The 461,373-nt window shown below is 69.8% G+C and carries 395 protein-coding genes, 6 tRNA genes, 3 rRNA genes, 7 pseudogenes and 2 riboswitches (2 of these 413 running past the window's edge); of the genes and pseudogenes, 279 read left to right on the top strand and 132 right to left on the bottom strand.

What is annotated here, in order from left to right:
* On the bottom strand, positions 1–807 hold the start of the coding sequence (locus OG194_RS14050; protein ID WP_327401205.1) for an ABC transporter ATP-binding protein. 1,128 nt of this gene lie to the left of the window's left edge; 807 of the gene's 1,935 nt are visible here — the first part of the coding sequence; its start codon is at positions 805–807; its stop codon lies beyond the left edge, outside the window.
* A gap of 206 nt (positions 808–1,013) precedes the next feature.
* Here OG194_RS14050 and OG194_RS14045 point away from each other — a divergent pair, with 206 nt between their 5' ends.
* The 4 genes from OG194_RS14045 to OG194_RS14030 are packed head-to-tail and all read left to right on the top strand — an operon-like array spanning position 1,014 to position 4,588.
* Complete coding sequence (locus OG194_RS14045; protein WP_327401204.1) at positions 1,014–1,925, top strand: ABC transporter ATP-binding protein; 912 nt, start codon at positions 1,014–1,016, stop codon at positions 1,923–1,925.
* Positions 1,922–2,656, top strand: coding sequence for an ABC transporter permease (locus OG194_RS14040; protein WP_327401203.1), 735 nt, complete (start codon positions 1,922–1,924; stop codon positions 2,654–2,656). The genes OG194_RS14045 and OG194_RS14040 overlap by 4 nt, the downstream gene beginning before the upstream one ends.
* 26 nt (positions 2,657–2,682) lie before the next feature.
* On the top strand, positions 2,683–3,951 hold the full coding sequence (locus OG194_RS14035; RefSeq protein ID WP_327401202.1) for a sensor histidine kinase: 1,269 nt from the start codon (positions 2,683–2,685) through the stop codon (positions 3,949–3,951).
* Positions 3,944–4,588, top strand: coding sequence for a response regulator transcription factor (locus OG194_RS14030; RefSeq protein ID WP_327401200.1), 645 nt, complete (start codon positions 3,944–3,946; stop codon positions 4,586–4,588). The genes OG194_RS14035 and OG194_RS14030 overlap by 8 nt, the downstream gene beginning before the upstream one ends.
* A gap of 10 nt (positions 4,589–4,598) precedes the next feature.
* Here OG194_RS14030 and OG194_RS14025 read toward each other — a convergent pair whose 3' ends face one another.
* Positions 4,599–6,014 (bottom strand): sulfatase family protein, encoded by a 1,416-nt coding sequence (locus tag OG194_RS14025; RefSeq protein ID WP_327401199.1) that lies wholly within the window; start codon positions 6,012–6,014, stop codon positions 4,599–4,601.
* 168 nt (positions 6,015–6,182) lie between these two features.
* Positions 6,183–8,483, bottom strand: a complete 2,301-nt coding sequence (gene glgX, locus OG194_RS14020; RefSeq protein WP_327401198.1) for a glycogen debranching protein GlgX — start codon at positions 8,481–8,483, stop codon at positions 6,183–6,185.
* 152 nt (positions 8,484–8,635) lie between these two features.
* Between glgX and OG194_RS14015 the strand changes: the two genes are divergently transcribed.
* The 4 genes from OG194_RS14015 to OG194_RS14000 all read left to right on the top strand — a co-directional run bounded on the left by OG194_RS14015 (position 8,636) and on the right by OG194_RS14000 (position 12,954).
* Positions 8,636–9,868, top strand: coding sequence for a L,D-transpeptidase (locus tag OG194_RS14015; RefSeq protein ID WP_327401197.1), 1,233 nt, complete (start codon positions 8,636–8,638; stop codon positions 9,866–9,868).
* A 167-nt stretch (positions 9,869–10,035) separates the two neighbouring features.
* On the top strand, positions 10,036–11,280 hold the full coding sequence (locus tag OG194_RS14010) for a L,D-transpeptidase (RefSeq protein WP_327401196.1): 1,245 nt from the start codon (positions 10,036–10,038) through the stop codon (positions 11,278–11,280).
* A gap of 94 nt (positions 11,281–11,374) precedes the next feature.
* Complete coding sequence (locus tag OG194_RS14005) at positions 11,375–12,142, top strand: enoyl-CoA hydratase/isomerase family protein (protein ID WP_327401195.1); 768 nt, start codon at positions 11,375–11,377, stop codon at positions 12,140–12,142.
* Between the two features lie 308 nt (positions 12,143–12,450).
* Positions 12,451–12,954, top strand: coding sequence for an ATP-binding protein (locus tag OG194_RS14000; protein WP_033282803.1), 504 nt, complete (start codon positions 12,451–12,453; stop codon positions 12,952–12,954).
* Between the two features lie 123 nt (positions 12,955–13,077).
* On the opposite strand, the pseudogene OG194_RS13995 reads toward OG194_RS14000, so the two are convergent.
* Both OG194_RS13995 and OG194_RS13990 read right to left on the bottom strand, forming a co-directional pair.
* A pseudogene (locus OG194_RS13995) lies at positions 13,078–13,907 on the bottom strand (IS5 family transposase).
* A 272-nt stretch (positions 13,908–14,179) separates the two neighbouring features.
* Positions 14,180–15,367 carry an IS4 family transposase gene (locus OG194_RS13990; protein WP_327399358.1) on the bottom strand — a complete coding sequence of 396 codons (1,188 nt, stop codon included), beginning with the start codon at positions 15,365–15,367 and terminating at the stop codon, positions 14,180–14,182.
* Positions 15,368–15,545: 178 nt separating this feature from the next.
* On the opposite strand from OG194_RS13990, the gene OG194_RS13985 reads away from it, so the two are divergent.
* The 3 genes from OG194_RS13985 (at position 15,546) to OG194_RS13975 (ending at position 18,231) form a co-directional block, all read left to right on the top strand.
* Entirely contained in the window at positions 15,546–16,337 is a 792-nt protein-coding gene (locus tag OG194_RS13985) for a polysaccharide deacetylase family protein (RefSeq protein ID WP_327401194.1), read from the top strand.
* The gene (locus tag OG194_RS13980; RefSeq protein WP_327401193.1) at positions 16,337–17,515 is read left to right on the top strand and encodes a YVTN family beta-propeller repeat protein; all 1,179 of its coding nucleotides are present in this window, start codon (positions 16,337–16,339) and stop codon (positions 17,513–17,515) included. The genes OG194_RS13985 and OG194_RS13980 overlap by 1 nt, the downstream gene beginning before the upstream one ends.
* Before the next feature lie 107 nt (positions 17,516–17,622).
* Positions 17,623–18,231 carry an ADP-ribosyltransferase gene (locus OG194_RS13975; RefSeq protein ID WP_327401192.1) on the top strand — a complete coding sequence of 203 codons (609 nt, stop codon included), beginning with the start codon at positions 17,623–17,625 and terminating at the stop codon, positions 18,229–18,231.
* Positions 18,232–18,251: 20 nt separating this feature from the next.
* Here the strand turns inward: OG194_RS13975 and OG194_RS13970 are convergent, their stop codons facing one another.
* Complete coding sequence (locus OG194_RS13970) at positions 18,252–18,887, bottom strand: GNAT family N-acetyltransferase (RefSeq protein ID WP_327401191.1); 636 nt, start codon at positions 18,885–18,887, stop codon at positions 18,252–18,254.
* Positions 18,888–18,945: 58 nt separating this feature from the next.
* On the opposite strand from OG194_RS13970, the gene OG194_RS13965 reads away from it, so the two are divergent.
* The 4 genes and pseudogenes from OG194_RS13965 (at position 18,946) to OG194_RS13950 (ending at position 21,341) form a co-directional block, all read left to right on the top strand.
* Entirely contained in the window at positions 18,946–19,863 is a 918-nt protein-coding gene (locus tag OG194_RS13965; protein WP_327401190.1) for a MerR family transcriptional regulator, read from the top strand.
* A 48-nt stretch (positions 19,864–19,911) separates the two neighbouring features.
* The gene (locus OG194_RS13960; RefSeq protein ID WP_033282798.1) at positions 19,912–20,124 is read left to right on the top strand and encodes an EF-hand domain-containing protein; all 213 of its coding nucleotides are present in this window, start codon (positions 19,912–19,914) and stop codon (positions 20,122–20,124) included.
* Positions 20,125–20,291: 167 nt separating this feature from the next.
* Positions 20,292–20,540, top strand: a pseudogene (locus OG194_RS13955) (FCD domain-containing protein); the annotation flags it as partial.
* Between the two features lie 141 nt (positions 20,541–20,681).
* Positions 20,682–21,341, top strand: coding sequence for an NADPH-dependent F420 reductase (locus OG194_RS13950; protein WP_327401189.1), 660 nt, complete (start codon positions 20,682–20,684; stop codon positions 21,339–21,341).
* A 20-nt stretch (positions 21,342–21,361) separates the two neighbouring features.
* Here the strand turns inward: OG194_RS13950 and OG194_RS13945 are convergent, their stop codons facing one another.
* Positions 21,362–21,919 carry a glycoside hydrolase family 25 protein gene (locus OG194_RS13945; protein WP_327401188.1) on the bottom strand — a complete coding sequence of 186 codons (558 nt, stop codon included), beginning with the start codon at positions 21,917–21,919 and terminating at the stop codon, positions 21,362–21,364.
* A 35-nt stretch (positions 21,920–21,954) separates the two neighbouring features.
* Positions 21,955–22,995, bottom strand: a complete 1,041-nt coding sequence (locus OG194_RS13940; protein WP_327401187.1) for a phosphatidylinositol-specific phospholipase C domain-containing protein — start codon at positions 22,993–22,995, stop codon at positions 21,955–21,957.
* Between the two features lie 179 nt (positions 22,996–23,174).
* Between OG194_RS13940 and OG194_RS13935 the strand changes: the two genes are divergently transcribed.
* From OG194_RS13935 to OG194_RS13920, 4 genes are all read left to right on the top strand, one after another.
* A complete protein-coding gene (locus OG194_RS13935; RefSeq protein WP_327401186.1) occupies positions 23,175–24,161 on the top strand; it encodes an LLM class flavin-dependent oxidoreductase in 987 nt (328 codons plus the stop codon).
* Between the two features lie 185 nt (positions 24,162–24,346).
* The gene (locus OG194_RS13930; protein WP_327401185.1) at positions 24,347–25,942 is read left to right on the top strand and encodes a streptophobe family protein; all 1,596 of its coding nucleotides are present in this window, start codon (positions 24,347–24,349) and stop codon (positions 25,940–25,942) included.
* Positions 25,929–26,675, top strand: coding sequence for a response regulator transcription factor (locus tag OG194_RS13925; protein ID WP_327401184.1), 747 nt, complete (start codon positions 25,929–25,931; stop codon positions 26,673–26,675). Before OG194_RS13930 ends, OG194_RS13925 begins: the two co-directional genes overlap by 14 nt.
* Positions 26,672–28,258, top strand: coding sequence for a sensor histidine kinase (locus OG194_RS13920; RefSeq protein WP_327401183.1), 1,587 nt, complete (start codon positions 26,672–26,674; stop codon positions 28,256–28,258). Before OG194_RS13925 ends, OG194_RS13920 begins: the two co-directional genes overlap by 4 nt.
* Here the strand turns inward: OG194_RS13920 and OG194_RS13915 are convergent.
* Positions 28,229–28,432, bottom strand: a complete 204-nt coding sequence (locus OG194_RS13915; protein WP_327401182.1) for a hypothetical protein — start codon at positions 28,430–28,432, stop codon at positions 28,229–28,231. The genes OG194_RS13920 and OG194_RS13915 overlap by 30 nt on opposite strands.
* A 346-nt stretch (positions 28,433–28,778) precedes the next feature.
* On the opposite strand from OG194_RS13915, the gene OG194_RS13910 reads away from it, so the two are divergent.
* The gene (locus tag OG194_RS13910) at positions 28,779–29,135 is read left to right on the top strand and encodes a PRC-barrel domain-containing protein (protein WP_327401181.1); all 357 of its coding nucleotides are present in this window, start codon (positions 28,779–28,781) and stop codon (positions 29,133–29,135) included.
* A gap of 53 nt (positions 29,136–29,188) precedes the next feature.
* Positions 29,189–29,476: a hypothetical protein gene (locus OG194_RS13905; protein ID WP_327401180.1), complete on the top strand. Its 288-nt coding sequence runs from the start codon at positions 29,189–29,191 to the stop codon at positions 29,474–29,476.
* On the opposite strand, the gene OG194_RS13900 is transcribed toward OG194_RS13905, so the two are convergent.
* Both OG194_RS13900 and OG194_RS13895 read right to left on the bottom strand, forming a co-directional pair.
* Complete coding sequence (locus OG194_RS13900; RefSeq protein ID WP_327401179.1) at positions 29,473–30,684, bottom strand: N(5)-(carboxyethyl)ornithine synthase; 1,212 nt, start codon at positions 30,682–30,684, stop codon at positions 29,473–29,475. The genes OG194_RS13905 and OG194_RS13900 overlap by 4 nt on opposite strands.
* Before the next feature lie 206 nt (positions 30,685–30,890).
* Positions 30,891–31,163 carry a hypothetical protein gene (locus OG194_RS13895; RefSeq protein WP_327401178.1) on the bottom strand — a complete coding sequence of 91 codons (273 nt, stop codon included), beginning with the start codon at positions 31,161–31,163 and terminating at the stop codon, positions 30,891–30,893.
* A gap of 264 nt (positions 31,164–31,427) precedes the next feature.
* Between OG194_RS13895 and OG194_RS13890 the strand changes: the two genes are divergently transcribed.
* The gene (locus tag OG194_RS13890) at positions 31,428–33,329 is read left to right on the top strand and encodes an ATP-binding cassette domain-containing protein (RefSeq protein ID WP_327401177.1); all 1,902 of its coding nucleotides are present in this window, start codon (positions 31,428–31,430) and stop codon (positions 33,327–33,329) included.
* A 30-nt stretch (positions 33,330–33,359) separates the two neighbouring features.
* Positions 33,360–34,442, top strand: coding sequence for a bifunctional class I SAM-dependent methyltransferase/NUDIX hydrolase (locus OG194_RS13885; protein WP_327401176.1), 1,083 nt, complete (start codon positions 33,360–33,362; stop codon positions 34,440–34,442).
* A gap of 316 nt (positions 34,443–34,758) precedes the next feature.
* On the opposite strand, the gene OG194_RS13880 is transcribed toward OG194_RS13885, so the two are convergent.
* The 6 genes from OG194_RS13880 to OG194_RS13855 all read right to left on the bottom strand — a co-directional run bounded on the left by OG194_RS13880 (position 34,759) and on the right by OG194_RS13855 (position 41,418).
* On the bottom strand, positions 34,759–35,493 hold the full coding sequence (locus OG194_RS13880; RefSeq protein ID WP_327407061.1) for a GAF and ANTAR domain-containing protein: 735 nt from the start codon (positions 35,491–35,493) through the stop codon (positions 34,759–34,761).
* A 118-nt stretch (positions 35,494–35,611) separates the two neighbouring features.
* Positions 35,612–36,376, bottom strand: a complete 765-nt coding sequence (locus OG194_RS13875; protein ID WP_327401175.1) for an ANTAR domain-containing protein — start codon at positions 36,374–36,376, stop codon at positions 35,612–35,614.
* A 97-nt stretch (positions 36,377–36,473) separates the two neighbouring features.
* Positions 36,474–36,902 carry an STAS domain-containing protein gene (locus tag OG194_RS13870; RefSeq protein WP_327401174.1) on the bottom strand — a complete coding sequence of 143 codons (429 nt, stop codon included), beginning with the start codon at positions 36,900–36,902 and terminating at the stop codon, positions 36,474–36,476.
* A 387-nt stretch (positions 36,903–37,289) separates the two neighbouring features.
* Positions 37,290–39,383, bottom strand: a complete 2,094-nt coding sequence (locus tag OG194_RS13865) for an alpha/beta hydrolase family protein (protein WP_442811547.1) — start codon at positions 39,381–39,383, stop codon at positions 37,290–37,292.
* A 143-nt stretch (positions 39,384–39,526) separates the two neighbouring features.
* Complete coding sequence (locus OG194_RS13860; protein ID WP_327401173.1) at positions 39,527–40,192, bottom strand: response regulator transcription factor; 666 nt, start codon at positions 40,190–40,192, stop codon at positions 39,527–39,529.
* Entirely contained in the window at positions 40,189–41,418 is a 1,230-nt protein-coding gene (locus OG194_RS13855) for a sensor histidine kinase (protein ID WP_327401172.1), read from the bottom strand. Before OG194_RS13855 ends, OG194_RS13860 begins: the two co-directional genes overlap by 4 nt.
* Positions 41,419–41,587: 169 nt before the next feature.
* Here OG194_RS13855 and OG194_RS13850 point away from each other — a divergent pair, with 169 nt between their 5' ends.
* The 4 genes from OG194_RS13850 to OG194_RS13835 are packed head-to-tail and all read left to right on the top strand — an operon-like array spanning position 41,588 to position 44,544.
* A complete protein-coding gene (locus OG194_RS13850) occupies positions 41,588–41,725 on the top strand; it encodes a hypothetical protein (RefSeq protein ID WP_327401171.1) in 138 nt (45 codons plus the stop codon).
* Positions 41,718–42,644: an ABC transporter ATP-binding protein gene (locus OG194_RS13845; protein WP_327401170.1), complete on the top strand. Its 927-nt coding sequence runs from the start codon at positions 41,718–41,720 to the stop codon at positions 42,642–42,644. The genes OG194_RS13850 and OG194_RS13845 overlap by 8 nt, the downstream gene beginning before the upstream one ends.
* On the top strand, positions 42,641–43,684 hold the full coding sequence (locus OG194_RS13840) for an ABC transporter permease (RefSeq protein ID WP_327401169.1): 1,044 nt from the start codon (positions 42,641–42,643) through the stop codon (positions 43,682–43,684). The genes OG194_RS13845 and OG194_RS13840 overlap by 4 nt, the downstream gene beginning before the upstream one ends.
* A gap of 53 nt (positions 43,685–43,737) precedes the next feature.
* Positions 43,738–44,544, top strand: a complete 807-nt coding sequence (locus tag OG194_RS13835; RefSeq protein ID WP_327401168.1) for a polysaccharide deacetylase family protein — start codon at positions 43,738–43,740, stop codon at positions 44,542–44,544.
* 23 nt (positions 44,545–44,567) lie between these two features.
* Here OG194_RS13835 and OG194_RS13830 read toward each other — a convergent pair whose 3' ends face one another.
* From OG194_RS13830 to gcvT, 4 genes are all read right to left on the bottom strand, one after another.
* Positions 44,568–45,935: an L-serine ammonia-lyase gene (locus tag OG194_RS13830; protein WP_327401167.1), complete on the bottom strand. Its 1,368-nt coding sequence runs from the start codon at positions 45,933–45,935 to the stop codon at positions 44,568–44,570.
* A 91-nt stretch (positions 45,936–46,026) separates the two neighbouring features.
* Positions 46,027–47,286 carry a serine hydroxymethyltransferase gene (glyA, locus tag OG194_RS13825; protein WP_327401166.1) on the bottom strand — a complete coding sequence of 420 codons (1,260 nt, stop codon included), beginning with the start codon at positions 47,284–47,286 and terminating at the stop codon, positions 46,027–46,029.
* A gap of 16 nt (positions 47,287–47,302) precedes the next feature.
* Entirely contained in the window at positions 47,303–47,680 is a 378-nt protein-coding gene (gene gcvH / locus OG194_RS13820; RefSeq protein WP_019058529.1) for a glycine cleavage system protein GcvH, read from the bottom strand.
* Between the two features lie 111 nt (positions 47,681–47,791).
* On the bottom strand, positions 47,792–48,919 hold the full coding sequence (gene gcvT, locus OG194_RS13815) for a glycine cleavage system aminomethyltransferase GcvT (protein ID WP_327401165.1): 1,128 nt from the start codon (positions 48,917–48,919) through the stop codon (positions 47,792–47,794).
* A gap of 34 nt (positions 48,920–48,953) precedes the next feature.
* A riboswitch (glycine riboswitch) is annotated at positions 48,954–49,063 on the bottom strand.
* Positions 49,064–49,177, bottom strand: a riboswitch (glycine riboswitch). It lies immediately after the preceding riboswitch.
* A gap of 149 nt (positions 49,178–49,326) precedes the next feature.
* On the opposite strand from gcvT, the gene OG194_RS13810 reads away from it, so the two are divergent.
* The 10 genes from OG194_RS13810 (at position 49,327) to OG194_RS13765 (ending at position 60,844) form a co-directional block, all read left to right on the top strand.
* A complete protein-coding gene (locus OG194_RS13810) occupies positions 49,327–50,010 on the top strand; it encodes an AAA family ATPase (protein WP_327407059.1) in 684 nt (227 codons plus the stop codon).
* A 64-nt stretch (positions 50,011–50,074) separates the two neighbouring features.
* Positions 50,075–50,860 (top strand): enhanced serine sensitivity protein SseB, encoded by a 786-nt coding sequence (locus tag OG194_RS13805; RefSeq protein WP_327401164.1) that lies wholly within the window; start codon positions 50,075–50,077, stop codon positions 50,858–50,860.
* Between the two features lie 157 nt (positions 50,861–51,017).
* Positions 51,018–51,806: an enhanced serine sensitivity protein SseB C-terminal domain-containing protein gene (locus OG194_RS13800; RefSeq protein WP_318018957.1), complete on the top strand. Its 789-nt coding sequence runs from the start codon at positions 51,018–51,020 to the stop codon at positions 51,804–51,806.
* Positions 51,807–52,149: 343 nt separating this feature from the next.
* Complete coding sequence (locus tag OG194_RS13795; protein WP_327401163.1) at positions 52,150–53,148, top strand: ABC transporter permease; 999 nt, start codon at positions 52,150–52,152, stop codon at positions 53,146–53,148.
* Positions 53,149–53,201: 53 nt separating this feature from the next.
* Entirely contained in the window at positions 53,202–54,953 is a 1,752-nt protein-coding gene (locus tag OG194_RS13790) for an ABC transporter substrate-binding protein (RefSeq protein ID WP_327401162.1), read from the top strand.
* 75 nt (positions 54,954–55,028) lie between these two features.
* Positions 55,029–56,036: an ABC transporter permease gene (locus tag OG194_RS13785; protein WP_033282771.1), complete on the top strand. Its 1,008-nt coding sequence runs from the start codon at positions 55,029–55,031 to the stop codon at positions 56,034–56,036.
* Positions 56,033–57,130 (top strand): ABC transporter ATP-binding protein, encoded by a 1,098-nt coding sequence (locus OG194_RS13780; protein WP_327401161.1) that lies wholly within the window; start codon positions 56,033–56,035, stop codon positions 57,128–57,130. The genes OG194_RS13785 and OG194_RS13780 overlap by 4 nt, the downstream gene beginning before the upstream one ends.
* A complete protein-coding gene (locus OG194_RS13775; protein WP_327401160.1) occupies positions 57,127–58,650 on the top strand; it encodes an ABC transporter ATP-binding protein in 1,524 nt (507 codons plus the stop codon). The genes OG194_RS13780 and OG194_RS13775 overlap by 4 nt, the downstream gene beginning before the upstream one ends.
* Before the next feature lie 98 nt (positions 58,651–58,748).
* Complete coding sequence (locus tag OG194_RS13770; protein ID WP_327401159.1) at positions 58,749–60,140, top strand: M1 family metallopeptidase; 1,392 nt, start codon at positions 58,749–58,751, stop codon at positions 60,138–60,140.
* Positions 60,141–60,187: 47 nt separating this feature from the next.
* A complete protein-coding gene (locus tag OG194_RS13765; protein WP_327401158.1) occupies positions 60,188–60,844 on the top strand; it encodes a trimeric intracellular cation channel family protein in 657 nt (218 codons plus the stop codon).
* Here OG194_RS13765 and OG194_RS13760 read toward each other — a convergent pair.
* On the bottom strand, positions 60,753–61,994 hold the full coding sequence (locus OG194_RS13760) for an alpha/beta hydrolase (RefSeq protein WP_327401157.1): 1,242 nt from the start codon (positions 61,992–61,994) through the stop codon (positions 60,753–60,755). The genes OG194_RS13765 and OG194_RS13760 overlap by 92 nt on opposite strands.
* 163 nt (positions 61,995–62,157) lie before the next feature.
* On the opposite strand from OG194_RS13760, the gene OG194_RS13755 reads away from it, so the two are divergent.
* The gene (locus OG194_RS13755) at positions 62,158–63,030 is read left to right on the top strand and encodes a thioesterase family protein (protein ID WP_327401156.1); all 873 of its coding nucleotides are present in this window, start codon (positions 62,158–62,160) and stop codon (positions 63,028–63,030) included.
* 607 nt (positions 63,031–63,637) lie between these two features.
* On the opposite strand, the gene OG194_RS13750 is transcribed toward OG194_RS13755, so the two are convergent.
* A complete protein-coding gene (locus OG194_RS13750; protein WP_327401155.1) occupies positions 63,638–64,225 on the bottom strand; it encodes a TIGR03086 family metal-binding protein in 588 nt (195 codons plus the stop codon).
* 78 nt (positions 64,226–64,303) lie between these two features.
* Here OG194_RS13750 and OG194_RS13745 point away from each other — a divergent pair, with 78 nt between their 5' ends.
* Together OG194_RS13745 and OG194_RS13740 are read left to right on the top strand one after the other, a co-directional pair.
* Complete coding sequence (locus OG194_RS13745; RefSeq protein ID WP_327401154.1) at positions 64,304–65,290, top strand: helix-turn-helix transcriptional regulator; 987 nt, start codon at positions 64,304–64,306, stop codon at positions 65,288–65,290.
* 143 nt (positions 65,291–65,433) lie between these two features.
* Positions 65,434–65,793, top strand: coding sequence for a hypothetical protein (locus OG194_RS13740; protein WP_327401153.1), 360 nt, complete (start codon positions 65,434–65,436; stop codon positions 65,791–65,793).
* A gap of 327 nt (positions 65,794–66,120) precedes the next feature.
* On the opposite strand, the gene OG194_RS13735 is transcribed toward OG194_RS13740, so the two are convergent.
* Positions 66,121–66,744: a TetR family transcriptional regulator gene (locus OG194_RS13735; protein ID WP_327401152.1), complete on the bottom strand. Its 624-nt coding sequence runs from the start codon at positions 66,742–66,744 to the stop codon at positions 66,121–66,123.
* Between the two features lie 150 nt (positions 66,745–66,894).
* Here OG194_RS13735 and OG194_RS13730 point away from each other — a divergent pair, with 150 nt between their 5' ends.
* The 3 genes from OG194_RS13730 to OG194_RS13720 all read left to right on the top strand — a co-directional run bounded on the left by OG194_RS13730 (position 66,895) and on the right by OG194_RS13720 (position 68,665).
* Complete coding sequence (locus tag OG194_RS13730) at positions 66,895–67,062, top strand: hypothetical protein (protein ID WP_327401151.1); 168 nt, start codon at positions 66,895–66,897, stop codon at positions 67,060–67,062.
* Between the two features lie 65 nt (positions 67,063–67,127).
* Complete coding sequence (locus tag OG194_RS13725) at positions 67,128–67,427, top strand: DUF4190 domain-containing protein (RefSeq protein WP_327401150.1); 300 nt, start codon at positions 67,128–67,130, stop codon at positions 67,425–67,427.
* Between the two features lie 74 nt (positions 67,428–67,501).
* On the top strand, positions 67,502–68,665 hold the full coding sequence (locus tag OG194_RS13720) for a cysteine desulfurase family protein (RefSeq protein ID WP_327401149.1): 1,164 nt from the start codon (positions 67,502–67,504) through the stop codon (positions 68,663–68,665).
* A gap of 22 nt (positions 68,666–68,687) precedes the next feature.
* Here the strand turns inward: OG194_RS13720 and OG194_RS13715 are convergent, their stop codons facing one another.
* Both OG194_RS13715 and OG194_RS13710 read right to left on the bottom strand, forming a co-directional pair.
* Entirely contained in the window at positions 68,688–70,253 is a 1,566-nt protein-coding gene (locus OG194_RS13715) for a multicopper oxidase family protein (protein ID WP_327401148.1), read from the bottom strand.
* 214 nt (positions 70,254–70,467) lie between these two features.
* Positions 70,468–71,217, bottom strand: a complete 750-nt coding sequence (locus OG194_RS13710) for an N-acetylmuramoyl-L-alanine amidase (protein WP_327401147.1) — start codon at positions 71,215–71,217, stop codon at positions 70,468–70,470.
* Positions 71,218–71,277: 60 nt separating this feature from the next.
* On the opposite strand from OG194_RS13710, the gene mnmA reads away from it, so the two are divergent.
* Positions 71,278–72,408, top strand: a complete 1,131-nt coding sequence (gene mnmA, locus OG194_RS13705) for a tRNA 2-thiouridine(34) synthase MnmA (RefSeq protein ID WP_327401146.1) — start codon at positions 71,278–71,280, stop codon at positions 72,406–72,408.
* An 83-nt stretch (positions 72,409–72,491) separates the two neighbouring features.
* On the opposite strand, the gene OG194_RS13700 is transcribed toward mnmA, so the two are convergent.
* Both OG194_RS13700 and OG194_RS13695 read right to left on the bottom strand, forming a co-directional pair.
* Positions 72,492–73,277 carry an alpha/beta fold hydrolase gene (locus OG194_RS13700; protein ID WP_327401145.1) on the bottom strand — a complete coding sequence of 262 codons (786 nt, stop codon included), beginning with the start codon at positions 73,275–73,277 and terminating at the stop codon, positions 72,492–72,494.
* 57 nt (positions 73,278–73,334) lie between these two features.
* A complete protein-coding gene (locus OG194_RS13695) occupies positions 73,335–73,658 on the bottom strand; it encodes a DUF427 domain-containing protein (RefSeq protein ID WP_327401144.1) in 324 nt (107 codons plus the stop codon).
* 50 nt (positions 73,659–73,708) lie between these two features.
* Here OG194_RS13695 and OG194_RS13690 point away from each other — a divergent pair, with 50 nt between their 5' ends.
* From OG194_RS13690 to OG194_RS13670, 5 genes are all read left to right on the top strand, one after another.
* Entirely contained in the window at positions 73,709–74,248 is a 540-nt protein-coding gene (locus OG194_RS13690) for a TIGR00730 family Rossman fold protein (RefSeq protein WP_327401143.1), read from the top strand.
* Positions 74,249–74,255: 7 nt separating this feature from the next.
* Positions 74,256–74,954, top strand: coding sequence for an SDR family oxidoreductase (locus OG194_RS13685; RefSeq protein WP_327401142.1), 699 nt, complete (start codon positions 74,256–74,258; stop codon positions 74,952–74,954).
* A 287-nt stretch (positions 74,955–75,241) separates the two neighbouring features.
* Positions 75,242–76,249 (top strand): methionine synthase, encoded by a 1,008-nt coding sequence (locus OG194_RS13680; protein WP_327401141.1) that lies wholly within the window; start codon positions 75,242–75,244, stop codon positions 76,247–76,249.
* 15 nt (positions 76,250–76,264) lie between these two features.
* Complete coding sequence (ligA, locus tag OG194_RS13675) at positions 76,265–78,457, top strand: NAD-dependent DNA ligase LigA (protein WP_327401140.1); 2,193 nt, start codon at positions 76,265–76,267, stop codon at positions 78,455–78,457.
* A gap of 270 nt (positions 78,458–78,727) precedes the next feature.
* Positions 78,728–80,983 carry a putative bifunctional diguanylate cyclase/phosphodiesterase gene (locus tag OG194_RS13670; protein ID WP_327401139.1) on the top strand — a complete coding sequence of 752 codons (2,256 nt, stop codon included), beginning with the start codon at positions 78,728–78,730 and terminating at the stop codon, positions 80,981–80,983.
* A gap of 93 nt (positions 80,984–81,076) precedes the next feature.
* Here the strand turns inward: OG194_RS13670 and OG194_RS13665 are convergent, their stop codons facing one another.
* Entirely contained in the window at positions 81,077–81,661 is a 585-nt protein-coding gene (locus OG194_RS13665; RefSeq protein WP_327401138.1) for a TetR/AcrR family transcriptional regulator, read from the bottom strand.
* Positions 81,662–81,757: 96 nt separating this feature from the next.
* On the opposite strand from OG194_RS13665, the gene OG194_RS13660 reads away from it, so the two are divergent.
* From OG194_RS13660 to gatB, 6 genes are all read left to right on the top strand, one after another.
* The gene (locus tag OG194_RS13660) at positions 81,758–82,129 is read left to right on the top strand and encodes a DUF4267 domain-containing protein (protein WP_327401137.1); all 372 of its coding nucleotides are present in this window, start codon (positions 81,758–81,760) and stop codon (positions 82,127–82,129) included.
* 67 nt (positions 82,130–82,196) lie between these two features.
* Positions 82,197–82,688, top strand: coding sequence for a cupin domain-containing protein (locus OG194_RS13655; protein WP_327401136.1), 492 nt, complete (start codon positions 82,197–82,199; stop codon positions 82,686–82,688).
* Between the two features lie 95 nt (positions 82,689–82,783).
* Entirely contained in the window at positions 82,784–83,080 is a 297-nt protein-coding gene (gatC, locus tag OG194_RS13650) for an Asp-tRNA(Asn)/Glu-tRNA(Gln) amidotransferase subunit GatC (RefSeq protein WP_007384860.1), read from the top strand.
* A 5-nt stretch (positions 83,081–83,085) separates the two neighbouring features.
* Positions 83,086–84,588, top strand: a complete 1,503-nt coding sequence (gene gatA, locus OG194_RS13645; protein WP_327401135.1) for an Asp-tRNA(Asn)/Glu-tRNA(Gln) amidotransferase subunit GatA — start codon at positions 83,086–83,088, stop codon at positions 84,586–84,588.
* On the top strand, positions 84,585–84,827 hold the full coding sequence (locus tag OG194_RS13640; RefSeq protein ID WP_019068646.1) for a hypothetical protein: 243 nt from the start codon (positions 84,585–84,587) through the stop codon (positions 84,825–84,827). The genes gatA and OG194_RS13640 overlap by 4 nt, the downstream gene beginning before the upstream one ends.
* A gap of 15 nt (positions 84,828–84,842) precedes the next feature.
* Positions 84,843–86,357 carry an Asp-tRNA(Asn)/Glu-tRNA(Gln) amidotransferase subunit GatB gene (gene gatB / locus OG194_RS13635; RefSeq protein ID WP_327401134.1) on the top strand — a complete coding sequence of 505 codons (1,515 nt, stop codon included), beginning with the start codon at positions 84,843–84,845 and terminating at the stop codon, positions 86,355–86,357.
* Between the two features lie 68 nt (positions 86,358–86,425).
* On the opposite strand, the gene OG194_RS13630 is transcribed toward gatB, so the two are convergent.
* On the bottom strand, positions 86,426–87,214 hold the full coding sequence (locus OG194_RS13630; protein WP_327401133.1) for an SAM-dependent methyltransferase: 789 nt from the start codon (positions 87,212–87,214) through the stop codon (positions 86,426–86,428).
* Positions 87,215–87,331: 117 nt separating this feature from the next.
* On the opposite strand from OG194_RS13630, the gene OG194_RS13625 reads away from it, so the two are divergent.
* The 7 genes from OG194_RS13625 to OG194_RS13595 all read left to right on the top strand — a co-directional run bounded on the left by OG194_RS13625 (position 87,332) and on the right by OG194_RS13595 (position 95,354).
* Positions 87,332–87,634, top strand: a complete 303-nt coding sequence (locus OG194_RS13625; protein ID WP_327401132.1) for a hypothetical protein — start codon at positions 87,332–87,334, stop codon at positions 87,632–87,634.
* Positions 87,635–87,852: 218 nt separating this feature from the next.
* Positions 87,853–90,096 carry an MMPL family transporter gene (locus OG194_RS13620; protein ID WP_327401131.1) on the top strand — a complete coding sequence of 748 codons (2,244 nt, stop codon included), beginning with the start codon at positions 87,853–87,855 and terminating at the stop codon, positions 90,094–90,096.
* Complete coding sequence (locus OG194_RS13615; RefSeq protein ID WP_327401130.1) at positions 90,074–90,649, top strand: GNAT family N-acetyltransferase; 576 nt, start codon at positions 90,074–90,076, stop codon at positions 90,647–90,649. Before OG194_RS13620 ends, OG194_RS13615 begins: the two co-directional genes overlap by 23 nt.
* Before the next feature lie 35 nt (positions 90,650–90,684).
* Positions 90,685–91,293: a hypothetical protein gene (locus OG194_RS13610; RefSeq protein ID WP_327401129.1), complete on the top strand. Its 609-nt coding sequence runs from the start codon at positions 90,685–90,687 to the stop codon at positions 91,291–91,293.
* Between the two features lie 209 nt (positions 91,294–91,502).
* A complete protein-coding gene (locus tag OG194_RS13605) occupies positions 91,503–91,688 on the top strand; it encodes a hypothetical protein (protein WP_327401128.1) in 186 nt (61 codons plus the stop codon).
* A 113-nt stretch (positions 91,689–91,801) separates the two neighbouring features.
* Positions 91,802–94,882: a helix-turn-helix transcriptional regulator gene (locus OG194_RS13600; RefSeq protein ID WP_327407058.1), complete on the top strand. Its 3,081-nt coding sequence runs from the start codon at positions 91,802–91,804 to the stop codon at positions 94,880–94,882.
* A 46-nt stretch (positions 94,883–94,928) separates the two neighbouring features.
* On the top strand, positions 94,929–95,354 hold the full coding sequence (locus OG194_RS13595; RefSeq protein ID WP_327407057.1) for a DUF6191 domain-containing protein: 426 nt from the start codon (positions 94,929–94,931) through the stop codon (positions 95,352–95,354).
* Positions 95,355–95,602: 248 nt separating this feature from the next.
* On the opposite strand, the gene OG194_RS13590 is transcribed toward OG194_RS13595, so the two are convergent.
* Positions 95,603–96,757: a PQQ-dependent sugar dehydrogenase gene (locus tag OG194_RS13590; RefSeq protein WP_327407056.1), complete on the bottom strand. Its 1,155-nt coding sequence runs from the start codon at positions 96,755–96,757 to the stop codon at positions 95,603–95,605.
* A 272-nt stretch (positions 96,758–97,029) separates the two neighbouring features.
* Positions 97,030–98,028 carry an aldo/keto reductase gene (locus OG194_RS13585; RefSeq protein WP_327401127.1) on the bottom strand — a complete coding sequence of 333 codons (999 nt, stop codon included), beginning with the start codon at positions 98,026–98,028 and terminating at the stop codon, positions 97,030–97,032.
* A gap of 76 nt (positions 98,029–98,104) precedes the next feature.
* Here OG194_RS13585 and OG194_RS13580 point away from each other — a divergent pair, with 76 nt between their 5' ends.
* From OG194_RS13580 to serA, 6 genes and pseudogenes are all read left to right on the top strand, one after another.
* Complete coding sequence (locus tag OG194_RS13580) at positions 98,105–99,067, top strand: 2-hydroxyacid dehydrogenase (protein ID WP_327401125.1); 963 nt, start codon at positions 98,105–98,107, stop codon at positions 99,065–99,067.
* A gap of 446 nt (positions 99,068–99,513) precedes the next feature.
* Positions 99,514–102,613: pseudogene (locus OG194_RS13575) on the top strand (putative bifunctional diguanylate cyclase/phosphodiesterase).
* Between the two features lie 237 nt (positions 102,614–102,850).
* The gene (locus OG194_RS13570; RefSeq protein WP_327401123.1) at positions 102,851–104,704 is read left to right on the top strand and encodes an acetolactate synthase large subunit; all 1,854 of its coding nucleotides are present in this window, start codon (positions 102,851–102,853) and stop codon (positions 104,702–104,704) included.
* Between the two features lie 20 nt (positions 104,705–104,724).
* On the top strand, positions 104,725–105,252 hold the full coding sequence (ilvN, locus tag OG194_RS13565) for an acetolactate synthase small subunit (protein WP_019058577.1): 528 nt from the start codon (positions 104,725–104,727) through the stop codon (positions 105,250–105,252).
* Positions 105,253–105,372: 120 nt separating this feature from the next.
* A complete protein-coding gene (gene ilvC / locus OG194_RS13560; protein WP_043680264.1) occupies positions 105,373–106,371 on the top strand; it encodes a ketol-acid reductoisomerase in 999 nt (332 codons plus the stop codon).
* A gap of 231 nt (positions 106,372–106,602) precedes the next feature.
* On the top strand, positions 106,603–108,192 hold the full coding sequence (serA, locus tag OG194_RS13555) for a phosphoglycerate dehydrogenase (RefSeq protein WP_318018995.1): 1,590 nt from the start codon (positions 106,603–106,605) through the stop codon (positions 108,190–108,192).
* Between the two features lie 72 nt (positions 108,193–108,264).
* Here the strand turns inward: serA and OG194_RS13550 are convergent, their stop codons facing one another.
* Entirely contained in the window at positions 108,265–109,827 is a 1,563-nt protein-coding gene (locus OG194_RS13550) for an MFS transporter (protein WP_327401122.1), read from the bottom strand.
* A 97-nt stretch (positions 109,828–109,924) separates the two neighbouring features.
* On the opposite strand from OG194_RS13550, the gene OG194_RS13545 reads away from it, so the two are divergent.
* Positions 109,925–110,500: a TetR/AcrR family transcriptional regulator gene (locus OG194_RS13545; protein WP_327401121.1), complete on the top strand. Its 576-nt coding sequence runs from the start codon at positions 109,925–109,927 to the stop codon at positions 110,498–110,500.
* Here the strand turns inward: OG194_RS13545 and OG194_RS13540 are convergent.
* The 3 genes from OG194_RS13540 to OG194_RS13530 all read right to left on the bottom strand — a co-directional run bounded on the left by OG194_RS13540 (position 110,492) and on the right by OG194_RS13530 (position 112,708).
* Positions 110,492–111,721: an MFS transporter gene (locus OG194_RS13540; RefSeq protein WP_327401120.1), complete on the bottom strand. Its 1,230-nt coding sequence runs from the start codon at positions 111,719–111,721 to the stop codon at positions 110,492–110,494. The two genes, OG194_RS13545 and OG194_RS13540, sit on opposite strands and share 9 nt — an antisense overlap.
* Before the next feature lie 66 nt (positions 111,722–111,787).
* Entirely contained in the window at positions 111,788–112,456 is a 669-nt protein-coding gene (locus OG194_RS13535) for a Type 1 glutamine amidotransferase-like domain-containing protein (RefSeq protein WP_327401119.1), read from the bottom strand.
* Positions 112,457–112,495: 39 nt separating this feature from the next.
* Positions 112,496–112,708 carry a DUF7848 domain-containing protein gene (locus OG194_RS13530; protein WP_327401118.1) on the bottom strand — a complete coding sequence of 71 codons (213 nt, stop codon included), beginning with the start codon at positions 112,706–112,708 and terminating at the stop codon, positions 112,496–112,498.
* A gap of 175 nt (positions 112,709–112,883) precedes the next feature.
* Here OG194_RS13530 and OG194_RS13525 point away from each other — a divergent pair, with 175 nt between their 5' ends.
* The 3 genes from OG194_RS13525 (at position 112,884) to OG194_RS13515 (ending at position 114,305) form a co-directional block, all read left to right on the top strand.
* Positions 112,884–113,036 (top strand): DUF397 domain-containing protein, encoded by a 153-nt coding sequence (locus tag OG194_RS13525; protein WP_327407055.1) that lies wholly within the window; start codon positions 112,884–112,886, stop codon positions 113,034–113,036.
* Positions 113,037–113,143: 107 nt separating this feature from the next.
* Entirely contained in the window at positions 113,144–113,740 is a 597-nt protein-coding gene (locus OG194_RS13520; protein WP_327401117.1) for a DUF4240 domain-containing protein, read from the top strand.
* Between the two features lie 175 nt (positions 113,741–113,915).
* On the top strand, positions 113,916–114,305 hold the full coding sequence (locus OG194_RS13515; RefSeq protein ID WP_327401116.1) for a hypothetical protein: 390 nt from the start codon (positions 113,916–113,918) through the stop codon (positions 114,303–114,305).
* Positions 114,306–114,338: 33 nt separating this feature from the next.
* Here OG194_RS13515 and OG194_RS13510 read toward each other — a convergent pair whose 3' ends face one another.
* Both OG194_RS13510 and OG194_RS13505 read right to left on the bottom strand, forming a co-directional pair.
* The gene (locus OG194_RS13510; protein ID WP_327401115.1) at positions 114,339–114,998 is read right to left on the bottom strand and encodes an HAD family hydrolase; all 660 of its coding nucleotides are present in this window, start codon (positions 114,996–114,998) and stop codon (positions 114,339–114,341) included.
* 30 nt (positions 114,999–115,028) lie between these two features.
* Entirely contained in the window at positions 115,029–116,558 is a 1,530-nt protein-coding gene (locus OG194_RS13505) for a helix-turn-helix domain-containing protein (protein ID WP_442811543.1), read from the bottom strand.
* A 150-nt stretch (positions 116,559–116,708) separates the two neighbouring features.
* Between OG194_RS13505 and OG194_RS13500 the strand changes: the two genes are divergently transcribed.
* The 5 genes from OG194_RS13500 (at position 116,709) to OG194_RS13480 (ending at position 121,203) form a co-directional block, all read left to right on the top strand.
* Positions 116,709–117,635: a proline dehydrogenase family protein gene (locus OG194_RS13500; RefSeq protein WP_318019002.1), complete on the top strand. Its 927-nt coding sequence runs from the start codon at positions 116,709–116,711 to the stop codon at positions 117,633–117,635.
* A 69-nt stretch (positions 117,636–117,704) separates the two neighbouring features.
* Positions 117,705–119,336 carry an L-glutamate gamma-semialdehyde dehydrogenase gene (gene pruA, locus OG194_RS13495; RefSeq protein WP_327401113.1) on the top strand — a complete coding sequence of 544 codons (1,632 nt, stop codon included), beginning with the start codon at positions 117,705–117,707 and terminating at the stop codon, positions 119,334–119,336.
* A 39-nt stretch (positions 119,337–119,375) separates the two neighbouring features.
* Complete coding sequence (locus OG194_RS13490; protein WP_327401112.1) at positions 119,376–120,245, top strand: alpha/beta fold hydrolase; 870 nt, start codon at positions 119,376–119,378, stop codon at positions 120,243–120,245.
* A 24-nt stretch (positions 120,246–120,269) separates the two neighbouring features.
* Positions 120,270–120,809, top strand: coding sequence for a GNAT family N-acetyltransferase (locus tag OG194_RS13485; protein WP_327401111.1), 540 nt, complete (start codon positions 120,270–120,272; stop codon positions 120,807–120,809).
* A 262-nt stretch (positions 120,810–121,071) separates the two neighbouring features.
* Positions 121,072–121,203: a hypothetical protein gene (locus OG194_RS13480; protein WP_327401110.1), complete on the top strand. Its 132-nt coding sequence runs from the start codon at positions 121,072–121,074 to the stop codon at positions 121,201–121,203.
* 106 nt (positions 121,204–121,309) lie between these two features.
* Here the strand turns inward: OG194_RS13480 and OG194_RS13475 are convergent, their stop codons facing one another.
* On the bottom strand, positions 121,310–122,875 hold the full coding sequence (locus tag OG194_RS13475) for a purple acid phosphatase family protein (protein ID WP_327401109.1): 1,566 nt from the start codon (positions 122,873–122,875) through the stop codon (positions 121,310–121,312).
* Positions 122,876–123,028: 153 nt separating this feature from the next.
* Here OG194_RS13475 and OG194_RS13470 point away from each other — a divergent pair, with 153 nt between their 5' ends.
* Both OG194_RS13470 and OG194_RS13465 read left to right on the top strand, forming a co-directional pair.
* The gene (locus OG194_RS13470; protein WP_327401108.1) at positions 123,029–124,072 is read left to right on the top strand and encodes a 3-isopropylmalate dehydrogenase; all 1,044 of its coding nucleotides are present in this window, start codon (positions 123,029–123,031) and stop codon (positions 124,070–124,072) included.
* 262 nt (positions 124,073–124,334) lie between these two features.
* Positions 124,335–125,423, top strand: coding sequence for a branched-chain amino acid aminotransferase (locus tag OG194_RS13465; RefSeq protein ID WP_327401107.1), 1,089 nt, complete (start codon positions 124,335–124,337; stop codon positions 125,421–125,423).
* A 6-nt stretch (positions 125,424–125,429) separates the two neighbouring features.
* Here OG194_RS13465 and OG194_RS13460 read toward each other — a convergent pair whose 3' ends face one another.
* The gene (locus OG194_RS13460; RefSeq protein ID WP_327401106.1) at positions 125,430–126,866 is read right to left on the bottom strand and encodes a cytosine permease; all 1,437 of its coding nucleotides are present in this window, start codon (positions 126,864–126,866) and stop codon (positions 125,430–125,432) included.
* 117 nt (positions 126,867–126,983) lie between these two features.
* Between OG194_RS13460 and ureA the strand changes: the two genes are divergently transcribed.
* The 6 genes from ureA to cimA all read left to right on the top strand — a co-directional run bounded on the left by ureA (position 126,984) and on the right by cimA (position 135,102).
* The gene (ureA, locus tag OG194_RS13455) at positions 126,984–127,664 is read left to right on the top strand and encodes an urease subunit gamma (RefSeq protein ID WP_327401105.1); all 681 of its coding nucleotides are present in this window, start codon (positions 126,984–126,986) and stop codon (positions 127,662–127,664) included.
* Entirely contained in the window at positions 127,661–129,346 is a 1,686-nt protein-coding gene (locus OG194_RS13450; RefSeq protein WP_327401104.1) for an urease subunit alpha, read from the top strand. Before ureA ends, OG194_RS13450 begins: the two co-directional genes overlap by 4 nt.
* Before the next feature lie 23 nt (positions 129,347–129,369).
* Positions 129,370–130,389, top strand: a complete 1,020-nt coding sequence (locus OG194_RS13445; protein WP_327401103.1) for an agmatine deiminase family protein — start codon at positions 129,370–129,372, stop codon at positions 130,387–130,389.
* A gap of 17 nt (positions 130,390–130,406) precedes the next feature.
* Positions 130,407–131,009, top strand: a complete 603-nt coding sequence (locus OG194_RS13440) for a TetR/AcrR family transcriptional regulator (RefSeq protein WP_327401102.1) — start codon at positions 130,407–130,409, stop codon at positions 131,007–131,009.
* 121 nt (positions 131,010–131,130) lie between these two features.
* Complete coding sequence (locus OG194_RS13435) at positions 131,131–133,188, top strand: hypothetical protein (protein WP_327401101.1); 2,058 nt, start codon at positions 131,131–131,133, stop codon at positions 133,186–133,188.
* A 309-nt stretch (positions 133,189–133,497) separates the two neighbouring features.
* Entirely contained in the window at positions 133,498–135,102 is a 1,605-nt protein-coding gene (gene cimA, locus OG194_RS13430; RefSeq protein WP_327401100.1) for a citramalate synthase, read from the top strand.
* Between the two features lie 153 nt (positions 135,103–135,255).
* On the opposite strand, the gene OG194_RS13425 is transcribed toward cimA, so the two are convergent.
* Entirely contained in the window at positions 135,256–137,124 is a 1,869-nt protein-coding gene (locus OG194_RS13425) for a ricin-type beta-trefoil lectin domain protein (RefSeq protein WP_327401099.1), read from the bottom strand.
* A 134-nt stretch (positions 137,125–137,258) separates the two neighbouring features.
* On the opposite strand from OG194_RS13425, the gene OG194_RS13420 reads away from it, so the two are divergent.
* The gene (locus tag OG194_RS13420; protein WP_327401098.1) at positions 137,259–140,270 is read left to right on the top strand and encodes a glycoside hydrolase family 3 protein; all 3,012 of its coding nucleotides are present in this window, start codon (positions 137,259–137,261) and stop codon (positions 140,268–140,270) included.
* A gap of 36 nt (positions 140,271–140,306) precedes the next feature.
* On the opposite strand, the gene OG194_RS13415 is transcribed toward OG194_RS13420, so the two are convergent.
* Positions 140,307–141,392, bottom strand: a complete 1,086-nt coding sequence (locus OG194_RS13415) for a sensor histidine kinase (protein WP_327401097.1) — start codon at positions 141,390–141,392, stop codon at positions 140,307–140,309.
* Positions 141,385–142,080: a response regulator transcription factor gene (locus OG194_RS13410; RefSeq protein ID WP_327401096.1), complete on the bottom strand. Its 696-nt coding sequence runs from the start codon at positions 142,078–142,080 to the stop codon at positions 141,385–141,387. Before OG194_RS13410 ends, OG194_RS13415 begins: the two co-directional genes overlap by 8 nt.
* 282 nt (positions 142,081–142,362) lie before the next feature.
* Between OG194_RS13410 and OG194_RS13405 the strand changes: the two genes are divergently transcribed.
* Genes OG194_RS13405 through OG194_RS13380 form a run of 6 tightly spaced genes read left to right on the top strand, consistent with a single transcriptional unit; the run spans position 142,363 to position 148,461 of the window.
* Positions 142,363–143,280 carry an endonuclease/exonuclease/phosphatase family protein gene (locus OG194_RS13405; protein WP_327407054.1) on the top strand — a complete coding sequence of 306 codons (918 nt, stop codon included), beginning with the start codon at positions 142,363–142,365 and terminating at the stop codon, positions 143,278–143,280.
* A gap of 47 nt (positions 143,281–143,327) precedes the next feature.
* Complete coding sequence (locus OG194_RS13400; protein ID WP_327407053.1) at positions 143,328–144,464, top strand: lipid II:glycine glycyltransferase FemX; 1,137 nt, start codon at positions 143,328–143,330, stop codon at positions 144,462–144,464.
* On the top strand, positions 144,461–145,411 hold the full coding sequence (locus OG194_RS13395) for a D-isomer specific 2-hydroxyacid dehydrogenase family protein (RefSeq protein ID WP_327401095.1): 951 nt from the start codon (positions 144,461–144,463) through the stop codon (positions 145,409–145,411). Before OG194_RS13400 ends, OG194_RS13395 begins: the two co-directional genes overlap by 4 nt.
* A complete protein-coding gene (gene vanA, locus OG194_RS13390) occupies positions 145,404–146,453 on the top strand; it encodes a D-alanine--(R)-lactate ligase (protein ID WP_327401094.1) in 1,050 nt (349 codons plus the stop codon). Before OG194_RS13395 ends, vanA begins: the two co-directional genes overlap by 8 nt.
* Complete coding sequence (gene vanX / locus OG194_RS13385; protein ID WP_327401093.1) at positions 146,450–147,058, top strand: D-Ala-D-Ala dipeptidase VanX; 609 nt, start codon at positions 146,450–146,452, stop codon at positions 147,056–147,058. Before vanA ends, vanX begins: the two co-directional genes overlap by 4 nt.
* A gap of 41 nt (positions 147,059–147,099) precedes the next feature.
* Positions 147,100–148,461, top strand: coding sequence for a hypothetical protein (locus OG194_RS13380; RefSeq protein WP_327401092.1), 1,362 nt, complete (start codon positions 147,100–147,102; stop codon positions 148,459–148,461).
* A gap of 263 nt (positions 148,462–148,724) precedes the next feature.
* Here OG194_RS13380 and OG194_RS13375 read toward each other — a convergent pair whose 3' ends face one another.
* The gene (locus OG194_RS13375) at positions 148,725–149,147 is read right to left on the bottom strand and encodes a MarR family winged helix-turn-helix transcriptional regulator (protein WP_327401091.1); all 423 of its coding nucleotides are present in this window, start codon (positions 149,145–149,147) and stop codon (positions 148,725–148,727) included.
* 62 nt (positions 149,148–149,209) lie between these two features.
* Between OG194_RS13375 and OG194_RS13370 the strand changes: the two genes are divergently transcribed.
* Positions 149,210–150,280: an FUSC family protein gene (locus OG194_RS13370; RefSeq protein ID WP_327401090.1), complete on the top strand. Its 1,071-nt coding sequence runs from the start codon at positions 149,210–149,212 to the stop codon at positions 150,278–150,280.
* On the opposite strand, the gene OG194_RS13365 is transcribed toward OG194_RS13370, so the two are convergent.
* Both OG194_RS13365 and OG194_RS13360 read right to left on the bottom strand, forming a co-directional pair.
* Positions 150,244–150,903, bottom strand: a complete 660-nt coding sequence (locus tag OG194_RS13365) for a response regulator transcription factor (RefSeq protein ID WP_327401089.1) — start codon at positions 150,901–150,903, stop codon at positions 150,244–150,246. The two genes, OG194_RS13370 and OG194_RS13365, sit on opposite strands and share 37 nt — an antisense overlap.
* Positions 150,900–152,090, bottom strand: coding sequence for a sensor histidine kinase (locus OG194_RS13360; protein WP_327407052.1), 1,191 nt, complete (start codon positions 152,088–152,090; stop codon positions 150,900–150,902). The genes OG194_RS13365 and OG194_RS13360 overlap by 4 nt, the downstream gene beginning before the upstream one ends.
* 182 nt (positions 152,091–152,272) lie before the next feature.
* On the opposite strand from OG194_RS13360, the gene OG194_RS13355 reads away from it, so the two are divergent.
* Genes OG194_RS13355 through OG194_RS13345 form a run of 3 tightly spaced genes read left to right on the top strand, consistent with a single transcriptional unit; the run spans position 152,273 to position 155,507 of the window.
* The gene (locus OG194_RS13355; RefSeq protein WP_327401088.1) at positions 152,273–153,226 is read left to right on the top strand and encodes an ABC transporter ATP-binding protein; all 954 of its coding nucleotides are present in this window, start codon (positions 152,273–152,275) and stop codon (positions 153,224–153,226) included.
* A 2-nt stretch (positions 153,227–153,228) separates the two neighbouring features.
* Positions 153,229–154,755 (top strand): hypothetical protein, encoded by a 1,527-nt coding sequence (locus OG194_RS13350; RefSeq protein ID WP_327401086.1) that lies wholly within the window; start codon positions 153,229–153,231, stop codon positions 154,753–154,755.
* The gene (locus OG194_RS13345) at positions 154,752–155,507 is read left to right on the top strand and encodes an ABC transporter permease (protein ID WP_327401085.1); all 756 of its coding nucleotides are present in this window, start codon (positions 154,752–154,754) and stop codon (positions 155,505–155,507) included. Before OG194_RS13350 ends, OG194_RS13345 begins: the two co-directional genes overlap by 4 nt.
* On the opposite strand, the gene OG194_RS13340 is transcribed toward OG194_RS13345, so the two are convergent.
* Together OG194_RS13340 and OG194_RS13335 are read right to left on the bottom strand one after the other, a co-directional pair.
* Entirely contained in the window at positions 155,488–155,748 is a 261-nt protein-coding gene (locus OG194_RS13340) for a DUF397 domain-containing protein (protein WP_327401084.1), read from the bottom strand. The genes OG194_RS13345 and OG194_RS13340 overlap by 20 nt on opposite strands.
* Positions 155,745–156,566, bottom strand: coding sequence for a helix-turn-helix domain-containing protein (locus OG194_RS13335; protein WP_327401083.1), 822 nt, complete (start codon positions 156,564–156,566; stop codon positions 155,745–155,747). The genes OG194_RS13340 and OG194_RS13335 overlap by 4 nt, the downstream gene beginning before the upstream one ends.
* 112 nt (positions 156,567–156,678) lie before the next feature.
* Between OG194_RS13335 and OG194_RS13330 the strand changes: the two genes are divergently transcribed.
* Positions 156,679–157,098 carry an ATP-binding protein gene (locus OG194_RS13330; protein ID WP_327401082.1) on the top strand — a complete coding sequence of 140 codons (420 nt, stop codon included), beginning with the start codon at positions 156,679–156,681 and terminating at the stop codon, positions 157,096–157,098.
* A gap of 120 nt (positions 157,099–157,218) precedes the next feature.
* On the opposite strand, the pseudogene OG194_RS47635 reads toward OG194_RS13330, so the two are convergent.
* Positions 157,219–157,362, bottom strand: a pseudogene (locus tag OG194_RS47635) (hypothetical protein); the annotation flags it as partial.
* A 13-nt stretch (positions 157,363–157,375) separates the two neighbouring features.
* Here OG194_RS47635 and OG194_RS13325 point away from each other — a divergent pair.
* Positions 157,376–157,642 carry a hypothetical protein gene (locus OG194_RS13325; RefSeq protein WP_327401081.1) on the top strand — a complete coding sequence of 89 codons (267 nt, stop codon included), beginning with the start codon at positions 157,376–157,378 and terminating at the stop codon, positions 157,640–157,642.
* A gap of 102 nt (positions 157,643–157,744) precedes the next feature.
* Here OG194_RS13325 and OG194_RS13320 read toward each other — a convergent pair whose 3' ends face one another.
* Positions 157,745–158,845: an ADP-ribosylglycohydrolase family protein gene (locus OG194_RS13320; RefSeq protein ID WP_327407051.1), complete on the bottom strand. Its 1,101-nt coding sequence runs from the start codon at positions 158,843–158,845 to the stop codon at positions 157,745–157,747.
* A gap of 563 nt (positions 158,846–159,408) precedes the next feature.
* Here OG194_RS13320 and OG194_RS13315 point away from each other — a divergent pair.
* Entirely contained in the window at positions 159,409–160,479 is a 1,071-nt protein-coding gene (locus OG194_RS13315; protein ID WP_327401080.1) for a DNA glycosylase AlkZ-like family protein, read from the top strand.
* Here OG194_RS13315 and OG194_RS13310 read toward each other — a convergent pair.
* On the bottom strand, positions 160,466–161,074 hold the full coding sequence (locus tag OG194_RS13310; RefSeq protein WP_327401079.1) for a YceI family protein: 609 nt from the start codon (positions 161,072–161,074) through the stop codon (positions 160,466–160,468). The genes OG194_RS13315 and OG194_RS13310 overlap by 14 nt on opposite strands.
* 408 nt (positions 161,075–161,482) lie before the next feature.
* Between OG194_RS13310 and OG194_RS13305 the strand changes: the two genes are divergently transcribed.
* On the top strand, positions 161,483–163,066 hold the full coding sequence (locus OG194_RS13305; RefSeq protein ID WP_327401078.1) for an acyl-CoA carboxylase subunit beta: 1,584 nt from the start codon (positions 161,483–161,485) through the stop codon (positions 163,064–163,066).
* Positions 163,067–163,122: 56 nt separating this feature from the next.
* A complete protein-coding gene (locus tag OG194_RS13300) occupies positions 163,123–163,314 on the top strand; it encodes an acyl-CoA carboxylase subunit epsilon (RefSeq protein ID WP_078652542.1) in 192 nt (63 codons plus the stop codon).
* Positions 163,315–163,383: 69 nt separating this feature from the next.
* Here the strand turns inward: OG194_RS13300 and OG194_RS13295 are convergent, their stop codons facing one another.
* From OG194_RS13295 to OG194_RS13255, 9 genes are all read right to left on the bottom strand, one after another.
* On the bottom strand, positions 163,384–166,512 hold the full coding sequence (locus tag OG194_RS13295; protein WP_327401077.1) for an NACHT domain-containing protein: 3,129 nt from the start codon (positions 166,510–166,512) through the stop codon (positions 163,384–163,386).
* A 70-nt stretch (positions 166,513–166,582) separates the two neighbouring features.
* Positions 166,583–167,164 (bottom strand): GTP-binding protein, encoded by a 582-nt coding sequence (locus OG194_RS13290; protein WP_327401075.1) that lies wholly within the window; start codon positions 167,162–167,164, stop codon positions 166,583–166,585.
* Positions 167,145–167,717, bottom strand: a complete 573-nt coding sequence (locus OG194_RS13285; protein WP_327401073.1) for a DUF742 domain-containing protein — start codon at positions 167,715–167,717, stop codon at positions 167,145–167,147. The genes OG194_RS13290 and OG194_RS13285 overlap by 20 nt, the downstream gene beginning before the upstream one ends.
* 94 nt (positions 167,718–167,811) lie before the next feature.
* A complete protein-coding gene (locus OG194_RS13280; protein ID WP_019058640.1) occupies positions 167,812–168,225 on the bottom strand; it encodes a roadblock/LC7 domain-containing protein in 414 nt (137 codons plus the stop codon).
* Between the two features lie 10 nt (positions 168,226–168,235).
* Entirely contained in the window at positions 168,236–171,535 is a 3,300-nt protein-coding gene (locus OG194_RS13275; RefSeq protein ID WP_327401072.1) for a sensor histidine kinase, read from the bottom strand.
* 401 nt (positions 171,536–171,936) lie between these two features.
* Positions 171,937–172,512, bottom strand: coding sequence for a GTP-binding protein (locus OG194_RS13270; RefSeq protein WP_006375318.1), 576 nt, complete (start codon positions 172,510–172,512; stop codon positions 171,937–171,939).
* A complete protein-coding gene (locus tag OG194_RS13265; RefSeq protein WP_019058642.1) occupies positions 172,493–172,891 on the bottom strand; it encodes a DUF742 domain-containing protein in 399 nt (132 codons plus the stop codon). The genes OG194_RS13270 and OG194_RS13265 overlap by 20 nt, the downstream gene beginning before the upstream one ends.
* Positions 172,892–173,002: 111 nt before the next feature.
* The gene (locus OG194_RS13260) at positions 173,003–173,416 is read right to left on the bottom strand and encodes a roadblock/LC7 domain-containing protein (protein ID WP_005479910.1); all 414 of its coding nucleotides are present in this window, start codon (positions 173,414–173,416) and stop codon (positions 173,003–173,005) included.
* A gap of 9 nt (positions 173,417–173,425) precedes the next feature.
* Complete coding sequence (locus tag OG194_RS13255; protein WP_327401071.1) at positions 173,426–177,403, bottom strand: sensor histidine kinase; 3,978 nt, start codon at positions 177,401–177,403, stop codon at positions 173,426–173,428.
* A 572-nt stretch (positions 177,404–177,975) separates the two neighbouring features.
* On the opposite strand from OG194_RS13255, the gene OG194_RS13250 reads away from it, so the two are divergent.
* The 10 genes from OG194_RS13250 to OG194_RS13205 all read left to right on the top strand — a co-directional run bounded on the left by OG194_RS13250 (position 177,976) and on the right by OG194_RS13205 (position 182,646).
* Positions 177,976–178,161: a hypothetical protein gene (locus OG194_RS13250; protein ID WP_019058645.1), complete on the top strand. Its 186-nt coding sequence runs from the start codon at positions 177,976–177,978 to the stop codon at positions 178,159–178,161.
* A 79-nt stretch (positions 178,162–178,240) separates the two neighbouring features.
* On the top strand, positions 178,241–179,017 hold the full coding sequence (locus OG194_RS13245; protein ID WP_019058646.1) for a fumarylacetoacetate hydrolase family protein: 777 nt from the start codon (positions 178,241–178,243) through the stop codon (positions 179,015–179,017).
* Positions 179,001–180,485, top strand: coding sequence for a glutamate--tRNA ligase (gene gltX / locus OG194_RS13240; protein WP_327401070.1), 1,485 nt, complete (start codon positions 179,001–179,003; stop codon positions 180,483–180,485). The genes OG194_RS13245 and gltX overlap by 17 nt, the downstream gene beginning before the upstream one ends.
* Positions 180,486–180,599: 114 nt before the next feature.
* Positions 180,600–181,259 carry a DUF4241 domain-containing protein gene (locus OG194_RS13235; RefSeq protein ID WP_327401069.1) on the top strand — a complete coding sequence of 220 codons (660 nt, stop codon included), beginning with the start codon at positions 180,600–180,602 and terminating at the stop codon, positions 181,257–181,259.
* A gap of 50 nt (positions 181,260–181,309) precedes the next feature.
* Positions 181,310–182,041 (top strand): HAD family hydrolase, encoded by a 732-nt coding sequence (locus tag OG194_RS13230; RefSeq protein ID WP_327401068.1) that lies wholly within the window; start codon positions 181,310–181,312, stop codon positions 182,039–182,041.
* A 91-nt stretch (positions 182,042–182,132) separates the two neighbouring features.
* Positions 182,133–182,204: transfer RNA gene (locus tag OG194_RS13225), tRNA-Gln, on the top strand.
* A 42-nt stretch (positions 182,205–182,246) separates the two neighbouring features.
* Positions 182,247–182,319 (top strand) — tRNA-Glu (locus OG194_RS13220).
* Between the two features lie 61 nt (positions 182,320–182,380).
* A tRNA-Glu gene (locus tag OG194_RS13215) sits at positions 182,381–182,453 on the top strand.
* A 20-nt stretch (positions 182,454–182,473) separates the two neighbouring features.
* Positions 182,474–182,545: transfer RNA gene (locus OG194_RS13210), tRNA-Gln, on the top strand.
* A gap of 28 nt (positions 182,546–182,573) precedes the next feature.
* Positions 182,574–182,646, top strand: a tRNA-Glu gene (locus tag OG194_RS13205).
* Positions 182,647–182,802: 156 nt separating this feature from the next.
* On the opposite strand, the gene ndgR is transcribed toward OG194_RS13205, so the two are convergent.
* The gene (gene ndgR / locus OG194_RS13200) at positions 182,803–183,519 is read right to left on the bottom strand and encodes an IclR family transcriptional regulator NdgR (RefSeq protein WP_327401067.1); all 717 of its coding nucleotides are present in this window, start codon (positions 183,517–183,519) and stop codon (positions 182,803–182,805) included.
* Positions 183,520–183,708: 189 nt separating this feature from the next.
* On the opposite strand from ndgR, the gene leuC reads away from it, so the two are divergent.
* The 4 genes from leuC (at position 183,709) to OG194_RS13180 (ending at position 186,991) form a co-directional block, all read left to right on the top strand.
* Positions 183,709–185,133 carry a 3-isopropylmalate dehydratase large subunit gene (gene leuC, locus OG194_RS13195; RefSeq protein WP_327401066.1) on the top strand — a complete coding sequence of 475 codons (1,425 nt, stop codon included), beginning with the start codon at positions 183,709–183,711 and terminating at the stop codon, positions 185,131–185,133.
* Between the two features lie 5 nt (positions 185,134–185,138).
* Positions 185,139–185,732 carry a 3-isopropylmalate dehydratase small subunit gene (gene leuD, locus OG194_RS13190; RefSeq protein WP_327401065.1) on the top strand — a complete coding sequence of 198 codons (594 nt, stop codon included), beginning with the start codon at positions 185,139–185,141 and terminating at the stop codon, positions 185,730–185,732.
* A gap of 275 nt (positions 185,733–186,007) precedes the next feature.
* Positions 186,008–186,238, top strand: a complete 231-nt coding sequence (locus OG194_RS13185) for a hypothetical protein (RefSeq protein ID WP_033282690.1) — start codon at positions 186,008–186,010, stop codon at positions 186,236–186,238.
* Positions 186,239–186,376: 138 nt separating this feature from the next.
* The gene (locus tag OG194_RS13180; protein ID WP_327401064.1) at positions 186,377–186,991 is read left to right on the top strand and encodes an HU family DNA-binding protein; all 615 of its coding nucleotides are present in this window, start codon (positions 186,377–186,379) and stop codon (positions 186,989–186,991) included.
* A 104-nt stretch (positions 186,992–187,095) separates the two neighbouring features.
* Here OG194_RS13180 and OG194_RS13175 read toward each other — a convergent pair whose 3' ends face one another.
* Together OG194_RS13175 and cofC are read right to left on the bottom strand one after the other, a co-directional pair.
* On the bottom strand, positions 187,096–187,299 hold the full coding sequence (locus OG194_RS13175) for a hypothetical protein (protein WP_327401063.1): 204 nt from the start codon (positions 187,297–187,299) through the stop codon (positions 187,096–187,098).
* Between the two features lie 19 nt (positions 187,300–187,318).
* The gene (gene cofC, locus OG194_RS13170) at positions 187,319–187,957 is read right to left on the bottom strand and encodes a 2-phospho-L-lactate guanylyltransferase (RefSeq protein WP_327401062.1); all 639 of its coding nucleotides are present in this window, start codon (positions 187,955–187,957) and stop codon (positions 187,319–187,321) included.
* Positions 187,958–188,101: 144 nt separating this feature from the next.
* Here cofC and OG194_RS13165 point away from each other — a divergent pair, with 144 nt between their 5' ends.
* From OG194_RS13165 to OG194_RS13155, 3 genes are all read left to right on the top strand, one after another.
* On the top strand, positions 188,102–188,911 hold the full coding sequence (locus OG194_RS13165) for a lysophospholipid acyltransferase family protein (protein ID WP_327401061.1): 810 nt from the start codon (positions 188,102–188,104) through the stop codon (positions 188,909–188,911).
* Entirely contained in the window at positions 188,908–189,918 is a 1,011-nt protein-coding gene (locus OG194_RS13160; RefSeq protein WP_327401060.1) for an NAD(P)H-dependent glycerol-3-phosphate dehydrogenase, read from the top strand. Before OG194_RS13165 ends, OG194_RS13160 begins: the two co-directional genes overlap by 4 nt.
* Before the next feature lie 184 nt (positions 189,919–190,102).
* Positions 190,103–191,260 carry a D-alanine--D-alanine ligase family protein gene (locus tag OG194_RS13155; RefSeq protein WP_327401059.1) on the top strand — a complete coding sequence of 386 codons (1,158 nt, stop codon included), beginning with the start codon at positions 190,103–190,105 and terminating at the stop codon, positions 191,258–191,260.
* 1 nt (position 191,261) lies between these two features.
* Here the strand turns inward: OG194_RS13155 and OG194_RS13150 are convergent, their stop codons facing one another.
* Positions 191,262–191,753, bottom strand: coding sequence for a DUF3515 domain-containing protein (locus OG194_RS13150; RefSeq protein WP_327401058.1), 492 nt, complete (start codon positions 191,751–191,753; stop codon positions 191,262–191,264).
* Positions 191,754–191,773: 20 nt separating this feature from the next.
* Positions 191,774–192,007: an Lrp/AsnC family transcriptional regulator gene (locus OG194_RS13145; protein ID WP_327401057.1), complete on the bottom strand. Its 234-nt coding sequence runs from the start codon at positions 192,005–192,007 to the stop codon at positions 191,774–191,776.
* A gap of 203 nt (positions 192,008–192,210) precedes the next feature.
* On the opposite strand from OG194_RS13145, the gene OG194_RS13140 reads away from it, so the two are divergent.
* Positions 192,211–193,176: a thiamine-phosphate kinase gene (locus OG194_RS13140; protein WP_327401056.1), complete on the top strand. Its 966-nt coding sequence runs from the start codon at positions 192,211–192,213 to the stop codon at positions 193,174–193,176.
* Complete coding sequence (thiD, locus tag OG194_RS13135; protein WP_327401055.1) at positions 193,173–193,967, top strand: bifunctional hydroxymethylpyrimidine kinase/phosphomethylpyrimidine kinase; 795 nt, start codon at positions 193,173–193,175, stop codon at positions 193,965–193,967. The genes OG194_RS13140 and thiD overlap by 4 nt, the downstream gene beginning before the upstream one ends.
* A gap of 98 nt (positions 193,968–194,065) precedes the next feature.
* Here thiD and rpmB read toward each other — a convergent pair whose 3' ends face one another.
* The gene (gene rpmB / locus OG194_RS13130) at positions 194,066–194,251 is read right to left on the bottom strand and encodes a 50S ribosomal protein L28 (RefSeq protein ID WP_003973430.1); all 186 of its coding nucleotides are present in this window, start codon (positions 194,249–194,251) and stop codon (positions 194,066–194,068) included.
* 260 nt (positions 194,252–194,511) lie between these two features.
* Between rpmB and OG194_RS13125 the strand changes: the two genes are divergently transcribed.
* Positions 194,512–196,179, top strand: a complete 1,668-nt coding sequence (locus OG194_RS13125; protein ID WP_327407050.1) for a DAK2 domain-containing protein — start codon at positions 194,512–194,514, stop codon at positions 196,177–196,179.
* A gap of 25 nt (positions 196,180–196,204) precedes the next feature.
* Here OG194_RS13125 and OG194_RS13120 read toward each other — a convergent pair whose 3' ends face one another.
* Complete coding sequence (locus OG194_RS13120) at positions 196,205–199,156, bottom strand: tetratricopeptide repeat protein (RefSeq protein WP_327401054.1); 2,952 nt, start codon at positions 199,154–199,156, stop codon at positions 196,205–196,207.
* Positions 199,156–200,982: an HSP90 family protein gene (locus tag OG194_RS13115; protein ID WP_327401053.1), complete on the bottom strand. Its 1,827-nt coding sequence runs from the start codon at positions 200,980–200,982 to the stop codon at positions 199,156–199,158. Before OG194_RS13115 ends, OG194_RS13120 begins: the two co-directional genes overlap by 1 nt.
* A 168-nt stretch (positions 200,983–201,150) precedes the next feature.
* Here OG194_RS13115 and OG194_RS13110 point away from each other — a divergent pair, with 168 nt between their 5' ends.
* The 8 genes from OG194_RS13110 (at position 201,151) to mutM (ending at position 209,524) form a co-directional block, all read left to right on the top strand.
* Positions 201,151–204,378 (top strand): helicase-related protein, encoded by a 3,228-nt coding sequence (locus OG194_RS13110; RefSeq protein ID WP_327401052.1) that lies wholly within the window; start codon positions 201,151–201,153, stop codon positions 204,376–204,378.
* A gap of 78 nt (positions 204,379–204,456) precedes the next feature.
* Positions 204,457–205,044 carry a 16S rRNA (guanine(966)-N(2))-methyltransferase RsmD gene (gene rsmD / locus OG194_RS13105; protein ID WP_327401051.1) on the top strand — a complete coding sequence of 196 codons (588 nt, stop codon included), beginning with the start codon at positions 204,457–204,459 and terminating at the stop codon, positions 205,042–205,044.
* Positions 205,045–205,070: 26 nt separating this feature from the next.
* Positions 205,071–205,550 (top strand): pantetheine-phosphate adenylyltransferase, encoded by a 480-nt coding sequence (coaD, locus tag OG194_RS13100; RefSeq protein WP_327407049.1) that lies wholly within the window; start codon positions 205,071–205,073, stop codon positions 205,548–205,550.
* Positions 205,551–205,649: 99 nt separating this feature from the next.
* Positions 205,650–206,741 (top strand): ATP synthase F0 subunit B, encoded by a 1,092-nt coding sequence (locus OG194_RS13095; RefSeq protein ID WP_327401050.1) that lies wholly within the window; start codon positions 205,650–205,652, stop codon positions 206,739–206,741.
* Between the two features lie 155 nt (positions 206,742–206,896).
* Complete coding sequence (locus tag OG194_RS13090; RefSeq protein WP_327401049.1) at positions 206,897–207,550, top strand: YceD family protein; 654 nt, start codon at positions 206,897–206,899, stop codon at positions 207,548–207,550.
* A gap of 2 nt (positions 207,551–207,552) precedes the next feature.
* Entirely contained in the window at positions 207,553–207,726 is a 174-nt protein-coding gene (rpmF, locus tag OG194_RS13085; RefSeq protein ID WP_015657589.1) for a 50S ribosomal protein L32, read from the top strand.
* 19 nt (positions 207,727–207,745) lie between these two features.
* A complete protein-coding gene (rnc, locus tag OG194_RS13080) occupies positions 207,746–208,591 on the top strand; it encodes a ribonuclease III (RefSeq protein WP_442811541.1) in 846 nt (281 codons plus the stop codon).
* Positions 208,592–208,669: 78 nt separating this feature from the next.
* Entirely contained in the window at positions 208,670–209,524 is an 855-nt protein-coding gene (gene mutM, locus OG194_RS13075) for a bifunctional DNA-formamidopyrimidine glycosylase/DNA-(apurinic or apyrimidinic site) lyase (RefSeq protein ID WP_327401047.1), read from the top strand.
* A gap of 32 nt (positions 209,525–209,556) precedes the next feature.
* Here the strand turns inward: mutM and OG194_RS13070 are convergent, their stop codons facing one another.
* Positions 209,557–209,958: a winged helix-turn-helix transcriptional regulator gene (locus OG194_RS13070; RefSeq protein WP_327401046.1), complete on the bottom strand. Its 402-nt coding sequence runs from the start codon at positions 209,956–209,958 to the stop codon at positions 209,557–209,559.
* Positions 209,959–210,057: 99 nt separating this feature from the next.
* Complete coding sequence (locus OG194_RS13065; protein WP_327401045.1) at positions 210,058–211,335, bottom strand: CAP domain-containing protein; 1,278 nt, start codon at positions 211,333–211,335, stop codon at positions 210,058–210,060.
* Positions 211,336–211,490: 155 nt separating this feature from the next.
* Between OG194_RS13065 and OG194_RS13060 the strand changes: the two genes are divergently transcribed.
* The 4 genes from OG194_RS13060 to OG194_RS13045 all read left to right on the top strand — a co-directional run bounded on the left by OG194_RS13060 (position 211,491) and on the right by OG194_RS13045 (position 217,845).
* Positions 211,491–211,772 (top strand): acylphosphatase, encoded by a 282-nt coding sequence (locus OG194_RS13060; RefSeq protein ID WP_327401044.1) that lies wholly within the window; start codon positions 211,491–211,493, stop codon positions 211,770–211,772.
* A gap of 393 nt (positions 211,773–212,165) precedes the next feature.
* A complete protein-coding gene (locus OG194_RS13055) occupies positions 212,166–212,366 on the top strand; it encodes a hypothetical protein (RefSeq protein WP_033282668.1) in 201 nt (66 codons plus the stop codon).
* Positions 212,367–212,585: 219 nt separating this feature from the next.
* Entirely contained in the window at positions 212,586–216,215 is a 3,630-nt protein-coding gene (gene smc, locus OG194_RS13050) for a chromosome segregation protein SMC (protein ID WP_327401043.1), read from the top strand.
* 208 nt (positions 216,216–216,423) lie between these two features.
* Positions 216,424–217,845, top strand: a complete 1,422-nt coding sequence (locus tag OG194_RS13045; RefSeq protein ID WP_327401042.1) for a sugar porter family MFS transporter — start codon at positions 216,424–216,426, stop codon at positions 217,843–217,845.
* A gap of 73 nt (positions 217,846–217,918) precedes the next feature.
* Here OG194_RS13045 and OG194_RS13040 read toward each other — a convergent pair whose 3' ends face one another.
* Both OG194_RS13040 and OG194_RS13035 read right to left on the bottom strand, forming a co-directional pair.
* Positions 217,919–218,278, bottom strand: coding sequence for a hypothetical protein (locus OG194_RS13040; protein WP_327401041.1), 360 nt, complete (start codon positions 218,276–218,278; stop codon positions 217,919–217,921).
* A gap of 70 nt (positions 218,279–218,348) precedes the next feature.
* Positions 218,349–219,320 (bottom strand): LLM class flavin-dependent oxidoreductase, encoded by a 972-nt coding sequence (locus OG194_RS13035; protein ID WP_327401040.1) that lies wholly within the window; start codon positions 219,318–219,320, stop codon positions 218,349–218,351.
* Positions 219,321–219,535: 215 nt separating this feature from the next.
* Here OG194_RS13035 and ftsY point away from each other — a divergent pair, with 215 nt between their 5' ends.
* Positions 219,536–220,738, top strand: coding sequence for a signal recognition particle-docking protein FtsY (gene ftsY / locus OG194_RS13030; RefSeq protein WP_327401038.1), 1,203 nt, complete (start codon positions 219,536–219,538; stop codon positions 220,736–220,738).
* Positions 220,739–220,923: 185 nt separating this feature from the next.
* Here ftsY and OG194_RS13025 read toward each other — a convergent pair whose 3' ends face one another.
* A complete protein-coding gene (locus OG194_RS13025) occupies positions 220,924–221,589 on the bottom strand; it encodes a bifunctional DNA primase/polymerase (RefSeq protein WP_327401037.1) in 666 nt (221 codons plus the stop codon).
* A gap of 446 nt (positions 221,590–222,035) precedes the next feature.
* Here OG194_RS13025 and nsdA point away from each other — a divergent pair, with 446 nt between their 5' ends.
* From nsdA to ftsH, 6 genes are all read left to right on the top strand, one after another.
* Positions 222,036–223,520 carry a transcriptional repressor NsdA gene (gene nsdA / locus OG194_RS13020; protein WP_327401036.1) on the top strand — a complete coding sequence of 495 codons (1,485 nt, stop codon included), beginning with the start codon at positions 222,036–222,038 and terminating at the stop codon, positions 223,518–223,520.
* Between the two features lie 507 nt (positions 223,521–224,027).
* Positions 224,028–225,359, top strand: coding sequence for an ammonium transporter (locus tag OG194_RS13015; RefSeq protein WP_327401035.1), 1,332 nt, complete (start codon positions 224,028–224,030; stop codon positions 225,357–225,359).
* Positions 225,356–225,694 (top strand): P-II family nitrogen regulator, encoded by a 339-nt coding sequence (locus OG194_RS13010; protein ID WP_003997576.1) that lies wholly within the window; start codon positions 225,356–225,358, stop codon positions 225,692–225,694. The genes OG194_RS13015 and OG194_RS13010 overlap by 4 nt, the downstream gene beginning before the upstream one ends.
* 24 nt (positions 225,695–225,718) lie before the next feature.
* Complete coding sequence (locus OG194_RS13005; protein WP_327401034.1) at positions 225,719–228,169, top strand: [protein-PII] uridylyltransferase; 2,451 nt, start codon at positions 225,719–225,721, stop codon at positions 228,167–228,169.
* Positions 228,170–228,391: 222 nt separating this feature from the next.
* Positions 228,392–229,948 carry a signal recognition particle protein gene (gene ffh, locus OG194_RS13000; protein WP_327401033.1) on the top strand — a complete coding sequence of 519 codons (1,557 nt, stop codon included), beginning with the start codon at positions 228,392–228,394 and terminating at the stop codon, positions 229,946–229,948.
* A gap of 123 nt (positions 229,949–230,071) precedes the next feature.
* Complete coding sequence (gene ftsH, locus OG194_RS12995; RefSeq protein WP_327401032.1) at positions 230,072–232,009, top strand: ATP-dependent zinc metalloprotease FtsH; 1,938 nt, start codon at positions 230,072–230,074, stop codon at positions 232,007–232,009.
* 33 nt (positions 232,010–232,042) lie between these two features.
* On the opposite strand, the gene OG194_RS12990 is transcribed toward ftsH, so the two are convergent.
* Positions 232,043–232,900 (bottom strand): SAM-dependent methyltransferase, encoded by an 858-nt coding sequence (locus OG194_RS12990; RefSeq protein ID WP_327401031.1) that lies wholly within the window; start codon positions 232,898–232,900, stop codon positions 232,043–232,045.
* Between the two features lie 198 nt (positions 232,901–233,098).
* Here OG194_RS12990 and proS point away from each other — a divergent pair, with 198 nt between their 5' ends.
* The 18 genes from proS (at position 233,099) to OG194_RS12900 (ending at position 248,347) form a co-directional block, all read left to right on the top strand.
* Entirely contained in the window at positions 233,099–234,514 is a 1,416-nt protein-coding gene (gene proS / locus OG194_RS12985) for a proline--tRNA ligase (protein ID WP_327401030.1), read from the top strand.
* A gap of 260 nt (positions 234,515–234,774) precedes the next feature.
* Entirely contained in the window at positions 234,775–235,371 is a 597-nt protein-coding gene (locus OG194_RS12980) for a hypothetical protein (RefSeq protein ID WP_019058697.1), read from the top strand.
* Positions 235,372–235,657: 286 nt separating this feature from the next.
* Positions 235,658–236,077, top strand: coding sequence for a 30S ribosomal protein S16 (rpsP, locus tag OG194_RS12975; protein ID WP_327401029.1), 420 nt, complete (start codon positions 235,658–235,660; stop codon positions 236,075–236,077).
* A 2-nt stretch (positions 236,078–236,079) separates the two neighbouring features.
* A complete protein-coding gene (locus OG194_RS12970; RefSeq protein ID WP_005479813.1) occupies positions 236,080–236,319 on the top strand; it encodes an RNA-binding protein in 240 nt (79 codons plus the stop codon).
* 82 nt (positions 236,320–236,401) lie between these two features.
* The gene (gene rimM, locus OG194_RS12965) at positions 236,402–236,992 is read left to right on the top strand and encodes a ribosome maturation factor RimM (protein WP_327401028.1); all 591 of its coding nucleotides are present in this window, start codon (positions 236,402–236,404) and stop codon (positions 236,990–236,992) included.
* Positions 236,989–237,822: a tRNA (guanosine(37)-N1)-methyltransferase TrmD gene (trmD, locus tag OG194_RS12960; RefSeq protein WP_327401027.1), complete on the top strand. Its 834-nt coding sequence runs from the start codon at positions 236,989–236,991 to the stop codon at positions 237,820–237,822. Before rimM ends, trmD begins: the two co-directional genes overlap by 4 nt.
* Before the next feature lie 133 nt (positions 237,823–237,955).
* A complete protein-coding gene (gene rplS, locus OG194_RS12955; RefSeq protein WP_019058701.1) occupies positions 237,956–238,306 on the top strand; it encodes a 50S ribosomal protein L19 in 351 nt (116 codons plus the stop codon).
* A gap of 45 nt (positions 238,307–238,351) precedes the next feature.
* Positions 238,352–239,068 (top strand): signal peptidase I, encoded by a 717-nt coding sequence (lepB, locus tag OG194_RS12950; RefSeq protein ID WP_327401026.1) that lies wholly within the window; start codon positions 238,352–238,354, stop codon positions 239,066–239,068.
* Entirely contained in the window at positions 239,061–240,182 is a 1,122-nt protein-coding gene (lepB, locus tag OG194_RS12945) for a signal peptidase I (RefSeq protein WP_327401025.1), read from the top strand. The genes lepB (OG194_RS12950) and lepB (OG194_RS12945) overlap by 8 nt, the downstream gene beginning before the upstream one ends.
* Entirely contained in the window at positions 240,070–241,044 is a 975-nt protein-coding gene (lepB, locus tag OG194_RS12940) for a signal peptidase I (RefSeq protein WP_327401024.1), read from the top strand. The genes lepB (OG194_RS12945) and lepB (OG194_RS12940) overlap by 113 nt, the downstream gene beginning before the upstream one ends.
* A gap of 78 nt (positions 241,045–241,122) precedes the next feature.
* Entirely contained in the window at positions 241,123–241,902 is a 780-nt protein-coding gene (lepB, locus tag OG194_RS12935) for a signal peptidase I (protein ID WP_327401023.1), read from the top strand.
* Positions 241,892–242,431: an NUDIX hydrolase gene (locus OG194_RS12930; RefSeq protein ID WP_327401022.1), complete on the top strand. Its 540-nt coding sequence runs from the start codon at positions 241,892–241,894 to the stop codon at positions 242,429–242,431. The genes lepB (OG194_RS12935) and OG194_RS12930 overlap by 11 nt, the downstream gene beginning before the upstream one ends.
* Before the next feature lie 56 nt (positions 242,432–242,487).
* A complete protein-coding gene (locus OG194_RS12925; RefSeq protein WP_003965949.1) occupies positions 242,488–242,796 on the top strand; it encodes a DUF2469 domain-containing protein in 309 nt (102 codons plus the stop codon).
* 128 nt (positions 242,797–242,924) lie between these two features.
* Entirely contained in the window at positions 242,925–243,287 is a 363-nt protein-coding gene (locus OG194_RS12920; RefSeq protein ID WP_327401021.1) for a YraN family protein, read from the top strand.
* A 1-nt stretch (position 243,288) separates the two neighbouring features.
* Positions 243,289–244,914 (top strand): YifB family Mg chelatase-like AAA ATPase, encoded by a 1,626-nt coding sequence (locus tag OG194_RS12915; RefSeq protein WP_327401020.1) that lies wholly within the window; start codon positions 243,289–243,291, stop codon positions 244,912–244,914.
* A gap of 410 nt (positions 244,915–245,324) precedes the next feature.
* Positions 245,325–246,557: a DNA-processing protein DprA gene (dprA, locus tag OG194_RS12910; RefSeq protein ID WP_327401019.1), complete on the top strand. Its 1,233-nt coding sequence runs from the start codon at positions 245,325–245,327 to the stop codon at positions 246,555–246,557.
* 271 nt (positions 246,558–246,828) lie between these two features.
* Positions 246,829–247,671, top strand: a complete 843-nt coding sequence (gene whiG, locus OG194_RS12905; RefSeq protein ID WP_019058710.1) for an RNA polymerase sigma factor WhiG — start codon at positions 246,829–246,831, stop codon at positions 247,669–247,671.
* Between the two features lie 118 nt (positions 247,672–247,789).
* A complete protein-coding gene (locus OG194_RS12900) occupies positions 247,790–248,347 on the top strand; it encodes a TetR/AcrR family transcriptional regulator (RefSeq protein WP_327401018.1) in 558 nt (185 codons plus the stop codon).
* A gap of 49 nt (positions 248,348–248,396) precedes the next feature.
* Here the strand turns inward: OG194_RS12900 and OG194_RS12895 are convergent, their stop codons facing one another.
* Positions 248,397–248,978: a murein hydrolase activator EnvC family protein gene (locus tag OG194_RS12895; RefSeq protein WP_327401017.1), complete on the bottom strand. Its 582-nt coding sequence runs from the start codon at positions 248,976–248,978 to the stop codon at positions 248,397–248,399.
* A 279-nt stretch (positions 248,979–249,257) separates the two neighbouring features.
* On the opposite strand from OG194_RS12895, the gene rpsB reads away from it, so the two are divergent.
* The 9 genes and pseudogenes from rpsB to OG194_RS12850 form a co-directional block, all read left to right on the top strand.
* The gene (rpsB, locus tag OG194_RS12890) at positions 249,258–250,241 is read left to right on the top strand and encodes a 30S ribosomal protein S2 (RefSeq protein ID WP_327401016.1); all 984 of its coding nucleotides are present in this window, start codon (positions 249,258–249,260) and stop codon (positions 250,239–250,241) included.
* Between the two features lie 194 nt (positions 250,242–250,435).
* The gene (tsf, locus tag OG194_RS12885) at positions 250,436–251,272 is read left to right on the top strand and encodes a translation elongation factor Ts (RefSeq protein WP_327401015.1); all 837 of its coding nucleotides are present in this window, start codon (positions 250,436–250,438) and stop codon (positions 251,270–251,272) included.
* A 204-nt stretch (positions 251,273–251,476) separates the two neighbouring features.
* Positions 251,477–252,235, top strand: a complete 759-nt coding sequence (gene pyrH / locus OG194_RS12880) for a UMP kinase (RefSeq protein ID WP_033282640.1) — start codon at positions 251,477–251,479, stop codon at positions 252,233–252,235.
* Positions 252,236–252,365: 130 nt separating this feature from the next.
* The gene (gene frr, locus OG194_RS12875) at positions 252,366–252,923 is read left to right on the top strand and encodes a ribosome recycling factor (RefSeq protein ID WP_327401013.1); all 558 of its coding nucleotides are present in this window, start codon (positions 252,366–252,368) and stop codon (positions 252,921–252,923) included.
* Positions 252,923–254,113 (top strand): phosphatidate cytidylyltransferase, encoded by a 1,191-nt coding sequence (locus OG194_RS12870; RefSeq protein ID WP_327401012.1) that lies wholly within the window; start codon positions 252,923–252,925, stop codon positions 254,111–254,113. Before frr ends, OG194_RS12870 begins: the two co-directional genes overlap by 1 nt.
* A 92-nt stretch (positions 254,114–254,205) precedes the next feature.
* The gene (rlmN, locus tag OG194_RS12865) at positions 254,206–255,312 is read left to right on the top strand and encodes a 23S rRNA (adenine(2503)-C(2))-methyltransferase RlmN (protein WP_327401011.1); all 1,107 of its coding nucleotides are present in this window, start codon (positions 254,206–254,208) and stop codon (positions 255,310–255,312) included.
* 201 nt (positions 255,313–255,513) lie between these two features.
* A complete protein-coding gene (locus OG194_RS12860; protein WP_327401010.1) occupies positions 255,514–256,590 on the top strand; it encodes a thiamine ABC transporter substrate-binding protein in 1,077 nt (358 codons plus the stop codon).
* Between the two features lie 44 nt (positions 256,591–256,634).
* Positions 256,635–258,236, top strand: coding sequence for an ABC transporter permease (locus OG194_RS12855; protein WP_327401009.1), 1,602 nt, complete (start codon positions 256,635–256,637; stop codon positions 258,234–258,236).
* Positions 258,237–259,304 (top strand): annotated as a pseudogene (locus OG194_RS12850) (ABC transporter ATP-binding protein); the annotation flags it as partial.
* 78 nt (positions 259,305–259,382) lie between these two features.
* Here the strand turns inward: OG194_RS12850 and OG194_RS12845 are convergent.
* The 7 genes from OG194_RS12845 to OG194_RS12815 all read right to left on the bottom strand — a co-directional run bounded on the left by OG194_RS12845 (position 259,383) and on the right by OG194_RS12815 (position 266,042).
* Positions 259,383–260,066 carry an LAETG motif-containing sortase-dependent surface protein gene (locus OG194_RS12845; RefSeq protein WP_327401008.1) on the bottom strand — a complete coding sequence of 228 codons (684 nt, stop codon included), beginning with the start codon at positions 260,064–260,066 and terminating at the stop codon, positions 259,383–259,385.
* A 160-nt stretch (positions 260,067–260,226) separates the two neighbouring features.
* Positions 260,227–261,348 (bottom strand): LOG family protein, encoded by a 1,122-nt coding sequence (locus tag OG194_RS12840; RefSeq protein WP_327401007.1) that lies wholly within the window; start codon positions 261,346–261,348, stop codon positions 260,227–260,229.
* Positions 261,349–261,373: 25 nt separating this feature from the next.
* Positions 261,374–261,781 carry a VOC family protein gene (locus OG194_RS12835; RefSeq protein WP_327401006.1) on the bottom strand — a complete coding sequence of 136 codons (408 nt, stop codon included), beginning with the start codon at positions 261,779–261,781 and terminating at the stop codon, positions 261,374–261,376.
* A 63-nt stretch (positions 261,782–261,844) separates the two neighbouring features.
* Entirely contained in the window at positions 261,845–263,227 is a 1,383-nt protein-coding gene (locus OG194_RS12830; RefSeq protein ID WP_327401005.1) for a hypothetical protein, read from the bottom strand.
* Complete coding sequence (locus tag OG194_RS12825; protein ID WP_033282632.1) at positions 263,209–263,949, bottom strand: ABC transporter ATP-binding protein; 741 nt, start codon at positions 263,947–263,949, stop codon at positions 263,209–263,211. The genes OG194_RS12830 and OG194_RS12825 overlap by 19 nt, the downstream gene beginning before the upstream one ends.
* A gap of 210 nt (positions 263,950–264,159) precedes the next feature.
* Entirely contained in the window at positions 264,160–265,539 is a 1,380-nt protein-coding gene (locus OG194_RS12820) for an aspartate aminotransferase family protein (protein ID WP_026150705.1), read from the bottom strand.
* The gene (locus OG194_RS12815) at positions 265,524–266,042 is read right to left on the bottom strand and encodes an Lrp/AsnC family transcriptional regulator (RefSeq protein ID WP_019058728.1); all 519 of its coding nucleotides are present in this window, start codon (positions 266,040–266,042) and stop codon (positions 265,524–265,526) included. Before OG194_RS12815 ends, OG194_RS12820 begins: the two co-directional genes overlap by 16 nt.
* 177 nt (positions 266,043–266,219) lie before the next feature.
* On the opposite strand from OG194_RS12815, the gene OG194_RS12810 reads away from it, so the two are divergent.
* Both OG194_RS12810 and OG194_RS12805 read left to right on the top strand, forming a co-directional pair.
* Positions 266,220–267,659: a gamma-aminobutyraldehyde dehydrogenase gene (locus OG194_RS12810; protein ID WP_327401004.1), complete on the top strand. Its 1,440-nt coding sequence runs from the start codon at positions 266,220–266,222 to the stop codon at positions 267,657–267,659.
* A gap of 196 nt (positions 267,660–267,855) precedes the next feature.
* Positions 267,856–269,046, top strand: a complete 1,191-nt coding sequence (locus tag OG194_RS12805; RefSeq protein ID WP_327401003.1) for a polyamine ABC transporter substrate-binding protein — start codon at positions 267,856–267,858, stop codon at positions 269,044–269,046.
* A gap of 134 nt (positions 269,047–269,180) precedes the next feature.
* Here the strand turns inward: OG194_RS12805 and OG194_RS47630 are convergent, their stop codons facing one another.
* The 4 genes from OG194_RS47630 to OG194_RS12790 form a co-directional block, all read right to left on the bottom strand.
* On the bottom strand, positions 269,181–269,696 hold the full coding sequence (locus OG194_RS47630; protein WP_442811538.1) for an aldo/keto reductase: 516 nt from the start codon (positions 269,694–269,696) through the stop codon (positions 269,181–269,183).
* Positions 269,697–269,849: 153 nt separating this feature from the next.
* Positions 269,850–270,044: an aldo/keto reductase gene (locus tag OG194_RS47625; RefSeq protein WP_442811791.1), complete on the bottom strand. Its 195-nt coding sequence runs from the start codon at positions 270,042–270,044 to the stop codon at positions 269,850–269,852.
* 111 nt (positions 270,045–270,155) lie between these two features.
* The gene (locus tag OG194_RS12795; protein ID WP_327401002.1) at positions 270,156–271,604 is read right to left on the bottom strand and encodes an aldehyde dehydrogenase; all 1,449 of its coding nucleotides are present in this window, start codon (positions 271,602–271,604) and stop codon (positions 270,156–270,158) included.
* A 59-nt stretch (positions 271,605–271,663) separates the two neighbouring features.
* Positions 271,664–272,563: an SDR family NAD(P)-dependent oxidoreductase gene (locus OG194_RS12790; protein WP_327401001.1), complete on the bottom strand. Its 900-nt coding sequence runs from the start codon at positions 272,561–272,563 to the stop codon at positions 271,664–271,666.
* Positions 272,564–272,615: 52 nt separating this feature from the next.
* On the opposite strand from OG194_RS12790, the gene OG194_RS12785 reads away from it, so the two are divergent.
* Positions 272,616–273,194 (top strand): TetR/AcrR family transcriptional regulator, encoded by a 579-nt coding sequence (locus tag OG194_RS12785; protein WP_327401000.1) that lies wholly within the window; start codon positions 272,616–272,618, stop codon positions 273,192–273,194.
* 324 nt (positions 273,195–273,518) lie between these two features.
* On the opposite strand, the gene OG194_RS12780 is transcribed toward OG194_RS12785, so the two are convergent.
* Entirely contained in the window at positions 273,519–274,385 is an 867-nt protein-coding gene (locus tag OG194_RS12780; protein WP_327400999.1) for a hypothetical protein, read from the bottom strand.
* Between the two features lie 535 nt (positions 274,386–274,920).
* Here OG194_RS12780 and OG194_RS12775 point away from each other — a divergent pair.
* Together OG194_RS12775 and OG194_RS12770 are read left to right on the top strand one after the other, a co-directional pair.
* Positions 274,921–275,205 (top strand): annotated as a pseudogene (locus OG194_RS12775) (SDR family NAD(P)-dependent oxidoreductase); the annotation flags it as partial.
* A gap of 571 nt (positions 275,206–275,776) precedes the next feature.
* Positions 275,777–276,694 (top strand): endo-beta-N-acetylglucosaminidase H, encoded by a 918-nt coding sequence (locus tag OG194_RS12770; protein WP_327400998.1) that lies wholly within the window; start codon positions 275,777–275,779, stop codon positions 276,692–276,694.
* Positions 276,695–276,834: 140 nt separating this feature from the next.
* On the opposite strand, the gene OG194_RS12765 is transcribed toward OG194_RS12770, so the two are convergent.
* Positions 276,835–277,812, bottom strand: a complete 978-nt coding sequence (locus OG194_RS12765) for an Lrp/AsnC family transcriptional regulator (protein WP_327400997.1) — start codon at positions 277,810–277,812, stop codon at positions 276,835–276,837.
* 120 nt (positions 277,813–277,932) lie between these two features.
* On the opposite strand from OG194_RS12765, the pseudogene OG194_RS12760 reads away from it, so the two are divergent.
* Positions 277,933–279,375: pseudogene (locus OG194_RS12760) on the top strand (carboxylesterase/lipase family protein).
* A 100-nt stretch (positions 279,376–279,475) separates the two neighbouring features.
* Complete coding sequence (locus OG194_RS12755; RefSeq protein WP_327400996.1) at positions 279,476–280,324, top strand: PhzF family phenazine biosynthesis protein; 849 nt, start codon at positions 279,476–279,478, stop codon at positions 280,322–280,324.
* 3 nt (positions 280,325–280,327) lie between these two features.
* Here the strand turns inward: OG194_RS12755 and OG194_RS12750 are convergent, their stop codons facing one another.
* Positions 280,328–280,789: an Lrp/AsnC family transcriptional regulator gene (locus OG194_RS12750; protein WP_327400995.1), complete on the bottom strand. Its 462-nt coding sequence runs from the start codon at positions 280,787–280,789 to the stop codon at positions 280,328–280,330.
* A 159-nt stretch (positions 280,790–280,948) separates the two neighbouring features.
* Between OG194_RS12750 and OG194_RS12745 the strand changes: the two genes are divergently transcribed.
* Complete coding sequence (locus tag OG194_RS12745; RefSeq protein ID WP_327400994.1) at positions 280,949–282,133, top strand: trans-sulfuration enzyme family protein; 1,185 nt, start codon at positions 280,949–280,951, stop codon at positions 282,131–282,133.
* A gap of 71 nt (positions 282,134–282,204) precedes the next feature.
* Positions 282,205–283,509: an amidohydrolase family protein gene (locus OG194_RS12740; RefSeq protein WP_327400993.1), complete on the top strand. Its 1,305-nt coding sequence runs from the start codon at positions 282,205–282,207 to the stop codon at positions 283,507–283,509.
* 40 nt (positions 283,510–283,549) lie between these two features.
* Here OG194_RS12740 and OG194_RS12735 read toward each other — a convergent pair whose 3' ends face one another.
* From OG194_RS12735 to manD, 6 genes are all read right to left on the bottom strand, one after another.
* A complete protein-coding gene (locus OG194_RS12735) occupies positions 283,550–284,191 on the bottom strand; it encodes a bifunctional 4-hydroxy-2-oxoglutarate aldolase/2-dehydro-3-deoxy-phosphogluconate aldolase (RefSeq protein WP_327400992.1) in 642 nt (213 codons plus the stop codon).
* 268 nt (positions 284,192–284,459) lie between these two features.
* Entirely contained in the window at positions 284,460–285,476 is a 1,017-nt protein-coding gene (locus OG194_RS12730; RefSeq protein WP_327400991.1) for a sugar kinase, read from the bottom strand.
* Between the two features lie 57 nt (positions 285,477–285,533).
* Positions 285,534–286,595: an L-idonate 5-dehydrogenase gene (locus OG194_RS12725; protein ID WP_327400990.1), complete on the bottom strand. Its 1,062-nt coding sequence runs from the start codon at positions 286,593–286,595 to the stop codon at positions 285,534–285,536.
* Positions 286,592–287,992: an MFS transporter gene (locus tag OG194_RS12720; protein ID WP_327400989.1), complete on the bottom strand. Its 1,401-nt coding sequence runs from the start codon at positions 287,990–287,992 to the stop codon at positions 286,592–286,594. Before OG194_RS12720 ends, OG194_RS12725 begins: the two co-directional genes overlap by 4 nt.
* A 73-nt stretch (positions 287,993–288,065) precedes the next feature.
* Positions 288,066–289,502 carry a mannitol dehydrogenase family protein gene (locus tag OG194_RS12715; protein ID WP_327400988.1) on the bottom strand — a complete coding sequence of 479 codons (1,437 nt, stop codon included), beginning with the start codon at positions 289,500–289,502 and terminating at the stop codon, positions 288,066–288,068.
* Positions 289,499–290,707, bottom strand: a complete 1,209-nt coding sequence (gene manD, locus OG194_RS12710) for a D-mannonate dehydratase ManD (RefSeq protein WP_327400987.1) — start codon at positions 290,705–290,707, stop codon at positions 289,499–289,501. The genes OG194_RS12715 and manD overlap by 4 nt, the downstream gene beginning before the upstream one ends.
* A 122-nt stretch (positions 290,708–290,829) precedes the next feature.
* Here manD and OG194_RS12705 point away from each other — a divergent pair, with 122 nt between their 5' ends.
* A complete protein-coding gene (locus OG194_RS12705) occupies positions 290,830–291,543 on the top strand; it encodes a GntR family transcriptional regulator (RefSeq protein WP_327400986.1) in 714 nt (237 codons plus the stop codon).
* 15 nt (positions 291,544–291,558) lie between these two features.
* Here the strand turns inward: OG194_RS12705 and OG194_RS12700 are convergent, their stop codons facing one another.
* Positions 291,559–292,008 (bottom strand): MarR family winged helix-turn-helix transcriptional regulator, encoded by a 450-nt coding sequence (locus OG194_RS12700; protein ID WP_327400985.1) that lies wholly within the window; start codon positions 292,006–292,008, stop codon positions 291,559–291,561.
* 93 nt (positions 292,009–292,101) lie between these two features.
* Here OG194_RS12700 and OG194_RS12695 point away from each other — a divergent pair, with 93 nt between their 5' ends.
* The 9 genes from OG194_RS12695 (at position 292,102) to OG194_RS12655 (ending at position 299,704) form a co-directional block, all read left to right on the top strand.
* Positions 292,102–293,178: an ABC transporter permease gene (locus tag OG194_RS12695; RefSeq protein ID WP_327400984.1), complete on the top strand. Its 1,077-nt coding sequence runs from the start codon at positions 292,102–292,104 to the stop codon at positions 293,176–293,178.
* Positions 293,179–293,260: 82 nt separating this feature from the next.
* Positions 293,261–293,620: a nuclear transport factor 2 family protein gene (locus tag OG194_RS12690; protein WP_327400983.1), complete on the top strand. Its 360-nt coding sequence runs from the start codon at positions 293,261–293,263 to the stop codon at positions 293,618–293,620.
* 72 nt (positions 293,621–293,692) lie between these two features.
* A complete protein-coding gene (lpdA, locus tag OG194_RS12685; protein ID WP_327400982.1) occupies positions 293,693–295,123 on the top strand; it encodes a dihydrolipoyl dehydrogenase in 1,431 nt (476 codons plus the stop codon).
* 141 nt (positions 295,124–295,264) lie between these two features.
* Positions 295,265–295,666, top strand: coding sequence for a sortase-dependent protein (locus tag OG194_RS12680; protein ID WP_327400981.1), 402 nt, complete (start codon positions 295,265–295,267; stop codon positions 295,664–295,666).
* Positions 295,663–296,298: a class F sortase gene (locus OG194_RS12675; protein WP_327400980.1), complete on the top strand. Its 636-nt coding sequence runs from the start codon at positions 295,663–295,665 to the stop codon at positions 296,296–296,298. Before OG194_RS12680 ends, OG194_RS12675 begins: the two co-directional genes overlap by 4 nt.
* Before the next feature lie 47 nt (positions 296,299–296,345).
* Positions 296,346–296,837, top strand: coding sequence for an RNA polymerase sigma factor (locus OG194_RS12670; protein WP_327400979.1), 492 nt, complete (start codon positions 296,346–296,348; stop codon positions 296,835–296,837).
* Entirely contained in the window at positions 296,821–297,336 is a 516-nt protein-coding gene (locus OG194_RS12665) for a hypothetical protein (protein ID WP_327400977.1), read from the top strand. The genes OG194_RS12670 and OG194_RS12665 overlap by 17 nt, the downstream gene beginning before the upstream one ends.
* A 148-nt stretch (positions 297,337–297,484) precedes the next feature.
* Entirely contained in the window at positions 297,485–299,104 is a 1,620-nt protein-coding gene (locus OG194_RS12660; protein WP_327400976.1) for a carboxylesterase/lipase family protein, read from the top strand.
* A gap of 72 nt (positions 299,105–299,176) precedes the next feature.
* The gene (locus OG194_RS12655) at positions 299,177–299,704 is read left to right on the top strand and encodes a hypothetical protein (RefSeq protein WP_327400975.1); all 528 of its coding nucleotides are present in this window, start codon (positions 299,177–299,179) and stop codon (positions 299,702–299,704) included.
* Here the strand turns inward: OG194_RS12655 and OG194_RS12650 are convergent.
* Entirely contained in the window at positions 299,697–300,857 is a 1,161-nt protein-coding gene (locus OG194_RS12650) for a serine hydrolase domain-containing protein (RefSeq protein ID WP_327400974.1), read from the bottom strand. The genes OG194_RS12655 and OG194_RS12650 overlap by 8 nt on opposite strands.
* 283 nt (positions 300,858–301,140) lie before the next feature.
* Between OG194_RS12650 and OG194_RS12645 the strand changes: the two genes are divergently transcribed.
* Together OG194_RS12645 and OG194_RS12640 are read left to right on the top strand one after the other, a co-directional pair.
* A complete protein-coding gene (locus tag OG194_RS12645; protein WP_327400973.1) occupies positions 301,141–302,436 on the top strand; it encodes an alginate lyase family protein in 1,296 nt (431 codons plus the stop codon).
* A gap of 45 nt (positions 302,437–302,481) precedes the next feature.
* On the top strand, positions 302,482–304,539 hold the full coding sequence (locus OG194_RS12640; protein ID WP_327407048.1) for an RNA polymerase sigma factor: 2,058 nt from the start codon (positions 302,482–302,484) through the stop codon (positions 304,537–304,539).
* Here the strand turns inward: OG194_RS12640 and OG194_RS12635 are convergent.
* Entirely contained in the window at positions 304,484–304,921 is a 438-nt protein-coding gene (locus tag OG194_RS12635; RefSeq protein ID WP_327400972.1) for a winged helix-turn-helix transcriptional regulator, read from the bottom strand. The two genes, OG194_RS12640 and OG194_RS12635, sit on opposite strands and share 56 nt — an antisense overlap.
* A gap of 48 nt (positions 304,922–304,969) precedes the next feature.
* Between OG194_RS12635 and OG194_RS12630 the strand changes: the two genes are divergently transcribed.
* Entirely contained in the window at positions 304,970–305,635 is a 666-nt protein-coding gene (locus OG194_RS12630; RefSeq protein ID WP_327407047.1) for an NADPH-dependent F420 reductase, read from the top strand.
* Here the strand turns inward: OG194_RS12630 and OG194_RS12625 are convergent.
* Both OG194_RS12625 and OG194_RS12620 read right to left on the bottom strand, forming a co-directional pair.
* Complete coding sequence (locus OG194_RS12625) at positions 305,619–306,305, bottom strand: glycerophosphodiester phosphodiesterase (protein ID WP_327400971.1); 687 nt, start codon at positions 306,303–306,305, stop codon at positions 305,619–305,621. The genes OG194_RS12630 and OG194_RS12625 overlap by 17 nt on opposite strands.
* Before the next feature lie 37 nt (positions 306,306–306,342).
* The gene (locus OG194_RS12620; RefSeq protein WP_327400970.1) at positions 306,343–307,431 is read right to left on the bottom strand and encodes an adenosine deaminase; all 1,089 of its coding nucleotides are present in this window, start codon (positions 307,429–307,431) and stop codon (positions 306,343–306,345) included.
* Between the two features lie 419 nt (positions 307,432–307,850).
* Between OG194_RS12620 and OG194_RS12615 the strand changes: the two genes are divergently transcribed.
* Positions 307,851–308,639 (top strand): DUF4190 domain-containing protein, encoded by a 789-nt coding sequence (locus OG194_RS12615; RefSeq protein WP_327400969.1) that lies wholly within the window; start codon positions 307,851–307,853, stop codon positions 308,637–308,639.
* A 370-nt stretch (positions 308,640–309,009) separates the two neighbouring features.
* On the opposite strand, the gene OG194_RS12610 is transcribed toward OG194_RS12615, so the two are convergent.
* A complete protein-coding gene (locus OG194_RS12610; RefSeq protein WP_327400968.1) occupies positions 309,010–309,603 on the bottom strand; it encodes an NADAR family protein in 594 nt (197 codons plus the stop codon).
* 211 nt (positions 309,604–309,814) lie between these two features.
* On the opposite strand from OG194_RS12610, the gene OG194_RS12605 reads away from it, so the two are divergent.
* The 8 genes from OG194_RS12605 (at position 309,815) to OG194_RS12570 (ending at position 319,485) form a co-directional block, all read left to right on the top strand.
* The gene (locus OG194_RS12605; RefSeq protein ID WP_327400967.1) at positions 309,815–311,350 is read left to right on the top strand and encodes a gamma-aminobutyraldehyde dehydrogenase; all 1,536 of its coding nucleotides are present in this window, start codon (positions 309,815–309,817) and stop codon (positions 311,348–311,350) included.
* A 56-nt stretch (positions 311,351–311,406) separates the two neighbouring features.
* On the top strand, positions 311,407–312,654 hold the full coding sequence (locus tag OG194_RS12600) for an ABC transporter substrate-binding protein (RefSeq protein WP_327400966.1): 1,248 nt from the start codon (positions 311,407–311,409) through the stop codon (positions 312,652–312,654).
* 5 nt (positions 312,655–312,659) lie between these two features.
* Positions 312,660–313,814, top strand: a complete 1,155-nt coding sequence (locus tag OG194_RS12595; protein ID WP_327407046.1) for an ABC transporter ATP-binding protein — start codon at positions 312,660–312,662, stop codon at positions 313,812–313,814.
* Complete coding sequence (locus OG194_RS12590; RefSeq protein ID WP_327400965.1) at positions 313,814–314,740, top strand: ABC transporter permease; 927 nt, start codon at positions 313,814–313,816, stop codon at positions 314,738–314,740. The genes OG194_RS12595 and OG194_RS12590 overlap by 1 nt, the downstream gene beginning before the upstream one ends.
* A complete protein-coding gene (locus tag OG194_RS12585) occupies positions 314,741–315,541 on the top strand; it encodes an ABC transporter permease (protein ID WP_033284912.1) in 801 nt (266 codons plus the stop codon).
* Positions 315,542–315,588: 47 nt separating this feature from the next.
* Positions 315,589–317,016: an NAD(P)/FAD-dependent oxidoreductase gene (locus OG194_RS12580; protein ID WP_327400964.1), complete on the top strand. Its 1,428-nt coding sequence runs from the start codon at positions 315,589–315,591 to the stop codon at positions 317,014–317,016.
* 128 nt (positions 317,017–317,144) lie between these two features.
* Positions 317,145–317,600 carry a hypothetical protein gene (locus OG194_RS12575; RefSeq protein WP_327400963.1) on the top strand — a complete coding sequence of 152 codons (456 nt, stop codon included), beginning with the start codon at positions 317,145–317,147 and terminating at the stop codon, positions 317,598–317,600.
* 112 nt (positions 317,601–317,712) lie between these two features.
* Positions 317,713–319,485, top strand: coding sequence for a chitinase (locus OG194_RS12570; RefSeq protein ID WP_327407045.1), 1,773 nt, complete (start codon positions 317,713–317,715; stop codon positions 319,483–319,485).
* Here the strand turns inward: OG194_RS12570 and OG194_RS12565 are convergent.
* Positions 319,478–320,056, bottom strand: a complete 579-nt coding sequence (locus tag OG194_RS12565; protein WP_442811537.1) for a phosphatase PAP2 family protein — start codon at positions 320,054–320,056, stop codon at positions 319,478–319,480. The genes OG194_RS12570 and OG194_RS12565 overlap by 8 nt on opposite strands.
* A gap of 478 nt (positions 320,057–320,534) precedes the next feature.
* Positions 320,535–321,869 carry a 4-aminobutyrate--2-oxoglutarate transaminase gene (gabT, locus tag OG194_RS12560; protein ID WP_327400962.1) on the bottom strand — a complete coding sequence of 445 codons (1,335 nt, stop codon included), beginning with the start codon at positions 321,867–321,869 and terminating at the stop codon, positions 320,535–320,537.
* Between the two features lie 251 nt (positions 321,870–322,120).
* Here gabT and OG194_RS12555 point away from each other — a divergent pair, with 251 nt between their 5' ends.
* The 3 genes from OG194_RS12555 (at position 322,121) to OG194_RS12545 (ending at position 327,884) form a co-directional block, all read left to right on the top strand.
* Positions 322,121–324,523, top strand: a complete 2,403-nt coding sequence (locus tag OG194_RS12555; RefSeq protein ID WP_327400960.1) for an ATP/GTP-binding protein — start codon at positions 322,121–322,123, stop codon at positions 324,521–324,523.
* Between the two features lie 116 nt (positions 324,524–324,639).
* On the top strand, positions 324,640–326,220 hold the full coding sequence (locus tag OG194_RS12550; protein ID WP_327400959.1) for a PucR family transcriptional regulator: 1,581 nt from the start codon (positions 324,640–324,642) through the stop codon (positions 326,218–326,220).
* 218 nt (positions 326,221–326,438) lie between these two features.
* On the top strand, positions 326,439–327,884 hold the full coding sequence (locus OG194_RS12545) for an aldehyde dehydrogenase family protein (RefSeq protein WP_327407043.1): 1,446 nt from the start codon (positions 326,439–326,441) through the stop codon (positions 327,882–327,884).
* Positions 327,885–328,037: 153 nt separating this feature from the next.
* Here OG194_RS12545 and OG194_RS12540 read toward each other — a convergent pair whose 3' ends face one another.
* The gene (locus OG194_RS12540) at positions 328,038–330,875 is read right to left on the bottom strand and encodes a glycoside hydrolase family 3 C-terminal domain-containing protein (RefSeq protein WP_327400957.1); all 2,838 of its coding nucleotides are present in this window, start codon (positions 330,873–330,875) and stop codon (positions 328,038–328,040) included.
* Positions 330,876–331,166: 291 nt separating this feature from the next.
* Between OG194_RS12540 and OG194_RS12535 the strand changes: the two genes are divergently transcribed.
* The 7 genes from OG194_RS12535 to OG194_RS12505 all read left to right on the top strand — a co-directional run bounded on the left by OG194_RS12535 (position 331,167) and on the right by OG194_RS12505 (position 342,210).
* Positions 331,167–332,858, top strand: coding sequence for an extracellular solute-binding protein (locus OG194_RS12535; protein WP_327400956.1), 1,692 nt, complete (start codon positions 331,167–331,169; stop codon positions 332,856–332,858).
* Positions 332,859–332,885: 27 nt separating this feature from the next.
* Positions 332,886–333,920, top strand: coding sequence for an ABC transporter permease (locus OG194_RS12530; RefSeq protein WP_327400955.1), 1,035 nt, complete (start codon positions 332,886–332,888; stop codon positions 333,918–333,920).
* Complete coding sequence (locus OG194_RS12525) at positions 333,917–334,879, top strand: carbohydrate ABC transporter permease (RefSeq protein ID WP_327400954.1); 963 nt, start codon at positions 333,917–333,919, stop codon at positions 334,877–334,879. Before OG194_RS12530 ends, OG194_RS12525 begins: the two co-directional genes overlap by 4 nt.
* Before the next feature lie 127 nt (positions 334,880–335,006).
* Complete coding sequence (locus tag OG194_RS12520) at positions 335,007–337,217, top strand: 1,4-beta-glucanase (protein WP_327400953.1); 2,211 nt, start codon at positions 335,007–335,009, stop codon at positions 337,215–337,217.
* A complete protein-coding gene (locus OG194_RS12515) occupies positions 337,217–339,199 on the top strand; it encodes a beta-galactosidase (protein ID WP_327400952.1) in 1,983 nt (660 codons plus the stop codon). Before OG194_RS12520 ends, OG194_RS12515 begins: the two co-directional genes overlap by 1 nt.
* Entirely contained in the window at positions 339,196–341,460 is a 2,265-nt protein-coding gene (locus tag OG194_RS12510) for a glycosyl hydrolase family 95 catalytic domain-containing protein (protein ID WP_327400951.1), read from the top strand. The genes OG194_RS12515 and OG194_RS12510 overlap by 4 nt, the downstream gene beginning before the upstream one ends.
* A gap of 36 nt (positions 341,461–341,496) precedes the next feature.
* Positions 341,497–342,210, top strand: a complete 714-nt coding sequence (locus tag OG194_RS12505) for a glycoside hydrolase family 12 protein (protein ID WP_327400950.1) — start codon at positions 341,497–341,499, stop codon at positions 342,208–342,210.
* A gap of 26 nt (positions 342,211–342,236) precedes the next feature.
* On the opposite strand, the gene OG194_RS12500 is transcribed toward OG194_RS12505, so the two are convergent.
* The 3 genes from OG194_RS12500 to OG194_RS12490 all read right to left on the bottom strand — a co-directional run bounded on the left by OG194_RS12500 (position 342,237) and on the right by OG194_RS12490 (position 345,902).
* Positions 342,237–342,623, bottom strand: a complete 387-nt coding sequence (locus OG194_RS12500) for a hypothetical protein (protein WP_327400949.1) — start codon at positions 342,621–342,623, stop codon at positions 342,237–342,239.
* A 111-nt stretch (positions 342,624–342,734) separates the two neighbouring features.
* Positions 342,735–344,792 (bottom strand): glycoside hydrolase family 31 protein, encoded by a 2,058-nt coding sequence (locus OG194_RS12495; protein ID WP_327400948.1) that lies wholly within the window; start codon positions 344,790–344,792, stop codon positions 342,735–342,737.
* A 96-nt stretch (positions 344,793–344,888) separates the two neighbouring features.
* Entirely contained in the window at positions 344,889–345,902 is a 1,014-nt protein-coding gene (locus OG194_RS12490) for a LacI family DNA-binding transcriptional regulator (protein WP_327400947.1), read from the bottom strand.
* Between the two features lie 234 nt (positions 345,903–346,136).
* Between OG194_RS12490 and OG194_RS12485 the strand changes: the two genes are divergently transcribed.
* Together OG194_RS12485 and OG194_RS12480 are read left to right on the top strand one after the other, a co-directional pair.
* The gene (locus OG194_RS12485) at positions 346,137–346,946 is read left to right on the top strand and encodes a GH12 family glycosyl hydrolase domain-containing protein (RefSeq protein WP_327400946.1); all 810 of its coding nucleotides are present in this window, start codon (positions 346,137–346,139) and stop codon (positions 346,944–346,946) included.
* A 111-nt stretch (positions 346,947–347,057) separates the two neighbouring features.
* Positions 347,058–348,989, top strand: a complete 1,932-nt coding sequence (locus OG194_RS12480; RefSeq protein ID WP_327400945.1) for an acyl-CoA dehydrogenase family protein — start codon at positions 347,058–347,060, stop codon at positions 348,987–348,989.
* 18 nt (positions 348,990–349,007) lie between these two features.
* On the opposite strand, the gene OG194_RS12475 is transcribed toward OG194_RS12480, so the two are convergent.
* Positions 349,008–349,457: a lamin tail domain-containing protein gene (locus OG194_RS12475; RefSeq protein WP_327400944.1), complete on the bottom strand. Its 450-nt coding sequence runs from the start codon at positions 349,455–349,457 to the stop codon at positions 349,008–349,010.
* A 188-nt stretch (positions 349,458–349,645) separates the two neighbouring features.
* Here OG194_RS12475 and dxr point away from each other — a divergent pair, with 188 nt between their 5' ends.
* The 3 genes from dxr (at position 349,646) to ispG (ending at position 353,541) form a co-directional block, all read left to right on the top strand.
* On the top strand, positions 349,646–350,914 hold the full coding sequence (gene dxr / locus OG194_RS12470) for a 1-deoxy-D-xylulose-5-phosphate reductoisomerase (protein WP_327400943.1): 1,269 nt from the start codon (positions 349,646–349,648) through the stop codon (positions 350,912–350,914).
* An 8-nt stretch (positions 350,915–350,922) separates the two neighbouring features.
* The gene (locus OG194_RS12465; protein WP_327407042.1) at positions 350,923–352,215 is read left to right on the top strand and encodes a M50 family metallopeptidase; all 1,293 of its coding nucleotides are present in this window, start codon (positions 350,923–350,925) and stop codon (positions 352,213–352,215) included.
* Positions 352,216–352,383: 168 nt separating this feature from the next.
* On the top strand, positions 352,384–353,541 hold the full coding sequence (gene ispG, locus OG194_RS12460; RefSeq protein WP_033284935.1) for a flavodoxin-dependent (E)-4-hydroxy-3-methylbut-2-enyl-diphosphate synthase: 1,158 nt from the start codon (positions 352,384–352,386) through the stop codon (positions 353,539–353,541).
* 55 nt (positions 353,542–353,596) lie between these two features.
* Here the strand turns inward: ispG and OG194_RS12455 are convergent, their stop codons facing one another.
* The gene (locus OG194_RS12455) at positions 353,597–354,055 is read right to left on the bottom strand and encodes an ATP-binding protein (RefSeq protein ID WP_327400942.1); all 459 of its coding nucleotides are present in this window, start codon (positions 354,053–354,055) and stop codon (positions 353,597–353,599) included.
* Between the two features lie 134 nt (positions 354,056–354,189).
* Here OG194_RS12455 and OG194_RS12450 point away from each other — a divergent pair, with 134 nt between their 5' ends.
* From OG194_RS12450 to OG194_RS12400, 11 genes are all read left to right on the top strand, one after another.
* Complete coding sequence (locus OG194_RS12450) at positions 354,190–355,029, top strand: helix-turn-helix domain-containing protein (protein ID WP_327400941.1); 840 nt, start codon at positions 354,190–354,192, stop codon at positions 355,027–355,029.
* Complete coding sequence (locus OG194_RS12445; protein WP_327400940.1) at positions 355,026–355,289, top strand: DUF397 domain-containing protein; 264 nt, start codon at positions 355,026–355,028, stop codon at positions 355,287–355,289. The genes OG194_RS12450 and OG194_RS12445 overlap by 4 nt, the downstream gene beginning before the upstream one ends.
* Before the next feature lie 41 nt (positions 355,290–355,330).
* On the top strand, positions 355,331–355,594 hold the full coding sequence (locus OG194_RS12440) for a DUF397 domain-containing protein (RefSeq protein ID WP_327400939.1): 264 nt from the start codon (positions 355,331–355,333) through the stop codon (positions 355,592–355,594).
* Positions 355,595–355,682: 88 nt separating this feature from the next.
* Entirely contained in the window at positions 355,683–356,531 is an 849-nt protein-coding gene (locus OG194_RS12435; RefSeq protein ID WP_327400937.1) for a GNAT family N-acetyltransferase, read from the top strand.
* 126 nt (positions 356,532–356,657) lie between these two features.
* Positions 356,658–357,221: a GNAT family N-acetyltransferase gene (locus tag OG194_RS12430; RefSeq protein WP_327400936.1), complete on the top strand. Its 564-nt coding sequence runs from the start codon at positions 356,658–356,660 to the stop codon at positions 357,219–357,221.
* Positions 357,222–357,294: 73 nt separating this feature from the next.
* Positions 357,295–359,010 carry a proline--tRNA ligase gene (locus tag OG194_RS12425; protein WP_327400935.1) on the top strand — a complete coding sequence of 572 codons (1,716 nt, stop codon included), beginning with the start codon at positions 357,295–357,297 and terminating at the stop codon, positions 359,008–359,010.
* 109 nt (positions 359,011–359,119) lie between these two features.
* A complete protein-coding gene (locus OG194_RS12420; protein ID WP_327400934.1) occupies positions 359,120–359,476 on the top strand; it encodes a hypothetical protein in 357 nt (118 codons plus the stop codon).
* Positions 359,476–360,444 carry an FAD:protein FMN transferase gene (locus OG194_RS12415; protein ID WP_327400933.1) on the top strand — a complete coding sequence of 323 codons (969 nt, stop codon included), beginning with the start codon at positions 359,476–359,478 and terminating at the stop codon, positions 360,442–360,444. Before OG194_RS12420 ends, OG194_RS12415 begins: the two co-directional genes overlap by 1 nt.
* A complete protein-coding gene (locus OG194_RS12410; RefSeq protein WP_327400932.1) occupies positions 360,441–361,022 on the top strand; it encodes a ferric reductase-like transmembrane domain-containing protein in 582 nt (193 codons plus the stop codon). Before OG194_RS12415 ends, OG194_RS12410 begins: the two co-directional genes overlap by 4 nt.
* Positions 361,019–362,248: an NADH-ubiquinone oxidoreductase-F iron-sulfur binding region domain-containing protein gene (locus OG194_RS12405; protein ID WP_327400931.1), complete on the top strand. Its 1,230-nt coding sequence runs from the start codon at positions 361,019–361,021 to the stop codon at positions 362,246–362,248. The genes OG194_RS12410 and OG194_RS12405 overlap by 4 nt, the downstream gene beginning before the upstream one ends.
* 2 nt (positions 362,249–362,250) lie before the next feature.
* Positions 362,251–362,472: a ferredoxin gene (locus OG194_RS12400; RefSeq protein WP_327400930.1), complete on the top strand. Its 222-nt coding sequence runs from the start codon at positions 362,251–362,253 to the stop codon at positions 362,470–362,472.
* Positions 362,473–362,543: 71 nt separating this feature from the next.
* Here OG194_RS12400 and OG194_RS12395 read toward each other — a convergent pair whose 3' ends face one another.
* Complete coding sequence (locus tag OG194_RS12395; RefSeq protein WP_327400929.1) at positions 362,544–363,644, bottom strand: Lrp/AsnC family transcriptional regulator; 1,101 nt, start codon at positions 363,642–363,644, stop codon at positions 362,544–362,546.
* A gap of 84 nt (positions 363,645–363,728) precedes the next feature.
* Here OG194_RS12395 and OG194_RS12390 point away from each other — a divergent pair, with 84 nt between their 5' ends.
* The 4 genes from OG194_RS12390 to OG194_RS12375 are packed head-to-tail and all read left to right on the top strand — an operon-like array spanning position 363,729 to position 367,880.
* Positions 363,729–364,967 (top strand): M20 metallopeptidase family protein, encoded by a 1,239-nt coding sequence (locus tag OG194_RS12390; protein WP_327400928.1) that lies wholly within the window; start codon positions 363,729–363,731, stop codon positions 364,965–364,967.
* Positions 364,967–365,209 (top strand): hypothetical protein, encoded by a 243-nt coding sequence (locus OG194_RS12385; protein ID WP_327400927.1) that lies wholly within the window; start codon positions 364,967–364,969, stop codon positions 365,207–365,209. The genes OG194_RS12390 and OG194_RS12385 overlap by 1 nt, the downstream gene beginning before the upstream one ends.
* Positions 365,206–366,654, top strand: coding sequence for a sodium:solute symporter family protein (locus OG194_RS12380; RefSeq protein ID WP_327400926.1), 1,449 nt, complete (start codon positions 365,206–365,208; stop codon positions 366,652–366,654). Before OG194_RS12385 ends, OG194_RS12380 begins: the two co-directional genes overlap by 4 nt.
* Positions 366,651–367,880, top strand: coding sequence for a metal-dependent hydrolase family protein (locus tag OG194_RS12375; protein WP_327400925.1), 1,230 nt, complete (start codon positions 366,651–366,653; stop codon positions 367,878–367,880). The genes OG194_RS12380 and OG194_RS12375 overlap by 4 nt, the downstream gene beginning before the upstream one ends.
* 70 nt (positions 367,881–367,950) lie before the next feature.
* On the opposite strand, the gene OG194_RS12370 is transcribed toward OG194_RS12375, so the two are convergent.
* Genes OG194_RS12370 through OG194_RS12360 form a run of 3 tightly spaced genes read right to left on the bottom strand, consistent with a single transcriptional unit; the run spans position 367,951 to position 369,881 of the window.
* Positions 367,951–368,841, bottom strand: a complete 891-nt coding sequence (locus OG194_RS12370) for an aminoglycoside phosphotransferase family protein (protein WP_327400924.1) — start codon at positions 368,839–368,841, stop codon at positions 367,951–367,953.
* 51 nt (positions 368,842–368,892) lie between these two features.
* Entirely contained in the window at positions 368,893–369,360 is a 468-nt protein-coding gene (locus tag OG194_RS12365; protein WP_327400923.1) for a ferritin-like domain-containing protein, read from the bottom strand.
* Positions 369,357–369,881: a hypothetical protein gene (locus tag OG194_RS12360; protein WP_327400922.1), complete on the bottom strand. Its 525-nt coding sequence runs from the start codon at positions 369,879–369,881 to the stop codon at positions 369,357–369,359. Before OG194_RS12360 ends, OG194_RS12365 begins: the two co-directional genes overlap by 4 nt.
* 217 nt (positions 369,882–370,098) lie before the next feature.
* Here OG194_RS12360 and rimP point away from each other — a divergent pair, with 217 nt between their 5' ends.
* The 9 genes from rimP (at position 370,099) to OG194_RS12315 (ending at position 382,318) form a co-directional block, all read left to right on the top strand.
* Entirely contained in the window at positions 370,099–370,653 is a 555-nt protein-coding gene (gene rimP / locus OG194_RS12355) for a ribosome maturation factor RimP (protein ID WP_327400921.1), read from the top strand.
* 2 nt (positions 370,654–370,655) lie between these two features.
* Positions 370,656–371,654 (top strand): transcription termination factor NusA, encoded by a 999-nt coding sequence (gene nusA / locus OG194_RS12350; protein ID WP_033284955.1) that lies wholly within the window; start codon positions 370,656–370,658, stop codon positions 371,652–371,654.
* Positions 371,655–371,744: 90 nt separating this feature from the next.
* The gene (locus tag OG194_RS12345; protein WP_327400920.1) at positions 371,745–372,023 is read left to right on the top strand and encodes a YlxR family protein; all 279 of its coding nucleotides are present in this window, start codon (positions 371,745–371,747) and stop codon (positions 372,021–372,023) included.
* 146 nt (positions 372,024–372,169) lie between these two features.
* On the top strand, positions 372,170–375,376 hold the full coding sequence (infB, locus tag OG194_RS12340) for a translation initiation factor IF-2 (RefSeq protein ID WP_327400919.1): 3,207 nt from the start codon (positions 372,170–372,172) through the stop codon (positions 375,374–375,376).
* A 136-nt stretch (positions 375,377–375,512) separates the two neighbouring features.
* On the top strand, positions 375,513–375,806 hold the full coding sequence (locus tag OG194_RS12335) for a DUF503 domain-containing protein (protein ID WP_019064765.1): 294 nt from the start codon (positions 375,513–375,515) through the stop codon (positions 375,804–375,806).
* Between the two features lie 71 nt (positions 375,807–375,877).
* On the top strand, positions 375,878–376,333 hold the full coding sequence (rbfA, locus tag OG194_RS12330; protein ID WP_327400918.1) for a 30S ribosome-binding factor RbfA: 456 nt from the start codon (positions 375,878–375,880) through the stop codon (positions 376,331–376,333).
* Positions 376,330–377,235: a tRNA pseudouridine(55) synthase TruB gene (gene truB, locus OG194_RS12325; RefSeq protein ID WP_327400917.1), complete on the top strand. Its 906-nt coding sequence runs from the start codon at positions 376,330–376,332 to the stop codon at positions 377,233–377,235. Before rbfA ends, truB begins: the two co-directional genes overlap by 4 nt.
* Before the next feature lie 267 nt (positions 377,236–377,502).
* Positions 377,503–381,219, top strand: coding sequence for a trypsin-like peptidase domain-containing protein (locus OG194_RS12320; RefSeq protein WP_327400916.1), 3,717 nt, complete (start codon positions 377,503–377,505; stop codon positions 381,217–381,219).
* 139 nt (positions 381,220–381,358) lie between these two features.
* Positions 381,359–382,318: a bifunctional riboflavin kinase/FAD synthetase gene (locus tag OG194_RS12315; protein WP_327400915.1), complete on the top strand. Its 960-nt coding sequence runs from the start codon at positions 381,359–381,361 to the stop codon at positions 382,316–382,318.
* A gap of 68 nt (positions 382,319–382,386) precedes the next feature.
* Here the strand turns inward: OG194_RS12315 and OG194_RS12310 are convergent, their stop codons facing one another.
* From OG194_RS12310 to eccE, 3 genes are all read right to left on the bottom strand, one after another.
* Complete coding sequence (locus tag OG194_RS12310) at positions 382,387–385,617, bottom strand: SCO5717 family growth-regulating ATPase (RefSeq protein ID WP_327400914.1); 3,231 nt, start codon at positions 385,615–385,617, stop codon at positions 382,387–382,389.
* A 380-nt stretch (positions 385,618–385,997) separates the two neighbouring features.
* Positions 385,998–386,714: a hypothetical protein gene (locus OG194_RS12305; protein ID WP_327400913.1), complete on the bottom strand. Its 717-nt coding sequence runs from the start codon at positions 386,712–386,714 to the stop codon at positions 385,998–386,000.
* Positions 386,711–388,045 (bottom strand): type VII secretion protein EccE, encoded by a 1,335-nt coding sequence (eccE, locus tag OG194_RS12300; protein WP_327400912.1) that lies wholly within the window; start codon positions 388,043–388,045, stop codon positions 386,711–386,713. Before eccE ends, OG194_RS12305 begins: the two co-directional genes overlap by 4 nt.
* 198 nt (positions 388,046–388,243) lie before the next feature.
* Here eccE and eccB point away from each other — a divergent pair, with 198 nt between their 5' ends.
* The 7 genes from eccB to OG194_RS12265 all read left to right on the top strand — a co-directional run bounded on the left by eccB (position 388,244) and on the right by OG194_RS12265 (position 395,739).
* On the top strand, positions 388,244–389,764 hold the full coding sequence (eccB, locus tag OG194_RS12295; RefSeq protein WP_327400911.1) for a type VII secretion protein EccB: 1,521 nt from the start codon (positions 388,244–388,246) through the stop codon (positions 389,762–389,764).
* A 12-nt stretch (positions 389,765–389,776) separates the two neighbouring features.
* The gene (gene mycP / locus OG194_RS12290) at positions 389,777–391,042 is read left to right on the top strand and encodes a type VII secretion-associated serine protease mycosin (RefSeq protein WP_327400910.1); all 1,266 of its coding nucleotides are present in this window, start codon (positions 389,777–389,779) and stop codon (positions 391,040–391,042) included.
* A gap of 443 nt (positions 391,043–391,485) precedes the next feature.
* Positions 391,486–391,947 (top strand): hypothetical protein, encoded by a 462-nt coding sequence (locus OG194_RS12285; protein ID WP_327400908.1) that lies wholly within the window; start codon positions 391,486–391,488, stop codon positions 391,945–391,947.
* Complete coding sequence (locus OG194_RS12280) at positions 391,947–393,641, top strand: WXG100 family type VII secretion target (protein ID WP_327400907.1); 1,695 nt, start codon at positions 391,947–391,949, stop codon at positions 393,639–393,641. Before OG194_RS12285 ends, OG194_RS12280 begins: the two co-directional genes overlap by 1 nt.
* Before the next feature lie 96 nt (positions 393,642–393,737).
* Positions 393,738–394,934 carry a S8 family serine peptidase gene (locus OG194_RS12275; RefSeq protein ID WP_327400906.1) on the top strand — a complete coding sequence of 399 codons (1,197 nt, stop codon included), beginning with the start codon at positions 393,738–393,740 and terminating at the stop codon, positions 394,932–394,934.
* A gap of 96 nt (positions 394,935–395,030) precedes the next feature.
* Positions 395,031–395,369, top strand: a complete 339-nt coding sequence (locus tag OG194_RS12270) for a WXG100 family type VII secretion target (RefSeq protein WP_019064778.1) — start codon at positions 395,031–395,033, stop codon at positions 395,367–395,369.
* A 64-nt stretch (positions 395,370–395,433) separates the two neighbouring features.
* Positions 395,434–395,739 (top strand): WXG100 family type VII secretion target, encoded by a 306-nt coding sequence (locus OG194_RS12265; protein ID WP_327400905.1) that lies wholly within the window; start codon positions 395,434–395,436, stop codon positions 395,737–395,739.
* A 428-nt stretch (positions 395,740–396,167) separates the two neighbouring features.
* Here the strand turns inward: OG194_RS12265 and OG194_RS12260 are convergent, their stop codons facing one another.
* The 6 genes from OG194_RS12260 to eccCa all read right to left on the bottom strand — a co-directional run bounded on the left by OG194_RS12260 (position 396,168) and on the right by eccCa (position 404,853).
* Positions 396,168–396,830 (bottom strand): hypothetical protein, encoded by a 663-nt coding sequence (locus OG194_RS12260; RefSeq protein ID WP_327400904.1) that lies wholly within the window; start codon positions 396,828–396,830, stop codon positions 396,168–396,170.
* Positions 396,830–399,007: a hypothetical protein gene (locus tag OG194_RS12255; RefSeq protein WP_327400903.1), complete on the bottom strand. Its 2,178-nt coding sequence runs from the start codon at positions 399,005–399,007 to the stop codon at positions 396,830–396,832. The genes OG194_RS12260 and OG194_RS12255 overlap by 1 nt, the downstream gene beginning before the upstream one ends.
* Positions 399,007–399,471, bottom strand: a complete 465-nt coding sequence (locus OG194_RS12250) for a hypothetical protein (protein ID WP_327400902.1) — start codon at positions 399,469–399,471, stop codon at positions 399,007–399,009. The genes OG194_RS12255 and OG194_RS12250 overlap by 1 nt, the downstream gene beginning before the upstream one ends.
* Positions 399,472–399,810: 339 nt before the next feature.
* On the bottom strand, positions 399,811–400,242 hold the full coding sequence (locus tag OG194_RS12245) for a hypothetical protein (RefSeq protein WP_327400901.1): 432 nt from the start codon (positions 400,240–400,242) through the stop codon (positions 399,811–399,813).
* Between the two features lie 140 nt (positions 400,243–400,382).
* The gene (locus tag OG194_RS12240) at positions 400,383–400,544 is read right to left on the bottom strand and encodes a hypothetical protein (RefSeq protein ID WP_327400900.1); all 162 of its coding nucleotides are present in this window, start codon (positions 400,542–400,544) and stop codon (positions 400,383–400,385) included.
* 343 nt (positions 400,545–400,887) lie between these two features.
* Positions 400,888–404,853, bottom strand: coding sequence for a type VII secretion protein EccCa (gene eccCa / locus OG194_RS12235; protein ID WP_327400899.1), 3,966 nt, complete (start codon positions 404,851–404,853; stop codon positions 400,888–400,890).
* A gap of 250 nt (positions 404,854–405,103) precedes the next feature.
* Between eccCa and eccD the strand changes: the two genes are divergently transcribed.
* Together eccD and OG194_RS12225 are read left to right on the top strand one after the other, a co-directional pair.
* On the top strand, positions 405,104–406,606 hold the full coding sequence (eccD, locus tag OG194_RS12230; RefSeq protein ID WP_327400898.1) for a type VII secretion integral membrane protein EccD: 1,503 nt from the start codon (positions 405,104–405,106) through the stop codon (positions 406,604–406,606).
* A gap of 101 nt (positions 406,607–406,707) precedes the next feature.
* Positions 406,708–408,234 carry an outer membrane protein assembly factor BamB family protein gene (locus OG194_RS12225; RefSeq protein WP_327400897.1) on the top strand — a complete coding sequence of 509 codons (1,527 nt, stop codon included), beginning with the start codon at positions 406,708–406,710 and terminating at the stop codon, positions 408,232–408,234.
* A gap of 85 nt (positions 408,235–408,319) precedes the next feature.
* Here the strand turns inward: OG194_RS12225 and OG194_RS12220 are convergent, their stop codons facing one another.
* Complete coding sequence (locus OG194_RS12220) at positions 408,320–408,604, bottom strand: DUF397 domain-containing protein (protein ID WP_327400896.1); 285 nt, start codon at positions 408,602–408,604, stop codon at positions 408,320–408,322.
* A 283-nt stretch (positions 408,605–408,887) separates the two neighbouring features.
* Here OG194_RS12220 and rpsO point away from each other — a divergent pair, with 283 nt between their 5' ends.
* The 5 genes from rpsO (at position 408,888) to OG194_RS12195 (ending at position 414,383) form a co-directional block, all read left to right on the top strand.
* Positions 408,888–409,175 carry a 30S ribosomal protein S15 gene (gene rpsO, locus OG194_RS12215; protein WP_019075416.1) on the top strand — a complete coding sequence of 96 codons (288 nt, stop codon included), beginning with the start codon at positions 408,888–408,890 and terminating at the stop codon, positions 409,173–409,175.
* Between the two features lie 360 nt (positions 409,176–409,535).
* Positions 409,536–411,758, top strand: coding sequence for a polyribonucleotide nucleotidyltransferase (locus tag OG194_RS12210; RefSeq protein ID WP_327400894.1), 2,223 nt, complete (start codon positions 409,536–409,538; stop codon positions 411,756–411,758).
* Positions 411,755–413,134: a M16 family metallopeptidase gene (locus tag OG194_RS12205; protein ID WP_327400893.1), complete on the top strand. Its 1,380-nt coding sequence runs from the start codon at positions 411,755–411,757 to the stop codon at positions 413,132–413,134. Before OG194_RS12210 ends, OG194_RS12205 begins: the two co-directional genes overlap by 4 nt.
* 42 nt (positions 413,135–413,176) lie before the next feature.
* Entirely contained in the window at positions 413,177–413,929 is a 753-nt protein-coding gene (gene dapB / locus OG194_RS12200) for a 4-hydroxy-tetrahydrodipicolinate reductase (protein WP_327400892.1), read from the top strand.
* A gap of 1 nt (position 413,930) precedes the next feature.
* A complete protein-coding gene (locus tag OG194_RS12195) occupies positions 413,931–414,383 on the top strand; it encodes a hypothetical protein (RefSeq protein WP_327400891.1) in 453 nt (150 codons plus the stop codon).
* A gap of 90 nt (positions 414,384–414,473) precedes the next feature.
* On the opposite strand, the gene OG194_RS12190 is transcribed toward OG194_RS12195, so the two are convergent.
* Complete coding sequence (locus OG194_RS12190) at positions 414,474–415,028, bottom strand: hypothetical protein (RefSeq protein ID WP_327400890.1); 555 nt, start codon at positions 415,026–415,028, stop codon at positions 414,474–414,476.
* A gap of 122 nt (positions 415,029–415,150) precedes the next feature.
* Positions 415,151–415,390: a hypothetical protein gene (locus OG194_RS12185; protein WP_327400889.1), complete on the bottom strand. Its 240-nt coding sequence runs from the start codon at positions 415,388–415,390 to the stop codon at positions 415,151–415,153.
* Between the two features lie 213 nt (positions 415,391–415,603).
* On the opposite strand from OG194_RS12185, the gene thyX reads away from it, so the two are divergent.
* From thyX to OG194_RS12145, 8 genes are all read left to right on the top strand, one after another.
* Positions 415,604–416,344: an FAD-dependent thymidylate synthase gene (gene thyX / locus OG194_RS12180; RefSeq protein ID WP_033284978.1), complete on the top strand. Its 741-nt coding sequence runs from the start codon at positions 415,604–415,606 to the stop codon at positions 416,342–416,344.
* Positions 416,345–416,555: 211 nt separating this feature from the next.
* Complete coding sequence (gene dapA, locus OG194_RS12175; RefSeq protein ID WP_019064795.1) at positions 416,556–417,455, top strand: 4-hydroxy-tetrahydrodipicolinate synthase; 900 nt, start codon at positions 416,556–416,558, stop codon at positions 417,453–417,455.
* A gap of 128 nt (positions 417,456–417,583) precedes the next feature.
* Positions 417,584–419,269, top strand: coding sequence for a ribonuclease J (locus OG194_RS12170; protein ID WP_327400888.1), 1,686 nt, complete (start codon positions 417,584–417,586; stop codon positions 419,267–419,269).
* Positions 419,270–419,786: 517 nt separating this feature from the next.
* Positions 419,787–421,314, top strand: a 16S ribosomal RNA gene (locus OG194_RS12165).
* A 308-nt stretch (positions 421,315–421,622) separates the two neighbouring features.
* Positions 421,623–424,746, top strand: a 23S ribosomal RNA gene (locus OG194_RS12160).
* 91 nt (positions 424,747–424,837) lie between these two features.
* Positions 424,838–424,954, top strand: a 5S ribosomal RNA gene (rrf, locus tag OG194_RS12155).
* Together the 16S, 23S and 5S rRNA genes form the textbook arrangement of a ribosomal RNA operon.
* A 113-nt stretch (positions 424,955–425,067) precedes the next feature.
* Positions 425,068–425,730, top strand: a complete 663-nt coding sequence (locus OG194_RS12150; protein ID WP_033287124.1) for a DegT/DnrJ/EryC1/StrS family aminotransferase — start codon at positions 425,068–425,070, stop codon at positions 425,728–425,730.
* 95 nt (positions 425,731–425,825) lie between these two features.
* Positions 425,826–425,901: transfer RNA gene (locus OG194_RS12145), tRNA-Thr, on the top strand.
* A gap of 54 nt (positions 425,902–425,955) precedes the next feature.
* Here the strand turns inward: OG194_RS12145 and OG194_RS12140 are convergent.
* Positions 425,956–428,706, bottom strand: coding sequence for a SpoIIE family protein phosphatase (locus tag OG194_RS12140; protein WP_327400887.1), 2,751 nt, complete (start codon positions 428,704–428,706; stop codon positions 425,956–425,958).
* Between the two features lie 379 nt (positions 428,707–429,085).
* On the opposite strand from OG194_RS12140, the gene OG194_RS12135 reads away from it, so the two are divergent.
* The 9 genes from OG194_RS12135 (at position 429,086) to OG194_RS12095 (ending at position 443,672) form a co-directional block, all read left to right on the top strand.
* Entirely contained in the window at positions 429,086–434,545 is a 5,460-nt protein-coding gene (locus OG194_RS12135) for a HAMP domain-containing protein (protein WP_327400886.1), read from the top strand.
* Between the two features lie 286 nt (positions 434,546–434,831).
* Positions 434,832–435,515 carry a response regulator gene (locus OG194_RS12130; RefSeq protein WP_327400885.1) on the top strand — a complete coding sequence of 228 codons (684 nt, stop codon included), beginning with the start codon at positions 434,832–434,834 and terminating at the stop codon, positions 435,513–435,515.
* A gap of 123 nt (positions 435,516–435,638) precedes the next feature.
* Entirely contained in the window at positions 435,639–438,359 is a 2,721-nt protein-coding gene (locus OG194_RS12125) for a DNA translocase FtsK (RefSeq protein ID WP_327400884.1), read from the top strand.
* 264 nt (positions 438,360–438,623) lie between these two features.
* Positions 438,624–439,481 carry a helix-turn-helix domain-containing protein gene (locus OG194_RS12120; protein WP_327400883.1) on the top strand — a complete coding sequence of 286 codons (858 nt, stop codon included), beginning with the start codon at positions 438,624–438,626 and terminating at the stop codon, positions 439,479–439,481.
* 110 nt (positions 439,482–439,591) lie between these two features.
* Positions 439,592–441,064, top strand: a complete 1,473-nt coding sequence (gene rimO, locus OG194_RS12115) for a 30S ribosomal protein S12 methylthiotransferase RimO (RefSeq protein ID WP_327400882.1) — start codon at positions 439,592–439,594, stop codon at positions 441,062–441,064.
* Positions 441,061–441,951 carry a CDP-diacylglycerol--glycerol-3-phosphate 3-phosphatidyltransferase gene (pgsA, locus tag OG194_RS12110; RefSeq protein WP_327400881.1) on the top strand — a complete coding sequence of 297 codons (891 nt, stop codon included), beginning with the start codon at positions 441,061–441,063 and terminating at the stop codon, positions 441,949–441,951. Before rimO ends, pgsA begins: the two co-directional genes overlap by 4 nt.
* Positions 441,948–442,493, top strand: a complete 546-nt coding sequence (locus OG194_RS12105) for a CinA family protein (RefSeq protein WP_327400880.1) — start codon at positions 441,948–441,950, stop codon at positions 442,491–442,493. The genes pgsA and OG194_RS12105 overlap by 4 nt, the downstream gene beginning before the upstream one ends.
* 109 nt (positions 442,494–442,602) lie before the next feature.
* The gene (locus OG194_RS12100) at positions 442,603–442,977 is read left to right on the top strand and encodes a helix-turn-helix domain-containing protein (RefSeq protein ID WP_019060943.1); all 375 of its coding nucleotides are present in this window, start codon (positions 442,603–442,605) and stop codon (positions 442,975–442,977) included.
* Between the two features lie 377 nt (positions 442,978–443,354).
* On the top strand, positions 443,355–443,672 hold the full coding sequence (locus OG194_RS12095) for a hypothetical protein (protein ID WP_327400879.1): 318 nt from the start codon (positions 443,355–443,357) through the stop codon (positions 443,670–443,672).
* 122 nt (positions 443,673–443,794) lie between these two features.
* Here OG194_RS12095 and OG194_RS12090 read toward each other — a convergent pair whose 3' ends face one another.
* Positions 443,795–444,559 (bottom strand): SDR family NAD(P)-dependent oxidoreductase, encoded by a 765-nt coding sequence (locus tag OG194_RS12090; protein ID WP_327400878.1) that lies wholly within the window; start codon positions 444,557–444,559, stop codon positions 443,795–443,797.
* Positions 444,560–444,647: 88 nt separating this feature from the next.
* Positions 444,648–445,613 (bottom strand): DNA-formamidopyrimidine glycosylase family protein, encoded by a 966-nt coding sequence (locus OG194_RS12085; RefSeq protein ID WP_327400877.1) that lies wholly within the window; start codon positions 445,611–445,613, stop codon positions 444,648–444,650.
* Between the two features lie 58 nt (positions 445,614–445,671).
* On the opposite strand from OG194_RS12085, the gene OG194_RS12080 reads away from it, so the two are divergent.
* A complete protein-coding gene (locus OG194_RS12080; RefSeq protein ID WP_327400876.1) occupies positions 445,672–445,899 on the top strand; it encodes a hypothetical protein in 228 nt (75 codons plus the stop codon).
* Between the two features lie 72 nt (positions 445,900–445,971).
* Here the strand turns inward: OG194_RS12080 and OG194_RS12075 are convergent, their stop codons facing one another.
* The gene (locus tag OG194_RS12075; protein WP_327400875.1) at positions 445,972–451,077 is read right to left on the bottom strand and encodes an ATP-dependent helicase; all 5,106 of its coding nucleotides are present in this window, start codon (positions 451,075–451,077) and stop codon (positions 445,972–445,974) included.
* 175 nt (positions 451,078–451,252) lie between these two features.
* On the opposite strand from OG194_RS12075, the gene OG194_RS12070 reads away from it, so the two are divergent.
* From OG194_RS12070 to OG194_RS12060, 3 genes are read left to right on the top strand one after another with little or no spacing between them, the layout of a single operon-like run.
* A complete protein-coding gene (locus tag OG194_RS12070; RefSeq protein WP_327400874.1) occupies positions 451,253–452,239 on the top strand; it encodes an AraC family transcriptional regulator in 987 nt (328 codons plus the stop codon).
* Positions 452,143–452,910 carry an AzlC family ABC transporter permease gene (locus OG194_RS12065; protein ID WP_327407041.1) on the top strand — a complete coding sequence of 256 codons (768 nt, stop codon included), beginning with the start codon at positions 452,143–452,145 and terminating at the stop codon, positions 452,908–452,910. Before OG194_RS12070 ends, OG194_RS12065 begins: the two co-directional genes overlap by 97 nt.
* Positions 452,907–453,215, top strand: a complete 309-nt coding sequence (locus tag OG194_RS12060; protein WP_033286170.1) for an AzlD domain-containing protein — start codon at positions 452,907–452,909, stop codon at positions 453,213–453,215. Before OG194_RS12065 ends, OG194_RS12060 begins: the two co-directional genes overlap by 4 nt.
* Before the next feature lie 12 nt (positions 453,216–453,227).
* Here the strand turns inward: OG194_RS12060 and OG194_RS12055 are convergent, their stop codons facing one another.
* A complete protein-coding gene (locus OG194_RS12055) occupies positions 453,228–454,172 on the bottom strand; it encodes a hypothetical protein (protein ID WP_327400873.1) in 945 nt (314 codons plus the stop codon).
* A 79-nt stretch (positions 454,173–454,251) separates the two neighbouring features.
* Here OG194_RS12055 and OG194_RS12050 point away from each other — a divergent pair, with 79 nt between their 5' ends.
* Positions 454,252–454,446 (top strand): DUF3046 domain-containing protein, encoded by a 195-nt coding sequence (locus tag OG194_RS12050; protein ID WP_327400872.1) that lies wholly within the window; start codon positions 454,252–454,254, stop codon positions 454,444–454,446.
* A gap of 81 nt (positions 454,447–454,527) precedes the next feature.
* On the top strand, positions 454,528–455,871 hold the full coding sequence (locus OG194_RS12045) for an AI-2E family transporter (protein ID WP_327400871.1): 1,344 nt from the start codon (positions 454,528–454,530) through the stop codon (positions 455,869–455,871).
* A gap of 34 nt (positions 455,872–455,905) precedes the next feature.
* Here the strand turns inward: OG194_RS12045 and OG194_RS12040 are convergent, their stop codons facing one another.
* The gene (locus OG194_RS12040; protein WP_327400870.1) at positions 455,906–456,664 is read right to left on the bottom strand and encodes a hypothetical protein; all 759 of its coding nucleotides are present in this window, start codon (positions 456,662–456,664) and stop codon (positions 455,906–455,908) included.
* A 179-nt stretch (positions 456,665–456,843) separates the two neighbouring features.
* Here OG194_RS12040 and OG194_RS12035 point away from each other — a divergent pair, with 179 nt between their 5' ends.
* Positions 456,844–457,455 carry a dihydrofolate reductase family protein gene (locus OG194_RS12035; protein WP_327400869.1) on the top strand — a complete coding sequence of 204 codons (612 nt, stop codon included), beginning with the start codon at positions 456,844–456,846 and terminating at the stop codon, positions 457,453–457,455.
* 79 nt (positions 457,456–457,534) lie between these two features.
* On the opposite strand, the gene OG194_RS12030 is transcribed toward OG194_RS12035, so the two are convergent.
* The gene (locus tag OG194_RS12030; protein ID WP_327400868.1) at positions 457,535–457,738 is read right to left on the bottom strand and encodes a hypothetical protein; all 204 of its coding nucleotides are present in this window, start codon (positions 457,736–457,738) and stop codon (positions 457,535–457,537) included.
* Between the two features lie 334 nt (positions 457,739–458,072).
* On the opposite strand from OG194_RS12030, the gene recA reads away from it, so the two are divergent.
* From recA to OG194_RS12010, 4 genes are all read left to right on the top strand, one after another.
* A complete protein-coding gene (gene recA / locus OG194_RS12025) occupies positions 458,073–459,206 on the top strand; it encodes a recombinase RecA (protein ID WP_327400867.1) in 1,134 nt (377 codons plus the stop codon).
* A gap of 3 nt (positions 459,207–459,209) precedes the next feature.
* On the top strand, positions 459,210–460,184 hold the full coding sequence (gene recX, locus OG194_RS12020; protein WP_327400866.1) for a recombination regulator RecX: 975 nt from the start codon (positions 459,210–459,212) through the stop codon (positions 460,182–460,184).
* A 182-nt stretch (positions 460,185–460,366) separates the two neighbouring features.
* Positions 460,367–460,786: an FtsX-like permease family protein gene (locus OG194_RS12015; protein ID WP_442811534.1), complete on the top strand. Its 420-nt coding sequence runs from the start codon at positions 460,367–460,369 to the stop codon at positions 460,784–460,786.
* Between the two features lie 331 nt (positions 460,787–461,117).
* Positions 461,118–461,373 carry the beginning of a sugar ABC transporter substrate-binding protein gene (locus tag OG194_RS12010; protein WP_327400865.1) on the top strand. Its footprint extends 674 nt past the window's final position, so the window shows 256 of its 930 coding nt (coding positions 1–256); it begins with the start codon at positions 461,118–461,120; its stop codon lies beyond the right edge, outside the window.

Genomic DNA, 461,373 nt, shown 5'->3' with positions numbered 1-461,373 from the left:
TGCCAGCTCGGGGAGGGTCACGATGACGCCCCAGATCGTGGCCAGGAGTCGGGCCTTGTGGAGTTCGGTGCCGCGCAGGGTGCGGGAGAGGTCGCGGAAGGCGCGGGCCTGTGTGCGGTGGCGGCCGAAGCCCTTGATGATGCGGATGCCGAGGACGCTCTCCTCGACGACCGTCGTCAGGTCGCCGACCTGGTCCTGCGCGCGGCGGGCCACGTGCGCGTACCGCTGCTCGAAGATCACGCAGGTGACGATCACCGGTATGGCGGGCCCCAGGATGACCAGCCCCAGTGTCCAGTCCTGGAGCAGCATGATGATCACGCCGACCAGGATCGTCACCGCGTTGACCAGCAGGAACGTCAGGGGGAAGGCGAGGAACATCCGGAGCAGCATCAGGTCGGTGGTGCCGCGGGAGAGGAGCTGGCCCGAGGGCCATCTGTCGTGGAAGGACACCGGCAGGCGTTGCAGATGCCGGTACAGGTCCGCCCGCATCTCCGCCTCGACGTGTGACAGCGGCCTTGCGACCAGCCACCGGCGCAGCCCGAACAGGATCGCCTCCGCGAACCCGAGCAGCAGCAGATACAGCGCCCCTAGCCACACGCCCGCCGTGTCCCGGTCGGCGACCGGCCCGTCCACCATCCACTTCAGGACGAGCGGGAACACCAGGCCCGTACAGGACGCGACGACGGCGACCCCGGCCGCGGCGAACAGCCGTACCCGCACGGGGCGGACGTACGGCCACAGCCGCGCGAGCGTACGGACGGCGGACCGGTCGGAGTGGTCCTCGGCGGAGGCGGGTGTCGTGGTCATCACGGGCGAGCCTACGGACCACCACTGACAGTGCCCACCGAGTTTTGGCCGGACCGGGATCGGCCGTTGGTCCTACGACCTGGGTGTTCGAGGGGTCGTAGCGGCACATCGAGGGGAGTCGTAGTGGCGCATCAACCGATCGGTTGATGCGCCTTCGAGCGCGATGGCCGATGTGCCGGGACCGGCTCCGGCGGGACCCTCGGAACATGTCAGCCACTCCTGTCATCGAAGTCACCGCACTACGGAAGTCCTACGGCGGCCGGGCCGTCGTGGACGGGGTCTCGTTCGCCGTCGAGGAGGGCGAGATCTTCGGGATCCTCGGCCCGAACGGCGCCGGCAAGACCACCACCGTCGAGTGCGTCGAGGGTCTGCGGGTCCCGGACGCGGGCCGGGTCCGCGTCACCGGACTCGACCCCGTCGCCGACCACGCGGAGGTCGCCCGGGTCCTCGGCGCCCAGCTCCAGGAGAGCGAGCTCCAGGCCAAGCTCACCGTCCGCGAGGCGCTGGAGCTGTACGCGTCCTTCTATCCGCACCCCGCCGACTGGCGGCCGCTGGCCGAACGGCTGGGCCTGACCGCGAAGTTGACCACCCGGTTCGCCAAGCTCAGCGGCGGGCAGAAGCAGCGGCTGTTCATCGCGCTCGCGCTCATCGGCAATCCCCGCGTCGTCGTTCTCGACGAGCTCACCACCGGGCTCGACCCGCGTGCCCGCCGTGACACCTGGCAGCTGATCGAGGACGTGCGGGCGAGCGGGGTCACCGTGCTGCTCGTCACCCACTTCATGGAGGAGGCGCAGCGGCTGTGCGACCGGATCGCCGTGATCGACAAGGGCCGGGTGGCCGCCCTGGACACCCCGGACGGGCTGATCAGGCGCTCGGCGGGCTCCACCGTCATCAGCTTCACGCCCTCCGCGGCACTGGACGACGGTGACCTGAACGCGCTTCCCGCGCTCACGTCCGTCACGCGCAAGGACGGCCGGATCACGCTCTCCGGCTCCGACGAGACCGTCAACGCCGTCATCACGCTGCTCGCCCGCAACCACATCACCGCCCACCAACTCCGCGTGTCCGACGCCACGTTGGACGACGCGTTCCTGGACCTGACGGAGGTCTCCGCATGAACACCGCAGTCCTGCGCACCGAGGTGAAGCTCTTCCGCCGTGAACCGGGCGCCCTCTTCTGGATCCTGCTGTTCCCCACCCTGCTGCTGGTGATCCTGGGTTCCATCCCCGGCTTCCGCGAGCACGACGCCGACCTCGGCGGCCTGCGCACCGTCGACGTGTACGTCCCGGTCGCCGTCCTGCTCGGCATGATCGTCGGCGCGCTCCAGTCGATGCCGCAGAACATCACCGGCTACCGCGAACGCGGCATCCTCCGCCGCATGTCCGCCACCCCGGTCCGCCCGACCGCCCTGCTCGCCGCGCAGATGGTGGTCTACGGCGCGGCGGCCCTCGTCTCCGCCCTGCTCGCGCTGATCGTCGGCCGGCTCGCCTTCGACGTACGCCTGCCGAAGCAGCCCGGCGGCTACCTCCTCGCCCTGCTCCTCGCGATCCTGGCCGCCCTCGCGCTGGGCTCCGTGGTCTCCGCGCTGTCCCGGACGACGAAGATCGCGGGCGCCATCGGGTCGGCGGTGTTCTTCCCGATGATGTTCTGCGCGGGCGTGTGGCTCCCGGTGAACGCCATGCCCGACGTCATGGCCCGCATCGTCGGCTACACCCCGTTCGGCGCCGCCGCCGAGGCCCTGAACAGGGCGGCGGCGGGGAACTGGCCGGGTTGGACCCACCTGGGCGTGCTGGTGGCGTGGACCGTGCTGCTCACGGCGGGCGCGTCCCGCTGGTTCCGCTGGGAGTAGGGGAGTCGGCCGTGCAGACTGGGGAGATGACCACGAGGGACCGGCAGATCGAGCGGCGCTGGGAACAGTTGCACACATGGGGGCCGTACGGGCTGCTCGGGATCAGTGTCGTCCTCGCGCTCGCCTCCTCCGGTCTGTTCGACCACTCCGCCGCCCAGTGGTGGATCGGCTGGTCCCTGGCCGGCGCCGCGCTCGTCCTCCAGCTGTGGTGGCACGGCACCCGCTCCCGCCGCCCCGACCGCGGCCGGACCCCGTCGCGGGCCGGAACGGCGTACTACGTCGTCCGCTGGGCCATCGCCTTCGTCCTCACCTGGATCGACCCGTTCTTCGCGTTCTACGCCGCCTCCGGCTTCATGGACGCCGACGAACTGATCCCGGGCACGGTGGCACAGCGGGTCGGACTGTTCGCGAGCGCGGTCACCGTGGCCGGAGCGCAGGCCGGCGGGCTGCCGTTCGGGAGCGGGCTCCAATGGGTCCTCTTCGTGGCACTCGTGGCCGCCAACTCCGGTCTGCAGATGGCGATTGCGCATCTCACCCAGCAGGAGTCGGAGCGCTCCCGCGAGCGCAACGAGACCATCACCGAACTCGAACGCACCAACACCGCCCTGCAACAGGCCCTCGACGAGAACGCCGCCCTGCACGCCCAACTCCTCGTCCAGGCAAGGGAAGCCGGGGTCGCCGACGAACGCCGTAGGCTCGCCGCCGAGATCCACGACACCATCGCCCAGGGCCTGACCGGCATCATCGCCCAGCTCCAAGTCGTAGCGAACGCACCCGACTTGACGACCGCCCGCACGCACCTCGAACGCGCCTCCGCGCTCGCCCGGCACAGCCTCGGCGAGGCCCGCCGGTCCGTGCAGAACCTCGCGCCCATCGCCCTGGAGAACGACGGACTGCCCGAGGCCCTGAAGAACACGGTCGCGGAGTGGGGCGAACGCACCGCCGTCCGCGCCGAGTTCACCGTCACCGGCATCACCGAGCAGCTCCACGACGAGATCTCGGCGACCCTGCTGCGCATCGCCCAGGAGGCGTTGTCGAACGCGGCCCGGCACGCCCGGGCAACCCGCGTCGGCGTGACCCTCTCCTTCCTGGGGGACGAGGTCATCCTCGACATCCGCGACGACGGTCAGGGCTTCGACCCGCTGGCCCTCCCCGAACGCACCCGCACCGGCGGCTTCGGCCTCGACGGAATGCGCGCCCGCGCCGAACGCGTCGCGGGCTCCCTCACGATCGAGGCCGAGCCCGGTCACGGCACGGCCCTGTCGGCTCGCGTACCGTTGGTCCGCCATGAGTGACGAGTTGCTGATCTCCCTGCTGATCGTCGACGACCATCCCGTCGTACGGGACGGTCTGCGCGGCATGTTCGAGTCCGCGCCCGGATTCCGCGTCCTGGGCGAGGCGTCCAATGGCGTCGAGGCCGTGGAGCGGGCCGCCGACCTCGACCCCGACGTGATCCTGATGGACCTGCGCATGCCGGGCGGCGCGGGCGTCGACGCCATCCGCGAACTGACCCGCCGCGCCGCCCGCGCGAAGGTGCTCGTCCTGACGACGTACGACACCGACTCCGACACCCTCCCCGCGATCGAGGCGGGCGCGACGGGCTACCTGCTGAAGGACGCCCCGCGCGACGAGTTGTTCACCGCCGTCCGCGCGGCGGCGGAAGGCCGCACGGTCCTCTCTCCCGCCGTCGCCTCCCGCCTGGTCTCCGCTGTCCGCGGCCCCCAGGCCCCCGGCAACGAGCCGCTCTCCGCCCGCGAACGCGAAGTACTGGTCCTCGTCGCCAAGGGGACGTCCAACCGCGAGATCGCCCGCGAACTCTTCATCAGCGAGGCGACCGTGAAGACCCATCTCACCCACCTGTACGGCAAGTTGGGGGTCAAGGACCGCGCGGCCGCCGTGGCGGTGGCGTACGACCGGGGGATTCTCGGCTGACCAGCGGGTTCTAGGCGGCCGGGTACGGCAGCAGCCCGGCGTTCGTCCTCTCCCAGGCCGCCTTCAGCTCGGCGAGCAACTCCGGCTTGTCGGGGGCGAGATCGGCCTGTTCACGGATGTCGGCGCCGAGGTCGAAGAGGTGGTCGTCGCCGTCCTCGTCCTGGTAGTACTTCCAATCGCCGCGCCGCAGCGCCCGGTTGGCCCGCACCCGCCAGAACAGCTCCCGCTCGGACGGCTGTTCGCCCTTCAGCAGGTAGCCCGCGAGGCTGGTGCCGTCCAGCGGGTACGCCGGGTCGGGGCGGGCTCCGGCCAGCTCTAGGAAGGTCGCCGTCCAGTCGGGGGAGAAGTTCGGCTCGTGGCTGACCTGGTTGCCGTCGACGCGATGCGGCCAGCGGACGATCGTCGGGACCCGGATGCCGCCCTCCAGCAGGGAGGACTTCTCGCCGCTCAACGGCCAGAGGTACGACCAGCGTTCACCGCCGTTGTCGCTGGCGAAGTACACCAGCGTGTTCTCCTCCTGCCCGGACCGGCGCAGCGCGGTGAGCACCTCGCCGACGGCCGCGTCGAGGCTCTGCACCATCTCCGTGTACTTCGCGACCGACCCGCCGTCGTTGTGCAGCAGCGCGGCGGTGACCCCGGCCGGGGTCTTCGCCGCCCGGATCCTCGCCGCGATCTCGGCGCCGGTCTCCTCGTCGCCCTCCGCGAGCCAAGGCCAGTGCGGGGTGGTGAAGTTGAGGTTCAGCAGCCACGGCTCGTCGTGTTTCCGGCCGACGTACTGGACGGCCCGCTCGGTCAGCACCTGCGTGTAGTAGCGCAGGTCCTTGTAGGTCGCGTCACCCTCGTACAGGTCGTAGTCGCCGAGCTGGCCCAGCTTGGAGAAGTACTCCAGTACGCCCCCGTGGTTGCCGAAGAACTCGTCCCAACCCGACTTCGTGGGGCTGTAGTCGGGCAGCCAGCCGCAGTGCCACTTGCCGATGAGGGCGGTGGAGTAGCCCGCCTTCTTGAGGAGGGAGGCGAGGGTCGGGTGGCTCGGGTCGAGCCCCTGCGTCTTGTTGGCGATCGGTTCGGCCAACCCGCCTGGTGTACGGCCCGGGTAGCGCCCGGTGTAGAGGCTGAACCGGGTCGGGGAGCAGGTCGCGGAGCCGGAGTAGGCATCGGTGAAGCGCACGCCCTGCCGGGCCAGCCGGTCCAGGTTCGGCGTCTTGATGTGCGGGGCGCCGTAGGAGGAGAGGTCGGCCCAGCCGAGGTCGTCGCCGAGGATGACGAGGAGGTTGGGGCGCTTGCCGGAGGCGGCGGGGCGGGCCGTGAACGGGCGCTCGGCGGGGGCGGATTCGGCGGCCTCGGCGGTGGTGGCCGTACCGGCGACGGCGGTGACGGCACCGCCACCGACCAGGCCGCCGAAGGCGCGGCGGGATATCTCGGGCATGCGAGGTCCTTGTGGGGAAGACGGCGGGAGGCAGCGGAAGCCGTGGGGGGCACCCTCCATGTGATCACCGGGCCCGCCCCAAGCCCAGCCATCCGCCCGGGAGTTCACGGACCTGAAACGTCACCCCGGCCGGAACTCGCTGGAACTCGCCGGAACCCCGCTCGCCCCTCAGCCCACCACCTTCAGCAACAGCACAGCCCGCGCCGGCACAGTGATCGCCGCCCCCGCCCGATGCACCACCCCCGGCGCCTCCCCCTGCTCCTCCCGTGACGTGTCGACGACCACCTCGTACCGCTCCGCCCACGGCGGCCCCGGCAGCACGAAGCTCACCGGCCGGTGGCCCGCGTGCAGGACGGCGAGGAAGCTGTCGTCGACGATGGGGGCGCCGCGTTCGTCACGGCCGGGGATGTCCCGGCCGGAGAGATACATGCCGAGGGTGGCGGCGGGCGCGTACCAGTCCCGTTCCGTCATCTCCGTGCCGCGCTCGGTGAACCAGGCCAAGTCCCTTATGCCGTCCGCCGAATGGGCCCGCCCGGAGAAGAACGCCCGGCGCCTCAGCACCGGATGGCGGTGGCGCAGGTCGATCAGGCGGGCGGTGAGGTCGGTCAGCGCCGCCCAGCCGGGGTCCTCCCGCAGGCCCCAGTCCACCCAACTGATCTCGTTGTCCTGGCAGTAGGCGTTGTTGCTGCCCCGCTGTGTCCGCCCCAGCTCGTCACCCGCGACCAGCATCGGCACGCCCGTGGAGAGGAGGAGGGTGGTGAGGAGGTTCCTCAACTGCCGTCGCCGCAGCGCTTTTACGCGCTCGTCGTCCGTCTCGCCCTCGACCCCGCAGTTCCAGGAGCGGTTGTCGTCGGTGCCGTCCCGATTGCCCTCGCCGTTGGCCTCGTTGTGCTTGCGCTCGTACGACACCAGGTCCCGCAGGGTGTAACCGTCGTGCGCCGTGATGAAGTTGACCGAGGCGTAAGGGCGACGGCCGCCCCACGCGTACAGGTCACTCGACCCCGACAGGCGGTACCCGAGGTCCCGTACGTCCGGCAGCGCGCCCCGCCAGAAGTCCCGGACGGCGTTGCGGTAGCGGTCGTTCCACTCCGTCCACAGGGGCGGGAACGCGCCGACCTGGTAGCCGCCCGAGCCGACGTCCCAGGGCTCGGCGATCAGCTTCACCCGTCGTAGCACCGGGTCCTGGGCGATCACCGCGAGGAACGGGGACAGCATGTCGACGTCGTGCATCGAGCGGGCCAGTGCGGCGGCGAGGTCGAAGCGGAAGCCGTCGACGCCCATCTCGGTGACCCAGTAGCGCAGGGAGTCGGTGATCAGCCGGAGCACGTGCGGCTGGACGACGTGCAGGGTGTTGCCGCAGCCGGTGTAGTCCGTGTAGCGGCGGGCGTCGCTCTGGAGGCGGTAGTAGCCGCGGTTGTCGATGCCCTTGAGCGACAGCATCGGGCCCAACTCTCCCGCTTCCGCCGTGTGGTTGTAGACCACGTCGAGGATGACCTCGATCCCGGCCTCGTGCAGCGCCCGCACCATCCGCTTGAACTCGCCGACCTGCTGCCCCGCCGTACCGGTCGCCGCGTAGCCCGCGTGCGGGGCGAAGTACCCGATGGAGTTGTAACCCCAGTAGTTCTTCAGACCCCTGCGCAACAGATGGTCCTCGTGCGCGAACTGGTGCACGGGCAGCAGCTCTACGGCCGTCACGCCCAGCTTCACCAGGTGCTCGATCGCCGCCGGGTGCGCCAACCCGGCGTAGGTGCCCCGGAGTTCCTCGGGTATCCCGGGGTGCAGCTTGGTGAAGCCGCCGACGTGGAGTTCGTAGATCACCGAGTCCGCCCACGGTGTCTTCGGGCGGCGGTCGTCCATCCACTCGTCGTCGGTGGTGTCGTCGTGGACGACGACGCCCTTCGGGACGAACGGCGCGGAGTCGCGGTCGTCGCGCACGGTGTCCGCGACCTGCTGCTGCGGCCAGTCGCGGACGTGCGCGTACACCTCGGGCGGCAGCCCGAACTCGCCGTCCACCGCACGGGCGTAGGGATCGAGGAGCAGCTTCGCCGGGTTCCAGCGGGCGCCGGTCCACGGGTCCCAGCGGCCGTGCACCCGGAAGCCGTAGCGCCGGCCGGGCAGCACACCGGGCAGGAAGCCGTGCCAGATCTCGTGTGTCAGCTCCGTCAGCGGGACCTTGGTCTCCCCTCCTTCTGGGCCTTCCGCGTCGAAGAGACACAGCTCGACCGCCTCCGCACCTCCCGCCCACAGCGCGAAGTTGGTGCCCGCCACCCCGTCCGGGCCGACCCGGTACCGGGCCCCCAACGGCATCGGCGTCCCCGGCCACACGGGCACCGGCGGTCCCGTGTGCGGGGCGCCGTTCAGGACGGGCGCGGCGCGTTGCGACGGCACGGCCTCCACCACGCGCTCCATCGGCACGCCGTCGTCGACGTGCCCCTCCTGCACGGCCTCCTGCTCGGCTGCGCTCGACACCGTCCGGCCTCCTGCGGCTCATGGAACGACGAGGTGAAGACCGCGCGACGTCCCGGTCGCGAGCCCCTGTCCTGTCATCCTCCCCACTGTTCTGCCCAGAGCTTGGGTCGCACTCACGTTTCCCCGGAGCGTGCCCGCTCGTTGGGCACCCCGTGAGGCATGCACAAGGGCGCGCGAGGCGCGCAGGGGTCGCACTGGCCGCCGTACTGACATGGGCAGGACTGCTGGCCGGAGCCACCGGCTGTACTTCGGACGGCTCGGGCGGGGGCGGTATCGGCGAGATCTTCGGCAAGGCACCGGCGCCCGAGGATGTGATCCGGATCTCGCCCGACGACGCCGCCAAGGGCGTCAAACCCGACGAGCGGCTCGTGGTCCGGGTGCCCAGCGGGCGGCTGGAGTCCGTGCAGGTGGTGAAGGCGCAGGACGCCCAGGACACCCCCGTCCCCGGCCACATCTCCGACGACGGACTGCGCTGGGAGCCCGAGGACGGGAAGCTCGCGCTGGCCGCCGAGTACACCGTCGACGCGGTCGCCCTCGACGGCGACGGCCGCCGCTCCGCCCGGCACACCACCTTCACGACCTACGTCCCCGACGAACGGTTCATCGCCTACGTCACCCCGGAGAACCGTGCCACCGTCGGCACCGGGATGATCGTCTCCCTCGGCTTCAACCGGGACATCGAGAACCGGGCCGCCGTCGAGCGCGCGATCCACGTCACCGCGAAACCGGCCGTCGAGATCCGCCCGCACTGGTTCGGCAAGACCCGCCTCGACCTCCGCCCCGAGACCTACTGGAAACCCGGCACCCAGGTCACCGTCTCCCTCCGCCTGCGGGACGTGGAAGGCGCACAGGGCGTCTACGGCCTCCAGTACAGGACGTTCTCCTTCACCGTCGGCCGCAGCCAGGTCTCCCTCGTCGACGCGGCCAAGCACACGATGGAGGTGCGGCGCGACGGCGACCTGCTGGCCACCGTGCCGATCACGGCCGGCGCCCCCGGGAAGACCACGTACAACGGGAAAATGGTGGTCATGGAGATGCTGGAGGTGACCCGTATGAACAGCCGCACGGTCGGCTTCGGCGGCGAGTACGACATCCCCGACGTCCCGCACGCCATGAAACTCACCGACTCCGGCACCTTCCTGCACGGCAACTACTGGGCGCCGACCGCCCCCGGACGCGTCAACGTCAGCCACGGGTGCGTGGGGTTGAGGGACGTCAAGGGCGGCAGCTCGGACACCCCGGCCGGGTGGTTCTTCGACCGCAGCATCGTCGGGGACGTCGTCGAGGTCGTGCACAGCAACGACAAACAGGTCGCTCCGGACAATGGCCTCGGCGGGTGGAACATGGGTTGGAAGGAGTGGAAGGCGGGCAGTGCGCTGAGGTGACCCGAGAAGGGGACGGGTCCCTGTGCCAGGCGGCAGTTGAAGTTGCGACCGAACGGTGACATTCGCCTGACATGAAGCTCAAAACCTGGCGGTTAATATGCGCGGACGTGCACGTCAGATGCGCGAAGGGGTGCGGGCCGGACCGGGCCCGGCGAGGGGAGAAAGTCTTGAACGTGCGACCGATATCGGGGGCGTCGGTTGACGCGCGCGGCCGGAGAAACAAGGGACTGCTGGCGCTGATACTCGGCGTGCTGCTGCTCGCCGTCACCGCGTGCGGAGGCGGCGGTTCCAACTCCGGGTCCGGCTCGGGCGACAGCAAGGCCAAGGGGTCGGACACGGCCGAGACCAAGCAGTCGCAGGCCGTCGTCACCATCGCCCCGAAGAACGGCTCGAAGTCCGTCGACACCAGCGGCGCCCTCAAGATCAGCGCCGCGAAGGGCAAGTTGACCGAGGTCGAGGTCAAGGACACCGACGGCACCAAGGTCTCCGGCGCGATCACCGGCGGCGGTGCGAGCTGGACGCCGGCGACGCACCTCTCGGCCTCCACCAAATACACCGTGCACGCGGTCGCCAAGGACTCCGACGGCCGGGTCGCCGCCGAGGACTCCAGCTTCACCACGCTGACCCCGAAGAACACCTTCATCGGCGACTTCACCCCGGAGGACGGCTCCACGGTCGGCGTCGGGATGCCGTTCTCGGTCAACTTCACCCGGGGCATCACACACCCCGACGACGTGAAGAAGGCCATCACCGTCACGACCGTGCCGGCCGTCGACGTCGAGGGCCACTGGTTCGGCAACGACCGCCTCGACTTCCGCCCCGAGAACTACTGGAAGTCCGGCACCAAGGTCACCGTCAAGCTCAACCTCGACGGCGTCGAGGGCCGCCCGGGCGTCTACGGCAAGCAGACCAAGACGGTCTCCTTCACCATCGGCCGCAACCAGGTCTCCGTGGTCGACGCCAAGAAGCACACCATGAAGGTCACCCAGGACGGCAAGACCGTCAGGACCATCCCGGTCACCACCGGCAAGCCCGGCTACGACACCTGGAACGGCCAGATGGTCATGAGCGAGAAGCTCGAAGTGACCCGGATGAACGGTGAAACGGTCGGCTACGGCGGCGAGTACGACATCAAGGACGTCCCGCACGCCATCCGCCTCACCAACTCCGGCACCTTCATCCACGGCAACTACTGGGGCGGCGGCGCCTTCGGCAACTACAACGCCAGCCACGGCTGCGTCGGCCTCCAGGACGTCAAGGGCGGTTACAGCAGCAGCGTTCCGGCCGCCTGGTTCTACAACCACTCGATGATCGGCGACGTGGTCGTCGTCAAGCACTCCAACGACGAGACCGTGGCGCCGGACAACGGGCTCAACGGCTGGAACATGTCGTGGGCGAAGTGGAAGGCGTAAGTCTCCAGTCGACAATCATTAGTTGATGTACGGGCCCGGTGCTGTGACACACAGCACCGGGCCCGTTGTCGTTAGCGGCGGTTAACCTGCCCCCATGACCGTGAATCTCGAAGTCGCCGAGGGCGTCGGCACCATCCGCCTCGACCGCCCGCCGATGAACGCGCTGGACGTCGCCACCCAGGACCGCCTCAAGGAACTCGCCGAGGAGGCTTCGCGTCGCGACGATGTGCGGGCCGTGGTGGTCTACGGCGGGGAGAAGGTGTTCGCGGCGGGTGCGGACATCAAGGAGATGCAGCGGATGGACCATGCGGCGATGGTCGTACGGTCGCGGGCGTTGCAGGAGTCGTTCACGGCGGTGGCCCGTATTCCGAAGCCGGTGGTCGCGGCGATCACGGGCTATGCGCTGGGCGGGGGTTGCGAGTTGGCGTTGTGCGCGGACTATCGCATCGCCGCCGACAACGCGAAGTTGGGGCAGCCGGAGATTCTGCTGGGGTTGATTCCGGGGGCTGGTGGCACGCAGCGGCTGGCGCGACTGATCGGTCCCTCGAAGGCGAAGGACCTGATCTTCACGGGGCGGATGGTCAAGGCGGACGAGGCGCTCGAACTGGGCCTGGTGGACCGGCTGGTGCCCGCCGCCGACGTGTACACCGAGGCGCACGCGTGGGCGGCGAAGCTCGCGCAGGGGCCGGCGATCGCGTTGCGTGCCGCGAAGGAAGCGATCGACACCGGGTTGGAGACGGACATCGAGACCGGGCTGGCCGTCGAACGCACGTGGTTCGCGGGGCTGTTCGCGACCGAGGACCGTGAGCGCGGGATGCGGAGCTTCGTCGAAGAGGGCCCCGGCAAGGCGAAGTTCCGCTGAACCGGACTGGCAAGCTCCGATGAACCGGACCGTCAAATACCGCTCAACCACTTGCAATTGACGTGATGTCTCATACGGGCCTCTCGGCGGGGCAGTTTATGGGAACCTTAAAGTGACCTTAAGCCTGCCTTGCCGAGGGAGCCTGTCGATTGCCTCTAACAGAGCCTTCACCGCAGGTCGGAGGGGCTGTCGCAAGCCCTGAAATGACACTGGCACATGCCGATCGGATGTCGCGGAACGGGGGCTTCCGGGGGGCGTATTCCTCCGGAACCGCCCCGGAGCCCGTTCGGGGCGGCCATGATGGACGCATGGCGGGGCTGGAAGGTATCGGACAGCCGCGGGGACAAGGCCGTGCGACCGCGGCGCGCTGGTCGCCTGCGGTCGAGGACGAGCGGGCGCTCAAGGCGATCGAGTTGTTCGGCAATCCGACGGAGGCGGAGGTTCCGCTGCCGTCCCGTCCGGAGTCCGCGGCGACGGCCCGCCGGCTCACCCAGATCGTCGTTCTGCGGCACTGGGGGCTCAGCCCGAAACTGACCGAGGACGCCGTCTTACTTGTCTCGGAGCTTGTCGGAAACGCCGTACGGCACACGGGTGCGCGGGTGTTCGGGCTGCGGATGAAGCGGCGGCGGGGGTGGATCCGGGTCGAGGTGCGTGATCCCTCGCGTGGGTTGCCGTGTCTGATGCCGGTTCAGGAGATGGATCTGAGCGGGCGGGGGTTGTTCCTCGTCGACAAACTCTCCGATCGGTGGGGCGTCGATCTGTTGCCGCGTGGGAAGACGACGTGGTTCGAGATGCGGGTCTCTGATCGTTGAGGGAACTGGCGTGATGCCGGGATAGGTTGTCGGTTTTCTGCGGCGCCGCTGTGGCTGGTCGCGCCCACGCGGCGGAGCCGCAAATCGATACAGCCCCGCGCCCCTAGGAGTTGTCTTCAAATGTCACGCCCACATCAGGAGCGATGCGAGGGTGACGGCTGCCTGGTAGGACTCGGCGGTCTTGTCGTAGCGGGTAGCGATGCCGCGCCACTGCTTCAAGCGGTTGAAGCACCGTTCCACGACGTTGCGTCGCTTGTAGAGCTGCTTGTCGAAGACCGGCGGGCGCCCGCCTCGGCTGCCGCGCCGGAGCCGGTTGCGGACCTGGTCGGACCGCTCGGGAATGGTGTGACCGATGCCCCGCCGCCTGAGCCACGTGCGGATGGCCCGGGAGCTGTAGCCCTTGTCGCCCAGCACATGGGCGGGCCGTGTGCGGGGCCGTCCCGGGCCGATGCGGGGCACCCGGATGGTTTCCATCATGGCGGTGAACTGGGTGCAGTCGTTGGTGTTGCCGCCCGTGAGGGTGAAGGCGAGCGGGCGGCCCACGCTGTCGCAGGCCAGGTGGATTTTGCTGGTCAGGCCGCCTCGGGAGCGTCCGAGGCCGGGACTGCGGGCCCCCTTTTTCGGGCCCCGGCGGCGTGCTGGTGGGCGCGGACGACGGTGGAGTCGACCGACACCAGCCAGTCAATGTCCCCGGCCGCGTCGGCGTGCGCCTGGGCGGCCCGGAGCATGCGCTCGAAGGTGCCGTCCAGCGCCCACCGGCGAAAGCGGGTGTGCAGGGTGGCCCACGGGCCGTACCGCTCGGGCACGTCCCGCCAGGCCGTCCCGGTACGGAACTTCCACACGATCCCGTTCAGCACCCTGCGGTCGTCCAGCCGCTTCCGGCCCCGCAGCGACACCGGCAGCAGCGGCCCGACGAACTCCCACTCGGCATCGGACAGTTCATGGCGACGTATCACCCCACCATGATCCACCACTCAAGATCTTTTGAAGACACGGCCTAGGGGCAATGCCGTTGCTTTACTGGGCTGTTGGTCTCGGTGGGCGGATGGTGACGGCGTCGTCGTGTGTTCTGGTGGGCTGGGGCCAGGCACGGTGCTCGGCCCGTTTGAGCAGGTAGTTGGACATCTTGCGCTTGACGACACGGGGCTGGCTGCGGAGCCGGCGCGGTGGCAGCAGCGTGGTCAGCAGGTCGTCGCGGAGCCGGACCAGCGCCGTGATCAGGTGCTCAGGGGGAAAAGATGCCGGGCGCGACGGTGACGCTGCGGCGGGCCGCACGCAGGGTGTCGGTGAACGAAAGCCGGTCCGGGTCGATGCCGTGGACGGCAGCGGTTCTGGATATCAGGGACCTCAGGGCGTGGTGGACCAGCAGGTGGGCCCAGATCTGCTGGCGCACGCCGTCGGGGGTCTTGCTGGCCAGGACGACGTGGGGGCCGCGCTGATGGGTCTTGATCTCGTCGAAGACCGACTCGATCTCCCACCGCTGGGCATACAGGGCCGCGAGTTCGGCCGCGGGGAAGCGTTCCGGATCGAGGAGGTCGGTGACCAGGCGGTAGTGCGTGTTCTGGGTGCTCGCTCCGCCGTCGGACAGCTGATAGGCGAGCACCCTCACGCGCACCGGATCGCGTTTCTTGCCGTCGGTGCCTGCGTGCAGGCGACTGAGCCAGGAGCCGTCGGGAAGGAGTTCCTGCACGGGCAGGACCCGGTTGGCCGACACCCGCCACAGCAGGTGGGCGCCGGTGGCGGTGAACGCTCTCCACAACGGCACCCCCAGGAACTCCCGGTCGGCCAGGACCAGCATGTCCGGCCCGGTGGAGCGGACCAGGCAGGCGGCGAGGGTGAGTTCACCGACCCGGCAGCCGGCCAGTTCCGCATCCAGCACGGCATGGGTGCCGCACTCGACCAGAGCGGCCATCCGCACCTGCGGGAACGCTGACCTGTCCGGGCCGCGGGTGTTGCCGGGACGGCCGAACTCCTGGTCGTTCGCGGCAGTGTCGGCGGCATCCCAGCAGGTGCCGTCCACCGCCGTCAGCCGCAGCCCGCGCCAGAACGCGCCCGGTGTCTCCTCATCCGCCAATGGACGGACGGTGGCCGCGAACAGCACCCGCAGGGGCTCGGAGCCCAGTCGGCCACGGGCCCTGAACAGGGAGGACTTCGCCGGGATCCGCCAGTTGCCCCACAGCCCGCACGCACGCAGTCCGTCGGTCAGATGCCGCAGCACCTCCAGATACGGAGCGGGCGAGAACAGGGCCAGACCGAGAACGAAGTACACCACCACCCGAGCGGGAAGCAGCCGTCTGCGCTGCTCGGTCCGGCCGCACGCAGCGACCACCCGATCCACCAGACCCGGCGGATACACCCAGGTCAACAATCCAAGACCGGATAACTCCGGGACACTCTCCGCCACCGGCACCACCCCCGACGCCCTGCCAGCAGGCTACGCCGCCAACTAAAGCAACGGCATTGGGCCTAGGGGGTGTCGCTGGGCCGGAGTTGACGGCTGCGAGCCCTGTCGCGGGTCTTCGTTCTCGGCGCGACCCGTGCGGGTCCCCCGTACGGGTTAATGCCCCGGTTTCTTACTCGGCGCCCCTTAAATGGGGCGGGTGACCACGACCGACCGCCGTACGGCGTTGCGTGCGGGTGCCGGGCTTGTCGCCGGGGGCGCTCTTGCCGCCGGGTGTGCCACGACCGGCTCCACCGCACCTGCCGCCGCCCCCGCCAGCGGACCCGCGCCCGCCGCCAGGGCGACGCCGCTCACCGCACCCGCCCCCCGCGCCTTCCCCCAGCAGCCCGCACAGATCACCCACGGACCCCGCGACCGCCCCGACATCGCGCTCACCTTCCACGGGCAGGGCGACCCCAAGATCGCCACCGCCCTTCTCGCCGAGGCGGAGAAACGCGGCGCACACGTCACCGTCCTCGCCGTCGGGACCTGGCTCGACACCCACCCCGAGATGGCCCGCCGCATCCTCGACGGCGGCCACGACCTGGGCAACCACACCCAGCGGCACATCGCCGTCAACACCCTGTCCGAGGCCGACGCGCTGGCCGAGATCACCGGTTGCGCCGACCGCCTCAAGCGGCTCACCGGCTCGATCGGCACCTGGTTCAGGCCCTCGCGCGCCCCGGCCGCGTCCCCGCTCGTCCAGCGCCTGGCCCACCGCGTGGGCTACCCGCACGTGCTGTCCTACGACGTCGACTCCCTCGACTTCACCGCGCCCGGCGCCCCCGCCGTCACCCGCAAGGTGCTCGCCGAGGTCCGCAACGGGTCGGTCGTCAGCATGCACTTCGGGTACGCCGACACGGTCGCCGCGCTCCCCGCCGTACTGGAAGAACTCCACCGCCGCGGACTCCGCGCGGTGACGACCACGGAGCTGCTGAGCTGATGCGACACATCCCCCTCACCCGCGCCCTCGTCGCCGGGATCGCCCTCGCCGCCCTCGCCGGCTGCGGCTCGCAGGACCATGCCGACGAGGCCCTCGGAACCCAGGCCGCGCTCCAGCCGCAGCAGCAGAAGAAGGCGCAGGTCGCTCGGGCGCTGCCCGGAATGCCGCCGGTGCTCGACCCGGCGGACGTGTACGCGGCCGACCGCCCCAACCGACTCTCCCCGGTCGTACGGGACTTCCCGTCCCGGGTCTACGTCCCCAACACCAACTCCAACACGGTCTCGGTGATCGACCCGAGGACGTACAAGGTCGTCGAGACCATCCCGGTCGGCGTCCAGCCCCAACACGTCGTCCCCTCCTGGGACTTGAAGACCCTGTGGGTCAACAACGACCGGGGCAACACCCTCACCCCGATCGACCCGCGAACGGGCAGGGCGGGCAAGCCCGTTGACGTGCACGACCCGTACAACCTGTACTTCACGCCCAACGGCAGGTACGCGATCGTGATGGCCTCGCTGGACCGGCAGTTGGTGTTCCGGGACGCGCACACGATGAAGACGGTGAAGGCGGTCCACGTCGGCTGCTACGGCGTCAACCACGCCGACTTCTCCCCGGACGGGCGGTACTTCATCGTCTCCTGCGAGTTCAGCGGTGAGCTGCTGAAGGTCGACACCGAGAAGATGAAGGTCATCGGGCAGCAGAAACTGCCGTTCCACGGCTCCATGCCGCAGGACGTCAAGATCTCGCCGGACGGCAAGAAGTTCTACATCGCCGACATGATGGCCAACGGTATGTGGGTCCTGAACGGCGACACCTTCGCCAAGCCGGACTTCCTGCCCACCGGCAAGGGCTGCCACGGCCTGTACATCAGCCGGGACTCGCGCGAGATGTACATCTCCAACCGCGGCGAAGGCACCATCTCCATCTTCGACTTCACCAAGAACAAGCTCACCAAGAAGTGGCACCTCCCCAACGGCGGCAGCCCCGACATGGGCGGCGTCTCGGCCGACGGCAAGGTCCTGTGGCTCTCCGGCCGCTACAACTCCGAGGTCTACGCCATCGACACCCGCACCGGCACGCAGCTCGCCCGCATCAAGGTCGGTGGCGGCCCGCACGGCCTCGCGGTGTACCCGCAGCCGGGCCGCTACTCCCTGGGCCACACGGGCATCTTCCGCTGAGACCAATAGGAGTGCGCTGAATATCGGCTGAAATCCGGTCAGTTGGACACGCCCTATCCGGGTGATGATCCGCGACTCGGCGCCGCGGAACCGGGATCGTGCCCCGCATGATCACGATTCACCTGCGGCGACGAGTCGCTGCCGCCGCCCTGTCCCTCGCGGCCGTCTTCGCCACGACCGCCGCCACCGTTCCCGCCCGCACGACCCACACCCCGACCCGGGCCGCCGCACCGTCCTGTCCCGTGGTCGCCGACCCCGCGATGGCCGCCGTGGACCAGCGCGTGGACATCAGCCGCATCACCCCCGACCCGGTCTGGCGCACCAGCTGCGGCACCCTCTACCGCAGCGACAGCCGCGGCCCCGCGATCGTCTTCGACCAGGGCTTCGCCCCCAAGGACGTCGTCGACGGCCAGTACGACATCGAGAAGTACGTCCTCGTCAACCAGCCCTCGCCGTACGTCTCGACGACGTACGACCACGACCTGTACAAGACCTGGTACAAGTCGGGCTACAACTACTACATCGACGCCCCGGGCGGTGTGGACGTCAACAAGACCATCGGCGACACTCACAAGTGGGCCGACCAGGTCGAGGTCGCCTTCCCCGGCGGTATCCAGCGGCAGTACGTCATCGGCGTCTGCCCGGTCGACAAGAAGACCAAGGTCGAGATCATGAGCGACTGCGAGAGCAACCCGAACTACCGCCCCTGGCACTGACGCCCAGCAGGCACTGACGCCTAGGACGCGCTGAGCAGCACCGCCTCCGACCCCACCGGACGGTAGCCCGCCGCCAGGAACGCCCGCATGCTGCGGGCGTTCCCCGGTGCGACCTGCGCCCACAGCGGCTCGGCGGTGAGGTGGCGGGCGGCGGCCACCAGGGCGCGGCCCAGCCCCCGGTGCCGTACGTCCTCGTCGATCTCGACGGAGACCTCAAGGCGGCCCCCGACCCCGCGGCCCAGCACCACCACGCCGCCCTCCGTCGTCCACGCGCGGACGTCGTCGCGCCGGCCGCGGGCGTACACGATGCGCGGATGATCGCCGTCCGTGATCTCCCGCAGGGGGAGCGGGGGTTCGCCCGGCAGCGGGGTACCCACGAGCATCGCGTCGATGGTCTCCGCCCTACGGCCCGTCCGGTCGAGCAGGGCCATCAGGAACCATGGGTTCATCGGTGCCGCGAGCGCGTCGCACGGCACGGCGGCGAGGGTGTCGTGGACCCACCGCGGGTCCTCGTCGATGAAGACGACGGCGTGCGCGGTGAAGGCGAGCACCCCCGCGTCCCGCTCGGACATCTGCGGCACGACGGTCACGCGGCCGTCCGCCGGCGGGAGGTCGTCCCGGGCCACCGCATCGAGAATGTCCCGAAGAGTCTCCATCACCAAGCTCCTTGCGCCGCTTGAGTCTCCACCCACTGGAAGGCCCACACTCACAGACATGATCGACGACGGCACCGGACTCCTCACCATCGGGGAGCTGGCCAGAGCCACCGGACTGACCGTGCGCACCATCCGCTACTGGTCCGACGAGGGCGTCCTCACCCCGGTGACCCGCTCCGCGGGCGGCTATCGGCTCTACGACGCCGAGTGCGCCGCCCGTCTCGAACTGATCCGCACCCTGCGGGAGTTGGGCCTCGGTCTGGACGACGTGCGCAAGGTGCTGGCCGGTGAGGCGACGGTCGCGGAGGTGGCCGCCGCGCATGTGGTGGCACTGGACGCGCAGATCAGGTCGCTGCGGGTGACCCGTGCGGTGCTGTCGACCGTCGCGAGACGCGGTTCGACCGCGGAGGAGATGACGTTGATGAACAAGCTGGCACGGCTGTCGGCGGCCGAACGCAGGCGGATCATGGAGGAGTTCGTGGAGGAGCTGTTCCACGAACTCGACGCCGTCGATCCGTGCATCAAGGAGCGGATGCGCTCCATCGCGGTGGACCTGCCCGACGATCCGACCCCCGAACAGGTCGACGCCTGGGTGGAGTTGGCGGAGATGGTGCAGGACCCGGAGTTCCGGGCGCAGATGCGCAAGGCCGTCGAGTTCAACGCCTCGGACCAGGAGCGCGCCGCCGTCCGCGGCCGGTCCACCTGGTTCCCCATGCGGTTGGTGCAGCTGGGCGCGGAGGCCAGGGAGCGGGGGATCGCCCCCGGGTCGCCGGAGGCGGACGCGATCCTGCGGGAGGTGCTGGGCGAGGGCGGTGACCCGGCCGTCGTACTCGAACGGATGGAGTCGGCGTCCAACGAACGGCTCGCCCGCTACCGGGAGTTGCTGGCCACGGTGAAGGGTGGCGGGCCCGCGGCGGCGCACCGGCCGGAGTTCGCGTGGGTGGTCGCCGCACTGCGGGCGCGCGCGGCCGGTTAGTCTGACGTCCGTCAACAGGCGGTAAAGCGTTACGAAGGGGCGGATCCGGTGGCGGACATCGAGGAAGCACGCAAGCATTTCCAGCGGATCGACACGGACGGTGACGGTGTCATCACCGCGGCCGAGTTCAAGACCGCCCTGGCCCAGGGAGGCGACTGGAACGTCACCGAGACGGTCGCCGAGGCCATCATCAAGAGCCGGGACCTCAACGGTGACAAGGTCCTGTCGTTCGACGAGTTCTGGGCCCACCTGAACAAGTGACCCGAGAGTGATCTTCGTCTGAGCGGAGGGGGCGCCCGTCCTACGGTGGACGGGCGCCCCCTCCGTCATGTCCGGCGGTGAGTCATGGCCTGCGGTGCGGCGACTGCTCCTGATCCGTACGCTCCAGCGGCCCTCGTGCCGTTCCAGGACCAGCGGCAGGTCGAAGCACTCGCGTCTACGAGGTGCGGATGGGCGTCGAGGTCCAGGCGGCCCGGCTGGCCGCGAGCCGTCGTACGCCCGAGGACGTGACGGCGACGGAACGCGCGCTGGAGACCCGCCGGGCCGCCTCCGGGGCGGACGACATCGCGTTCGTCGACGCCGACATCGCGTTCCACGCGGCCGTGGTCGCCGCCGCCCACAACCCCGTACTCGCCGATGTCTTCGGCCAGTTCACGCCAGTGCTGCGGGAGGCGCTGGAGGATCCGTTCGGGGAGTAGGTTCCGCGGGGGCGGCGTCACTCGTACGGCGGAGGGCCCGGAATAGGTGATGGCCCCCCGGGGTTGCAGCCAGCCAGAAGCATGCGCATGCATGGAATCCGGATCGGCGAAGGGTCTGTCATGAAGATCGGCATCATCGGCGCGGGCAACATCGGCGGCAACCTCACCCGGCGGCTCACCGCGCTCGGGCACGACGTCTCCGTAGCCAACTCGCGCGGCCCGCAGACACTCACCGAACTGGCCGAGGAGACGGGCGCGACGCCCGTACCGGTCGAGGAGGCGGCGAACGGGGCCGAGGTCGTCGTGGTCACCGTCCCGTTGAAGGCGGTCCCGAACCTGCCCAAGGGCTTCCTGGACGGCGCCGCGGAGAACGTCGCCGTCATCGACACCGGCAACTACTACCCCGGGCGCGACGGCCGCATCGCCGCGATCCTCGACGACGACCTCACCGAGAGCCGCTGGACCGCGCGGCAGATCGGCCACACCGTCATCAAGGCCTTCAACGGCACCTACGCCCAGGACATCCTGGACCGCCCGCGCCCGTCCGGCGCCCCCGACCGCCTCGCCCTTCCGGTCTCCGGCGACGACGAGGCCGCGAAGCGCACGGTCCGGGCCCTGATCGACGACCTCGGCTTCGACACGGTCGACGCGGGCACCCTCGACGAGTCCTGGCGGCAGCAGCCGGGGACGCCGGTGTACGGGCTGCGGGAGGGCGTGGACGGCATCACGAAGGGGCTGGCGGAGGCTTCGCGGGAGCGGACGGGGGACTTCAAGGGCTGACCGGCCGGCTCACACGACCGTCAGGCGTCCTTCGCCCACGTCTGCAAGGACGCCTTGGTCGTGAAGTCCGCGACGTCCTTGTCGTGGGGGTCCGACGTGTACTGGTGGAACTTCCAGTCCGCCTTGATGCGGGGCTTGCCGGCCGTGACGTAGTCGGCGATCCAGAGGCCGTCGCCCGCGTAGGACGTCTTGTCGATGGTGAGCCAGAAGTTGCGGTTCGTGTACAGGAGGACCCGGTTGTTCGGGCGGAGGGACTTCACCTTGCGGATGAAGCTGTCCTTCTCGGCGTTCGTGGCGTGGGTGCCGTCGCCGGTGGTCTCCCAGTCGACGGCGAGCAAGTCGCCTGCTTTTTCGGGGGCCTTGCTGACGAAGTACTCTGCCTGGGCCGTGATGCTGCCCGGCCAGAGGAAGTGGTAGAAGCCGACGACCAGTCCCGCGTCACGGCCCGTCTTCGTCTGGGCGGTGAGTCTGGGGTTGACGTACGAATGGCCCTCCGTCGCCTTGATGAAGACGAAGGAGGAGCCGTCCGTGTCGTACGCGGTGGACTGGAACGCGCTTACGTCGATGCCATGCAACATGGGGGACTTGTGCCCCGTCCCCGCTATCCGGAACCTCAGCTTCTGGTGGCCGCCGAGGACAGGACCGACGCCGACTTCGACGACCAGTCAGAAGTGATCACGCTTGCGTGGTCCGCCGCCAATAGTGCCAATTTGGCGGCGACTTCGTCGTCCGTGGGGGCCGTTGAGGAGATCGCCGGGGCCACCGCGTACGCGTCCGTCATGATCAGGATGTAGTGGTTCGTGGAGTAGAACGACGTGTCGTAGCCGTTGTTGACGTAGGTCGCCGCGTCGCCGTCGAAGAAGACGAACCAGGGGCGGATGGACGTGTCCGACGTCCAACGGGTCGCCCTGGGATCGCCGTTGGCCGCGCCCAGTACCGCCGGGAAGGCCTGCGCCTGCGCGATCGTGCCGGCCGCGTACAGGTCGCGGAGATGGTCGCCGTACTCCTGGTCCGTCCAGTAGTGGTCGAACGGGTTGGCCTGCTCGACCGTGCCGGGGATCAACTCGAAGATGAACTTGCCCTTGAGGGCGTCACGTGAGGGCCACGCGTTCGCCTGGGCCGCCGCGTCGAGCGTGGAGTAGGACGAGCCCAGCAGGTCGGACGGCTTGTAGACGCTGCTGCCGAGCTTCTGCGAGACCAGGGTGTCGAAGGCGGTCGGGCCCAGGCCGATGGTCTGGTTGAAGCCCACCTTCATCTCCACCTTGATGATGACGGGAGCGTGGTCCGGGTGCAGGGTGTTCCAGGCGGCCATGTTGTCCAGGCAGCTGCCGAGGTCCTGGTCGCGGTCCTTGCTGTACAGGTCGGCGGGGGTGCTCGCGTACTCGCAGTTGTTGTCGTTGGAGAACAGGTCGCTGTGGCTGACCCGCCACCGCTTGCTCAAGCTGTCCACGTAGACGTCCAGTTCGAGCAGCGAGGCCCCGGAGTCCAAGGCCTGCGCCCAGTACGTGTACTTGTCCTTCTCGTACGCGTTGTGCGTCCCGATCGTCGTCGTCTCGGAGAACTTCGCCGCCGCCGCATGGGCATTGCCCGCGGCCCCCGTCACCAGCAGGGCGGCGGTGCCCAGCAGTGCCGCCAGCCGTCTTATCGCCTTCATGAGTGTCAAGTCCCCTTCGCCGTGGCCTAGTTGGAGCCTTGGTGGCGGCAGCAGCGTAGAGCGAAGCGGTTACTGCTCGGTAGCCCCTGGGGGAACATAGGCTTCCGCGGGGCTCGGGGAGGGTTGTTGTCTTTTCCCGCATATTGCGTTCTTCCTCGTGAGAATCATATTCTCGTGCGATGACTCGTCCTGGTGTGGAGTTCGCCCTCAGATTCGACTTCCGTAACCCCGAGTCGGCCGGTACGGCGATGGCGGACCGGTACGCGGCCGCCCTCGACATGGCCGAATGGGCCGACGGGCTCGGCTGCACGCGGATCACCGTCTCCGAGCACCACGGTTCGCCGGACGGCTATCTGCCCAGCCCGGTCCAGATGCTCGCGGCGATGGCCGCCCGCACGAAGCAAGTCCGTTTCCTCGTCGCCGCGTTGATCGCCCCGTTCCACGATCCGCTGCGCCTCGCCGAGGAGTTGGCGGTCCTCGACAACATCAGCCGGGGGCGCGTCGACCTGATCGTCGCGGGCGGGTACGTGCGCGAGGAGTTCGCCATGTTCGACGTGCCGATGAAGGAGCGGGCCAAGCGGGTCACCGAGGTGGTGACCACCCTCAAGTCGGCTTTCACGGGGGAGCAGTTCAGCTATCGGGGCCGTAGGGTGCGCGTCACGCCGGCGCCGTACCGGCCGGGCGGGCCCGCCGTTCTCCTCGGCGGGAGCAGCGAACCGGCGGCGCGCCGGGCCGCCCGGATCGCCGACGGGTTCGTCCCCTCCGTGCCCGAGGTGTGGGACCACTACCGCGACGAGGTCGGGAAGTTGGGCCGCCCCGACCCCGGGCCCAGCCCGATCGGGCCGAACCAGGTCGTGGCCCTCGCCGAGGATCCCGACGAGGGGTGGGAGCGGATGGCGCCGTTCTTCCTGCACGAGACCAACGCCTACGGCGAGTGGCAGGCCCAGGACGACGTGGCCGCACCCTTCCGCACGGCCGAGGGTCTGGCGGAACTGCGGCGCGGCGACCAGTACCGGGTCCTCACACCCGGGCAGTTCGTGACCGAACTCAAGGCCGCGCCAAGGCTGTTCACCCAGTTCCATCCGCTGTGCGGGGGCATGCCGATGGAGCTGGCGTGGTCGAGCCTGCGGCTGTTCGAGCGGGAGGTGCTGCCCGCCTTCGGCTGACCGGCCGCGCGGCACCTCTGGGAACTTCCTGGGAACCCGGTCGGCCGCGCGCCGCCCCGCGCCCGTGACCTGCACCCGTTCCCCGCCGACTCTCAGAAACCTCCCAGAACCTCTCCGGAACCCGGCAAACGCGTACGCCACCTTGTGCGGACGACGTCCCCGAAACGCCCCGGAGGGTTACCGCGATGCCTGCCTCTGCCTCTGCCTCTACGACCGCAAGGTCCCGTCCTGTTTCCGTACCCCTGCCCGACGGTCCGGGAGCCGGCGCCCTCGAAGGAGCCGCGGCCGCGCTGTGTGGGCTCGTCGCGATGGCCGCCGTGGCGTGGCTCGCGCTGTGGCTGCTGGGGGCGGGGTCGGTTGGATCGCCGGGCACGATGGCAATGGCCTTGGCCGCCATGGCAGTTGGCGGGTCCGTGAGTGCCGGCTCGGTCAACTCCGGTGGGAGTACGGGCGGTTCGGGGTCGATGAGTTCGGTGCTGTCCGGACTCTTCGGCGGCGGGGGCGGCATGAGCCCCTCGATGAGCGGCGCCGCCGACATCACACCGCTCGGGGTGACGCTCGTCGGGTCCCTGGTGCTGTGGCTGGTGTTCTCGCGACGGTTGCGGCAACGGCCGCTCACCGCGCGGGAGTTGGGCGCTCGGGCCGCCGGTGCCGGAGCGGCGGCACTCGTCGCGTTCGTGCTGGTCGCCACCCTCGCGCACGGGACGTTCAGCCTGCCCGCGTCGGCGATGAGCCGCGGCCTCGGGGGCGGGGCGCAGGGCGCCGGGGCGAGCGGGATGGGCGCGCTCGGCGGGATGTTCGGCGGCAGCAGCGGCGGTGGCGGTTCCGCGCAGGACACGACCATGTCGTACGACGTCCACGTCGGCTCGACCGCGTTCGGCGCCCTGGTGTGGGTGGCCGTCGTCCTCGCGCTGGGATGCCTGGTCAGCCGCCGGGTGCGGGTGCCGCTGGGCGGGGCCGTGGACCGGGTGCGGCCCGGGTGGGCGCCGAGTCTCTCGGCCGTCGTACGCACCCTCGTGGTCCTGGTCGTCGTACCGATGGCGTTGGTGACGTTCGTCGGGGTGGTGGCCGGTGGGCGGGTCGGGACGGTGGCCGGCGGGGTGCTGCTGCTCGCGCCGAACGCGCTGGCCGTGCTGCTCACGCTCGGCGTGGGCGCGCCCTGGACCGCCGCGACGCACCCCGTGCAGAGCCAGGGCGGCAACCCGCTCGCCTCCCTCATGGGCGCCCTGGGCGGCGGCGGACAGCAGGCCACCGCGCGGCAGCAGGACCGTACCGAGCACCTCAGGAGTCTGTCGGCGGGCGGCTGGCCGCTGTGGCTCGGGGCGCTCGTCGTGACCGCCGTCATCCTCCTGACCTGCGCCTTCGTAGCCGCCCGGAACACGGTCCCCGCGCACAGCCGCCCGCTGCATCGCTACGACGGCCCGCTCGCCCGGCACCTCGGGACGGCCGAGCGGTTCGGCCTCGTCACGGCGGTCGTCCTCGGCTCGGCGGCCTGGCCGGCCGGGGCGTCCGGGCACTTCGGGGTCAGCATGTTCGGGAGTGAGATGGGCGGTACGCGGGCCGAGCTGACCGGCAGCGTGCTGTGGACGGTGGTGTTCGGGCTGCTCGCCGGAAGCGTGGCCGGTTTCCTGGGGAGCCTGCTGCGCACAGCGGACCTTTACGGAGGAATGACATCCCCCCGCCGTATCCTCGCGCGCAAGTCCCCGTCGGCCGCGTCCTCGCACGCCCCGGCGCCGGGAACCGATCCCGGCACCCTGGAGGCACCCCTTGGCAACCATTGAGCGGGCAGGACCGCACCCGTCCCGGCCCACCACCACCGACGTGAACCTGCTGGTCGTGGACGACGAGCCGACCGTACGGGAGCTGCTGTGCGCGGCGCTGCGGCACGCCGGTTTCACGGTCGCGGCGGCGGCCACCGGGCAGGAGGCGCTGGACGGGGCCCGTGCCGTGTCGCCGGATCTGGTCCTGCTGGACGTGATGCTGCCCGACATGGACGGCTTCGAGGTGATCCGGCGACTGCGGGAGCAGCGCGGCAGGGACTCGCGCGCGGGGCACATCCCGGTCGTGTTCCTCACCGCCCGCGACGCCGCCCAGGACAAGATCGAGGGGCTCGTCCTGGGCGGCGACGACTACGTCACCAAGCCCTTCGACCTCCAGGAGCTGATCGCCCGGATCGGCGCGGTGCTGCGCCGCACGAGCGGTGATCCCTCGGCGCTGCTGCGGGTCGCCGATCTCGAACTCGACCCGGAGGGCGTCCAGACGACCCGCGCGGGCGAGCCGATACGGCTCTCGCCGACCGAGTTCCGGCTGCTGCACTACCTGATGACCAACGCCGGGCGCACGGTCGGCAAGGCACAGATCCTCGGGCGGGTGTGGGAGTACGACTTCGGCGGCGACACCGGAATCGTCGACACGTACATCAGCTATCTGCGGCGGAAGTTGGACAACGGCGGGCCGAAACTGATCCACACGGTGCACGGGGTCGGGTACGTCCTGCGCGGGCCGCGGGCATGAGCACCCGCGACTGGCTCCGGCCGCAGGTGTTCTGGGCGCGGGCCTCGCTGCGGAGCCGGGTGCTGCTGATCGCCGTGGTGCTGCTGACGGCCGGGTTCACCGCGTTCAGCCTCGTCACCGGGAACGCCCTGCGTGCCTACATGGTGGACCGCGTCGACGCCCAACTCCGCGCCTCCGCGCAGGTGTTCGCCGTACTCCCGCCGACCGTGGCGAAGACCGGGGCCGACGGGAAGATGCCGCCCGGACTCACCGACTTCAGTACGGAGGTGCTGGGCAACCCGGTCATCACGTACGTGGACAAGGACGGCGTCGTAGAGAGCAGCATCGACTCGCTCGCCGGGCCGAAGCGCACCGATGACGCGTCGGGGCCCGACCTGCCCGGGCTGGACGCGTCCGCCGTCGCCGCCCGTGCGGGCAAGGCGTTCACCGTGGCCGGCACCTCGGGGGACACCCGGTGGCGGTCGATCGCCGTGCCCCGGGTGCCGCGCGCCGCGCTGCCGGGCGGCGGTGGGGGTGCCGACGCGGGCGGCAGCGTGATCGTGTCGGCGTCGATGAGCCAGGTGGACGGCACGGTGGACCGGATGTGGCACATCTACGAAACCACCGGGCTCGGGCTGCTCGTGGTGCTGGGTCTTGCCGGGTGGTTCGCGGTGCGCTCCGGGCTGCGCCCGCTGACCCGGATCGAGCAGACGGCGGCCGAGATCGCGGCCGGTGACCTGTCCCGCCGCGTCCCCGAACTGGCGGGCCCGCACACGGAGATGGGGCGTCTCGCCACCGCCCTGAACGGCATGCTCGCGCAGGTGGAGACGGCATTCGACGCGCGCGCGGAGTCCGAGGCGCGGATGACCCGCTTCGTCGCCGACGCCAGCCATGAGCTGCGTACCCCGCTGGCCGGTATCAAGGGCCTCACGGATCTGCATCGCATGGGCGCGGTCTCCGACCGGGAGGACATCGACGCCACGATGGCCCGTATCGCCCGGGAGTCGGACCGGCTCGCCCGGCTGGTGGAGGACATGCTGCTGCTGGCCCGCTTCGACGAGCACAGCCTGGGCACCAGCGGCGACTCCGGTCCGGCCCTCGAACTGGCCCCGACGGACCTGCGCACCCTCGCCGCCGACGCCCTGCACGACGTACGGGCCCTGGACGCGACCCGCCCGGTCACCCTCACCGGCCCGGCCGGCACCGGCGCTCCCGCCTCGGCCCCCGCCCTGGCCGACGAGGCCCGCCTGCGCCAGGTCGTGACCAACCTCGTCGGCAACGCGGTCGCCCACACCCCGCCCGGTACCGCGATCCGCATCGGTGTGGGCACGGTCGGCGGGGACGCGGTCCTGGAGGTGGCGGACGAGGGGCCGGGGCTCACCCCGGCCCAGACCGCCCACATCTTCGAACGCTTCTACCGCGCCGACACGTCCCGCACCCGTGCCACCGGCGGCGCCGGGCTGGGGCTGGCCATCGTCGAGTCCCTGGTCGCCGCGCACGCGGGGCGAGTCGAGATCGACTCCGCGCCCGGACGCGGGGCCACCTTCAGGGTCCGGCTCCCGCTTCATTCCGAACTACGGGCGCCGGCCGGTCTGTTGGGGTGACGCCGGTGAGTTCGCGGTAGCCGGAGTCTCGGTCAACGGGGCTTCGGGGCTGGTGAGTTGGGGGAGCGGAGCCGGTGCCGGTGTCGGCAGGACGCGGTCCTCCCACCAGGACAGGCCCAGGACGGTGGCGAGCAGGACGAAGGGGGTCGAAGCCGGAACGATCAGCGCGTACATGTGTCCGCCTGTCGTGAAACGCGTACGAGGCGGCGGGCGGCGGAACGGGCGCCCGCACGGAGCACGTCGATACCGCGTCGTGTTCCGGCACCGATACGCGAGATGCGCCCAGGGGGGGCGCGAGAGAGCGAGCGAGGGTCGACGCTGCCGGGGGCTGGGGCCGTACGCCACACGCTAGCCCTCCCCGCACCTCCCGGACAGGCGTCCGGTGGCCATCCGCTTCCGGCCGTCGCTCCCGATCACTGTCCGCGTCCCACGGCGAGGACTACCCTGGTCGAACCGGCCCCCGCCCTCGCAATAGCGCTCTGGACCCCGCTGTTGGACGAGCCGTCCGAAGGAGAAGGCCATGATTCACGCAGCCGATGTCCGGGAGTGGCGGGAGCGGGACGTCGTGGATGCGGAGGCGCACAAGATCGGGGTGTTGGAGGCCGTGTATGTGGACACCGCGACCGATGAGCCGGCCATGGCGACGGTTCGGGTCGGGCTGCCCACGCGGCATCGGCTGATCTTCGTACCGTTGGACGACGCGATCGTGGGGCCGGACTATGTGAAGGTCGGCTATCCCAAGGCACTGGTGAAGCAGGCCCCTTCGATCGGTACGGACGACGTGCTGCCCGCCGAGCAGGAGGAAGGGATCTTCAAGCACTACGGCCTGCCGTACCAGCCGGGCGCCGGCGGCGAGCGCCAACTGGCCCGCCGTTGACGGCACCGGACGCCGAGAGGTTTCAACTCGGCGTTCCGGGCCATCCGTTGAACATGTCCAGACGCTACGGCGGAAGCCCCGCGGGGACGGTCATCTCCGTCATCGCGGACATCGCGGCACTGATCCTGATCCTGTGGATCGCTCTCTATCTGTTCGACGCCAACACCGCGAACAACTCGGTCGACTGGGTCCACAACGCGGCCAACTGGCTTTCAGGCTGGTCGCACAACCTGTTCACCATCCACTCGGCGGACTGGCGCACTGTCGTCAACTACGGCCTGCCCGCCCTCGTCTATCTCTTCATCGGCCACGCGGTGGCCACCGGTGTCAACCGGAGCTAGACCACCACCGGGCCCTCAACCGGCTTGCCGTCAGGCCGCCTCACCTCATGACCTCCGGGCCGTCGCGCCTCGGGGCTGTGCGGGTAGGCGGCCGACCGGTGCTGGAAGGAGAGGATCTTCGGGTTCTGGACGACTCCGTCCCGGATCTCGATGGCCTTCCGGACCGTGACGTCGCCGTCCCAGTCGGCCGGACCGCTCATGACCGTACGCAGATACGGCAGGAGCGCCTCGCTGATCTCCCACGTCGCGGAGTTCCACAGGTGGGACGGGCTGTGGTCCACGGCGTAGTAGTGGCAGCCCGGTCCGACCGTGGCCATCGGGTCGCCGAAGCCGCTCGGCCGGGCCCAGGCGAAGCCCATGCCCTCGTCGCAGGCCACGTCGATGAAGAAGGTCCCCGGCTGGAACAGCGCGAGTTCCTCGTTGTTGACGAACATCAGTGGCGCGTCGGTGTCCTGTAGTACGCAGTTGACGACGATGTCGAACCCCGCCAGATACTGCGCCAGCGGCACGGGCCCGAGCCCGGTGACGGCCTCCAGGCGGGTGGGATCGTCCTCCCGCTCCTGGAAGTGGCCCATCACGACCGACGGCATCGGCGATGCCACGGCCGCCGCCGCGCGCTGCGTGAGCACCGTGACGTCGGAGACACCCATGGCACCCAGGCCCGTGACCGCGCCGCGCGCCGTGGCGCCGAAGCTTATGACCACCGCGCGCAGCCGGCGGCCGTAGCTCCCGGTCAGCCCGCCGAGTTGCAGGGCGTGCAGCACCGAGCAGTAGCCGGCCAGCTCGTTGTTCTTGTGGAACACGTGGACGCTGAAGGCGCCCGTGGAGGTCCAGTGGTTCATGGCCTCCCAGGCGATCAGCGTCAGTCGGCGGTCGATGCCGATCTGTGTCGTCTTCTCGTCCTGCACACAGTGCGGCCAGCCCCACAGCACCTGACCCTCGCGCAGCTCGGCGAGGTCCTCGTGCATGGGCTTGGGCAGCAGCATGATGTCGCACTCCGCGACCAGTCGCTCACGCGAACGGAGGCCGCCGACGAGGGGCCGCAGCGCGTCGTCGGCGATGCCGAACCGTTCGCCGTAGCCCTCTTCGAGGAAGATCCGCGCTCGTAGGTCCGGGTCGATCCGGTCCAGGTGCCGCGGGTGCAGCGGCAGCCGGAACTCGTTCTCCTTGCGGGAGGAGTGCAGTACTCCGAGACTCATCAGGCTCATGTGGGGCGGCTCATTTCCGGCCGGACACGAAGCGCTCCGGCGTTGCCGTTCCCCGAGGGCGACGCCGAAACGGCTGACGGCGTGCGAGGTGCGCTCGGTAATGCCACGGTACTCCAGTCCGGAAAGGGCCGGATTCCGCCGACGGGGGCGCTGCGGCGCACCGGGCGGTGCCTGCCGGAGCGCGCACGCCGACGCTCGCTGACAGTTCAGGCCGCGAGCACCCCCGCCGACCCCACCCCGCGCAACGCCATCCGTTCCACCCGGCGAGCCTGGTCCACCCCGCCCCCGTCGACGTAGGTGAAGGGCGTCGCCGCGCAGAGCCCCAGGAACGTCCGTTTCGCCTCCTCGTCGTCGGAGATCACGTGGATGCCGGGGACGGACGGGTCGGGGGTGCCGCCGAAGGTCTCCCACCAGACGTTCTTGAAAGCGCCGACCAGCCGCGCCTCCGGGAACGCGGCCGAACGGCCCGCCCGATTCACCGTCCCGGTGGCCGATCCCCCGCGTCACCGGGGCGGTTCGGTGCTGTCCGGCCATCCCTCGATCAGGTGACGGCCCGCTGTACGGCCACTCGAACACGGTGTCGTGACCACACGTCCCAGCGGCCCCTGGGGCAGCACCCGTGTGGCTAGAGGTGGTCGGGCGGCTAGTGCGGGGGCCGCCGGGGGAGGCTGCCGTATGACTCACCGCCAACACCGCTTACCAGCGCGTCGGTTGATGCCCCGCCGTACCGAGGGGGTGACCCGATGAGCGCCGGGACGGCCGACCGGACCCCGTCGCCCGGGACCGCCTCGCGCGTGCCGCCGCCCCAACCCGCCGAGATCCGCTACGAGGGCAAGCATGCCCAGAACCCGTTGGCCGAGGCCGAGTTCGGGAAGCTGTGCGCGCGACTGCCCTCCGTGCTCGCGCAGACCGCGCGGATGGCGTGGGCCATCGACCGGTCCGCCGTGCTGCTGCTGGCCGGCTGCCAACTGGCCGTCGGCGCAGGCGCCGTAGTGCTGCTGCTGTCCACCGCGCGGGCGATGCGCTCGGTGCTGGCCGCCGGGCCCGTGAGTGATCGGCTGCATCAGGCGTTGCCCGCGCTGCTGGTCATCGCCGTCGCGGCGGCGGTCGGCCGGGTCGCGAGCGCGTTGTCCTCGTACGCGGACGGGCGGATCACCCCGCGGCTGACCACGGCGGCGGACAGTTCCCTGGTCGAGGCGGTGTGCCGGGTGGAGGCCGCCGCGCGCGCCGAGGACGGTTTCGCGGACCGGCAGGAGGCCGCGGAGATGGGGGTGATCCGGGGCCATGTGATGGTGCAGGACGCCACGCGTTTCACCGCCGCCGTGGTCCGGATGGTCAGCGCGAGCGGGGTGCTGTCCGTGCTGCACCCGCTGCTGCTGCCCCTGTTGCTGCTCGCGGTCGTGCCCGCCGGCGTGGGCGCGATCCTGCACGCGAAGGTCCAGTACGAGACGCACTACGCCAACGTCGGCGACCGCAACGTCCGCCAGAACATGCGGGGTTGGGTGACCAGCCCGAAGTTCTCGGACGAGATCCGCGCCAACGGGATGGTCCCCTACCTCGGGTTCTGGCACCGGACGATCTCCGAGCGCATCGACCGCCGGATCCTGGACGTGGCGCCGCGCATGCTGCGGATCGTGCTGGCCAGTTCGGCGATCGGCGGTGTCTTCCTCGTCGCGACCTGGGCCGCGCTCGCCTGGCTCGCCGCCACCGGACGCGTCGAACCCGCCATCGCCGCCACGGCGGTCGTCGCCGTCCAGACCACCCTCGCCGCGCTCGGCCAACTCGTCATCTACGGCGCCGCGATGTTCCACACCGCCCTCTACCTCGCCGACCTGGAGGGCTTCCTCGCCTTCGCCGCCGAACGCGCCCCGAGGCGCGGGGAGTCGGGACCCGGGACGCCGGTGGAGGAGATCCGCCTCGACGAGGCCGTCTACTGCTACCCGGGCAAGGAGATCCCCGCGGTGGCCGGGGTCTCGCTGACCCTGCGGCGCGGCGAGATCCTCGCGGTGGTCGGCGAGAACGGTTCCGGAAAGTCCACCCTGACCAGACTCCTCGCGGGCATCTTCCTCGCCGACAAGGGCACCGTCAGCTGGAACGGGCACGACCTCGCGGGTCTCGCCCCGGACAGGCTGTGGGAGCTGTCGGGACTGGTGCCGCAGAATTTCGCCCAGTGGCCCCTCAACGTCCGCGACAACGTCACCCTCGGCCAGCCCCGCACCGACGACGACCTGCTGGTGTGGGAGGCGCTGGACGCCGTAGGACTGCGGGAGGCGGTGGCGGAACTCCCGTACGGGCTGGACACGTTGCTGGCCCGCGAGCTGTGGGGCGGTACCGAACTGTCCGGCGGGCAGTGGCAGCGCCTGGCGTGTGCGAGGGCCCTGTACCGGCAGCCGGACCTGCTGATCCTGGACGAGCCGACCAGCCAGATGGACGCCCGCGGCGAACACGCCATCCTCGAACAGATCAAGGCGATCGCCGCGCGCCGTATGACGATCGTGGTCACCCACCAACTGGTCAACACGAAGATCGCCGACCGGGTCGTGGTCATGCGGCACGGCCGCATCGCCGAACAGGGTACGTACGACGAACTCGCCCACGGCGGCGGCCTGTTCGCCGAACTCCTGACCCTGTCGAACGACCGCTGACCGATCACCACCTCGTAGGGAGGAACCCCCGTGACCGACGCATGGGACGCGCACTACGCCGACGGCGACACCTTCAGCCCGCTCCGTGACTCCCAACGCGCGCTGCTCGCCGAGCACGCCCCGGCCTCCGAGGGTGGCGGACACGCCCTGGACGTCGGCTGCGGGCTGGGTGAACTCGCCCGCCATCTGGCCGAGTCGGGGTACGAGGTCGACGCCGTCGACTTCGCGCCCGCCGCCCTGGCCCGTGCCCGTGCCGAAGACCTGTCCTCAGCCACCCCCGCCTCGGCGGTGAACTACCACCTGCTCGACATCGAACACGACAGTCTCGACGTCCTGCCGCATCCCGCCTACGACCTGATCACCTTCCGCCTCAGCTGGGCCTTCGTCCACGACCGGACTCGGGTGATGAACCGGCTGCGGGAGCGGTTGCGACCCGGTGGCGTGGTCTGCGTCATCACGCCCGTTGCGGAGGAGGGGGTCGACGGCAGGCGTTCCATCGCCCTCGACGACGAGGAGATCCGTGCGCTGGGAGCGAGTTGGGCGGTGGCCGAGCGGTACGACGCCGACGGGCTCGCGTTCGTCGTCCTGCGTGATCCCGCCCCCGCGGCCGTCACCTGCGCGGGCAAGAAGCGGCCCTCGCCGCACGCCCTCACCGGTGCCGGTGTCGTCGTGACCGACGCGGCGGGGCGGATCCTGCTCGGCTGGTCGGTGCGTGGGGTCTGGGAGTTGCCCGGTGGAAAGAACGACGCCGGCGAGGGCTTTCTGGAGGCGGGCATAAGGGAGTTGGAGGAGGAGACCGGTCTGAAGGCCGACCCGGTCCCGGGAGGCGCGCGGCTGCTCGCCCTCCTGATGGACTCCACGCACGGCATGCCCCGGCTGACGGGTGCCGTCCGCGTCACCGCCTGGACCGGTCAACCGACCGTCACCGAACCGCAGTTGATCCACCGCTGGGAGTGGCACGAGGTCGCCGACCTGCCCACATTGCCGCAGCCGCTGTTCACGCCGAGCGCGCATGTCATCGACACGGTCTGGCCGGGGTTGCTGCCCGGCCTGCCACCTGTCCACCGCTACCCGATCACTCCGACCGCGGGCACGGCTCACGCTCCGGCGTAAGACACTGTTCCGCTTTGCCCAAGTCTGTTCTAGGCTCCATGCGGGGAAGACGGGACCGCGACCATGTGCTGCGGTACCGGTGCGCTTCCCCGCCCAGGCTCCCAGCCCCCGAGCCGGAATCGAGACCGGCCGGAGCCGCATAGCCGGAGTGCGCGGCTCCCGCTCCGTTCTCCCGGCAGTTCCGACGGGGTGCTCCCACCAGACCCGCCGCCGTGGAGGACACGCGCGAGGAGACGTTGGAGGGGGGCCTCTCATCCTCGTGGCCACGGCCGCCGCCGCTCCACAGCGGCGGCGGCCGTCCGGACCGTCGAGCGGGTCAGGACCCCGGACCGGCCGAGGCCCCCAGACCGGGCAGCGGCTCGGAGTCGTCCACGAAGGCGCGGGCCACCTCCGACAGGCGCCGGTTGTGCGAGCGGGCGTAGCCGCGCAGGGTGGTGAAGGCGCGCTCCATGTCGATGCCGAGGCGTTCGGCGAGCTTGCCCTTGGCCTGCTCGATCAGGACCCGGCTGTTCAGCGCGGTCTGAAGCTGCTCGTTGAGGATCGTGCTGAGGTGGCTGGAGCGTTGCTGGAGCAGGCTGATGGTGGCTACGTCGGCCAGGGCCTGGGCGATCATCGTGGCCGCCGGGTCGAACGGACCGGGGGCCGCCCGGAAGAGGTTGAGAGCGCCGACGACCTCGTCCCGCAGCCGCATCGGCAGCGCCTGTACGGCCGTGAAACCGCTGCCGTGGGCCGTCGTGACGAAGCGCGGCCAGCGCTCGGCCTCCCGGGTCAGGTCCGGGACGATCACGGGGGTGCCGGAGCGGAAGCACTCCAGGCAGGGGCCCTCGTCGTTCTGGAGCTGGAACAGTTCCAGGAGGCGTACCTGTTCGTCGGAGGCCGCGAGCACACGCAGTTCGCCGTCGCGGTCCGCGAGCAGCACGCCCGCCGCGTCGGCTCCGAGCACGCCCACGCAGCGGTCGGTGAGCAGGCGCAGGAAGTCGATCAGATCGAAGTCGGCGACCAGGTTGTCCGCCAGTTCGACGAAGGTCTTGGCCAGGAGCTGCTGATTCATCGTGTCACCTTCGTTGGGGACCGGGTCCCGCCGGGAGGGGGCGGGAAGTGCGGCACGTCCGCCGTCGACTCCGCCGGCCGCCGTCGACGCGTCGTCCGTCTGTGCGTCGGCCGACACGTCAGGTGTCCTCGTCGTCCTGGTCCGGATCGGCGTGCGGGGAGAACCGGAGCCGGTGGGCCACGACGTCGGCGGCCACGTCGGCGAGCCGGCGCCCCCGCATATAGGCGTGCGCGCGCAGTCGTACGAAGGCCTCGTCGATGCCGATACCGAGCTGGACGGTGAGGATGCCGGTGGCCTGGTCGATCTCCGCGCGGTATCCGTCCAGATCCCCTAAGTCCCGTTCGGCCGGGGCCTGTTGGCCGGACGGCGCGCCTGTCCCGTCGATCCGGGCGTCGAGCAGGAGCAGCGTCGCGAGATCGGCGAACGCGAGGGCGTCGGCGAGCTGTTCGGCATCCAGTACGGTCGGAACGTCGGCGTACAGATCCAGAACTCCCGGGCTGATCGCGCCCACTTGCAGGGGGAGGGCGAACACCGCGCGTGCCCCGGCTTCCAGGGCCGCGTCCGCGAACACGGCCCAGCGGTCCTGGAGCCGACCGGTGAGCAGGTCCGGGGTCAGGACGGCCGAACCGTCCCGGAACGCGTCCACGCACGGGCCCTCGCCCAACGTCAGTTGCAGCTCCTCCAGTTGCTCGCTGATGTCGTCGGTGCTGCACAGCGGATGGCTCGCCGTGGTGCGGGACATCGCGGACAGCCCCGCCCCGCCGACCGGCAGCGCGGCCACGGCAGCGGTGCACACGTCCACCACACCGGCCCGCCCACCGCGCCACGCCGCCTGCTCGGCCACCAGCACCTGGATCCGCGCCGACCGGCTGCCGGGCCTCATTCGAGCCGCCGCGTCCGGAGGTCGTACCCAAGTGTCCATATTCGTAAGGCCGTTGGGCCGTTCGCGGGTCGTATCCGGACCCGCCCGGACCGGGCGGTCACCGTACGTCGCCCGAGAGCAGGGAGGCGAGCGGAAAGGTTCGGTGCGGCGGAGTGTCGGCGGCGGCGAGGTCCTGGGCACCCTCGGCAGGGGACAACAGACACCCCAACGGCACACCCAGGAGCAGGAATTGGGCTCCGGTGAGGTCGAGGATCAGGCCGAGTGTCGGAGGCGGGCGGTGCAGGCGCAGGGTGCATCCGACTTCGGCGGCCTTCTGCGCCGCGTGGAGGAAGACGTTGAGGCCGGTGCAGTCACAGAAGGAGACGGGGGTGAGGTCGATGTCGAGAGTACGGATGCCGTCGCTCAGGCACTGGACCAGTGCCGTATGCACCAGCGGGGCCGATTCCAGGTCGATCTCGCCGACCAGCGTGATCAGTGCCCGCTTCCTTCGGTCATGGCGGTGGACGGTGAGCTGCGTACGGGGCATGACGCCTCGGTTCGGGGGACCATCCGGCAACGGGCTTGGTGGCGACGGGAGTTCCGGGGCCGAGGGCCCGCTGCCGAGAGGGGGGCGTACAGGGATGCGCCGGGTGACGGACGAAGAATCCGCTCCCCATGGCCATCTGTGTCGAGCATCTGCGCCGAGCTACGACGAGTCGCCGGGGTCTGGGACGTCCGTTCAGCAGCATAGTCCTCGTGGCGGTGCGCGGGCGGTTCTCACAGGGAAGCACTGACGGCCGCCGGAATCGGGGCAGACGCTCAGTTCGCGGTAACTGGCGCTCGGCGGTGGGTGGTTGGCGCTGCTCACGGTGTTCCTTCGAAGGCTTCGCGGAGTTCGGGCAGGAACGAGGCGAGCCTCGACACTCACGACGCGTTAGCGGGACCCTCCCGCCGTACTCAGGTCCAGCACCGGCACGTCGGGCGGTGTGAAGCCGAAGACCTGGCCGTAGAAGGAGAGTTCGGCCTCCAGCGCGGCGACCATCGTGTCCCGGCGACGGAACCCGTGCCCCTCTCCTTCGAAGAGCCGGTACGCGTGCGGGACGCCGGACGCGCCCGCGAGGAACTCCCGGCTCTGCGCGGGCGGGCAGATGGGGTCGTCGGCTCCTTGGAGCAGGAGGAAGGGCACCTTGATGTTCCGCGGGTGCGCGGCGGGGGAGCGGTCTCGGTAACGCGCCGCCGAATCGGGGGAGTCGGGGCCGATCAGGGACTCCAAGTAGTGCGACTCGAAGTCGTGGGAGCCCCCTGCGGCCAGGACCTCCAGGTCCAGCACCGGGTAGAGCATGGTCGCGCACGCGTACACGTCGGTGGTGATCAGGGACGCCGCCGCGGTGAAACCACCGGCACTGCCGCCCCGGATCGCCAGCCGGGCGGGGTCGGCGACGCCCTCGTCGATCAACTCCCTCGCCACAGCGGCACAGTCCGCCACATCGACGACACCCCACCGCTCCCGCAACCGCTCCCGGTACTCGCGCCCGTAGCCGGGCGTACCGCCGTAGTTGACGTCGACCACGCCGATGCCGCGCGAGGTGAAGTAGGCGATTTCGAGGTTCAGGGAGAGAGGCGCGCGCAGGCTCGGGCCGCCGTGCGCCCACACCACGTACGGTGCGGGGTCGTCGTCCGGTGCCGGGCCGGTGGTGTGGTCCGGGTGGCGTGGGGCGTAGAGGTGGGCGTGCACCTCCTGGCCGTCCGGGCCCTTGAATACGCGCGCGACCGGCTCCGGCAAGTAGACCGCGTCCACGGAGGGTTGATGCCGGTGCCCGGCCACGCGGAGGGTGAGTTGTCCGGCGGTGCGGGTGACGGGTTGTCCGGCGGTGCGCGTGGCGGGTTGCCCGACCGCGTCCGGCGTGAGCGCGCCGGCGTCCACCTCCACGACCTCGTACGACGTCTCGCGGCCGGCCGCGACGCCCGCGATCCGGGTCCCCGACACGGCGAGATGCGGCAGCCATTCGGTCCGGCCGCCCGGCACGTCCACGAGGTCGCCGGCGGCCGGGTCGAGTACGGCCAGGCGTTGCGCTCCCCGGCCGTGGAGCACGGCGATCCGGCCGTCGGCCAAGGGCGCGAACCAGCGCAGGCCGAGACGTTGGGAGCCCGCGAACTCCTCCGCAGCCCGGTGCAGGGGCTGCGCGGCGCCGGTCTCGGGGTCGACGCGCTGGAGATTCCACCAGCCCGTACGTTCGCGGGCGGCCAACAGCGTGCCGTCCACGGCCCATTCGGCCTGGGCCACGGGATCTCCGGGTCCGCCGATGAGTGTGCGGGCGTGATGGAAGCGTCCGTCGTCGCCGACCTCGGCAATCTTCAACTCGGCCGCGTCCCACGGCATATGAGGGTGATCCCAGGCCTGCCACACAGCCCGTGAGCCGTCGGGGGAGACCCGCGCACCGGACACGAAGCGGTGCCGGTCGTCGCTCAACTCCCTTACGGCGGTGCGGTCTTCGGCCGCGCTGCCGTCCAGCGGGACCTGCGCGATCAACCGGCGTACATCCCCGGGACCCTCACCCGTGAACTCCTCCAGTACGCAACGGACCGCGCCGCGCGCCAGGTCGAACTCCGGCTCCGCCCAGCGCAGTCCGCCGCCGACGGGGGAGACCGGCGTCAGGGGCCGGGGCGCGGCGCCCTCGGTGTCCGGGCGGTACAAGTACAGCCGCTGGTCGGGGAAGTTGGCGAACACCACGAGCACGCCGTGGTCGTCGGCCGCCGTGGCCCAGGGGCGCCCGCCGTACTCGATCACACGGCTGCGGATGTTCCAGGGCCCGGGCAGGACGGTCTCGGCGTCGGCGTCCGCGCGCCGCTCGCGCATCAGGGCCGAGCGTCCGTCCTCCTGCGGCCGAGGTTCGATCCACCACAACTCGTCGCCCTGGAAGCCCGGACAGGAGGGTGCGGCGATCTGGCCCGCGGTCATTCCGCGTGATGCCAGGTCCGCTGTGACCGGTGAGGTCCAGGTGCCGTGGGGGACCGGGCTGGGTGTCACGTCTCGTCTCCGTCTGTCGGACCTGTGGGACATCTGTCGGACCTGTGGGCTCTGCCCGGACCTGTGGGCTCTGCCTGACTTATGGGCTCTGCTGGACCTATGAGGTCTGTCGGACCTAGGGGCTCTATCGCGTCCGTGGCGGGTCAGACCAGTCCCGCGTAGTGCACGGTCAGGGCGATCTGGACCCGGTTGGTGTGTTCCAGCTTGGTGAGGATGTGGGAGACGTGGGCCTTGACGGTGGCCACGCTCATGTACAACTCGGCCGCGATCTCCGCGTTGGTCCTGCCCCGGCCGACGGCCACGGCGACCTCGCGTTCCCGGTCGCCCAGCCGGTCGAGGCGGAGACGGGCCTCGGCGGTCTCCGGCCGGCGCGGGCCCGTCGTATCGCCGCCCTGGGTGACCCGGGCGATGAGCTGCTCGGTCACCGCGGGGGAGAGCACCGGCTCGCCCGCCTTCACCCTGCGCACGGCCGCGACGATCTCGGCGGGCGGGGTGTGCTTGAGCAGGAAACCGGCGGCGCCCGCGCGCAGCGCACCGAGGACCTGCTCGTCGTCCTTGAAGGTCGTCAGCATCACGACGGCCGGTGCGCCGGGCCGGGCCCGCAGCAGCTCGGTCGCCTTCAGGCCGTCCACGCCGGGCATCCGGATGTCCATCAGCACCAGGTCGGGGGCGTGCTCGTCGACCAGGTCGGGCACCTCGCCACCGTCCGCCGCCTCGGCCACGACCTCGATGTCGTCGGCGCCGCTGAGCATGAGGCGGAGTCCTGAGCGGACCAGCGGGTCGTCGTCGACGAGCAGCACACGGATCATGCGGGCCAGGGTAGCCAGGCCCGCAGCGCGTATCCCGCTCCGTCCCTGCCGTGACTGAACCGGCCGCCCGCCAGCGCGACGCGCTCCGCGAGGCCGATCAACCCCTGCCCGGAACCCGGGACGCCGTCGCGCGGGTCACCTCGTCCGGCCGGGTTGGCGGAATCGATCGGATTGCTCAGCTCCATGGTGAGCCCGTCGCCGGGGCCGCCCGCCACCGTGATCCTGACCGGCGTACCGGGGGCGTGCTTCCTGGCGTTCGTCAGCCCTTCCTGCACGAACCGGTACGCGGCGAGCCCGGCGATACCCGTAGGACCGCCACGGTCACCCGCCCCGGTGCCGCCCATGTCGAGGTCGACCTTCATGCCCGCGTCCCGCGACTCCCTGACCAGCTCGGGCACCTCGGCGAGCCCGGTCCGCGCGGGCCGTCGGGTTCCGGTGACGCCGTCCACGGCGGGACCCCCGGCCGGCGACCGCAACACCTCCAGCACCACCTGAAGATCCTCCAGCGCCTGATGCGAGCTCTCCCGGATCACCGCGGCGGCCCGGGTGGTCTCCTGCGCGGACGCCCCGGCGTTGAACTCCAGCGCCCCCGCGTGCACGCTCAGCAGTGACAGCCGGTGGGCCAGCACATCGTGCATCTCCCGCGCGATGTCCTCCCGCGCCTCGCGCTGAGCGCGCTGCGCACGCAACACCGCCTCCGCCTCGGCCCGTTCGGCGCGTTCGCTCAGGGAACGGACGAACAGGCCCCAGCCGATCGCGGCGGTGATCAGGACTCCCAGGATCACCGCGTTGGCGATCGGCACCCCGGAGACGTAGGGGCTGCTCAGGAAGTGGACGGGGATCGGCAGCAGTGCCAGCAGGGCGACGGTCAGGATCGTGCGCGGTGGCCTGAGGACGGCGACGGTGAACAGCGCGATGATCAGGGGCACGACGGCCGGGGTGACGGTCGCGGCGACGATCGCCACGACGGCGACGGCGGTCGGCCACCGCCTGCGCCACAGCAGGGCTGCTACGGCGACCAGGGAGACCGGGTTCACCGCCCAGGCGAAGCCGAGCAGCAGCGGCGACGAGAAGACCGGCCGGTCGAACGGCCAGGTACCGGAACCCAGTCCCGGGCTCAGCGCCAGATCCCCCCTGACCTGGACGAGCGAGAGGGCAGCCGACAGCACCAGGGCCAGCACCACAAGGCCCAGGTCGATGGTCTTCTCACGCCGGTAACCGCTCACAAGCCACAAATGTAGAGCCGCCGCCGCCGGACGCCGTACCGACTTTGGTCTAGAGACTTTGGTCGTACGGCGAGGTCGGAGCACCGACTTTGAGCCGAAGCCACCCATGGACCGGCGCTCCTAGCGTTCCGGGAGTCACCTCCCCACCCCCTCCATGAAAGGCCCGGCGATGAAGAAACCCGCCCACCTCACGCTCTGGGGTCTCGGCGTACCCGGCTACGGCTCGTCGCTGATCAGGCCGGCCCTGGTGCTCGCCGGGGTCGCGCTACTGGTCCCCACCGCACGCGCGCGGCAGCACAATGACTGATCCGGAAGAGCGCCCGGCGCTGGAGGCGGTCGGCCTCGGCAGGCGCTACCGGCGTGGCTGGGCGCTGCGGGACTGCTCGTTCCGGCTGCCGGCCGGCCGTGTCTGCGCGCTGGTCGGCCCGAACGGCGCCGGCAAGACGACCCTGCTCTCGCTGGCCGCCGGTCTGCTGGAACCGAGCACCGGCACCCTCCGGCTGGGCGGACACGCGGCCCGGTCCGCCGAGGCCCGGCAGCACACCGCGTTCCTCGGCCAGGAGAAGGCGCTCTATCCGCGCTTCCGGGTGTCCGACACCCTGCGTATCGGCCGCGAGCTGAACCCGACCTGGCACCAGGAGACCGCCGAACGCGTCGTCGCCGCCGGCCACATCCCGATGAACGCCCGGGTCGGCACCCTGTCCGGCGGCCAGCGCACCCGCGTGGCCTTCGCGCTGGCCCTGGGAAAACGCCCCCGGCTGCTCCTGCTCGACGAACCCATGGCCGACCTGGACCCGCTGGTCCGGCGCCAGATGATGGACCTGCTGATGTCCGAGGCCGCCCAGCACGGTTCGACCGTGGTGATGTCCTCCCATCTGGTCTCCGAACTGGAAGGCGCCTGCGACTTCCTGGTCCTGATCGACAACGGCACCGTCAGACTCGCCGGGGACGTGGCCGAACTCATCGCCGCCCACCGCACGGTCTCCGCCCCCGACGCACACGCGGCCCGGCTGGCGGGACTCCCCGGCCAGGTGACCGTGGACACCCGCAGCACGGGCGGCCGTACGACGGCACTGATCCGCCCGAGGGGCCCGCTCCCGGCGGACAACGCCCCGGCCCTCCCGACCCTGGAGGACCTTCTGTTGGCCCACCTCCGGACGGACGACGCACCCCCGCTGATCACACCCACGGCACGGGTCGGCGAGCGGCGCGAGGTGACGGCATGACCGAGTCCCTGACCACCAACCACCCGACGCCCACGACCAGTTCGGGACGACGGCAACGGCCGCGACTACGACGGCTGCTACGGCTACGGGGCCTGACCTGGCTGGTCTGGCGGCAGAACCGGCTGGCGTTCTGGATCGGCATCGGCGCCGCGGTCGCCGTGGCGGCGTACGCGATCGTGCGCCACCAGGAGATGGTGACCGCCATTGCCGACGGCCACCTCGACGCCTGCCGGGGTACCACCGTCCCGGCCGGCGACTGCTCCCACAGGCTCAACTCCTTCGCGCAGGCGTACCAGTTCCCGATGCGCCGCCCCCTCCAGGCCATGCTCGCCCTGCCGTTGGTCTTCGGCGTCTTCCTCGGCGGCCCCCAACTGGCACAGGAGCTGGAGTCCGGCACCTACCGCACCGTGTGCACGCAGTCGGTCACGCAACTGCGCTGGTTCGTGGCCAAGTTGCTGGTCCCCGTCGTCCTGACGATCCTGATCAGCGGCACGATCGCCGCCGCGATGACCTGGTGGTGGCGGCCGGCGGGTTCCCTCCTGGGCGGCTGGTTCCCCTGGTGGCAGTGGTATCCGTACGACGGCATCGGCCCCGTGGTGGTCGGCCTGTCCGTGCTCTCCCTGCTCATCGGCGTGACCGCGGGCCTGATCCTGCGCCGCACGGTCCTGGCGATGGGCGCGACGGTGGCCGTGAGCGCGGCGGCGATGTATCTGCTGGAGTCGGTCCGGGGCCATCTCCTGCCCACCACCCTGGCCACGGTCCGGCACCCGACCGGCACGGCGGCCCCCTCGAACGCGTGGGTCCTCTCCGAGGGCGCGACCGACGCGACCGGGCGTCACGTACCGGACCTGCCGAGCTGCTACGCGAGCGACGACTACACCAACTGCCTTGCCCAGCACGGCCGGACGGGCCGCTGGGCGGAGTTCCATCCGTCGTCCCACCTGTGGCCGTTGCAGTGGGCGGAGACGGGCCTGTGCGTGTTGCTGGCGGCGGGGCTCGCGGGGCTGTGCGTCCGGTGGATCCGCCACAGGTCCGCCTGACCGGTCACCCACACACCCAACACCCTTTCCCGCGTTCGAAGTTGAGGTACCCCATGCCCTTTTCCGCGCCCCTTTCCGCGCGAATACGCCGATCCCGATTCCGGTCCCGCCTGCTCATCGCCCTCGCGGCAGCCACGACCACCGTCCTCGCCATCACACTGACACTGGCGTTGACGGTCACGACGTACGACCACACCTCACCCCGCGCCGCCCGGAACAAGGCGTCGGGACCGGTGGCGTCCGGGGCGGTCGACTGCCGCAAGGTGAAGTGCGTGGCCCTCACCTTCGACGGCGGCCCGAGCCCCACAACTCCCCGTCTCCTGGACATCCTTGAGCGGGACCATCTCCACGCGACGTTCTTCCTCCAGGGCAAGGGCCACATCGCGAAGTACCCGCAGATAATCCGCCGCATCGCGAACGAGGGCCACGAGATCGGCAACCACACCTGGAACCACAGGGTGTTGACCCGGATCGACGCGACCGACGCCCGCCGGGAGCTGACCCGCACGCAGAACGCCATCGAACGGATCACCGGCACCAAGCCCGTCCTGATGCGGCCGCCTGAGGGCCGCACCAATCGCCAAGTGGCAAAGATCTGCCGGGAGTTGGGCCTTGCGCAGGTGTTGTGGAGCGTGACGGCCAAGGACTACGAGACAACCGACTCGGCCCTGATCACCCGACGCGTCCTCGACCAGACCCACCGCGACGGCATCATCCTGCTCCACGACCTCCACAAGGGCACGGTCCCCGCGGTCCCGGGCATCATCAAGGCCCTCCGGCAGCGCGGCTACACCATCGTCACGGTGTCCGAACTCCTCGCACCTGCCAAGCCTCGGCCGGGGATGGTGTACCGGCCTTGAACAGCTGCCCCTGAAGACGCTCTTCAGCACTCGATGATGTTCACAGCCAGCCCACCCCGAGCGGTCTCCTTGTACTTCACGCTCATGTCCGCCCCCGTCTCCTTCATCGTCTTGATGACCTTGTCGAGGGACACCTTGTGCGACCCGTCCCCCCGCATGGCCATCCGTGCCGCGGTGACCGCCTTCACCGCGGCCATGCCGTTGCGTTCGATGCAGGGGATCTGGACGAGGCCGCCGACGGGGTCGCAGGTGAGGCCGAGGTTGTGTTCCATGCCGATCTCGGCCGCGTTCTCGACCTGTTCGGGGGAGCCGCCGAGGACCTCGGCCAGCGCGCCCGCCGCCATCGAGCAGGCGGAGCCCACCTCGCCCTGGCAGCCGACCTCGGCGCCGGAGATGGAGGCGTTCTCCTTGAAGAGCATGCCGATGGCGCCGGCGGAGAGCATGAAGCGGACCACGCCCTCCTCGTCGGCGCCCGGCACGAAGTTGATGTAGTAGTGCAGGACCGCCGGGATGATGCCGGCGGCGCCGTTCGTGGGGGCGGTGACCACGCGGCCGCCCGCCGCGTTCTCCTCGTTCACGGCCATCGCGTAGAGCGTGATCCACTCCATCGCGTGCGCCAACGGGTCGCCCTCCGCCCGGAGTTGGCGTGCCGACATGGCGGCCCTGCGGCGGACCCGGAGGCCGCCCGGCAGGATGCCCTCCCGCGACATGCCCCGCGAGACGCAGGCCTGCATCACGCGCCAGATCTCCAGCAGCCCGGCCCGGATCTCCTCCTCCGTGCGCCAGGCGCGCTCGTTCTCCAGCATCAGCGCGGAGATCGACAGGCCGGTCTCCTGGGTGAGGCGCAGCAGCTCGTCGCCCGTGCGGAACGGGTACTTGAGGACCGTGTCGTCCAGCTTGATGCGATCGGCGCCGACCGCCTCCTCGTCGACGACGAAACCGCCGCCCACCGAGTAGTACGTCTTCGACAAGAGTTCCTCGCCCACCGCGTCGTACGCCCACAGCGTCATGCCGTTCGCGTGGTACGGGAGGGTTTTTCGGCGGTGCAGCTTCAGGTCGGAGTCGTAGGAGAAGGGGATCTCGTGCTCGTCGAGGAGGCGGATGCGGCCCGACTCCTTGATCCGCTCGACCCGTTCGTCGGCCTTCTCCACGTCCACCGTGCGCGGCGACTCGCCCTCCAGGCCGAGCAGCACCGCCTTCGGGGTGCCGTGCCCGTGGCCGGTCGCGCCGAGGGAGCCGTACAGCTCGGTGCGGACGGAGGCGACGGAGTCCAGCAGGTTCTCGTTGCGCAGCCGGCGCGCGAACATGCGGGCCGCCCGCATCGGGCCGACCGTGTGGGAGCTGGACGGGCCGATGCCGATCGAGAACAGGTCGAAGACCGAGATGGCCACGGTGACTCCTCAGAACGCAAGACGTGCGGGGTGGTGCAAGGGTTGGGACACCGGCGCGCACCTCCCAGTGTGCGCCGGTGTCCCCGAGGGGCTACAGCCCGGGATACAGCGGGTACTTCTCCGCCAGCGCGGTCACCCGCGCCTTGAGGGCGGCCACGTCGTACGACGGCTTCAGCGTCTCGGCGATGACGTCCGCGACCTCGGCGAAGTCCTCGGCCGTGAAGCCGCGGGTCGCCAGCGCCGGCGTACCGATGCGCAGGCCGGACGTCACCATCGGGGGGCGCGGGTCGTTCGGGACGGCGTTCCGGTTGACCGTGATGCCGACCTCGTGGAGCCGGTCCTCGGCCTGCTGGCCGTCCAACTCGGAGGTGCGCAGGTCGACCAGGACCAGGTGCACGTCCGTACCACCGGACAGGACGTCGACCCCTACGGCCTTCACGTCGTCCCGCACCAGGCGCTCGGCCAGCAGCCGCGCACCCTCCACGGTACGCCGCTGCCGCTCCTTGAACTCCTCGCCCGCCGCGACCTTGAAGGAGACGGCCTTCGCGGCGATCACATGCTCCAGCGGACCGCCCTGGAAGCCGGGGAAGACGGACGAGTTGAGCTTCTTCGCGAAGGACTGCTTCGCGAGGATGATGCCGCCGCGCGGGCCGCCCAGCGTCTTGTGGGTCGTGGACGTGACGACATCCGCGTACGGCACCGGGTTCGGGTGGAGGCCGGCGGCCACCAGGCCCGCGAAGTGCGCCATGTCGACCCACAGGAAGGCCTCGACCTCGTCCGCGATCCGGCGGAACTCCGCGAAGTCCAGCTGGCGCGGGTACGCCGACCAGCCCGCGATGATCACCTTCGGGCGGTGCTCCCTGGCGAGCTTCTCCAGCTCGGCCATGTCGACCAGACCGGTCGTGGCGTCCACGTGGTACGCGACCACGTTGAACTGCTTGCCGGAGAAGTTCAGCCGCATCCCGTGGGTCAGGTGGCCGCCGTGCGCCAGGTCCAGCCCGAGGATGGTGTCGCCGGGCTGGGCCAGCGCGAACAGCGCGGCCTGGTTCGCGGAGGCGCCCGAGTGCGGCTGCACATTGGCGTACTCGGCGCCGAACAGCTCCTTGACCCGGTCGATCGCGATCTGCTCGGCCACGTCGACGTACTCGCAGCCGCCGTAGTAACGACGGCCCGGGTACCCCTCGGCGTACTTGTTGGTGAGGACCGAGCCCTGCGCCTCCATGACCGCGACCGGAGCGAAGTTCTCCGAGGCGATCATCTCCAGCGTGGACTGCTGCCGGCGCAGCTCGGCGTCGACGGCCGCGGCGATGTCCGGGTCGAGCTCGTGCAGGGGCGTGTTCAGTACAGACATGTGGGTGTACGACTCCTCAGCCGGCGGAAAACGCGGTGTACTCGTCGGCGGAGAGCAGGTCGCCCGGCTCCTCCGCGACACGCACCTTGAACAGCCAACCCCCCTCGAAGGGCGCCGAGTTCACCAGTGACGGGTCATTCACCACGTCCTCGTTGATCTCGGTGACCTCGCCGCCGACGGGCGAGTACAGGTCGGACACCGACTTCGTCGACTCCAGCTCACCGCAGGACTCGCCCGCGGTCACCGTGGAGCCGACGTCGGGGAGCTGGGCGTAGACGACATCGCCGAGCGCGTTGGCCGCGAACTCGGTGATGCCGACCGTCGAGACGCCGTCCTCGGCGACCGACAGCCACTCGTGCTCCTTGCTGTAGCGCAGCTGCTGGGGGTTGCTCATGGCCTGAATTCTCCTGTACGCGGGGGAGTGCTGATGAATGGGGTACTACGGAGGACATCGGCGGACAGGGGCGATCCGCCCCGGGTCACAGACGTGACGCTACGACGACTGTCACTTCTCGCGCTTGTAGAACGGCAGCGCCACGACTTCGTACGGCTCGTGACTGCCCCGGATGTCCACGCCGACACCGGTCGTGCCCGGCGCCGCGTGCGCGGCGTCGACGTAGGCCATGGCGATGGGCTTGCCCAGGGTGGGGGAGGGGGCGCCGGAGGTGACCTCGCCGATCACCTGGCCGTCGGCGACGACGGGGTACCCGGCGCGCGGGACCCGGCGGCCCTCGGCGACGAGCCCGACCAGGACGCGCGGCGGCTGCGAGGCGGCGCGCGCGGCGGCGGCCTCCAGGGCGCCCCGCCCGACGAAGTCGCCGTCCTTCTCGAACTTCACGACCCGGCCGAGCCCGGCGTCGAACGGGGTGAGGGAGGTCGACAACTCATGCCCGTACAGCGGCATCCCGGCCTCCAGGCGCAGCGTGTCCCGGCAGGACAGCCCGCACGGGATCAGCCCGACCGACGCCCCGGCCTCGGTCAGCGCCAGCCACAGCTTCTCCGCGTCACCGGGGGACACGAACAGCTCGAAGCCGTCCTCGCCGGTGTACCCGGTGCGCGCGATCAGCGCGGGGACGCCCGCGACCGTACCGGGCAGACCGGCGTAGTACTTCAGGCCGTCGAGGTCCGCGTCGGTGAGCGACTTGAGGATGCCGGGGGACTCGGGACCCTGCACGGCGAGCAGGGCGTACGCGTCACGGTCGTCACGGACGACGGCGTCGAAGCCCTCGGAACGCTCCACCAGCGCGTCCAACACCACCTGCGCGTTGGAGGCGTTGGCGACGACCATGTAGTCGGTCTCTGCGAGCCGGTAGACGATCAGGTCGTCCAGGATGCCGCCGTCGGCCCGGCAGATCATGGTGTAGCGGGCGCGGCCGAGGCCCACGGAGGCGATGTTGCCGACGAGGGCGTAGTTGAGGAGCTGGGCGGCCTGCGGTCCGGTGACCGTGATCTCGCCCATGTGGGAGAGGTCGAAGAGGCCGGCCCTCGTGCGGACGGCGAGGTGTTCGTCGCGCTCCGAGCCGTAGCGCAGCGGCATGTCCCAGCCGGCGAAGTCGGTCATCGTCGCACCGAGCGAGCGGTGCAGCGCGTCGAGCGCGGTGCGGCGCTTCTCAGGGGTGGCGGTACTGCTCATCGGTCGGTCTCCCAAGGCATGACGGCGAGGTCGTTCCTCCCCATCTGTCATCGGGACCTGAGAGGTTCGCCATGACCGCACGCGGGACATGGGTTGCACCTTGGGTGGGACCACCGTCGCCGGCGGCCCGCTTTTCAGATGTGCCTCGCCCGCGCGGTAACGGGGCCTGAGAGATTCAAGGGAGGGACTTGCTCCTTCGGCGCCCCAAGCGACGTACGACTGACGACGTACGACTGGGGACTCTCCCGCGCGGATTCAAGCGGCCGGTATGCAGTTAGGCGGGCACATCATCGCACAGGCTTTGTAACAGGCCTGTGGCCGGACGCGAACGGAACCGCGAGACACCGTGCATTACCTTCTCTTTACGTTCAGTGGGGAGAACCTTTCCTGACCCCGCAGGGAGGACGATCACGGTGACAAGGACCACGGTGTACGCCACGACCTCGGCCGTAGCGCTGCCCAAGCAGCCCTCGGCCCCGGCCAGGGAGGCATGCCCGGCCCGCCCGGTACCGGTCGTCCGCGACCTCCGCGAGCGCGCCGGCCACAGCCCGCACGGACTCCGCTTCGGCCCCCGCGACCTGGTCGTGGTCACCGGCCTGCCCGGCAGCGGCAAGTCCACGCTGATGCGGCGCGCGGTGGCGGGCGGCGCCGGCGTCCGCGTCGACAGCCAGGACACCCGGGACCGCTGGGAAGCCCGCACAGCCGGAGCCCTGCCCTACGCGGTCTACCGCCCCCTGGTCCGCCTCGCCCACTACGCCGGGCTGCACCGCGCGCTGCGTTCCGCGTCCGGAGCCGTCGTGCACGACTGCGGTACGCAGACCTGGGTGCGCGGCTGGCTGGCCCGCGCCGCCGGGCGCCGGGGCGGCACACTGCACCTGGTGTTCCTCGACGTCACCCCGGACACCGCGCTCGACGGCCAGCGCGAGCGGGGCCGCGGGGTCTCGCGCTACGCGTTCCTGCGCCACCGCAGGGCCGCCGCCCGCCTGCTGCGCGAGGTGGAGCGCGGTGATCTGCCCCGGGGCGTCGACTCGGCGATCCTCCTGGACCGGGACGCGGCGGACGTGCTGCGCCGGATCGACTTCGCGGACTGAGCCGCTAGCCTTTTCAGCCACAGCAGGGTTACAGCAGGCGGTTTCACCAGCAGGCGGTAGGTAGATGGACTTCCCGGCGGACTTCCCCGGTCAGGCGTACCCCCACCCGCATCCGCACGGCGGATGGCCGGGCAACGAGCTGGAGGAGGTGCTCTCGGCGTCCCTCGGCATGCCCTCGGCCGGCGGCCGGATCGTCGAGGTGCTCGGCCGCAGCTTCGTCTGGGTCCCGCTCCCCAGCGGCGGCGGCCCGCAGAGCGGCCCCCTGGACCTGCCGACACTGGACATCGAGGGGCAGGCGTTCGTCCCGGTCTTCAGCTCCGAGGAGCAGTTCCGCCAGGTCGTCGGCTCGCATCTGTCGTTCACGATCGCGCCGGCGGTGGAGTTCGCCCGCGGGCTGCCCCCGCAGGTCGGCATCGCGGTGAACCCGGGCGGCATGGTCGGCGTCCCGCTCCCGCCCCTCGCGGTGGCCGAGCTGTGCCGCATCGGCCGCTCCGCCCTCGACGGCCCCACCAGCGGCGGCCGCGTCCGCCTCTTCGAACCCGACTGGCAGGACGACCCGGTCGACTTCCTCGCCGCGGCCTCCGCCGAGTTCGCCGCGATCGGCGTGGTCGGCTCGGCCCGCCGCTGCCTGGCCTCGATCGAGACGGCCGCCCCGGTCATGTTCGTAGGCGTGGAACTCACCAACTGGGACGGCGACTTGAGAGCGGCCCCGATGGAAGCGCTTGCCCGCGCGCTGGGCCAGGTAACGGTCCAGTGGCAGGTCAACCTGGTCTTGTTGGACGTAACCCAAGACCCGGTGGCGGACTGGATGCGCCAGACGGTACGTCCTTTCTATACACAGGGTCACTGAGGCTTTAGGGGCGCGGGGCTGTAGCGATTTGCGGCTCCGCCGCGTGGGCGCGACAAGCCACGACGAACCGGCACTCGCGAACGCACCACGGGCCCCCACCCCTCGGGCGCTTAAGCTGTTTCCCAACGCAGGCCAACTACCAGAAGGGGCGGTACACGTGAGCGCCAGCGGCACCGCGACCGGCCAGGTCGAGCACATGCTGCGCCAGGTGACGCCCGGGCGCTACGACGCCTACGAGGCGCTCCTGCGCGCCCTCGCGACCCCCCACTCCGGTCAGATCTGGATGCTCCTGTGGCACGGCCAGTCCGGCTCCCCGGACGCCCAGTACGGAAACATGCAGGTCGACAAGTACGGCTACGCCCCCTGCGTCACCTCCGCCCAGGAACTGTCGGCGAGCGGCTGGAACCGCTCCTACGAGGTGGTCGACGGCCTGGACGTGGCCCGCACCCTCTACCCCGACCACTTCGGCCTCTGGCTCAACCCGCACGCCCCCGGCGGCGGCGTCGGCATCCCCTGGCTGGACCTCCGCCGGATCGCCACCGGCCTGGAGCGCCAGCCGGCCGGGCCCCTGCGCCTGTCGGAACCGGGCATCGAGATCCCGCAGTTCTACGCCCTGCTCACGCACAACGCCCACCGCACCCCGGCGGTCCGCGCCCTGCGCCGCGCCTGGGTGCAGCCCGCGCTCGGAGCGCCCTATCTCGCGATCGGTCTGGACGTCTACGACACCAGCCCGCCCGCCGTGGACTCGGTGCGCGGCATGATGCAGCAGTCGATCGGCGCGGTCCCCGACGGGCTGCCGGTCTCGACCGTGGCGATGTCCGACGAGTACGACCCGGTCGCGCTCTGGCTGCGGGCGAACGCCCGCCCGTTCTACGACCGTGAGGCCCACGCGGCGCCCGCCCAGGCGGGCGGGTACGGATACCCACCCGTCCGTGGTGGATACTGAACCCGCGAGTCCTCTTCTCAGCTTCTCCGCAGGATTTACGTCTACGACACTTTTCTTCGCGCGTAGACGGCGGTGTGGTGCCCCGAAAGACGCCGAATCTCCGTTCTGTCCCAAGTGCCCGGCGTCCGGGGTGCGTTACCCACTGTTCGGATAACGGAATCCCTAGTTAAGCATCACGGTTGCGCATACTTTCGCCGCCAGACCTGGCGGGTGATCGCAGCCACGCTGAAGACTCGCGACTCAGACACAGGGTCCAGGGACCCATGTCCACTGCAAGTCGACAAAGCCGCTAATCCGCGGCAGGCGTAAGCCGGTAACCACCGGCGAGAGGGGTCGGGTCACAGTGACCGCACCGATCGAGACCACGGGGGCGGAAGCCGGGGCGCAGCCGGAGGCTGTGCTCGTCGGCGCCGAGAAGGGGCAGATCGAGGGCCGTTCCCTTGGACAGATCGCCTGGACCCGGTTCAAGAAGGACAGAGTCGCCGTCGCCGGCGGCGTCATCGTCGTCCTGCTGATCCTGGTCGCGGCACTCTCCCGTCCGATCCAGTCGATGTTCGGGCTGGATCCCGACGCCTTCCACCAGAACCTGATCGACGCCAACACCTCGCTGCCCAAGGGCGGTTGGGGCGGCATGAGCTGGGACCACCCGCTCGGCGTGGACCCGCAGTTCGGCCGGGACGTCGCCACACGCATCCTCGAAGGCTCCTGGGTGTCCCTGGTGGTCGCCTTCGGCGCCACGATCCTGTCGAACGTGATCGGCACGATCCTCGGCGTCGTCGCGGGTTACTACGGCGGCCGGGTCGACTCGATCATCAGCCGCCTGATGGACACCTTCCTCGCCTTCCCCCTGCTGCTCTTCGCCATCGCGATCTCGGCGACCCTCCAGGGCGGCGCCTTCGGCCTCAGCGGCCTGCCGCTCCACCTGAGCGTGCTGATCTTCGTCATCGGCTTCTTCAACTGGCCCTACCTGGGCCGGATCGTCCGCGGCCAGACCCTCGCCCTGCGCGAGCGGGAGTTCGTGGACGCCTCCCGGGGGATGGGCGCCAGGGGGCCGTACATCCTGTTCCGGGAGCTGCTGCCCAACCTGGTCGGCCCGATCATCGTCTACTCGACGCTGCTCATCCCGACGAACATCCTCTTCGAGGCGTCCCTGAGCTTCCTCGGGGTCGGTATCCAGCCCCCGCAGGCTTCCTGGGGCGGCATGTTGCGGGACGCGGTCACCTATTACGAGGTCGACCCCGCGTACATGATCGTTCCCGGCCTCGCCATCTTTGTGACCGTCCTGGCGTTCAACCTGCTGGGCGACGGTCTCCGCGACGCTCTCGACCCCCGCAGCCGCTAGGGCCCGCACCCGAGAGTCCATCAAGTTTCCGACAATGGAGGAAGCAGACCATCATGCGAAGGTCAGCGCTGGCCGCAGTTGCGGCCATCGGCTCCGCGACACTGCTCATGGCAGGTTGCAGCAAGGCCGATGACAGTAAGAGTGACAACGGTGGGACGAAGGCGGCTGGGGCCAACGCAGCGACCAAGGACGTCGTCAACGCCTCTACGCACAAGGGCGGGACGGTCACCTACGAACTGTCCGACGTTCCGGACTCGTTCGACCCGGGCAACACGTACTACGCGTACATGTACAACTTCAGCCGGCTGTACGCCCGTCCGCTGATGACGTTCGAGCCCGGCCCCGGTTCCAAGGGGAACACCCTGGTCCCGGACCTCGCCGCGAGCAAGGGTGTCTCCAGCGACGGCGGCAAGACCTGGACGTACAAGCTGCGTTCGGGCCTGAAGTACCAGGACGGCACGGCGATCACGTCCAAGGACGTCAAGTACGCCGTGGAGCGTTCGAACTTCGCGCGTGACGTGCTCTCCCTCGGCCCGAACTACTTCCAGCAGTTCCTGGTCGGCGGCAAGGACTACAAGGGCCCGTACAAGGACAAGAGCGCCGAGGGCCTCAAGTCCATCGCGACGCCGGACGACACCACCATCGTCTTCCACCTGAACACGGCCTTCCAGGAGTTCGACTACCTGGTCGCGGCGCCGCAGACGGCTCCGGTGCCGCAGGCGAAGGACAAGGGCGTCGACTACGTCAAGAACATCGTGTCCTCCGGCTCGTACCAGTTCTCCAGCTACGAGGACGGCAAGTCCGCCACCCTCGTGCGCAACAAGAACTGGAACGCGGCGACGGACCCGCTGCGCAAGCAGTACCCGGACAAGATCGTCGTGAACCTGAAGGTCAACGCCGACACGATCGACAAGGACGTCCTCGCGGGCGACGCGATCGACATGGGCGGTACGGGTGTCCAGGCCGCGACCCAGGCGCAGCTGCTGACCTCCGCCGACAAGAAGGCCGGCACGGACAACACCTTCGGTGGCCGTCTCGTCTACATGGCGATCAACACCAAGGTGAAGCCGTTCGACAACGTGGCCTGCCGCAAGGCCGTCGAGTACGCCATCGACAAGGTCTCCGTGCAGACCGCCGAGGGCGGCCCGATCCGCGGTGAGATCGCCAGCACCGTCCTGCCGCCGGACATCACCGGCTACGAGAAGGCCGACCAGTACGCCACCACCGGCAACAAGGGTGACGTCGCCAAGGCCAAGGAGCAGCTGAAGGCCTGCGGCAAGACGTCGATCTCGACGAACCTGTCGGCCCGCAGCGACCGTCCGCAGGAGATCTCCGCGGCCACCGCGATCATCAACTCGCTGAAGGCCGTCGGCATCAACGCCAGCCTGAAGCAGTACCCGTCGGGCAAGTACTTCACCGACTACGCGGGTGTCCCGAAGTTCACCGAGCAGCAGAACATCGGCCTGATCATGATGCAGTGGGGTGCCGACTGGCCCTCCGGCTACGGCTTCGAGCAGCAGATCCTGAACGGTGAGGCGATCGGTGCCTCGGGTAACACCAACCTGTCGCAGTACGACAACAAGTCGGTCAACGCCCTCCTCGCCAAGGCCATCGGCACCGAGGACGTTGCCACCCGCAACAGCATGTACGCCCAGATCGACAAGCAGACCATGAGCGACGCGGCCCTCGTTCCGCTGACCTACTTCAAGGTCCTGCTGGCCCGTCCGGCGAACTACAGCAACCTGGTGTCGACGGCGGCCTTCAGCGGCCAGTACGACTACCTCAACATCGGCACCGCGAAGTAGTCGTAGCCCCGGAAGGCAGGTGAAGGCATTGGTGCCCGCGGGCTTTGCGGCCCGCGGGCACCAGCGCCGATCCCCGTGATCTCGTACATTCTCCGTCGGACGGTCGCAGCGGTGATCCTGCTGCTGGTCGTCTCCGCGGTCACCTTCGGCATCTTCTTCCTGCTGCCACGGCTCGCCGGCCAGACCGCGGACCAGTTGGCCCAGCAGTACATCGGGAAGAGCCCGTCCGCGGCGGACATCGCCGCGGTCAAGCACAACCTCGGTCTGGACCAGCCCCTTTACCTGCAGTACTGGCACTTCATCAAGGGGATCGTGGCGGGCGCCACCTACAACCTCGGCCCCACCACGGTGCACTGCGACGCGCCCTGCTTCGGCTACTCCTTCAAGGACCACGTCGAGGTCTGGCCGCAGCTCACCTCCCGCCTTCCGGTCACCATCTCGCTGGCCTCCGGCGCCGCCGTGCTCTGGCTGCTGTCCGGTGTCACGGTCGGTGTGATCTCCGCGCTCAAGCCGCGGTCGTTCTTCGACCGCGCCTTCATGGGCGTGGCGCTCGCGGGTGTCTCGCTGCCCATGTTCTTCACGGGCAACCTCGCCATCCTGCTCTTCACGTACCAGTGGCCGATCTTCGGCCGCACCTACGTCCCGTTCACCGAGAACCCCGCGCAGTGGGCCAACACGCTGTTCCCGGCGTGGTGTTCGCTCGCGCTCCTCTACTCCGCCATCTACGCGCGGCTCACCCGCTCGGGCATGCTGGAGACGATGAACGAGGACTTCATCCGCACGGCCCGCGCCAAGGGCCTGCGGGAACGCAACGTCGTCGTCAAGCACGGTCTGCGGGCCGCCCTGACGCCGATCATCACCGTCTTCGGCATGGACCTCGGTCTGCTCCTCGGCGGTGCGCTGATCACCGAGTCGGTGTTCTCCCTGCACGGCATCGGCCAGTACGCGGTGCAGTCGATCGAGAGCAACGACCTGCCCCCGATCCTCGGCGTGACCCTGCTCGCAGCGTTCTTCGTAGTGATCGCAAACCTTCTGGTGGACCTGTTGTACGCCGCCGCCGACCCGCGGGTGAGGCTCTCGTGACCGACCTTTCCAAAACAGGCGCCGCGGTCGGCGAGCCCGTCGACACGGCCAAGGCCGCCCCGAACGCGTTCCTCGAAGTCCGCGACCTCAAGGTGCACTTCCCGACCGACGACGGCGTGGTCAAGTCCGTCGACGGGCTCAGCTTCTCGCTGGAGAAGGGCAAGACCCTCTCCATCGTGGGCGAGTCGGGCTCCGGGAAGTCCGTCACCTCGCTGGCGATCATGGGCCTGCACCGGCTCGGCCCGCGCGGCAAGAACGTGCGGATGACCGGTGAGATCTGGCTCGACGGCCAGGAACTCGTGGGTGCCCAGCCGGACGAGGTGCGCAAGCTCCGCGGCCAGCAGATGTCCATGATCTTCCAGGACCCGCTGTCCGCGATGCACCCGTACTACAAGATCGGCGACCAGATCGTCGAGGCGTACCGGGTCCACCACGACGTCAGCAAGAAGGTCGCCCGCAAGCGCGCGATCGAGATGCTCGACCGGGTCGGCATCCCCGAGCCGGCCAAGCGCGTCGACGGCTACCCGCACGAGTTCTCCGGCGGTATGCGTCAGCGCGCGATGATCGCGATGGCCCTGGTCAACAACCCCGAACTGCTCATCGCGGACGAGCCGACGACCGCCCTGGACGTGACCGTCCAGGCGCAGATCCTCGACCTCATCCGGGACTTGCAGAAGGAGTTCGGCTCCGCGGTCGTCCTGATCACCCACGACCTCGGTGTCGTCGCCGAGATCGCCGACGACGTCCTGGTCATGTACGGCGGCCGGTGCGTGGAGCGCGGTCCTGTCGACGAGATCTTCGAGAAGCCGCAACACCCGTACACCTGGGGCCTGTTGGGTTCGATGCCGCGCATCGACCGGGAGACCTCGGAGCGGCTCATCCCGGTCAAGGGCCAGCCGCCGAGCCTCATCAACGTCCCCTCGGGCTGCGCCTTCCACCCGCGCTGCCCGTACGCGGACATCCCCAAGGGCGACGTCACGCGAACCGTGCGCCCCGAGCTGGAGCTGGTTCCCGGCGGGCACTGGTCCGCCTGTCACCTCCCGGCTGAGGACCGTACGCGGATCTGGACCGAAGAGATTGCGCCGAAGCTGTGAGCGATACGAACAAACAGACCGCCACCGCGGTCGTACCGGAGCAGGCGGCCTCCTCGGAGGACCGTGAGGTGCTGCTCAAGGTCGAGGGCCTGAAGAAGCACTTCCCCATCAAGAAGGGGATCCTGCAACGTCAGGTCGCCGCGGTGAAGGCCGTCGACGGCATCGACTTCGAGGTGCGCAAGGGCGAGACCCTGGGCGTCGTCGGGGAGTCGGGCTGCGGCAAGTCGACCATGGGCCGGGTCATCACCCGGCTCCAGGACCCGACGGGCGGCTCGATCCACTTCGAGGGCCAGGACATCACGACCCTGAACGCGGCCGGGATGCGTCCGCTGCGGCGGGACATCCAGATGATCTTCCAGGACCCGTACGGCTCCCTGAACCCCCGGCACACCATCGGCTCGATCGTCTCGGCGCCGTTCCGGCTCCAGCGCGTGGAGCCCGAGGGCGGGGTGCGCAAGGAGGTCCAGCGCCTGCTGGAGCTGGTCGGTCTGAGCCCCGAGCACTTCAACCGCTACCCGCACGAGTTCTCCGGCGGCCAGCGCCAGCGCATCGGCATCGCCCGTGCGCTCGCCCTCAAGCCCAAGCTCGTGGTGGCGGACGAGCCGGTCTCGGCGCTCGACGTGTCGATCCAGGCGCAGGTCGTCAACCTCATGGACGACCTCCAGACGGAGCTCGGCCTGACGTACGTGATCATCGCGCACGACCTCTCCGTCGTCCGCCATGTCTCGGACCGCGTCGCGGTGATGTACCTCGGCAAGATCGTCGAACTCGCCGACAGCACCAAGCTGTACGAGTCGCCGATGCACCCGTACACCAAGGCCCTGATGTCGGCCGTGCCGGTGCCGGACCCCAAGCGCCGGGGCGCCAAGAGCGACCGCATCCTGCTCAAGGGCGACGTCCCCTCGCCGATCTCCCCGCCCAGCGGCTGCCGTTTCCACACGCGCTGCTGGAAGGCCACGGAGATCTGCCGGACGAAGGAGCCCCAGCTGATCGAGCTGCGGCCCGGCCAGCGGGTCGCCTGTCACCACCCGGAGAACTTCGCGGACCAGGCCCCGCAGGACACCGTCCTGCTGAGCGCCGCGAAGGAAGCGGTGGAACTGGTGGGCGCGGCGGTCCTGGAGAAGCCGGCGGAGACGCGGCCCGAGGCGGAAGCAGGGGCAGCGGCGGCGGAGGTCGCGGCCACGCCCGCCGTGACGGAGAAGCCGGCGGAGCCGACGACGGCTGTCACCGCGGAGCCTGCTGCGGCCGAATCCGCGGCGGACACCGAGGAAGCCGTTTCGGAGGCGCCCGAGGCCGCCGATGCGGAGTCAGCGGAGCCCGAGGCGGCGGACGCGGCTGTGCCCGCCGTGACCGAGGAGCCTTCGGAGCCGGCTGCGGCTGTCACCGCGGAGTCGGCGGAGAGCGCGGCTGAGAAGCCCGCGACCGCCGAAGCCCCGGCCACCTCCGAGGAGACCCCCGAAACCCCGGCCCCCGCTTCCCCCGAAGCGGAATCCGGCGATCAGGAGTCAACTGCCAAGTAGCACATGACGAGTTGGTAAAGTCATGTCCATGTCGAAACGGGAGAGTGCAGAGTCGAGCGCGTCCGTCTGATCGGAAACGCACCCGAAAGGGACGACTCATGGCACTCTCCCGTTCGGCACGTCTGGGGGCCCTCGCGACAGCGGCGGCCTCCTTTCTTGTCATCGCCGCCTCCTCCGCCCCCACCCCCGGCGCCGACGGCATCGGTGACCCCTACTTCCCCCAACTCGGCAACGGCGGCTTCGACGCCCGGCACTACGCCCTCGACGTCGCCTACAACCCCGACACCGACCGCCTCGACGGGCGTACGACGCTCACCGCCCGCGCCACCCAGAACCTCTCCTCCTTCGACCTGGACCTCCAGAAGCTGGAGGTCACCAAGGTCCAAGTGAACGGAAGACGGGCCCAGTTCACCCGCACCGGCGACGAACTGCGCATCACCCCGAGGGACTCGCTCCGCAAGGGCAGGGACTTCACGGTCACCGTCACCTACGGCGGTGTCCCCGAACCCCTCAACGGCCCCATCGTGTTCGGCTCCGACTACGGCTGGATGAAGACCCCCGACGGAGTCTTCGTCGCCTGCGAACCCAACGCCGCCTCCACCTGGTTCCCGTCCAGCGACCACCCCTCCGACAAGGCCACCTACGACATCCGCATCAAGGCCCCCAAGGGCCTGACCGGAGTCTCCAACGGCCGGCTCGTCTCGACGTACAGCAAGGGCGACTCGACGTACACCCACTGGCGCGAGAGCAAGCCCATGGCGACCTATCTCGCCACCGCCACCATCGGGAAGTTCGACGTCAGGACGGGGAAGACGCCCGGCGGCATCCCCATCTACGTCGCCATCGACCCCGTCCTCGCCAACAGCAACAGCGTCGACGTGTACGCCGTGACCGCCGCCGCCACCGACTACTGGTCGCAGCTGTTCGGGCCGTACCCCTTCGAGGAGACCGGCGCGATCGTCGACGACATGCCGGAGGCCGGGTTCTCGCTGGAGGTGCAGAGCAAGCCCGCCTACTCGGCCGTGCGCAACGAGACGACGATCGTGCACGAGCTGGCCCACCAGTGGTTCGGCGACTCCGTGTCGGTCGCGCACTGGAAGGACATCTGGCTCAACGAGGGCTTCGCGACCTACGCCCAGTGGCTGTGGGCCGAGCACCAGGGCACCCGCACCGCGCACGACTCGTTCCTGGCCGGCTACAACTCCCGCCCCGCCGACAACGCCTTCTGGCAGACCGTCGTGGCGGACCCGCAGCGCGACACCATGTTCGCGTCCGCCGTCTACCAGCGCGGCGCGATGACCCTCCAGATGCTCCGCGAACGCATCGGCGACACCGCGTTCTTCAAGCTGCTGCCCGCCTGGACGAAACTCCACCGCTACGGCAACGGCGACACGGCCGGGTTCATCAAGCTCGCCGAGAAGATCAGCGGGCAACAGCTCGACGACCTGTTCCAGACCTGGCTGTTCACGCCAGGGAAACCGACCCTGTAACCCTTGCTTTGAAAGGGAGGCACCCCTTCTGTAGGTAAGAATGTGGGGTGCTTCAGCAACTGTTCAACCCCTCCGTCCAGCACACGCTCGACCTCGTCGGCATCTTCGTGTTCGCGATCTCCGGCGCGCTGCTGGCCGTCCGCAAGAACTTCGACGTGTTCGGCATCGCCGTGCTCGCCGAGGTCACCGCGCTGGGCGGAGGGGTGTTCCGCGACCTCATCATCGGGGCGGTGCCCCCGGCCGCCTTCACGGACCTGGGCTACTTCAGCACCCCGCTCTTCGCCGCGCTCCTCGTCTTCTTCCTCCATCCTCACGTGGAGCGCATCCAGGTCGGCGTCAACGTCTTCGACGCGGCCGGCCTCGGCCTGTTCTGTGTCACCGGCACCGTGAAGGCGTACGACTACGGGCTCGGCCTGACCGCCTCGGTGGCCCTCGGTCTCGGGTCCGCCGTCGGCGGCGGTGTGCTGCGGGACGTTCTGGCCAACGAGACTCCGTCCCTGCTCCGTTGGGACCGCGACCTGTACGCGGTCCCCGCGATCGTCGGCGCCACCATGGTCGCCGTGTGCATCCGCTACGACGTGCTGGGCCCGTTCACCAGCGGGCTCGCGGTCGTCACCGCTTTCGTGTTGCGCCTGCTCGCGATGCGGTTCCACTGGCGAGCTCCGCGTGCGTGGAACCGGAGGTCGACCGTCCGTGAGGAGTAGTGGTGGTCCCGGTCTTCGCGTGCGGACGGTTCTTGCCCATCTCCAGCGTCAGCCAGCGGAACACCGTCTTCACCTGCGGCCGCCACAGCGCCATCGTGTGACCGCCGTCGCTGCGCGGCAGGAACACCACGTGCACGGTCGTCGGCGCCTCGGCGACGGAGGCCAGGGCCGTGCCCGCCTCGTAGCCGTCGCCGGACTCGCCGGAGATGTACAGCGCGATCGGCGGCGGGGTCTTCTTCGCCTTCAGCAGCAGGTACGGGTTGTTCGCGGCGCGCAGGGCCGGGCTCGCGGCGGCGAGTGAATTCCGTTCGCCGATCGGGTCGTTGTAGCCGGACATGCCCACGGCCGCGCGGTAGCGGTCCGGGTGGGCGACGGCGAGCTTGACCGCACAGTGCGCGCCGGCCGAGTAGCCGGCCACCGCCCAGCCCGAAGGGGCGGGCTCGGCACGGAAGTTGTCCATGACCATCTTCGGTACATCGACGCTCAGCCAGGTGTCGGCGTTGACGGTGCCGGTGATGTTGGCGCAGCCGGTGTCGACGCCGGCCAGCAGGTTGGTGCGCGGTGCGACCAGGATGAAGGGCGCGACCCGCCCGCTCTTCATCAGCGGCATCAGCTGCTCGTTCGCGTGCAGCGACCCGAACCAGGCCTTCGCCGAACCGGGATAGCCCGGCAGCAGCTCGACGACCGGGAACTTGTGGTGCCGGTAGGCGGGCTCCTTGTACTGCGGCGGCAGCCACACATAGACCTCGGCGTTGACGCCCGACACCTGGCCCTTGAGCTGGGTGACCTCGACCCCGCCGGCCGCGCGCATGCCGGCGCCCTCGGCCGGGGAGAAGCGCTGCTTGACCTTGGGCAACCGTTTCAGCGAGATGTTGCCGGTGCCGTTCTTGCCCAGGTTGGCGGCCTGCTGGACGTGGTTGCCGGTGCCGAGGAGGTCGGCCCAGCTGTCGTAGAGGTTGTTCTGGTTGTTGACCATGACGAAGACCAGGGTGACGGCCGTCGCCTGGGCGAACAGCAGCATCAGGGCCCGTGCCGCCACGCGAACGGCCTTGGGGCCGCGCATCCGCGACCACAGCACGAGCGGCAGTATGAGGGCGACGATCGTCAGCACGACGGCGGTGTAGAGGAACGAGGTCCCGGTGAGGCTCATGTCCCCAAAGAGGGGCATCACCGGCCGCGGGTCACGGACGAGTCCGGACACTTACCAAGAAATTGCCGGTTCCTCACCCGACCGGCCTACATTCCGCCGGTGTTTTCATATGCCCGCAACAACAAAGCTACCGCTTAGTAATCACCTGTTGTACGGTTCATCCATGCGAGAAGCAGCACCTGCGCAGGCAGCCGCGACGGCTACCCGGGCCACGATCGGCGACAGCGAGTTCGACCGCGACACGGCGGTCACCCGTCGCGCCCCGGGCGTCTACGACATCGACCTCTCGGCCGGCTGGACGATCATCAGCGCCGTCAACGGCGGCTACCTCCTCGCCGTCCTGGGCCGAGCCCTCGCGGACGCGCTTCCGCACAGCGACCCGTTCACGATCTCCGCGCACTACCTGACGGCATCCCAGCCCGGCCCGGCCGTCATCCGCACGGACACGGTCCGCACCGGCCGCACCCTCTCCACCGGCCAGGCGTCCCTCTTCCAGTACGACGAGGAGGGCACGGAGGTCGAACGCATCCGTGTCCTGGCCTCCTACGGCAACCTGGACTCCCTCCCGGACGACGTCCGTACGACGGCTCGCCCGCCGGCATTCCCGCCGATGGACCAGTGCTTCGGCCCGGAGGACGGCCCCACCCCCGTCTCCGGCAGCTCGGCGATCGCCGACCGCCTGATGCTCAAGCTCGACCCGTCCACCCTCGGCTGGGCCCTGGGCGCCCCCTCCGGCAAGGGCGAGATGCGCTCCTGGTTCGGCCTGGCGGACGGCCGCGACGCGGACCCGTTGTCCCTCCTCCTCGCGGTGGACGCCCTCCCCCCAACTGCCTTCGAGATCGGCCTCAAGGGCTGGGTCCCCACGGTCGAACTCACCGTCCACGTCCGAGCCCGCCCGGCCCCCGGCGCCCTCCGCGTCTCCATCACCACCCGCAACCTGGCCGGCGGCTTCCTGGAGGAGGACGCGGAGATCTGGGACAGCGAGGACCGACTGGTGGCCCAGTCGCGGCAGTTGGCGCGGGCGAGGCTGGGCTGAGGGGCGTTCGGTTCGGCGAGGTCGCCAACTCCGGTCGGGGGAGGGCTGCTTCGGGGGCGGCGGACGCGGACTCGGTCGGATCCAGGTCCGTGGTCGGGCTGCCGCCGCCGGTGAGTGGGCACGGTGAACGAGGCTGGATGCCTGGTCGTGTCGGGGTGAGGGTGCTCCTCCGGGTCCCGGACGTGAGCCGCGCTCTTCGTGGTGCGCATTCGCCTCGGGTCTCCGCCGCGCGGTCGGCGGTGCACCCCGGCCGACTGCTCGGCCTGCGCGGGGCTCGACCGGCGGGGCTTCTCCGGTCCGGGATGCCAACTGCCGCTAGAGTGCGGCTTCTTCGGGCGTCGGTTGGGTCGAGGTGACGAGGATTCGGCGGGTTCGCAGGCGCGGCCCGCGATCCTTTTGGCGCCGTTTGCGATTCGCGGCCACCACTGGGCCGCCGGCTGCGGGCCGCGGCCGACCGCTTGGCCCGGGCCCAACTGTCCTCAGGTGTGTCGGCTCCTTGGGGGTTCTCAGCGTGGGCCGCGCTCTCCGTGGCGCCGTAATTCGATCCGAGGCCACCGCCCCCCTGGCCGATGGTGCGACGTGGCCGGATGCCCGGCCCGCGCCGCACTCAGTCGAGCGGCTTGCGCCCGAGCCAGGCGGCCAACTGCCTGTAGGGGTCGGCTCCTTCGGGCGTCGGCTGTGCCGTGTCGAAGGGGGTGTCCGCGTCCCGTTCGGGGTCCGGCAGGACCCTGCGGGCGATCGTCAGGGCGAACTCGGCCAGTTCCGGGTCGAGTTGGACGGGGTGGCCCAGGGACTCCGAGAGGTCCCAGGCGTGGGTGACGTTCTCCATGATGTAGCCGGAGAGGGCGATGCGGCCCGGGGTCTTGCCCCAGGGGACCTGGACCAGGGCGTCCAGGCGGGAGTCGTCCGACCAGGCGTTCCTGACCCGGGTGCGGGCCTCGTCGTAGGCCGTCGGCCAGCCCTGGTCGTCGATGCCGTCGACGAAGGGGTGTACGGCCATGCCGTCGCCGCCCTCGCCGATCGTCGCGATGCGGTGGGTGCCGCCGACGAGGTGGCTCAGGAGGGTGCGCACGTCGAACTCCGTGCAGGGGGTGGGGGACGAGAGCTGCTCCGGGCGTACCGTCCTGATCAGGGCCGCGGCCTGCTCGGTGGCTCGGGTGTACAGGGGGCGGGGGTCGTTCGCGTTGGGGTTCATGGCAGTGATGGTGGATCCATAACCTGACAGTTTCCGTCAACATTTGCCTGAGGGTTTCCGGCCGTGGATCCTGGGGGTGTGAAGGCCGACCGACTGCTCTCGATCCTGTTGCTCCTGCAGACCCGGGGCCGCGTCCCCGCGCATGAACTCGCCGACCGGCTTGAGGTGTCGGTGCGGACCATCTACCGGGACGTCGAGGCGTTGTCGGCGTCCGGGGTGCCGGTGTACGCCGAGCGCGGGCGGCACGGCGGGATCGAGTTGCTCGCCGGGTTCCGTACGGACGTGACGGGACTGACCGCCGACGAGTCGCGCGCCCTGTTCATCCTGGCCGCGCAGGGCGCCCACGCCGCACTCGGTCTCGACGCCGCGCTCGGTTCCGCGCTGCGCAAGGTGATGGCCGCGCTGCCGGCGCCGTACCGGCCGGCCGCCGAGGTGACCTCCCGGCGCATCCTCGTCGACGCCACCCGCTGGAAGGGCGGGCCCCAACCCGCCGTGGATCTGGACGTGTTGCAGGATGCGGTCTTCGCTGATCGGCGGTTGCGGCTGCGCTATCGACACAGCGGGGCCAAGGAGCCGAGCACCTACACCGTCGATCCCTACGGCCTCGTCTCCAAGGCCGGCGTCTGGTATCTCGTCGCCGACCGCCGTGCGCGCCCCCGCCTCTTCCGCGCCGACCGCGTCCACTCGGCCACCCTCCTCCCGGACCCCGTGAAGCGCCGCCCTGGTGTCGAACTCGCCGACGCCTGGGAGGAGTTGCGCCGCCAGGTGGAGGAACGCCCCGGCGGACTCGACGTCACCGTCCGGGTCCGCCGCTCCCGCCTCGACATGTTCCTGCGCCTCAACGCCTCCTCGCTCGCCGAACTCCCCAAGACGGAAGGGGTGGTTGACGGCGAGGGCGACTGGGTGACCGTCCGGCTGACCTACGGCGTCGTCCGCGAGGCGCGCCAACTGCTCCAGTTCGCCGACGCGTTGGAGGTCGTATCACCGCCGGAGGTACGCGCGGAGGTGGCCGCGGCGGCCGCTTCTGTCACGGAGCTGTACCAGCGGGTAGGCGCGGGTCAGTAGCGAAGTAGCAGGTCAGGGCGGTCTCTTGGGCTGCCCTTTACTCCGTGCACAGGGTGAGGACAGGGCTCCGACAACGAAGCCCTAAGCGGCGTTGATTGAGTTCCCGTCACAAGACATCCTCATCGTTTTTGGAGTTGTTTCTCATGAAGCGTGCGCGTCTCCTCCCCGCAGTGGCCCTGCTGGCGCTCTCGCCCCTGGCCCTGGCGGCCTGCGGGTCGAGCGACTCGTCGTCGTCCTCCGGCAGCGGCAACTCCGGTTCCACCCAGTCCTGTTCGGCCTCCGGCAGGCCCACCGGCAACGCCACGGCACGGCCCAGCGGCGCCCCGTCCGGTGCGCCCACGGGCGCGGCGGCCTCGGGCGCGCCGACGGGCAAGCCGACCGGCAACGCCTCCGGCATGCCGACGGGCGGCCCCGGCGGGGGCGGCGGACAGGGCGGCCCCGGCGGCGGGTGCGGCGGCGGCCCGGGCGGCGGCCAGATGAGCGGGGCCCCGCAGCAGGGCTGACCGCGCTCCCGCACGACAGGGGCGGCACACTCGTACACCGGGCGTGCCGCCCCTTCCGTATGCCCGCCGTCCGCACGGAACTTCCGGCCACCGGTGTGGAGCTGCGACCGGCACGGAATTCCCGGCCACCGGTGTGGAGCTGCGACCGGTATCGAACTCGCGGGCGCCGGTGCGGAGTGGTCACCGGTGCTGAACTCCCGGCCGTCGATGTTGAGTTGCGACCGGCACCGAACTCTCAGCCGCCGGTGCGGAGTTGCCGCCGGTGCGGAGCCGGCGGCCGGCGATGGAGTTGCCCGGCGATGGAAAGTCGCCCGGCGGTGCCGTACCTCAGCCGAGCCAGTGCCGTCGCCCCACGCTGATCAACCGCATCTGCTGCTGGGCGAGTTGGGCCACCCGCTCGCGCTCCTCGTCCGACGCCTCCAGTGCCTCCAGGAAGAGCGAGGCCGTGATGAGCATCTGGTCGACGTAGAGGTGGGCCAGCATCAGCAGGTCGTCGTCGCGCCAGCCGCGTGACTCGGGGTCCTTGGCGAGTTCGGCCTTCACCTCCTCGGCGAACCGGGCGAGTTGCTCCCGGATGGCCTCCCGTACCGGCTGCACCCCGCCGTGCCGCTCGCGCGCGATGAAGCGGACGTGCGCCGGGTGCGTGCTCACGTGATGGGCGATCAACTCGACGGCCCGCGTGATGCGTTGGCCGCTGTCCGCCGGGGCCACCGTCTGCCGGATCATCGGATGCAGACTGCCCAGCGCCTCCTCGACGAGTGCGACCCCGAGGTCGGCCGTGGAGCGGAAGTGCCGGTAGAAGGCGGTCGGGGCGACGCCCACGGCCCGGGTGACCTCGCGCAGGCCGAGACTGCTCAGGCTCTGCTCCTCCAGCAGCCCCAACGCGGCGTCCAGCAACGCCTGTCGGGTCTTCTGCTTCTGTACCTGCCGGATGCCGAGGGTGTGACTCATGTCATCCAGTTAACAACTGTTCTCCGTAATTGGAAAGTCGCCGGACGCGCTAGACTCAAGTTCAGTGAACAAGTGTTACTACAACCGTTCACCGAAACGTAACGAGAGCCGTCCCGGACGTCCCGGTCGGCTCGGAGGGGGATTCATCCCATGCTGTTCCTCGTCGTAGCGCTCCTGCTGTTCGGCGTCGTGATGGGCACCGTGGCCCACGCGCCGCTCGCCTTCACCGCCGTCGCCGCCACCGTCATCGCCGTCTGGCTGGGCATCTTCGCGCTCCGCGAGCGGCACGGCCGCCGCAGCCGTACGACCGCCAACTGACCGTCCGCGGCTGCCAGTCGACCGCCCGACCCACCACCCGCCCGATCCTCGGGAGCTGAAACCACATGCAACTCACCGCACCGGCAACCAGCAGCACCACCACCGACAACAACGCCGACGTGAAGCCCACCGGCCGTCGCGACGCCGACGGCATGGCCGTCGCGTCCTTCATCCTCGGCCTCGTCGGACTGCTCGTGCTCAACGTGTTCCTCGGCCCGATCGCCATCGCCCTGGCCGGCGCGGCGCTGTGGCGCGGCACCGCCCGTCGCGGCCGTGCGTTCCTCGGCCTGGGACTCGGCATCGCCGATCTGCTGGTCCTCGTCGCCTTCATGCAGCTGGACAGCACGGTCTCCTGGAGCTTCTAGGAGACCGGCGGGATCGCGCCAGGCGTGCCCGCCCCTCCGGGGTGCGCACCGGGGCCCGTAGAATCGGCGTCACCATGGCATACCTCGACCACGCCGCGACCACCCCGATGCTTCCCGAGGCAGTCGAGGCGATGACGGCCCACCTGAGCATCACGGGCAACGCCTCCTCCCTCCACGCTTCCGGCCGCAAGGCCCGCCGTACGGTCGAAGAGGCCCGGGAGACCCTCGCCGAAGCGCTCGGCGCCCGCCCCAGCGAGGTCGTGTTCACCTCCGGCGGCACCGAGGCCGACAACCTCGCGGTGAAGGGCCTGTACTGGTCCCGCCGCGACGCCGACCCGGCCCGCACCCGGATCCTGGCCAGCCCCGTCGAGCACCACGCCGTCCTGGACGCCGTCCACTGGCTGGGCGAGCACGAGGGTGCCACCGTCGAGTACCTCCCGGTCGACTCCTACGGCCGGGTCCGCCCCGAGGTGCTGCGCGAGGCGATCGCCCGCAACCCCGACGACGTCGCCCTGGCGACCGTGATGTGGGCCAACAACGAGATCGGCACGGTCATGCCGGTGCGTGAACTCGCCGATGTGGCGGGGGAGTTCGGCATCCCGCTGCACGCCGACGCGGTGCAGGCCTTCGGTCAGATCCCGGTCGACTTCGCCGCCTCCGGGCTCGCCGCGGCAACCGTCTCCGGCCACAAGATCGGCGGCCCGTACGGCATCGGCGCCCTGCTGCTGGGCCGTGAGTACACCCCCGTCCCCGTCCTGCACGGCGGCGGCCAGGAACGCCATGTCCGCTCCGGCACCCTCGACGTCCCCGCGATCGCCTCCTTCGCGGTCGCCGGCCGGCTGGCCGCCGAGCAACGCGAGTGGTTCGCCCGCGAGATCGGCGCCCTGCGCGACGAGTTGATCTCCGCCGTCCGTACGGCCGTCCCGGACGCGATCCTCGGCGGCGACCCGGTGGACCGCCTCCCGGCCAACGCCCACTTCACGTTCCCGGGTTGTGAAGGCGACTCCCTGCTGCTCCTGCTGGACGCCCAGGGCATCGAGTGTTCCACCGGCTCGGCCTGCACGGCGGGCGTCGCCCAGCCCAGCCACGTCCTCCTCGCCACCGGCACCGACCCGGACCTGGCCCGCGGCACCCTGCGCTTCTCTCTCGGCCACACCTCCACGGAGGCCGACGTGGAGGCGGTCGCGAAGGCGATCGGCCCGGCGGTGGACCGTGCTCGCGCCGCCGGGCTGACCTGAGTGCCGTTCGCCGGCTCGCCGGCTAGCTCTCCGTCACCATCAGGGCGGCCATCATGCCCTCGTCCTCGTGCTGGAGGAGATGGCAGTGGAGCATGTACATATAGGTGTCGTCGGCGTAGTCGGTGAACTCCATGGCGACCTCGATCGAGCCGCCACCGACCACTTCGTAGGTGTCGTACCACCCCAGTTCGACGCCTGTCGGTGTCTCGCCGTTGATCGATATGAGCTGGTACGGCACGTCGTGCAGATGGAACGAGTGTTCCAGCTGGGTGCTGTTCTTGATCGTCCAGATCTCCTTGGACCCCAGCGTGGTGCTGATCATCGCCATGGAGGACATGCTGGTGCCGGCCGAGCCGTTGATCAGCATGGTCGTGCCGCTCTGGCCGAGCGTGATGGTGCGGGCCGTGAAGTCGCTGGTGTCGTAGCGGTCGATGGTGTTGAGGGTGCTGGGGAGGTCGTCCGGGGTGTCCGTGCCGCTCGCGGTGATGGCGAGGACGTCGTAGGTGCCGCTGCCGCCGCGGACCCAGCCGGTGGTGATGACGGCCTGGAGCGTCGCGTCCGCGCTCAGGTCCATCACGAACTCGGCGCGGGCGCCGGCCACCAGCCGGATCGACGTGACGTCGGTCGCCTCGGTCAGATAGCCCTGGTCGGTCGCGATCTGGCTGAGCGTGCCGCCGTCGCTGCGCTGGACGGTGATGATGTCCGAGGGCGAGGCGTTCAGCACGCGGAAGCGGGTGCGGGTCTTGGTGGCCGTGAAGCCGAGCGTGGTGGAGTCGACGTTCGTGCCGTTCAGCAGCAGCGGGTAGCTGAGACCGCTGCTGAGATAGCCCGTCAGGTCGTACTTGATGTCACCGGCGCTGTCCGTGGCCAGGCACTGGAAGATCAGCGGGATGTCGTCGACGCCGTAGTCGCTCGGCAGGTCCGACGAGGCGGTCGAGTCGTCCTCGACGATGATCATCCCGGCCAGCCCGTGCACCGCCTGCTTGGCCGTGGTGCCCAGCGCGTGCGGGTGGTACCAGAGGGTCTTCGCGTCGTCGTCGACCGTGAACGTCGGCGACCAGGTGGTCCCGTCGGAGAACGCGACCTGCGGGCCGCCGTCCATCTTGGCCGGGACGTGGGCGCCGTGGAAGTGGACGGTGGTGTCCGCGCCCAGGCTGTTGGTGATGTTCAGCAGGACCGTGTCGCCGTTGGTCCACTTCATGGTGGGGCCGAGGAACGACTGGTTGTAGCCCATGGTGTCGCTGGTGACCCCGCTCAGCACCTCGGCGGTGCCGGTCTTGGCCTCCAGGGTGAAGGTCGTGGTGGTGCCGCTGGTCGTGCCCTCCAGGAGGTCCGGGATGACCAGGGTGCTGTCCGCCGCGGACGCCTTGTTCTTCGCCGCGCCGTTCAGCAGGGAGAAGGCCCCTCCGGCCGCGGCGACCGCCGCGATACCGGTCCCGGCCATGCCGCCGAGGAACTTGCGCCGGTGCAGACCCTTGCCTCGGAGCGCGATGTCCTTGCCGTGCTCGCGCTTCTCGGCCATGGATTTGCGGTGGTTGCCCTTCGCGTCTCTGTTCTCTCCGGACGCGGGCTCGCTGGTGTGTGTCATGAGGCCAGAGATTTGACCTAAGGACTGTGTAAAGACTGAGGGGCAGTTAGTAGTCAGCAGAGCAGTCTATGAAAGATATGCGTGCACGATCGCTCCCCAACTCCCCTTGAACCAATGCGGAGTTGGCGTGCCCCAGGTCACATCCGGAGCGGGGGACGCATCGGACACCGCCGTGACTGAAACGACTCATAGCCAAACCGTAGTGTGACCCGAGTCACGCTTGTGTCCGGTGTGCCCGCCTTACGAGTGTCATGTACCGGTCCCAGTCCCAGTACCGCCCCGGGTCCGTGTGATCGGTCCCCGGCACCTCCACATGCCCGATGACATGCTTCCGGTCCACAGGGATTCCGTAGCGCCCGCATATCTCCGCCGTCAGCCGTGCGGAGTTCGTGTACATCACGTCCGTGAACGACGACTTCCGGTCGACGAAGCCCTCGTGTTCGATGCCGACACTGCGTTCGTTGTACGACCGGTTGCCCGCGTGGAAGGCCACGTCCAGCTCACGGATCATCTGTGTGATGTCCCCGCGCTGCCGGACGATGTAGTGCGCGGCCGCCTGGTGCCCCGGGTCCTGGAAGGCCTTCACCGCACTCTCGTAACTGCCCTGCGTGACATGGATGACCACCCGGTCTATCGCGTAGTCGTCCGGCCGGTCGGCCCGCCGGTAGTTCGCCGAGGAAGCCGCCACCCACGTGGCCCCTGGAAAATCGACGGCCCCCGGAGTCCGCGGTTTCTCCACCCCCGGCGTCCGCCACCACAACCGAGCCAACTCGTCCCGAGCCACCACAGCGGTCCCTACGGCGGCCACGGCCCCGCCGATGAGCAGCGCCCGCCGCCCGGGCCGCCGGGCCACGGAACCGGGTGACGTGTCCGCGGCGCCCGGCGGCTTCCCCGCCGGATCGCCCCGATCGCCCTGACTGTCCTGCTGACTTTGACGGTTCTGCTCGCTCTGTGTCTCCCCCATGTGATCGTCAACGGATACTCGCGGGCTCCGGTTCCCGACGACCCGTACCCTGGAAGGGTTATGACTGAGACCTCGCAGCGCCCCCGCCCCCTTCGCGTACTCGCCGCCATGTCGGGCGGCGTCGATTCCGCCGTCGCCGCCGCCCGCGCCGCGGAAGCCGGCCACGACGTGACCGGCGTCCACCTCGCGCTCTCCGCGAACCCGCAATCGTTCCGCACGGGCGCGCGTGGCTGTTGCACGATCGAGGACTCACGGGACGCCCGCCGCGCCGCCGACGTCATCGGCATCCCGTTCTACGTCTGGGACCTCGCCGACCGCTTCCGCGAGGACGTCGTCGAGGACTTCGTCGCCGAGTACGAGGCCGGCCGCACCCCGAACCCGTGCCTGCGCTGCAACGAGAAGATCAAGTTCGCCGCCCTGCTCGACAAGGCGCTCGCCCTCGGCTTCGACGCGGTCTGCACCGGCCACTACGCGCAGGTGATCGTGAACGAGGACGGCACCCGCGAACTGCACCGCGCCTCCGACATGGCCAAGGACCAGTCGTACGTCCTCGGTGTCCTGGACGAGCGGCAGCTCGCACACGCGCTGTTCCCGCTCGGCGACACGGTCACGACGAAGGACGAGATCCGCGCGGAGGCCGAGCGCCGGGGCCTCGCGGTCGCCAAGAAGCCCGACTCGCACGACATCTGCTTCATCGCCGACGGCGACACCCAGGGCTTCCTCGCGGGCCGCCTCGGCAAGGCCGAGGGCGACATCGTCGACGAGTCCGGCTCCGTCATCGGCTCGCACGAGGGCGCGTACGGCTTCACCATCGGCCAGCGCAAGGGCCTGCGCATCGGCACCCCGGCGGCCGACGGCAAGCCGCGCTACGTCCTGGACATCTCCCCGGTCGACAACACGGTGACGGTCGGCCCGGCCGCCTCCCTCGACGTCAGCGGCCTCACCGCCGTCAAGCCCCGCTGGTGCGGCACGGCCCCGACCGGCCCCGGCACCTACACCGCCCAGCTCCGCGCCCACGGCGGCGAGACCGAGGTCACCGCCGAACTCGTCGACGGCACCCTGGAGGTGTCGTTCACCGAGCCGGTACGGGGCGTGGCCCCCGGGCAGGCGATCGTGCTGTACGACGACACGCGCGTGGTGGGGTCGGCGACGATCGCGACGACCACGCGCGCGGCGACGGCGATGGCCTGAGACCTGGGACTGAGATCAGGGCGCCAGATCGGGGCGCCTGAGATCAGGGCCTGAGACTGGTGCCAAGTCGTCAGTCGGCGGGGTCAGTTCGAGTCCGCGAAGAACTCGGTGAGCACAGGCGCAAGCACGGCCGGGTCCACCATGTGGGTCTGACCGTCCAGCGTGCGGTACGACCCGTCCGGCGCCGCGTCCGCCACAGCCTGCGCGGCCTCCCGCATCCACTCGGGGCTCGCGCCGCCCGCGATGGTGAGCACCGGGACGGACAGGGACGCCAGCCGCTCCGCCGGCACCGATCCATCCCCCATGGACGCGTCGTCGTAGGCGAGGGTCGGGGCGATGGCCTCCATGCCGGGCCACATGGGGGAGTGGCGGGCGCCGTCGATCATCTCCGGGGGTGCGCCGGTGAGCGCCATGAAGAGTGCGACGGCGTCGCCGTGGCGGCCCTCGGCGAGGAGTTCCGTGAGGCGCTCGGTGTACTCGGCGCGCTCCTTGGCGCCGGTCGCGTCGAGGGCGAACGGCGGCTCGTACAGGGCGACTTGGGTGACGGGGAGGCCGCTCGCCGCCGCGTGCAGGGCGAGGGCGGCGCCGGACGAGTGGCCGTAGAGCGCCGCGCTGCCGCCCACGGCGTCGATCAGCGCCGCGAGGTCCTCGACCTCCCGGGCCACGGCGAACGGCGCCGTGTCGCCGCTCGCGCCCCGGCCCCGGCGGTCGTACGGGACGGCCCCGAACCGGTGCGCGAGCTGCGCGGCGAGCGGCAGGAGCCCGTCGCCCGTGGTCATCGCGCCACCGACCAGGACGACGGGCGGACCCCCACCGATGCGTTCGTACGCGATGGCGGTGCCGTCGCGCGAAACAGTCTTCTTGTCCATGTCGATGAAGACTGCCGAAGGAACGCCGACTAATCGGTCACGACACTTCTGAATCGACTACGACACCTCTACTTCGTAGAAGCAGAGGTGGTCCTTGATCTGGGCTACGTCGGGCTTGGGGTCGGGATACGCCCACACCAGGTCGGGGGAGTCCGGCAGGGACCAGTAGGAGGCGTCGCCCTTGAAGGGGCAGTGGGTGTGGGTCTCGGAGGGGGTCAGGAGGTCGAGGCGTACATCCTCCGGAGGGAGGTAGTACCGCACCGGGGAACCGGTCTCCTTCAGGACGAGGGGGCGGTCGCTCTCCGCCAGCACCTGGTCGCCGTGGACGACGCGGACGTGCCGGTCGCCCTGCTCGATCGTGATCGTGTGTCCTTGGGCCATACCGGAAAAGCACTCCCGGGCCCCTGGTTCTTCCCGCGTACGGTGACGACATGAAGATCTGTGTCTTTCTCTCCGCCGCCGATCTGGACGAGCGCTACACGCGCCCCGCGCGCGAGTTCGCGGAACTCCTCGGCAAGGGCGGGCACACGCTCGTGTGGGGCGGTTCCGAGTCCGGGCTGATGAAGGTGGTCGCCGACGGCGTTCAGGCGTCCGGCGGACGCCTGGTGGGCGTCTCGGTGACCTTCCTGGCGGCGTCGGCACGGGAGGGCGCCGACGAGATGGTGATCGCGTCCGACCTCGCCGAACGCAAGAGGCTGCTCCTGGAGAAGTCCGACGCCGTGGTGATCATGGTGGGCGGCACCGGGACGCTGGACGAGGCCACGGAGATCCTGGAACTGAAGAAGCACGGCCACACCGACAGGCCGGTGGTGCTCCTGAACACCGCCGGCTTCTACGACGGCCTGAAGACCCAGTTCCGGCGCATGGAGGACGAGGGGTTCCTGCCCGTCCCGCTCGCCGACCTGGTGTTCTTCGCGGAGGAGCCGGTGGGGGCACTGGCCTACCTGGAGGAGAGCCAGGGCATCGAGTGATGCGAGCATGGCGGACATGGCAACACATGTGATCACCGGGGCCGGTTCAGGCATCGGCGCGGCCGTCGCCCGCCGGCTGCACGCGCGCGGGGACGACCTCGTGCTCCACGCGCGCGACGCGGGCCGCGCGAAGGAACTGGCGGCGGAGTACCCCGGGGCGAGCACCCTGGTGGGCGACCTGGCGGACCCGGACAAACTCAGCTGGGCGTTCTCGCACCAGACCCTGCCCGACCGCGTGGACACGCTCCTGCACATCGCCGGGGTGGTCGACCTCGGCCCGGTGGGCGAGCTGACCCCGAAGACCTGGCGCCACCAGCTCAACGTCAACCTGATCGCCCCCGCCGAACTGACCCGCCACTTCCTGCCCCAACTCCGCCTGTCCGGCGGCCACGTCCTCTTCGTGAACTCCGGCGCGGGCCTGCGGGCGAGCGCCGACTGGTCCGCGTACGCCGCCTCCAAGCACGGCCTGAAGGCCCTGGCGGACTCCCTGCGCCACGAGGAGCACCCCAACGGCGTCCGCGTCACCTCGGTCTACCCCGGCCGCACCGCCAGCCCCATGCAGGCCAAGGTCCACCAACAGGAGGGCAAGCAGTACGACCCCGCCCAGTGGATCGACCCCGAGTCGGTCGCGACGACGATCCTGATGGCGATCGACCTGCCGGGGGACGCGGAGGTCAACGACCTGACGGTGCGGCCGGGACGCTGAGGTTGCCCACTGGGGCTCCGCCCCAGACCCCGCCAAGGGGCTTCGCCCCCTGGACCCCCAGCCCTTTGTCCACCCACCACCCGCTTACTGTCGGTCAAAAGGTGAACCCCCAAGCAACCGAGCCGGGTGGTGAACGGGTCGGCGGAGGCGGGCACTTCTCAGCCCAGGCCGCCACAATCCAGCCCGTCCGGCGTTTGAGGACGAGGCCGTTGAGGCCGAAGCGGGGTCTGGGGGCGCAGCTCCCAGGCACGCTGCCACACCCCCGGAAGGTTCCGTAGTCTTCCGGGGTGAGCAACAGCAGCCAGTTCAGCTTCGGTCCCGCCACCGGTGTCGGTTCACTCCCCGGCATCGACGCCCGTGAGGCCGCGAAGACCGCGACCGGTGCCTTCGAGGACTTCCCGTTCCTGCCCGAACTGCCCGCGCGGGGACCCGGCGCGGACATGATCGGCCGGACCGCGGGGCTGCTCGTCGAGGTGTACGCGCGTGTGGAGCCCAGCGGTTGGCGGATCGGGGACCGTCCGGGGCGGGACACGAAGCGGGCGTGGGCGTGGCTGGGGGAGGACCTCGACGCGTTCGAGGAGTTCACCCAGGGGTACGAGGGGCCGCTCAAGGTGCAGGCCGTTGGACCCTGGACCCTCGCCGCGAGTCTGGAGTTGAGGAACGGTGAGTCCGTGCTCTCCGACCTCGGCGCCGGCCGGGACCTCGCGGGCTCGCTCGCCGAGGGGCTGCGCAATCACCTCGCCGACGTCCAACGCCGCGTCCCCGGCGCCCAGATCGTGCTCCAGCTCGACGAACCGTCCCTCATGGCCGTCCTGCGCGGACACGTCAGGTCCGCCAGCGGCTACCGCACTCACCGCGCCGTCGACCGTCAACTCGTCGAGGACACGCTCCGCGAGGTCGTCGGGGTGCACGGGAACGGCCCGGTCGTCGTCCACTCCTGCGCACCGGACGTGCCGTTCGCCCTGCTGCGCCGGGCGGGCGCGGCGGGGGTCTCCTTCGACTTCTCGCTTCTCACCGAGCGTGACGACGACGTGATCGGCGAGGCGGTCGAGGCCGGCACCCGGATCTTCGCCGGTGTCGTGCCGGGCACGGACACCGCGTTGTCAGACCCTGCCGGTAGCGTCATGGGTGTCAGGACGCTGTGGCGCAGGCTGGGGCTGCGACCGGGACTTCTCGCGGAGGCGGTCACGATCACCCCGTCGTGCGGACTCGCGGGGGCTTCTCCCGAGTACGCGCGCCATGCCCTCGCCCACTGCGTCCGGGCGGCGAGATCCCTCGCGGACAACCCTGAGTGACGGAAGGACAATACGGTGGCCGGCGACAGGCAAGCGGAGACGGCGGTGCCCGCAGAGGCACGGGAGAAGCACGCGCAGCTCGCTGAGCAGATCGAGGAGCACCGCTTCCGGTACTACGTGAACGACGCCCCGGTCGTCAGCGACGCGGACTTCGACAAGCTCCTGCGTTCCCTGGAGGCGCTGGAGGAGGAGTACCCGGAGCTGCGGACGCCGGACTCGCCGACCCAGAAGGTCGCGGGGGCGTACGAGACGGAGTTCACCTCCGTCGTCCACCGCTCCCGCATGCTCTCCCTGGACAACGCGTTCGACGACCTGGAGCTGGCGGCCTGGGCCGAGCGCGTCCAGAAGGACGTCGGTACCACCGACTACCACTTCCTGTGCGAGCTGAAGGTCGACGGCCTCGCCGTCAACCTGACGTATGAGCACGGTCGCCTCACGCGCGCGGCGACCCGCGGCGACGGCCGTACGGGCGAGGACATCACGCCCAACGTCCGTACGATCGCGGAGATCCCGGACCGCCTGACCGGCGACCGCGTGCCCGATCTCGTGGAGATCCGCGGCGAGGTCTACTTCCCGATGGAGAAGTTCGAGGAGCTCAACGCCCGCCTGGTCGAGGCCGGCGACAAGCCCTTCGCCAACCCCCGTAACGCGGCGGCCGGTTCACTGCGCCAGAAGGACCCCCGCGTCACCGCCACCCGCCCCCTGCACATGGTCGTGCACGGCATCGGCGCCCTGGAGGGCTTCGACGCCCTCACCCGCCTCTCCGAGGCCTACGACCTGCTGAAGACCTGGGGCCTGCCCACCTCCTCGCACAACAAGGTGGTCGACGACCTCGACGGCGTACGGGAGTTCATCCGGTACTACGGCGAGAACCGCCACTCCGTGGCGCACGAGATCGACGGCGTCGTCGTCAAGCTCGACGAGATCCCCCTCCAGGGGCGGCTCGGCTCCACCTCCCGCGCCCCGCGCTGGGCGATCGCGTGGAAGTACGCGCCCGAGGAGGTCAACACCAAGCTCGTCAACATCCGCGTGGGCGTGGGCCGTACGGGCCGGGTCACGCCGTACGCCCAGGTCGAGCCGGTGACGGTGGCCGGCTCGGAGGTCGAGTTCGCGACGCTGCACAACCAGGAGGTCGTCAAGGCCAAGGGCGTTCTCATCGGCGACACGGTGGTGCTCCGCAAGGCCGGTGACGTCATCCCGGAGATCCTCGGCCCGGTCGCCGACCTGCGTGACGGCAGCGAGCGGGAGTTCGTGATGCCGGCCGAGTGCCCCGAGTGCGGTACGCCGCTGCGGCCGATGAAGGAGGGCGACATCGACCTCCGCTGCCCGAACGCCCGCACCTGCCCTGCCCAGTTGAGGGAGCGCCTCTTCTACCTCGCGGGCCGCAAGGCGCTCGACATCGACCACTTCGGCTATGTGTCGGCGGCCGCCCTCACCAAGCCGCTGGAGCCCGCGGACCCGCCGCTGGCCGACGAGGGCGACCTGTTCGGGCTCACCATCGAGCGGTTGCTGCCCATCAAGGCGTACGTCCTCGACCAGGACAGCGGGCTGCCCAAGCGCGACCCGAAGACCGGCGAGGAGAAGATCGCCACGGTCTTCGCCAACCAGCAGGGCGAGCCCAAGAAGAACGCCCTCGCGATGCTGGAGACCATCGCGGCGGCCAAGGACCGGCCGCTCGCCCGTATCCTCACCGGCCTGTCGATCCGTCATGTCGGCCCGGTCGCGGCCGAGGCGCTGGCCCGCGAGTTCCGTTCGATCGAGCGGATCGAGCAGGCCACCGAGGAGGAGCTGGCGAACACCGACGGCGTCGGCGCGATCATCGCCGCCTCGCTCAAGGAGTGGTTCGCCGAGGACTGGCACCAGGAGATCCTCCGCAAGTGGCGGGCCGCCGGGGTCCGGATGGAGGAGGAGGGTTCCGCCGAGGACGAGGGCCCGCGTCCGCTCGAAGGTCTCACCGTGGTCGTCACCGGCACACTTGAGCACTTCACACGGGACGGGGCGAAGGACGCCCTGCAAAGCCGGGGAGCGAAAGTGACCGGTTCTGTTTCGAAGAAGACGTCTTTCGTTGTCGTAGGTGACAATCCTGGTTCGAAGTACGACAAGGCAATGCAGGTCAAGGTGCCTGTTCTGAACGAGGACGGCTTCACCGTCCTCCTGGAACAGGGACCAGAGGCGGCCGCCGAAGTCGCGCTTCCGGTCGAGGAGTAGCGAGGAGCAGCGGTTGAAGGCCACCCGATCGGCGCATACCAGATGCATACGGGTGGCCGGGTCGCATTCGGGCAACCGTCTACGACCGCTGCCCGTGGAAGCCTTCTGCGGCCTACTGTTGAGGTGTGCACCTGCCGTGCCCAGCTGCGGTTGGGGCAACCCCCTGCTCTTGGTGAGCAGGGGGAGGGGTTTTCCAAACGCGGTGCCGTTGACGGAAGTCGGGCATCGGACCGCGTGGCGTGGGCACCGCCGGCTGTGAGAGGGACGGGAATGGAACCGACCGAGAGCGCCCCCCCGGACTCACTGCTGCGCCGGGTCACCGGCGCCTGGCGGGAGAGTCGTTGGGGAGCGCGACCCGTGGAGCGTCCGGGCGCCCAGCCGCGCGCCACCGGACAGTACTCCACACCCGACGCCCGCCACTCCGGACCACTCTCGGCCGACCCGGGCGCAGGGCTGCCCGGCGACGGCGAGCGCCATCTGACCTGGCCCGCGCTGCCCACGGCGGTCGTCGTCGCGGCCGGCTTTGTCCTCGGCGCCGGCTTCTTCCGGGCGTTCACCGGCGACCACGCGCTCTTCCCGTCCGGCACGGTCGGCTGGTCGCTCGCCGTGCTGACCGGCATCATCGTCGGCCACCTCGTCGCCCTCGGCCGCGCCCGCTGGTGGGGCGGCACCGGCTCGGGCGCCGCCCTCACCCTCGGTGTCCTGCTGCTCTACGGCTGGGTCGCCGCCGGCATGGTCAGCCTCACCGTCGTCGTCCTGGTCGGCATAGCCCGGCGCAACCGCTGGCGCCAGGGCGTGCTGCACGGCGCGGTGGACATCCTCGGCATAGCCGCCGGAGCACTCGTGCTGGGCGCGTTCGGACGAGTGCCGTCCGTGGAGAAGCCCTGGAACCCCGACACCTGGACGGTCTACACCGCCCCCGAGGTGGTGCTGGTCGCCGTCGCCTATCTCGCCGTGACCCGCACCCTGCTCTGGTATCTGCACGCCCCGCGGCACGGCGGACTGCCCACCGTCGCCCGCACCGCCCTGCTCAGACAGGGGCTGGTCGCCGTAGCCCTGCTCGGCATCGCACCCCTCATCTGCGTGGTCGCCGTAGCCCAGCCGGTCCTTCTGCCCCTGTTCTCGATCCCGCTCATCGCCCTCGACTCCACCCTGTGGATGGCCCGGGCCAGAGCCGAGGAGCAGCTGCGCGACCCGCTGACCGGGCTGCCCAACCGGCAGTGGCTCCTGGAACGTATCTGGACCGCCCTGGACGACGCCGAGCGCATCGGCGCCAAGGCCGCGCTCATGCTGATCGACCTCGACCGGTTCCGGTCGGTCAACGACACCCTGGGCCATCTCGCCGGTGACCGGCTGCTGTTGCAGATAGCCGACCGGCTGCGGGTGGCGCTGCCGCGCGGGGCGGAGGCCGCGCGGCTCGGCGGTGACGAGTTCGCCGTCCTGCTGCCCGTCGCCGACTCCACGACGTCCGCGACCCGGGTCGCCCGCAACCTCGTCACCGCGCTCAGCTCCCCGCTCGACCTCGACGGGCTCACCCTCGTCCTGGAGGCCAGCGCGGGCGTCGCCGTCTTCCCCGACCACGCCCTCGACGCCGAGGGGCTGCTGCGCCGGGCCGACGTCGCGATGTACCAGGCGAAGCGGGACCGTACGGGCGTAGAGGTCTACGAGTCCAAGCGGGACTCCAACACCCCTGACCGGCTCGGCCTGTTGGGCGATCTGCGGCGGGCCCTCGACGCGCACGAGGTGCAGCTGCACTACCAGCCCAAGGTCCGTTTCGACGGTCAGGTCGCCGGACTTGAGGCGCTGGTGCGGTGGGTGCACCCGGAGCGCGGGAAGGTGCCGCCGGACGAGTTCATAGCGATCGCGGAGTCGTCCGGGCTGATGCCCCATCTCACCGAGTACGTGCTCGACACGGCCCTCGCCCAGGTCGCCCGATGGCGCGCCCAGGGCCTGTTCGTGCCGGTCGCGGTGAACGTCTCCCCGCGCGATGTGCACACCCCCGGCTTCGCGGGCTCCGTCGCCGCGCGCCTCGCCCGGCACGGGGTCCCGCCGGGCTCGCTCCAGCTGGAGATCACGGAACACGTCCTCCTGGAGGACCCCCAGCGCGCCGCCGACACCCTCAACGGGCTGACCGGGCACGGCGTGAAGATGTCCCTCGACGACTTCGGTACGGGGTACTCGTCCCTGGTGCATCTACGGCGGCTGCCCGTCAGCGAGTTGAAGATCGACCGGTCGTTCGTGGCTCGGCTCGCGGTGGACACGGAGGACGCGGAGATCGTGCGGTGCACTGTTGATCTCGCGCATTCCCTCGGGTTGCTCGTCGTGGCTGAGGGGGTTGAGGACGACGAGACGTGGGAGCGGTTGCGGGATCTTGGGTGTGATGCGGTTCAGGGGTGGCTTGTCGCTGCGGCCATGCCTCCGGAGGACATGACCGCGTGGCTTCGGGCGAGGGGTTCGCGGGGTTGGCAGCGGCCGCGGGCTGCGCTGCCTGCGGCTGCGGCGGATGATCCGGGGCGGATCGGCTGAGGTCGCTGCGCCTCTTGGGGTGGGGGCTTCTGTTTGTTCGCGACTGGCGGCCCGTTGTGGCTGGGCGCGCAGTTCCCCGCCCCCCTGAGGGGTTCAACTCACGCTCGTTGCAAAGTGACTGATCAACAGCGCCAGGCGCTGGTCGTGTTCCTCCTCCGGTAGGCGGCCGCTGCGCATCAGGGTTACCAGGCCGTGGAGGCCTGCCCAGTAGGTCTCCGTCAGTAGGCCTACGTCGTCGCCCTTGGCCGCGATCGGTTGGACTGCCTTGAACAGTTCGCCGAAGGCCGCTTGGAGGGCCGCCGGGGCCTCGGGAGTGGCGAACGGCAGGTCCACCGTGTGCGTGAACATCACGTCGTAGAGCGCGGGGCGGCGGCGCGCGAAGGCCGTGTACGACTCGCCCACCGCGGCCAGTGCCGCGCGGGCCCCCTTCGCCGCCGTGCGGGCCGTGCGCATCTCGGCCGCGATCTCCTCGCAGCCCTGGACCGCCACCGCCGCCATGATCGCCCCCTTGTCCTTGAAGTGGCTGTAGAGGACGGGCTGGCTGTACTCGATCTCGGCTGCCAGGCGCCGGGTCGTCACCGCGTCCCAGCCCTCCGTCTCGGCCAGTTCACGTGCGGCCGAGATGATCAGTCGCTCCCGTTCCGCCCGCTCGCGCTCCCGGCGCGTCTGAATCGTCATGCCTGGGATTCTAGCATCGCTAGCATTTCTTGCGGTGCTCTGTTAGCTTCGCTCTTGTCGCTAGCGTTGCTAGAAAACGAGACGAGGAGAAGTGGCATGACCATCACCGCGTACGCCCTGGCGATCGTGCTGGACCTGTTCTGCCTGTTCCTGGGCTACCGGTTCCTGTTCCAGCCCGGCCCCGCCGCCACCGGTTACGGAGTGCCGGCCGATCCCGCCGGCGACGCCGGTGCCTACCTCACGATCAAGGGCCTCAGGGACGGCACGCTGGGTCTGGTGGGCCTTGCGGTGCTGGCCTTCGCCGGGGCGTATGCCGAGGCCTGGTTCATGCTCTGCGTCGCCGTCGTCCCGTTCGGCGACACCCTGATAGTGCTGCGCCACGGCGGAACGAAAGCCGTGGCCTTCGGGATCCACTTCGCCACGGCGATCGTTGTACTGATCAGTGCCGTGCTGCTCTTCCTTGTCTGAGTCGTCCGAGCTGTCCGAGCCGTACTCCTCCTTCTCATCCGAACTCTCATCCGAACGGGGTCCCGAAATGTCGTTGCTCGTACCGAAGTTCGACGAGTCCGTGATCGTCCGCGATGCCGAGGCCGAGGTGGTGGGCCGGGCGCCGACCACCGTGAAGCTGCTGGCGGACAGCAGCGCGACCGGCGGTGCGCTGTCCACCCAGCGCGTCACCCTCAGCGGGGGAGCGGACGGCGCGAAACCGCACTGGCACGACAACTCCGCCGAGATGTTCTTCCTGCTCGACGGCGCCGCCGAGATCCTCTCCGGCGACCAGGTCGTCACCGCCGGACCCGGCGACCTGGTCGTCGTCCCGCCGGGTCTGCCCCACGCCTTCGCCGCCGCACCCGGCGCCGACGCCGACCTCCTCATCGTCATCACGCCCGGCGTGGAACGCTTCGAGTACTTCCGTCACCTACAGCGCATCGCCCTCGGAGAGGTCGGCCCGGAGAGCCTCCTGGAGGTGCAGGAGCTGTACGACAACCACTTCATGAGGAGCGCGGCGTGGGATGCGAGAGGCTGAGGCCCGGGGCTCCGGAGAAACCGTTTAACGGCTGAGGGCACCCGCCCCATAGGATTGCCGCCAAACCACACACACTCACCCCAGAGGAACGCTGCATGCCTGGCATCACGCGCGAGGAGGTCGCCCACCTCGCCCGGCTGGCGCGTCTGGAGCTGAAGCCCGAAGAGCTTGAGCACTTCGCGGGACAGCTCGACGACATCATCGGCGCGGTCGCCCGCGTCAGCGAGGTCGCCGACCAAGACGTACCGCCGACCTCCCACCCGCTGCCGCTGACGAACGTCATGCGCGCGGACGAGGTCCGTCCCTCGCTCACCCCCGAGCAGGCGCTCTCCGGCGCCCCGGCCCAGGAGCAGCAGCGTTTCAAGGTGCCGCAGATCCTGGGGGAGGACTAACCACCATGACGGACCACAGCAGCATCATCCGGCTCACCGCCGCCGAGATCGCCGCGAACATCGCGTCCGGCGTGCTCACGGCCGTCGAGGTCACCGAGGCCCACCTCGCCCGGATCGACGAGGTCGACGCGAAGGTGCACGCCTTCCTGCACGTCGACCGCGAGGGCGCCCTCACGCAGGCCCGCGCCGTCGACGAGAAGCGGGCCCGGGGCGAGCAGCTCGGCCCGCTGGCCGGCGTCCCGCTCGCGCTCAAGGACATCTTCACCACCGAGGGCATCCCGACCACGGTCGGCTCCAAGATCCTCGAAGGCTGGATCCCGCCGTACGACGCGACCGTCACCAAGCGGCTGAAGGCCGCCGACGTGGTCATCCTCGGCAAGACCAACATGGACGAGTTCGCCATGGGGTCGAGCACCGAGAACAGCGCCTACGGGCCGACGGGCAACCCCTGGGACCTCACCAAGATCCCCGGCGGCTCCGGCGGCGGTTCCTCCGCCGCGCTCGCCTCCTTCCAGTCGCCGCTGGCGATCGGCACGGACACCGGCGGTTCCATCCGCCAGCCGGCCGCCGTCACCGGCACGGTCGGCGTCAAGCCGACGTACGGCGCGGTCTCCCGCTACGGCATGGTCGCCTTCTCGTCCTCCCTCGACCAGGGCGGGCCCTGTGCCCGTACGGTCCTGGACGCGGCGCTCCTGCACGAGGCCATCGCCGGACACGACCCGCTCGACTCCACCTCCATCGACGCCCCGGTCCCGCCGGTCGTCGAGGCCGCCCGCAACGGCAGCGTGCAGGGCATGCGCGTCGGCGTCGTCAAGCAGTTCCGCGGCGAGGGCTACCAGGCCGGCGTCATCCAGCGCTTCGACGAGGCCGTAGAGGTCCTGAAGGAACTGGGCGCGGAGATCGTCGAGCTGGACTGCCCGTCCTTCGACCTCGCCCTGTCGGCGTACTACCTGATCGCGCCCTCCGAGTGTTCGTCGAACCTGGCCCGCTTCGACGGCCTGCGCTACGGCCTCCGTACCGGCGACGACGGCACCCACTCGGCCGAAGAGGTCACCTCGATCACCCGTGAGGCGGGCTTCGGCCCCGAGGTGAAGCGCCGCATCATGCTCGGGACGTACGCCCTGTCGAGTGGCTACTACGACGCGTACTACGGCAGCGCCCAGAAGGTCCGTACGCTCATCACCCGCGACTTCGAGAAGTCGTTCGAGAGCGTCGACGTGATCGTCTCGCCGACGACGCCGACCACCGCCTTCCCGATCGGTGAGCGTGCCGACGACCCGATGGCGATGTACCTCGCGGACCTGTGCACCATCCCGACCAACCTGGCGGGCAACTCGGCCATGTCGCTGCCCTGCGGTCTCGCGCCGGAGGACGGTCTCCCGGTCGGGCTCCAGATCATCGCCCCGGCGCTGAAGGACGACCGCCTTTACAAGGTCGGCGCCGCCGTCGAGGCCGCCTTCGTGGAAAAGTGGGGCCACCCGCTGCTTGAGGAGGCACCGTCGCTGTGAGCAACGCACTGTCGAAGGCCAAGGGCTTCAAGAAGTCGAAGTCCGGCACGTATGTGTCCATCGCCACCACCGCGTTCGGCGCGCTGGGTGTCGCCAAGCAGATCAAGAAGGCGCGCACCGAGCACGACACGCTCCGTCTGATCGACGCCACGGTGTCCGCCGTCGCGATCGTCACCGGCCTCGCCATCCTGTACCGCGAGCTGAAGCGGCTGGGCGACGACGACGTCCTGCTGGGCTGAGAGGGAAAGTTCACCGTGACCACCACGACCGACCTGGAGTCGTACGAGGACGCGCTGGCGTCGTACGACCCCGTCATGGGCCTTGAGGTCCATGTCGAACTCGGCACCAAGACCAAGATGTTCTGCGGCTGTTCGACCGAACTGGGCGCCGAACCGAACTCGCAGACCTGCCCGACCTGCCTCGGCATGCCCGGCGCGCTCCCGGTCGTCAACGCGATCGGCGTCGAGTCCGCGATCAGGATCGGCCTCGCGCTGAACTGCGAGATCGCCGAGTGGTGCCGCTTCGCCCGGAAGAACTACTTCTATCCGGACATGCCGAAGAACTTCCAGACCTCCCAGTACGACGAGCCGATCGCCTTCAACGGCTACCTCGACGTACAGCTGGAGGACGGCGAGACCTTCCGGGTGCAGATCGAGCGCGCCCACATGGAGGAGGACACCGGCAAGTCGCTGCACGTCGGCGGCGCGACGGGCCGTATCCACGGCGCCTCGCACTCGCTGCTCGACTACAACCGCGCCGGCATCCCGCTCATCGAGATCGTCACCAAGCCGATCGAGGGTGCGGGCGAGCGTGCTCCCGAGGTCGCGAAGGCCTACGTCGCGGAGCTGCGCGAGCTGATCCGGGCGCTCGGTGTGTCGGAAGCCCGCATGGAGCAGGGGCAGATGCGCTGCGACGTGAACCTGTCGCTGCGCCCGTACGGCCGCGAGAAGTTCGGCACCCGGAGCGAGACGAAGAACGTCAACTCGCTGCGTTCCGTGGAGCGTGCCGCCCGTTACGAGATCCAGCGCCACGCCGCGGTGCTGAACTCCGGCGGCACGATCATCCAGGAGACCCGCCACTTCCACGAGGACACCGGGTCGACGACCTCGGGCCGCGTGAAGGAGGAGGCGGAGGACTACCGGTACTTCCCGGAGCCGGACCTGGTGCCGGTGGCCCCCTCGCGCGCGTGGGTCGAGGAGATCCGCGCCGAGCTGCCCGAGCAGCCGCTGGCCCGCCGCAACCGGCTGAGCGAGGAGTGGGGGATCACCGCGTTCGACATGCAGTCGATCCTCAACGCCGGTGCCATCGACCCGATCGTCGCCACGATCGACGCCGGTGCGGACTCGGCCTCCGCGCGCAAATGGTGGATGGGCGAACTCGCCCGCAGCGCCAACGAGTCCGGCAAGGCGCTCGACGAGTTGCCCATCACGCCGGAGCAGGTCGCCCGGGTCACCGCCCTGGTCACCGCCGGCGAGCTGAACGACAAGCTGGCCCGCCAGGTCATCGAAGGCGTCCTCGCCGGCGAGGGCACCCCGGACGAGGTCGTCGAGAAGCGCGGCCTGAAGGTCGTCTCCGACGACGGCGCCCTCACCACCGCCGTCCAGGAGGCCATCACCGGTAACCCGGGCATCGCCGACAAGATCCGCGGCGGCAAGGTGGCGGCGGCCGGCGCGCTGGTCGGAGCGGTCATGAAGGCCACCCGTGGCCAGGCCGACGCGGCCCGCGTCAAGGAGCTCATCCTGGAGCAACTGGGCGTCAGCGAAGGCTGATACGGCCGTAGGACATCAACAGCCCTGGGGGATGCATCGGTTGCGATGCATCCCCCAGGTGTGTCACTTCACAGGCGGCGCCCCACGACGCGTGTGAAGCCGATCAGATGGTCCACGTCGGCGTGCACCAACTCCGCCGACGTGCGCGCCATGCCCGCCATGAACTCGCTCGGGCTCTCCTCGGCACACACCTCGCTCCACAGCAGCCAGTCGCGCCATCCATCGGCCAGCCAGTCGGCCGTCTCGACCTCCACGGCCCTGCCGCGAGTCCAGTGCCTGTGCCACCAGGCGGGGGAGTGGAACGCCCAGAAGCCCGGGTCCCCTTCCCAGTACCGCTTCAGATGCTCCGGCGCCTCGTCGCCCGCCAGTTCCTCCCGCAGCGCGGGCATCACGACGCCGATCCGGCCGCCCGGCTTCAACAGCCGGGTCAGGGTGGGCAGATAGAGGTCGGCGGTGCCGAAGTACTGGTAGGCGTCGATCGACACGATCGCGTCGAACGTGCCGTCCCCGAAGGGGATGTCGTGCGCCTCCACCTGTAGGGGGAGAACTCGGTCCGCGACACCCGCCTCGGCGATCCGTACGGCGTTCTCCTCGGGCTTTACCCACAGGTCGGCGGCCGTGACCTGGACGCCGTACTCCTTGGCGAGGAAGACGGAGGTCATGGCGCGTCCGCAGCCCAGGTCGAGCACGCGCGCGCCGGGGCGCAAGGTGTCCAGGCCGAGCGCCGGGGCCAGCCATTCCAGCAGCCACAGGGCGTGCGGGCCCATCTGGTTCTCGATGGTCCAGCGGGCGTCGTAGGTGTTGCTGCGCGGGTAGCGGGGGTGGGTCAGACGGGCGGTCAGGTCGGTGTCCGGCATCGGTGAACGGTGTCCTCCGGTTCTGCGTAGGTTGCTGTGAGGAAGCAACGAGATTGTGGAGGACGTCGGTTGGCCGCGCACCAGGTTTCTCAGGCGGAGGCGCTACGCTCGCCCGCCATGGACGGACGCGGAGATTCCGAGATATCCGAAGTGCCGGACTTCGGGGATCCGGCGCTGGACGCGCGGCGGGCCCGGTGGACGGCTGGGCTGACCGGTGCCGTGCTGGCCATCGCCGGAGTGGCCGCGGCGGTGTTGCGGGCGAGCGGGGCCGGGCCGGTGCTCGTTCCGGCCGCCTATGCGGTGGGCGCCGCGGTGTGCGCGCTCGCGTCCGTGCTCGGGTCCAGGGGCCGTACCAGGCGGGCGCTCTGGCTGTTGGTCGTCGGGGCGATGGTGATGGCCCTGGGGGACCAGTTCGACTGAGGCGACGGTCAACGCGGCAGCCCGGGCTACAGAGTTGCCGTTACTGTCCTGTGATCTGGCTCCCACTCCCGTGATTCAGCGCACGAACGTCATGAACGATCATTTTCTGCTGCAAGAGTGGGCCCCGTATTGCTCATGCGTTCTTTGCGGGCTGTTCATCCCTTGAACGAATTTTCCCGGTCAAAGATCCACAATTCGCCATCCCCGGGAGCGCGTTCGTGGCAGCCCTTGCCCACTGGTGTGTTCGGCACCGCCTTGTCGCCGTCCTGCTGTGGCTCGTCGCGTTCGGCGGGGTCACCGCGGCCGCCGCCGTCACCGGCTCGGCGTACTCGAACGACTACGAGGCCCACGGCACCGAGTCGGGTCGTGCGACCCAACTGCTCAAGGAGGGGTTTCCGGGCCTCGGCGGCGACAGCGACACCGTCGTCTGGCGCACCTCACCCGGCTCCGTCCGCGCCGCCGCCGTCGAACAGACCATGACCGGCGCCCTGGACAGGATCGCCGACCTGTCCGGAGTCGCCTCCGTCGTCAGTCCGTACGACGGACAGGGCACGGGCCGGATCAGCGCCGACGGACGCACCGCGTACGCCACCGTCACCTTCGCGCACCAGGCCGAGGACATCGACAGGTCCGAGGCGCAGGCGGTCGTCCGCGCCGCCAAGGCAGCCCGGACCGACGGGCTCCAGGTCGAGTTGGGCGGCAGCGCCATCGCGCTCACCGAGGCGTCGAGCGGGCACACCGCCGAGATCGTCGGGGTCGCCGTCGCCGCCCTCGTGCTGTTCCTCGCGTTCGGGTCGCTCGCCGCCTCGCTGCTGCCCATCGGCACCGCCCTGGTGAGCGTCGGCACCGCGTACGGGGCGATCGTGCTGCTCGGGCACGCCATGACCGTCGCCGACTTCGCGCCCATGCTCGGCATGCTGATCGGGCTCGGCGTCGGCATCGACTACGCCCTGTTCATCGTGACCCGGCACCGACGCGGGCTGAAACGCGGCCTGTCCGTCACCGAGGCGGTCACCAACGCGGTCGTCACCACCGGACGCGCGGTCGTCTTCGCCGGCGCCACGGTGTGCATCGCCCTCCTGGGGATGCTGATCCTGCGCCTCGGCTTCCTCAACGGGGTCGCGATCGCCGCCTCGTTGACCGTGGTGCTCACCGTCGCGGCCTCCGTGACGCTTCTCCCGGCCCTGCTGTCCTTCATCGGCCCCCGCGCCCTCAGCCGCCGCGAACGGCGCCGACTGGCCGAGCACGGGCCCCAGCCGGAGCTCCCCACCGGCCTCGCCGCCCGCTGGTCCGCGTTCGTCGAGCGCCGGCCCAAACTGCTCGGCACCCTCGCCCTGATCGTCATGGCCGTCCTCGCGCTGCCCACCCTCGCCCTCCACCTGGGCACCTCCGACCAGGGCAACGACCCCAGGTCGTCGACCACCCGCCAGGCCTACGACCTCCTCGCGACCGGATTCGGGCCCGGCGTCAACGGTCCGTTGACCCTCGTCACAAAGATCGACGGCGCCGAGGACAAGCTCACCCTCGACAACCTCGACGCCACCCTCCGCACCACCGAGGGCATCGCCTCCGTGACCCCGGTGACCTACGACGCCGACGGCTCCACCGGGTACTTCGGCGTCGTACCGGACTCGGCACCGCAGTCGCAGAGGACCAGCGCACTCGTCGACCGGCTGCGCACCGAGGTGCTGCCCCGGGCCGAGACGGGCACCTCGCTCGACATCCACGTCGGCGGTGTGACGGCGAGCTACGACGACTTCGCCGACGTGATCGTCGGCAAGCTTCCGCTGTTCGTCGGGGTGGTCATCTCGCTCGGCTGTGTGCTGCTCCTGCTCGCCTTCCGGTCGATCGGCATCCCGCTCAAGGCCGCCGCGATGAACGTCGCCGCCGTGGCCGCCGCCTTCGGGGTCGTCGTCGCGATCTTCCAGTGGGGCTGGGGGAGCGAGTTCCTCGGCCTGGGACGCGCCGGACCGATAGAGCCCTTCCTCCCCGTGATCATGGTGTCGGTCCTCTTCGGGCTCTCCATGGACTACCAGGTCTTCCTGGTGAGCCGGATGTACGAGGAATGGCTGGAAACCGGCGACAACCGCCGCGCCGTCCGCGTCGGCCTCGCCGAGACCAGCCGGGTGATCAACTCGGCCGCCGTCATCATGATCTCGGTCTTCCTCGCCTTCGTGCTCAGCGGCGACCGCGTGATCGCCATGTTCGGCATCGCGCTCGCCTCCGCCGTCGCCCTGGACGCGTTCGTCCTGCGCACCCTCCTGGTGCCCGCCCTCATGCATCTCCTGGGCGGCGCCAACTGGTGGCTGCCCCAGGGCCTCGACCGCGTCCTGCCCCGCATCAGCATCGAGCCCCCCGAGTGCCGAGCAGCCCATGAGAGGCTGGCCGCCGCGACGGACGCAGAGGTGGCGGACGTCCTGGCGAAGGAGCAGGAGCAGGATGTACGCGATATCCCTGGGTGACGACGGAGCCGAACTGCGTCCCCTGGAACCGTGGCACGCCGAGGAGTTCCTCGCCCACCTGGACCGCGGCCGGGAGTTCATCGGCCAGTACATCGCCTTCGGGTCCAAGGAGACGGACGTCGACTCCGCGCGGGCGATGCTCCAGCGCTACGCCGACCTCCGCGCCGCCGACAGCGCGTCCCTGCACGGCATCTGGCTGGACGGCAAGCTCGTCGGCGGGGTCCTCTTCCTGAACTTCCACGCCGACCAGGGCAACTGCGAGGTCGGCTGCTGGCTGGAACCCGCCGCCGCCGGCCGCGGACTGATCACCCGGGCGATACGGATTCTCATCGACTTCGCGATCGACCGGCGCGGCATCCACCGCGTCGAATGGCACGCCGCAGCGGGCAATGAGAAGAGCCTGAATGTTGCCCGCCGCATGGGCATGACCAGGGACGCGGTCCTGCGCGAGTCCCACCCCTACGGGGGCGTAAGACACGACATAGAGGTGTGGTCCGTGCTCGCACCCGAGTGGCGCGAGGCACGCGCGCGTGCGCAACACAGCGATCTTTAAGGAACTTCTCATACTTCACCCCTACCGTGCGCATCATGGGTACCAAGACTGTTGACGAGGCCGCGAACGAGGCCACCGAGGTGAAGAGCGACGCGGAGACCGTCGATGTCACCAAGACCGACGAGGAAGTGACCGAGCCGGACACGGCGAACACCGAGGCCGAAGCCGCCGAGGACGAGGACGACCTCTCCGAGGAGGAGTACGCGGCCGAACTCGCGAAGCTCCGGCTGGAGCACCCCGAGGAGGGCCCCTCCGGCGTCGGCCAGGGCGCAGCCGCCGTGGTCTCCGCCGCGCTCGGCTTCATCTCGCTCTCCGGCGGCTGGGTCGGCTCCGTCGCCGCCGCCCGCGAGACCCTCGTGGGCCAGCTCCACACCGCCTCCACCGCGAGCGTGTCCACCCAGATCAAGGAGGTCTACGGCGACGCCTGGCACACCACCGCGCTGTGGGCCGGCATCTTCGCCCTGGTCGGCGCCCTCGTGGGCGTCGCGGCCCTGGTCCGGCCCGCGTTCGGCACTCCGGGCAAGCCGCAGGCCACCTGGATCAAGTCGGTCGCCTGGGCGGGCGTCGCGCTCGGTGTCGTAGGACTGCTCCTGGCCGTCCTGAAGTACACCGACCTGCTGCTCAGCCTGCCGTCGGCCACCTGACGGCCGGCTCACGCCACCGCACGTAATCAGGGGTCTTAGGGCCTCCGTAAGCACCTTACGGAGGCCCTAAGACCCCTTACGCATGTCTAAGGCCCACCCGGCCTCGGAAGATGCGGAACTCTCCCGATGTGGCGGACCCCCCTTGGAGACGAAGGTTGAGGCATCGCAACAAGCGAAGCCGAAGAACCGCCTCCATCAAGGGACTTGAGATGTACGAGTTCGAACTCCACCAGATCCGTTCCGCCGAACTGCGCCGGCAGGCCGCCAACGAGCGACTGGCCCGCGAGGCCGTGCGGGGCGCCCGTGCCGCCCGCCGCGAGCAGGCCCGCCAGGCCGCCGAGGGGGAGGTGCATAGCCAGCGCCCCCGCAGGCACCTGTTCGCCCGTGCGTCGTGACCGTCCGGGCCCGGGAGGACGGCCGTACGGCGCCCGCCCGGCAGGCTCGCGGGGCGCTGCTCCCCGCGGCCGCCCTCCCGAAAACCGGTGCCGCGTTGTCAGACCCGCGTGACATGCTCGCAAGCGTGGAGACCAGGTCCGTCAGTCCGGTCTTCGTCGGCCGCGCCGACGAACTGGACACGCTGAACGATGCGCTCGCCCGCGCCGCCGCGGGCGAGCCGCAGGCGTTGCTGCTGGGCGGCGAGGCCGGCGTCGGCAAGACCCGGCTGGTCGAGGAGTTCGCCACCGCCGCCTGCCGCCGGGGTGCCGTCGTCGCGCTCGGCGGCTGTGTCGAGATCGGCGCGGACGGCCTGCCCTTCGCCCCGTTCTCCACCGCCCTGCGCGCGCTGCGCCGCGAACTGCCCGACGAGCTGTCCGCCGCGGCCGCCGGCCAGGAGGAGGAACTCGCCCGGCTGCTCCCGGAGTTGGCGGAAGCGGCCACCTTCCAGCGGGCCGGCCGACACGACGAGGAGGGCATGGCCCGCCTCTTCGAACTCACCGCGCGCCTCCTGGAGCGCGTCGCCGCCGACCGCACGGTCGTCGTCGCCCTCGAGGACCTGCACTGGGCCGACGCCTCCACCCGCCACCTCCTCGCCTACCTCTTCCGCACCCTGCGCACCGGCCGCCTCGTCGTCCTCGCCACCTACCGCGCCGACGACATCCACCGCCGCCACCCGCTGCGCCCCCTGCTCGCCGAACTCGACCGGCTCCGCACGGTCCGCCGGATCGAACTGGGCCGCTTCAACCGGCAGGAGGTGGGCCGCCAGATCGCCGGCATCCACGCGGCCGAACCCGACCCTGCCCAGGTCGACGAGATCTTCGAACGCTCCGACGGCAACGCCTTCTTCGTCGAGGAACTCGCCGTCGCCGCCCACGACGGCTGCCGCAGTGACCTCACCGACTCGCTGCGCGACCTGCTCCTCGTCCGCGTCGAGTCGCTGCCCGAGAGCGCCCAGCGGGTCGCCCGGATCGTCGCCGAGGGCGGCTCCACCGTCGAGTACCGGCTGCTCGCCGCCGTCGCCCGGCTCGCCGAGGACGACCTCATCGAGGCGCTGCGGGCCGCCGTCGGCGCCAACATCCTCCAGGCGGCGCCCGGTGACGACGGCTACCGCTTCCGCCACTCCCTGGTCCGCGAGGCCGTCGGCGACGACCTGCTGCCCGGCGAGCGCTCCCGCATCAACCGCCGCTACGCCGAGGTCCTGGAGGCCGACCCGACGCTCGTCCCGGCCGACCAGCGCGTCATGCGCCTCGCGAGCTACTGGTACCACGCCCACGACGCCGCCAAGGCCCTCCCCGCCGTCCTGGACGCCTCCGTGGCCGCCCGCGGCCGACACGCCCACTCCGAGCAACTTCGGCTCCTGGAGCGGGCGATGGAGCTTTGGGACACCGTCCCCGACGCCGTACGCGCGGGCCTGCGCCCCGTGGACTACACCGAGGTGTACCCGCCCTGCGGCTGCGACCCGGAGACCACGCCCCTGCGCTACCTCGACCTGATGGCGGAGGCCGCCGTCGCCGGCCGGCTCAGCGGGGAGCGCGAGCGTGCCCTGAAGATCACCAAGCGGGCCCTGCACCTCCTGGAGGACGAGGGCGACCCGCTGCGGGCCGCCTGGTTCTGGGTGCAGCGCTCCGTCCTCGTCCGGTCCCAGGCCCGCGGCGACGGCTGGCCGGAACTCGCCGCCGCGCAGGAGCTGGTCCGCGGACTGCCGCCCTCCGAGGTACACGCGGAGGTCCTCGCCAAGGTCGCCGGCTGGTCCATGGTCCATGTCCCGGGACCCGACGCCTATGTGGCCGCCGAGCGCGCGGTCGAGTACGCGCGCATGGTCGGCGCCCGCGAGATCGAGATGGACGCCCGCCTCACCCTGGCCGGCCTCATGGTCGCCTCCGGCGACGTCGAGGGAGGCCTCGCCGAACTGGTCGAGGTGAACGAACGCACGGTCGCCGAAGGCATCTCCGTCGTCGCCGGCCGCAGCTATGTGAACCTTCCCTCCTCCCTCCAGACCGTCGGCCGCTCCCGCGAGGCCGTGCCCATCCTGGAGACGGGGCTCGCCTTCGCCAGGAAGTTCGGGCAGTTCGACAAAGAGGCCTGGATCTGGGGAAACCTCGCCGAATCCCTGTTCTCCCTGGGCCGTTGGGACGAGGCCGCCGAGGCCGCGACCAAGTCGGAGCGCGTGGACCAGAGCGCCAAACCGCGCGGCTTCCACGCCCGCCTCCGCGCCGAACTCGCGCTCGCCCGCGGCGACCTGTCCGAGGCTCGCCGTCAACTGGCCGCCGCCCGCCAGCACTTCGGCACCCATGACGTCGCCCCTCAGCACCATCTGCCCCTGGAGCGGATCGAACTCCAGATCGCCACCGCCGAAGGCCGCCTCCTCGACGCCCGAGCCACCCTCGAACTCGTCCTGGACTCCGATTTCCTCCCCGGCACGTACTTCGAGGTCTGGCCCTTGCTGGTCACCGCGGCCGTCGCCGAGACCCAGGCCGTTGGCCTGCCCGTCGCCGACCCCGGCCGCCCCGAGATCCTCGAACGCATCCGGAAGGCCGCCAAGCCTGTCCCCACCCACGTCCCCGTCTGGCAGGCCCACGAACGCTGGCTCCGCGCCGAACTCCTGCACGCCGAGGGCCACTCCACCCCGGACGACTGGTCCGAGGCGGTCTCCGCGTTCGAATGCCTCGACCGCCCCTACGACCTCGCCCGCGTCCGGCACCGCCTCGCCGAAGCGCTGCTGTCCGCCCCCGACGGGGGTGACGACGAGCGGGACCGCGCGACGGAACTCCTTCGCCTGTCAGCAGCCGTAGCCGACCACCTCGGCGCCCGCCCCCTCACCGACTCCGTCGCGCTGCTCGCCCAGCGGGCCCGGCTGACCCTCACGAAGGCCCCGGAGCGGCGAGGGGTCTCTGCCGATCCCGCCGACCCGGTCGAGGCGCTCGGCCTCACCAGCCGCGAGCGGGACGTCCTGCGGCTGGTCTCCGCCGGCCGCACCAACCGGCAGATCGCTGAGGAACTCTTCATCTCCCCGAAGACCGCGAGCGTCCACGTCTCGAACATCCTCGGCAAGCTCGGCGTCTCGGGCCGGGGAGAGGCGGCGGCCGTCGCCCACCGGCTGGAGCTGTTCCCTCTCCACCCTCCCCACCCGCTCACCGCGCGCTCCGCGCGATGAGTCGTACGCTGTAGGGGACCGGCACAGGGGAGGCGCCGTGTTCAACATGTTCGAGGAGTTGTTCTCACCGGGCCGCAAACACACCCAGGACGAGGCCAACCGGCTTGAGCTGACCAGGGTCGACGTCGCGGACGGAGACCCCGGGCGCGGACCGATAGACCTGGAGTCCGGCAGGGTTGTGGTGCGGCTGCGGGAACCGGGGGCGGAAGCCGAGTCGGGGAGCGCGTCCGGTTCCGGTGCCGAATCTGACCCTGGTGCCGGCACCGATCCTGGCCCTGATGCTGGTGCCGAGTCCGGTCCTGGCGCCGCCCCAGAGCCCCGTCACGATCCCGAGTCAGCTTCCAGGTCCGCTCCGGAGCCCGAGGCCGCTCCGGAGCCCGAGGCCGCTCCGGAGCCCGAGGCCGCTCCGGAGCCCGAGGCCGCTCCCGATCCTGGCCCGGTGTCCGAGCCGGCTCCGGAGTCAGAGTCCTAGGCCGCTCCCGCCCCCGAGACCGCGCCGTCGCCCGGGGTATGTAGCGCTGGCGCCCGCGTCGCCCAGATCCGCTCCATCACCTGGGCCTGAGCCACCGGACCCTGCGTCGCTCGGGTCCGTGCCGTCGCCTGGCCCTGCGTCGCACAGGTCCGCTCCGTCGCCTGGCCCTGCATCGCCCAGGTCCGCTCCGTCGCCCGGTTCCGCCCCGTCACCAGGACCCACCTCGCCCGCTTCCGCCCCACCCGGACCTACGTCACCTGGATCTCCAGAATCCGGTCGTCGCCCGGCTTAGGCGTGCCCCGGCCGTCCGTGTTGCTGGTGACGAGCCACAGCTTGTCGTCGCCGGCCGAGACCACCGTGCGCAGGCGGCCGTACTCGCCGGTGAGGAAGGCTTGCGGGGCGGCGGACGTCTTCGTGCCGTTCAGGGGGATGCGCCACAGGCGCTGGCCCTTGAGCCCGGCCATCCATATGGAGCCCTGGGCATAGGCGATGCCGCTGGGGGAGGCGTCGTCGGTGTGCCACTGGGTGATCGGGTTGTGGTACTTCGGGTTGTCGCCCTTGCCTTCCGCGTTCGGCCAGCCGTAGTCGTCGCCCGGTGTGATCGCGTTCAGCTCGTCCCAGGTGTCCTGGCCGAACTCCGAGGCGAACAGCCGCTGTTCGGAGTCCCAGGCGAGGCCCTGCACATTGCGGTGGCCGTACGTGTAAACCGGCGAGTTCGGGAACGGGTTGCCCGGCGCCGGGTCGCCCTCCGGGGTCAGCCGCAGGATCTTGCCGCCGAGGGACTTCTTGTCCTGGGCCAGGCCCCGTTGACCGCTCTCGCCCGTGCCCGCGTACAGCATGCCGTCCGGGCCGAAGGCGATGCGCCCGCCGTTGTGGATATAGCCCTTGGGGATGCCCTTGAAGATGGTGTCGGGCGCGCCCAGCCGCTCACCGGCCGGCTTCTTCTCGTCGTACAGGACGCGGACGATGCGGTTGTCCGAGGCCGAGGTGAAGTACGCGTAGATCATGTGGTCCGAGGCGTAGTCCGGGGAGAGCGCGATGCCGAGGAGGCCGCCCTCGCCGGCCGGGGAGACCCCGGACACCTTGCCCAGCTCGGTCTTCTTGCCGGTCTTCTCGTCGATCCGGGTGATCGTGCCGTCGTCGCGCGACGAGACGAGCAGGTTCCCGTCGGGCAGCGGCGCGAGGCCCCAGGGCGTCTTCAGCCCCTCGGTGACGGTGCGCAGCACCTTCACGGTGCCCTTGGCCGGCGGGGTCTGCTCGGCGGCCTGCGCGGAGGGCGAGGCCCCCGTGGCCGTACCGCCGCTGTCGGACGACGTACTCCTGCCGTCGCCCGGAGATCCACCCCCGTCGGAGGAACAGCCGGCCGTCAGCAGGAGTGCGGACACGGCCAGGGCGGCCGACACGACTCGACGTTGCACGATCAGGTCCTTTCGACGGGCGGGTTCCCACCAGTGGGTACGGCGGGTTCCCGCGGCGGGCTCACGGCAGGGCCCTGCGGCTGGTTCTACTTTTCATACACCGCTCGCGCCGCCCGGGTTCCCGATCACCGCGCACCGACGCACGATCGAGCCGTCGGGTTCGGAGAGCGGAGAGCGGAGAGCGGGGGCGCCGGTCGGTCCCAGGCTCCGGAACCGGTACGGCGGTCAGCCCCGAAGCCGGAGAAGCCCCCGCCCGCTCAATCCCAGGACCCCAACGCCCCCGGCAACTCCGCCACCTCCGCAAGATCCTCCGCCGTCAACCGCAACCCCGCCGCCCCCGCGTTCTCCGCCACCCACCGCTCCCGCTTCGTGCCCGGTACCGCCACCACATGCGCCCCCTGCGCGAGCACCCACGCCAGGGCCACCTGGGCCGGGGTCACCTCCGGACCGTGGCGGCGGGCCACCCGGCGCAGGCCGGCCACGATCGGCTGGTTCGCGGCGGTCATCTCGGCGGTGAAGCGGGGGTGGCGGGCGCGTACGTCGTCCGGTTCGAAGCCCTCGCCCGGGGTGAGGGTGCCGGTGAGGAAGCCGTTGCCCAGGGGCATCGCGGCCAGGAAGCCGACGCCGCGTGCCGTGCACCACGGCAGCAGCGCGTCCAGGGCCTCCGGGGACCACACCGACAACTCCGCCTGTACCGCCGTGACCGGGAACACCTGTTGTACGCGCTGGAGTTGGCGGATCGTTCCGTCATGGAGGCGTGCCCCGGGGCGGCGGGCGGAGCGGGCGCCGACCGCGCACATGCCCAACGCCCGTACTTTTCCGGCCTGTACGAGGTCCGCCATCGCGCCCCAGGTCTCCTCGACGGGGACCTCGGGATCGGCGCGGTGGAGTTGGTAGAGGTCGATCACGTCCGTCTGGAGGCGGCGGAGTGAGGCGTCGCACGCTCGTCTGACGTACCCGGGGCGGCCGTTGGCCACGATGTGCTGTTCGCCGACGAGCAGGCCGACCTTGGTCGACACGAACGCGTCCGCGCGCCGCTCCTTCAACACCCGCCCCAACAACAGCTCGTTGGTGAACGGGCCGTACATGTCGGCGGTGTCCAGCAGCGTCACCCCCAGATCGAGCGCCCGGTGCACGGCCCTGACCGACTCGTCGCCCCGCCGCCGCGACCCGCTGTAGGCCCAGTGCATCGGCATGCAGCCGAGTCCGACGGCCCCCATCGCGAGCGCCCCCGCGCCGATCGTCCTGCGCTCCACCTGCTCGTGACCCTCTCTCTCCCGGCACACCAACCTAGCCGCTACGCGCGCGTGGCCCTGACATAGCCTCCTGACCATGACTGTTGACGTATGGCTGCCCATCCCGCCGGAGGAGATCGAAGGGCTCCCCGAGGGCCCCGACTACCTGTTCTGGGACGGGGGTGAGAACGGCGATCAGGCGTTCCCCGGTGACCCCGCGGACTGCGTCCTCTACGTAGTGCCGTACATGAAGCGTCAGCCCGTGAAGACGCGGCCCCTGGAGCAGATGCGGAATCTCCAGGTCATCCAGACGCTCACCGCCGGCATCGACGACATGACCGCGAGCCTCTCGTCCATCGTCCCGGGGGTGCGGCTCTGCAACGCGCGCGGAGTGCACGAGGCGAGCACCGCCGAGCTCGCGCTGGCCCTGACGCTCGCCTCCTTGCGCGGGATCCCGGGGTTCGTGCGGGCGCAGCAACAGGAGTACTGGCAGGGGGACTTCCACCCGGCGCTCGCCGACCGGTCCGTCCTCATCGTCGGCTACGGGGCCATCGGTTCCGCGATCGAGGACCGGCTCACTCCCTTCGAGCTCGCGCGGGTGGCGCGGGTGGCGCGCTCCGCGCGTGCCACCGCGCGCGGGCCGGTGCATCCACTCGCCGAACTGCCCGCCCTGCTCCCGGAAGCGGACGTCGTCATCCTGTCCACGCCCCTGAACGAGACCACCCGTCACCTCGTAGACGCCGAGTTCCTGGCCCGGATGAAGGACGGTGCGCTGCTGGTCAACGTGGCCCGCGGTCCTGTCGTCGACACCAAGGCGCTGCTCGCGGAGCTCGAAAGCGGCCGTATCACCGCGGCGTTGGACGTCACCGACCCCGAACCGCTGCCCCAGGGGCACCCGTTGTGGCACGCGCCCGGCGTGCTGATCAGTCCCCATGTCGGCGGGCCCACCTCGGCGTTCCTGCCGCGCGCGAAGCGTCTGGTCGTCGACCAGTTGGGACGGTTCGTGAACCGGGAGCCCTTGCGGAACGTGATCCTTACGACAGGCGAAACGGGGAACTAACCACAACAGGGCGGTAATCCGCTTTCGGCACCCTCCGCAACCTTTCGGAAGCGGGGCGTGCGCGTATCTCCGCTGGTCGTTACGGAGCGTAGAGGAACTATGTCCCTGAGTGACGAGACTGGTGTATCGTCCCGGCAGGGGCTGCGCCGCGCACCGTTCGGCGCCGGGGATGGACATTTCAGACTGTGAGGGGGGCGACGGGCGATGCACGGCCTATGGACGAGCGATCCGACGCGGCGGGGCCGCCGACGGCGACCCTGGCGCACCGCCGCGCGCAGCCGCGGCCACCACGCCGACCACTGCGGTCACGCCGGTCATGGCGGCCGCGGCGGACATCACAGCAACCACAGCCATCACCACCGCAGGCCCAACAGCCGCCGCAGGCACGCTCATCCAGCGCACCGGGGCCCGCGGGACCCGGGAGCGACGCGGACCGGGAGGGCCCGGTGAGTTCGCCACCGTCTCCGACGACCACCCTCAACGGGGCGCTCCGGGACCGGACTTCACCCGGGGCGCGGCAGCCACGCCCGCCGGCGACCGGCGGCAGGTGGAGCCTGGTCCAGCAACTCGTCCTGGCCCTGGTGTGCGCGGGATACGCCGTCGGTTCCGCGCTCGACTGGGGGTCCGCCCAACTCGCCCTGGTCATGGGCGACTTCGGGCTCAGCGCGGCAGCCGGTACCGCTGCCGTCTCCTGCTTCCTCTACGCGCGAAGCCGCCGTATCCGCTTTCGACCCGCCTGGCTGCTGTTCTCGCTCTCCTCGGCGATGGCGGCACTGGGCAACGGAGTCTGGGGGTGGTACGAGGTCGTGCTGGAGCGGCCCGTGCCCAGCCCCAGTTTCGCCGACCTGTTCTTCCTGTGCTTCGCGCCGCCCGCCATCGTCGGGCTCCTCGTCCTCGCCAAAAGGCCTGTCACCAAGGCCGGTTGGGTCTGCCTGGCGCTCGACGCCTGGCTGATCGGGGGCTCGCTGCTCACGCTGTCCTGGAGCCTCGCGCTGGCCCAGGCCGCCAAGTTCGACGGGCCGAGCGTGGCCCACACGGCGCTGTCGCTGGCGTACCCGCTGCTCGACATCGCGCTCGTCAGCATGGTGCTCGCGCTGCACTTCCGGCGCTCCTCGGTCAACCGCACCGCGGTGAACACCGCGATCGGCGCACTCGCCCTGACCGTGATGTGCGACGCCCTGTTCACCTCGCCGCTGCTCCACAACAACTACCACTCGGGCCAGTTGCTCGACGCGGGCTGGTTCGCCGGCTCGCTGCTCCTCGCCTACGCCCCCTGGGCCACGCCCCGGCACACCCCCGAGGACGACGGGCACACGCGCGTGGTGCACGAGCACCGGCCCGGGCGGCGCACCGGAGTCCCGCCGCAGGCCGTCGCGCCCGGCGCCGACCACGGGCGGTATCCGGCCACCCGGCCCATCGCGGGTTCGCTGGCCGCGCTCACCCCGTATCTCGCCGCCGCCGTCTGCACGTTGGGGATTCTCTACAACGTCCTCAACGGCCGCAGCCCCGACCGCGTGGTGCTCATCACCGCGGGCTGTGTGGTCCTCGCCCTCGTCGTGCGCCAGGGCATCATGCTCATCGACAACATCACCCTCACCCAGGAACTGGCGCAGAAGGAGAACCACTTCCGCTCCCTGGTACAGGGTTCCAGCGACGTCATCATGATCGCCGCCCCGAGCGGCATCCTCCGCTACGTCTCCCCGGCCGCCGCCGGTGTCTACGGCAAGGCCGCGGAGGAACTGGTCGGGACCGAACTGGCCTCGCTGATCCACCCCGAGGACCTGGGCTGCGTGGTGCACGAGGTGCGCCGCTTCCTCACCGCCAGCCCCTTCGAGGAGTCCACCACCCGCATCGAGTGCCGCTTCCGCTCCGGCGACGACGGCTGGCTGAACGTCGAGTCGACGGTCAACCGCCACCACGGCGGCCTCATCTTCAACAGCCGTGACGTCACCGAACGGGTGCGCCTCCAGGCGCAGTTGCAGCACAACGCCGAGCACGACCCGCTCACCGACCTGCCCAACCGCGCGCTGTTCACCAAACGTGTCCAGCAGGCCCTGTCCGGCCGCCGCTCCACCGACCGCGGCACGGCCGTCCTCTTCATCGACCTCGACGGTTTCAAGGCCGTCAACGACACCATCGGCCACCAGGCCGGCGACGAACTCCTCATCCAGGCCGCCCGCCGGCTCGACGGCGCGGTCCGGCACGGCGACACCGCGTCCCGGCTCGGCGGCGACGAGTTCGCGGCCCTGATCGTCGGCGACGGCACCCGGGACCGCACCGCCCGCGAGCGGCACATCATGGAGCTGGCCGACCGCCTGCGCGTCACCCTGTCCCAGCCGTACCTCATCGACGGCAACGATGTCCGCGTCGCCGCCTCCATCGGCGTCGCCTTCGCCGAACCGGGCCTGGGCGCGGGGGAGTTGCTGCGCAACGCCGACCTCGCGATGTACCGCGCCAAGGGCGCCGGCAAGGGCCGCGTCGAGCTGTACGCACCGCAGATGCAGCAGGACGTCGTACGGAAGGCGGAGCTGGCCACGCGGCTGCGGGCGGCGCTGCACGACGGCGAGTTCGCGCTGCTGCACCAGCCCGTGGTGTCGCTGGTGGACGGCCGGATCGCGTCGGTCTCCACGCAGGCGCGCTGGCGGTCCTCGCAGGGCGTGCTGTTCACGCCGGCCGAGTTCCTGCGGGTGGCCGAGGACAGCGACAAGACCGCCGAGCTGGGGCGCTGGATGCTGGAGGAGGCCGTAGAGCAGGCCGCAGAGCGGACCGCGACCGGGCTCGCCGTGTCCGTGGCCGTGCGGATAAGTGCACGGCGGCTGCTGGACAAGTCGATGCCGCTCGGGTCGATCGAGGCGTTGCTGACCCGGCACGGGCTGCCGTCGGGGTCGCTGGTGATCGAACTGTCCGACACCGACCCGAGGATCTCCCTGGATGAGCTGGAGCGCCGTCTGACCGCCCTGCGGCGGCTCGGCGTCCGGATCGCCCTCGACGGCTTCGGCAGCGGCTACGCGGCCATCACGGCGCTCCGGCGGCTCCCCGTCGACGTACTGAAACTGGACCGCAGCCTGGTCGAGGGCGTCGTCGAGTCCGCGCGGCTGCACAAGATCACCAGCGGGTTGCTGCGGATCGCCTGCGATCTCGGGCTCCAGTCCGTGGCCGACGGCGTAGATCTGCCCGAACAGGTGGTCGCCCTGCGCGCGATGGGCTGCACGCACGGGCAGGGCATGGCCTTCTCCGCGCCGCTGGACGAGTACCGGCTGCGCCGGGCCCTGTCGCGCGGCCACTATCCGGTGCCGCACGGCCCGGCCGAGCCCGCGTTCGCGGGGGGCGCGAGGGAACTGCAGGGGCGCGTCGGTGTCGAGGGTGCGAGCGCGCGGAGGCCCGAAGGGCTGAGCACGGTCGTGCCCTCGACACCGACTGTGGCGCCCCGGAGGTGAACGAGCAATGAAAAGGGGCCTGGGGGTGTACACCAGTGGTGTGCCCGCGGTTTTCGGGGGCCGAACGGCGCTGCGCTCACATAATGAGACTCCTGTCCCACCCACTTGACAGTCGGTGCGTGCCGGAGGGAGGGTCAATGCCATGCGCACCCGAATTCTCGTACTTGGAAAGCGCGTCGGCTGAAGCTGGTGACGTCCGGACGGACCCGGAACTCCCAGCGACCGCACCCGGCGCGCTCCCCTCGCTTGCCTCACGGCACGAGGGGTTTTTTGTTGCACAGGATCCAGTCGTGCAGCAGCAGAACCCCGCACAAACCTCGCAAAAACCCTCAGCATCGAGAAGAGAATGACGATGACCGAGCAGGCCACCGGGGCCCATCCGCAGCCGCGGCCCCGATCCGGAGGACAGCAGTCCGCCCCCGAGCACGTCACGGGCGCGCAGTCCCTCATCCGCTCTCTTGAGGAAGTCGGCGCCGACACGGTATTCGGCATCCCCGGCGGTGCGATCCTTCCGGCGTACGACCCGCTGATGGACTCGACGCGGGTGCGTCACGTCCTGGTCCGGCACGAGCAGGGCGCGGGCCACGCGGCCACCGGCTACGCGCAGGCCACCGGCAAGGTCGGTGTCTGCATGGCGACCTCGGGCCCCGGCGCCACCAACCTGGTGACCCCGATCGCCGACGCGCACATGGACTCGGTGCCGCTCGTGGCGATCACCGGGCAGGTCGCGTCGAAGGCGATCGGTACGGACGCCTTCCAGGAGGCGGACATCGTCGGCATCACGATGCCGGTCACCAAGCACAACTTCCTGGTCACCAAGGCCGAGGACATCCCGCGCGTCATCGCGCAGGCCTTCCACATCGCCTCCACCGGCCGTCCAGGACCGGTGCTGGTCGACATCGCGAAGGACGCCCTCCAGGCGAAGACCACCTTCTCCTGGCCGCCGGTCATGGACCTGCCCGGCTACCGTCCGGTGACCAAGCCGCACGCCAAGCAGATCCGCGAGGCCGCCAAGCTGATCATCGCCGCGAAGCGGCCCGTCCTCTACGTCGGCGGCGGTGTCCTCAAGGCACACGCCACCACCGAGCTGAAGGTCCTCGCAGAACTCACCGGAGCGCCCGTCACCACCACCCTGATGGCGCTCGGCGCATTCCCCGACAGTCACGAACTGCACGTGGGAATGCCGGGCATGCACGGTGCGGTCACCGCCGTCACCGCGCTGCAGAAGGCCGACCTGATCGTCGCCCTCGGAGCCCGCTTCGACGACCGCGTCACCGGCAAGCTGGACAGCTTCGCGCCCTTCGCGAAGATCGTCCACGCCGACATCGACCCGGCCGAGATCGGCAAGAACCGCGCCGCCGACGTGCCGATCGTCGGTGACGCCCGCGAGGTCATCGCGGACCTCGTGCAGGCCGTGCAGAAGGAGCACAGCGACGGTCACACCGGCGACTACAGCGCCTGGTGGAAGGACCTCAACCGCTGGCGCGAGACCTACCCGCTCGGCTACGAGCAGCCCGACAACGGCTCGCTCTCCCCGCAGCAGGTCATCGAGCGCGTCGGCCAACTCGCCCCGGAGGGAACGATCTTCGCGGCGGGCGTCGGCCAGCACCAGATGTGGGCCGCGCACTACATCCAGTACGAGAAGCCCGCGACCTGGCTCAACTCCGGCGGCGCCGGGACGATGGGCTACGCGGTCCCGGCCGCGATGGGCGCCAAGGCCGGAGCCCCGGACCAGACGGTCTGGGCGATCGACGGCGACGGCTGCTTCCAGATGACCAACCAGGAACTCACCACCTGCTCCCTGAACAACATCCCGATCAAGGTCGCCATCATCAACAACGGCGCCCTCGGCATGGTCCGCCAGTGGCAGACGCTGTTCTACAACCAGCGCTACTCCAACACCGTGCTGCACAGCGGCCCGGAGGCCGACGGCAAGCAGCCGAGCGCCGGCACGCGCATCCCCGACTTCGTCAAGTTGTCGGAGGCGATGGGCTGTTACGCGATCCGCTGCGAGTCCCCCGACGACCTGGACAAGGTCATCGAGGAGGCGAACTCGATCAACGACCGCCCCGTCGTGATCGACTTCATCGTCCACGAGGACGCCATGGTGTGGCCGATGGTCGCCGCCGGCACCTCGAACGACGAGGTCATGTTCGCCCGGGACGTCCGCCCCGACTTCGGCGACAACGAAGACGACTGAGCGAGAGAGACGAACGAGAAATGTCCAAGCACACGCTCTCCGTCCTGGTGGAGAACAAGCCAGGTGTCCTCGCCCGGATCACCGCCCTGTTCTCCCGGCGCGGCTTCAACATCGACTCCCTCGCGGTCGGCGTCACCGAGCACCCCGACATCTCCCGCATCACGATCGTGGTGAACGTGATCGAGGCGCTCCCGCTCGAACAGGTCACCAAGCAGCTCAACAAGCTCGTCAACGTGCTGAAGATCGTCGAACTGGAGGCCGGATCGGCCGTTCAGCGCGAACTCGTTCTGGTGAAGGTGCGCGCCGACAACGAGACGCGCTCCCAGATCGTCGAGATCGTCCAGCTCTTCCGCGCCAAGACGGTCGACGTCTCCCCGGAGGCCGTCACCGTCGAGGCCACCGGCTCCAGCGACAAGCTGTCCGCCATGCTCAAGATGCTGGAGCCGTACGGCATCAAGGAACTGGTCCAGTCCGGCACGATCGCCATCGGCCGCGGCGCCCGCTCCATCACCGACCGCTCGCTGCGCGCGCTCGACCGGTCCGCGTAACCCCTGGACGCGGGCGGCCGGCAGCCGTCGGCCGCCCGCATTCCGAGACCCGGAAACTTCCCTTCCCCCCGCCGTCATACGGTGGGACGCAACACCTGCACTCCAAGGAGAGAACCCAAAGTGGCCGAGCTGTTCTACGACGCCGACGCCGACCTGTCCATCATCCAGGGCCGCAAGGTCGCGGTCATCGGCTACGGCAGCCAGGGCCACGCCCACGCGCTGTCGCTCCGTGACTCCGGCGTCGACGTGCGCGTCGGTCTGCACGAGGGCTCCAAGTCCAAGGCGAAGGCCGAGGAGCAGGGCCTGCGCGTGGTGACCCCGTCCGAGGCCGCCGCCGAGGCCGACGTCATCATGATCCTCGTGCCGGACCCGATCCAGGCCCAGGTCTACGAGGAGTCCATCAAGGACAACCTCAACGACGGCGACGCGCTGTTCTTCGGCCACGGCCTGAACATCCGCTTCGACTTCATCAAGCCCCCGGCCGGCGTCGACGTCTGCATGGTCGCCCCCAAGGGCCCGGGCCACCTCGTCCGCCGCCAGTACGAGGAGGGTCGCGGCGTTCCGTGTATCGCGGCCGTCGAGCAGGACGCGACCGGCAACGGCTTCGCGCTCGCGCTGTCGTACGCGAAGGGCATCGGCGGCACCCGCGCCGGCGTCATCAAGACGACCTTCACCGAGGAGACCGAGACCGACCTGTTCGGTGAGCAGGCTGTCCTCTGTGGTGGTACGGCCGCGCTGGTCAAGGCCGGTTTCGAGACGCTGACCGAGGCCGGTTACCAGCCCGAGATCGCGTACTTCGAGTGCCTGCACGAGCTGAAGCTCATCGTCGACCTCATGTACGAGGGCGGCCTGGAGAAGATGCGCTGGTCGATCTCCGAGACCGCGGAGTGGGGCGACTACGTCACCGGCCCGCGGATCATCACGGACGAGACCAAGGCCACGATGAAGCAGGTCCTCGCCGAGATCCAGGACGGCACCTTCGCCCGTGAGTGGATGGCCGAGTACCACGGTGGCCTGAAGAAGTACAACGAGTACAAGCAGAAGGACGCCGAGTCCCTGCTGGAGACGACCGGCAAGCAGCTCCGCAAGCTGATGAGCTGGGTCGACGAAGAGGCGTAAGGCCTGAGGCACAGGGGCTGGAGCGAGCGCTCCGGCCCCTTTGTCCAACCCGTCCAGCCTCGGACGGGTGATCCTTCCACAGAGGCGCAGGACGACTGTCGGAGCGCCACTACACTGCCGTACTAATACGCGTCAGGCCCACAGCGTCGTGCGTCTCCACGCGGCCCGTACCTCCACCGCCTGCGGCCGTCGGGACGGCCGTCCGCACGCAATGGACTTGTGAGGACTCACGTGAGCTCGAAACCTGTCGTACTCATCGCTGAAGAGCTGTCGCCCGCGACGGTGGACGCCCTCGGCCCGGACTTCGAGATCCGGCACTGCAACGGCGCCGACCGGGGCGAGCTGCTCCCCGCGATCGCCGACGTGGACGCGATCCTGATCCGCTCGGCCACCAAGGTCGACGCCGAAGCGGTCGCCGCCGCACGGAAGTTGAAGGTCGTCGCACGAGCCGGCGTCGGCCTGGACAACGTCGACGTCTCCGCCGCCACCAAGGCCGGCGTGATGGTCGTCAACGCCCCCACCTCGAACATCGTCACCGCCGCCGAGCTGGCCTGCGGTCTGCTGCTGGCGACCGCACGCCACATCCCGCAGGCCAACGCCGCGCTGAAGAACGGCGAGTGGAAGCGCAGCAAGTACACGGGCGTCGAGCTGGCCGAGAAGACCCTCGGCGTCGTGGGTCTGGGACGCATCGGTGCCCTCGTGGCGCAGCGCATGTCCGCGTTCGGGATGAAGGTCGTCGCCTACGACCCCTACATCCAGCCCGCGCGGGCCGCCCAGATGGGCGTCAAGATCCTTTCGCTCGACGAGCTGCTCGAAGTCTCCGACTTCATCACCGTGCACCTGCCCAAGACCCCGGAGACGGTCGGTCTGATCGGCGACGAGGCGCTGCGCAAGGTCAAGCCGACCGTGCGCATCGTCAACGCCGCGCGTGGCGGGATCGTCGACGAGGCGGCGCTGTACTCCGCGCTCAAGGAGGGCCGCGTCGCCGGCGCCGGACTCGACGTGTACGCGAAGGAGCCCTGCACGGACTCCCCGCTGTTCGAGTTCGACCAGGTCGTCTCCACCCCGCACCTCGGCGCCTCCACGGACGAGGCGCAGGAGAAGGCCGGTGTCTCGGTCGCCAAGTCGGTACGCCTCGCCCTCGCCGGTGAACTCGTCCCCGACGCGGTGAACGTCCAGGGCGGCGTCATCGCCGAGGACGTCAAGCCGGGCCTGCCCCTCGCCGAGAAGCTCGGCCGCATCTTCACCGCGCTCGCGGGCGAGGTCGCGGTCCGCCTCGACGTCGAGGTCTACGGCGAGATCACCCAGCACGACGTCAAGGTGCTCGAACTCTCCGCGCTCAAGGGCGTGTTCGAGGACGTCGTCGCCGAGACGGTGTCGTACGTCAACGCTCCGCTGTTCGCGCAGGAGCGGGGTGTCGAGGTACGGCTGACCACCAGCTCGGAGTCCGCCGACCACCGCAACGTCGTCACCGTGCGCGGCACGCTCGGCAGCGGCGAGGAGGTCTCGGTCTCCGGCACGCTCGCCGGCCCCAAGAACCTCCAGAAGATCGTCGCGGTCGGCGACTACGACGTCGACCTCGCGCTCGCCGACCACATGGTGGTGCTGCGCTACGAGGACCGCCCGGGTGTCGTCGGCACGGTCGGCCGTGTCTTCGGCGAGGCCGGGATCAACATCGCCGGGATGCAGGTGTCGCGGTCGGTCGCGGGCGGCGAGGCGCTGGCCGTGCTGACGGTCGACGACACGGTTGCCGCGAATGTGTTGGCGGAGGTGGCCGAGGAGATCGGCGCGACGTCGGCTCGTTCCGTGAACCTGGTCTGAGATTGCGCAAGAACGCCGGGTGGGCTGAGGAGATGATCCTCAACCCACCCGGCGTTTCTGTGTAGTTGGGGCTCACGCCGCCGCCTGCTGCGGTTCCGCCGCGACCGGCTCGGGCGCCTGCACCCGAATGCCCCGCAGGGTCCGCGCCGCCGCGATCGCCGCGCCCAGCAGCAGCACCGCACCGGCGATCGCCGCGCCGTGCATGCCGTCGGTGAAGGCCTCGCGGGCTGTTGCGATCAGGGCGTCTCCCGTGCGCCCCGGCAGCTCGTGGGCGACGGCCAGGGCGCCGCCGAGGGTCTCGTGGGCCGGGGCGGGGGCCGAGGTCGGGATGCCGTGGCGGTAGATCGCCGTACCGATGGAGCCGAGGACGGCCATGCCGAGGGCGCCGCCGAACTCCGCGCCCGTTTCCATCAGGGAGGACGCGACGCCCGCCTTCTCCACCGGGGCGCTGCCCATCGCGAGGTCCATGATCTGGGACATCACCATGACGATCCCGGAGGCGAGGACGCCGGCGGCGGCCAGGACCAGCCAGAGGGAGTCGGTGCCGGTGAGGGCGAGCATGCCGTAGCCGCAGGCGGCGATCGCGAAGCCGGACGCGACCACGTAGGCGCGGTCGACTCCCTTCTGGACGAGGGTGGTTGCGAGCGGGGCCGCCATGCCGATCGGTACCGAGGGGAGCAGGGCCCACAGGGCTGCCTCCATCGCGCTCTTGCCGAGTACGGACTGGAGGTACTGCGTGGTGAAGAAGGCCGAGCCCAGCATGCCGAAGGCGGAGAGGAGGTTGAGGACCACGGCGGGGCCGAAGCCACGGGCCCGGAAGAGGGTGGGGTCGATCATGGGCGAGGCGGTGGTGCGCTGCCGGTGGACGAAGAGCGCGGCGAAGAGCAGGCCCACGGTGATCGAGACGACGTACTGGACGTGCCAGCCCTCGGAGGGGATCTCCTTGAGGCCGTAGATCACGGGCAGGACGCCGGCCATCGACAGCGGGACGCTCGGCCAGTCGAAGCGGCCGGGGGCGGGGTTCTTGGACTCGGGGAGCAGGAACGGGCCGATGAGCAGGAGCAGGGCCATCGCGGGGAGGTTGACCAGGAAGACCGAGCCCCACCAGAAGTACTGGACGAGGACACCGCTGAGCACCGAGCCGAGGGCGACACCGGCCGTCATCACGCCGGACCACAGACCGATCGCCTTCGCGCGCTGGCCGGGGTCGGTGAACATCGTGCGCAGCAGCGCCATCGTCGAGGGCATCAGGGTCGCGCCGCCGATGCCGAGGACCGCGCGGGCGGCGATGAGGGTCTCGGCGCTGTTCGCGTAGGCCGCGATGACGGAGGCGGTACCGAAGGCCGCGGCGCCGATCAGGAGGAGCCGGCGGTAGCCGACGCGGTCGCCGACCGAGCCCATCGTCATCAGCAGGCCGGCCAGGACGAAGGCGTAGATGTCGAAGATCCACAGCTGCTGGGTGCCGCTGGGCTCCAGGTCCGCGCTGATCGCCGGGATGGCGAAGTAGAGGACGGAGACGTCCATCGAGACCAGGAGCAGCGGGAGCATCAGGACGCCCAGAGCGGTCCATTCACGGCGCCCGGCACGGGAGTTGGGGGTGCTCGGGGGGTTCGGTGAGTGCGTCGAGTTCGTCATGGCAGTGAATGTACGCGCGTCTTAAACGCTTGTCTAGGACGGGTGTGTAAATCGCCTGTCTGGGACGGTTGTATGGATCGGCGGTAGGGTGGTGGGCATGGGACACCGTGAGGATCTGCTCGAAGGCGCGAAGCGCTGCCTGCTGGAGAAGGGGTTCGCGCGGACCACCGCGCGCGACATCGTCAAGGAGTCGGGGACCAACCTCGCGTCGATCGGCTATCACTACGGTTCGAAGGACGCGTTGCTCGCGCAGGCGTATGTCGCGTTGGTGGACGACATGTCCTTCGAGTGGGGTGACCAGTTGGGCGGGGCGCCGGGTTCCCTGGAGCGGTTCAGGGAGCTGTGGTCGAACGTCGTCGCCTCCCTGCGCGAACCGGGCTCGATGTGGCGGCTCAGCGCGGAGATCATGACGATGGGCGACCAACTCCCGGAGGCGCGCGACCAGTTGTCGCGTGCGCAGCGTGAGGGCGGCCGAGGGCTGGTCTCGCTGCTCATGGGTGTACCGGAGGAGGAGGTGTCGGACGAGACCGCCGACACGCTCGGCGCGTTCTACATGGTCGTGATGTCCGGTCTCATCATGCAGTGGACCTTCGACCCGAAGACCGCACCGGACGCCGGTCAACTCACCGAGGGGCTGCGGCAGGTGTTGGAGGGTGTGCGGAAGTCACAGTGATCCGGCGGGTGTTCGCCGGTCCCGCAGCGCCGGTGCCACCGCGCCCAGCATCAACAGCGCGGTCAGCGTGAAGGCCCACGGGTAACCCGTCAGGCCCGCCGTGATGCCGAAGCCGGCCGCGCCTACGCCCATTCCGCCGTCGTAGGCCAGGTTCCACAGGGCGCTGACCGTGCCGTACGAGGCGGCGGAGACGCGGGTGTACATCAGGGCCAGCGTGGCGTTCTGGGTGATGCCGAAGCCCGCGCCGAAGATGGCGGTGCCCGCAACGACCGCTACCGGGTTGGGGGTTGGGGCGATGACGAGGACGCCCGCGGCCGACAGGAGCAGGCCGGGGAGGATCAGGCGGTCGCTGCCGTGGCGGTCGCCGTGGCGGCCTGCCAGCCAGCGGGTCAGGGTCGAGGCGGCGGTCTGCACGAACAGGGCCGCCGCGATGACTCCGGCCGACGCCGACGGGACGGCCAGTGGCAGGAAGGTCACCACGATGCCGGCGGCGGTGGCGGTGGCCGCGAAGACGAGTACCGGCCGGAGCAGCGCGCCCGTGCGCAAACCCCGTACGACACCGAGTGGTTGCTCCGCCCGCTCCGCCCGGTCCGGCAGTCCGAGGACGAAGGCGATCGCGGCCAGCGCGGCGAGGCCGCCGGTGACGGCGACCGGGCCGTAGCCCACGCGGTCGGCCAGCCACAGCCCCAACGGCAGCGCGACCAGTGACGGCACCCCGGACACCACACCCACCAACGCGAGCCCCTCGCCCCGGCGTTGGTCCGGGATCAGTGACGCGGTGAGGGCGCCGCCCGCGACGATCGTCAGCGCGAAACCGAGTCCGCGCACGAAGCACACCGCGACGATCCACGCCGCCTGCCCGGAGACGGTCAGCACCAGCGCCGGTGCTCCGAGCAGGAACAGCCCCACGATCAGGGTCAGTCGATACCCGAAGCGCCCGACCAGCCGGGGTGTCACCAGCTCCCCGAGTACCGTCGCGAGCATCAACGAACCGGTCGCGAGCCCCGCCGCACCTCCACCGCCCCGCTCGGCGGCATACGCCGGCACGACCGACAGCAGGAGAAAGAAACTGAGGCTGGCCCCGACCATGCTGACGAAGCGGAGGAGGAGGGGGCGGGTGAGGAGCGGCGGGCGTGTGCCTGAAGTAGCCGCAGGGGTAGGGGAGTTGGAGGAGTCGGAGGCTTTCGGGGTGGGGCAGTCGGGAGGCGGGCCGTTCGTCATGACGTCGACAGTAGGGTCCGGCCGGGGCGTCGGGCAGCTCCAATTCCGGGCCACTGGACCGGTCGCTCAGTCGAACAGCCTCCAGCGCCCCTCGGACACGACCTCGACACCACCCCCGTCGGTCACCTTGATCGCGGTCTGCGCGTCGATGGCGTACGCAGGCCCCTCTGTCGCGGCGGCCCAACGTTCCGCCTCCGCCATGGTGTTCTCCGGACGGCCCGGGCTGTCGAGGTGCGGGAAGAGGGAGAAATCGACGACTCCCAGCGCGCTGTCGTCACCCGTGGGCGGCTTCCAGTCGGCGAAGGCCTCTCCGATGCGGGGAGTCAGCACCATGCTTCCGGCGCTGAGGCCGACGTAGACCGTGTCGCGCAAGGACGGGAAGAGGTCGGCCAGGCCGGACTCGCGCATCCAGTGGCACAGGTACAGCGCGTCGCCGCCGTTCACCAGGAGGGCCTCTGCCTCCCGGACCCAGGAGACCCAGCGTTCCTTGTCGATGCCGGGCAGTGCGGTGAGTTCCAGTACGCCCACCGACTTCCAGCCCAACTCGGTCATGGGGCTGGGGGATTGACCGCTGATGAATCGCCACGGCCCGCCAGGATCGCCGTACGGTCCCCCGTACCCCGCGGTGGGGATGCAGAGCGCGCCGGCCTCGGCGATCGGTTTGCCGAGGAGGTCGACCAGTGCCGCCAGAATGCTCGCGTTCCTGACGCCGGAGTCGGTGAGGAGAAGTTTCATCAGGGCTCCCTGCTGCTTCACAACTGGCTTTTCCACCAGTCATGTTGGACCCTCCTCCCACATCACCCACGGCCGCTCGATCACCTCGGCGTAACTCGTGTGCCCGGGATGTTCGCGGAGGTGGGTGAAGGCCCAACTCTGGGGTTCTGCCGGGTCGTTGCTCGGGGGTGACGTCGCCGCGTACTCGGTGTCGTGGTCGGGCCGTAGCGTCCGGTTGACGAAACGGAACGTGCGGCGGACAGGTACGGTCACAGGATTTCGCCTCGGCTTCTGGCGTTCGCACGGGCGGTCTCGGCGCGCAGGCGCTGCTCGGGGGTGGGTGGTCGTACGTCCTCGGGGGACACCGTCCACTCCGTCCCGCCGGTGATCCTGCTTAGGGACCACGCGCCGCACCACTCGCCGCGGAAGCAACAACGGCGGCGCCTGCATCGAGGTAGCCACCAACCTCGTTGCCTCGCACGGCGTGGTCCCCGTCCGCGACTCGAAGAACCCTGGCGGTCCGGTTCTTGGCCTCCCCTTCGGCGCTTTCGCCACCTTCGTGACGGGCGTGCGGACCGGACGGTTCGACGCCGCCGTCTGACCGGCTCGCTTCTCAACTTCCCACGCTCTGCCCCGCCTTCGGACCGGAAGGCGGGGCAGAGCGTCATGAAGCGCGGCGATGTCAGTGCCGCCTGCCATAGTGCGGCCGTGGACGACGAGACCTTCTGGAACCTGATCGAGGGCTGCCGACGGCGGACGCCTGACCCGGACGAGCGAGTGGTGTGGCTGGCCGGGCGGTTGGCGCGTGGTGCCGAGCCGGAGATCGTGCGGTTTCAGATATGCCTGGGTCGGGTGCTGAGCCCCACGTACACCTGGGAGTTGTGGGCCGCGGCGGACCGGATCATGGGTTGGTGCTCCGACGACAGCTTCTTCTACTTCCGGCTCTGGCTGGTCGGGTTGGGGCGGGACGCGTTCGAGCGGGTGACCCGTGATCCGGACGCGCTGGCCGAACTGCCGGAGGTGGTACGGCTGGTGGGGCGGGAGCGGGAGGCCTGGGACGAGGAGGAGTGGCTCGCGTGGGAGGAGTTGGACTACGCGGCGTTGCGGGCCTTCACGCAGGTGACGGGTAGGAGCGAGGTCGACTTCTACGATGCCGTCGATGCCCAACGGGGCGAGGACTCCGAGCCGTTGGACCCGGCCGGTGAGCGTTGGGACGCGAACGACGACGAGCGGGCGAAGCGTCGTCTGCCCCGCCTCAGCGCCCTGTTCCCCGTGGCCGAGGGCAACTCCGGGACGGCGGCGTAGGACGTAGGAGAGCGCCCTTCTACGGCGCGCACGCCCCCGCCCCACGCCCGGGGCGCGCCCCGTCACCCACACGAGCGGCATCGACGCCGTTCACCCGTACGGCCCCTGCGGGGCGTTCCGCGCCTCCTCCATGATCGCCGTGCAAGCAGGCACCGCACGGAGCGAGGAGCAGGCAGTGAACGTACGGAAGAGGATCAGCATGTTGGCCATGGCGGGCGCGCTGGCGTTGGGGATGGCCTCGGCGCAGTCGCCGGCGAGTGCCAGCTCGGTCGGCAAGCCGGTGACGTCCGTGAGGGCCGAGTGCGGTGTGCGTTCCGATGCCCGGCTGTACTGCGGGAACAGGGCCGGGGCGAAGGGGTACGCGGACCGGTCCTACCGTTCCGCGACCCGGGGTCAGTTGAACGGGACCTTCAGCTGGTTCCAGTGTTGGGGCCACGGCGACCCGCACCCGGGTGGCAACGACATCTGGTACTGGACCCAGCTCGACAGCGGCGCCTGGGGCAACGTCCCCGCCGTCGACGTCTCGACCGGCCAGGACCCGGCGCCCGGTCTGCGGCAGTGCTGATGCGCTGAAGCGCTGACGTCTGAAGTCGCTTGATCAGCGCCCTGTTTCCGGGGAACCGATCACGTGATGGATCGCGGACGCGGCGTCGACGGCGATGTGGGTGGGGCGGAACGTCGGCTCGGTCCACGGGTGGCCGTTCGACACCCACACGCTGCGCGCGTCGATGCCCGTCGCGCCGCGGATGTCGGCGTGCGCCGAGTCGCCGACGACCCAGGACGAGCGGAGGGAGGCCCCGGCCTCGGCCGCCGCCGCGTGGAAGATCTCCGGTGCGGGCTTCTTGTGGCCGGCGGACTCGGAGATCACCCAGCCGTGGACGATCGCGTCGAGCCCGGTGTGCCGGATCTTCAACTCCTGTTGTGCGACACGGCCGTTGGTGACGATCACGCACGTCCAGCCAGCCGCGACAGCCTCGGTAAGGGCGTCGCGCGTGGGCTCGATCAGGGTGATGCGGTCGGCGGCGCCCCGGTCGAGGAACGTCCGGACGGCGTCGCCGGTGACCGTCCCGCCGTAGCGCTCGGTCATGGCCTCGGCGACCGTCCGCCTCGGCGTGTAGCCGCTCGCGTCGACCGACATCAGCCAGGCGAGGTCGTCCGGCGGCAGGCCGTGCGCGGTCAGGAAGTCGGCGACCGCCTCCCGGAACGCGGCATCGCGGTCGACCAGGGTGTTGTCCAGATCGAGCATCAGCAGGGGCATGCCGAGCAGTAGATCACCGGCCGGTGATGTCTACAGCCGTGCCCTCTTCAGCGCCATGTGGAGCAGCAGCCGGTCCTCGCCGTCGTCCAGGTCCAGGCCCGTCAACTGCTCCACGCGCGACAGCCGGTAGTACAGCGTCTGCCGGTGGATCCCCAACTCGGCCGCCGCGCGCCCCGCTTGGCCCGCGCAATCGAGGTACACCTCGGCCGTGCGGGCGAGTTCGTGGTGGGCGGGGGAGAGGAGGGGGGTCACCGCGGGGTCGTGGGGGGACTCGGGGGAGAGGGCGGTCAGGAGGCGGTACGGGCCGATGCCGGACCAGTCGGCGACCGGGGCGAAGCGGGGTTCCGCGAGGGCCGCGCGGCACGCCGCCGTGGCTTCCTGCCAGGCGGTGCCCAGGTCGGTGAGGCCGATGCGGGGGGTGCCGATTCCGGCGACGGGGGTGGTCTCGCGCGGCGGTCGTGAGGCGCTGCTCGCCGGGGGAGTCCGGCCGTCCGTCGGTGGTCGTGAGGCGGTGTTCGCGGTGGGAGTGCCTCCGGCGGAAGACGGTTGCGAAGGGCCGCCGGCCCCCGCGATCCGGCCGATCGCGGGGGGCCGTGAAGCCGCACTCGCCCCGGGGCCCCGCGTATTTCCCGCCGTCTGCGCCGCCGTACTCGCTCCGGGTCCTCGCGTATTGCCCGGCGTCTGCGCCGCCGTACTCGCCCCGGCCCCCCGCGCATTCCCCGCCCCCCGCGCCGCCGCACCCGCTCCGGCCCCCCGCGAATTCCCCGGCGTCTGCGCCGCCGCACTCGCCCCGGCCCCCCGCACATCCCCCAACACCCGCGCCGCCGCACTCGCCGCCGGACCTCGTACATCGGGCGACCGCAGCCGTACCAGCACCGCCAGGCACTGCTCCTCCGCCGCGCCCCACGGCACCGTGCACAGCGCCGTCGCGTGCGGGACCGTGCGGGCCGACGGGGCGTCGTCCGGGTCGGCGGACGGCCAGGGGGCGACGCAGACCACCGCGTGCGGGCCGTCGGCGCGTGGGCCGAGGGCCGTGCGGAGGGCGGCCACCGCCATGTCGCGCTGCCAGCCGCGTTCGGCGGTGAGGACCGCGCGGAGTTCGCGCGTGAGGTCGGCGCCCGCCTGGGCCTCGTCCGCGAGGAGATCGCCGATCCGGGCGGCCACTCCCATGGCTGCCGCGAGCCGGGTCTCGTCGGGGCCGGGATCGTCGTCGTCCAGGAGCCAGACGTAGCCGAGGACGACACCCCGATGGCGTACGGGGAGGCAGATGCGGCCGCGGTAGACGCCCGCCTCGGGGGTCGGCGGGATGCGGACCGGGCCGGTGGCGCGCGTGATGCCGAAGCCCTCGAACCACGTGCGGATCGCCGCCGTGGAGCGCCGGGTCAGGATCGAGCGGGTGCGGACCGGGTCCAGCGCGGACGGGTCCAGGTCGCCCTCACCGTCGTAGGCACCGAAGGCGATCAGCTCGAAGTCGCGGTTCTCCAGGGTCGCGGGGGCGCCGAGGAGTTCCGAGATCTCGTCTACGAGCTCTTGGTAGTCGCCGGTGGAATCGGATGTCACCCGGGCATTCTCGCGCATTTCCGCGCCGCCTTCATACATCTGTCTGAGATCTGCGGCACGGATGCGTGACAGCTGTCGATGGTCGACGATCGGAGACGACCCTAGGTTTCACGGTGGTTCCCGTATGTCCGACTGCTTGGAGGTACCCCCGTGCTGGGTCCCGTGATTCTCGCCGCCTCGCGCAGCGATCAGATGCGTCGGCTGATCTCGGCGGCGCCGGTGACCAAGCAGGTCGTCGACCGCTTCATCCCCGGCGAGACCGTGGACGAGATCGTGCCGATCGTCCAGGACCTCACCGCCAAGGGTCTTGAGCTGACGATGGACGTCGTCGGCGAGGACATCACCACCCCCGAGCAGGCCGCCGCCGCCCGCGACGCGTATCTCCAACTCGTCGACCGGCTCAAGGAGTTGGAGCTGGGCACCCGGGCCGAGATGTCCATCAAGCTGTCGATGTTCGGGCAGGCACTGGACGGCGGTCACGAACTCGCCCTCGCGAACGTCCGGCCCGTCGTCGAGGCCGCCGCCGCCATCGGTACGACCGTCACGCTCGACGCCGAGGACCACACCACCCTCGACTCGATGTTCGCGATCCACGAGGAACTGCGGAAGGACTTCCCGCAGACCGGCTGCGTCATCCAGGCCTACCTCTTCCGCACCGAGTCCGACGCCCGCCGCCTCGCCGAGGCCGGTAGCCGGGTCCGGCTCGTGAAGGGCGCGTACAAGGAGCCCGCCGAGGTCGCCTACCAGCAGAAGCACGAGATCGACAAGGCGTACGTCCGGATCCTGCGCATCCTGATGGAGGGCGAGGGGTACCCGATGATCGGCTCCCACGACCCGCGCCTCATCTCCATCGGCCAGGAACTCGCCCGGCGGGCCGGACGCAAGCTCGACGAGTACGAGTTCCAGATGCTCTACGGGATCAGGAGTGACGAGCACCTGCGGCTCGCCGCCGAAGGGCACCGCATGCGCGTCTACACCGCCTACGGCACCGACTGGTACGGATACTTCATGCGCCGCCTCGCGGAGAAGCCGGCCAACCTCCTCTTCTTCGCACGCTCGACCCTCACCAAGGGCTGACCAAGGCCGACCGAGGCCGACCAGGGATTGACCCCAACACCCGCTCACGTACAAGGAGTTACGGATCTCATGGACGCTGTGACCCAGGTCCCCACCCCCGTCAACGAGCCGGTGCACGGCTACGCGCCCGGCTCTCCCGAGCGCGCCCGTCTTGAGGTCAAGCTCAAGGAGCTGGCCGAGAGCCCGATCGACCTGCCGATGACCATCGGCGGCGAGAAGCGGCTGGGCGGCGGCGAGCGCGTGGACGTCGTACAGCCGCACAACCACAAGGCGCGGATCGGCACGTACGCCAACGCCACGCAGGACGACGCCCAGGACGCGATCGACGCGGCCCTCGCCGCCGCGCCCGCCTGGCGTGCGATGTCCTTCGACGACCGTGCCGCGATCATCCTGCGCGCGGCCGAGCTGCTCTCCGGCCCGTGGCGCGAGACCCTCGCCGCGTCCACCATGCTCGGTCAGTCCAAGACCGCCCAGCAGGCCGAGATCGACTGTCCCTGCGAGCTCGTCGACTTCTGGCGCTTCAACGTCAAGTACGCCCGCGACCTGCTCGCCGAGCAGCCCCCGGCGAACTCCGCGGGCGTCTGGAACCGCCTCGACCACCGCCCGCTCGAAGGCTTCGTCTACGCGATCACGCCCTTCAACTTCACCGCGATCGCGGGCAACCTGCCGACGGCCCCGGCGCTCATGGGCAACGTCGTCGTGTGGAAGCCGTCGCCGACGCAGACCCATTCCGCCGTGCTGCTGATGCAGTTGCTGGAGGAGGCGGGTCTCCCCAAGGGCGTCATCAACCTCGTCACCGGTGACGGCATCGAGGTGTCGAAGGTCGCCCTGGAGCACCGCGACCTGGCCGCCATCCACTTCACCGGGTCGACCAAGACCTTCCAGTACCTGTGGAAGACGGTCGGCAACAACATCGAGAAGTACCGCTCCTACCCGCGTCTGGTCGGCGAGACCGGCGGCAAGGACTTCGTCGTCGCCCACCCGAGCGCGGACCGCGCGGTGCTGAAGACGGCGCTGACCCGAGGCTCCTTCGAGTACCAGGGCCAGAAGTGCTCCGCCAGCTCCCGGGCGTACATCCCGGCGTCGATCTGGAACTCCGGTTTCAAGGAGGAATTCGCCGCCGAGGTCGACCACTTGACGATGGGTGACGTCACCGACCTGTCGAACTTCATCGGCGCGGTCATCGACGAGCGCTCCTTCGCCAAGAACAAGGCGGCCATCGACCGCGCGAAGGCGGACCCCAACTGCACGATCGTCGCGGGCGGTTCGTACGACGACTCGGTCGGCTACTTCGTCCGCCCGACGGTCGTCGAGTGCGGCGACCCGGCCAACGAGGTATTCACCACTGAGTACTTCGGCCCGTTCCTCGCCGTGCACGTCTACGAGGACGACAACTACGACGAGATGCTGGCCCAGATGGAGTCGGTGTCCGACTACGCTCTCACCGGCGCGGTCATCGCCAACGACCGCGCGGCGGCGGCCCACACGATGGAGAAGCTGCGCTACGCGGCCGGCAACTTTTACATCAACGACAAGTCCACGGGCGCGGTCGTCGGCCAACAGCCCTTCGGCGGCGGCCGCTCCTCCGGCACCAACGACAAGGCCGGCGCCCCGCAGAACCTGATGCGCTGGACCCTGACCCGCGCCATCAAGGAGACCCTGGTCGCGCCGACGGACTACCCGTACCCGCACATGGGCTGACAGCCACCCCGGGCGCCCGCAGCGGGCAGACTCCCCGTCATGACCCCAACCCGTAGGCAGGACACGGCGGTTACGGCGGACGACGGAGCACGGCTGTGGGCGTCCCGGTCCGGCCGTGGCACACCCGGCACCACACCCCTGGTGCTGTGCCATGGCGGGCCCGGCCTGTGGGACATGTTCGACGACATGGCCGGGATGCTCAACGACCGTGCCACCGTGGTCCGTTGGGACCAGCGCGGCTGCGGGCGCTCCGAGCCGTGCGCGGGCCCGTGGACCAGCGGGCGTTTCGTGGCCGATCTCGACGCCGTACGACGGCACTTCGCGCTGGAGCGGATCGCGCTGCTCGGCCACTCCTGGGGCGCGTCGCTCGCCCTGAACTACGCCCTCGCCCACCCGGAACGGGTCGCCGCGCTCATCTACGTCAGCGGCACGGGCATCGGGCCGGACGCCGACTGGCACGGCGCCTACGAGGCGAACCTCCTCGCGCGTCTCGGCGAGGCCCCCCAACGGCTCGCCCGCTGGCGGGAGTTGCCGGAGGCGAGCCGCGAGCGGGCGGTGCTCCAGTGGTCGACCGAGTTCGTGGACCGGGAACGGGCGATCGAGCACGCCGAGCACATGGCCGACCCCTGGTTCCCCGTCAACTCCCCCTGCAACAAAGCCCTGAACGCCGAAGCGAGGCAGACCGCCAGTACCCCCGCCCTGCACTCCGCCTGCCAGGCACTGGAGTTGCCTGTGGTCGTCGTGGACGGGGAGCGGGACATTCGGCCCCGCTCGGCCGTCGACTCGCTCGTGCGGGCGTTGCCGCAGGTGCGGCGGGTGACGTTGGCGAACGCCGGGCATCTGCCGTGGGTCGAGGATCCGGACGGATTTCGCGATGCGGTGATGATGGCGATGACGGCAGCGCGGTGAGCCCTCGTCTCCGATACTGACCCCGTGACCATCCGTATGCGCACCGTCCACACGGCCGACCTCACCCCGGCCGACCTCCGTGCCGCCCGCGAGCTGCTGGACGCGGCCTTCGGCGGCGATCTCACCGACCAGGACTGGGAGCACGGCCTCGGCGGGATGCACGCGCTGCTCGCCGACGACACCGGCCTCGTCGCGCACGGGTCGGTGGTCATGCGCCGGGTGCGGTACCGGGGGCGGTGGTTGCGGGTCGGGTACGTCGAGGGGGTGGGCGTACGGCCCGATGCCCGGCGGCGGGGGTACGGAGGGCTCGTCATGGCCGAGCTGGAGCGGATCGTCGACCGCGGCTACGACGTCGGGCTGCTCGGGGCCAGTGACGACGGGGCCCGGCTCTACACCGTGCGCGGGTGGCGGCTGTGGGGCGGCAAGATCTCCGCCCTCGGGCCGGACGGCATCGTCCACCTGCCCGAGGAGGAGGACAGCACCTACGTGCGGCCCGCGCTCGCCGGGCCCCTCGACCTCGGCAGCGATCTTCTCTTCGACTGGCGTGACGGGGATGTGCTCTGACGGGCCGGATCACAAAAGGCCAGGTCAGGCACGTGTGACTCGTTTCACCGTCTCAGATAGTAGGAAGTCCGAGTAATTGTGGAGACAGATGCGCGGTCCTGTCCTAGCTTTGTAGGAGCCGAACGTCTCGCTAGACCAAGCGAATGGCGGTCGTGAGCCGGACACCGTGCAGGCAACCCCTGCGGTCCGTCGCTCCCCGTCTCTTCCGGCGTCTCGTACCCCCCTTCAGTACTCCAGGAATTATCGAAGGAGTCGGTTCCCCATGGCCGAGACGACCGTCCGCCCCCGCGTCCGCCACGTGTCCCGCACGAGCGAGTCCGAGCGCAAGAACGCCGCCGCTGCCCTCCAGCGCGCCCTCGACCGCCGGGACAACGGCGGCGAGACCGGCCACTGAGCCGCAGTAGCGCCTTGAAGGCCGCAGTAACGCCTTAAAAAGCACGCCCGTCTATGAAGCACGCCCACCAGCCGGGAGCCGCGCCCGCACGGGGTGCGGCGCGGTCTCACCGACCGCGCCGCACCTCGAAGTGGTCGATGCGCGTGCCGTCTCCGTCCAGGGCCGACACCTTGAGCCGGGGTGTACTGCCGCTCTCCGCCTCCACCGAGAGGAGGGAGAAGCCCCGGTAGCGCACCCGCGACCACTCCACCGTCTCCGCCTTCGTGTGCTGGCCCTTCGCCCACTCCACGGTGTCGACCGTCCCGTGCCGCGTGACGTGCCCCTCGTAGCTCTCCTTGACGCCCGCCGGGAAGCCGTACAGATCACGGCCGCCGCCGCCCGCCGTGACGTAGACGATCCCGTCCTTCGTCGGATCGGTGGACGCGCCGATCGGTACGGACCTGCCCACCTTGCCGTGCTTGATCGCGTCGGTCCGCTCGTAGACGTGGTTGTGCCCGTTGATCACCAGGTCCACCTCGTGCTTCGCGAACAGCGGCAGCCACGCGGCCCGCACCCCGCCGTCGGAGGCGTGCGAGGAGGTCGAGTAGGCGCAGTGGTGGAAGAAGACGACGACGAAGTCGACCTCTTTCGTCGCCCGCAGCTCACGCAGCCGGCCGTCCAGCCATTTCGTCTGCTTCCCGTCCGTGTAACCGAGGTTGGCGGTGATCTCGTACGACACGTCGTTCGCGTCCAGCGCCACGACGCCGACGTTGCCGTAGACGAAGGAGTACACGCCCGGTGCGTGCGTCGGGTCGAAGCCGTTCTCCGGGAGGGACCAGCGGGCGAGCTGGCCGCCGTAGCCGTCGGGGGAGTACCAGGCCTCCATGTCGTGGTTGCCGGTGGTCACCATCCACGGGACGGACCGGGAGACGGGCTCGTTCTGCTTGAGGAACAGGTTCCAGTACGTCGGGTCGTAGCCGTCCGTCGTCTTGCCCAGGCCGTTGGTGTCGGCGTAGCAGATGTCGCCGGCGTGGAGGTGGAAGGCGGGGTCCTCGCGCAGGATCACATGGTCGTTGGCGGCGGCGGCGTTGCTCACGCCCTGGTCGCCGAAGGCCGTGAACACGAACCTCTCGGGGTTCCCCGGTGCCGTACGGAACGAGCCGATCGTCGAGCGGTGTGCCGGTGCCGCCGGGTCGTAGCCCTCGTGGCCGACGCCGTAGTAGTACGTCGTGCCGGGGTGGAGGTCGTCCAGGGCCGCGTGCACGTAGTACTGCTCCACCGCGGGGCGGACACCGGTCAGCCCGGGGGTGTGCAGGTCGCGTACCTCGGCGGTGATCCGGCGGCTCAGGTCGTCCGGCTTCGACCCCACCCGTACGTACGGCTTCCTGACCGCGAACGGGACCTGCCAGGAGATCCGCATCTCCGTCTTCGGATCGGCGCCGAAGGCGAGATGGCGGCCGAACGGGGTGACGACCGCGCCCGGCACCTTCGACGTGGCGGGGGAGGGGAGCGCCGCCTTGCCGTCGGCGGTGCCGCTCTTGCCGGCGCACCCCGTCAGCAGGCCGCCCGCCACCGCGCCGGCCGTCACCAGCGTGCGGCGCCGGGTGAGCTTCGTGCGCAGGTACTCGTACTGCTCGGCCATGCTCATCCGGACCGCGAGGTGTTCCGGGATGCCGACGTCGGGTGTCTCCATGTCGATGAAGTTCCCCTAGAACTCCAACGGGGGCCATGCGTAAGGGTGAACGTACGTCGAACGGCCGACACCGGCGCCCGGGAGCAGTCCGTGCCCCGTCCGCATCATGGACACCCGATGTCATCCCATGGGACGCGGAGTACGGTGTCGGGCATGTCTCGCAGCATCGATCTCGCAGTGATCCCCGGTGACGGCATCGGTCAGGAAGTCGTGGCCGAAGGTCTGAAAGTCCTCTCCGCCGTCCTTCCGCAGGATGTGAAGCTGGAGACCAAGGAGTTCGACTTCGGCGCCCGGCGCTACCACGCCACCGGTGAGACCCTCACCGACGCCGACCTGGCCGCGCTGAAGCCGCACGACGCGATCCTGCTGGGCGCGATCGGTGACCCGAGTGTTCCGTCCGGGGTGCTGGAGCGCGGCTTCCTGCTGAAGCTCCGCTTCGCCTTCGACCACCACGTCAACCTGCGGCCGAGCAAGCTGCTCCCGGGCGTCGCGACCCCCCTCGCCGGTGAGCCGGAGATCGACTTCGTCGTGGTCCGCGAGGGCACCGAGGGCCCGTACACGGGCAACGGCGGCACGATCCGCAAGGGCACCGAGCACGAGGTCGCCACCGAGGTCTCCGTGAACACGGCCTTCGGTGTCGAGCGCGTCGTCCGCGACGCCTTCGCCCGCGCCCAGGCCCGCCCCCGCAAGAAGCTCACGCTGGTCCACAAGAACAACGTGCTGACCTTCGCGGGCCACCTGTGGACGAACGTGTTCAACAAGGTCGCGGCCGAGTTCCCCGAGGTCACCACCGACTACATCCACGTGGACGCGGCGACGATCTACCTCGTCACCGACCCGGCCCGCTTCGACGTGATCGTCACCGACAACCTCTTCGGCGACATCATCACCGACCTCGCCGCGGCCGTCTCCGGCGGCATCGGCGTCGCCGCGAGCGGGAACATCAACCCGTCCGGCGAGTTCCCCTCGATGTTCGAGCCCGTGCACGGCTCCGCGCCCGACATCGCGGGCCAGGGCAAGGCCGACCCCACCGCCACGGTCCTGTCCGTCGCCCTCCTGCTGCGTCACCTCGGCTACGAGTCCGAGGCCGTCCGCATCGAGGACGCCGTCTCCGCCGACCTCGCGGAGCGCACCGGCAAGCCCGCCCGCTCCACCACCGAGATCGGCGACGCGCTCGCCGTACGAGTAGCCGGCTGACCCCGCCGTCACTCGAAAAACTCACGCAGTATTTCGAAGCCGCCGGGTCGCAACCGCACCCGGCGGCTTTTCTTACGTCCCCGCCGGGTGCCACCATCATCCCTGGGTCGCATTCACGCCGTTTTCGTCCACGGTCCACCACGCGCGATAATCGAACGCGGAGCCGCGGAATGAGGGAATGCTCGGACGTCCTAACACTGGCCACTGGCAGTCGGGGCGTGAGCGCGGCCCGTCACACACAACCGGTGAAGGACAACCACTCATGACGACGCCCACGATCGAGCTCAAGCCCTCGGCCTCGCCACTTTCCGCCGCCGAGCGCGACGCGATTCTGACGAACCCCGGCTTCGGCCGCCACTTCACCGACCACATGGTGACGATCAAGTGGACCGAGGGCCGCGGCTGGCACGACGGCCAGCTCGTGCCGTACGGCCCGCTCTCCCTCGACCCCGCGAACATGACCCTGCACTACGCGCAGGAGATCTTCGAGGGCCTCAAGGCCTACCGCCAGGCCGACGGCTCCGTCGCCACCTTCCGCCCCGAGAAGAACGCCCGCCGCTTCCAGACCTCCGCCCGCCGCCTCGGCATGCCCGAGCTGCCGGTCGAGACGTTCATCGAGGCCTGTGACGTGCTGGTCCAGCAGGACCGCGACTGGGTCCCGGCGCACGGCGGCGAGGAGTCCCTGTACCTGCGCCCGTTCATGATCGCGACCGAGGTCGGCCTGGGCGTGAAGCCCGCCAACGAGTACCTCTTCCTGGTCATCGCCTCCCCGGCCGGCGCCTACTTCCCCGGTGGCGTGAAGCCCGTCTCCATCTGGGTCTCCGAGGACCACGTCCGCGCCGTCCCCGGCGGCATGGGCGACGCCAAGACCGGCGGCAACTACGCCGCCTCCCTCCTCGCCCAGGCCGAGGCCGCCGAGCAGGGCTGCGCCCAGGTCTGCTACCTCGACGCGGTCGAGCGCAAGTGGGTCGAGGAACTCGGCGGCATGAACCTGTACTTCGTCTACGGCGACCGGATCGTCACCCCCACCCTCACCGGCTCGATCCTGGAGGGCGTCACCCGCGACTCCCTCCTCACCCTCGCCCGCGACCTCGGCTACGAGCCGGAGGAGGGCCGGATCTCCATCGACCAGTGGCAGCGCGACTCCGAGAACGGCACGCTGACGGAGGTCTTCGCCTGCGGTACGGCCGCGGTCATCACCCCGGTCGGCACGGTCAAGCGCACCGGCGCCGAGTGGCACCAGTCCGCCGGTGAGCCCGGCGAGGTCACGCTGAAGCTCCGCGCGGCACTTCTCGACATCCAGCGCGGCGACAGCGTCGACAAGCACGGCTGGATGCACAAGCTCGGCTAGGCACGGTCAGACCCGACTGGTCATTTCGGGGGCCGTCGCGGACTCGGTGTCCGTGGCGGCCTCCGTCGTCAACGCCGTCAGCAGCACGTACGCCAGCCCGCCGACCGCCCCCGACAGCAGGAAACTGCAGTCCACCCCACCCGTCAGCGACAGCAACGGCCCCTCGTACGACGGCAGCGACACCGCGAGCAGACCGACCCCCGCGCCCACCGCCCAGGAGATCACCGCCTGGACGTTCCAGCCCGCGCGGTACCAGTAGATCCCGCCCCGGGAACGGCGGTTGAAGACCTGGAGGGCGTCGGCGTCGTACATCCCCCGGCACCGCACGAAACCGATGAGCGTGATGACCGCCCACGGCGTCCCGATCGCCGTCAGGAGCAGCACGAAGGATGTCATCGCCGACTGCGCGTTCCAGGCGTAGTGCCCGACGAAGACACAGGCCATGGCGACGACCGCGACCGCGCACGTGGCCCGCGCCCGGGACGCGCGGGGCAGGATCGCGTCCAGGTCGAGGCCCATCGAGTAGAGCATCAGGCCCGCGTTGCCGACCGACCCCGCCGACGCGGCGATCAGCAGCGGGACCAGGTACCAGCCGGGGGAGGCCTGGACGAGAGGGCCGGCGTAGTCGAGAGCCGCCCGCGCCCCGAACGCCGTGAACGTACCGAAGAGTTGGGGCACCAGGAGCCCGGCGATCAGCCCGAGCCAGGTCGCGTGCAGGACCGTACGGGAGGTGTGGCGGACCGGTGAGATGTAGCGCGTGTAGTCCCCGAGGAGGGTGATGAACGCGATCGGCCCGGACAGTCCCGCCGCCACCGTCGCCAGACACCACGTCGGCCAGAACCCGCCCAGCAGATAGCCGCCCGCCTCCGGCAGCGCGCCGGTCGTGAAGTGCGGGGCGTACGCGATCACGCCGAGGACCAACAGCGCCGTCATGCCGACGGACAGGACGCGGGACATCGCGAGCAGCACCCGGTAGCCGTACACCGCGCCCGCGACGGTCGCCGCCGCGAGCAGCGCGTACACGACGGCGTACGACGCCCCGTCCGCCGGCAGCCCGAACAGCCGCCCCAGCACGCCCACCATCACATCGCCGCCGATCCACACGGTCAGCGCGGTGTAGCCGAGGGCGAGGAGCAGCCCGACGACCGAGCCGACCAGCCGCCCCCGCACCCCGAACTGGGCGCCGGACGACGTCGACAGGTTGGTCGCGGTGCGCAGGGAGACCAGCGCCAGCGGGGCCGTGAACAGCGTGCCGACCGCCGTCCCCGCGACGATCGAGGAGACCGAGGCCCACCAGCCGAGCCCGAACGACGGCGGCAGCCAGCCGAAGATGATCACGCCGAGGCAGAGGTTGGAGCCGAGCAGGATCGACATGAGGTCACGCGGACCGCTGGTGCGTTCCGCGTCCGGGACGGTGTCGACTCCGCGCTGTTCTATCGGCATGGTGGGCCACCTCATTCTTAGAGTGACGTTCAATGTGAACCGGGCGAGGGTGGCGCGTCAAGCATTCCAGGGATGGGTTTTACCGGTTAGAGTGATGCTCTAAAGGAGGGATACGGAATGAGGCTCACCCCAACGGAACGCGACCGCCTGCTGCTGTTCTCGGCCGCCGAACTGGCCCGCGCCCGCAAGGCGCGCGGCCTGCGACTCAACGTGCCGGAGGCCACCGCGCTCATCGCGGACACGGTGTGCGAGGCGGCTCGTGACGGTGCTCGACTCGCGTTCGCGATCGACCGCGCCCGGTCCGTCCTCGGCCCCGACGACGTTCTCCCGGGTGTCGCCGACGTCGTCACCGAGGTGCATGTCGAGGCCGTCTTCGACGACGGCTCGCGGCTCGCGGTGGTATCGGACCCGATCGGCGGGGGACTCGCGGCCGATGCCCCGGGCGCGCTCCTCCCCGGCCCCGCGCACGCCGAACCCGAGGCGGTCGTCCGGCTCACCGTCACCAACACCGCGACCGTCCCCGTCTCCGTGACCTCCCACTTCCACTTCTTCGAGGCCAACCCGCGCCTCGACTTCCCCCGCGCCGAGGCCTACGGCATGCGGCTCGCCGTCCCCGCCGGATCCTCGGTCCGCTTCGGCCCGGGCGAGAGTGCCGAGGTCGGCCTGCTGCCCATCGGCGGCGAGCGCATCGCGATCGGTTTCGCGGGCCTCGTCGACGGCCCGCTGGACGCGCCGGGCGCGAAGGCGGAGGCGCTGCGCCGGGCAACCGCCTGCGGCTACCTGGGAGTTGAGCAGTGAACCCGTACGAGTACGCCGCCACCCACGGCCCCCGAGCGGGCGACCGCGTCCGCCTCGGCGACTCGGGACTGACGATCCGGGTCGAGTCCGACTCGCAGCGCTACGGCGACGAGTTCCTCGCCGGGTTCGGCAAGACGGCCCGCGACGGACTGCACCTGAAAGCTGCCTCCGTGCGCGAGACCTGCGATGTCGTGATCAGCAATGTGGTCGTGATCGACGCCGTGCAGGGAATCCGGAAGGTGTCCATCGGGATCAGGGAAGGGCGGATCTGCTCCATCGGGCGGGCCGGTAACCCCGACACCCTGGACGGGGTGGACGTCGTCGTCGGCACCGGTACCTCCATCGTGTCCGGCGAGGGGCTCATCGCCACCGCCGGGGCGGTCGACACCCACGTGCACCTCCTCTCGCCGCGCATCATGGAGGCCTCGCTGGCGTCCGGGGTGACGACGATCATCGGGCAGGAGTTCGGCCCGGTGTGGGGCGTCGGCGTCAACTCGCCCTGGGCGCTGCGCCACGCGTTCAACGCCTTCGACGCCTGGCCGGTCAACATCGGCTTCCTGGGCCGGGGTTCGTCGTCCTCGGACGCGCCGTTGATCGAGGCGTTGGCGGAGGGCGGCGCGTCCGGCTTCAAGGTGCACGAGGACATGGGCGCCCACACTCGCGCGCTGGACACCGCGTTGCGGGTCGCCGAGGAGTACGACGTCCAAGTCGCCCTGCACAGCGACGGGTTGAACGAGTGCCTGTCCGTCGAGGACACCCTGCGGGTCCTTGAGGGCCGGACGATCCACGCCTTCCACATCGAGGGCTGCGGCGGCGGACACGTGCCGAACGTCCTGAAAATGGCGGGAGTTGCCAATGTCATCGGCTCCTCCACCAACCCCACCCTCCCCTTCGGCCGGGACGCGGTAGCCGAGCACTACGGCATGATCGTCTCCGTCCACGACCTGAAGACCGACCTGCCCGGCGACGCCGCGATGGCCCGCGACCGCATCCGCGCCGGGACGATGGGCGCCGAGGACGTGCTGCACGACCTGGGCGCGATCGGCATCACCTCGTCCGACGCGCAGGGCATGGGCCGGGCCGGTGAGACCGTGCGCCGTACGTTCGCGATGGCCGGGAAGATGAAGGCCGAGTTCGGCGCGCTCGGGGGTGCTCCGGAGGCGGACCACGACAACGAACGCGTCCTGCGCTACATCGCCAAGCTGACCATCAACCCCGCGATCGCGCACGGACTTTCGCACGAGGTCGGCTCCATCGAGGTCGGCAAGCTCGCGGACATCGTGCTGTGGCAGCCGCAGTACTTCGGCGCCAAACCGCAGCTGGTGCTGAAGTCGGGGTTCCCGGCCTACGGCGTGGTCGGCGACCCCAACGCGGCGACCGACACCTGCGAACCCCTCGTCCTGGGCCCGCAGTTCGGCGCCCACGGCTCGACACCCGCCGACATCTCCGTGGCCTTCGTCGCCCAGGCTGCCCTGGACCAGGGCAACGACTCGATGCCGACTCGCCGCCGACGCGTGGCAGTTCGCGGTACGCGGGGCATCGGGCCCGCCGACCTGCGGCTCAACTCCCGTACCGGAGCGGTCGATGTGGACCAGCGGACCGGCCTGGTCACCCTGGACGGCGAACCGCTCCGCTCCGAACCCGCCGACTCGGTCTCCCTCAACCGCCTCTACTTCCTTTAGCGCCAAGAGACTTGGGACTTCTGATGAGCTTCCGTATGCCCCCCGAGTGGACCCCGCACGAGCGCACCTGGATGGCCTGGCCCGGGCCCAACCCGACCTTCACCAACGCCGAGGAGCTGGCCGAGGCCCGTGCCGCCTGGGCGTCCGTGGCCCGTGCCGTGCGCCGCTTCGAACCGGTGACGATGGTGCACGGGCCCGGTCAGGGCGAGTCGGCGCGCGAACTCCTCGGCCCGGACGTCGAGTTGGTCGAGCGTGAGCTGGACGACGCGTGGATGCGGGACATCGGCCCCACGTTCGTCATCGACGACAAGGGTGAACTGGCCGCCGTGGACTGGACGTTCAACGGCTGGGGCGCGCAGAGCTGGGCCCGCTGGGAGCACGACTCCAAGATCGCCCGCCATGTCGCCGACCTGGCCGGAGTCCCGGCATTCAGCAGCCCGCTCGTCAACGAGGGCGGCGCGATCCACGTCGACGGCGAGGGCACGGTGCTGCTCACCGAGACGGTCCAGCTCGGCGCCGGCCGCAACCCCGGCTGGACGCGCGAGCGGGTCGAGGCGGAGATCCACGCCAGGCTCGGCACCACAAAGGCGATCTGGCTCCCGCACGGCCTCACCGGCGACTACGGCGTTTACGGCACCCAGGGCCACGTCGACATCGTCGCGGCCTTCGCCGCGCCCGGCACCGTCCTGGTCCACAGTCAGCGCGACCCGGCCCACCCGGACCACGCCCGCTCGCAGGAGTACCTTGCCCTCCTCCGCGCCGCGACCGACGCGAAGGGCCGCCCCCTGGAGGTCGTCGAGGTCCCGGCCCCGACCGTCCTCAAGGACGAGGACGGCGACTGGGTCGACTACTCCTACATCAACCACTACCTCTGCAACGGCGGGGTCGTGCTCTGCGCCTTCGACGACCCGGGCGACGAGATCGCGGCCGGGATCTTCCGCCGCCTCTTCCCCGAGCGGACGGTCACACTGGTGGACGCCCGTACGATCTTCGCGGGCGGTGGAGGCATCCACTGCATCACCCAGCAGCAGCCGAAGATCTAGGGCCGGAGGAGACGGGAATGGCCGGTGCGCGGAAGAACGCGCCGCCGCGCGAGGACGTCCTCGCCGCAGCCATGGACATGATCGCCGAACGCGGTCTGGAGCAGCTCACCATGGCGGCGCTCGGCCGCGAGGTCGGCATGAGCAGCGGCCATCTCCTCTACTACTTCCACTCCAAGGACGAACTCCTGCTCCAGGCCCTGGAGTGGAGCGAGGGCAGACTGGGCGCCGAGCGCGGCCGCCTGCTGACCCGCAGCACGGCCACGGCCCGCGAGCGCGTCGACGCGTACGTCGACCTGTACGTCCCGGACGGCCACCGCGATCCGCACTGGACCCTGTGGCTGGAGGTCTGGAACCGCTCGCAGAACGCCGACGACGACGCCCGCGACCGGCAGGCCGCCATCGAGGGTGTCTGGCACCGCGACCTGGTCGCGCTGATCGCGGAGGGTGTCTCCCGGGGTGAGTTCCGGGCCGTCGACCCGGACCGGTTCGCGGCCCGGCTGCGCGCTCTCCTCGACGGTTTCTCCATCCATGTGGCGATCGGGCTGCGGGGCACGGACCGGGCGCAAGTTCTCGGCCATGTACGGGAGTTCATCGACGAGGGGCTCCTCGCGGACGCGTGACCTTCCGTCCCGGTTGTACGCAACGCGACTGATTGACCCTGCGGAACCCGGTGCGCTTGCATCCCTGTGAGTCCCCGGTGAGGGACCGGGGGACGACGAGGTTTCGGGGGAAGCCGTGTTGATGTCCAGACGTACCTCCACCATGTCCTTGGGAGCCGCGCTGCTCCTCGCGCTGGGTGCCGCCGCCGTTCCGGCCGACGCGGCACCGCACCGGCTGCCCGGTGCGCAGCGGGTCAGCACCGCCGCCGACGGCACTCAGGCCGACGGATCGTCCGCCGAGGCCGCGATCAGTGCCGACGGCAGGTCCGTCGCGTTCACGTCGACCGCGCCGAGCCTCGGCTGTGCACGCTTCTTCTCATGTCTGCGGGTGAAGAACCTGGCCACCGGCGGGGTGACCGCGATCGACCTCGGGCCCGGATTCACGTACAGCGCACCGGTGTTGAGCGTGGACGGGAGCAGGGTCGCGTACTCCGCCGGCACCCGCTTCACTGCCCCTTACCTGTACGACCGCACCACCGGCGGCTCGACGAAGCTGTGGCCCGAAGACCCGCCCGGAACAAACGAGTTGGGCCGCGTGGAGTCGCTCAGCCCGGACGGCACGCACGTCGCGTACACCCTCGGCAACCGCAACGGCCCGGACGCCACCCGGCTCCTCTACGTCCGCGACACGGCCACCGGCACCGACGAACTCGTCTCACCCGCTGAGGAGGGCGACAAGAACGGCGCCTCGGTGAGCGGCGACGGCGAGCGGATCGCGTACGGCATCCGCACCGCTTCCGAGGACGACCCGGCCGATGTCTACGTCAAGAACCGGGCGACGGGCGAGCGGACCCAGGTCGACACGGGCCTCGGCGCCGCCTACCTGGTCCGCGTCACGGCGGACGGCCGCCGCGTCCTCCTCGACGCCCAGGGCGGCCTGTACGTCCACGACCTGCGCACCGGGACATCGCGGCGGGTGGCCGAGGGGCGTCCGGAGTCGGTCACGGCGGACGGCCGGTACGCCGTCGTCTCGGGCGAGGACGGCACCCGGGTGCGCGACCTGCGGACCGGGCGGAAGGGCGCCGCCCTCCCGCGGAACAGCCAGACCGGTCCGGACGCGCTGACCGCCAACGGCCGTACCGTGACGTTCGGTTCGGCGGCGTCGTACCTGGTGCCGGACGACACCAACGGGGAGTCGGACGTGTTCGTCTACTCGCGCGGACTCAGCACCCACCCGGCCCCGATGCCGTACGTCACCGAACGGATCAGCCTCACGCGGGACGGTCAGCAGCGCACCACCGCGTCCCACGACCCGGTGATCGCGGACGACCACGACCTCTCCTTCACGTCGGACGGCAGCGTCTTCGTCAACGCGCCCGGCGGCATCTCCCAGGTCAACGACGCCACCCAGAAGCCCGCGTCCGAGGGCACGCCCTGCACCAGCGGACGCATGGTCGGTTACGTCGCCCCGCACGCGACCGACGGCGCCCCGGAGGTCTTCATCCGCAACCGCTCGGTCGGCAAGCTGACCGGCCTCGCCTCCTACCAGGGCGTCCGCTTCACCTGGATGGGACAGCCCGCGATGGAACCCGGCTGCCGGTGGATCACCTACGCCGCGACCCTGCCCGCCACCACCGCCGACCCCGCGCCGCAGCCCCGGATCTACCGCTTCACGTTCAACGGCGGCGCCACCGACGTGGTCAGCGCCCCCACCGGCAAGGCGGCGACCAACCCGTCCATCGGCTACGACGGCCGGTACATCGCCTTCGAGCAGGGCGGCGCCGTCCATGTCCGCGACCTGGACACCGGCACCCTGGAGAAGGCGGGCGACAAGGCATCGGCGCCTTCCATCAGCGATGACGGGCGCAAGGTCGCCTTCCAGCACGGCCGGGACGTCTACGTTCGTGACCTCGACGCCGGGACCACGACCCGGGTCGCCAAGGCCGCGGAGCCCTCGCTCTCCGGGGACGGGACGCGGGTCGCCTACACCTCGGGGGGTTCGGTGTACCTGCTCGAACTCGCCACCGGCGAGCGGCAGTTGATGAGCGCCGACCGCTGGGGCGGCCGTAGCGAACTCCCGGCCCTGCACCCGTCCGTCAACGACGACGGCACGGTCGTCGCGTTCGAGTCGGCGTCGCCCGACCTGGTGCCGGGGGACACCAACGGGGTCTCGGACGTGTTCGTACGCCAGGCGAGTTGATCAACCGGCTGTTCGCATCATGAGACGGACGGTGAGCACGGGCGTGGGTGTGCCAGACTGCGTCCGTGTTCTCGTTCGCCACGATTATTGGCAGCAGGCGCGCCGGTCCGCAGTGACCGCCTCGTACGACCAGGTACGGGCGGCCACCGTCGTCACTCGACCCGCGCGCAGACCTCTCGCACCCGCGAGGGGTTTTTCGCTTTTCTGGCCCACCTTCAGCCGGGAAAACAGTGCGAGGGATCATTGAGGGACGGTGGAGCCGGTCATTCCGGTACAGACCGAGATTCAGATCCTCAGGAGCCAGAGACCATGACGGAAACCAGCGAACTCGACGATTCGTTCCACGTCTTCGACACGACCCTGCGTGACGGCGCGCAGCGGGAGGGCATCAACCTCACCGTCGCGGACAAGCTGGCCATCGCACGGCACCTGGACGACTTCGGCGTCGGCTTCATCGAGGGCGGCTGGCCCGGGGCCAACCCGCGGGACACCGAGTTCTTCGCCCGCGCCCGGCAGGAGATCGACTTCAAGCACGCCCAGCTGGTCGCCTTCGGCGCCACCCGGCGAGCGGGCGCGAAGGCGAGCGAGGACCCGCAGGTCAAGGCGCTCCTGGACGCCGGCACCGAGGTCGTCTGCCTCGTCGCGAAGTCCCACGACCGCCATGTCGAACTGGCCCTGCGCACCACCCTCGACGAGAACCTGGCGATGGTCCGCGACACCGTCTCCCACCTGGTCGCCCAGGGCCGCCGCGTCTTCGTCGACTGCGAGCACTTCTTCGACGGGTACCGCGCGAACCCCGAGTACGCGAAGGCGGTCGTACGGTCCGCCGCCGAGGCCGGCGCGTCCGTAGTGATCCTCTGCGACACCAACGGCGGCATGCTCCCGGCGCAGATCCAGGCCGTCGTCTCCACGGTCCTCGCCGACACCGGCGCCCGGCTCGGCATCCACACCCAGGACGACACGGGCTGCGCGGTCGCCAACACCCTCGCCGCCGTCGACGCGGGCGCGACCCACGTCCAGTGCACGGCGAACGGCTACGGCGAGCGCGTGGGCAACGCCAACCTCTTCCCGGTGGTCGCCGCCCTGGAGCTGAAGTACGGCAAGAAGGTCCTCCCCGACGGCAAGCTCCGCGAGATGACCCGCATCTCGCACGCGATCGCCGAGGTCGTGAACCTCACCCCGTCCACGCACCAGCCCTACGTAGGCGTCTCGGCCTTCGCCCACAAGGCGGGGCTGCACGCCTCCGCGATCAAGGTCGACCCGGACCTGTACCAGCACATCGACCCCGAGCAGGTCGGCAACACCATGCGGATGCTGGTCTCCGACATGGCGGGCCGCGCGTCGATCGAGCTCAAGGGCAAGGAACTCGGCGTCGACATCAGCGGCGACCGCGAGCTGGTGGGCCGGGTGGTCGACCGGGTCAAGGAGCGCGAGCTCAAGGGCTACACATACGAGGCGGCGGACGCGAGCTTCGAGTTGCTCCTCCGCGCCGAGGCGGAGGGCAAGGCCCGCTCCTACTTCGAGGTCGAGTCCTGGCGCGCGATCGTGGAGGACCGCCCCGACGGCACCCACGCCAACGAGGCCACGGTCAAACTCTTCGCCAAGAGCGAGCGCATCGTCGCCACCGCCGAGGGCAACGGCCCGGTCCACGCCCTCGACCGCGCCCTCCGCGTAGCCCTCGAAAAGATCTACCCCCAGCTCGCCAAGCTGGAGCTCGTCGACTACAAGGTCCGCATCCTGGAGGGCAAGCACGGCACGTCCTCCACGACCCGCGTCCTGATCGCCACGTCCGACGGTTCGGCCGAGTGGTCGACGGTAGGCGTGGCGGAGAACGTCATCGCCGCGTCCTGGCAGGCACTGGAGGACGCGTACACGTACGGGCTGCTGCGCGCGGGAGTCGAGCCGGCGGAGTAAGAGAGCCAAACGCCGGAGGGGCTGAAAATCAGCCCCTCCGGCCCTGTTTTCAGCTCCTCCGGCGGTGTTTTCAGCCCCTCCGGCGTTTGAGGAGCGGGGTCTGGGGCGGAGCCCCAGAAGGATGGGACGGGTAGGGGCGGCGGGGGCGAAAACCTACTGCAGATGCCACTTCTGATTGGCAGCCCCCGTGCACGTCCAGATCTGCGCCCGGGTCCCGTTCGCAGACGTATTGCCCGTCACGTCAAGGCACTTGTTGGCCGCCGTGTTCACCACATCACCGGTGGTCGCGTTGTACGACCACTGTTGCGCGGCGGTTCCATTGCAGTCGTACAACTGGAGCTTCGCCCCGTCGGCGGTCGAAGCCGACGTCACGTCGAGGCACTTGCCGAGGGAGCGGACCGTGCCGTCGGTGCCCACGGTCCACTGCTGGGCGGTCGAGGAGTTGCAGTCGTAGAGCTGGACGGCCGTGCCGTTGGTGGTCGAACCTCCGGCCACGTCGAGGCACTTGCTCCCGAGGCCGACGAACGCGCCGGTCTGGCTGCCGCCGCCGGCCTGTGTGCCGGTCCAGGTGAACGTGGCGGACGTCTTGCCGGGGAGGGAGTAAGTCGCGTGCTGGCCACCCCAGTTGATGGTCACCGTCTTCGCCGTGGACGCGTCGTTGTAGGCGATCAGCGCCTTCGAGCCGTCCGGGTTGCGCCATGCCACGTTGGGGACGTTCGTGGACGCCGTCGACGCGATCCGCTGGGCGCCGGGGCGGACGAACTTCGTCAGCTGGCCCATCGTGTAGTACTCGACGGTGTAGTCGACGGTCCCGCTCGCGCCGTCGCCGTTGTGGACGGTGATCAGGCCGGTGCAGGTGCCGCAACCGCCGTTGTGCGGGCCCATGTTCTGGTCCACGGCGAGGGACCACTTGGTCACCGACTTCGCCCAGTTGCGGGTGTAGTCGATGATGTTGCTCATGTCCTCGCGCTGCTGGTTGGCGATCCAGGTGCCGCCGGAGTGCTCGGTGCCGAAGGCGTCGAGGGTGGGGTACTGGTTGTGGACGGTGGTCTGCTTGGTGACGTCACCGCCGTAGCCGTGCCAGGCGATCCCGCCGAAGTTGGGGTTAGAGCGGACGGCCGCGTCGTCCACCGTCGAGGCCGCGTACGAGTCGTACACGTCCCAGTTCCAGTCGTGCGCCAGCACCTTCGTCGTCAGGCCCGACGCGTTGAGCTTCGGCAGCAGCTCGCTCTTGGTGAAGTAGGCGAGCCCGGACGCGTTCCAGCTCATCGACGGGTAGCCGGAACAGCAGGTCGGCTCGTTCTGGACGGTGACGTACGAGACCGGAACGCCCTGGTCCTTGTACGCCTGGAGGTACTTGACGAAGTAGTTGGCGTAGGCGCCGTAGTCCTCGGACTTCAGCCAGCCCCCGTTGAGCGAACCGCTGTCCTTCATCCACGCCGGCGCCGTCCATGGCGAGGCCATGACAGTCAGAGAGGGGTTCAGTCCGAGCGCCTGCTTGGTGAGCGGCACGACATCGGCCAGGTCGTGCGCGATCGAGAAGGAGTTGAGGTTCGGGTCGGTCTGGCCGGCCGCCACGTCGTCGTACGAGTAGCCGTAGCGGGCCAGGTCGGAGGCGCCCATCGGGTTGCGCAGGAACGACAGCCCGATCCCGTCCGTCGGTGAGAACAGCTTGGTCATGGTCGCGTTCCGCGTCGCCGTCGACAGCGCGCCGCTGCTGTTCATCAGCCAGGCCGCCGTGTCCGTGAAGGACGCGCCGCCCCCGGTGAACGTCTGGTAGCGGGTGTTCTCGTCGACGGTGATGTTCTCGCCGCTGCCGCCCGTCCCGGACGAGAAGGCGAACGGAGTCTGGGCCTGGAGGCCGCGGGTGACATGGCGTCCGGCGGCGTCGTCGGTGGTGGTGAGCCAGGCCGTGACCTGTTCACCGGCAGCGTGTGCGGGGGGTACGGCCGCGGTGAAGCCGGCCACGGAGAGCAGTCCGGCGAGCAGCAGCCGGGCCGTGCGGGGGGTTCTCCTGGACATGGATGCGTTAGCCCTTCCTGACGAGATGTCTTGACGGGTCTGCGGGCCGTTAGTTAACTCACGGCGTGATCTAAGTCATGAGTGAACTGTGCGAACCCAGAGTGAACCAGAGCTCCAGAGCCGAGGGAAGGTCCATGCCAAGAACCGCCCTGCTCGTTTCCACCGCCCTGTGCGCCGCGCTGCTGTCACCGGCCGCCGTCTCCCAGGCGGCCGCCGCCGCCGATCCGGCCCCCACCCCCGTCGACCGCTTCGAGGGCGAGGTGCCCTTCGCGAGCCAGCCCGCCGAAGGCATCTTCACCTGGGGCGGTGACACCGACGACCCGCCCCAGCTCGCCCTGACCGCGAGACCCGACGCCCCCGAGGGCGCGAAGGTTCTCACCGGGACGTACGACATCAGCGGCTACGGCGGCTTCACCCACGACTACGCCGCGACCGAACCCGGCCATGACTGGTCCGCCCATCAGGGCATCCGCTTCTGGTGGGACGGCCAGAACACCGGCAAGGCCAACAACTTCGAGATCAAGGACGGCGGCGCGAACGGCGAGGCCTCCGAGCTGTGGACGACGTCCTTCACGGACGACTTCACGGGCTGGAAGCAGATCGAGATCCCGTTCACGAACTTCGTCTACCGCACGGACTACCAGCCCGTCGGCGGCATCGACCACGTCCTCGGCCTGACCCAGATGTGGGGCTACGCGGTCACGCTCCCCGTCGGCATCAAGAGCCAATTCGCCATGGACGACGTCGAGTTGTACGGCAAGGCCGACCAGTCCCTGCGCGCCTCCGTCACCACCGACTCGGCCGTCTACCCGGTCAAGGAGGGCGGTACGGCCGCGGTCAAGGTCACCGTCTCCACCACCGGCGCCGTCCCGCTCGACGACCCGGTGACCGTCGCCTACGCGTCCGACGGCGGCACCGCCACCACCGGCAAGGACTACACCCCGGTCACCGGCACCCTCACCTTCCCGGCGGGCACCGCGTCCGGCGCCACCCAGACCGTCAAGGTCCGCACGCTCAAGGACAAGTCGGCCGAGAACGCCGAGACGATCCCGCTGAAGCTCACGGTCACCGGCGCCAAGGCCCCGACCGAGAACCCGCAGGTCGTCATCGACGCCCACGGACTGCCGTACCTGGACAGCAAGTTGCCCATCAAGAAGCGCGTCGCCGACCTCGTCAAGCGCATGTCGCTGGAGGAGAAGGCCGGGCAGATGACCCAGGCCGAGCGCGGCGCGATGAGCACACCGGGCGACATCGCCTCCTACGACCTCGGCTCCCTGCTCTCCGGCGGCGGCTCGACACCGACGCCCAACACGGCCGCGGCCTGGGCGAAGATGATCGACTCGTTCCAACTCCGCACGCAGGCAACCCGGTTCCAGATCCCGCTGATCTACGGCGTCGACGCGGTGCACGGCCACAACAACCTGGCCGGCGCCACGATCATGCCGCACAACATCGGCATCGGCGCGACCCGCGACCCCCAACTCGCCGAGAAGGCAGGCGCGGTGACGGCCAGTGAGGTCCGCTCGACCGGCGTCCCGTGGGACTTCGCACCCTGCCTCTGCGTCACCCGTGACGAACGCTGGGGGCGCTCGTACGAGTCGTTCGGTGAGGACCCGGCGCTCGTGCAGTCCATGGAGACGGTGATCCAGGGTCTCCAAGGCGCCGCGAACGGCAAGCAGTTGAAGGACGACGACAAGGTCCTGGCCACCGCCAAGCACTTCGTCGGCGACGGCGGCACCGCGTACGGCTCCTCCACGACGGGCACGTACACGATCGACCAGGGCGTCACCACGGTCACCCGCCAGCAACTGGAAGCCATCCACCTGGCCCCGTACCAGACGGCGGTCGACCGGGGCATCGGCACGGTCATGCCGTCCTACTCCTCGCTCGACATCGTCGGCGACGGACTGGGCCCGGTGAAGATGCACGCCCGCGCCGACATGATCAACGGCGTCCTCAAGAACCGGATGGGCTTCGACGGCTTCGTCATCAGCGACTGGAACGCCATCGACCAACTCCCCGGCGACTACGCGTCCCACGTCAGCACCTCGGTGAACGCGGGCGTCGACATGATGATGGTCCCGTACAGCTACAAGGACTTCAGCTCGACGCTCATCGCCGAGGTGAAGGCGGGCCACGTCACCGAGAAGCGGATCGACGACGCCGTATCGCGCATCCTCACCCAGAAGTTCAAGCTCGGCCTCTTCGAGAAGCCGTACGCCGACACGAGCAACGCCTCGAAGATCGGCTCGACTTCACACCGGGCCGTGGCCCGGCAGGCGGCGGCGGAGTCGCAGGTGCTGCTGAAGAACGCGGGCAGCGTGCTCCCGCTCAAGAAGTCGCAGAAGGTCTACGTCGCCGGTTCCAACGCCGACGACCTCGGCAACCAGACCGGCGGCTGGACCATCACCTGGCAGGGCTCGTCCGGCACGAACACCACCGGCACGACGATCCTTCAGGGGATGAAGAACGCCGGCGGGAACGTCACGTACTCCAAGGACGCCTCGGCCTCCACGAGTGGCTATGACGTGGGCGTGGTCGTCGTGGGTGAGACTCCGTACGCCGAGGGGATCGGGGATGTCGGCAACGGCAACGACCTCACCCTCACCCCGGCTGACCAGGCAGCTGTCGACAAGGTGTGCGCGGCGATGAAGTGCGCGGTGCTGATCGTCTCCGGGCGGCCGCAGCTGATCGGCGACCGGCTCCCCAAGATCGATGCCCTGGTGGCCTCCTGGCTGCCGGGCACGGAGGGCGACGGTGTGGCCGACGTGCTCTACGGCAAGCGGTCCTTCACCGGTCAACTCCCGGTCACCTGGCCGAAGTCGGAGGCCCAGCTCCCGATCAACGTGGGTGACACGTCGTACGATCCGCAGTTCCCGTACGGCTGGGGACTGACGACGCGGACGAAGGCGCCGACGGGTGGCACGGCCACCTTGAAGACGCTGGAGAACGCGGCGGCGCACGCCAGGTCGGCGTCGGCGGGCAAGGCGCTGGTCACCAAGGCGCGGCTGCTCGTGCAGGCGAAGGTGGGGCAGAACGTGACGGCGGCGGTGTCGAAGCCGTTCGCCGACACGGACCATCTGCTGCTCACGGGTAAGTACGCGGCGGCTGTGAAGAAGTTGGAGGAGGCGTACAAGGCGGCGTAGCAACCGCCCCGTGGTCTCCCCGCACCCCCTGTGGCCTCAACGGCACGGGGGGTGCGGCTGGTTGGCGGGTAGTTCCACCGTGACGCGGAGGCCGCCGGCCGGGCGTGGGGTCAGGGTGAGGGTGCCGTCGTGGGCGCCGGTGATGGTCTTGACGATCGCCAGGCCGAGGCCTACTCCCGCGTGGTCGGTGTGGACGCGCTCGGTGCCGCGCTGGAACGGCTCGGTGAGGGTCGAGACCTGGTGCGGGGTGAGCGGTTCGCCGGTGTTCTCGACCGTGAGGACCGCGGACTTGGGGCCGACGGCGGTGGTCACCCAGACGGTGCCCCGCTCGGGGAGGTTGTGGACGATCGCGTTCTGCACGAGGTTCGTGGTCAGTTGGAGCAGGAGTGCCTGGGAGCCGCGGGTGGGGGTGATGTCGCCGCCGGTCTCGATGGTGACGCCGTGCTTCTCCGCGAGGGGGAGGAGGGTCTCGGTGGCCTCTTCCGCCAGGAGGGACAGGTCGACGTGTTCCCGGGTGAAGGACCGCTGGTTGGCGCGGCTGAGCAGGAGCAGTGCCTCGGTGGCGTCGATCGCCCGGGTGTTGACCGTGTGGAGGCGGTCGATGATCCGGCCGGTGTCCTGGTCCGGGTCGGCACGGGCCAGGTCGAGCAGGGTCTTCGAGATCGCCAGCGGGGTGCGCAGCTCGTGGGAGGCGTTGGCCGCGAAGCGCCGCTGTTCGGCCACGTGGGCTTCGAGCCGGGCGAGCATCGTGTCGAAGGCGTCGGCGAGTTCGCGGAACTCGTCCTCGGGGCCCGGCAGTCGGATGCGGTGGGAGAGCGAGCCGTCCGTGGCCAGCCGGGTGGCCTCCGTGATGCGGGTCAGCGGGGCGAGCATGCGCCCGGCGAGGATCCACCCGCCGATCAGGCCGAACACCAGCAGGAACCCCATGGCGACGGCGGCGATCGGAGCGAAGGCGCGCAGCACGGACAAGGTGTAGTCGGGCTGGATGATGAGCCCGATGTGGGGCACCCGCGTCAGGAACAACCACGCGGCGGCGAGCAGCAGGACACCGGCGAGCATGAGGAACCCGACGTAGCTGAGGGTGAGTTTGAGCCGGACGCTCAACCCGGGCGCCCTATCCACGGTCGTCTCCGTCGTCTCCGGCCTCGGGTCGCGTGTCGATGCGGTATCCGACGCCCGGCACCGTGGCGATGATCCAGGGTTCGCCGAGCCGCTTGCGCAGGGCCGAGACGGTGATGCGTACGGCGTTGGTGAACGGGTCGGCGTTCTCGTCCCAGGCCCGCTCCAGGAGTTCCTCGGCGCTGACGACTCCGCCCTCGGCGGCGACGAGGACGTCGAGCACGGCGAACTGCTTCCTGGTCAGCGCGACATAGCGGCCGTCCCGGTAGACCTCTCTGCGGAACGGGTCGACGCGCAGGCCCGCGATCTCCCGTACGGGCGGCCGGCTGTGGGCGCGTCGGCGGTCCAACGCCCGCAGCCGGAGCGCGAGTTCCTGGAGTTCGAAGGGTTTCGTGAGGTAGTCGTCGGCGCCGAGTTCGAACCCGGTGGTCTTGTCGTCGAGACGGTCGGCGGCGGTCAGCATGAGGATCGGCATACCGCTGCCGGAGGCGACGATACGGCGGGCGACCTCGTCGCCGGAGGGGCCGGGGATGTCGCGGTCGAGGACGGCGATGTCGTAGTTGTTGACGCTCAGCAGCTCCAGCGCGGTGTTCCCGTCACCCGCGATGTCGGCCGCGATCGCCGCCAGGCGCAGGCCGTCGCGGATGGCCTCCGCCAGATAGGGCTCGTCCTCGACGATCAGCACACGCATGGGTCCGATGGTAGGAGTCGGCACATATCGTCCGCGTATCGAAAACCCCATACGCGCCGGCAACACCGGGCTGCCTTGACTGACGGCGTGACGCGAACTCCTGCACCAGCACCGACACCGACTCTCTCACCGGTACCGACACCGACTTCATCACCGGCACCGACGCGAACCCCGCCACCGGGGCGAACGACGAGCCTCCGGACAACGAGCCTCCGGATTCCTCGCGAACCCTGGAAACGCGGCCCGGTGCTCGCGACGCTCGCCCTGCTGCTCGGGCTGCTCATGGCGCTGCACGCCCGGCTCCCGAGCATCGGGGGCATCGGCAGCCTGGTGGAGAACCTCCTGCCGTGGTTCGGCGTGTTCGTGCCGGTGCTGCTGGCCGGAGCGCTGTGGCGCCGGTCCGCCTCCGCCGTGGTCGCGCTGGTGCTGCCGGTCACGGTGTGGCTGAGCCTCTTCGGCGGGCTGCTCACCGACAGGTCCCACCCGGGCGGCGACCTCACCGTGGTCAGCCACAACGTCGACGCAGGCAACCTCGACCCGACCGGCACTGCCCGTCAACTGGCCGCCTCCGGCGCGGACTTGCTCGCACTGGAGGAGCTGACCGATCAGGCCCGGGGCACGTACGAGAAGGGGCTGGCGAAGGCGTACCCGTACCACGTGGTGCGGGGCACGGTCGGGCTGTGGAGCAGGCTGCCGCTGTCGGACACGCGGCCGGTGAACGTCGTACGGGGCGATGTCGGGCCGTTGGCGAGGACCAAGCCGGCCGAATCGAAGGCGGAGGCGGCGGCGGAGGTCCGGGCGCTGCGTACGACGGTGGCCACGGCTCGCGGGCCGCTGGCGGTGTACGTGGCGCACCTCGGGTCCGTGCGGGTGACGTCCAGGGACGGATTCTGGACGGTCTCGCGCGACTTCGGCGCGGACGCGCTCGCCAAGGCCGTCGCCGCCGAGCCGAACCAGCGGGTGGTGCTGCTCGGCGACCTGAACGGCACCACGGACGACCGCGCGTTCCACGCCCTCACCTCGCGGCTGAACTCGGCCCAGGAGACGGCCGGGAAGGGCTTCGGCCTCACCTGGCCCGCGTCCTTCCCGATCGCGCGGATCGACCAGATCCTGGTACGGGGGGTGCGGGCGCGGAGTTCGTGGGTGCTGCCCGAGACCGGTGGCGATCACCTGCCGGTGGCGGCCCGGGTCAGCTGGTGAGCCGAACCCACCACCCCTCAGGGGCCGTTGCCGCGGGCGTGCGTCGCCTGTCCGTCGAACCGATCAGCTCCGCCGAGCACTTGGCGTTCGTACGCGCCCAGCGGTCGGTGAGTTTCCTCCAGACCCCGGCGTGGGGCCGCGTCAAGACCGAGTGGCGCAGCGAGTCCCTCGGTTGGTACGACGGCCGTCAACTGGTCGGCGCCGGGCTCGTGTTGCACCGTCCGGTGCCGAAGCTGGACCGCTGCACGCTGGCGTATCTGCCCGAGGGCCCGGTCATCGACTGGACCGGAGACATCGGCCTGTGGCTCGACCCGTTGGCGGCGTATCTCAAGGCACACGGCGCGTTCGCGATCCGGCTCGGGCCACCGGTGTGCACGGACATCTGGAGCGCGGCCCAGGTGAAGGAGGGCCTCGCCGACCCGGGCATCCGGCGGCTCACCGACCTGTCCGCCGCGTGGGCCGATCCGGTCGGCACCCGCGTGACCGACCGACTCCGGGCCGCCGGCTGGCTGCCGCAGAACCCGGAGGACGGCTTCGGCGTCGGGCATCCGCAGTTCAAGTACGAGATCCCGCTGGCCGGCCGAACGGAGGACGACCTCCTCAAGGGCATGAACCAGCTCTGGCGCCGCAACATCAAGAAGGCGACCAAGGCGGGGGTCGAGGTCAGAGTCGGGAGCACGGCCGGGGCCGCGGACTCGTTCGGTCCGGACCTGAAGGCGTTCCACGACCTCTACGTCCACACCGCGCGGCGCGACCGCTTCACGCCCCGCCCGCTGCGCTACTTCGAGACCATGTTCGCGGCACTGCGCGCCGAGGATCCCGACCGGATCAAGCTCTGTCTCGCCCACCACCAGGGCGACTTGGTCGCCGCCACGATCCTGGTCCGGGTCGGCGCCCACGCCTGGTACTCCTACGGCGCCTCCTCCACCGAGAAGCGCGAGGTGCGCGGCTCCAACGCCTGCCAGTGGGCGATGATCCGCGACGCGCTGGCCGCCGGCTGCGATGTCTACGACCTGCGCGGCATCACCCGCACCCTCGACGCGGATGACCCGCATGTCGGGCTGATCCGGTTCAAGGTCGGTACCGGGGGTCAGGCGGTGCGGTACGCGGGGGAGTGGGACCTGCCGTTGCGACCGCTGCTCTACCGGGCGTTCGACCTCTACATGAGCCGGCGGGGCCGATGAACACGGGCATCACGATCTACGGCTGCGGGCCGGACGAGGCCGCTCTGTTCCGGGAGTTGGCACCCCGCTTCGGTGTCGTCCCGACCATCACCCAGGCCCCGGTGTCCGAAGCGAACACTCAACTGGCCTCCGGAAACAGGTGTGTCAGCGTCAGCCACCGAACGCCGATCACGAACTCCGTTCTGCTCGCGCTCAGTCGAGCCGACGTGGCGTACATCTCCACGAGGAGCATCGGCCGCGACCACATCGACGTGGACTACGCGAACCGTGTGGGCCTGTCCGTCGGGAACACCGCCTACTCGCCCGACAGCGTGGCCGACTACACGGTGATGTTGATGCTGATGGCGATCCGGAACGCCCGGTCCACGGTCCGCCGCGCCGACGTACACGACTACAGGTTGCACGGGGTGCGCGGAAAGGAACTGCGCGACCTGACCGTCGGCGTCGTGGGAACGGGCCGTATCGGCACGGCGGTTGTGGACCGGCTACGGGGTTTCGGCTGCCGAGTACTGGCGCACGACAGTCGTCTCACCCTCGATCTGGACGAGTTGCTGCGGCTGAGCGACATCGTGACGCTCCACGCACCGCTCACCCCGGACACACACCATCTCCTCGACCGTCGGCGTATCGAGCGGATGAGGAACGGGGCGTTCGTCATCAACACCGGACGCGGTCCGCTGCTCGACACCGAGGCCCTCGTCACGGCCCTGGAGAGCGGCCGGTTGGGCGGTGCGGCGCTGGACGTCGTCGAGGGAGAGGAAGGGATCTTCTACGCCGACCGCAGAAACCAACCCATCGACAACAAGACGCTGTTGCGGCTGCACGAGCTGCCGAATGTGCTCATCAGTCCGCACACCGCCTATTACACGGACCACGCCCTGAGGGACACGGTCGAGAACTCCCTCACCAATTGTCTGGCATTCGAAAGCGGGGATCAGCATGGCTAGGTCGAAGATCGCGGTTCTGTTCGGTGGCTGTTCCGAGGAACACCCCGTCTCCGTCAAGTCCGCGCAGGAGATCGCGCGGAACCTCGACACGGAGAAGTACGAGCCGTTCTATGTCGGCATCACGAAGAGCGGTGCGTGGAAGCTCTGCGACGGACCGGGCGAGGACTGGGAGAACGGCAGGTGCCGCACGGCCGCGCTGTCACCGGACCGGAGTGTGCGAGGCCTACTGGTACTGGAGCAGGGGCGATACGAGACGATCGGCCTGGACGTCGTGCTGCCGGTCCTGCATGGCACGCTCGGTGAAGACGGCGCCATACAGGGCTTGTTGGAACTCTCCGGCATTCCCTACGTCGGCTGCGACGTCCCGAGTTCCGCCCTCTGCATGGACAAGTCTCTCGCCTACGTCGTCGCCGGAAGCGCGGGAACAGCCACCCCGAATTTCTGGACCGTCACGGGCGAGGAGGACGACATCGACCCCGACCGGCTCACCTACCCCGTCTTCGTGAAGCCGGCCCGTTCGGGATCGTCGTTCGGGGTCGGCAAGGTGTCCCGGAAAGAGGAACTGCCGGGCGCGGTGGACACGGCCCGGCAGTACGACACGAAGGTGCTGATCGAAGAGGCGGTCATCGGCAGCGAGATCGGATGCGCCGTCCTGGGCAATGAACTTGACCTGGTCGTAGGCGAGTTGGATCACATCGCGCTCTCCCACGGGTTCTTCAGGATCCATCAGGAGGACAAGCCCGAGACCGGTTCCGAGAACGCGACGGCTGTCGTCCCCGCCGACATCCCGGCGGAGTCGCGCACACGCGTCCAGGAGACGGCGAAGGCGGTGTACCGCGCCTTGGGATGCAGGGGACTCGCACGGGTGGACATGTTCCTCACCGAGGATGGGGAAGTGGTCCTCAACGAGGTCAACACCCTGCCCGGAATGACCTCGTACAGCCGTTATCCGAGAATGATGGAAGCCGCTGGAATTCCGCTGGCCGAGGTGATCGACCGACTGGTGTCATCGGCGCTGGCCGCTGCTGGGGAAAGCCGATGAACGACGACTTCGTCTATGTGGACGAGCACGTACCCGGAATGCGCTGGGACGCCAAATACGCCACCTGGGACAACTTCACCGGCAAACCGGTGGACGGATACCTGGCCAATCGCATCGTGGGCACAAAGGCGCTGTGTGCGGCTCTGGAAGAGGCGCAGCAGAAGGCCGGGACCCTGGGCTTCGGTCTGCTCCTCTGGGACGGGTACCGCCCCCAACGTGCCGTGGACTGCTTTCTGCGCTGGTCACGACAGCCCGAGGACGGCCGGACCAAGCCCCGGCATTATCCGAACATCGACAGGGCCGGAATGTTCGAGAGGGGATATGTGGCCGCCAGGTCGGGCCACAGCCGGGGCGGCACGGTCGACTTGACGCTGTATCGCCGGGATACCGATGAACTGGCTCCCATGGGTGGCAGTCATGACCTGATGGATTCCATCTCGCACCACGGAGCGAAAGGGATCACGTATGCGGAGACGGAAAACCGTCACCGCCTGCGCTCCCTCATGGATTCCTGCGGTTTCAGCGCATATGACAACGAGTGGTGGCATTACGCACTGAAATCCGAACCGCATCCGGACACCTATTTCGACTTTCCCATCACGTAACCGGTCCGGCCTGAGGGGCCGGTGTCGGGTAGCGTCGAGTCATGAAGGCCGTGATCCGGACCCGAAGCCTCCCGGGGCTACCGCTGGCGCTCCTGCTGGCCCTGCTGCTCGCCGCGCTGACCATGGCGTCCCCGGCCGCCGCGGACACCGGCGTCTCGACGATCGCGCAGGCGTTGCGCAAGAGCCCGGTCTACGTCGACCCGGCCGCCTCCGCGTTGTCGTCGGCCGACGCCGACGCGCTCGCCCAACGCGTCGAGAAGGCCGACAAGCCGGTCTTCCTCGTGGTGCTCCCCGCCGGCTATCCGGCGACGAGCTTCTCGAACCTCCGCACCGCGACCGGCATCACCGGCCTCTACGCGGTCCGCGTCGGGAACCAATTCGCTGCCCGAGCCGACTCCTCCGTCCTGTCGAACACCGCCGTGCAGAACCTGGTCAGCAGCGTCCAGGGCGAGGACGCGAAGACCCAGCTCACCGACTTCACGAACCGTGCGCTCGCCAGCATGGGCGGCTCGGCGCCCGCGTCCTGGGGCGGTTCCTCGGACGGTGGCGGGGGAGTCTCCGGTACGGCGCTGATCGTCGCGGGCGGGGTGCTGGTGGCCGGTGGCGCGGGGGCGTACACGCTGGTGAGGCGCGGCCGTCGCCGCCGCGAGGAGGAACAGCGCGCGGCGCTGGACAGGCTGCGGGTGGTCGTGGACGAGGACATCACGGCGTTCGGCGAGGAACTGGACCGCCTCGAATTCCACCCGGCCGAGCCCGGCGCCGACGACGCGATGCGCGCGGACTACGAACGTGCCCTCGACGCCTACGAACAGGCGAAGTCGTACATGGCGGCGGCCACGAAACCCGAGGACGTCCGGTCGGTCACCCAGGCCCTGGAGGACGGCCGCTTCTCCCTCGCCCAGCTCGCCGCCCGCCGCGAGGGCCGCCCGCTGCCCGAACGCCGCGCCCCCTGCTTCTTCGACCCGCGCCACGGCCCCTCGGTCGCCGACGCCACCTGGACCCCGCCCGGCGGCGCACCCCGCGAGGTCCCGGTCTGCGCGGCCGACCAGGCCCGCCTCGCCGACGGCCGGGACCCGATGATCCGCGAGGTCGACACGGACTACGGCCGCCGCCCGTACTGGGACGCCGGCCCGGCCTACGGCCCCTGGGCAGGCGGCTACTTCGGCGGCGGCCTCCTCCCCGGCCTCCTCGTCGGCACGCTCCTCGGCAGCATGATGTCCACCCCGTCCTACGCCTCCGACTACGGCACGGGCTACGGCGACTTCGGCACCGGCGGCTACGACGGCGGCGACGTCTCCGGCGCGAATTTCGACCCGGGCGACTTCGGCGGCGGCTTCGGCGACGGCGGGGGAGGCGGAGGGGACTTCGGGGGCGGCGGCGGAGACTTCGGCGGAGGCTTCTAAAAAAGAGAAACCCCAGGGACCGGCTACGGCGATGCGCGCCAGCCCCGGCCGCGGCAACTCCCTCAGGAGCCTTGCCGTGGCGGACGTGGCAACTCCGAGCCAGGCCGACTCCCACAGGGGCGTTGCCGTGGCGGGCGTGCCGGCCCCGGCCAGGACGACTCCCTAAGGGGCGTTACCGCGGCGGGGCCTGCCAGCTCCGGTCGGGGCAACTCCCTTAGGGGCGCGGGGAACTGCGCGACCAGCCCCCACCGGCCCGCAGTCGATCAACTACCTGCGAGCCGTTCCATCAACACCCCCGCCAACTCCAACACCCCCCGCTCCGTAGCACTCAGCGAAGCCAACGCCTCCGCCAGCCACACATCCCGCTCGCCCATGTCCCGGTCCAGCGCCCGGTGCCCCTTGGCCGTCAGCGTGAGAACGGACTGACGCCGGTCGACCGGGTCCGCCGCACGCGAGATCAACCCCTCCGCCTCCAACTCGCCGAAGACCCGGGTCAGAGACTGCGGCCGCTGCCGCTCGGCCGCCGCGATCTCGCCCGGGGTCGCGGAGTGATGCCGGTGCAGGTGGCCGAGCACGATCAGCTGGTTCGGGGTGAGCCCGGCCTCGTTGCCGCGCTCCTGCCGTAGCCGCCGGTTGAGCCGTACGACGCCACGACGGATCCGGACGGCCTCGGAGAGATGATCCATGCCGGATATCGTACGCTGATGCTTACTATTCAGAGTCCACAACCCCCGCTAGTCTCGGGACAGTGACCCCAAAACTCATACGCAACGCGTACGAAGCGGCCCTGACGATGACCGCCGTGCTGCTCTGCTGGGGTGTCGCCCTCTGGCTGGAGGGTGCCGCAGGGCTGCACACCGACGTGCTCGTCCTCGCGGTCGCGCTGACGCTCACCCTCGCCAACACCCAGCGCACCGCCGACACCCGCCGCCGCCTCACCGCACTCGTCCTGCTGCCCGTCACGGCAGGTGCCTCGATCTTCGTCGGGCGGCTGATCGGCTCCCACTACGCGCTCGGCGCCGCCGTCTTCACGGCGGGCATGGCGCTGGCGATCTGGATCCGCCGCTACGGCCCCGCCGCCACGAAGGCCGGCACCCTGCTCGCCCTCCCGCTCGTGACGCTCCTCGTCGTCCCCGGCCCCGCGCTACCGGCCAAGGCGCAGAGCGGGCTGGTCACTTGGGAGTGGGCCGCGTTGATCGGGGCGCTCGCGTGTGCCGGGGTCTGGCTGGTGCAGGGGCTGGGCGACCGGCTCGGGCCCCCGGCCTGGCGTGCGGAACCCGGCCCCGAACAACCCCCGCGCCGCTCCCGCCTCCACCCCCGCCCCAGCACCCGCATGGCCCTCCAGATGGCGGCCGGAATCGCCGCCGCGTTCACCGTCGGGCACATCCTCTTCGACGACCACTGGCCGTGGGTCGTCCTCACCGCGTATGTCGCCGCGAGCGGCAACCGCGGCCGAACCGACGTACTCCGCAAGGGAATTGAGCGCCTCGCCGGAGCCACGGTCGGCACGCTCCTGGCCACCGGAGTCGCGGCGATCGGTGTCACCGGCGACACGGCCGTGGCGCTGATGTTCGCCGTCCTCGCGGTCGCGTTGTGGCTGCGCCCCCTCAACTACGCCTACTGGGCCGCCGGAATGACCTGCGCGCTCTCCCTCCTCCTCGGCTACTTCGGCCAGGACGCCCTGAGCCTGTTGCCCACGCGGCTCGAAGGGATCGCGGTCGGGGCGGTGTTGTCGGTGGCGTCGGCGTGGTGGCTGCTGCCGGTGCCGCGCGCCCGCCGCCGTCAGCCGGTCCTCGGCACGACAAGTCCCGTCTCGTAGGCCGTCACCACGGCCTGCGTACGATCCCGCAGCCCGAGCTTGGACAGGATCCGGCTGACGTGGGTCTTCACGGTCTCCTCGCCCACGTGCAGCCGTTCGGCGAGTTCGGGGTTGGACAACCCCTCGGCGAGCAGCCGCAGGACGTCGGTCTCGCGCGGGGTGAGGACGTCCAACCTCCCCTGCGTGGGCGCCTTCGGCCGCATCCGCGCGAACTCGGCGATCAGCCTCCGCGTGATCCCGGGCGCGAGCAGCGCCTCACCGGCCGCGACGACCCGTACGGCCTCGAAGAGCCGTTCGGCGGTCACGTCCTTCAGCAGGAACCCGCTGGCACCGGCGGCGAGCGCGTCGTAGACATGCTCGTCCAGGTCGAAGGTGGTCAGCACCAACACCCTTGGTACGGCAGGGCAGTTCTGGAGTCGCGCGGTGGCCTCGATGCCGTCCATGACCGGCATCCGTACGTCCATCAGCACCACGTCCGGCGACTCCTCCCGGCAGACACGTACCGCCTCGGCGCCGTCGCGGGCCGTGCCCACGACCGTGAAGTCGGCCTGGGTGGCGAGGATTCCGGCGTATCCGAACCGGACGATCTCGTGGTCGTCGGCGACGACGATCCGGATGCTCATGGCAGCGCCCCCGCCTCCTTTCCCGTCTCGGTCTCCGTCTCCTCCGACTTGACGGGCAGCCGCGCCTCGACCAGGAACCCGCCGCCCGGAGCGGGACCGGTGCGCAAGGTACCCCCGACCGTCGCGGCCCGCTCCCGCATGCCGAGCAGGCCGTGGCCGGAGAGGGCTGGGAGGTCGGCGCTGGTCCCCGGCCCGTTGTCGCGCACGCGCAGCGCCAAGTCCCCGTCCCCGTAACGGAGTTCTACGTCCACTGCCGCGCCCGGCGCGTGCCGGCGGGCGTTGGTGAGGGCCTCCTGGACGATCCGGTACGCGGTGACCTCGATGCCGGGGTCCAGCGGGGCGATGGGGCCGCTCACGATGAGCCGGGTGCGGGAGCCGGCCGCGTCGCGTGACTCGTCGATGAGGTCCAGGAGTTGGCCGAGTCCGGGCTGGGGGCGCCGCTGGACTCCCGTCTCGGCGTCCTCCCGCAGGACGCCCAACAGCCGCCGCATCTCGGTGAGTGCGGTGCGCGCGGTGTCGCCGATGGCGAGCAGGCGAGTGGCGCCTTCGGGCGGCAGCCCCGGGGTGGTGAGGCGGGCGGTCTCCGCCTGGACCGCGATCATCGAAATGTGATGCGCGACGACATCGTGCAACTCCCTTGCGATCCGGGCCCGTTCACCCCGGGCGGCATGTTCGAGGAGGGTGTCCGCGAAGGCCTGTTCGGTCGCGCTGTGGGCCTGTGCCGTGCTGCGTACGTGGTGGGCGATGCCGGTGGCCGCGGCGGCGGAGGCGAGGGTCGCGACGAGGACGGCGACGATCCGGGTCAGTTCCTCGTGGCTGGCGAGGGCGATCGCGACGTAGGGGAGGACGAGGACCCCGCCGAGGCGGGTGGCTCCGGCGCGTCCCAGTACGTACACGCACACCAGTTGGGCCACGACCCCGCCGACGGTGAGCCCTCCGAAGGGCACGAGCGAGAGTACGCAGGCGGCACTGAGCGCGAGGGCGGCGCAGGTCCGGGCGAACCGTCCGTTGCCGAGGACGAGGCTGAGGGGAAGCGTGGAAGCGAGGCCGAGCAGCAACAGGGCGGCGAAGCCCCCGGCCAAGTCGGCGCCGCGGAGCAGGACTTCGGTGAGCGAGAGAACGGCCAGGGCGACGGGAACGACGAGCCCGGCGCGCGGCGAGGCGGCGGCGAAGCCCGCCCGCGCCATGCCGACCAGCCGATACCGGCTCGCACCCCCGGCCGTCACCGGCCCATGCCCCTCCACACCCGACGCCCCCTTCACGCCCACCCGGTCATTGTGCCGACCTCCGACCCGCCCGGCGTCCCCCTCGTGAGGGACCTCCATCGCGTGACGACGGGCGGTGGTCGGCGCACCTAGCCTCGCTCAGCATGAGTCAGGTAGCCGATGTGAGCATCGAAGTCCGGGAGTTGCGGAAGCGGTTCGGGCGGGCGGTCGCGGTCGACGGGCTGTCCTTCAGGGTTGAGGCCGGGTCGGTGACCGGCTTTGTCGGGCCCAACGGGGCGGGGAAGTCCACCACCATGCGGGCTGTGCTGGGGCTGGACGCCCCTGACGAGGGGCAGGCGTTGATCGGGGGCCGGCCCTACCACGCCCTGCGCACCCCCTTGTTGGAGGTCGGTGCCCTCCTCGACGCCGCCGCTCTGCACCCCAGCCGGCGGGGGCGTGACCATCTCCGTTGGCTGGCCCACTCCCACGGCCTGTCCATGCGGCGGGTGGACGAGGTGCTTGAGCAGGTGGGGATGGGGGAGGCCGCGCGGAGGAGGGCGGGCGGCTACTCCCTGGGGATGCGGCAACGGCTCGGCATGGCCGTCGCGTTGCTCGGCGACCCTCCGGTGCTGCTCCTCGACGAACCGGTCAACGGCCTTGATCCCGAAGGGATTCAGTGGATCCGGACCCTCCTACGGCATCTCGCCTCCGAGGGCCGGGCGATCCTCGTCTCCAGCCATCTGATGAGCGAACTCGAAGACACCGCCGACCACTTGGTGGTCATCGGGCGGGGCCGGCTGATCGCCGACACCGCCGTGGCCGATCTCCTCGCGGCGGCCTCCGGCGACCGGGTGCGGTTGCGTACGAACAGTCGGGCCGAAGCCATGGAACTGCTTGCCAGGGAAGGCGGGACGGTCGCCGTCGTCGACCGCGACGTCCTGACCGTCACCGGTCTTTCGGCCGAACGGGTCGTGGAGTTGCTCTCCGGGGCCAGGGTCCCCTTCGCCGAAGTAGGCGCGCATCGGGCCTCGTTGGAGGAGGCGTACATGGAACTCACCCGGGATGCGGTCGAGTTCACGTCCACGCCCGCCGAAGAAGCGGACGAGGTGACCCGGTGACGATGACCAGGACGATTCCTCCGTACCGTTCCGCCCTCCATCCCGCCCGGGCCGGCTTCGGGCGGCTGCTGCGGGCCGAGTGGGCGAAGTTCTGGACGGTCAGGGCCTGGGTGGCGGTGCTGGCGATCGCCGGTGTGGTCGTGGTCGTGGTCTGTCAGCTGGGTGCCAGTGGGTCAACTGTCGGTGGGGGTCCGCCGGTTGTGCTCGGGCCGGGGGGCGAGGTCGTCAACGACGCCTTCCGGTTCGTCCACCGGCCGTTGACCGGCGACGGTACGGTCACGGCCCGGGTCACCGGGTTGAAGAGCGCCTCCGGGCAGTCGCTGGAGCCCTGGACCAAGGCCGGGATCATCGTCAAGGAGAGCCTGAAGCAGGGGGCGCCGTACGCGGCGGTGCTGGCGACGCCCGCGCACGGCGTCCGTATGCAGTGGAACTTCACCCACGACATGGCGGGGCCGGGCAGCGATCTGACGAAGGCCCCGCAATGGCTCCGGTTGAAAAGGCTGGGGGAAAAACTAACCGGCTATGCGTCTGTAGACGGTGAGAAATGGACCCGGCTTGGGGAGGTGAGGGTCGGGGGGCTGGGGAGGACGGTTCAGGTGGGCGTGTTTCTGGCGGCTCCCAACCATGAGGTCGTGCACCGGTCCTTCGGCGGTACGAGTTCGGTGGCGGGCAGCGGCCAGGCCACCGGCACCTTCGACCACCTCGGCCTCACCGGCACGTCGGACACGGGCAGTTGGACGGCCACGGACGTCGGCGCCCCCGCCCCCGACGCCCCGCCGGGGAGCACACGGGCGGGCGCGTCGACGGTAACCCCGGCCGGCGTCTACACCCTCACCGGCCAGGGAGACATCGCCCCCGACGAGAACAACCCAGACATGGTCCAGATGAGCTTCCAGGGAGTGTTCGTAGGCCTCCTCTTCATGGCCACCCTGGGCACGCTCTTCGTGACGAGCGAATACAAACGAGGCCTCATCCGTACGACGTTCACGGCGACGCCGTCCCGACTGAAGGTGCTGGCGGCGAAGACGACGGTGATCGGGGCCGTCACCTTCGCAACAGGCCTGCTGGCTACGGCAATCGGCTTCACCCTGGCGCAGAAGACGCTGCGCTCGAACGGCTTCAAGCCGCCCGCGTTCCCCGACCTCTCCCTCCTGGAGAACCCGGCCCTGCGGGCGGTCGTAGGCAGCGCGGTACTGCTGTCCCTGGTCGCGGTTCTGGCCCTCGCCGTGGGCGTGGTGCTGCGCAGCAGCGCGGGCACGATCGCGACGGTGGTGGTCCTGGTGCTCCTCCCGCAGATCCTCTCCGTGGCCTTGCCGCTTCCGGCGGCGCAGTGGCTGCTGAGGGTGACACCGGCGGCGGCCTTCGCGATCCAGCAGGGGGTCACGTACTACCCGCAGGTCCACCACAACTGCCTTCCGGAGGGCGGCTGTTACCCCCTCACCCCGTACCACGGCCTGGCAGTCCTGGCGGCCTGGACGGTAGCGGCCCTGCTGCTGGCGTCCTGGACGGTAAGGAGGCGGGACGCGTGAGGTGGATCAGCTCTCTTCACGCCGAGTGGACCAAACTCCGTACCCTGCCCAGCACTTGGTGGCTCCTGGCGGCAACGGTGGCCCTGACGGCGGCGGTCGGCGCGGCGGCGGCCTCGTCGCTCACGACCCAGGTGTGCCCGACACCGGCGGCCTGCCACGAGGACACGGTCAAACTGAGCCTCACGGGCGTCCAGTTGAGCCAGTCGGTGTGCCTGGTGCTGGGTGTGCTGTCGATGGGGGCGGAGTACAGCACGGGCACGATCCGTACGACGCTCACGGCGATGCCGGGGCGGTGGTGGGTACTGGCATCGAAGGCGGCCACGCTGTCCCTGCTGACGGCGACAGCGGGAGCGCTGGCGGTGCTGTCCGCCCTAGGTCTGGCCCGGCTGATCCTCCCCGCCCCCACGGACGGCGCGACGCTCCGAGCGGCGGGCGGCTCGGTCCTCATCCTCGTCCTGGTAACGCTGTTGGGCCTGTCCCTGGCGACCCTGCTCCGCGACACGGGCGGCGCGATCACGCTGGGCCTGGGCGTCCTCTACGTGATCCCGATCCTGTCCCGCCTGGTCAACTCCCCGACCTGGCAACACCGTTTGCAACGCTGGACCCCCATGCCGGCGGCCCTCTCCATCCAGGCGACGAAGAACCTGGAGAGGCTGGCGATCGCTCCGTGGCCGGGGTTGGGGGTGCTGGCGGCGTACGCGGTGGGGTTGTTGGTGGTCGGGGGAGCGGCGTTCAGACTGAGGGACGCGTGACCTGGCTGAGGAACTCGGTCCAAGTGCTGGGCGAGACGGTGAGGATGCCACCGGCGGGGACCTTGGAGTCACGGACGTGAATGGCGGCGGGGTGAGCGGCGAACTCGACGCAGTCCCCGCCCTCGTTGCTGCTGTAGCTGGACTTCCGCCAGTCGTAGGCAACTTCGATGCAGTTGCCGCCCTCGTTGCTGCTGTAGCTGGACTTGAACCACGCCAAGTGCTGCCGTGCTGCGGTGTTCATGACTCTCCTAGCAGTCTTTCCAGGACGCACGCACTCTCTTCCGGCGAGAGGGCCTGTGACCGCAGCATTCCATACTTCAGTTGGTAGACGCTGACCTCATGGGGATCGTCCACCAGGAAACTCGCGCGCTGTACCTCCAGGTAGACCGCGTGTTCGTGGTCGGCGGTCTCCAGCAGCAGCATGGGCCCAGCGAGACCAGCGTGCGGCACACGCCCCATGGGCATGATCTGGATTCCCATGTGAACGAGGTCGCAGGCGTCCCGCAACTTACGGATCTGCGCTCGCATGACCTCCGGGCCGCCGAGGGCCGTCCGAAGGATCGACTCCTCCAAGATGAAGTGACCGAACGGCGGTTGCTTGCGCTGCCAGATCTTCTGCCGCTCCATGCGCGAGGACACCCATTGCTCCTCCGTCTCGTCCTCGAAACGCGGGAAGCGGCTCGCGAAGGACGCACGGCAGTAATCCTCTGTCTGTAGCAGACCAGGAATCATCTGCGTTTCATAGGACAGGATGCTGACGGCCGTCTCCTCGATGTCGGCGAGGCCTTGTGCGAATGCCGGCATCCGCTCCCGCACGGGCAGCTTGTCGACCAGAGCGAACAACACCCCACCCGTGTGCAAGAGTTCGTCGAACTCCTTGGCTCGATGTCCTTGCAGTGCAAGTCGCCCCTGCTCGATGGACCTGATGGTGTCGATGTGCAGGTTCGCGATCTCGGCGAACTGCTCCTGTGTGAGCCCGGCCTGCCTCCGGAAGTGGGCGACCAGCCCGCCGACCGCCTGCCAAGTACCGACCTTCTTGGGCCTCTTCGCCGATTGCATGCGTGTCCCTTTCCCCCGCGCACACCCGAAGTCGTCGTAGTGAGGTCGTAGAGAAAACAAATACGACCTCACTCACTGACCCACGATAGTGACTGCCTGTGACAGTGGCCCCATGAACGAACAACTCCAACAAGGCCACACCCGCGAGGCGTTCTACCGACGCGACCGCAGATCAGTCGCACTGGCCCGCACGTTCACCCGGAACACCCTCGCCGACTGGGAGATCACCGACCGCACCGACGATGTCCTGCTCTGCGTAAGCGAGTTGACGACCAACGCGATCCTGCACGGCGTTCCACCGGGCCGGGGCCTCTCCCTCTGTCTCCGCATCCACCTCGACGGAGTCCTCCGCATCGAGATCCACGACAGCGGAACCGGCGAACTCCGCAAGGTGAGGACCCCGTACCGGGATCTCCACGCGGAGGACGGCCGCGGCCTGATGCTGGTCTCCGTGCTCGCGGACAAGTGGGGGGTGGGGGAGCGGGCGCCGGGGAAGGTGGTGTGGTGCGAGTTCGCGGTGAGGTTCGGCTGAGCGGGTCAGGGCAGTCGCCGTACGAGAACGAGTTCCCGCACCCACTCCGTGTCGAGCCGGGCCGAACTCCCGCCGTACCCAGACCACACCGCGGGTGCCGGCACCCGGGTCGCGGACGGCTCGGACGACGGCGGTCCAGTCGTGGACGGGTACGGGTACGGGCTCGAAGCGAGGGAAGTGGCGGCGATGCAGTCGGCTCCACCAACCGGGTGCCTCGTGAGCCGGCTGCCAGGGCAGGGCGACCGACCGGCTGTCGTCGATCATCGCGTGGACGGAGGTGACACAGCCGCGGGCGTTGATCCTGCGGTTCTGGCCGGTGACCCGGCGGGCGGCCTCCTCCGGCGATGTCGGTTCCACGTCCGCGAAGGGCGCGCTCGATGCCGGGTGGAAGGGGAAGCCGCCGATCTTGGGGACCACGACGGAGGCCGCCAGCATCGGCGTGCGAGGGAAGCCGGGCTGGTTCAGGGTGCGGCAGGCCATCAACCAGGACGAGTTGGTCTCGTGCACGGGGTGCGGCACGGCGAGTTCGACGAGCCCGCCGTAGAGCTCGTCGAGCCATGCCGTCGCCCGCCGGGCGGGGTCCGCGGCGGTGACCGTCATCTGTCTGCCTCTGTCCGTCGTCCGTCCGTCGTCTGTCCTTCGCGCGTCAGGCCGCGTCGTCCCATACGGCGGCCAGCGCCGTGATCCGGTCCTTGTACTCCAGGGCCTCGCGCCACTCCGGCACCCAGTAGAGGAGGCCGTGCTTGGCTCCGGCGAAGGCTCCCGCCAGGGCCGCGATCGAGTCGGAGTCGCCGGACGAGTGGGAGGCGCGCATGACCGATGCGCATGCGTGGCCGCCGACGACCAGGAAGCAGTACAGGGCGGTGGCGAGGGCCTCCTCGGCGACCCAACCGGCGCCGACCACCTCGGACGGGTCCCGCTCCGAGTCCTTGGCGCGCAGGGCGGTGGCCGCGGTGTCCAGGGCGCGCAGGCACTCGTCCCAGCCGAAGGCGATGAACGCCGCCGGGTCGGGGGCGCCCGCCTTGGCGGACAGGTCGCCCAGCCAGTCGGCGCGGTACGTGCGGCGGGACCCCTGCGCGTAGGCGCGGAGGCGGGGGAGGAGTTCGGCGATGGGGCAGTCGTGGGCCAGGAGCCACGTGGCGTGGGCGGTGAGTTCGCTCGCCGCCGGCGCGGTGAGGTGGCCGTGGGTCATGGCCGCCTGCAACTGGGCGATTCCCGCCCGCTGTTCGGCGCTCAGACCGGGGATGAGGGCGATCGGCGTGACGCGCATGTTGGCGCCGCAGCCCTTGGAGCCGAGGACGGTGGCGTCCTGCCAGCGCAGGCCCCGTTCCAGGTTGGTGCAGGCGGTGAGGCAGGTCCCGCCGGGGGCTCGGTTGTTGTCCGGGTCGTGCAGCCAGGCCACGAAGTGCTTGCGCAGGGCGGCTTCGACCGTGGCCGGGGTGAGGGCCGTAGCGACTGCGGCCGCGTCTCGGGTCCCTCGGATCCGTCGGGTTCCGGGGGCGGGGATACCGGGGGCGGGGGTAACGGCGCTCGCTTCCACCAGTGCTTCGCCGACGGCCAGCGCCATCTGCGTGTCGTCGCTGACCCGGACGATGTCACCTTCGGAAAGCGGCAGGCCCATCTCGCGCCACGGACCGAACCTCGCGGTGATCTGCGCCATGTTCAGGAACTCGGTGGGGTAGCCCATGGCGTCACCGATGGCCAGACCGAAGAGGGAGGCGGCGGCGGCCTTTCTGACGCGTTCCACAAGGGGGTGGCCGGCGAGTTCCCTGAGTGCCTGCAAGCTCGTGGCCTCGGCGAGGGAACCCTCGACAATGTGCGACGAGCCGGCGGAAGGCCACTGCTCGACAAGCTCGGTCACCGCCTGGGACGGCGTGAGCCCGCGGGTCTTGGCCGCATCAAGCCGTCTGCCCCACACGGCACCCAAGTTGACGCCGTCGTCGCCTCTCCTCCTGAGCGGGACCCAACTCGCCGCCTCGTCCTCGTCGTTGAACCACACGTAGCCGAGCAGGTCGTTCCCGTTGTCGGCCACAGCCACATGGCGCACGGGACCGCTCGTCCGGATCGCGTAGCGTGGCGGCCCCCCGGAGACGATGATGCCCGCGCCGTCGTCCTCGTGGATGCGAGGGTTGGTCGTTCGCTTGACGAAGCGGGGCTTGGCGTCATGGCCGGAATCCATCGGGCATCCTCACATCCCGCCGTTCCCATCTGCGGCGCGAGGTTCCGGAACCCCCGCCGATACCATCAGCGAGAACCCGGTGCACGTGTCCGTAGCGCGAGAACCGGCCGAGCCCGGGGAAACGAGGCCCCATGCTTCAACTCACCCGCCCCCAAGCCCGCCGCATCGCCGTCCAGGCCCAACTCCTCGACGCCCCCCGCCCCACGGAACTCCACGCCGTCGTACGGCAGTTGACCCTGCTCCAGATCGATCCGATCGCCGCGATCGCCCCCAACGCCGACCTGGTCGCCTGGAGCCGCCTCGGCTCGTCCTACGCACCGGACGAGCTGGCCACCGCGCTCAAGGGCCGCACCCTCCTCGAACTCCGGGCGATGATCCGCCCGAGCGAGGATCTGGCGCTGTACCGCGCCGACATGGCCGTATGGGAAAGGGAATCGAAGCACTACCGCGAGTGGGTCGCCGCCAACGACGCGTGCAGGCGGGACATTCTGGAACGGCTCGGCGGTCAAGGGCCGCTCACCTCAAGGGAGTTGCCCGACACGTGCGCAGTGCCGTGGAAGTCGTCGGGGTGGACGCACAACCGCAACGTCGGCCAGCTGCTGGAGCTGATGGTGCTGAGGGGGGAGGTGGCCATCGCGGGGCGGGCGGGACGTGAACGCCTCTGGGACCTGGCCGCACGCGTCTATCCGGACGAACCCGCCGTGCCGCTAGACGAAGCACGCAGGCTCCGGAACGAACGGCGGCTGCGCGCCCTCGGTATCGCCCGCGCCACCGGCACCGTCCTCCCGGTCGAACCCGCCGTCGTCGGCGAGGCCGGCGAACCGGCCGTCGTAGAAGGGGTGAAGGGGGAGTGGCGGGTCGATCCGACGTACCTGGAACGGCCGTTCAGCGGGCGGGCCGCACTGCTCTCGCCCTTCGACCGGCTGATTCACGACCGGAAGCGCACCGCCGAACTCTTCGGCTACGACTACCAGTTGGAGATGTACAAACCGGCCGAGAAGCGCCGCTGGGGTTACTTCGCCCTGCCGATTCTCTACGGTGACAAACTCGTCGGGAAGCTCGACGCCACCGCCGACCGCAAGGCCGGCGTGCTCCTGGTGAACGCCGTCCATCAGGACGTGGAGTTCACCCGGAGCATCGCCGATGCCGTGGACGCCGAGATCGAGGACCTGGCGGTCTGGCTCAAGCTCAGGCGCTCTTGATCGCCGAGATGTCGAAGTTCAGCTTGATCTTCTCGGAGACGAGGACGCCACCGGTCTCCAGCGCCGCGTTCCAGGTGAGGCCGAACTCGGAGCGCAGGATCTCGGCCTTGCCCTCGAAGCCGACACGCTCGTTGCCGAACGGGTCCTTGGCCGCGCCGTTGAACTCCAGGTCGATGCTGATCGGCTTGGTGGTGCCGAGGATCTCCAGGTCACCGGTGATGCGGTAGTCGTCGCCACCGAGGGACTCGGCCGAGGTGGAGCGGAAGGTCATCGTGGGGAACTCGTCCGTCTTGAAGAAGTCCGCGCTCTTGAGGTGACCGTCACGGTCCGGCGAGCCGGTGTCGATGCTGTCCATCTTGACGTCGAGGGACGCGGTGGACTTGGCCGCGTCACCGCCGTCCAGGTGCAGCGTGCCGGTGAAGTCGAGGAACTTGCCCTTGACGTTGGTGACCATCGCGTGGCGGGCGGTGAAGCCGAGCGTGGTGTGCGCCGGGTCGATGGTGTACTCGCCGGTCAGCGCGGCCAGGTCGGGGTTGACGGCGGCGGGTGCCGAGGTGGTGTCGGTCTCGTCGCTCTTGCGGCCGAAGATGCCCATGACGTGCTCCTAAAGGGGACGGGAGTGGTGCGGGGGTGATGCGGGGTGGTGCGGGATGGTGCGGGGTGGAATCTGTTGAACGTTCAACGATGCCAACACGAAGGACCGTAGACCTATTCCATTCAATTTTCAACATCATCCGCAGGGTGTTGTGCCAACTACTACGAGTACGCCCTCCGGGCGGCCCCGGCAACGCGAGAATCACTCTGGGGATGGCATCCGCCGCACGTGAATGTGAGGTGGCTCTCAGCTGTCGGGTTTGTGTAACCCCTACAACCGGCATGCCCCGTGAGCAGTCGGAACGGCTGCATGCCGGTGAGGTTCTGTTCAGGGGTACCAGGAAAACGGTCCGGAGACTGTGCAGAGTCGACGGCGCCCTTTCCTTGGTCTCCTTCGTAGGGTCAGTACATGACCGTTTTGGATGAGGCGCCGGGTGAGCCGACTGACGCGCGCGGGCGAGTGGCCGAGCTGCACGAGATCCGTGCGCGGGCACTGGCCGGCCCGAGCGAGAAGGCGACCGAGGCGCAGCACGCCAAGGGGAAGCTGACCGGCCGGGAGCGTATCGACCTGCTCCTCGACCCCGGGTCCTTCCGTGAGGTCGAGCAGCTGCGCCGGCATCGCGCCGTGGGCTTCGGCCTGGAGGCCAAGAAGCCGTACACCGACGGTGTGATCACCGGCTGGGGCACGGTCGAGGGCCGCACGGTCTTCGTCTACGCGCACGACTTCCGGATCTTCGGCGGCGCGCTGGGCGAGGCCCACGCCACGAAGATCCACAAGATCATGGACATGGCCATCGCGGCCGGCGCACCCTTGGTCTCCCTGAACGACGGCGCGGGTGCGCGTATCCAGGAGGGCGTCAGCGCGCTCGCCGGGTACGGCGGCATCTTCCAGCGCAACACCAAGGCCTCCGGGGTCATCCCGCAGATCAGCGTGATGCTCGGCCCGTGCGCGGGCGGCGCGGCCTACAGCCCCGCCCTCACCGACTTCGTCTTCATGGTCCGCGAGACCTCGCAGATGTTCATCACCGGCCCGGACGTCGTCAAGGCGGTCACCGGCGAGGAGATCTCGCAGAACGGCCTCGGCGGCGCCGACGTGCACGCCGAGACCTCCGGTGTCTGTCACTTCGCCTACGACGACGAGGAGACCTGCCTCGCCGAGGTGCGCTACCTCCTGTCGATGCTCCCGCAGAACAACCGCGAGAACCCGCCCCGCGCGGAGTCGAGCGACGAGGCCGAGCGCCGCTCGGAGATCCTGCTCGACCTGGTCCCGGCCGACGGCAACCGGCCGTACGACATGACCAAGGTGATCGAGGAGATCGTCGACGACGGCGACTACCTGGAGATCCACGAGCGTTGGGCCCGCAACATCATCTGCGCGCTGGCCCGCCTCGACGGCCGGGTCGTCGGCATCGTCGCCAACCAGCCGCAGACCCTCGCGGGCGTCCTGGACATCGAGGCCAGCGAAAAAGCTGCGCGCTTTGTCCAGATGTGTGACGCTTTTAACATTCCGATCGTTACGTTCCTGGACGTTCCGGGATTCCTTCCCGGCGTCGACCAGGAGCACGGCGGAATCATCCGGCACGGAGCGAAGCTGCTCTACGCGTACTGCAACGCCACCGTGCCGAGGATTTCGCTCATCCTGCGCAAGGCGTACGGAGGTGCCTACATCGTCATGGACAGCCAGTCCATCGGCGCCGACCTCACCTACGCCTGGCCCACCAACGAGATCGCCGTGATGGGCGCCGAAGGTGCCGCCAACGTCATCTTCCGCCGCCAGATCGCCGACGCCGAGGACCCCGAGGCGATGCGGACGCGCATGGTCAAGGAGTACAAGTCCGAGCTGATGCACCCGTACTACGCGGCTGAGCGCGGACTCGTCGACGACGTCATCGACCCCGCCGAGACCCGCGAAGTACTCATCAGGTCGCTCGCGATGCTGCACACCAAGCACGCCGACCTGCCCTCGCGCAAGCACGGCAACCCCCCGCAGTAACCCAGCGGACCCTCCGCGCTACCCGTGCGGAAACCTCAGCCACGGAGACTGAACCTATGAGCACCCCTGACATTCGTGTCGAGAAGGGCCACGCCGAGCCCGAGGAAGTCGCCGCCATCACGGCGATCCTGCTGGCCCGTGCTGCGGCCGCGCCCGCGGAAGCCCCGGCTCACCGTCCGCTGCCGAAGGCCGGCTGGCGTCGGCTGGAGCGCGAGGGTGGGTTTCGGGCGCCGCATAGCTGGCACTGAGCATCGCTTTAGCGCGCTTACGACGGCCCCACTCTCCTGCGGGAGGGTGGGGCCGTTGGTGTTTGTGGGTCAGGTGATGGTGAGGTTCTTGACCGGGAGGTCGAGGGTGGTGATGGGGGTGCCGTCGGGAGTGCGGCAGGACGAGATCGAGAGCGAGTCGAGGGAACTGAGGTCGCGGTAGGCGCGGGAGTCTCTCGGCATGACGCAGCTATGCAGAGTGAGGGCCCTCAGTTTGGCCGGAAGGGGTTCACATGCTGTCAGCCACTCCGGCAAGCGCATGCGGTTGAGGCTGAGGTCGTCCAGCCTGGGCATGGCGGAGATGCTGCTCAGGCCAGGCGGTGTACATGCGCTTGCGGTCGTCAGAGAGAGGCTTCTGACATTGGGGAAATTACTCAAAGCGGTCAGTTCGCTGGTCCGGCTCAGCTGGTAGAGGCGCAGCTGGGACACGGTCGGCCCAAGGCACAGCCTGTCGAGGTCGGTTGTACCTCCGTGGCTGAGTCCGAGGTAGAAGAGGTTCCCCAATCTCTCCATGGATTCGAGCTCGTGCAGCTTTCCTCGGCCCAAGACCAAGAACAACCTCAGTTGTGGGTGAGCCGTCAGCACTGAGAGGTCTCCGGGGCCACGGAGGTTGTTGACCAACAGGTACTTCACGGGCGGGAGTTGGTCCACGGCAGCGAGCTCGGGGAGCGGGTAATGGATCGACAGCATCGTCATGGACGTCAACCGAGTCGCTGCGCGCCACTGCTGGGAGTGCCTGAGACTCACGGTGTATCCGTCCAACGGCAGCCCGGCCAGCACCTGCTCGCCGTAGGCATCCGCGTCGAAGTACGCCCAAGCCTCGATGATTTCCTGTACGACTGGGCGGCGCCGGTCCTCGGCGTACCCCACCATCAACGCCAGCGCCGCCTCTCCCCCGATCATCGCCACGGTCCGCACCGTCTGTATCGCGGCCTTCTCCGTCAACTCGTCCAGAGAACGCGGTAGTCGCCGCAGCAAGCTCGTCCCCACAGCCGCCAGAGCCGGCGGATCCGTATGCCGACGAGCCGGAAGCAGCGCCGACATAGCCCCGTCCAGCCGCCCCGCCAACCCATCCGGAATCGTCGGCAACGTCTCCTGACAAGAAGCCGCGAGCAACCGCAACACCCGCGCATACCGGGGCTCCGCCTCCGCTCGATCCAGGATCCCGTCCAACAACTCCTGCCGCTGACGGGAGTTGGCATGCCCCGCGGCCATGATGATCGTCTCGCGCCACAGGTCCAGATGCGCCCGCCCGACCAGGTTGCCGATCCGGTCCTCCTCCGTGGCCTCCGCGGCGGCCAGGTACTCCTGGAAGGTCCGGTGGACGAAGTCGAGGCGGCCCTCGACGGGGGAGCGGAGGATGCCGGAGCGGTCCCGGAGTTGTTCCAGGACCCCGTGGCCGTCCTGTGCCTCCAGGTGCCGCATCGCCGAGAGCTTGGACGCGACATGGATGGCGGCCTGGTCCAGGGCGATCTCGCTGCGGTTGTTGTCCGAGAGGCGCCAGGCCAGATCCCGCAGCACGACCAGCTTGTCGCCGAGGCTGAGTTTGCTGTCCAGCGCGCTCGGTACGTTCCGGTCGGCGTCGCGGTCGTGGACCAGGGTGTGGAGTGCGTTGCGGTACAACTCCATGCGGTCGCGAGGGAGTTGGCTGCCCCGGTTCAGGTGCATCGCGCACAGCATCGCGGCCAGCAGCGGGGTGCCCGCCAGGGACTGGAGGTGGGCGCGGTCCTTGAGGCTGTTGAGCAGGGACTGTTCGTAGCGCGGCAACTCGTCGACGCCGCAGGGGAGTTCGTCGCCCAGTTCGCGGACGGCCTCGTGCCACTGCCGTACGAACGCGGCCAGGTCCGGGGGCGTCATCCGGTCCAGGTGGAGCGCGGTGAAGTCCTCCCGGCGCAGCCAGTCCGCCCCGGCGGCGGTCGGACGGGAGGTCACGACGACCCGTATGCCGCCGTAGGCCCCGAGCAGCTTGCGGAGCCAGTCACGCACCGACCGCCGCTCAGAGCCGAGGAGTTCGTCCACTCCGTCGACCAGCAACAGGACCTTGTTGTCCCGTAGTTGGCGTTCCACCCAGCCCCTGGGCATGATGCCGGTGATGTTCCCGGCGACACCGTCCAGCAGCTCCTCGGGCTTCTTGGGGAGCGAACGGCCGCTGTACTCGCGGAGCTTGACGAAGACGGGCGTCAGGCCGTTCCAGTCGGCGAGTTCGGCGGTGAAGGCGCCTCGTGCCGCCGTGATCGCCAGCCAGCGGAGCAGCGTGGTCTTGCCGGAGCCCGCCTCGCCGCGCAGGAGCACCCTGGACGCCCCGCCGAGCGCCGATTCCACCCGCATCCCGGAACTCTCCGTCCCGGACTCCTCCCAGCCGCTCAGGTCCGGCCTGAGCGGCAGTGCGCGGGCCGTGCGGCGGCGGGTGCCGTCGTCCCCGGTGGCGCGCAGGCTGACGTAGGCCACGGACAGCCGTACCTGCGCGGCGGCGCGGTCGGACGTGCGGCGGAACAGTTCCACCTCGTCGAGGGTGTTGCTGACCAGCTCCATGTACCAGCGGCGGAATTCCTGGTCCTGATCGGTGCCGTCGGGGGCGAACAGGGAGCGGTCGGGGAGGCGTTCGAGGACGCGGGCGACCCGGTCGCTCAACGAGCTGGTGCGGGCCAGGAGTTCGGCCAGGGTCCGCTCCTCGAAGACCGGGAGGGTCCGCACGATGCTGACGTAGTACTCGCAGCACTCGCTGAAGAGGAGTTCGTAGAGGCGCGTCTCAGGTTCGCTCAGGCCGACCGGTGGGCTCACCGATGCCGTGATGCGGCGGATCAGTTCGGCCGGTTGCGCATCGGCCGCCAGGACCGCCTCGTCGGAGAGGTCGGCACGGGCGAAGGTGTCGCACACGCCGTTGAGCGCCGCCTCCCGGCCGCTCTCGTCCAGGCCGCGGAACTCCTGGGCCAGGAACGGCTCGATCCGCGCGGCCGCCGTGTCGGCCATCTCCTCGAACTGGCGCTGGACGCTGCGCTGTTGGCGCAGTCCGGACACCCGTAGCCGGACGAGTTCGTCCATCGGCAGCCGGCGCTCCTGCTCGCGCCGCTTGCCCCCCAGCCACGTCTGCGCCGCCGCCTTCACCACGGTCGTCCCCAGGCGTAGTGCAGCCGCCTCCGCGCTCATCCCGTCCCCCTTGCCGAACCGAAGAGCGTTCATTGTGGCAGGGGGTACGACAAAGGGGCCTACTCCAGCCGGAGTTGGCCCCTTGATGTCGTGATGCCGCGTGCTACCGAAGCCGCGCCATCAGCGCGTGCTCGACCAGCGTGATCAGTGCCGACTTGGCGTCCGCGCGGTGGCGGGCGTCCGTCGTGATGATCGGTGCGTCCGGGCCGATCTGGAGGGCCTCGCGGACCTCGTCCGGGTTGTACGGCTGCGAGCCGTCGAAGCCGTTGAGGGCGACGACGAAGGGGAGACCCGAGTTCTCGAAGTAGTCGACCGCGGGGAAGCAGTCGGCGAGACGGCGGGTGTCCACGAGCACGATCGCGCCGATCGCGCCGCGTACCAGGTCGTCCCACATGAACCAGAAGCGGTCCTGACCCGGTGTACCGAAGAGGTACAGGATCAGGTCCTGGTCCAGGGTGATGCGTCCGAAGTCCATCGCGACCGTCGTGGTCGTCTTGTCTCCGGTGTGGGTGAGGTCGTCGATGCCCGCGCTCGCGGACGTCATCACAGCCTCGGTACGCAGCGGGTTGATCTCCGAGACGGCCCCGACGAACGTGGTCTTGCCCACGCCGAAGCCACCCGCCACCACGATCTTCGCCGAGGTGGTGGAGCGGGAAGGCCCTCCGCTAGAGCTTGCGAAGTCCACTGAGCACCCTTTCGAGCAGTGTCACATCTGGCTGGCCGCCGGCGTTCTCGTCGCCGCCGGGTTGATGAATGGCGACCAGGCCCGCCTCCGCCAAGTCGGCGACGAGGATCCTGGCCACACCGAGAGGGATCGTCAGGAGGGCCGAGATCTCGGCCACCGACTTGATCTCCCGGCAGAGGTTGCAGATCCGCTGATGCTCGGGCAACTGGCCCTGCATCTGGTGCGGCTGCGCGGTGGTGTGCACCAGCGCCTCGATGGCGAGCTGGTAGCGGGGGCGCGTCCGGCCGCCGGTCATGGCGTACGGACGCACCAAGGGGTTGCTCGTCGACCCGGCGGGCGCCGACTCGGGGGAGCGTCGATGGGGCTGCACCGGCTGGATGCGCGGCGCCGGCGGCTGGTCGTACGGCGACGGGCCGGGGCCCTGCGGGTACTGCGGGCGGCGCGGGGAAGGCGAGGAGGGGAAGTTGTACCGGTTCTGGGAACCGTCGCCCTGCCCCTGGCCGGGGCCGTACGACCAGTTGCCCGAAGACGAACCGCCTGGGGGTGTTGCCACTTTCTCCTCCTCCGACTGTGCCGGGCACCCATCAATGTGGAGCCGCGTCCCGAAACCTTATGGCCTCGGGACGCCAAAACGCACCGTCCGTCTGTTAGTTGAGAAGGCTCCCCTGGAGCTCTGCTCGAAGGTCCGGGGTCAGGACCGTGCCGGCACGGTCCACCAGAAGGGCCATCTCGTACCCAATGAGGCCGATGTCCGCCTCGGGGTGCGCGAGAACCGCGAGCGAGGAACCATCGGATACGGACATGAGGAAGAGGAATCCCCGCTCCATCTCCACAACCGTCTGGTTCACGGCGCCGCCCTCGAAGATGCGGGAGGCGCCCGCGGTCAGCGAGGTCAGGCCCGACGCGACGGCCGCCAACTGGTCGGCACGGTCACGCGGGAAGCCGTCGGACATCGCCAGAAGGAGTCCGTCGGCGGAGACCACCACCGTGTGGGACACACCGGGGGTGTTGTCCACGAAGTTGGTGATCAACCAGTTCAGGTTCTGCGCCGCCTGGCTCATCGGGCTCACACTAACGCTCCTGGTTGTAGGTGCTGTCGGAGCCGAAGCCCCGACCGTTCGTTTCACTGCCTTCGCTGCGTCCCCGCTGGACCCCGCGGCGCAGGTTGCTGAGCCTGCCCCGGATGTCCTCGGGAGCGCGGGAGACCTGGGGGCCGCCCTGCGGGGTGCTCTCGGCGGTGCCCTCGACCAGGTTGGCCTTGGGTACCCGCCGCGGCAGGCCGGAGGAGGTGACCCCGCCCGCCTTCGGCTTCTTCAGCGCCGACGCCTGCTGCCAGCGCTCGTCGTTCGCCGAGCGCCAGTCCACGGCTCCGGTGCCGCCGTTCGCGGTGCCGAAGACATCGACCTTGCTCTCCGGCGCCGCTGAGGCCGACGGCCCCGGCTGCGCGGGCTGCGAACCGTTCGTGCGCGTACCGTTCGCGGCCGAACCGCGGCGCGGCAGTCCGGCGTCGGTCAGCGCGTGGACGGCGGAGGGGGCCGGTCCCGGACGCTCGAAGCCTACGTGGTCCCGCTCACTCACGTCAGCGGCCTGTGTGGACTCCGCTTCCGGAGCGTACTGGTCCGGGTACCCGTTGCGGTAACCGTCCTGCTGCGGCCAGTCGTCCTGGTAGGACGGCTCTTCGAAGCCCGAGAACGTCTCCGACCCCGTGGGGTGCTGTGCCGCGTGCTCCTCCTGCGCCGGCTCCGCGTACCCGGGCTCCGGGTAGCCGCCGTTCGACGGGAAGGAGTCGGGGAAGGCGTCGGCCTGCGGCGCGGCGCCGTTCGGTGCGAAGTACTGCTCGTCGTACGAGGGTTGGCGCGGCTCGTCGTACGACGTCTGCTGCTGCTCCTCGTACGCCGGCTGACCGGTGAAGCCGGTCGGCTGGTCCTGGTAGCCCTGCTGGCCGTTGCCGTACGGCTGCTGCTGCGGGGCGTCGAACTCGTTGAACTCGGCGTACTCGCCCGCTTCGAGCTCCTGGCCCGGCTTCTGGGACTCCAGGGCCGCACGGCGCTCCTCGCGCATCAGCGAGCGGCCCACCGGGTCCAGCTCGCGGATGTCGTCCGGCACCTCGGAGTAGCGGGTGTCGTCGAAGCCCAGCTCGGCGGCCGTGCGCATCGGGGCACGGTTGAAGTCCTCGCCCTGGAACTGCTGCTGCGGCTGCTCCGGCATGATCTGCGAGACGGTGAACTCGTCGCGCTGGAGCTGCGACTCACCACCGCCACCGTGCGTGATCGCGTCCGGCAGCATGACCAGCGAGGTTGTACCGGCCTGCTCGCCCGAGGGGCGGAGCTGGACGCGGATGCCGTGCCGGTCGGACAGCCGGCCGACCACGAACAGGCCCATGCGCTGCGAGATCGCGACGTCCACGGTCGGCGGGTTGGCCAGCTTGTGGTTGATGTCCGCGAAGTCCTCGGCGGTGAGGCCGATGCCCTTGTCGTGGATCTCGATCATGACCCGGCCGTCGGGGAGACGGGTGGCCGTCACGCGGACCTTGGTCTGCGGGGAGGAGAACGTCGTCGCGTTCTCCAGCAGCTCGGCGAGCAGGTGCACGAGGTCGGTCACGGCGCGGCCGTGGATCTCGGCCTCCGGGACGCCCGACAGCTCGATGCGCTCGTACTGCTCCACCTCGGAGGAGGCGGCGCGCAGCACGTCGACCAGCGGGACCGGCTGGTCCCAGCGGCGGCCGGGCTCCTCGCCGGCGAGGACCAGGAGGTTCTCGCCGTTACGGCGCATACGGGTCGCGAGGTGGTCCAGACGGAAGAGTGCTTCCAGCTGGTCCGGGTCGGCCTCGTTGTTCTCCAGATCGGTGATCAGGGTCAACTGGCCCTCGATCAACGACTGGTTGCGGCGCGACAGGTTGGTGAAGATCGCGTTGATGTTGCCCCGCAGGAGCGCCTGCTCGGCGGCCAGTCGTACGGCCTCGCGGTGGACCTGGTCGAAGGCTCTGGCGACTTCGCCGATCTCGTCGGTCGTCGTGATCGGGATCGGGGAGATCCGGGTGTCCACGCGTCCGGGGTCGGTGCGCGAGAGCTGGTCGACCAGCATCGGCAGGCGCTGCTCGGCGATGCCGAAGGCGGCGTTGCGCAGCTGGCGCATCGCGCGGCTCATCTGGCGGGCGACGGCACCGGCCAGGATGAAGGCGAGGAGCAGGGCGACGACGACGGCGGCACCGGTGATGATGGCGTCCCGCTTGGCGTTGTCGGCGATGTCCGACGCCTCGCTCACCGCGGTGTCGGCCTTGTCCTCCTCGATCTTGCGGTACGCCTCGTACTTGAGGGTCGTGCCCGCCCACCAGTTCTGCGCGGTGATGCCCTTCTCGGCGAGAGCCGCGCGCGCCGAGGGATCGGTGGTCTGTAGCTGCGACATCGCCGTGATCATGTCGATCGGGTTGGCCGGCGGCGGCACATACGTCTCGTTGGCGGCCTTCGCCTGCGCGGCGGCCTGCTTGACCATGGTCGCGCCGTCGGTCTTGACCTTCGCCATGGCCGTGTTCAGCTTCGCGATGTCCGCGTCGGTACCACCGGCCTGGTACTCCTGGAGGGCGATGCCCTCCAGGTACGCGTACGAGGTGATGGCCGTGCGCTGGGTGGCCAGGCTGCCCTGGCCGGGGCCCGGCTTCACCAGCAGGTGCATGCCGATGGAACGCTCCAGCGAGAGCGCGCCCTTGGCGAGTGCGATGGCGTAGACCGAGCGGCCGTAGCTGGTGATGTTGCCGGTGCCGAGGCCCAGTTCGTTCGAGAACTCAAGGAGCGGGTGCTCCAGGTTCACGTAGGCCTCTTCGGTCTGCACACCCGTGAACTTGGTGGTGTACGCGGCGGCCCGGATGGACGTCAGCTGCGGCTCGACCTTGCGGAAGCGGCTGAGCCGGCGTTCCAGGCCCGACTGGTCCGGCATGTTCTGCGCGGCCTTGTCGAAGGTGTCCGCGGCGTCGTCCGTGGCCTTGCGGGCGGCGACGACCGTGGGGTCCTTCACGCCCTTGCCCAGCAGCAGCGGCGCGGCGGTCGTGTCACGCTCGTTGGTGATCGCGTTGCTGTAGGTCAGGGCCGCCTGCACCAGGCGGGCGGTCTTCTCCGCGTCCTCGGCGTTCTGCCAGGTGTCGATCGAGCTCTTCACCTGGAAGCCGCCCATGACGAGGCCGACCACCACGGGTATGAGCAGGATCGCGTTCAGCCTGGTCGGCACCCGCCAGTTGCGGGGGGAGAAACGGCTGCCGCTGGGAGCGGGTGGCGCCGTGGGCTCCGAGCCTGGCACAGGGGCGGGCGCCGCTCCGCGCGGCGGCGGGGTGAAGTTGCCCCGGGCCGACGGCTCGGGACCGTTCTTGCTTCGCCTCACTCGACCAACAACCTTCCGGCGGTCGGCACCTATCGTCGTGCCGCAGTGTCTCAAGCCCGTCAACGACCTCTGCCTATCAGTACGTCGTTGACTATTGGGCAGTTCAGGCATTCCAGCACGTCAGCCTGCGCGATTCCAAACAGTCGGAACCGCGGATTCCGAGTGATGTAAGCCCCAGATAAAACGGTCATAAAGAGCGAGCCCCGCCAAAAGGCGGGGCTTTGTTAGCGCAGTGGCACCGGATGACCGCGACGCGTTGCGGTACCACCGGATTCCTCTGCCGAAACGTTATGAACACCGGGGCCGACCGTGTCAAAGGCCACAGCCGGCTCCGGGGTGTCTACGACAACTGCCGTATGGCGCTGCCGACTTGAGAACTGCATACAGAGCCCCGTCGCAAGCTACCGCAGCCGGGCCATGAGTGCGTGCTCGACCAGCGTGATCAGCGCACTCTTCGCGTCCGAGCGGTGCCGGGCGTCCGTCGTGATGATCGGTGCGTCCGGACCGATCTGCAGGGCCTCGCGCACCTCCTCCGGGTTGTACGGCTGGTGCCCGTCGAAGCCGTTGAGGGCGATGACGAAGGGCAGCCCGCTGTTCTCGAAGTAGTCGACCGCGGGGAAGCAGTCGGCCAGCCGGCGGGTGTCGACCAGGACGACGGCGCCGATCGCGCCGCGCACCAGGTCGTCCCACATGAACCAGAAGCGGTCCTGACCCGGCGTACCGAAGAGGTACAGGATCAGGTCCTGGTCCAGGGTGATGCGTCCGAAGTCCATGGCCACCGTGGTGGTGGTCTTGTCCCCGGTGTGGGTGAGGTCGTCGATGCCCGCGGACGCGGACGTCATGACGGCCTCCGTGCGCAGCGGGTTGATTTCCGAGACGGCACCCACGAACGTGGTCTTGCCGACGCCGAAGCCACCCGCCACCACGATCTTCGCGGAGGTGGTCGCCCGCCCTCCGTCAGAGCTTGCGAAGTCCACTGAGCACCCTTTCGAGCAGCGTCACGTCCGGTGCGCCGCCGTTGTTCTCGTCGCCGCCCGGCTGGTGGATGGCCACCAGTCCGGCCTCGGCGAGGTCCGCGACGAGGATCCTGGCCACACCGAGGGGCATGGCGAGGAGTGCCGACACCTCGGCCACCGACTTGACCTCGCGGCACAGGTGGCAGATGCGCTGGTGCTCAGGGAGCAGTCCCATCAGCGCTGCCGGGTCGGCCGTGGTGCTGATCAGCGCCTCGATGGCGAGCTGGTAGCGCGGCCTGGTCCGGCCGCCGGTCATCGCATACGGACGGACCAGCGGCTGGTCGCCCTCGTCCCCGTACGGCTCGGCGTACGGGTCGTGAGAGGCGGTGGGCGGGGTCATGAATCCTCCGGGCGGGACAGCAAGTCGGTCGGGCTAGCCGTCTGACAGGGCCGGTGGGGGGATTGTGGCGGCCGGACGGTGATTTGGTGAGACGGGTGGTGCCGGGGCCGGTCAGTGAAGCAGACTGCCCTGGAGTTCGGCGCGCAGGTCCGGTGTGAGGACCGCCCCCGCACGATCGACGAGCAGTGCCATCTCGTAGCCGACGAGACCGATGTCGCACTCGGGGTGCGCGAGCACTGCCAGGGACGAGCCGTCCGAGACGGACATGAGGAAGAGGAATCCCCGTTCCATCTCCACGACCGTCTGTGCCACGTCGCCGCCTTCGAAGATCCGGGATGCCCCGGCCGTCAGCGAGGTGAGCCCGGAGGCCACGGCCGCGAGCTGGTCGGCGCGGTCGCGCGGGAACCCTTCCGACATGGCCAGAAGGAGTCCGTCGGCAGACACGACGACGGTGTGGGACACCCCGGGGGTGTTGTCCACGAAGTTGGTTATCAACCAGTTGAGGTTCTGTGCCGCCTGGCTCATCTGGCTCAACTAACGCTCCTGCTGGTGAGTGGGGCTGGGGAAGCTGCCGGTCTGGCCGGTACCCGTACCGGCCTGTCGACCCTGTGCGATGCCCCGACGGAGATTGGTCAGCCGGCCGCGTACGTCGTCAGGCGCACGGGAGACCTGCGGACCGGTTTGGTGCTGTTGCTGCTGAGCCGTACCCGGGACGAGGTTCGCCCTGGGCACCCGGCGCGGCAGGCCGGAGGTGGTGACGCCGCCCGCGGCCGGTTGCCGTACACGCTCTGCCTGCCGGACGAGGTCGTCGTTCGGCGAGCTGCGCCACGTACCGCCCGTGGGACGTTGGGGGGGTGTCGCCGGAGCCGACGGTGCCTGCGGCTGCGGGGCGGGGGCGGAGCCGTTGGTCTGGCTCTGCTGCTCCGCCTGCTGGCCGTGGAACCAGTTGGTCTCCAGCGTGTCGTACAGCGGCGTCCTGCCGTCACCGGGACCCGTGGCAGGCGGCAACGCCTCGGGCTCCTGGCGGGTGGGACGCTGCGGGGCGGGCGGCCGTTGGGCGCCGAGGTCGGCGCCGTTGCGGTTCCCGTTGACCTGCGGCCGCTCGAACTGCCCGGTGTTCGCGGGGTTCTGACGGTTCGGCAGATTGTGCTGACCGGTGGAGCCGTTGTCAAAGCCGGGTGTCGCGAACTGGCCCGTGGAGCTGGCGTCGTACGCCTGCGGGACGGCGAACTGTCCCGTGTTGGCCGGGTTCGACGGGTTGTTGGCCTGGCTCGACGGGCCGCTCGGCGGGGTGCCGAAGACGTCCGAGCGGACGAACTGGCCGCCGTTCTGCGGGGAGTTGGCACCGGGATGCGGGGTGTCGAACTCGGGCCGCGGGAACGAGCCGGTGTCCTGCGGTCCGCTCGTACCCGGCCGCGGGAACTGCCCGCCGCCCTGCGATCCGTTCGCCCCGGGACGCGCGAACTGCCCTGTGTCCTGAGGTCCGTTGCCGCCCTGGCGGGGGAACGAGCCGGTGTTCTGGGACCCGTTGGCGCCGGGACGCGGGAACTGGCCGGTGTTCTGCTGCCCGTTGGTGCCCGGGCGCGGGAACTGGCCGCTGTCCTGCGCGTCGAGGCGCGGTATCGCCGGCATCTCCGTCGTGGCCGCGGGGCCCTGGCGGTCGTCGACGCGCGGCATCCGGGAGGTCTGCTCGGCGTCCCGCTCGTCGTGACCGCGCGGGGCGTCGAGGTTGCCGCGGCCCAGCGGGGGCTGCGCGTTCTCGTCGCTCCAGCTCGGACGCTGGTTGTTGTTGCCGCCGGGCAGCTCGGCCCGCGCACCGCCGCGCGGCGGGAGCTGCGGCTGACGGCCACGCCGCCGGCCACCACCGCGGGGCGGCTCGGGCTCGTCGTTGCTCGTGCGCTGCGGCGGCACCGGGTTGCCCTGCGGCGGGGGTCCGCCGAAGGCGTCCTGGCGACCGTCGCCGAAGCCCTGCGGAGTACTCGTACCGGCCGCCTGCATACCCTGCGGGGCGCCCGGGGCCTGGCCGAAGAGACCGGCACCGGAACCCGCGGCCGGACGGCCCTGCGGCGCCGAGGGACCCTGAGGCCCACGCGCACCGCCCGGACCACCGGGACCGCCGGGTCCACCCGGACGTCCACCACCCGTACCGGGCAGCGCGGCCCGCGGGCCCTGACCGGCACCGACCTGGCTGCGCGGAGCGGCCCCGGCACCGAGAAGTCCACCGTTGCCACCGGCGGGCGCACCCGCGCCGAGCGCGGAACCACCCTGGCCGTTGCCCCGGCGGGCCGCACCGGCACCGGCCGCGGCAGCCGCCGCGGCAGAGCCGACGGCGGCCTGACCGGGCTTGCCCGGAGCGGGCTTCTTGCCGCCCTGGGCGACGTCGACGGGGAGCATGACCAGCGCGGTCGTACCACCGGAGTCGGAGGGCCGGAGCTGGATGCGGATGCCGTGGCGCTGCGAGAGGCGGCCGACCACGAACAGACCCATGCGGCGGGAGACCGAGACGTCCACGGTGGGCGGCGAGGCGAGCCGCTCGTTGATCGCCGCGAGGTCCTCGGGGGAGAGGCCGATACCGGTGTCGTGGATCTCGATCAGGACGCGGCCGTCGGGCAGCGCGTGACCGGTGACCTTGACCTTGGTCTGCGGCGAGGAGAAGGAGGTCGCGTTCTCCAGCAGCTCGGCGAGGAGGTGCACGAGGTCGTTGACCACACGGCCGGCCACTTCGGTGGTCGGCACGGAGGAGAGCTCGATGCGCTCGTACTGCTCCACCTCGGAGGCGGCGGCGCGGAGCACGTCGACCAGCGGGACCGGACGGGTCCAGCGGCGGCCGGGCTCCTCACCGGCGAGGACCAGGAGGTTCTCACCGTTACGGCGCATGCGGGTCGCGAGGTGGTCGAGCTTGAAGAGCGAGGACAGCTGGTCAGGGTCGGCCTCGCGGGACTCCAGCTCGGAGATGAGCGAGAGCTGACGCTGGATGAGGCCCTGGGAGCGGCGCGAGAGGTTGGTGAACATCGCGTTGACGTTGCCCCGCAGCATGGCCTGCTCGGAGGCGAGGCGGACGGCCTCGCGGTGCACGTCGTCGAAGGCCGAGGCCACCTGGCCGATCTCGTCCCGGGAGTGCACACCGACCGACTCCACGGACGTGTCGACGTCCTGCGGGTCGGACTCGGACAGCTGCCGGACCAGCTCGGGCAGCCGGTCCTGGGCGACCTTGTTGGCGGTCTCCTGGAGGCGGCGCAGCGAGCGGATCATGGACCGGGCGATGACGAAGGCGCCGACGAGGGAGACGCCGAGCACGAGCAGGATCAGCGCACCGGAGATGATCGCCTCGCGCTCGGAGGCGGAGCGCAGCTCGCGGGCCTTCTGTTCCATGTCCTCAAGCAGCGTGTGCTCGATCTTCTTCATCTGCTCGATCTTGGTCGAGCTGTCGTCCACCCAGTCCTTGTAGGACCGCTTGTCCAGCGAGGCCAGGCCGTTCTGGTTGTCGAGGACACGCTGGGCGTAGGTGTCGGCCGACTCGATGGTCGGGTTGCCGTCCTCGATGGGCGAGATGAGGTCCTCGGCGCCCTGGTTGCCGTAGATGTTGCGGAAGATGCTCAGTTCCGACTTCTCGCTCTCCAGAGCGGAGTCGGCGTAGAGCCGGTCGTTGGAGGAGAGAGTGCCGACCTGCGTGTTGTTGTTCGGCAGGGCCGCCGCGATCACCGCGCGCTGCACGGAGGAGAACTCCTTGGCGGCGGAGAAGGCCGCCAGGGCGCGGGTGCGCTGGATCATCTCCGGGTTGCTGGTGGCCTCCGCCATGTCCTGCGAGAGGTCCAGCAGCTGGCTGATCAGCCGGTGGTAGGCGTCGACCGTCTGCGTCGAGTTGCCCTTCGACTGGTACGCCGTCTTGCGGATCTTGTCGAGGTTGTCCAGCTCGGTCGCGAGACCGACCAGGCTCTCCCGGACACCCTGGAGGTTGCCGCTCTTGCTGGCGCTGTCGACCTCTTCCGAGGCGTTGATGAAGTTGTCGCGGGCGCGGTCGGTCTTGTCCTCGTAGCCCTTGACCTCGTAGTCGGTGGCCTTGCCACCGTGCGAGAGGGGACCGGCCGACTGGTCGCGCTCCTCCTGGAGCGCGGTGGCCAGCTCGGTGGCCTGCTTGGTCATGTCCGTCAGCAGCTTCATGTTGTCGAGCTGCTGGATGTCGGTCATGGAGTCGCTGATGCGCAGAGCGCCCAGCGAGGTGGCCGCGACCACCGGGAGCGCGAGCAGCGAGACCAGGCGCGTGGAGATGCGCCAGTTACGCAGAGCGACGCGCGGTCCGGGTCCTGGTGCGCCCGACGGCGGCTTCACCGAGGGCGTGGGGGTCGGGGCTGCGGACACGCCGGGGCGCCCGGGGCCTCCACCGTCGCCTGACGGCGCCGGGCCCGGGTTCTGGGCGTGCTGGGGCGAGGAGCTGCCGGTCTTGGGGCCAGCCCCGCCATGCGGCTCCGGCTCCGCCGAAGCACTGCCATCCCTCTTGAAACGTCCCTGCACTAGCGTCGCAACCTCTGGACCAGGCGCCCCTCCGCGCGAACGGAAGGACGGTGTCGGCGTCTTAGGGAGCGCCCTGAACGCGCCCCCCAGTGTGTGGTCGTGAGTGACCGGCGCTGCTCCCCCTTCCGCCGCCCCTGGCGCTGCGTTGCGCCCTCTGCGCGCCGGGCTGATTCTGCGGCGGTCCGTGGAATTCCAGCACAGTGCCGGATCTCCAACAAGGCCCGTAGGCCAGGCTGTGACCTGTGTGACACCGCGTGAGGGGTGCGTCACGAGACGTAGAAAGCTATTCACTCCAAAGGGGGCATATCCCCACGACCCCTGGGGGCATGCCAGGTGCCCAAGTCGCCATGATCAGGAGCGGAATGACAGCTTCAAGGGGGCAATGTCCGTTTCGTTGAGGTGAGTTGGGGGTCCGAATTGGACGCTTTGCCCATACGGCCGTGAGCAAACTCACACCCAGATCAGGGGCCCTTCGCGTCTTCGGCCGGGAATTGGATGTTTAGCCTGACGCTTTACATGAGGGCACATACTGCCAACCACCCACCCACGGACGACGAGGGTCGAGTACAACAGTGAAGACCACGATGATGTTCCGCAACATTGCCAACCCGCGACGCACGACGCTGGCGCACCTCACGGACGCCGAGCCGCTGCAGACGCCGGAGCTGCAGGAACACTCGCTCGACCTGCCGGCCCAGACGGCCAACCCGCGCCGCACCATCCTCATGGAGATCCCGGTCACCGCCGCCGCGGAGTAATCGCGCGAGGAGGGGCCCCGCACCGCGCTAGCCTGGAGCGTCAGACTCCAGCCAGCTCAGTGAGGGGCGCCAGGATCCCGTGCGCATCGCCAGATTCTCCATCGACGGGAACGTCGCCTTCGGCGCGGTCGAGGGCGACAAGCCGGACGAGCTCGTCCTCGACATCATCAAGGGCATCCCGTTCGCGGACTTCGAACTCTCCGGTACGAAGGTCCCGCTCAGCAAGGTCAGGCTGCTGCCGCCGGTCCTCCCGAACAAGGTCGTCGCCTACGGCCGCAACTACGCCGAGCACGCCCGCGAACTGGGCAACGAGGTGCCGGACGTCCCCTTCGCCTTCTTCAAGCCGTCCACCTCGGTGATCGGCTCCGGCGACGACATCCAGTACCCCTCCTTCACCGAGGACCTCCACCACGAGGCCGAACTGGCCGTCGTCATCGGACGGATGTGCCGCGAGGTCCCGCGCGAGCGCGTCAAGGACGTCATCCTCGGCTACACCTGCGCCAACGACATCACCGCGCGGGACGTCCAGAAGCGCGAGAAGCAGTGGGCCCGGGCCAAGGGCTTCGACACCTCCTGCCCGCTCGGCCCCTGGGTGGAGACGGACCTCGACCCGAGCGACCTCACCATCCAGCTCACGGTCAACGGACAGCAGCGCCAGCTCGGCCGCACCAGCGAGATGATCCACTCGATCGAGGACCTGATCGTCAACATCACCGAGGCCATGACGCTGCTCCCCGGCGACGTGATCCTCACGGGCACCCCGGCAGGCGTCGGACCGCTCACCGTCGGCGACGAGGTCGCCGTCTCCATCGAAGGCATCGGCACTCTCACGAACAAGGTTGTCAAGCGTGGCTAGCGCACCCGTACGCGTCCGTTTCTGCCCCTCGCCGACCGGCAACCCGCACGTGGGCCTGGTCCGCACCGCCCTGTTCAACTGGGCGTTCGCCAAGCACCACCAGGGCACTCTGGTCTTCCGCATCGAGGACACCGACGCGGCCCGCGACTCCGAGGAGTCGTACGACCAGCTGCTCGACTCGCTGCGCTGGCTGGGCTTCGACTGGGACGAGGGCCCCGAGGTCGGCGGCCCGCACGCGCCGTACCGCCAGTCGCAGCGCATGGACATCTACAAGGACGTCGCGCGGCAGCTCCAGGACGCCGGCCGCGCCTACCACTGCTACTGCTCCACGGCGGAGCTGGACGCCCGCCGCGACGCCGCCCGCGCCGCCGGCAAGCCGTCCGGCTACGACGGCCACTGCCGCGACCTGAGCGCCGAGCAGGTCGACGCCTACAAGGCCGAGGGCCGTACGCCGATCGTCCGGTTCCGGATGCCCGACGAGACGATCACCTTCACGGACCTGGTCCGCGGCGAGCTGACGTTCACCGCGGAGAACGTGCCGGACTACGGCATCGTCCGGGCCAACGGCGCCCCGCTGTACACGCTGGTCAACCCGGTCGACGACGCCCTGATGGAGATCACCCACGTCCTGCGCGGCGAGGACCTGCTCTCCTCCACCCCGCGCCAGATCGCCCTCTACAAGGCGCTGATCGACCTGGGCGTCGCCAAGCGGATCCCCTCCTTCGGGCACCTGCCGTACGTGATGGGCGAGGGCAACAAGAAGCTCTCCAAGCGTGACCCGGAGTCCTCGCTCAACCTCTACAGGGAGCGCGGGTTCCTGCCCGAGGGACTGCTCAACTACCTTTCCCTGCTGGGCTGGTCGCTCGCCGCCGACCGGGACGTCTTCTCGATGGACGAGATGGTCGCGGCCTTCGAGATCTCCGACGTGAACCCCAACCCGGCGCGCTTCGACCTGAAGAAGTGCGAGGCGATCAACGCCGACCACATCCGCCTGCTCGACGTGAAGGACTTCACCGAGCGCTGCGCCCCCTGGCTCCAGGCCCCGTTCGCCCCCTGGGCGCCTGAGGACTTCGACGAGGCCAAGTGGCAGGCGGTCGCGCCGCACGCGCAGACCCGCCTGAAGGTGTTGTCGGAGATCACGGACAACGTCGACTTCCTGTTCCTGGCCGAGCCGGTCGAGGACGAGGCGTCCTGGACGAAGGCGATGAAGGAGGGCTCGGACGCTCTTCTCCGCACGGCCCGCGAGAAGCTGGAGTCCGCGGACTGGACCTCGGCCGAGGCCCTCAAGGAGGCCGTCCTGGCCGCCGGTGAGACCCACGGCCTCAAGCTCGGCAAGGCGCAGGCCCCGGTCCGCGTCGCCGTCACCGGCCGCACGATCGGCCTGCCGCTCTTCGAGTCCCTGGAGATCCTCGGCAAGGAGAAGACCCTCGCCAGGATCGACGCGGCCCTCGCCAAGCTGGCCGCGTAACGCACGCACGCGTGAAGGGGCGGCAGCCGCAGCGGCCTGCCGTCCCTTCGGCGTTGTCAGTGCGGGGCGTTAGGGTTCCGGATCATTGAAGATCGTTCAGGAAAGGCACCTTTCATGCCGATGACCGCTCGTGACTACACCTGGCTGTTCACGCCGGGCAGCGAGTTCAGGGAGGACGAGACCGGCACGGTCGGCGTGATCCACCTCGTCGACGGCGGCCGACTCTGGCTCCCCACCGGCCAGGTGATCGCCTGCGACCCCTTCGTCGGCCTCGGCCAGGGCGAGGCAGAACCCTTCACGGTCGCCGTGGACCCCGGCCACTACCGCGTCGAAGCGGCCGTCGCCACCCTCACCCGGCCCGATCAACTCCCGTCCGACGACCCGCACTTGCGCGTGGCCGCCGCCCGCCTGGTCATACGGGACGAGCCCACCGCCGGCTGGGAACTCGCCCTCCAGCCCGGCCAGGACCTCGCCGATCTCACCGAGGACGAGTTCTACGGCTACGGCGTCGACGCCGGCACGGGCGCGTTCTACGACGCGTCGGTCGACGGCTCCTTCCCGGAGTGCGAGGGCGACGAGGGCCCGCTGTGGGACGCCTTCGAGCAGAGCAAGTGGGCCCCGGGACCCCACCTGATCACCGCCCCCGACACCGGGCACAACCTGGCCGCCTTCACCTCCGGCTGGGGCGACGGCGCCTACCCCACCTGGATCGGCCGGACGGCGGCCGGTGAAGTCACCTGCTTCGTCACGGACTTCTTCGTCGTCCCCGTGTGACGGCGGGCCGGGGGCAGACGCGCCCCCGGGGCCCGGGTTACCGTCGGATCATGACCATTCGGGCCGTTGTCTGGGACGTCGACGACACTCTGTTCGACTACACGGGTGCGGACCGCGCGGCCATGCGCGAGCACCTGCTGGCCGAGGGACTGGCCGACGGGCACGAGAGCCTGGCGGACGCCCTGGAGCGCTGGCGGGTGGCCACCGAGTTCCACTGGGCGCGCTTCTCGGCCGGCGAGGTCTCGTTCGAGGGACAGCGGCTGGACCGCGTCCGGCTGTTCCTGGACCGGGAGTTGACCGACGCCGAGGCCGAGGACTGGTTCCAGCGCTACAAGGCCCACTACGAGACCTCCTGGACCCTCTTCCCGGACGTCCTGCCCGTCCTGGACGCCCTCGCGGCCACCCACCGGCACGCCGTCCTCTCCAACTCCAGCCTCACCGTCCAGGACCGGAAACTGCGCGCCCTCGGTGTGTACGACCGCTTCGAGACCGTCCTGTGCGCGGCCGAGCTGGGCGTCTCCAAACCCGAGGCCGGCGCCTTCCTGGCGGCCTGCGAGGCGCTGGAACTGCCGCCGCACGAGGTGGCGTATGTCGGAGATCACCCCGAGATCGACTGGCGCGGTGCCGCGGACGCCGGACTGCTGTCCGTGTGGATCGACCGGCATGGTGGGCACACCCCTGGTGAGGCCCTCGTGGGGCGGCACCGGATCGCCTCGCTCGCCGAACTCCCCGCGCTCCTCGGCGCTGATACCCGTTTTGGAGCCCCGTCCACCTTCAGGTAATGTTCTTCCTGCGCCGCCGGAGAACAGACCGCAAGGTCGGCTACCTGGAGGCGAACGCTAGAACAAGATCCCGACACGGATTGAGTCTTAGTGGCCTATGGTGTAATTGGCAGCACGACGGTTTCTGGTTCCGTTAGTCTAGGTTCGAGTCCTGGTAGGCCAGCTCGCAGAGCTCATCTGCAACCGCAGAGGTCAACTCTGCAAGGCCCCCGTTGTGTAGCGGCCTAGCACGCTGCCCTCTCACGGCAGTAGCGCCGGTTCGAATCCGGTCGGGGGTACAGATCCTTCCCAGGAAGGTGGTCGGGTCGCACCCGCCGCCTCTCATGCAGGATCGCTAGGGCCCCCGTTGTGTAGCGGCCTAGCACGCTGCCCTCTCACGGCAGTAGCGCCGGTTCGAATCCGGTCGGGGGTACGCTTTACCTTGAATCACCTTGGTCTATGGTGTAATTGGCAACACTACGGTTTCTGGTACCGTCATTCTAGGTTCGAGTCCTGGTAGACCAGCTTTGATCTGCGGAAACGTACGATCTGGGCCCCCGTTGTGTAGCGGCCTAGCACGCTGCCCTCTCACGGCAGTAGCGCCGGTTCGAATCCGGTCGGGGGTACGTACAGGGAAGACCCTCCACTTCGGTGGGGGGTCTTTCGCGTTGTCCGTCCCGTGCGTCAACTCGGTGTGTTCCACCAGGAGTTGGGGGCCGGACAGGACGAAGGACCTGCCGCGGCGTTGAGGCAGGTCCTCCTTGAGATGTTCCCGGCGCGGATCAGCCGGTGCGGCGCAGGGCCTCGGAGAGGCGGGCGGCGGCGTCGATGACCGCCTGGGCGTGCATACGGCCCGGGTGGCGCGTCAGGCGTTCGATGGGACCGGAGACGGACACGGCGGCCACCACGCGGTTCGAGGGGCCGCGCACCGGCGCGGAGACGGACGCGACGCCCGGCTCCCGCTCGCCGATCGACTGGGCCCAGCCCCGGCGCCGTACGCCCGAGAGGGCCGTGGCGGTGAAGCGGGCGCCCTGGAGGCCGCGGTGCAGGCGCTCCGGCTCCTCCCAGGCCATCAGGATCTGCGCGGACGAACCGGCTTTCATCGTGAGCGTCGAACCGACCGGGACCGTGTCCCGCAGTCCGGACAGACGTTCCGCCGCGGCGACGCAGATGCGCATGTCGCCCTGGCGGCGGTAGAGCTGCGCGCTCTCGCCCGTGAGGTCCCGCAGGTGTGTGAGCACCGGGCCCGCCGTGGCGAGCAGACGGTCCTCGCCGGCGGCCGCGGCCAGTTCGGCGAGACGGGGGCCGAGAATGAACCGGCCCTGCATGTCGCGCGCCACCATGCGGTGGTGTTCCAAAGCCACGGCCAGCCGGTGTGCCGTGGGTCGTGCCAGCCCGGTCGCCGCGACCAGACCCGCGAGGGTGGCCGGACCGGACTCCAGAGCGCCCAGGACAAGGGCTGCCTTGTCCAGGACGCCGACGCCGCTACTGTTGTCCATGAAACGATACTCGCGTCTCACTCTGTGAAACGCAAGTTCCTTTTTTCGTGAGACGCGCAACTCTTGTAGGCACAGCGGCCCGCGGACCAACGGGCCAGGCGGCGGCTGCCCGTGAACCAGGGGTGCGAGCGCCGTCTCCTCAAGATCTCTAGTTGGGCCGGCGCTGTTTCGCCGGCCGGAGGGAAAGCGATGGGTAGGACACTCGCGGAGAAGGTCTGGGACGACCATGTCGTCCGGCGCGCCGAGGGCGAGCCCGACCTCCTCTTCATCGATCTGCACCTGCTGCACGAGGTGACCAGCCCGCAGGCCTTCGACGGTCTCCGTCAGGCGGGCCGTCCGGTGCGGCGCCTCGACCTCACCATCGCCACCGAGGATCACAACACCCCGACCCTCGACATCGACAAGCCCATCGCGGACCCGGTCTCGCGCGTCCAACTGGAGACGCTGCGCAAGAACGCGGCCGACTTCGGCGTGCGCCTGCACTCCCTGGGCGACGTCGAGCAGGGTGTCGTGCACGTCGTAGGACCGCAGCTGGGGCTGACCCAGCCCGGTACCACGGTCGTGTGCGGTGACTCCCACACCTCCACCCACGGCGCCTTCGGCGCGCTGGCGTTCGGCATCGGCACTTCCCAGGTGGAGCACGTGCTGGCCACCCAGACGCTGCCGCTGGCCCGCCCGAAAACCATGGCCATCACGGTCGACGGCGAACTGCCCGACGGCGTCACCGCCAAGGACCTGATCCTCGCGATCATCGCGAAGATCGGCACCGGCGGCGGCCAGGGCTACATCCTCGAATACCGCGGCTCCGCCATCGAGAAGCTCTCGATGGAAGCCCGCATGACCATCTGCAACATGTCGATCGAGGCCGGCGCCCGCGCGGGCATGATCGCCCCCGACGAGACCACCTTCGAGTACATCAAGGGCCGCGCCCACGCCCCCGAGGGCGAGGACTGGGACGCCGCCGTCGCGTACTGGAAGACCCTGAAGACCGACGCGGACGCGGAGTTCGACGCCGAGGTCGTCATCGACGGTCCCTCGCTGGCGCCGTTCGTCACCTGGGGCACCAACCCCGGTCAGGGCGCGCCGCTTTCGGCGTCCGTCCCCGATCCGGCTTCGTACGAAGACGCTTCGGAGCGCTTCGCCGCCGAAAAGGCCCTGGAATACATGGGGTTGGAGGCCGGCCAGCCGCTGCGCGACATCAAGGTCGACACCGTCTTCGTAGGTTCGTGCACCAACGGCCGTATCGAGGACCTGCGTGCGGCCGCCTCGATCGTCGAGGGACGCAAAGTCGCCGACGGCGTACGGATGCTGGTCGTCCCGGGCTCCGCGCGGGTCGGTCTCCAGGCCGTCTCGGAGGGCCTGGACGTCGTGTTCAAGGAGGCCGGTGCCGAATGGCGGCACGCGGGCTGCTCGATGTGCCTGGGCATGAACCCGGACCAGTTGGCGCCCGGTGAGCGCTCCGCGTCCACCTCCAACCGCAACTTCGAGGGCAGGCAGGGCAAGGGCGGCCGTACGCACCTCGTCTCGCCGCAGGTCGCCGCCGCGACCGCCGTGCTGGGTCACCTGGCCTCGCCCGCCGACCTGTCCGACGCCCCTGTGCCCGCTGGAGTCTGAGAGTCATGGAAGCATTCACCACGCACACCGGCCGGGCCGTCCCGCTGCGCCGCAGCAACGTGGACACCGACCAGATCATCCCCGCCCACTGGCTCAAGAAGGTGACCAGGGACGGCTTCGAGGACGGGCTCTTCGAGGCCTGGCGCAAGGACGAGAACTTCGTCCTCAACCGCCCCGAGCGCAAGGGCGCGACGGTCCTGGTGGCCGGCCCCGACTTCGGTACCGGCTCCTCGCGTGAGCACGCCGTGTGGGCGCTGCAGAACTACGGTTTCAAGGCCGTCATCTCCTCCCGGTTCGCCGACATCTTCCGCGGCAACTCGCTCAAGAACGGCCTGCTCACGGTGGTTCTGGAGCAGAAGATCGTGGACGCGTTGCAGGATCTCACCGAGAAGGACCCGCAGGCCGAGGTCACGGTCGACCTGGAGGCCCGCGAGGTGCGCGCCGAAGGCATCACAGCCGCCTTCGAGCTCGACGAGAACGCCCGCTGGCGGCTGTTGAACGGCCTGGACGACATCTCCATCACCCTCCAGAACGAGGGCGACATCGCCACGTACGAGGCCAAGCGCCCCTCGTACAAGCCGCGGACGGTCCAGGTCTGACCCGAAGGACCTCACGAGGCCTTCCCCGAGTCGAGATTCGGCCACGCGACACCCCGTCTGTACCCCCGATCGCCACGATTGGGGGTACAGCCATGTCTGCACCCGAACGGCCCTGCGCGCCTGCAACGCTTTGCTCAACTTCCCATGTTAGACAGGGTGTTGACGGGGTACGTGCAGCTTTGAGCCAAGGCTGCCGCCGGACCCCTGAAGGCTGTTTGAGGCACCAGTTGCTACCCCCGCAGGCGACAACTCGCCCCAGATGGCACAATCTGTGCATGGAACACGACGGCCAACTCAAGCTCTATGCGGCAGTCGCGGACCAACTCAAAGAAGCGCACACAAGGGTGCGCGCACTGCAAGTCCCGGAGGGCGTACGGATGGCGCTGGCCCGGAAGCTGCTGGTCATTACGGCCGCGGCCAAGCACGATCTCGCCGACGCGACAAGGCGGCTGGACCGGTTCACAGAGGACCTCGACGCGGGTCGATTCCCGGAAGAGGAACGCTGAAACAAGTCCAGGACAGTCGAGTTCGTTGCGGCGCACGGGTGATTAGCCCGTTTCGTGTTTGATTTGCGGTATATATCTGCCTAACGTGCGAAAAAGCCGGAGCAGTTTCGTTCCGGCAATGTCTCCGAAGGGGAAGACGTGAACAAGGCGCAGCTCGTAGAAGCGATTGCGGACAAGGTCGGTGGCCGTCAGCAGGCCGCCGAGGCGGTCGACGCGGTTCTGGACGCGGTCGTCCGTGCCGTCGTCAATGGGGACCGGGTTTCGGTCACCGGCTTCGGTTCGTTCGAGAAGGTCGACCGTCCGGCCCGTTACGCCCGCAACCCCCAGACGGGCGAGCGGGTTCGGGTCAAGAAGACCTCCGTGCCGCGCTTCCGCGCGGGCCAGGGTTTCAAGGACCTGGTGAGCGGCTCGAAGAAGCTCCCGCGCGGTGGCGAGGTCGCCGTCAAGAAGGCGCCCAAGGGCAGCCTGAGCGGCACCGCCTCGGCGACGGTCAAGAAGGCCGCGGCCAAGAAGACCACCGCCAAGAAGGCGTCTGCCGCCAAGAAGACCGTGGCGAAGAAGACGGTCGCCAAGAAGACCGTCGCGAAGAAGGCCACGGCCAAGAAGGCCACCGCCAAGAAGACCACGGCGACGGCCAAGAAGACGGCGGCCAAGAAGGCCACCGGCACCGCCACGAAGGCGACGGCCAAGAAGGCCCCCGCCAAGAAGTCGGCGACGCGCAAGACCACCGCCAAGAAGGCCACCACCCGCTAGTCACGGGGCGCAAGGGCACTCACGCGCCGGGCCGGACTCCCTCTGGGAGTCCGGCCCGCGGCGTGTTCAGGGGTGTACGGAAGGGGCGCGTACGGAAAGGGCGTTCAGAAGGTCTGGAGCGTCACCAGCGTGACCCTGAGGCCGTCCTCGGGCCCCTCGGTCTCGATCCGCACCCGCTGTCCCGGCCTGAGCAGCCGCAGCCCGCCCGCGTCGAACGCGGCGGCGTCGAAGGACACCGGGGTGCCGTCGTCGAGCAGCACACTTCCGGTACGGGTCCCGGCGTCGTAGGTGTAAGCGGTCGCCTGCATGGCCGCAGCCTACTGCCGGTCACTGCCCCGGAATCAGCAGCCCCGCCGCCGCTGCCGCCGTGCGCGGCCCCACCCCGAGGGCCAGTGCCGCCCGCAGGTCCTCGCCGGTGTCCACGTCCTGTCGTACGGAATCCACCGCGTCCAGGATGAGTTCGCTCGCCCCCGAGGCGCGATGGCGGGCGCGGGAATCCGTGCCGAAAGCCGGGCGCAATTCGCGGCCCTCTCGGGCGGTGAGCAAGGTGGTGCCGATTGCGGCCGCGTCCGGGAGAAAAGCGCGGGGGAATTCGGCGGCCGCGTCCAGGACCCGGGCCAATTCCGCGGGGCGCAGAGCCGGCAGATCGGCGTTCAGGGCCGCCACGGCGCTTTCGGGTCGGGAAACCCGCACGGCCGCCGCCGCGTGCCGCAGAGCGGCGTTCAGGCCGCCTCCCGGCTCGTCGGCGACGATACGGGCGCCCAGCGCGGCCAGTTCGCGGCCGGCCAGGACGTCGTCCGTGACGACCGCCACATCACGGACCGCCGGGCAGGCCAGCGCGGCCGCCACGGTGTCCTGGGCGAAGGCGAGGGCGAGGCCGGGGCGCAGCCCGTCGCCCGCGGTGTCCGAGAGCCTGCTCTTGGCGCGCGCCAGAGGCTTCAGGGGGATGACCAAGGTCCACTGCACGGGCGTTCCGCCCCTCTCTTGTCGCGGCCATTGTCACCCGGCGCCCCTGGCGGTGTCGGTGGCGGGGCGTACGGTGTTCTCGACAGACCGACGGCCTGGGGCGACACTTGTGCGGCCCCCCAGGTCCAAGAGGAAGGTGTTCGCGTGCCCCGCCGCAGAATCGGGTTCTGGTACCGCTTCGCAGCGGTCCTCTGCAAACCGCCGCTGGTGGTTCTGATCAAGCGGGACTGGGGCGGAATGGAGCACATTCCGGCCGAGGGCGGGTTTATCACCGCCGTGAACCACAATTCACAAGTGGACCCCTTCGCATACGGACACTTTCAGTACAACACCGGACGTGTTCCGCGATTCCTGGCGAAGAGCGGCCTTTTCGGGAAGGGATTCGTCGGCGCCGCGATGCGCGGCACCGGACAGATCCCCGTCTACCGCGAGACCACGGACGCGTTGAGTGCCTTCCGCGCCGCGATCGACGCCGTGGAACGCGGTGAGTGCGTCGCGTTCTATCCCGAGGGCACCATCACCCGGGACCCCGACCAATGGCCCATGACCGCCAAGACCGGTGCCGCGCGGGTGGCCCTGCAGACCCAGTGCCCGGTGATTCCCGTAGCGCAGTGGGGCGCCAACGAGTTGCTCCCGCCGTACGCCAAGAAGTTGCAGGTCTTTCCGCGCAAGACCAGCCATGTGCTCGCGGGCCCGCCGGTGGACCTCACCCGGTTCTACGGCAAGGAGATGAGCCCGGACCTCCTCAAGGAGGCGACCGAGGTCATCATGGCCGACATCACCCGCCTGTTGGAGCGGATCCGCGAGGCGAAGGCACCCGAGACGCCCTACGACCCGCGCCGCGAGCGGATCGAGCAGCGGCGCCGGACGGCCGTGGAAACACAGGAGTTGGAGGCTCAGGCCCAGTCGGCACTTGAGCCGAAGGTCGAGCAGGAAGAGGGGCAGGGCACGTGAGCAAGCCGGTCAAGGCGGCTGTCTTCAGCGCCGGTTCGTGGGGCACGGCTTTCGGCATGGTGCTCGCCGACGCGGGGTGCGAGGTCACGCTGTGGGGGCGGCGCCCGGAGGTCGTGGAGGCCATCAACTCCACGCGTACGAACCCCGATTACTTCCCCGGTGTCGAACTCCCGGAGAACCTGCGGGCCACCACCGACGCCGCCGAGGCCGCCGCCGACGCCGACTTCACCGTCCTGTCGGTCCCTTCGCAGACGCTGCGCGCCAACTTGGCCGACTGGGCACCCCTGTTGGCGCCCGACACGGTCCTCGTCTCGCTCATGAAGGGCGTCGAGCTGGGCTCCGTCATGCGGATGAGCGAGGTCATCGAGGACGTCGCCAAGGTCGGCCGGGACCGTATCGCCGTGGTCTCCGGGCCGAACCTCGCGCGGGAGATCGCCTCCCGGATGCCGGCCGCCGCGGTGGTCGCGTGCACCGACGAGGCCGTGGCCCGCCGGCTCCAAACCGCTTGTCACACGCCGTACTTCAGGCCGTACACCATCACCGACGTCGTGGGCTGCGAGCTCGGCGGCGCGGTGAAGAACGTGATCGGGCTCGCCGTCGGCATCGCGGACGGCATGGGGCTCGGGGACAACGCGAAGGGTTCGCTCATCACCCGGGGGCTCGTCGAGACGACCCGGCTCGGGCTCGCGATGGGCGCGGACCCGCTCACGTTCTCCGGGCTCGCGGGCCTGGGCGACCTGGTGGCGACCTGCTCCTCGCCGTTGTCGCGCAACCACACCTTCGGTACGAACCTCGGCAAGGGCATGACCCTCCAGGAGACGATCGCGGTCACCAAGCAGACCGCCGAGGGCGTCAAGTCCTGTGAGTCCGTGCTGGACTTGGCCCGGCGGCATGATGTCGACATGCCCATCACGGAGACGGTGTTCGAGATCGTGCACGAGGGGAAGTCGCCGGTGGTGGCCGTCAAGGAGCTGATGTCGCGCAGCGCCAAGCCTGAGCGCCGCTGAGGGCTCCGCCAAGGGGTGCTGCTGAGTGTCGTTGCGCGGCTGCGGCTCCGTCGTGGCTCGTCGCGCCCGCGCGGCGGTAGCCGCATGTCGATACAGCCCCGCACCCCTTTGGGGCGCTGTACGAACCGCCTGCCGTCAACGGACGCTGACTCAAAGCGCTACCACCGGGTACTCTCATCGCGATATGAGCACCGAGAACCTCTCCCAGAACCCTGAGCAGCCGCCTCGCAAGCCGCGTGTGGCCGTCGTGTTCGGCGGTCGCAGCTCCGAACACGGGATCTCCGTGGTCACCGCCGGCGCCGTCCTCGCGGCCATCGACCGGGACAAGTACGACGTCCTGCCGATCGGCATCACCCGCGAAGGCCGCTGGGCCCTCACCGCCGACGCCCCGGAGCGGATGGCGATCACCGACCGCCGTACCCCGGACGTCGAGGAACTCGCCGAGTCGAGCGAGGGTGGCGTGGTGCTCCCGCTCGACCCCGGGAACCGTGAAGTCGTCGTCAGCGAACCGGGATCCGTGCCCAAGGCCCTCGGCGAGGTCGACGTCGTCTTCCCCGTCCTGCACGGCCCCTACGGCGAGGACGGCACCCTTCAGGGACTCCTGGAGCTGTCCGGTGTGCCGTACGTGGGCGCGGGTGTGCTCGCCTCGGCCGTCGGCCAGGACAAGGAGTACATGAAGCGGGTGTTCACCTCGTTCGGCCTCAAGGTCGGCCCCTACGTGGTGATCCGGCCGCGCGAGTGGGAGCGGGACGAGTCCGCCGCACGCAAGAAGATCATCGACTTCGCGGGTGAGCACGGCTGGCCGCTGTTCGTGAAGCCCGCGCGCGCGGGGTCGTCGATCGGCATCACCAAGGTCGACGAACTGGCCGGTCTCGACGAGGCGATCGAGGAGGCGCAGCGGCACGACCCGAAGATCCTCGTGGAGGCCGCGCTGCGCGGCCGCGAGATCGAGTGCGGGGTCCTGGAGTTCGAGGACGGACCGCGGGCCAGTGTGCCGGCCGAGATTCCGCCGCCCCAGGAGCACGCGTACTACGACTTCGAGGCGAAGTACATCGACTCGACCCCCGGTATCGTGCCCGCCCCGCTGACGCCGGAGGAGACCGCCGAGGTCCAGCGGCTCGCGGTGGACGCCTTCGACGCGGCCTCCTGCGAGGGGCTCGTGCGGGCGGACTTCTTCCTTACCGAAGACGGCGAGTTCGTCATCAACGAGATCAACACGATGCCCGGGTTCACGCCGATCTCGATGTACCCGAAGATGTGGGAGGCCAGCGGCGTGCCCTACGGCGAGCTGGTGGACCTGCTGGTGCAGGCGGCCCTGCGCCGGTCGACCGGACTGCGCTGAGCTAGTCGGCGATCCCCGCGGGGATCGCCTTCTTGACGGACTTCGCGAGGTCGACCAGGGGCGCCATGCCGTCTCCGGTGCGGTCCTTCGGGATGGTCACCTCTACGTACGCCTTCCGCAGCGTCGTGGTGAAACGGAAGGAGCCGTCGTCCTCCTTCTGGAGGAGCCAGCCGACACCGTTCACCTCGACACCGTCGGCCTCCGGGTCGTTCATCTTGGCGGGTCTGACGACACCGCAGCGCAGTATGATCGCCGGGTTCCCCCAGCCCGCGGTCAGCGCGGACGCGGGCTCGGGATCCCGGCGGCCCAGGTCGTCGACCTTCGACGGCAGCATCTTGTCCAGGTTCCGGCACAGCCCGGTGACCTTCGCGCCCGGCGAGGGAACCGTCGCCGACGCGCTGTCGTCTGCTGAGGAGCAGCCCGCGACGGTGATCAGCGCGGCGAGCACGGACAGCCCGATGACAGAACGGTGCCGGTGGCGGAGAGAGTTCACCGGCCAAGGGTAGACGGGGGCTACAGATGCACCACCGGGCAGGTCAGGGTGCGGGTGATGCCGTCCACTTGCTGGACTTTGGCGACCACCATGCGGCCGAGATCGTCGACCGTGTCGGCCTGGGCCCGCACGATCACGTCGTACGGTCCTGTCACGTCCTCGGCCTGGATCACTCCAGGGATCTTGCTGATCGCTTCGGCGACGGTCGACGCCTTGCCGACCTCCGTCTGGATCAGGATGTACGCCTGTACCACGGAACCTCCAGGGCGGCCACGAGGATCATGTGGGGAAAAGGAACGCCACGGTATCGCGTCGCCGCTCACCACGGGGAGACCCGCGGAGGTCCGGGCCCTTGCGCCGGGGCGCGGGCACGACTGAAGTCGACGGTCACCTCGACCGTACCGAGCACACCGACGGCTCGCGACCGGGCGCTGCCGTCACGAGAAGAGGACGAACGATGAAGGGCACCGTCGGTGAGTTGGGGGAGTTCGGGCTCATCAGGGAGCTCACTTCCCGGCTCACCACCACCCCCGCGGTCCGGGTCGGCCCCGGCGACGACGCCGCGGTCGTCGCCGCGCCCGACCGCAGGGTCGTGGCGAGCACCGACATACTGCTGGAGGGCCGCCACTTCCGCCGCGACTGGTCCACCGCCTACGACGTCGGACGCAAGGCCGCCGCGCAGAACCTCGCGGACATCGCCGCCATGGGCGCCGTACCGACCGCGCTGCTCCTCGGCCTGGTCGTACCGGCCGAACTCCCGGTCACCTGGCCCATGGAGCTGATGGACGGCCTGCGCGACGAATGCCAGGTCGCGGGCGCCTCGGTGGTCGGCGGCGATGTCGTACGAGGCGACACGATCATGGTGTCGATCACCGCGCTCGGCGATCTGCGCGGCCGTGAGCCGATCACCCGGGGCGGTGCGCAGCCCGGTGACGTGGTCGCCGTGACGGGCTGGCTGGGCTGGTCCGCGGCCGGGTTCGCGGTGCTGTCGCGGGGCTTCCGCTCGCCGCGCGCGTTCGTGGAGGCGCACCGGCGCCCCGAGCCGCCGTACCACGCGGGTCCGGCGGCGGCCGGGCTCGGCGCGACCTCGATGTGCGACGTCAGCGACGGGCTGATCGCCGACCTCGGGCACATCGCGGAGGCCAGCAAGGTCCGCATCGACATCCGGTCGGGCGCGATCGACGTCCCGACGCAGATGAACGACATCGGGCAGGCCGTCGGCGTCGACCCCATCCAGTGGGTGCTCACCGGGGGAGAGGACCACGCGATCGTGGCGACCTTCGCGCCGGACGTGAAGCTGCCGGCCCGCTGGAAGGTCATCGGCGAGGTCCTCAACCCCTCCGCGCTGCCCCAGGTGACGGTCGACGGGGCGCCCTGGAACAGCAAGGGCGGCTGGGACCACTTCGGGGACATCGAGTCGTGAAGCCTCTCGTACTGACGGTGGCCGGCTCCGACTCCGGTGGAGGGGCCGGGATCCAGGCCGACTTGAAGACGATGCTGGCGCTCGGCGTGCACGGCATGAGCGTCGTCACGGCGGTCACCGCGCAGAACTCCCTCGGCGTGCAGGGCGCTTGGGAACTTCCGGCGGAGGCGGTGCGCGCCCAGTACCGCAGCGTCGTCGACGACATCGGCGTACAGGCCGTGAAGACCGGGATGCTCGCGTCGGCCGAACTCGTCGAGACGGTCGCGGGGTTGATCGGCGATACGGACGTCCCTACGGTCGTCGACCCGGTCGGCATCTCGAAGCACGGGGACTCGCTGCTGGCGGCCTCCGCGCTGGACGCCGTACGGACGAAGCTGTTGCCGGTGGCGACCGTGGCCACGCCGAATCTGGACGAAGTGGCGCAACTCACCGGCGTACGGGTCGAGTCGGAGGGGCAGTTGCGGGAGGCGGCGGCGGCCGTGCTGTCGTACGGGCCGCGTTGGGTGTTGATCAAAGGTGGTCATCTGCCGGGTGACGCCGTGGATCTGCTCACCGACGGTGCTGAGGAGCACTGGCTGCGGGTGCCTCGGCACGACAACCGGCACACCCATGGGACCGGCTGCACGCTCGCCTCGGCGATCGCGTCACAGCTCGCCAAGGGAGAGTCGGTGCCGGAGGCGGTGACGGCGGCGAAGGCGTATGTCACGGGGGCGATCGCGGCGGGGTTCGCGCTCGGTGGGGGGATCGGGCCGGTGGATCATGGGTGGGCGCTGCGGCGTGAGCTTTCCTGAAGTGCGCTTCTTCTGAGAGGGCATGGCAAAAAGCCGGCCCACACGAGGTGGACCGGCTCGATGCAGCGAACCAGCAGTGGCCGCGCGCTAGCAGTACGTCAGCGCGAGACCTTGCCGGCCTTGATGCACGAGGTGCAAGCGTTCACGCGCTTCGGCGTCCCACTGACCACGGTACGGACGCGCTGGATGTTCGGGTTCCAGCGACGGGACGTACGGCGGTGCGAGTGCGAGATGTTGTTGCCGAAGCCCGGCCCCTTGCCGCAGACGTCGCAGTTGGCAGCCACGGGTCACTCCAAAGACTTCAGATGCACAGATGCACTTACGGATGATCCCGGCATGCCGGGATCGAGATCGTAGGATCTGGAAGTGGCACTGCCAGGGGGGATGGCCCGATCGGGATCGGGCAACCGGAGCAGCATACAACGACCGCGCCGGTACAACGAAACTACCATGCCTGGTCGGGGGCCCGCTCCGGCCCTCCTCGGGCCCGGGCCGTTCCGGGGTCTACGCTGCGTTGCCAGTCCAGCAGCTCAAGGAGGCGCAGGTGCCGCAGGTGCCGCAGACATTCTTCGATGCTCTCGCGGTGCGCACCTGGTGCGGTCTCGCGCTGCGGGCGCTGGGGCGTGCGCGCGAGGAGATCGACGCGATCAACGTGTACCCGGTGGCCGACGGGGACACCGGCACCAACCTGTACCTGACCATGGAGTCCGCCGTCACCGCGGTCGAGGCGGTATTCGACGGACACGGCACCCTGACCGAGCGGAAACCGCCGCTGGCCGACGCCGCCCGCGCGATGGCCCACGGGGCGCTCATAGGGGCGCGCGGCAACTCCGGGACGATCCTCGCGCAGCTGCTCCGGGGCATGGCCCAGGTCCTCGCCGCCGACGGTGAGACGGCTCACACGGACGGAGAGGGCCTACGGTTCGCCCTGCGCCGCGCGGCCGACTCCGCCCGGCACGCGGTGGCCCACCCCGTCGAGGGCACCGTCCTCTCGGTCGCCTCGGCCGCGGCGGACGCGGCCGACGGCACCGACGGCGACTGCGGGGCCGTGGCACGGGCCGCCTACGGGGGAGCGTGCGCGGCGCTGGCCGCGACCCCGGGGCAGCTTGCCGTCCTGGAGCGCGCGGGAGTCGTGGACGCGGGCGGGCGGGGGCTGGTGGCGGTGCTGGCCGCGCTGGTGGAGACGTTCACGGGAGAGGTCCCGGTCTTCACGGTTCTGGAGGCGCACGCACGCGTGGAGGCCGTTCTGGATTCAGGTGCTTCCGAAGTCACCCCTTGCGAGGGCGGTGGCCCCGCCTTCGAGGTGATCTACCTCCTGGAGGCCGACGACTCCGCCGTGACGCGGCTGCGGCAGCGGCTGGACGCCCTCGGTGACTCGCTCGTCGTGGTCGGCGGCGACGGCCTGTGGAACGTCCACGTGCACGTGGACGACGCGGGTGCCGCCGTGGAGGCGGGCGTCGAGGCCGGACGGCCGTACCGGATCCGGATCACGCACTTCGGGCTCGGTGACGTCCACACCACCGGTGCCGAACGGCCGCCCAGGGAGCGCGCGCAGCGGGCCGTCGTCGCCGTGGTCCCTGGGGAGGGTCTGGCCGGGCTCTACGGAGAGGCAGGCGCGACCACCGTGCTCGCGCGCCCCGGGGAGCCGCCCGCCAGTGGGGAGTTGGTCGCGGCCGTACGGCGGGCACACGCGCGTGAGGTCGTGCTGCTGCCCAATGACGCGGAGCTGCGGCACACCGCCGCGGCTGCCGCCGAGCAGGCCCGGGCCGAGGGCATCCGGGTCGCGCTGATCCCGACGCGCTCCGCGGTCCAGGGGATCGCGGCGCTCGCCGTGCACGAGCCGGAGCGGCGCTTCGACGAGGACGTCGTCTCGATGACCTCGGCGGCGGGCGCGACCCGCTACGCCGAGGTCGCCGTCGCCGAACGCCAGTCCTGGACCATGGCCGGCATCTGCCAGGCCGGGGACGTCCTGGGTCTCGTCGACGGCGATGTGGCGGTGATCGGCGCCGATGTCACGGCCACCGCCCGGGCCGTCCTCGACCGGATGCTCGCGGCCGGCGGCGAACTGGTCACGCTCGTCCTCGGCGACGAGGCACCCGTGAGCGTCGCCGACATCCTGGAGATCCACGTCCGGGAGTCGTACCTCGCGGTCGACACGGTGGTGTACCGGGGCGGCCGACAGGGTGCCCTGTTGCTCATCGGCGTGGAGTAGGACCCCGGCCCCACCCCAACTCCCCCTACTTCTCCGTCTGTTCCTCCATCAGCTGGAGCAGCTGCTCCGCCTCGGCGCGACGGGCCCGTACCGTCTCGTCGCCGTCGTCGGCACCCTCGTAGGCCTTCAGCACCCCACGCGCGCGTGCCGCCGCGTCGGCGGGGCGGCTGAGGTCGGCCTCCAGCCAGCCCGCGGCGAGTTCGGCGCCGGTGCGGGTGTGCACCGCGCCCTCCCCGAGGGCCGCGAACACGGTGACCGACTCCGCGGTCTGCGTCAGGGCGTCCTCGAACGCGGCCTGGATCGCGGTGTCCTCGGCCTCCTCGGCGACGGAACGGGCCAGCAGCTCGCCGAACTGCCGGTGCGTGTGGCCGAGTTCGCCGGTGAGCCGCTGCCGTGCCTCCTGGTCGTCGGTCACGAGCAGCGCGGCCTCGCACTCCTGGATCGCGCCCGCCATCAACTCCCGCGCGCGGTCCAGGCCCCGGTCCGCCCGGTCCGCGCGCAACGCCAGCCACGCGCGGGCGCGCAGCGAGCGGACGAGCCCGTGCACGTTGCCCAGGGAGCGCCACAGGTCGCCCGCGCGCTCGTACGCCTGGTCGGCCTCGGCGGGCAGCTCCGCGTGGCCCAGGGACTCGGCGGCGAGGTGGGCGAGCGTCGCGTGGTCGTTCTGCTCGGGCCAGTGCCGGGCGATCTCGGCCGCCTGCAACCGCCGTTCGGCCGCCGCGCGATGCTCGCCCAGCTCGCTCAGGCAGTCACCGAGCCACCACTGCGTCTGGACGATCGCGCCGTCGCCGTGCGTCTCGACGCTCAGATCGGGCAGCGCCGACTCCAGCACCTCTGCCGCCTCGGCCCACCGGCCCTGGCGCAACAGGAAGCCACCGAGCTGGTGCCGCGCCCAGGCGCCCAGCGTCGGCCCCTCGCCCGCCTCGTCGGACCAGTGCGCGGCCTCCAGGGCGTGCTCAGCGGCCTCCTCGGACCGCCCCCGGCCGCCGAGCACCTCGGCGAGCTGGAGATGCAGCTGCGCCCGCCCAGGGGCCTCCAGATACGGCCCACCGTGCTCCAGCGCCGCCCGCAGCGCCCGCTCCGCCTCCGTGACGTCACCGAGGTGATGGGCGAGCCCGGCCAGCCGGGCCTCGTACTCCACCGCGAACCACGGCAGCCCCGCGACCACGAACGCCGTCGACGCCTTCGAGAACAGCCGTACGGCCGTCTCCACATCCCCGGCCCGCACCGCGAGTTCGGCCAGCATCGCCTGCCCCTCGGCACCCCGCGCGGCCAGCCGCACATCATCCACGTCACCAGGAAGGGGCCGCCCCTCGACGAGAGCCAGCACCTCCCGTACGGCGGCCTCGGCGGCGGCCAGGTCCGCGCTGTCGGGTTTGTGGTCGGGGGAGTCCCCATGGACCCTGCGCATCAGGATGCGCGCCCGGCTCATCAGCACGGCCGCCGTCTGCCGTACGCCGGTGCCGTCCTCGGCGTACAGGGCGAGCACCCCGTCGTAGGGCTCGGCGATCGCCGCGAAGGCCTCGTCGACCTCGCCCGTGAGAGCGCGTACGTACGCTCCACGCGCGCGTGCCGCCCACGCCTCCCCGGGGTCGCCCGCCTCGGCGAACAGTCCGGCCGCGCGGTCGAAGAGGGCGATGCCCTCGGGGCCCCGGTCCATCGCCTGGTGGTCGGCGATCTCGGCGCGGTCGCGGGCGGACAGCTCGACGCCCTCGGAAGCCTGCGAGACGGCCAACCAGGCCTCTACAGCGTGCGGTTGGAGGGTGTCCGACAGTCGTCGCGCCTCCGTGAGGAGCGCGGTGAGGTCCTTCTCCGGGATGACCTCGGGTGCCGCCGTCGGCACGGGTGCCGCGACCGGCCTGGCCGCCGAACGCACTCCCAGGGGGAGCCGTTCCACCAGGGGCTGCTGGTCCATGCGCGCGCGTGCCTGGTCGCCGACGTGGGTCGTGCCGTTGCGCTCGTCGAAGCGGGCGGCCAGGGAGAGGGTCTCCACGCGTGCGTGCGCGGCGAGTTCGCGTGCCGTCCAGGCACGGCCGGCCGGCCCCGGTACCTGCTGGTCGCCGAGGCCCAGCTCGGTCAGGCGGTCCATCAACAGGGCCACCACCGACAGGAAGTCCAGCCCGCTGCGCGGGTTCCCGGAGTCCGTGAAGTACGCCGGACGCTCCGCGAGCAGCTCAAGACCGCGCGCCTCGTTGCCGCTCAGCGCGCAGAACTCCACATGGTCCGCGTAGGCGCCCCGCATGCTCTCCATGGGCCGTACGAGACGGAAACCGCGCAGGTGATGGGCGCGCGCCTCGTCGGCCCGTCCCAGGCGCAGCAGCGGGGTCAGGGAGGACGCGAGGACGGTGTGCGGTTCGTGGGCGCAGGTGAACTCGCCCTCCAGGACCGGCTCCCACAGGTCGAGGGCCTCGGCGTACCGCTCCTGTTGCACCTGCCACTCGCCCTGGGTGTGCAGTTCGCACGCGTGGCAGTCGGCCATGGTGTCGCGGTCGGCGGCCAGCCACGCGGCGTACGCACGCTCGGCCCGCGCCAGGTCGCCGACGTGCGAGGCGACGCTGAACTCCGCGCTGCGCACAGCCCGTTCGGAGTGTCCGGCCAGCCGGTAGCGGTGCTCCATCTCGCCGAGCCACTTCTCGATCGACGCGAGTGGGATGTGCGGCTGGCCCAGCATCCCGGACGACACCCACTTGAAGACCCAGTGCAGCGAGTGCACCTCGTACTCGTCGAAGTCCTCGGGCCGTTCGTCCCACATGCGCAGCAGGCGCGCGAAGGGGACGAACATCTTGGCCTTCTCGGAGCTGTAGTTGTAGACCTTCAGCTGATGTCCGAGCGCCTCGATCACCGCGAGCGGGACGTCCAGCTTCTCGGCCTCGGCGAGCAGGTGCTCCGCGCGCGCGTTGCGGGCCGGTCCCTCCGGCTCCTCGGAGTTCTCCGCCATCGCCCGGCGCAGCGCGTCGAAGTCCGTGATCCCTGTCATCAGTGGTCGCCCTCCCCGTGTGTGGCCCACTCCAGGAGGCCGATGAACGCCCGGTTCAGCAGTGCCGAATCGGCGGGGCGCAGTGGTCGCTGCGCCATCAGGAGTGCCTGCCCGTAGAGCGACTCCGTGGCCGTCCCGATCAGGTCCCGGTCCCTCAACGAACTGATCCGCCGGATCAGCGGGTTCAGGTGGTTGAGCACGAGACGCGCGCGTGGAGCGCTGCCCCGCAGCGAGCCCAGGATGTCCGCCCACAGGTCGTCGGCCTGCTCCTCGGCCTCCGCGCGGGCCTGCTCGTGCCGGGCGGAGCGGTCGTCCAGGTGCAGCGCGGGCACCGACAGCGGATGGAACGCCCGCAGGACCACATCGCAGCCCAGGGGATCCAGTTTGGCCCGCGCGGCGGCCAGGAAGTCCGCCAGGGCCAGCTCCTCGGCCGGATCGACCGAGTCCAGGTGCGCGGTCACGGTGTCCGAGTCCAGCTCGGCGACCACCGTCCCCGGGCGCACCGACGGCAGCGCCTCGACCAGCTCGCCGTCGTAGGTGTAACCGCCGTTGATCACCCCGATGCCCTGCGCGGACGCGATCGGGGCGACCTGCCGGTACTCCTCGACGGTCCGCGTGAAGTGCACCACCGGGTGGCGCTGCGCGAACTCCTCCAGGGACACCCGTCCGTCGGTCGTCTCGAACGGGAGCCACGGCAGCATCGTGCGCAGCATCTCCTTGTCGTGCCGCGCCAGGGACTTCACCCCCAGGTGGTGCACCGACAGGAACGCGGCAAGACGCTCCGGATCACCCGCCGCGAGCCCGGTCAGCCAGCCCCGGATGCGCTCCCCGAGCGCCTCCCGTACGGCGGCCAGCGTCTCGTCCTCGTACAGCGACTCGCGCGACGCCGTGGGCCGCAGGCTGTCCGTGTCCAGCACACAGCGCACGAAGAACGCCCAGTCGGGCAGCAGCTGTTCGGCCCGCTCGGTCAGCAGCATGCCCTTGAGATGCACCCGGTGACTCGCCCGCTGCGCCGGACTCACGGCACCGGGAAGGACATAGGCCACCCCTCGGATCCCCGCGAGCGGCACGGACAGGTCGATCGAGTCCAACGGCGTGAACCCGAACAGTTCGTGACAGTGCCGGGCCAGCGCCACCCTCCGGGTGCTGGGACTCGGGTACGACCGGTCCCAGGGCGCGGGCAGGTCGGTGATCGCCTCGCCGTCCACGCGCACGTCGTACGGCAGCAGCGCCCCGAAGTCCCGGGCCAGCGCGAGGACCTTCTCCTTGGTGAGCCACTCGCCGGCACCCGCGCGCGCCACCAGGTGCACGGTGGTGCCCGGTTCGGGACGTTCGGCGTCGGGCAGGGTCCGCACGGTGTACGAGCCGTCGTCGGTCGCGGTCCACTCCACAGGCGGCGCGTCCGGCGTACGGGCGCTGCGGCTGACGACCCGGATCCGCTCGGCGACCACGAAACAGGCGAGCAGCCCGATGCCGAACTGCCCGAGGAAGTCGGAACGGGCCTCCTGGAGCCCGTCGGCGCGCTTGGAGCTACGGCCGATGGTCGCGAGGAGGTTGTGTACGTCCGCCTCGGTGAGCCCGACGCCGGAGTCCTCGACGCGCAGGGTGCCCCCGTCGGCGAACAGCCGTACCAGGGCAGGGGAGTCGGGCTGCTCGGCCCGGCGGGCGGTGATCGCGTCCACGGCGTTCTGCAGCAACTCGCGCAGATAGACCTTGGGGCTGGAGTAGAGGTGATGGGAGAGCAGGTCCACCAGACCGCGCAGGTCGACCTGGAACGTGTGAGGTGACTGGGATGCCTGGGATGACTGTGAGGTCTGGGAGTCCATCGTCGCAGCGCCGAGGTGGGGGAAGTGCGATCGGCGCGAGGGTCGGGCGGTCCCTGTGAGGCGGTGACCGCGGGGGATGGCCGGAGCGCGCCATCCTAGGCCTCGAACGACCCACCTGACCAGGAGTTTCGCAAGACGTATACGGCATTGTCAGTGGCGTGGTGTGCAATGGATCTCGTGCCCGCACTGGAAGAACCCCTGAAAAAGGTGCTCGGCCCCGCCACCGCGAAGGTGATGGCCGAGCATCTCGGCCTGCACACAGTGGGCGACCTCCTGCACCACTACCCGCGCCGGTACGAGGAGCGGGGCCAGCTCACGCACCTCGCCGAGCTGCCGATGGACGAGCACGTCACCGTGGTCGCCCAGGTCGCCGACGCCCGGCTGCACACCTTCGCGTCCAGCAAGGCCCCCCGGGGCAAGGGCCAGCGTCTCGAAGTCACGATCACGGACGGCAGCGGCCGACTCCAACTCGTCTTCTTCGGCTCGGGAGTTCACAAACCCCACAAGGAACTGCTGCCGGGCACACGCGCGATGTTCGCCGGCAAGGTCTCCGTCTTCAACCGCCGCCTTCAACTCGCTCATCCGGCATACGAGTTGCTGAAGGGCGACGCCGAGGAGACGGTGGAGACCTGGGCGGGCAGTCTGATCCCCATCTACCCCGCCACCGCCAAACTGGAGTCCTGGAAGATCGGCAAGGCCCTCCAGACGGCACTGCCCAGCGCCCAGGAAGCCGTGGACCCGCTCCCGGACTCCCTCCGTGAAGGCCGCGGCCTGGTCTCCCTCCCCGAAGCCCTCCTCAAGATCCACCGCCCCCACACCAAGGCCGACATCGCCGCAGCCCGCGACCGCCTCAAGTGGGACGAGGCCTTCGTCCTCCAGGTGGCCCTGGCCCGCCGCCGCCACGCGGACGCCCAACTCCCCGCCGTAGCCCGCAAACCGTCCCCCGACGGCCTCCTCACGGCCTTCGACGACCGCCTCCCGTTCACCCTCACGGAGGGCCAGGTGAAGGTCTCCAAGGAGATCTTCGACGACTTGGCTACGGAGCATCCGATGCACCGGCTGCTGCAAGGGGAGGTGGGATCGGGCAAGGCGCAGCCGCTCGACTCGCTCGTGCTCACACCCGCCGGGTTCCGTCGTATGGGCGATCTGACGGTGAGGGACGAGGTTGTCGTGCCGGACGGGGAGATCGCGCTGATCGACGGGGTCTTCCCCCAGGGGGAGCGTGAGGTCTGGCGCCTGGTCCTCTCCGACGGCAGCCACGTGGAGTGCGACGACAAACATCTCTGGATCGTCGGCACGAGCGGCGGGTGGCACCGAGGACAGACTCCCAAGGTCATGACGACCCGGGAGATCCGCCTGGACACGTTCAAGGCCAACGGATCCTCGAAGTGGTATCTCCCGGCAGCCGCTCCGGTCGATCTAGGCGGCGACTGCGGACTGCCTCTCGATCCCTACCTGTTCGGTGTCCTTCTGGGCGACGGCTCGTTCCGGCACAACCTGCGGTTGTCCACGATGGACGACGAGATCCGTGATGCCGTGGCGACAGTTGTGGCCCCAGAGTGCCAAGTGGTCCCGGTGAAAGGATCTCGTTGTGACTTCACCATTCAACTTGGCCACCGGGCCGGAGGCGTCCGCAACCCCGTGATTCAGACCCTGCGTGGGTTCAATCTCTGGGGTGTCACATCGCACGGAAAGTTCGTTCCGGACGAGTTCAAGAACACATCGATCAAGAACCGCCTTGCTCTGCTGCAAGGGCTGATGGACACGGACGGGACCGTCAGCGCAGACGGCTTCAGCATCTCGTTCTGTTCTGCCTCGCTCGTATTGGCGAACGACGTTGCCTGGCTGGTGCGTTCACTCGGCGGTCGGGCACGTGTCCTGCCGAAGAAGGCGTCCTTCAACGTCTCTGTGGCCCTGCCCGACGAATACGCTCCGTTCAGGCTCGCCCGTAAGGCCGAACGCGTAGGGCCCAGGCCGAAATACAACACGTTCCGCCGCGGAATCCGGGCAGTTGAGTACGTCGGACGTAAGCCCGTCCAGTGCATCAGCGTCGCGCACCCCAGCCATGCCTACGTCACCGACAACTTCACAGTGACCCACAACACCATGGTGGCCCTTCGAGCCATGCTCGCCGTGGTCGACGCCGGCGGTCAGGCGGCGATGCTCGCCCCCACTGAAGTGCTCGCGCAGCAGCACCACCGTTCCATCACCGAGATGATGGGGGAGCTGGCCGAGGGCGGGATGCTGGGCGGGGCCGAGCGGGCGACCAAGGTCACGCTGCTCACCGGGTCCATGGGGACGGCCGGACGGCGACAGGCCCTCCTGGACCTCGTCACCGGCGAGGCCGGGATCGTGATCGGCACGCACGCGTTGATCGAGGACAAGGTCCAGTTCCACGACCTGGGTCTGGTCGTGGTCGACGAACAGCACCGCTTCGGCGTCGAACAGCGCGACGCCCTGCGGAGCAAGGGCAAACAGCCCCCGCACCTCCTCGTCATGACCGCCACCCCCATCCCGCGCACGGTCGCCATGACGGTCTTCGGCGACCTGGAGACCTCGATCCTCGACCAGCTCCCGGCAGGCCGTTCACCCATCGCCAGCCATGTGGTCCCCGCCGCCGACAAACCCCACTTCCTGGCCCGCGCCTGGGAGCGCGTCCGCGAGGAGGTCTCCAACGGCCATCAGGCGTACGTCGTCTGCCCACGCATCGGCGACGAGGACGACGACCCCAAGAAGGCAGGCAAGGCCAAGAAGAAGTCCCCCGAGGACGATGCGGAGAAGCGCCCACCGCTCGCCGTTCTCGATATCGCCGCCGCACTCGCCAAGGGCCCGCTCCAGGGGCTGAGGATCGAGGTGCTGCACGGCCGTATGCACCCCGACGACAAGGACGCCGTGATGCGCCGCTTCGCCGCAGGGGACACGGATGTCCTGGTCGCGACGACGGTCATCGAGGTCGGCGTCAACGTGCCCAACGCCACGGCCATGGTGATCATGGATGCTGATCGCTTCGGGGTCTCCCAGCTCCATCAGCTCCGCGGCCGAGTAGGCCGTGGCTCGGCCGCCGGCCTCTGCCTCCTGGTCTCCGAAATGCCCGAGGCCAGCCCCGCCCGCCAACGCCTCAACGCTGTCGCCTCCACCCTCGACGGCTTCGAACTCTCCCGCATCGACCTCGAACAGCGCAGAGAGGGCGATGTGTTGGGGCAGGCCCAGTCCGGTGCCCGCACGTCCCTGCGGGTGCTGTCGGTCATCGAGGACGAGGAGGTCATCGCGGAGGCGAGGGAGGAGGCGACGAAGGTGGTGGAGTCCGATCCCGACCTGGAGCACCTTCCGGCCCTGCGGACAGCTCTGGACGCCCTACTGGACGAGGAGAGAGAGCAGTACTTGGAAAAGGGCTAGGTGCGACCCCCAGGGGCGCGGGGAACTGCGCGACCAGCCACACTGATACCTGAAGACGCCCACAAGCAAGGACCCCAGATGACCCGCGTGATCGCCGGCGAAGCCGGCGGACGTCGACTAGCCGTCCCGCCCGGCACCGGAACCCGCCCCACCTCCGACCGCGCACGCGAGGGCCTCTTCTCCACCTGGCAGTCCCTCCTCGGCGCCCCCCTGAACGGCGAAAGAGTCCTGGACCTGTACGCGGGCTCGGGCGCCATCGGCCTCGAAGCCCTCTCCCGCGGCGCGAGCCACACCCTCCTAGTGGAGGCCGACCCGAAGGCCGCCCGCGTCATCAGGGAGAACGTCAAGAACATCGGCCTCCCCGGCGCCGAGGTCAGGGCGGGCAAAGTGGAGCAGATCGTCCAGACGACGGCGCCGGCAGACCCGTACGACATCGTCTTCCTCGACCCGCCGTACGTTGTCGCAGATCACGATCTTCGGGAGATTCTCCTCACACTCCGGTCCGGGGGCTGGCTCGCGCCGGACGCTCTCGTCACCGTGGAGCGCAGCACCAGAGGCGGCGAATTCGGGTGGCCGGACGGATTCGACGCGATCCGGGCCCGTCGCTACGGCGAGGGGACCTTTTGGTACGGTCGCGCCGCCTCTACGTGCGAAGACGCACGATGACCGGACCGGAGAGCGAGGGAACTCAGTTGCGCCGCGCCGTTTGTCCGGGGTCGTTCGACCCCATCACCAATGGACACCTCGACATCATCGCCCGTGCCTCCCGGCTGTACGACGTCGTGCACGTCGTCGTGATGATCAACCAGTCGAAGAAGGGCATGTTCACCGTCGACGAGCGGATCGAGCTGATCCGCGAGGTCACCGCGGAGTTCGGCAACATCCAGGTCGAGGCGTACCACGGCCTGCTCGTCGACTTCTGCAAGCAGCGCGACATCCCGGCCATCGTCAAGGGCCTGCGCGCGGTCAGTGACTTCGACTACGAACTCCAGATGGCCCAGATGAACAACGGGCTGTCGGGCGTCGAAACCCTGTTCATCCCGACCAGCCCCACCTACAGCTTCCTGTCGTCCTCGCTGGTCAAGGAGGTCGCGCAGTGGGGTGGCGACATCTCCCACCTGGTGCCGCCGATCGTCCTGGAAGCGCTCCACGAGCGGCTCGGCCAGGGCTGAGGCACTGACAGTGCGTCATCCGGTGTCGGGCGGGGCGGGAGTGGTCGTACAGTCGACCCGTCCGTCTCCAACACGTCGGTAGAGAGTGGCGAGCACACGGTGGACGTGCAGAAGAAGCTCGACGAGATCGTCGCCTCGGTCTCCAGCGCCCGGTCCATGCCCATGTCGGCCTCGTGCGTGGTCAACCGCGCCGAGCTGCTCACGCTGCTCGAAGAGGTGCGTGCGGCCCTGCCCGACTCGCTGGCGGAGGCGCAGGAGTTGATCGGCGGCCGGCACGAGATGGTCGAGCAGGCCCGCCAGGAGGCCGAGCGGATCATCCACACCGCGCACGCCGAGCGCGGCTCGCTGATCTCCGACACCGAGGTCGCCCGCCGCTCGCAGAACGAGGCCGACCGCATCCTCGCCGAGGCCCGCCAGGAGGCCGAGGAGGTCCGCGCGGAGGCCGACGACTACGTCGACTCCAAGCTCGCCAACTTCGAGGTCGTCCTCACCAAGACCCTCGGCTCGGTCGGTCGCGGCCGCGAGAAGCTGCTCGGCACCGGCCCCGGCATCGACGACCAGGGCTACGAGGACGAGGACGCCCCCGAGCGCAGCCACGACCCCGAGACCCTGCGCCGCGACGCCGACGCGTACGTGGACGTCAAGCTCGGCGCCTTCGAGGCGGTGCTCGCCAAGACCCTGGATGCCGTAGGGAAGGGCCGGCAGAAGCTGCACGGGCGGCTCGCCAGCGACGATCTCGGCGCCCTCTCCCTCGACGACGACGGCAACCAGGTCCAGCACACCAGCGACGCCGACTACCTCGCCGACCTCGCGACCGTCACGGACACCCCGGTCTCGGCCACCCCGCTCCAGCCCGAGCAGCAGGACTACGCCCCGCAGGCGGCCTACGACTACCAGCAGACCGCCCAGCAGCAGGACCCGTACGGCTACCAGCAGCAGGGTTACGCCCAGCCCCAGCAGCAGGACCCGTACGGGTACCAGCAGGCCGACCCCTACGCCTACCAGGGCTACGACACCGGTCAGCAGCCCGTGTACGACCCGAACCAGATGCAGCAGGCCCAGGTCGACCCGCAGCAGAACCAGCAGGCCCAGGGTCAGCAGGGCTACGCGCTCGACGAGACCAGTCTCTTCGACACCGGCATGATCAGCGCGGAGCAGCTGCGGGCGTACGAGCAGGGTCGCGGCCTGTAACGATCCGGGCCGGTGGCCGAGAGCGCGCACCGGATTGGGCCGTGAGCGAAAGGTCCAGTATCCTGGTTCTTCGGTCGCGTGTACGTCCGCGATCACCGCTGCCCGGAAGCACCGAAGGGCGGCGCCCCATGAGCTCAGCAGACCGAAAGACAGGGATGGCTCTGAACGCCCGCCTCGACCACCGCAACCCTCTCGTGTTCGACACTCACGAGCTGGGTCGGCGTCCTGGTGCGCTGCTGCGCCTGAACCGTTCGATCGACGCTCCCAAGGATCTCGGGATCCAGGGGGTCATCGGAGTGCCGGAAGGCGCCCCGGTGGAGCTCGACCTCCGCCTTGAGTCCGTCATGGAAGGGGTGCTTGTCACAGGCACCGCCCGTGCAACGGCCAAGGGGGAGTGCGTAAGGTGTCTGGAGCCGCTTGAGCTGTCGCTCGAAGCGGACTTCCAGGAGATGTTCTCGTACCCTGACGCCGACGACCGTGGCCGCCCCAAAGCGGAACCGGTCGACGACGCCGAGGAAGACGAGGACAGGCTCTTCATCGAGGACGGCTTGTTCGACCTCGAATCCGTGCTGCGCGATGCGGTGGTGCTCGCACTGCCGATGCAGCCGGTGTGCCAGGACGACTGTCTGGGCCTGTGCTCCGAGTGCGGGGTACGGCTCACGGACGACCCGGACCACCACCATGACGCCGTCGACATCCGTTGGGCGGCACTGCAGGGACTCGCCGGTTCACTCGAAGACGGCGAGAAGGACGAGATCAGTGGCGAGGCGCCCCGACCGGCGCGCGCCAACGAGAAGCAGGAGAAGTAGCCGTGGCTGTTCCGAAGCGGAAGATGTCGCGCAGCAACACGCGCCACCGCCGGTCGCAGTGGAAGGCTGCGGTCACCCCTCTGGTTGCGTGCGAGCGCTGCCACGAGCCCAAGCAGCAGCACATCGCGTGCCCTTCTTGCGGCACGTACAACAAGCGCCAGGTCCTCGAGGTCTGAGCGGCTGGTGAGAGGCACCATGTCTGACGTCAAGGCCGACTCAGTCGCCAAGAAACACGCGGACACAGCCTCGTCCCACACGCTGTTGGAAGGGCGGCTCGGGTATCACCTCGAGTCCGCCCTTCTGGTGCGTGCGCTGACCCACCGTTCGTACGCGTACGAGAACGGCGGTCTGCCGACGAACGAGCGGCTGGAGTTCCTCGGGGACTCCGTGCTCGGCCTCGTCGTCACGGACACGCTGTACACGACCCACCCCGACCTGCCCGAAGGCCAACTGGCCAAGTTGCGGGCCGCGGTGGTCAATTCTCGTGCGCTGGCGGAGGTCGGTCGCGGTCTGGAACTCGGCTCCTTCATCCGGCTCGGCCGCGGTGAAGAGGGCACGGGGGGCCGGGACAAGGCGTCCATCCTCGCCGACACCCTGGAAGCGGTGATCGGCGCGGTCTATCTCGACCAGGGCCTCGACGCGGCCTCCGAACTGGTACATCGCCTGTTCGACCCGCTCATCGAGAAGTCCTCGAACCTCGGTGCCGGCCTGGACTGGAAGACCAGTCTCCAGGAGCTCACCGCGACCGAGGGGCTCGGTGTCCCCGAGTACCTGGTCACGGAGACCGGCCCCGATCACGAGAAGACCTTCACCGCTGCCGCCCGCGTCGGAGGCGTCTCGTACGGCACCGGCACCGGCCGCAGCAAGAAGGAGGCGGAGCAGCAGGCCGCCGAGTCCGCCTGGCGGTCCATCCGGGCCGACGCGGACGAGCGAGCCGAGAAGGCGAAGGAGGCGGCCGAACAACAGGCCGTCGAGACCGCCGCCGAGGCCGCTGAGCAGCCTGCCGAGGAGAGCGCCGACACGTCGTCGGCGTCCGCCTGACCGAACAGCGCGACCCGAGCGCCCGTCCCCGAGTGGGGCGGGCGCTCGGCTCATTCACCCGTGACCACAGGGGATGCCATGCCCGAGTTGCCCGAGGTCGAGGTCGTCCGGCGCGGTCTGGAGCGGTGGGTCGCCCAGCGCACCGTCGCCGACGCCGAGGTACTGCATCCGCGTGCGGTACGACGTCATGTCGCCGGCGCCGACGACTTCGCGCACCGGCTCAAGGGGCATCGGATCGGCACGCCGAGCAGGCGCGGCAAGTATCTGTGGCTGCCGTTGGAGGACACGCATCAGGCGGTGCTGGCGCACCTCGGGATGAGTGGCCAACTCCTGGTCCAGCCGCACGAGTTGCCTGACGAGAAGCATCTGCGCATCCGGGTCGGGTTCGCCGACTCCCTCGACACGGAACTCCGCTTCGTCGACCAACGCACCTTCGGTGGGCTGTCGTTGCACGACACCACCCCGGACGGGCTGCCGGACGTCATCGCGCACATCGCGCGTGACCCCCTGGACCCCTTGTTCGACGACGAGTTGTTCCACCAGGCCCTGCGCCGCAAGCGCACGACCATCAAACGGGCCCTGCTCGACCAGTCGTTGATCAGCGGGGTCGGCAACATCTATGCGGACGAGGCCCTTTGGCGGGCCCGCGTCCACTACGAACGCCCGACCGCGACCTTCACCCGCCCGCGCACCGCCGAACTCCTGGGCCACGCGCGGGATGTGATGAACGCGGCCCTCGACGTGGGCGGCACCAGCTTCGACAGCCTGTACGTCAACGTGAACGGGGAGTCGGGCTACTTCGACCGCTCGCTCGACGCGTACGGCCGCGAGGGTCTGCCGTGCCGGCGCTGCGGTACGCAGATGAGCCGGCGGGCGTGGATGAACCGGTCGAGCTACTTCTGCCCCAAGTGTCAGCGGGCGCCCAGGAGTTAGCGGGCGCCGCGGGTCCGGAAGCCGCCGATGGTCTAGAGGCCGCCGCGCGTCTCGTCGTAGCGCGTGCGGGCCGCGAGGACGTCGTCCATGCGGGACTCCACGAAGTCGACGAGATCCTTCAGGCGTTCGGCGACTCCGTGTCCCAGCGGGGTCAACTCGTAGTCCACGCGCGGCGGGTTGGTCTGCTGGGCCTCGCGGTGGACCAGGCCGTCGCGCTCCAGGGCGTGCAGGGTCTGCGAGAGCATCTTCTCGCTGACGCCGTCGACGCGGCGGCGCAGCTCGTTGAAACGCAGCGAGCCCTCGTGCAGCGCGCACAGGGTGAGTCCGCCCCAGCGGCCTGTGATGTGCTCCAGGGTGCCTCGGGAGGGGCAGGCCTTCGCGAAGACGTTGTACGGGAAGCTCTGCTCCTCCGTACGCTCCTGGGTCGTGTCCATGTCGCCAGGGTACGCGAACACAGCGCTAACCAAAAGGGAGCACTAACCAGTGGTTAGCGCTCCCTGTAGGTGTCGCCGTAGGTGTCCTGCGGTGTCGGACTAGTACCCGAAGTCCTGCGTCCACCAGGGGCCGCCGGTGCCGAAGTGCACACCGACACCCAGGGTCTTGAAGTCGCAGTTCAGGATGTTGGCCTTGTGGCCGGGGCTGTTCATCCAGGCGTCCATGACCGCGGCCGCGTCGGCCTGGCCGCGGGCGATGTTCTCGCCGCCGAGGTTGGTGATGCCGAGCTTCTCCGCCCGGTCCCACGGGGTGGCCCCGCTGGGGTCGGTGTGGTCGAAGAAGTCCTGGTCGGCCATCTGCTGGCTGAAGTTCTCGGCCAGGGTGGTCAGCGAGCTGTTGGCGGCCACCGGGCTGCAACCGACGAGCGCGCGCTGCTCGTTGACGAGCTTGAGCACCGCGGCCTCGGCCGCTGCCTCCGTGGGGACCGTCACCGGTGCGTCGGCGGACTGCGTGGGCGTCGGAGTGGTGGGCTTCGCCGAGGGGGTCGAGGTCGTCGGCTCCTCGGTCGGGGTGGCCGCCGGCTTCTTCGCCGGGGCCTTGGTGGCGGGCGCGGTGGCGGACTTGGTCGGAGCCGCCGACGGGGAGGCCGCGCGGTTCGCGTCGCGGCTCGTGGACGAGCCGTCGTCGCGGGACTCCGCGCTGCCGGAGGTACCGCCCTGCTCGGTCGCCGAGTTGGACGGCGAACCGGCCGCCTGCACCTGGTCCGAGCCGCCACCGCCGCCGAGCTTGTAGTTCTCCAGCCCCGGCATCGCGCCCGCGGCGACCGCGACCGTGCCGATGGCGACGGCGGCGGAGACACCGAGCAGACCCGTCTTGACCGGCGTCACGGTCTTGCGCTTACGGCGGCGGCCGCGGCCCGGGCGTGAGCCGTCGCCCCGGGAGGCGGTGGCGCCGGCCGCCTCGGGGAAGACCACGGCGTAGTCCTCCTCGGTGGCGAAGAGGTAGGCCTCGCTCTTGCGGCGGGAGTCGGCCTTGAGCCGGCTCTCGGCCTTCAGCCGGGCCTCGCTCTTCGGCGGGGCCTCGTGGTTCGCGCGGCCCTCGTGGACCCGGTGGTCCGTGGGGGCCTGGTGGTTCGGGTGGGGCTGGTGGAACTCGGCGGGACCCTCCGGGTGGAGATAGGGCGCCATGCCGATCGTCGAGCCGTCGGCCGGGTTCCAGTCGAAGCGGTCGTTCCGGCTGGAGTGGTCGGAGTGGTCGTTCCAGTCGTACGAGTCATGCGGGTCGTAGCCGCTCGTGTATGAGCCGTGCGTCTCTGTGACCCCCGTGGCGCGGCTCGTGGCGGCGCGGCCGGCGGCGGAGCGTCGGTGGCGTCCCATGTCCTTGCCTTTCGTCCTTGCGGTCAACTCGTCCGTGCGGTGACCCAGCTCACTCGATCGAGTGAGTTTCATATGAGATTCATTGGGGCGGACGGTACCGCATGGCGCGAGGGGAGCAAGTGCCCAGAGAGGTTTTGGCCGGTTAGGTTGCAGCCATGAGCGAGGATGTGCGGATGGTCGCCTGGGTGCGAGGGCGTGTGCAAGGTGTGGGTTTTCGGTGGTTTACCCGTGCCAAGGCTCTGGAGATCGGGGGCCTGAGTGGTTTTGCTCTCAATTTGGGCGACGGACGCGTCCAAGTGGTCGCGGAGGGATCGCGTGAGGGCTGCCGAGGACTCCTCGACTGGCTCCAGGGGCACGACACGCCCGGGCGCGTGGATGGCGTCACCGAGATCTGGGACACACCCCGCGGCGGCTACGACGGCTTCGCGATCCGCTGAGCACAATCTGCGAAACGGTGTAAAGCGGCCCTGGCGGAAGCGGCGGGACATGCCGCCGGCAGCTGCCCATAGCGGAAACTGCCTGGTGGTTGCCAAGAACGGCTCGCTCTGGCAGGCTCCGCACCTAAGGATGATCGCCACACCCAGCGAGGCCCCGCAGGAGTCGCAGTGCCGCCCGGTCAGGGCCGCGTGCCCCCGGGTCGCCCGCCAATACGGGGCGTGATCGTGTTGACCGTCAAACTTTTTGGTGAGACTCTGAAAGCCCCGCGCACCTTAGCTGTTTGGCATGGAAGAACAGCAGAGCAACACTCGATTGTGTCAAGCATCGCGGGTGCGATTCCCTCACGACCCACACCGCTTCGGTCGGTCACTCAGTGTGGAGGACCATCCATCATGGCAAAGGCGCTTCTCGGTTACGTCGGCGGCTCCGACCCGCGACTCCTCGCCGAGATGCGACGGCTCCAGCAACGCGTCCAGGACCTGGAATCCGAGCTCGTTCGGATCCAGGACGAGAACGACGCGCTGACGGCTGCCGCAACTCACGATTCGCTTCTCGAGCTCGACGCACGCCAGGCGGAGCCCGCGCTCACCTGATCACTGCGACGCACCACATGACAAGCAGTGGTCGGGCGGCCCGCATCAACCGCTGAGTTGTCAGAGTTTGCAAGGGACGCTTCGGCGTCCCTTCTTTCTTTCCCCCGTGCTGCCTCCACCCTCTTTAACGTTTGGTGTGCCCTGCACGTTCAAGGGCGAAACCGCGGGGAACCGGACGTTCATGGAGAGAGCGAGCGGCGGAAGGTAGAGTCCAGCGGCGTGCACCTCAAGGCCCTGACCCTGCGGGGGTTCAAGTCGTTCGCCTCGGCGACCACGCTCCGGTTCGAGCCGGGGATCACGTGCGTCGTCGGTCCGAACGGCTCGGGCAAGTCCAATGTCGTGGACGCGCTCAGCTGGGTCATGGGCGAACAGGGCGCCAAGTCGCTGCGCGGCGGCAAGATGGAGGACGTCATCTTCGCCGGCACCACCGGCCGCCCCCCGCTGGGCCGCGCCGAGGTGTCCCTCACCATCGACAACTCCGACGGTGCCCTGCCCATCGAGTACGCCGAGGTCACCATCACGCGGATCATGTTCCGCAACGGCGGCAGCGAGTACCAGATCAACGGCGACACGTGTCGCCTCCTCGACATCCAGGAACTCCTCTCCGACTCCGGCATCGGCCGCGAGATGCACGTCATCGTCGGCCAGGGCCAGCTCGACTCCGTGCTCCACGCCGACCCCATGGGCCGCCGCGCCTTCATCGAGGAGGCGGCCGGAGTCCTCAAGCACCGCAAGCGCAAGGAGAAGGCGCTCCGCAAACTGGACGCGATGCAGGCCAACCTCGCGCGCGTGCAGGACCTGACGGACGAACTCCGCCGCCAGCTCAAGCCCTTGGGCCGCCAGGCCGCGGTCGCCCGCCGTGCGGCCGTCATCCAGGCAGACCTCCGGGACGCCCGCCTCCGTCTGCTCGCCGACGATCTCGTACGACTGCGCCAGGCGCTGAACACCGAGATCGCCGACGAGGCCGCGCTGAAGGGACGCAAGGAGGCCGCCGAACTGGAGCTGCGCAAGGCGCTCCAGCGCGAGGGCCTCCTGGAGGACGAGGTACGGCAGCTCACACCGCGCCTCCAGCGCGCCCAGCAGACCTGGTACGAGCTGTCCCAACTGGCCGAGCGGGTACGCGGCACGATCTCGCTGGCCGACGCCCGCGTGAAGAGCGCGACGTCGGCCCCTCCGGAGGAACGGCGGGGCCGTGACCCCGAGGACATGGAGCGCGAGGCCGCCCGCATCCGCGAGCAGGAAGCCGAACTCGAAGCGGCCCTTGAGGCGGCCGAGCACGCCCTGGAGGACACGGTCGCCCACCGCTCCGATCTGGAGCGGGAGTTGACGGCCGAGGAACGGCGCCTGAAGGACGTGGCCCGTTCCATCGCCGACCGCCGCGAGGGCCTCGCCCGCCTCAACGGCCAGGTCAACGCGGCCCGTTCACGCGCCGCCTCCGCCCAGGCCGAGATCGACCGCCTCGCCTCCGCCCGCGACGAGGCCCAGGAACGAGCGGTCACCGCACAGGAGGAGTACGAGGCGCTCCAGTCCGAGGTCGACGGCCTGGACGCGGGCGACGAGGAACTCACCGCGCGCCACGAGACGGCCCGGGCCGGCCTCGCCGAGGCGGAAGCAGCCCAGGCCGCCGCCCGCGAGGCATCCACAGCGGCGGAACGCCAACGCGCCGCCACCCAGGCCCGCCGAGACGCGCTGGCCCTGGGCCTGCGCCGCAAGGACGGCACCGGCATACTGCTGGGCGCCCGCGACCGCCTCACCGGAATCCTGGGTCCGGCGGCGGAACTCCTCACGGTGACCCCGGGCCACGAGACAGCCCTGGCGGCGGCCTTCGGCGCGGCGGCGGACGCGATCGCCGTGACGACACCGTCCTCGGCGGCGGACGCGATCCGCTTGCTGCGCAAGCAAGACGGGGGCAGAGCGGCACTGCTGCTGGCAGGAGGCCCTGAGCATTCGACCCCGGTGACTGAGGCGCCCCAAAGGGGCGCGGGACAGCATCCATTTGCGGCTCCGCCGCGGAGCGCGACCAGCCACGACGCACCCGCAGACGCCCAACGACCTTTCGCGGCAGATCTGGTCCGCGCCCCCGCCGACCTCATGCCCGCAGTCCGCCGCCTCCTGCACAACTACGTCGTGGTCGACACCCTCGAAGCCGCCGAGCAACTCGTATACGCCCACCCCGAGTTGACCGCGGTCACCGCCGAAGGCGACCTGCTCGGCGCCCACTTCGCCCACGGCGGCTCCGCAGGCGCCCCCAGCCTCCTCGAAGTCCAGGCCTCCGTAGACGAAGCCGCAGCCGAACTCGAAGAACTGGCAGTCCGCTGCGAGGAGTTGGCCGCCACCCAGCAGACCTCAGGCGAGCGCCGCAAGGAATGCACCGCGCTGGTCGAGGAGTTGGGGGAGCGCCGCCGAGCCGCAGAGCGCGAGAAGTCGACCGTGGCACAGCAGTTGGGCCGGCTCGCAGGGCAGGCCCGGGGCGCCGCCGGCGAGGCCGAGCGATCGACCGCGGCGGCGGCACGGGCACAGGACGCGCTCGACAAGGCCGTAGAAGAAGCCGAGGTGCTCGCCGAACGGCTGGCCGTGGCCGAGGAGATGCCGGTCGAGGAGGAGCCCGACACCTCCGTGCGGGATCGGCTCGCCGCCGATGGGGCCAATGCTCGGCAGACCGAGATGGAGGCGCGGCTTCAGGTCCGTACGCATGAGGAGCGGGTCAAGGGGCTTGCCGGGCGGGCCGATTCGCTGGATCGCGGGGCCCGGGCCGAGCGGGAGGCGCGGGCGCGGGCGGAGCAGCGGCTCGCGCGGTTGCGGCACGAGGCGGCCGTCGCGGAGGCCGTCGCCTTCGGGACGCGGCAGCTGCTCGCCCACGTCGAGGTGTCCCTCGCCCGTGCCGACGAGGAGCGCACCGCCGCCGATGCCGCCAAGGCGCGCCGCGAGCAGGAGCTGACCGCCGCCCGCAACCAGGGGCGCGACCTCAAGGGCGAGCTCGACAAGCTGACGGACTCGGTGCACCGCGGCGAGGTGCTCGGGGCCGAGAAGCGGATGCGGATCGAGCAGCTGGAGAGCAAGGCGCTGGAGGAACTGGGGGTCGAGCCGACGGGGCTCGTCGAGGAGTACGGGCCGCATCAGCTCGTGCCGCCCTCGCTCGCCGCCGAGGGCGAGGTGCTCCCGGATGATCCGGAGGACCCGCGCAACCAGCCCCGTACGTTCCACCGCGCCGAGCAGGAGAAGCGGCTCAAGTCCGCCGAACGGGCGTACCAGCAGCTCGGGAAGGTGAACCCGCTCGCGCTGGAGGAGTTCGCGGCGCTGGAGGAGCGGCACAAGTTCCTCAGCGAGCAGTTGGAGGACCTGAAGAAGACCCGCGCCGACCTGCTTCAAGTGGTGAAGGAGGTCGACGAGCGCGTCGAGCAGGTCTTCACCGAGGCCTACCGGGACACGGCCTTGCAGTTCGAGGGTGTCTTCAGCCGGCTGTTCCCGGGCGGCGAGGGGCGGTTGATCCTGACCGATCCCGACAACATGCTGACCACGGGTGTGGATGTCGAGGCGCGTCCCCCCGGTAAGAAGGTCAAGCGGCTCTCCCTGCTCTCCGGCGGGGAGCGGTCCCTCACCGCCGTGGCGCTGCTGGTGTCGATCTTCAAGGCTCGGCCCAGCCCGTTCTATGTGATGGACGAGGTCGAGGCGGCGCTCGACGACACCAACCTCCAGCGGCTGATCCGGATCATGCAGGAGTTGCAGGAGGCCTCGCAGCTGATCGTGATCACCCACCAGAAGCGCACGATGGAGGTCGCCGACGCGTTGTACGGCGTCTCCATGCAGGGCGACGGGGTGTCGAAGGTCATCTCACAGCGTCTCCGCTAGACCTTCATCATGCGTTCAAGTTCTGAACGCATTGCGGTGGCCTGTGGGGTTGGATTTCACAGCAGACCCCCTATTGACTTCGAAACTTGAAGGCATAGTCTCTGCAACGTTGCTTTTACCTTCAGGTGGTGGGCAGCGGGAAGCTGTGCGCCACTGGAAGGGTCGCCCCCCACCCCGGCAGCGACGCCGGTGGCCTCAGGAGTTACACGTGACCAGCACTGCGCAGGCACCTCAGTCAGGAGCCGGGCCGGCTCATCCCGAACATCTCGCGCACGTCATCTTCATCGCGGCGGCGGCCGCGATGGGCGGCTTCCTGTTCGGCTACGACAGTTCCGTGATCAACGGTGCCGTCGAGGCGATCCGCGACCGCTACGACGTGGGCTCCACGGTTCTGGCACAGGTCATCGCCATCGCCCTGATCGGCTGTGCCATCGGCGCGGCGACCGCGGGCCGGATCGCCGACCGGATCGGCCGTATCCGCTGTATGCAGATCTCCGCGGTGCTGTTCACCATCAGCGCCGTCGGTTCGGCGCTGCCCTTCGCGCTCTGGGACCTCGCCTTCTGGCGGGTCATCGGCGGTTTCGCCATCGGCATGGCCTCCGTCATCGGCCCGGCCTACATCGCCGAGGTGTCCCCGCCCGCCTACCGCGGCCGGCTCGGCTCCTTCCAGCAGGCCGCGATCGTCATCGGCATCGCGATCTCGCAGCTGGTCAACTGGGGTCTGCTGAACGCCGCCGACGGCGACCAGCGCGGCAAGCTCATGGGCCTTGAGGCCTGGCAGGTCATGCTCGGCGTCATGGTGATCCCGGCCGTCCTCTACGGCCTGCTCTCCTTCGCCATCCCCGAGTCCCCGCGCTTCCTGATCTCCGCGGGCAAGCTGAGCCGCGCGCACGACGTGCTGCGTGAGGTCGAGGGCGACGACATCGACCTGGACGCCCGGGTCGCCGAGATCGAGCACGCGATGAAGAGCGAGCACAAGTCGACCTTCAAGGACCTGCTCGGTGGTGGCGGCTTCTTCTTCAAGCCGATCGTCTGGGTCGGCATCGGCCTCTCGGCCTTCCAGCAGCTCGTCGGCATCAACGTCGCGTTCTACTACTCCTCGACGCTGTGGCAGTCCGTCGGCGTCGACCCCACGCAGTCGTTCTTCTACTCCTTCACGACGTCGATCGTGAACATCATCGGCACCGTGATCGCCATGATCTTCGTGGACCGCATCGGCCGTAAGCCGCTGGCCCTCATCGGCTCGGTCGGCATGGTCGTCGGTCTCGCGCTGGAGGCCTGGGCCTTCTCGTACCACCTGGTCGACGGCAAGCTGCCCTCCGCGCAGGGCTGGACCGCGCTGATCGCGGCCCACGTCTTCGTCCTGTTCTTCGCCCTGTCCTGGGGTGTCGTGGTCTGGGTCTTCCTCGGCGAGATGTTCCCGAACCGGATCCGCGCCGCCGCCCTGGGCGTCGCCGCCTCCGCGCAGTGGATCGCCAACTGGGCCATCACCGCGAGCTTCCCGTCGCTGGCCGACTGGAACCTCTCCGCGACCTACGTGATCTACACGGTCTTCGCCGCGCTCTCCATCCCGTTCGTCCTCAAGTTCGTGAAGGAGACGAAGGGCAAGAGGCTGGAGGACATGGGCTGACCGGGCCCACCCCACAAGCTCGGGGAGACGGGCTCAATCCCCCGCCGCCCGTCTCCCCGAAACCACCCATCGGTCACCAGATGAGGACGCCGCCGCCGATCTCCCGGGCCCGGAGAGCGGCGGCCTCGATGTTGTCCAGGCGGCTCTCGACCAGGTCGGTACGCTCCCCGACCGCCGCGGCGACGGCTTCCAGATGCTCCCGCAGCAGCGCCAGCTCGCGCAGGAACTCCGGTACGTCCGAGGCCTCGACGTACAGGTCGCTGGAGGCCAGCACGGGAAGGTACACACAGCCCAGCGAGCGCACGGGCGCCGAACCCCACACGGTCTCGCGCCAGTTCTCGAAGCCGGCCGAGTCGTTGCAGCCCTCCGGAACGTCGAGCACGTTCCACTGGCCGTCCGCGTCACGCAGGAACACATCCACAGCCAAGGTCATGACCGCAGTGGACCACCGGTCGACCGGCCGGTCCACCGGTTGCGGGTAAAGGTCACCCTTCGTATCGGGGTCACTCCCCGAGCCGCGGCAGCACCCGCTCCGCGAACAGCCGCAGGCTGCGCCATCCCTCGTCCACCGGCATCCCGCCCGACAGCGGATGGAGTACGAGGTTGTCGAGCCCCAGCGCCACGCACTCGTCCGGCGTGAGAATGCGGTAGACGCCCTCCGCGCGCAGCTCCGCCACGGTCGTGGCCCCCGACTTCACCGCCGAGCGGATGTCCCCGGACTGCCAGGACGCGTACGTCCGCGCCTCGTGCAGGAAGTGCGCCCCGTACTCCGCCCAGGCCCGGTCCGGGTCCTCGGCGATGTGCAGCAGCGGGGTCTCGGCCCCCGGCATCATGGTCCAGCCCTCGGTGCCGTACTCGACGAGCCGGTCCTTGTAGTAGGCCTCCAGGTCGGGCAGATGCGCGCTGGGGAAGAACGGCAGGCCGAGGCGTGCGGCCCGGCGGGCGGCGGCCTTGGAGGAGCCTCCGACCAGCAGCAGGGGGTGCGGGTCGGAGAAGGGGCGCGGGGTGACCCGTACCGTACGGCCGCGGTACTCGAACTCCTCGCCGGACCACGCCTTCAGGACCGTCTCCAGCAGCTCGTCCTGGAGCTTGCCCCGGCGCTTCCAGTCCACGTCGAACTGGGCGTACTCCTCGGGCCGGTAACCGATCCCGGCCACGGTCACCAGCCGGCCGCCGCTCAGCAGATCCAGTACGGCGATGTCCTCGGCCAGCCGCAGCGGGTCGTGCAGCGGGCCGATCACCGCCGAGACCGTCACGGCGATGTGCCGGGTCGCGCCGAACACCGCGCCCGCGAAGGCGAAGGGCGAGGGCAGCCAGTTGTTGGCGACGCCGTGGTGCTCCTCCGTCTGCACGGTGGTGATGCCGTGCTCGTCGGCGTACGCGGCCATCTCCAGGGCGGCCCGGTAGCGGGCGCTCAGCGAGGCGGGGGTGGCGCCGGGTTCGACGAGGTTGAAGCGTACGACCGAGACGGGCATGGGAGGTCCCCCTTCGAGTGCGGTGGGGTCGTGCGTGGTGGGGGACGGTAGCTGACGGCATGTCAGATGGCCATGGGCATGACTGTGGGCTTCGGGGCCAAGGGCCTCCGGGCCTCTCGGCGCGTGCGAGGCCGGTACGAGATGTGGTGGCGTCGACGCCCCGGCCGCGCCCGCGCTGGGCCCCGGCGAGACCCATGGCTGATACTGGGTGGGTTATGGAAACCGTCATCCTTGCTGTAGTCATCGCCGTGGTCGTGCTCGGTGCGCTGGGCGGGCTCGTCGTCGGCAGCCGGCGCAAGAAGCCGCTGCCCCCGCCGCCCACCTCCGTCCCCGACATCACCGCCCCGCCGGCCGAGCCGCACGTCGGCGACGAGGCCGAGACGCCGCGCGACGAAGCGCGCCGGACGATAGAGGAGGTGGATCTCCCCGACGGCTCGGCCCCGGTCGCCGTCGAGGAACCCCCCGCACCGGATGTCCCCGAGCTGGATGTTCCCGAGCCGACCGCCGGACGGCTCGTCCGGCTCCGCTCCCGGCTCTCCCGCTCGCAGAACGCGCTCGGCAAGGGGCTGCTCACGCTTCTGTCGCGCGAGCACCTCGACGAGGACACCTGGGAGGAGATCGAGGACATCCTCCTCACCGCCGACGTCGGCGTGGCCCCCACCCAGGAACTGGTCGACGGCCTGCGGGCCCGCGTGAAGGTGCTCGGCACCCGCACCCCGCAGGAGCTGCGCACACTGCTGCGCGAGGAGCTGCTCAAGCTGGTCGGCACCGATGTCGACCGCACGGTCAAGACCGAGCCGGAGGACCGCAAGCCCGGGATCGTGATGGTCGTCGGGGTCAACGGCACCGGCAAGACCACCACCACCGGCAAGCTGGCCCGTGTGCTCGTGGCCGACGGGCGGACCGTCGTGCTCGGCGCGGCCGACACGTTCCGGGCCGCAGCCGCCGATCAGTTGCAGACCTGGGGCGAGCGGGTCGGTGCCCACACCGTGCGCGGGCCCGAGGCCGGGGACCCCGCCTCCGTCGCGTTCGACGCGGTGAAGGAGGGCAAGGAGATGGGGGTCGACGTCGTCCTCATCGACACGGCCGGGCGGTTGCACACGAAGACCGGGCTCATGGACGAGCTGGGGAAGGTCAAGCGGGTTGTCGAGAAGCACGCGCCGCTCGACGAGGTGCTGCTGGTGCTCGATGCCACGACCGGGCAGAACGGGCTGGTGCAGGCGCGGGTCTTCGCCGAGGTCGTCGACATCACCGGGATCGTGCTGACGAAGCTGGACGGCACGGCCAAGGGGGGCATCGTGATCGCTGTTCAGCGTGAGCTGGGGGTGCCGGTGAAGTTGATCGGGCTTGGTGAGGGGGCGGACGATCTGGCGCCGTTCGATGCGGAGGGGTTTGTTGACGCCCTTATCGGGGACTGACGCTCCACGCTCCGCTGGTTGGGCGGTTCTTCGGCTGCCGGCCGGTGGGGGCTTGTCGCGCCCACGCGGCGGAGCCGCAAATGTCACAGCCCCGCGCCCCTATAGGGCGCGCTGTAGTCAGCCTCGTTCAGAAAAGTGCCCGTCCCCAACTCGCCGTTGGGGACGGGCACTTCGGCGTTCTACGGCTATGCGCGCGACCTGTGTGCCACGTACGCCAGCGTGCCCAGGAGCAAGCGGGCCGCCGGGGGCTTCGTCGCCGAATCCAACGCGGGGGAGCGGAGCCAGCGGACCGGGCCCAGGCCTCCTCGGTCCGAGGGTGGGGCGGTGATGTGGGTGCCGGGGCCGAGGCCGCGGAGGTCCAGGGAGGTGGGGTCGTCCCAGCCCATGCGGTAGAGGAGGGCGGGGAGTTCGGCGGCGGCGCCGGGGGCGACGAAGAAGTGGGCGCGGTGGTCGGGGGTCGCCGCGACCGGGCCGAGCGGGAGGCCCATCCGCTCCAGGCGGGCCAGCGCGCGGCGGCCGGCGGGTTCGGCGACCTCGATCACGTCGAACGCGCGGCCCACGGGCAGCATCACCGCCGCGCCCGGCAACTCGGCCCAGGCGTCGGTCACTTCGTCCAGGGTCGCGCCGGCCCGCACCTCGGGCGCGAAGGTCAGGGGATGTGCGCCCGGCGCGGGGCACTTGGTGTCGCCGCAGGAACACGCGCCGCCCGCCGCCCGTGCGCCCGCGACCACGTCCCAACCCCAGAGGCCGGTGAACTCGGCCACCGCTGTGCACTCCGACGCGCGGCCGCGGCGGCGCGTGCCGGACCGGATGTCGCGGATACCCCGGCTGCTGCCGATCGTGAAGCCCATGCCCCCTCCAACGGGTCCGACGCACTGGTGGTTACGAGACGGATGCGTGTCGTCACTCTGTGCTCACGCCTGCCCCGCGCCGCGTGGTCCAGGCAGCGTCCGGGAGCGCCTTGGGTGGTGTGCTCGACGGTGCGCGCCCCTGCGTGCACCGCTGCGCCCACTTCCGGTCGTCCTATGTCAAGTGAATCGTGCGCGGGCAACCGTAGGTTCATTCGAAGGGGTGGCGAATGGTGGCGTTTCCGGGATCGCCGTGGCTGGACGGGTGATCGTAGGATTACTTTGAGTGCACAAGTCCTCGGGGCACATGCTCTTGTGGGTATGCCGCAGGCAACTCGTCATCTCGTTCGAAGGGTGACAAGTGCGGGACGGGAAGCCGTATTTACCGGCATTCTGATAGGGCTTGGCGCACAGCGGCGACAAGTGGTTCCAGGGATGGGGGCGTTCCAGTGGGCGGCAACGGCGGAAGCGGGACAACCGCGACCAGTACGGAGAAGCGCCCCAATGAGCTGCTCGGCTCGTGGTTCGTGCGCAGCGGCTGGTCCAAGGGTGAGCTGGCGCGTCAAGTGAACCGCCGGGCGCGGCAGTTGGGGGCCAACCACATCTCGACGGACACCTCGCGCGTGCGCCGCTGGCTGGACGGTGAGAACCCGCGCGAGCCGATCCCGAGGATCCTCTCGGAGCTGTTCTCCGAGCGCTTCGGCTGTGTCGTCTCGGTCGAGGACCTGGGTCTGCGCGCGGCCCGCCAGGCACCCTCCGTGTCCGGCGTCGACCTGCCGTGGACGGCCCCGCAGACGGTGGCCCTGCTCAGCGAGTTCTCCCGCAGCGACCTCATGCTGGCCCGGCGCGGCTTCCTCGGGGCCTCGCTGGCCCTGTCGGCGGGACCGTCCCTCATCGAGCCCATGCAGCGCTGGCTGGTCCCCGGCCCCTCGGCCCACCAGTCGGAGCCCGAGCCCGCGAGCGCCTCCCGGCATCAAGGGCGGCTCTCCCGGCCCGAGTTGGAGCTGCTGGAGTCCACCACGGCGATGTTCCGCAAGTGGGACGCCCAGTGCGGCGGCGGCCTCCGCCGCAAGGCGGTCGTAGGACAGCTGCACGAGGTGACCGACCTGTTGCAGGAGCCCCAACCCGAGTCCACCACGCGGAAGTTGTTCAAGGTCGCCGCCGAACTCGCCGAGCTGGCCGGGTGGATGTCGTACGACGTGGGGCTTCAGCCCACCGCGCAGAAGTACTTCGTCCTCGCCCTGCACGCCGCCAAGGAGGCGGGCGACAAGCCGCTCGGGTCGTACGTCCTGTCCAGCATGAGCCGGCAGATGATCCACCTCGGCCGGCCCGACGACGCGCTGGAGCTGATCCACCTCGCGCAGTACGGCAGCCGGGACTGCGCGAGCCCGCGGACCCAGTCGATGCTGTATGCGATGGAGGCCCGCGCCTACGCCAACATGGGCCAGCCCGGCAAGTGCAAGCGGGCCGTCCGGATGGCCGAGGACACCTTCGGGGACGTACACGACTGGGACGACCCGGACCCGGACTGGATCCGTTTCTTCTCCGAGGCCGAGCTGTACGGCGAGAACTCGCACTCCTATCGCGACCTCGCCTACGTCGCCGGCCGCAGCCCCGCCTACGCCTCGCTGGCCGAGCCCGTCATGCAGCGGGCGGTGGACCTCTTCGCCAAGGACGAGGTGCACCAGCGGTCGTACGCACTCAACCTCATCGGCATGGCCACCGTGCACCTGCTGCGGCGGGAACCCGAGCAGAGCGCGGTGCTGGCGACGGAGGCGATGACCGTCGCCAAGAAGGTGCGCTCCGAGCGCGTCAACACGCGTATTCGAAAGACCGTCGACACGGCGGTCCGTGACTTCGGTGAACTCGCCGAGGTCGTCGACCTCACCGAGCGGCTCGCGATCGAGCTGCCGGAGACCGCCGAAGCGGTCTGACACCCCCGAGCCCCGGCCGCGGCCGGCCCTCCCGAACCGCCCGACTCGGCTCCCCCATGCCAGGTCATTCGGAGGGCCGACCGCGGCCGGTCCTGTCCTTCGGGACTCGTATTCGAAAGACCGGCCGCGCGACGGTGCGCGGTGCCGGTGGGGCGGCCGGAAACGTCGGCCTCGCCGAGCGGCTCCCGGGCGGACCGCGGGAGAGCGCCGAAGGGGGCTGGGCCCCGTGCCCCGGCGTCCCCGTGCCAGGTCGGCGGAAGGCCGGGCGCGGCCGGTTTCCGGCCGTCGGAAAAGGTTGCGCCACGATAACGATCGCGCGGCCGGAGATCCGGCGGTTCATCGACGCGTAACACGCACGGCGCCTTCGTCACCCCGGTGAAACATCGAGGGGCTTCGACGGAAACCGCGCTGCGCCAATCTCAGGGCGCATAACCGGACCCCCCGCCTTGACCGGACCGCATCCAGGCTTCGCCCGCACGGGGCCGTACAACCGACGAGGAGACGCCGATGGCATCAGCCGCCATCACGCTTGCCGCTGAGGCACCCAAACTGTCCTCCGCGAACACAGGCTTCATGCTGATCTGTTCTGCCCTGGTGCTGCTCATGACACCGGGACTGGCCTTCTTCTACGGAGGCATGGTCCGCGTCAAGAGCACCCTGAACATGCTGATGATGAGCTTCATCAGCATCGGGATCGTCACCATCCTGTGGGTTCTCTACGGCTTCTCCCTCGCCTTCGGTTCGAGTAACGGCTTCATCGGCTACAACTCCGACTGGCTGGGGATGAGCAACGTCGGACTGACGGAACTCTGGGACGGCTACACCATCCCGATCTTCGTCTTCATGGTCTTCCAGATGATGTTCGCCGTCATCACCCCCGCCCTGATAAGCGGTGCCATCGCCGACCGCGTCAAGTTCTCGGCCTGGGCGCTCTTCGTCGCCCTGTGGCTCACGGTCGTCTACGTCCCGGTCGCCCACTGGGTATGGGGCGCCGACGGCTGGGCCTACAAGCTCGGTGTGATCGACTTCGCCGGTGGTACCGCGGTCCACATCAACGCCGGTGCCGGCGCCCTCGGCGTCATCCTGGTCATCGGCAAGCGCGCCGGCTTCAAGCGTGACCCCATGCGTCCGCACAGCCTCCCGCTGGTCATGCTCGGCTGCGGTCTGCTGTGGTTCGGCTGGTTCGGCTTCAACGCCGGTTCGTGGCTCGGCAACGACGACGGCGTCGGCGCGCTGATGTTCGTCAACACCCAGGTCGCCACCGCCGCCGCCATGCTCGCCTGGCTCGCCTACGAGAAGATCCGCCACGGTGCGTTCACCACGCTGGGCGCGGCCTCGGGTGCCGTCGCCGGTCTGGTCGCCATCACCCCGTCCGGTGGTGCGGTCTCCCCGATGGGCGCGATCGCCGTCGGCGCCATCGCCGGTGTCGGCTGCGCCGCGGCCGTCGGCCTGAAGTACAAGTTCGACATCGACGACTCCCTCGACGTCGTCGGCGTCCACATGGTCGGCGGTATCCTCGGCTCCCTGCTCATCGGCTTCTTCGCCACCGGCAAGGGCCAGTCCGCCGCGACCGGCGTCTTCTACGGCGACCACACCTTCACCCAGCTGTGGAAGCAGTTCGCCGGTGTCGGCGCGGTCCTCGGCTACTCCCTGGTCGTCTCCGCGCTCCTCGCCTTCCTCCTCGACAAGACCATCGGTATGCGGGTCACCGAGGACGAAGAGATCGCCGGCATCGACCAGGCCGAGCACGCCGAGACCGCATACGACTTCAGCGGCGCCGGCGGTGGCATCGGCAGCTCCGCTCTCGCCGCCCCGGAGACGAAGAAGGTGGACGCATGAAGCTCATCACCGCCGTCGTGAAGCCCCACCGGCTCGACGAGATCAAGGAAGCCCTCCAGGCCTTCGGGGTCCACGGTCTGACGGTCACCGAGGCGAGCGGCTACGGTCGTCAGCGGGGACACACCGAGGTATACCGGGGCGCCGAGTACACGGTCGACCTGGTCCCCAAGATCCGCATCGAGGTGCTGGCCGAGGACGACGACGCCGAGCAGCTGATCGACGTCATCGTCAAGGCCGCCCGCACCGGCAAGATCGGTGACGGCAAGGTCTGGTCCCTCCCGGTCGAGACGGCCGTCCGGGTCAGGACCGGCGAGCGCGGTCCGGACGCGCTCTAAAAAGAAACGAACAGGAGTCGCTGGGTGACGAGTACGGACGTGCGCAAGGATGCAGAGGACTCCGGACCCAGCGGCTACGCGGCGGCCCGGCTGCGCCTCCTCACTGAGGGGGTGCGGTCCGGGCCGCCGCGCCGTGCCGCCCTCGCCGAACTGACCGACGACTGGCTGACCGGCCTCTTCACCGCCGGCTCCGAGGCACTCAAGGGCGTCTCCCTGGTCGCGGTCGGCGGCTACGGCCGCGGCGAGCTCTCCCCGCGCAGCGACCTCGACCTGCTCCTCCTGCACGACGGCGGCGACTCCGGCGCGGTCGCCGCGCTGGCCGACCGCATCTGGTACCCGGTCTGGGACCTCGGCCTCGCCCTCGACCACTCCGTGCGCACACCCGCCGAGGCCCGCAAGACCGCAGGCGAGGACCTCAAGGTCCAGCTCGGCCTGCTCGACGCCCGCCACATCGCCGGCGACCTCGGCCTGACCGCCGGACTGCGTACGGCCGTCCTCGCCGACTGGCGCAACCAGGCGCCCAAGCGCCTCCCCGAACTCCAGGAACTCTGCGCCGAACGCGCCGAGCGCCAGGGCGAGTTGCAGTACCTCCTCGAACCCGACCTCAAGGAAGCCCGCGGCGGCCTCCGCGACGCCACCGCGCTGCGCGCCGTAGCCGCCTCCTGGCTCGCCGACGCCCCGCGCGAAGGGCTCGCCGACGCCCGCCGCCGCCTCCTCGACGTGCGCGACGCCCTGCACCTCACCACCGGCCGCGCGACCGACCGGCTCGCACTCCAGGAGCAGGACCAGGTCGCCGCCGAGCTGGGCCTCCTCGACGCGGACACCCTGCTGCGGCAGGTCTACGAAGCGGCGCGTGTCGTGTCGTACGCCAGTGATGTCACCTGGCGTGAAGTGGGGCGCGTGCTGCGGTCCCGTGCTGTGCGGCCGAGGCTGCGCGCGATGCTCGGCGGGGGCGCGAAACCCGCCGCCGAGCGCTCCCCGCTGGCCGAAGGCGTCGTGGAGCAGGACGGCGAGGTGGTGCTCGCCCGCGCCGCACGCCCCGAACGCGACCCGGTCCTCCCGCTGCGCGCCGCCGCCGCTGCCGCACAGGCCGGACTTCCGCTCTCGCTGCACGCCGTACGGCGCCTCGCGGCCACCGTGCGCCCGTTGCCCACGCCGTGGCCCGCCGAGGCGCGCGAGCAGCTCGTGACGCTGCTCGGTTCCGGGCAGCCGACGGTGGACGTGTGGGAGGCGCTGGAGGCGGAAGGCCTGATCACCCGCCTCCTCCCCGACTGGGAGCGGGTGCGCTGCCGCCCGCAGCGCAACGCCGTGCACATCTGGACCGTCGACCGGCACCTCATCGAGACCGCCGTCCGCGCCTCGGAGTTCGCCCGCCGCGTCAGCCGCCCCGACCTGTTGCTGGTCGCCGCGCTGCTGCACGACATCGGCAAGGGCTGGCCCGGCGACCACTCGGTGGCCGGCGAGATCATCGCCAAGGACGTGGCCGCCCGCATCGGCTTCGACCGCGCGGAAGTCGCCGTACTCGCCACTCTCGTACGTCATCACCTGCTGCTCATCGAGACCGCCACCCGGCGTGACCTGGAGGACCCGGCGACGGTCCGCTCGGTCGCCGAGGCGGTCGGGACGACGAGCACCCTGGAGCTGCTGCACGCGCTGACAGAGGCGGACGCGCTGGCCACCGGACCGGCCGCCTGGTCGTCCTGGCGGGCCGGCCTCGTCACCGACCTGGTGAAGCGGGTCGCCGCCGTGCTCTCCGGGGACGCCCCCGAGGAGCCCGAGGCCGGCGCGGCCACCGCCGAACAGGAACGGCTCGCGATCGAGGCGGTCGCGACCGGTGGCCCGGTCCTCGCCCTGCGCGCCCAGACCGAACCCCCGACCGAGGACGAGCCCGCCGGCGACCCCGAACCGCTCGGCGTGGAGTTGTTGATCGCCGTACCCGACCAGCCGGGTGTACTCCCCGCGGTGGCCGGCGTCCTGGCGATGCACCGCCTGACGGTCCGTACGGCGGAGCTGCGCGCGCTGGACCTGCCCGACGGCGTAGAGGGTTCCGTCCTGCTGCTCAACTGGCGGGTCGCCGCCGAGTACGGTTCGCTGCCCCAGGCCGCCCGGCTGCGCGCCGATCTCGTACGCGCCCTGGACGGATCCTTGGACATCGCGGGCCGCCTCGCCGAACGCGACGCCGCGTATCCGCGCCGCCGGGGTGTCGTGGCCCCGCCGGCCCGCGTGACGGTCGCCCCGGCCGCGTCCCGGCACGCGACGGTGATCGAAGTGCGCGCGCACGACGCCCCGGGGCTGCTGCACCGGATCGGGCGGGCGCTGGACGAGGCGAAGGTCCGGGTCCGCAGCATGCACGTCAGCACGCTGGGCTCGAACGCGGTGGACGCCTTCTATGTCACCGGCGCGGAGGGCACACCCCTGCCGGGGGCGGAGGCCACGGCGGTGGCACGCAAACTGGAGGAAACCCTGCGGGCGTGACCGTGCGGTCATGCCGTGCGTTGACCCGATGTGCTCCTCGCAGTTGCGGGGGTGGTCCGCTGCGCGGCAAAGGGCGGCTCTCTGAGGTCGCGTGCTCCCCGCCGCCGCGGGGTTTTGCTCGTCCCCGCCCGTTGAACCCAGCAGGCGGGGACGATTGTCTTGCGCGGCCGGATACCCTGGAAGACGCCCACACCGCCCCCGACTCCGAGGACCGACTCCGCCGTGTTCGATACTCTCTCCGATCGCCTTTCAGCGACCTTCAAGAACTTGCGCGGCAAGGGGCGCTTGAGCGAAGCGGACATCGACGCCACGGCGCGCGAAATCCGCATCGCTCTCCTCGAAGCCGACGTTGCCCTGCCCGTCGTCCGTACGTTCATCAAGAACGTCAAGGAGCGCGCCCTCGGCGCCGACCTCAACAGGGCGCTGAACAACCCGGCCCAGCAGGTCGTGAAGATCGTCAACGAGGAACTCGTCACGATCCTCGGCGGCGAGACCCGGCGCCTGCGCTTCGCCAAGAACCCGCCCACCGTGATCATGCTCGCGGGTCTCCAGGGTGCCGGTAAGACGACCCTCGCGGGCAAGCTCGGCAAGTGGCTCAAGGACCAGGGGCACTCACCGCTGCTCGTCGCCGCCGACCTCCAGCGCCCGAACGCGGTGAACCAGCTGAGCGTCGTCGCCGAGCGCGCCGGTGTCGCGGTCTACGCGCCCGAGCCGGGCAACGGTGTGGGCGACCCGGTCAAGGTCGCCAAGGACTCCATCGAGTTCGCGAAGTCCAAGGTCCACGACATCGTGATCGTGGACACCGCGGGCCGCCTCGGCATCGACCAGGAACTGATGCGGCAGGCCGCGGACATCCGCGACGCGGTCTCGCCGGACGAGATCCTCTTCGTCGTCGACGCGATGATCGGCCAGGACGCGGTCAACACCGCCGAGTCCTTCCGGGACGGCGTCGGCTTCGACGGCGTGGTGCTTTCCAAGCTCGACGGCGACGCCCGCGGTGGTGCGGCCCTGTCGATCGCCTCGGTCACCGGCAAGCCGATCATGTTCGCGTCGAACGGCGAGAAGCTCGACGACTTCGACGCCTTCCACCCGGACCGGATGGCCTCCCGCATCCTCGACATGGGTGACCTGCTCACCCTGATCGAGCAGGCGGAGAAGACGTTCAGCCAAGAAGAGGCCGAGAAGATGGCCTCCAAGCTGGCGTCCAAGAAGGGCCAGGACTTCACCCTCGACGACTTCCTGTCCCAGATGGAACAGGTCAGGAAGATGGGCAGCATCAGCAAGCTGCTCGGCATGCTCCCCGGCATGGGCCAGATCAAGGACCAGATCAACAACCTGGACGAGCGGGACGTCGACCGCACGGCCGCGATCATCAAGTCGATGACCCCGGGCGAGCGCGCCGAGCCCACCATCATCAACGGCTCGCGCCGCGCCCGTATCGCCAAGGGCTCCGGCGTCGAGGTCAGCGCCGTCAAGGGCCTGGTCGAGCGGTTCTTCGAGGCCCGCAAGATGATGTCCCGCATGGCGCAAGGCGGCGGGATGCCCGGCATGCCGGGGATGCCGGGCATGGGCGGCGGCCCCGGCCGCACCAAGAAGCAGCCCAAGCAGGCCAAGGGCAAGCAGCGCTCCGGCAACCCGATGAAGCGCAAGCAGCAGGAGCTGGAAGAGGCCCAGCGCCGCGAGGCCGGCGCCGCTCCGGGCGGCAACGCGTTCGGCCTGCCCGAGCAGGGCGCCCAGGACTTCGAGCTGCCGGACGAGTTCAAGAAGTTCATGGGCTGAGCTTGAGAAGGTTCGTGGGCTGACAGCCCGTCTTCTACGTCGTCGAGGGCGCCCCTCTCCGGAAGGGCGCCCTCGGCGCGTGCTGGGCGTGCCGACGCCTGGCCCGTGTCGTAACTTGCCGATATGACCAACCCCGCGCCGCCGCGCAAGTCTCCCGACCAGCCCTGGCGTACCGAGGGCACCCCGGACGAGCCCCCGAAGCCGTCGCCGGGCGGGAAGAAGATGCGCGGCGGCTGGTGGAGCCTGATCCTCACCGCGCTGGTCGTGTACCTGGTCGCGAACCTCATCCTGTCGTTCTTCAACGAGGGCGACGAACCGACCATCTCCTACACGGAGTTCAGCAAGCAGGTCGACGCGGGCAACGTCACCAAGATCTACGCCAAGGGCAACGCGATCCAGGGCCAGCTCAAGAAGGAGCAGAAGAACCCGGGCGGCGACGGCAAGTACACCAAGTTCGACACCGAGCGGCCGACCTTCGCGGACGACCAGCTCTGGGAGGACCTGACCAAGCACAACGTCACCGTCACGGCGGAACCCGTCGTCCAGCACCGCAGCTTTCTGGCCAATCTGCTGATCTCGCTGGCCCCGATGCTGCTCCTGGTCGTCCTGTGGCTCTTCATCGCGCGGCGGATGAGCTCGGGGCTCGGCGGCGCGGGCGGCATGCTCGGCCGCAAGGCCCCGCCCAAGCCGGTCGAGCTGGAGCCGGGCAAGCAGCGCACGACGTTCGAGGACGTCGCCGGCATCGACGAGGTCGAGGGCGAGCTGAACGACGTCGTCGACTTCCTCAAGAACCCCGACGCCTACCGCAAGATGGGCGCCAAGATGCCCCGGGGTGTGCTGCTCTCGGGTCCACCCGGCACCGGAAAGACGCTGCTCGCGCGGGCGGTCGCGGGGGAGGCCGGGGTGCCGTTCTTCTCGGCGTCGGCCTCCGAGTTCATCGAGATGATCGTCGGTGTCGGTGCCTCACGCGTGCGTGAACTCTTCGCGGAGGCCCGCAAGGTGGCCCCCTCGATCATCTTCATCGACGAGATCGACACCATCGGCCGGGCCCGCGGCGGTGGCAGCGGCATGGGCGGTCACGACGAGCGCGAGCAGACCCTGAACCAGATCCTCACCGAGATGGACGGCTTCTCCGGCTCCGAGGGCGTCATCGTCATCGCCGCGACCAACCGCGCCGACGTCCTGGACCCGGCCCTGACCCGCCCCGGCCGCTTCGACCGGGTCGTCGTGGTCTCACCGCCCGACCGGGGTGGCCGCGAGGCGATCCTGGAGATCCACACCCGTCAGATCCCGCTCGCGAAGGACGTGAACCTCGCCCAGGTCGCCCGTACGACCCCGGGCATGACCGGCGCCGAACTCGCCAACCTCGCCAACGAGGCCGCCCTCCTCGCGGTCAAGCGCAAGCAGAGCGAGGTCACCCAGTCCGACCTCTCGGAAGCCCTGGAGAAGGTCCAACTGGGCGCGGAACGCCCGCTGGTGATGCCCGAGGAGGAACGCCGCCGCACCGCCTACCACGAGAGCGGCCACGCCCTCCTCGGCATGCTCCAGCCCGGCGCCGACCCCGTCCGCAAGATCACCATCGTCCCGCGCGGAAGGGCCCTCGGCGTCACGCTCTCGACGCCGGACGCGGACAAGTACGCGTACACCGAGGAGTACCTGCGCGGCCGCATCATCGGCGCCCTCGGCGGCATGGCCGCGGAACAGGTCGTCTACGGCGTGATCACCACCGGCGCCGAGAACGACCTCGAACAGGTCACCAACATCGCGCGCGGGATGGTCGCCCGCTGGGGCATGAGCGAGCGCGTCGGCCGCCTCTCGGCCCTCCCGAACGACGCCCAGCAGGCCTACGGCCTCTCCGCCGCGCCGCAGACCCTGGACGTGATCGACGACGAGATGCGCCGCATCGTCGACGAGTGCTACGACGAGGCGATCCGCAAACTCGGCGACCACCGCGACCAGTTGGACGCGCTCGCGGCGGCCCTCCTGGAGAACGAGACCCTGGAGGAGACGGACGCCTATCGGATCGCAGGCGTTACGCGCCTCTTCAAGGAAGAGCCGTAGTCATCCTCAGGTCGGGCGCGCGATGAGTCATCCTCAGGTCGTACGCGCGATCAGATACCGGAAGACGTTCGGCATCCACACCGTCCCGTCCGGCCGACGATACGGATGCAACGCCTCCGCCAACTCCTTGTCCACCTGCGCCTGATCCGTCGCGACGATCGCCGCGTCGAAGAGTCCCGTCGAGAGCAGCCCCCGTACGGCACTCTCGACGTCGGCGTACCCGAAGGGGCAGGCCACCCGGCCCGAGCCGTCCGGCCGGAGGCCCGCGCGGTGGGCGACCTCCTCCAAGTCGTCGCGCAGCACCGGACGCGGGCTGCCCGTACCGCGCAGCGGGTCCGCCAGCCTGGTGGCCACCCGCAGCACGGACGCGGTCGCGCAGCGCTCCGGCGGACCCCAGCCCGCCAGCACCACGGGCGTCCCGCGCGCGGCGAGCGGGGTCGCGGCGTCGAGCATGTCGCCGAGTCCCTCCGCGTCGCCCGCGAGGCACCCGATGGGCTCGAAGGCGGTCACCAGGGTGTACGCGGGCGTCTCCGCGCCGGCCGCGTCCCTGGGGGAGCCGTGGACGAGCCGGATGTCCCCACGCGCGCGTGGGGACCAGGCGGCCGGCAGCAGTCGCTCGCGGGCGAGAGCCAGGCGTTCGGGGGAGAAACGCTCGACACCGGTGACCGTCGCGCCTCTGGAGGCCGCCATCAGCAGGGCGAGCCCGGAGCCGCAGCCGAGGCCGAGCAGCCGGGTACCGGATCCCACTTCCAGTCGCTCGTAGACCGCTTCGTGGAGCGGCACCAGCATCCGCTCCTGGATCTCGGACCAGTCACGCGCGCGTGCACCCAGGTCCACGCGAGGCGCAGGCCCCGCATGAGGCAGGTACTGCCGCACGAGCGTAGGTGTCATGGAAAGCGCCCCAATCCGCCGAGAGATGTGGCCGTGCCCGTTTCCGAGGCCCCCGTGATGTGCGCCCGCACTTCCCCCGTATGCCAGCAAACTCCGCACGCGCTACGGCGTCCAGGGGTTGTGGGGCCCGGCTTGTGGCTTCCCTGTGCGAGTGGCGAGAATTCACATGACGGCAACGTGGACCCGTACCATCGCGCCATGGCCAAGGCACCCGTACTCACACCGCGGGCGGACGATTTCCCCCGCTGGTACCAGGATCTGATCAGCAAGGCCGAACTGGCCGACAACGGTCCGGTGCGCGGCTCCATGGTCATCCGACCGTACGGGTACGGCCTTTGGGAGCGGATGCAGGCCGAGATGGACGCCCGGATCAAGGAGACGGGCACCGAGAACGCCTACTTCCCGCTGCTGATCCCGCAGTCCTACCTCGCCCGCGAGGCCGACCATGTCGAGGGCTTCGCGCCCGAGTTGGCCGTGGTCACGCACGGCGGCGGCAAGGAGCTGGAGGAGCCCGCGGTCGTCCGGCCCACCTCCGAGATGATCATCAACGAGTACTTCTCGAAGTGGGTGCAGAGCTACCGCGACCTGCCCCTGCTGATCAACCAGTGGGCGAACGTGGTCCGTTGGGAGCTGCGGCCCCGCCTCTTCCTGCGCACGAGCGAGTTCCTCTGGCAGGAGGGCCACACGGCGCACGCGACCTACGAGGAGGCGCGCGACTTCGCCGCGCACATCCACCGTCAGGTGTACGAGGACTTCATGGTCAACGTCCTCGCGATGGACGTCGTACCGGGCCGCAAGACGGTCAAGGAGCGGTTCGCGGGCGCGATCAACACCCTCACCCTGGAAGGGATGATGGGCGACGGCAAGGCGTTGCAGATGGCGACCAGTCACGAGCTGGGCCAGAACTTCGCCAAGGCCTTCAACACGCAGTACCTGTCCAAGGAAGGCAAGCAGGAACTCGTCTGGCAGACCTCCTGGGGCTCCACCACGCGCATGATCGGCGCCCTGGTGATGATGCACGGCGACGACGACGGACTCCGGGTGCCGCCGCGGCTCGCCCACATCCAGGTCGTCGTCCTCGCGATCAAGGGCGACGAGGCGGTTCTGGCCAAGGTCCGCGAGATCGGGGCTCGGCTGAAGGCGGCGGGCGTCCGCGTCCGGGTCGACGACCGCACGGACATCCCCTTCGGGCGCCGCGCCGTCGACTGGGAGCTGAAGGGTGTCCCCGTACGGATCGAGGTCGGACCCCGTGACCTGGAGAACGGCACGGCGATGCTGGCCCGCCGCATCCCCGGAGGCAAGGAGCCGGTGGCGATCGACTCTCTCGTAGGGCTGCTTCCCGTAGTCCTGGAGGAGGATCAGGCGCTGCTGCTGAGGCAGTCCCGCGAGCGGCGCGAGTCCCGCACCTCGGAGGTGTCGACGATCGCGGAGGCCGTCGAGGCAGCCACCGCCGGCGGTTGGGCGCGCATCTCGTGGGCGACGCTCGGCGAGGAAGGCGAGGCTGAGCTGGCCGAGCACGCGGTGACCGTACGGTGTCTGGTCGCGGAGGACGGGTCGGTGCCGGACGACGACAAGGCGCCCGGTAACGTCGCGGTCGTCGCGCGCGCCTACTAAGGAGCGCCCCTCCGGCGGGAGAGCGACCGAAACGCCTCTTGCGCAACGGCGGAGTGCGGCTACCCCGGCGTGCGGACACCGTCTACGCGCCGGGTCGTACGGAGGACTACGCACCAGCTTGGTATGAGCTGTGAGGCTTCTCCGCAGATCAGCGCACCCGCCCTCCTCCGGACGCATCAGCGGCAACTGACGGGTACGTGCAAATTATTTGGGATGCCCCGGAATCGGAACACAGGGGCACTCCGGCTCGTTGTCATTACGTGAGCACGACACAGACACCACCTGTTCTCGCCGCAGAGCTGGCAGAGGCGTGGGCCGATATTCAGCGGTACCACCCCGAACTGCCCGATCTGGCCGCGCCCGAGTCCCTGATCGGAGAGTCGTCGTCCGCCTGCGGGCACGAGCTCTCCTTCGAGCGACTGCTGCATGAGGCAGTCCATGGCATCGCCGCTTCGCGCGGCGTGCGTGACACGTCCCGCGCCGGCCGCTACCACAACCGCAGATTCCTTGCGATCGCCGAGGAGCTGGGTCTGGACCACCCCGACGAACCGCATCCCAGCAGCGGTTTCTCGCTGGTCCAGCTCAACCCCGAGGCGAAGCGGCGCTACCGGCCGACGATCGAGCGCCTCCAGCGCGCGCTCAAGGCCCACACCGTCGCCACCTCGGCGGACACCTCCCGTACCTTCCGCGGCCCGGCCGCCCGTCACGGCTCGTCCGGTGGCGGCGTCCGCGTCAAGGCGGTGTGCGACTGCGGTCGTAACGTACGGGTCGTCCCGTCGGTGCTGGCCCAGGCGCCGATCGTGTGCGGGGGCTGCGGCAAGCCCTTCCGCATCCCGGAGGTCGTGGGCGCGGCCTGAGGAAGCGGCTGCTCGTGGCAGCCGCATCCCGCAGGTCGGGTTGCGGACACCCGCGCCGGTCACCTCCCGGCGCCGGGTGTCGCTTCCGCATGGGCGGGGGCATGCGGGGGCATCCTCCCCGGTCGGACCGACCGCCAGGGTGTGGCACAATGGCCAGCTGTACTCGACAGCCGCACAGGAACCCTCTCGCCTCCGGCTGACGCGTCCATCGGGCACTCGGGTACCGCAACCCCACGCGGCCATCTCGCCGTGCCCAACCTCGTCAAAACCAGGAGAACCCACTCCCGTGGCAGTCAAGATCAAGCTGAAGCGTCTGGGCAAGATCCGTTCGCCTCACTACCGCATCGTCGTCGCCGACTCCCGTACCCGCCGTGATGGCCGGGCCATCGAGGAGATCGGTCTGTACCACCCGGTGCAGAACCCCTCGCGCATCGAGGTCGACACCGACCGCGCGCAGTACTGGCTGAGTGTCGGCGCGCAGCCGACCGAGCCCGTGCTCGCCATCCTGAAGCTCACCGGCGACTGGCAGAAGTTCAAGGGCCTGCCGGCCCCGGCTCCGCTGCTCGTGGCCGCGCCGAAGGCCGCCCGCCCGGTGTTCGAAGCCCTCGGTGGCGACGACTCGAGCAAGGGTGAGGCGATCACCCAGAAGAAGAAGGCCGACAAGAAGGACGAGGCCGCGGCCGAGTCCGAGTCGACCGAGGCCTGAGCATGCTCGAGGAGGCTCTCGAGCACCTCGTGAAGGGCATCGTCGACAACCCTGACGATGTGCAGGTCGCCTCGCGCGACCTGCGTCGCGGGCGCGTGCTGGAGGTCCGGGTGCACCCCGACGACCTCGGCAAGGTGATCGGCCGCAACGGCCGCACCGCTCGCGCTCTGCGCACCGTCGTGGGCGCCATCGGCGGCCGAGGTGTCCGCGTCGACCTTGTCGACGTGGACCACGTCCGCTGACGTTTATCGCACACCGGCTCGGGCCGGGGAGGGCCTGCGGGCCGTCCCCGGCCCGTCGTCGTACTACAGGAGATCAAGCACAGTGCAGCTGGTAGTCGCTCGTATCGGCCGTGCCCACGGCATCAAGGGCGAGGTCACCGTCGAGGTACGCACCGACGAGCCGGAACTCAGGCTCGCGCCCGGCGCCGTCCTGGCCACCGAACCCGCCTCCACCGGCCCCCTGACCATCGCGACGGGCCACGTCCACAGCGGCCGCCTCCTCCTGCGCTTCGAGGGCGTCAGCGACCGCACCGGCGCCGAGGCCCTGCGCAACACCCTCCTGATCGCCGAGATCGATCCCGAGGAGCTGCCCGAGGAGGAGGACGAGTACTACGACCACCAGCTGATGGACCTCGACGTCGTCACCAAGGACGGCGAGGAGGTCGGCCGGATCACCGAGATCTCGCACCTGCCCTCCCAGGACCTCTTCATCGTGGAGCGTCCCGACGGCAGCGAGGTGATGATCCCGTTCGTCGAGTCGATCGTCGTCGAGATCGACCTGGAGGAGCAGCGCGCGGTCATCGACCCGCCGCCCGGGCTGATCGACGACCAGGCGGAGATCGTGTCCTCCAAGGAAGACCCTTCAGAGGAAGACGCCTCCGGGGACGACTCTTCCAAGGACGCCGACGCATGAGGCTCGACGTCGTCACGATCTTCCCCGAGTACCTCGAACCGCTGAACGTCTCCCTCGTCGGCAAGGCACGCGTGCGTGGACAGCTGAATGTGCACGTGCATGATCTGCGTTCCTGGACCTACGACCGCCACAACACGGTCGACGACACCCCCTACGGCGGCGGCCCCGGCATGGTCATGAAGACCGAGCCCTGGGGCGATGCCCTGGACACCGTCCTGGCCGACGGCTACGAGACGGGCTCCGGCGCGCCGGCGCTCATCGTGCCCACGCCCAGCGGCCGGCCCTTCACCCAGGAACTCGCCGTAGAACTCTCCGAGCGGCCCTGGCTGGTCTTCACGCCCGCCCGCTACGAAGGCATCGACCGGCGGGTCATCGACGAGTACGCGACGCGGATGCCCGTCTACGAGGTGTCCATCGGCGACTACGTGCTCGCCGGCGGGGAGGCGGCCGTCCTGGTCGTCACGGAGGCGGTGGCACGGCTGCTGCCGGGTGTCCTGGGCAACGCCGAGTCCCACCGCGACGACTCCTTCGCGCCCGGGGCCATGGCCAACCTCCTGGAGGGGCCGATCTACACCAAGCCGCCCCAGTGGCGCGGCCAGGGGATCCCGGACGTGCTGCTCAGTGGCCACCACGGCAAGATCGCCCGCTGGCGGCGCGACGAGGCGCTCAAGCGCACGGCCGCCCACCGCCCGGACCTGATCGAGCGCTGCGAGCCCAAGACCTTCGACAAGAAGGACCGCGAGATGCTCTCGATCCTGGGCTGGTCACCGGACCCGGCGGGGGAGCCGTACGGCCGATTTTGGCGCAGGCCGGACGGCGTGGAAGAATAGGTCGCTGTTGTGCGTCGTCCGGCGTGCGCCCCTGCCACAGGGGGACATGACGCCCGCCCCGACACGGACAGCTTCCTTCACTACACCTATCTCCCGTCGGTGACCTGTGGCATCGATGAAGAAAGCAGACGAAATGTCCCACCTGCTCGACATCGTCGACGGCGCCTCGCTGCGCACCGACATCCCGGCCTTCCGCCCGGGTGACACCGTCAACGTCCACGTCCGCGTCATCGAGGGCAACCGCTCCCGTGTGCAGCAGTTCAAGGGCGTAGTCATCCGTCGCCAGGGCGCCGGTGTCCGCGAGACCTTCACGGTCCGCAAGGTCTCGTTCTCCGTCGGCGTCGAGCGCACCTTCCCGGTGCACACCCCGATCGTCGAGAAGATCGAGCTCGTGACCCGTGGTGACGTCCGTCGCGCGAAGCTGTACTACCTCCGTGACCTGCGCGGCAAGGCCGCGAAGATCAAGGAGAAGCGCGACAACTGAGCTTGATACGGGGTTCATATCGGGGCCGGATAACATCTGGCTCCGATGGACACCGAAGCACAGCACACGGAGCGCGACCGCTCCTCCCGCCCTTCCGACTCCGAGGACACCTCGGACACCGGAGGGCCGGAGGACCGGTCGCGTTTCGCGTTGGTGTCGCGTGCCGCCGAGTGGCTTCCCGGTGGCCGGATCACCCTGACTGCCCTGGTCTGTCTGGTGTTTGTGCTGCTGCTCAACACCTTCTTGCTCCAGCCTTTCCAAATTCCCAGCGGATCCATGGAATCCGGATTGAGGATCGGCGACCGCGTTCTCGTAAATAAGTTGGCGTACCGTTTCGGTGCTCATCCGCGGCGCGGCGACATCGTCGTGTTCGACGGAACCGGCTATTTCGGGGACGCCGACTACATCAAGCGCGTTGTGGGTGTGGGGGGAGACCACGTGCTCTGCTGCGACGAGAAGGGGAGGCTTGAGGTGAACGGGCGGTCGGTCGACGAGACGGCGTTCCTGTACCCCGGGGACGCTCCGTCCACCGTGGCTTTCGACGTGGTCGTGCCCGACGGCACGCTGTTCGTCCTCGGTGACCACCGCGGCGACTCAAGTGACTCCCGGGACCACCTGGGCGACCCGGGCGGAGGCATGATTCCTGTTGGTGACGTCATCGGGCGAGCCGACTGGATCGTCTGGCCCGCCGGGCACTGGACCCACCTCGTCCGACCCGGCGCCTATGCCCGCGTACCCGCCCCGGACGGCGCCCATGGGTAACCGTGGCAGGCCGCGCGGCGCGACGCCGCCGGGCGGCTCCTTCGGGAACGAGAACCTGCTGCCGACCGGTTTCCGGCGCGCGGGCGCGGGCGCGCCGGCCCCGGCCGGGGGAGCCGGCCGCAGCCGGGCCGAGCGGCGCAAGCTCCAGCGCAAGGTCAAGCGGCGCCGACGGCGCTCCGCGGTCCGGGAGATACCCCTCCTGGTCGGCGTCGCGGTCCTCATAGCCCTCGTCCTGAAGACCTTCCTCCTCCAGGCGTTCGTGATCCCGTCGGGCTCCATGGAGCAGACGATCCGCGTCGGCGACCGGGTCCTGGTCGACAAGTTCACCCCGTGGTTCGGCTCCGAGCCCAAGCGCGGTGACGTCGTCGTCTTCCACGACCCGGGCGGCTGGCTGGGGGACGAGGAGACCACCAAGAAGAACGACCCCGTCGTGGTCAAGCAGGTCAAGGAAGGCCTCCAGTTCATCGGCCTGCTGCCGTCCGACAACGAGAAGGACCTCATCAAGCGGGTCATCGGCGTCGGCGGTGACCACGTCAAGTGCTGTGACTCGGAAGGGCGGGTGACCGTCAACGGCGTTCCGCTGACCGAGGCCGACTACCTGTATCCCGGGAACGCACCGTCCGAAACGGCGTTCGACATCACCGTTCCCAAGGGCCGGTTGTGGGTGATGGGCGACCACCGCGGAAATTCGGCGGACTCCCGAGCCCACCAGAACACCAGCTACGGAGGAACGGTCGCGCTCAGTTCGGTGGTGGGGCGGGCGAAGGTGATCGCCTGGCCGATGGGCCACTGGACCAGCCTGAACGAACCTAAAACCTTCGCATCGGTTTCCAACTCCGTGTCGGGGACGACCGCCGGTCCCGAACTGTCGCATAGGGTTGCCCCGGTCGATCCGAACGGATCGGTCCAACTCCCGAGCCCTGCGGAACTCCCGCTCGTTATGGGAGTGGTGGGCCTGCGCCGAGGATGGGGCAGGCGGTGGCACAGAGTAAGGAGTTGGCGTGGGGGATGTGGCGGTTGGCGCACGGTCCGGACACGACGGCGAGGAGCACCACGGACGTCCCGTGGAAGCACCCGACCCGGTCGCGGACAGCGCCGTGACCTCCGGGAGTGACTCCGGAGCCGACGAGGACGGTACGGCGCCGGGCGACGCGACCCGCACCGAGGAGCAGGGGCCGGGCGACTCGACCCCGCAGCCCAGGAAGCCGCGCTCCTTCTGGAAGGAGCTGCCGATCCTGGTCGTCATCGCGCTCGTCCTCGCGCTGCTGATCAAGACCTTCCTGGTGCAGGCGTTCTCGATCCCTTCGGACTCGATGCAGAACACCCTCCAGCAGGGTGACCGCGTCCTGGTCGACAAGCTCACCCCGTGGTTCGGCTCCAAGCCCGAGCGCGGCGAGGTCGTCGTCTTCCACGACCCGGACGACTGGCTGGCGGGTGAGCCGGCGGCGAACCCCAACGCCCTTCAGAAGGTGCTCAGTTGGATCGGTCTGATGCCGTCCGCGCAGGAGAAGGACCTCATCAAGCGGGTCATCGGCGTCGGCGGCGACACCATCTCCTGTAGCGGCACGGGCCCGCTGACGGTCAACGGCAAGGCGCTGAACGAGCCGTACGTCTACCCCGGCAACACCCCGTGCACCAACGACGACCAGGGCGGCCAGTTCACCGTCAAGGTCCCCAAGGGTGACATCTGGGTGATGGGCGACCACCGGCAGAACTCGCGGGACTCGCGCTACAACCAGTCCGACAAGCACCACGGCATGGTCCCGGTGAAGGACGTCGTCGGCCGCGCGATCGTCAAGGCCTGGCCCATCAACCGCTGGGACACGCTGCCGATCCCGGACACCTTCGACCAGGCGGGCATCAACACCCAGGCCTCCGCCTCCCGTCTGCTGACGGCCGCTCCGCAGGGTCTCGCCCTCGTCGGTGTCCTGCCGTTGGTCCTGTGGCGTCGCAAGCGGTCGGGCAAGGACGAGTAAAGGCCTTGTAGAGCTTGTGACCTCGGTCCCGGAGGAAGGGCTGACCACCCTCGGTACCGCCGGGTAGGGTGCGGACCCATGGGTGGCGAGAGCGCAACACGTACGGCCCCGCGTACCGGCGGTGGCACAGGCAAGGGCCCGGTGGGCAGCCGGACCGGACAGCGACTGTCCGGACTGGCCGTCGCGCTGGGCCTTGTGCTGTTCCTCGGAGGCTTCGGCTGGGGAGCGGTGGTCTACCGGCCGTACACGGTGCCGACCAGTTCGATGACGCCGACGATCGACGCGGGCGACCGGGTGCTGGCCCAGCGGGTCGACGGCGACGAGGTGCGCCGCGGCGACGTCGTGGTCTTCACCGACAAGACCTGGGTGACGAACGCGCCCGTGGTCAAGCGCGTGGTCGCCGTCGGCGGGGACACCGTCTCCTGCTGCACGAACGGCAAGCTGGTCGTCAACGGCAAGCAGATCGCCGAGGACTACCTCAAGGGCGGCGCGGCCGAGGACAAGACGATCCCCACGGTGAAGGTCCCCAAGGGCCGCCTCTTCCTCCTCGGTGACGAACGCCAGGGCTCCCTGGACTCCAGCGCCCACCTCACGGACGTCGCCGGCGGCACCGTCGCGAGCAGCGCCGTGAGCGCCCGCGTGGACGCCGTCGTCTGGCCCATGAAGGGCATGCTGGAGCGCCCCACCGGCTTCGAGCCGCTCGGCAGCCTCTCCCACCCCGGCCCGCTGGGCGCGATCCTCGCCGTCATCGTCGCGGGCGCCGTGCTCGTCCTCGGCGGCGGCGCCTACGGCCCGATCGCCAAGCTGGCGGCCGGCCGCCGCGCCCGCACCCGGACGGAGCCCGCCGGTGCCCGCTGAGGCCACCGAGGAGGGTCCGTACGGCGACTCGTACGAGGGCGGCCTGCGCAAGGTCGCCCGGGTCGTCCTGCTCGACCCGCAGGACCGCATCCTGCTGCTTCACGGCCATGAGCCGGACGATCCGGCCGACGACTGGTGGTTCACGCCGGGCGGCGGCCTGGAGGGCGACGAGACCCACGAGGAGGCCGCCCTACGGGAACTCGCGGAGGAGACCGGCATCACCCAGGTCGAACTCGGCCCGGTGCTGTGGACGCGGACGTGTTCCTTCCCGTTCGCGGGCCGCCGCTGGGACCAGGACGAGTGGTACTACCTGGCCAGGACGCCCGCCACGGCCGAGGGCGTGCCCGGCGCCACGGCCCTCACCGAACTGGAGCGACGCAGCGTCTCCGGAGCGCGTTGGTGGACGTACCGGGAACTGGACCGGGCGCATGAGACGGTGTATCCGACCAGACTCGCCGAGCTGCTCCGCAGGCTGCTCGACGAAGGTCCCCCGGCCGGGCCCGTGACCCTCGACACCGAAATCGTCTAGGGGCTTACGGGACTGGCGCACAATGGTGGGATCGCACGGGTGAAGGGGAACATGCCATGAGCGCCGAGGACCTCGAAAAGTACGAGACCGAGATGGAGCTGAAGCTCTACCGGGAGTACCGAGATGTCGTCGGTCTGTTCAAATATGTGATCGAGACCGAACGGCGCTTCTACCTCACCAACGACTACGAGATGCAGGTGCACTCGGTCCAGGGCGAGGTGTTCTTCGAGGTGTCCATGGCGGATGCCTGGGTGTGGGACATGTATCGACCGGCTCGCTTCGTCAAACAGGTCCGCGTGCTCACGTTCAAGGACGTGAACATCGAGGAGCTGAACAAGAGCGACCTGGAGCTGCCGGGCGGGTGACGGCGGGTACCCGCGGGGTGGTTTTCACCCGTGTGGGTGACGGAGTTCTCCACAATCACTGAACGGCCCACCAAGATCCACTTGGTGGGCCGTTCCGCGTGACGGTTGGTGCCGGAGGTGGTGCCGACATGAACGCACGCAGTGCACTCGGCAAGTTCGGCGAGACGGTCGCCGCACGACGGCTGATCGAGGCCGGTATGACGGTCCTGGAGCGCAACTGGCGCTGTGGCAGGACCGGAGAGATCGACATCGTGGCGCGGGACGGCGACGTCCTGGTGGTCTGCGAGGTCAAGACCCGGCGGAGGGGTGCCTTCCAGCACCCGATGGCCGCCGTCACGCCCAAGAAGGCGGAGCGCCTACGCGGCCTCGCCGAGCGATGGATCCACGCGCACGGCGGAGCCCCGCCGGGAGGGGTCCGCATCGACCTGGTGGGTGTCGTCGTGCCCCAGTGCGGCAGGGCCGTGGTCGAGCACGTCCGGGGGGTGGTCTGAGATGGGGTTCGCTCGTACGTGTTCGGTGGCGCTGGTGGGCGTCGAAGGTGTGGTGGTCGAGGTCCAGGCCGACCTCGAACCGGGCGTCGCCGCGTTCACGCTGGTGGGACTGCCCGACAAGAGCCTGACGGAGAGCAAGGACCGGGTGCGGGCCGCGGTCGTCAACTCGGGCGCGCCCTGGCCGCAGAAGAAACTGACCGTCGGGCTCAGCCCGGCATCGGTGCCGAAGAGCGGCAGCGGGTTCGACCTCGCCGTGGCGGCGGCTGTCCTCGGCGCGGCCGAGCGGATCGATCCGCGCGTGCTCGCCGACATCGTGATGATCGGCGAACTCGGCCTGGACGGACGGGTCCGGCCGGTCCGGGGCATCCTGCCCGCCGTACTGGCCGCGGCCGACTCCGGCTACGAACAGGTCGTCGTCCCGGAGTGCGCCGCCGCCGAGGCGTCCCTCGTGCCCGGGGTGTCCGTCCTGGGCGTGCGCACACTGCGGCAGCTGATCGCCGTACTCGCCGACGAACCCGTACCGGACGAGGATCCGGACGACCTGGGACGCCCGGACCCGCTGCTCGCCGGGCTGCGCATGCCCGGTACGGGGGCTGCCACGGGGATGCACAGCCTGGGCGCGTCCCAGCACGACCCGGGGCATGACCTCGCGGATGTCGTCGGCCAGTTCTCGGCACGGACGGCGGTGAAGGTCGCGGCGGCCGGCGGCCATCACCTGTTCCTCGAAGGCCCACCGGGGGCCGGGAAGACGATGCTCGCGGAGCGACTGCCCGCGGTCCTGCCCCGGCTCGGCAGGCAGGAGTCCCTGGAAGTCACGGCGGTCCACTCGGTGGCGGGCCTCCTGCCCCCGGGCAAACCCCTGATCGACGTCGCTCCCTACTGCGCCCCGCACCACTCGGCCACGATGCAGGCCCTCGTCGGGGGCGGACAGGGGATCGCGCGGCCTGGGGCGGTGTCGCTGTCCCATCGAGGGGTCCTGTTCCTCGACGAGACACCAGAGTTCAGCGGCCAGGCGCTGGATGCGCTACGGCAGCCGCTCGAGGCCGGGCATGTGGTGATCGCGCGCAGTGCGGGCGTCGTGCGGTTCCCGGCGAGGTTTCTGATGGTGCTGGCCGCAAACCCGTGTCCGTGCGGCCGTTTCTCGCAGACCGACGATCTGTGCGAGTGCGCGCCGATGTCGATCCGGCGGTACCAGGCCAGGCTCTCCGGGCCGCTGCTCGACCGGGTGGACCTGCGGGTGGAGGTGGACCGCGTCACCCGTGACCAGCTCACCGGGCGCGGTTCGCGGGGCGAGTCCACGGCGACGGTCGCGGACCGGGTGCGGGCGGCCAGGGAGCGGGCGGCGGCGCGGCTCGCGGACACGCCCTGGCGCACCAACAGCGAGGTGCCCGGCCGTGAACTGCGCAGCCGCTGGCACGCCGAGCGCGGGGCGATGGACGAGGCCGAGCGCAGCCTGGAGCGCGGTGCGCTCACCGCGCGCGGGCTCGACCGGGTGCTGCGCGTGGCCTGGACGGTCGCGGATCTGGTCGGCCACGACCGACCCGGCGCGACCGATGTCGCCCTCGCGCTCCAACTACGCACGGGCGTACCGCGAGGCGTGCCGATGGCCATCGGGGCGATGACATGACCCGGGCCGGTGGCACGGGCGGGGTCAATGACCGGACGGGGGGCGATGGTTGGGTCGGGAGTCCTGATCGGGCCGGGGCTGATGGCGCTGGCGGGGCTGATGACCGGGCGCGGATCGATGGCGCGACCGGGGCTGGCGACCGGATGGGGGCCGATGGCCGGGCCGCGAGTCCTGATCGGGCCGGGGCTGATGGCGCTGGCGGGGCCGATTGCCGGGCCCGGACCGATGGCGCGACCGGGGCCGGTGAAATGAGCGGGGCCGGCGGCCGGGTCGGGACCAGTGGCGTGACCGGGGTCGATGGCCGCGTCCGCGCCGATGGCGGGGCCGGGACCGGTGATGCGATCGGGGCCGACGGTGTGACCTGGACCGATGACCGGACCAGGACCGATGACCGGAACGGGGCCGACGACGTGACCTGGGCCGATGACTGGGTCGGGACCCATGACCGGACCGGGGCCGACGATGCGACCGGGGTTGATGACCGGACCGGGGCCCAGGACGCGGGCGACGACCTGCTCGCCCGTGTCTTCCTGGCCCGGGTCGTCGAACCCGGCGACGAGGTCGGTGGCCGGTGGATCCGGGAGTTGGGGGCCGTGGAAGTGGCCCGGCGGCTGCGGAGCGGAGGGCCGCAGCTCACCGGGGTGACCGACAAGCGGTGGGCCGGGCTGTGTGCACGGGCCGGACTGGTCGAGCCCGGGCGGGACTTGGCCGTCGCGCGGGATTCGGGCGTCCGGTTCGTGTGTCCCGGTGACGTGGAGTGGCCTGCCCAGCTCGACGATCTCGGGGACGCGCGGCCGATCGGACTGTGGGTGCGCGGGCATCCCAACCTGCGGGTGCTGGCACTCAGGTCGGTCGCCGTCGTCGGCGCCCGCGCCTGTACCGAGTACGGCGCGCACATGGCGGCCACCCTTGCCGCCGGACTGGCCGAACGCGGCTGGGTGGTCGTGTCCGGGGGCGCCTACGGAGTCGACGGTGCCGCTCATCGCGGCGCCCTCGGCGCGACCGGTGTCACGGTCGCCGTGCTCGCGTGCGGCGTCGACCGGCCCTACCCGCGCGGGCACGCCGAGTTGATCCGCAGGATCGCCGAACAGGGGCTGGTGGTGGGCGAGTTGCCGCCCGGCGAGCATCCGACGCCGAGCAGGTTCATCCTCCGGAACAGGGTGATCGCCGCGCTCACCAGGGGCACCGTGGTGGTCGAGGCCGCGTACCGGAGCGGGTCGCTCGTCACGGCGCGGGCCGCGCAGCGGCTGGGGCGCCACACGATAGGGGTGCCCGGGCCGGCCACGAGCGCGCTGTCCGCCGGGGTGCACGAACTCCTGCGCGGGGACGCGGTGCTGGTCACCGACACGGCGGAAATCGTCGAACTGGTCGGCGGCATGGGCGAACTGGCCCCGGACCGACGCGGACCGGTGCTCCCGCGCGACCTGTTGGAGCCTGCCGCCCGGCGCATCCTCGCCGCACTGCCCGGCAACAGGGTCGCGCCGCCACGGGAGATCGCGCGCGGTGCGCAGACCACGGAGGACGACGCGATCGCGAGACTGTACGAACTCCGAGCACTTGGTTACGTCGAACGACACGGCGACGGCTGGAAGTTGACACGCCAGGCGATGATCTCGGTCCGGCCCGATCGGGGGCGCCGCTGACCGAGTGTGTTCGGCCGTCCGGGGGAACCCCGACACCCTTGGGAATTCCCGCAGTTGGCGCATTCCGATGATCACGCAGAGCGATCGGAGTGACTCGTTCCGGCACCCCGTCGAACGCGTCCGTGCCCGGTCCGGGCCCCGCCCTTCGCACACCGCGACACTCCAGTCACGCTACGCTCACGGGGATTCCGGCACAGACCGGCATCTCCCCATCACTCCGACAGCTCACCCAGGCACCCCCACTTCACGGCAGAACGGCACAAGGCGACGAATGCCCCAGCACACCTCCGGGTCCGACCGGGCGGCGATCCCCCCAGCCGCCCGCGACGGTGGCAGCGTCCGGCCGCCCGCTCCCTCGACGCTCGACGAGCTGTGGCGGTCGTACAAGACGACGGGCGACGAGCGGCTGCGTGAGCAGCTGATCCTGCACTACTCGCCGCTCGTGAAGTACGTCGCGGGACGGGTGAGCGTCGGGCTGCCGCCCAATGTGGAACAGGCGGACTTCGTGTCGTCGGGGGTGTTCGGACTGATCGACGCGATCGAGAAGTTCGACATCGAGCGGGAGATCAAGTTCGAGACATACGCGATCACCCGCATCCGGGGCGCGATGATCGACGAACTGCGCGCCCTGGACTGGATCCCGCGCTCGGTGCGCCAGAAGGCGCGCAACGTCGAGCGGGCGTACGCCACGCTGGAGGCGCGGCTGAGGCGCACCCCCAGCGAGGGCGAGGTGGCCGCCGAGATGGGCATCGCGGTGGAGGAACTCCACGCCGTCTTCAGCCAGTTGTCGCTGGCGAACGTGGTCGCCCTGGAGGAGCTGCTGCACGCCGGCGGCGAGGGCGGCGACCGGCTCAGCCTGATGGACACCCTGGAGGACACCGCCGCCGACAACCCGGTGGAGGTGGCCGAGGGGCGGGAGCTGCGGCGGTTCCTGGCGCGGGCGATCAACACCTTGCCCGAGCGGGAGAAGACCGTCGTCACGCTGTACTACTACGAGGGCCTCACCCTCGCCGAGATCGGCAACGTGCTCGGGGTGACCGAGAGCCGGGTCAGCCAGATCCACACCAAGTCCGTGCTGCAGCTGCGCGCCAAGCTGGCGAGTTTCGGCCGTTGAGCGAAAGCCGTACGGCCTTCTCGACCTCGCAGAATCGTGCCTGCATGGCCGGGGTCACTCCCGCCGGGGGTGCGCCGTCCGTAGAGTGGTTGACGTGCCAAGGATTCGAGCGGCCTCCGTGGCCGAGCACCGGTCGATGCAGCGAGCCGCCCTGCTGGACGCGGCTCGTTCCCTGCTGTCCGAGGGCGGGACGGAGGCGCTGACGTTCCCGGCCCTGGCCGAGCGGACGGGGCTCGCGCGGTCGTCCGTGTACGAGTACTTCCGCTCTCGGGCCGCGGTCGTCGAGGAGCTGTGCGAGGTCGACTTTCCCGTGTGGGCGGCGGATGTGTCTTCCGCGATGGAGGGGGCCGGCTCCGCCGAGGGCAAGGTTGAGGCGTACGTACGGCAGCAGCTTGCCCTGGTCGGGGATCGGCGGCATCGGGCTGTGGTTGCCATCTCCGCGAGCGAACTCGACGCGGGGGCTCGGGAGAAGATCCGGGCCGCGCATGGGGGGCTGGTGGCGATGATCGTCTCGGCGCTCTCGGATATGGGGCATGCGGAGCCTCGGCTGGCGGCGATGTTGGTTCAGGGTGTTGTCGATGCGGCTGTGCGGCGGATTGAGCTGGGGGCGGCTGAGGATCCGTCGGTGATTACTGAGGCTGCGGTGAGTATGGCTTTGCGGGGGGTTCTGGGGTGAGTTTCGGGTGCGGGGCCGGTGGGGGTTGGGCGCGCAGTTCCCCGCGCCCCTAAAGGGGCGCTCCACATACCGGCAACAGGCGTGAAGGACCCCTGTTCAGCAGCCACGGCGGCAGTAGCCCCAGCGGGTCCAAGTACACCTCCCCTCTCAGCAAGCCCCAGTGCACGCACGACGTCGCGCAGTGTGAGCCGGTGACCTCAACCGTCCCGACCACCCCGCCCGCCGCCACCTCGTCCCCCTTCTTCACCGTCGTGCTCACCGGTTCGTAGGTCGTGCGGAGATCCGTCCCCGTCAGTTCCACCGCGACCACCCCTCTCCCCGCGACCCGGCCCGCGAAGGACACCCGGCCCGCCGCCACCGCCCGTACCTCGGCGCCGGCCGGGGTCGCCAGGTCCACGCCTCGGTGGCCCCGGCCGTAGACCGTCGCCGGGGGCTCCCAGCCTCGTAGGACCAAGGGGTGGGAACCGACCGGCCAGGTGTGGGCGATGGCCGGTACTGAAGGGGGCGGGACTCCGGGGGCGGGGGGTGGGCTGTCGTTCGCCCGGGCCGTACAGGTCAGGAGGGTCAGCAGCAGGCCCAGCAGTGACGCCAGGGCTGCGCGCACAGGTCGTCGACGTCGTCGCGTTCGCATGGCACAAACCGTGCCGTAGTCGGGCCGATCATGGCCGGGACCTGTGGACCGGCGTGGGGTTGTGGACAACGGCGTCACCCGGTGCCTCGCGGGTCCCGTACACTTCCTTTGGCGATCCGGGTCACCGGGTCGACTTCGCACGCCCCGGCATCTGGTCCTCCGTCGCAAGACGAAACCGGTGTCAGCGCTCCTCGGTCCTCTGGGCACGCGCACGTGGGCGTCAGGCGCGAGTGCCGTCCGGTGCTCGCGGCACAACCGAGTAAATCAAGGAGAACGGCCATGGCCGTCGTCACGATGCGGGAGCTGCTGGAAAGCGGCGTCCACTTCGGTCACCAGACCCGTCGTTGGAACCCGAAGATGAAGCGCTTCATCTTCACGGAGCGCAACGGCATCTACATCATCGACCTGCTCCAGTCGCTGTCGTACATCGACCGCGCCTACGAGTTCGTCAAGGAGACCGTCGCCCACGGCGGCACGGTCATGTTCGTCGGTACGAAGAAGCAGGCGCAGGAGGCCATCGCCGAGCAGGCCACCCGCGTCGGCATGCCCTACGTCAACCAGCGCTGGCTGGGCGGCATGCTCACCAACTTCTCCACCGTCTACAAGCGTCTGCAGCGCCTCAAGGAGCTGGAGCAGATCGACTTCGAGGACGTCGCCGCGTCCGGTCTCACCAAGAAGGAGCTTCTCGTGCTCTCGCGCGAGAAGGCCAAGCTGGAGAAGACCCTCGGTGGTATCCGCGAGATGTCCAAGGTTCCCAGCGCCGTCTGGATCGTGGACACCAAGAAGGAGCACATCGCGGTCGGTGAGGCCCGGAAGCTCAACATTCCGGTCGTCGCCATCCTCGACACGAACTGCGACCCCGACGAGGTCGACTACAAGATCCCGGGCAACGACGACGCGATCCGCTCCGTCACCCTGCTCACCCGCGTGATCGCCGACGCCGTCGCCGAGGGCCTCATCAGCCGCTCCGGTGTCGCCACCGAGGCCAAGGGTGACAAGGCCGCCGGCGAGCCGCTCGCCGCGTGGGAGCGCGACCTTCTTGAGGGTGAGAAGAAGGCCGACGAGACCCCCACCGCCGAGACCCCCGCCGCCGAGGCCCCCGCCGCCGAGGCCGAGGTGCAGACCTCCGCCGAGACGGAGAAGGTCGCCGACGCCGAGCAGGCCGACGAGGCTCCGGTTGCCGCCGAGGTCGCTGCCGAGGTCGTCGAGGCCCCCGCCGCCGAGGTCGAGGCTGCTCCGGCCGCCGAGGCCGAGCAGGCCTGATCCTCCGGCCAACGGCCTGACCTTCCGGGCCAAAGGGCTGACTGAAGTGACGGCGGGTGGTGCGGACCGCGCCACCCGCCGTTCATCCACAGCCCCTAGATCTTCGTAGCCCGTAGATCTTTGGCGGAAGCCCGCTCACCACGCGGCCGCCGCCGACTTCGAGACTTCGAACTCCGAGAAGAGATTTTCAGATCATGGCGAACTACACCGCCGCCGACGTCAAGAAGCTCCGCGAGCTCACCGGCGCCGGCATGATGGACTGCAAGAAGGCGCTGGACGAGGCCGACGGCAACGTCGAGAAGGCCGTCGAGGCGCTCCGCATCAAGGGCCAGAAGGGCGTCGCCAAGCGCGAGGGCCGCTCCGCCGAGAACGGCGCCGTGGTCTCCGTCATCGCCGACGACAACACCTCCGGTGTCCTGGTCGAGCTGAAGTGCGAGACGGACTTCGTCGCCAAGGGCGAGAAGTTCCAGGCTGTCGCCAACCAGATCGCCCAGCACGTCGCCGCGAGTGCCCCGGCCGACATCGAGGCGCTGCTCGCGTCCGAGATCGAGCCCGGCAAGACCGTTCAGGCGTTCGTGGACGAGGCCAACGCGAACCTGGGCGAGAAGATCGTCCTGGACCGCTTCGCCCAGTACACCGACGGTTACGTCTCCGCGTACATGCACCGCACGATGCCCGACCTGCCCCCGCAGATCGGTGTCCTCGTCGAGCTGGACAAGCCGAACGCCGAGGCCGCCCGCGGTGTCGCCCAGCACATCGCCGCCTTCGCGCCGAAGTACCTGGCCAAGGACGACGTGCCGGCCGAGGTCGTCGAGTCCGAGCGCCGCATCGCCGAGGAGGTCACCCGCGCCGAGGGCAAGCCCGAGGCCGCGATCGCCAAGATCGTCGAGGGTCGCGTCAACGGCTTCTTCAAGGACGCGACGCTGCTCGGTCAGCCGTACGCGCTCGACCCCAAGAAGTCCGTCCAGAAGGTTCTGGACGAGGCGGGTGTCACCCTGAAGCGCTTCACGCGCATCAAGGTCGGCATCTGAGTCCGTACCGCGATCGACGCGCGACGCCCCGCGGAATCCCGCTAGGGTCGTCAGAAGTCGGCCCGGTACGCCGCCGCGCACGCGCGCGTGGCGGACGACAGCAGATCTGACGAGGAGGCCATTGCCGAGCATGGGATGCGACAGACACCCCACCGGCAGTGGCCTTCTTCGTATGTGCGACCACGTTGAAGAGGCGAGAACTCCATGACCACCAAGCCCCAGAAGAGCGACGACGGCAAGGTACGCGGCCGGTTCATGCTGAAGCTGTCCGGAGAGGCCTTCTCCGGAGGCGGCGGCCTGGGCGTGGACCCCGACGTGGTGCACAAGATCGCCCGTGAGATCGCGGCCGTCGTCCGGGACGGCGCCGAGGTCGCCGTCGTCATCGGCGGCGGCAACTTCTTCCGCGGCGCCGAACTCCAGCAGCGCGGCATGGACCGCGCCCGCTCCGACTACATGGGCATGCTCGGCACGGTGATGAACTGCCTCGCCCTCCAGGACTTCCTGGAGAAGGAGGGCATCGACAGCCGCGTCCAGACCGCCATCACCATGGGCCAGGTCGCCGAGCCGTACATCCCGCTGCGCGCCGTGCGCCACCTGGAGAAGGGCCGCGTGGTCATCTTCGGCGCCGGTATGGGCATGCCCTACTTCTCCACCGACACCACCGCCGCCCAGCGCGCCCTGGAGATCAACGCCGAGGCGCTGCTGATGGGCAAGAACGGCGTGGACGGGGTCTACGACTCCGACCCGAAGACGAACTCCGAAGCCGTCAAGTTCGACTCGCTCAGCTACGGCGAGGTCATCACCCAGGATCTCAAGGTCGCGGACATGACCGCCATCACGCTGTGCCGCGACAACAAGCTTCCGATCCTGGTCTTCGAGCTTCTGGCGGAGGGCAATATCGCCCGCGCCGTCAAGGGTGAGAAGATCGGCACGCTTGTGGGTGACCAAGGCAGCCAGGGCTGATGACCCTGACCGGGGGATGGACAATGTCCTGCCGGTCGGGAACCGTGCAGGAAGAAGACGCGACGCAGCCGGCCGCCGACGCCGACACAGCACAGCAGCCGGGCCTACTCAAGACACGCAGGAGCAAGTGGTGATCGAAGAGACCCTCCTCGAGGCCGAGGAGAAGATGGAGAAGGCCGTCGTGGTCGCCAAGGAGGACTTCGCCGCGATCCGCACCGGCCGTGCGCACCCGGCGATGTTCAACAAGATCGTGGCCGACTACTACGGCGCGCTGACGCCGATCAACCAGCTGGCCTCGTTCTCCGTACCGGAGCCGCGGATGGCCGTGGTGACCCCGTTCGACAAGACCGCGATGCGGAACATCGAGCAGGCGATCCGCGACTCGGACCTGGGCGTCAATCCCAGCAACGACGGCAACATCATCCGGGTGACGTTCCCCGAGCTGACCGAGGAGCGCCGCAAGGACTACATCAAGGTCGCCCGGGCCAAGGCCGAGGACTCCAAGGTGTCCATCCGCGCCGTCCGCCGCAAGGCCAAGGACGCCCTGGACAAGCTCGTCAAGGACAAGGAGTCCGGCGAGGACGAGGTCCGTCGTGCGGAGAAGGAGCTCGACGACACCACGGCGAAGTACGTCGCCCAGGTGGACGAACTCCTCAAGCACAAGGAAGCGGAGCTGCTAGAGGTCTGATGAACGACTCTTCCTGGGGGGCACCGCCACAAGCCGGGTACTGGGGGCCGTCCGACCAGGGGCCTGTCCAGGGGGCTGACCCGGCGGGTCCCACGTACGATGCGCCTGAGGCGCAGCAGACTCGCCCCATGCCCATCGTGCCCGACGAGCCCGCATACGGCGGACACCAGGATGACGACCGGGGGGCCGCTCGGCTGAGCGGCCCCTTGTTCCGCGACGAGACGCAGCAACCGCCGTACGACGTACGACAGTCGCAGCCGTACGACCCGCGGACGCAGCCCTCTGACACGCCGCAGGCTCAGCCCTACGGGGCGGTGCCGCAGAATCCGGAGCCCATGCCCGACGTCCCGCCACCGGCGCCCGCCCCGCAGAAGAAGAGCGCGGGCCGGGACCTGGGTGCGGCCATAGGGGTCGGCGTCGGGCTGGCCGTGGTGATCATCGCGTCCCTCTTCGTGGTGAAGGCCGCGTTCGTCGGAGTGATAGCGGTCGCCGTCGTGGTCGGACTGTGGGAGCTCACCTCGCGGCTCCAGGAGCGCAAGGGCATCAAGGCGCCCCTCGTGCCCCTGGCGGTCGGCGGCGCCGCGATGGTCGTCGCCGGTTACGTCCGGGGTCCCGAGGGCGCCTGGGTCGCCATGGCGCTCACCGCGCTCGCCGTCCTCGTCTGGCGGATGACGGAGCCGCCGGAGGGCTACCTCAAGGACGTCACGGCGGGCGTCTTCGCGGCGTTCTACGTGCCGTTCCTGGCCACGTTCGTCGCCCTGATGCTCACCGCCGACGACGGCGCCTGGCGGGTCCTGACGTTCCTGCTGCTGACCGTGGTCAGCGACACCGGGGCGTACGCCATCGGCTGGCGCTTCGGCACGCACAAGCTCGCCCCGCGCATCAGCCCCGGAAAGACCCGCGAGGGCCTGTTCGGGGCGGTGTCCTTCGCGATGGTGGCGGGCGCGCTGTGCATGCAGTTCCTGATCGACGACGGCAGCTGGTGGCAGGGCCTGATCCTGGGCCTCGCGGTCGCGGCCAGCGCCACGTTGGGCGACCTCGGCGAGTCCATGATCAAGCGCGACCTGGGCATCAAGGACATGGGCACGCTGCTGCCGGGCCACGGCGGCATCATGGACCGGCTGGACTCGCTGCTGCCGACCGCTCCGGTGGTGTGGCTGTTGCTGGTGCTGTTCGTCGGATCCGGCTGAGATACCGTCTGACCTGCGGTTCTGTACGTGAGGGGCTCGTTGTCCACAGGGCGGCGAGTCCCTCTTCGTATGTCTGCGACACTGGTAGGGCCATGCCTAAGCCCGGAGAACTCACATTCGTCGCCCCCCGCGGAGCCCAGAAGCCGCCGCGGCACCTTGCCGATCTCACGCCCGCCGAGCGCAAGGAAGCCGTCGCCGCGATCGGGGAGAAGCCGTTTCGCGCCAAGCAGCTCTCGCAGCACTACTTCGCGCGGTTCGCGCACGACCCGGCGGAGTGGACCGACATCCCCGCCGGTTCGCGCGCCAAGCTGCAAGAGGCGCTGCTTCCTGAGCTGATGACCGTCGTACGGCATCTGTCGACCGACCAGGAGACCACCCGCAAGACGCTGTGGCGGCTGTTCGACGGGACGCTCGTCGAGTCGGTGCTGATGCGGTACCCCGACCGGGTCACCATGTGCATCAGCTCGCAGGCGGGGTGCGGGATGAACTGCCCGTTCTGCGCGACCGGACAGGCCGGCCTGGACCGCAATCTGTCGACCGGTGAGATCGTGCACCAGATCGTCGACGGGATGCGGGCGTTGCGGGACGGGGAGATCCCCGGTGGTCCCGCGCGGCTCTCCAACATCGTCTTCATGGGCATGGGCGAGCCCCTCGCCAACTACAAGAGGGTCGTCCAGTCCATCCGCGCCCTCACCGACCCCGAGCCGGACGGCCTCGGCCTCTCGCAGCGCGGGATCACCGTCTCGACGGTCGGACTGGTCCCGGCGATCCACCGCTTCTCCGACGAGGGCTTCAAGTGCCGGCTCGCGATCTCGCTGCACGCCCCTGACGACGACCTGCGCGACACCCTGGTCCCCGTGAACACGCGGTGGAAGGTGCGCGAGGTCCTCGACGCGGGCTGGGAGTACGCGGCGAAGTCGGGACGCCGGCTGTCCATCGAGTACGCGCTGATCCGCGACATCAACGACCAGGCGTGGCGCGGCGACCGGCTCGGCCGCCTCCTCAAGGGCAAGCCCGTGCACGTCAACCTCATCCCGCTGAACCCGACGCCGGGCTCGAAGTGGACCGCCTCCCGCCCCGAGGACGAGAAGGCGTTCGTCGAGGCCATCGCGGCCCACGGGGTGCCGGTCACCGTCCGGGACACCCGGGGCCAGGAGATCGACGGAGCGTGCGGCCAGCTCGCCGCGACCGAGCGGTAGGCTGACCGGCGTAGGTACATCTTCATATTCCGACAGGGGAGCGCCACAGCGCTGAGAGTGCGGGATTGTCCGCAGACCCTCTGAACCTCGCCCAGGTCATTCTGGGTAGGAAGTTCGGTCACCACTCTTGCTGTTGCGCCCTGCCCACGTCCTGTGGGCAGGGCCGCGTCTCTTCCTGGACACCCCAGGAGGAAAACAACCGTGCACCACACCAAGACGTTCGTGGCCGCGGCCGTCGGCCTCGGGCTGCTCACGCTCTCCGCGTGCGGCTCGTCCGACAGCGGCAGCGGCGGCGACTCCAAGACCGTCACCCTCGTCAGCCACGACTCGTGGGCCGTCTCGAAGAGCGTCCTCAAGGACTTCGAGAAGCAGTCCGGCTACACGGTCAAGGTCCTCAAGGACGGCGACGCCGGCCAGGCCGTCAACAAGGCGATCCTGACCAAGGACAACCCCCAGGGCGACGTCTTCTTCGGCGTCGACAACACCCTGCTCTCCCGCGCGCTCGACAACGGCCTCTTCCAGTCCTACGACGCGAAGGGCTCCGACCTCGTCAAGCCCGAGTACCGCGTCGACCAGACCAAGCACCGGGTCACGCCCATCGACACCGGCGACATCTGCGTCAACTACGACAAGGCCTACTTCACCAAGCGCAAGCTGACCCCGCCGACGTCCTTCGCGGATCTGGTCAAGCCGGAGTACAAGAACCTCCTCGTCACCGAGAACGCCGCCACCTCCTCGCCCGGCCTCGGCTTCCTGCTCGGCAGCGCCGCGCAGTACGGCGACGACGGCTGGCAGGCGTACTGGAAGAAGCTCAAGGCGAATGGCGTGAAGGTCGTCGACGGCTGGGAGCAGGCCTACGACCAGGAGTTCTCCGGTTCCGCCGGCGGCAAGAAGGCGGGCGGCGACCGGCCCCTCGTCGTCTCGTACGCCTCCTCGCCGCCCGCCGAGGTCATCTACGCCGACCCGAAGCCGACCACCGCGCCCACCGGGGTGTCGTACGGCACCTGCTTCCGGCAGACCGAGTACGCGGGCCTGCTCAGCAACGCCCAGAACACCAAGGGCGGCAAGGCGTTCCTCGACTTCCTGCTCACCAAGGAGTTCCAGCAGGACATGCCGCTCAACATGTTCGTCTACCCGGTGATCGAAGGCGCCCAGGTGCCGCAGGAGTTCGTGAAGTACGGCCGCCAGGCCCCGGACCCCGAGACCATGGCGCCCGCGAAGATCGCCGCCGACCGGGACCAGTGGGTCAAGTCGTGGACCTCGCTCGTACTGAAGTAGCCCCGAGGCGGACCCGTAAGGGGAATGCGACGCGGCTCGGTCTCATGGCCCTGCCTGTCGTGTTCTTCGCGGTGTTCTTCGCCTACCCCGTCGCCGCGATCGTCGCGCGCGGTCTCAAGGTCGGCGGCGCCTGGCAGTTGGGCCGTATCTGGGACGTGCTGGCCCAGTCCGACATCCGGCACGTGCTGTGGTTCACCACCTGGCAGGCGCTCGCGTCCACCGCGCTCACGCTGATGGTCGCGCTCCCCGGCGCGTACGTCTTCGCGCGCTTCGACTTCCCGGGACGGCACGTCCTGCGGGCCGTCGTGACGGTCCCCTTTGTGCTGCCCACGGTCGTCGTCGGTACGGCGTTCCTCGCGCTCGTCGGCCGGGGCGGACTCCTGGACGACCTGTGGGGCGTACGGCTGGACACCACCGTGTGGGCCATCCTGCTCGCGCACGTCTTCTTCAACTACGCGGTCGTCGTACGGACGGTGGGCGGCCTCTGGGCCCAGCTCGACCCGCGGCAGGAGGAGGCCGCGCGGATGCTGGGCGCCTCCCGGCTCCGGGCCTGGCGGAGGGTGACGCTGCCCGCGCTCGGGCCCGCCGTGGCCGCCGCCGCGCTGATGGTCTTCCTCTTCACCTTCACGTCCTTCGGCGTGGTCCAGATCCTCGGCGGCCCGACCTTCTCGACCCTCGAAGTGGAGATCTACCGCCAGACTTCGGAGGTCTTCGACCTGTCCACGGCGGCCGTGCTGACGATCGTCCAGTTCGTCGCCGTCGGCGCGATCCTCGCCGTGCACGCCTGGACGGTACGGCGCCGGGAGAGCGTCCTACGGCTCGTGGACCCGTCGGTGACCGCACGGCGCCCGCGCGGGGCCGGCCAGTGGACCCTGCTGGCCGGAGTCGTCGCGTCCATCGCCGTGCTGCTTCTGCTGCCGCTCGCCGTGCTGGTCCAACGGTCGCTCGACACACCGGACTTCGGCTACTACCGGGCGCTGACCCACGACGACGGCGGCACCTTCCTGGTCCCGCCGATCGCCGCGATCGGCAACTCGCTGGAGTACGCCGTCGCCGCCACCGCCATCGCCGTGGTGATCGGCGGTCTCGCCGCCGCGGCCCTCACCCGGCGCGACGCCGGACGACTGGTGCGGGGCTTCGACGCGCTGCTGATGCTGCCGCTCGGGGTGTCGGCGGTGACCGTCGGCTTCGGGTTCCTGATCTCGCTCGACAAACCCCCGGTGGATCTGCGGAGTTCATGGATCCTGGTGCCGCTCGCGCAGGCGCTGGTCGGCGTGCCCTTCGTCGTACGGACGATGCTGCCCGTGCTGCGGGCGGTGGACGGGCGGCTCCGGGAGGCGGCGGCCGTGCTCGGGGCGTCGCCGTGGCGGGTCTGGCGCGAGGTCGATCTGCCGCTCGTACGGCGGGCGTTGCTGATCGCCGCCGGGTTCGCGTTCGCGGTGTCGCTGGGGGAGTTCGGGGCGACCGTGTTCATCGCGCGGCCCGACAACCCGACGCTGCCGGTCGCGGTGGCCCGGCTGCTGTCCCGGCCCGGTGATCTCAACTACGGCCAGGCGATGGCCCTTTCGACGATTCTGATGGTGGTGTGCGCGGTGGCCCTGCTGGTCCTTGAGCGGCTGCGCACCGACCGGACCGGGGAGTTCTAGATGCCACCGAACACGCCACCGAACACGCCGCCGAGCGTGCCGCAGAACAGGCCGCTGCTGAGCCTTGAGGGTGCGACCGTACGGTTCGGCGGGCGCCCGGTGCTGGACGCCGTCGACCTCGGGGTCGTCGAGCACGAGATCGTGTGTGTGCTCGGGCCCAGCGGCAGCGGCAAGTCCACGCTGCTGCGCGCGGTCGCCGGGCTGCAACCCCTGCACTCCGGGCGGGTGTTGCTCGACGACCGGGATCAGTCGGGGGTGCCCGCGCACAAGCGCGGGGTGGGTCTGATGTTCCAGGACCATCAGCTGTTCCCGCAGCGGGACGTGGCTGGCAATGTCGCCTTCGGGCTGCGTATGCACGGGCCGTCGAAGAAGCAACAGGACGACCGGGTGGGCGAGTTGCTCGACCTCGTCGGACTCCCGGGTGCCGCCCGCCGTGCCGTCGCCGGACTGTCCGGCGGTGAACAGCAACGGGTCGCGCTCGCCCGGGCGTTGGCGCCCCGGCCGCGTCTCCTCATGCTCGACGAACCGCTCGGCCAGCTCGACCGGTCGCTGCGGGAGCGGCTGGTCGTCGAACTCCGGGAACTCTTCGGCACGTTGGGCACGACCGTGCTCGCGGTCACGCACGACCAGGGCGAGGCGTTCGCGCTGGCCGACCGGGTCGTGGTGATGCGGGACGGGCGGATCGCCCAGTCCGGTACGCCGCTTGAGGTCTGGCAGCACCCCGCCGACGAGTTCGTGGCCCGCTTCCTCGGCTTCGACAACGTGGTCGAGGCGACGATCGCAGGAGAGGCCGCCGACACCCCCTGGGGCAAGGTCCCGGTCCCCGAGGACGCCCCTCAAGGCATCCACCCGCTCCTCGTACGCCCCGCGGGCGTACGCCTGTTGCCCGCTGACGAGGGCCTGCGCTGCACGGTCGCCGCCCGCACCTTCAAGGGCACCCACGTCGCCGTACAGCTCCAGCCGGAGGACGCGCCCCGCCTGGAGGCGGCCTGCGCGCTGCGACAGGCGCCGGAGGTCGGGGACACGGTCGGGGTGGAGTTCGACGCGGCCGAGATCGTCGTGCTCGGCGACACCTGGCGGACATGTGTGTGGCCCGTCCCCGCGAACCGGACGGGCCACAACAGCGGGTGGTTCAGCGGCTGTTGATCAGCTGCCGTTGTTCGCACCGCGACGGCGCATGCCGAAGTAGACGGCTCCGCCGCCCACGACGACGAGGGCGCCCGCGATACCGGCGATCATGCCGGTGTTGGAGTTGGCACCGGTCTCGGCGAGGTTCGAGGAACCGGCCGCCGGGGACGGCGCGTTGTCGGTCGTCGTCGCGGGAGCGGTGCTGCTGCTCTCCGTGGCCGACGGGGTCGGGGTGTCGGACTCGGCCGGGGTCGTGGCGGAGTCCGAGGGGGCCGGAGAGGACTCGCTAGGGGTCGGGCTGGGCGAGTCCGTCGCGCAGGCCTTGGACGGGGTGGTCAGGCTCGGCGTGATGTCCTTGTCGACCTGGTTGCCCGCCTTGACGTGGATGCGGTACGTGGCGTTCGGCTGCCAGTCCTCGGAGAAGGACACGGTTTCGCCCTTGGCCGAGCCCTTGACGGTCTGCGCCTCGCCGATCTGCTTGGCGTCGGAACCGTTGTTCTCCAGGAACACCGTGATGGTCGCCTCGGCAGCGGAGGCGTCCTTGTCGGTGACGGTGATGACACCGTTGGCGCCGTCACAAGTGGCGGTGGCGGAGAACTCGCTGATGTTGCAAGCGAGCGCGTTGCCCGCGAATCCGAGCGCGAGCGCGGCCGAAGCGGACGCGACACCGAGGATGCGTACGGAACGTCGAGATATGGACACGTTTGCCCTTCACGGGATGTGCAACTGCGGGGGGTTTAGGGGGAGATGGAGCGGCAATGAGGTGAGGCACCACTACCCCCAGGAGTCTCACTGGTCTATAAGTGCTGCGTAAGCAGTGTCAATGCATATGCGGTGTACAGCAGTTGCCTTTACCTGCACTTTAATCTGTGAGACGTTTCAGTGCCTCCGGAGCCTCCTCGATCCGGTCAACGAGGGCGATACGGGCCTCCATTGGCCGTTCCCGGGCAAGTGCACGCAGGAGCGGCCAGGCCGGCAGCCGCTCCGTCCAGTGCTCCCGGTCCACGAGCACCATCGGGGTGGGCTCGCCGCGCGACTCGTAGTAGTTCGGCGTCGTGTTGTCGAAGATCTCCTGTACGGTTCCGGCCGCGCCCGGCAGAAACACCACCCCCGCGTTCGAGCGGGCCAACAGGCCGTCCTCGCGCGTGGCGTTGGCGAAGTACTTGGCGATGTGCGAGGCGAAGGCGTTCGGCGGTTCGTGGCCGTAGAACCACGTCGGGATGCCGATCGAGTGGTTGCCCTTCGGCCAGCGGGTGCGGACCTCGAAGGCGGCTCCCGCCCAGTCGGTGATGGAGGGGCTGAACGACGGGGAGGAGGCGAGGAGTTCGCACGCCTCCTCCAGCATGGCGTCCTCGTACGGCGCCGCGTACGCGCCCAGGTTGGCCGCCTCCATCGCGCCGGGTCCGCCACCCGTCGCCACCGTGAAGCCGGCGCGGCTCAGCTCACGGCCCAGGCGCGCGGCTCCGCCGTAGGCCGCCGTCCCGCGTGCCATCGCGTGGCCGCCCATGACGCCCACCACCCGTGCGCCGCGCAGGAGTTCGTCGAGGGCGTCGGAGATGGAGTCGTCGTGGACGGCGCGCAGCATCGAGGCGTATATGTCGCCGTCGGCCTTGGTCCGCTGGAACCAGGCGTACGCGAGCGCGTCCGGCGTCTGGTCGTATCCCTTGTCGAGCGAGGCGAACAGCTCGTCCGGCGTGTAGAGACGCCCGCGGTAGGGGTCGAACGGGAGGTTCGGGACGGGCGGGAAGACCAGGGCGCCGTCGGACCGGATCTTCGTGGCCGCCTCGTCGCGCATCGGGCAGCCGAGGAAGACGGCGCCCGAGGTGTTCGTGGTGAGCAACTCCCGCGTACGGTCCGTCAGATCGACGCCCTGGACGCGGTGTCCGGCGAGGGTGCCGCGGGACGAGACGGTCGCGTCGAAGTCCTCGACCGTCTCGATCTCGCGTTCGTCGTGGTGGGCCGCATGGGCCGGGCTCGTCTGCACGCGCCCATGCTAGGCACCGAGTCGGTCAGCCCTGGACGGCCGCCGGGTCCATCCACACGACCTCCCAGGAGTGGTTGTCGAGGTCCTCGAAGGAGCGGCCGTACATGAAACCCTGGTCCTGGACGTCGTCGTTGGCGGTGCCGCCCGCCGCGACCGCCTTGTTGATCAGCTCGTCGACCTTCTCGCGGCTCTCGGCGCTCAGACACAGCAGCACCTCGCTGGACTTGGCCGAGTCGGCGATCTCCTTCTTCGTGAAGTCGCTGTAGCGCTTCTTTTCGAGGAGCATCGTGATGATCGTCTCGCTGATCACGACACAGGTGGTGTCGTCGGTGCTGAACTGCGGGTTGATCGAGAAACCGAGCTCGGTGAAGAACTTCTTCGACGCGGCGGCGTCGTTCACGGCCAGGTTCACGAAGATCATCTGCTGGTACATGCTGGGCCTTTCCCATCGGGCGTGCGTGCTATTCGGTGGGTAGACCGGCACTCCGCGCGAAACTCATCGGTGGGCGAGCGGAAGTGCCGCGAGTTCGGCGATCACGACGGTGAGCGGCACGAACAGGGCGAGCAGCGCGCCCGCGCGCAGGGCGGCCGCGCTGCGCAGCACGGTGGCCGGGGCGCCGAGCCGGACCAGCGCGGCGGTGGTGTCGGCGCGGGCCTGCCGGGCCTCGACGGCGGCGGTGAGCAGGGTCGCCACCGTGCACCCGGTCACCAGGAGCGTGCCGAGGGTGGTCAGCGGGCCGACGGACGCGTCCGTGTCGTACAGCGCCGTCATCGCGTACGCGCCCGACGCCACGGCGCAGACCACGCCCAGCGGGCGGCCGATGCGGGTCGCCTCCTCCATGAGGACCCGGCCCGCGAGGAGCCGGAGCGCGCCCGGGCGCACGGCCTGGAGGAGCCGTCCGCACAGGTGGGTGAGGCCGGGGCCCGCCAGGGCGAGACCGAGCGCGGTCAGGACCCAGCCGGCCAGCACACCCGCGGGGCCGCCCGCGTGGCCGCCGGGCATCGACAGCCCGTCGGTGTCCGCCGTCCGGTTCGCGTAGGCCTCGACGGCGAGACCGGCGGCGAGGACGGCCACACCCCAGGGGAGGCCCTTGGGGACCTCGCGGGGGGCCGGGGGGCGGGTGGGGTCCAGGTCGACGGGGCCCGTGACGGTGGCGGTCGGCTCGGCGTCGGCTGCGGGCCCGGCGGGCGGTGCCGGTTCGGGCGCCGGGGCAGATGTGTCCTCGACTGCCGCTGTACGGGCGCCTGTTCGCAGGTGGGAGCCGAACCTGCCGTACGTCCCGAAGGTCTCGCGGGTGCCCGACTTGCCGTAGGCGCCGAAACGGCCGTAGGACCTCGGGCCGTTCTTCGTCGTGGACGGGTGCTTGGTGTCCTTCGGGCGGAGGGTGAGGGCCACCGAGACGGACGCGGTCACGGGGACGATGGCCAGCAGGGTGAGTGCGGCGGGGAGGGGGAGGGGGGTGTCCGAGGCGAGGAACTCCGCCGCCGCTCCGTCGAAGGGCATGCCGGTGAGGTCGCCGCGGAGGTGGAGGAAGAAGAGCAGGGCCAGCATGGAGCCGAGGGTGCACGCGAGGGCTGTCGTGGTCGCCGAGATCGCCATCAGGCGGCCCGGGCCGAGGCCGATCGCGGAGAGGCCGGGGCGGGGTCTCGTCGCCGGGTCGGTGCGGGCGACGGCCACCGCGAAGTAGACGGTGGCGGCCAGCGGGGTCGCGCACCAGGCGAGGCGGAGGGCCGCGGCGGCGGGGGAGTCGGGGTGGCCCATCGCGTAGCCGAGGGTGCAGAGGAGGAGGAAGCCCGTGCCCGCCGAGGCCACCGCGACCAGCAGTCGGCGCAGTTGGACGGCGGGGTGCGAGCCGCGGGTCAGACGGAGAGCGAGCACGCGGCCCGGCCTTCCGACTCGGCGACCGGGGGGAGGTGAACCGTGTTCACACGGCGTCCGTCGAGGAGTGACACCGTGCGGTCCGCGAGGGCCGCGGTCTCCGCCTCGTGGGTCGCGAGGACGACCGTGATGCCGTGCGAGCGGGCGGCCGTCGTGAGCGTGCGCAGAACCTGGGCGCGGTCCGCGCGGTGCAGCGGGGCGGTCGGCTCGTCGGCGAACAGGACGGTGGGCGCCGGGGCCAGCGCACGGGCGATCGAGACGCGCTGGCGCTCCGCCTGGCGCAGTTCGTGCGGGCGTTTGCGGGCGTGGTCGCCGATGTCGAGGCGGTCCAGCCACTCCAGGGCGGCGGTCTTGGCGCGCCGGCGGCTGGTGCCGCGCAGCATCAGGGGGAGGGCCGCGTTCTCCCAGACGTTCAGCTCCGGGACGAGCACGGGGGCCGGGTCGATCCAGCCGAAGCGGTCGCGGCGCAGCCGTTCCCGCGTGAGCGGGCCCATCGTGTGCACGGGCACGCTGTTGAACCAGACCTCGCCGCGGCCGGGGCGCTCCAGGCCGGAGAGGCAGCGCAGCAGGGTCGTCTTGCCGCTGCCGCGCGGGCCCGTGACGGCGAGGATCTCGCCCTCCCGGACACCGAGCGAGACACCCCCGAGCGCGGGCGTTCCGTCGTGGTGCTGGAAGTGCAGGGCACGTGCCCAGAGCACGTCGTTGTCCGGCGGGGCCACCATGCGCGTACACCTCGTTCTGATCCGTTTTCCGTACCGCGTCCCCCTTGCGGGGGAACGAGGACGGGGCCGATCGGTTACCAGGCACGCTAAGGAGGATGCGGGTGCGACCCCGGACAGCACACGGCCCGGGGTGCGTCCTTCTCACTCGGACGGGTGCACCCCGGGCCGTATAAACCGTTGAATCGCCGAAGGCTGGAACTTCGCCGGAGGCTAGAGCTTCGTCCAGGCCTCCGTGAGGACCTGGCGGACGATGCCCTCGATCTCGTCGAAGGTCGACTGGTCGGAGATCAGCGGCGGCGACAGCTGGATGACCGGGTCACCGCGGTCGTCGGCGCGGCAGTAGAGGCCGTACTCGAAGAGCTTCTTGGAGACGAAGCCGTAGAGCACGCGCTCCGACTCCTCGTCCGTGAAGGTCTCCTTGGTGGCCTTGTCCTTGACCAGCTCGATGCCGTAGAAGAAGCCGTTGCCGCGGACGTCGCCGACGATCGGGAGGTCGTGCAGCTTCTGGAGGGTCTGGAGGAAGTTGGCCTCGTTGTCGAGGACGTGCTGGTTGAGGCCCTCGCGCTCGAAGATGTCGAGGTTGGCGAGGCCGACCGCGGCGGAGACCGGGTGGCCGCCGAAGGTGTAGCCGTGCAGGAAGGTGTTGTCGCCCTTGTAGAACGGCTCGGCCAGGCGGTCGGAGATGATGCAGGCGCCGATCGGGGAGTAGCCCGAGGTCATGCCCTTGGCGCAGGTGATCATGTCCGGGACGTAGCCGAACTTGTCGCAGCCGAACATCGTGCCCAGGCGGCCGAAGGCGCAGATGACCTCGTCGGAGACCAGGAGCACGTCGTACTGGTCGCAGATCTCGCGCACGCGCTGGAAGTAGCCGGGCGGCGGCGGGAAGCAGCCGCCGGCGTTCTGTACCGGCTCCAGGAAGACCGCGGCGACGGTCTCCGGGCCCTCGAAGAGGATCTCCTGCTCGATCTGGTCGGCGGCCCAGCGGCCGTAGGCCTCCGGGTCGTCGCCGAAGAGCGGGGCGCGGTAGATGTTGGTGTTCGGGACCTTGTGCGCGCCCGGGACCAGCGGCTCGAACGGGGCCTTCAGCGCCGGGAGTCCGGTGATGGACAGGGCGCCCTGCGGGGTGCCGTGGTAGGCGACCGCGCGGGAGATGACCTTGTACTTGGTGTGCTTGCCCTGGAGCTTGAAGTACTGCTTGGCGAGCTTCCAGGCGGTCTCTACGGCCTCGCCGCCGCCGGTGGTGAAGAAGACCTTGTTCAGGTCGCCGGGCGCGTAGTGCGCGAGACGCTCCGCCAGCTCGATGGCCTTCGGGTGGGCGTACGACCAGATGGGGAAGAACGCCAGCTCCTGCGCCTGCTTGGCGGCGGTCTCGGCCAGCTCGGCGCGGCCGTGACCGGCCTGGACCACGAACAGACCCGCGAGACCGTCGAGGTAGCGCTTGCCCTTGTCGTCGTAGATGTAGGTGCCCTCGCCACGGACGATCGTGGGAACGGGCGCGTTCTCGTACGAGGACATGCGGGTGAAGTGCATCCACAGGTGGTCGTACGCGGTGCGGCTGAGGTCCTTGCTCACGGTTATCGGGTTCCCCACATGTAGGTCTGCTTCTTGAGCTTCAGATAAACGAAGCTCTCGGTGGAGCGCACGCCGGGGAGAGCCCGGATGCGTTTGTTGATGACGTCCAGCAGGTGGTCGTCGTCCTCGCAGACGATCTCGGCGAGGAGGTCGTACGAGCCCGCGGTCATCACCACGTACTCCACTTCCTGCATGGCCGTCAGCGCGTCGGCGACGTTCTCGACATCACCTTCGACGTTGACACCGACCATCGCCTGTCTGCGGAAGCCCACGGTGAGCGGGTCCGTGACGGCGACGATCTGCATGACGCCCTGGTCGAGCAGCTTCTGGACGCGCTGGCGCACGGCCGCCTCGGAGAGGCCGACGGCCTTGCCGATCGCGGCGTACGGCCGGCGGCCGTCCTCCTGGAGCTGCTCGATGATGGCGAGGGAGACGGCGTCCAGATGAGGAGTGCTGCCGTTCCTGGACTCGCGGGAGTCCCTCTGTTCTGCGCTGCGACTGGCCACGGCTTCACTGTGCACGACGTCTCGACCGTTCCGCAAGGCCGCATCGATGAAATTCGTTGTTTACGTGGTCGAGACTTGCGGATTTCGTAGCCTTGACGCGATCAGGGGTGTTGAAAACGTGGGCCGGGCGATTAGGGTGGGTGTCTCAGTGATTGGACACTCTCAGAACACCCAGACCTTGGAGGGCCGGAAGTGAGCACCGAGCTGCGTCGTCTGCGCAATTACATCGACGGTGAGTTCCGGGACGCCGCCGACGGACGGACCACCGAGGTGGTCAACCCGGCGACCGGCGAGGCGTACGCGACCGCGCCGCTGTCCGGAGCGGCGGACGTGGACGCCGCGATGGTGGCCGCCGCCGCCGCGTTCCCGGCCTGGCGGGACGAGACCCCGGCCAAGCGGCAGAAGTTCCTGCTGGACATCGCAGACGCGTTCGAGGAGCGCGCGGAGGAGCTGATCGCGGCCGAGGTGGAGAACACCGGCAAGCCGATCGGGCTCACCCGCTCCGAGGAAATCCCGCCGATGGTCGACCAGATCCGCTTCTTCGCGGGCGCGGCCCGGATGCTCGAAGGCCGCAGCGCCGGCGAGTACATGGAGGGCATGACCTCCATCATCCGGCGCGAGCCGATCGGCGTCTGCGCGCAGGTCGCGCCCTGGAACTACCCGATGATGATGGCCGTCTGGAAGTTCGCCCCCGCGCTCGCGGCCGGCAACACGGTCGTCCTGAAGCCCTCGGACACCACCCCTGCCTCCACTGTCCTGATCGCCGAGATCATCGGCTCGATCGTGCCCAAGGGCGTCTTCAACGTCGTGTGCGGCGACCGGGACACCGGCCGCGCGATGGTCGAGCACCACACGCCGGCGATGGCCTCCATCACCGGTTCGGTGCGGGCCGGCATGTCGGTCGCCGAGTCCGCGGCCAAGGACCTCAAGCGGGTCCACCTGGAGCTGGGCGGCAAGGCCCCGGTCGTGGTCTTCGAGGACACCGACATCGCCAAGGCTGTCGAGGACATCTCGGTCGCGGGCTTCTTCAACGCGGGCCAGGACTGTACGGCGGCGACGCGCGTCCTGGTCCAGGAGTCGATCCACGACGAGTTCGTGGCGGCGCTCGCGAAGGCCGCCGCCGAGACGAAGACCGGGCAGCCGGACGACGAGGACGTGCTCTACGGCCCGCTCAACAACGCCAACCAGCTCAAGCAGGTGACCGGCTTCATCGAGCGGCTGCCGGCGCACGCGAAGGTGGAGTCGGGCGGCCACCGGGTCGGTGAGGTCGGCTACTTCTACGCGCCGACCGTCGTCTCGGGTCTGAAGCAGGACGACGAGATCATCCAGAACGAGGTCTTCGGGCCGGTCATCACCGTCCAGTCCTTCACGGACGAGGCCCAGGCCATCGAGTGGGCCAACGGCGTCGACTACGCGCTGGCGTCCTCGGTGTGGACGAAGGACCACGGGCGGGCGATGCGGCTGTCGAAGTCCCTGGACTTCGGCTGCGTGTGGATCAACACTCACATCCCGCTGGTCGCGGAGATGCCGCACGGCGGCTTCAAGAAGTCGGGCTACGGCAAGGACCTGTCGGGCTACGGCTTCGAGGACTACACGCGGATCAAGCACGTGATGACGTCGCTGGACGCGTAGGCCTTCGGCGATCTGGATCGACAACTGCGCGGCCCCGGACGGGAGTTGACCGTCCGGGGCCGCGCTGTTTTCCCGCGTTGGATGTGAACGTGCGGTTACTTCACAGGCAACCGATCGACAAGGTGTCGGGTCCACGCGAACCCGCTCGACGCAGCGTCCATTGATCGGGCACGGGGCGGCGGGTCATGCTGCGCGGGTGCCCCAGACTCCGAAGTCGTCCTCGCCCTCCCGTCGCTCCCTGCTGCGTGCGCTCGGCGGTACCGCCGCGCTCGGCGCGCTCGCCGGGTGCGGTGTGCCCGCCGCGTATGTGAAGGCGGGGGACCGTGCCGGCGCCGATCTGTCCGCCAAGGACAAGCGGCTGACCTGGGCGAACTGGCCGTTGTACATCGACACCGATGACGACGACCAGACGAAGCGGCCCACGCTGGACGCGTTCGAGAAGAAGACCGGGATCTCCGTCGACTACATCGAGGAGATCAACGACAACGACGAGTTCTTCGGCAAGATCAGCCCGGCGCTCATGAACCACCAGCAGACCGGCCGCGACCTGATCGTCATGAGCGACTGGATGTGCGCGCGGTTCGTCCGCCTCGGCTGGGTCCAGCGGATGGACCGGTCCGCGCAGCCCAACGTGGCGAAGTACCTCGACCCGCAGCTCAGCTCGCCCGCGTTCGACCCGGGGCGCCGGTACACGGTGCCGTGGCAGTCGGGGATCACCGGTATCGCGTACAACCACCGCAAGCTCGGCCGCGAGATCCGCCATGTCTCCGACCTGTGGGCGAGCGACCTGAAGGGCCGGGTCACCCTGCTCTCCGGCCTGGACGAGGCGTTCGCGCTGCTGATGCAGGGCAATGGCGTCGACATCACCAAGTGGACCGCCGCCGACTTCCACAAGGTGTGCGACCAGGTACAGACCCAGATCAGCCGGAACCAGATCCGCCGCTTCACCGGCAACGACTACACCAAGGACCTGGTCAGCGGCGACGTCCTCGCCTGCCAGGCCTACTCCGGCGACGTGATCCAACTCCAGGCCGACAACCCGGACATCCGCTTCGTCGTCCCCGAGGAGGGCGCCGAACTCTGGGCGGACTCCCTGATGATCCCCGACCTGGCCCGCCACAAGACCAACGCCGAAAAGCTGATCGACTACTACTACGACCCCGAGGTCGCCGCGGAACTCGCCGCCTGGGTCAACTACGTCTGCCCCGTCCCGGCGGCCCAGGCCGTCCTCGCGGCCTCCAAGGACAAGGACACCGCGGAGCTTGCCGAGAACCCGCTGATCTTCCCGGACTCGACGATGCGGAAGCACCTCGCGATCGCGCGGGACATCACGTCCACGGAGCGGGTGGAGTTCGCGAAGGAGTGGAACAAGATCGTGGGGTTGTAGGGGCGGCATCGCGGATGTGTGACGGGGATTTGGTTGGCACAAAGAAGGGCTGGTTGGCAGCAGTCGCGTGGGGACCGGGCACTCGCCTGATCATTACGGAGGTGGGGTCAGCGGGTACGGATGTCGAGGTGGCCTTATTGTTCACCGCGGACCCGGGCCGGGGCGAACATCTCGTCGAGGACAGCGACGTCGTCGGCGCTGAGCGGCACTGACGACGCAGCGGCGTTCTCCCGTACGTGGACAGCGCGCTTGGTGCCCGGAATCGGGGCGACGGCGTGCGGCCGGCCGAGCAGCCAGGCCAGTGCGACCTGGCCTGCGGTGTGCCCGCGCCGGTGACTGAACTCCCTGAGTTCGTCGACGAGCCGGAGGTTGTGGCTGTGGTTGTCGCCGGTGAACTTCGGCAGGGTGGTACGGAAATCGTCGGCACCGAAGTCGGTGTCGGCGCCCAGACGGCCGGTCAGCGCTGCCCGGTCGAGTGGGCAGTAGGGCACGAGAGTGATGCCCGACTGTCGGCAGGCAGGCAGCACTTCGCCCTCCAACTCGCGTGCCCCCAGCGAGTATTCGCTCTGCGGGGCCGAGATCGGAGCGGTGGCCGCGGCCCGGTGCAGGATGTCCGCGCCGACGGCGCTCAGTCCGATCGCCCGGAGCACCGGCCGGACCCCGAAGTGCCGATCGAGGAGACCGTCGGCGCGCCGTCCTGAGCCTCCGCAGGCTCGCCTCACGTGCCTGCACGACGTACTCCGGGCACCCGTCGAATTCGACGCCCCCGGCGGGCGCGGGACGGGTGCCGAACTTGGTCGCGATCACCACCTCGTTGTGCCTGAACCCGGCCCGAACCCGGCCTGGGCCCGTCCGGTGACCGCGCCTGCGGCGCCGTAGATGTCGGAGGTGTCGAAGAAGTCGACGCCGGCGTCGATGGCGGCGTGCATGGTCGCGACCGACTCGTCCGGATCGGCGGTGCCGTAGTACTGCGACATGCCCATGCACCCGAGGCCGATCGGGAAGACGTCGATGTCGGAGTGGCCCAGGGTGAGGCGTGGCCGTGGTCGAGCCGGAGTCGGCTGCGGGGGTCATGCCGCCTACGAGGGCCGTGCCGGCTGCGGCGGACGTCAGGCCGGCACCGTGATCGTCTTGTGCTCGACGTACTCGGCCAGGCCGACGGCTCCGTACTCCCGCCCGGTGCCGCTCGTCTTGTAGCCGCCGAACGGGCCGTCGAAGCCGATGGACGCGCTGTTGACGGTGACGGTGCCGGTCCGGATCCGGCGGGCGATCTCCAGGCCGTGCTCTGCGTCGGCTGTCCACACGCCGCCGCTGAGGCCGTAGTCGGAGTCGTTGGCGATGCGCACGGCGTCGTCCTCGTCCTCGAAGGGGATCACCACCAGGACGGGACCGAAGATCTCCTCTCGCGCGATCCGCATGGTGTTGTCGACGTCGGCGAACAGGGTCGGCTTGATGTAGTTGCCCTGCTCAAGGCCGGCCGGCGACTCGGCCCCTCCGGTGACCAGCCGCGCGCCCTCCTCGATGCCGAGCCGGATGTAGGACCGCACGCGCTCCTGCTGTTCGGCCCGGACCAGCGGACCGATGAAGGTGTCCTCCTCGGACGGATCGCCGACCTTCAGCCCGTCGAGCAGGTCCTTGAGGGCCGTGACGACCTCTTCGTACCGGCTGCGTGGCGCCAGGACGCGGGTCTGCGCGATGCACGCCTCGCCGTTGTTCGCGAGCGAGGAGAACCGCAACGCGGGCACGGCCGCGTTCAGATCCGCGTCGGGCAGGATGATCGCTGCGGACTTGCCGCCCAACTCCAGGCTGACCCGCTTGAGTTGGCGGCCCGCGACGGCCGCGATGGAGCGGCCGGCGCCGGTCGAACCGGTGAAGGCCACCTTGTCGACGCCAGGATGCGCGACCAGGTACTCGCTGGTCTCCTTGCCGGCCGGCAGGATGCTGACCACGCCCTCGGGCAGCCCCAGTTCGTCGAAGAGGTCGGCCAGCAGCATCATGCTCAGGGAGTTCTCCGGCGAGGCTTTCAGGACCACGGTGTCGCCCGCGAGCAGGGCCGGGATCATCTTCGCCAGCGCCGCCGAGAACGGTGAGTTCCACGGGATGACGGCGGCCACGACTCCGATGGCCTCGCGCCGTACGACACTGCGGAACGTGGCGTCGGGGACGGAGGAGTCGAGCGTTTCCTCCCAGCCGAACTCGCGGGCGGCCTTGAGGTAACCGAGTGCCTGCCGCGTCAGTCCGCCCTGACCCGCCCTGTTGAACCACATCGGATTGCCGCGCTCGCTGGTGATGAGCCTCGCGATCTCCTCGGCACGCGCCTCGCGCAGCTTGTTGAAGCTCACGATGAGGTCCTGGCGCTGTTCCGGGGTCGTCAGCCGCCAGGGTCCCTCGTCGAAGGCCTTCCGTGCCGCCGCGACCGCGCGGTCGACGTCGGCCGGCGCGGCCTGGACCGACCGCCCGACGAGCGACTGGTCGTGGGGGGAACGAATGTCCAGCGGGGTGGTGTCGCTCGGGTCGGTCCAGAGACCGCCTGTGTAGAGCTTGTCGCGCACGATCATGGTGCTTTCCTCTTTCTCTTTTCTCTGTTCTGTCGTGTTCGTGGGGCGGGTGCGGCCGGTCACGTCTGGTCGGGGCGGACCATGCGGGCCACCTCCGTGCCGGTGAAGTCGGGCAGCCCGGCATGGTCGGTGGACAGGCTCAGGTCGCGCCAGGTGGCGTCCTCGGCCGCTCGCGCCGCCGCGATCCGCGGTGCCAGCCACACCGCGTCCGAGCCGAGCAGCAGGCGGGCCGGGGGGTTGGGCTCGGCGGTCAGGCGCAGGACGGCTTCGGCGATCTTTGCCGGGTCACCGCGCTGCACATCCGGGTTGCGCTGGTAGGTGCGGGCGAAGCGCCCGACGGTCGGCTCGTACTCCTCCTGCCAGCCCTCGGCCGGCAGTGGCCTGTCCGCCCTCGCCGTCCGGATACCCCCCGGCTCCAGCACGGTCGCGTGAATCCCGAGGGGGGCGAGCTCGCGGGCGAGGATCTCGTAGAACCCGCCGACCGCCCAGGCCGCTGTCTGGTAGGCGGCCAGCCCGGGCTGTGCCCGCCGTCCCCCGATCGTGGAGATCTGGACGAAGTGCCCGGATCGGCGCGGACGAAGAACCGGCAGGGCGGCGCGGACCAAGTGGATGCCGCCGTAGAGGTTGGTCTCGATCGTGTGGCGCCACTCTCCCTCGCCCATGTCCTCGACCGATCCGACACCGCGGTAACCGGCGCTGTTGATCACCACGTCGAGCCCGCCGAAGACGGTGACGGCCTGCTGCACCGCCCGGTCGACAGTGCGGCGGTCGGTCAGGTCCAGCTCTGTGGTGACCAGGCTTCCCGTGGAACTGCCGGTGAGCGCGGGCGCCTTGAGCTCGGAGAGTCCGCCGACATCGATGTCGGCGGCCAGGACGTCATGCCCGGCCGTCAGGGCGGTGCCGACCAGGTGCCGTCCGAGACCTCCGGCGGCACCAGCGATGAGCCATGTCTTCCTCACCTCATAAACGCTACGCGGATGTGTCACTTACTACAACAGGTGCAATGTTCGTGTGTCGGTACAGTGGGCGGGCGGGCGGCTGGCCGCCGCTATGAGAGCCGACGCAGCCCGCAACCTGGACGCGGTCCTGCACGCGGGGGCACGGCTGCTCGCGCGGGACCCGGCAACGGCCATGGCCGCGATCGCCGCGGAGGCGGGCGTCGACCGGCGCACGGTCTGTCGCCGGTTCGCGAACAGGGAAGCGCTGCTGGCCGCCGTCTACGCGGCGAAGCTCGACGCCTCCGGGGCGGTCCTGGACGCGGCACGCCTGACGGAGGCTCCGGTCGCGATCGCACGGCACGGATACGTCGAGTCGATCATCCCGGTCGGTCGGCGCCGGCCGTTGGACATCCGGCGGATGAGGGAGGTGGACCCCGAGGCCGATGAGCGGGCCGAGGCGCAGCGCGAGCGGCTGGAGGCGTTTCTCCCGCGAGCGGCTGACGAGGGGCTGATCCGGCAAGACCTGCTCCCCGGGTGGGCGAAGGCGTTGCTGGGCGGCATGATCGACAACATGGTCCACGTGTTCACCGACATCGAACCGGGACCGGCTGTCGACCCTGTGGTGATCTCGTTCGGCGACGGTGTCGGATGAGGCCCTTGTCCCGGCACGAACTTCAGCTCCGCGGCGGCGAGTTCGAACGGCAGACGCTCGCCGGCTGAACTGCTTGACGGCGCCGCCACGGCGGTGGCCGGCTCGCAAGCGACCGCCGCACCGATCCAGTACGGCATCGGCCTCGACGTGCCGAGCCGGCGGCCGATTCCCGCCTCCGAACCCCCGATCCGTCTTCTTCGCGGGGTGCCACGATCGCCCGTGGTCCGACCCTCGCTCCGCAGGCTGTCACCGCCGGGCCGGTTCACTCCCGGACACCCTTTCGGGTCACCGCGGCGTAGTTGGCTTCGTACGAGACGGGTGGTGTCAGTTCTCGTTACTGGGGACGGTGCGGGTGCGAGGCGGGGTTCCGGGCTGCGCGTCCTTGCGGTGTTCGGCGAGGGCGGCCTGGGTGAGGTGGCGGGTGGCGATGCGGGCCAGGGTCTGTAGGGCTGCTTGCGCCTCCAGATGGTCGAGGCTGTCGGCACCCTCGACCAGGAGAGGGCTGTCGCTCGTCAGGCGGGTCCAGCCGGTTTCGTCGCATCCCACCTGGAGAGTGACGACCCCGCCCGTCGGCAGAGTGAGAGTGACGATCGCTGCGTCGGCCACCGCGTGCCGACCGGTGTGCAGGACGGCTTGTCGGTGGCTGTCGGAGATTGCCGTGAGTTCGGCTGGATCGGCGAGGGCGGCCAAGGCCCGTCGGCTGTGGTGCGCGAGCTTTTCACCCTCGTCCGCCAGGCCGGGCAGCGTCTCTCGGGGTGTCCAGCCGGGTCCTTGGTGTGACGGTGGTTCCAGCACGTCGGCCACGGTCTCCAGGGCGCGCGACGCGGCGAGTGTCGCGCGGACCAGCGGATCGTCGGGGGTGTGGGCGAACGCGGGCAGGGCGACCGCGTCGGCGATCCTGGCGACGGTGCGTACCGCGTCACCTCGCAGGGGAGTGCCGCGGCCCTTCCGGGGGCCTGCGGGCTCTTGCTCGCGGGAGCTGACGTCGATGGTTCGGGCGGCCAGATCGGCGTAGACGGTGTCGCGGCTGACACGGGCGAGGCGGGCCAGCTCGGCGACGTTGCGGGTGCCGGTGTGCCAGGCGGCGGCCACGGCGTCGGCCCGGTCCTCGCTGAGTCGTTCGCGGCGCTCGGCCCAGGCGATGAGCTCGCACAGTGCGGCGATGCGGGCCGCTTCGTTCGGTTCGGTCATGCCGGCGAGCATATGTCGAGTGATTCGACATGTCGAGTGATTCGACATGTCGAGTGAGTCGACATAGAGCCCCGTGCTGTGTTCAAGGGCGCGGTGCGCGGCGACCATGACGTGGCAGTACGCGGACGACCACCTGGCCGTGCGCCGCCGCAACCGGCGGCCGCGTGGCGCTCCGATGACTGCTCCGCCTCGTCGAGCAGGCACGTGGCAGGCCCGGTCGAGCAGAGGCCGGTCGGCGGGGTCGTGGCGTCCCGGTCGTGAGCGGATCGCCGTTGCTCGGGCGGCAGTTGGTGTCGGGCGCCGGTTCGGGCCGAGTGGGCGGCTTCGGGATTCCGGTCGCGGGTGGCTTCGCCGGTCGGATGTCCGGGCTCGGCGACTTCCGGGCGCAGGGCATCCCTGTTCTTGGACTTGCAGATCCAATTCGGTCGTCGCGCAGTGGCAATCCGCCCTGGTTTCCCCAGGGCCCGACCGGTCGTACGCGTTATGCGGTTCGGCCGTGCAGCTCATGGCGGATGACCAAGCGTTGGAGTGGGCCATGTCGACGCGCCTTGAGGGCGGGACCGCCCCGGTGACCGGAGCGACCAGCAACATCGGACGGGCCGTCGTGGAGGAGTTCGCCGCGGAGGGGGCTCACGTCGTCGTCCCGGGTCGCGGAGCCGGGCGGGGCAAGGAGGTCGTCGAAGACATCCGTGCCCGGGGTTGCCGTGCCGACTCTGTACAGGCTGATCCGGACGGCACTGCCGGCGCCTCGCGGGCATCGGCGAGGGCGGCGATGCCGGTCCTCGGCGGCCGCATCGACGTCCTGGTCGACAACCCGGGCGCTCGACAAGGGGCGTTTCCCGGAATCCGCGGGCGCAAGCCCGCCGTGGTGGTAGGCAGACGCTGCCGATCGGTATCGGGTGCCGCGGCGTGCGGTAGGCAGTTGTCCGGCCGCGGGTTTGAGGAACAGGCGTCGCCGTGGACCTGTGCATGGATGCGACCATCCGCGACGGGGGGCAACTGTGGGGATCAGTGACGGGACTCGCTCATCGTGGATCGGCGCACGGCACCCCCTGTGATCTGCGGTGTACAAAAGTGCCAACAAGCCTTCTGGAACTGGCGGGAAGGATGCGGAGGCTGATTGGCGTCAGTGCGGGTCGGCATCGTGTGCCAGTGCCACCTATGACTCCTCGTCACAGCGGATCCGCGGCGTGCGTCGTCCGTCCGCGCCGGCGTGGCGATTCAGCAACTCCCTTGCCCGGATTGAGAGTTGTGGCGCGATGTGCGGGGAGTCGGGAAGGGTCCTCGGATGGTTCCGGGGATTCGGTCCCGGGAACGGAAGGGGCGGGGGAACCCACTCGGCGCTCGCGAGCAGGCGGGCGCCGCTCCATGCGATGGGAGACCGATCAACGATGTTCACTCCGGTACGGAGAAGAGTACGGACGGCCGCGCTCGCGCTCTCGACCATGGCGGCACTCGCCCTGGGCGCGACCGCCACGAGCGGCGCGGCAGCGGCCCCCGCCGCCGCGAAACAGGGACCGACCTCGGTGGCGTACGTCGAGGTGAACAACAACAGCATGCTGAACGTCGGCAAGTACACCCTCTCCAACGGCGGCGCCAACGTCTTCGACATCGCCGTGATCTTCGCGGCGAACATCAACTACGACGCGGGCACGAAGGCGGGGACCCTGTACTTCAACCCGAACGTGCAGAGCGTCCTCGACAACGCCGCCACGCAGATACGGCCGTTGCAGCAGAAGGGCATCAAGGTCGTCCTCTCGGTGCTCGGCAACCACCAGGGCTCCGGCTTCGCCAACTTCCCGTCCCAGCAGACGGCTTCGACGTTCGCGAAGCAACTGTCGGACACCGTGACCAAGTACGGCCTGGACGGCATCGACTTCGACGACGAGTACGCCGACTACGGCAACAACGGCACCGCCCAGCCCAACGCCAGCTCGTTCGTGTACCTCGTGTCGGCACTGCGCGCCAACATGCCCGGCAAGATCATCAGCCTCTACAACATCGGCCCTGCCGCCTCGCGTCTGTCCTACGGCGGCGTCGACGTCACCTCCAAGTTCGACTACGCCTGGAACCCGTACTACGGCAGCTGGCAGGTCCCCGGCATCGCACTGCCCAAGTCGAAGCTGTCGCCGGCGGCCGTCCAGATCGGCGGCACCTCGCAGAGCACGGCCGCTTCTCTCGCCGCCCGCACGGTCAGCGAGGGGTACGGCGTCTTCCTGACGTACAACCTCGACGGGGCCGACCGCACCGCCGACGTCTCCGCGTTCACCAGGCAGCTGTACGGCAGTGACGCCCGCTACACGCCGTAGGCCGACGGCACTCCCCGGCGTCCGGCGCCCCCTCGGGGCCTGCTCCATCCCGTAGGACCGCGCCTCGGGCAGGCCGCGCCTTCGACAACGTTGTCGAAGGCGCGGTCGCCGCAGGTGCCAAAGTCGGCCGGGCAGTCGGTTCAGAGGCTGCCTGGGCGGACCAGGCCCGTTCTCTTCACGCCGCTCAGGATGGGGGTGACCTCCAGCGTGGTGACATGAGGGAGGGCGCCGATCGTGTCGCTCAGGAAGTGGTAGAGCGCGTTGAGGTCCGCGGCGGCGACGGCCACGAGGAGGTTGGCCGAGCCGGTGGTGGCCGAGGCGAAGCGGACCTGGGGGTGGCGGCTCAGTCGGCGGCCCGTTTCCTCCAGGCCGCCGGGGGCCACCGTGATCCACAGCAGGGCCTCGGTGCGGATGCCCAGGCGGGCCAGGTCGACCTCGGTCGCGAGTCTGACGACCTGGTTGCCGACCAGGGTCTCCAGGCGCCGGCGGGCGGTGAGGGCGGTGGTGTCGGCGCGGTGGGCGAGGTCGGTGTAGGAGGCTCGGCCGTCCTCGACGAGGGTGGTGATCAGGGCGTGGTCGAGGGGCTGGAGGGCTGGGTGGGCGGCCGGGGCGGGCAACTCCGGTCTGAGGCTGGTCAGTTCGGCCTCCGTGAGCAGGCCGCCGCTCCAGTCGAAGGCCGCCGGGAACACCCGTAGGAAGATGTGCGAGGTCCATGACTGGACCGCGGGGGTGGCCGGGAGGTCGCGCAGGAGCAGGGAGTTGCGGGCGTCCGGGCCGTCCAGGAACAGGATCGTGCAGATCTCGTCGCCGCCGCCGAGGATGTCCACCCAGATCGTGTCGGGGCGGCGGGCCAGGGTCGCGGCGATGGCGCTGATCTGGTTGGGGCGGCAGCGGACGCGCAGGGCCAGCGGGATCAGGTCGGGGAACCACACCGGGTTGCGTACGGCGGTGGCACGCAGCGTCCTGTCGTGGAACAGCGGGGCCGCGCGCCGCACCACCGTGCGCTCCGAGATGTCCAGGACGCGGCCGACCGTACGCCACGAGGCCCGTGGGGATGCCAGCATCGCGGCGGCGATCCGGCTGTCCGTCTCGCTCAAGGGGTGGCTTGCTTTCGCCATGTCTGCCTGGTCCTCTGTCCTGCTTTCGCGCTTCCGTCTCCTCATTCTGGCTCGGATCGAAGCTCACCGCTAGAAACGGTTCGGAGCGAACGATGGAGAGAATTGGGAGAGGTGAGCCCGATGGTGGTGGGTGTCGTGGAGACGGATCGGGGTCGGGTCCGGGGTGTCGCGCGGGGTGAGGCGGTCTCCTTCCGGGGGATTCCCTATGCCGCTTCGCCGGTCGGGGAGTCGCGGTTCGCGCCGCCTCGGCCGCACCCGGGGTAGACCGGGGTCCGGGAGGCCGTGCAGGCCGGGCCGGCTGTTCCGCAGGGGGCCTCCCGGCTGGAACGGGTGATGGGGGCCCGCGTGCCGGACTGGGACGAGGACGGCTGCCTGACCGTCAACGTCCATGTTCCGGCAGGGGCGTTGGAGGACAACGCCGCCCGGCCGGTCCTCGTGTGGTGGCACGGGGGCGGCTTCACCAGTGGTTCCGGCGGCTGGGACTGGTACGACGGCGGGCGGCTGGCCGCGCTCGGCGACATCGTGGTCGTCACCGCCAACTACCGCGTGGGGCCCCTGGGTTACCTGTATCTGCCGGAGATCGGCGCCGCCAACCTCGGCGCCCAGGACCAGGCCGCCCTGCTGACCTGGGTGCGGGACAACATCGCCTCCTTCGGCGGCGACCCGCGCGAGGTGACGGCCGGCGGGCAGTCGGCCGGAGCGTACTCGTCCCTTGCGCTGGCGCTCGATCCGTTGACCTCGGGACTCGTGAACCGGGTCCTGCTGGAGAGCGGGCCGTTCGGCCTGGTGCCGCAGGACCCGCAGCGCGCGGCCGAGAACGCCGAAGCGTATCTACGGCTGCTCGGCGTGCCGGACGGAGCGGATACGGCAACTGCCCTACGCGCGCTGCCCGTTGAGCAACTGCTGTCCGCCTACGGCCGGCTCGCGGGGCAGCTCGCGCGGCCGGGCGACGCCACTCCGCCCATGTATCCGGTGCTCGGCGGGCCCGGTGTGCCCCGCGATCTGCATCGGGGCGTGGTGGACGGTGGGTTGGAGGGCAAGTCGCTGCTGATCGGTACCACTCGGGACGAGGCGAGCGCCTTCACCGCCTTCGATCCGCGTATCCAGAACCTCACCATCGATGGTGCGTTGGACCTTCTGACCGGCCAACTGGGCGTACACGCTCGCGAGTTGTACCAGCGATACGCCGACCGGTTCGAAGAGCCCACCGCCGCGCGGGTGTTCACCGCCGTGCAGACCGCTGGGCTGGTCCGGGACGACTCGTTGCGGATCGCCGACCATCACGCGGCGGGCGGCAACGCGACCTACGTCTACGAGTTCGACCACCGGCCGGCTGAGGACCCGTATGGCCTCGGCGCGACCCACTGTGGTGAACTCCCCTTCCTTTTCGGCTCGTTCGACGCTTTCGCGGACAGCCCGATGTTGGGGCGGACCACCGATGCCGTACGGGAGGTGGGGCGTACCTTCGCCAGTGCGGTCGCCGAGTTCGTCGCGAGCGGGTCGGTGCACGACTGGATGCCGTACACGCCCGCGACGGCGGCTCGTATTCGGCACTTCGGCTGAGGCATATCAGTCCACTTTGTTGTGAGTGGCCCTGTTCTCGCCGTGCGGGCGCCCGTTGGGATGGACCCGCTTTCTCCCTCAGCCGTGTGAAAGGGCCTTGATGACCATGCCACGCAACCGCTCGTTCGCGCAGGTCGACGTGTTCGCCACGAGTCCCTGCACCGGCAACCCGGTTGCCGTCGTGCTCGACGGGACCGACCTGAGCGACGAGGAGATGCAGGGGCTGGCGCGCTGGACGAACCTGTCCGAGACCACGTTCGTGCTGCCGCCCACCGTCCCCGACGCGGACTACCGGCTGCGGATCTTCACCCCCGGGGGCGAGCTGCCGTTCGCCGGGCACCCCACCCTCGGGTCCGCGCGTGCCTGGCTGGACGGTGGTGGCACACCGCGGGACGACGAACGCATCGTGCAGGAGTGCGGCGCGGGACTGGTCGCCGTGCGGCGGGGTGAGGGGACGTTGGCCTTCGCCGCTCCGCCCCGGGTGCGGGAGGGGGACCTCGACGAGGATCAACTGCTGCGGATCGTAGGCGCGTTCGGGATCTCGCGGGACCGGGTCGTGGCGCATCAGTGGGTCGACAACGGGCCCGGGTGGGCCGTGGTGCGGCTGGCCACGGCCGAGGAGGTGCTCGCCCTCGAACCTGATTTCTCCGTCTTCCCGGACGCGATGGTCGGTGCGATCGGGGCCCACCCCGACGGGTCCCGGTACGCGTTCGAGATGCGCACCTTCGCTCCTGCCGCCGGTGTGCCCGAGGACCCCGCGTGCGGGAGCATGAACGCCGGTGTGGGGCAGTGGCTCACCTCGACCGGTGGCGCGCCCTCCTCCTACCGGGTCTCGCAGGGCACGCGGCTGGGGCGGGCCGCGAGTATCGAGGTCACCGCCGACGCGGACGGCACCGTGTGGGTCAGTGGCGCCGCCGACGTCCGCATTCGCGGCACCATCACGCTCTGACCGTCATGCGGTGCCTGTGCCTGTGTCGGTGTCCGCGGTGAGCGTCTTCATCGTGACGTAGCTGGTCACCGTGGCCACGCCGGGCAGGGTCGCCAGCTGGTTGGCGTGGAAGTCCTCGTAGGCCGGGAGGTCGGCCACCTCCACCTGGAGGAGGTAGTCGAAGTTGCCGGTGATGTGGTGGCAGGCGACCACCTCGGGCAGCCGGGTGACCCCGCGTTCGAAGGCGACCACGTCCGCGCGGGTGTGCCGCATCAGCCGTACGCCCGCGAAGACCCGCAGGCTGCGGCCGATCGCGGCGGGATCGATCAGCGCGCGGTAGCCGCGGATGACCCCGGCCTCCTCCAGCTGGCGCACGCGGCGCAGGCAGGGGGACGGGGAGAGCCCGACGCGGGCCGCGAGCTCGTTGTTGCTGATGCGGCCGTGCGTTTCGAGCACGGCCAGAATCGATCGGTCCACCTCGTCCATGACGGCAGATTATTGCGCCCGCGACTCGACTACCACAATTGTGCGCCCGCCCGGCGCGCAATGTACTGCCAAAATTGCCGAGATCCGGGCATCTCGGACTGCTGGTCGGTCACGCTTCATGGAGTCGCACCGACGGTCCAGGTCCACGGAAGGGCAGCCATGCCGGGCAAGAGCACCATCACCGTTCACGCCGACCGCGAGGTCCATCCCAGCCGTGCCGTCGCACCGCCCATCTACCAGACGGCGGCGTTCTCGGCCGAGGACGCGGAGACGTTCGCACAGGGGGCCGTGGAAGCACGCGGCAAGGACTTCTACACCCGGTTCGGCAACCCGAACCATGCCCAAGTCGCCGCCGTCGTCGCGGAGTTGGAGAACACCGAGGCGGCCATGGTCACCGCGTCCGGGATGGCCGCGCTCACCACGGCCGTGCTGGCGCTGGTGTCCGCGGGCGACCATGTCATCGGGCAGCGGTCCACCTACGGGGGTACGGCGTCGGTGCTGCTGAACCTGCTGCCGCGCTTCGGCGTGACCACCACGCTGGTCGATCAGACCGACCCGGAGGCGTTCGCGAGGGCGCTGGCTCCGCGGACCCGGCTGATCCTGGTGGAGACCCCGAGCAACCCGTTGCTACAGATCACCGACCTGCGGGCCGTAGCTGAACTGGCCCGTGCGCACGGCGTGTCGACCATGGCGGACAACACCTTCGCCACTCCGCTGAACCAGCGGCCGGTGGACTTCGGCATCGACCTGGTGTGGCACAGCGCGACCAAGTATCTGAATGGGCACTCCGATGTGTCCGCGGGAGTGCTGGCCGGGCCATCCGAGATCCTCGACCGGATATGGGACGTGGGTCTCCTGACCGGTGCCACGCTCGGGCCGATCGACGCGTGGCTGTTGCTGCGCGGGATGCGGACCCTGCCGTTGCGGGTGCCGCGGCACAACGCCAACGGGCTTGCCCTGGCTGAGGAGTTGAGCGCGCATCCGGCGGTGACGAAGGTGCACTATCCCGGGCTGGCGACGCACCCGCAGCACAAGGTGGCCGTGGACCAGATGAGCGGTTTCGGCGGGGTGCTCGGCATCGAGTTCGCCGGTGGGTTCGAGATGGCCGACGCGTTTCTCGGGCGGCTGCGTTACCCGCGTCGGTCGGCCAGCCTCGGGGGCGTGGAGTCGCTGGCCGTGCATCCGGCGTCCATGTGGCGCGGGATGCTCAGCGAGCAACAGCTCGCGGAATCAGTGCCGTTGGGGCTGGTCCGGCTGGCGGCGGGGACCGAGGACACGGCGGATCTGGTCGCGGACGCGCTCGAAGCGGCCGACGCCGTGCTGACCGAAGCGGCGACCACCTGAGCGGGCGATGGCAGCCCCACCCCCCCCGCTAGTGACGACACCCCGACCCCCACCGGTTAGGAGCTCCTCCGATGATGAAGAAAACCCTGCTCACCGGCGGCACCGTGGTCAGCATGGACCCGGTCGTCGGCGATCTCGAACGCGGTGACGTGCTGATCGAGGACGGTGTGATCGTCGCGGTGGCCGCGCACCTCGACGCGCCGGACGCCGAGGTGATCGACGCGACCGACCGGATCGTCCTGCCCGGTTTCGTCGACAACCACCGCCACTCCTGGCAGACCGCGTTCCGAGGCGTCGGCGCGGACTGGACGTTCCCCGAGTGGGCGCTGGCCATGCACCGCACGGTCAAGCCCCACTACCGGCCCGAGGAAGTCTACGCCGGCACCCTGCTCGGCCGCCTGGAGGCCCTGCACTCCGGCGTGACCACGATGCTGGACTGGTACCACGTCGCCCAGACCCACGACCACGAGGACGCCGCCGTCGCCGCGCTGCGGGACGCGCCGGGGCGGTCGGTCTTCTGCCTCGGCGCCGGCTGGGGCACCGCCGACTCCGTCGACGCCGACATCCGCCGCGTCCGCTCCGAGCTGCCCGGTGACGGCCTCGTCACCATGGCGTTCGGCCTGCGCGGACCCGACGACACCGGCATGGACACCGTCGCCCGCGAGCTGAAACTGGCGGACGAACTCGGCCTGCGCACCAGCCTGCACGTAGATCCGGGCGGCACCAGCCCCACGGTCGCCGATCTGCGCGAGCACGGGCTGCTGCGGGAGACCACCACGTTCGTGCACGCCAACGGGATCAGCGACGAAGAGCTGCGGATGCTCGCGGACGCGGGCGCTTCCCTGTCCGTCAGCCCGGACGTCGAGCTGAAGATGGGCTTCGGATCGCCGGTCACCGGGCGGGCGTTGGCCGCGGGCGTGCGCCCGACGCTGTCCGTCGACGACGTCCCCTCGGCCGGTGGCGACATGTTCTCCACGATGCGTACGGCCTTCGCCGTGCAGCGCGGTCTGGACGGCGGCCTGCGCTCCCGCGACCTGCTGGAGTTCACCACGATCGACGCCGCCCGCTCCTGCGGACTCGACGCCCGCACCGGCAGCGTCACCCCCGGCAAGGACGCCGACCTGATCCTCCTGCGCACCGACGACCTGACCGTGTTCCCGGTCACCGACCCGGTCGGCACGATCGTCAGCGCCGCTCACCCCGGACTCGTCGACACCGTCCTCGTCGCCGGTCAAGTGGTCAAGCGCGACGGGGTGTTGGTGGGCGTGGACCTGTCGGCGCTCAGGGCCCGGCTGCTCGCGTCCCGCGACCGGATCGCGGCGGCGGCAGGGATTCCGGTCGACGGTACGTGGCGCCCGCGGCCCGAACAGGCGTAGGGGAGCGAGGAGTTCGACGCCGGTCCCGGCAGCCGTTCCCCTACACCGGTGACGGTACGGCGGCCAGCGCGTCGGTGAAGGCGCGGGCCCGGCGGGTGATCTCGGCCCAGTCGCCCGCGGCCACGACAGCGGGCGGTACGACCCCCGAACCGGCGCACACCGCACGCGCCCCGGCCGCGAGGAACCCGGCCGCGTTGTCCGCGTCGACCCCGCCCGACGCCACCAGCGGTACGTCCGGGAAGGGGCCGGCCAGGTCACGGAAGTGCCGGGGGCCGAAGGCGCGCGCCGGGAAGATCTTCACCGCGTCCACGCCCAGGTCGAGGGCCATCCCGACCTCCGTCGGCGACAGGGCACCCATCACGACCGGCACCCCGGCCGCCGCTGCCGCCTCCGCGACACCGGGGCGGCAACCGGGGGTGACAAGATATTGCGCCCCCGCCTCGATCAACTCCTCGGCCTGCGCGCCGGTCATCACCGTCCCGGCACCGACACCGTCCTGCCCGTCGGCCACCGCGCGCCGCAGATGCCCGGCGAGGCCGGGGGTGGTCCGGGTGAACTCGATCCACCGGATACCACCCGCCCGCAACGCCTCGCAGAGCGCCGCGGCATCGGGTATCTCCGGGGCGCGGACCACGGCGATCACGCGGTCCTTCGACAGCCGGGTGAGGAAGTCGGGGGTCATGGGCAGGGGCTCCTTCGGGTACGCCAGTCGGCTTGGGCGGGCGGTGTTGTTCGGGGGTGGAGCAGGGGCCGGTGGTGGGTGTGCTCGCGTCGGCCGGTTCGCTCGGTGCTGTTCCGAGCGGGGCTGAAGTCGCTCTCGGCGTACGGCGATCGGGCGTGGCGGGACGGGGCCGTCGTGAGCCGATTCCCCCGGCACCGTCCCGGACCGACCGCCGTCACCCGGAACGGCACGGCACCGACCCCAGGTGAGCGCCGTCGCAGCCGCCGGTTCATCCCGTCGCCGCCCTGGACCAACCCACGTCGTCCAGCGCGAGTCGGCGGTCGGTCTCCGTGCGCGGAGGCATTGCGGGCACGTCGTCCCTCGTTCGCAGCGCCGCGGAGGCTGCGACATGGCCCAGCCGCAGGCGGGACCGTTCGTCCCGGTTCTCCAGTACCGCCGAGAGGTAACCGGCGGCGAACGCGTCGCCCGCGCCGACCGGTTCGACCACCTGGGTGGGCAGCGCGGGGACGAAGGTGCGCTGTCCGTCGGCGTACGAGGTCGCTCCGAGTTCGGCGTCCTTGACCACGACCAGCGGTGCGGGGCCGAGGAGTTCGGCCACGTCGTCCGGGCGGGTCGTGCCCCACAGCGCCTCGGCCTCGTCCCGTCCGACGAACACGATGTCGGCGGCGCGGGCGAGGGTGAGCAGGTTCTTCGCGGCGTCGGCGGTGCCGGAACGCCACAGCGCGGGGCGGTGGTTGACGTCGAAGGAGACGACCGGCCCGCTGCCCCTCGCGCCGAGCGCGCGGTCGACGAGGATCGCCTCCAACAGCCCGGCACAGCTCTCGGAGAGTGCCGCCGCGACGCCCGACAGGTGCACGACGCGGGCCCGGCGCAGCACGGGCAGCCGGGTCAGCTCCGGGCCCATCAGGGTCGCGGCCGATCCGCTCCGGTAGTAGTGGGTGCGGGTGCCCTCCGGTGCCGGGTCCTTGAAGTAGACGCCGGTCGGGCGGGCCGGGTCGGTCTCCACTCCCGTCACGTCCACGCCCCGCGCGGTGAGTTCGGCCAGGATGCGGCGCGCGAACGGGTCGTCGCCCAGGCGGCTCAGCCACGCGACACGGTGACCGAGACCGGCGAGCCCGCAGGCGACGTTGGACTCGGCACCGCCGATGGCCATCGCGAGCGTCGGCTGTTCGTCGAACGGACGGCTGTCCGGCGGACTGAGGACGGCCATCGTCTCGCCGACGCACACGACGTCGGCCACCTGTTCCGGTCGGCCGGCCGAACGGGGCGGGGGCGGCAGGGGCACGGGACTCTCCTGGTTCTCGGGTGGGGTGTACGTGGGGTCACGTGACGGGGACGGATCTCAGGTGCCTGCCAGCCGCAGCAACACCTTGCTGCTCCCGCTCCCCGGATCCGCCGCCACCGCCAGCGCCTCCTCCGCCCGCTCCATCGGGAACCGGTGCGTGATCACCGGTGTGACGTCCAGCCCGTCCCGCAGCGCGCGCAACGCGTCGTCGATCTCCTCGACGAAGCGGTAGGAGCCGATCCAGGTGATCTCCCGGGTGACCAGGTCACCGAGGGCGGCGGAGACCGCCGTACCGGGGAGGTTGCCGACCTGGACGAGGGTGCCGCCGCGGGCGGTGGACCGTAGGACCGGGCCCAGCGCCGAGGGGGCGCCGGACGCCTCGAAGACGACCTCGACGTCCTCCGGCAGGGACTCGCCGCGCGAGATGTCCCGCGTCTCGTCGGCGCCCATCGCGCGCGCGACGGCGAGGGAGGCGGCGGAGAGGTCGGCGGCGATGACGGAGCCCGCCCCGGAGTGCCGGGCCGCCGCGACCACCAACGAGCCGATCGGACCTGCCCCGTTGACCAGCACCGTCCGCCCGCGCAGCGCCGGCACCCGGCCCACGGCGTGCAGCGCGACCGCCAACGGCTCGGCCAGGGCGCCCTGTTGGGTGTCGACGCCGTCCGGCAGGGGGCGGACCTGGGCCGCGCGGACCGTACGGAATTCGCTGAACCCGCCGTCCGTGTGCGGGTCGAAGGCCGCCGAGCCGAAGTAACGGACGTGCGGGTAGAGGTTGGTGCGTCCGGCGATCCGGTCCGGGAGGATGCCGTCGCCCACCAACTGGGCCGGGTGGACGGTTACTTGCTGTCCTTCGTCCAGGCCGGTGACCCCGGCGCCGAGCGCCGCGATCCGGCCCGCGACCTCGTGGCCGAGGACGAGCGGGTGGGCCAACGAGGCGGTGCCGGACGCGCCGTTCTTCCAGTAGGCGATGTCGGAGCCGCAGATCCCGCCCCACTCCAGGGCGAGCAGCACCTCACCCGCCCCCGGTGCCGGCCGGACCCGTTCGTCGATGCGGACGTCTCCGGGGCCGTGCACCACGACGGCCCTCATACGGCCCGTGCTCATGCTGCCCGTACTCATACGGCGTCCTCCAGTCGGACCAGGTCGCGGCCGCGTGTCTCGGGGGCGAGGAACGCGCTGACGAGGGTGATGAGCGAGTAGACGACGAGCATCACCGCGATGGGCCACCAGCTGCCGGTGACGGCGGTGAGCGAGGCCGCGAGGACCGGGCCGATCGCGGTGGTGAGGATGCCGCCGATCTCCTTGGCGAGCGCGAGCTGGGTGAACCGGGTGCGGGAGCCGAAGAGTTCGGCCATCGTCACGCTCTCCAGCGAGAACAGGCCGAGGACACCGACGTTCAGGCCGAGCACCATGCCGAACATCACGGCGGCCGAGGAACCGGACGCGATGAGGAACATCACGGGGAAGGCGATGACGACGGTCAGCAGCGAGAACGCCATGTAGACCGGGCGGCGTCCGTAGCGGTCGCCGAGCAGACCCACGGCCGGCACGGTGGCGAAGCCGAGCAGGGAGCCGTAGACGATCGCGTCCGTGGGGACGGAGCGGCCGACCGAGAGGTTGGTGGCGATGTAGCCGACGAGGAACGTCTGGATCAGCCCGGAGTTGCCCGCCTGGCCCAGGCGCAGGCCCAGCGCGAGGAAGAACGCCCTGCCCTTGCGCTGGCGGATGCCCGCCGCGAGGACGTCGACCCGGTGTTCGCCCTCCTCGGCGATCGTGGACTCGACCTCGCCGCGGGTCATCGCCACGCCGTCCACGACGTCGGCGCGTTCCTCGAAGACCGGGCTCTCCTTGAGGCCGCGCCGCAGCCAGACCGCGAAGAGCATCAGGACGAAGCTCAGCAGGAACGGCAACCGCCAGCCCCAGGCGAGGAGTTGGTCCTCGCTGAGCACGCCGATGAGGATGGCCCACAGGCCTGACGCGGCGAGCGTCCCGGAGTTCGTGCCGAGCGACACCAGCGAGGCGATCAGACCGCGCCTGCGCACCGGGGCGTACTCGGCGAGCAGCACGGTCGCCCCGGCTATCTCGGCACCGGCTCCGAAGCCCTGGATCAGCCGCAGCAGGACCAGCAGGCTCGGCGCGAGGATGCCGATCGCGGCGTAGGTGGGCAGGGCGCCGATGAGGGTGGTGGACCCGCCCATCAGCAGGATCGTGATGACGAGGACCTTCTTGCGGCCGATCCGGTCGCCCATCCGCCCGAAGTAGACCGCACCGGCGAGGCGGGCGACGTAGCCGACGCCGTAGGTCGCCATCGCGGCGATCAGGCCGATGGCCGGGCTGACGTCCGGGAAGAAGATCTTGTTGAAGACGATCGCGGCGGCCAGCGAGTACAGCTGGAAGTCCATGAACTCCATGGCCGTACCGAGCCAGCCGGAGACGGCGGCCTTGGTGAGATCGCGGGTCGTGCGCCGGGCGGGCGGCGATGGTTCCGTGCGGGCGGGGACGGGAGTGTCCTGCATCATGAACTCCGTTGTTCGTGAGCCGAGTTGAGGGAGCGGACGGGCAGGGGTGGGGGTCAGATGGGGGGAGGGTTCAGATCTCGACGCGTCCGGCCCGGAGGGCGGGCAGCCGGTCGGCGATCGCGGTGGTGAGGCGGCCGTCGTCGGCCAGGTCGGCGGCGCCGAGGACGCGCAGCAGCGCGCGGACCGTCACCACGGGAGTGGTGGTTCCGTCCCAGCAAGCGGCGAGGGCGTCAGCCGCCGGGTCGGTCGGAGCGTCGGCCGTTCGGGTGCGCCGGGTGCTCAACGCCCAGGCGGCGAGGGCGAGTTCGAGCACCGGCGTGCTCGTGCCCCGTTCGCGCAGGGTGCGCAGCGCGGGCAGCCAGCGCTCCGTGATCTTCAGCGACCCGTCGGAGCCGATCTGCCGCAGCAGGTGCCGCATCGCGGGATTGCGGAACCGTACGACGAGATCGTCGGCGTACGCGGCGGGATCGGGACCGCCCGCCGGGAGCGTGGGCGCGACCTCCGCGCACAGCGCCCGGACGAGCCGCTCGCCCCAACTGGCCGCCATGGTCTCGGAGATGGTGGTGAGGTCCACTGCCGTCCCCAGGTAAGCGAGAGCGGAGTGGGAGCCGTTCAGCAGCCGCAGTTTCGTGAGCTGATACGGCGTCACATCCCTGACGAACAGCGCGCCGTCGAGTTCCCAGGGCGGCCGGGCGGCGGCGAAGGAGTCCTCCAGGACCCACCGCCGGTACGGTTCGGCCGTCACGGCGAGTTCGTCGCGTGCCCCGAGCGCGGTCGCGGCGGCCACACGGTCCGCCTCGCTCGGCGCGGGCACGATCCGGTCGACCACCGTCGCGGGGAATCGGACGGTCTCGGCGATCCGGTCCAGGATCCGGTGCCGGTCGGGCCAGTGGGACGCGTCGACGAACTCCCGTACCACCCGGCCGAGTACGGCGCCGTTGTCCGCCATGTTGTCGCAGGACACGACGGTGATCGGCGCGCCGCCCGCCCGCGCCCGCGCCGCGAGCCCGGCGGCCAGCGCCCCGACCGCCGTGGTGAACGGGCCGTCAGGGTCCGCCGCGAGGTCGGCGGCGACGGCGGCCGTGTCCAACCCGCCTGTGGACGCGAGCCGTTGATAGCCCTTCTCGGTCACGGTGAGCGTCACGACCGTCACCTCGGGATCGACGAGCAGCGCGTGGACCGCCTTGGCGTCCGGTCCCATGGCCAGCGCGTCGATCACCGAACCGACGACCCGGGTGCGGGGTCCCTCCGGGCGGCGCTCGGTGAGCGAGTACAGGAAGTCCTGTTCGCGCAGGGCGCGTACGGTCGCCGCCGACCTCGGCGCCACGGCGGTGATGCCCCAGGGCTCGCCGGACAGCGCGGCGGCGTTCTCCGTGTAGACGGCCTGGTGGGCGCGGTGGAAGGCGCCGAGCCCGAAGTGGACGATCCGGGGCCGGAGTTGGGCGGGGTCGACGGCGGGTCGCACCTCCGGGGCGAGCGGCGCCGCACGTGTCAGTCGTGTGTTCACCAGTCGTGCACCGACCCGTCGAGACGCCGCGCGACCGGAAGATAGCGCTGCTGGTACGGGAAACGCTCCGCCGCCTTCTCGTCGTACTCGACGCCCAACCCCGGTTCCTCCGAGGGATGGAGCATCCCGTCGGCGAACGTGACACCGGTCCGGAACACCTCGGCCGCCTCGTCGGGATGCCCCATGTGCTCCTGGATGCCGAAGTTCGGCACGCTGATGTCGAGGTGCACGGCCGCCGCCATGCTGACGGGGGAGAGGTCGGTCGCACCGTGCGAACCGGTCCGCACCTGGTACAGCGCGGCGAGGTCGAAGATCCGCCGCAGGTGGGTGATGCCGCCCGCGTGCACGACGGTCGTGCGGACGTAGTCGATGAGCTGCTCGGTGATCAGGTGCTGGACGTCCCAGATCGAGTTCATCACCTCGCCCACCGCGATCGGGGTCGTGGTGTGCTGCCGGATGAGCCGGAACGCCTCCTGGTTCTCGGCCGGTGTCGGGTCCTCCATCCAGAACAGCCGGCACGCCTCGACGCTCTTTCCGAACCGCGCCGCCTCGATCGGGGTGAGCCGGTGATGGACGTCGTGGAGGAGGTGGAAGCCGAAGCCGAAGCGTTCCCGGACGGCTTCCAGATACGTGGGCGCGAACCCCAAGTAGGCCTCGGTGTCCCAGGGTTGCTCGTCGGGCAGCTCCGTCGCGGCGGGTTCGTAGACCTTGCCCTTGCGGACGCCGTAGGTGCCGCCGACGTCGGGCACCGCGGCCTGCGCGCGGATCGCCTTGTAGCCCAGCTCCAAGTAGCGCTCGACGTCGTCGAGGAGGGACGGTACGTCGGTGCCGCTGGCGTGCGAGTAGACGAGTACGCCGTCCCGGGACCGGCCGCCGAGCAACTGGTACACGGGTAGGCCCGCGGTCTTGCCCTTGATGTCCCACAGCGCGGTGTCGACGGCCGCGATCGCCGTCATGGTGACCGGCCCGCGCCGCCAGTACGCGCCCCGGTACAGGTACTGCCACATGTCCTCGATGCGGGCGGGGTCCTTGCCGATCAGCAGCGGGACCAGGTGATCGCGCAGATAGCTCGCCACGGCCAGTTCACGTCCGTTGAGCGTGGCGTCGCCGAGGCCCGTCACACCGTCGTCCGTGGTGATGCGCAGCGTGACGAACGTGCGCCCGGGGGAGGCGACGAACACGTCGACGCGCTCGATCTTGCTCACGGGTGGCTCTCCTTACCGTGTCCTGTTGCCGGTCGACCGGGCTCCACCGCCGGTCGCTCAGTACTTGTATACAAGCATGTGTCGCGAAGAGGCAATGGTCGTGTCACGGATACGATGGCCGCATGGCTCACTCGAATCGGGACCGCACCAGCCGGCGCGCGATCTATCTGAAACTGCGTCAGATGGTCCTGACCCTCGAACTCGCCCCGGGCGCCGCCCTGTCGGAGAACGAACTCGCGGCCTCGCTCGGCGTCAGCCGGACCCCGGTGCGGGAGAGCCTGATCCTGCTGTCGCAGGAGGGCCTGGTGCAGGTCTTCCCGAAGATCGGCTCGTTCGTCTCCCGGGTGGACCCGGGGCAGGTCGCCGACGCGCAGTTCCTGCGGGAGGCCGTCGAACTCGCGTCACTGGACGACCTGCCCGCCGCACTCGACCCCGAGGTCGACGGCGAGCTCCGCGAGAACCTCGCCCGCCAGCAGCGCGCGGACCTCGGCCTGGAGGAGTTCTTCGACCTGGACGAGGCGTTCCACCAGGGCCTGATGCGCCTGAGCGGCCACGGCAACGTCTGGACCAACGTCGCCGCCGCCAAGGGTCACCTCGACCGGGCCCGCCGCCTGGGCCTGCACGAGAACGTCTCCCCGGCCGTCTTCGCCCTCCAGCACCGCGAGATCTACGACGCGGTCGTCGCCGGTGACATCCCGCTCGCCCGCGCCGCCATGCGCACCCATCTCCGGGCCGTCTTCAGCGACATCGAGCGCATCCGGGCGCATTCACCGGAACTGTTCGCCAGCGGGCCCTCGACGGTGCCGGTGCGGCGCAACGTGGTGGTCTGGGAGTAGCGCCGGTCCGGCTCCTCAGGACAGGTCGCCCTCCAGGGCGGAGGGATTCAGCGACGCCAGCAGCTTGAGCAGCAACGCGTGCGTCTGCTCCTGCTCCGCCGGCGTCAGCGCCTGAAGCGCCTCGGCGTGGGCCGCGTCCACCGTCTCCGCGGCCCGCGCCGCGAGCCGTACACCGGCCTCGGTCACGTGCAGGCGCTGGGTGCGCCGGTCGCCGGGGGTGGTGCGTCGCTCCAGCATGCCGCGCTCGACCAGCCCGTTGACCGCCGTACCCATCGACTGCGGGGTGATCGCCGCCCGGCGTGCCGCGGTCGCGCTGGAGACGCCCGGGTCGAGGACGGCCTGCATCAGGGCCCGGTGCTGGGCGAGGGTCAGCTGGAGCGGGCGCAGGGCGCGCTCCATCCGGGCCGCCATGATCTGGCCGATCTGCCAGGCGACATAGCCGGTGCGCCGGTCGGGGTGGTTCACAGGGCGGACCTCTTTTGTAAGGCAGCTGATGGTGATGTACAAATATTATCAGTTGCCTTCCAATCTAGCGCCTCCTGATCTAGGACCCTCCCGATGTCCCAGCAAGCCACCACCCCAGTCACCGGCACCGGCACCACAAGCGCTCCCCGGCCGGCGCACAAGCACGCCCTCGATGTCGCCCACCCACCCCCCGGCCCCGGAAACCTCCGTGCCGTCCTGCTCCCCGTGGCGGTGGTCCTGCTGATCGGTGCCGTGTTCGTCAGCGTCTACCTCGCCGCCTTCCACGCCCCGAGCCCCCACCAACTCCGCGTCGGCACAACGGAGATAGGCACCGCGCAGGCCCACCTGAACCAGGACCTCGACCGCATCGCCCCCGGCGGCTTCACCGTCGAGACCTACCCCGACGAATCCGCCGCCCGGAACGCCGTACAGGACAGGCAGGTCTACGCCGCCTACCTCGGCGACGGGAAGCTCCTCTACGGCAGCGCGAACGGCGCCGCCGTCACCGCGACCGTGACCACCGCCTTCGGCTCCGTGGCGCACGCCGAGAACCGCGAACTCGCCGTCGAGGACGTCGCCCCGGCCGCCGCGGGGGACACCCGGGGCCTCTCCGTCTTCTACGCCGCCTTCGGTCTGGTCCTCGCGGGCTACCTCTTCGGTATGACGACCTACCAACTCGCGCCCCGACTCCAGTACCGCTGGCGGATGGCCAGCCTGGCCCTGTTCGGCGTCGTCGGCGGGCTCCTGATCGCCACCATCGCCGGAAGTACGGGCTTCGGCGCGCTGCCCGGTTCCTTCGTGCCCCTCGTCGTCGTGATCTCCCTGATGGGCGCCGCGGTCGCGGCCACGACCATGGTCCTGCTGCGGCTGTTCGGCTCGGCCGGTGTCACCCTCGCGTCGATCCTCATGCTGATCCTCGGCAACAGCAGCAGCGGTGGGATCATGCCGGCCGCCTACCTGCCGGGCTGGCTGCGCCCGCTCTCCGAGATCCTGCCGGTCGGCGTCGGCGTCCGCGCGATGCAGGGCCTGTCCCGGTTCCAGAACGACGGCCTGTCCCGCGCTCTGCTGATCCTCCCGGTGTGGGTGCTCGGCGCCGTCCTCGTGCTCTACCTGAAGGACGTGTACCGGCGCGGACCTCGCGCCCAGACGCCCGCGCCCGCGACCGGCTGACGTTGTCCCGGAGCCCCCAACTCCCTTGAAACCAAGGGGACTACGCTCACCTCCGCACGACTTCGACGTGAGGGAGCCCGACATGTCCGCAGAGTTCGCCGCCAAGGTGTTCGCCCTGGTCGACGGGACCGACGCCGTCGGCTTCAGCCGGCTGTTCGCCCCGCAGGGCCGGATGCGCTTCGGGAACGGCGATCCGATGACCGGGCCCGAGGAGATAGAAGCCGGAGTCGCCGGCTTCTTCGCCACCGTCAAGGGGCTGCGCCACACGGTCGTCCGCGAGTGGTACGTCGGTTCCGACGCGATCATCGAGGAGACGGTCGACTACGACCGCCTGACCGGCGACACCGTCACCGTCCCCGCCGTCACCATGTTCCACGTCGACGAGACCGGCCTCATCGACGACTTCCGCGTCTACTTCGATCTCGCCCCGCTTTTCGCCTGATCGTCGGCGAGCGCGGCATCCTGGACACCGTAGAGGATCTATGTGGATTTCCTCTCGGGAAAGGATCTTTCGATGGACCAGCAGGACGCGCGGGACACGCAGGACGAGCGGTTCGACGTCGTCGTACTCGGCGCAGGCCCCGGCGGCTACGTCGCCGCCATCCGTGCCGCCCAACTCGGCAAGCGGGTGGCCGTGGTCGAGGAGAAGTACTGGGGCGGTGTCTGTCTGAACGTGGGCTGCATCCCGACCAAGGCCCTGTTGCGGAACGCGGAGTTGGCGCACATCTTCACCCGCGAGGCGAAGACCTTCGGCATCAAGGTCGAGGGGGAGGTCTCCTTCGACTACGGCGAGGCGTTCCGCCGCAGCCGCCGGGTCGCGGACGGCCGGGTCAAGGGCGTCCACTATCTGATGAAGAAGAACAAGATCACGGAGATCGACGGCCGCGGCACGTTCCTCGACCCGCACACGCTCCAAGTGGCGGGCTACGACGGCGAGTCGCGCACCATCGGCTTCGAGCACTGCATCATCGCGACCGGCGCCACCCCCAGGCTGCTGCCCGGCACCAAGCGCACCGCGCGCGTGGTGACGTACGAGGAGCAGATCCTCGCCGACGACCTGCCGCGGTCGATCGTCATCGCGGGCGCCGGCGCGATCGGCATCGAGTTCGCGTACGTGCTCCACAACTACGGCGTGAAGGTCACGATCGTCGAGTTCCTGGACCGGATGGCACCCCTCGAAGACGTCGAGGTCTCCACCGAACTCGCCAAGCAGTACCGCAAGTTGGGCATCGACGTCCTCACCTCCACCCGCGTCGAGTCGATCGACGAGTCCGGCCCGCAGGTCCGCGTCACCGTCACCGGCAAGGACGGCGCGCAGCAAGTCCTGGAGGCCGACAAGGTGTTGCAGGCGATCGGCTTCGCCCCGAACGTCACCGGCTACGGCCTGGAGAACGCGGGCGTACGGCTGACCGAGCGCGGCGCGATCGACGTCGACGGCCGGTGCCGTACCTCCGTCCCGCACGTGTTCGCCATCGGCGACGTCACCGCGAAGCTGATGCTCGCGCACGCGGCCGAGGCGATGGGCGTGATCGCCGCCGAGACCCTCGCGGACGCGGAGACCATGGAGCTGGACTACGCGATGATCCCGCGCGCCACCTACTGCCAGCCGCAGATCGCCAGCTTCGGCTACACCGAGGCGCAGGCACGGGAGTTGGGGCACGACGTCAAGGTCGCCAAGTTCCCGTTCACCGCGAACGGCAAGTCGCACGGGCTCGGCGACACCACCGGCTTCGTGAAGCTGATCAGCGACGCGAAGTACGGCGAACTCCTCGGCGGCCACCTCATCGGCCCCGACGTCACCGAACTCCTCCCCGAACTCACCCTCGCCCAGCAGTGGGACCTCACCGTCCACGAGGTCGCCCGCAACGTGCACGCCCACCCGACGCTGGGTGAGGCGGTGAAGGAAGCGGTGCACGGCCTCGCGGGACACATGATCAACATGTGAGCCGGAGGGCTCCCGGCGGACTTTGCCCGTTCTTTACAACCCACCCTCCCGCTGCCTCGTCTCTCCGCTCGATCACTGACCCGCCCCACCGCCGAACCGTCCGACGGACCCGGTGGGGCGGCCGACGAGAGAGAGCGATTCATGCGCCGAACTGTCCTCAGCGCCCTGGCACTCACGTGCGGTGCGATCCTGGCGAGCGCAGCGCCCGCGTTCGCGGACGGGGCCTCCGCGTCCCCGACCCGCGCGCCGTCCGAGGCGCCGTCCGCGGCGCCGAGCGCCACCAGGGCGCCGACCAAGGCCCCCAGCGACGACCCCACCCGGAGCGCGAGCGCCGCACCCTCCGCCGTACCGTCCGCCGCGTCCACCCGGGCCCCGAGCCAGGTCGCCGTGGTTCCCAGCGGCGCCCCGGACACCGGTGTCACGGCGGTGTCGAAGTCGTCCGACGACATGACGACCGCGCTGGTCGGCGGGGGAGCCGCCGCGCTGGTCGTCGGCGGCGGCGCCTTCGTCGTCGTACGGCGCCGGAGGACGACCGGCGTATGACCCCGCTCTCCAGGCGCGCCTTCGTCACGGCGGCGACGGCAACACTGCTCGCGGGCTGCGGCGCCGGGCACGGGACGACCTCGGCCGCGAACGCCCCTGCGCGACAAGGGAGTTCGACGCCCTCCGTAAAGCCATCCGCTCAGCCCTCCGCGCAGCCCCCCGCCAAGACGGCACACGCCCTCGCGCGTTCCGTCCCGGTCACCCTGCGCGTCCCGGCGATCGGGGTCGACACCCCGGTCATGCGGCTGGGGCTGGCGGCGGACGGCACCGTGCAGGTGCCGCCGATCACCGCGCACGACCGGGCGGGCTGGTACCGGAACTCGCCGACGCCCGGCCAGACCGGGCCGTCGGTGATCCTCGGGCATGTGACCGTCGGCGCGTACGGGGACGGTGTCTTCCGTCACCTCGCGCGGCTGCGCAAGGGCGACCGGATCGAGGCGGGCCTGGAGAACGGCACGACGGCCACGTTCACCGTCACCACCGTACGGACGGTCGCCAAGGCCGAGTTCCCGTCCGACGAGGTGTACGGGAACGTGGACCGTCCCGAACTGCGTCTCATCACCTGCGGCGGGACCCGCACCGGTACGGGATACCTCGACAACGTGATCGTCTTCGCCACGCTGACCGGCTGAACTCCCGTACCCCGTAAGTACTGTGCACGTCACGACCATGGAGAGCGTTGAAACGGTCCCGCGAGAGGGCAGCGTCCGAACTGTTCGCCGCCGTCTACCCGCGCCTCGCCGGCTGGTGCCGCCGTCTCGTCGACGACGACGAGACGGCGCACGAGATCGCCTCCGAGGCGTTCACCCGGCTCTGGGCGCGGTGGACGAAGGTGGCGGAACCCCGCGGCTTCCTCTACGTCACCGCGGCCAACCTCGTCCGGGACCACTGGCGCAAACTGGAGCGCGAACGCCGGGCCGTGCGCCGCGCCACCACGGAGGAGGTGATCCGGCCGCCGACCGAACAGAGCGACCCGTCCGTACGGCTGCTCGTCCAGTCCCTGCCCGAACGACTGCGCGTCCCGATCCTCCTGCACTACTACGCTGACATGCCGATCCGGGAGGTGTCCGTGCTGACCGGACGCAAGGAAGGAACCGTCAAGGCCGACCTCCACGCGGCCCGCGAACTGCTCCGCGCCCACCTGAGGAGAAGCCTTGACCACACGCTTTGACGAGGGAGACGAGGGCCACGACATCGACCCCGACGACCCCCTCGCGGTCATCCTGCGCCCCTCCTCCGCCGAGTACCTCGGCCCGCCCGCCGGCCGCTACGAGACGATCCGCCGCGGCGCGAACCGCCGCCGCCTGCTCCGCGCGACGGTCGGCGCCGGCGCGACCTGCGCGGTGATCGTCCTCGCGGCCCTCCCGTTCCGCCTGGCCCACCACGACTCTCCTACGACCCCCACGGTCCCGCTCGCCCCACCCCCCGCGAGCAGCGCTCCTACGACCCCGCCGGCCTCGTCCGCCCCGTCCGCGACGAAGGTCCCCAGCCCCACCGCGAGTCCGAGTTCCCCCACGGACCCCCGCATCCCGAGCCGCACCCCGGTCTCCACCACGGCACCGTCCAGGGTCCCGACGGAATCCGCCTCGGCACCTTCATCGGAGCCCGCCGCGTCCACACGGACCGCGAGTTCTGTCGAGCCGTCGGCCGTACAGACGCACACGGGGTAGCCGTACACGGGGTAACTCCCGTGCTCGCAGGGGTAATTGCAGCCAATCCTGTCGCGCATCTTGCCGACAATTCGCCAGGAGGTTACACAAGTGGGTCATGGGAAGGACGACCACACTCCACAGTAGAGTCCGCACCACCCTGGCAACCGTGAGCGTGCTCGGCCTCGGGCTGCTGTCCCCGATCGCCGTCCACGCACTGAAGTCTCCTCCCGCCCAAGGGAGTTCACCCCGCACGTCGCTGGTGGTGACCACCGCCACCGGCAAGGTCAAGGGCGAGGCCCGGACCGGCTACGACGCCTGGCTCGGCATCCCCTACGCCGCCACTCCCGCCGCCGCCCACCGCTGGACCGCCCCTCGACCCGCCTCCGCCTGGAGCGGCATCCGCGACGCCACCCGCTTCGGCGACCGCTGCGCCCAGGCCCCCGGCTGGGACCCCGGCTACGAGAAGACGATCACCACCGAGGACTGCCTCGACCTCAACGTCTATGCCCCGCAAGGGAATCGGGCCGACACCCCGGTCGTCGTCTGGATCCACGGCGGCGGTTTCACCGGCGGCGCGGGCCAGGACACCAACCCGCGCAAGTTCGTCCAGCAGACGGGCGCGATCGTCGTCACCGTCAACTACCGCCTGGGCCCGCTCGGTTACCTCAACCTGCCTCAGCTCCGGGCCGAGAACGCCAACGGCGCCGGAAACTACGGCCTGTTGGACCAGCAGGCGGCGCTGCGCTGGGTGCGGGCGAACATCGGGCACTTCGGCGGCGACGCGAAGAACGTCACCATCGCCGGTCAGTCAGCGGGCGGCAGTTCGGTCTGCGACCAGCTCGCCTCGCCCACCGCCAAGGGCCTGTTCGCGCGGGCGGTCATCATGAGCGGCGGCTGCGCCCTCCAGACGGCGGCGGCCGGTGAGACGCAGAGCCAGGCCTTCGTCAAGGAGATCGGCTGCACCACCGCCCCCGACGTCCTCGCCTGTCTGCGCGCCAAACCGGCCGCCGCGATCGTCACCGCCCAACTGAAGGCCCCCATCCGCCCGTCCCTCGGCGGCACCGCGTTCCCGGTGGACCCGGGGACGGCCGTACAGACCGGGAACTTCATCAAGGTCCCGGTCATGCTGGGCCAGACCAACAGCGAACGCGGCCTGTTCACCTTCCAGAACTACGACTACCTCGGCACGCCGATGACCGTCGACCAGTACACCCAGGCGGTGAAGTCGACGTACGGCACGAACGCGGACAAGGTCCTCGCCGAGTACCCGCTCGCCGCCTACCCCACCCCGGGCCAGGCCTGGACCGCCGTCCAGAACGGCTCGACCTCCTACGACCGCCAACAGCTGATGGCGCGCCTGTCGAAGTGGGTGCCGACCTACGCCTACGAGTTCGCCGAGAGCGACACCCCGCACTTCACCTCGATCTACCGCCTCCAGCAACAGAGCCCCACGGCAAGGGACTTCCCCTTCGGCGGAGCCGTCCACGTCGACGACCTCGGCTACCTCTGGGACTACCTCGGCCAGACGTTGCCCTACGACAACGACCAACTGGAGCTGTCCCACCAGATGATCACCTTTTGGGACCACTTCACCACCACCGGCACCCCGAACGGCACGGGCACCCCGAACTGGCCGAAGTACAGCGTGAACAGGGGGGAGTTGATGTCCCTGAAAGCCTGCGACACCGCCCCGTCGAGCAACAAGCCCCCGGCGGCCTGTTCCAAGGTCACCCATGACTTCGCCCAGGAGCACGACCTGGACTTCTGGCAGAGCCTCAGGACGTAGTGACTACATCCACCGGCCAACGGCTTCCGGCATTGTTTTGAACGTGTTCAATTCTCGGCGTAAGCTGCCGCCATGAACGACAGAGCCGCCCTCCTGAAGGGCATCCGCGCCTGGCTGGTCCTGTTCGTCGTCTGTCTGGTGCTCAGCGGCGCCACCGCCTTTCCGCTGGTCCACGAACTCCGCTGGACCGAGGACGTGCTGAGGTCCCTGTCCGTACCGCACTACCTGCCCACGCTGATGGACTGGATCGTGCAGGTGCGACAGGGACTCGACACCGCCGACACCGACTACCCCTTCCTCCTCTACGGCACGGACTGGCTGGCCTTCGCGCACCTCGTCATCGCGGTCGCCTTCTACGGCCCTTACCGCGACCCGGTCCGCAACATCTGGGTCGTCGAGTTCGCGATGATCGCCTGCGCCGGGATCGTCCCACTCGCCCTGGTCTGCGGGCCGATCCGCGGAATTCCCTTCTGGTGGACGGTGATCGACATGTCCTTCGGCGTCGTCGGCATCGTCCCGCTGTATGTCGTACGGAGGAAGATCAAGCGACTTGAGGCCGTGACACTCGCGCCGACTCCCGCCCTCGCACCCGCTACTTGAGCGCCGCCAGCGCGATCCGTTCCGCGACCGCGTTCATCGACTCGCCCTTCGCGTCCGTCGAGTCGACCGAGTAGACGAGGGTGCGGGAGAGATCGCGGGTGGCGAGGACGACGGCGCTGTAGCCGTACCGGGCACCGGACTTGAGCCAGTAGATCTTGCCGCTGTACTCGAAGCGCTGGAGCCCCGCGCTGTAGCTGGCGCCCTCGATGCCCGCCGGGACTGTGAACATCTCCTTCAGCTGCGGGCCCGGTACGATCCGGCCCCGGAACAGCGAAGTGATCAGCCGCTCCAGGTCGGCGGTCGTCGAGATCATGTCGCCGGCCGCCCAGCGGTCGGCCTGGTTCCAGTCGGTGACGTCCACGAACTTCGTTGTGCCGTCTGCCTGTTGGACCAGCTGGTAGCCGTGGTTGTGCGGGCCTCGGATGCGCGGGTCGGTGCCGGGGAAGTACGTGTCCCGCATGCCCGCCGGGCGCAGGACGAGACGGGTGGCCTCTGCGGCGTACGAGTGCCCCGTCACCTTCTCTACCAGCAGGCCCAGGATCGTGTAGTTGATGTTGAGGTAGTCCTGCTCCTGGCCGGGGCTGAACTCGGGTCCCTTCGCCACCGCCGACGCCACCACCTGTCTCGGCGTGAGGGTGTCGAAGCGGTGCGCGTACTGGTCCTCGAAAGCGTCCCCGAAACCGTCACCGGCCTGGATACCGCTGGTGTGGTTCAGCAACTGCCTTACGGAGATGGGCTCGAAGGCCTTCGTGAGCAGCCCCGGCAGGTAGTGCTGGATCGGGGCGTCCAGGTCGACCTTCCCCCGCGCCACGAGCCGTAGCACGGTCGCCGCCGTCACCACCTTCGTCGTCGAGCCCGCCCGGAAGCGCGCGTCGGGGTCGGCGGCGGCACCGCTCTCCAGATCGTGCACACCCGAACTGCCGCGCCAGGTCCCGTCCGTGCCTCCGACCCGTACGAGAGCCGCCGTCGCGTCGGAGTTCGGGAGCCCGGTGAGTGCCGCGCGCAGTGCGTCGACGTCCAGCCCGGTTGTCTGTCGTGCGGTGGCCGACGGGGGTGCGGCGAACGCGGGTGCGGCCAACGGGCCTGCCGCGAGGGCCAGTACGAGGGAGGCGGTGAGGACGGTGGTGCGACGGCGGACGCGCGTCGAGTACATCGGCTGCTCCTGGGATCTCCGGTGGCTGTCGGTGATCAGCCTCGTCCTGCGCGGTCGTAGGGGGATCGTCGGCGAGGAGGGTGCCCGCCCCTGGTGTTGTCCGGAGCAACTGCCGTACCGCACAAGGGGTTTGCCAGGGATGCCCCCTACGGGATCCAACTCGGCCCGGCGAAATCGGAGTTGAGATGGAGTTGAACTCGGTGCCGGAAAAACTGTTATCGCGGAGACCTTCACCCCGTCTCCCTCTGCGTCCCCAGTCTCCTCACGCACCGGAGCCACCCACATGGCCACCAGCGCCCGCAAGCCCACCAACAAGCACCGCCTCACCCGCCGGGGCCTCTTCACCCTCGGCGGCGGAGTCGCGGCGGCGGGAGTCGTCGGCGGCGGTATCGCCGCGTTCTCCGGGGGAGGGGCGGACGCCGCGCAGACCGGCACAGCCACAGCCACCGCCGTCGGCACCGCCACCGCCCGGCCGCAGGCCCTCGTGCACCCGGGCATGCTCCACAATGCCGGCGACCTGCACCGCGCCAAGGTCCGCGTCGCCGCCCGCAAGGACCCCTGGCTGAAGGGCTGGACGCGGCTCACCGACAACCGCCATTCCGCGAGCGGTTGGCAGCCCCGCCCGCAGGCCGTCGTCGTACGCGGCGGCACCGGCCAGAACTACGTCACGATGTACAACGACATCCACGCCGCCTACCAGAACGCCCTGCGCTGGAAGATCGGCGGCACCAAGGCCAACGGCGACACCGCCGTCGCCATCCTCAACGCCTGGTCGGCCACGCTCACTTCGGTCAACGGCAACGCCGACCGCTTCCTGGCCGCCGGCATCTACGGCTACCAGTTCGCGAACGCCGCCGAACTCGTCCGCGACCACCCGCACTTCGCGTTCGCCCGCTTCAAGAAGATGATGCGCACGGTCTTCCAGCCGATGAACATCGACTTCCTCACCCGCCACAACACCGCCAACATCAGTAACTACTGGGCGAATTGGGACCTGTGCAACGTCGCCTCCCTCATGGCGATCGGCATCCTCTGCGACGACCGCGCCACCTTCCAGCGCGCGGTCACCTACATGAAGTCCGGTGCGGGCAACGGCTCGTTCAAGCACGCCATCCCCTTCGTCTACGCCGGCCAGAACCTCGCCCAGTGGCAGGAGAGCGGCCGCGACCAGGGCCACACGATGATGGGCATGGGCCTCATGGGCGCGATCTGCGAGATGGCCTGGAACCAGGACATCGACCTCTACGGCTACCTCGACAACCGGTTCATGAAGGGCGCGGAGTACGTCGCCAAGTACAACCTCGGCGCGGCCGTGCCCTTCACGACGTACGGCTGGCGCAGCGGGCAGGGCAACGGGCGGTACATGGAACAGCCTGTGATCTCCGACATAGCCCGGGGCGCCGTTCGTCCGGTCTGGGAGATTCTGTACAACCACTACGCACGCCGACGACGCCTCTCCACCCCGTTCATCACCCTCATGGCTGAGAAGGTGCGTGCGGAGGGCGGTGGCGGCGACTACGGCCCGAACAGCGGCGGTTTCGACCAACTCGGCTTCGGGACGCTGCTGTACAGCAAGTGACATCGTCGTGGACCGAGTTGTGACACCGGGAGGGTGAGAGGCGACGTGGACGGGCGGGAGTGGCGCTCCACCATCGCGGCGGCGCAGGGCGGTGACCGGCGGGCGCTGGACGAACTGGTCGCGGGCTGGCTGCCGTTGGTCTACAACGTGGTCGGCCGCGCCCTCAACGGCCATGCGGACGTGGACGACGTGGTCCAGGAGACGATGCTGCGCGCCGTCGACCACCTGGGATCGCTCCGCGACCCCGACAGCTTCCGTTCCTGGCTGGTCGCGATCGCCATGCGCCAGATCTGGGACCGGGCCCGCCGCCGCAAGTCCCCCGACCAACTCCCGGACGGGCTACCGGGAGACGCCGCCGATTTCGCCGAACTCACGGTCCTGCGGCTCCAGTTGGAGGGGCAGCGGCGCGAGGTCGCGGAGGCGGTGCGCTGGCTCGACGACGAGGACCGCCAACTCCTCTCCCTGTGGTGGCTGGAGGTCGCGGGCGAACTCACCCGCCGCGAGCTGGCATCGGCGGTCGGCATCAGCCGCCAGCACGCGGCGGTCCGCGTCCAGCGGATGAAGGAACGCCTGGAGACCGCCCGGTCCATCGTCCGCGCCCTCGACACCGCCTGCCCCGACCTGCGCGACGTCACCGCCCGCTGGGACGGCCGCCGCGACTCGGTCTGGCGCAAACGCATCGCCCGCCACCTACGAGGCTGCGCCTACTGCGGCGACCCCCGCGAGTCCGTCGTACCGGCGGAACGCCTCCTCGTCGGCATCGCCCTCGTCCCGCTGCCGCTCGGCTTCACGTTGTCGCTGGCGTTCGGGGCGAAGACGGCGGCTGCGGCGGCGGGGGTTGCCGGGGCTGCCTTTGGGGTTGGGGCGAGTGGGGTGGGTGGGGCTGGTGGTGTGGCAGGTGCCGGTGGGGTCGCAGGTGCGGCGGGGTTCGCGGGTTCGGTAGGGACTTCCGGGGCTGCGGGCTCGGCCGGTGTTGCGGGTTCCGCAGGGGCGGCAGGGGCTTCAGGCGTTGCGGGTACTGCGGGCGCCGCCGGTTCCGCAGGCGCGGCGGGTTCCATGGGCTCGGCGGGAGTTGCGGGCGCAGCAGGCGCTTCGGGCATCGGAGGTTCGGCAGGGGCCGCCGGCGCTTCCGGGGCCGCGGGTTCGGCCGGAGTCTCGGGAGCTTCAGGGGCTGCGGGATCGGCCGGGATCGCCGGTTCGGCCGGTGCGCCTGCCGGCTGGTCCGCCAAGTTGCTCGGGGTGCTGACCAAGCCCGCCGTCGCCGTGGCGGCCGGCGCGACGATCGCCGCGGGCGGTGTCTACGTCGTCACCCAGTCCCCGAACGACCCGCCCCCGAAGGCCCTCACGCCCACGGCGGCGGCCACGACACCCGGGCCGGGATCCGGCACCGCGACGACCCCCACGTCCCCCTCCCCGTCCACATCCGAGTCGCCCTCACCCTCCCCGTCCACCTCCCCGTCGAAGACGGCCACCGGCCCCTACGGCTCGGTCGTCGACGCGGTGGACCAGGCCCCGGACCCCAACACCCCGCCCGCAGCGCTCCCGAAGCGCCCCGCTTCCGGCGTCACCAGCACCGGCGGCGCGCACGCCACCATGAACCACCGGGGTGACAACGTGACGCTCAGCGGCCAGGGTTACGTCCTCGTCCGCTGGCAGATCTCGCCGCAGTACCGCAACGGCGCGCTGGTCATGCCGAGTTGGACCGCCCTGAAGGGCAAGCTGTTCCACGTCGCCTCGGGCGGCGGCCGCCGCATGGACGACCCGGTCAGCACCACCGACACCACCGCCACCGGCATGGGCAGCTCCACCACCGGCTACGACGTCCTGCCCACCGGCACCCAACAGATGTGGCAGAACGAGTACTTCTACGTCGACGGCAGCGTCACCCTCACCAACAACGAACGCGGCGCCGACTACGGCCTGAACGTCTTCCCCACCACCTGGGACGCCGTGGAACAGGACATCACCACCGGCCCCACCCAGGGCGCGACCCGCTACGGCCTCACCCGCGACACCGGCAAGGACAACACCCCGATACCGCAGTACCTCACCCGCACGACCCCGGCCGACGCGGCGACGGTGGTTCAGAAGTCCCGGGTGTGACGCGGCCCGGGTAGCTGTCCTGCGCGGCCATGACCTCGTCACCGTGCTCGAACGCCCACGCCCCGAACGCGTCGATCGGGTCGAGCAACGTCCGTCCCAGCGTGGTGAGTTCGTACTCCACACGCGGTGGCGAACCACCGTACGACCGCCGCGCCACGAGCCCGTTGAACTCCAGCCGCCGCAACGTCTCCGTCAGCACCTTCTGGCTGATCCCGCCGATCCGCCCGCGCAACTCACCCGGCCGTCGAGGCCCGTGCCGCAGGGCCCACAGCACCACGCAGTTCCAGGTGTTGCCCAGCAGGTCGAAGGCGAGCCGGGCCCGGCAGTCGGCGAGGAACACCGAGTCCGTCGGGTTCGTCGAGTCTGAGGTCACGCACCACATGGTGCCCGAGCGGCTTCCTACTGTCGTGACATGAAGACTGGCATGCGGATGCGCATAGGAATTCTCGGCACCGGCGGCATGGCGGACGCGCTGGGCACGCAGTGGCTCCGGGCCGGACATGAAGTCCTGTTCGGCGGGCGGGACTTGGGGCGGGCGGAGGCACTGGCCCGGCGGCGGGGAGGCCTGGCCGGCGGCTTCCGCGAGGCCGCCGACTTCGGCACCGGTGCCGTACTGGTGGCGTTGCCCTGGGACGCCGCGGCGGAAGTGGCCCGGCAACTCCCCTTGGCGGGCAGGGTGTTGATCGACTGCGCGAACCCCGTCGGCGCCGGCTTCCGCCTGCTCACCGCGGGCGGCCCCTCCGCCGCCGAACAACTCGCCGCCGCAGCCGGTCCCGAGGCCCGCGTCGTCAAGGCGTTCAACCTCTGCCACGAGGACGTCTGGCGTCTGACGCCGCCGGTGTTCGACGGCCGCCCGCTCGGTGTGCCGCTGAGCGGCGACGACGCCGAAGCCTTCGCGGTCGTAGGGCAGTTGGTGCGGGATGTGGGCTGCGAGCCGTTCGCGGCGGGGGAGTTGGGCCAGGGGGCGGGACTGCTGGAGGCGACCGCCGCGTTGCTGATCCGGCTCTGGGCGGGGGAGAGGGCGGACGCTCAGTCCATCGCCCCGCCAAGGGAGTTGGCGGGGCGACAGGGCGCGTCCCTCAGCTCTTCTTCCTGAGCCCGCAGAGCACGTCGACGCGATTGGTGGTGATCGAGTCGACGCCCATGTCGAGGAGGCGGCGCATCGAGCGGCGGGTGTCCGGGGTCCAGACCGACAGGAGGTAGCCGTCGCGGTGGACTCGGGCGGTGAGGTCTCGATCGACCAGTGTGAAGCGGTAGTTGAGCCAGCGCGGCCGTACCGCTTCGAGCACCGCCGGGCGCGGCGGCGCGAGTGAGGTCCAGGTCAGGGCGATCTCGGCGGAAGGATCGGCGGCACGGACGGCGAGCATCGCGTCGGCGCCCGCGCAGTAGTACGCCCGGTCGTCGGCCCCGCACTCCCGGATCACGTCCACGACCCGGCGCACGGCCCTCGGGTCGGCGGGCCCGGGCAGGTCGACCATCACCCGGCTGCCCTCGGTCGCGGCCAGCGCCTCGACCAGCGTCGGTACCCGGCCGTCCGTGAGCCCGCGCACCTCGTCCACCGACAGCGACTTCAGCGGCCGTTCCAGCTCCCACAGCCGTTTCAGCGTCTCGTCGTGCAGCAGCACGGGGACGCCGTCACGGGTCAGCCGTACGTCGAACTCGACGGCGTCCGCGCCCTGGTCGAGCGCGGAACGCAGCGAGTCGATGGTGTTCTCGCGGACACGGTAGGGGTCGCCGCGATGGCCCACGGCGGTCACGTTCTGCATGGGCCCATTCTGCTGGTTGTTCGCGGAGCGCCGGTTGTCAGGGGGCGAGCCACGCCGAGGTGTAGGTGTCGATCTCGTCGTCGATCCGGGCCTTGCCGGCCGCGTCGAGGAAGGAGGCCCGCACGGCGTTCTTCGCGAGGTCGGCGACACCGCGCTCGTCGAGGTCGAGGAGACGGGCGGCGACCGCGTACTCGTTGTTGAGGTCGGTGCCGAACATCGGCGGGTCGTCGGAGTTGATCGTGACGAGGACCCCGGCGCGGACGAACTCCTTGATCGGGTGCTCGTCCAGCGTGCGGACCGCGCGGGTGGCGATGTTGGAGGTCGGGCAGACCTCCAGCGCGATGCCGTGCTCGGCGAGATGCGCGAGCAGCTTGGGGTCCTGGGCGGAGGTGGTGCCGTGGCCGATGCGCTCGGCGCGCAGGTCGTTCAGGGCGTCCCACACCGTCTCGGGGCCGGTGGTTTCACCGGCGTGCGGCACGGAGTGCAGGCCGGCGGCGATGGCCCGGTCGAAGTACGGCTTGAACTGCGGCCGCGGCACCCCGATCTCCGGCCCGCCGAGCCCGAACGACACCAGCCCCTCCGGCCGCACCCGGTCGTCGGTGGCGAGCCGCGCGGTCTCCTCGGCGGCTTCGAGCCCCGCCTCCCCGGGAATGTCGAAGCACCACCGCAGCACGGTCCCGAACTCCGCCTCGGCCGCCTTGCGGGCATCCTCGATCGCGTCCATGAAGGCCCGCTCGTCGATCCCGCGCCGGGTCGACGAGAACGGCGTGATGGTCAACTCGGCGTACCGCACCTGCTGCCGGGCCATGTCCCGGGCGACCTCGTAGGTCAGCAGCCGTACGTCCTCCGGCGTGCGGATGAGGTCGACCACGGACAGGTACACGTCGATGAAGTGCGCGAAGTCCGTGAAGCTGAAGTAGTCGACCAGGGCCTCGGGGTCGGTGGGCACCTTGGAGTCGGAGTGCCGGGCGGCCAGCTCCGAGACGATCCGCGGGGAGGCGGAGCCGACGTGATGGACATGCAGCTCGGCCTTCGGCAGCCCGGCGATAAAGGCATGCAGGTCACGGGCCTGACGGGCGTGGCCGGCGGCGGTTGCGGCGCTGTGGTCGGAGCTCTGGTCGGACAAGGTTCCTCCCCGGAACGGCGTCCCGGGCAGTGCCGGGCGGGACGCGGGTGATCGGCTGATCGTTGACTCGGGATCATCGTAGGCCGGGGTGGGGGAGGGGGCGTGGGGTGAGGTGGGTAGGGCGGGTCGGGGGTGGGTGGTTCGGGTTGGGTGCGGGGTGCGGGTGGGTGGGGGCTGGTCGCGCCCGCGCGGCGGAGCCGCATATCGACACGGCCCCGCGCCCCTGAGGGGGTCGGAGTGGGCCGGGATATGCGGCCACGAGTGAGGGTGTGTTGTGCTGCTGCTCGCCGGCCGGCCCCGCCCGGAACCGGCGTCGCCGATCCCGACGTCATCCCCGACAGCCCGTGTGGCAGAGCCGTCAGTGGAACGCTCTAGCATGGTCGCTCTGAACGAAGGACCGACGGGGACGGGGACGGAACGTGGGGGACCAGACACAGCCGGATGCCGGTGCGGGAGCTAACCGCGACCCGTGGGCAGCACCGGAGAGCAGGCCATCGCTGGAGAAGGGCACTCAGCAACCCGCCCCGGCCCACCAGCCCCACCCGCAGGACCAGCCCCCGCCGCAGCCGCAGTCACCGTCCGTGCACAACCAGGCGACCGTGACCGCCATGCCGGCCGAAGGCTTCGCCCCACCCGGTTCGGCCGCAGCCCCCGCATCCGGCTACGGCCCACCCGGCACACCCCCAGGCCTCCCCACCTACGGCGCCCCCGGCTACGGCCAGCCCAACACCCCCGGCGGCTACGCCCAACCCGGCCCACCGAACGGCCCCGGCCCCGGAATGCCCGGCGGCCCGGGAATGCCGGGTGGCTACGGCTACCCCGGTTACCCGCAGGGCTACGGCTGGCCCGGTATGCCGATGGCCCCGCAGAACAACATGGGCACCGCGGCGATGGTGCTGGGCATCCTGTCCTGCTGCCTGTTCTGCATCTACGGCGTCGTCTCCCTGGTCCTCGGTGTCACCGCGATCATCCTCGGCGTCAAGGGCAAGAAGCGCGCCGACCGGGGCGAGGCGACGAACCGTGGTCAGGCTCAGGCGGGTTTCATCACGGGCATCATCGGGACCGTCCTGGGTGTCCTCACGGTCGCCGCGTTGATCGCCACCATCGTCTTCGCCATCAAGCACGGAGACAGCACCGACACCTCGGACACCGACCCCTTCTACAACTCCGCCCCCAGCCTGACGGCCCCGGCCCTACCCCAGACCTAACCCCGCATTCGCCCCACCTACGCGCCCTCGCCCCCTAACCCGGCCCACCCCTGCCCCCCTCAGGGGCGCGGGGAACTGCGCGACCAGCCCCCACGCACGTGCACTCCGCACCCAACCCAAAGCACCGACCCTGCCCCGGCACAGTCCGTCGCCCCCTAACCCCGCCCACCTCAACCCCCTCAGGGGCGCGGGGAACTGCGCGACCAGCCCCCACCCACCCGCACCCCGCACCCAACCGAAACCACGCACCCCCGCCCCGGCACACGCACCCCCGCCGCCCCCGAACCCGCCCCCAAGCCGACGCCCGCCCAAGCCCCAGCCCCAGCCCCCACCGAAGTCCCCCTCCCCCTCCCGCGCCGCGCAGCGCCCGTCATCCCACCCCCAACCGCCCCCGCGCCCCCATCAACGCAAACCCCAACAAATTAGCCCCCCGCCACCGCTCGGGATCCCCGGCCGCCACATCATCCGCGGCCAGCCCGATCCCCCACACCCGGTCCACAGGACTCGCCTCCACCAGCACCCGATCCCCCGTGCCCAGCAGAAACGCCCGCAGTTCCGCATCCCCCGCGAACTTGTGGACGCTCCCCTCGACGACGATCCCGAACCGCTCCCGCGCCCAGATCGACTCGTCGAACCCCCGCACCAGCCGCCCCGCGTTCTTGGCCTGAGACGGATGCCCCGCGGCCAGTACCCGCGCAAGGGCGTCCTCGTCGCCGAACAGCCGCGCTTTCCCCGCCATCATCCAGTGCTCGGCGGTCGCATACGTCACCCCGTCCACGGTGAACGGCGACGGCCACCACTGGCTCAGACAGCTCGCGCTCACGCGGCCGTCCGGGCGGGGCCGGTGGCCCCAGAAGTGCAGGTACTTGACCCTGGTCCCCGCGCGCACTTCCCTGATCAGGGCTTCCCGCGAATCGATCTTTTCCGCGGCCCCCGCCGCGAGCTTCCCCGTGATCCTGTCCATACACGCGAGTCTTGCAGGCACCACTGACACTCCGTCCCCCCTTTTCCACGAGGACTCGACACCTGGTCGACAGATTCCGTCGCGTAACCAAAAGGCAACAACGGAATCACTTGTTGGAGTCCCTTTGCTCTGTCAGGATCGGCATTCAAATCGAGCTGGAGCTACGCCACCCGCCAGCGGACGAAGCGGGGCGAAGGCGGAGGAGAGCGACATGCACAACCCGGGCAGCGTCACCCCGGAACGATTCCCCGCACAGGAGTACTTCGCGGACGGCGCGCAGTTCATCGCGGGCCGCCTGACCAAGGGCACCTCAGGTCACACCCACACCGTCGTCGACCCGGCCACCGGCGAGGACGTCTACACGTACGAGCTGGCCGGGACCGACGACGTGGACGCCGCCGTGGCCGCCGCGCGCGCCGCGTTCCCGGGCTGGTCGGGGGCCACGCCCGGCGAGCGCTCCGACGCGCTGCACCGTTTCGCCGCCGTACTCGCCGAGCGCGCGGACGACTTCGCCCGCGCCGAGTCCCTCCAGTGCGGCAAGCCGCTGAAGCTCACCCGTGAGTTCGACATCCCGGGAACGATTGACAACACGGCCTTCTTCGCCGGTGCCGCACGGCACTTGCAGGGGCAGTCCGCCGGTGAGTACTCCGGCGACCACACGTCGTACGTACGCCGTGAACCCATCGGCGTCGTCGGCTCCATCGCGCCCTGGAACTATCCCCTCCAGATGGCCGCCTGGAAGATCCTCCCGGCGATCGCCGCGGGCAACACGATCGTCCTGAAGCCCGCCGAGCTGACCCCGCTCACCTCGCTGATGTTCGCGCAGGCCGCCACCGAGGCCGGCATCCCAGACGGTGTCATCAACATCATCACCGGCGCGGGGAAGGTCGCCGGCGAGCATCTCGTCGGTCACCCGGACGTGGCCATGACGTCCTTCACGGGGTCCACCGCCGTCGGCAAGCGCGTTGCCGAGATCGCGACCGCCACCGTCAAGCGCCTCCACCTGGAGCTGGGCGGCAAGGCACCCTTCGTGGTCTTCGACGACGCGGATCTCGACGCCGCCGTCAACGGAGCCGTCGCCGGTTCGCTCATCAACACCGGGCAGGACTGCACGGCCGCCACGCGCGCGTACGTGCAGCGGCCCCTCTACGACGCGTTCGTCCAGAAGACCGCCGCCCTCATGGCGAGCGTCCGGGTCGGCGATCCCTTCGCCCCGGGCACCGACCTCGGGCCGCTGATCTCGCACGTGCAGCGCGACCGCGTCGCCGGATTCGTCGACCGGGCGCGTGACTACGCGCGCGTGGTGACCGGCGGCGAGGCTCCTCAGGGAGATCTCAAGAACGGCGCGTACTATCGCCCCACCCTGGTCGCGGACGCCGCCCAGGACAGCGAGATCGTGCAGTCCGAGCTGTTCGGCCCGGTCCTCGTGGTCCTGCCCTTCGACACCGACGACGAAGGTATCGCGCTCGCCAACGACACCCCGTACGGCCTCGCCGCCTCCGCGTGGAGCCGGGATGTCTACCGGGCCAACCGCGCGACCCGCGAGATCAAGGCCGGGTGCGTGTGGATCAACGACCACATCCCGATCATCAGCGAGATGCCCCACGGCGGATACAAGGCGTCCGGCTTCGGCAAGGACATGTCCGCCTACTCGTTCGAGGAATACACGCAGATCAAGCACGTCATGTTCGACAACACCGCAGTGGCCAGGAAGGACTGGCACCGCACGATCTTCGGGGACCGATAGCAGAACTGACGGCAGCCCGAGCAGCGGCCGTCTCCTCCCGAAAGGGCAGCACGCGCATGAAGCAGTACGAGCCCGACCGCCTGACCCCGGCCGAAGTGGCCGCCGTGCGGCGCAGCTTCCGCAAGAGCCGGTCCGCCATGACCCGCCGTTCGGTGCTGCGCGCCTCCGCGGGCGGCGCGCTCGCGGTCGGCGGACTCGGGGCCCTGAGCGGCTGCGGGATCCCCGCGGCAGGCAAGACGCAGGGCGGCGTGTCCGCCGACGACCACTCGGCCACGGAGAAGGAGATCGACTTCTCCAACTGGCCCGAGTACATCGACACGGACGAGAGCGGCAACCACCGTCCGACGCTGGACGCGTTCACCAAGCGGACCGGCATCAAGGTCAAGTACACCGAGGACATCAACGACAACGACGAGTTCTTCGGCAAGATCCAGCCGCAGCTCGCCGCCGGCCAGTCCACCGGCCGCGACCTGATCGTCCTCACCGACTGGCTGGCCGCCCGCATGATCCGCCTGGGCTACGTCCAGAAACTGGACGCGTCGAACCTGCCGCACGCCTACGCCAACCTGTCGGACCAGTTCCGCAGCCCCGACTGGGACCCGGGCCGGGCCTACTCGTACGTGTGGCAGGGCATCTCGACCGTCATCGCCTACAACAAGAAGGCGCTCGACGGCGTCGAGGTGAAGTCGATCTCCGACCTCCTCGACAACCCCAAGCTCAAGGGCCGCGTCGGCTTCCTCACGGAGATGCGCGACAGCGTCGGCATGACGATGCTCGACATGGGCAAGGACCCGGCGAAGTTCACCACCGACGACTACGACGCGGTCATCGCCCGCCTCCAGAAGGCCGTCGACAAGGGCCAGATCCGCCGCTTCACCGGCAACGACTACACGTCCGACCTCACCAAGGGCGACTTCGCCGCGTGCGTCGCCTGGGGCGGCGACATCGTGCAGCTCCAGGCGGACAACCCGGACGTCGGTTACGTCATCCCCGCCGCCGGCTACATGACGTCGACCGACAACATGCTGATCCCCAACAAGGCGCGCCACAAGACGAACGCCGAGCGGCTCATCGACTACTACTACGAGCCCGAGCCGGCCGCCGAACTCGCCGCCTACGTCAACTACGTCAGCCCGGTCGCGGACGTGAAGCCCTATCTCGCCAAGATCGACAAGTCGGCGGCGAGCAACCCGCTGATCCTTCCCGACAAGGCCATGGCGGCCAAGTCCCACGCCTTCCGCTCCCTGAGCTCGAAGGAAGAGACGGCCTACCAGCAGAAGTTCGCAAAGCTCACAGGGGCGTGACGACGATGAACACCAAGGACAACAGCGGCGATGTCCGCCTCTCCGGTATCAGCAAGACCTACGACAACGGCTTCACCGCCGTACAGCCGCTCGACCTGACCGTCCCCCAGGGCTCCTTCTTCGCCCTGCTCGGCGCCTCGGGCTGCGGCAAGACCACCACCCTGCGCATGATCGCCGGCCTGGAGGAACCTTCCTCCGGCACCGTCCACCTCGGCGACCAGGAAGTCACCGACCTCCCGCCCTACAAGCGGCCGGTGAACACCGTCTTCCAGTCGTACGCCCTCTTCCCGCACCTCGACATCTTCGAGAACGTCGCCTTCGGTCTGCGCCGGCGCGGCATCAAGTCGGTGAAGCAGCAGGTCGTCGACATGCTCGACCTGGTCCAACTCGGCGAGCAGGCCCGCAAGAAGCCGCACCAGCTCTCCGGCGGTCAGCAGCAGCGTGTCGCCGTGGCCCGCGCGCTGATCAACACCCCCAAGGTGCTCCTCCTCGACGAGCCCCTCGGCGCCCTCGACCTCAAGCTGCGCCGCCAGATGCAGCTGGAGCTCAAGCGCATCCAGACCGAGGTCGGCATCACCTTCATCCACGTCACGCACGACCAGGAGGAGGCCATGACCATGGCCGACACGGTCGCCGTGATGAACGCGGGCCGCGTCGAGCAGCTCGGCTCGCCCAGCGACCTCTACGAGAACCCCAACACCACCTTCGTCGCCAACTTCCTCGGCACCTCCAACCTGATCGAGGCCGAGGTCGACTCCAAGAGCGGCGACGACATCATCCTCAAGGCGGGCGGCGGCAAGCTCGTCCTCCCCGAGGCGCGATGTTCGGCGCCCACGACGACCGGCGGCAAGGTCCTGGTCGGCGTACGCCCCGAGAAGATCACCCTCACGCACGCCGACGACGCCGGCGAGATCCCGGCCGGCCGCAACCGCATCACCGGCAAGATCGCCGACTCCAGCTTCATCGGCGTCTCCACCCAGTACGTCATCGACAGCCCGGTCTGCCCCGAGTTCGAGGTCTACGCCCAGAACATCGACCGCGACCTCCGGCTGCGTCCCGGCGCCGACGTCGTCCTGCACTGGAACCCGGCCCACACCTTCGGCCTCGACGCGGCGCAGGACATCGACGCGGGCGTCGACATCGAGGAGGAGGCCGCCTGATGGCCGCTGTCACCGAGGCGCCGCCCCTGGCGCCCGCGCCGGAGGAGAAGCCGCCGCGCAAGAAGAGGGGCCGCTGGACGCCGTACTGGCTGCTGCTGCCCGGCATTCTCTGGCTGATCGTCTTCTTCGCGCTGCCGATGATCTACCAGGGCTCCACGTCGATCCAGACGGGCTCCCTGGAGGACGGCTACAAGGTCACCTGGCACTTCGTGACCTACTGGGACTCGCTGTCCGAGTACTGGCCGCAGTTCCTGCGCTCGGTCTTCTACGCCGCCGCCGCGACCATCCTCTGTCTGCTGCTGGGGTACCCGCTGGCGTACCTCATCGCGTTCCGCGCGGGACGCTGGCGGAACCTGATCATGATCCTGGTGATCGCGCCGTTCTTCACCAGCTTCCTGATCCGGACCCTCGCCTGGAAGACGATCCTCGCGGACAGCGGCCCGGTCGTCAGCGTCCTCAACACGCTGCACGTCCTGGACGTCACCAACTGGCTCGGCTGGACCTCCGGCGACCGCGTCCTCGCGACACCGCTAGCCGTGGTGTGCGGACTGACGTACAACTTCCTGCCGTTCATGGTGCTTCCGCTCTACACCTCGCTGGAGCGCATCGACGGACGGCTGCACGAGGCGGCCGGCGACCTCTACGCCAAGCCGTTCACCACCTTCCGCAAGGTCACCTTCCCGCTGTCGATGCCCGGCGTCGTCTCCGGCACCCTGCTGACCTTCATCCCGGCGGCCGGTGACTACGTCAACGCGGAACTCCTCGGCTCCACCGACACCCGCATGATCGGAAACGTCATCCAGACGCAGTTCCTGCGCATTCTGGATTACCCGACAGCGGCCGCGCTCTCCTTCATCCTCATGGCCGCCATCCTCGCCATGGTGACCATCTACATTCGCAAGTCCGGGACGGAGGATCTGGTTTAAATGGCCGTCGTACGCTGGTTCAAGCGTCATTTCGTCGTCATCGCGGGCCTGTTGACCCTCGGATATCTCCTCCTTCCGAACGTCATCGTCACGGTGTTCTCCTTCAACAAGCCGAAGGGGCGCTTCAATTACGAGTGGCAGCAGTTCTCGCTGGACGCCTGGGAGAAGCCGTGCGGTGTCGCCGACATGTGCGGCTCGCTCTCCATCAGCCTCCAGATCGCCGTCTGGGCCACCATCGGCGCCACGCTGCTCGGCACGATGATCGCCTTCGCGCTGGTCCGCTACCGCTTCCGCGCCCGCGGCGCGATCAACTCGCTGATCTTCCTGCCGATGGCGATGCCCGAGGTCGTCATGGCGGCCTCGCTGCTCACCCTGTTCCTCAACATGGGCGCCCAGCTGGGCTTCTACACCATCCTGATCGCCCACATCATGTTCTGCCTCAGCTTCGTCGTCACCGCCGTCAAGGCCCGCGTGATGTCGATGGACCCGCGCCTGGAACAGGCCGCCCAGGACCTCTACGCCGGCCCGGTGCAGACGTTCCTGCGCGTCACCCTGCCCATCGCGGCCCCCGGAATCGCGGCAGGCGCGCTGCTTTCCTTCGCGCTCTCCTTCGACGACTTCATCATCACCAATTTCAACGCGGGTTCGACCGTTACCTTCCCCATGTTCGTCTGGGGTTCGGCACAGCGCGGCACACCCGTTCAGATCAATGTCATCGGTACGACCATGTTCCTCGTCGCCGTATTGTTGGTCCTCGTCTCCATGGCGATCACCAACCGCCGCAACAAGGTAAAGGCATAACCGCAGCAATAGCGCCAACCCTGTGAATCCTGTGGGGAGTTGAAATCATGGCCCCGAGCGCCATGAGCCGTAGCAACAACTGGACCAAGTCCCTTTCCGAAGCACGGCCGGTGCCGTTCTGGCTGGACGACCCCGGCAAGCCCCACCCCGAACCCGCGCTCACCGGCGGCGAGACCTGCGATCTGCTGGTCGTCGGCGGCGGTTACAGCGGACTGTGGACCGCGCTCATCGCCAAGGAGCGCGACCCGCGGCGGGACGTGGTGCTGGTGGAGGGCCGCGAGGTGGGCTGGGCAGCCTCGGGCCGCAACGGCGGCTTCTGCGCCGCCTCGATCACCCACGGACTGTCCAACGGCCTCACCCGCTGGCCCGACGAGATCCACAAGTTGGAGGAGCTGGGCGCCCGCAACCTCGACGAGATCGAGAGCGCGGTCGCCCGCTACTCCCTGGACTGCGAGTTCGAGCGCACCGGCGAGATCGACGTCGCCACCGAACCGCACCAGGCCGAGGAACTCCACGACTGGTACGGCGAGTTGGAGAGCAAGGGCCTCGCCGACGGCACCGAGTTCCTGGACGCCGACGCGGTCCGCGAACAGGTCGCCTCCCCGACCTTCCTGGCCGGCCTGTACGACAGCCGGGGCGTCGCGATGCTCAACCCGGCCAAACTGGCCTGGGGGTTGAAGCGCGCCTGCCTCCAACTCGGCGTCCGCGTCTACGAACACACCCCCGCCCTCGCCCTCAAGCCGCACGGCGCCGGCATGGCCGTACGCACCCCGTACGGCTCGATCCGCGCCCGCAGGGTCGCGCTCGGCACCAACATCTTCCCGAACCTGGTCAAGCGCGTCCGCTCGTACACCGTCCCGGTCTACGACTACGCCCTGATGACCGAACCGCTCTCCACCGACCAGTTGGCGTCGATCGGCTGGAAGAACCGCCAGGGTCTCGGCGATTCGGCGAACCAGTTCCACTACTTCCGGCTCTCCGCCGACAACCGCATCCTGTGGGGCGGTTACGACGCGATCTATCCCTACGGCGGCCGGGTCCGCGCCGAGTACGACGACCGGCCGGAGACCTACGCCAAGCTCGCCGAGCACTTCTTCACCTGCTTCCCGCAGCTGGAGGGGCTCAACTTCTCGCACGCGTGGGGCGGCGCGATCGACACCTGCTCGCGCTTCTCGGCGTTCTTCGGCACCGCCCACCAGGGCAAGGTCGCGTACGCGGCGGGCTTCACCGGGCTCGGCGTCGGCGCGACCCGCTTCGGCGCGGACGTGATGCTGGACCTGCTCGCGGGGGAGCGGACCGAGCGCACGGAACTGGAGATGGTCCGCAAGAAGCCGCTGCCGTTCCCGCCCGAGCCCTTCGCCTGGACCGGCATCGCGCTCACCAAGTGGTCGCTGGCACACGCCGATTCGCACGGCGGCCGACGCAACCTCTGGCTGAAGACGATGGACAAGCTGGGCCTCGGCTTCGACAGCTGAGCCCAGCCCTCTGTGACATGTGATCCGGTTCACTCCTTCGGGGAGCCGGAACCCGCGTAATGCCTGGCGGAGACCTCCCTCTCTCCTGTGACGCGACCAGCGTCGACATGAGAAAGGGAGGTCTCCTCATGACTGGGGCGAAGACGGCCGTCGAGTGGCTGGCATCCGTAGCTCCGGATCCGGAGGCCTGCCGCTGGGAATGGGAGCGCAACCCCCTCGGGGTCGCGCTGCTGCCCGCCGGCAAGGCCTGGGACGTACTCATCCTGCCGGGTGAGCTCGGCTATCCCACGCTCGATGTGCTCACCAGGGTCATCGATCAACCGGGCCCGGTACTCGTCGACTTCGGCGACGCACGGATGGGCTTCCTCGTACCGCCCGGCACCGCGAGCCGCTGGCTGGGCACGGGGATCCGTACGGCGGGACTCGGCACCTGGATCGTCGTGCCGTACCCCGGCCGGTCGACCGGCGGAGTCCGCTGGCTGGTACCGCCGGACGGCTCCGGCACCCTCACCGATCCCGCACTCCTCGAACTCGCCATGCACGAGGCGGCGGCGGGGCTGGCCACGGAAGGGGAGGGCGGGTAACTGATCGAGGTCTTGACAAGCTAATTGGTCTGGACCAAATTGGGCGCGCTCCACCCCTCCAATTCCCCCATGCCCGGAGGCACTTGTGGACCGCACCAGACCCGTCCTCACCATGCTCACGGTCGCGGCCCTGGCCGTGTCCGGATTCACCGCGCTCTCGTCGGCCGCCCGTGCGGCCGACGCGGACCTGGCGAAGAACGGAGGCTTCGAAGCAGGCCTCGACAGCTGGTCCTGCACCGCGAACAGCGGTACGGCGGTCAAGTCGCCCGTGCACGGCGGCAGTTCGGCGCTACAGGCGACCCCGGCCGGCAACGACTACGCCCAGTGCGCGCAGACGGTGACCGTGCGGCCCAACTCCCAGTACTCGCTCGCCGGTTACGTCCGCGGCAGCTACGTCTACCTCGGCGCGAGCGGCACCGGCACCACCGACGTCTCCACCTGGACCCAATCGGCCCCCGACTGGCAGCAGTTGACGACCGGTTTCCGCACCGGCCCCTCCACCACCAAGGTCACGATCTACACCCACGGCTGGTACGCCACCGGCGCCTACTACGCCGACGACATCTCCCTCACCGGCCCGGCAGCGGACGTAGGCCAGCCGCCCGCCACCCCGACGGGCCTCGCCGTAGGCACCGTGACGTCCTCCTCCGTCGGCCTCTCCTGGTCCGCCGTCACCGGAGCCACCAGCTACGCGATCTACCGCGGCGGGGTCAAGGTCCAGACGGCGAGCGGCACTTCGGCCACCGTGAGCGGGCTGTCGGCCGCGACGGCGTACAGCTTCCAGGTCACCGCGGTGAACGACGCGGGCGAGTCCGCGAAGTCGACGGCGGTCACCGCGACGACGTCCACCGGCTCGGGCACCGGCACCGGACTGCCCACCCACGCCCTGGTCGGCTACCTCCACGCGAGCTTCGCCAACGGCTCCGGCTACACGCGCCTGGCCGACGTACCCGACAGCTGGGACGTCATCGACCTGGCCTTCGGCGAGCCAACCTCCGCCACTTCAGGCGACATCCGCTTCAACCGCTGCCCGGTCAGCGAGTGCGCGAACGTCGAGAGCGACGCCGACTTCAAGGCGGCCATCAGGGCCAAACAGGCGGCGGGCAAGAAGGTGTTGATCTCCATCGGCGGCGCCAACGGCCAGGTCCAACTGACCACGACAGCGGCCAGGGACACCTTCGTCTCCTCGGTCTCGAACATCATCGACACCTACGGACTCGACGGCCTCGACATCGACTTCGAGGGCCACTCACTGTCGCTGGACGCGAGCGACACGAACTTCAAGAGCCCCACAACTCCCGTGGTGGTCAACCTCATCGCGGCCCTGAAGACCTTGAAGGCCAAGTACGGCTCGAAGTTCGTGCTGAGCATGGCGCCCGAGACGTTCTTCGTGCAGATGGGCTACCAGTTCTACGGCACCGGCAAGTTCGGCGGCCAGGACCCGAGGTGCGGGGCGTATCTGCCGGTCATCTACGCTCTGCGCGACGACCTCACCCTGCTGCACGTCCAGGACTACAACTCGGGCCCGATCATGGGCCTCGACAACCAGTACCACACCATGGGCGGCGCCGATTTCCACATCGCGATGACGGACATGCTGCTCACGGGCTTCCCGGTGGCGGGTGACACGACCAACATGTTCCCGGCCCTGCGCCCCGACCAGATCGCCATCGGCATGCCGGCGTCGGTCAACGCGGGCAACGGCTATGTCGCCCCGGCCGAGGTCACCAAGACCCTGGACTGCCTGACGAAGAAGGTGAGTTGCGGCTCGTACACGACCCACGGCACCTGGCCGACCCTGCGCGGACTGATGACCTGGTCGATCAACTGGGACCGGTACTCGAACTGGGAGTTCCAGACGACGTTCGACGGCTACTTCAGCTGAAGGTCGGAGGGTCGCTTCGAAAGCGGCCGAGGAACAAGCGCAGCGAGGCGAGCAGCACCGTACCGAGGCACCAACTGGCCACGACGTCCAGTGGCCAGTGGTAGCCCCGCCGGACCAGCCCGAAGCTGACGCCGGCGACGAGCAGGGCGCAGGTGATCACGACCCCGCGCCGGGCGTACACCGTCCGGAGCCAAGGGAGGAGAACCAGAGTCGAGGCGCCGTACGCGATCATCGCCGTGGCCGTGTGGCCGGAGGGGTAGTAGCCGGTGCCGGGTGGGACCGCCGGGGTGCCGCCGCGGGCGATCAGTTCCTTGAGGGGGACGACGATCGCCGGGACCAGGGCCATCAGCACGGCCGCCGCGAGGGGTGGCAGCCACCAGCGGTCGATACCTGTGGCACGGCCGCGCCGGCCGACGTAGACGAGAGCGACGACGAGGACCGGGACCGCGACCTGGATGTTGCCGAGGTCGGCGAGGAGTTCGGAGGCGCGGTCCGGGTGGACGAGGGCGTGGCTGAGGCGGGTGTCCAGGCGGAGGAGGGGGCCGGCGGCCGCCACCTGCCAGGTGATCACCGCGAAGAGGAGCGCGGGAAGGGCGAGAAGCGGCCAGAAAAAGGAGGTCGGCCGACCCGGAACAGGGGGGGTAGTTCCGGGCCGGCCGTCCGGATCGGATGGCCGGCCGCCCCGGGGGGTTTGGGGCGGGCGACTGTCCGATCGGTGAGGAGATTCGGAGCCAGAGGCTCCTGTTGTGTGCGCGAGGGCACGACCAGGTCGAAGCTGGGGAGGCCTCGGCCTGAAGTCGCCCACAGTCCCCTGTGGGCGGGGTGTATCTCTCATCTGGGTAGAACCTACGGCAGTGGCCGCGGGTGCGACAGGCGGAATCGCGTCCCGTCATGCACCCCGCACACGTTCTTCACACGGCCTGACGCCCGCCGCCCCGGCCGTGGAATCGCTGTGAACGAAACGGGTGGGGCGGTTGAGGCGCATGAGGCTCAACTCCTGTGTGGGAGCTGCGAGTTGCGTGTGTCCGGGAGGTGCGGGCGGGGGTGGCTCAGATACGTGCGAACGCCTGCTCGATGATGTCGAGCCCCTCGCTCAGCAGGTCCTCCCCGATGACCAGCGGGGGCAGGAAGCGCAACACGTTGCCGTAGGTGCCACAGGTCAGGACCAGCAGCCCCTCCTGGTGGCAGGCCTTGGCGAGCGCGGCCGTCGCCTCCGGGTTCGGCTCCTTGGTCGTACGGTCCTTGACGAGCTCGATGGCGATCATCGCGCCGCGCCCGCGCACGTCGCCGATGATGTCGAACTTCTCCGCCATGGCCCCGAGCCGGACCTTCATGACCGACTCGATGTTCTTGGCCTTGGCGTTGAGGTCCAGCTCCTTCATGGTCTCGATCGAGCCGAGCGCACCGGCACAGGCGACCGGGTTGCCGCCGTACGTACCCCCCAGTCCACCGGCGTGCGCGGCGTCCATGATCTCGGCGCGCCCGGTGACGGCGGCGAGCGGCAGCCCGCCCGCGATGCCCTTGGCGGTGGTGATGAGATCCGGGACGACACCCTCGTCCTCACACGCGAACCACTGCCCCGTACGGCAGAACCCGGACTGGATCTCGTCGGCGACGAAGACGATCCCGTTGGCCTTGGCGAACTCGCTGAGCGCGGGCAGGAAGCCCTTCGCCGGCTCGATGAAGCCGCCCTCGCCGAGGACGGGCTCGATGATGATCGCGGCGACGTTGTCGGCGCCGATCTGCTTGTTGATCATATCGATGGCCTGCGCGGAGGCCTCGGCACCGGCGTTGTCCGGACCGGTCGGCCAGCGGTAGCCGTAGGCGACCGGGACGCGGTAGACCTCGGGCGCGAACGGCCCGAAGCCGTTCTTGTACGGCATGTTCTTCGAGGTCAGCGCCATGGTGAGGTTGGTCCGGCCGTGGTACCCGTGGTCGAACACGACGACGGCCTGCCGCTTGGTGTACGCCCGCGCGATCTTCACGGCGTTCTCGACGGCCTCGGCGCCGGAGTTGAACAGCGCGGACTTCTTCGCGTGGTCGCCCGGGGTCAGCTCGGCGAGCGCCTCGGCGACCTCGACGTAGCCCTCGTAGGGCGTGACCATGAAACAGGTGTGGGTGAAGTCGGCGAGCTGCGCGGTGGCACGGCGTACGACGGCCTCGGCGGAGGCGCCGACGCTCGTCACGGCGATGCCGGAACCGAAGTCGATGAACCGGTTCCCGTCGACGTCCTCGACGATCCCACCGCCCGCGCGCGCGGTGAACACGGGCAGCACGGAGCCCACACCGGCCGCGACCGCGGCGGTACGGCGGGCCTGCAACTCCTGCGACTTCGGGCCGGGGATGGCGGTGAGAACGCGGCGCTCCTGCGGAAGTGCGGTCATGAGGGGCTCCTGGGGTGGTGCGGACGCTTTTCTGCTTTCTTCCTTTCTCGCAGGCTAGGGCGGGTGACCGGGGGTGGGCATGCTCCATGTGGGCGGTGTCGGGGGCGGGGGTTGTCCGTCGTGGACAGTGCCGGGATCACGAGGATCGGTGTGGACCCGGCCCGGTAAGCGGTGAACTCCCCTTGTGGGCGCGTTAGATTGACTCGCTGACGGTGTACGGAACGGCTGGTCAAGGGGCGAGGGCGAGGACGATGGACAGCGACGGGACGCGGGACGCGCGACACACACAGGCCAATCCTGTGCCGCGTCCGGCGGGACCGGCGGACACGCCGGGGGAACGCGTCGTACCGCCGAGGCCGGCGCACGCACCGAGCGCGGCCGGCCCTGCCGTGGCCGACTGGCTCGACGAGCCCCGGCCTGCCGCTGGACCCGGTATCTGGCGGTTCGGATACCGCGTGCCCAAGCCGGAACGGAAGACCGAGCGGCTGTCACCGATCACCATCGTCGGCGTCGTCGTCCCGCTCCTCGTGGGCATGGTGCTGTGGTCGCTGTGGAAGCACGGCAGCATCCCCTACCAATGGGCACTGCTGAGGGTGCTCACACCGGGCGACTGGTGGTGGTCCGGCACCACGACACCCAAGGGCAAGGGTGTCGACGCCGTGATCGTCGCCGACGGCGTGTTCTTCGCCGTCCTCGTCTACGGCATGGGGCGCCTGGGGAGCTGGCCGGACATCATCCGGCACCTCGTCACCCGCCGCCCGCAGCCGGCCCGGGCGCTGCTCGCCCTGCTGGGCGCCGTGATCGCCCTGAACCTGGTCGTGGTCCCGAGGATCTTCCCCGGCGTCGGCTGGGACGCGCTTCCGGTCGCACGCCCCGCGTACCACCTCATCGCCCTTCTGCCGGGCGGCTACGACTTCATCGCCACACCGCTGGTGGGCAACCTGCTCTACGTCGTCATCGGCGTCCTGGTCGTCTGGCCGTTCGCCCGGATCGGTGGCTGGCTGCCGCTCCTCCGGGGGCGGTACGGCGCGGGCGACACCGCGGCTTCGGCGGTCGTCCCCGAGCAGTCACCGGCCGCCGGGTCACCGTCGCACTGGCCCGAGCTGCGCGAGGCGGGGCAGTTCGCGGCCGCGGACGTCCTCACCGCCGAGGTGCGGGCCGGACGGATGAACGACGTGGACTGCGCGCGCGTCGAGCACGCCTGGAAGCGGGCCCGAAGGATCGGCGACCTCACGTCCTTCACCGACACCGTGCTGCGTTCCGGGGGCAGCGCCTGGATCCACCCCTCCGGCGCCCGTGACCTGCCCGGCCGTATCGCGCGGCACGACCTGCTCGCCGGCCAGGTGCGGATCGGTGCCTGGGCGACGGGTGAGCGCACCCCGCTCGCCTACCGCGGCGTCGGCAGCGCGCTCGGCCCGGACACGCTGGGGACCTCACTGCTCGTCGTAGGACCCTCGGGTTCGGGCAAGACGCGGCACGTGGTGCGGCCGGTGGTCGAGAACCTCACCCTGCAGGCCCTCACCGGCCGGTGCGCCGTCGTCGTGGTGTGCGCGACCGGTGCGCCGCTCGGCCCGGACGACGCCTTCGACGTGATCGTCCGCGTCGGCGACCCGGCGTCCGTCCACGACCTCGACCCGTACGCCGAGTCCCACGACCCCGACGAGGCCGCCGCCCTGCTCGCGGAGGCTCTCGTCGGCGACCTCGACTCCGTCGACACCCAGCGTTCCGCCACCGTCCTGGCCCAACTCCTCGGCCCCTACCGGGCCGCGTACGGCAGGTTCCCCGCACTGCCCGTGCTGCGCGAACTCCTGGAGAGCGAGCCGAGGGCGCTGGCGGAGCTGAGCGCGGCCCTCACCGACGACCGGCACGCCGTGATGCGCCGCGAACTCGACTCCCGCATGCGCCATGCCGGCGGCGGCAACGACCCCGGCCAGGCCCTCGCCGACCGGCTCGCGCTGCTCGACCGCCCGGTGTTCGCCGAGTTCTTCGGAGCGGGCGGCGGGACCGTACGGCCGTTCTCGCTGCGAGCCGTCGCCCACCATCCGCTGCGGGTCCGCATCGACCTGCCCGAGCACGGGCACGACGAGGCGGCCCGGCTGCTCACCCGGCTGGTCCTCACGCAGTTCGCAGCGGTGGTCCGTGGCCGTGAGCGCGGGCACTTCGCGTGTCTCGTGCTCGACGACGCCACCGGCACGGTGAACACCGAGTCGCTGCGCCGGATCCAGCGGCTGCGGTCCGAGGACGCGGGTGTCGTCCTCGCCCTGCGCACCGTCGGCGACGTGCCCGAGGCCCTGCACGGCCCGCTCTACGGCGCCGTCGGCTGCCGCATGGCGCTGGCCGGCGTCACCACCTGGGACGGCAGCCGCTTCGCCAACGCCTGGGGCACCGAGTGGGTGGAGACCAAGGACGTCGCCAAGCACACCGTCTTCGCCGACCAGCCCATGACGCGTGCCATCCACGCCCTCCGCAAGCTGGTCACCGGCAAGGCCGTGACCACGGAGGCCGTCACCGTCCGCCAGGTCGAGCGGGAGCGCTGGTCCGCGTCCGAACTGGCGCACGGGGTGCCCGCCGGCCACGCCGTGCTGTCCCTGACCAGCGTGAAGGGGGAGCACGCGCCACCGCTGCTGGTGGATCTGCGCCCCTCACCCCTCTGAACCGGACATACAGGTACGCCCCGACCATACGGTGAGGCAGAATCGGCACAGGCCGTTCATACGCGACGGCCAAAAGATCGACATGATCGCCGGTTCTTCCTCCACCTGAAGGCACCATGCCCCCCACGCTCGCCTCGCTCGTCCACCACTCCGCGCTCAAGCTCACCGTGCGCGCCGGCGAGGACCGGCTGGACGTGCCCGTCCGCTGGGCGCATGTCAGTGAGCTGGCGGACCCGGTGCCGTACATGGAGGGCGGGGAACTGCTGCTGACCACCGCGTTGAAGCTGGACGCGGAGGACGCGAAGGCCATGCGGCGGTATGTGAAGCGGCTGGTGGGGGCGGGGGTCGTCGGGCTGGGGTTCGCCGTCGGGGTCAACTACGACGAGATTCCGAAGGTGCTGGTCGACACGGCCCAGGAAGAAGGGCTGCCGCTCCTCGAAGTCCCCCGGCGCACCCCCTTCATCGCGATCAGCAAGGCCGTCTCCGCGGCGATCGCCGCCGACCAGTACCGCTCCGTCACCGCCGGGTTCGCCGCGCAGCGCGAACTCACCAAGCAGGCCCTCACCGACGGCCCGGAGGGACTCCTCGCCGCCCTCGCCGCGCAGGTCGACGGCTGGGCCGCGCTCTACGACGCGTCGGGCGCCGTCGTCGCCACCGCACCGGAGTGGGCCGGCCGCCGCGCCGCCCGGCTCACGGCGGACGTGGAACGGCTCCGGGACCGGCCCGCACCGGCCTCCTCGGTCGTGGGCGGCCCGGACAACGAGGACCGCGTCGAACTGCACACCCTCGGCACCGGCCGCCGCCCGCGCGCCGCACTCGCCGTAGGGACGGAATCGGCGCTCGGGACGGCGGAGCGGTACGCCGTGCACTCCGCGATCGCTCTCCTGACCCTCACCACGGAACGCTCGCGGTCCCTCCAGGCCGCCCATGAGCGGATCGGGGCGGCGGTGCTGCGGCTGCTGCTCGCCGGGCACCCGGACCACGCGCGGGCGGTCGCCGGGGACCTGTACGGGGGGCTGCTCGACGCGCCGTTCCGGATCATCGTGGGGGAGTCGACGGACGGTGAACCCCTGGACGGGCTCGCCGAGGTCGTCGAGTCGGCCGCCGCGCGGTCCGGGGAAGCCGTGCTCGTCGTAGCGGAAGGGCCGGAACGGCTGGTCGTACTGGCAGTCGACGGCGGTGCCGCCGTCGAGGCGGGCGGGGAGTACGCGGCGACTCGGGAGGCCGAGCGTGCCTCCTCGACCACCGGGGAGCACACCGGTGATGAGGACGACCTGGTCGTGGGGCTCTCGGCGCCCGCCGGGCCCATCGCCGCCGCGGGCGCCTACAAGCAGGCCGAGCAGGCGTTGTCCGTGGCGCGGAGACGGGGGCGGGTGCTCGTCGAACATGAGCAACTGGCCGCCGGGTCCGTGCTGCCGTTGCTCGCCGATGACGCGGTGCGCGCGTTCGCGGACGGGTTGCTACGGCCGCTCGCCGAGCACGATGCCACCGGGCGCGGGGACCTCGTCGCCTCGCTGCGGGCTTGGCTGTCCCGGCACGGGCAGTGGGACGCGGCGGCCGCCGACCTCGGGGTGCACCGGCACACCTTGCGGTACCGGATGCGGCGGGTCGAGGAGATCCTAGGGCGGTCGCTGGACGATCCGGACGTACGGATGGAGTTGTGGCTGGCGCTGAAGGCGACGGCCGCCGCGGAGTAGGCGGAACGGCATCTGCCGAACTGGAGTGTCCCGGCGCGGTACTGCTACGGCCCGGACAAACGCACCCCCGCCTCCCCGCACCTACCGTTGACAGAGAAGCACCGAGTAGCACTGAGAAGCACCGAGTAGCACTGAGAAACACCGAGCAGCACCGAGCAGCACCGAGAACAAGCACCCCCAACGCGGAAGGGCCGGCACACGCAATGCCCAACGAAACTGTGGCAGTCACCCACGCCTTCTGGCTCGCCGGCCGCCAGGCCACCGGCGAGGACACCTTCGACGTCACCTCGCCCTGGGACGGACGCCTCGTCGGCAAGGTCAGCGTGCCGACCGACGCCCAGGTCGAGGAGGCGGTGGCCGCCGCGTACGCCGTACGGGACGAGTTCGCCGCGACCCCCGCCCACGTCCGCGCCGCCGCCCTCGACCACGTCAGCCGGCGTCTCGTCGAGCGCACCGAGGAGATCGCGCAGCTCATCTCCGCCGAGAACGGCAAGCCGATCAAGTGGGCGCGCGGCGAGGTCGGCCGAGCGGTGTCCGTGTTCCGGTTCGCGGCGGAGGAGTCCCGGCGCTTCAACGGCGGCGAGGCCCAGCGCCTCGACACCGACGCCGGCGGCCAGGGCCGGCTCGCCCTCACCCGGCGCTTCCCGAAGGGCGTCGTCCTCGGCATCGCGCCCTTCAACTTCCCGCTGAACCTCTGCGCCCACAAGATCGCCCCCGCGATCGCGGCCGGCGTGCCGATCATCCTCAAGCCCGCCCCGGCCACCCCGCTCTCCGGGCTGATCATCGGCGACCTGCTCGCCGAGACCGAACTGCCCACCGGCGCCTGGAGCGTTCTGCCGGTCGCCAACGACCACATGCCCGCCCTCGTCCAGGACGAGCGGCTGCCGGTGATCTCCTTCACCGGTTCGGAGAAGGTCGGCTACGCGATCATGGACTCGGTGCCGCGCAAGCACTGCACCCTGGAGCTGGGCGGCAACGGCGCGGCCGTGGTCCTCGGGGACTACGCCTCCGACGCCGACCTCGACTGGGCCGCGACCCGCATCGCCACCTTCTCCAACTACCAGGGCGGCCAGTCCTGCATCTCCGTGCAGCGGGTCATCGCCGACGCGGCCGTCTACGACCGGCTGCTCCCGCGCATAGTCGCCGCCGTCGAGGCCCAGGTCACCGGCGACCCGAGCGACGACAAGACCGACGTCGGGCCGCTGGTCAGCGAGGCCGCCGCGCAGCGCGTCGAGTCGTGGGTCCAGGAGGCCGTCGAGGCCGGTGCCACCCTCCTCACCGGCGGCAAGCGCGACGGCGCCTCGTACGCGCCGACCGTCCTCACCGACGTACCGGCCGACACGACGATCTCCTGCGAGGAGGTCTTCGGACCGGTGCTGACCGTGACGAAGGTGGACGGCGAGGCCGCCGCCTTCGCCGCCGCCAACGACTCCAAGTACGGCCTCCAGGCAGGGGTGTTCACCCACGACGTACAGGCCGCCTTCCGCGCCCACCGCGCCCTCGAAGTCGGCGGCGTCGTGATCGGCGACGTCCCGTCCTACCGCGCCGACCAGATGCCGTACGGCGGCGCCAAGCAGTCCGGGGTCGGCCGCGAGGGCGTGAAGTTCGCGATGGACGACTACACCTACGAGCGGGTGCTGGTGCTCACGGGCCTCGCGCTCTGACCGGGCTCGGGGCGGGAGCGGTCGCTCTGACCGTTCTCTCACCCGACGGACCTAGCTAATGGGATCCATTTTCATATAGCCTCCCCGAAGGGGCCCGGCACCGATGCCTTCCGGTGCCGGGCCCCTTCATTGTCGTCGGCTGCCTCCGGACCCTCAGCCGGAGAAGCCGACATGCGCGAGCCGCAGTGGGCCACGCAGCTTCAGGTGCACATCGTGCACGCCCTCGACGACGATCCCGGCGCCGAGCGTGGTGTAGTCGTACGGGCCCGACGTCGGTGCGGGCAGGGCGAGTTGGGCGAGTGCCGGGCCGCCGTCCAGGGACAGTTCTACGACGCCCTCGCCCGCCACCTCCACGGTCACCTCCGTGATACCGGTGCCGAAGTCGCAGTGCCGGTAGACCAGTTCGGCCGTACCGCCCTGGGTCGGGGTCACCGCGTCGCCTGCCGCCTTCGTGCGGTCGACGATCTCGCCGCCTGACTGCTCGTCGAAGTCGGCCGCGCCCAGGCCGTGTTGGAGGACGGGGCGGGGTGCTGCGGGCTCGCCGGTGAGTGTCACCGTCGTACGCAGGCGGGTGTCCTCGCTGGAGGCGCCGACGAGGAGGTCGTACGGCCCCGGCTCCAGCCGCCACGCGCCGTGTGTCACATCCCAGAACTCGAACGCGGACAGCGGGAGTCGGAAGTCCAGCTCCGCCCGCTCGCCCGGTGCGAGGGTCACCCGTCGGTGCGCCACGAGTTCGCGGCGCGGACGCGGGACCGACGGGTCGGCGGCGTGCGTGTACAGCTGCGCGACCTCGTCGGCCGTCACGTCGCCGGTGTTGGTGACCGTGAACTCCACGTGCACCGCGTCGAGTTCGACCCGGGCCGTCAGGGCGCCGTACGCGAAGGACGCGTACGACAGGCCGTGGCCGAAGGGGAAGAGGGGGGTTCCCTCGAAGTAGAGGTAGGTCTGGCGGCCGCCGATCACGTCGTAGTCGAGGAGGTCGGGCAGGTCGGTGTCGGCGGCGTACCAGGTCTGGGGGAGGCGGCCGGCGGGGGAGACGTCGCCGGCGAGGACGCGGGCCAGGGCGGTGCCCGCAGCCTGGCCGCCGTGGGCGGTCCACAGGATCGCGGGGAGGTCGGCGGGGCCGACCGTGTACGGGTACGCGGAGACCAGGGCCAGGACGGTGTTGGGGTTCGCGGCGCGGGCCGCGCGCAGCAGGCGCTGCTGGTGGGCGGGGAGGTGGAGGGTCGTACGGTCCTCGGTCTCGCGGCCGTTGATGTGCGGGTCGTTGCCCGCGACCACGAGCACCACGTCCGCCGCCTGCGCGACCCTGGCCACCGCATCCTCGCCGCGTTCGGTGATCACCAACTCGAAGATTTCCGCGCCTTCTTCGGCAACCTTCACGCCGTCGGCGGCGACAGAGACGTGGCGACCCGTACCGATGTGCAGCAGGAGGTGACCGTTCTCGTGGGGTTCCAGGCGGAATGTCTCTTGGATGACCCAGCCTCCGGGCTGGTCGGCGGAGGCGCGGACGTAGCCGTCGTCGGCGACCGAGAGGTAACGGCCGTCGGGGGCGCGGAGGGTGAGGACGCCCTCGCCCCAGTCGGCGAGGGCCAGCTCGGTGCCGGTGTCGTCCGTGGTGAGCGGCGGGAGGTCGGTGCGGCCCGCGAGGAGGGCCGGGTCCAACGCGCCCTCGGCGCCGCGTACTTCGTCGGCCACCTCCACCAACGGGACATGCAGGAAGGTGCCTTGGGCTGTGCGCAGCCGGACCCGGTCCACGCCCTCCGCGAACTCGACGCGCTCGGCGCCGAACCGCTCGTACAGGCCCTCCAGCGGAGTCGAGCGGTGGATCAACGTGCCGCTGTACCAGTCGAGTTTGCACTCGTCCGCGAGCAGGCCGACGACGGCGAGGCGGGTGTCGTGGGCGAGGGGCAGCAGGTCGGCGTCGTTCTTGAGGAGGACGACCGCTTGCTCGGCGGCCTCCTGGGCGAGGGCCCGGTGCGCCGGGGTGTCGAAGTCCTTGATGTCGGCGTGCGGGTCGTGCGCCGGGTCGAACTCGCCGAGCCGGAACCGCACCGAGAGCTGACGGCGGACCGCCGCGTCGATGTCCGCCTCGGTCAACAGGCCCTGGTCCAGCGCGCCTTGGACCCGCGCGACGATCGTCGAAGCGTCCGTGCCGTGGTCGGTGAAGCTGTCCACGCCGGACAGCAGCGAGGCCGCCGTCGCCTCCTCGTGGGTGTCGAAGTAGTGCTCGGAGTCGACCAGGTTGGAGGGCGCGCCCGCGTCCGAGCAGACGAGGAGGTCCTCGTCGGTCCAGGTGCGCAGGTGCTCGCGGAGATACGGCGAGACGTGGTTGGGGCGGCCGTTGACCAGGTTGTACGCGGGCATCACGCCCGCCACCGCGCCCGCCTCGACCGTCTCGCGGAAGGCGCGCAGGTCGTACTCGTGCAGCACGCGCGGGCGGACCGAGGAGGACGAGATGTCGCGGCCCGTCTCGTTGTTGTGGGCCAGCCAGTGCTTGAGGACGGGGGCCGTGCGCCAGTACGTCGGGTGGTCGCCGCGCAGACCGCGCGTGTACGCGGTGGCGATCACCGAGGTCAGCTTCGGGTCCTCCGAGTAGCCCTCCTCGTTACGGCCCCACAGCGGGTGGCGCAGCAGATTCACCGTCGGGGACCACACGTTGAGGCCGACGCGGTCGTCGCGGGCCCGCATCGCGCGGACCTCCTTGGACACCGCGTCGCCGACCCGTCGTACGAGATCCTCGTTCCAGGTCGCGCCCAGGCCCACCGCCTGCGGGAAGACCGTCGCCGGGCCCATCCACGCGACGCCGTGCAGGGCCTCCTGGCCGGTGCGGAACGCGGCGACGCCCAGACGCTCCACGGCGGGCGCGTACTGGTGCAGGAAGCCGACCTTCTCGTCGGCGGTGAGCCGTGCCAGCAGGTCGTCGATGCGCTTCGCGAACGGCAGGTGCGGATCGCGGAAAGGCGGCGTAGGCGGCGTTTGTGCGGTCACGTGGGGTTCCCCTTGCGATGGAGCGGCGCGGCTCTTTCGAAGCGCTTCGATGCTGATTCGATGCGGGTCGGGTGTCAAGAGACCTTCACCGTTATTTCAAGCAGCACATACGGACAGGTCATGCCCCGCACCTCCGAGGAATCTTGGGAACGACCCTTGTGCACCCTTGGGTGTTCACTTAACCTCGCAGCAACATCGAAGCGCTTCGACTAAGTGCTCTGTTCCACTCAAGACACCGCAGCCGACGGCTCCACCGCCGGGTGTCCTGGTGCGCCATGAAGGGTTGACGCAATGACGCCGAACGCCTCCGCCGCCTCCGCTCCCAGCCGGAGAAGTTTCCTCGCCTCCACGGCGGTCGTCGCCGCAGCGGTGGCGGGTGGGGTACCGCTGCTCTCCGCCTGCGGGGCCTCGGACAGCGGTTCGGGCGGGGGCAGTTCGGAGGGCAAGGGCGTCAAGAAGCTGCTGCCGGCCTTCGTGGCCAGCAACGTGGTGAGCCCGGACCTCCCCTCCAAGAACGGCTCCGCGATCGGCTTCTCCAGCAAGCTGGACCTCGCCACGCTGAAGACCTCGGTGCCGAAGAAGCTCGGCAAGGGCGGCAAGGTCACCGTCATGGCGCCGTTCTGGGGCTCGCCGCCGAAGAGCGACAACGCCTACTACAAGGCGATGAACAGCCTCATCGGCGTCGACGTGGCCTGGCAGAACCAGGACGGCAACACCTACGACCAGAAGCTCGGCGCGGTGCTCGCCTCCAGCGACATCCCGGACGTCGTGGTCGTCCCCGGCTGGAACATGGGCGGCAAGATACCCAGCGCCATCATCGGCAAGTTCGCCGACCTCGGCCCCTACCTCGCCGGCGACAAGGTCAAGGACTACCCGAACCTCGCGGCGATCCCGTCCGACGCCTGGCAGCGCTGCATCTTCGGCGGCAAGCTGCGCGGACTGCCGATGCCGTCCTCGTACGTCCCCAACATCGTGCCGCTCTACCGCAAGGACATCTTCGACAAGGAGGGGTACGAAGTCCCCACCTCCGCCGACGAGTTCATGGCCCTGGCCAAGGAGATCACCAACGCCAAGGCCAAGCGCTGGGCCTGCCTGGACATGAAGTGGACGGCCTTCAACATGTGGGGCGTGCTCTCCGGCAGCGAGAAGTCGCTCGGCTGGAACCTCGTCGACGGCAAGCTGGTCAACCGCGTCGAGACGCCGGAGTACCTCGAAGCGCTGGAGTGGACGCGCAAGCTGTTCGCCGCCGGATACGTGCACCCCGACGCCAAGTTGGGCAAGAGCGCGGCCACCGACCCGGGCCCCAAGTTCGCGGCGGGCGAGTTCCTCATCTACGCCCAGGACATCTCGCAGTGGTGGAGCCGCACCGCCGAACAGGCCACCCAGAACCCGTCCTACAAGATCTGGGGCATGGACATCTTCGGCCACGACGGCGGCGACCCGACCCTGTGGGCCGGCGAACCGGCCGGCATCTTCGCCTTCATCAGCAAGAAGGCCTCCGAGTCCGTGATCCACGACGCGCTGGCCGTCGCCAACGTCACCGCCGCGCCGTACGGCACCAAGGAGTACATGCTCACCAACTACGGCGTGGAGGGCACCCATTACACCGTCAAGAACGGTGTCCCCACCAAGACCGACCAGGGCAACAACGAGGTCATCAACGCCTACGTGATGGTCGCCAGTCCCGCCGCGACGATCGCCCACCCCGACTTCCCCGAGGTCGCCAAGGCGCAGGTCGAGTGGCAGCAGCGGATGGGCGCCTTCACAAAGAAGTCGAGCTTCTACGGCCAGCAGATCACCGAGCCGAGCCGCTACACCAACCTCCTCAACGACTTCGAGCAGTTGGAGGACGACATCACCCGCGGCCGCAAGAAGATCAGCGACATGCAGCAGGCCGTATCGGACTGGAAGAGCAAGGGCGGCGAGCAACTCCGCGCCTGGTACCAGAAGTTGCTCGACGACAACGGCACAGCGGCGAGCTGACCGAGTACCGAGGCAAGGAGAACGGCCGTGTCCCACAGCACGGTGCCTCGGAGCAGGACCGAGGCCGACACGACAGGGAAGCCCCCGGTGGCGTCCGGCGGCGCCACCGGCTCCCGGCAGAACAAGCCCAAGGCGAAGGTGAGTTGGCGGCTCAGGTTCAGACGCGACCGCGTCCTGCTCCTGATGACCCTGCCGGCCGTCCTGCTCATCCTGGTCTTCAACTACCTGCCGATCCTCGGCAACATCGTCGCCTTCGAGGACTACGACCCCTACGTCAGCGACAACGGCATCGTCTCGATGCTGCACAGCCCCTGGGTCGGCCTGGAGAACTTCCAGCTGATCTTCGCGGACTCGTCATTCTGGAACGCCGTACAGAACACGCTGGTCCTGTTCTTCCTCCAGCTCATCCTGTTCTTCCCGATCCCGATCCTGCTCGCGCTGCTCATCAACAGCGTGGTCAGGCCCCGGGTTCGGGCGCTCTCACAGGCGATCCTCTACCTCCCGCACTTCTTCTCCTGGGTGCTGGTCATCGCCGTCTTCCAACAACTCCTGGGCGGGGCAGGCCTGTTCTCGCAACTCCTGCGGCAACACGGCTTCGACGGCCTCGACGTCATGACCGACCCCAACACGTTCAAGTTCCTGATCACCGCGCAGAGCGTGTGGAAGGACGCGGGCTGGGGGATCATCGTCTTCCTCGCCGCGCTGTCCTCCGTCAGCCCCGATCTGTACGAGGCCGCCGCGATGGACGGCGCGGGGCGGTGGCGCCGGATGTGGCACGTCACGCTGCCGGCGTTGCGGCCGGTGATCGCGCTGTTGCTCGTGCTGCGGGTCGGTGACGCGCTGACTGTCGGCTTCGAGCAGATCCTGCTCCAGCGCGACGCCGTGGGGCCGGGAGCGGCGGAGGTCCTCGACACCTTCGTCTGGTGGAACGGCGTCCGCAACCAGGACTTCGGCTACGCGGCCGCCGCCGGACTCGTCAAGGGCGTGATCAGCCTCGGGCTGGTCCTCGCCGCGAACAAAGTGGCCCACCTCATGGGCGAGCAGGGGGTGTACAAGAAGTGACCGCCGTCATCGACCAACCCGTCGAGCCCGTCAAGTCTGCCAAGTCCGCACGGCCGCCCGGGCGTTGGGCCGCGCCGCCCCGGCCCACCTGGGAGGAGGAGCCCGGCAAGGTCGGGCTCGCGGGCAAGGGGCTCGTCCTCACGCTCGCCTGTCTCGCCATCCTCTTTCCGCTGTGGATCGTCCTCGTCACCAGCCTCTCCTCCCGCAAGACCATCGACCAGGCCGGCGGGCTCGTCATGGTGCCCAAGGGCATCACCTTCGTCGCCTACAAGGAACTCCTCAGCGGCGGCCAGGTCACCCGTGCGGCGATCATCAGCGTCCTCATCACCGTCGTCGGTACGGCGTTCTCCATGGCGGTGTCCGTGCTGTGTGCGTATGGGCTCTCGCGTATCGGGTCGCTCGGGCATCGCTGGATCCTGATGATGATGCTGGCGACGATGTTCTTCAGCGCCGGGCTCATTCCGACGTACTTGTTGGTGCAGTCGCTCGGCCTGACCGACAGCTATCTCGCGTTGATCCTGCCCAGTGCGCTCAGCGTCTTCAACATCCTTGTGCTGCGCGGGTTCTTCATGGGGATATCGCAGGAACTCATCGACAGTGCGCGGATCGATGGTGCCGGTGACTTCCGGATTCTGTGGGTCATTGTCATGCCGTTGTCGCGGGCGGTGCTGGCAGTCATCACGTTGTTCTATGCCGTGGGGTACTGGAGTGCCTGGTTCAACGCGTCGCTGTATCTGAACGACCAGGACATGATGCCGTTGCAGAATGTCATGATCCAGTTGGTGCAGAAGCGGGAGGCTCCGGTGGGGCTTGGTCAGGCGATCAAGACCGGGGAGTTGTCGGGGCTTGCCGTGCAGATGGCGGTCATGGTGATGGCGTTGTTGCCGGTGGCTGTGCTTTCGCCGTTCGTGCAGCGGCACTTTAAGAAGGGGATGCTTACCGGCGCCGTTAAGGGCTGAATCGGTTGTCTTTTGTCTGCGGGTGCGTGGGGGCTGGTCGCGCCCACGCGGCGGAGCCGCAAATCGATACAGCCCCGCGCCCCTAAAACACCTCTCCTTACCCCATCTCATACAGCGAGGTATGTGCATGCATGCGTCCCGACTGAGCCGCCGGGCCGTTCTTGCCGGGGCTGCAGCTGTCGCCGCGATCACCAGTGTGCCGGGTCTCACCGCGAAGGCGAATGCCGCGGAACGCCCCTCCTATCGCTGGCGCAACGTCGCAATCGGCGGCACCGGATTCGTCACCGGTGTTCTTTTCCACCCCTCCATCCGCGGTCTCGCCTACGCCCGCACCGACATCGGCGGTGCCTTTCGCTGGGACGACCGGACCGCCCGCTGGACCCCCCTCACCGATCAACTCGGTTGGGACGACTGGAACTTGCTCGGTGTGGAGGCGCTCGCCGTCGACCCCGCGCACCCGGACCGGCTGTACCTCGCCGTCGGCACGTACGCCCAGTCCTGGGCGAGCAACGGTGCCGTACTCCGCTCCGAGGACCGGGGCGCGACCTGGACCCGTACCGACCTCGCCGTGAAGCTGGGCGGCAACGAGGACGGGCGGGGTGCGGGGGAGAGGCTGCTCGTCGATCCCCGTGACAGTGACACCCTGTGGCTCGGCACCCGACACGACGGGTTGCTCAAGTCGGCCGACCGGGGCGCCACTTGGGCAGCCGTCAGTGGCTTCCCGGCCACCGCCAGTGCCTCCGGGCAGGGCGTCACCTTCCTCGTCGCCGTCGGACGTGCCGTCTACGCCGGGTGGGGTGACGGCGACGGGAGCGCCACCGCTGTCAACCTCTACCGCACCACCGACGGCAGCACCTGGACCGCCGTCCCCGCGCAGCCCACCGGCACCTCCGCCAAGGTCCCGATCCGCGCCGCGTACGACGCACGCAGCCGCGAGCTGTACGTGACGTACGCCGACGCCCCCGGGCCCAACGGTCAGTCCACCGGCAGTGTGCACAAGTTGGCTGTCGCGAGCGGGACTTGGACGGATGTCACGCCGGTCGTACCGGGCGGGACCACGTCCGACGGGTCCAGCGACAGCTTCGGCTACGGCGGCGTCGCCGTCGACGCCCGTCGTGCCGGCACCGTCGTCGTCTCCACCAACAACCGCTGGGCGGCCGTCGACACCCTGTACCGGACCACCGACGGCGGCCGTACCTGGACGTCCCTCAAGGACGCTGCCGTGTTCGACGTGTCCGAGACTCCTTTCCTCAAGTGGGGTGCGGAACAGCCGAAGTTCGGCTGGTGGATCCAGGCCCTGGCCGTCGACCCGTACGACTCGAAGCACGTCGTCTACGGCACCGGCGCCACGCTCTACGGCACCCGTGACCTCACGCACTGGGCGCCGCAGATCCGTGGCCTGGAGGAGACGTCCGTGATCCAGCTGATCTCGCCCCCGGTCGGGGAGGCGCACCTGATCAGCGCCTCGCGGGACATCGGCGTGATGTACCACGAGCGGCTCACGGCGTCTCCGTCGCGCGGCATGGCGACGAACCCCGTGTTCGGGTCGGCGACGGGAATCGCGCAGGCCGCGGGCAGGCCGGCCTACGTCGTCCGCACGGGCTGGGGCGACAACGGCAACGGCGCACACTCGGGCGACGGTGGCCGGACCTGGGCGCCCTTCGCTGCCCAGCCCTCCCTCGCCCACGACGCACCGGGGCCGATCGCCACCAGCGCCGACGGCAGTACGCTGCTGTGGTCCTTCGTGCACTGGGACGGCACGAAGTACGCAGCCCATCGCTCGGCGGACAACGGCGCGACCTGGTCCGAGGTCTCCTCCTTCCCGAAGGGCGCCACGCCGGTCGCCGACCCGGCCGACCCGACGCTCTTCTACGCATACGACACCGACACAGGAACGCTATACGCCAGCACTGACAGTGGCCGTTCGTTCGCACAGCGTGCGGGTGGACTGCCCTCCGGCGACAGTCAGTTCCAGCTGGTCGCGGCGCCTGGGCGGTCCGGTGACCTGTGGCTCAGCGTCAAGTGGAACGGGCTCTACCGGTCCGTCGACGGGGGCGTCAGCTTCTCGAAGGTCGGCAGTTGCTGGGCCTCGTACACCCTTGGCTTCGGCAAGGCCGCCCCCGGTGTCGACTACCCCGCGATCTACCAGGTCGGCTCCACCGAGACCATCACCGCCGTCTACCGCTCCGACGACGAGGCGAAGACCTGGGTGCGCATCAACGACGACCAGCACCAGTGGGGTTGGGTCGGTCAGGCCATCGTCGGTGACCCGCGCGTCCACGGCCGTGTGTACCTCGCCACCAACGGGCGCGGCATCCAGTACGGGGAGCAGATCTGATGCCGCAGCTCAGTGACACCACCCGCGGGCGCATCCTCTTCGGCGGTGACTACAACCCCGAGCAGTGGCCCGAGGAGACCTGGCACGAGGACGTCCGGCTGATGAGGGACGCCGGCGTCAACTCCGTCACCCTCGGCGTCTTCTCCTGGGCCAGGCTCGAACCGGAGCCGGGAGCACGGGAGTTCGGCTGGCTCGACCGGCTGATGGACCTGATGCACGGCAGCGGGATCGGGGTCGTCCTCGCCACGCCCACCTCCTCTCCGCCGCCGTGGCTGGGGCGCCTGCACCCGGAGACCTTGCCCCGCGATGCCGACGGCCGGATCGAGTGGTGGGGCGGGCGGCAGCACTTCTCACACTCCAGTGCCGTCTATCGCAGCCACGCCGCCGCCATCACCGAGGCCCTGGCCGCCCGTTACGCCGGCCACCCCGCGCTCACGATGTGGCACATCAACAACGAGTACTGCACCTTCGACTACGGCGACGAGGCCGCCGTCGCCTTCCGCCGCTGGCTGCGGACGCGATACGGCACGCTCGACGCCCTCAACTCGGCCTGGGGCACGGCTTTTTGGAGCCAGGGCTACGACGCCTGGGACGGCGTCCTGCCGCCGCGTCACGCCCACTACCTCAACAACCCCACCCACGTGCTCGACTTCCGGCGCTTCACCTCCGACATGCTGCTGGAGTGCTACACCGCCGAGCGCGACATCGTCCGCCGGCACACCCCGCACCTCCCGGTCACCACCAACTTCATGCCGTTGTGGGTGGGCCAGGACGGCTGGCGCTGGTCCGAGGAGGAGGACGTCGTCTCGGTCGATCTGTATCCCGATCCGCGCGATCCCCTCGGTGCCCAAAGCGCGGCCCTCGTACAGGACTTGACCCGTTCGCAGGCGCGCGGCCCCTGGATGCTCATGGAGCAGGCCGCCGGGCCGGTCAACTGGCGCGGCGTGAACCACCCCAAGCCGCGCGGCCTCAACCGCCTCTGGTCCCTCCAGGCCGTGGCCCGTGGCGCCGACGCCGTCTGCTACTTCCAGTGGCGCCAATCCCGCCAGGGCGCCGAGAAGTTCCACTCCGGGATGCTCAGCCACGCGGGGGAGCGGGGCCGCACCTTCCAGGAGGTCAAGCAGCTGGGCACCGAACTGGCGCGTATCAGCGGCGAGGTGACGGACACTCACATCACCTCCGACATCGCGATCCTGCACGACTGGAACGCCTGGTGGGCCGGTGCGCAGGACGGCCGTCTCTCCACCGAGGTCGAGTACCCGGACGTCCTCCGCGCCTGGCATCGCGCCCTCTGGGAGTCGCACCTCGCCACCGACTTCGCCCACCCCGAACACGACCTGTCCGCCTACAAGTTGGTGGTCGTCCCGCAGCTCTATCTCCTCACGGACACCGCCATCGACAACCTCCTCGCGTACGTCCGAGACGGCGGCACCCTCGTCTCCGGCTTCCTGACCGGCATCGCCGACGAGGACGACCGGGTCCGGCCGGGTGGCATGGACGCCCGTCTCCGTGAACTGTTCGGCATCCGCACCCTGCACGAGTGGTGGCCGCTGGACGCGGGGGAGACCGCCGAGTGCGAGGGCTTCCGCGGCGCTTTGTGGTCGGAGGAGATCGAGCCCGAGAGGACGACCGGGGCCGGTGCTGTCGACGAGGTAATCCCTTACAAGGGCGGGGAGTTGGACGGTCTCCCCGCCGTCCTGCGCAGGGACCGTTCCTGGTACGTCTCGACACTCCCGGAACCCCACGCACTGCGCGCGCTGCTCGCTCGTATCGCCGCCGACGCGGGTGTCCGTCCGGTGCTCGCCGGGCTTCCGCTGAGCGTCGAGGCCGTACGGCGCGGGGAGTTGCTGTTCCTGCTCAATCACGGCCGCGAACCGGTCACCGTCGAACTCGCGGGCACCCGGCACGACTTGCTCACTGACAAGACTGTCGAGGGCGAGATCACCCTCGGCCGCTACGGCGCGGCGGTGCTACGCCCATGACCACCGATCCCGCACCCACCGATCCCGCACCCACCGCCCCCACGCCACCCGGCCCCGTACACGCCACCTGGGAACCCCTCCCCGCCGTCCGCTGGGAGGACGCCTTCCTCAGCGGCAACGGCCACCACGGTGCCCTCGTGTTCGGCGATCCGAACGACGATCGCGTCATCGTCACCCATCACACCCTCGTCCGCCCGAACGGCGCCGAACACGCCCGCCCTCCACGCCTCGCCGCCGAACTCCCCGCGCTCCAGGCGAGGTTGCTCGCCGGTGACCTCGCCGCCGCCGAGAGGTTCACGGACGACCGCCCGCTCCAGTGGGTGCAGCCCTTTCATCCGGCCTTCCAGCTACGGCTGCGCAGGCCGTCCGGCGCGGCTGGGCGCGACTACCGCCGTACCGTCGACTTCACCTCCGGCGAGGTCACGGCTCGCTGTGACGACTGGCGCAGCCGCGTCTTCGTCTCCCGCGCCGACGACGTGATCGTCCAGCACGTGACCGCCCCCGAACTCACCCTCGACCTCGCCCAGGACCACCAACTCCCGGGTGCCCCGGCAGGGGTGGGCGTTGGACATGGCACGTTCCTCACCTCCGACGGCGCCGTTCTCACCCTCCGCGTCCGCTATCCCGACAGTGATCGCGCGTACACCGGAGTCACCCTCGCCGTGGTCACCGGCGGCACAACACGGCTCACCTCGACGGGAGTTCGGATCGACGGGGCCGAGGCGGTCCTTCTCCTCACCCGAGTCCGGCGCCACACCGGCGAGCTGGACGTCGTAGAGGAGACCCGGGCGCTACGGGAACTGATCGACGAGCGGCAGTCGTACGACGCCCTCCTCGACCGGCACCTCGCGCTCCACCGCACGGCCTACGCCCGCGTCACCCTCGATCTCCACGCCGACGACGCCGAACGTGCCCTCCCGGGTGGTGAGTTGCTGAAGCGGCCGCACAGCCCTGCACTCCTCGAACGGCTCTTCGCGGCCGGCCGGTATCACCTCCTCTCCTCCAGCGGGCTGTTGCCGCCCCGGCTCACCGGACTGTGGACCGGCGACTGGAACACTGCCTGGTCGGGGGCGTTCACCAACGACGCGAACCTCAACCTCCAGACAGCGTCCGCCGCGAGTGCCGCCCTTCCAGAAGTCACCGACGCGCTCGCGTCCTTGATTCACCGTCAGCTCGACGACTGGCGCGAGAACGCCCGTGCCGTCTTCGGCGCCCGGGGTGTCGTCGCGCCCGCGCACACCGACGGCGAGTCTGGGCTGTCGTACCACTTCAGCCGTGAGTACCCGCTGCACCTGTGGACCGCGGGGGCGGACTGGTTGCTCAAGCCGCTCGTCGACCACGACGAGACGCGCGGCGCGCGCGATCCGCGTACCGGCGCCGCGCTGGCCGAAGTCGCCCTGTTCTATGAGGACTTCCTCACGAGCGAAAGCAGTACCGACCCGGACGGCCAACTCGTCCTCGTCCCCTCCTACTCGCCCGAGAACCGTCCCGCGAACGCCAACGCCAGTTGGGGCGCGATCAACGCGGCCATGGACCTCTCCGCCGCCCGGCACGCGCTCCACACAGCCGCCGCCTACCACCCGGGCACTCCCGACGCGGCCCGCTGGCTGGCGCTCGCCGACCGGCTGCCACCGCACCGGGTCAACTCCCAAGGCGCGCTGGCCGAATGGGCCTGGCCCGGCCTCGACGACACCTACGACCACCGTCACCTCAGTCACCTCTACGGGGTGTGGCCGCTCGACGAGATCAACCCGTACGACACCCCGCGGCTCGCCGCCGCCGCGCACCGCGCGCTCCAACTCCGGGGAGCCGAGAACGACTCCGCGCACGGGCACCTCCACCACGCGCTCGTCGCCGCCCGGCTCCGGGACGGCGAGCGGGTCGCGCACGCCCTCGGGCAGGTGCTCGACGGTGACTTCTTCCACGCCTCGCTGATGAGCGCGCACTACCCGAACCGCGACGTCTACAACGCGGACGCCGGGCACACCCTGCCCGGCGTGGTCGTCGAAGCGCTCGTGCAGTCCACCCCGGACCGGCTGGTCCTGCTGCCCGCGCTGCCGGCGGCGTATCCGCACGGTCAACTCACCGGCGTACGCACGAGGTTCGGGGCGGAGGTCGATCTGCGCTGGACGCCCCACTCCGTCACGGCGCTGATCCGGCCGTCCCGTACTCACCGCGTCGAACTCCGGACTTCCTCCGGCACGGAGCCGCTCGACCTCGTCGCCGGAGAAGACCGCGTCCTCACCCTGGGGGCGCGGTAGCCACTCGCACCTCCCCCCACCCATGGAAGGGACACCATGGCAACACGCAAGCCGGGCCGCGTACTCACGGCCGTTCTCGCCCCCGCCCTCGCGCTCGGCGCCACCGTCGCACTCGCCTCGGCCCCCGCCTCCGCCGCCGTCTGGAGCTCCTGCGACCAGTGGGGCACCACGACCCTGAACGGCTACACGCTCTACAACAACATCTGGGGCTCCGGCGCCGGCAGCCAGTGCATCTGGGCCAACTCCGGTACCAACTGGGGCGTCAACGCCAACCACCCCAACACCGGCGGCATCAAGTCCTACCCCAACGCCAAGAAGGTGATCAACAAGTCGATCACCTCGCTGGGTTCGCTCAGCAGCAGCTACAACGTCACGGTCCCGTCGTCCGGCGCGTACAACACGTCGTACGACATCTGGGACACCAACTACGACTACGAGATCATGCTCTGGGTCAACAAGACCGGAGCCGTCGGCGCCCTCGGCACCTCGCAGGGCACGCTCACGCTGGGCGGTTCGACCTGGACCGTCTACAAGGGCAACAACGGCGCCAACGACGTGTTCTCGTTCCTGCGCACCTCCAACTCGACCTCCGGCACGGTCGACATCCTGCCCATCCTCAAGTGGATCAAGGACACCAAGGGCTGGTTCGGCAACGTGACCATCGGGGACCTTCAGTTCGGGTTCGAGATCACGTCCTCGTCCGGCGGCCTGAACTTCACCACCAACAGCGAGAGCGTCAGCAGTAGTTGACCCACCCGGGCACCCCGGTGCTCCGCTCAGCCGCCCGGTCCTCGTACTCCGCGAGGGCCGGGCGGTGCCACGACGAGCGCGCCGACCCAGCAGCCGAGCGCGGTCAGCACAAGGCCGAACACCGCCGGGTTGACGTAGCCGGGAACGGTGTGGGTGACGTAGCTGCCCCCGCCCGTCATCTCGCAGACGAACCTGAGCGGGACGAAGTCCACGGAGTAGTCCACGACTTGGGCGGCTCGAGGGTCCTCCGGCCCGCCCTCCTGCCCGTCGGTCGTACGGCAGGGGAGTATCGGTGAGGAGTCGGCGCCGCCGTCCTCTGCCTGGACGAGCGCGCCCAGGACGTGGAGCAGACCCCAGAGATACAGGGCGAACGCGGCGAGGCCCGCAACCATGGCGAGCTTGCGTAACACCATCGGAGGAGTCCAGCAGAACAAGATCCGTACGGCTGTGACGGAGCCCACAGTTCCGCACAACGGAAGCGTCACGGCTCGGGCGCCCGCCCCCCAAATCGGGCGCCCCGACCCCTACTCCGTGACCGGCAGCGTCGCCCCGTCCCGCAGGAACAGCGGAATCCGGTCCAGCGGGGCGTCGACCGTGACCGCCGTACCGCCCTCGTACGTCTCGCCCGTCCACGCGTCCGTCCACCACGCGCCCGCCGGGAGATACGCCGTACGGGCCGTGGCGCCCGCCGTCAGCACCGGAGCGACCAGCAGGTCCGGTCCGAAGAGGTACGCGTCGTCGACCGACCAGGTCGCCTGGTCCGCCGGGAATTCGAGGAACAGCGGGCGCATCACCGGCAGCCCCTCCTCGTGCGCGGCGCGCATCACGTCCAGCACGTACGGCTTCAGGCGCTCGCGCAGCCGCAGGTACTTCTCCAGGATGGGCAGGGCCCGATCGCCGTACGACCAGACCTCGTTGGGGCCGCCGGTCATGTCGGGGCCGAGCGGCATGCCCGGGTCGCGGAAGCCGTGCAGGCGCATCAGCGGGGACAGCGCGCCGAACTGGAACCAGCGGACCATGACCTCCTGGTACGCCGGGTCGTCCGGGTCGCCGCCGTGGAAGCCGCCGATGTCGGTGTTCCACCAAGGGATGCCGGAGAGTGCGGTGTTGAGGCCCGCGGCTATCTGGCGGCGCAGGGTGGGGAAGTCGGTGCCGATGTCACCCGACCAGAGCGCGGCGCCGTGCCGCTGACTGCCCGCCCACGCCGAGCGGTTGAGGGTGATGATCTCCGACTCGCCCTCGGCCAGCAGCCCTTCGTGGAAGGTGCGGGAGTTCTCGGCCGGGTAGATGTTGCCGACCTCCAGGCCCGGGCCCGCCCAGTAGCGCAGGTTCTCCGGGAAACCCGGCTTCAGCTCGGGCTCGCACGCGTCCAGCCAGAAGGCCGTGATGCCGTACGGGACAAGGTAGTTGTCGCGGATCTTCGACCACAGGAACTCCCGGGCCTCGGGGTTCGTGGCGTCGTAGAAGGCCACCTGGACCGTCGAGGCGACCCCCTTGTCCGGCCAGTCGGCGTGGGCCATCGGGCCGTACTGGGTGCCGATGAGGTAGCCGCGCTGTTCCAGGACCGAGTGGTTCTCGCTGAGCGGGGAGACGGAGGGCCAGACGCTCACCACCAACTTCACGCCCATCTCGTCCAGTTCGCGGACCATGGCCGCCGGGTCGGGCCACTCGGCCGGGTCGAACTTCCAGTCGCCCAGGTGGGTCCAGTGGAAGAAGTCGCAGACGATCGCCGAGAGGGGGAGTTCGCGGCGCTTGTACTCCCGTGCCACGGCGAGGAGTTCGGCCTGGGTGCGGTAGCGCAGCTTGCACTGCCAGAAGCCCGCCGCCCACTTGGGCAGCATCGGCGTACGGCCCGTCACCGCGCTGTAGCGGCGCTGTCCGTCGGCCGGGTCGCCCGCGGTGATCCAGTAGTCGATCTGGCGGGCCGAATCGGCCACCCAGCGCGTGCCGTTGCCGGCCAGCTCCACACGGCCGATCGCCGGGTTGTTCCACAGCAGGGTGTAGCCGCGGCTGGAGACCAGCACCGGGATGCCGACCTCGGCGTTGCGCTGCACCAGGTCGAGGACCAGCCCCTTCTGGTCCAACCTGCCGTGCTGGTGCTGGCCGAGGCCGTACAACTTCTCGTCCTCGTACGCGGCGAAGCGCTGCTCCAGGCGGTGGTGGCCGTTGCCGACCGCCGTGTAGAGCCGCGAGCCGGGCCACCAGAAGTGGGCGCGGGCCTCCGCGAGGAGTTCGGCGGAGTCGTCGGTGCGCAGGAAACGGATCAGGCCCTCGGCATCGACGTGGACGGTCAACTCGCCTACGGTCAAGGTCCCTTGACCGTCCTCGATCTTGACGCTCGCCTCGGTGGGCGGTGCCTCGTCCAGGAGGGCTCCCGGCAGCCCGTCGAGCAGTGGGCCGCCGAGCCGGGCCCTGACCCGTACCGCGTCCGGCCCCCACGGTTCGATCCGCAGGGTCTCCTGACGACCGCTCCACTCCAGCGCACCGCCCCGCTCACGGAAGGTGCCGACGGTGGGCGACGACTGCGCGAGGCTGACCGCACCCGCGCCCTGAATGGTCTGGTTTTCGGCAGGCTGATTCACGAGAGGGCTCCTGTGAGAAGAGCAGACAGAGGAGTTGCGGACATGGCGGTGCCCTGGCGGCGGCACAGGGGTGAAGCTCTGAGGTCGGAAAAGGGGTCAGGAAACCGCGGGCGCCGGCCCCGTACTCGCCCGCATCGTCAACTCCGGTGTGATCAGCACGACTTCGTCGCTGCCTCGGCCGTCGAGCTTGGCCACCAGATGCTCCACGGCGTAACGGCCCATCTCCTGCGCGGGGATGGCGACGGACGTCAGCCGCACCGAGGCCTGGGTGGCTACCTGGTCGGGGCAGACCGCGACCACCGACACGTCCTCCGGCACGGCCCGGCCCTGCTGGCGCAGCAGGGCGAGCAGCGGCTCGACCGCCGACTCGTTCTGCACGACGAAGCCCGTGGTGCCGGGGCGTTCGTCGAAGATCCGGGCCAGGGTCGTCGTCATCGCGTCGTACCCGCCCTCGCACGGCCGGTGCAGCACCCGCAGGCCCAACTCCCGCGCCCGGGACCGGAGTCCGTCGAGGGTTCGCTCGGCGAAACCGGTGTGCCGCTCGTAGACGGCGGGGGCCTCGCCGATGACAGCGATGTCGTGGTGGCCGAGTTTGGCGAGGTGCTCGACGCACAGTGCGCCGGTTGCCCCGAAGTCGAGGTCGACGCAGGTCAGTCCGGTGGTGTCGGCGGGGAGGCCGATCAGTACGGAGGGTTGGTCGGTGCCGCGCAGCAACGGCAGCCGCTCGTCGTCGAGTTCGACGTCCATCAGGATCATCGCGTCGGCGAGCCCGCTGCCGGTGACCCGGCGCACCGCGTCGGGACCCTCCTCGCCGGTGAGCAGCAGCACGTCGTAGCCGTGCAGGCGGGCGGTGGTCGCCACGGCGATGGCGATCTCCATCATCACCGGCACGTACATGTCGGTGCGCAGCGGCACCATCAGCGCGATGATGTTCGACCGGCTGCTGGCGAGGGCGCGGGCGCCCGCGTTCGGGTGGTAGCCCAGCTCGCGGATGCTCTGCTCGACCCGCTGCCGGGTGGCTCCGGAGATGGACCGCTTGCCGCTGAGGACATAGCTCACCGTGCTCGCCGAGACTCCGGCGTGCTGGGCGACCTCGGCGAGGGTGACCATCCAGCTCTCCAAGCTTTGTGAAGCGCTTCGACAGTGCGCGTTGCTGACAAGGGCGGGTGAGGGTGGTTCGACACTAGCTTCAGGCGGTGTGGGTGTCCATAGGTTGTCGAAGCGCTTCGACACTTTCTCGAAACACCGGACTCCGAGAGTTTCTCCGGGCGGGGGAGGCAACCTCCGGGCGGGTCGGCGGCCACTGAGAGGTCGTAGACGAACCGTCCCCCGGAAGGACCCCCGATGCAACACCGCAGACCCCGCCTCTCGAAGAAGGCGAAGGTGCTCGCCGCCGCCTCGGTCGCGCTCGCGGCCCTCGCCGGTGTCACCGTCGCCCAGGCGGGTGAGTCGAGCGAGAAGTGCACGGCCGACGACACCGTCACGCTCGGCAAGTACTACGTCAACAACAACCAGTGGGGACGCGACAAGGCCACCGGCAGCCAGTGCGTGTGGGACAACTCCCGGTCCGGGTCCACCATTTCGTGGGGCACGTCCTTCACCTGGGCCAACAACAGCAAGGGAACCGACGCGGACGTGAAGACGTTCGCGAGCACCGTCCTCGGCTGGCACTGGGGCTGGAAGGTCGACAAGGCGACCACCGGGCTGCGGATCCGGGTCGGTGACCGCAAGCCGGTGAAGACCAGCTGGGAGTTCGCGCTCAGCTCCAACCCGGGCACGCTCGACGTGGCGTACGACCTGTGGCTGCACTCCAAGAACACCGCCGACTGGGCGGACCAGCCCACCGACGAGATCATGATCTGGCTCAACCGGCAGGGCGGCGCGGGCCCGCTCGGCACCAAGTACGGCAGCGTCAGCCTGGACGGCGCGATGTGGGACATCTACCAGGGGAACATCGGCTGGAACGTGTACTCCTTCGTCCGCACCGCCAACACCACCAAGGCGACCCTGAACATCGACGACTTCACCCAGGCCCTCGTCCGGCGGAAGCTGCTGAGCAACGACAAGTACGTCTCCGGCATCGAGTCCGGCACCGAGGTCTTCAAGGGATCGGGGCGCCTTGACACAAAGGCGTACTCCGTCGACATCGGCTGAACGGACGCGCGAAGGGTGGCTGCTTCGCGGTGGATCGGGTACATACGATCGGGTAGCACCCGTCGGTAACCGCCATGGTCCGAGGGCCCGATTCGCGGCGAGGTGAGCCTCATGTCCGCTCCATCCAGCAAACCCACCGTCACCGAGCGAGAAGCCCGGCAGGTGGCGGAGGCGGCCCGGGAACAGGACTGGCGCAAGCCCAGCTTCGCCAAGGAACTGTTCCTCGGCCGCTTCCGGCTCGACCTGATCCACCCCCACCCCCTTCCGGCCGCCGAGGACTCCCGGCGCGGCGAGGAGTTCCTCGCGAAGCTGCGCGTCTTCTGCGAGACCCAGATCGACGCCGCCCGCATCGAGCGCGAGGCGCGCATCCCCGACGAGGTCATCAGCGGCCTCAAGGAGATCGGCGCCCTCGGCATGAAGATCGACACCGAGTACGGCGGCCTCGGCCTCACCCAGGTGTACTACAACAAGGCGCTGGCGCTGGCGGGCTCCGCCTGCCCCGCGGTCGGCGTGCTGCTCTCCGCGCACCAGTCGATCGGTGTACCGCAGCCGCTGAAGCTGTTCGGCACGGACGAGCAGAAGGCGGAGTTCCTGCCCCGCTGCGCCCGCACCGCCATCAGCGCCTTCCTGCTCACCGAACCGGACGTCGGCTCCGACCCGGCACGCCTCGCGACGAGCGCGGTGCCGGACGGGGACTCGTACGTCCTCGACGGGGTGAAGCTCTGGACCACGAACGGCGTGATCGCCGACCTCCTGGTCGTGATGGCCCGGGTGCCGAAGAGCGAGGGCCACAAGGGCGGCATCACGGCCTTCGTCGTGGAGACCGACTCGCCCGGCATCACCGTCGAGAACCGCAACGCCTTCATGGGCCTGCGCGGCATCGAGAACGGCGTCACCCGCTTCCACCAGGTCCGGGTCCCGGCCGCCAACCGCATCGGCCCCGAGGGCGCGGGCCTGAAGATCGCCCTCACCACCCTCAACACCGGCCGCCTCTCCCTGCCCGCGTCCTGCGTCGCGGCCGGCAAGTGGTGCCTGAAGATCGCCCGCGAGTGGTCGGCGGCGCGTGAGCAGTGGGGCCGGCCGATCGCCGACCACGAGGCCGTGGGCGCGAAGATCTCCTTCATCGCGGCGACGACCTTCGCCCTGGAGGCCGTACTCGACCTCTCCTCGCAGATGGCCGACGAGGACCGCAACGACATCCGCATCGAGGGCGCGCTCGCCAAGCTCTTCTCCTCCGAGATGGGCTGGCTGATGGCCGACGAGCTCGTTCAGATCCGCGGCGGCCGAGGCTTCGAGACGGCCGAGTCCCTCGCGGCCCGCGGCGAGCGAGCGGTCCCCGCCGAACAGGTCCTGCGCGACCTCCGCATCAACCGCATCTTCGAGGGCTCGACGGAGATCATGCACCTCCTGATCGCCCGCGAGGCCGTCGACGCCCACCTCAAGGTCGCCGGTGACCTCATCGACCCCGACAAGTCCCTTCAGGACAAGGCGAAAGCGGGCGCCAACGCGGGCGTCTTCTACGCCAAGTGGCTCCCGAAGCTGGTCGCCGGCACCGGCCAACTCCCGGGCACCTACGGCGAGTTCCGCCACGGCATCGACCTCTCCCGGCACTTGCGTTATGTCGAGCGCAACGCCCGCAAACTGGCCCGCTCCACCTTCTACGCCATGTCCCGCTGGCAGGGCCGCATGGAGACCAAACAGGGCTTCCTGGGCCGGATCGTGGACATCGGCGCCGAACTCTTCGCGATGAGCGCGGTCTGCGTACGGGCCGAACTCCTGCGCACCCAGGGCGATCACGGCCGCGAGGCCTACCAACTCGCCGACGCCTTCTGCGAACAGTCCCGCATCCGCGTCGAGGAACTCTTCGGCCGCCTGTGGACCAACACCGACGCCCTCGACCACAAGGTCGTCAAGGGCGTCATGGGCGGCGCGTACACCTGGCTGGAGGAAGGCATCGTCGACCCGTCGGGCGACGGACCCTGGATCGCAGATACGACCCCGGGCCCGTCCAAGGCGGACAACCTGCACCGCCCCGTCAACTAGCCCTCGTTCAGCAGTGGTTCAGCAGTACTTGTCGCTCGGATCCCGCGTCGTCCACGAACAGGTGTCGACCTTGCTGCCGTTGGACTTCGTCAGCGTCGCCGTGTCGCTGGTGTTGTTCCAGACGTAGGCGGCACGGCCCTGGTGCGTGTTCGCCGCGGTGTCCGTGCCCTTGCCGGTGTGCACCTTGATGTACTTGCCGGCGCCGATCTTGATGTTCTTGAAGGTGTACCGGTGATTCGAGACGTCCTTCAGGATCCAGCCCTTGAGCGAGATCGCCGACCGGCTGGTGTTCTTGATCTGCACCCACTCGCCGTTCAGGCTCGTGTTGGACCGGGTGTCCGAGCCCGGGCTGTCGAACCAGACCCGGTAGATCGTGACCCCGCCGGCCGCTTCGGCCGGAGTGCTCAGCAAGGTGCCGGTGAGTATCGCGGCGCCCGCGAGTGCGGGCAGGGCAGCGCGTATCCGCATGGAGAATCCCCCCAGGATGTCGTCCACGCGCCGGTCGTCCACCGGCGCAGACCTGAAGTGTTATCACACGACCTTCACGCCGTATTCACAAAGGGGGATTTCCCTTCAATCACCGACGAGAGCCGATAAGCCACCCGCCCGAGGGAACCGCTGTCCCCCCGGCCACCCGTTGCGGCAACAATGGAGGGATGAGCGACAGTCCAGCACCCCTCGCCGACCCACATCTCGTCTACGACCCCGTCGTGGGCGACGGTCCCAAGGCCCTGGTGATCCTCGGGTCCACCGGGTCCATCGGCACCCAGGCCATCGACCTGGTGCTGCGCAACCCGGACCGCTTCAAGGTCACCGCCCTCTCCGCGAACGGCGGCCGGGTCGGGCTTCTCGCCGAGCAGGCGTACCAGCTCGGGGTGCGGACGGTCGGGGTCGCCCGCGAGGACGTCGTACCGGCACTGCGCGAGGCGCTCGCCGCGCGGTACGGCGCGGGGGAGCCGCTGCCCGAGATCGTCGCCGGTCCTGACGCGGCGACCCAACTCGCCGCCTCCGACTGCCACACCGTGCTGAACGGCATCACCGGGTCCATCGGACTGGCGCCCACCCTCGCCGCCCTGGAGGCGGGACGCGTCCTCGCGCTCGCCAACAAGGAGTCGCTCATCGTCGGCGGCCCGCTGGTGAAGGCGCTCGCCAAGCCGGGCCAGATCATCCCGGTGGACTCCGAGCACGCGGCGCTCTTCCAGGCCCTCGCGGCCGGCACCCGCGCCGATGTGCGCAAGCTCGTCGTCACCGCGTCCGGCGGCCCCTTCCGCGGCCGTAGCAAAGCGGACCTGGCGCGAGTGACCGTAGAAGAGGCGCTCGCGCACCCCACCTGGGCGATGGGCCCGGTGATCACGATCAACTCCGCGACCTTGGTGAACAAGGGGCTGGAGGTGATCGAGGCGCACCTGCTGTACGACATTCCCTTCGATCGCATTGAGGTGGTCGTGCACCCGCAGTCGTATGTCCACTCGATGGTGGAATTCACGGACGGTTCGACACTCGCCCAGGCGACGCCCCCCGACATGCGCGGGCCGATCGCCATCGGGCTCGGCTGGCCCGAGCGGGTCCCGGACGCGGCGCCCGCGTTCGACTGGAGCAAGGCGTCGACGTGGGAGTTCTTCCCGCTCGACACCGACGCGTTCCCGTCGGTCGGGCTTGCCCGGCATGTGGGACAGCTCGCGGGCACGGCTCCGGCGGTGTTCAATGCGGCGAACGAGGAGTGCGTGGAGGCGTTCCGCGCGGGCGCGCTGCCGTTCAACGGAATCATGGAGACGGTGACACGGGTGGTCGAGGAACACGGGACACCGGCCACGGGAACTTCACTGACCGTGTCCGACGTCCTTGAGGCGGAGACCTGGGCACGCGCCCGGGCCCGCGAACTGACAGCGCAGACGACCACGGCGAACGCGGAGGCGCGTGCATGACAGCCCTGATGATGATCCTCGGCATAGTCGTCTTCGCGGTCGGCCTGCTGGTCTCGATCGCCTGGCACGAGCTGGGGCATCTCTCGACGGCGAAGCTCTTCGGCATCCGGGTGCCCCAGTACATGGTCGGCTTCGGCCCGACCATCTGGTCCAAGCGGAAGGGCGACACCGAGTACGGCTTCAAGGCCATCCCGTTCGGCGGCTACATCCGCATGATCGGCATGTTCCCGCCAGGACCCGACGGCAGGATCGAGTCCCGCTCCACCTCGCCCTGGCGCAGCATGATCGAGGACGCCCGCTCGGCGGCCTTCGAGGAGCTGGAACCCGGCGACGAGTCCCGCCTGTTCTACACACGCAAGCCCTGGAAACGGGTCATCGTGATGTTCGCGGGCCCCTTCATGAACCTCATCCTCGCGGTGGCGCTCTTCCTTACCGTCCTGATGGGCTTCGGCATCTCGCAGCAGACCAACACGGTCAGCTCGGTCTCCGAGTGCGTCATCGCGCAGAGCCAGAACCGCGACACCTGCACGGACAAGGACCGGGCCTCCCCGGCGGCGGCGGCGGGCCTCAAGGCCGGTGACAAGATCCTCAGCTTCAACGGCGTCAAGACGACGGACTGGAACAAGCTGTCCGACCTGATCCGCGCGGCCCCCGGCAAGACGGTCCCGATCGTCGTGGAGCGCAAGGGCCAGGCCCTCACCCTCCAGGCGACGATCGCGTCGAACCAGGTCGCCAAGAAGGACTCCAGCGGCCAGATCGTCCAGGGCCAGTACGTCACCGCCGGCTTCCTCGGCTTCAGCGCGGCCACCGGCATCGTCCGCCAGGACTTCGGCGACTCGGTCACCTGGATGGGAGACCGCATGGGCGAGGCCGTCGACTCCATCGCGGCCCTCCCCGGCAAGATCCCGGCCCTGTGGAACGCGGCCTTCGACGGCGCCCCCCGCCAGGCCGACTCCCCGATGGGCGTGGTCGGCGCGGCCCGCGTGGGCGGCGAGATCTTCACCCTGGACATCCCGCCCACCCAGCAGCTGGCCATGGCCCTGATGCTGGTGGCAGGCTTCAACCTCTCCCTCTTCCTCTTCAACATGCTCCCGCTGCTCCCGCTCGACGGCGGGCATGTCGCGGGCGCGCTGTGGGAGGCGCTGCGGCGGAACCTGGCGAAGGTGCTCAAGCGCCCGGACCCGGGCCCGTTCGACGTGGCGAAGCTGATGCCGGTCGCGTATGTGGTGGCGGGGATCTTCGTCTGCTTCACGTTGCTGGTGTTGGTGGCGGACGTGGTTAACCCAGTCAAAATCTCCTAGCCATTCGTAGTTTGTGGCGGCCCGGCATCTCTTGTGCCGGGCCGCTCTCCATTGAGTGGGTTTACGGCTGGGATGTGCTCGGGTCCGCAGGGTTGACGTAATCTCGAAGCCTGGAGCCCGCTGTTCCGGGACCGGGGCCTTGATCCACGACTTGGGGTTGCACAGCAGATGACTGCGATTTCTCTCGGCATTCCGTCCGTACCGACCAGGCTCGCCGAGCGCCGCAAGAGCCGGCAGATCCAGGTCGGCACCGTGGCGGTCGGCGGCGACGCGCCGGTGTCCGTGCAGTCCATGACGACGACCCGTACGTCGGACATCGGCGCCACGCTCCAGCAGATCGCCGAGCTGACCGCGTCCGGCTGCCAGATCGTCCGCGTGGCCTGCCCCACGCAGGACGACGCCGACGCCCTCGCGACGATCGCCCGCAAGTCGCAGATCCCGGTGATCGCGGACATCCACTTCCAGCCGAAGTACGTCTTCGCCGCGATCGAGGCGGGTTGCGCGGCGGTCCGTGTGAACCCCGGCAACATCAAGCAGTTCGACGACAAGGTCAAGGAGATCGCGCGGGCCGCGAAGGACCACGGCACGCCGATCCGCATCGGCGTGAACGCGGGCTCGCTGGACGCTCGCCTGCTGAAGAAGTACGGCAAGGCGACCCCCGAGGCGTTGGCCGAGTCGGCCCTCTGGGAGGCGTCCCTCTTCGAGGAGCACGGCTTCCAGGACATCAAGATCTCGGTCAAGCACAACGACCCGGTCGTGATGGTCGAGGCGTACCGCCAGCTCGCGGCCCAGTGCGACTACCCGTTGCACCTCGGCGTCACCGAGGCGGGCCCGGCGTTCCAGGGCACGATCAAGTCGGCGGTGGCTTTCGGCGCGCTGCTCTCGCAGGGCATCGGCGACACGATCCGCGTCTCGCTCTCCGCCCCGCCGGTGGAGGAGGTCAAGGTCGGCAACCAGATCCTGGAGTCCCTGAACCTCAAGCCCCGCCGCCTGGAGATCGTGTCGTGCCCGTCCTGCGGTCGCGCCCAGGTCGACGTGTACAAGCTGGCCGAGGAGGTCACGGCGGGCCTTGAGGGCATGGAGGTCCCGCTGCGGGTCGCGGTCATGGGCTGTGTCGTCAACGGCCCGGGCGAGGCCCGCGAGGCCGACCTCGGTGTCGCCTCCGGCAACGGCAAGGGCCAGATCTTCGTCAAGGGCGAGGTCATCAAGACGGTGCCCGAGTCGAAGATCGTGGAGACGCTGATCGAGGAGGCGATGAAGATCGCCGAGCAGATGGAGGCGGACGGCGTCGCCTCCGGCGAACCCACGGTGGCCGTCGCCGGCTGAGGGACGAGGGTAGTTGGAAAAGTGTGACACTTTCGGCGAAAGTGTCACACTTTTTTTATGTGGGTAGGTCGGCCCAGACGGATTTGCCGGGAGCGCGCGCCACTACACCCCAGCGCGAGGAAAGTGCCTCGACGAGCAGCAGCCCCCGCCCGAACTCACAGTCCCCCTCGCTCGGCCCCTTCGGCTCGGGCAGCCGCTCCCCTCGCGTGTCACTGACCATCAGACGGAGGGTGTACGACGTTCCGGGCGCCCCCGCCTCGACAAGACTCAGGTGAAAATCCCGGCCGGGGACGTGCCCATGCCGCACCGCGTTCGCGACCAGCTCGGCCGCGACCAGCGTGACCGTCTCGTTGACGGTGTCGTCGTACGGGTAACCCCAGTCGTGCAACCGATGCGAGACCAGCCGTCTGGCCAGCCGCGCCCCGCGCGGGGTGGACGTGAACCGCATGGTGAACTCGTGCAGGGGGACCGGGAGTTGTGGCATATGCCGGTCCAGGGGAGTCGGTGACTTCATGCCACCACGCTCCCGCCTCGTGCGTAGCGTTGAACAGCGGTGACGTGGCGACTGTCACGCGTTGTACGCGTACGGCTGCCGGTTGTACGCGGTTGCGCCGTGACTGGTGGTGGGGCGAGGGCAATGAGGTGTGCATGAGCGAAGAAGCGGCGGAAGCTGAAGCGGATGTGCCGGAGGCGGGGTCGGGGGTACTGCATGTCTTCGGGCGGCAGTTGAAGCGGTTCCGGGTACGGGCGGGGATGGAGCGGGCGCAACTCGGGGCGCGCACCGGGTATTCGGCGTCGACGATCGCGTCGTATGAGCAGGGGAGGCGTATTCCGCCGGCCAGGTTCATCGTCAAGGCCGACGAAGTGCTGGACGCGCAGGGGGTGTTGACCGAGTTCGTCGAGGAGCTGGAGAAGGCGCAGTATCCGGCCTTCTTTCAGGATGCGGCGGAGTTGGAGAAGAAGGCGCTTGGGTGGCATGTGTACGACGCGCTGGTGATCAACGGCCTGTTGCAGACGGAGGACTACGCGCGGGCGGTGTTCACGATGAGGCGGCCCCTGCTGGACGAGGAGACGATTGAGCAGCGTGTGGCGGCGCGGTTGGTCCGGCAGGCGATCTTCGAGCGGAAGCCAGCACCCACCATCAGCTTCGTAGTGGAGGAATCCCTTCTGCGTAAGCGGCTTGGCGGACAGGAGGTCATGCGAGGGCAGTTGGAGCAGATCCTGCTCACTGGGCAGCAGCGCAATGTGCAGATCCAGGTCATGCCGAACGACCGTGAGGAGCATGCTGCTTTGTCCGGCTCCTTCACCTTGATCGAGACGGAGAAAGGGCGCAGGATCAGCTATGTGGACGCGTACAAGGGAAGCCGCCTTTACGCCGATCACCAAACGGTCAGGGAGATGGACGAGCGGTACGGCATCCTGCGCGCACAGGCCCTGACGCCACGCGAATCGCTGTCGTTCGTAGAAAAGCTGCTGGGAGAGACATGAACATCGAAGAGCCGTCGAAGCTGGTGTGGTTCAAGAGCACCTACAGCGACGGCGAGGGAGGCCAGTGCCTCGAAGTCGCCCTCACCTGGCACAAGTCCAGCTATAGCCAGGGCGATGGCGGGCAGTGCGTAGAGATTGCCACCTGCCCCACCACCATCCACGTACGCGACTCCAAGCGGCTTCCCGAAGACGGCGGCCCCGCCCTCGCGCTTGCCGCCGCCAGCTGGGATGCGTTTCTCGGGTTTGCTGCCCGGGGGTGACGTGAGTCGCTGGCCTTCTTAGAGAGAGTGCTGGGAGAGACATGATCGTCGAAAAGCCGTCGGACCTGATGTGGTTCAAGAGCAGCTACAGCAGCGGTGCCGGCGGTGAGTGCCTCGAAGTCGCCCTTGCCTGGCGCAAGTCCAGCTACAGCAGCGGCGAAGGCGGGCAGTGCGTGGAGATCGCTACCTGCCCCACCACCATCCACGTACGAGACTCCAAGCACCTCCCCGAACACGACGGGCCCGTCCTCGCTCTCGCCCCCGGCACCTGGCAGGCATTCCTGGGGCTCGTGTCCAGGGCGTGAGATGGCTCGGGGCGTAGTCGAGCGGCGCCGCACAAGCTCGGCGGGTACAGTGCGGAGACCAGCAGACCCTCATGGTGAGGCCCCGTACGTGTTGACCCAGACCACCTCTCGGGTGCTCGAACCGAGCGACCTGGACGCCGCGCTCGCCGTGCTCGACCGCGAGCCGGTCACGAACGCCTTCGTGACCTCGCGGGTGCAGGTCGCGGGCCTCGACCCCTGGCGGCTCGGCGGCGAGATGTGGGGCTGGTACGAGGACGGCATGCTGACGTCCCTCTGCTACGCGGGCGCCAACCTCGTCCCGATCTGCGCGACCCCGAGAGCCGTCCGCGCCTTCGCCGACCGTGCCCGCAGGGCAGGCCGCCGCTGCTCCTCGATCGTCGGCCCGGCCGAGGCCACCGCCCAGCTCTGGCGCCTCCTCGAACCGAGCTGGGGCCCGGCCCGCGAGGTCCGCGCCCACCAGCCCCTCATGGTCGCCGACCGCATGCCCACCGACATCGCCGCAGACCCGTACGTCCGCCGTATCCGCAAGGACGAGATCGACACGATCATGCCGGCGTGCGTGGCGATGTTCACCGAGGAGGTGGGCGTCTCCCCGCTGGCCGGAGACGGCGGCCTCCTCTACCAGGCCCGAGTGGCCGAACTCGTAGGCGCAGGGCGGTCGTTCGCGCGTCTCGACGAGTACGGCAAGGTCGTCTTCAAGGCGGAGATCGGCGCGGCAACCCCGAAGGCCTGCCAGATCCAGGGCGTCTGGGTGGCCCCCGAGTACCGGGGCATGGGCGTGGCGGCCCCCGCGATGGCAGCGGTCCTGCGCTACGCCCTCGCGGACGTCTCCCCGATGGTCAGCCTCTACGTGAACGACTTCAACACCCCGGCGCGACGGGCGTACCTGAGGGTGGGCTTCCAGGAGGTCGGCGCCTTCATGAGCATTCTGTTCTGAAACGCGCTAAGGGCGACCCTCCAGGGGCGCGGGGCTGTGACATGTGCGGCTCCGCCGCGTGGGCGCGACCAGCCACGACGGCCCCGCACCCGAACAACAACCGAACCTCCCCTGTACTCTCCCCACATGCGATTTCCCGGTCACGGTCACCGCCACCCCGAAGACGTCGTGATCGGCCCCCTGGACCTCTCGGCCCGAGTGGACGAAGCCCTCGCCGTACAGGCCCTCGCCTTCGGACTGGGCGCAGACGAGGTAGCCGTACGCAGGCAAATCGTCCTGCGCCACATGACCTACCCAGGTGCAAGAGCACTCGGCGCCACCTCAGCGGAGCGCCTCGTCGGATTCGTCTACGGCATGCCCAACAACCGCACCCACTGGTGGTCCACGGTCGTAGAGCCGTACCTACGAGCCCAGGACCACGACGACTGGCTCGACCACTCCTTCGTGATCACCGAGCTGCACGTCCACCCGCACTACCAGAACCGCGGCGCGGGCCGTTCCCTGATCACCACCATCACGGACGCCGCCGCCGAACCCCGCTCGATCCTCTCCGCGATCGACACCGACAGCCCGGCCCGCGGCCTGTACCGCTCCCTCGGCTATGAGGACCTAGCCCGCCAGGTCCTGTTCCCGAGCGCACCGAAGCCGTACGCCGTCATGGGGGCACCCCTCCCACTCCGCCGCCGCTAACCGATTTCCACCGGCACAGCACGCCCGGCTAACCTCCTAGCCATCACCCTTTCCCGGCAGGAGTACAGGAACCATGGCGAACGCACCGGTCCAGCGCATGTCCCAGTTGATGGCGAAGACGCTGCGCGACGACCCGGCGGACGCCGAGGTCCTCAGTCACAAGCTGCTCGTGCGGGCAGGCTACGTCCGCCGTACCGCGGCCGGTATCTGGAGCTGGCTGCCCCTCGGCAAGAAGGTGCTCTCCAACGTCGAGCGGATCGTGCGTGAGGAGATGGACGCGATCGGCGCCCAGGAGGTGCTGCTCCCCGCGATCCTGCCCCGCGAGCCGTACGAGGCGACCGGCCGTTGGGACGAGTACGGCCCCGAGCTGTTCCGTCTCAAGGACCGCAAGGGTGGCGACTACCTCCTCGGCCCCACCCACGAGGAGATCTTCACGCTGATCGTGAAGGACCAGGCGTCCTCCTACAAGGACCTGCCGGTCATCCTCTACCAGATCCAGAACAAGTACCGCGACGAGGCCCGCCCGCGGGCCGGTGTGCTGCGCGGCCGTGAGTTCCTGATGAAGGACTCGTACTCCTTCGACACCGAGGACGAGGGCCTCGCCCACTCCTACGCCCTGCACCGCGATGCCTACCAGAAGGTGTTCGCGCGCCTCGGCCTCGACTACCGCATCTGCGCCGCGACCGCGGGCGCGATGGGCGGCTCGAAGTCGGAGGAGTTCCTCGCCCCCGCCGAGGCCGGCGAGGACACCTTCGCGGACTGCCCGAACTGCGACTTCGCCGCCAACACCGAAGCGATCACCTACGAGTTGAAGCCCGTGGACGCCACCGGCGTGCCCGCGCTCGAAGAGATCCCGACCCCCGACACCCCCACCATCGAGACCCTCGCCGCCCACCTCGGCGTAGAGGCCTCCGCGACCCTGAAGAACCTCCTCGTGAAGGTCGACGGCGAGATCGTGGCCGTAGGAGTCCCCGGTGACCGCGAGGTCGACCTGGGCAAGGTCGAGGCCCATTTCGCCCCCGCAGCAGTGGAGTTGGTGACGGCGGAGGACTTCACCGGCCGTCCCGACCTGGTGCGTGGCTACGTCGGTCCGCAGGGCCTGGGCGAGAAGGTCACGTACATCGCCGACCCGCGCGTGGCCCCCGGCACTTCGTGGATCACGGGCGCCAACAAGGCGGGCACGCACGCCAAGAACGTCGTCGCGGGCCGTGACTTCGAGGTCGGCGAGTACGTCGATGTCGTGGTCGTGCAGGAGGGCGACCCCTGCCCCAAGTGCGGCACCGGCCTCAAGCTGGACCGCGCCATCGAGATCGGCCACATCTTCCAGCTCGGCCGCAAGTACGCCGACGCCCTCAAGCTCGACGTCCTCGGCCGGCACGGCAAGCCGGTCCGCGTGACCATGGGCTCCTACGGCATCGGCGTCTCCCGCGCGGTCGCCGCCCTCGCCGAGCAGACCGCCGACGACAAGGGCCTGTGCTGGCCCGCCGAGGTCGCCCCGGCCGACGTGCACGTCGTAGCCGCGGGCAAGGCCCTCCAAACCGAACTCGCCCTGGACGTATCGGAGAAGCTGCGCGCGGCCGGCCTGCGCGTCCTGGTCGACGACCGCGCCGGGGTCTCCCCGGGCGTGAAGTTCACCGACTCGGAGCTGATCGGCGTACCGAAGATCCTGGTGGCGGGCCGCCGCTCCGCCGAGGGTGTCCTGGAACTGAAGGACCGCAGGACCGGCGAGCGCGAGGAACTGACCGTCGACGAGGCGATCGTGCGCCTGACCGCACAGCCCGCCCTGTAAGAGATCTCTCAGGGAGTTCTGCGCAGGCGTATGGGCGCCTCACAGACTTCTCTCAGGCTGGTCCCCGACCGTAGGACGTGACAGAGCGTCACTGCGGAGGGGAACGGTCATGACAGTCAAGGAGCGTGGGGCCGCTACGGCGGTCCGCAGAGGCAAGCGGCGCATCGCGGCCGCCACGGCGGCGATCACGCTGGCGGCGGCGGCCGGGGTGTTCGCCCTGGTCGGCACGATGCAGTCGGACGCGGAGGCGGACACGGCGGCGGGCAGCACGGGTACGACGAGTTCATCGTCGTCCTCGACACCTTCGCCGTCCGCCTCCTCCAACACCTCGTCCACATCGGACAGTTCGACCTCGTCCTCGTCCTCGTCTTCCTCCTCATCTTCGTCATCAGACCTTCAGTCGTCCTCGTCCGGCGTGACCTCGTCCTCCGGCGGCTCCACCGACTCCACGTCGGGAGCGTCGTGATGAGTACGACGACCGCGGCGACCCCGCGCACGACCGCCGCCGCGGACTGGCGTGCCCTCGGCACCAGCGTCCGGCTGGTCGTCACCGACCCGGCCCTGTTGGACTCCTGCAACCTGCTCCTCGCCCGGCACCTCGCCGAGGTCGACGCGGCGTGCAGCAGATTCCGTACCGACTCCGAACTGACCGCGCTGGACGCCGCGTTGGGCCGCCCGATTACCGTCAGCCCGCTGCTCGCGGAGGCGTTGGCGGTCGCGCTGCGTGCCGCCGAGGCGACGGACGGCGCGGTCGACCCGACGGTCGGCTCGGCCATGAACGCCATCGGCTACGACCGCGACTTCACCCTCGTCCAGGAGGACGACCGCCCGATCCGGCTCACCGTGAAGCGCGCCCCGGGCTGGCGCACGATCGACCTGGACCGTACGACGGGCACGGTCACCGTCCCGGCCGGTGTCCGCCTGGACCTCGGCGCCACGGCGAAGGCATGGGCCGCCGACAAGGCCGCCGCGATGCTCGCCCAAGTGGCGGGCTGCGGAGTCCTGGTGAGCCTCGGCGGCGACACGGCCGTCGCGGGGGAGCCCCCGGCCGGCGGCTGGAACATCCGCGTGCAGGACGTCACCGGCTCCGTCGACGAGACGCCCACGCACGGCACGTACGCCACGATCGCCCTGCGCTCCGGCGGCCTGGCCACCTCGGGCACGGCGGCCCGCCGCTGGCGCCGGGGCGGTTACGAGCTGCACCACATCGTCGACCCGCGCACCGGCCTCCCGGTCCGCAGCCCCTGGCGTACGGTCTCGGTCGCCGCCGCGACGAGCGCCGACGCCAACGCGGCAAGCACGGCGTGCCTGGTCAAGGGGGCAGGCGCGGAACGCTGGTTGACGCGCCTGGGCCTCCCCGCCCGCCTGGTGGCACAGGACGGCACGGTCGTCACGACTCCCGGCTGGCCCACCCAGAAGGCGGTCACCGCATGAGCTCCGAGGTCCTCTGGTACGCCAACCGTGCCAGCGGAGCCGTCTGCCTCGTCCTGTTCACGGTCGTGGTCCTGCTCGGCATCGCGGTCCGCCTGCGCACCCGGCTCCCCGGCCTGCCTCGCTTCGGCACGGTGAACCTGCACCGCACCCTCTCCCTCTCCGCGACCGCGTTCCTGGCGCTGCACATCGCGATGGCGGTGATCGACGGATACGTGAACATCACCGTCGTAGACGCGGTCGTCCCTTTCGTCTCCGACTACGAGCCGTTCTGGCTCGGCCTCGGCACGGTCGCCTTCGACCTGATGCTCGCGGTCCTGGTCACCAGCCTCCTCAGAGAACGCATCGGCCACCGCACCTGGCGGGCGCTCCACTGGCTGGCGTACGCCTCCTGGCCGGTCGCCCTGATCCACGGCATCGGCATCGGCACGGACACCGGCACCGACTGGATGACCTGGCTGACCGTGTCCTGCGTGGCCGCGGTGGTAGCCGCCTTCGGTATCCGCACGGCCCACTCCGCCCGCGAGTCCCGCCGCACCCCCGCAGCCCTGCTCCGCACAGCCGAAGGAGCCCGATCGTGACCACGACGACGACCACGACCTTCACCGACATCTACATGTCCCCCCGCCTCCTCGCCCCCGGCAGCACCGCGGCCGACCTCTCCACCCACGAACTCCGCTACGGCCCACTGTCGTACGGAGATCCCGACACCCTCATGAGAACGGTCGCCGAATCCGGCCTCACCGGACGCGGGGGCGCCGCGTTCCCGACGTACCGCAAGCTGGTCGCGGTGGCCGACGCGAGCCGTCGCACGGGCCGCGCCCCCGTGGTCGTAGCGAACGGAGCGGAAGGCGAACCGGCCAGCCGAAAAGACAAGACGCTCCTGCGCCTCTCGCCCCATCTGGTCCTGGACGGGCTCCAGTTGGCGGCCCGGGCGGTGGGTGCGGGGGAGGTCCACCTGGCGGTGGAGGACGGCGCGTCCTACCTGGAGTCGGCCCTGGCCCAACGCAACGACCCGCTCCCCGTACAAGTCATCCGCCTGCCCAAACGCTTCCTGTCCGGCCAGGCATCGGCGCTGGCGCAATACGTCTCCGGCAACGCCCCGTTGCCCCGCCACCAACGCCCCCCGGTCCGCGAACGAGGGGTGCGCAAAGCCCCCACCCTCATCCAGAACGTGGAAACCCTGGCCCACCTCGCCCTGATCGCCCGCTACGGCGCCGACTGGTTCCGCAGCGCGGGGACCCCGACCCAGCCGGGCAGCACCCTGTGCACCCTGCACGTTCCGGGCCACGAAGTCCGGGTGGTGGAAGCCCCGTTCGGCCTCTCCCTGAACCGACTCCTGCCCCTGGACGGAACATCCGCGGTACTGGTCGGCGGCTACCACGGCACCTGGATTCCGGCCGCAGTGGCAGCCCAACGCACCCTGGATGCAGGTGACTTGGGAGCAGGAGTGTTGGCCGCACTCCCCGCAGGCCGCTGCGGCATATCGGAAACCGCCCGAGTCCTCCGCTACTTGGCCCTGCAATCGGCGGGCCAGTGCGGCCCCTGCCTCAACGGCCTCCCGCGCATAGCCTCCGCCTTCCAGACCCTGGCCACCCCCGGCCCCCAGGCCAACACCCGCCAGGACGTGGCCCGTTGGTCCGGCCTGGTGGAGGGCAGAGGCGCCTGCCACCACCCCGACGGCACGGTCCGCCTGGTCCGCAGCGCGCTGACCACGTTCGCGGCCGAACTGGACGCCCACGCAGGGGGTTTGTGCACCGCGAGCGACGTGACCCCCTTGCTCCCGATCCCGAACGAGGCCCACTGACCATGGACCAGAAAACACCCCAGAAGATCGACATCGACTGGACGGCCTGCCAGGGCCATGGCTTGTGCGCCGAGCTGCTCCCGGACCACGTCACCCTGGACGAGTGGGGCTACCCGCTGGTGGACGGGGCGCCTATACCGCCCCGCGCGATAAAAAGGGCTCGCCGAGCGGCCTCCGACTGCCCCGTCCTAGCCCTGAAACTAACGCCGAGGGCAACCCCCTAAGGGGCGCGGGGAACTGCGCGACCAGCCACAACGAACCCGCAGCCTGAATACGACGGACACCCCCCGGGAGCTCAACCGCCCCAAAAATCCATAGCCACCCGCCCCTCAATCCGCCCCCGCTCATCCAACAAACACCCACCCAACTTCACCGGCCGCAACGTCACCGCCCGATCCACAATCTCCAACCGAGACAACTTCGCCACCATCTCGCTCTCCAACCCCACCGCATCCCCCGGCGACCGCAACCACACCCCGACCAACAAATTCGCCGCCCCACTGACCGCCGCACACATCCGCACCTCAGGAAACCGCCCGAGCGTCCGAGCCGCCCGCTCCAACTGATCCGGCGGCACCCGCAACCACAACAACATCGTCACCGGCGCAGGCGAAAGAGACCGAGCAACCTCACACCGCAGCCGAATCACCCCACCCGCAAGAGCAGCCCCCAAATGCCGCCGGACGGTACTCGCCCCAACCCCCAGCCGCGAAGCCAACTCCGCATACGAGGCACGCGCGTTCTCCCCAAGGGCCAGCAGCAGATCCCGATCCAACTCCCCGAACCGAGGCGACATCCCCGGTGACGGCGACGACTCCGCGGCCATCAACAACCCCCGCTGCTCACGCGAGATGGCCCGAACCTGCCACCGACTCCCCTCCGCATACATCCGCGGCGCCACCAACGTCCGCGTCCCCACCACCCCCCGCAGCCCCGAGACCCGTTCGACGACATACCGGGACACCCCCTCCAGGCTCGCCGCCACCAGGTGCAGCACCAGATCACAGGGCCCCGCCACATAGTCGACGGCGGTCAGCTGCGCGTCACCGGCCACCGTCCGCGCCACCCGCATCGCCTCACCCGGCGCACAGTCCACCTGCACGAACGCGAACGCCAGCCGTTCCCCAACTGCCGCGCCCGGATAGGCCGTCAGCCACGCCTCCCGCCGCTCGACCAGCCGCTCCCAGTGCCGAGCCACCGTCACCGGCCCGACCCCCAGCGCTCTGCCGATCAGCGACCAGGGAGCACGCGGCCGGAGCTGCAACGCGTTGACCAGGGCGAGATCGGATTCGGACAGCATGGTGGATCCCTCGGATTGACGGCCGTTGTACGGCGGATCTCTCCAAAAATCGCCGCGGTGATGCACCGCCCTCTCATCATTGCCGACCAGAAGCACGGTCCGTACGGCGCCCGACGCACGAGCGCCCGCCCGGCTGGGCAGCGTCCTGGAGTTGCGGGAGTGACCTACGAGGGGATCGGGATGACGCTGAGAGACGACGCACACGAGCTCCAGGGCGAACTGGCCGTCCTGCGCCGGGCGTTGCACCAGGAACCGGAGATCGGCCTGTATCTGCCGCGCACCCAGGAGAAGGTGCTGGCCGCCCTGGACGGACTGCCGCTGGAGATCAGCACGGGCACGTCACTGTCCTCCGTGACGGCGGTCCTGCGCGGCGGCGGAACCGAGCCCGGCGGAGACGAGCCAGGACGCGGCCCCGTCGTCCTGCTGCGCGGAGACATGGACGGCCTGCCGGTCACCGAGCGCACCGGCGCGGACTTCACCTCCCGCATCGACGGCGCCATGCACGCCTGCGGCCACGACCTGCACACCGCCGGTCTCGTCGGCGCCGCCCGGCTGCTCGCCGACCGGCGTGAACTCCTCGCCGGGGACGTGGTGTTCATGTTCCAGCCGGGGGAGGAGGGCTGGGACGGCGCCGGGCACATGGTCGAGGAGGGGGTCCTGGCGGCGGCGGGCCGCCCGGTCGACGCGGCCTACGGGCTGCACGTCAGCTCGTCGTCGTACCCCACCGGCGTCTTCACCTCCCGCCCCGGCACGCTGATGGCCGCCTCGGCGGGCCTGCACGTACGGGTCGTAGGAGCGGGCGGGCACGGTTCCCGCCCGCACACCGCGCTGGACCCGGTGCCGGCGGCCTGCGAGATGGTCACCGCGCTACAGACGATGGTGACCCGGCGCTTCGACGTCTTCGACCCGGTCGTGGTCACCGTCGGCACCTTCCATGCCGGCACCCGGCGCAACATCATCCCGGACGACGCCGTCTTCGAGGCGACCGTGCGCACCTTCACCCCGGCCGCCGCCGAACGCGCCGCCGAGGTCGCCGTACGCCTCTGCGAGGGCATCGCGGCGGCCCACGGCCTCACCGCCGAGGTCGACTTCGTCCCCGAGTACCCGGTCACGGTCAACCACGTCGCCGAGCACGACTTCCTCGCCGACACCGTCCGCGAGGCCTTCGGCGAGGAGCGCTTCGCACCGCTGGCCGACCCGATCACCGGCTCGGAGGACTTCTCCCGGGTCCTGGACCGGGTGCCGGGCGCCTTCGTGTTCCTGGGTGCCGACACCACCGGCGACCCGGAGACCGCGCCCGGCAACCACTCCCCGCTCGCCGCCTTCGACGACAGCGTCGTCTCCGACGGCTCCGCCCTGCTCGCCGAACTCGCCGTCCGCCGACTGGACCGTCTCAACTCCCTTGCCAAGGAGGCGTAGTGCGTCCCTACCACCTGATCCCCGCCGTGCCCGCGCTCGCGCTGGCCCTCATGCCGTTCCTGCCGTTCGTGAACACCGAAGGGCTGTGGTTCGGCCTGCCCCGGATGCTCGTGTGGGGCGCGGCGTGGTGCGTGATGTGCACGCCGGCACTGCTGTTGACGGAGCGTCAGATGGCCCGCGAGGCAGCCGAGTCGACCGACGCCACCGCGACCGTCACGACCGCCGAGGGAGTCGACCAGTGACGACCATCCTGATCATGACGTTCACCGGCATCGTGCTGATCGGCGTCCTCGGCTTCGCCGGTCGCCGCAAGCCCGCCGCCGACCTGTCCGAATGGGCCGTGGGCGGACGGAACTTCGGCGCGGTGAGCATGTGGTTCCTCCAGGCCGGCGAGGTGTTCACCACCTTCACCTTCCTCGGCATGGCAGGCCTCGCGTTCAGCGGCGGAGTGGCGGCCCTCTACGCCCTCCCGTACGTCCCCATCGGCTACATGGTGCTGTTCTTCCTCGCCAAGCGCCTGTGGTCGCTCGGCAAGGAGCGCGGCTACCTCACCCAGGGCGACTACCTGGAGGACCGCTACGACAGCAAACTGCTCGGCACGGTCGCGGCCGTCCTCGGCGTCGTCTTCGTCCTCCCGTATCTCCAACTCCAGATCACCGGGCTGGGGTTGATCGTCCAGCTGGTCACCGGCAACTCGTCCTCCGGCACCCTCAGCATGATCATCGGCAGCGTGCTGGTCGTGGCCTTCGTCCTGTGGGCGGGCCTGCACGGCGTCGCGATGACGTCGTACTTCAAGGACGTCGTCATGCTGATCGTCCTGGGCGTGCTCCTCGTAGCCATCCCCTCCCACTTCGCGGGCGGAGTCGGCGCGATGTTCCACCGCATCGACAAGCTGCACCCCGAGATGCTGACGATCCACGCGGGACCCTCCGACCAAGTCTGGTTCACCACAAGCATGTTGGTCAGCGCGATCGGCGTAGGCCTGATGTGTCTCCCGCACGCCTGGCCCGCCGTGATGTCCGCCCGCGACCCCAAGGTCCTGCGCCGCAACTACACCTGGATGCCCCTCTACGAACTCTGTCTCCTGATGCCGATCATCGTCGGCTTCGCCGCCATCCTCGTGCTCAAGCCGGGCAGTTCGGCCAACGGCATCCTGCTGACCCTGAGCAAGCAGGTCCTGCCCGCGTGGGCGACGGGCCTGGTGGTGATCGCGGCGATAGCGACGGCGATGGTCCCGGCGGCGGGCATCCTGATCGGCATCTCCTCCCTGGTGGCCCGCAACATCGCCCGCGTACAGGGCGAACGCACCCAGTTCTGGATCAACCACGGCACGGTGGTGGCGGCGTGCGGCCTGTCCCTCCTGCTGGCGATCTTCCGCCCAGAACTGCTGGCCAACCTCCTGCTCCTCACCTACAGCGGCACGGTCCAACTCGCCCCCGCCATCGCCCTCGGCTTCCTGACCCGCCGCCCGGTGGGCAAGATCCCCATCCTGGCGGGCCTGTTCGTGGGTGAACTGGCCGTCATCTGGCTGACGTTCTGGAACAAGGACCTGGCGGGCAACGTCAACGTGGGCCTGATCGGCCTGGCCGCGAACCTGATCGTCCTGACCCTCGCGGTACCCGCCGAACGCCTCCTGGCCCGCAGGACAACTCCCGAACCCGACAAGCAGGTTGCGGTGACGGCATGAACAACTCCCCACTCCGTACGGTCTTCACGGGCGGCCTGGTCTTCGACGGCACCGGCGCAGCCCCGGCCCCCGCAGATGTGGTCGTGTCCGACGGCCGCATAGTCGAGGTGGGGGCGTCCCTGGACGGCGACACCCAAATCGACTGCACAGGGCGCACGTTGCTCCCGGGCCTGTTCGACTGCCACGTCCACCTCACCCTCAACGGCATAGGCCTGCTGGGGGCGTTGCAGAAGCCGTTCTCGTACCAGTTCTACGAGGCAGCGGTGAACCTGCGCCGCACCCTCGAAGCGGGCATCACCACGGTCCGTGACGCGGCGGGCGCCGACCTGGGCATCAAACAGGCAGTGGACGACGGCCTGTTGACGGGCCCCCGGGTCCAGATCTCCATCGGCCTGATCACCCAGACCGGCGGCCACGGCGACCCCTGGATGCCCTCGGGCCAGTGCGCCGGCCTCGCCGTACCGCACCCGGGCCGCCCACCCGCGCTCGCCGACGGCCCCGACGAGATGCGCCGCACCGCCCGCACCCTGCTCCGCGCCGGCGCCGAGGTCCTCAAGGTTTGCACCACCGGCGGCGTCCTCTCCCCACGCGACGACCCCCGCCACAGCCAGTTCACCCCGGCGGAACTCGACATCCTGGTGACCGAGGCACGCGCACAAGGCCGCTACGTCATGGCCCACGCCCAAGGCGCCGAGGGCATCAAGAACGCCGTCCGAGCCGGAGTCCGCTCCATAGAACACGGCATCCACCTGGACGACGAGGCAATCGACCTCATGCTGGAGCGAAGCACCTGGCTGGTCCCCACCCTGATCGCCCCGGTGTCGGTGATCCGCGCCGCCGAGTCCGGCATCCAGATCCCCGAAGCGATGCTCCGCAAGGCCAAGGAGGTCACCGAGGCCCACGCGACCTCGGTCCGCCGAGCAGCCGAGGCAGGCGTCCGCATAGCCATGGGCACAGACAGCGGCATCGGCCCCCACGGCACCAACCTGGACGAGCTTCCGCTGATGGAGGCGTGCGGCATGACCCCGGGCGAGGTGCTGGCAGCGACCACGTCGTCGGCCGCGCGTCTTCTGGGCTACGACGACCTGGGCACAGTAGAGCCGGGCCGCAGAGCAGACCTGGTGCTCGTCGAGGGCAACGCCTACGACCTGACGGCGCTGCCCGGCAACATAACGGAGGTGTGGAAGGACGGAGTCCGAACGGCCCTGCAAAACGGGGCTAATTGAGACGCCCGTCTTTTAGGGGCGCGGGGAACTGCGCGACCAGCCCCCACGCACCCGCAGACAAAAACGAGACCTAGAGCCACCCGGCAAATTCCAGCAACAACTCGGCATCCCGAGGCCGCCCCACGCGCAGCGCCCGCACCCCGGACTCCACCGCCCGGAACAACGTCCACCCCCGCAACCGCTCCTGATCCACATCCAAAGACTCAGCAAGCCGCTTGATCCGCCGCCGAGTTGTAGAAGCCCCCGACGGCGTAGCGATCAGATCCTCAACCCGATCCCGAACCAACCGAGCCAGATCAAACGCACACTCACCCACAACAGGATCCGGCCCCACGGCCAGCCACGGCACCCGCTCAGCCGCAAGCACCTTGCTCTGCCGAAACGTCCCATGCAGCAACCGAACCTCAGGCGGCGCAGCCAACAAGGCCTCCCGAGCCTCCAGCGCGGCCGAGACCAACGAGGCAACCTCCGGTCCACTGCCGCGCATCACCCGCGCCTGCCGCCCCGTCCGTTCGGCCACAGTCTCAAACGCATGATCACCAGGCGGCTCCACCCACAACCGCCGCAACGTCCCCGCCGCCTCCAGCAGGGCCTTCGCCTCCGGCAACGACCGCACCGACACATCAGGATGCAACCGCTCCAGCACCAGTACACCCTCGGCGGCGAACGGCTCGACAAGCTGCACGGCCCCCAGCCCACCCCACCGCGCCAGCGCGGCTCGCTCACTCTCCGGCCGGGCCCGACGCGGGGCCAGCTTCAACACGGCCGGGGTCCCGTCGGCCCGCCGCACCAGCACGACCAAACTGCTGCGCCCACCGGGAACCTGCACCCGCTCCACAGTCAACTCGCGTAGATCAACGGCCTGTTGAGCCACCTCGGGCAGCTTCTCCAACCAGTCGTCACCGCTCGGTGCCGTCTCCCCGAGCGCCCTCACCAGACGCTGCGGCGGTTCGAAAGCCATGCGCGAGTTGTTCCCTTCCTACGGTCCTGCGGTCTTGCGTCCCGGTGCGGATCACGCCGTGGGTGTCGCCGAGGCCGCGGGTGTCGCGGCCCGCTCGGCGAGACCAGGGAAGGGTACGCTCCCGCCCCGCCAGCGCACCGCGCGGACCGCCGCTTCCCGCAGCGCCTCCGTGGCCGTACCGCGCACCCCGTCCGTCGAGGCCCGCACGAGGTCGGAGTAGACCCCGGCGACGCGGTCCTCCAGCCCCGCGGCGAGTTCTACGGCCGCCGCCGAGTCCGGTACCGGGAACGGCAGCGCGTACGCGGCGGACGCGGCCACGGGCTTGCCGCCGAGGTCGCGCACCTCGCGGACCAGCGCGTCGCGCCGGGCGCGGTGCGCGTCGTAGGCCGCCTTGGCCTCCTGGCGCCGGCCCTCGCGGATGCGCCCGCCGACGACGCCGTAGCCGTACACCGCCGCGTGCTCGGCGGCCAACGCGGCCTGCAACGCGGTCAGTTCCGCGGCCTTCTCCTCGCTGCTCACTTGGCACCCTCCGTCAGCAGATACGCGTGCGCGGCCCCCGCGGCGGCCACCGAGGCCAGCAGCCGGGCCAGTTCGCCGGGCAGATCGAGCAGCGCCTTGGCCCGCCGGTCGGCGAGGGCCCGCTCGGCGGTGGCCAGATCGGCCAGGGCATCGCCAGGGGCCGCCGCAACGGGGGTGGACGACGCGGACGCCGATGCCGACGGCGAGGAGGAGGCCGTAGAGCCGCCGCTTCCGCCTCCGAAGGCCGCCGCGTGCCGTACGACCTCCGCGCGCAGCGGGTCCAGGCGGTCCGCCAGCGTCGGGTGCGCGGCGAGTACCTCGTCGTAGTGCCGGAGGAGGGTCTCGCTGTCCGTGGCCGCACGCGCGCGTGCGTGTTCGGCGGCGGACTCGCTGCCGCCCGCGGTCCCGGAGTCGTCCCCGTCGGTGGAACAGCCCACCAGGAGGACGGCTCCGGCGGCCGAGGCGAGCAGGCTCCTTCTGCGCGGCCCCAGGAGGGTGCGCGGAGGTGGGGGGAACGGCACGGCAGATCGTCCTCGGGGGGCTCGTACGAACGAAAAGGCGGGCGAAGAGACGGGAAGGGCGGCACGCCCGTGATCACGGTACCCGCGCGTAGGCCTGACGGCAGTCACCGGCACCGGTCCGCCCGCAGGTGGACGGCAACACACCTTGAGACCGGATACCCTTTGTGCAGACACGCGCCCTACCCACAACAGCACACGCGGCCGAGGAGTCACCCGGATGAGCACGACCCAGAGCGAGAGGCTGCGAGAACTGCTGGAACCGCTCGTCGGCTCCCAGGGACTCGATCTCGAAGAGGTCGCGGTGGACTCGGTGGGCCGCAAGCGGGTGCTGCGCGTGGTCGTCGATTCGGACACCGGTGCCGATCTGGACCAGATCGCCGATGTGAGCCGCGCGCTCTCGGCGAAGCTCGACGAGACCGACGCGATGGGCGCGGGCGAGTACACCCTGGAGGTCGGGACCCCCGGCGCCGAGCGCGAACTCACCGAACACCGTCACTACGTACGCGCCACCGACCGGCTGGTGAAGTTCCAGCTGGCCGAGAGCGGTGAGCTGGTCGCCCGGATCATCACCGTGGACGACGACGGCATCGACGTCGAGGTGCCCGGTGTGAAGGGGCGCAAGCCCACCGCCAAGCGGCTCGCCTTCGCGGACGTCGTCAAGGCCCGCGTGCAGGTCGAGTTCAACCGCAAGAACAAGAACGACGACATCGAAGACACCGAAGACATCGAAGACACAACAGAAGACAACGAAGAGAACGCAGAGGAGGCGTAGCCGTGGACATCGACATGAGTGCCCTGCGGGGCTTGGTGCGGGAGAAGGAGATCTCCTTCGACCTGCTGGTCGAGGCGATCGAGTCGGCGCTCCTCATCGCCTACCACCGCACCGAGGGAAGCCGCCGGCACGCGCGCGTGAAGCTCGACCGGGAGACCGGTCATGTGACCGTGTGGGCGAAGGAGGACCCCGAGGACCTGGAGGAGGGGCAGGAGGCGCGCGAGTTCGACGACACCCCGTCCGACTTCGGCCGGATCGCCGCCACCACCGCCAAGCAGGTCATCCTGCAGCGCCTGCGGGACGCGCAGGACGACGCGACGCTGGGCGAGTACGCGGGCCGTGAGGGCGACATCGTCACCGGAGTCGTCCAGCAGGGCCGCGACCCGAAGAACGTGCTCGTCGACATCGGCAAGCTGGAGGCCATCCTGCCGGTGCAGGAACAGGTCCCCGGCGAGACGTACCCGCACGGCATGCGCCTGAGGTCGTACGTCGTCCGGGTGGCGAAGGGTGTGCGCGGTCCGTCCGTGACGCTGTCCCGTACGCATCCCAATCTGGTGAAGAAGCTGTTCGCCATGGAGGTGCCGGAGATCGCCGACGGGTCGGTGGAGATCGCCGCCATCGCGCGCGAGGCCGGCCACCGTACGAAGATCGCCGTCCGTTCCACCCGCAGTGGTCTGAACGCCAAGGGCGCCTGCATCGGCCCCATGGGCGGCCGGGTGCGCGCGGTCATGGGCGAGCTGAGCGGCGAGAAGATCGACATCGTCGACTGGTCGGACGACCCGGCCGAGATGGTCGCCAACGCGCTCTCCCCGGCGCGGGTCTCCAAGGTCGAGGTGGTCGACCTCGCGGCCCGCTCCGCGCGCGTGACGGTGCCGGACTACCAGCTGTCCCTGGCGATCGGCAAGGAAGGGCAGAATGCCCGGCTCGCGGCCCGGCTGACGGGGTGGCGCATCGACATCCGTCCGGACACCGAACAGCCGTCCGACCAGGCAGGGGAATAGATCTCGGCCGCGAGTGGCTTAGATCACGACAACAACCGTTCGATTCTTCCCCCGAAGGGGTGAGGTCGGTGCGGGGAGGTAGACTTAGCAGTGTCTGGCCGGACGCGAGCCCGCGCATGCCCTGAACGCACCTGTGTGGGGTGCCGGGAGCGAGCGGCCAAGAAGGAACTGCTGCGCATCGTGGCGGTCGAGGGCGAATGCGCTCCCGATCATCGCGGTACGCTGCCCGGCCGGGGTGCGTATCTGCATCCCGCCCTGGTCTGTCTGGACCTGGCGGTACGCCGCCGGGCGTTCCCACGGGCGCTGCGTGCCCAGGGAGCGCTCGACACAAAGGCGTTGCGCCTCTACGTCGAGCAGGCGACACCGTAAGAGCGAGTCGTACGGAACCTCCGTGCGGCCCGGTATTCCGCGAGTTGGAAGTAGGTCGAGATTGCGATGAGCACTCGATGAGCACGCGATGAGTACGCCCATGAAGTAGCGACGGTCCGGACGCACCCGGACCTAAAAGGAGCGAAGTGGCTAAGGTCCGGGTATACGAACTCGCCAAGGAGTTCGGGGTGGAGAGCAAGGTCGTCATGGCCAAGCTCCAAGAACTCGGTGAGTTTGTCCGTTCGGCGTCCTCGACGATCGAGGCGCCCGTTGTACGCAAGCTGACAGACGCCCTCCAGCAGGGCAACGGAGGCGGCAAGCCCGCCCCCGCACGCAAGGCTGCCCCGGCTCGTCCGGGTGCCCCCTCTCCGGCGCAGGGTGCCCGTCCGGGCCCTGCCGCCCCGCGCCCGCCGGCCCCGAAGCCGGCTGTCGCCGAGAGCGTTGCCGAGGCTCCCGCAGCCCCGGCCGCGCCCGCCGCACCGGCCTCCGCCGGCGGCCCCCGTCCGGGTCCGCGGCCCGCGCCGCGTCCGGCTCCGGCCTCGCCGGCGCCGACCGCGCCCGAGTTCACCGCGCCTCCGGCGGCTCCCGAGGCTCCGGCCGCGCCTGCCGCCCCTGCTTCTACGGGCGGTTCCAGCTCTGCCCCGCGTCCGGGCGCCCCGCGTCCGGCGAGCCAGGCTCCCCGTCCGGGCGGTGCCCGTCCGGCCGGTCCCGGCCAGGGTGGTCAGGGTCGTGGCGACCGTCCCGAGCGCAGTGACCGCGGCGACCGTCCCGGCGCTCCGCGTCCGGGTGGTCAGGGCGGTCCGGGCGCGCGTCCCGGTGCTCGTCCGGCCGGTCCCCGTCCGGGCAACAACCCGTTCACCTCCGGTGGTTCCACCGGCATGGCGCGCCCCGGGGCTCCCCGTCCCGGTGCCCCGCGTCCCGGCGGCTCGGACCGTCCCGGTGCCCCTGGTGGCGCTCCGCGTCCGCAGGGTGCCGGTCAGGGCGGTCCCCGTCCCCAGGGCGCTTCGGGCGGTGCCCGTCCAGGTGCTCCCGGCGGCGCGCGTCCGAGCCCGGGCGGCATGCCCCGCCCGCAGGGCGGCGCTCCGCGTCCCGGCGGTGGCCCCGGCGGCAACCGTCCGAACCCCGGCATGATGCCGCAGCGTCCCGCTGCGGGTAGCCCCCGTCCCGGTGGCGGCCCCGGTGGCCGCGGTCCCGGTGCCGGCGGCGGTCGTCCCGGTGGTCCGGGTGGCGGCGGCGGTCGTCCCGGTGGTGGCGGCGGCGGCTTCGCCGGTCGTCCGGGTGGCGGCGGTGGCGGTTTCGCCGGTCGTCCCGCGGGTCCCGGTGGCGGTGGCGGCGGTTTCGCCGGCCGTCCGGGTGCTCCCGCCGGTGGCGGCGGTGGCCGTCCCGGCTTCGGTGGCCGTCCCGGTGGTCCGGGTGCCCGCGGTGGCACACAGGGCGCCTTCGGTCGTCCCGGTGGTCCCGCGCGTCGCGGTCGCAAGTCGAAGCGGCAGAGGCGCCAGGAGTACGAGGCCATGCAGGCCCCGTCGGTCGGCGGTGTGATGCTGCCTCGTGGCAACGGACAGTCCGTCCGTCTGTCGCGCGGTGCGTCGCTCACCGACTTCGCCGAGAAGATCAACGCCAACCCGGCGTCGCTCGTCGGCGTGATGATGAACCTCGGCGAGATGGTCACTGCCACGCAGTCCGTCTCCGACGAGACGCTGAAGCTCCTCGCGGACGAGATGAACTTCGTCCTGGAGATCGTCAGCCCGGAGGAGGAGGACCGCGAGCTGCTCGAGTCCTTCGACATCGAGTTCGGCGAGGACGAGGGCGACGAGGACGACCTGGTGGTTCGCCCGCCGGTCGTGACCGTCATGGGTCACGTCGACCACGGTAAGACCCGCCTCCTCGACACCATCCGCAAGACGAACGTCGTCGCGGGCGAGGCCGGTGGCATCACCCAGCACATCGGTGCCTACCAGGTCGCGACCGTCGTCAACGAAGAAGAGCGTCGCATCACCTTCATCGACACCCCGGGTCACGAGGCGTTCACCGCCATGCGTGCTCGTGGTGCCAAGTCGACCGACATCGCGATCCTCGTGGTGGCGGCCAACGACGGTGTGATGCCCCAGACGATCGAGGCGTTGAACCACGCCAAGGCGGCCGGTGTGCCGATCGTGGTCGCGGTCAACAAGATCGACGTCGAGGGCGCCGACCCGACCAAGGTGCGCGGTCAGCTCACCGAGTTCGGTCTGGTGGCCGAGGAGTACGGCGGCGACACGATGTTCGTCGACATCTCCGCCAAGCAGGGCCTCAACATCGAGAGCCTGCTGGAGGCCGTGGTCCTCACCGCGGACGCCTCGCTCGACCTGCGGGCCAACCCGGAGCAGGACGCGCAGGGCATCGCGATCGAGTCCCACCTGGACAAGGGCCGCGGCGCCGTCGCGACCGTCCTGGTCCAGCGCGGCACCCTGCGGGTCGGCGACACCATGGTGGTCGGCGACGCCTACGGCCGTGTCCGCGCGATGCTCGACGACAAGGGCGACAACGTGGAAGAGGCGGGTCCCTCGACCCCGGTCCTCGTCCTCGGACTCACCAACGTCCCGGGCGCCGGCGACAACTTCCTCGTCGTCGACGAGGACCGCACGGCACGTCAGATCGCCGAGAAGCGGGCGGCGCGCGAGCGCAACGCCAACTTCGCCCGGCGTGGTGTCCGGTTCTCCCTGGAGAACCTGGACGAGGCCCTCAAGGCCGGTCTGGTGCAGGAACTCAACCTCATCATCAAGGGCGACGCGTCCGGTTCGGTGGAGGCTCTCGAGTCCTCGCTGCTCCAGCTCGACGTCGGCGAAGAGGTCGACATCCGCGTCCTGCACCGCGGCGTGGGTGCGGTCACCGAGTCGGACATCGACCTGGCGACCGGCTCCGACGCGATCGTCATCGGCTTCAACGTCCGCGCTGCGGGCCGCGCGGCGCAGATGGCGGAGCGCGAGGGCGTGGACGTCCGGTACTACTCGGTGATCTACCAGGCCATCGAGGAGATCGAGGCGGCCCTGAAGGGCATGCTCAAGCCGGAGTACGAGGAGGTCGAGCTCGGCACGGCGGAGATCCGCGAGGTCTTCAAGTCGTCCAAGCTGGGCAACATCGCCGGTGTCCTGGTCCGCTCCGGAGAGGTCAAGCGCAACACCAAGGCGCGCCTCGTCCGCGACGGCAAGGTCATCGCGGAGAGCCTCAACATCTCCGGTCTGCGTCGCTTCAAGGACGACGTCACCGAGATCCGCGAAGGGTTCGAGGGCGGTATCAACCTCGGCAACTTCAACGACATCAAGGTCGACGACGTCATCGCGACGTACGAGATGCGCGAGAAGCCTCGCGGCTGATCGACACAGCACGCGATCGGGGCCGGTCGGCGGAGAGAATTTCCGTCGATCGGCCCCGGCCGTTGCGTGTACGGTTCCTGTATCGGCGTCCGAGACCGGCGCCCATACCCCGAACCGGCGGGACATCCGGACACACATGTATGTGGGGACTCTGTCCTTCGACCTGCTCCTCGGCGACGTCCACTCGCTGAAGGAGAAACGCTCTCTCGTCCGTCCGATCGTGGCCGAACTCCAGCGCAAGTACGCGGTGAGCGCGGCCGAGACGGGCAGTCAGGACCTCCATCGCAGGGCCGAGATCGGGCTCGCGGTGGTCTCCGGGGACACGGGACATCTCACCGACGTACTGGACCGCTGCGAGCGACTCGTCGCCGCGCGGCCCGAGGTGGAACTGCTCTCCGTTCGACGCAGACTCCACAGCGACGAAGACTGAAGCCGGACGAAGACCGAAGCAAGCGGCAAGACGTAGTCGCAGCAAGACGTAGTTACTAAGGAGACGGACCAGTGGCCGACAACGCGCGTGCCAAGAGGCTGGCGGACCTCATCCGAGAGGTGGTGGCCAAGAAGCTGCAGCGCGGGATCAAGGATCCGCGGCTCGGCACCCACATCACCATCACGGACACCCGCGTCACGGGTGACCTGCGGGAGGCGACCGTCTTCTACACGGTCTACGGGGACGACGAGCAGCGGGCCGAGGCGGCAGCCGGTCTGGAGAGCGCCAAGGGCATCCTGCGTTCCGCGGTGGGCACGGCGGCCGGCGTGAAGTTCACACCGACCCTCACCTTCATCGCGGACGCCCTCCCGGACACCGCCAAGACCATCGAGGGCCTCCTCGACAAGGCGCGGCAGTCCGACGAGAAGGTACGCGAGGTCTCGGCGGGTGCCACGTACGCGGGTGACGCAGACCCGTACAAGAAGCCGGACGACGAGGACGACGACGAGGACGACACCGCCGAATGACCGAGAAAACCCCGACGCCCGACGGCCTTGTCATCGTGGACAAGCCGTCGGGCTTCACCTCGCACGACGTGGTCGCCAAGATGCGCGGCATCGCCCGCACCCGCCGCGTCGGGCACGCGGGCACCCTCGACCCCATGGCAACGGGCGTACTCGTCCTGGGAGTCGAGAAGGCGACAAAGCTCCTCGGGCACCTCGCCCTCACCGAGAAGGAATACCTGGGCACGATCCGGCTGGGCCAGAGCACCCTGACCGACGACGCAGAGGGCGAGATCACGGGGTCGACAGACGCCTCGAAGGTCACCCGGGACGCCGTCGACGCCGGGATCGCCAAGCTCAGCGGCCAGATCATGCAGGTCCCGTCCAAGGTCAGCGCCATCAAGATCAAGGGCGTGCGCTCGTACAAACGGGCCCGCGACGGCGAGGACTTCGAGATCCCGGCCCGCCCCGTCACCATCTCCTCCTTCGCGGTCTACGACGTCCGGAACGCCGTCGCCGAGGACGGCACCCCCGTCCTGGACCTGGTGGTCTCGGTGGTCTGCTCGTCCGGCACTTACATCCGGGCCCTGGCCCGCGACCTGGGCGGGGACCTCGGCGTGGGCGGCCACCTGACCGCTCTCCGTCGCACCCGCGTCGGCCCGTACAAGCTCGACACGGCGAGGACCCTGGACCAGCTCCAGGAGGAGCTGACCGTGATGCCGATGGCCGAGGCCGCGGAAGCCGCGTTCCCGCGCTGGTCCGTGGACTCCCGTCGGGCGAAGCTGCTGCTCAACGGAGTCCGCCTGGACATCCCCGAGGAGTACACGGGCGTCGGCGCGGTCGGCGTCTTCGATCCCGAGGGCCGCTTCCTGGCACTCGTGGAGGAACAGAAGGGCAAGGCCAAGAGCCTCGCCGTCTTCGCCTGAGAGTCGCTCCACGGGCGGGACGGGGTCTCAAGTCCCGCCCGTGGAGCGGCGGTCACGGGGTCCACGTTCCCGCCGCTCCACGGTCCCCCCTCGGTTCCCCCACCCCTAGGGTGTATCCAACCCTCCGCTTCTATTCACCCGTCCGGGCAGGCGCTCGGAGTGAACCGAGGGAGCGGAAGGGGGCGCGTTCACCACGCGATCTGTCCCGCTGATCACGCCACGCCTACCGTCGAACACAGGGCATGGGTACGGCGGGGAGGTTCGACCATGGCGGGACGTGGCCTGCGGACGGGCGGCGGCCGTCGGACGCGGGAAGACGCACGGGCGGAGCGGTCGACGCGGGGCGCCGTGTCGGCTGTTGGTGACGCGGCAGGTGCTGCGCCCGCTGCCGGTGACGAGTCCTTGGTGCGCATCCGCGACCTCGCCGGGCGCCCGCGCGGCACCGGATTCGTCGCCGACCACCACGGCACGGTGATCACCAGCCACGAGGCGGTCGACGGACTGTCCCGCCTCGTCCTGCACGCGGCCGGCGACCGCACCTGCCTCGTGACCGCCGACGCGGTGACCCCGCTGCCGGCCCTCGACCTGGCCCTCGTCCGCACCGAGGGCCTCGGCGTCGACCCGCTCCCCGTCACGGTCCGGGACCGCGTCGAGACCGGCACCTACGTCCGCGTCGCAGCGGACCGCTGGCGCGAGGCCCGCCTCCTGGGCGCGACCTCCGTGACCTATACGGCCACCGACCGCTTCCATCTCCTGGACGACGCCCTGGAGTTGGCGATCGGCACGGCGGGGCGGGACGCGCTGCGGCTGGGTGGGGGAGCGGCCGGAGGCCCGGTCCTCGACGCGGTGACCGGAGCGGTGATCGGTGTCCTCGGCACGGCATTGCAGTCCGGGCAACGCGACACGGGGTTCGCGGTGCCGCTACGCCAAGTGGGCGGTGGGGAGGGCCCGTTGGGTGACCTCCTAGCACGGAATTCCGCGACGGTGCCCGCGTACGGCGCGGACCTCAATCTGGCGGGAGTCCTGGAACTGACGGCCACGTCGGTGGGGTCGGACGGGCCGCCGGGGGCGCTCGCGGGGTTCGTGGGTCCCGGGCTGGACGGCGACGGTTCGTGTGTGGTGGAGCCCATTGAACGCCCCTCGCTGGTACGGGAGTTCGTCGCGTTCGTCGAGAGTCCGGCCGTCGTGCTGGGTCTTGTCGGAGCGCCGGGCAGCGGCCGTACGACGGAGCTCGCGGCGCTCGCCGCGCGGCGCAACGGGGGTGCGGAGCCGGCTCCCACGTTGTGGTTGCGCGGTGCCGATCTGCGGAACGGGGACGCGTCGGTGGCGGACGCGGTGCGTAGGACGGTGGAGCGGGCGGCACGGATCGTCGCCGCGTCCGTCTCGGCGCATGGGGACTGCGGCGACCTCGGCGATGTCGGTCCCGAGCGACTGGCGCGGGTTGCCCGTGACGCCGGGCGGCCCTTGCTGTTGCTGCTCGACGGGCCTGAGGAGATGCCGCCTGTGCTTGCCCATCGGCTGGGCGAGTGGACCCGGGGGACGGGGGAGTGGTTGCGGGAGAGCGGGGCGCGGTTGGTGGTGGGGTGTCGGGCGGAGTACTGGGAAGGGGCGGGGGCGGGGTTTCCGAGGGAGTCGCTGTACGGCGAGTCTTCTTCCGGCAAGCCTGAGGTCGGCGAGGTCGGTCCGGCTCACTCCGGGGCGCCTGCGGCTGACCGTGTCGGTCCGCTTCTCTTCGAGGCGCCCGCGCCTGGTGACGCCGGTCCGCATTTTTCAGCCTGTCCGGCGTTTGAGGACGAGGCCGTTCAGGCCGATGAGGGGTCTGGGGGCGCAGCCCCCAGGGCGGTTCCGCCGGTATGCGTTCAGCTTGGAGATCTCGGCCCGGACGAAGCCCGCCGAGCCCGCGCAGCTTACGGCGTTCCGGACGGCGTCCTTGCCGAAGCCGATGCCCGGCATCCTCTCGCCCTCCGGCTCCTCTCCGAGGTGCTCGCCGCGCTGCCCGCCGCACCTGGCGCCCCGCTCGACCGGGACGACGTGTTCGCCGCCCACCTCGACCTCATGTGCCTCCGGATCGCGGTCCGGCTCGCCGCCGAGAACGGGCTGCGCGGCACCGCCGTGCGACGGCTCGCCGCGAAGGTGTCCGGGCAGGTGCACGAGGCGGCGCGGCGCAGTCTCGGGCCGGGGCAGGGGGAGTTGGACCGGGAGTCGTTCGAGGCCGTGTTCCCGTGGGGTCCCGCACCGGCGCGGCTCGGCGGTGGCAGCCGGTGGGCGTCCGCAGTCCTCACCGAGGGGCTGCTCGTGCCGGCCGGGACCGGATACCGGTTCGCCCACGAGGAGTTGGCCGACTGGATCCAGGGCACCCACCTCGACCTCGACGAGGCCCTGCGGGCGTTGGTCCACCGTTCCAGGACTCCACGCACCGGACTCCCCGTGCCACATCACCGCATCGGCCCTGTCGTGCAGGCCCTGCTGCTCCTCGCCAGGCAACACGGCACGCACCAACTGGCCCTACGACTGGAGGAGTTGGCGGACGCCCTGAACGTCGACCCGGACTCCTGGTGGGCCGCGCGGCTGCTCGCCGAGGTGTTGCGAAGGGTGCCCGATGCCACGCCGTACGGCAACGCGTTGCGGCTGCTGGCCGACCAGTTGGTGGCGCGGAGGCAGCAACAGGCGGTCGTACCGAAGGAGTTCGCGCCGGAGTTCTGGACCGCGCTGCACCTGCCCCATGCCGAACGGTTCGAGTTGCTACGGCGGCTCGTGCTCACCGACGCAGCCCCGCAGGGCACCGCGCCGCCCCGTTTCCTGGACACCGCCGCCGAGTTGCTCGCCGCCGACCCCGCCGTCGTACAGCCGCTGCTGACCCGGTGGTTCGACGACGAGCGGTCGTTGCCCGCGACGCCGGAGGCGACCGTGGCGACGGCCGCGCAGGCGTTGCTGCACACGCATCGGCGGCGGGCGCTGGACGATCTGACGGAGGTGCTCGTCGGCTGTGCGCACGGGCGGGCCGACGAACTCCTCGCCGTGCTGGCCGAGGAGGAGCCGTCGGCCGTGTGCCGGGCGGTGGACCGGTGGGCGCACGACGAGCGGCCGGCGCGCAGGGTGGCGGCGGTGGCGTACGGACTGCGGGCCGCTCCGCACGTACGGACCGAGGCGGACCGTGAACTCCTGCGCTACGCGGCCGAGTTCCTCCTGGCCCGCCCCGCCGACTCCACCCTGCACGGCGGCGCGCTCGCCCTCCTGGTCCGCGATCCGCGCACCCGCACCCGCCATCTCCCGCAGGCGCTACGGCACTTCGCGTCCGGCGACCCGCAGTTCCCGCCGAGCGCGCTGGCCGCCGCCCTCACCACGCACCCCGAACCGGTCCTGGAGGCCTTCCGCGCCCGCCTGCACGGACCGCACGCGAGTGAGGCCGTCCGTACGCTCGCCGACGTCACGACCCCGGCGCTCGCCCGCCGGGCCGCCGCCCTGGTGCGCGAGACCGCCGTACGGTGGCCGGAGACGGCCGCGTACCTCGGCGTCTACGTCGACCGCTGCCTCGACCACGGCCCCACCGCCGGCGTCCTGCTGTTCCCTCTGGTCACCGGCCTCCTGAGCGGCGGCCCGGCGTCGGTACGGATCGCCCTCGCCCCTGTGCTCGCCGCCCCCGGCACCCCGATTTCCCGCCCCCTGCGCCGCGAACTCCTGGAGTTCCTGCTCACGCACGAGCACGACCCCGCCGTCCTGGACGCACTCCTGCACACGGCCGGCCGCCGTGACGACGACGAGATCCGCGACCTCGTCCACCGCACCGGCCGGCTGCTCGTCCGTACCCCCGCGGGCGCGACCCGTTTCGACCGCGGGCTTGTCGACCTGGGCCGCCACGTGCCCGGCTTCGCCGCCCTGATGGCCCGCTGGCTGGCCGACACCCCGGAGGACTGGGCGGCGGTGGTCGGACCCGGCACGCGGCGCATGATCGAGAACCTGGCCGGGGTGGGGGTTCCCGCGTAGCGGCTCTGGTACGTGCGCCCGGTCACAGCCTCCAGGCCGATGCGGGCCACAGGCCCCCGGCATGGCACCCTTAGACCTGCGTAAGAGGTCAATGACACAGGTCTACATACGGACACGGGTTCGATGAGGAGCGGTCACAGTGCAGCGCTGGCGTGGCTTGGAGGACATCCCTGAGGACTGGGGGCGCAGTGTCGTCACCATCGGTTCTTATGACGGGGTCCACCGCGGGCACCAGCTGATCATCCGGCATGCCGTGGAGCACGCCCGTGAGCTGGGCGTTCCCTCGGTCGTCGTCACCTTCGACCCGCACCCCAGCGAGGTCGTGCGCCCCGGCAGCCACCCCCCGCTGCTCGCCCCGCACCACCGCCGTGCCGAACTGATGGCCGAGCTGGGGGTGGACGCGGTGCTGATCCTGCCGTTCACCAAAGAGTTCTCGAAACTGTCCCCGGCCGAATTCGTGGTCAAGGTCCTGGTGGACAAACTGCACGCGAAGGCGGTCGTCGAGGGCCCCAACTTCCGCTTCGGCCACAAGGCCGCGGGCAATGTGGCCTTCCTGATCGAGCAGGGCAGGACATACGACTTCGAGGTAGAGGTGGTGGATCTTTACGTGAGCGGTGCGGCGGGCGGCGGTGAGCCCTTCTCCTCCACACTGACCAGGCGCCTGGTCGCCGAGGGCGACGTCGAGGGCGCCCGCGAGATTCTCGGCCGCCCGCACCGGGTGGAGGGCGTCGTCGTGCGCGGCGCCCAGCGAGGTCGCGAAATGGGCTTCCCGACGGCCAACGTCGAGACCCTGCCCCACACGGCGATCCCGGCGGACGGCGTCTACGCCGGTTACCTCCACGTCCAGGGCGAGGCCATGCCGGCCGCGATCTCGGTCGGCACGAACCCGCAGTTCGACGGCACCGAGCGCACGGTGGAGGCGTACGCGATCGACCGCGTCGGCCTCGACCTGTACGGCCTGCACGTCGCCGTCGACTTCCTCGCCTTCGTGCGCGGCCAGGCGAAGTTCGACTCGCTGGAGGGCCTGCTGGAGCAGATCGCGCAGGACGTGAAGCGCTGCCGGGAGCTGATCTCGGCGGACACGGGCGACGCCGGATAGCTGTTCTCATTTCTACGACACCGAAGGGCGGCCGGTACCCACGGGTACCGGCCGCCCTTCGTGTGCGCCTACTGCTGCGGGGGTGCGGGAGGCGGCGGGGGCGGAGCCTGGTCGCCGTCCTGCTGAGGAGCCTGCGGGGGTTGGCCGTAGCCCGGGTGCTGCGGGTACGGCGGCGGGGGCTGCTGACCCGGGTGCTGGGGATACGGCGGGGCCGGCTGCTGCGCCGGGGGCTGACCCTGCTGGGGGTAGGGCTGCTGGCCGTACAGCTCCTGACCGGGGTGCGGCGGTTGCGGCTGCGGTTGGTGCTGTTGCTGCTGCTGGGGGTAGTGACCCGGCTGGCCGGGAGCCTGCTGGCCCGGGTACGGCTGCTGGCCCGGATAGCCCGGCTGTCCCTGTTGCCCGGGCTGGCCCTGCTGGCCCGGGTACCCCGGGTATCCCTGCTGGCCCGGCATCGGCGGGGCCAGTACCGGGGGCGGGTTGCCGTCGCTCGTCCACAGGCCGTGCATCTGCTGGTGGCGGACGAAGTCCTCGGCGACCAGGGCCGCGAGGTTGAAGTACGACTCCCGGACCTTCGGCCGCATCATGTCGAGGTCGACCTCCGCACCGGCGGCGAGATGCTCGTCGAACGGCACGACGACGACACCCCGGCAGCGCGTCTCGAAGTGGCTGACGATGTCCTCCACCTTGATCGTCTTGCCGGTCTCGCGGACACCGGAGATGACGGTGAGCGAGCGTGAGACCAGGTCGGCGTAGCCGTGCGCCGACAGCCAGTCCAGCGTCGTACTCGCGCTGCTCGCACCGTCCACGGACGGCGTCGAGATGATGATGAGCTGGTCGGCGAGGTCGAGCACACCGCGCATCGCGCTGTAGAGCAGACCGGTGCCGGAGTCGGTGAGGATGATCGGGTACTGCTTGCCCAGCACGTCGAGCACGCGCCGGTAGTCCTCGTCGTTGAAGGTGGTGGAGACGGCCGGGTCGACGTCGTTGGCGATGATCTCCAGGCCGGAGGCCGCCTGGGAGGTGAACCGGCGGATGTCCATGTACGAGTTGAGGTACGGGATCGCCTGGACCAGGTCGCGGATGGTGGCGCCGGTCTCGCGGCGCACACGGCGGCCGAGGGTGCCGGCGTCCGGGTTGGCGTCGATCGCGAGGATCTTGTCCTGGCGCTCGGTGGCGAGCGTGGAGCCGAGTGCGGTGGTGGTCGTGGTCTTGCCGACACCGCCCTTGAGGCTGATCACCGCGATCCGGTAGCACGACAGCACCGGCGTACGGATCAGCTCCAACTTCCGCTGCCGCTCGGCCTCTTCCTTCTTCCCGCCGAGCTTGAACCGCGAGGGCGCGGCACCGGGCCGACCGCTCTTCGCCTTCTGCTTCTTGTTGCTGAGCAGCCGGTCCGACGACAGTTCCACGGCAGCGGTGTAACCGAGCGGCGCGGCACCGGGGTTGGTCGGCTGCCGCTGGTCGTGCTGGATGGGCTGGGGCCAGGCGGCGCCGGTGCGGGGGTCCACCGGGGGTTGGGCTTGGGGCTGCGCCTGCGGCTGGGGTGCGTGCGGGGGTTGCGGTCCGTCGGGCTGGGGCTGCTGCTGCGCGGGAGCCGGGGGCGCAGGGGGGAAGCCGTAGCCGCTCTGAGGGTTGGGCGGGCCCGGTTGTGCGGGTGCCGGAGGGAAGCCGTAACTGCCCTGCTGTTCCGGCGCGTTGGGGGCGGGCGTGCCCTGCTGTGCCGGTCCCTGCGGGAAGCCGTAGCTGCCCTGTTGGTTCGGGGGTGCCGGGGTGGGCGGGGCCTGCTGCGCGGGCGGGAGCGGGAAGCCGTAGCCGCCGCCTTGCTGGTTCGGCGCGGCGGGGGTGGGCGGGCCCGGTTGCGGGGGTGCAGGGGGGAAGCCGTAACTGCCCTGCTGGTCCGGCGCGTTGGGGGTGTGGGGGGCGGGCTGGGTCTGCGGTGCCGGTGAGGGCGGGAAGCCGTAGCCACTCTGCTGGTTCGGCGCGGGGGCCGGGGCCGGGGGCGTGGTGGGCGGGAAGCCGTAACCGGTGGGGCCCGCCACGGGCGTGGGCGCCGGGCCCTGCGGGGTCGGTGCCGGTGGTGCGTCCCAGGCCGCCGGTGCCGGCCGCGGGGGGTGCGGCTGGAACGGGGGCTGCTGCTGGGGCGGCGACGGCGGCTGGGCCGGAGCCGCGACGGGCTGCTGTGGCGCGGGCGGTTGGGGCGCGGCGGGGTCCGCCGGCTGCTGCTGAGCCTGGGGGTGGGGCTGCGCGGGCCACTGGTCGGCCGGGGCCGGGGCGGCGGGTTGGTAGGACGGCGGCAACGGCGGGACGCCACTCTGCGGGGCCGGCGGGGGAGCCCAGGCGGGAGGGGCTTCCTGTACGTCGGCCGGTACGTCGCCGGTGGCACCCGTGGCCGGGTCGGCGGCCTGGGGGGCGTCGGCCTCGGGCGTGGGCGGTGTGGCTGGCGTGGCCGGGGCAGCCGGTGTGGTGTCGATGTTGCTCGGCTCGTCCTCCGGGGCACCGGCCGGGTCTGCGTCGGGGTGTGCCACGGAGGCGGCTGAGGCGTCGTCGGCGTTCTCGTCGTCGGCGGTGTCCGTGTCGGTGGCCGCGCCGTCCTCGTCCTGAGCGGTCACCTCGGCGGCGTCGGTGTCCTCGTTGCCCTCGGCGTCACCGTCGTTCGTCGGCACCTCGCCTTCGAACTCCCGCTCCCCGGAACCCGGTTCCACGTCACCGGCGACGTCACCGGCAGCGGCGTCCGAGACTTCGGCGCCTTCCGCGGGACCTTCGTCGGCCGCAGGAACCTCGGCCGGAGCCGCGGTCGGAGCCACAGGGGTCTCCGCGTCGCCCCGCTCAGGACTGGCCTGTGCCGACGCGGCGTCCGCCCCGACATCACCCCGCTCCGTGATCTCCCGCTTCAACGCGGCGGACGAGATCCGCATCGTCGCGCCGCTCACGAGGTCGCCGCTCTCGGGGTCCTCCTCGGGAACCGCGGGCGCCTGCTGGACCGCAGGCGGCGGAACCGCGGCCGCGGGCGCCCAGCCGGTCTGGAAGCCGGAGTTGTCCGGCGGTGCCGGCACCGGGAACGCGGGGCCGACCGGGGGCGCCGAAGGCGGAGGCGGCATAGCCGTTCCGCTCGCCGGGGTCGGGGGCGGCGAGGCCTGCGCGGACGCGCCCGACGCGCCGGACGAGTTCTGCGTGTACCAGGCCGGCGGCGCGTAGTCGATCGTGAACTCGCCCGTCATCTCGATGGCGGACTCGTCGTCGGGCTGGTCATCGCCGGGCGTGGCCCAGCCCCCGCGGATCCCGTCCCGATCGCTGCTCACAATTCCTCCTGGTGTGGTCGAGCACCCTCATGTCGTGCTGGGGCGACCGCTCGTGTCGTACGGGCCCGGTCCGTCGAAAGCGTCGGGAACGGTCGGTCGGCGGCCCGAATCGATCGGATCCGCCCGGCCCGTCCCCCGAAGCGCTGTCGGCCCGGCCGCGGGCCCTGACGCGGCGCCCGGTCCCAGCCTAATCACCACAAGCAACCTCACGGCAGGCCCGCCCACCTCTCCGCGTCCGTCCAACGCGCCACATGACGCCCTGAACCGGCACACGTGCCCACCAACTCCTCGCGCAAAACGGGTGGTAGTGGAACGCATCCCCTACGGGAGAAGCGGCGAAAGGGTCTCAATCGGTCAATGTCGGTCGGTGGTCCGTCGGTTCAGTCCATCCGGCGTGGTGTACCCAACAATCCGATCTCGGCGTCCGTGGGCTGTGTCATCACATACTGCCGGTCGCGGTCGCCGCACCAGAGCGTGACGCCGTCGGGGAGCGTGGGCAGGGAATCGACGTCGGCCCGGGGGAGCGCCATGGCCCGGCCCAGCTCCGCCGCCTCGTCCGGCGAGATCCGCTGCACTCCGACGAGCCGCGCCTGCCGTATGAGCCGAGGGGCGACAGGACTGAGATACGGCAGCAGGGTCAGCACCGACTGCCAGGGCCCGGACACGACCCGCCCGCGCGGCGGACGCATGCCGCAGTCCCGCACCACGAGCACGGGTGTGCCCGCCGAGGCCCCCTGTGGCTGGACACGGCCCACGTCGTACACCGCCAGGCCGTTCTGTCCGCCGCCCATGGCGTGGACCATCTGCATCCAGGCCTGCGGCCGGCCGGTCTCCACGGCGACGCGCGCCCCGGTCGCCGCCGCTCTGAGGGCGATGACCTGTGCGGTCCACAGACCGCCGATGAGGACGACGTCGTACGGAGTGGGCCGGTTGAGGCCCAGCACCGCGGGCTGGCCCTCCGCGTCGACGCCGATCACCACGCCGTCGTCCCCGATGGGCAGCGCGAGCGCGTCCACCTGCTCGGGGGAGAGCACATGCCGTGGGTGCCGCGGGCCGATCAGGCCGAAGCCGCTGCGCAGCATCGTCATCGCGGTCATCGGGCACCTCCGAGGGGCAGCGTGGCGAGCACACCCGGGAGCTGCTCGCGGTCGAGGCGGGCCAGTGCCAGGCCCGTGTGCCGTGCCGCGCCCTCCAACGCGCGCCGCGCCGCGACCAGTTCGTCGTCACTGCGGCCCGTCACCCGCAGGTGCCCGCACATCGACACCTCCTGGCGCTCCCCGCGCGCGAGCGTGAGGCTGAACGTCGTGGCGAGCGCCGGGGTGGCCGTGAGCAGGGCGATCAGCTGCGGCAACGACGGTCCGCGACCGCCCAGTTGGGGCCAGCGGCGGATCCAGTACGTCGTATGTCTGCGGTTGTCGCAGCGCCAGCTCCGGCTGGACTCCTCGGTCCGGCGCTCCCGCGCTTCGGTCCGTCCGGCCTCCGCCGTCACCAGGGGGTTCGCGCATGCGGAGGTGGCGAGGGCCGCGGTCAGCTCCTCCTCGTTCAGGATCGTCGTGCGGAATCCGGCACCGGTGAGGCGGCTCGCGAGATGGTCGGCGACGCGCACGACGCACTTCTGCGCTCCGGTGAGCCCTCCGCCCCGGGCGGCCACGGCCTCCAGGCACTGCTCGGGGTCGAGCTTCAACGCGATCCAGGTGATGCGCACCGCCGGGGCGCCGGTCTGCTCCTGCAACGGCGCGTAGTTGGTGACGGCCACCGAGTGCTGGGGCAGGTGCAGCGCGGGCGCGGGCTGGGTGTGCAGCACGAGCTGCGCCGACTCCAGCCGGATACCGTCCACTTCGAGCGCGTCCCGCACCAGCGAGAGCGGCAGCGGATGCCGGTTCCGGTCGGCCCGCAGCGCGGTGACATCGGCCTCGACCTGTACGACGGCGGTCACGAAGGTGCCGTCCCCGATCAGCCCGATCGGACGCCGGTCCCGGCCGCCGTACGAGTAGGTCCGCAGGGTCGGGTCGCACTCGACGGCCGGTGCGAGACCGGGCTCCGTGCCCGGCGGTGTCTCCGTGTTCGCGGCGCTCTTCCGGCGTGCCTTCAACGCCCGCGCGGTACCCAGCCATTCGGGCAGGGAACGGCCGCGCCGGCGGACGAAGGCCAGCAGCACGAGCGCCACGGCGACGACGCCCGCCGGCACCAGCGCCATGGGGTCGATCGCCCAGCCGACGAGGAGGACGGCAGCCGCGATCTCCAGCAGGACGAGCCGTTGCAACCGGAATGCCCCGCCCTGTCCGCGGCGCGTCCTGAGATGAAGTCCGCCCGCTCCCGGGGGCGATGCGCCCGCCGCGGACGGCGACTGCGCGGACCCCGGCCCGGGCGTTGCGGAGCCCCTCGTCCGCGACCGGTCACGAGACCGCGTCCGCGTTCCGGAAGCCATCACTCCATCCCCCCGTTTTGCTCACAACTCACTGCTGTTTCAGCACCACATAGGGCCCCTGAAGGTCCAGGTACCCTACCCGCTCCCCACGTCCCCGCGGATACCAGGCATAGTAGGTGCCCGGTCTGACATCGATGGGCGGGGGACGGTGAACCCCCGAGCGCCGGCCAGGCGGAACACGGGGAGAGACAGACACAGATGGCATCTCGGCGGGACCAGCTCAACGCCTACACCTTCGCGAAGCGGCGCATGCTGGCGTCCTTCGTGCAGTCCTCCCCGGACGGTTCGGAGGAGGGGGCGCCGCGGCCGCTGCGCGGAGTGGTGCCCGGCGTCATCGTGGGCGTGGTCGTCATGGCGGTCTTCGGCGCCTGGGGCATGTTCAAACCGACCGCGCCGCAGGGCTGGGCCACCCCCAAGTCGAAGGTGATCGTCGCCAGCAAGTCGACCACCCGCTACGTCGTCCTGACGACCGACGGCAAGGCCCAGCTGCACCCCGTCCTCAACATGGCGTCCGCGAAGCTGCTCCTCAACGCCGGCCAGGGCGAGGTTGTCACCGTCGACGAGTCGGTCCTCGACGGCGGCAAGATCCCGCACGGCGTCACCGTGGGCATCCCGTACGCCCCCGACCGGCTTCCCTCGGCGAGCGAGGCGGGCGCCGAGAAGCGCTGGGCGGTGTGCGAGCGCCCGAGCGCGGGCGGCGGTTCCATCCAGAAGGCGGCGCTGGTCCTCGCCGAGCGCGACATGAAGAAGACCGAGGGCAAGCAGCGGTTGCGCGGCGGAGAACTGCTCTACGTGGTGGACCCGGACAAGAACCGCTACGTGGTGGACGCGAGCGGCACGGCGTACCGCGTGGACAAGAGCGACGAGCTGCTGCTGCGCGCCGTCGTCGGCTCCGGCCGCGAGCCCGAGCGCGTCTCCCCGGAGTGGCTGGCCACCCTGCACCAGGGCGACCCGATCACCTTCCCGTCCATCGGCTCCACACCCGGTACGGCCGCCGGTGCCCCGGGCGAGCTGGACGCGTCGGCCAACAGGGCGGGCATGGTGCTCAAGGCGTCCGACGCCAGCGGTGAGCACTACTACGTAGTGCTTCCTGGCCGGGTCGCGCAGGTCTCCGCCTTCGTCGCCCAACTCCTGCTGTCCAGCAAGGATCTGGCCCCCCTCGGCCAGGCCGGTCACGCCACCGCGGTGAGCCCGGGCGCGATCACCCCGGAGGGCACCTTCGGCGCCGAGCACCGCTGGCCCACCAAGGAACCCACGGCCGTCAACGAGGCCTCGGACACGTCCGGCAGCCGCAGCACGATCTGCAACGTCCTACAGAAGGTGGACGGCAAGGGCGCCACCACCCTGACGACCTGGGCGGGCACCGACTTCCCGGCCCCGCTCCCCACCGACTCCACCAGCGCCTACGTCACCCCCGGCTCCGGCCAGCTCTTCCGCCAGTTCCAGGGCGAGGAGACCAAGGCAGGCCCCGTCTTCCTGGTCACCGACACGGGCCTGCGTTACGTCCTGCAGTCCAACGCCGACAGCGCCACGAACGACGCGGGCATCGGTACGACGGCCAAGGAACGCCAGCAGGAGCAGCAAGAGGCCGAGCAGGCCCAGATCCGCCTCGGCTACGCCGACGTCGACCCGGCGCCGATCCCCGCCTCCTGGTCCGAGTTCCTGCCCACGGGTCCCCGCCTGTCGACGGCGGCGGCACGTCAACCGCAGGGTTCGTAGGGGGAGTTGGGCATGTCGTACGCACCTTCCTCCCGCCTCCTCCGTGCCACGGCGGCGATGGCCGCAGCGGCCGCGACCCTGGCCGTGTCCACCGTCGTGCTCGCGCCCCCCGCGGCGGCGGACGACGGCTTCTCGGACCAGTGCACGTTCCCCAACAAGGTGTACCCGGGCCGCCCTTGGGCCCTGCAACGCGTCCTCCTCGACGAGTTGTGGAGCCAGTCCAAGGGCAAGGGCGTACGGGTGGCGGTGATCGACACCGGCGTGGACGTGAAGAACCCGCAGCTCACCCATGCGGTGGACGTGAAGAGCGGCCGTAACCTCATGCCCAGGAACCTCAAGGACAGCAACGGCGACAAGATCGCGCGGGGCAGCGAGAACGGCACGACCGACACCGTGGGACACGGCACCAAGGTGGCCGGCATCATCGCGGCCCGCCCGATCGGCGGCACCGGCTTCGTGGGCCTGGCCCCCGAGGCGACCATCATCCCGATCGAGCAGAACGACGCGGACGGCCACGGCACGGCGCAGACTCTCGCTGCGGCGGTCACCTACGCGATCCAGGCCAAGGCCGACGTCATCAACATCTCGCAGGACACGTCGAACGCGGTGAAGCCGGACCCCTCCCTGGAGTCGGCGATCGACACGGCCCTGTCGAAGAAGATCGTGGTCGTGGCGTCGGCGGGCAACGGCGGCCAGGGCGGCAACGTCAAGAAGACGTACCCGGCGTCCTTCCCGGGCGTCCTCGCCGTCGCGGCCTCCGACCGCAACAACGAACGCGCGTCCTTCTCCCAGTCCGGCGACTTCGTCGGCGTCGCGGCACCCGGCGTCGACATGATCTCCACCGTCCCCAAGGGCGGTCACTGCTCCGACAACGGTACGAGTTTCTCGGCGCCGTACGTCGCCGGCGTCGCCGCGCTGATCAAGGCGAAGCATCCGGACTGGACCGCCCGCGAGGTCGTCGCCCAGATCGAGCAGACCGCCGAGCGCACCATCGCCGGCCACGACCGCCTCGTCGGCTGGGGCGTCGTCGACCCGGTCCGCGCGCTCACCGAGGACGACCACCCGATCGAGTCCCCCGACCCCCAGGACGGTCTCACCAAGGCCCAGGCCCCGTCCCCCGCGAAGCTCCAACTCGGCGAGACCGCCGACGAACACGACGCCCGCCTCGCGACCTACGTCGCCCTGGGCGCGGCCGTGCTGGTGGCGGGACTCGGCGGTACGGCGGTGGCGACCCGGGACGCGCGCAAGCGGGCGCGGAAGGTCGCGGGGCTGGACTGACGCCCGGCGGACCCGCGGGTGGCGCCGTTACACCCTCCCTCTGTCTGTCAAGAGGCCGCGACCTGCGAAGGAGCAGTCCCACGGCGGGAGTTGACGGAACCGGACGACGCCATTCGCAATGGCCACGCAGCAACGACGGCTTCGCGCCACCCCTCCACCCACCCTGACGCTCACTCACAACTGCGCGACTACGACGACTGAGTAGCCGTACTCAGGCCACCGATCCGCAGGTCACGTAGCGTCAGGGGGCCGCAGTTGCCCAGGTGGACGCGAATGCGGGCCGTGAAGGAGAGGTGAAGCTTGGTCGAGTGGTAGCACAGCTGTCGCATAAGGCAGTTGGGACTGTCACAGGAAGCGACTAGAGTGATTGCGTTGCGGAGAGGAACGCTCAAGGGGTGCGGTCGCCCGGGGGCGGGCGACGAAAACGGGGAGGGGAAGGCATCATGCCTCCTGTTGACGGTGGAGGGGGCTTCAGGGCAAGCCTGGAAGCGCTCGGAACGTTCAAGAAGCGTGTGGACGGGGTGCTTTCGACCTTCGAGAGCTCACCGGGCAGCGCGCACAAGGTCGGGGCGCACGAGCTCACCCAGGCATCCTTCGGCGGTGCCGGGAGTTTCGGCGAGGCCAAGGGTCTGCACGCACAGTACGAGCGGGTCCACGAGCGTCTCACCGCGCTTTCCAAGAACCTGGGCCTCCAGATCGAGGCGCTCCAGATCGCTGTGAGCGCCGCGCACAACAACTTCCACAACGTGGACGAGGACCAGCGGCGCCGATTCTGGGAGATCCAGACGCAGGTCAGTCGTGAGCACGCCCAGGCGCTGCAGGAGCAGCAGGCCGCGGAGGCCGCGAAGAACGGCAAGCCCGAGCAGGGGCGTTCCGACGACAAGCAGTCCAAGGCCGGGTACTGATGGGTGACGAGCAGAAGCAGCCGAATCCGCACGAGGCGGAACTGACGCAGGTGGCCCAGCAGGTCGGCGTCATCGATGCGGCCAACATCGCGTCGAATGCGATGAACGGCATATTCGGTGGCCATGTCCGTTTCTTCGGCAAGACCGACTTCGAGAACCACCGCCTCAACGACATGATCGACATGGTCGAGACCGCGAGTCCGGAGCACCTGGAGACTGCGGGCAAGGCCCTATGGGACGCTCGCGATGCCATCAGTGACGCGGCCGAAGAGCTCAGCGGCCATATCGGCAACGTCGATTGGGAGGGCGACTCCGGTCAGGCCTTCCGTGACTGGGGCAACGACCTCGTCACCTACGCCGTCAACCTCGCGTCCTTCGCGGAGGTCGCCGGGACCCAGATCTCGGCCGCCGCCATGGGCCTGGCTTCCGTCCGTAGCGCCATGCCACCGCGCGACACCCGGCTCGACTCCCAGACGCCCGCAGAGATTCCGATGCCTGCGCGCGTCGCGGGCAACAAGCAGTACGCCGCTGCGGTCAACGTCGAGAAGGACCGCCAAGAGGCGATCAACCAGATGAATCGGTTGTCGTCCTTCTACTCGGTGTCGGAGGAGGCACTGGCGGCACAGGAACCGCCTACGTTTTTGCAGGCTATGCCGGATGTGGGGGTGCCCAAGCCGCAGCCGACGTCTAAGGATCCGTGGCTTGACCCCGGCAAAACGCAAGAAAGCCAGAGCCTTGGCGGTACTCAGGATCTTACGACTCACCATCACGCTTCGAGCGTGGTGACTAACCATCCGACTTCGGTCGACACCACTCCGACGGTCAGGCACGTGGATGACTCACGTACCCACCCGGACGTGAATGTCGGTACGAAGATCGACGGTGTGGGCACCCTGCCGTCCCAGGAGATCACGAAGCCGGCGACCAACCTGCCTCCGTCGATGCCCGCTTCGGGCGGAGGTAACGGCGGGACGATTCCGCCTTTGGTCTCGGGCGCGGTTCCTCCTGCTTTCGGCACCTCGACGGGACGCACCTCGGGATTCGGCGGAGCGACCGGGAGCAGATCCCCGATTTCGGCGCAGGGACGTGCGGTCAACCCCGGTGGCGTGACCGGCGGGCGTGGCAACACAGGCCCGATGGGGCGTGCCGCCGCAACAGGGCAGTCGGGCATCCGGAGTGGTGAAACAGCGGCAGGCAGATCACCCCTCGGTCGGGCCATCTCCGGCGGAACGCCTCGCCCGGTCGGCGGGCCGACGGGAGGCCAGGCCGGCGGGCCGACTTCCACAGGGGCGGCACGTGGCAACGGCGTCGTCGGAGGAAAGCCCACCACAGGCGCTGCCTCGGGAGTGAGCGGCCCCAGGGTGCCTCGCGGCACGGTCGTCGGTGCCGAGGGTAACTCCAACTCCCGTACGCCTGCGGGCAAGATCGGCCAGCGCGGGGTGATCGGGGCGCCGAAATCCGCCCCGGGCGCGCGCCCGGGACAGTCTGGTCGACCCGTCGTGGGCAACTCCGACGGTGTGGTCGGCACTCCCAGGAGCCGACCTTCCAATGTCAGGGGCGCCGACGGCACCGGAGGCGCACCGGGGGTAGCGAAAGGGTCGGCGGGAAGTCGACGCAGTACGAACCGAGAAGACCGCGAGGGCGAGCGCGAGCAAGATGCGCAGCGGCGCAACACGCCGCCCGTGACCGACTGACCACGAGCGAGGATCAGCAGAAGCATGACAGGGACCAGCCCGCGTGGCAGATCGACCGCGTTCCTCCGAGGACGTGCCGGAAGACGAGTGTCGGCCGTGTGTGCCGCACTTGGCGCTTTCGCCATTGTGTCTTCGGGGCTGGCTCCGAGCGCGGTTGCCGCCGATGTCCAGTCGAAGCAGTGGTACCTGGACATTATGGACGCGAAGGGGATGTGGAAGGTAAGCACCGGCAAAGGCGTCAAGGTTGCCGTGCTGGACACTGGTGTAAACCCGGACACTCCATCCCTCAAGGGCCAGGTGCTCGTGGACGGGGTGCATCAGGCCGTCTCGTACAACGCCACCAACGACTATCTGGGCCACGGGACCACCATGGCGGAGATGATTGCCGGCACTGGCGCCGGAGGCGGTCTGCAGGGCCTGGCCCCCGGTGCGAAGGTCGTGCCTTACCGGGTGCTGACCAAGGGCGTGAAGAACAAGACCGACGTAAAGAAGACGCCTTCGACCGCCGATGCGATCAAGGCTGCAGCGGACAGCGATGCCCAGATCATCAGCATGTCGTTCGGCGGCGACATCCTTGACCCGGACGAGGCCAAGGCCGTTAAGTACGCCCAATCCAAGGGCAAGTTGATGTTCGCCGCTACGGGAAACGATGCTGAGACCAAGAACTTCATCGGCTACCCCGCCGCAGACCCGTACGTCGTCGGCGTAGCCGCAGCCGACAAGGACGGCAAGGTGGCCGACTTCTCGGAGCACGGCAACTACGTCGATCTGGCGGCCCCGGGTCGCAACGTTCCGGTGTGGTGCGACGCGACATTCAAGTCGTACTGCGTCAGCGGTGGTACCAGCGCAGCGACCGCCCTGACCTCTGCCTCCGCCGCCCTAATCTGGTCCGCGCACCCCAACTGGACGGCCAATCAAGTCCTGGCCACCCTCATCGACACCGCAGGCCGCGACTGGCCGAAGAACAAGCCGAGCAACTACCTCGGCTACGGCCTGATCCGCCCCCGCAAGGTGCTGGAGAACAGCAGCATCAACCCGGGTGCCGCCGGCACGGACCCGCTCAGCTTCGAGAACGGAACCGGCGTCACGGGCGCCTCGCCCTCCGCCTCCGCCTCCGCATCGACCTCGCCCAAAGCCCCCAACCCCACCTCGGGCGGCCAGACTTCAGCCGCAGCCTCGACCTCCGACTCGTCCGGCAACACCACACTGTGGATCGCACTCGGCGCCGCAGCGGCCGTAGTCGTGCTCGGCGGTGGAGCCTTCGCGGTGGCTCGTTCGCGGCGAGGCGCATGAGAGCTTGTACACCGGGCTCACCCGACCAACCAGCGCTTCACCACTCGGTGTTGCGTCCCAGAAACACCAACCTCTCTCGCGAAAGGGAGTGCCGAGATGGCTGACGGCCGCAAGCTTGATGACGCACATGTACAAAAGCTCCAGACGAACGTCATCGACAGGTACGACAACGTCAAGAAGCACCTGCAGAAGCTCCAGGGCTGCATCGACATGATCGAGGCGAACTGGACGGGCCACGGTGCCAACGCCTTCAAGACCAAGCAGCACGAGATCAACGACCACATGGTCGGGATCGGCCGCATGCTCGACGACTTCCTGAACGGAATTCACCTCACCAAGCAGGACAAGGACAAGTTGGAGGACGAACTCCACTCCACGATCTCCAGCATCGAAGTGGACGCCGGTGCGAAGACCTCGGCGCTCAACCTCTACTGACCGCCCCGAGCGTCGCACCCCGGACCGCGAGGTCCCTCTCACATCGTCAAGGAGATGAGGAATCATGACCGGCACGCCGCACATGCAGGATCTTGCCGTCAAGTACGGCACCCTGGACGCGCTCGCCACTGAACTCGGCAACCTGGCCAAGCAGTTGGAGAGCGACCTCACGGCGCTGAAGAAGGGCGTCCACGACGCGGCCGAGGGCTGGGCCGGTGACGCCTACGAGTCCTTCAACCGGAAGTCGAGGGAGTGGGACGGCCACACCTCCGCCATTCACCAGGCGTTGCTGTCCATCACGCAGAAGGTCCACCAGGCCGGCGGCGACTACCGCGGCGGCGACAAGAAGGCCGCCAGCTTCTTCGAGTAGGACAGGCTGACAACAGCAACACCGGGGTGGGCACGCACGGGAGGTGCCCACCCCGGTGTTTGCGTTCCGGGCTGAACTCACAGCTTGCCGAAAACCACGCCCCGCCAGGTCCAGCCCCACTTCAGGACGGTGTTCTGCAGGGGGTCGCGCAGTTCCGCGCTATCGAAACGGAATGTTTCCATCGCCCGCCGCCGTAACGGATGACGTATGGAACGTCGGGTTGATTGAGGCCGAGCAGAGCCATCCGCAACTCCTCGCCCGTAACCGACGAAAATCCGTCGGAAACCGCTACGACGTCGCACCGTCGCCGGGCCACGGCAACGCGAAGTGCGAGGGTATCGGCCGCATGACCAAGCTCATGCTCGCACCACCCACGGCTTCCGTAAGCCCGCCAACGAGCGTTACGCACACGAACCCGTCGTTTTTCATCAGTCGCTCCCGTAGCGGGGCAGTTCCTTGGGAAAGTCGCGGGGTTCCTTGCACTCGCCCAGCTTGTAGGTGTGTTGGGCGAGCTGATACGCGAAATCGGTCAGGGTCTGTCGTAGCGGAATGCTCTTGGTGTGGGCAGGATTGCTGATCCAGGTCTCACCGACCACTGCGTACGGTTGGGAGGAGTTGTACGAAGGGACGCTGCGCGGAGCACAGGGCACGTACACCGATGAAGTGTTTTCGCTGGAATCGATCTGGGCCAGGGCTTCTATCTTGCCCACGGAGACGCGGATGAGCTGATTCTGCTTCCCGGTACCTCGAAAGTGTTTGAGCCATTGATCACGGGATACCGGCTCGACCTGCGCCGTCCCGGACAGAATCGAATCGTTGCTGGTGGTCACATGGCACGAGAAAGTGAGATTGTACCCGGCACCCTGGCTGCCGAATCCGCTGTCGGCCGATCGGGCCTTTGGTAGCACTTGCTTGACCGTGTCCCGCTCAAGGGTGCCGTCGCACATTTTGTTCGGGAGTAGATAGAGGCCTTTGTTCAGGAAAGTCCAACCAGCGCCGCAGAACAGCCCGATAACCGACAGGATTAGGATGGCAGCTTTTACGCTTGGCCAGATGGGGGGTTGCGTTCTGCTCGTCTGCGACGTCTCCATCAGGGACGCTCCTTCGTGTTGCTCAGGTACTCACTACTGGCGTCCCATCCTTCGTTGACGGCGTTGCCGACGATATCGGCGGTGCCATCTTTGGGCAGGTCCGCATGGTGCCGAGCGAGTGCGTCGTCGGTTGACCACTGTGTTTGCTGGTTGACGGAGTCTCGCATGGCGTACAGGTCCTTGGCGCTCGCGTACAGCCCTTCATCCTTGGCTCCATGCATCTGCTGGCCTTCAAGAAGACGGTCAACGGCCCCACCCGCAACGGCTCCGGCTGCTCCGCCGACCACGGAACCCATGACCTCGCCGCCCAGATGCTCGGGGAGCTTGAGGCCCGTGAAAGCGATACTGACCCAACTCTTGGCGGCATTCCCCTTCTGGGTCAGAGCATTGTTGTAGTCCGCCTCGCCGTCGACGGCGGCCTTGACATCACCGTCTGCCACGGAATGCCCGACGATACCCTCGATGGTGCCCGCATTCTTGCCGATATCCGCGAGAACCTGATCGCGGGGGCCGTCGAACAAGGACGGGTCGGCAAGGTGTGATTCGAGCAGGCTGCCGGTGTAAATGCTTTCCCCGTAGATAATCCCGGCCCTGCCTGCAGGGTCCGTGGATGTCGCGGAAAGGAACCTCACCACGTCTGCGACGTGTTCCCCCTGGAAGGCGTCGGGCCATTCGCTGTTCGTAAGGAAAACAGCATTCGAGTGAGGACCGGCCAGGGCCTGGCTGATCTCCGGCATATAAGCAGCAGCCATGTCTCCGAAGCTCTCGCCCAGACCCCTGGCCACCAGGTCCGCACCCCCGCCAGGCTGCGCCACCGCCTCCACGATGTTCGCCATGATCTGTACTTGAGCCACGCTGTGTCCCGGTGCCTTGGTGGTGGTGTCACCGTCGGGAACTCCCGTGACGGCGGCTTCCAGGGCACGACCGAGGGACTCACCTCGGTCCGTGTAGCCGGTGGTGCCGAGCATGTGCTCCAGATCCGACTTGGACCCGAAGGCGTGCTCCGCCGCCTCGGGATTGTGGGAGAGTCCGTCGAACAGCCCCTTCAATGGGTCTCTGCCGTTCCCGTCGCCGAAGACGAGATCCACGGCGTCGTACCCCTTGACCCACAGGTCATGGGTGCCCGCGTCCCCTGCTGCCTTGTCCGCCTTGAACAGCTTCTCCCGGTAGTCGTCGAGGAACTCGGTGTCGTACTCGCCCTTGCCCATGAGGCTGCTGATGATCTGGGAGCCCAGGGCGCCGACGGGGTTGGGCGAGTCGGCGGCGCGGAAGTTCGTGTTGCGCTCGGCGACGAGGTCCTTCTTCCAGTCCCGCATGGCGTCTGAGTCAGAGAAGGATGCCGTGGCCAGAGTCAGGCTCAGGTTTGCCTGTAGGTCCTTCATGGTCGTGAGCTCCGAGCCCCTGGCACCAGCGTGGACGGAGGTCATCTCGGTCCAGAACTGGAGCGTCCCCTTGGCCCCCAGTCGGGTCGCGAACTGCTCAGCGAAGAGGGAGTCGCTGTGGTACTTCTCCATCGTGCGGTTGAAGGCTGCGATGTCGTCGAGGCTCATGTCGGCCGGGTCCTTGGCCATCTTCGCCAGTTTCTCCGCAGCCGCGACGGCGTTTGCCGCCTCATCCCGGTTCACGTAGGAGGCATCGGCGAAGCCGTACTCGGTCTCGTCGACAAGAAGCCTCAGAACCTTCGCGGCGCTCTGGTCGCTCTGTGTCGCCTTGGTCAGGATGCCTTGGATCTCGTCGCGGAAGTCGTCCACCGTTCCCTGATCCGTCACGCCGGTCTTTCCGCTGGGGTCGGACGCCCAGTCGGGCCGGGTGTTCCCGGCGACGGTGAACGTGCCGTCGCCGGTGTCGATCACGCTGAGGTTCTGCCGGGAGGCCCGCGTGATCGCGTCGTTCAACTGGGTACGGAAACCGATGAGTTCGCCACGAGTATCGGCGAGGATCTTCGTGATGGAGTCGGCCTGGGTATGGGCGTCGGCGAACTCGGCGGCAGTCTTGTCGACGAACTCGCGGGTGACAGTGGCGTTGACGCCGGACCAGTTGGCTTTGTCCGCCCTGCCCTTGAGGTTGCGCTCCGCGTCCCCCTTGAGGGTCGCGAGCTTTGTCGTCATCTGTTCCCAGTCGGTGATCGCCTCGCCGAGCTTCGAGAAGTTACCGAAGCGGAGAGCGTCGAGGTCCATCAGCGGTCCGTCCTGTGGTCGAAGCCTTTGTCCAACAGGGAGATGCTGCTGAGTGTGCCCGCGATGTAGCTTTCGTCGCCCGCGTGCTGGTTCTTGGTGAACCGCAGGTGGTTCGAGATGTGCGCGCAGGCGTCCAGCAGGGACTGCACCTGGTCGACCCAGCGCCCTGCGACATGATCGAGAGCCCCACCGAGCGCGAAGCCTTCGTCCTTGAGTCCGCCGGCGGCAGTCATGGAGGCGACACGGGCGTAGTCGCTGTACTGCCCGAAGTCGTCGAACAAGTCCTGTGCCGCCGAGCCGACCGCGGCCAGGTCCTTCTGGCTGACAGTGAGGTCGCCCCACGCGCTCTTACCCCCGCCCCCGCCCCCGCCGCCTCCCGAGGGCGCGAGCTGGTTGAGTCGCATGTGCGCCGACTGCTTCTGAGCCGCCTCGGACTTCAGCTGCTCCCACTCGTCCCACGCCATGCGCGGCCCCTCCCCGTTGGCCTGCTCCGCCCTCGTCCTGGCGAAGGCCGGCGAGCTACCTCGCGTGCTTCGACATGGCGGAACCGATCTCTCAATTTACCAATGGATCAGCTTCACTTGACCGATTCCAAACGGGAACGACCAACCTCCGCATCCCCTCCACAGGCCATTCGAGTCACTGCGGCGGAGGTGACCAGGAGCCTGGGCCTTCGAAACCACGGCCCCACGCGTGGCAGCACCGCAAGTCCCTGACACCGCGCAGGATCGCCCGGCTGCGGAATCGCGGCCGACGGCAACCGCGCGTTCACTCACAACCGCGCGTTCATCCGCAACCGCAGCTCAACTCGCCTGCTCGCACCCCTGCTTGGCCATCGCCTTCGGGAAGTAGGCGCCCAGGAACGAGCGCATCGCATCCCGCCGCTGCGAGGTCTTCGCGGGAACCTTCTCCTGGAGCTGCACCAACGTGACGAACTTGCGCCGGCTGCCTTCGTACGTGCACGCGGCCACCGCCAAGGCTCCGTTGTCCGCCACCCTTGCGCTGTCACCGATGTCGACGACGGACGCGGGGTTGCCGAGACGTACCAGGGCCCGGTCCTGGACCTTGATGGGGTCGGTCTCCGCGGGAACGACATCGCCCGACAGGTAGACGATCAGCTTGCCGTCCACCGACAGACGGCAACGCGGGCTCTCCTGCCCGGAGTTGTACGCGCGCTCGGTGAGCTTCTGCCCGTCCGGCAGGAAGGGGGACAGGAGATCCGAGTCGACGGCCACCCCACAGACCTTGTCCGGAACGGCGTAGGCGCGTGCGTCCAAGTCCGTGCAGCCAGCCGTAGCCAGGTTAAGGACAAGGACAAGGAGCGCCACCGCAGCAGTCGCGTGCCGCCGCACCGAAGGCCCCGATACACCCGTGGTCACTGATCGCCCGTCAGTCCTTGAGCCCGTGCGTTGCCGTCGAAAGCGGCACCGTTGATCTCGGACGTCAATGTGTACCTGTTGCTGTTTCCGTGGTTCGGATTGGCGTCGATCCACAGGCCGCTGAGTTTCTGCAACTGGTTCTCCCGCGCGGTGAACACCTCGCGGTTCCTCCCAGAGCTTGAACGCCCGGTCGCCGATCGCGTCCAGATCCTTGTGGTCGACGGTCAGATCACCCTGCGGTGTGCTGCCGCCGCCACCGTCCGTCGGAAGCTGATCGATCCGCATGCGCGCCGACCGCTTCTGCGCTGCCTGACTCTTCAGCTGTTCCCACTCGTCCCATGCCACGTGTGGCTGCCTTCCCCGTGCCCCTGTAGGCCCCCGCCCGTCGGACGGGACCAGTCCGTCAACCCACCCAACAGGCCGACCAAGAGCCTTGGTTCAAGGCGCCGGGACGGCCTTGGTCGGTTGCCGTCACGTCCGCGGCGCTCGTACCGCCCACCCTCAGTACTCCCCTTCGGGCATCAACCCCGTCTGCACCAAGGGCTTCCCCCGCTTCCGTGACACGAACACCCCGCGCCCCGCGGGCATCGGCCGCGGCCGCACCCCGCCCAGCACGTCGCCCTCGCCGGGGTCGCCCGCCAGGACGACGCCCTGGGCGCCCAGTTCCTGCATCCGCTGCATGAACGGCTCGTACGCGGCGCGTCCGGCGCCCGCCGTGGAGCGGGCGATGATGAAGCGGACGCCGACGTCACGGGCGAACGGCAGCATCTCCGTGAGGTTGCCCAGCGGGTTGCCGCTGGACGTGGAGACGAGGTCGTAGTCGTCCACGACGACGTACACCGTCGGGCCCTGCCACCAGCTCCGCTCGCGGAGTTGCCGGGCCGTGACGTCCGCGGTCGGGGTGCGGCGCTGCATCAGGTCCGCCAGGGCGACCATGTGATGGTCCATGGCGTTCGACATGGGGATGTACTCGGCGAGGTGCGAGGACGGCGTCGCGTCCAGCAGGGAGCGCCGGTTGTCGATGACGAAGAGCTTCGCCTCGTCGCCGGTGTACCGCTCCGTCACCTGCTTGATCAGCAGCCGCAGCAGGTTCGACTTGCCCGACTCGCTCTCGCCGAAGACGAGGAGGAACGGGTCCTGCTCGAAGTCGACGAAGACCGGCTCCAGGTTGTTCTCGTCGATGCCGAACGCGACCCCGCGCTGCGGCAGGCGGTCGCCCGGCGGAAGCTGCGCCGCGGCCAACTCGCGCGGCAGCAGCCGTACTTCGGGCGCACCCGGCGCCTCCCAGTGCCGGGACACCTCGGTCGCGAGCGCCTGGGTGGCGTCCGCCAGGTCGGTGTCCGAGACCAGGCCGTCGATGCGCGGCACCGCCCCCATGAAGTGCAGCCGCTGCGGCGACACACCGCGTCCGGGGACACCGGTCGGGACGTTCACCGCCACCTTCCGGTCGATCTCGGAGTCCATCGTGTCGCCGAGCCGCAGTTCGAGGCGGTTCATCAGGTGGTCCTTGAGGTTCGCGCGGACCTCCATCGACCGGGACGCGCTGAGCACCAGGTGGATGCCGAAGCCCAGGCCGCGCGCGGCGATGTCCAGCACCGCCGCCTCCAACCCCTCATAGTCCGCACGGAAGTTGCCCCACCCGTCGATGACGAGGAAGACATCGCCCCAGGGCTGGTCCGTGACCGAGATCTGGCCGCGCGCCCGGCGGGACCGGAACTCCGCGATCGACGGGATGCCCGCCGAGCGGAAGTACTCCTCGCGGCGCGTCATCACGCCGTACACCTCGGAGACCGTGCGCCGGACCTTCTCGGGGTCGAGGCGGGAGCCGATGCCGCCCACGTGCGGCAGGCCGGCCACCGAGGACAGACCGCCGCCGCCGAAGTCGAGGCCGTAGAACTGGACTTCGTGCGGGGTGTGGGTCAGGGCGAAGGCGCAGATCAGGGAGCGCAGGAGGGTGGACTTGCCGGACTGCGGGCCGCCGACGATCTGCATATGGCCGGCCGCGCCCGAGAAGTCGATCCACAGGTGGTCGCGGCGCTGCTCGTACGGCTTGTCGACGAGGCCGACCGGGACCACCAGCCGGCTCGCGCCCTCGTAGCCGGGCTGGGTGAGTCCGCGGCCCGGCACCGCCGTGAGGCCGGGCAGGAGTCCGTCCAGCGAGGGCGGGCTGTCGAGCGGCGGCAGCCACACCTGGTGGGCCGCCGGACCCTGCGCCTCAAGGCGGCGCACGATGACGTCGAGCACCGTGTCGGCGAGCGCGTCGTCGACGTCCGGGGACTCGCTGCGCTGCTGCGGAACCGCCGTGTAGTGCACCGGCACCTCGGCCGCCGTGAACAGCACCGGCCGCCGGTCGACCGGCAGTTGACCGGCACCGAACGACGCCTGCGGGGCGTCCGAGCGGTACGTACCGGACACGTAGGCGGCCTTGAACCGCACCATCTCGTCCGTGCCGTACTTCAGGAAGCCGGACCCGGGGACGTTCGGGAGTTCGTAGGCGTCCGGCACGCCCAGCGCGGCCCGCGACTCGGCCGCCGAGAAGGTGCGCAGACCGACGCGGTACGACAGATAGGTCTCCAGACCGCGCAGCCGGCCCTCCTCCAGGCGCTGCGAGGCCAGCAGCAGATGCACGCCGAGCGAGCGGCCGATCCGGCCGATCTGCACGAACATCTCGATGAAGTCCGGCTTGGCGGTGAGCAGTTCGCTGAACTCGTCGATCACCAGCACCAGGGAGGGGATCGGCTGGAGCGGGGCGCCCGCGGCGCGCGCCTTCTCGTAGTCGTGGATGTTGGCGTAGTTGCCCGCGTCGCGCAGGAGTTGCTGGCGGCGGTTGAGCTCGCCGCGGATGGAGTCGCCCATGCGGTCGACCAGCGTCAGATCGTCCGCGAGGTTGGTGATCACGGCCGCCACGTGCGGCATCTGCGCCATGCCGGCGAAGGTGGCGCCGCCCTTGAAGTCCGCGAGGACGAAGTTCAGGGTCTCCGAGGAGTGGGTGACCGCGAGGCCGAGGACCAGGGTGCGCAGCAGCTCGGACTTGCCGGAGCCGGTGGCGCCCACGCACAGTCCGTGCGGGCCCATGCCCTCCTGCGCGGCCTCCTTGAGGTCTAGCATCACGGGCCGGCCGTCCTCGCCGAGCCCGATCGGCACCCGCAGCCGCTCGGCCAGCGAACGCGTCCGCCAGGTGCGCTTGGTGTCCACGGAGGCCGCGTCACCGAGGTTCAGCAGATCGGTGAACTCCAGGTTGGCGAGCAGCGGTTGATCGTCGTCCCCACCGGACGCCATCCGCAGCGGCGCCAACTGCCGCGCGAGCGCCTCGGCGGACTCGTACGAGAGAGCGTCGGGCGTCCCCTCGTAGACGTCTCCGTGATCGGACTCCAGATGTACCGACGTCGGCTGTACGACGATGGAGAGCTCGCCGCGGGTCGCGGCCGGTTCGCCGGGGACGACGTCGACGAGCGTCACACCCTGGAGGCCCTCGGGGTTGGCGAGGACCGAGTCGGGGGGCAGCGAGACCCCGTCGAGGACGACGACGATGTGCGGCTCGTCCGGCAGCGGTGTCGCGTCGGGGTGGAAGCGCGGACGTCCGGTCAGCCGGGCGGAGATCAGGTTCTCCAGCTCGCGGATGTCGCTGTCGATCAGCCGGCGGCTGCCCGCGCCGTCCGTGGCGCCGGGCGCCTGCGCGTGCGGCAGCCACTTGGCCCACTCCCAGTGCGGCAGGGCCTCCCTGGCCGCCGCGACCACGATCACCAGGTCCTCGGGCGAGTGCAGCGCGGCCAGCGAACCGGCCAGCGCCCGGGCGGAGGACCGTACGGACCGCGCCTCGCCGCTGATGGTGAGGCAGGAGAAGGCGCGCAGGGACACCGCCATCGGCAGGTCGTCGAGGGTGCCGTGGACGGACAGGAAGCGCTGCATCGCGCCCGCCGTCAGCGGCTCCAGCTGATCCACCCCGCCGGTCTCGGGGGCGATGAGCGCGGTGGCCAGCGACTGCCGGCCCAGGCCGATGCGCACCTGGCCGAAGTCCTCGTCGCCCGGCCGCCGTTCCCACACCCGGCTGCCCTCGGCGACCAGCGCCCAGAGCTGCTCGGGGGAGGGGTGGAGGTAGTACTGCGCGTCGCGCTGCGCCCGCGCGGTGTCCAGGGCGGTCCGCCGGGTCTGCGCCAGGTAGCGGAGGTAGTCGGTGCGCAGATCCGCCAGCTGACCCTGGTTGCCGCGGCGGAAGCGGACCACCATCGCGATGGACATGGCCACCGTCGAGACGATCATCACCATGCCCATGATCTTCATGAACGGCTGTCCGCTCGTGAAGAAGAACACCACCGAGCCGCCCATGCCGAGCGTCGGCAGCAACTGCATCAGGACGCTCTCCTGATGCCCCCGGGGCAACTCCGGCGGAGGTTGCAGAACGATCTCGTCCGTGGGCACCTCGGACGGCAGCGCGCGCGGCGGGCGCTTGACGACGATGTGGCTCACTGCTCACCAATTCCCTTGCGCGGCCCCGGGACTACCGTCCGCCACCCCGTGTCAGGCGGACGCAGGCCGCCGCGCGATCCTACTGACTTCGCGCGGGACGGGTGAGCGGTAGGGTGCCGGATGTTCGCGTGAGCACACGCCGACCAGGCTGCAAAAACAGGGCATTCCGCACGATGTGAAGGTCTGCGGAACGCCCCGCGCGACACCTTCACGACGCAGACGCACCATCACCATTGAGGGGGATCAACAGGTGAGCATCACGGCCTCCGCGGCGGGCGGGCCCGGTACCGGAGCCCCTGTCGGCACCGGCCCGGGGCTCGGTTTCTGCCGGGTCACGATCGTCGCGCCCGACAGTCGCATCGACGTGGCACTGCCCGACGACATCCCGGTCGCCGACATCTATCCGGAGATCCTCAGGCTCTCCCGGCAGAGCCCGGCCGAGGGCGCCCCGGTCGGCTATCACCTGGTACGCCGGGACGGCACCGTCCTCGACAGCTCCCGCACGTTCGCCGGCCAGCGCATTCTCGACGGCGAACTCCTCACCCTGCGCCCCTTCTCCGAGTCGCTCCCGCCGGCCGTGTTCGACGACGTGTCCGAGGCGGTCTCGGCCGCGGTGACCCGCGAACACACGCTGTGGGACGGCGAGTTGACCCGTGCCGCCGGCCTCGTCGGCGGCGGTGTCCTGCCGGCCCTGCTCGCCTTCGTCGCCTGGACCGCCGACCCGCGCCACGACATGAACAGCCTGCCCGGCATCCTCGCCGCCGTCGTCGGCGTCCTGCTGGTCGTCCTGGCCTGCGTCCGCGCCCGGGTCTACGACGACCGGTCCTCGGCCATCGCACTGGGCCTCGGCGCCCTGACCGACATCGGGGTGGCCGGCTCGGGCCTCCTGCCGCTCACCGACGGCCAGGGGATCGGCAAACTCCAATTCCTCCTCGCGTGCGCGGCCGTACTGGTGGCCGCGGTCGTCCTCACCCTGTGCTCACCCGGCGGGGACGCGCCGTTCGTCGCCCTCGTCTTCGCGTCCGCGGTCGGCCTGATCGTCGCGTTCATCGCGATCCGGGCCCACTGGACACCGTCGGAGATCGCCGCCCTGTGCGCTCCGGTCGCGGTCGGCGCGCTGGCCTTCCTGCCGGGCCTCTCGATGCGCTTCGCCCGCCTGCCGATCGGCTTCGACCCCCCGAACACCGCCCCGCGCAGCGCGTACGGCGCCGAGCCCGCCGTCCAGGAAGCCGTCGACACCGAACGCGTCGCCGCCCAGGCGCGCCGCGGTCACGAACTCCTCGTCGGCCTCGTCGGCGGCTGCGCGGTCACCGCCGTCGGCGCCTCGGCCGTCCTCGGTTTCTCCGACGACGTCTGGGCCCAGCTGCTCGCCCTCGCGACCGGTGTCGCGCTGCTGATGCGTGCCCACCTCTTCCGCTACACCGCGCAGGTCGCCCCCGTCCTGGCCGCCGGACTCGGTTCCCTCGTGCTGCTCGGCCTGGGCCTCGCGCTCAACCCGCCGTACTCCCTGATCCACGAGGCGCTCCACGGCGACCGCGGCGGCCTCGACCTCCGTACGGTCTGGCTCGTCGCGGCGATCGCGGCGGCCACCGCGCTGGTGACCGCGCTCGGCCTGATCGTCCCGCGCAGCGGTCTCACCCCGTTCTGGGGGCGTTTCCTGGAGATCGCCGAGGGCTTCGTCCTGCTGACGCTGGTGCCGCTGGCGCTCGCCGTCTTCGACGTGTACGCGACGGTCCGCTCACTGACGAGCTGACCCGGCGTCACCGACAGCCGAAGAGAAGCAGACGTACGACGACGCACTACCGGTGAAGACGACGCACTGCCGATGAAAAGGCGCCGAAAGGATCCGCCCGCGTGAGCTTCGGCCCACCCCCCTCCCAATACACCCACTCCGTCCTCACCCAGAACGACCAGCACAAGAAGCGCCGCCGGAACAGACTGCTCGGGCTGCTCGCGGTCGTCCTCGTGGCCGCCGCGGGCACGGCCGGCCTGCTGGCGGTCAGGGGCGACGACAAGACGAGGGCGACGACCGACAACGCCCCCGCGGCGAGCCCGGGACGCCTCGACGTCCGGGACACGGTCGAGAAGAAGCCCGCCACCACCACCGGCGACATGGCCTTCCGCTTCTCGACCGACGACGCGGTCGCCGGCGAGCACACCGAGATGCCCGGTACCTGGGCCACCGACAAGATCCTCGCCAAAGGCATCAACCAGACCCTGGTCGGCTTCAGGACGGGCACCGACGCCACTCCGGGCGACGAGGTGTGGAAACTCCGCCTGGCCGGCCCGATCTGCGGCTACACCCGCCGTGTGACCGGCGAGGACCGTACGGCCGTGGTCTTCAGGGACGGCAAGGACAAGGCGTCCCTCTGCAACCACGTCGCCTTCTTCGACCTCGACGACGGCAAGCGGATCTGGGAGCACGAGTTCCCCGTCTCCACGATCGGCGACGAACCGGGCACCCCGACGGACGGCGCCACCCAGGACACCCCGAGCGTCACCCTGACCCACGCCACCGTGGCCGTCACCTGGGGCGGCGGCACGGACGCGTACGACATGGACTCGGGCGAGCGGACCTGGCGTACGACGGAGTCCGGCTCGTGCCAGGACATGGGGGCCGCGGGCGGACGCGCCCTGCTGGTCCGTCTTGAGTGCTGGGACGACAGCACGACCGCCGCCTCCTGGCAGACGATCACCTACAAGGTGCGCAAGGTCGACCCCGGCACCGGCAAGGAGAAGTGGACGTACGCCGGGACCAAGGGCCTGCGGGATCTCGAACTGCCGTCGAGCGATCCGCCCGTCGTGGCGATCTCGGCGGGGGAGACGGGCTTCACCGAGCTGCTCTCCCTGGACGACCGGGGCACGGTGCGCGCCACGATCGGCCTGACCAGCGGCAACTACGTCGGCGACTGCTCCGACGCGGTCGACTACCTGGTCGTCGACGACTGCCAGACGATCGCCGTCGGCCTCGGCCAGGTCTTCGTCCGGAGCAAGGAGGCGGGCGCCCCGCACACCTCGAACTGGGTCATCGGCTTCGACCTGGCGACCGGGAGGACGACGGAGAAGTTCGAGTCCGGGCCCAACTCCCTGCTGTACCCGCTGCGCGTGAGCGGCGGCCGGCTCCTCGCGCTGCGGATGAGCGACGACCGTATCTCGCCGTCGGCACTCGTCGGCCTCGACCCGAAGACCGGCAAGGAGACCCCGTACCTCTACTTCGGGGTGCCGTCGGACGCCGACACCCTCACGACCCTGGACGCGAACGACATCGTCGTCCAGGACGGCCGGCTGTACTTCGCGGCCCACGCGGCGGACGGCCCCAGCAGCGGCAAGGCGTGGATCTGGCTGGTCCTGGGCATCGGGAGCAGCGCCACGAAGCAGTGACGGCACGATGCGACGACGGCAAAAGGGGCGGTACGCGTGCGCGTGCCGCCCCTTCTTCCCGCGTACGACCGTACGACCACTGCGACTACTGCTGCTGCTCCTCCGGAGCCGGCTCCAGATCGAACTCCCCGTCCCGCGCGCCCAGCACGAAGGCGGTCCACTCCGCCTCCGTGTACCGCAGCACGGTGTCCGGGTCGAGCGACGAGCGCATGGCCACCGCGCCGTCGGGCAGGTCGGCGATCTCGACGCGCTCCTCGTGGTCCTCCGTGCCCGGCGCGCTGCGCCACTCGACACCCGAGATGTCGAGGGCGTACAGCTCGTCCCGCTCCCGCTCCTTGCGTGCCTTGATCTCCTGCTCCGTCTCCGCCATGGCGAAGCGACCCCTTCCCGACGAACCGACGTGATCTGCGATCCACGTGTAGACGCAGATCACCCTAGTGGCCGTATCCGCCCCGGTCAGGGCCCTTCACAGACCTGGACCGAGGCATCCCCCCAGGCTGGTACGCTGTGTAGCGGCCGTTTGTGTACGCACCCTTGGAGCTCACCGCTCCGGAGGCAGCGCCCTACGGATCCCGCCTCCCGAGTTACGGAAGCTCCCCTGAGAAGTGGACCAGGGGCACTCGGTGGCACATCTCAGACTACGAGGAGTACGCGTGTCGCTCGACGCCGCTACGAAGAAGCAGCTCATCACCGAGTTCGGTCAGAAGGAGGGCGACACCGGCTCCCCCGAGGTCCAGGTCGCCATGCTCTCGCGCCGTATCTCGGACCTGACCGAGCACCTCAAGACCCACAAGCACGACCACCACTCCCGTCGTGGTCTGCTGATCCTGGTCGGTCAGCGCCGCCGGCTGCTCCAGTACCTGGCCAAGAAGGACATCCAGCGCTTCCGTGCGCTGGTGGACCGCCTGGGCATCCGCCGCGGTGCGGCGGGCGCCAAGTAAGACGCCGTGAAGGGGAGCGGTTCCCGAAACGATCGGGAGCCGCTCCCTTTGCCGTATGTGCGGATTGCCCGTACGTGCGGAAACGTGCGGAGTGTCACTCACGCTTTGTAGTGTGGTAGCACAACGCACGATGTGAGACGCAGGACGTACGACCCAGCACGACCCCGTGCGACAGAGCACGACCACGAAGAGGAGAAGCGCGCCTCGCAGCCGCCGGTCCTCGGTAGTGGCCCCCGGGCAGGAAAGCCCCGGGTGCTTCGATCGAAGACCGGCCCGCACCAGACAGCGCTTCTCCGCCACCGTCCCCCCGCCACACGGGCGGGGAGGGACGAAAGACGACAAGTAACGGAGAAAACGCTAGTGGAGAACGAGACCCACTACGCCGAGGCCGTCATTGACAACGGCACTTTCGGCACCCGCACCATCCGCTTCGAGACGGGCAGGCTGGCCAGGCAGGCCGCCGGCTCCGCCGTGGCGTACTTGGACGACGACACCATGGTGTTGTCGGCCACCACCGCCTCCAAGAAGCCCAAGGACAATCTCGACTTCTTCCCCCTCACGGTGGACGTCGAGGAGCGGATGTACGCCGCCGGCAAGATCCCCGGCAGCTTCTTCCGCCGCGAGGGCCGTCCCTCCGAGGACGCCATCCTCACCTGCCGCCTGATCGACCGCCCGCTGCGCCCGTCCTTCAAGAAGGGCCTGCGCAACGAGATCCAGGTCGTCGCCACGATCATGGCCCTCAACCCCGACCACCTGTACGACGTCGTGGCGATCAACGCCGCCTCCGCGTCCACGCAGCTGGCCGGTCTGCCCTTCTCCGGCCCGATCGGCGGCGTCCGCGTCGCGCTGATCAACGGCCAGTGGGTCGCGTTCCCGACGCACACCGAGCTTGAGGACGCCGTCTTCGACATGGTCGTCGCCGGCCGCGTCCTGGAGGACGGCGACGTCGCGATCATGATGGTCGAGGCCGAGGCAACCGAGAAGACCATCCAGCTGATCGCGGGCGGCGCCGAGGCGCCGACCGAGGAGGTCGTCGCCTCCGGTCTGGACGCCGCGAAGCCCTTCATCAAGGTGCTCTGCAAGGCCCAGGCCGACCTCGCCGCGAAGGCCGCCAAGCCGACCGGCGAGTTCCCGGTCTTCCTCGACTACCAGGACGACGTCCTGGAGGCCCTGACCGCCGCGGTCAAGAGCGAGCTCTCCCAGGCGCTCACCATCGCCGGCAAGCAGGAGCGCGAGGCCGAGCTGGACCGCATCAAGGAGATCGCCGCCGAGAAGCTGCTCCCGCAGTTCGAGGGTCGCGAGAAGGAGATCTCCGGTGCCTACCGCTCGCTGACCAAGTCCCTGGTGCGCGAGCGCGTCATCAAGGACAAGGTCCGCATCGACGGCCGCGGCGTCACGGACATCCGTACGCTCGCCGCCGAGGTCGAGGCCATCCCGCGCGTGCACGGATCCGCGCTGTTCGAGCGTGGCGAGACCCAGATCCTGGGCGTCACCACCCTCAACATGCTCCGCATGGAGCAGCAGCTGGACACCCTCTCCCCGGTGACCCGCAAGCGCTACATGCACAACTACAACTTCCCGCCGTACTCCGTCGGCGAGACCGGCCGCGTCGGCTCCCCGAAGCGCCGCGAGATCGGCCACGGCGCGCTCGCCGAGCGCGCGATCGTGCCGGTCCTCCCGACGCGCGAGGAGTTCCCCTACGCGATCCGTCAGGTCTCCGAGGCCCTCGGCTCGAACGGCTCGACGTCCATGGGCTCGGTCTGCGCCTCCACCATGTCGCTGCTGAACGCCGGTGTGCCCCTCAAGGCCCCCGTCGCCGGTATCGCCATGGGCCTGATCTCCCAGGAGATCAACGGCGAGACGCACTACGTCGCCCTCACCGACATCCTCGGTGCGGAGGACGCCTTCGGCGACATGGACTTCAAGGTCGCCGGCACCAAGGAGTTCGTCACCGCCCTCCAGCTCGACACCAAGCTGGACGGCATCCCCGCCTCCGTCCTGGCCGCCGCCCTCAAGCAGGCCCGTGACGCCCGCCTCCACATCCTCGACGTGATGATGGAAGCGATCGACACGCCGGACGAGATGTCCCCGAACGCCCCGCGGATCATCACCGTCAAGATCCCCGTGGACAAGATCGGCGAGGTCATCGGCCCGAAGGGCAAGATGATCAACCAGATCCAGGAGGACACCGGCGCCGACATCACGATCGAGGACGACGGCACCATCTACATCGGTGCCGCGCAGGGCTCGCAGGCCGAGGCCGCTCGCGCAGTGATCAACGGCATCGCCAACCCGACCATGCCGGAGGTCGGCGAGCGCTACCTGGGTACGGTCGTCAAGACCACCACCTTCGGCGCGTTCGTGTCGCTGCTCCCGGGCAAGGACGGTCTGCTGCACATCTCGCAGATCCGCAAGCTCGCCGGTGGCAAGCGCGTGGAGAACGTCGAGGACGTGGTCGGCGTGGGCCAGAAGGTCCAGGTCGAGATCGCCGAGATCGACTCCCGCGGCAAGCTCTCCCTCATCCCCGTCATCGAGGGTGAAGAGAACGCCGAGGACGACAAGAAGGACGACGACGACAAGTGACGTCGACCAGCTCCACGACGACGGCCCGCACCTCCTCGGAGGCGCGGGCCGTCGCCCGTACCCAAACCCTCATCCAGGGCACCAACGGCATCGGCACGGTCCGTAAGACCACCCTCCCGGGCGGCCTGCGCATCGTCACCGAGACGCTGCCCTCGGTCCGCTCCGCGACCTTCGGCATCTGGGCACACGTGGGCTCCCGCGACGAGACACCGTCCCTGAACGGCGCCACGCACTACCTGGAGCACCTCCTCTTCAAGGGCACGCACAAGCGCAGCGCCCTGGACATCTCCTCCGCGATCGACGCGGTCGGCGGCGAGATGAACGCGTTCACGGCGAAGGAGTACACGTGCTACTACGCGCGCGTGCTCGACACCGACCTGCCGCTCGCCATCGACGTGGTCTGCGACATGCTGACCGGTTCCCTCATCCGTGAGGACGACGTCAACGTCGAGCGCGGCGCCATCCTCGAAGAGATCGCCATGACGGAGGACGACCCGGGCGACTGCGTGCACGACCTGTTCGCGCGCACGATGTTCGGCGACAACCCCCTCGGCCGTCCCGTCCTCGGCACGGTCGACACCGTCAACGCCCTCACCGCGGACCGCATCCGCCGCTTCTACAAGAAGCACTACGACCCGACCCACCTCGTGGTCGCCGCGGCCGGCAACATCGACCACGACAAGGTCGTACGACAGGTCCGCGCGGCCTTCGACAAGGCGGGCGCCTTCCGCACCCCCGAGGCGGCACCCATCGCCCCGCGCGAGGGCCGCCGCGTGCTGCGCTCCACCGGCAAGGTCGAGCTGATCGGCCGCAAGACCGAGCAGGCGCACGTCGTCCTCGGCATGCCGGGCCTGGCCCGCACCGACGAGCGCCGCTGGGCACTGGGTGTCCTCAACACGGCCCTCGGCGGCGGCATGTCCTCCCGCCTCTTCCAGGAGGTCCGGGAGAAGCGCGGCCTGGCCTACAGCGTGTACTCGTACACGTCCGGCTTCGCCGACTGCGGCCTCTTCGGCGTCTACGCCGGCTGCCGGCCCTCGCAGGTCCACGACGTGCTGAAGATCTGCCGCGACGAACTCGACCAGGTCGCCGAACACGGCCTGTCCGACGACGAGATCGGCCGCGCCGTCGGCCAGCTCCAGGGCTCCACCGTCCTGGGCCTCGAAGACACGGGCGCGCTGATGAACCGCATCGGCAAGAGCGAGCTGTGCTGGGGCGAGCAGATGTCCGTCGACGACCTGCTGGCCCGGATCGCGGCGGTCACCCCGGACGAGGTCCGCGAGGTCGCCCGCGAGATCCTGGGACAGCGGCCCTCGCTGGCGGTCATCGGCCCGCTCAAGGACAAGCAGGCGGCCCGGCTGCACGACGCCGTCGCTTAACACCCGCCGTCGGAACCCGTATCCGGTAAGGAAGCAAGAACGATGAGCAAGCTGCGCGTGGCGGTCCTCGGTGCCAAGGGCCGCATCGGCGCCGAGGCGGTACGAGCCGTCGAGGCCGCCGAGGACATGGAACTGGTGGCCGCCCTGGGCCGGGGCGACACCCTGGAGGCGCTCACGGCTTCGGGCGCCCAGGTCGCGGTCGAACTGACCACGCCCGCCTCGGTGATGGACAACCTCGACTTCTGCGTACGGCACGGCATCCACGCCGTCGTCGGTACGACGGGCTGGACCGACGAACGCCTCGCGCAGCTGAACGGCTGGTTGGCGAAGTCGCCGGAGACGGGCGTCCTCATCGCGCCCAACTTCTCCATCGGCGCCGTGCTCACCATGAAGTTCGCGCAGATCGCCGCGCCCTACTTCGAGTCGGTCGAGGTCATCGAACTGCACCACCCGAACAAGGTGGATGCCCCCAGCGGCACCGCGACCCGCACGGCCCAGCTCATCGCGGAGGCGCGGGCCAAGGCGGGCTCGGCCCCCGCGCCGGACGCCACGACCACCCCCCTGGACGGCGCGCGTGGTGCGAACGTCGACGGCATCCCCGTGCACGCCGTCCGGCTGCGCGGCCTGCTGGCCCACCAGGAGGTCCTGCTGGGCGGCGAGGGCGAGACGCTGACCGTCCGCCACGATTCGCTCCACCACAGCAGCTTCATGCCGGGCATCCTGCTCGGCGCCCGCCGCGTGGTGACGACCCCGGGCCTCACCTTCGGCCTGGAGCACTTCCTGGACCTCGGCTGACATGCGCGCCAAAGTCACCTACGCCGTCACGGCCGCCGTCCTGGTCTTCTACTTCGTCCTGGTCGGCAGCCGCGGCGTCATGCTCATACAGTCGGGCACGCTCATCACGGTCACCTTCGGGATCGCGGTCCTGATCCTGCCGGTGATCGGCATCTGGTTCCTCTGGAAGAACACCCAGTTCGTCCGCGACGCCAACAAGCTCGCCGCCGAACTCGACGCCGAAGGCGGCCTGCCCGTCGACGAGTTGAGGCGCACCGCCGGCGGCCGTATCGACCGCGACTCCGCCGACGAGGTCTTCGCCAAGCGCAAGGCGGAGACGGAGGACGCCCCCGACGACTGGCGCAGTTGGTTCCGCCTCGCCGTCGCCTACCACGACGCCCGCGACACCCCGCGCGCCCGCAAGGCGATGCAACGCGCGATCGCCCTGCACGACGGCCGCCCCGTCCAGGCCTGAACGCCCGTATGCCGAAGGGGCCGACCCGCACTCACCGCGGACCGGCCCCTTCGGCATACGACTGCTCGGCTTACTGCTGCTGTCGGGCGGTCAGCTCCGCCGGTACTCGTCGGACCACACCTCGACCGAGTCCGCGGCCCGGTCGAAGGAGGAGGCACGCGCCACGAAGTCGATGTCGTGCGTGGTCAGCAGCGCGGTCACGTCCTCCGGAGCACGGTCCTTCCGTACGAGGAGCAGCGCCTGTCCCTGCACCGTGCGCGGCAGTCCCAGCCAGCGCACCGGCTGCTGCACCGTGCGCACGGCGACCACCCGGTCCCACCGCACCGTGAGGGTGAAGAGGAACCGCACCCGGCGCAGCCCGCGCGCGCTCACCCACACGCCCATGCGCAGCAGCCGCAGGGCACAGAGGATGACGGCCACCGCGATACCGAGGATCACCGCGGCCTCGGACCGCGAACCGGTCAACGCGATGATGACCGCGGCGAACAGCACGTACGACGCGAGCAGCAGCACGAGCGCCGCCACCGCCACCCGCCACGGTCCGGGCCGGTAGGGGCGCCGCCAGCGGTCGCGGTCGTCGAACGGCAGCGCGAGCTCGTCCGCGGCCTCGAATGCGCGGTCGGCCGTAAGGAAGGGCAGGGGCACGGCTGGTGTCCTCACTGAATCCATGCGTGGGCTGTGCCCGGTGAGGCTATCCGGCCGTGTTCCCGCTCACCACCGTTGGGGGTCCGGATGAGTCATGGTCAGCTGTACGGCCGCGCGCCAGGTCAGCGATTGTCGGCGGCCTGGGACTGCTGGTTCTGTGTCGAGAGGCTGTTCTGGGACAGCGCCGGCATCCCGAGGACCACGGAGCCCACGATTCCGGCGATGATGGTGAGGCCCAGGAGCCAACGCCCGGCTATCTGACCGGCGGACGCACGCTCACGTGGCGGCGGTGCGACATTGCTGCGGAAGCGGTCGGTCTCGGCGATGAAGGCGAACGGAACAGGTTCGCGCCGACGGAACATCGGTGGTGCTTCTCCCCTCTGGGGTCGAATCGGGATCGAACGGGTGGCTCTCACCAAGACAGACGAGCGAACGCCCCAATTGGTGCCCTGTTTCACCGAATTCGCAGAAGTTCGCCAATGAATGTCGCGGCACGGCACCGAACGCCCCGATGTCAGTGCCGGGCCGTAGAGTGGGCGCCGCCCGAGAGACGTGATGGAAGGACCCTCCGAGCCGTGACCGACACTCCCGCCGACGACCTCAAGCCCAGCTTCCGCAGTGACGTGACCGTCGAGCTGGTCAAGCACACCGCGTCCGACGCGGACGTGCTCTTCGCCGCCCGCGTCTCGACGATCGGCGAGCAGTCCCTGGACGAGATGGGCAAGGACCCCGAGCGCTCCAAGGGTCTGATCAACTACCTGATGCGGGACCGGCACGGCAGCCCCTTCGAGCACAACTCGATGACGTTCTTCATCAGCGCCCCGATCCTGGTCTTCCGCGAGTTCATGCGGCACCGGGTGGGCTGGTCGTACAACGAGGAATCGGGAAGGTACCGGGAGCTCCAGCCGGTCTTCTACGTCCCCGGGGAGTCCCGCAAGCTGGTCCAGGAGGGCCGCCCGGGCAAGTACGTCTTCGTGGAGGGCACCGAGGCCCAGCAGGAGCTGGTCGGCCGCGCCATGGAGGACTCGTACCGCCAGTCGTACGAGGCGTACCAGGAGATGCTCGCAGCCGGCGTCGCCCGCGAGGTCGCCCGCGCGGTGCTCCCCGTAGGCCTCTTCTCCTCGATGTACGCCACGTGTAACGCACGCTCGCTGATGCACTTCCTCGGCCTGCGCACGCAGCACGAGTTGGCCAAGGTCCCGTCCTTCCCGCAGCGGGAGATCGAGATGGTCGGCGAGAAGATGGAGGAGCAGTGGGCCAAGCTCATGCCGCTCACCTACGCCGCCTTCAATGCCAACGGTCGTGTCGCCCCGTAGCGCACCTCTGTTTGCCGGTCGGGCACACATGTACGGATGGGCCGCGCGAAGTGTCCGTATTGCGGCATTTGGAGAAGTTCATCTAGCCTGATCAAACGGACCCGGCACTGCTTGAACCCCCGAGCAGGCAGTGCCGGGCTCCATATTTGTCACGACTTGTCGCCTGCCCCTAAGGCAGACCCCGCATTGAGCAGCGAGTAGCGTGTTACCCATGGCTCCGACCTCCACTCCGCAGACCCCCTTCGGGCGGGTCCTCACCGCCATGGTCACGCCCTTCACGGCGGACGGCGCACTCGACCTCGACGGCGCTCAGCGGCTCGCTACCCACCTGGTGGACGCAGGCAACGACGGCCTGATCATCAACGGCACCACCGGTGAGTCCCCGACCACCAGCGACGCGGAGAAAACGGATCTCGTACGAGCCGTACTGGAAGCGGTCGGAGACCGCGCCCACGTCATCGCCGGCGTCGGCACGAACGACACCCACCACAGCGTCGAACTCGCCCGCACGGCCGAACGCACCGGCGCACACGGCCTGCTCGTCGTCACGCCGTACTACAACAAGCCCCCGCAGGAGGGCCTCTACCGACACTTCACGGCCGTCGCCGACGCCGCCGAACTGCCGGTCATGCTCTACGACATCCCCGGCCGCAGCGGCGTCCCGATCGGCACCGAGACACTGGTCCGACTCGCCGAGCACCCGCGGATCGTCGCCAACAAGGACGCCAAGGGAGACCTCGGCCGCGCCAGCTGGGCCATCGCCCGGACCGGCCTGGCCTGGTACTCCGGCGACGACATGCTGAACCTGCCGCTGCTCTCCGTGGGCGCGGTCGGCTTCGTCTCGGTCGTCGGCCATGTGGTCACACCCGAGCTGCGCACCCTGGTGGAGGCGTACGTCTCCGGTGACGTCCAGAAGGCCACCGAGATCCACCAGAAGCTGCTCCCCGTCTACACCGGCATGTTCCGCACCCAGGGCGTCATGACCACCAAGGCCGCGCTCACCCTCCAGGGACTGCCCGCCGGACCGCTGCGCTCACCGATGGTCGAGTGCTCGCCCGAGGAGATCGCCCAGCTCAAGATCGATCTTGCCGCCGGCGGGGTACAGCTCTGACAACGGACTTCACAACTGAATACGCGGGGCTTCGGCGCCCGCACCCCACATCCGATAACTGCTTTTGCACGAACGTCATGCGCGCCACGTGCCCACAGGTACGTGGCGCGCATGGGTAGGAGAGTCTTTTGAGTCATCCGCATCCTGAACTCGCCCCGCCGCCCAAGCTCCCCGAAGGCGGCCTGAGGGTCACCCCGCTCGGTGGCCTCGGGGAAATCGGCCGAAACATGACGGTCTTCGAATACGGCGGCCGTCTGCTCATCGTCGACTGCGGCGTGCTCTTCCCTGAGGAGGAGCAGCCCGGGATCGACCTGATCCTGCCGGACTTCACGTCCATCAGGGACCGCCTCGACGACATCGACGGCATCGTCCTCACACATGGCCACGAGGACCACATCGGCGCAGTCCCGTACCTCCTTCGTGAGAAGGCGGACATTCCGCTGATCGGTTCCAAGCTGACCCTCGCCCTCATCGAGGCGAAGCTCCAGGAGCACCGCATCCGGCCGTACACGCTGGAGGTCGCCGAGGGGCACCGCGAGCGCATCGGCCCCTTCGACTGCGAGTTCGTCGCGGTCAACCACTCGATCCCGGACGCGCTGGCGGTCGCCATCCGCACGCCCGCGGGCATGGTCGTCCACACCGGCGACTTCAAGATGGACCAGCTCCCGCTGGACGGTCGTCTCACGGATCTACACGCGTTCGCCCGGCTCAGCGAGGAGGGCATCGACCTGCTCCTCGCCGACTCGACGAACGCCGAGGTCCCGGGCTTCGTCCCGCCCGAGCGAGACATCTCGAACGTCCTGCGGCAGGTCTTCGGCAACGCCCGCAAGCGGATCATCGTGGCGAGCTTCGCCAGCCACGTCCACCGCATCCAGCAGGTCCTGGACACGGCGCACGAGCACGGCCGCAGGGTCGCCTTCGTCGGCCGCTCGATGGTCCGGAACATGGGCATCGCCCGTGACCTCGGCTATCTCAAGGTCCCGCCGGGCCTGGTGGTGGACGTCAAGACACTCGACGACCTCCCGGACAGCCAGGTCGTCCTGGTCTGCACGGGCTCGCAGGGCGAACCGATGGCCGCCCTGTCCCGCATGGCCAACCGCGACCACCAGATCCGCATCGTCGCGGGCGACACGGTGATCCTGGCCTCGTCGCTCATCCCGGGCAACGAGAACGCGGTCTACCGGGTCATCAACGGCCTCACCCGCTGGGGCGCCAACGTCGTCCACAAGGGCAACGCCAAGGTCCACGTCTCCGGACACGCCTCGGCCGGCGAGCTGCTGTACTTCTACAACATCTGCAAGCCGAAGAACCTGATGCCGGTCCACGGCGAATGGCGCCACCTACGGGCCAACGCCGAACTGGGCGCCATGACAGGCGTCCCGCACGACCGCATCGTCATCGCCGAGGACGGCGTGGTCGTCGACCTCATCGAGGGCAAGGCCAAGATCTCGGGCAAGGTCCAGGCGGGTTACGTCTACGTCGACGGCCTCTCGGTCGGCGATGTCGGCGAGCCGGCGCTGAAGGACCGCAGGATCCTGGGGGACGAGGGCATCATCTCGGTCTTCCTCGTCGTGGACTCCTCCACCGGCAAGATCACGGGCGGCCCGCACATCCAGGCCCGCGGCTCCGGCATCGACGACTCCGCCTTCGTGGACGTGGTCCCGAGGATCACGGAGGTCCTGGAGCGCTCGGCCCAGGACGGCGTCGTGGAACCCCACCAGCTGCAGCAACTGATCCGCCGCACGCTGGGCAAGTGGGTCTCCGACAACTATCGGCGCAGGCCGATGATCCTCCCGGTCGTCGTGGAGGTCTGACCGTCGTACGACCCCTCGTACGCGTGAACCTGGAGCGGGCCACCTCGATTTGCATCGAGGTGGCCCGCTCCAGTACGTTTACGGCTCCGCCTGAGGGGGAACCCGGACACTTCGCGTGTACGGGAGCCACTCCCGAAGGGGCCGGAAAATCCGACTCAGAACTTCTGATAAAGTCGGAATCGCCGGAAAGGGAAACGCGGAAGCGGGAACCTGGAAAGCACCGAGGAAATCGGAACCGGAAACGGTCTGATAGAGTCGGAAACGCAAGACCGAAGGGAAAAGCCCGGAGGAAAGCCCGAGAGGGTGAGTACAAAGGAAGCGTCCGTTCCTTGAGAACTCAACAGCGTGCCAAAAATCAACGCCAGATATGTTGATACCCCGTCTCCAGCTCATCATCACGATGGTTGGGGCGAGGTTCCTTTGAAGAAAACATACAGCGAGGACGCTGTGAACGGTCGGGCTTATTCCGCCTGACTGTTCCGCTCTCGTGTGTGTCATTCCCGATTACGGGAAAACATTCACGGAGAGTTTGATCCTGGCTCAGGACGAACGCTGGCGGCGTGCTTAACACATGCAAGTCGAACGATGAACCACTTCGGTGGGGATTAGTGGCGAACGGGTGAGTAACACGTGGGCAATCTGCCCTGCACTCTGGGACAAGCCCTGGAAACGGGGTCTAATACCGGATAATACTCCCGCACTCATGTGTGGGGGTTAAAAGCTCCGGCGGTGCAGGATGAGCCCGCGGCCTATCAGCTTGTTGGTGAGGTAATGGCTCACCAAGGCGACGACGGGTAGCCGGCCTGAGAGGGCGACCGGCCACACTGGGACTGAGACACGGCCCAGACTCCTACGGGAGGCAGCAGTGGGGAATATTGCACAATGGGCGAAAGCCTGATGCAGCGACGCCGCGTGAGGGATGACGGCCTTCGGGTTGTAAACCTCTTTCAGCAGGGAAGAAGCGCAAGTGACGGTACCTGCAGAAGAAGCGCCGGCTAACTACGTGCCAGCAGCCGCGGTAATACGTAGGGCGCAAGCGTTGTCCGGAATTATTGGGCGTAAAGAGCTCGTAGGCGGCTTGTCACGTCGGGTGTGAAAGCCCGGGGCTTAACCCCGGGTCTGCATTCGATACGGGCTAGCTAGAGTGTGGTAGGGGAGATCGGAATTCCTGGTGTAGCGGTGAAATGCGCAGATATCAGGAGGAACACCGGTGGCGAAGGCGGATCTCTGGGCCATTACTGACGCTGAGGAGCGAAAGCGTGGGGAGCGAACAGGATTAGATACCCTGGTAGTCCACGCCGTAAACGGTGGGAACTAGGTGTTGGCGACATTCCACGTCGTCGGTGCCGCAGCTAACGCATTAAGTTCCCCGCCTGGGGAGTACGGCCGCAAGGCTAAAACTCAAAGGAATTGACGGGGGCCCGCACAAGCAGCGGAGCATGTGGCTTAATTCGACGCAACGCGAAGAACCTTACCAAGGCTTGACATACACCGGAAAGCATTAGAGATAGTGCCCCCCTTGTGGTCGGTGTACAGGTGGTGCATGGCTGTCGTCAGCTCGTGTCGTGAGATGTTGGGTTAAGTCCCGCAACGAGCGCAACCCTTGTCCTGTGTTGCCAGCGTGCCCTTCGGGGTGACGGGGACTCACAGGAGACCGCCGGGGTCAACTCGGAGGAAGGTGGGGACGACGTCAAGTCATCATGCCCCTTATGTCTTGGGCTGCACACGTGCTACAATGGCCGGTACAATGAGCTGCGATACCGTGAGGTGGAGCGAATCTCAAAAAGCCGGTCTCAGTTCGGATTGGGGTCTGCAACTCGACCCCATGAAGTCGGAGTTGCTAGTAATCGCAGATCAGCATTGCTGCGGTGAATACGTTCCCGGGCCTTGTACACACCGCCCGTCACGTCACGAAAGTCGGTAACACCCGAAGCCGGTGGCCCAACCCCCTTGTGGGGAGGGAGCTGTCGAAGGTGGGACTGGCGATTGGGACGAAGTCGTAACAAGGTAGCCGTACCGGAAGGTGCGGCTGGATCACCTCCTTTCTAAGGAGCACTTCTAACCGAGTTCGCTCGGTCAGAGGCCAGTTCATCGGCGAATGTCCGGTGCTGGTTGCTCAAGGGTGGAACGTTGATTATTCGGCACTGTCGGTCATCTCATGGCTGCGAGTACTGCTCTTCGGGGCGTGGAAAGCTGATCACGAGTGGCGATGGTGCCGGGCACGCTGTTGGGTGTCTGAGGGCACGGCCGTGAGGCTGCCTTCAGTGCCGACCCCGGTAAAGCATCGTGTAAGCGGTGTGTGACGGGTGGTTGGTCGTTGTTTGAGAACTGCACAGTGGACGCGAGCATCTGTGGCCAAGTTTTTAAGGGCGCACGGTGGATGCCTTGGCACCAGGAACCGATGAAGGACGTGGGAGGCCACGATAGTCCCCGGGGAGTCGTCAACCAGGCTTTGATCCGGGGGTTTCCGAATGGGGAAACCCGGCAGTCGTCATGGGCTGTCACCCTTGCCTGAACACATAGGGCAAGTGGAGGGAACGCGGGGAAGTGAAACATCTCAGTACCCGCAGGAAGAGAAAACAACCGTGATTCCGGGAGTAGTGGCGAGCGAAACCGGATGAGGCCAAACCGTATACGTGTGAGACCCGGCAGGGGTTGCGTGTACGGGGTTGTGGGATCTCTCTTTCACAGTCTGCCGGCTGTGAGACGAGTCAGAAACCGTTGATGTAGGCGAAGGACATGCGAAAGGTCCGGCGTAGAGGGTAAGACCCCCGTAGTCGAAACATCAACGGCTCGTTTGAGAGACACCCAAGTAGCACGGGGCCCGAGAAATCCCGTGTGAATCTGGCGGGACCACCCGCTAAGCCTAAATATTCCCTGGTGACCGATAGCGGATAGTACCGTGAGGGAATGGTGAAAAGTACCGCGGGAGCGGAGTGAAATAGTACCTGAAACCGTGTGCCTACAAGCCGTGGGAGCGTCGCGCATCAAGTTTACTTGATGCGTCGTGACTGCGTGCCTTTTGAAGAATGAGCCTGCGAGTTTGCGGTGTGTTGCGAGGTTAACCCGTGTGGGGAAGCCGTAGCGAAAGCGAGTCCGAATAGGGCGATATAGTAGCGCGCTCAAGACCCGAAGCGGAGTGATCTAGCCATGGGCAGGTTGAAGCGGAGGTAAGACTTCGTGGAGGACCGAACCCACCAGGGTTGAAAACCTGGGGGATGACCTGTGGTTAGGGGTGAAAGGCCAATCAAACTCCGTGATAGCTGGTTCTCCCCGAAATGCATTTAGGTGCAGCGTCGTGTGTTTCTTGCCGGAGGTAGAGCACTGGATAGGCGATGGGCCCTACCGGGTTACTGACCTTAGCCAAACTCCGAATGCCGGTAAGTGAGAGCACGGCAGTGAGACTGTGGGGGATAAGCTCCATGGTCGAGAGGGAAACAGCCCAGAGCATCGACTAAGGCCCCTAAGCGTACGCTAAGTGGGAAAGGATGTGGAGTCGCAGAGACAACCAGGAGGTTGGCTTAGAAGCAGCCACCCTTGAAAGAGTGCGTAATAGCTCACTGGTCTAGTGATTCCGCGCCGACAATGTAGCGGGGCTCAAGCGTACCGCCGAAGTCGTGTCATTTCAGCAATTAAGCCCCAACGGGTGCTGGGATGGGTAGGGGAGCGTCGTGTGCCGGGTGAAGCCGCAGCGGAAGCTAGTGGTGGACGGTTCACGAGTGAGAATGCAGGCATGAGTAGCGATACACACGTGAGAAACGTGTGCGCCGATTGACTAAGGGTTCCTGGGTCAAGCTGATCTGCCCAGGGTAAGTCGGGACCTAAGGCGAGGCCGACAGGCGTAGTCGATGGATAACCGGTTGATATTCCGGTACCCGCTGTGAAGCGTCAAACATCGAGCATCGTGATGCTAAGGCCGTGAAGCCGTTCCGGACCCTTCGGGGAATGGAAAGTGGTGGAGCCGCCGGCCCAAGCGGTTAGTAGGTGAGTGATGGGGTGACGCAGGAAGGTAGTCCATCCCGGGCGGTGGTTGTCCCGGGGTAAGGGTGTAGCCCGTCATCTAGGCAAATCCGGATGACACAAGGGTGAGACCTGATGCCGAGCCGATTGTGGTGAAGTGGATGATCCTATGCTGTCGAGAAAAGCCTCTAGCGAGTTTCATGGCGGCCCGTACCCTAAACCGACTCAGGTGGTCAGGTAGAGAATACCGAGGCGTTCGGGTGAACTATGGTTAAGGAACTCGGCAAAATGCCCCCGTAACTTCGGGAGAAGGGGGGCCATCACTGGTGAGAGGATTTACTCCTTGAGCTGGGGGTGGCCGCAGAGACCAGCGAGAAGCGACTGTTTACTAAAAACACAGGTCCGTGCGAAGCCGTAAGGCGATGTATACGGACTGACGCCTGCCCGGTGCTGGAACGTTAAGGGGACCGGTTAGTGCACTTTCGGGTGTGCGAAGCTGAGAACTTAAGCGCCAGTAAACGGCGGTGGTAACTATAACCATCCTAAGGTAGCGAAATTCCTTGTCGGGTAAGTTCCGACCTGCACGAATGGCGTAACGACTTCTCGACTGTCTCAACCATAGGCCCGGTGAAATTGCACTACGAGTAAAGATGCTCGTTTCGCGCAGCAGGACGGAAAGACCCCGGGACCTTTACTACAGTTTGATATTGGTGTTCGGTTCGGCTTGTGTAGGATAGCTGGGAGACTGTGAACTCTGGACGCCAGTTCAGGGGGAGTCGTCGTTGAAATACCAGTCTGGTCGTGCTGGATGTCTAACCTGGGTCCGTGATCCGGATCAGGGACAGTGTCTGATGGGTAGTTTAACTGGGGCGGTTGCCTCCTAAAGAGTAACGGAGGCGCCCAAAGGTTCCCTCAGCCTGGTTGGCAATCAGGTGTTGAGTGTAAGTGCACAAGGGAGCTTGACTGTGAGACCGACGGGTCGAGCAGGGACGAAAGTCGGGACTAGTGATCCGGCGGTGGCTTGTGGAAGCGCCGTCGCTCAACGGATAAAAGGTACCCCGGGGATAACAGGCTGATCTTCCCCAAGAGTCCATATCGACGGGATGGTTTGGCACCTCGATGTCGGCTCGTCGCATCCTGGGGCTGGAGTCGGTCCCAAGGGTTGGGCTGTTCGCCCATTAAAGCGGTACGCGAGCTGGGTTTAGAACGTCGTGAGACAGTTCGGTCCCTATCCGCTGCGCGCGCAGGAACATTGAGAAGGGCTGTCCCTAGTACGAGAGGACCGGGACGGACGAACCTCTGGTGTGCCAGTTGTTCTGCCAAGGGCATGGCTGGTTGGCTACGTTCGGGAGGGATAACCGCTGAAAGCATCTAAGCGGGAAGCCTGCTTCGAGATGAGTGTTCCCACCCCCTTGAGGGGTTAAGGCTCCCAGTAGACGACTGGGTTGATAGGCCGGATCTGGAAGGCGGGTAACCGCTGGAGGTGACCGGTACTAATAGGCCGAGGGCTTGTCCTCAGTTGCTCGCGTCCACTGTGTTGGTTCTGAAACCACGAACAACCCCATTGCCATGGTCACGGTGATGGTGCGGTTGTCTGTTTCATAGTGTTTCGGTGGTCATAGCGTGAGGGAAACGCCCGGTTACATTCCGAACCCGGAAGCTAAGCCTTACAGCGCCGATGGTACTGCAGGGGGGACCCTGTGGGAGAGTAGGACGCCGCCGAACAAATATTGAAAGGGTTGGATCCTGAACTTCGGTTCGGGGTCCAACCCTTTTTTGTTTGCCGTCACTTGAAGTTCACGTTGCGCAATCACCATCCGAGCATGGGTACTGCTGCAATGCTCAGGGCCGCAGGCGTCGGACTCGGTGACGAGGTCGTCGTGCCGGCGTTCGGGAACGTGGAAGTCGCCGAGGCCGTCACCCTCGCGGGTGGCCTGCCGGTGTTCGCCGACATAGATCCGGTGACCTACTGCCTCGACGTGTCCGCTGTCGAAGCGGCCGTAACTCCGCGTACGGCGGCGATAGTTGTCGTGCATCGATTCGGTCGGTCCGCTGATGTCGGGCGGTTGCTCGGGGTCGGGCAGCGACATGGGCTGCTGGTGTTGCAGCAGGGGGAGTCCGAGGCGCCGTACGACGAAGTCGCTCAGCGGCGGGAGCGGGCTGCGTATCTTGACGCGAAGTTGCGTGGGGTGCGGACGCCGGACGGTGGGGACGGGCACACGTACCAGCAGTACGTCGTGCGGGTGCCGGGGAACGGCCGGCCGGATCGTGACGCCTTCGCTCGGGCCGTGCGCGGTAGGGGAGTTGAGTGCCGGGTGCCGGTGAAGACTCCTGTGCATCGGCTGCCGGAGTTCCGTCGGTGTGTGGCTCTGCCGGAGACCGAGCGGGCCGCGGACGAGACGCTCGCGCTGCCGGTGGACGCCTCGTTGACCAAGCGGGAGATGCAGCGGATCGTTTCTGCGTGCAACGCGCTCGGGGGGCTGTTGCAGCCCGCTTTCTGATCGAGTCGGGGTCGGGAGGCGGTGGTTGGGCGCACAGGCCTGTTCGGGGTATGATTCTTTTCGTTGCCGCGAGGGAAACCTCGGGAAAGCGACAGGCCCTCTTAGCTCAGTCGGTAGAGCGTCTCCATGGTAAGGAGAAGGTCAACGGTTCGATTCCGTTAGAGGGCTCCAGACATCAGAAGGCCCCGCCCAATTGGGCGGGGCCTTCTGCGTGTTCGGGGACGGTCAGTCCTTCTGGAGGCCCGGGACGCGCATCGCCAGGATGGCCATGTCGTCGGAGGGGGCGTCCGACGCGAAGCGTTCGACCGCGCGCATGACGCGGGCCGCTACGGCTCCCGCTGTGAGGCCCGTGCAGGTGGTGAGGACGTCGGTGAGACCGTCGTCGCCGAGCATGCGGGTGCCCTCGCGGCGTTCCGTGACGCCGTCCGTGACGCACAGGAGGACGTCGCCGGGGTCGAGGGTGACCGTCTGCTCGTAGAGCTCCAGGTCGTCCATGACGCCGAGGAGGGGCTGGGGCTCGGCGGCCGGTTCGACCGTGCCGTCCTGGCGGAGGCGGAGGGGGAGCGGGTGGCCGGCGCAGACCACCTTCAGTTCGGCGCTGCCGTCCTCCTGGGGCCACAACTCGCCGTAGAGGAGCGTCAGGAAGCGGCTGCGGGCTCCCTCGTCGAGGATCGCGGAGTTGAGGCGCTCCAGGACCGCGGGGCCGCCGAAGCCCTCCCTGGCGAGCAGGCGGAGGGCGTGGCGGGCCAGGCCGGTGACCGCGGCCGCCTCGGGTCCGGTGCCGCAGACGTCGCCGATGGCGAAGCCGTAGACGCCGTCCCGGATAGGGAAGAGGTCGTAGAAGTCGCCGCCTACTTCGTTGCCTTCGCCGGCCGCGCGGTAGATGACCTCGACCTCGACGCCCTCGATGTGCGGGAGGTCGGGGGGCAGGAGGCTGCGCTGGAGGGACTGGCTGATGGCCGTGCGCTCCGAGTACAGGCGGGCGTTGTCGAGGGCGAGGGCGGCCCGTCGGCTCAAGTCCTCGGCCAGTTCCAGGATTTCCTGGCGGAAGTGTTCGTCGGTGGGCTTGCCGAGGGTCAGCATGCCGATGACGCGATTGCGGGCGACCAGGGGGAGGACGACCGTCTCGCCGCCGACTGCCGACGCCGTGGCGAGAGTTGGGCCGATGCCCGAGCTGACGCGGCGGGTGGGTTCGCCGAGGCCGAGGCTGCGCATGGAGGTGCGCAGGGCGGCCTGGTGGGCGGCCTCGGCGGGGGCGGCCCAGACGCGGGCGCCGGGGGTGGGGACCGGGTCCGGAGGGGCGATCTTCGAGAGCAACGACTTGATGCCGTCGATGAGTTCCTCGTCCTCGTGGAGGACGTACGAGAGGTACGGGTCCGAGGACTGGTCGGCGATCGTGTAGACCGCGCACCAGGTGGCGAGGGTCGGGACCGTCATCTGGGCCATCAGGGCCAGGGTTTGGTCGCGGTCCAGGGTGCCGGCGAGTAGGTCGGAGGCCTCGACGAGGAAGCTGAGGGAGCCGCGGCGCAGGCGTTCCAGCTCGCCGAGGCGGGCCGATTCGACCGCCAACGCGATGCGGTCGGCGGCGAATTGGAGCCGTAGCGCTTCTTCGTTCGAGTACTTGTTGGGGCCTTCGGCGGCCACTCCCAGGGAGCCGGTGAGGCGGCCCTCCACCTTGAGGGGGACCGTGACGACCGAGCGCATTCCGGTGCCGCTCAGGAGCGGTACGGCGCCCGGGACGGCCTGGAGGTCCTCGTGGACGGCCGGCATGCGGGCGGAGCCGTAGCGGCCGGGGCCCGCCTCGACGGGCACGCGCGCGAAGCGCTGGCGGGCGGAGGGCAGGCCGGTGGAGGCGCGGACCTCCAACTCCGTTTCGTCGTCGGTCGCGAGGAGGAGGAAGGCGGAGTCTCCGTCGAGCATGTCGCGGGCGCGCTCGACCGTGCGCTGGAGGAGGCCGTCGAGGTCGTCCGGCGCGGGGGAGCCGATGAACACCTCGAAGGGGTCGGTGTTCTGGCCGTCCGGGGTGGACGCCGCGTCGGGGGCGGGGCCGCGCAACGGGGTCTGTAGAACCGCGCGTTCGTGGTCCCTCACCAGGAGGCACACGGTTGACGGCTCGCCGTCCGTGTCGCGGACGCGGAGGTGGGAGGCGTAGACCGGGGTCACCCGGCCGTCGGCGCCGCGGACGCCGTAGGTGCCCTCCCAGCGGGAGAGGCGGAGGGCCTCGGCGATGCCGGTGCTGGTGCCCGGGGTGTGCGGCCAGGCGGCGAGGTCGGTGAGGGGCTTGCCGGTGACCTGCTCGGCGGCGTAGCCGAAGAGTTCCTCGGCGTCCTCGTTCCAGGACGCGATGGAGCCCGCACGGTCGATCTGGACGACCGCGACGCGGACCCTGCCGTCGGCGAGCGGGAGCAGGGCGGCCGGCAGGGACGGGCCTGCCGCGCGGGTGCCCACCGGGCGGGCGGGGAGGTCGAGTTGGAACCAGACCAGCTTCTTCGTGGGGGTGTAGTCGACGCCCCAGCGGCTGGCCAGGGCCGCGCACAGCTGGAGGCCGCGGCCGCCCTCGCGGTCGGGGCTGCTCATGGTGATCGCGGCCCCCTGGAGGGGGATCTCGCGTTCCGGATAGTGGTCGGCGACCTCGATCCTCGCGCCGTCGTCACTCCGTAGGCACAGAACATCCGCGGCCGTGCCCGCGTGGACGACGGCGTTGGTCACCAACTCGCTGGTGAGGACCACGGCGTCGTCGATGATGTCGGCGAAGCCCCAGCCCTGAAGGGTGTCGCGGACGAAGGACCGCGCGGTGGCGACCGATCGTCCGACGGGCTCGAAGCTGGCGGCCGCGCGCGCGGTGATCACAGAACTCCTCGGCCTGTTGTCGGCGGGCAGGTCACCATGGCCGATCGGCGCCTGCCGGGGCACCGGCTGGTTTCCGGTCGGCGGGGGATCCTGGGGCGTTCCCCCAGGATGCAGTCCGGTGGTCATGGTGCGGTGCCCCTCCGATGCCTGCCCGCTCGTGCTCGTGCCACCGCCCAGGCCGGACGGAACCGGCGCGGCTGGACAGCCGCATGCAAGGTTACTTACCTTCACCGTCCATGCGGATGCCGGTCCGCAGTGTTTCCGTCCCCAGGGTGTGCGGACCGTGTGCGAAGCTGCCGAACTGTTATGGCCTGGTTCAGGCAGGGTGAAACACTGGGCAGGATTCTGGTGAAGGTCCGGGCAGGCCGGGTGTCTTCTGTGGACGGAGGACACCACACCTTGTTGAAGCCCGGTAAACCGGGCAGAGATACGCGGCGGAACCTGATACGCCGAGCAGTTGCACACCGGCACAGCGGTAACGGTCGACCCCTGCGGGAGGGACACAGTGGAGTCTGGCGCAGCGACGCGGGGCACTAAGACGCGCGCGAAAGGCGGACAGTCCCTGAAGAACCAGCGCAAACCACGCAATGGGACCACGGAGGTGGACGCGGCCTCCTTGGACCGGCTGCTGACGGCTCTGGTCTCCATGCGGGACGGGAACTTCCGCAAGCGGCTCACGGTGTCCGGCGACGGCGTGATGTCGGAGATCGCCGCCGTGTTCAACGAGGTTGCCGACCGCAATCTGCACCTCACGGGCGAGCTGTCCCGGGTGCGGCGCATGGTGGGCCGTGAGGGAAAACTCACGGAACGGCTGGAGACGGGCGCCTGCGAGGGTTCCTGGGCCTCGGCCATCGACGCCTCCAACGCGCTCGTGGACGACCTCGTACGGCCCGTCTCCGAGGTCGGAAGGGTGCTGTCCGCGGTGGCGGAGGGTGATCTGTCGCCGCGGATGGAGCTGCGGACGCAGGCGCCGGACGGGACCGGGCATCCGTTGCGCGGGGAGTTCCTGAAGGTCGGGCGGACCGTCAACAACCTGGTTGACCAGCTGTCGACGTTCACCGACGAGGTCACGCGCGTGGCCAGCGAGGTGGGCACCGAGGGCAAGCTGGGCGGGCAGGCACGCGTGCGTGGCATGTCCGGCTCGTGGAAGGACCTCACGGAGTCGGTCAACACGATGGCGTACCGGCTGACGGCCCAGGTGCGGGACATCGCGCTGGTGACCACGGCGGTCGCCAAGGGTGACCTGTCGCGGAAGGTCACCGTTCATGTCGCCGGCGAGATGCTGGAGCTCAAGAACACCGTCAACACGATGGTGGACCAGCTGTCGTCGTTCTCCTCCGAGGTGACGCGAGTCGCCCGCGAGGTGGGCACCGAGGGCGAACTGGGCGGCCAGGCGCAGGTGCCGGGTGTGGCCGGGGTGTGGAAAGACCTCACCGACTCGGTGAACATCATGGCCGGCAACCTGACGGCCCAGGTGCGCGGGATCGCCCAGGTGACGACGGCTGTCGCCAACGGTGACCTGTCGCAGAAGGTGACCGTCTCCGCGCGGGGCGAGGTCGCCCAGCTCGCCGAGACGATCAACCAGATGACCGAGACGCTGCGTACCTTCGCGGACGAGGTCACGCGCGTGGCCAACGAGGTCGGTGCCGAGGGGCAGCTCGGCGGGCAGGCGAACGTGCCGGGTGCGGCGGGAACGTGGAAGGACCTCACCGATTCGGTGAACACGGTCTTCCGGAACCTGACGATCCAGGTGCGGGACATCGCCGCCGTGACGACGGCCGTGGCGAGCGGTGACCTGTCCCAGAAGGTCACCGTGAACGTGGCCGGCGAGATGCTGGAACTGAAGAACACCGTCAACGGCATGGTCGACCAGCTGTCCTCTTTCGGTGCCGAGGTCACGCGCGTGGCGCGCGAGATCGGTGTCGAGGGTGAACTGGGCGGCCAGGCACAGGTGCCGGGCGCGGCCGGGACGTGGAAGGACCTGACGGACTCCGTCAACACGGCGTTCCGCAACCTCACCGGACAGGTGAGGAACATCGCGCAGGTGACGACGGCCGTGGCCAACGGTGATCTGTCGCAGAAGGTCACCGTCGACGTGTCCGGCGAGATGCTTCAGTTGAAGAACACCGTCAACACGATGGTCGATCAACTGTCGTCGTTCGCCGACCAGGTGACCCGGATGGCCCGTGACGTGGGCACCGAGGGACGGCTGGGCGGACAGGCGCGCGTGGACGGCGTCTCGGGCACCTGGAAGGAACTGACCGACTCCGTCAACTCGATGGCCGGGAACCTGACCTCCCAGGTGCGCAACATCGCCCAGGTGACCACGGCGGTGGCCCAGGGCGATCTGTCCCAGAAGATCGACGTGGACGCGCGCGGGGAGATCCTGGAGCTGAAGAACACCATCAACACGATGGTCGACCAGCTCTCGGCCTTCGCCGACCAGGTGACCCGGGTGGCCCGCGAGGTGGGCACGGAGGGCCGTCTGGGCGGGCAGGCGCAGGTGCCCGGCGTCGCCGGTGTGTGGCGCGACCTGACCGACTCGGTGAACGGCATGGCCGGCAACCTCACCGCGCAGGTCCGCAACATCGCCCAGGTCGCGACCGCGGTGGCCCGGGGTGACCTGTCCCAGAAGATCACCGTGGACGCGCGCGGGGAGATCCTGGAGCTGAAGAACACCCTGAACACGATGGTCGACCAGCTGTCGTCGTTCGCCGAGGAGGTCACCCGGGTGGCCCGCGAGGTGGGCACCGAGGGGCAGCTGGGCGGTCAGGCCGAGGTGCAGGGTGTCTCCGGCACCTGGAAGGACCTCACCCAGTCGGTGAACTTCATGGCGAACAACCTGACCATCCAGGTGCGCCAGATCGCCGAGGTCACGACCGCCGTCGCCAAGGGCGACCTCTCCAAGAAGATCACCGTCGACGCCAAGGGCGAGATCCTCGAACTCGTCACGACCGTCAACACCATGGTCGACCAGCTGTCGTCCTTCGCCGAGCAGGTGACCCGGGTGGCCCGCGAGGTGGGCACCGAGGGCATCCTGGGCGGTCAGGCGCACGTACCGGGTGTCACGGGCATCTGGAAGGACCTCAGCGGCAACGTCAACCTGATGGCCAACAACCTGACCATGCAGGTGCGGAACATCTCCCAGGTCGCGGCCGCCGTCGCCAACGGCGACCTGACGCGGACGGTGACGATCGAGGCGCGCGGCGAGGTCGCGCAGCTCGCCGACACCTTCAACACGATGGTGAAGACGTTGAGTTCGTTCGCCGACCAGGTCACCAAGGTGGCCCGCGAGGTGGGCACGGACGGCATCCTCGGCGGTCAGGCGCGCGTGCCCGGTGTGGCCGGCACGTGGAAGGACCTCACCGAGTCCGTGAACGGCATGGCGTCCAACCTGACCGGTCAGGTGCGCAACATCGCGATGGTCACCACGGCCATCGCCAAGGGCGACCTGACCAAGAAGATCGACATCGACGCCCGCGGCGAGATCCTCGAACTGAAGACGACGATCAACACGATGGTCGACCAGCTGTCGTCGTTCGCCGAGGAGGTCACCCGGGTCGCCCGCGAGGTGGGCACCGAGGGACAGCTGGGCGGTCAGGCACGCGTGCGTGACGTCGACGGCACCTGGCGCGACCTCACCGAGTCGGTGAACGAGATGGCCGGGAACCTGACCCGGCAGGTGCGTGCCATCGCGCGCGTGGCGACCGCGGTGACCCGCGGCGACCTGAACCTGAAGATCGACGTCGACGCGGCGGGCGAGATCCAGGAGTTGCAGGACTACATCAACAAGATGATCGCCAACCTGCGTGACACCACGATCGCCAACAAGGAGCAGGACTGGCTCAAGGGCAACCTCGCCCGCATCTCCGCGCTGATGCAGGGCCGCCGCGACCTGGACGACGTCGCTTCGCTGATCATGAGCGAGCTGACGCCGGTGGTCTCCGCGCAGCACGGCGCGTTCTTCCTCGCGCTGCCGTTGGCGGACGCCGAGGGCGAGGAGGCGTACGAACTGCGCATGCTTGGGTCGTACGGGTACTCCATGGGCTCCATGCCGACCTCGTTCAGGCCCGGTGAGGCGCTGATCGGGACGGCCGCCCAGGAGCGGCGCACGATCCTCGTGGAGAACGCGCCCAGCGGCTACCTGAAGATCTCCTCGGGGCTCGGGGAGGCGCCGCCCGCGCAGGTGATCGTGCTGCCGGTGCTGTTCGAGGGGAAGGTGCTCGGCATCATCGAGCTGGCCTCCTTCACGCCCTTCACGCACATCCAGAAGGACTTCCTCAACCAGATCGCCGAGATGATCGCGACCAGCGTCAACACCATCTCCGTCAACACCAAGACGGAGGTGCTGCTGAAGCAGTCGCAGGAGCTGACCGAGCAACTCCGGGAGCGGTCGGCCGAGTTGGAGAACCGGCAGAAGGCACTCCAGTCGTCCAACGCCGAACTGGAGGAGAAGGCCGAGCTGTTGGCCCAGCAGAACCGCGACATCGAGGTCAAGAACACCGAGATCGAGGAGGCGCGGCAGGTCCTGGAGGAGCGCGCCGAGCAGCTCGCGGTGTCGATGCGCTACAAGAGCGAGTTCCTCGCCAACATGTCGCACGAGCTGCGCACACCGCTCAACTCGCTGCTGATCCTGGCCAAGCTGCTCGCCGACAACGCGGAGGGGAACCTCTCCCCGAAGCAGGTCGAGTTCGCCGAGACGATCCACGGCGCGGGGTCCGACCTGCTCCAGCTGATCAACGACATCCTGGACCTGTCGAAGGTCGAGGCGGGCAAGATGGACGTCTCCCCGACGCGCATCGCGCTCGTCCAACTCGTCGACTACGTAGAGGCCACTTTCCGCCCGCTGACCGCGGAGAAGGGCCTCGACCTCTCCGTACGGGTGTCGCCGGAACTGCCCGCCACGCTGCACACCGACGAGCAGCGCCTCCTCCAGGTGCTGCGCAACCTGCTGTCCAACGCGGTGAAGTTCACCGACTCCGGAGCGGTCGAGCTGGTCATCCGACCGGCCGGCGCGGATGTGCCGGTGGCGATCCGGGAGCAGCTCCTGGAGGCCGGTTCGCTGCGCGACGCGGACGCCGGTCTGATCGCGTTCTCGGTGACCGACACCGGGATCGGGATCGCCGGCAGCAAGATGCGGGTCATCTTCGAGGCGTTCAAGCAGGCGGACGGTACGACCAGTCGCAAGTACGGCGGTACGGGCCTCGGGTTGTCGATCTCCCGGGAGATCGCGCAGCTGCTCGGCGGTGAGATCCACGCGCAGAGCGAACCGGGACGCGGCTCGACGTTCACGCTGTATTTGCCGCTGCACCCCAGCGAACTGCCCCCGCAGGGCTACCAGCAACTGCCGGCGCTGGAGGCGGGCGACCTGGTGGCGTCGTCCGCGGCGGAACTCGCCGAACTCTCCGAGCGGAGTGAGGTGGACTTCGGGACGCCGGCCGAGGTGAAGTCGTACCACGAGACGCAGAACGGTGCCGCCGCGCTCTTCAGGCGCCGCCGCAGGGCCATCGAGCAGTCCACCCAGCTGGGGCAGACCGTACGGGACCAGTGGACGGCTCCGGAGTCGCCGTCGCGCCGGGGCATCCGGTTCGGCGGGGAGAAGGTGCTGATCGTCGACGACGACATCCGCAACGTCTTCGCGCTGACCAGTGTCCTGGAGCAGCACGGTCTGTCCGTGCTGTACGCGGAGAACGGCCGTGAGGGCATCGAAGTCCTGGAGCAGCACGACGATGTGACGGTCGTTCTGATGGACATCATGATGCCTGAGATGGACGGATACGCGACGACGACGGCGATCCGCAGGATGCCCCAGTTCGCGGGGCTTCCGATCATCGCGCTGACCGCGAAGGCCATGAAGGGCGACCGGGAGAAGGCGATCGAGTCCGGTGCTTCGGACTACGTCACCAAGCCGGTCGATCCCGATCATCTGCTGGCGGTGATGGAGCAGTGGATGCGTACGGAGTGAAGGAAACGACCGGACTTGACGGGAAAGCAGTGGGAACGGTGTGGGGAACGTTCGGTGGCCACGCGGAGTTGCTGACTCAGGGTGCCCGGAGCCGTGTAGAAGTACGGGATTCGGGGAACCTTCTGGTCTCCCGCTGCGTTTCTGCTACGTGCACAGTGACATCACGGTGACAGGGTGTGGCGACGGGCGGGGTGCGGCTACCATGACCGGCACAAGGACGGACGGCGCAAGAGAGTCGTCCTCTGGGGCGGCGCCCGGTGCACATCCGGGGCGAGGAGGGCGGGCCATGGTGCAGAAGGCCAAGATCCTCCTGGTCGATGACCGGCCGGAGAATCTGCTGGCGCTGGAGGCCATCCTCTCTGCGCTCGATCAGACACTGGTTCGGGCATCGTCCGGGGAGGAAGCGCTCAAGGCGCTGCTGACGGACGACTTCGCGGTGATTCTGCTGGACGTCCAGATGCCGGGCATGGACGGTTTCGAGACCGCCGCGCACATCAAGCGACGGGAGCGGACCCGGGACATCCCGATCATCTTCCTCACCGCGATCAACCACGGCCCGCACCACACCTTCCGGGGTTACGCGGCGGGCGCGGTCGACTACATCTCCAAGCCGTTCGACCCGTGGGTGCTGCGCGCGAAGGTCTCGGTCTTCGTCGAGCTCTACATGAAGAACTGCCAGTTGCGGGAGCAGGCGGCGTTGCTGCGGCTCCAGTTGGAGGGCGGCGGCAAGCCCGCGGTCGGTGCGGCCAAGGAACCGGCCGGACTGCTCGCCGAGTTGTCGGCGCGGCTCGCGGCCGTGGAGGAACAGGCCGAGGCGCTGTCGAAGCAGCTCGACGACGAGTCGGCGGACGCGGCGGCCGTAGCGACCGCGGCTCATCTCGAACGCAAACTCACCGGGCTGCGCAGGGCACTCGACGCCCTGGAGCCGGGTACGGGCAATGGAGCGAATTCGGTCCCGTCGCAGAACTGACGTCCGCCGCGGGCGCAGTTGTGCGTGAGCGGCCGTCAGTTCCCGGTCCGGTACGGGCGACACGAACGGGTGAAGCAGTGGACGCACGTGTCCCCTGCCGCCTCCACAGGTAACCTCACACCTATGGCCTCACGTCCCTCCGCAGCCAAGAAGCAGCCCGCCAAGAGGGCTGCTCCGGCGAAGGCTCCGGCGAAGAAGGCCGCTGCGAAAAGGGCTCCGGCGAAGAAGGCGGTCGCCAAGAGGACCGCGCGCCCGGCGCCCAAGCCGGCTCCCAGCCCCACCGGGGGCATCGTCAAGCTCGTGCGCGCCGTCTGGCTCGGCACCGCGCACGCCGTCGGCGCGGTGTTCCGCGGCATAGGGCAGGGGGCGAAGAACTTGGACCCGGCCCACCGCAAGGACGGCGTCGCGCTACTGCTGTTCGGCCTCGCGCTGATCGTCGCCGCCGGCACCTGGGCCGATCTGCGCGGCCCGGTCGGCGACCTCGTCGAGATCCTGGTGACCGGCGCCTTCGGCCGTCTCGACCTGCTCGTGCCGATACTGCTCGCGGTGATCGCCGTGCGCTTCATCCGGCACCCCGAGAAGCCCGAGGCCAACGGCCGCATCGTGATCGGCCTGTCCGCGCTCGTCATCGGCGTGCTCGGCCAGGTCCACATCGCCTGCGGCGCGCCCGCGCGCAGCGACGGCATGCAGGCCATAAGGGACGCCGGCGGCCTCATCGGCTGGGCCGTCGCCACCCCGCTGACGTACACGATGGGCGAGGTCCTCGCCGTACCCCTGCTCGTGCTGCTCACGGTCTTCGGGCTCCTGGTCGTCACGGCCACGCCCGTCAACGCGATCCCGCAGCGCCTGCGGCTGCTCGGCGTGAAGCTGGGCATCGTCCACGACTTCGACGACGAGGACGAGTTCGGCGAGGACGACGAGCGCTACGACGAGCAGTGGCGCGAGGCGTTGCCCGGGCGCCCCCGCAAGCGCGGGAGCGCCCCGGAGGCGTACGACCCCGACAGCGCGGAGCAGGACGCCCTCTCGAAGCGCCGGAGCCGCCCCAGGCGCTCCGCGGTGCCCCAGCCCGACATGCACCGCCCCATGGACGCCGTGGACGTCGCGGCGGCCGCCGCAGCCGCGCTCGACGGGGCCGTCCTGCACGGCATGCCGCCCTCGCCGATCGTCGCCGACCTCACCCAGGGCGTTCGCGTCGGGGGAGACCGCGAGGACACCACCCCGACGCCCGTCCCGGCCCCCGCCGCGCGCCCCAAGCAGGAGAAGCTCAGGGCCGAGCCGGTCGGGCGAGTCGTGGCGGACCTGACCAAGGCGCCCCCGGAGGAGATGCGGGACCTGCCGCCGCGGGCCGAGCAGCTCCAGCTGTCGGGCGACATCACGTACTCGCTGCCGTCGCTCGACCTCCTGGAGCGAGGTGGCCCCGGCAAGACGCGCAGCGCCGCCAACGACATCGTCGTCGCCTCCCTCCAGAACGTCTTCATGGAGTTCAAGGTCGACGCCTCGGTCACCGGCTTCACGCGCGGGCCGACGGTCACGCGCTACGAGGTCGAGCTGGGCCCCGCCGTCAAGGTCGAACGGATCACCGCGCTCACCAAGAACATCGCCTACGCCGTCGCCAGCCCCGATGTGCGGATCATCAGCCCGATCCCAGGCAAGTCCGCGGTCGGCATCGAGATCCCGAACACCGACCGCGAGATGGTCAACCTGGGCGACGTCCTGCGCCTCGCGGACGCGGCCGAGGACGACCACCCGATGCTGGTGGCGCTCGGCAAGGACGTCGAGGGCGGCTATGTGATGGCCAACCTGGCGAAGATGCCGCACGTCCTGGTCGCCGGAGCCACCGGTTCCGGTAAGTCGTCCTGCATCAACTGCCTGATCACGTCCGTCATGGTGCGCGCGACCCCCGAGGACGTGCGCATGGTCCTCGTCGACCCCAAGCGCGTCGAACTGACCGCCTACGAAGGCATCCCGCACCTGATCACGCCCATCATCACCAACCCGAAGAGGGCCGCCGAGGCGCTCCAGTGGGTCGTACGCGAGATGGACCTCAGGTACGACGACCTCGCGGCCTTCGGGTACCGGCACATCGACGACTTCAACCAGGCCATCCGCGACGGCAAACTGAAGACTCCGGAGGGCAGCGAGCGCGAGCTCAAGACCTATCCGTATCTCCTGGTGATCGTCGACGAGCTCGCCGACCTGATGATGGTCGCCCCCCGGGACGTCGAGGACTCCATCGTGCGCATCACGCAGCTCGCGCGCGCGGCCGGCATCCACCTGGTGCTCGCGACGCAGCGGCCGTCCGTCGACGTCGTCACCGGTCTCATCAAGGCGAACGTGCCCTCCAGGCTCGCGTTCGCCACCTCCTCGCTCGCCGACTCGCGGGTCATCCTCGACCAGCCCGGCGCCGAGAAGCTGATCGGCAAGGGCGACGGGCTGTTCCTGCCGATGGGGGCGAACAAGCCGACCCGTATGCAGGGCGCCTTCGTCACCGAAGGCGAGGTCGCGGTGATCGTCCAGCACTGCAAGGACCAGATGGCGCCGGTCTTCCGGGACGACGTCACCGTGGGCAGCAAGCAGAAGAAGGAGATCGACGAGGAGATCGGCGACGACCTCGACCTGCTGTGCCAGGCGGTCGAGCTGGTCGTGTCCACGCAGTTCGGGTCCACCTCGATGCTCCAGCGCAAACTGCGCGTCGGCTTCGCCAAGGCCGGGCGGCTCATGGACCTCATGGAGTCCCGGGGCATCGTCGGACCCAGCGAGGGATCCAAGGCGCGTGACGTTCTTGTGAAGGCCGACGAGGTGGATGGCGTGCTCGCGGTGATCCGCGGGGAGTCTGAAGGGTAGGCGTCCGCCGCAAGGTCCGCCGAGAGGATGCGACCGTGATCCACCCGTTAGAGATCGTCGGGCAACCGTTTCCCTTTGCCGTACGTCAAGTTGAGCGAGAAGACAGACGGGGCTCCCACCATGGGGTCCGTGTCTGGCTCGCCATCGGGCGCTCCGGCCATACCGATGGCGTACAAAGTCCCACCGCCCGGTTGCCCCACCCTTCGGTACCCCCCCTAGACTGAATTTCCAGCACAGGCGGCTACACGCTCGAAAGGCGCCCCCGTGTCCATCGGCAACTCCCCTGAAGACGAGCGTCCGTTCGAAGACGGTCGTTCCTCAGACGGTCATGAGGAAGAAGCCCGCCCTTCCGTCGGCCGAGCCCTGCAGCAGGCACGTATCGCCGCCGGGCTGATCGTCGACGACGTCAGCAGTGCCACCCGGGTCCGCATCGCCATCGTGCACGCCATCGAGGCCGACGACTTCACGCCCTGCGGCGGTGACGTCTACGCCCGCGGGCACATCAGGACCCTCGCCAAGGCCGTCCACACCGATCCCGCCCCCCTCCTCGCGCGCTACGACGACGACCACGGCGGACGTCCGGCCCCGACTCCGGCGGCGCCCCTCTTCGAGGCGGAACGTATCCGTCCCGAGCGGCGGGGCCCCAACTGGACCGCGGCCATGGTCGCCGCGATCGTGGCCGTGGTCGGCTTCGTCGGGTTCACGGCGTTCAAGGGCGGCGACAGCGACACTGACGCCGCGTCACAGGTCACCCAGGGGGCCACGCCCAGCGCCGGCAAGCCCGCCGCGCCCAAGCCCTCGAACACCACCGCCACGCCCAAGTCCGACCCCTCCGACAGTGCCATCGCCGCCGCGCCGCAGGACAAGGTGACGGTCCAGGTGAGCGCGGTCGACGGCCGCAGCTGGATCTCCGCCAAGGACCACAACGGCCGGATGCTCTTCGACGGACTTCTTAAGAAGGGCGAGTCCAAGACCTTCCAGGACAGCTCGAAGGTCAACCTGATCCTCGGCGACGCCGGTGTGATCCAGCTCTACGTCAACGGCAAGAAGATCGAGGACGACTTCCAGCCCGGAGCGGTGGAACGCCTCACGTACACGAAGGGCGACCCCGAGGTCGGTTGAGACCTTGAGGCCGGTCAAGCGTCCGGCGTGGTGGTTGTTCCAAGGGGTTGGCCAAGATCGGCCAACCCCTTCGACGTGGGGTGTCAGTGGGACGAAGTAGTCTTGAGCCCATGCCTGAACGCCGTACCGTCGCACTCGTCACTCTTGGCTGCGCCCGTAACGAGGTGGACTCGGAGGAGCTCGCAGGCCGCTTGGAGGCGGACGGCTGGCAACTCGTGGAGGACGCCGAGGACGCGGACGTCGCCGTCGTCAACACCTGTGGCTTCGTCGAGGCCGCCAAGAAGGACTCTGTCGACGCCCTCCTGGAAGCCAATGACCTGAAGGGTCACGGCAGAACGCAGGCCGTCGTCGCGGTCGGCTGCATGGCCGAGCGGTACGGCAAGGAGCTCGCCGAGGCGCTGCCCGAGGCCGACGGAGTGCTCGGCTTCGACGACTACTCCGACATCTCCGACCGCCTGCAGACCATCCTCAACGGCGGCATCCACGCCTCGCACACCCCGCGCGACCGCCGCAAGCTGCTGCCGATCAGCCCCGCCGAGCGGCAGGAGTCCGCCGCCGACGTCGCGCTGCCCGGCCACGGCCCGGTCGACCTCCCGGACGGCCTCGCGCCCGCCTCCGGCCCCCGCGCGCCCCTGCGCCGCCGCCTGGACGGCTCCCCGGTCGCCTCGGTGAAGCTCGCCTCCGGCTGCGACCGGCGCTGCACCTTCTGCGCCATCCCGTCCTTCCGCGGCTCCTTCATCTCCCGCCGCCCGAGCGACGTCCTGAACGAGACGCGCTGGCTGGCCGAGCAGGGCGTCAAGGAGATCATGCTCGTCTCCGAGAACAACACGTCCTACGGCAAGGACCTGGGCGACATCCGCCTCCTGGAGACGCTGCTGCCCGAGCTGGCGGACATCGACGGCCTGGAGCGGGTGCGGGTCAGCTACCTCCAGCCGGCCGAGATGCGCCCCGGGCTCATCGACGTGCTCACCTCGACGCCGAAGGTCGCGCCCTACTTCGACCTGTCCTTCCAGCACTCCGCGCCCGACGTGCTGCGCTCCATGCGCCGCTTCGGCGACACCGACCGCTTCCTCGAACTGCTCGACACCATCCGCTCCAAGGCCCCGCAGGCCGGCGTGCGCTCGAACTTCATCGTCGGCTTCCCCGGCGAGACCGAGGCCGACCTGGCCGAGCTGGAGCGCTTCCTGAACGGCGCGCGCCTGGACGCCATCGGTGTCTTCGGCTACTCCGACGAGGAGGGCACGGAGGCGGCGACGTACGACAAGAAGCTCGACCAGGACGTCGTCGACAAGCGGCTCGCGCACATCTCCCGGCTCGCCGAGGAGCTCGTCTCGCAGCGCGCCGAGGAGCGCGTCGGCGAGACCGTGCAGGTGCTGGTCGAGTCGGTGGACTCCGAGGACGGCGCCTACGGCCGCGGTGAGCACCAGGCGCCGGAGACGGACGGCCAGGTGCTCCTCACGAGCGGCGAGGGCCTGAGCGTCGGCCGTATGGTCGAGGCGAAGGTGGTCGGTACGGAAGGTGTCGACCTGGTGGCCGAGCCGCTCCTGGGCTCGCTCGCGTGTAGTGAGGAGGCGGGCAGATGACCGGAGTCCCGGCATCGGCGGCGGGCGACACCTCCAGCGCGAGCGGCGCGCCCGCGAGCGCGGGTTCCGGTGCGGCCTCCGGTGGCGCCTCTTCCGGCGCGATGTCGGGCAGTGTCTCCGGTGGTGTCCCCTCCGGGGGAGTCGCGGCCGGTGGTGCCTCTTCCGGCGGTGCCTCGGTCGGCAGTGCTTCGCTTGGCAGCGCCTCGGTCGGTAGTACCTCGTCCGGTGTCGCCGAGTCGGGTCTGCCCGGTGGTCCGCGGCCGGCGCGCGGTGCGAAGGTCGTGGCCGCGGCCGTCAACCAGGCGAGCGTCTGGAACATCGCCAACTTCCTGACCATGCTCCGGCTGCTGCTCGTCCCCGGCTTCGTCGCCCTGATGCTGGCCGACGGCGGGTACGACCCGGCGATGCGCTCGTTCGCCTGGGCCGCGTTCGCCATCGCCATGATCACCGACCTGTTCGACGGCCATCTGGCGCGGACCTACGACCTCGTCACCGACTTCGGGAAGATCGCCGACCCCATCGCCGACAAGGCGATCATGGGTGCGGCGCTGATCTGTCTGTCCTCGCTCGGCGATCTGCCGTGGTGGGTGACCGTCGTCATCCTCGGCCGGGAACTCGGGATCACGCTGCTGCGTTTTGTTGTCATCCGGTACGGCGTCATTCCCGCGTCGCGCGGCGGCAAGCTGAAGACGCTCGTCCAGGGCGTGGCCGTAGGGATGTATGTGCTGGCGCTGACGGGCTGGCTGGCCACTCTGCGGTTCTGGGTGATGGCTGCGGCGGTCGTTCTGACCGTGCTGACCGGGCTCGACTATGTGAGACAGGCCATTGTGCTGCGCAGGCAGGGAATCGCCGAGCGGATGGCCGCGTCGGAGGAGACGGAAGCGTGAGTTCCACGGCCACTGAAGTGGTGCGACTACTGACGGTGAGCGGTGCGACGCTCGCTGTCGCCGAGTCGCTCACCGGTGGTCTGGTTGCGGCGGAAGTCACATCGGTGCCCGGAGCCTCCAAGGCCTTCCGCGGCTCGGTCACCGCCTACGCCACCGAGCTGAAGCATCAGCTGCTCGGTGTCGACGCCGCCCTGCTGGCCGAGCGGGGAGCGGTGGATGCGCAGGTCGCGGCCCAGATGGCGGCCGGTGTGCGGAAGGCGCTGGGCGCCGACTGGGGCATCGCGACCACCGGCGTGGCGGGCCCGGAGCCGCAGGACGGACAGCCCGTGGGCACCGTTTTCGTGGCCGTGGACGGGCCCTTCGGACCTGATTCGGATGCCGCCGGTGGCGGGAAAGTGGCCGCGCTGCGGTTGAACGGCGGCCGGGCGGAAATTCGTAGAGAGAGTGTACGGAGCGTACTCGCGCTGCTTCTGGAGCGGCTCGTGAGCGAACAGACCGGGAATGAGCGGACACAGGATACGGAACAGAACGGGGGGTTTTGATGTTTGCAGCCCTGAGTGAACACGACATCGCTCCCCGCACGGCCGCGGCGCAAGGCGGTACGGTGGGGCGAGAAGGATGCGGCTACGCGGTCCGAGGAGGGAGCCACCGATGATTCTGCTCCGTCGCCTGTTGGGCGATGTGCTGCGTCGGCAGCGCCAGCGCCAGGGCCGTACTCTGCGCGAAGTCTCCTCGTCCGCCCGAGTCTCACTCGGCTATCTCTCCGAGGTGGAGCGGGGGCAGAAAGAGGCTTCCTCTGAACTGCTGTCCGCCATCTGCGACGCGTTGGACGTACGGATGTCCGAACTCATGCGGGAAGTGAGCGACGAGCTCGCTCTCGCCGAGCTGGCCCAGTCTGCTGCGGCCACCGGTTCTGTACCCACGTCGGTACGTCCGATGCTGGGTTCCGTGTCGGTGACCGGCGTGCCACCGGAACGGGTGACCATCAAGGCCCCCGCCGAGGCGGTGGACGTGGTCGCCGCGTGACGCTCACGCTGACGTGACGCTGACGCTGATGCTGATCTAGACCGATGAGGCGCTGACCGGCCTCAACGATGTGTGCGAGCCCCGGCCGGGGCTTCTCCAGGGAGATCTGGAGGGGCGCGGTCGGGGTCTTTCGCGTTCTCGCGTTCTCGCCTTGTCGTGTTTCGCGTGGGGACGGTGGCGGTGGCGGTGGCGGGCGCTTGGCGGGGCGGAAGCCGGACGTCGGTCGGTCCGGTCGGGGGCCTGTGCGGCTGGGGCGGTCCGTTTGCCGGTGTGGCTCGGGGCGGTCATCGTTGAGGCGAGTGGTGCGTCCGTGTGCCGTTGATGCGCCCTTCTTGCGGGTGACCGTGACGTTTTGGCGTCGGGCTGGAGGTGGGGCCATGGCGGGGCGAATAGCACGCTGGGGGCTCGCGCTCGGGCTCTGCGCCGTGTGGTGGTGGGCTGTGCTGCGCCTCGCGCTGACGGCGCACGCGGGGGCGCTGGAGGGGGCCGTAGCGGCTGGGGGGTGGGGGTTGAGTCTGCTTCCGGTGCACTGCATGCCGAAGGCGCGGGCGGCGGGGGCCGTGGCCGCGGGGCGGTGGCGGGAGGCCTGGCGGGTGTCCGTTGCGCCGGTCGCCGGGGTGTCGCCGGACCTCGGCGCGACGGTTGGTGGGGGGCCGACTGACATCGGCGTTACGGAGGCTGGGGGGGCCGACTGACCTTGGCGTGACGGAGGCTGGGGTGTGGCCGGCGGACGGGCCGTTGCCGGGCACCGGGCCGTCGCAGGGCGCCTGGCCGTCGTCGGCCACCGGACCGTCGCCGGACGTCGAGTCGGTGCCGGCTACCAAGGCATCGCGACGCCGCCGTTCGGGCGGAGGATCTGGCCCGTCGTGAACGACGACGCGTCCGACGCCAGGTACAGCACGGCGTGGGCGATGTCCTCCGGCTCACCTACCCGGCCCAGCGGTGACAGGCGGACCATCATCGCCTCGGTACGCGCCTGCGCCTCGGCCTCGTGGTGGTCGGTCATGGGCGTGCGGATCCAGCCCGGTGCGACCGCGTTGACGCGGATGCCATGCCGGCCCAGTTCCGTCGCCAGCGTCTTCGTCAGCTGGACGACGGCCGCTTTGGTCACGCTGTAGCAGAGGAGTCCGGCCCCTCCGGTGTCGATCGCGCCGGACGCCATGGTGACGATGCTGCCCCTGGTGCCGCGGTCGAGCATCAGTCGGCCCGCCTCCTGGCAGGCGTACAGGACGCCTTTGAAGTTGACGCTCAGTACCCGGTCGAGGTCCTCGTCCCGGGTCTCCAGCACGGTGCTGCTGTGCATGATCCCGGCGACCGCGGCCATCACGTGCAGGTCCTCGCAGGAGTCCACGGCCTGCTTCAGCTGGGCGCGATCGGTGACGTCGAGGTGGTGGGTGCGGGCGGTGCCGCCCTGGTCCTTGATCAGGGTCGCCGTCTCGTGCAGACCCTGCGCGTCGCGGTCGGCGCAGTGCACGGTGGCGCCCGCCTCGGCGAGCAGCACGGCGGAGGCGCGGCCGATACCGCTGGCGGCGCCGGTGACGAAAGCGGTGCGTCCGGTGAGGTCGTACGCCTTGACGGGCATGAACCGACCGTACGAGGGTTTCTGACGGGTCGTCAATTAGTCGTACGGTGCTGAGTTCTGTGGGGTGGGGCGGTGCCCGGCGCCAGCCCTATCTGGCAGGTGCCGGTCCTATTTGGCAGGTCGGGCACCAGTAGGTGGGGCGGTCGCGGGAGCCGTCGCCCTGGTTGGCCGTGCGGATGGGGGTGTTGCAGCGGAGGCAGGGGCGGGGGGCTCGGCCGTAGACGAAGAGGTCTGGGGTGTGGGGGTGTGTGGCGGGGCGGAGGAGGCCCGTGCCGGGGGGTGTGGTGGGGGTGCGTGGGGTGGGGTGGGCTGGGGTGCCGGGGGGTGTAGCTCGGGTGCCTGGAGTGGGGTGGGGCGGGGTGGTCGGGCCTGTGGTGCGGTTTGGGTTTGGGGAGTTGTTCGTGAGGGTGCTTGTGGTGTTGCGGATGGGGCGGCCGCGGTTGGCTTCCAGGAGGCGCTTGGCGATGGCGGGCAGCTTGGCGGCGCGGTCGGCGGGGAGTGCGCCGACGGGGAGCCAGGGGGTGGCGCCGAGGAGGAAGCAGAGTTCGCTTTTGTAGATGTTGCCGATGCCGGCCAGGTTGCGCTGGTCGAGCAGGGCCTCGCCGAGGGGGCGGGTGGGGTCGGCGAGGAGGTTGGCGAGGGCCAGTTGGGGGTTCCAGTCGGGGCCCAGGAGGTCGGGGCCGAGGTGGCCCACGGCGCGGTGTTCTTCGGTTGTGCGGAGGAGTTCGAGGACGGGGAGGCGGTAGCCGACGGCAGTGTGGTCGGCGGTGCCGAGGATCACGCGGATCTGGTGGGCCGGGCCGCCGCTCCAGCGTTGGCCGTTGGCGTACACCTTCCAGGTGCCGTCCATCCGTAGGTGCGAGTGGAGGGTGAGGCCGCCCTCGACGCGGGTCAGCAGGTGTTTGCCCCGGGGGGTGACGTCCAGGACGGCGCGGCCGGTGAGGTCTGCCGTGGCGTACTTGGGCACGCGGAGGTCGCTACGGGTCAGCATCTTGCCCGCGAGGGCCGCGTGGAGGCGCTTCGCGGTCTGCCAGACGGTGTCGCCTTCAGGCATGGGTCAAGGGTGGCATGGGAGGGGGGGGTGCGGGGCGTGGAGGGGGTTGGGGTGAGGGGTGACGTGGGGTGAGGGCGAGGCAAGGGGTGAGGGCGAGACTGGCGGAGCCGCTGCCTACGGCCTCGGCTTCGCCATCGGCCTGGATGTATTCCCCACCCGCACCGCCCGTGATGCTTTCGTCGTCGGGTGCGGGCGGCCCCTGTGGGGTGGAATCGCCGTCGGCGGCTGCGGCTGCGGCTGCGGCTGGGGCGGGCACGGCAGCGGCGATGGGTTCGGCTCGGGGTGAGCGGTGGTGCGGGGCAGGGGGGTTCGGGGTGAGGGCGGCCGGACCCTGGAAGGGCGTTGGTCCGGTTCATGTTCATGCGCGGAGGCGCAGGCCGCGTGGTGTTGCGATGAAGCCCGCTCCTTCCAGGAGGGTGCCGATGGGGGAGGTCAGGGCCGAGGCGCCGTTGACCCGTTCCACCGTGACCGTGCCGAGGGAACCGGCTCGGGCCGCTGCCGCGAGGGCCTCGGCGGCCGCCTGGAGGCGTGGGTCTTCGGTGGCCGTGGTGTCCGGTGTGGAAGGCCAGGCGAGCAGGGTCTTGCCGCCGCGCTCCATGTAGAGCGTCAGCTCGCCCTCGACCAGCACGACGAGAGAGCCCGCTTTACGCCCCGGCTTGTGCCCGGCGCCGGTCGGCGGCTCGGGCCAGGGGAGGGCGGCGCCGTATGCGTTCGCGGGGTCGGCTGCGGCCAGGACCACGGCTTGGGTGGCGAGGGAGGGGCGACGGGTGTGGTGGTTGGCGTAGGGGGAGCTGGTGTTGCCCTGGGGCGGCGGGGCGGGGAAGTCGCGGGGTGAGATGTAGTCGCCTGGGGCCGGGGGATGGGAGGCGGGGGCGCCCGGGGTCGGGAGGTGGCCGTCGGGTGTGGCCAGGCTGTCGAGGTCGTCGAAGTCGGTGAACGGGCCGAAGGCGTCGGCGAAGTCGTGGACTCCGGGGGAGTGTCGTGTGCCGTGTCGGCCGTGGTCGGCGGGGGAGGCGAACGGAGCCTGCTGGTTGTTGGTGTCCGGTGAGGCGTAGGGAGCCTGTCCGCCACCGTGGTCAGGCGAGTTGTAGGTGGCGCTCGGGGTTCCGGACGGGTCGGCGGAACCGTTGCCAGGGGCGGCTGTCGGTGAGTTGGAGCCGGTGACGGCGCCGAAGCCGTAGGGGTCGTTGGCCGTCGGGTCCGGAGTGGGCAGGTCGTCGCCCCGGTCGCGGGCGTTGGCTACCGCGCGAAGGCGGTCCACCGCGCCGTCCATCGCGAACTGGGCGGCGCCGAGGCCCTCCACGACGTAGCCGCGCCGTGCCTGACCGCTGTCCTCGAAGGCGGAGAGGACCCGGTACGTCGCCGAGAAGCCGCCTTCGACGCCCTCCGCGGCGACCGCTCCCCTGGTCACCACGCCGTGCCGGTCGAGCAGGGTGCGGGCCAGGGCGTGGGCGCGCACGGTGGGGTCCGGTTCGTGGGCGGGGAGCAGGGACCACCGGCCCGCGACGGTCGGCGGACCGGTGCGGGAGGCGGGGCGTGCGGCGGCGGTGAGGGAACCGTAACGCCCGCGCGGGACCGTGCGCTTGGCGCGGTGGGCCGTGGAACCTGCCGTACGGCCGGAGCCGAGCAGGGAGCGCATGGGGGCGAGCGTGTCGTTCGTGAGCCGTCCGGACCAGGCCAGGTCCCATACGGCGTCGGCGAGTTGGGGGTCGGTGACGTCGGGGTGGGTGGTCGCGCGGATCTGGTCGGTGATCTGGCGGAAGAAGAGGCCGTAGCCGCCGGAGAGGGTGTCCAGGACCGACTGGTGCAGTGCCGTGAGTTCGAGGGGGTGTGGTGGCGGGAGGAGCAGGGGGGCCGCGTCCGCCAGGTACAGGGAGACCCAGCCGTCCTTGCCGGGGAGGGAGCCCGCGCCGGCCCACACCAGCTCGCCGGCGGAGGTGAGTTCGTCGAGCATCGCGGGTGCGTAGTTCGCCACGCGGGACGGCAGGACGAGCTTCTCCAGGGCGGACGCGGGCACGGAGGCGCCCTGCAACTGCTCGACGGCGCGCACCAGTCCGTCGATGCCGCGCAGGCCGTGGCCCTTGCCGATGTGCTGCCACTGGGGGAGGAACTGCGCGAGTGCGGCCGGTGACACCGGCTCCAACTCGTGCCGCAGCGCGGCCAGGGAGCGGCGGCGCAGGCGGCGCAGCACCGTCGTGTCGCACCACTCCTGGCCGATGCCGGCCGGGTGGAACTCCCCTTGTACGACACGGCCGTTGGCTGACAGTCGCTGCAACGCGCCGTCGGTGACGGCCACACCCAGGCCGAAGCGGGCCGCCGCTGTGGCCGAGGTGAACGGGCCGTGGGTGCGGGAGTGGCGCGCGAGGAGGTCGCCGAGCGGGTCCTTGACCGGTTCGGTGAACGCCTCCGGGACGCCGACCGGCAGCGCCGTGCCGAGCGCGTCGCGCAGGCGGCCCGCGTCCTCGATCGCCGCCCAGTGGTCGGCACCGGCGATACGGACCCGGATCGCGCGGCGGGCCGCGGCCAGCTCCTGGGCCCACAGTGGCTCCGCGCCCCGCTCGGCCAACTCGGCGTCGGTGAGCGGGCCGAGCATCCGCAACAGGTCGGCGACACCCTCGACGTCCTTGATGCGGCGGTCCTCGGTGAGCCACTGGAGTTCGCGCTCCAGCTCGGTCAGCACCTCGGCGTCGAGGAGTTCGCGCAGCTCCGCCTGGCCGAGCAGCTCGGCCAACAGGTGGGAGTCCAGGGACAGGGCGGCGGCGCGGCGCTCGGCGAGCGGTGAGTCTCCCTCGTAGAGGAACTGGGCGACGTACCCGAAGAGGAGGGAGCGGGCGAAGGGGGACGGCTCGGGGGTGGTGACCTCGACGAGGCGCACCTTGCGGGACTCCAGGTCGCCCATCAGCTCGGTGAGGCCGGGGACGTCGAAGACGTCCTGGAGGCATTCGCGGACCGCCTCCAGGACGATCGGGAACGAGCCGAACTCGCTTGCCACCTGGAGCAGTTGGGCGGCGCGCTGGCGCTGCTGCCACAGAGGGGTGCGTTTGCCGGGGTTGCGGCGCGGCAGCAGCAGCGCGCGGGCGGCGCACTCGCGGAAGCGGGCCGCGAACAGGGCCGAGCCGCCGACCTGGTCGGTGACGATCTGATTGACCTCGCCCTTGTCGAAGGCGACGTCCGCAGCGCCTACGGGGGCCTGGTCGGCGTCGTACTCCGTGCCGGCCTTCACGGGTTCCTGGTCGAGCAGGTCCAGGCCCATCAGGTCGGCGTCGGGCAGCCTCAGGACGATGCCGTCGTCGGCGTGCATCACCTGGGCGTCCATGCCGTAGCGCTCGGAGAGGCGGGCGCCGAGGGCGAGGGCCCAGGGGGCGTGGACCTGGGCGCCGAAGGGGGAGTGGATGACCACACGCCAGTCGCCGAGTTCGTCCCGGAAGCGCTCCACGACGATCGTGCGGTCGTCCGGGATGTGGCCGCAGGCCTCGCGCTGTTCGGCCAGGTACGACAGGACGTTCTCAGCGGCCCAGGCGTCGAGGCCCGCGGCGAGGAGGCGCAGGCGGGCGTCCTCCTTGGGCTGTGAGCCGACCTCGCGCAGGAACGCGCCCACCGCGCGGCCCAGTTCGAGCGGGCGGCCCAGCTGGTCGCCCTTCCAGAAGGGCAGTCGGCCGGGGACGCCCGGCGCGGGGGAGACCAGGACGCGGTCGCGGGTGATGTCCTCGATCCGCCAGGAGGAGGTGCCGAGCGTGAAGACGTCGCCCACCCGGGACTCGTAGACCATCTCCTCGTCCAGCTCGCCGACCCGGCCGCCGCCCTTCTTGGGGTCGGCGCCGGCCAGGAAGACGCCGAAGAGACCGCGGTCGGGGATTGTGCCCCCGGAGGTGACGGCGAGGCGCTGCGCTCCGGGGCGGCCGGTGATCGTGCCGGCGATGCGGTCCCACACCACGCGCGGGCGCAGCTCCGCGAACGCGTCGGACGGGTAGCGGCCCGCGAGCATGTCGAGCACGGCCGTGAACGCCGACTCCGGGAGCGAGGCGAAGGGTGCGGCTCGGCGGACCGTGGCGAGCAGGTCGTCGACCTGCCAGGTGTCCAGCGCCGTCATCGCGACGAGCTGCTGGGCGAGGACGTCCAGGGGGTTGGCGGGGATCTTCAGGGACTCGATGGAGCCGGTGCGCATCCGCTCGGTGACCACGGCGGCCTGGACGAGGTCGCCCCGGTACTTCGGGAAGACCACACCCGTGGAGACCGCGCCGACCTGGTGTCCCGCGCGGCCGACGCGCTGGAGGCCGGAGGCCACGGAGGGCGGGGACTCCACCTGGATGACGAGATCGACGGCACCCATGTCGATGCCCAGCTCCAGACTGGACGTGGCCACCACGGCGGGCAGGCGGCCCGCCTTGAGGTCCTCCTCGACCTGGGCGCGCTGCTCCTTGGAGACCGAGCCGTGGTGGGCGCGCGCGATGACCGGGGGTGCGCCCTGGGCGGCACCCGAGCCGCCCATCAGCTCGGCCGGTGCGTGGTGCTCGTCCAGGGGCTCGCCGGTCGCGCGCTCGTAGGCGATCTCGTTGAGCCGGTTGCACAACCGCTCCGCGAGGCGACGGGAGTTGGCGAACACGATCGTTGAACGATGCGACTGGACGAGGTCGGCGATGCGCTCCTCGACATGCGGCCAGATCGAGGGCTTCTCCGCGCCCTCCTTTCCGTCGGCCACCGGGGAGCCGCCCAACTCGCCCAGATCCTCGACCGGTACGACCACGGAGAGGTCGAACTCCTTGCCGGACTTCGGCTGGACGATCTCCACCTTGCGGCGCGGGGAGAGATAGCGGGCGACCTCGTCGACCGGGCGGACGGTCGCCGAGAGGCCGATACGGCGGGCAGGCCTCGGCAGCAACTCGTCCAGCCGCTCCAGGGACAGGGCGAGATGCGCGCCCCGCTTGGTGCCGGCGACCGCGTGCACCTCGTCCAGGATCACCGTCTCGATGCCGGTCAGCGCGTCGCGCGTGGCCGACGTCAGCATCAGGAACAGGGACTCCGGGGTGGTGATCAGGATGTCCGGCGGGCGGGTGGACAGGGCGCGGCGCTCGGCGGGCGGGGTGTCGCCGGAGCGGATGCCGACCTTGACCTCGGGCTCGGGCAGGCCAAGGCGGACGGATTCCTGGCGGATGCCGGTGAGCGGGGAGCGGAGGTTGCGCTCCACGTCGACCGCGAGGGCCTTCAGCGGAGACACGTACAGGACGCGGCAGCGCTTCTTCGGGTCGGCGGGCGGGGGTGTCGCGGCGAGCTGGTCCAGGGCGGCGAGGAAGGCGGCCAGGGTCTTGCCGGAGCCGGTCGGGGCGACCACCAGCACGTCCGAGCCCTCGCCGATGGCCTGCCACGCGCCGGCCTGGGCCGCGGTGGGCGCGGAGAAGGCCCCCGTGAACCAGCCGCGGGTCGCGGGGGAGAAGCCGTCGAGGGCTCGATGTGCGGAGCTGACCATGCGTCCATCCTGCACCCGACCACTGACAACGCGTCTGACCTGCGGGGATTCCGCGACGGTGACTCGCGGAATCGGTTCGGTCCCGGTCGGCCGCTGTGGCCAGGATCGTTTCGGCGGCTTCCGGTCGCCGTGGGCGGGACCGCTTCGTTCCGCCGCCGTGGCGGAGAATGGCCGTATGGCGGGTTCGGGTGAGTTGGCGCGGCACTGGCAGTACACGGAACTGCCCGGCGTCGACCTGCTGCGGGCCCGGTACATCCGCAAGACGTTCGTACGGCACACACACGAGAACTTCGTCATCGCCGCCATCGCGGACGGCGTCGAGGTGTTCCACCACGGTGGGGGCGACGTGTCCGCCGGGGCGGGGGCGCTCGCACTGGTCAATCCGGACACTCCGCACACCGGCCGGGCGGGCGTGCCCGAGGGCTGGCGGTACGGGGCGGTCTATCCGTCGCCCGAGGTGGTGGCCGCGATAGCCGCCGAGACCACCTCGATCCGTGGCACTCCCGGTTTCATCAGGCCCGTGCTCGACGACCCCTACACCGTCGGGCTCGTCCACCAGATCCTGCGCGCGGCCGACGAGGGCAACGCGCTCGCCGCCGACACCCTGCTGCGGGTCGCCGTCACCAGACTGCTCCGACTGAACGGCGGACCGCTGCCGCAGCGCGCCGTGCCCACGGCCGGTGGCCGGGTCGCCGCACGCGCGCGTGCCGTGCTGGAGGAACGGATGGCGGAACCGCCCACCCTGGAGCGGCTCGCCGGGGATCTGGGGACCAGCCCCTTCGCGCTGCTGCGCGCGTTCCGCGGCACCTACGGAATGCCGCCCCACGCCTGGCTGACCGACGCCCGGGTGCGGGAGGCACGCCGCCTCCTGGACGCGGGCACCGCGCCCGCCGAGGCCGCCGTCGCCGTCGGGTTCACGGACCAGCCGCACCTCAACCGGCACTTCGCCCGGATCGTGGGCGTACCCCCGGGCGCGTACCAGCGGGAGCGCAAGAACGTACAAGACGCCGGACACCGGCTGCTCGTACCGTCCGACACGTGGCAGAACAGATCGCTTCAGAAGACATACGCGCCGGAGCGGGAGGAGAACCGGACTCCAACGCAGGGGACAAGCCGGACTCCGCCGTCGTACGGGACGCCCTCGGAGTCGGGGTCGCCGTAGGGCTGTCCGGGTTCGCCTTCGGGGTGACCTCGGCCGGTGGCGGGCTCACCCTGCTGCAGACCTGTGCCCTCAGCCTCCTGGTGTTCACCGGCGCCTCCCAGTTCGCGCTCGTGGGAGCGCTCGCGGCCGGTGGCAATCCGCTCACCGCGGCGGCGGGAGCCTTCTTCCTGGGCGTGCGCAACACCTTCTACGGGCTACGGCTCTCGCAGTTGCTGGCACTCCCGCGCGCGGTGCGGCCGTTCGCCGCCCAGTGGATCATCGACGAGACGGCGGCCGTCACCCTCGCGCAGCCCACGCGGCGTGCCGCACGGATCGGCTTCACCGTCACCGGGCTCACCCTGTACCTGCTGTGGAACCTCACCACGCTGCTCGGCGCCCTGGGCGCCAAGGCCATCGGGGACACGGACGCCTGGGGTCTCGACGCGGCCGGGCCCGCCGTCTTCCTGGCGCTGCTCGCCCCCATGCTCACGACCACCACCGAGCGTGCCGTCGCCGCACTCGCGGTCCTCCTGGGACTGGGCCTGCTGCCCGTGCTGCCGGCCGGTGTGCCGGTCCTGGCGGCGGCTCTCGCGGCGCCGATCGCCCTCTACGTAGAGGGCCGTCGGCAGGGCGGGGCGCGTAACGACCCACCAGAAGAAGGCAGTTACGACGCACAGGAGGAAGACCGTTGACCGTCTGGATCGCGATCGCGGCGACCGCCCTCGGCTGCTACGTCGTCAAGCTCGCCGGGCTCCTGGTGCCCGCGGGCGCCCTTGAACGGCCGCTGGTGCGGCGGCTCGCCGCTCTGCTGCCGGTCGCCCTGCTCGCCGCGCTCACAGCCCAGCAGACCTTCGCCGACGGGCACGCGCTCGTGCTCGACGCCCGGGCCGCGGGGCTCGCGGCCGCCGCCGTGGCGCTGGTGCTGCGGGCACCGTTCCTGCTCGTCGTCGCGGCGGCCGTGCTGGTGACGGCAGGTGTACGGGCCATCGGCGGCTGAGGCGACCCGAGGTCAGCCCACGGAGCGGCCGTACGCCTTCAGGGTGCGCAGCGCCTGGATCGTCACCATGGGGCGTGCCTCCAGGGAGATGCCCGGCGCCCACTGTCGCCAGCGGATCGGCCAGCCGCCGTCCGTCTGCTGATCGCCTGCCAGGTGGTCGAGGGAGCGGGCCATCTCGTCGTCCGTGAACCACGCGCGCGCGAGGGAACTCGGGGTCTTCGCGTAGTCGTACGGGAAGTGGTGCTCGCCCGGCGCGTACCCGGGGGCGACCGGGTAGGCCTCCAGACGCTCCGGGTCCAGGGCGGCGAGCCGGTGCTCGCGCACCAGGCGGCCGAGGCGGTCGGCGGCGGCCTCCGCGCGCGGGCGGTCGGGTGCCGAGTCCAGGAAGGCGACGGCGGCCTCGATCTCGTAGGGGTGCGACTTCTCCAGGGAGTCGACGGCCTGCCAGCAGAAGTCGGTGGCCCGGAACAGCCAGGCGTGCCACACCTCGTTGCGGTGCAGCAGGCCCACCACCGGCCCGGTGGCGAGGAGTTCGCTGGGCGGGTCGTCCACGATCGGCACGAAAGGGGCCGTCGGGTAGCCGCGCTGGCCGGGAAGGATCGACGGCAGGGCGCCGTCGGCCGTGGAGACCGAGGTCAGATAGCGGCACACGCGTTCCACCCGCTGCCCGCCGCAGCGCCCGACGGCGTCCAGGACGCGCAGCGCGTGCCCGGTGTGCAGCGGCTGGCTGACCGGGCCGCGCAGATCGGGTTCCAGGGCGTGCCCGTAGCCGCCGTCCTCGTTGCGGTAGGCGTCCAGCGCGGTCTCCACCGGATCGGGTTCGCCGTTGAGGAAGTGGTACGCGAAGAGGCGCTGTTCCAGCACGCGCGCGGTGAGCCACACGAAGTGCTCGGCGCGGAAGAGCGGGGAGTGCGCCGGGGGCGTCGGGGGGAGTGGGGAAGCTCCTGTTTCGGCCATGCGTCAGACCGTAGGACGGAAAGCGGTCTCCGCAAGGGGTCCCGACCTGGTCCCACTCTCAGGGCGGGATACTGGTGTCATGCGGTTGACGGTCTTCTGGCAGCGGATGACGGAGCACTTCGGCGCGGGATACGCCGAGAGCTTCGCGCGCGATCACGTGATGACGGAACTCGGCGGGCGGACGGTGGACGAGGCGCTGGACGCGGGCTGGGAGGCCAAGGACGTGTGGCGCGTGGTCTGCGACGTCATGAACGTTCCGAGCCAAAGCCGCTGATCTTCCGCGGGAAAGTCGCTGATCGGTCACGAAGATCGACGGCGGTGACCGGTTGTCAGTGGCGTAGGCGAGACTTGCACCGTGGCAGTCACTGACGAGACCGGGCACGACGCCCAGCAGGAATCCCCGATCGGTACGCCGCCGTCCCGGCCCCCGGCCGACGGCGCCGCGCCGGGCCCGGGCATGCCGCGCTGGCTGCCCCGCGCCATGGTGCTGGCGCTCGCCCTCGTCGCCGTGTTCCAGCTGGGCAGTTGGGCCTTCCACCAGCTCATCGGGCTGCTGATCAACATCCTCATCGCGTTCTTCCTGGCCCTCGCCATCGAGCCCGCGGTGAGCAGGCTGGCCGCTTACGGCATGCGCCGGGGGCTGGCCACCTTCCTGGTCTTCCTCGGCCTGCTGATCGTGAGCGCCGGGTTCGTCACCCTCCTCGGGTCGATGCTCGCCGGTCAGATCATCAAGATGATCGAGGACTTCCCGGACTACCTCGACTCCGTCATCAACTGGGTCAACACGCACTTCCACACCGACCTCAGACGGGTCGACATCCAGGAGGGGCTGCTCCACTCCGACTGGCTGCGCAAGTACGTGCAGAACAGCGCGACCGGCGTGCTGGACGTGTCCACCCAGGTGCTCGGGGGTCTCTTCCAGCTGCTGACGATCGGTCTGTTCTCGTTCTACTTCGCCGCCGACGGGCCGCGACTGCGGCGCGCGCTGTGCTCCGTGCTGCCGCCCGCCCGGCAGGCCGAGGTACTGCGCGCGTGGGAGATCGCCGTTGACAAGACGGGCGGCTACATATACTCCCGCGGTCTGATGGCGCTGGTCTCCGGAGTGGCGCACTACATCCTGTTGCAGGCGCTGGGCATCCCGTACGCGCCCGTGCTCGCCGTCTGGGTGGGCCTGGTCTCCCAGTTCATCCCGACCATCGGCACGTATCTGGCGGGCGCCCTGCCCATGCTGATCGCCTTCACCGTGGACCCCTGGTACGCGCTGTGGGTGCTGATCTTCGTCGTGGTCTACCAGCAGTTCGAGAACTACATGCTCCAGCCCAAGCTGACCGCGAAGACCGTCGACATCCACCCCGCGGTCGCCTTCGGCTCGGTCATCGCGGGCACCGCGCTCCTGGGTGCCGTGGGCGCGCTGATCTCCATCCCGGCCGTCGCCACGCTCCAGGCGTTCCTCGGGGCGTACGTCAAGCGGTACGCCGTCACAGACGATCCCCGGGTCCACGGACACCGGACCACCCGAGACTCCAGCGGGCCCGGCCTGGTGACGCGCGCGCGACGGCTGTGGGAGGGGCGGACGAGGGCGACGGAGTCCACAGTGGCCGACTCCGGGTCGATCAACTCCGACTCCGGGCCGACGGCTTCCGAGCCGACCGACTCCGAACCGAAGAGCCCCGGGGAGGGCTCCTCCGGCTCCTCCTGAGGGATGATCCGGCGAGAACACCAGGGCGTCGCGGTCAGTGCGTGAGCACCGCCCACACCCCGGCCCAGGCCACGGCGACCACGTAGCATCCGACCGCGACGGTCACGGTCCGCCGCCGTACCGCCTCACTCCAGGTCGTGCGGGACAGCAGCCAGGCCAGGGCAGGCAACACCAGGACGGCGTGCAGGCTCACCCCGTGCAGCGGCTTGAGCGGGGCCGTCGAGTGGTACGCCGCTTCTTGGTGACCGGTCCGGGCGAGGACCACCCCGCGCGCGATCATCGCGGCGCCCGAGGCCAGCGCCACGAGCAGGATCGCGAACCCGGAACGCACCGCGAGCGCCATCCCCGTAGGCCCTGTCGGGCGGTGCCGGAAGGACGCCACTGCGAACACGGTGAGCAGCACCACGAGGACACCGCCGCCCACTGCGAGCGTCATGGACACCGCCGTGTCGAAGGGCGTCTCCATGTCGAGGTGCGACGGCACCCGGCGCCACGCCTGGAGGGTGATGCCGCCGACCTCCACGACACAGTCGGCGGCGAACACGACGAGCAGCACGGTGCGCAGCCGGGCCCCGACACGCAGGTACGACGTGACCCAGGTGACCGCGATCAGCGTCGCCCCGAAGGAGAGCCCGAACGTGACGGGCTTGCGCCAGGAGACGGGCCCGTACCAGGGGCCGCCGACGGCCGCGAACACCCCCAGGTGCACCAGCCCGGAGAGGATCAACAGGGCACCGGTCACCTGGCAGAGACGCTCGGCGGGGCGTACGTCGGTCTTCAGGGTCCGAGTCATGGCCCGAGCCTCGCGGGAACGCGCCGCGCAGTCGTCGTACGCCCGAAGACACCCGCCGTACGACGGAGGAAGTAGTGCTCCCAGGTGTGCGGCGATGAGTTTCGGGGGCGCGCCGGGTCCAAGGAGGTGAGAGCCGCCCGGAATCCGCGGAACGGTGACCCCCGAAGCGAGGATCGATCATGTCCACCGCAAAGGCCCCGCAGAGTGTCGAGACCACGCCCGCCCAGCAGTTGGCGGACACCGAACCGCAGATCGCCGCGGGCAAGGTGCTGTGGCACTTCACGATGTCGCTGGACGGGTTCGTGGCGGGGCCGGACCACGCGATGGACTGGATGACGGGGTTCTCGTTCCGGGCCGGCCTCGTCGAGGAGTACGCGGCGACGACCGGTGCCGTACTGGGCGGCCGGGACGGCTTCGATGCCTTCCCCGATGCCGGCAGCGTCTACGGGGGCGCGTGGCAGGGGCCGGTGTTCGTCCTCACACATCACCCCGCCGACGCGCCGCCCGCCCCCGGGGTGACCTTCCTGGACTGCGATGTGGCCGACGCCGTCCGTATCGGGCTGGAGGCCGCCGGGGGCAAGAACCTCGAAGTGCTCTCGCCCACGATCGGCCGACAACTCCTGGAGCGTGGACTGATCGACGAGATCGACCTGCACATCGTGCCGGTGCTGCTCGGCGACGGCATCCGGCTCTACGACAACCCCGGCGGCGCCCCGGTCCGGCTCGGGCTCCTGAACGGTGATGACCACGCGGCCGCGGTGAACGTGCGCTGTCGGCCGGTCGGGACGTGATCGTCCGGTGGCATCAAGGTACGAGGGCGTGCCGGGAAGGCCGACGGCCCGGCGGCGCGCGTGACGCTCGCGGAGGTTCCTACTGGTAGCAGCCACCGCTGCACAGGATGGTGACGGTGCCCGTCTCGCCGACCGAGGTGATCGCCGTGCCCTGCGCCGGTGCGGGGTGGTGCACACGGCTGGTCTCCCACGGCATGGGCGCGGCCGACGCCGCCGGACTCATGATGCCGACGGTCGCCGTGACCAGCACGGCCGCGATCCCCGCGCGCTTCCACATCTTCATCGAACTCTCCCTGCGTCGGTTGCCGTTGGCTGCCGCCAGTCAACGGGCCCGACCCCCGGCACGGGAAGGATTTCCATGTCATTCGAAGCGTTGCCACGGCATGAGGCGCCACGGACATCGATGACGCGAGTGCCGCGTGGTGCGCTTGACACGAAAATCGAACATCCATTCTCATGGAAGCTCCGGCGAGGCCATGACGGGCATTTCGACAGGCTTTTGATGGTGAAGTGTCCGAGTTATCCACAGGCTGGGCGGGCGTCGGGGCGCATTGTCAGTGGCAGGCGTTAGCGTCTTTGACGTGAAGCGATCGACTCAAGCAAACCGGGTGGAACCCATGGTAGGAACCGACCGCGAGAAGGCGTTGGACGCCGCACTCGCACAGATTGAACGGCAATTCGGCAAGGGCGCGGTGATGCGCCTGGGCGAGCGGCCGAACGAGCCCATCGAGGTCATCCCCACCGGGTCGACCGCACTGGACGTCGCCCTCGGTGTCGGCGGCCTGCCGCGCGGCCGAGTGGTGGAGGTCTACGGCCCGGAGTCCTCCGGAAAGACGACCCTGACCCTGCACGCGGTGGCGAACGCCCAGCGGGCCGGCGGCCAGGTCGCGTTCGTGGACGCGGAGCACGCCCTCGACCCCGAGTACGCGAAGAAGCTCGGCGTCGACATCGACAACCTGATCCTGTCCCAGCCGGACAACGGCGAGCAGGCCCTGGAGATCGTGGACATGCTGGTCCGCTCCGGCGCCCTCGACCTCATCGTCATCGACTCCGTCGCGGCGCTCGTCCCGCGCGCGGAGATCGAGGGCGAGATGGGAGACAGCCACGTCGGTCTCCAGGCCCGCCTGATGAGCCAGGCGCTCCGCAAGATCACAGGTGCGCTCCACCAGTCCGGGACCACCGCGATCTTCATCAACCAGCTCCGCGAGAAGATCGGCGTGATGTTCGGCTCCCCGGAGACCACGACCGGTGGCCGCGCGCTGAAGTTCTACGCCTCGGTGCGACTCGACATCCGGCGTATCGAAACCCTCAAGGACGGCACCGACGCGGTCGGCAACCGCACCCGCGTCAAGGTCGTCAAGAACAAGGTCGCGCCGCCCTTCAAGCAGGCCGAGTTCGACATCCTCTACGGCCACGGCATCAGTCGCGAGGGCGGCCTGATCGACATGGGCGTGGAGAACGGCTTCGTCCGCAAGGCCGGCGCCTGGTACACGTACGAAGGCGACCAGCTCGGCCAGGGCAAGGAGAACGCGCGCAACTTCCTCAAGGACAACCCCGACCTGGCCAACGAGATCGAGAAGAAGATCCTGGAGAAGCTGGGCGTGGGCGTCCGTCCGGAGAAGGACAAGCCCGCTGCCGAGCCGGTCGCGGACGCGGCGGTCCCCTCCGCCACGGACGACGCCGCCAAGGCGGTGCCCGCTCCGGCCGCGGCCAAGACCACCAAGGCCAAGGCCACGGCAGCCAAGAGCTGACCCGTGACACGACGAACGGACTGGGCCGAGTACGCGTATCCCGACGCCCCGCAGGGGCGCGGGAGAGGCGGCGACGGCCTGGCCTATGGTGCGGACAGCACGCCAAAGGAGCCGTACGGCATGGACGGGCCGTACGGCGACGAGCCGGGCGGCGGTTTCGCGGGGGAGCCCGGTCCGCCTTTCGGCGGCCCGGAGCCCGGCGATGGTCCGGCGGGCACCGGTCGGGTTTTCAGGAGCTCGGCGCCCGGCGGCAGTTCGCCCGGCGACGGGTCCTCCGATGACGACGCATCCGGCAGCGGCTCGCGCCGCAGCCGCGGAGTTCGGGGCGAGGGCGGCTCGCGAGGGTCTACGGCGCGTGGTGACGGCGCACGCGGTAGACGCGGGCGCCGTGGCAGTAGCCGCGGCTTCGGCGAGTCATCCGGAGGGGACGGAGGCGACTTCTCCTCGTCGAGGGCAGAGAAGAAGGAGGAGCCGCCGGCGGACCCGGCCGAGCGGGCGCGGGGCATCTGCCTGCGCCTGCTCACCGGGAACCCGCGCACCCGCAAGCAACTCGCGGACGCCCTGCGCAAGCGGGAGATCCCGGACGAGGTGGCGGACGAGGTGCTGTCGCGGTTCGAGGAGGTCGGGCTGATCAACGACGGTGCGTTCGCGGACGCCTGGGTGGAGTCTCGGCACCACGGCCGGGGCTTGGCCCGGCGCGCGCTCGCCCAGGAGTTGCGTACCAAGGGCGTCGACTCGACGCTGATCGACGAGGCCGTCTCCCAGCTCGACTCCGAGCAGGAGGAGGCGACGGCCCGTGAACTGGTCGACCGCAAACTGCGGTCCACCCGGGGCCTCGACCGGGACAAGAGGCTGCGCCGCCTCGCGGGCATGCTGGCCCGCAAGGGCTACTCCCAGGGCATGGCCCTCAGGGTGGTCCGGCAGGCGCTGGAAGAAGAGGGCGAGGACACGGAGTTCCTCGGGGACGAGGGGTACTGATCCGGCACCGATCCGGTTCTGACCTCCCGGTGGTGCGAACGTCCTGAACACGGTGGACGCGCGGGGGCGCCGACCGCGTTCAGGCAAGCACCGGCCCGGTGCCCGAGGTAGGGCCAACCCCCGGTCGAAGACGCCGGATTGCCCCAGTGCACAGACACTTGTGCACAAACGACTGTGTACGCATGGCACAGGAACCCGGCACACCCGGCGCGGGGGTGTCCACAGGGCAGCGGCAGCAGGCGAATGCCGAGCTCAACTATCTGGGCATGGGCCTCGTCCTGGCGTTCATGGCCATCGCGGTGATCAACACGCTTGCCATGTCGGTCGCGGAACGTGTCCGGGAGTTCGCGCTGCTCTGCCTCACTGGGGCGACTCGCCGGCAGGTGCTGCGGATGCTGCGCACCGAGGCGCTGTTGGTGTTGCTGCTCGCCAAGGCGCTCGGCAGCGGTATCGCTCTCGCCGTCCTGACCGCGTTCAGCGTCGGTATGACCGGCCGGGCGGCACCGTCGGTCACTCCCTCGTGTACCTCACGGTGGTCGCGGTGGCCGGGACGCGTGACTCTCCGGGGCCGGGCAGTCTCGGTGGCGACCGCACGGGAGTGAACGCAGGAAGCAGCCACCCGTCCCGAAAGCGAGCGACCGCAACCGTCAGCCGTCCCTCCCACCGGCCACGCGGACACGTGCCCCACCGAAGGGCACGCGTTCCGCAGACTTAGCGTGCGTTACGCAGAGGGTGCGCACGTTTGCCGCGGGAGTAGCTTCTGCTGCCGAACCTCGGCCCTCCACGCTTGCCGAACCTCGGCCGTCTCCGCCCGCTGAGCCGCAGTCAGGCCTGCCCGAGTGCCTCCGGCCGTTTCGCCGACCGGTCCTCGTACGCCCTGAAAGGCGGCCCGCCTTGTCCTTGTCCCTGCCCGCTCGCCACCGAAGAACGCCGGTGGCCCTCCTGGTCGGTACCGGTCTCTTACTGAGTGGCTGCGGACTGGAGTCCAGTGCCGCGCCCGCCCACGACGGGCCCACCACCCTCGGGTTCGTCAACGGCGGCAGTACCGAGTTCCACACCTGTCTGCAGGAGTCGATCGAGAACACGGCCAAGAGTAACTTCGCGAAGCTCGTCACCGTCAACTCGCATCAGGACGCCGCGCGGGAGCTGGCCAACATCCAGGACATGATCGCGCGCCATGTCGACGCGA

It is taken from the genome of Streptomyces sp. NBC_01288 (assembly GCF_035982055.1).
In the GTDB taxonomy this organism is placed as follows: Bacteria; Actinomycetota; Actinomycetes; order Streptomycetales; family Streptomycetaceae; genus Streptomyces.
The sequence above is the reverse complement of the archived record's forward strand: the minus strand, read 5'-3'. Positions and strand labels throughout refer to the sequence as shown.

Excerpts from the sequence above, each read along its gene's own strand:
- OG194_RS13910 (WP_327401181.1), top strand. The coding sequence starts at position 28,779 with ATGATTCACGCAGCCGATGTCCGGGAGTGGCGGGAGCGGGACGTCGTG.
- pruA (WP_327401113.1), top strand. The coding sequence starts at position 117,705 with ATGGACGCTGTGACCCAGGTCCCCACCCCCGTCAACGAGCCGGTGCAC.
- pgsA (WP_327400881.1), top strand. The coding sequence starts at position 441,061 with ATGACCGGAGTCCCGGCATCGGCGGCGGGCGACACCTCCAGCGCGAGC.
- OG194_RS13470 (WP_327401108.1), top strand. The coding sequence starts at position 123,029 with ATGTCTCGCAGCATCGATCTCGCAGTGATCCCCGGTGACGGCATCGGT.
- OG194_RS12590 (WP_327400965.1), top strand. The coding sequence starts at position 313,814 with ATGGCCGCTGTCACCGAGGCGCCGCCCCTGGCGCCCGCGCCGGAGGAG.
- OG194_RS13790 (WP_327401162.1), top strand. The coding sequence starts at position 53,202 with ATGCGAAGGTCAGCGCTGGCCGCAGTTGCGGCCATCGGCTCCGCGACA.
- OG194_RS13720 (WP_327401149.1), top strand. The coding sequence starts at position 67,502 with ATGGCATACCTCGACCACGCCGCGACCACCCCGATGCTTCCCGAGGCA.
- OG194_RS13730 (WP_327401151.1), top strand. The coding sequence starts at position 66,895 with ATGCTGTTCCTCGTCGTAGCGCTCCTGCTGTTCGGCGTCGTGATGGGC.
- rimO (WP_327400882.1), top strand. The coding sequence starts at position 439,592 with ATGCCTGAACGCCGTACCGTCGCACTCGTCACTCTTGGCTGCGCCCGT.
- OG194_RS12035 (WP_327400869.1), top strand. The coding sequence starts at position 456,844 with ATGTCCACCGCAAAGGCCCCGCAGAGTGTCGAGACCACGCCCGCCCAG.
- OG194_RS13110 (WP_327401052.1), top strand. The coding sequence starts at position 201,151 with ATGGATCTCGTGCCCGCACTGGAAGAACCCCTGAAAAAGGTGCTCGGC.
- OG194_RS12335 (WP_019064765.1), top strand. The coding sequence starts at position 375,513 with ATGTATGTGGGGACTCTGTCCTTCGACCTGCTCCTCGGCGACGTCCAC.
- lepB (WP_327401026.1), top strand. The coding sequence starts at position 238,352 with ATGGACACCGAAGCACAGCACACGGAGCGCGACCGCTCCTCCCGCCCT.
- tsf (WP_327401015.1), top strand. The coding sequence starts at position 250,436 with ATGGCGAACTACACCGCCGCCGACGTCAAGAAGCTCCGCGAGCTCACC.
- OG194_RS13690 (WP_327401143.1), top strand. The coding sequence starts at position 73,709 with ATGAAGATCTGTGTCTTTCTCTCCGCCGCCGATCTGGACGAGCGCTAC.
- OG194_RS13975 (WP_327401192.1), top strand. The coding sequence starts at position 17,623 with ATGATCACGATTCACCTGCGGCGACGAGTCGCTGCCGCCGCCCTGTCC.
- OG194_RS14045 (WP_327401204.1), top strand. The coding sequence starts at position 1,014 with ATGTCAGCCACTCCTGTCATCGAAGTCACCGCACTACGGAAGTCCTAC.
- OG194_RS13965 (WP_327401190.1), top strand. The coding sequence starts at position 18,946 with ATGATCGACGACGGCACCGGACTCCTCACCATCGGGGAGCTGGCCAGA.
- OG194_RS12425 (WP_327400935.1), top strand. The coding sequence starts at position 357,295 with ATGGCGAACGCACCGGTCCAGCGCATGTCCCAGTTGATGGCGAAGACG.
- dapA (WP_019064795.1), top strand. The coding sequence starts at position 416,556 with ATGGCTCCGACCTCCACTCCGCAGACCCCCTTCGGGCGGGTCCTCACC.
- OG194_RS13915 (WP_327401182.1), bottom strand. The coding sequence starts at position 28,432 with ATGTACGCGCTGATCGTTCCGGCTTCGACCCCCTTCGTCCTGCTCGCC.
- OG194_RS13065 (WP_327401045.1), bottom strand. The coding sequence starts at position 211,335 with ATGGGACGCCACCGACGCTCCGCCGCCGGCCGCGCCGCCACGAGCCGC.
- OG194_RS13280 (WP_019058640.1), bottom strand. The coding sequence starts at position 168,225 with ATGAGCCAGGCGGCGCAGAACCTGAACTGGTTGATCACCAACTTCGTG.
- OG194_RS13395 (WP_327401095.1), top strand. The coding sequence starts at position 144,461 with ATGAACACGGGCATCACGATCTACGGCTGCGGGCCGGACGAGGCCGCT.
- OG194_RS13535 (WP_327401119.1), bottom strand. The coding sequence starts at position 112,456 with ATGAAACTTCTCCTCACCGACTCCGGCGTCAGGAACGCGAGCATTCTG.
- OG194_RS13305 (WP_327401078.1), top strand. The coding sequence starts at position 161,483 with ATGACCGTTTTGGATGAGGCGCCGGGTGAGCCGACTGACGCGCGCGGG.
- glyA (WP_327401166.1), bottom strand. The coding sequence starts at position 47,286 with ATGTCTGTACTGAACACGCCCCTGCACGAGCTCGACCCGGACATCGCC.
- OG194_RS13740 (WP_327401153.1), top strand. The coding sequence starts at position 65,434 with ATGAAGCGTGCGCGTCTCCTCCCCGCAGTGGCCCTGCTGGCGCTCTCG.
- OG194_RS12465 (WP_327407042.1), top strand. The coding sequence starts at position 350,923 with ATGATGATCCTCGGCATAGTCGTCTTCGCGGTCGGCCTGCTGGTCTCG.
- OG194_RS13235 (WP_327401069.1), top strand. The coding sequence starts at position 180,600 with ATGCCGATGACCGCTCGTGACTACACCTGGCTGTTCACGCCGGGCAGC.
- OG194_RS13440 (WP_327401102.1), top strand. The coding sequence starts at position 130,407 with ATGGCCGGTGCGCGGAAGAACGCGCCGCCGCGCGAGGACGTCCTCGCC.
- OG194_RS12375 (WP_327400925.1), top strand. The coding sequence starts at position 366,651 with ATGAACAACTCCCCACTCCGTACGGTCTTCACGGGCGGCCTGGTCTTC.
- OG194_RS13475 (WP_327401109.1), bottom strand. The coding sequence starts at position 122,875 with ATGGAGACACCCGACGTCGGCATCCCGGAACACCTCGCGGTCCGGATG.
- OG194_RS12645 (WP_327400973.1), top strand. The coding sequence starts at position 301,141 with ATGGCCACCAGCGCCCGCAAGCCCACCAACAAGCACCGCCTCACCCGC.
- OG194_RS12455 (WP_327400942.1), bottom strand. The coding sequence starts at position 354,055 with ATGAAGTCACCGACTCCCCTGGACCGGCATATGCCACAACTCCCGGTC.
- OG194_RS14005 (WP_327401195.1), top strand. The coding sequence starts at position 11,375 with ATGACCGTGAATCTCGAAGTCGCCGAGGGCGTCGGCACCATCCGCCTC.
- rlmN (WP_327401011.1), top strand. The coding sequence starts at position 254,206 with ATGCCTAAGCCCGGAGAACTCACATTCGTCGCCCCCCGCGGAGCCCAG.
- OG194_RS13355 (WP_327401088.1), top strand. The coding sequence starts at position 152,273 with ATGAGTCAGGTAGCCGATGTGAGCATCGAAGTCCGGGAGTTGCGGAAG.
- OG194_RS13365 (WP_327401089.1), bottom strand. The coding sequence starts at position 150,903 with ATGAGCATCCGGATCGTCGTCGCCGACGACCACGAGATCGTCCGGTTC.
- OG194_RS12270 (WP_019064778.1), top strand. The coding sequence starts at position 395,031 with ATGGCTGACGGCCGCAAGCTTGATGACGCACATGTACAAAAGCTCCAG.
- OG194_RS12690 (WP_327400983.1), top strand. The coding sequence starts at position 293,261 with ATGTCCGCAGAGTTCGCCGCCAAGGTGTTCGCCCTGGTCGACGGGACC.
- OG194_RS12075 (WP_327400875.1), bottom strand. The coding sequence starts at position 451,077 with ATGGTCAGCTCCGCACATCGAGCCCTCGACGGCTTCTCCCCCGCGACC.
- OG194_RS13875 (WP_327401175.1), bottom strand. The coding sequence starts at position 36,376 with ATGAGGCCCGGCAGCCGGTCGGCGCGGATCCAGGTGCTGGTGGCCGAG.
- lepB (WP_327401023.1), top strand. The coding sequence starts at position 241,123 with ATGGGTGGCGAGAGCGCAACACGTACGGCCCCGCGTACCGGCGGTGGC.
- OG194_RS12320 (WP_327400916.1), top strand. The coding sequence starts at position 377,503 with ATGGCGGGACGTGGCCTGCGGACGGGCGGCGGCCGTCGGACGCGGGAA.
- OG194_RS13850 (WP_327401171.1), top strand. The coding sequence starts at position 41,588 with ATGAAGAAACCCGCCCACCTCACGCTCTGGGGTCTCGGCGTACCCGGC.
- OG194_RS13060 (WP_327401044.1), top strand. The coding sequence starts at position 211,491 with ATGAGCGAGGATGTGCGGATGGTCGCCTGGGTGCGAGGGCGTGTGCAA.
- lpdA (WP_327400982.1), top strand. The coding sequence starts at position 293,693 with ATGGACCAGCAGGACGCGCGGGACACGCAGGACGAGCGGTTCGACGTC.
- OG194_RS12825 (WP_033282632.1), bottom strand. The coding sequence starts at position 263,949 with ATGGTGGCCCCGCCGGACAACGACGTGCTCTGGGCACGTGCCCTGCAC.
- trmD (WP_327401027.1), top strand. The coding sequence starts at position 236,989 with ATGAGGCTCGACGTCGTCACGATCTTCCCCGAGTACCTCGAACCGCTG.
- OG194_RS12450 (WP_327400941.1), top strand. The coding sequence starts at position 354,190 with ATGAGCGAAGAAGCGGCGGAAGCTGAAGCGGATGTGCCGGAGGCGGGG.
- OG194_RS13625 (WP_327401132.1), top strand. The coding sequence starts at position 87,332 with ATGGACGGACGCGGAGATTCCGAGATATCCGAAGTGCCGGACTTCGGG.
- dapB (WP_327400892.1), top strand. The coding sequence starts at position 413,177 with ATGAGCAAGCTGCGCGTGGCGGTCCTCGGTGCCAAGGGCCGCATCGGC.
- OG194_RS12655 (WP_327400975.1), top strand. The coding sequence starts at position 299,177 with ATGAACGACAGAGCCGCCCTCCTGAAGGGCATCCGCGCCTGGCTGGTC.
- OG194_RS12580 (WP_327400964.1), top strand. The coding sequence starts at position 315,589 with ATGGCCCCGAGCGCCATGAGCCGTAGCAACAACTGGACCAAGTCCCTT.
- OG194_RS13465 (WP_327401107.1), top strand. The coding sequence starts at position 124,335 with ATGACGACGCCCACGATCGAGCTCAAGCCCTCGGCCTCGCCACTTTCC.
- OG194_RS13380 (WP_327401092.1), top strand. The coding sequence starts at position 147,100 with ATGAAGGCCGTGATCCGGACCCGAAGCCTCCCGGGGCTACCGCTGGCG.
- OG194_RS12050 (WP_327400872.1), top strand. The coding sequence starts at position 454,252 with ATGCGGTTGACGGTCTTCTGGCAGCGGATGACGGAGCACTTCGGCGCG.
- OG194_RS13685 (WP_327401142.1), top strand. The coding sequence starts at position 74,256 with ATGGCGGACATGGCAACACATGTGATCACCGGGGCCGGTTCAGGCATC.
- OG194_RS13035 (WP_327401040.1), bottom strand. The coding sequence starts at position 219,320 with ATGCCCGTCTCGGTCGTACGCTTCAACCTCGTCGAACCCGGCGCCACC.
- OG194_RS12770 (WP_327400998.1), top strand. The coding sequence starts at position 275,777 with ATGTTCACTCCGGTACGGAGAAGAGTACGGACGGCCGCGCTCGCGCTC.
- OG194_RS13435 (WP_327401101.1), top strand. The coding sequence starts at position 131,131 with ATGTCCAGACGTACCTCCACCATGTCCTTGGGAGCCGCGCTGCTCCTC.
- rimP (WP_327400921.1), top strand. The coding sequence starts at position 370,099 with ATGAGCACGACCCAGAGCGAGAGGCTGCGAGAACTGCTGGAACCGCTC.
- vanX (WP_327401093.1), top strand. The coding sequence starts at position 146,450 with ATGAACGACGACTTCGTCTATGTGGACGAGCACGTACCCGGAATGCGC.
- OG194_RS12100 (WP_019060943.1), top strand. The coding sequence starts at position 442,603 with ATGATTCTGCTCCGTCGCCTGTTGGGCGATGTGCTGCGTCGGCAGCGC.
- OG194_RS13010 (WP_003997576.1), top strand. The coding sequence starts at position 225,356 with ATGAAGCTCATCACCGCCGTCGTGAAGCCCCACCGGCTCGACGAGATC.
- OG194_RS12475 (WP_327400944.1), bottom strand. The coding sequence starts at position 349,457 with ATGCGGATACGCGCTGCCCTGCCCGCACTCGCGGGCGCCGCGATACTC.
- OG194_RS12085 (WP_327400877.1), bottom strand. The coding sequence starts at position 445,613 with ATGCCTGAAGGCGACACCGTCTGGCAGACCGCGAAGCGCCTCCACGCG.
- OG194_RS13425 (WP_327401099.1), bottom strand. The coding sequence starts at position 137,124 with ATGTCCAGGAGAACCCCCCGCACGGCCCGGCTGCTGCTCGCCGGACTG.
- OG194_RS12895 (WP_327401017.1), bottom strand. The coding sequence starts at position 248,978 with ATGCGAACGCGACGACGTCGACGACCTGTGCGCGCAGCCCTGGCGTCA.
- OG194_RS14035 (WP_327401202.1), top strand. The coding sequence starts at position 2,683 with ATGACCACGAGGGACCGGCAGATCGAGCGGCGCTGGGAACAGTTGCAC.
- OG194_RS13265 (WP_019058642.1), bottom strand. The coding sequence starts at position 172,891 with ATGACCCCGCCCACCGCCTCTCACGACCCGTACGCCGAGCCGTACGGG.
- OG194_RS12520 (WP_327400953.1), top strand. The coding sequence starts at position 335,007 with ATGCATGCGTCCCGACTGAGCCGCCGGGCCGTTCTTGCCGGGGCTGCA.
- OG194_RS12195 (WP_327400891.1), top strand. The coding sequence starts at position 413,931 with ATGCGCGCCAAAGTCACCTACGCCGTCACGGCCGCCGTCCTGGTCTTC.
- OG194_RS12285 (WP_327400908.1), top strand. The coding sequence starts at position 391,486 with ATGCCTCCTGTTGACGGTGGAGGGGGCTTCAGGGCAAGCCTGGAAGCG.
- OG194_RS12305 (WP_327400913.1), bottom strand. The coding sequence starts at position 386,714 with ATGACCGCGATGACGATGCTGCGCAGCGGCTTCGGCCTGATCGGCCCG.
- OG194_RS12740 (WP_327400993.1), top strand. The coding sequence starts at position 282,205 with ATGATGAAGAAAACCCTGCTCACCGGCGGCACCGTGGTCAGCATGGAC.
- OG194_RS12915 (WP_327401020.1), top strand. The coding sequence starts at position 243,289 with ATGGGGTTCGCTCGTACGTGTTCGGTGGCGCTGGTGGGCGTCGAAGGT.
- rnc (WP_442811541.1), top strand. The coding sequence starts at position 207,746 with ATGTCTGACGTCAAGGCCGACTCAGTCGCCAAGAAACACGCGGACACA.
- OG194_RS12255 (WP_327400903.1), bottom strand. The coding sequence starts at position 399,007 with ATGGACCTCGACGCTCTCCGCTTCGGTAACTTCTCGAAGCTCGGCGAG.
- OG194_RS13860 (WP_327401173.1), bottom strand. The coding sequence starts at position 40,192 with ATGATCCGTGTGCTGCTCGTCGACGACGACCCGCTGGTCCGCTCAGGA.
- OG194_RS12720 (WP_327400989.1), bottom strand. The coding sequence starts at position 287,992 with ATGCAGGACACTCCCGTCCCCGCCCGCACGGAACCATCGCCGCCCGCC.
- OG194_RS13115 (WP_327401053.1), bottom strand. The coding sequence starts at position 200,982 with ATGGACTCCCAGACCTCACAGTCATCCCAGGCATCCCAGTCACCTCAC.
- OG194_RS13070 (WP_327401046.1), bottom strand. The coding sequence starts at position 209,958 with ATGGACACGACCCAGGAGCGTACGGAGGAGCAGAGCTTCCCGTACAAC.
- OG194_RS12515 (WP_327400952.1), top strand. The coding sequence starts at position 337,217 with ATGCCGCAGCTCAGTGACACCACCCGCGGGCGCATCCTCTTCGGCGGT.
- OG194_RS12280 (WP_327400907.1), top strand. The coding sequence starts at position 391,947 with ATGGGTGACGAGCAGAAGCAGCCGAATCCGCACGAGGCGGAACTGACG.
- OG194_RS13460 (WP_327401106.1), bottom strand. The coding sequence starts at position 126,866 with ATGCCGATAGAACAGCGCGGAGTCGACACCGTCCCGGACGCGGAACGC.
- OG194_RS12925 (WP_003965949.1), top strand. The coding sequence starts at position 242,488 with ATGAGCGCCGAGGACCTCGAAAAGTACGAGACCGAGATGGAGCTGAAG.
- OG194_RS13970 (WP_327401191.1), bottom strand. The coding sequence starts at position 18,887 with ATGGAGACTCTTCGGGACATTCTCGATGCGGTGGCCCGGGACGACCTC.
- OG194_RS12500 (WP_327400949.1), bottom strand. The coding sequence starts at position 342,623 with ATGGTGTTACGCAAGCTCGCCATGGTTGCGGGCCTCGCCGCGTTCGCC.
- OG194_RS13310 (WP_327401079.1), bottom strand. The coding sequence starts at position 161,074 with ATGGGCATCTTCGGCCGCAAGAGCGACGAGACCGACACCACCTCGGCA.
- OG194_RS13935 (WP_327401186.1), top strand. The coding sequence starts at position 23,175 with ATGACTCGTCCTGGTGTGGAGTTCGCCCTCAGATTCGACTTCCGTAAC.
- OG194_RS13120 (WP_327401054.1), bottom strand. The coding sequence starts at position 199,156 with ATGACAGGGATCACGGACTTCGACGCGCTGCGCCGGGCGATGGCGGAG.
- OG194_RS13840 (WP_327401169.1), top strand. The coding sequence starts at position 42,641 with ATGACCGAGTCCCTGACCACCAACCACCCGACGCCCACGACCAGTTCG.
- OG194_RS12920 (WP_327401021.1), top strand. The coding sequence starts at position 242,925 with ATGAACGCACGCAGTGCACTCGGCAAGTTCGGCGAGACGGTCGCCGCA.
- gabT (WP_327400962.1), bottom strand. The coding sequence starts at position 321,869 with ATGACCGCACTTCCGCAGGAGCGCCGCGTTCTCACCGCCATCCCCGGC.
- OG194_RS13490 (WP_327401112.1), top strand. The coding sequence starts at position 119,376 with ATGACCCCAACCCGTAGGCAGGACACGGCGGTTACGGCGGACGACGGA.
- OG194_RS13735 (WP_327401152.1), bottom strand. The coding sequence starts at position 66,744 with ATGAGTCACACCCTCGGCATCCGGCAGGTACAGAAGCAGAAGACCCGA.
- OG194_RS13905 (WP_327401180.1), top strand. The coding sequence starts at position 29,189 with ATGTCCAGACGCTACGGCGGAAGCCCCGCGGGGACGGTCATCTCCGTC.
- dxr (WP_327400943.1), top strand. The coding sequence starts at position 349,646 with ATGAGCGACAGTCCAGCACCCCTCGCCGACCCACATCTCGTCTACGAC.
- OG194_RS12675 (WP_327400980.1), top strand. The coding sequence starts at position 295,663 with ATGACCCCGCTCTCCAGGCGCGCCTTCGTCACGGCGGCGACGGCAACA.
- OG194_RS12595 (WP_327407046.1), top strand. The coding sequence starts at position 312,660 with ATGAACACCAAGGACAACAGCGGCGATGTCCGCCTCTCCGGTATCAGC.
- OG194_RS13615 (WP_327401130.1), top strand. The coding sequence starts at position 90,074 with ATGTACGCGATATCCCTGGGTGACGACGGAGCCGAACTGCGTCCCCTG.
- OG194_RS12635 (WP_327400972.1), bottom strand. The coding sequence starts at position 304,921 with ATGTGGTGCGTGACCTCAGACTCGACGAACCCGACGGACTCGGTGTTC.
- ilvN (WP_019058577.1), top strand. The coding sequence starts at position 104,725 with ATGTCCAAGCACACGCTCTCCGTCCTGGTGGAGAACAAGCCAGGTGTC.
- OG194_RS12410 (WP_327400932.1), top strand. The coding sequence starts at position 360,441 with ATGAGCTCCGAGGTCCTCTGGTACGCCAACCGTGCCAGCGGAGCCGTC.
- OG194_RS13880 (WP_327407061.1), bottom strand. The coding sequence starts at position 35,493 with ATGAATCAGCAGCTCCTGGCCAAGACCTTCGTCGAACTGGCGGACAAC.
- OG194_RS12420 (WP_327400934.1), top strand. The coding sequence starts at position 359,120 with ATGACAGTCAAGGAGCGTGGGGCCGCTACGGCGGTCCGCAGAGGCAAG.
- OG194_RS13900 (WP_327401179.1), bottom strand. The coding sequence starts at position 30,684 with ATGAGCCTGATGAGTCTCGGAGTACTGCACTCCTCCCGCAAGGAGAAC.
- gatC (WP_007384860.1), top strand. The coding sequence starts at position 82,784 with ATGCCTGGCATCACGCGCGAGGAGGTCGCCCACCTCGCCCGGCTGGCG.
- OG194_RS12415 (WP_327400933.1), top strand. The coding sequence starts at position 359,476 with ATGAGTACGACGACCGCGGCGACCCCGCGCACGACCGCCGCCGCGGAC.
- OG194_RS12570 (WP_327407045.1), top strand. The coding sequence starts at position 317,713 with ATGCTCACGGTCGCGGCCCTGGCCGTGTCCGGATTCACCGCGCTCTCG.
- OG194_RS12125 (WP_327400884.1), top strand. The coding sequence starts at position 435,639 with ATGGCCTCACGTCCCTCCGCAGCCAAGAAGCAGCCCGCCAAGAGGGCT.
- OG194_RS12150 (WP_033287124.1), top strand. The coding sequence starts at position 425,068 with ATGCTCAGGGCCGCAGGCGTCGGACTCGGTGACGAGGTCGTCGTGCCG.
- OG194_RS13630 (WP_327401133.1), bottom strand. The coding sequence starts at position 87,214 with ATGCCGGACACCGACCTGACCGCCCGTCTGACCCACCCCCGCTACCCG.
- ndgR (WP_327401067.1), bottom strand. The coding sequence starts at position 183,519 with ATGGACAACAGTAGCGGCGTCGGCGTCCTGGACAAGGCAGCCCTTGTC.
- OG194_RS12070 (WP_327400874.1), top strand. The coding sequence starts at position 451,253 with ATGGCGGGTTCGGGTGAGTTGGCGCGGCACTGGCAGTACACGGAACTG.
- rplS (WP_019058701.1), top strand. The coding sequence starts at position 237,956 with ATGTCCCACCTGCTCGACATCGTCGACGGCGCCTCGCTGCGCACCGAC.
- OG194_RS13660 (WP_327401137.1), top strand. The coding sequence starts at position 81,758 with ATGACCATCACCGCGTACGCCCTGGCGATCGTGCTGGACCTGTTCTGC.
- OG194_RS12575 (WP_327400963.1), top strand. The coding sequence starts at position 317,145 with ATGACTGGGGCGAAGACGGCCGTCGAGTGGCTGGCATCCGTAGCTCCG.
- OG194_RS13805 (WP_327401164.1), top strand. The coding sequence starts at position 50,075 with ATGGACTTCCCGGCGGACTTCCCCGGTCAGGCGTACCCCCACCCGCAT.
- OG194_RS13260 (WP_005479910.1), bottom strand. The coding sequence starts at position 173,416 with ATGAGCCAGGCGGCACAGAACCTCAACTGGTTGATAACCAACTTCGTG.
- OG194_RS12750 (WP_327400995.1), bottom strand. The coding sequence starts at position 280,789 with ATGGACGAGGTGGACCGATCGATTCTGGCCGTGCTCGAAACGCACGGC.
- OG194_RS12610 (WP_327400968.1), bottom strand. The coding sequence starts at position 309,603 with ATGGACAGGATCACGGGGAAGCTCGCGGCGGGGGCCGCGGAAAAGATC.
- OG194_RS13405 (WP_327407054.1), top strand. The coding sequence starts at position 142,363 with ATGGCGCTGCACGCCCGGCTCCCGAGCATCGGGGGCATCGGCAGCCTG.
- OG194_RS12680 (WP_327400981.1), top strand. The coding sequence starts at position 295,265 with ATGCGCCGAACTGTCCTCAGCGCCCTGGCACTCACGTGCGGTGCGATC.
- OG194_RS12745 (WP_327400994.1), top strand. The coding sequence starts at position 280,949 with ATGCCGGGCAAGAGCACCATCACCGTTCACGCCGACCGCGAGGTCCAT.
- OG194_RS12440 (WP_327400939.1), top strand. The coding sequence starts at position 355,331 with ATGATCGTCGAAAAGCCGTCGGACCTGATGTGGTTCAAGAGCAGCTAC.
- OG194_RS12490 (WP_327400947.1), bottom strand. The coding sequence starts at position 345,902 with ATGGTCACCCTCGCCGAGGTCGCCCAGCACGCCGGAGTCTCGGCGAGC.
- OG194_RS12585 (WP_033284912.1), top strand. The coding sequence starts at position 314,741 with ATGGCCGTCGTACGCTGGTTCAAGCGTCATTTCGTCGTCATCGCGGGC.
- ftsY (WP_327401038.1), top strand. The coding sequence starts at position 219,536 with ATGGAAACCGTCATCCTTGCTGTAGTCATCGCCGTGGTCGTGCTCGGT.
- OG194_RS12055 (WP_327400873.1), bottom strand. The coding sequence starts at position 454,172 with ATGGCCGAAACAGGAGCTTCCCCACTCCCCCCGACGCCCCCGGCGCAC.
- OG194_RS13040 (WP_327401041.1), bottom strand. The coding sequence starts at position 218,278 with ATGACCTTGGCTGTGGATGTGTTCCTGCGTGACGCGGACGGCCAGTGG.
- OG194_RS14030 (WP_327401200.1), top strand. The coding sequence starts at position 3,944 with ATGAGTGACGAGTTGCTGATCTCCCTGCTGATCGTCGACGACCATCCC.
- OG194_RS14000 (WP_033282803.1), top strand. The coding sequence starts at position 12,451 with ATGGCGGGGCTGGAAGGTATCGGACAGCCGCGGGGACAAGGCCGTGCG.
- OG194_RS13610 (WP_327401129.1), top strand. The coding sequence starts at position 90,685 with ATGGGTACCAAGACTGTTGACGAGGCCGCGAACGAGGCCACCGAGGTG.
- recA (WP_327400867.1), top strand. The coding sequence starts at position 458,073 with ATGGTAGGAACCGACCGCGAGAAGGCGTTGGACGCCGCACTCGCACAG.
- OG194_RS12095 (WP_327400879.1), top strand. The coding sequence starts at position 443,355 with ATGGCGGGGCGAATAGCACGCTGGGGGCTCGCGCTCGGGCTCTGCGCC.
- OG194_RS12260 (WP_327400904.1), bottom strand. The coding sequence starts at position 396,830 with ATGGAGACGTCGCAGACGAGCAGAACGCAACCCCCCATCTGGCCAAGC.
- OG194_RS12990 (WP_327401031.1), bottom strand. The coding sequence starts at position 232,900 with ATGACACCTACGCTCGTGCGGCAGTACCTGCCTCATGCGGGGCCTGCG.
- gcvH (WP_019058529.1), bottom strand. The coding sequence starts at position 47,680 with ATGAGCAACCCCCAGCAGCTGCGCTACAGCAAGGAGCACGAGTGGCTG.
- rpsB (WP_327401016.1), top strand. The coding sequence starts at position 249,258 with ATGGCCGTCGTCACGATGCGGGAGCTGCTGGAAAGCGGCGTCCACTTC.
- OG194_RS13725 (WP_327401150.1), top strand. The coding sequence starts at position 67,128 with ATGCAACTCACCGCACCGGCAACCAGCAGCACCACCACCGACAACAAC.
- OG194_RS13350 (WP_327401086.1), top strand. The coding sequence starts at position 153,229 with ATGACCAGGACGATTCCTCCGTACCGTTCCGCCCTCCATCCCGCCCGG.
- OG194_RS13315 (WP_327401080.1), top strand. The coding sequence starts at position 159,409 with ATGCTTCAACTCACCCGCCCCCAAGCCCGCCGCATCGCCGTCCAGGCC.
- OG194_RS12705 (WP_327400986.1), top strand. The coding sequence starts at position 290,830 with ATGGCTCACTCGAATCGGGACCGCACCAGCCGGCGCGCGATCTATCTG.
- OG194_RS13715 (WP_327401148.1), bottom strand. The coding sequence starts at position 70,253 with ATGACACACACCAGCGAGCCCGCGTCCGGAGAGAACAGAGACGCGAAG.
- OG194_RS13770 (WP_327401159.1), top strand. The coding sequence starts at position 58,749 with ATGGCACTCTCCCGTTCGGCACGTCTGGGGGCCCTCGCGACAGCGGCG.
- OG194_RS12445 (WP_327400940.1), top strand. The coding sequence starts at position 355,026 with ATGAACATCGAAGAGCCGTCGAAGCTGGTGTGGTTCAAGAGCACCTAC.
- OG194_RS13755 (WP_327401156.1), top strand. The coding sequence starts at position 62,158 with ATGCGAGAAGCAGCACCTGCGCAGGCAGCCGCGACGGCTACCCGGGCC.
- OG194_RS12390 (WP_327400928.1), top strand. The coding sequence starts at position 363,729 with ATGACGCTGAGAGACGACGCACACGAGCTCCAGGGCGAACTGGCCGTC.
- OG194_RS12130 (WP_327400885.1), top strand. The coding sequence starts at position 434,832 with ATGGTGCAGAAGGCCAAGATCCTCCTGGTCGATGACCGGCCGGAGAAT.
- OG194_RS13940 (WP_327401187.1), bottom strand. The coding sequence starts at position 22,995 with ATGAAGGCGATAAGACGGCTGGCGGCACTGCTGGGCACCGCCGCCCTG.
- OG194_RS13930 (WP_327401185.1), top strand. The coding sequence starts at position 24,347 with ATGCCTGCCTCTGCCTCTGCCTCTACGACCGCAAGGTCCCGTCCTGTT.
- OG194_RS12040 (WP_327400870.1), bottom strand. The coding sequence starts at position 456,664 with ATGACTCGGACCCTGAAGACCGACGTACGCCCCGCCGAGCGTCTCTGC.
- OG194_RS12510 (WP_327400951.1), top strand. The coding sequence starts at position 339,196 with ATGACCACCGATCCCGCACCCACCGATCCCGCACCCACCGCCCCCACG.
- OG194_RS12600 (WP_327400966.1), top strand. The coding sequence starts at position 311,407 with ATGAAGCAGTACGAGCCCGACCGCCTGACCCCGGCCGAAGTGGCCGCC.
- OG194_RS12550 (WP_327400959.1), top strand. The coding sequence starts at position 324,640 with ATGCCCCCCACGCTCGCCTCGCTCGTCCACCACTCCGCGCTCAAGCTC.
- OG194_RS13375 (WP_327401091.1), bottom strand. The coding sequence starts at position 149,147 with ATGGATCATCTCTCCGAGGCCGTCCGGATCCGTCGTGGCGTCGTACGG.
- OG194_RS13340 (WP_327401084.1), bottom strand. The coding sequence starts at position 155,748 with ATGAACACCGCAGCACGGCAGCACTTGGCGTGGTTCAAGTCCAGCTAC.
- OG194_RS13920 (WP_327401183.1), top strand. The coding sequence starts at position 26,672 with ATGAGCACCCGCGACTGGCTCCGGCCGCAGGTGTTCTGGGCGCGGGCC.
- OG194_RS12835 (WP_327401006.1), bottom strand. The coding sequence starts at position 261,781 with ATGTACCAGCAGATGATCTTCGTGAACCTGGCCGTGAACGACGCCGCC.
- OG194_RS13335 (WP_327401083.1), bottom strand. The coding sequence starts at position 156,566 with ATGCAATCGGCGAAGAGGCCCAAGAAGGTCGGTACTTGGCAGGCGGTC.
- OG194_RS13510 (WP_327401115.1), bottom strand. The coding sequence starts at position 114,998 with ATGCCCCTGCTGATGCTCGATCTGGACAACACCCTGGTCGACCGCGAT.
- OG194_RS13570 (WP_327401123.1), top strand. The coding sequence starts at position 102,851 with ATGACGATGACCGAGCAGGCCACCGGGGCCCATCCGCAGCCGCGGCCC.
- OG194_RS13185 (WP_033282690.1), top strand. The coding sequence starts at position 186,008 with ATGGAACACGACGGCCAACTCAAGCTCTATGCGGCAGTCGCGGACCAA.
- OG194_RS12265 (WP_327400905.1), top strand. The coding sequence starts at position 395,434 with ATGACCGGCACGCCGCACATGCAGGATCTTGCCGTCAAGTACGGCACC.
- OG194_RS13845 (WP_327401170.1), top strand. The coding sequence starts at position 41,718 with ATGACTGATCCGGAAGAGCGCCCGGCGCTGGAGGCGGTCGGCCTCGGC.
- leuD (WP_327401065.1), top strand. The coding sequence starts at position 185,139 with ATGGAAGCATTCACCACGCACACCGGCCGGGCCGTCCCGCTGCGCCGC.
- OG194_RS12630 (WP_327407047.1), top strand. The coding sequence starts at position 304,970 with ATGCGCATAGGAATTCTCGGCACCGGCGGCATGGCGGACGCGCTGGGC.
- OG194_RS13665 (WP_327401138.1), bottom strand. The coding sequence starts at position 81,661 with ATGACGATTCAGACGCGCCGGGAGCGCGAGCGGGCGGAACGGGAGCGA.
- OG194_RS13580 (WP_327401125.1), top strand. The coding sequence starts at position 98,105 with ATGACTGTTGACGTATGGCTGCCCATCCCGCCGGAGGAGATCGAAGGG.
- truB (WP_327400917.1), top strand. The coding sequence starts at position 376,330 with ATGACCGAGAAAACCCCGACGCCCGACGGCCTTGTCATCGTGGACAAG.
- OG194_RS14040 (WP_327401203.1), top strand. The coding sequence starts at position 1,922 with ATGAACACCGCAGTCCTGCGCACCGAGGTGAAGCTCTTCCGCCGTGAA.
- OG194_RS12650 (WP_327400974.1), bottom strand. The coding sequence starts at position 300,857 with ATGTACTCGACGCGCGTCCGCCGTCGCACCACCGTCCTCACCGCCTCC.
- OG194_RS12185 (WP_327400889.1), bottom strand. The coding sequence starts at position 415,390 with ATGTTCCGTCGGCGCGAACCTGTTCCGTTCGCCTTCATCGCCGAGACC.
- OG194_RS13980 (WP_327401193.1), top strand. The coding sequence starts at position 16,337 with ATGCGACACATCCCCCTCACCCGCGCCCTCGTCGCCGGGATCGCCCTC.
- vanA (WP_327401094.1), top strand. The coding sequence starts at position 145,404 with ATGGCTAGGTCGAAGATCGCGGTTCTGTTCGGTGGCTGTTCCGAGGAA.
- OG194_RS12970 (WP_005479813.1), top strand. The coding sequence starts at position 236,080 with ATGCTCGAGGAGGCTCTCGAGCACCTCGTGAAGGGCATCGTCGACAAC.
- OG194_RS12015 (WP_442811534.1), top strand. The coding sequence starts at position 460,367 with ATGGCACAGGAACCCGGCACACCCGGCGCGGGGGTGTCCACAGGGCAG.
- OG194_RS13155 (WP_327401059.1), top strand. The coding sequence starts at position 190,103 with ATGAGCACCGAGAACCTCTCCCAGAACCCTGAGCAGCCGCCTCGCAAG.
- OG194_RS13175 (WP_327401063.1), bottom strand. The coding sequence starts at position 187,299 with ATGCAGGCGACCGCTTACACCTACGACGCCGGGACCCGTACCGGAAGT.
- OG194_RS12780 (WP_327400999.1), bottom strand. The coding sequence starts at position 274,385 with ATGACCGAACCGAACGAAGCGGCCCGCATCGCCGCACTGTGCGAGCTC.
- ftsH (WP_327401032.1), top strand. The coding sequence starts at position 230,072 with ATGACCAACCCCGCGCCGCCGCGCAAGTCTCCCGACCAGCCCTGGCGT.
- OG194_RS13670 (WP_327401139.1), top strand. The coding sequence starts at position 78,728 with ATGGAACCGACCGAGAGCGCCCCCCCGGACTCACTGCTGCGCCGGGTC.
- OG194_RS13360 (WP_327407052.1), bottom strand. The coding sequence starts at position 152,090 with ATGGCGCGGGCGGGCTTCGCCGCCGCCTCGCCGCGCGCCGGGCTCGTC.
- OG194_RS13550 (WP_327401122.1), bottom strand. The coding sequence starts at position 109,827 with ATGACGAACTCGACGCACTCACCGAACCCCCCGAGCACCCCCAACTCC.
- gcvT (WP_327401165.1), bottom strand. The coding sequence starts at position 48,919 with ATGAGCAGTACCGCCACCCCTGAGAAGCGCCGCACCGCGCTCGACGCG.
- proS (WP_327401030.1), top strand. The coding sequence starts at position 233,099 with ATGGCCAAGGCACCCGTACTCACACCGCGGGCGGACGATTTCCCCCGC.
- OG194_RS13655 (WP_327401136.1), top strand. The coding sequence starts at position 82,197 with ATGTCGTTGCTCGTACCGAAGTTCGACGAGTCCGTGATCGTCCGCGAT.
- OG194_RS12030 (WP_327400868.1), bottom strand. The coding sequence starts at position 457,738 with ATGAAGATGTGGAAGCGCGCGGGGATCGCGGCCGTGCTGGTCACGGCG.
- OG194_RS13140 (WP_327401056.1), top strand. The coding sequence starts at position 192,211 with ATGAAGGGCACCGTCGGTGAGTTGGGGGAGTTCGGGCTCATCAGGGAG.
- OG194_RS13025 (WP_327401037.1), bottom strand. The coding sequence starts at position 221,589 with ATGGGCTTCACGATCGGCAGCAGCCGGGGTATCCGCGACATCCGGTCC.
- mutM (WP_327401047.1), top strand. The coding sequence starts at position 208,670 with ATGCCCGAGTTGCCCGAGGTCGAGGTCGTCCGGCGCGGTCTGGAGCGG.
- OG194_RS12725 (WP_327400990.1), bottom strand. The coding sequence starts at position 286,595 with ATGAGTACGGGCAGCATGAGCACGGGCCGTATGAGGGCCGTCGTGGTG.
- OG194_RS13605 (WP_327401128.1), top strand. The coding sequence starts at position 91,503 with ATGTACGAGTTCGAACTCCACCAGATCCGTTCCGCCGAACTGCGCCGG.
- OG194_RS13945 (WP_327401188.1), bottom strand. The coding sequence starts at position 21,919 with ATGTTGCATGGCATCGACGTAAGCGCGTTCCAGTCCACCGCGTACGAC.
- OG194_RS12695 (WP_327400984.1), top strand. The coding sequence starts at position 292,102 with ATGTCCCAGCAAGCCACCACCCCAGTCACCGGCACCGGCACCACAAGC.
- OG194_RS12400 (WP_327400930.1), top strand. The coding sequence starts at position 362,251 with ATGGACCAGAAAACACCCCAGAAGATCGACATCGACTGGACGGCCTGC.
- OG194_RS12870 (WP_327401012.1), top strand. The coding sequence starts at position 252,923 with ATGAACGACTCTTCCTGGGGGGCACCGCCACAAGCCGGGTACTGGGGG.
- OG194_RS13330 (WP_327401082.1), top strand. The coding sequence starts at position 156,679 with ATGAACGAACAACTCCAACAAGGCCACACCCGCGAGGCGTTCTACCGA.
- OG194_RS12735 (WP_327400992.1), bottom strand. The coding sequence starts at position 284,191 with ATGACCCCCGACTTCCTCACCCGGCTGTCGAAGGACCGCGTGATCGCC.
- OG194_RS13420 (WP_327401098.1), top strand. The coding sequence starts at position 137,259 with ATGCCAAGAACCGCCCTGCTCGTTTCCACCGCCCTGTGCGCCGCGCTG.
- OG194_RS13230 (WP_327401068.1), top strand. The coding sequence starts at position 181,310 with ATGACCATTCGGGCCGTTGTCTGGGACGTCGACGACACTCTGTTCGAC.
- rsmD (WP_327401051.1), top strand. The coding sequence starts at position 204,457 with ATGACCCGCGTGATCGCCGGCGAAGCCGGCGGACGTCGACTAGCCGTC.
- OG194_RS13710 (WP_327401147.1), bottom strand. The coding sequence starts at position 71,217 with ATGGGGGAGACACAGAGCGAGCAGAACCGTCAAAGTCAGCAGGACAGT.
- gatA (WP_327401135.1), top strand. The coding sequence starts at position 83,086 with ATGACGGACCACAGCAGCATCATCCGGCTCACCGCCGCCGAGATCGCC.
- OG194_RS13410 (WP_327401096.1), bottom strand. The coding sequence starts at position 142,080 with ATGCGTGTGCTGATCGTCGAGGACGAGCCCTATCTGGCGGAGGCCATC.
- eccB (WP_327400911.1), top strand. The coding sequence starts at position 388,244 with ATGGCATCTCGGCGGGACCAGCTCAACGCCTACACCTTCGCGAAGCGG.
- ureA (WP_327401105.1), top strand. The coding sequence starts at position 126,984 with ATGAGGCTCACCCCAACGGAACGCGACCGCCTGCTGCTGTTCTCGGCC.
- OG194_RS12480 (WP_327400945.1), top strand. The coding sequence starts at position 347,058 with ATGTCCGCTCCATCCAGCAAACCCACCGTCACCGAGCGAGAAGCCCGG.
- OG194_RS12605 (WP_327400967.1), top strand. The coding sequence starts at position 309,815 with ATGCACAACCCGGGCAGCGTCACCCCGGAACGATTCCCCGCACAGGAG.
- OG194_RS12090 (WP_327400878.1), bottom strand. The coding sequence starts at position 444,559 with ATGCCCGTCAAGGCGTACGACCTCACCGGACGCACCGCTTTCGTCACC.
- mnmA (WP_327401146.1), top strand. The coding sequence starts at position 71,278 with ATGACTGAGACCTCGCAGCGCCCCCGCCCCCTTCGCGTACTCGCCGCC.
- OG194_RS12535 (WP_327400956.1), top strand. The coding sequence starts at position 331,167 with ATGACGCCGAACGCCTCCGCCGCCTCCGCTCCCAGCCGGAGAAGTTTC.
- OG194_RS13300 (WP_078652542.1), top strand. The coding sequence starts at position 163,123 with ATGAGCACCCCTGACATTCGTGTCGAGAAGGGCCACGCCGAGCCCGAG.
- OG194_RS13545 (WP_327401121.1), top strand. The coding sequence starts at position 109,925 with ATGGGACACCGTGAGGATCTGCTCGAAGGCGCGAAGCGCTGCCTGCTG.
- OG194_RS12855 (WP_327401009.1), top strand. The coding sequence starts at position 256,635 with ATGGCCCTGCCTGTCGTGTTCTTCGCGGTGTTCTTCGCCTACCCCGTC.
- OG194_RS13870 (WP_327401174.1), bottom strand. The coding sequence starts at position 36,902 with ATGCCCCGTACGCAGCTCACCGTCCACCGCCATGACCGAAGGAAGCGG.
- OG194_RS13695 (WP_327401144.1), bottom strand. The coding sequence starts at position 73,658 with ATGGCCCAAGGACACACGATCACGATCGAGCAGGGCGACCGGCACGTC.
- OG194_RS13750 (WP_327401155.1), bottom strand. The coding sequence starts at position 64,225 with ATGAACCCCAACGCGAACGACCCCCGCCCCCTGTACACCCGAGCCACC.
- OG194_RS13835 (WP_327401168.1), top strand. The coding sequence starts at position 43,738 with ATGCCCTTTTCCGCGCCCCTTTCCGCGCGAATACGCCGATCCCGATTC.
- OG194_RS13480 (WP_327401110.1), top strand. The coding sequence starts at position 121,072 with ATGGCCGAGACGACCGTCCGCCCCCGCGTCCGCCACGTGTCCCGCACG.
- OG194_RS12250 (WP_327400902.1), bottom strand. The coding sequence starts at position 399,471 with ATGGCGTGGGACGAGTGGGAGCAGCTGAAGTCCGAGGCGGCTCAGAAG.
- OG194_RS13890 (WP_327401177.1), top strand. The coding sequence starts at position 31,428 with ATGAGCGCCGGGACGGCCGACCGGACCCCGTCGCCCGGGACCGCCTCG.
- OG194_RS12430 (WP_327400936.1), top strand. The coding sequence starts at position 356,658 with ATGCGATTTCCCGGTCACGGTCACCGCCACCCCGAAGACGTCGTGATC.
- OG194_RS12370 (WP_327400924.1), bottom strand. The coding sequence starts at position 368,841 with ATGGCTTTCGAACCGCCGCAGCGTCTGGTGAGGGCGCTCGGGGAGACG.
- OG194_RS13090 (WP_327401049.1), top strand. The coding sequence starts at position 206,897 with ATGGCTCTGAACGCCCGCCTCGACCACCGCAACCCTCTCGTGTTCGAC.
- whiG (WP_019058710.1), top strand. The coding sequence starts at position 246,829 with ATGCCCCAGCACACCTCCGGGTCCGACCGGGCGGCGATCCCCCCAGCC.
- OG194_RS13700 (WP_327401145.1), bottom strand. The coding sequence starts at position 73,277 with ATGGACAAGAAGACTGTTTCGCGCGACGGCACCGCCATCGCGTACGAA.
- OG194_RS13985 (WP_327401194.1), top strand. The coding sequence starts at position 15,546 with ATGGGGCGGGTGACCACGACCGACCGCCGTACGGCGTTGCGTGCGGGT.
- OG194_RS12795 (WP_327401002.1), bottom strand. The coding sequence starts at position 271,604 with ATGATCGTGCGCGACAAGCTCTACACAGGCGGTCTCTGGACCGACCCG.
- lepB (WP_327401025.1), top strand. The coding sequence starts at position 239,061 with ATGGGTAACCGTGGCAGGCCGCGCGGCGCGACGCCGCCGGGCGGCTCC.
- OG194_RS13015 (WP_327401035.1), top strand. The coding sequence starts at position 224,028 with ATGGCATCAGCCGCCATCACGCTTGCCGCTGAGGCACCCAAACTGTCC.
- OG194_RS13540 (WP_327401120.1), bottom strand. The coding sequence starts at position 111,721 with ATGACGAACGGCCCGCCTCCCGACTGCCCCACCCCGAAAGCCTCCGAC.
- OG194_RS13055 (WP_033282668.1), top strand. The coding sequence starts at position 212,166 with ATGGCAAAGGCGCTTCTCGGTTACGTCGGCGGCTCCGACCCGCGACTC.
- OG194_RS12140 (WP_327400887.1), bottom strand. The coding sequence starts at position 428,706 with ATGACCACCGGACTGCATCCTGGGGGAACGCCCCAGGATCCCCCGCCG.
- OG194_RS12625 (WP_327400971.1), bottom strand. The coding sequence starts at position 306,305 with ATGCAGAACGTGACCGCCGTGGGCCATCGCGGCGACCCCTACCGTGTC.
- mycP (WP_327400910.1), top strand. The coding sequence starts at position 389,777 with ATGTCGTACGCACCTTCCTCCCGCCTCCTCCGTGCCACGGCGGCGATG.
- ispG (WP_033284935.1), top strand. The coding sequence starts at position 352,384 with ATGACTGCGATTTCTCTCGGCATTCCGTCCGTACCGACCAGGCTCGCC.
- OG194_RS13445 (WP_327401103.1), top strand. The coding sequence starts at position 129,370 with ATGAGCTTCCGTATGCCCCCCGAGTGGACCCCGCACGAGCGCACCTGG.
- OG194_RS14025 (WP_327401199.1), bottom strand. The coding sequence starts at position 6,014 with ATGCCCGAGATATCCCGCCGCGCCTTCGGCGGCCTGGTCGGTGGCGGT.
- OG194_RS12755 (WP_327400996.1), top strand. The coding sequence starts at position 279,476 with ATGACCATGCCACGCAACCGCTCGTTCGCGCAGGTCGACGTGTTCGCC.
- pyrH (WP_033282640.1), top strand. The coding sequence starts at position 251,477 with ATGACCACCAAGCCCCAGAAGAGCGACGACGGCAAGGTACGCGGCCGG.
- OG194_RS12505 (WP_327400950.1), top strand. The coding sequence starts at position 341,497 with ATGGCAACACGCAAGCCGGGCCGCGTACTCACGGCCGTTCTCGCCCCC.
- OG194_RS13950 (WP_327401189.1), top strand. The coding sequence starts at position 20,682 with ATGAAGATCGGCATCATCGGCGCGGGCAACATCGGCGGCAACCTCACC.
- OG194_RS12485 (WP_327400946.1), top strand. The coding sequence starts at position 346,137 with ATGCAACACCGCAGACCCCGCCTCTCGAAGAAGGCGAAGGTGCTCGCC.
- OG194_RS12765 (WP_327400997.1), bottom strand. The coding sequence starts at position 277,812 with ATGGCGAAAGCAAGCCACCCCTTGAGCGAGACGGACAGCCGGATCGCC.
- OG194_RS13760 (WP_327401157.1), bottom strand. The coding sequence starts at position 61,994 with ATGAGCCTCACCGGGACCTCGTTCCTCTACACCGCCGTCGTGCTGACG.
- cimA (WP_327401100.1), top strand. The coding sequence starts at position 133,498 with ATGACGGAAACCAGCGAACTCGACGATTCGTTCCACGTCTTCGACACG.
- OG194_RS12555 (WP_327400960.1), top strand. The coding sequence starts at position 322,121 with ATGGACAGCGACGGGACGCGGGACGCGCGACACACACAGGCCAATCCT.
- OG194_RS13600 (WP_327407058.1), top strand. The coding sequence starts at position 91,802 with ATGCTCGCAAGCGTGGAGACCAGGTCCGTCAGTCCGGTCTTCGTCGGC.
- leuC (WP_327401066.1), top strand. The coding sequence starts at position 183,709 with ATGGGTAGGACACTCGCGGAGAAGGTCTGGGACGACCATGTCGTCCGG.
- OG194_RS13595 (WP_327407057.1), top strand. The coding sequence starts at position 94,929 with ATGTTCGAGGAGTTGTTCTCACCGGGCCGCAAACACACCCAGGACGAG.
- OG194_RS13295 (WP_327401077.1), bottom strand. The coding sequence starts at position 166,512 with ATGAACGCTCTTCGGTTCGGCAAGGGGGACGGGATGAGCGCGGAGGCG.
- OG194_RS12220 (WP_327400896.1), bottom strand. The coding sequence starts at position 408,604 with ATGGCGGAGACGGAGCAGGAGATCAAGGCACGCAAGGAGCGGGAGCGG.
- eccE (WP_327400912.1), bottom strand. The coding sequence starts at position 388,045 with ATGGCTTCCGGAACGCGGACGCGGTCTCGTGACCGGTCGCGGACGAGG.